Annotated in this window: 416 protein-coding genes, 2 other RNA genes, 15 pseudogenes, 4 riboswitches and 3 other annotated features (2 of these 440 running past the window's edge); of the genes and pseudogenes, 318 read left to right on the top strand and 115 right to left on the bottom strand. The window is 32.0% G+C overall.

Annotated elements, in window-relative coordinates; translation table 11 throughout:
* From ML436_08355 to ML436_08305, 11 genes are all read left to right on the top strand, one after another.
* On the top strand, positions 1-565 hold the 3' end of the coding sequence (locus ML436_08355; protein UMT77211.1) for a replication initiation factor domain-containing protein. It extends 641 nt beyond the left edge of the window; the window shows 565 of its 1,206 coding nt (coding positions 642-1,206); its start codon lies off the left edge, out of view; it ends in the stop codon at positions 563-565.
* Between the two features lie 42 nt (positions 566-607).
* Positions 608-829, top strand: coding sequence for a hypothetical protein (locus tag ML436_08350; protein UMT77210.1), 222 nt, complete (start codon positions 608-610; stop codon positions 827-829).
* A 116-nt stretch (positions 830-945) separates the two neighbouring features.
* Entirely contained in the window at positions 946-1,443 is a 498-nt protein-coding gene (locus ML436_08345; protein ID UMT77209.1) for an antirestriction protein ArdA, read from the top strand.
* An 88-nt stretch (positions 1,444-1,531) separates the two neighbouring features.
* A complete protein-coding gene (locus ML436_08340; GenBank protein UMT77208.1) occupies positions 1,532-1,924 on the top strand; it encodes a conjugal transfer protein in 393 nt (130 codons plus the stop codon).
* Positions 1,908-4,355, top strand: a complete 2,448-nt coding sequence (locus ML436_08335) for an ATP-binding protein (GenBank protein ID UMT77207.1) — start codon at positions 1,908-1,910, stop codon at positions 4,353-4,355. The genes ML436_08340 and ML436_08335 overlap by 17 nt, the downstream gene beginning before the upstream one ends.
* Positions 4,356-4,357: 2 nt before the next feature.
* Complete coding sequence (locus ML436_08330; GenBank protein UMT77206.1) at positions 4,358-6,535, top strand: YtxH domain-containing protein; 2,178 nt, start codon at positions 4,358-4,360, stop codon at positions 6,533-6,535.
* Entirely contained in the window at positions 6,532-7,533 is a 1,002-nt protein-coding gene (locus ML436_08325; protein UMT77205.1) for a bifunctional lysozyme/C40 family peptidase, read from the top strand. Before ML436_08330 ends, ML436_08325 begins: the two co-directional genes overlap by 4 nt.
* Positions 7,530-8,462 carry a conjugal transfer protein gene (locus tag ML436_08320; protein UMT77204.1) on the top strand — a complete coding sequence of 311 codons (933 nt, stop codon included), beginning with the start codon at positions 7,530-7,532 and terminating at the stop codon, positions 8,460-8,462. The genes ML436_08325 and ML436_08320 overlap by 4 nt, the downstream gene beginning before the upstream one ends.
* A gap of 244 nt (positions 8,463-8,706) precedes the next feature.
* Positions 8,707-8,823, top strand: a complete 117-nt coding sequence (locus ML436_08315) for a tetracycline resistance determinant leader peptide (GenBank protein ID UMT77203.1) — start codon at positions 8,707-8,709, stop codon at positions 8,821-8,823.
* Positions 8,824-8,838: 15 nt separating this feature from the next.
* The gene (gene tet(M), locus ML436_08310; GenBank protein ID UMT77202.1) at positions 8,839-10,758 is read left to right on the top strand and encodes a tetracycline resistance ribosomal protection protein Tet(M); all 1,920 of its coding nucleotides are present in this window, start codon (positions 8,839-8,841) and stop codon (positions 10,756-10,758) included.
* Between the two features lie 118 nt (positions 10,759-10,876).
* On the top strand, positions 10,877-11,044 hold the full coding sequence (locus ML436_08305; protein UMT77201.1) for a cysteine-rich KTR domain-containing protein: 168 nt from the start codon (positions 10,877-10,879) through the stop codon (positions 11,042-11,044).
* 59 nt (positions 11,045-11,103) lie between these two features.
* Here ML436_08305 and ML436_08300 read toward each other — a convergent pair whose 3' ends face one another.
* On the bottom strand, positions 11,104-11,457 hold the full coding sequence (locus ML436_08300) for a helix-turn-helix transcriptional regulator (protein UMT77200.1): 354 nt from the start codon (positions 11,455-11,457) through the stop codon (positions 11,104-11,106).
* Positions 11,458-11,961: 504 nt separating this feature from the next.
* On the opposite strand from ML436_08300, the gene ML436_08295 reads away from it, so the two are divergent.
* Positions 11,962-12,384, top strand: coding sequence for a sigma-70 family RNA polymerase sigma factor (locus tag ML436_08295; GenBank protein ID UMT77199.1), 423 nt, complete (start codon positions 11,962-11,964; stop codon positions 12,382-12,384).
* Entirely contained in the window at positions 12,381-12,611 is a 231-nt protein-coding gene (locus ML436_08290; GenBank protein UMT77198.1) for a helix-turn-helix domain-containing protein, read from the top strand. Before ML436_08295 ends, ML436_08290 begins: the two co-directional genes overlap by 4 nt.
* 225 nt (positions 12,612-12,836) lie before the next feature.
* Here ML436_08290 and ML436_08285 read toward each other — a convergent pair whose 3' ends face one another.
* Positions 12,837-13,088 (bottom strand): hypothetical protein, encoded by a 252-nt coding sequence (locus ML436_08285; GenBank protein UMT77197.1) that lies wholly within the window; start codon positions 13,086-13,088, stop codon positions 12,837-12,839.
* On the opposite strand from ML436_08285, the gene ML436_08280 reads away from it, so the two are divergent.
* Both ML436_08280 and ML436_08275 read left to right on the top strand, forming a co-directional pair.
* A complete protein-coding gene (locus tag ML436_08280; protein ID UMT77196.1) occupies positions 13,072-13,275 on the top strand; it encodes an excisionase in 204 nt (67 codons plus the stop codon). The genes ML436_08285 and ML436_08280 overlap by 17 nt on opposite strands.
* Positions 13,276-13,356: 81 nt before the next feature.
* Positions 13,357-14,574, top strand: a complete 1,218-nt coding sequence (locus tag ML436_08275) for a tyrosine-type recombinase/integrase (protein UMT77195.1) — start codon at positions 13,357-13,359, stop codon at positions 14,572-14,574.
* Between the two features lie 347 nt (positions 14,575-14,921).
* Here ML436_08275 and ML436_08270 read toward each other — a convergent pair whose 3' ends face one another.
* Positions 14,922-15,422: a universal stress protein gene (locus ML436_08270; protein ID UMT77194.1), complete on the bottom strand. Its 501-nt coding sequence runs from the start codon at positions 15,420-15,422 to the stop codon at positions 14,922-14,924.
* Between the two features lie 140 nt (positions 15,423-15,562).
* Here ML436_08270 and ald (ML436_08265) point away from each other — a divergent pair, with 140 nt between their 5' ends.
* Positions 15,563-16,681, top strand: a complete 1,119-nt coding sequence (gene ald, locus ML436_08265; GenBank protein UMT77193.1) for an alanine dehydrogenase — start codon at positions 15,563-15,565, stop codon at positions 16,679-16,681.
* A gap of 207 nt (positions 16,682-16,888) precedes the next feature.
* Here ald (ML436_08265) and ML436_08260 read toward each other — a convergent pair whose 3' ends face one another.
* On the bottom strand, positions 16,889-17,944 hold the full coding sequence (locus ML436_08260) for a Xaa-Pro peptidase family protein (protein ID UMT77192.1): 1,056 nt from the start codon (positions 17,942-17,944) through the stop codon (positions 16,889-16,891).
* Between the two features lie 174 nt (positions 17,945-18,118).
* On the opposite strand from ML436_08260, the gene ML436_08255 reads away from it, so the two are divergent.
* On the top strand, positions 18,119-18,808 hold the full coding sequence (locus ML436_08255) for a metal-dependent hydrolase (GenBank protein ID UMT77191.1): 690 nt from the start codon (positions 18,119-18,121) through the stop codon (positions 18,806-18,808).
* Positions 18,809-19,076: 268 nt separating this feature from the next.
* Here the strand turns inward: ML436_08255 and ML436_08250 are convergent, their stop codons facing one another.
* Positions 19,077-19,490, bottom strand: a complete 414-nt coding sequence (locus ML436_08250; protein ID UMT77190.1) for a universal stress protein — start codon at positions 19,488-19,490, stop codon at positions 19,077-19,079.
* Positions 19,491-19,694: 204 nt separating this feature from the next.
* Between ML436_08250 and ML436_08245 the strand changes: the two genes are divergently transcribed.
* From ML436_08245 to pyk, 8 genes are all read left to right on the top strand, one after another.
* Positions 19,695-20,993 carry a CBS domain-containing protein gene (locus ML436_08245; protein UMT77189.1) on the top strand — a complete coding sequence of 433 codons (1,299 nt, stop codon included), beginning with the start codon at positions 19,695-19,697 and terminating at the stop codon, positions 20,991-20,993.
* A gap of 403 nt (positions 20,994-21,396) precedes the next feature.
* Positions 21,397-22,338: a bifunctional oligoribonuclease/PAP phosphatase NrnA gene (locus ML436_08240; GenBank protein UMT77188.1), complete on the top strand. Its 942-nt coding sequence runs from the start codon at positions 21,397-21,399 to the stop codon at positions 22,336-22,338.
* A 20-nt stretch (positions 22,339-22,358) separates the two neighbouring features.
* Entirely contained in the window at positions 22,359-25,556 is a 3,198-nt protein-coding gene (locus ML436_08235) for a DNA polymerase III subunit alpha (protein UMT77187.1), read from the top strand.
* A gap of 444 nt (positions 25,557-26,000) precedes the next feature.
* Positions 26,001-27,230 carry an NAD-dependent malic enzyme gene (locus ML436_08230; protein ID UMT77186.1) on the top strand — a complete coding sequence of 410 codons (1,230 nt, stop codon included), beginning with the start codon at positions 26,001-26,003 and terminating at the stop codon, positions 27,228-27,230.
* 192 nt (positions 27,231-27,422) lie between these two features.
* Positions 27,423-28,280 carry an acetyl-CoA carboxylase, carboxyltransferase subunit beta gene (gene accD / locus ML436_08225; GenBank protein ID UMT77185.1) on the top strand — a complete coding sequence of 286 codons (858 nt, stop codon included), beginning with the start codon at positions 27,423-27,425 and terminating at the stop codon, positions 28,278-28,280.
* On the top strand, positions 28,280-29,224 hold the full coding sequence (locus tag ML436_08220) for an acetyl-CoA carboxylase carboxyltransferase subunit alpha (protein UMT77184.1): 945 nt from the start codon (positions 28,280-28,282) through the stop codon (positions 29,222-29,224). The genes accD and ML436_08220 overlap by 1 nt, the downstream gene beginning before the upstream one ends.
* A gap of 293 nt (positions 29,225-29,517) precedes the next feature.
* The gene (pfkA, locus tag ML436_08215) at positions 29,518-30,486 is read left to right on the top strand and encodes a 6-phosphofructokinase (protein ID UMT77183.1); all 969 of its coding nucleotides are present in this window, start codon (positions 29,518-29,520) and stop codon (positions 30,484-30,486) included.
* A gap of 21 nt (positions 30,487-30,507) precedes the next feature.
* Positions 30,508-32,265 (top strand): pyruvate kinase, encoded by a 1,758-nt coding sequence (gene pyk / locus ML436_08210; protein ID UMT77182.1) that lies wholly within the window; start codon positions 30,508-30,510, stop codon positions 32,263-32,265.
* 446 nt (positions 32,266-32,711) lie between these two features.
* Here the strand turns inward: pyk and ML436_08205 are convergent, their stop codons facing one another.
* Entirely contained in the window at positions 32,712-34,076 is a 1,365-nt protein-coding gene (locus ML436_08205) for an amino acid permease (GenBank protein UMT77181.1), read from the bottom strand.
* A 347-nt stretch (positions 34,077-34,423) separates the two neighbouring features.
* On the opposite strand from ML436_08205, the gene ML436_08200 reads away from it, so the two are divergent.
* From ML436_08200 to ML436_08050, 31 genes and pseudogenes are all read left to right on the top strand, one after another.
* Positions 34,424-35,545: a citrate synthase gene (locus tag ML436_08200; protein ID UMT77180.1), complete on the top strand. Its 1,122-nt coding sequence runs from the start codon at positions 34,424-34,426 to the stop codon at positions 35,543-35,545.
* A 46-nt stretch (positions 35,546-35,591) separates the two neighbouring features.
* Positions 35,592-36,860 carry an NADP-dependent isocitrate dehydrogenase gene (gene icd / locus ML436_08195; protein UMT77179.1) on the top strand — a complete coding sequence of 423 codons (1,269 nt, stop codon included), beginning with the start codon at positions 35,592-35,594 and terminating at the stop codon, positions 36,858-36,860.
* Between the two features lie 243 nt (positions 36,861-37,103).
* Positions 37,104-37,805 (top strand): response regulator transcription factor, encoded by a 702-nt coding sequence (locus ML436_08190; protein UMT77178.1) that lies wholly within the window; start codon positions 37,104-37,106, stop codon positions 37,803-37,805.
* A 2-nt stretch (positions 37,806-37,807) separates the two neighbouring features.
* Entirely contained in the window at positions 37,808-39,469 is a 1,662-nt protein-coding gene (locus tag ML436_08185) for an ATP-binding protein (protein ID UMT79506.1), read from the top strand.
* 527 nt (positions 39,470-39,996) lie between these two features.
* Positions 39,997-41,486 (top strand): annotated as a pseudogene (locus tag ML436_08180) (hypothetical protein).
* Between the two features lie 261 nt (positions 41,487-41,747).
* Positions 41,748-44,378 (top strand): DNA polymerase I, encoded by a 2,631-nt coding sequence (gene polA, locus ML436_08175; GenBank protein ID UMT77177.1) that lies wholly within the window; start codon positions 41,748-41,750, stop codon positions 44,376-44,378.
* A 15-nt stretch (positions 44,379-44,393) separates the two neighbouring features.
* Positions 44,394-45,266: a bifunctional DNA-formamidopyrimidine glycosylase/DNA-(apurinic or apyrimidinic site) lyase gene (gene mutM / locus ML436_08170; protein UMT77176.1), complete on the top strand. Its 873-nt coding sequence runs from the start codon at positions 44,394-44,396 to the stop codon at positions 45,264-45,266.
* Between the two features lie 15 nt (positions 45,267-45,281).
* Entirely contained in the window at positions 45,282-45,902 is a 621-nt protein-coding gene (gene coaE / locus ML436_08165) for a dephospho-CoA kinase (GenBank protein ID UMT77175.1), read from the top strand.
* A gap of 163 nt (positions 45,903-46,065) precedes the next feature.
* On the top strand, positions 46,066-47,091 hold the full coding sequence (gene gap / locus ML436_08160; GenBank protein ID UMT77174.1) for a type I glyceraldehyde-3-phosphate dehydrogenase: 1,026 nt from the start codon (positions 46,066-46,068) through the stop codon (positions 47,089-47,091).
* 210 nt (positions 47,092-47,301) lie between these two features.
* Positions 47,302-47,772 (top strand): transcriptional regulator NrdR, encoded by a 471-nt coding sequence (gene nrdR, locus ML436_08155; protein UMT77173.1) that lies wholly within the window; start codon positions 47,302-47,304, stop codon positions 47,770-47,772.
* Positions 47,773-49,176, top strand: a complete 1,404-nt coding sequence (locus ML436_08150; GenBank protein ID UMT77172.1) for a replication initiation and membrane attachment family protein — start codon at positions 47,773-47,775, stop codon at positions 49,174-49,176.
* Positions 49,176-50,096 carry a primosomal protein DnaI gene (dnaI, locus tag ML436_08145; GenBank protein UMT77171.1) on the top strand — a complete coding sequence of 307 codons (921 nt, stop codon included), beginning with the start codon at positions 49,176-49,178 and terminating at the stop codon, positions 50,094-50,096. Before ML436_08150 ends, dnaI begins: the two co-directional genes overlap by 1 nt.
* A 107-nt stretch (positions 50,097-50,203) precedes the next feature.
* Positions 50,204-50,311 (top strand): hypothetical protein, encoded by a 108-nt coding sequence (locus ML436_08140; GenBank protein UMT77170.1) that lies wholly within the window; start codon positions 50,204-50,206, stop codon positions 50,309-50,311.
* A 199-nt stretch (positions 50,312-50,510) separates the two neighbouring features.
* Positions 50,511-52,448, top strand: a complete 1,938-nt coding sequence (gene thrS / locus ML436_08135) for a threonine--tRNA ligase (protein UMT77169.1) — start codon at positions 50,511-50,513, stop codon at positions 52,446-52,448.
* A 106-nt stretch (positions 52,449-52,554) separates the two neighbouring features.
* Positions 52,555-52,730: riboswitch (Lysine riboswitch) on the top strand.
* A gap of 145 nt (positions 52,731-52,875) precedes the next feature.
* The gene (locus ML436_08130) at positions 52,876-54,369 is read left to right on the top strand and encodes an amino acid permease (GenBank protein UMT77168.1); all 1,494 of its coding nucleotides are present in this window, start codon (positions 52,876-52,878) and stop codon (positions 54,367-54,369) included.
* A gap of 72 nt (positions 54,370-54,441) precedes the next feature.
* Positions 54,442-54,567, top strand: a sequence feature (ribosomal protein L20 leader region).
* A 28-nt stretch (positions 54,568-54,595) separates the two neighbouring features.
* Positions 54,596-55,123 (top strand): translation initiation factor IF-3, encoded by a 528-nt coding sequence (infC, locus tag ML436_08125; protein UMT77167.1) that lies wholly within the window; start codon positions 54,596-54,598, stop codon positions 55,121-55,123.
* A gap of 28 nt (positions 55,124-55,151) precedes the next feature.
* Positions 55,152-55,352, top strand: coding sequence for a 50S ribosomal protein L35 (gene rpmI / locus ML436_08120; GenBank protein UMT77166.1), 201 nt, complete (start codon positions 55,152-55,154; stop codon positions 55,350-55,352).
* 46 nt (positions 55,353-55,398) lie between these two features.
* Entirely contained in the window at positions 55,399-55,755 is a 357-nt protein-coding gene (rplT, locus tag ML436_08115) for a 50S ribosomal protein L20 (protein UMT77165.1), read from the top strand.
* Positions 55,756-55,898: 143 nt separating this feature from the next.
* Positions 55,899-56,507: an NUDIX domain-containing protein gene (locus ML436_08110; protein ID UMT77164.1), complete on the top strand. Its 609-nt coding sequence runs from the start codon at positions 55,899-55,901 to the stop codon at positions 56,505-56,507.
* 18 nt (positions 56,508-56,525) lie between these two features.
* Positions 56,526-57,455: a hypothetical protein gene (locus ML436_08105; GenBank protein UMT77163.1), complete on the top strand. Its 930-nt coding sequence runs from the start codon at positions 56,526-56,528 to the stop codon at positions 57,453-57,455.
* Between the two features lie 4 nt (positions 57,456-57,459).
* Positions 57,460-57,570 carry a hypothetical protein gene (locus ML436_08100; GenBank protein UMT79505.1) on the top strand — a complete coding sequence of 37 codons (111 nt, stop codon included), beginning with the start codon at positions 57,460-57,462 and terminating at the stop codon, positions 57,568-57,570.
* Between the two features lie 47 nt (positions 57,571-57,617).
* Positions 57,618-58,919, top strand: coding sequence for a trigger factor (gene tig, locus ML436_08095; protein ID UMT77162.1), 1,302 nt, complete (start codon positions 57,618-57,620; stop codon positions 58,917-58,919).
* Positions 58,920-59,069: 150 nt separating this feature from the next.
* Complete coding sequence (clpX, locus tag ML436_08090; GenBank protein ID UMT77161.1) at positions 59,070-60,332, top strand: ATP-dependent Clp protease ATP-binding subunit ClpX; 1,263 nt, start codon at positions 59,070-59,072, stop codon at positions 60,330-60,332.
* A 153-nt stretch (positions 60,333-60,485) separates the two neighbouring features.
* Positions 60,486-61,076, top strand: a complete 591-nt coding sequence (yihA, locus tag ML436_08085) for a ribosome biogenesis GTP-binding protein YihA/YsxC (protein ID UMT77160.1) — start codon at positions 60,486-60,488, stop codon at positions 61,074-61,076.
* Positions 61,077-61,295: 219 nt separating this feature from the next.
* Positions 61,296-62,642, top strand: coding sequence for a glutamyl-tRNA reductase (hemA, locus tag ML436_08080; GenBank protein UMT77159.1), 1,347 nt, complete (start codon positions 61,296-61,298; stop codon positions 62,640-62,642).
* Positions 62,643-62,663: 21 nt separating this feature from the next.
* Positions 62,664-63,479, top strand: coding sequence for a cytochrome c biogenesis protein (locus ML436_08075; protein ID UMT77158.1), 816 nt, complete (start codon positions 62,664-62,666; stop codon positions 63,477-63,479).
* Between the two features lie 40 nt (positions 63,480-63,519).
* Complete coding sequence (gene hemC / locus ML436_08070; protein UMT77157.1) at positions 63,520-64,446, top strand: hydroxymethylbilane synthase; 927 nt, start codon at positions 63,520-63,522, stop codon at positions 64,444-64,446.
* Positions 64,447-64,467: 21 nt separating this feature from the next.
* Positions 64,468-65,136 (top strand): uroporphyrinogen-III synthase, encoded by a 669-nt coding sequence (locus tag ML436_08065; protein UMT77156.1) that lies wholly within the window; start codon positions 64,468-64,470, stop codon positions 65,134-65,136.
* Positions 65,137-65,139: 3 nt separating this feature from the next.
* On the top strand, positions 65,140-66,114 hold the full coding sequence (gene hemB / locus ML436_08060; protein UMT77155.1) for a porphobilinogen synthase: 975 nt from the start codon (positions 65,140-65,142) through the stop codon (positions 66,112-66,114).
* Between the two features lie 45 nt (positions 66,115-66,159).
* A complete protein-coding gene (gene hemL / locus ML436_08055; GenBank protein UMT77154.1) occupies positions 66,160-67,446 on the top strand; it encodes a glutamate-1-semialdehyde 2,1-aminomutase in 1,287 nt (428 codons plus the stop codon).
* A gap of 156 nt (positions 67,447-67,602) precedes the next feature.
* The gene (locus ML436_08050; GenBank protein UMT77153.1) at positions 67,603-68,670 is read left to right on the top strand and encodes an AbrB family transcriptional regulator; all 1,068 of its coding nucleotides are present in this window, start codon (positions 67,603-67,605) and stop codon (positions 68,668-68,670) included.
* A gap of 170 nt (positions 68,671-68,840) precedes the next feature.
* On the opposite strand, the gene ML436_08045 is transcribed toward ML436_08050, so the two are convergent.
* Entirely contained in the window at positions 68,841-69,401 is a 561-nt protein-coding gene (locus tag ML436_08045; GenBank protein ID UMT77152.1) for a DNA-3-methyladenine glycosylase I, read from the bottom strand.
* 58 nt (positions 69,402-69,459) lie between these two features.
* Positions 69,460-69,762 (top strand) — a binding site (T-box leader).
* 43 nt (positions 69,763-69,805) lie between these two features.
* Between ML436_08045 and ML436_08040 the strand changes: the two genes are divergently transcribed.
* The 5 genes from ML436_08040 to ML436_08020 all read left to right on the top strand — a co-directional run bounded on the left by ML436_08040 (position 69,806) and on the right by ML436_08020 (position 75,711).
* Complete coding sequence (locus ML436_08040; protein ID UMT77151.1) at positions 69,806-72,436, top strand: valine--tRNA ligase; 2,631 nt, start codon at positions 69,806-69,808, stop codon at positions 72,434-72,436.
* 12 nt (positions 72,437-72,448) lie between these two features.
* On the top strand, positions 72,449-73,720 hold the full coding sequence (locus ML436_08035) for a bifunctional folylpolyglutamate synthase/dihydrofolate synthase (GenBank protein ID UMT77150.1): 1,272 nt from the start codon (positions 72,449-72,451) through the stop codon (positions 73,718-73,720).
* A 247-nt stretch (positions 73,721-73,967) separates the two neighbouring features.
* Positions 73,968-74,675: a prepilin peptidase gene (locus tag ML436_08030; protein ID UMT77149.1), complete on the top strand. Its 708-nt coding sequence runs from the start codon at positions 73,968-73,970 to the stop codon at positions 74,673-74,675.
* Entirely contained in the window at positions 74,672-75,358 is a 687-nt protein-coding gene (gene radC, locus ML436_08025; protein UMT77148.1) for a DNA repair protein RadC, read from the top strand. Before ML436_08030 ends, radC begins: the two co-directional genes overlap by 4 nt.
* A gap of 68 nt (positions 75,359-75,426) precedes the next feature.
* A complete protein-coding gene (locus ML436_08020; GenBank protein UMT77147.1) occupies positions 75,427-75,711 on the top strand; it encodes a hypothetical protein in 285 nt (94 codons plus the stop codon).
* A gap of 125 nt (positions 75,712-75,836) precedes the next feature.
* Here ML436_08020 and ML436_08015 read toward each other — a convergent pair whose 3' ends face one another.
* Positions 75,837-76,028: a hypothetical protein gene (locus tag ML436_08015; GenBank protein UMT77146.1), complete on the bottom strand. Its 192-nt coding sequence runs from the start codon at positions 76,026-76,028 to the stop codon at positions 75,837-75,839.
* 160 nt (positions 76,029-76,188) lie between these two features.
* On the opposite strand from ML436_08015, the gene ML436_08010 reads away from it, so the two are divergent.
* From ML436_08010 to ML436_07895, 24 genes are all read left to right on the top strand, one after another.
* Positions 76,189-76,662, top strand: a complete 474-nt coding sequence (locus ML436_08010; protein ID UMT77145.1) for a DUF4930 family protein — start codon at positions 76,189-76,191, stop codon at positions 76,660-76,662.
* 71 nt (positions 76,663-76,733) lie between these two features.
* Complete coding sequence (locus ML436_08005; protein UMT77144.1) at positions 76,734-76,853, top strand: hypothetical protein; 120 nt, start codon at positions 76,734-76,736, stop codon at positions 76,851-76,853.
* A gap of 195 nt (positions 76,854-77,048) precedes the next feature.
* The gene (gene mreC / locus ML436_08000) at positions 77,049-77,891 is read left to right on the top strand and encodes a rod shape-determining protein MreC (protein UMT77143.1); all 843 of its coding nucleotides are present in this window, start codon (positions 77,049-77,051) and stop codon (positions 77,889-77,891) included.
* A complete protein-coding gene (mreD, locus tag ML436_07995; GenBank protein ID UMT77142.1) occupies positions 77,891-78,421 on the top strand; it encodes a rod shape-determining protein MreD in 531 nt (176 codons plus the stop codon). Before mreC ends, mreD begins: the two co-directional genes overlap by 1 nt.
* Before the next feature lie 26 nt (positions 78,422-78,447).
* Positions 78,448-78,622, top strand: a sequence feature (ribosomal protein L21 leader region).
* Between the two features lie 12 nt (positions 78,623-78,634).
* The gene (gene rplU / locus ML436_07990; GenBank protein UMT77141.1) at positions 78,635-78,943 is read left to right on the top strand and encodes a 50S ribosomal protein L21; all 309 of its coding nucleotides are present in this window, start codon (positions 78,635-78,637) and stop codon (positions 78,941-78,943) included.
* Positions 78,944-78,948: 5 nt separating this feature from the next.
* Positions 78,949-79,269 carry a ribosomal-processing cysteine protease Prp gene (locus tag ML436_07985; GenBank protein ID UMT77140.1) on the top strand — a complete coding sequence of 107 codons (321 nt, stop codon included), beginning with the start codon at positions 78,949-78,951 and terminating at the stop codon, positions 79,267-79,269.
* A gap of 11 nt (positions 79,270-79,280) precedes the next feature.
* Positions 79,281-79,565, top strand: a complete 285-nt coding sequence (rpmA, locus tag ML436_07980; protein ID UMT77139.1) for a 50S ribosomal protein L27 — start codon at positions 79,281-79,283, stop codon at positions 79,563-79,565.
* Between the two features lie 662 nt (positions 79,566-80,227).
* Positions 80,228-81,520, top strand: coding sequence for a GTPase ObgE (gene obgE, locus ML436_07975; protein ID UMT77138.1), 1,293 nt, complete (start codon positions 80,228-80,230; stop codon positions 81,518-81,520).
* A 12-nt stretch (positions 81,521-81,532) separates the two neighbouring features.
* Entirely contained in the window at positions 81,533-81,988 is a 456-nt protein-coding gene (locus tag ML436_07970; GenBank protein UMT77137.1) for an ACT domain-containing protein, read from the top strand.
* A 13-nt stretch (positions 81,989-82,001) separates the two neighbouring features.
* Positions 82,002-82,604 (top strand): Holliday junction branch migration protein RuvA, encoded by a 603-nt coding sequence (ruvA, locus tag ML436_07965; protein UMT77136.1) that lies wholly within the window; start codon positions 82,002-82,004, stop codon positions 82,602-82,604.
* A gap of 31 nt (positions 82,605-82,635) precedes the next feature.
* Complete coding sequence (gene ruvB, locus ML436_07960; GenBank protein ID UMT77135.1) at positions 82,636-83,640, top strand: Holliday junction branch migration DNA helicase RuvB; 1,005 nt, start codon at positions 82,636-82,638, stop codon at positions 83,638-83,640.
* Position 83,641: 1 nt separating this feature from the next.
* Positions 83,642-84,667: a tRNA preQ1(34) S-adenosylmethionine ribosyltransferase-isomerase QueA gene (gene queA / locus ML436_07955; protein UMT77134.1), complete on the top strand. Its 1,026-nt coding sequence runs from the start codon at positions 83,642-83,644 to the stop codon at positions 84,665-84,667.
* A gap of 22 nt (positions 84,668-84,689) precedes the next feature.
* Positions 84,690-85,829, top strand: a complete 1,140-nt coding sequence (gene tgt, locus ML436_07950; protein ID UMT77133.1) for a tRNA guanosine(34) transglycosylase Tgt — start codon at positions 84,690-84,692, stop codon at positions 85,827-85,829.
* A gap of 18 nt (positions 85,830-85,847) precedes the next feature.
* Entirely contained in the window at positions 85,848-86,108 is a 261-nt protein-coding gene (gene yajC / locus ML436_07945; protein ID UMT77132.1) for a preprotein translocase subunit YajC, read from the top strand.
* A 275-nt stretch (positions 86,109-86,383) separates the two neighbouring features.
* The gene (secDF, locus tag ML436_07940; GenBank protein UMT77131.1) at positions 86,384-88,663 is read left to right on the top strand and encodes a protein translocase subunit SecDF; all 2,280 of its coding nucleotides are present in this window, start codon (positions 86,384-86,386) and stop codon (positions 88,661-88,663) included.
* Positions 88,664-88,867: 204 nt separating this feature from the next.
* Positions 88,868-91,141, top strand: a complete 2,274-nt coding sequence (gene recJ, locus ML436_07935; GenBank protein UMT77130.1) for a single-stranded-DNA-specific exonuclease RecJ — start codon at positions 88,868-88,870, stop codon at positions 91,139-91,141.
* A 21-nt stretch (positions 91,142-91,162) separates the two neighbouring features.
* A complete protein-coding gene (locus tag ML436_07930; GenBank protein UMT77129.1) occupies positions 91,163-91,681 on the top strand; it encodes an adenine phosphoribosyltransferase in 519 nt (172 codons plus the stop codon).
* A 420-nt stretch (positions 91,682-92,101) separates the two neighbouring features.
* The gene (locus tag ML436_07925) at positions 92,102-94,291 is read left to right on the top strand and encodes a bifunctional (p)ppGpp synthetase/guanosine-3',5'-bis(diphosphate) 3'-pyrophosphohydrolase (protein ID UMT77128.1); all 2,190 of its coding nucleotides are present in this window, start codon (positions 92,102-92,104) and stop codon (positions 94,289-94,291) included.
* An 11-nt stretch (positions 94,292-94,302) separates the two neighbouring features.
* A complete protein-coding gene (gene dtd / locus ML436_07920; protein UMT77127.1) occupies positions 94,303-94,755 on the top strand; it encodes a D-aminoacyl-tRNA deacylase in 453 nt (150 codons plus the stop codon).
* Positions 94,752-95,627, top strand: a complete 876-nt coding sequence (locus tag ML436_07915) for an N-acetylmuramoyl-L-alanine amidase (protein UMT77126.1) — start codon at positions 94,752-94,754, stop codon at positions 95,625-95,627. Before dtd ends, ML436_07915 begins: the two co-directional genes overlap by 4 nt.
* Positions 95,628-96,082: 455 nt before the next feature.
* A complete protein-coding gene (gene hisS / locus ML436_07910) occupies positions 96,083-97,345 on the top strand; it encodes a histidine--tRNA ligase (protein ID UMT77125.1) in 1,263 nt (420 codons plus the stop codon).
* A 15-nt stretch (positions 97,346-97,360) separates the two neighbouring features.
* On the top strand, positions 97,361-99,127 hold the full coding sequence (gene aspS / locus ML436_07905; GenBank protein ID UMT77124.1) for an aspartate--tRNA ligase: 1,767 nt from the start codon (positions 97,361-97,363) through the stop codon (positions 99,125-99,127).
* 77 nt (positions 99,128-99,204) lie between these two features.
* A non-coding RNA gene (gene ssrS, locus ML436_07900) (6S RNA) lies at positions 99,205-99,395 on the top strand.
* 192 nt (positions 99,396-99,587) lie between these two features.
* Complete coding sequence (locus tag ML436_07895; GenBank protein ID UMT77123.1) at positions 99,588-100,361, top strand: tRNA threonylcarbamoyladenosine dehydratase; 774 nt, start codon at positions 99,588-99,590, stop codon at positions 100,359-100,361.
* A gap of 163 nt (positions 100,362-100,524) precedes the next feature.
* On the opposite strand, the gene ML436_07890 is transcribed toward ML436_07895, so the two are convergent.
* Positions 100,525-101,799, bottom strand: a complete 1,275-nt coding sequence (locus ML436_07890) for a replication-associated recombination protein A (GenBank protein UMT77122.1) — start codon at positions 101,797-101,799, stop codon at positions 100,525-100,527.
* An 84-nt stretch (positions 101,800-101,883) separates the two neighbouring features.
* Here ML436_07890 and ML436_07885 point away from each other — a divergent pair, with 84 nt between their 5' ends.
* From ML436_07885 to ML436_07875, 3 genes are all read left to right on the top strand, one after another.
* Positions 101,884-102,306, top strand: coding sequence for an Rrf2 family transcriptional regulator (locus ML436_07885; GenBank protein ID UMT77121.1), 423 nt, complete (start codon positions 101,884-101,886; stop codon positions 102,304-102,306).
* Between the two features lie 101 nt (positions 102,307-102,407).
* A complete protein-coding gene (locus ML436_07880) occupies positions 102,408-102,590 on the top strand; it encodes a CsbD family protein (GenBank protein UMT77120.1) in 183 nt (60 codons plus the stop codon).
* Between the two features lie 34 nt (positions 102,591-102,624).
* Positions 102,625-102,765 carry a hypothetical protein gene (locus tag ML436_07875; protein ID UMT77119.1) on the top strand — a complete coding sequence of 47 codons (141 nt, stop codon included), beginning with the start codon at positions 102,625-102,627 and terminating at the stop codon, positions 102,763-102,765.
* Positions 102,766-103,171: 406 nt separating this feature from the next.
* Here ML436_07875 and ML436_07870 read toward each other — a convergent pair whose 3' ends face one another.
* Positions 103,172-104,173: an LLM class flavin-dependent oxidoreductase gene (locus ML436_07870; GenBank protein UMT77118.1), complete on the bottom strand. Its 1,002-nt coding sequence runs from the start codon at positions 104,171-104,173 to the stop codon at positions 103,172-103,174.
* A gap of 309 nt (positions 104,174-104,482) precedes the next feature.
* Between ML436_07870 and ML436_07865 the strand changes: the two genes are divergently transcribed.
* The 20 genes from ML436_07865 to ML436_07770 all read left to right on the top strand — a co-directional run bounded on the left by ML436_07865 (position 104,483) and on the right by ML436_07770 (position 126,172).
* Positions 104,483-105,625 carry a cysteine desulfurase gene (locus tag ML436_07865; GenBank protein UMT77117.1) on the top strand — a complete coding sequence of 381 codons (1,143 nt, stop codon included), beginning with the start codon at positions 104,483-104,485 and terminating at the stop codon, positions 105,623-105,625.
* Positions 105,626-106,744, top strand: coding sequence for a tRNA 2-thiouridine(34) synthase MnmA (mnmA, locus tag ML436_07860; GenBank protein UMT77116.1), 1,119 nt, complete (start codon positions 105,626-105,628; stop codon positions 106,742-106,744).
* Between the two features lie 435 nt (positions 106,745-107,179).
* On the top strand, positions 107,180-107,848 hold the full coding sequence (locus ML436_07855) for a tetratricopeptide repeat protein (GenBank protein UMT77115.1): 669 nt from the start codon (positions 107,180-107,182) through the stop codon (positions 107,846-107,848).
* 1 nt (position 107,849) lies between these two features.
* The gene (locus ML436_07850; GenBank protein ID UMT77114.1) at positions 107,850-110,339 is read left to right on the top strand and encodes an ATP-dependent RecD-like DNA helicase; all 2,490 of its coding nucleotides are present in this window, start codon (positions 107,850-107,852) and stop codon (positions 110,337-110,339) included.
* 346 nt (positions 110,340-110,685) lie between these two features.
* Positions 110,686-113,316: an alanine--tRNA ligase gene (gene alaS, locus ML436_07845; protein UMT77113.1), complete on the top strand. Its 2,631-nt coding sequence runs from the start codon at positions 110,686-110,688 to the stop codon at positions 113,314-113,316.
* 62 nt (positions 113,317-113,378) lie between these two features.
* Positions 113,379-113,639, top strand: coding sequence for an IreB family regulatory phosphoprotein (locus ML436_07840; protein ID UMT77112.1), 261 nt, complete (start codon positions 113,379-113,381; stop codon positions 113,637-113,639).
* Positions 113,640-113,642: 3 nt separating this feature from the next.
* The gene (ruvX, locus tag ML436_07835) at positions 113,643-114,071 is read left to right on the top strand and encodes a Holliday junction resolvase RuvX (GenBank protein UMT77111.1); all 429 of its coding nucleotides are present in this window, start codon (positions 113,643-113,645) and stop codon (positions 114,069-114,071) included.
* A gap of 14 nt (positions 114,072-114,085) precedes the next feature.
* Positions 114,086-114,394: a DUF1292 domain-containing protein gene (locus ML436_07830; protein UMT77110.1), complete on the top strand. Its 309-nt coding sequence runs from the start codon at positions 114,086-114,088 to the stop codon at positions 114,392-114,394.
* 281 nt (positions 114,395-114,675) lie between these two features.
* Positions 114,676-115,314 carry an O-methyltransferase gene (locus tag ML436_07825; protein UMT77109.1) on the top strand — a complete coding sequence of 213 codons (639 nt, stop codon included), beginning with the start codon at positions 114,676-114,678 and terminating at the stop codon, positions 115,312-115,314.
* A 2-nt stretch (positions 115,315-115,316) separates the two neighbouring features.
* Positions 115,317-116,240 (top strand): U32 family peptidase, encoded by a 924-nt coding sequence (locus ML436_07820; GenBank protein UMT77108.1) that lies wholly within the window; start codon positions 115,317-115,319, stop codon positions 116,238-116,240.
* A gap of 11 nt (positions 116,241-116,251) precedes the next feature.
* The gene (locus tag ML436_07815) at positions 116,252-117,520 is read left to right on the top strand and encodes a U32 family peptidase (protein UMT77107.1); all 1,269 of its coding nucleotides are present in this window, start codon (positions 116,252-116,254) and stop codon (positions 117,518-117,520) included.
* Positions 117,520-118,143, top strand: coding sequence for a uridine kinase (gene udk / locus ML436_07810; GenBank protein ID UMT77106.1), 624 nt, complete (start codon positions 117,520-117,522; stop codon positions 118,141-118,143). Before ML436_07815 ends, udk begins: the two co-directional genes overlap by 1 nt.
* A gap of 27 nt (positions 118,144-118,170) precedes the next feature.
* On the top strand, positions 118,171-118,647 hold the full coding sequence (gene greA / locus ML436_07805) for a transcription elongation factor GreA (GenBank protein ID UMT77105.1): 477 nt from the start codon (positions 118,171-118,173) through the stop codon (positions 118,645-118,647).
* Positions 118,648-119,107: 460 nt separating this feature from the next.
* Entirely contained in the window at positions 119,108-119,842 is a 735-nt protein-coding gene (gene pxpB / locus ML436_07800; protein UMT77104.1) for a 5-oxoprolinase subunit PxpB, read from the top strand.
* Positions 119,832-120,836 (top strand): biotin-dependent carboxyltransferase family protein, encoded by a 1,005-nt coding sequence (locus ML436_07795; protein UMT77103.1) that lies wholly within the window; start codon positions 119,832-119,834, stop codon positions 120,834-120,836. Before pxpB ends, ML436_07795 begins: the two co-directional genes overlap by 11 nt.
* A gap of 1 nt (position 120,837) precedes the next feature.
* The gene (locus ML436_07790; GenBank protein UMT77102.1) at positions 120,838-121,287 is read left to right on the top strand and encodes an acetyl-CoA carboxylase biotin carboxyl carrier protein subunit; all 450 of its coding nucleotides are present in this window, start codon (positions 120,838-120,840) and stop codon (positions 121,285-121,287) included.
* Between the two features lie 13 nt (positions 121,288-121,300).
* Entirely contained in the window at positions 121,301-122,662 is a 1,362-nt protein-coding gene (locus tag ML436_07785; protein ID UMT77101.1) for an acetyl-CoA carboxylase biotin carboxylase subunit, read from the top strand.
* Entirely contained in the window at positions 122,662-123,414 is a 753-nt protein-coding gene (gene pxpA, locus ML436_07780; protein UMT77100.1) for a 5-oxoprolinase subunit PxpA, read from the top strand. Before ML436_07785 ends, pxpA begins: the two co-directional genes overlap by 1 nt.
* 11 nt (positions 123,415-123,425) lie before the next feature.
* The gene (locus tag ML436_07775) at positions 123,426-124,658 is read left to right on the top strand and encodes a divalent metal cation transporter (GenBank protein UMT77099.1); all 1,233 of its coding nucleotides are present in this window, start codon (positions 123,426-123,428) and stop codon (positions 124,656-124,658) included.
* Between the two features lie 293 nt (positions 124,659-124,951).
* Positions 124,952-126,172, top strand: coding sequence for a Fic family protein (locus tag ML436_07770; protein UMT77098.1), 1,221 nt, complete (start codon positions 124,952-124,954; stop codon positions 126,170-126,172).
* Between the two features lie 440 nt (positions 126,173-126,612).
* On the opposite strand, the gene ML436_07765 is transcribed toward ML436_07770, so the two are convergent.
* Positions 126,613-126,882, bottom strand: coding sequence for a hypothetical protein (locus ML436_07765; protein ID UMT77097.1), 270 nt, complete (start codon positions 126,880-126,882; stop codon positions 126,613-126,615).
* Positions 126,883-127,187: 305 nt separating this feature from the next.
* On the opposite strand from ML436_07765, the gene mtnN reads away from it, so the two are divergent.
* The 13 genes and pseudogenes from mtnN to holA all read left to right on the top strand — a co-directional run bounded on the left by mtnN (position 127,188) and on the right by holA (position 137,371).
* Positions 127,188-127,874 (top strand): 5'-methylthioadenosine/S-adenosylhomocysteine nucleosidase, encoded by a 687-nt coding sequence (mtnN, locus tag ML436_07760; GenBank protein ID UMT77096.1) that lies wholly within the window; start codon positions 127,188-127,190, stop codon positions 127,872-127,874.
* A 19-nt stretch (positions 127,875-127,893) separates the two neighbouring features.
* Positions 127,894-128,421 (top strand): YqeG family HAD IIIA-type phosphatase, encoded by a 528-nt coding sequence (locus tag ML436_07755; protein UMT77095.1) that lies wholly within the window; start codon positions 127,894-127,896, stop codon positions 128,419-128,421.
* Positions 128,422-129,522 carry a ribosome biogenesis GTPase YqeH gene (gene yqeH, locus ML436_07750; protein ID UMT77094.1) on the top strand — a complete coding sequence of 367 codons (1,101 nt, stop codon included), beginning with the start codon at positions 128,422-128,424 and terminating at the stop codon, positions 129,520-129,522. It begins immediately after the preceding gene.
* Between the two features lie 12 nt (positions 129,523-129,534).
* Complete coding sequence (gene aroE, locus ML436_07745) at positions 129,535-130,341, top strand: shikimate dehydrogenase (protein UMT77093.1); 807 nt, start codon at positions 129,535-129,537, stop codon at positions 130,339-130,341.
* Between the two features lie 4 nt (positions 130,342-130,345).
* Positions 130,346-130,636, top strand: a complete 291-nt coding sequence (yhbY, locus tag ML436_07740) for a ribosome assembly RNA-binding protein YhbY (protein UMT77092.1) — start codon at positions 130,346-130,348, stop codon at positions 130,634-130,636.
* Positions 130,637-130,638: 2 nt separating this feature from the next.
* Positions 130,639-131,208, top strand: a complete 570-nt coding sequence (gene nadD, locus ML436_07735; GenBank protein ID UMT77091.1) for a nicotinate (nicotinamide) nucleotide adenylyltransferase — start codon at positions 130,639-130,641, stop codon at positions 131,206-131,208.
* Complete coding sequence (gene yqeK, locus ML436_07730) at positions 131,198-131,782, top strand: bis(5'-nucleosyl)-tetraphosphatase (symmetrical) YqeK (protein ID UMT77090.1); 585 nt, start codon at positions 131,198-131,200, stop codon at positions 131,780-131,782. Before nadD ends, yqeK begins: the two co-directional genes overlap by 11 nt.
* Complete coding sequence (gene rsfS, locus ML436_07725) at positions 131,783-132,136, top strand: ribosome silencing factor (GenBank protein ID UMT77089.1); 354 nt, start codon at positions 131,783-131,785, stop codon at positions 132,134-132,136.
* 2 nt (positions 132,137-132,138) lie between these two features.
* Complete coding sequence (locus tag ML436_07720) at positions 132,139-132,855, top strand: class I SAM-dependent methyltransferase (GenBank protein ID UMT77088.1); 717 nt, start codon at positions 132,139-132,141, stop codon at positions 132,853-132,855.
* A 48-nt stretch (positions 132,856-132,903) separates the two neighbouring features.
* Positions 132,904-133,581, top strand: coding sequence for a helix-hairpin-helix domain-containing protein (locus ML436_07715; GenBank protein ID UMT77087.1), 678 nt, complete (start codon positions 132,904-132,906; stop codon positions 133,579-133,581).
* Between the two features lie 91 nt (positions 133,582-133,672).
* A complete protein-coding gene (locus ML436_07710) occupies positions 133,673-134,134 on the top strand; it encodes a ComE operon protein 2 (GenBank protein ID UMT77086.1) in 462 nt (153 codons plus the stop codon).
* A 232-nt stretch (positions 134,135-134,366) separates the two neighbouring features.
* A pseudogene (locus ML436_07705) lies at positions 134,367-136,316 on the top strand (DNA internalization-related competence protein ComEC/Rec2).
* An 80-nt stretch (positions 136,317-136,396) separates the two neighbouring features.
* Positions 136,397-137,371, top strand: a complete 975-nt coding sequence (holA, locus tag ML436_07700) for a DNA polymerase III subunit delta (protein ID UMT77085.1) — start codon at positions 136,397-136,399, stop codon at positions 137,369-137,371.
* Positions 137,372-137,419: 48 nt separating this feature from the next.
* Here holA and rpsT read toward each other — a convergent pair whose 3' ends face one another.
* Complete coding sequence (gene rpsT / locus ML436_07695) at positions 137,420-137,671, bottom strand: 30S ribosomal protein S20 (protein UMT77084.1); 252 nt, start codon at positions 137,669-137,671, stop codon at positions 137,420-137,422.
* A 345-nt stretch (positions 137,672-138,016) separates the two neighbouring features.
* Here rpsT and lepA point away from each other — a divergent pair, with 345 nt between their 5' ends.
* The 19 genes from lepA to recO all read left to right on the top strand — a co-directional run bounded on the left by lepA (position 138,017) and on the right by recO (position 156,492).
* The gene (gene lepA / locus ML436_07690; GenBank protein ID UMT77083.1) at positions 138,017-139,840 is read left to right on the top strand and encodes a translation elongation factor 4; all 1,824 of its coding nucleotides are present in this window, start codon (positions 138,017-138,019) and stop codon (positions 139,838-139,840) included.
* Between the two features lie 212 nt (positions 139,841-140,052).
* Positions 140,053-141,177 (top strand): radical SAM family heme chaperone HemW, encoded by a 1,125-nt coding sequence (gene hemW / locus ML436_07685; protein UMT77082.1) that lies wholly within the window; start codon positions 140,053-140,055, stop codon positions 141,175-141,177.
* A gap of 101 nt (positions 141,178-141,278) precedes the next feature.
* On the top strand, positions 141,279-142,256 hold the full coding sequence (gene hrcA, locus ML436_07680) for a heat-inducible transcriptional repressor HrcA (protein ID UMT77081.1): 978 nt from the start codon (positions 141,279-141,281) through the stop codon (positions 142,254-142,256).
* A gap of 32 nt (positions 142,257-142,288) precedes the next feature.
* The gene (grpE, locus tag ML436_07675) at positions 142,289-142,915 is read left to right on the top strand and encodes a nucleotide exchange factor GrpE (protein UMT77080.1); all 627 of its coding nucleotides are present in this window, start codon (positions 142,289-142,291) and stop codon (positions 142,913-142,915) included.
* Positions 142,916-142,978: 63 nt separating this feature from the next.
* Positions 142,979-144,811 carry a molecular chaperone DnaK gene (dnaK, locus tag ML436_07670; GenBank protein UMT77079.1) on the top strand — a complete coding sequence of 611 codons (1,833 nt, stop codon included), beginning with the start codon at positions 142,979-142,981 and terminating at the stop codon, positions 144,809-144,811.
* Between the two features lie 138 nt (positions 144,812-144,949).
* A complete protein-coding gene (dnaJ, locus tag ML436_07665; GenBank protein UMT77078.1) occupies positions 144,950-146,089 on the top strand; it encodes a molecular chaperone DnaJ in 1,140 nt (379 codons plus the stop codon).
* Between the two features lie 3 nt (positions 146,090-146,092).
* Positions 146,093-147,031: a 50S ribosomal protein L11 methyltransferase gene (prmA, locus tag ML436_07660; GenBank protein ID UMT77077.1), complete on the top strand. Its 939-nt coding sequence runs from the start codon at positions 146,093-146,095 to the stop codon at positions 147,029-147,031.
* 1 nt (position 147,032) lies between these two features.
* Positions 147,033-147,785, top strand: coding sequence for a 16S rRNA (uracil(1498)-N(3))-methyltransferase (locus ML436_07655; protein UMT77076.1), 753 nt, complete (start codon positions 147,033-147,035; stop codon positions 147,783-147,785).
* A gap of 6 nt (positions 147,786-147,791) precedes the next feature.
* Entirely contained in the window at positions 147,792-149,138 is a 1,347-nt protein-coding gene (gene mtaB, locus ML436_07650) for a tRNA (N(6)-L-threonylcarbamoyladenosine(37)-C(2))-methylthiotransferase MtaB (GenBank protein ID UMT77075.1), read from the top strand.
* A gap of 289 nt (positions 149,139-149,427) precedes the next feature.
* On the top strand, positions 149,428-149,604 hold the full coding sequence (rpsU, locus tag ML436_07645; GenBank protein UMT77074.1) for a 30S ribosomal protein S21: 177 nt from the start codon (positions 149,428-149,430) through the stop codon (positions 149,602-149,604).
* Positions 149,605-149,954: 350 nt separating this feature from the next.
* Complete coding sequence (locus tag ML436_07640; protein ID UMT79504.1) at positions 149,955-150,638, top strand: serine protease; 684 nt, start codon at positions 149,955-149,957, stop codon at positions 150,636-150,638.
* Positions 150,639-150,655: 17 nt separating this feature from the next.
* The gene (gene floA / locus ML436_07635; GenBank protein ID UMT77073.1) at positions 150,656-151,645 is read left to right on the top strand and encodes a flotillin-like protein FloA; all 990 of its coding nucleotides are present in this window, start codon (positions 150,656-150,658) and stop codon (positions 151,643-151,645) included.
* 16 nt (positions 151,646-151,661) lie between these two features.
* The gene (locus ML436_07630) at positions 151,662-152,360 is read left to right on the top strand and encodes an iron transporter (GenBank protein ID UMT77072.1); all 699 of its coding nucleotides are present in this window, start codon (positions 151,662-151,664) and stop codon (positions 152,358-152,360) included.
* A gap of 280 nt (positions 152,361-152,640) precedes the next feature.
* On the top strand, positions 152,641-153,588 hold the full coding sequence (locus ML436_07625) for a PhoH family protein (GenBank protein ID UMT77071.1): 948 nt from the start codon (positions 152,641-152,643) through the stop codon (positions 153,586-153,588).
* The gene (gene ybeY, locus ML436_07620; GenBank protein ID UMT77070.1) at positions 153,589-154,056 is read left to right on the top strand and encodes an rRNA maturation RNase YbeY; all 468 of its coding nucleotides are present in this window, start codon (positions 153,589-153,591) and stop codon (positions 154,054-154,056) included. It abuts the gene before it with no gap.
* Between the two features lie 2 nt (positions 154,057-154,058).
* On the top strand, positions 154,059-154,403 hold the full coding sequence (locus tag ML436_07615; protein UMT77069.1) for a diacylglycerol kinase family protein: 345 nt from the start codon (positions 154,059-154,061) through the stop codon (positions 154,401-154,403).
* Between the two features lie 10 nt (positions 154,404-154,413).
* Positions 154,414-154,818 (top strand): cytidine deaminase, encoded by a 405-nt coding sequence (gene cdd, locus ML436_07610; GenBank protein UMT77068.1) that lies wholly within the window; start codon positions 154,414-154,416, stop codon positions 154,816-154,818.
* Entirely contained in the window at positions 154,819-155,718 is a 900-nt protein-coding gene (gene era, locus ML436_07605) for a GTPase Era (protein UMT77067.1), read from the top strand.
* A gap of 27 nt (positions 155,719-155,745) precedes the next feature.
* The gene (gene recO / locus ML436_07600; protein UMT77066.1) at positions 155,746-156,492 is read left to right on the top strand and encodes a DNA repair protein RecO; all 747 of its coding nucleotides are present in this window, start codon (positions 155,746-155,748) and stop codon (positions 156,490-156,492) included.
* Between the two features lie 127 nt (positions 156,493-156,619).
* Here recO and ML436_07595 read toward each other — a convergent pair whose 3' ends face one another.
* Complete coding sequence (locus ML436_07595) at positions 156,620-158,011, bottom strand: glycine--tRNA ligase (protein ID UMT77065.1); 1,392 nt, start codon at positions 158,009-158,011, stop codon at positions 156,620-156,622.
* A gap of 334 nt (positions 158,012-158,345) precedes the next feature.
* Here ML436_07595 and ML436_07590 point away from each other — a divergent pair, with 334 nt between their 5' ends.
* From ML436_07590 to gcvPB, 31 genes are all read left to right on the top strand, one after another.
* Positions 158,346-158,969, top strand: coding sequence for a helix-turn-helix transcriptional regulator (locus tag ML436_07590; GenBank protein ID UMT79503.1), 624 nt, complete (start codon positions 158,346-158,348; stop codon positions 158,967-158,969).
* 10 nt (positions 158,970-158,979) lie between these two features.
* A complete protein-coding gene (locus ML436_07585; GenBank protein UMT77064.1) occupies positions 158,980-159,798 on the top strand; it encodes a kinase/pyrophosphorylase in 819 nt (272 codons plus the stop codon).
* Between the two features lie 60 nt (positions 159,799-159,858).
* Positions 159,859-161,658 (top strand): DNA primase, encoded by a 1,800-nt coding sequence (dnaG, locus tag ML436_07580; GenBank protein ID UMT77063.1) that lies wholly within the window; start codon positions 159,859-159,861, stop codon positions 161,656-161,658.
* 221 nt (positions 161,659-161,879) lie between these two features.
* Positions 161,880-162,986, top strand: coding sequence for an RNA polymerase sigma factor RpoD (gene rpoD / locus ML436_07575; GenBank protein ID UMT77062.1), 1,107 nt, complete (start codon positions 161,880-161,882; stop codon positions 162,984-162,986).
* Positions 162,987-163,114: 128 nt separating this feature from the next.
* Positions 163,115-163,792, top strand: a complete 678-nt coding sequence (locus ML436_07570) for a tRNA (adenine(22)-N(1))-methyltransferase TrmK (protein UMT77061.1) — start codon at positions 163,115-163,117, stop codon at positions 163,790-163,792.
* A gap of 2 nt (positions 163,793-163,794) precedes the next feature.
* Positions 163,795-164,895 carry a Nif3-like dinuclear metal center hexameric protein gene (locus tag ML436_07565; protein UMT77060.1) on the top strand — a complete coding sequence of 367 codons (1,101 nt, stop codon included), beginning with the start codon at positions 163,795-163,797 and terminating at the stop codon, positions 164,893-164,895.
* A gap of 113 nt (positions 164,896-165,008) precedes the next feature.
* A complete protein-coding gene (locus tag ML436_07560) occupies positions 165,009-166,355 on the top strand; it encodes a DEAD/DEAH box helicase (GenBank protein ID UMT77059.1) in 1,347 nt (448 codons plus the stop codon).
* Between the two features lie 9 nt (positions 166,356-166,364).
* The gene (locus ML436_07555) at positions 166,365-167,255 is read left to right on the top strand and encodes a deoxyribonuclease IV (protein UMT77058.1); all 891 of its coding nucleotides are present in this window, start codon (positions 166,365-166,367) and stop codon (positions 167,253-167,255) included.
* Between the two features lie 125 nt (positions 167,256-167,380).
* Complete coding sequence (locus ML436_07550) at positions 167,381-168,166, top strand: metal ABC transporter ATP-binding protein (GenBank protein ID UMT77057.1); 786 nt, start codon at positions 167,381-167,383, stop codon at positions 168,164-168,166.
* Between the two features lie 40 nt (positions 168,167-168,206).
* Positions 168,207-169,070, top strand: a complete 864-nt coding sequence (locus ML436_07545) for a metal ABC transporter permease (protein UMT77056.1) — start codon at positions 168,207-168,209, stop codon at positions 169,068-169,070.
* The gene (locus ML436_07540) at positions 169,057-169,467 is read left to right on the top strand and encodes a transcriptional repressor (GenBank protein ID UMT77055.1); all 411 of its coding nucleotides are present in this window, start codon (positions 169,057-169,059) and stop codon (positions 169,465-169,467) included. The genes ML436_07545 and ML436_07540 overlap by 14 nt, the downstream gene beginning before the upstream one ends.
* A 281-nt stretch (positions 169,468-169,748) precedes the next feature.
* A complete protein-coding gene (locus tag ML436_07535; GenBank protein UMT77054.1) occupies positions 169,749-170,348 on the top strand; it encodes a superoxide dismutase in 600 nt (199 codons plus the stop codon).
* Between the two features lie 120 nt (positions 170,349-170,468).
* Positions 170,469-172,544, top strand: coding sequence for a penicillin-binding protein 2 (locus ML436_07530; protein UMT77053.1), 2,076 nt, complete (start codon positions 170,469-170,471; stop codon positions 172,542-172,544).
* 111 nt (positions 172,545-172,655) lie between these two features.
* Positions 172,656-172,805, top strand: coding sequence for a 50S ribosomal protein L33 (gene rpmG, locus ML436_07525; protein UMT77052.1), 150 nt, complete (start codon positions 172,656-172,658; stop codon positions 172,803-172,805).
* Positions 172,806-173,016: 211 nt separating this feature from the next.
* On the top strand, positions 173,017-173,556 hold the full coding sequence (locus ML436_07520) for a 5-formyltetrahydrofolate cyclo-ligase (GenBank protein UMT77051.1): 540 nt from the start codon (positions 173,017-173,019) through the stop codon (positions 173,554-173,556).
* An 11-nt stretch (positions 173,557-173,567) separates the two neighbouring features.
* Positions 173,568-175,031, top strand: a complete 1,464-nt coding sequence (locus ML436_07515; GenBank protein ID UMT77050.1) for a rhomboid family intramembrane serine protease — start codon at positions 173,568-173,570, stop codon at positions 175,029-175,031.
* On the top strand, positions 175,012-175,212 hold the full coding sequence (locus ML436_07510) for a DUF910 family protein (GenBank protein ID UMT77049.1): 201 nt from the start codon (positions 175,012-175,014) through the stop codon (positions 175,210-175,212). Before ML436_07515 ends, ML436_07510 begins: the two co-directional genes overlap by 20 nt.
* On the top strand, positions 175,212-176,198 hold the full coding sequence (locus ML436_07505) for an ROK family glucokinase (GenBank protein UMT77048.1): 987 nt from the start codon (positions 175,212-175,214) through the stop codon (positions 176,196-176,198). The genes ML436_07510 and ML436_07505 overlap by 1 nt, the downstream gene beginning before the upstream one ends.
* The gene (locus ML436_07500; protein ID UMT77047.1) at positions 176,198-176,527 is read left to right on the top strand and encodes an MTH1187 family thiamine-binding protein; all 330 of its coding nucleotides are present in this window, start codon (positions 176,198-176,200) and stop codon (positions 176,525-176,527) included. The genes ML436_07505 and ML436_07500 overlap by 1 nt, the downstream gene beginning before the upstream one ends.
* Complete coding sequence (locus ML436_07495) at positions 176,524-177,147, top strand: MBL fold metallo-hydrolase (protein ID UMT77046.1); 624 nt, start codon at positions 176,524-176,526, stop codon at positions 177,145-177,147. The genes ML436_07500 and ML436_07495 overlap by 4 nt, the downstream gene beginning before the upstream one ends.
* Before the next feature lie 51 nt (positions 177,148-177,198).
* Positions 177,199-178,173 (top strand): GspE/PulE family protein, encoded by a 975-nt coding sequence (locus tag ML436_07490; protein ID UMT77045.1) that lies wholly within the window; start codon positions 177,199-177,201, stop codon positions 178,171-178,173.
* Positions 178,145-179,215: a type II secretion system F family protein gene (locus ML436_07485; GenBank protein ID UMT77044.1), complete on the top strand. Its 1,071-nt coding sequence runs from the start codon at positions 178,145-178,147 to the stop codon at positions 179,213-179,215. Before ML436_07490 ends, ML436_07485 begins: the two co-directional genes overlap by 29 nt.
* Before the next feature lie 13 nt (positions 179,216-179,228).
* Positions 179,229-179,540, top strand: coding sequence for a prepilin-type N-terminal cleavage/methylation domain-containing protein (locus ML436_07480; GenBank protein ID UMT77043.1), 312 nt, complete (start codon positions 179,229-179,231; stop codon positions 179,538-179,540).
* Positions 179,518-179,964 carry a type II secretion system GspH family protein gene (locus tag ML436_07475; protein UMT77042.1) on the top strand — a complete coding sequence of 149 codons (447 nt, stop codon included), beginning with the start codon at positions 179,518-179,520 and terminating at the stop codon, positions 179,962-179,964. The genes ML436_07480 and ML436_07475 overlap by 23 nt, the downstream gene beginning before the upstream one ends.
* Complete coding sequence (locus ML436_07470) at positions 179,951-180,250, top strand: competence protein ComGE (GenBank protein UMT77041.1); 300 nt, start codon at positions 179,951-179,953, stop codon at positions 180,248-180,250. Before ML436_07475 ends, ML436_07470 begins: the two co-directional genes overlap by 14 nt.
* Complete coding sequence (locus ML436_07465) at positions 180,168-180,665, top strand: prepilin-type N-terminal cleavage/methylation domain-containing protein (GenBank protein ID UMT79502.1); 498 nt, start codon at positions 180,168-180,170, stop codon at positions 180,663-180,665. The genes ML436_07470 and ML436_07465 overlap by 83 nt, the downstream gene beginning before the upstream one ends.
* A gap of 98 nt (positions 180,666-180,763) precedes the next feature.
* Positions 180,764-180,913 (top strand): hypothetical protein, encoded by a 150-nt coding sequence (locus ML436_07460; GenBank protein UMT79501.1) that lies wholly within the window; start codon positions 180,764-180,766, stop codon positions 180,911-180,913.
* Positions 180,900-181,424 (top strand): shikimate kinase, encoded by a 525-nt coding sequence (locus tag ML436_07455; protein ID UMT77040.1) that lies wholly within the window; start codon positions 180,900-180,902, stop codon positions 181,422-181,424. Before ML436_07460 ends, ML436_07455 begins: the two co-directional genes overlap by 14 nt.
* Positions 181,411-181,507: riboswitch (glycine riboswitch) on the top strand. Its footprint overlaps the gene before it by 14 nt.
* A 74-nt stretch (positions 181,508-181,581) precedes the next feature.
* Entirely contained in the window at positions 181,582-182,673 is a 1,092-nt protein-coding gene (gene gcvT, locus ML436_07450; GenBank protein ID UMT77039.1) for a glycine cleavage system aminomethyltransferase GcvT, read from the top strand.
* Between the two features lie 18 nt (positions 182,674-182,691).
* A complete protein-coding gene (gcvPA, locus tag ML436_07445) occupies positions 182,692-184,038 on the top strand; it encodes an aminomethyl-transferring glycine dehydrogenase subunit GcvPA (GenBank protein UMT77038.1) in 1,347 nt (448 codons plus the stop codon).
* Positions 184,031-185,503 (top strand): aminomethyl-transferring glycine dehydrogenase subunit GcvPB, encoded by a 1,473-nt coding sequence (gene gcvPB / locus ML436_07440; protein ID UMT77037.1) that lies wholly within the window; start codon positions 184,031-184,033, stop codon positions 185,501-185,503. The genes gcvPA and gcvPB overlap by 8 nt, the downstream gene beginning before the upstream one ends.
* 274 nt (positions 185,504-185,777) lie before the next feature.
* On the opposite strand, the gene ML436_07435 is transcribed toward gcvPB, so the two are convergent.
* On the bottom strand, positions 185,778-186,164 hold the full coding sequence (locus ML436_07435; protein ID UMT77036.1) for a rhodanese-like domain-containing protein: 387 nt from the start codon (positions 186,162-186,164) through the stop codon (positions 185,778-185,780).
* 157 nt (positions 186,165-186,321) lie between these two features.
* Between ML436_07435 and ML436_07430 the strand changes: the two genes are divergently transcribed.
* On the top strand, positions 186,322-187,152 hold the full coding sequence (locus tag ML436_07430) for a lipoate--protein ligase family protein (protein UMT77035.1): 831 nt from the start codon (positions 186,322-186,324) through the stop codon (positions 187,150-187,152).
* 70 nt (positions 187,153-187,222) lie between these two features.
* On the opposite strand, the gene ML436_07425 is transcribed toward ML436_07430, so the two are convergent.
* Positions 187,223-187,441: a hypothetical protein gene (locus tag ML436_07425; GenBank protein UMT77034.1), complete on the bottom strand. Its 219-nt coding sequence runs from the start codon at positions 187,439-187,441 to the stop codon at positions 187,223-187,225.
* Between the two features lie 13 nt (positions 187,442-187,454).
* Positions 187,455-188,036 carry a hypothetical protein gene (locus tag ML436_07420; protein UMT77033.1) on the bottom strand — a complete coding sequence of 194 codons (582 nt, stop codon included), beginning with the start codon at positions 188,034-188,036 and terminating at the stop codon, positions 187,455-187,457.
* Positions 188,037-188,140: 104 nt separating this feature from the next.
* Between ML436_07420 and ML436_07415 the strand changes: the two genes are divergently transcribed.
* The 28 genes and pseudogenes from ML436_07415 (at position 188,141) to ML436_07280 (ending at position 215,861) form a co-directional block, all read left to right on the top strand.
* Positions 188,141-189,202, top strand: coding sequence for a Xaa-Pro peptidase family protein (locus tag ML436_07415; GenBank protein ID UMT77032.1), 1,062 nt, complete (start codon positions 188,141-188,143; stop codon positions 189,200-189,202).
* Between the two features lie 25 nt (positions 189,203-189,227).
* On the top strand, positions 189,228-189,785 hold the full coding sequence (efp, locus tag ML436_07410; GenBank protein ID UMT77031.1) for an elongation factor P: 558 nt from the start codon (positions 189,228-189,230) through the stop codon (positions 189,783-189,785).
* Between the two features lie 469 nt (positions 189,786-190,254).
* The gene (accB, locus tag ML436_07405; protein UMT77030.1) at positions 190,255-190,719 is read left to right on the top strand and encodes an acetyl-CoA carboxylase biotin carboxyl carrier protein; all 465 of its coding nucleotides are present in this window, start codon (positions 190,255-190,257) and stop codon (positions 190,717-190,719) included.
* Entirely contained in the window at positions 190,719-192,077 is a 1,359-nt protein-coding gene (accC, locus tag ML436_07400; GenBank protein UMT77029.1) for an acetyl-CoA carboxylase biotin carboxylase subunit, read from the top strand. Before accB ends, accC begins: the two co-directional genes overlap by 1 nt.
* An 11-nt stretch (positions 192,078-192,088) precedes the next feature.
* Positions 192,089-192,451 carry an Asp23/Gls24 family envelope stress response protein gene (locus tag ML436_07395; GenBank protein UMT77028.1) on the top strand — a complete coding sequence of 121 codons (363 nt, stop codon included), beginning with the start codon at positions 192,089-192,091 and terminating at the stop codon, positions 192,449-192,451.
* Positions 192,452-192,505: 54 nt separating this feature from the next.
* Positions 192,506-192,895, top strand: a complete 390-nt coding sequence (gene nusB, locus ML436_07390; GenBank protein UMT77027.1) for a transcription antitermination factor NusB — start codon at positions 192,506-192,508, stop codon at positions 192,893-192,895.
* Between the two features lie 16 nt (positions 192,896-192,911).
* The gene (gene xseA, locus ML436_07385; protein ID UMT77026.1) at positions 192,912-194,249 is read left to right on the top strand and encodes an exodeoxyribonuclease VII large subunit; all 1,338 of its coding nucleotides are present in this window, start codon (positions 192,912-192,914) and stop codon (positions 194,247-194,249) included.
* Positions 194,242-194,472: an exodeoxyribonuclease VII small subunit gene (locus tag ML436_07380; protein ID UMT77025.1), complete on the top strand. Its 231-nt coding sequence runs from the start codon at positions 194,242-194,244 to the stop codon at positions 194,470-194,472. Before xseA ends, ML436_07380 begins: the two co-directional genes overlap by 8 nt.
* Positions 194,450-195,331, top strand: coding sequence for a polyprenyl synthetase family protein (locus ML436_07375; GenBank protein UMT77024.1), 882 nt, complete (start codon positions 194,450-194,452; stop codon positions 195,329-195,331). The genes ML436_07380 and ML436_07375 overlap by 23 nt, the downstream gene beginning before the upstream one ends.
* A 416-nt stretch (positions 195,332-195,747) precedes the next feature.
* Complete coding sequence (argR, locus tag ML436_07370; protein UMT77023.1) at positions 195,748-196,200, top strand: transcriptional regulator ArgR; 453 nt, start codon at positions 195,748-195,750, stop codon at positions 196,198-196,200.
* 15 nt (positions 196,201-196,215) lie between these two features.
* On the top strand, positions 196,216-197,892 hold the full coding sequence (gene recN, locus ML436_07365) for a DNA repair protein RecN (GenBank protein ID UMT77022.1): 1,677 nt from the start codon (positions 196,216-196,218) through the stop codon (positions 197,890-197,892).
* 292 nt (positions 197,893-198,184) lie between these two features.
* Positions 198,185-199,606: a dihydrolipoyl dehydrogenase gene (gene lpdA / locus ML436_07360; GenBank protein ID UMT77021.1), complete on the top strand. Its 1,422-nt coding sequence runs from the start codon at positions 198,185-198,187 to the stop codon at positions 199,604-199,606.
* A gap of 15 nt (positions 199,607-199,621) precedes the next feature.
* On the top strand, positions 199,622-200,620 hold the full coding sequence (locus ML436_07355; GenBank protein ID UMT77020.1) for a thiamine pyrophosphate-dependent dehydrogenase E1 component subunit alpha: 999 nt from the start codon (positions 199,622-199,624) through the stop codon (positions 200,618-200,620).
* Positions 200,613-201,596, top strand: coding sequence for an alpha-ketoacid dehydrogenase subunit beta (locus tag ML436_07350; protein ID UMT77019.1), 984 nt, complete (start codon positions 200,613-200,615; stop codon positions 201,594-201,596). Before ML436_07355 ends, ML436_07350 begins: the two co-directional genes overlap by 8 nt.
* Before the next feature lie 11 nt (positions 201,597-201,607).
* Positions 201,608-202,885, top strand: a complete 1,278-nt coding sequence (locus ML436_07345) for a 2-oxo acid dehydrogenase subunit E2 (protein UMT77018.1) — start codon at positions 201,608-201,610, stop codon at positions 202,883-202,885.
* 199 nt (positions 202,886-203,084) lie between these two features.
* On the top strand, positions 203,085-204,401 hold the full coding sequence (locus ML436_07340) for an ISL3 family transposase (protein UMT77017.1): 1,317 nt from the start codon (positions 203,085-203,087) through the stop codon (positions 204,399-204,401).
* A gap of 218 nt (positions 204,402-204,619) precedes the next feature.
* Positions 204,620-205,057 carry a BrxA/BrxB family bacilliredoxin gene (locus tag ML436_07335; protein UMT77016.1) on the top strand — a complete coding sequence of 146 codons (438 nt, stop codon included), beginning with the start codon at positions 204,620-204,622 and terminating at the stop codon, positions 205,055-205,057.
* Positions 205,058-205,070: 13 nt separating this feature from the next.
* Positions 205,071-206,051 carry an aromatic acid exporter family protein gene (locus ML436_07330; GenBank protein UMT77015.1) on the top strand — a complete coding sequence of 327 codons (981 nt, stop codon included), beginning with the start codon at positions 205,071-205,073 and terminating at the stop codon, positions 206,049-206,051.
* 569 nt (positions 206,052-206,620) lie between these two features.
* Positions 206,621-207,754: a tripeptidase T gene (locus tag ML436_07325; GenBank protein UMT77014.1), complete on the top strand. Its 1,134-nt coding sequence runs from the start codon at positions 206,621-206,623 to the stop codon at positions 207,752-207,754.
* Positions 207,755-207,821: 67 nt separating this feature from the next.
* A complete protein-coding gene (gene gndA, locus ML436_07320; protein ID UMT77013.1) occupies positions 207,822-209,228 on the top strand; it encodes an NADP-dependent phosphogluconate dehydrogenase in 1,407 nt (468 codons plus the stop codon).
* Between the two features lie 701 nt (positions 209,229-209,929).
* Positions 209,930-210,793, top strand: a complete 864-nt coding sequence (locus tag ML436_07315) for an ATP-binding cassette domain-containing protein (protein ID UMT77012.1) — start codon at positions 209,930-209,932, stop codon at positions 210,791-210,793.
* On the top strand, positions 210,790-211,524 hold the full coding sequence (locus tag ML436_07310) for an ABC transporter permease (GenBank protein UMT77011.1): 735 nt from the start codon (positions 210,790-210,792) through the stop codon (positions 211,522-211,524). The genes ML436_07315 and ML436_07310 overlap by 4 nt, the downstream gene beginning before the upstream one ends.
* 11 nt (positions 211,525-211,535) lie before the next feature.
* On the top strand, positions 211,536-211,829 hold the full coding sequence (locus ML436_07305; GenBank protein ID UMT77010.1) for an LlsX family protein: 294 nt from the start codon (positions 211,536-211,538) through the stop codon (positions 211,827-211,829).
* Positions 211,826-211,990, top strand: a complete 165-nt coding sequence (locus ML436_07300) for a hypothetical protein (GenBank protein UMT77009.1) — start codon at positions 211,826-211,828, stop codon at positions 211,988-211,990. Before ML436_07305 ends, ML436_07300 begins: the two co-directional genes overlap by 4 nt.
* A 635-nt stretch (positions 211,991-212,625) precedes the next feature.
* The gene (locus ML436_07295; GenBank protein ID UMT77008.1) at positions 212,626-212,997 is read left to right on the top strand and encodes a VOC family protein; all 372 of its coding nucleotides are present in this window, start codon (positions 212,626-212,628) and stop codon (positions 212,995-212,997) included.
* Positions 212,936-213,161: pseudogene (locus ML436_07290) on the top strand (hypothetical protein). The gene ML436_07295 and the pseudogene ML436_07290 overlap by 62 nt, the downstream one beginning before the upstream one ends.
* A 15-nt stretch (positions 213,162-213,176) precedes the next feature.
* Positions 213,177-214,196 carry a LacI family DNA-binding transcriptional regulator gene (locus ML436_07285; GenBank protein ID UMT77007.1) on the top strand — a complete coding sequence of 340 codons (1,020 nt, stop codon included), beginning with the start codon at positions 213,177-213,179 and terminating at the stop codon, positions 214,194-214,196.
* A gap of 15 nt (positions 214,197-214,211) precedes the next feature.
* Positions 214,212-215,861 carry an alpha-glucosidase gene (locus ML436_07280; protein UMT77006.1) on the top strand — a complete coding sequence of 550 codons (1,650 nt, stop codon included), beginning with the start codon at positions 214,212-214,214 and terminating at the stop codon, positions 215,859-215,861.
* 92 nt (positions 215,862-215,953) lie between these two features.
* Here the strand turns inward: ML436_07280 and ML436_07275 are convergent, their stop codons facing one another.
* Entirely contained in the window at positions 215,954-216,820 is an 867-nt protein-coding gene (locus ML436_07275) for an AraC family transcriptional regulator (protein ID UMT77005.1), read from the bottom strand.
* A gap of 229 nt (positions 216,821-217,049) precedes the next feature.
* Positions 217,050-218,534, bottom strand: a complete 1,485-nt coding sequence (gene zwf / locus ML436_07270; GenBank protein ID UMT77004.1) for a glucose-6-phosphate dehydrogenase — start codon at positions 218,532-218,534, stop codon at positions 217,050-217,052.
* Positions 218,535-218,847: 313 nt separating this feature from the next.
* Between zwf and rnz the strand changes: the two genes are divergently transcribed.
* Positions 218,848-219,768 (top strand): ribonuclease Z, encoded by a 921-nt coding sequence (rnz, locus tag ML436_07265; protein UMT77003.1) that lies wholly within the window; start codon positions 218,848-218,850, stop codon positions 219,766-219,768.
* A 111-nt stretch (positions 219,769-219,879) separates the two neighbouring features.
* On the opposite strand, the gene proC is transcribed toward rnz, so the two are convergent.
* A complete protein-coding gene (proC, locus tag ML436_07260; GenBank protein ID UMT77002.1) occupies positions 219,880-220,692 on the bottom strand; it encodes a pyrroline-5-carboxylate reductase in 813 nt (270 codons plus the stop codon).
* A gap of 148 nt (positions 220,693-220,840) precedes the next feature.
* On the opposite strand from proC, the gene ML436_07255 reads away from it, so the two are divergent.
* Together ML436_07255 and ML436_07250 are read left to right on the top strand one after the other, a co-directional pair.
* Positions 220,841-221,596: an SDR family oxidoreductase gene (locus ML436_07255; protein UMT77001.1), complete on the top strand. Its 756-nt coding sequence runs from the start codon at positions 220,841-220,843 to the stop codon at positions 221,594-221,596.
* Positions 221,597-221,611: 15 nt separating this feature from the next.
* On the top strand, positions 221,612-221,860 hold the full coding sequence (locus tag ML436_07250; GenBank protein ID UMT77000.1) for a hypothetical protein: 249 nt from the start codon (positions 221,612-221,614) through the stop codon (positions 221,858-221,860).
* A 206-nt stretch (positions 221,861-222,066) separates the two neighbouring features.
* Here the strand turns inward: ML436_07250 and ML436_07245 are convergent, their stop codons facing one another.
* A complete protein-coding gene (locus ML436_07245) occupies positions 222,067-222,975 on the bottom strand; it encodes an aldo/keto reductase (protein UMT76999.1) in 909 nt (302 codons plus the stop codon).
* 81 nt (positions 222,976-223,056) lie between these two features.
* On the opposite strand from ML436_07245, the gene ML436_07240 reads away from it, so the two are divergent.
* From ML436_07240 to xerD, 3 genes are all read left to right on the top strand, one after another.
* A complete protein-coding gene (locus ML436_07240; GenBank protein UMT76998.1) occupies positions 223,057-223,599 on the top strand; it encodes an NUDIX hydrolase in 543 nt (180 codons plus the stop codon).
* A 104-nt stretch (positions 223,600-223,703) separates the two neighbouring features.
* Positions 223,704-224,153, top strand: a complete 450-nt coding sequence (locus ML436_07235) for a transcriptional repressor (protein ID UMT76997.1) — start codon at positions 223,704-223,706, stop codon at positions 224,151-224,153.
* A gap of 47 nt (positions 224,154-224,200) precedes the next feature.
* Positions 224,201-225,088, top strand: coding sequence for a site-specific tyrosine recombinase XerD (gene xerD, locus ML436_07230; GenBank protein ID UMT76996.1), 888 nt, complete (start codon positions 224,201-224,203; stop codon positions 225,086-225,088).
* 74 nt (positions 225,089-225,162) lie between these two features.
* Here xerD and ML436_07225 read toward each other — a convergent pair whose 3' ends face one another.
* The gene (locus ML436_07225) at positions 225,163-225,669 is read right to left on the bottom strand and encodes a DUF309 domain-containing protein (protein UMT76995.1); all 507 of its coding nucleotides are present in this window, start codon (positions 225,667-225,669) and stop codon (positions 225,163-225,165) included.
* 91 nt (positions 225,670-225,760) lie between these two features.
* Here ML436_07225 and ML436_07220 point away from each other — a divergent pair, with 91 nt between their 5' ends.
* From ML436_07220 to ML436_07175, 10 genes and pseudogenes are all read left to right on the top strand, one after another.
* Entirely contained in the window at positions 225,761-226,492 is a 732-nt protein-coding gene (locus ML436_07220) for a segregation/condensation protein A (GenBank protein UMT76994.1), read from the top strand.
* Complete coding sequence (gene scpB, locus ML436_07215) at positions 226,485-227,027, top strand: SMC-Scp complex subunit ScpB (protein ID UMT76993.1); 543 nt, start codon at positions 226,485-226,487, stop codon at positions 227,025-227,027. Before ML436_07220 ends, scpB begins: the two co-directional genes overlap by 8 nt.
* On the top strand, positions 227,020-227,757 hold the full coding sequence (locus tag ML436_07210) for an rRNA pseudouridine synthase (GenBank protein UMT76992.1): 738 nt from the start codon (positions 227,020-227,022) through the stop codon (positions 227,755-227,757). The genes scpB and ML436_07210 overlap by 8 nt, the downstream gene beginning before the upstream one ends.
* A 132-nt stretch (positions 227,758-227,889) precedes the next feature.
* The gene (gene srrA / locus ML436_07205) at positions 227,890-228,615 is read left to right on the top strand and encodes a two-component system response regulator SrrA (GenBank protein UMT76991.1); all 726 of its coding nucleotides are present in this window, start codon (positions 227,890-227,892) and stop codon (positions 228,613-228,615) included.
* Positions 228,596-230,347 (top strand): two-component system sensor histidine kinase SrrB, encoded by a 1,752-nt coding sequence (gene srrB, locus ML436_07200; GenBank protein UMT76990.1) that lies wholly within the window; start codon positions 228,596-228,598, stop codon positions 230,345-230,347. Before srrA ends, srrB begins: the two co-directional genes overlap by 20 nt.
* A 250-nt stretch (positions 230,348-230,597) precedes the next feature.
* Positions 230,598-231,515, top strand: coding sequence for a DUF1672 domain-containing protein (locus ML436_07195; protein UMT76989.1), 918 nt, complete (start codon positions 230,598-230,600; stop codon positions 231,513-231,515).
* A 2-nt stretch (positions 231,516-231,517) separates the two neighbouring features.
* Positions 231,518-233,689 carry a hypothetical protein gene (locus ML436_07190; GenBank protein ID UMT79500.1) on the top strand — a complete coding sequence of 724 codons (2,172 nt, stop codon included), beginning with the start codon at positions 231,518-231,520 and terminating at the stop codon, positions 233,687-233,689.
* 89 nt (positions 233,690-233,778) lie between these two features.
* Positions 233,779-234,723, top strand: coding sequence for a DUF1672 domain-containing protein (locus tag ML436_07185; GenBank protein ID UMT76988.1), 945 nt, complete (start codon positions 233,779-233,781; stop codon positions 234,721-234,723).
* A 20-nt stretch (positions 234,724-234,743) separates the two neighbouring features.
* Positions 234,744-234,830: pseudogene (locus tag ML436_07180) on the top strand (hypothetical protein).
* 78 nt (positions 234,831-234,908) lie between these two features.
* Positions 234,909-235,043: riboswitch (FMN riboswitch) on the top strand.
* 61 nt (positions 235,044-235,104) lie between these two features.
* Positions 235,105-235,650, top strand: a complete 546-nt coding sequence (locus ML436_07175; GenBank protein UMT76987.1) for an ECF transporter S component — start codon at positions 235,105-235,107, stop codon at positions 235,648-235,650.
* 106 nt (positions 235,651-235,756) lie between these two features.
* Here the strand turns inward: ML436_07175 and ML436_07170 are convergent, their stop codons facing one another.
* The gene (locus ML436_07170; GenBank protein UMT76986.1) at positions 235,757-236,005 is read right to left on the bottom strand and encodes a ferredoxin; all 249 of its coding nucleotides are present in this window, start codon (positions 236,003-236,005) and stop codon (positions 235,757-235,759) included.
* 106 nt (positions 236,006-236,111) lie between these two features.
* Between ML436_07170 and ML436_07165 the strand changes: the two genes are divergently transcribed.
* The 4 genes from ML436_07165 to ML436_07150 all read left to right on the top strand — a co-directional run bounded on the left by ML436_07165 (position 236,112) and on the right by ML436_07150 (position 241,447).
* Positions 236,112-237,065, top strand: a complete 954-nt coding sequence (locus ML436_07165) for a helix-turn-helix domain-containing protein (GenBank protein UMT76985.1) — start codon at positions 236,112-236,114, stop codon at positions 237,063-237,065.
* On the top strand, positions 237,055-238,434 hold the full coding sequence (locus ML436_07160) for an ATP-dependent DNA helicase (GenBank protein UMT76984.1): 1,380 nt from the start codon (positions 237,055-237,057) through the stop codon (positions 238,432-238,434). Before ML436_07165 ends, ML436_07160 begins: the two co-directional genes overlap by 11 nt.
* A 152-nt stretch (positions 238,435-238,586) precedes the next feature.
* Entirely contained in the window at positions 238,587-240,014 is a 1,428-nt protein-coding gene (gene ebpS / locus ML436_07155) for an elastin-binding protein EbpS (protein UMT76983.1), read from the top strand.
* A 446-nt stretch (positions 240,015-240,460) separates the two neighbouring features.
* A complete protein-coding gene (locus ML436_07150) occupies positions 240,461-241,447 on the top strand; it encodes a YpdA family putative bacillithiol disulfide reductase (GenBank protein UMT76982.1) in 987 nt (328 codons plus the stop codon).
* Positions 241,448-241,561: 114 nt separating this feature from the next.
* Here the strand turns inward: ML436_07150 and ML436_07145 are convergent, their stop codons facing one another.
* Positions 241,562-242,530 (bottom strand): asparaginase, encoded by a 969-nt coding sequence (locus ML436_07145; protein UMT76981.1) that lies wholly within the window; start codon positions 242,528-242,530, stop codon positions 241,562-241,564.
* A gap of 76 nt (positions 242,531-242,606) precedes the next feature.
* Between ML436_07145 and cmk the strand changes: the two genes are divergently transcribed.
* The 26 genes from cmk (at position 242,607) to ML436_07015 (ending at position 269,917) form a co-directional block, all read left to right on the top strand.
* Positions 242,607-243,266 carry a (d)CMP kinase gene (cmk, locus tag ML436_07140; GenBank protein ID UMT76980.1) on the top strand — a complete coding sequence of 220 codons (660 nt, stop codon included), beginning with the start codon at positions 242,607-242,609 and terminating at the stop codon, positions 243,264-243,266.
* A 697-nt stretch (positions 243,267-243,963) separates the two neighbouring features.
* Positions 243,964-245,139: a 30S ribosomal protein S1 gene (rpsA, locus tag ML436_07135; protein ID UMT76979.1), complete on the top strand. Its 1,176-nt coding sequence runs from the start codon at positions 243,964-243,966 to the stop codon at positions 245,137-245,139.
* Between the two features lie 228 nt (positions 245,140-245,367).
* Complete coding sequence (gene der / locus ML436_07130; GenBank protein ID UMT76978.1) at positions 245,368-246,678, top strand: ribosome biogenesis GTPase Der; 1,311 nt, start codon at positions 245,368-245,370, stop codon at positions 246,676-246,678.
* A 16-nt stretch (positions 246,679-246,694) separates the two neighbouring features.
* Positions 246,695-247,693, top strand: coding sequence for an NAD(P)H-dependent glycerol-3-phosphate dehydrogenase (locus ML436_07125; GenBank protein UMT76977.1), 999 nt, complete (start codon positions 246,695-246,697; stop codon positions 247,691-247,693).
* Positions 247,694-247,863: 170 nt separating this feature from the next.
* Positions 247,864-248,136, top strand: coding sequence for an HU family DNA-binding protein (locus tag ML436_07120; GenBank protein ID UMT76976.1), 273 nt, complete (start codon positions 247,864-247,866; stop codon positions 248,134-248,136).
* A gap of 773 nt (positions 248,137-248,909) precedes the next feature.
* Positions 248,910-249,482 (top strand): heptaprenyl diphosphate synthase component 1, encoded by a 573-nt coding sequence (locus ML436_07115; GenBank protein UMT76975.1) that lies wholly within the window; start codon positions 248,910-248,912, stop codon positions 249,480-249,482.
* A gap of 2 nt (positions 249,483-249,484) precedes the next feature.
* The gene (locus ML436_07110) at positions 249,485-250,210 is read left to right on the top strand and encodes a demethylmenaquinone methyltransferase (protein ID UMT76974.1); all 726 of its coding nucleotides are present in this window, start codon (positions 249,485-249,487) and stop codon (positions 250,208-250,210) included.
* A gap of 1 nt (position 250,211) precedes the next feature.
* Positions 250,212-251,171 carry a polyprenyl synthetase family protein gene (locus ML436_07105; GenBank protein UMT76973.1) on the top strand — a complete coding sequence of 320 codons (960 nt, stop codon included), beginning with the start codon at positions 250,212-250,214 and terminating at the stop codon, positions 251,169-251,171.
* A gap of 90 nt (positions 251,172-251,261) precedes the next feature.
* Positions 251,262-251,711 (top strand): nucleoside-diphosphate kinase, encoded by a 450-nt coding sequence (gene ndk, locus ML436_07100; protein UMT76972.1) that lies wholly within the window; start codon positions 251,262-251,264, stop codon positions 251,709-251,711.
* 209 nt (positions 251,712-251,920) lie between these two features.
* Complete coding sequence (locus ML436_07095; protein ID UMT76971.1) at positions 251,921-252,121, top strand: hypothetical protein; 201 nt, start codon at positions 251,921-251,923, stop codon at positions 252,119-252,121.
* 386 nt (positions 252,122-252,507) lie between these two features.
* Entirely contained in the window at positions 252,508-253,674 is a 1,167-nt protein-coding gene (gene aroC, locus ML436_07090) for a chorismate synthase (protein UMT76970.1), read from the top strand.
* A 25-nt stretch (positions 253,675-253,699) separates the two neighbouring features.
* Positions 253,700-254,764 (top strand): 3-dehydroquinate synthase, encoded by a 1,065-nt coding sequence (gene aroB / locus ML436_07085; GenBank protein ID UMT76969.1) that lies wholly within the window; start codon positions 253,700-253,702, stop codon positions 254,762-254,764.
* A gap of 9 nt (positions 254,765-254,773) precedes the next feature.
* Positions 254,774-256,072, top strand: a complete 1,299-nt coding sequence (gene aroA / locus ML436_07080) for a 3-phosphoshikimate 1-carboxyvinyltransferase (protein ID UMT76968.1) — start codon at positions 254,774-254,776, stop codon at positions 256,070-256,072.
* A 5-nt stretch (positions 256,073-256,077) separates the two neighbouring features.
* Positions 256,078-257,322 (top strand): hypothetical protein, encoded by a 1,245-nt coding sequence (locus ML436_07075; GenBank protein UMT76967.1) that lies wholly within the window; start codon positions 256,078-256,080, stop codon positions 257,320-257,322.
* An 11-nt stretch (positions 257,323-257,333) separates the two neighbouring features.
* Positions 257,334-257,912 carry a YpiB family protein gene (locus ML436_07070; protein ID UMT76966.1) on the top strand — a complete coding sequence of 193 codons (579 nt, stop codon included), beginning with the start codon at positions 257,334-257,336 and terminating at the stop codon, positions 257,910-257,912.
* Positions 257,902-258,489, top strand: a complete 588-nt coding sequence (locus ML436_07065; protein UMT76965.1) for a DUF1405 domain-containing protein — start codon at positions 257,902-257,904, stop codon at positions 258,487-258,489. Before ML436_07070 ends, ML436_07065 begins: the two co-directional genes overlap by 11 nt.
* Before the next feature lie 71 nt (positions 258,490-258,560).
* Positions 258,561-259,241 (top strand): zinc metallopeptidase, encoded by a 681-nt coding sequence (locus tag ML436_07060; protein ID UMT79499.1) that lies wholly within the window; start codon positions 258,561-258,563, stop codon positions 259,239-259,241.
* 511 nt (positions 259,242-259,752) lie between these two features.
* Entirely contained in the window at positions 259,753-260,070 is a 318-nt protein-coding gene (locus ML436_07055) for a nucleotide pyrophosphohydrolase (GenBank protein UMT76964.1), read from the top strand.
* Positions 260,071-260,304: 234 nt separating this feature from the next.
* On the top strand, positions 260,305-261,447 hold the full coding sequence (gene bshA, locus ML436_07050; protein UMT76963.1) for an N-acetyl-alpha-D-glucosaminyl L-malate synthase BshA: 1,143 nt from the start codon (positions 260,305-260,307) through the stop codon (positions 261,445-261,447).
* A gap of 4 nt (positions 261,448-261,451) precedes the next feature.
* Positions 261,452-262,654 (top strand): CCA tRNA nucleotidyltransferase, encoded by a 1,203-nt coding sequence (locus tag ML436_07045; GenBank protein ID UMT79498.1) that lies wholly within the window; start codon positions 261,452-261,454, stop codon positions 262,652-262,654.
* Positions 262,641-263,612 (top strand): biotin--[acetyl-CoA-carboxylase] ligase, encoded by a 972-nt coding sequence (locus ML436_07040; GenBank protein UMT76962.1) that lies wholly within the window; start codon positions 262,641-262,643, stop codon positions 263,610-263,612. The genes ML436_07045 and ML436_07040 overlap by 14 nt, the downstream gene beginning before the upstream one ends.
* A gap of 23 nt (positions 263,613-263,635) precedes the next feature.
* Positions 263,636-266,329 (top strand): ATP-dependent DNA helicase DinG, encoded by a 2,694-nt coding sequence (locus ML436_07035; GenBank protein ID UMT76961.1) that lies wholly within the window; start codon positions 263,636-263,638, stop codon positions 266,327-266,329.
* 334 nt (positions 266,330-266,663) lie between these two features.
* The gene (gene asnS, locus ML436_07030; GenBank protein ID UMT76960.1) at positions 266,664-267,956 is read left to right on the top strand and encodes an asparagine--tRNA ligase; all 1,293 of its coding nucleotides are present in this window, start codon (positions 266,664-266,666) and stop codon (positions 267,954-267,956) included.
* 279 nt (positions 267,957-268,235) lie between these two features.
* Positions 268,236-268,922 carry a DnaD domain-containing protein gene (locus ML436_07025; protein UMT76959.1) on the top strand — a complete coding sequence of 229 codons (687 nt, stop codon included), beginning with the start codon at positions 268,236-268,238 and terminating at the stop codon, positions 268,920-268,922.
* Positions 268,912-269,571 (top strand): endonuclease III, encoded by a 660-nt coding sequence (gene nth / locus ML436_07020; protein ID UMT76958.1) that lies wholly within the window; start codon positions 268,912-268,914, stop codon positions 269,569-269,571. Before ML436_07025 ends, nth begins: the two co-directional genes overlap by 11 nt.
* Positions 269,572-269,575: 4 nt before the next feature.
* A complete protein-coding gene (locus ML436_07015) occupies positions 269,576-269,917 on the top strand; it encodes a hypothetical protein (GenBank protein ID UMT76957.1) in 342 nt (113 codons plus the stop codon).
* A 208-nt stretch (positions 269,918-270,125) separates the two neighbouring features.
* On the opposite strand, the gene ML436_07010 is transcribed toward ML436_07015, so the two are convergent.
* Together ML436_07010 and recU are read right to left on the bottom strand one after the other, a co-directional pair.
* Entirely contained in the window at positions 270,126-272,315 is a 2,190-nt protein-coding gene (locus ML436_07010) for a penicillin-binding protein (GenBank protein ID UMT76956.1), read from the bottom strand.
* Complete coding sequence (gene recU, locus ML436_07005) at positions 272,312-272,938, bottom strand: Holliday junction resolvase RecU (GenBank protein UMT76955.1); 627 nt, start codon at positions 272,936-272,938, stop codon at positions 272,312-272,314. The genes ML436_07010 and recU overlap by 4 nt, the downstream gene beginning before the upstream one ends.
* 509 nt (positions 272,939-273,447) lie before the next feature.
* On the opposite strand from recU, the gene ML436_07000 reads away from it, so the two are divergent.
* From ML436_07000 to ML436_06975, 6 genes are all read left to right on the top strand, one after another.
* Complete coding sequence (locus tag ML436_07000; GenBank protein ID UMT76954.1) at positions 273,448-273,798, top strand: YppE family protein; 351 nt, start codon at positions 273,448-273,450, stop codon at positions 273,796-273,798.
* Positions 273,791-274,354 carry a DUF1273 domain-containing protein gene (locus ML436_06995; protein ID UMT76953.1) on the top strand — a complete coding sequence of 188 codons (564 nt, stop codon included), beginning with the start codon at positions 273,791-273,793 and terminating at the stop codon, positions 274,352-274,354. The genes ML436_07000 and ML436_06995 overlap by 8 nt, the downstream gene beginning before the upstream one ends.
* A 13-nt stretch (positions 274,355-274,367) precedes the next feature.
* Positions 274,368-274,712, top strand: a complete 345-nt coding sequence (gene gpsB / locus ML436_06990) for a cell division regulator GpsB (GenBank protein ID UMT76952.1) — start codon at positions 274,368-274,370, stop codon at positions 274,710-274,712.
* A gap of 62 nt (positions 274,713-274,774) precedes the next feature.
* Positions 274,775-275,154: RNase P RNA component class B (gene rnpB / locus ML436_06985), an RNA gene on the top strand.
* A gap of 207 nt (positions 275,155-275,361) precedes the next feature.
* Complete coding sequence (locus ML436_06980; protein UMT76951.1) at positions 275,362-276,507, top strand: class I SAM-dependent RNA methyltransferase; 1,146 nt, start codon at positions 275,362-275,364, stop codon at positions 276,505-276,507.
* Positions 276,508-276,630: 123 nt separating this feature from the next.
* Positions 276,631-276,963, top strand: coding sequence for a DUF4889 domain-containing protein (locus ML436_06975; protein ID UMT76950.1), 333 nt, complete (start codon positions 276,631-276,633; stop codon positions 276,961-276,963).
* A 143-nt stretch (positions 276,964-277,106) separates the two neighbouring features.
* Here ML436_06975 and ML436_06970 read toward each other — a convergent pair whose 3' ends face one another.
* Positions 277,107-278,447, bottom strand: a complete 1,341-nt coding sequence (locus ML436_06970; protein UMT76949.1) for a PepSY domain-containing protein — start codon at positions 278,445-278,447, stop codon at positions 277,107-277,109.
* 281 nt (positions 278,448-278,728) lie between these two features.
* Here ML436_06970 and ML436_06965 point away from each other — a divergent pair, with 281 nt between their 5' ends.
* From ML436_06965 to ebh, 7 genes and pseudogenes are all read left to right on the top strand, one after another.
* Positions 278,729-282,169 (top strand): dynamin family protein, encoded by a 3,441-nt coding sequence (locus tag ML436_06965; protein UMT76948.1) that lies wholly within the window; start codon positions 278,729-278,731, stop codon positions 282,167-282,169.
* A 19-nt stretch (positions 282,170-282,188) separates the two neighbouring features.
* Positions 282,189-283,067: a 5'-3' exonuclease gene (locus ML436_06960; protein ID UMT76947.1), complete on the top strand. Its 879-nt coding sequence runs from the start codon at positions 282,189-282,191 to the stop codon at positions 283,065-283,067.
* Positions 283,068-283,532: 465 nt separating this feature from the next.
* The gene (gene ald / locus ML436_06955; GenBank protein ID UMT76946.1) at positions 283,533-284,651 is read left to right on the top strand and encodes an alanine dehydrogenase; all 1,119 of its coding nucleotides are present in this window, start codon (positions 283,533-283,535) and stop codon (positions 284,649-284,651) included.
* Between the two features lie 93 nt (positions 284,652-284,744).
* On the top strand, positions 284,745-285,785 hold the full coding sequence (tdcB, locus tag ML436_06950) for a bifunctional threonine ammonia-lyase/L-serine ammonia-lyase TdcB (protein UMT76945.1): 1,041 nt from the start codon (positions 284,745-284,747) through the stop codon (positions 285,783-285,785).
* Positions 285,786-285,815: 30 nt separating this feature from the next.
* Positions 285,816-287,138 carry an amino acid permease gene (locus ML436_06945; protein UMT76944.1) on the top strand — a complete coding sequence of 441 codons (1,323 nt, stop codon included), beginning with the start codon at positions 285,816-285,818 and terminating at the stop codon, positions 287,136-287,138.
* Positions 287,139-287,297: 159 nt separating this feature from the next.
* Positions 287,298-288,692, top strand: coding sequence for an MFS transporter (locus ML436_06940; GenBank protein UMT76943.1), 1,395 nt, complete (start codon positions 287,298-287,300; stop codon positions 288,690-288,692).
* 395 nt (positions 288,693-289,087) lie between these two features.
* Positions 289,088-320,248: pseudogene (gene ebh / locus ML436_06935) on the top strand (hyperosmolarity resistance protein Ebh).
* A gap of 58 nt (positions 320,249-320,306) precedes the next feature.
* Here ebh and ML436_06930 read toward each other — a convergent pair.
* Together ML436_06930 and ML436_06925 are read right to left on the bottom strand one after the other, a co-directional pair.
* Complete coding sequence (locus tag ML436_06930) at positions 320,307-320,708, bottom strand: ribonuclease HI family protein (protein UMT79451.1); 402 nt, start codon at positions 320,706-320,708, stop codon at positions 320,307-320,309.
* Positions 320,709-320,950: 242 nt separating this feature from the next.
* Positions 320,951-321,655 carry a queuosine precursor transporter gene (locus ML436_06925; GenBank protein ID UMT79450.1) on the bottom strand — a complete coding sequence of 235 codons (705 nt, stop codon included), beginning with the start codon at positions 321,653-321,655 and terminating at the stop codon, positions 320,951-320,953.
* A gap of 244 nt (positions 321,656-321,899) precedes the next feature.
* Here ML436_06925 and ML436_06920 point away from each other — a divergent pair, with 244 nt between their 5' ends.
* From ML436_06920 to brnQ, 27 genes and pseudogenes are all read left to right on the top strand, one after another.
* Positions 321,900-322,094, top strand: a complete 195-nt coding sequence (locus tag ML436_06920) for a zinc-finger domain-containing protein (GenBank protein ID UMT79449.1) — start codon at positions 321,900-321,902, stop codon at positions 322,092-322,094.
* Between the two features lie 11 nt (positions 322,095-322,105).
* A complete protein-coding gene (locus ML436_06915) occupies positions 322,106-322,357 on the top strand; it encodes a NifU N-terminal domain-containing protein (GenBank protein UMT79448.1) in 252 nt (83 codons plus the stop codon).
* Between the two features lie 37 nt (positions 322,358-322,394).
* Positions 322,395-323,519, top strand: a complete 1,125-nt coding sequence (locus ML436_06910; protein UMT79447.1) for a conserved virulence factor C family protein — start codon at positions 322,395-322,397, stop codon at positions 323,517-323,519.
* 16 nt (positions 323,520-323,535) lie between these two features.
* Complete coding sequence (locus ML436_06905; protein ID UMT79446.1) at positions 323,536-323,973, top strand: BrxA/BrxB family bacilliredoxin; 438 nt, start codon at positions 323,536-323,538, stop codon at positions 323,971-323,973.
* A 421-nt stretch (positions 323,974-324,394) separates the two neighbouring features.
* Positions 324,395-325,351: a thymidylate synthase gene (locus ML436_06900; protein ID UMT79445.1), complete on the top strand. Its 957-nt coding sequence runs from the start codon at positions 324,395-324,397 to the stop codon at positions 325,349-325,351.
* Positions 325,352-325,549: 198 nt separating this feature from the next.
* Entirely contained in the window at positions 325,550-326,029 is a 480-nt protein-coding gene (locus tag ML436_06895) for a dihydrofolate reductase (protein UMT79444.1), read from the top strand.
* Positions 326,030-326,042: 13 nt separating this feature from the next.
* Positions 326,043-326,882, top strand: coding sequence for a fatty acid kinase binding subunit FakB2 (gene fakB2 / locus ML436_06890; GenBank protein UMT79443.1), 840 nt, complete (start codon positions 326,043-326,045; stop codon positions 326,880-326,882).
* Positions 326,883-326,967: 85 nt separating this feature from the next.
* Positions 326,968-327,501: a peptide-methionine (S)-S-oxide reductase MsrA gene (gene msrA / locus ML436_06885; GenBank protein UMT79442.1), complete on the top strand. Its 534-nt coding sequence runs from the start codon at positions 326,968-326,970 to the stop codon at positions 327,499-327,501.
* The gene (gene msrB, locus ML436_06880) at positions 327,494-327,922 is read left to right on the top strand and encodes a peptide-methionine (R)-S-oxide reductase MsrB (GenBank protein UMT79441.1); all 429 of its coding nucleotides are present in this window, start codon (positions 327,494-327,496) and stop codon (positions 327,920-327,922) included. The genes msrA (ML436_06885) and msrB overlap by 8 nt, the downstream gene beginning before the upstream one ends.
* An 11-nt stretch (positions 327,923-327,933) precedes the next feature.
* Positions 327,934-328,434, top strand: coding sequence for a PTS glucose transporter subunit IIA (locus tag ML436_06875; protein ID UMT79440.1), 501 nt, complete (start codon positions 327,934-327,936; stop codon positions 328,432-328,434).
* The gene (locus tag ML436_06870) at positions 328,434-328,655 is read left to right on the top strand and encodes a YozE family protein (protein UMT79439.1); all 222 of its coding nucleotides are present in this window, start codon (positions 328,434-328,436) and stop codon (positions 328,653-328,655) included. The genes ML436_06875 and ML436_06870 overlap by 1 nt, the downstream gene beginning before the upstream one ends.
* A gap of 183 nt (positions 328,656-328,838) precedes the next feature.
* Positions 328,839-330,329 carry a S41 family peptidase gene (locus ML436_06865; protein ID UMT79438.1) on the top strand — a complete coding sequence of 497 codons (1,491 nt, stop codon included), beginning with the start codon at positions 328,839-328,841 and terminating at the stop codon, positions 330,327-330,329.
* Positions 330,330-330,760: 431 nt separating this feature from the next.
* A pseudogene (locus ML436_06860) lies at positions 330,761-331,762 on the top strand (transposase).
* 120 nt (positions 331,763-331,882) lie between these two features.
* Positions 331,883-332,364: pseudogene (gene tnpA, locus ML436_06855) on the top strand (IS200/IS605 family transposase).
* Positions 332,365-332,887: 523 nt separating this feature from the next.
* On the top strand, positions 332,888-333,397 hold the full coding sequence (locus ML436_06850) for a GNAT family N-acetyltransferase (protein ID UMT79437.1): 510 nt from the start codon (positions 332,888-332,890) through the stop codon (positions 333,395-333,397).
* Positions 333,398-333,408: 11 nt separating this feature from the next.
* Positions 333,409-334,479 (top strand): undecaprenyldiphospho-muramoylpentapeptide beta-N-acetylglucosaminyltransferase, encoded by a 1,071-nt coding sequence (locus ML436_06845; GenBank protein ID UMT79436.1) that lies wholly within the window; start codon positions 333,409-333,411, stop codon positions 334,477-334,479.
* A gap of 16 nt (positions 334,480-334,495) precedes the next feature.
* Positions 334,496-335,110, top strand: coding sequence for a phosphatase PAP2 family protein (locus tag ML436_06840; GenBank protein UMT79435.1), 615 nt, complete (start codon positions 334,496-334,498; stop codon positions 335,108-335,110).
* 171 nt (positions 335,111-335,281) lie between these two features.
* Positions 335,282-335,497, top strand: coding sequence for a hypothetical protein (locus tag ML436_06835; protein UMT79497.1), 216 nt, complete (start codon positions 335,282-335,284; stop codon positions 335,495-335,497).
* A gap of 393 nt (positions 335,498-335,890) precedes the next feature.
* Positions 335,891-336,550: a response regulator transcription factor ArlR gene (gene arlR / locus ML436_06830; protein UMT79434.1), complete on the top strand. Its 660-nt coding sequence runs from the start codon at positions 335,891-335,893 to the stop codon at positions 336,548-336,550.
* Positions 336,547-337,902, top strand: coding sequence for a sensor histidine kinase ArlS (gene arlS / locus ML436_06825; protein ID UMT79433.1), 1,356 nt, complete (start codon positions 336,547-336,549; stop codon positions 337,900-337,902). The genes arlR and arlS overlap by 4 nt, the downstream gene beginning before the upstream one ends.
* A gap of 185 nt (positions 337,903-338,087) precedes the next feature.
* A complete protein-coding gene (locus ML436_06820) occupies positions 338,088-340,886 on the top strand; it encodes a 2-oxoglutarate dehydrogenase E1 component (GenBank protein UMT79432.1) in 2,799 nt (932 codons plus the stop codon).
* 13 nt (positions 340,887-340,899) lie between these two features.
* The gene (sucB, locus tag ML436_06815; protein UMT79431.1) at positions 340,900-342,168 is read left to right on the top strand and encodes a dihydrolipoyllysine-residue succinyltransferase; all 1,269 of its coding nucleotides are present in this window, start codon (positions 340,900-340,902) and stop codon (positions 342,166-342,168) included.
* A 264-nt stretch (positions 342,169-342,432) separates the two neighbouring features.
* Positions 342,433-343,242, top strand: a complete 810-nt coding sequence (locus tag ML436_06810) for a VOC family protein (GenBank protein UMT79430.1) — start codon at positions 342,433-342,435, stop codon at positions 343,240-343,242.
* Positions 343,243-343,269: 27 nt separating this feature from the next.
* The gene (locus ML436_06805; GenBank protein ID UMT79429.1) at positions 343,270-343,473 is read left to right on the top strand and encodes a DUF6501 family protein; all 204 of its coding nucleotides are present in this window, start codon (positions 343,270-343,272) and stop codon (positions 343,471-343,473) included.
* A gap of 178 nt (positions 343,474-343,651) precedes the next feature.
* On the top strand, positions 343,652-344,443 hold the full coding sequence (locus ML436_06800; protein ID UMT79428.1) for a MoxR family ATPase: 792 nt from the start codon (positions 343,652-343,654) through the stop codon (positions 344,441-344,443).
* A gap of 13 nt (positions 344,444-344,456) precedes the next feature.
* Complete coding sequence (locus ML436_06795; protein UMT79427.1) at positions 344,457-346,343, top strand: hypothetical protein; 1,887 nt, start codon at positions 344,457-344,459, stop codon at positions 346,341-346,343.
* Positions 346,344-346,568: 225 nt separating this feature from the next.
* Positions 346,569-347,912 (top strand): branched-chain amino acid transport system II carrier protein, encoded by a 1,344-nt coding sequence (gene brnQ / locus ML436_06790; GenBank protein UMT79426.1) that lies wholly within the window; start codon positions 346,569-346,571, stop codon positions 347,910-347,912.
* Here brnQ and ML436_06785 read toward each other — a convergent pair.
* The 4 genes and pseudogenes from ML436_06785 to ML436_06770 all read right to left on the bottom strand — a co-directional run bounded on the left by ML436_06785 (position 347,853) and on the right by ML436_06770 (position 350,791).
* Positions 347,853-348,302: pseudogene (locus ML436_06785) on the bottom strand (transposase). The gene brnQ and the pseudogene ML436_06785 sit on opposite strands and share 60 nt — an antisense overlap.
* A gap of 403 nt (positions 348,303-348,705) precedes the next feature.
* On the bottom strand, positions 348,706-349,842 hold the full coding sequence (locus ML436_06780) for a toxic anion resistance protein (protein UMT79425.1): 1,137 nt from the start codon (positions 349,840-349,842) through the stop codon (positions 348,706-348,708).
* Between the two features lie 31 nt (positions 349,843-349,873).
* Complete coding sequence (locus tag ML436_06775) at positions 349,874-350,503, bottom strand: 5-bromo-4-chloroindolyl phosphate hydrolysis family protein (GenBank protein ID UMT79424.1); 630 nt, start codon at positions 350,501-350,503, stop codon at positions 349,874-349,876.
* An 18-nt stretch (positions 350,504-350,521) separates the two neighbouring features.
* Positions 350,522-350,791, bottom strand: coding sequence for an acylphosphatase (locus ML436_06770; GenBank protein UMT79423.1), 270 nt, complete (start codon positions 350,789-350,791; stop codon positions 350,522-350,524).
* A gap of 162 nt (positions 350,792-350,953) precedes the next feature.
* Here ML436_06770 and msaA point away from each other — a divergent pair, with 162 nt between their 5' ends.
* From msaA to ML436_06750, 4 genes are all read left to right on the top strand, one after another.
* Positions 350,954-351,262, top strand: a complete 309-nt coding sequence (gene msaA, locus ML436_06765; GenBank protein UMT79422.1) for a regulatory protein MsaA — start codon at positions 350,954-350,956, stop codon at positions 351,260-351,262.
* Between the two features lie 170 nt (positions 351,263-351,432).
* On the top strand, positions 351,433-351,633 hold the full coding sequence (cspA, locus tag ML436_06760) for a cold shock protein CspA (GenBank protein UMT79421.1): 201 nt from the start codon (positions 351,433-351,435) through the stop codon (positions 351,631-351,633).
* A gap of 196 nt (positions 351,634-351,829) precedes the next feature.
* Complete coding sequence (gene msaC / locus ML436_06755; protein UMT79420.1) at positions 351,830-352,231, top strand: sarA expression modulator MsaC; 402 nt, start codon at positions 351,830-351,832, stop codon at positions 352,229-352,231.
* A gap of 124 nt (positions 352,232-352,355) precedes the next feature.
* Positions 352,356-352,973: an FMN-binding negative transcriptional regulator gene (locus tag ML436_06750; protein UMT79419.1), complete on the top strand. Its 618-nt coding sequence runs from the start codon at positions 352,356-352,358 to the stop codon at positions 352,971-352,973.
* Between the two features lie 78 nt (positions 352,974-353,051).
* Here ML436_06750 and lysA read toward each other — a convergent pair whose 3' ends face one another.
* From lysA to ML436_06705, 9 genes are all read right to left on the bottom strand, one after another.
* Positions 353,052-354,317, bottom strand: coding sequence for a diaminopimelate decarboxylase (gene lysA, locus ML436_06745; protein ID UMT79418.1), 1,266 nt, complete (start codon positions 354,315-354,317; stop codon positions 353,052-353,054).
* The gene (locus ML436_06740; protein UMT79417.1) at positions 354,307-355,392 is read right to left on the bottom strand and encodes an alanine racemase; all 1,086 of its coding nucleotides are present in this window, start codon (positions 355,390-355,392) and stop codon (positions 354,307-354,309) included. The genes lysA and ML436_06740 overlap by 11 nt, the downstream gene beginning before the upstream one ends.
* A 4-nt stretch (positions 355,393-355,396) precedes the next feature.
* The gene (locus tag ML436_06735; protein ID UMT79416.1) at positions 355,397-356,548 is read right to left on the bottom strand and encodes an amidohydrolase; all 1,152 of its coding nucleotides are present in this window, start codon (positions 356,546-356,548) and stop codon (positions 355,397-355,399) included.
* A gap of 142 nt (positions 356,549-356,690) precedes the next feature.
* Complete coding sequence (gene dapD / locus ML436_06730) at positions 356,691-357,410, bottom strand: 2,3,4,5-tetrahydropyridine-2,6-dicarboxylate N-acetyltransferase (protein ID UMT79415.1); 720 nt, start codon at positions 357,408-357,410, stop codon at positions 356,691-356,693.
* 25 nt (positions 357,411-357,435) lie between these two features.
* Complete coding sequence (gene dapB, locus ML436_06725; GenBank protein UMT79414.1) at positions 357,436-358,158, bottom strand: 4-hydroxy-tetrahydrodipicolinate reductase; 723 nt, start codon at positions 358,156-358,158, stop codon at positions 357,436-357,438.
* Entirely contained in the window at positions 358,155-359,042 is an 888-nt protein-coding gene (gene dapA, locus ML436_06720; protein ID UMT79413.1) for a 4-hydroxy-tetrahydrodipicolinate synthase, read from the bottom strand. Before dapA ends, dapB begins: the two co-directional genes overlap by 4 nt.
* 1 nt (position 359,043) lies before the next feature.
* A complete protein-coding gene (locus tag ML436_06715; protein ID UMT79412.1) occupies positions 359,044-360,033 on the bottom strand; it encodes an aspartate-semialdehyde dehydrogenase in 990 nt (329 codons plus the stop codon).
* A gap of 64 nt (positions 360,034-360,097) precedes the next feature.
* Positions 360,098-361,303, bottom strand: coding sequence for an aspartate kinase (locus tag ML436_06710; protein UMT79411.1), 1,206 nt, complete (start codon positions 361,301-361,303; stop codon positions 360,098-360,100).
* Between the two features lie 81 nt (positions 361,304-361,384).
* Positions 361,385-361,560, bottom strand: a riboswitch (Lysine riboswitch).
* A gap of 364 nt (positions 361,561-361,924) precedes the next feature.
* Positions 361,925-363,526, bottom strand: coding sequence for an ATP-binding cassette domain-containing protein (locus tag ML436_06705; protein UMT79410.1), 1,602 nt, complete (start codon positions 363,524-363,526; stop codon positions 361,925-361,927).
* A 146-nt stretch (positions 363,527-363,672) separates the two neighbouring features.
* Here ML436_06705 and cvfB point away from each other — a divergent pair, with 146 nt between their 5' ends.
* From cvfB to phoU, 6 genes are all read left to right on the top strand, one after another.
* Positions 363,673-364,575, top strand: coding sequence for an RNA-binding virulence regulatory protein CvfB (gene cvfB / locus ML436_06700; GenBank protein ID UMT79409.1), 903 nt, complete (start codon positions 363,673-363,675; stop codon positions 364,573-364,575).
* Between the two features lie 465 nt (positions 364,576-365,040).
* The gene (locus ML436_06695; GenBank protein ID UMT79408.1) at positions 365,041-366,024 is read left to right on the top strand and encodes a phosphate ABC transporter substrate-binding protein PstS; all 984 of its coding nucleotides are present in this window, start codon (positions 365,041-365,043) and stop codon (positions 366,022-366,024) included.
* 190 nt (positions 366,025-366,214) lie between these two features.
* Positions 366,215-367,141 carry a phosphate ABC transporter permease subunit PstC gene (gene pstC / locus ML436_06690; GenBank protein ID UMT79407.1) on the top strand — a complete coding sequence of 309 codons (927 nt, stop codon included), beginning with the start codon at positions 366,215-366,217 and terminating at the stop codon, positions 367,139-367,141.
* Between the two features lies 1 nt (position 367,142).
* The gene (gene pstA / locus ML436_06685) at positions 367,143-368,060 is read left to right on the top strand and encodes a phosphate ABC transporter permease PstA (protein UMT79406.1); all 918 of its coding nucleotides are present in this window, start codon (positions 367,143-367,145) and stop codon (positions 368,058-368,060) included.
* Between the two features lie 46 nt (positions 368,061-368,106).
* Complete coding sequence (gene pstB, locus ML436_06680; GenBank protein ID UMT79405.1) at positions 368,107-368,958, top strand: phosphate ABC transporter ATP-binding protein PstB; 852 nt, start codon at positions 368,107-368,109, stop codon at positions 368,956-368,958.
* 6 nt (positions 368,959-368,964) lie between these two features.
* On the top strand, positions 368,965-369,606 hold the full coding sequence (gene phoU / locus ML436_06675) for a phosphate signaling complex protein PhoU (GenBank protein UMT79404.1): 642 nt from the start codon (positions 368,965-368,967) through the stop codon (positions 369,604-369,606).
* Between the two features lie 136 nt (positions 369,607-369,742).
* On the opposite strand, the gene pepF is transcribed toward phoU, so the two are convergent.
* Positions 369,743-371,557, bottom strand: a complete 1,815-nt coding sequence (pepF, locus tag ML436_06670) for an oligoendopeptidase F (GenBank protein UMT79403.1) — start codon at positions 371,555-371,557, stop codon at positions 369,743-369,745.
* 206 nt (positions 371,558-371,763) lie between these two features.
* Between pepF and ML436_06665 the strand changes: the two genes are divergently transcribed.
* The 6 genes from ML436_06665 (at position 371,764) to ML436_06640 (ending at position 376,302) form a co-directional block, all read left to right on the top strand.
* Positions 371,764-372,108: a hypothetical protein gene (locus ML436_06665; protein ID UMT79402.1), complete on the top strand. Its 345-nt coding sequence runs from the start codon at positions 371,764-371,766 to the stop codon at positions 372,106-372,108.
* A gap of 330 nt (positions 372,109-372,438) precedes the next feature.
* Entirely contained in the window at positions 372,439-373,425 is a 987-nt protein-coding gene (locus tag ML436_06660; GenBank protein ID UMT79401.1) for an ABC transporter permease, read from the top strand.
* Positions 373,418-374,248 carry an ABC transporter permease gene (locus tag ML436_06655; protein UMT79400.1) on the top strand — a complete coding sequence of 277 codons (831 nt, stop codon included), beginning with the start codon at positions 373,418-373,420 and terminating at the stop codon, positions 374,246-374,248. Before ML436_06660 ends, ML436_06655 begins: the two co-directional genes overlap by 8 nt.
* Positions 374,235-375,008 carry an ABC transporter ATP-binding protein gene (locus ML436_06650; protein UMT79399.1) on the top strand — a complete coding sequence of 258 codons (774 nt, stop codon included), beginning with the start codon at positions 374,235-374,237 and terminating at the stop codon, positions 375,006-375,008. Before ML436_06655 ends, ML436_06650 begins: the two co-directional genes overlap by 14 nt.
* Positions 375,001-375,702: an ATP-binding cassette domain-containing protein gene (locus ML436_06645; protein ID UMT79398.1), complete on the top strand. Its 702-nt coding sequence runs from the start codon at positions 375,001-375,003 to the stop codon at positions 375,700-375,702. The genes ML436_06650 and ML436_06645 overlap by 8 nt, the downstream gene beginning before the upstream one ends.
* Positions 375,703-375,822: 120 nt before the next feature.
* Complete coding sequence (locus tag ML436_06640) at positions 375,823-376,302, top strand: SWIM zinc finger domain-containing protein (GenBank protein UMT79397.1); 480 nt, start codon at positions 375,823-375,825, stop codon at positions 376,300-376,302.
* Between the two features lie 53 nt (positions 376,303-376,355).
* Here ML436_06640 and ML436_06635 read toward each other — a convergent pair whose 3' ends face one another.
* From ML436_06635 to ML436_06585, 11 genes are all read right to left on the bottom strand, one after another.
* Complete coding sequence (locus ML436_06635) at positions 376,356-377,123, bottom strand: Cof-type HAD-IIB family hydrolase (GenBank protein UMT79396.1); 768 nt, start codon at positions 377,121-377,123, stop codon at positions 376,356-376,358.
* Positions 377,124-377,669: 546 nt separating this feature from the next.
* Positions 377,670-378,929, bottom strand: a complete 1,260-nt coding sequence (gene femB, locus ML436_06630; GenBank protein UMT79395.1) for a glycine glycyltransferase FemB — start codon at positions 378,927-378,929, stop codon at positions 377,670-377,672.
* Between the two features lie 18 nt (positions 378,930-378,947).
* Entirely contained in the window at positions 378,948-380,210 is a 1,263-nt protein-coding gene (femA, locus tag ML436_06625) for a glycine glycyltransferase FemA (protein UMT79394.1), read from the bottom strand.
* A 321-nt stretch (positions 380,211-380,531) separates the two neighbouring features.
* Positions 380,532-381,260: a tryptophan synthase subunit alpha gene (gene trpA, locus ML436_06620; protein ID UMT79393.1), complete on the bottom strand. Its 729-nt coding sequence runs from the start codon at positions 381,258-381,260 to the stop codon at positions 380,532-380,534.
* Positions 381,253-382,467, bottom strand: a complete 1,215-nt coding sequence (trpB, locus tag ML436_06615) for a tryptophan synthase subunit beta (protein UMT79392.1) — start codon at positions 382,465-382,467, stop codon at positions 381,253-381,255. Before trpB ends, trpA begins: the two co-directional genes overlap by 8 nt.
* Complete coding sequence (locus tag ML436_06610) at positions 382,460-383,092, bottom strand: phosphoribosylanthranilate isomerase (GenBank protein UMT79391.1); 633 nt, start codon at positions 383,090-383,092, stop codon at positions 382,460-382,462. The genes trpB and ML436_06610 overlap by 8 nt, the downstream gene beginning before the upstream one ends.
* On the bottom strand, positions 383,092-383,874 hold the full coding sequence (trpC, locus tag ML436_06605; GenBank protein ID UMT79390.1) for an indole-3-glycerol phosphate synthase TrpC: 783 nt from the start codon (positions 383,872-383,874) through the stop codon (positions 383,092-383,094). Before trpC ends, ML436_06610 begins: the two co-directional genes overlap by 1 nt.
* A gap of 1 nt (position 383,875) precedes the next feature.
* Complete coding sequence (gene trpD, locus ML436_06600) at positions 383,876-384,874, bottom strand: anthranilate phosphoribosyltransferase (GenBank protein ID UMT79389.1); 999 nt, start codon at positions 384,872-384,874, stop codon at positions 383,876-383,878.
* A 2-nt stretch (positions 384,875-384,876) separates the two neighbouring features.
* Positions 384,877-385,446, bottom strand: coding sequence for an aminodeoxychorismate/anthranilate synthase component II (locus tag ML436_06595; protein ID UMT79388.1), 570 nt, complete (start codon positions 385,444-385,446; stop codon positions 384,877-384,879).
* Positions 385,443-386,849, bottom strand: a complete 1,407-nt coding sequence (locus ML436_06590) for an anthranilate synthase component I (protein ID UMT79387.1) — start codon at positions 386,847-386,849, stop codon at positions 385,443-385,445. Before ML436_06590 ends, ML436_06595 begins: the two co-directional genes overlap by 4 nt.
* Positions 386,850-387,347: 498 nt before the next feature.
* On the bottom strand, positions 387,348-388,379 hold the full coding sequence (locus tag ML436_06585; protein UMT79386.1) for a M42 family metallopeptidase: 1,032 nt from the start codon (positions 388,377-388,379) through the stop codon (positions 387,348-387,350).
* A 165-nt stretch (positions 388,380-388,544) separates the two neighbouring features.
* Between ML436_06585 and ML436_06580 the strand changes: the two genes are divergently transcribed.
* Entirely contained in the window at positions 388,545-389,636 is a 1,092-nt protein-coding gene (locus tag ML436_06580) for a prephenate dehydrogenase (protein UMT79385.1), read from the top strand.
* Positions 389,637-389,903: 267 nt separating this feature from the next.
* On the opposite strand, the gene ML436_06575 is transcribed toward ML436_06580, so the two are convergent.
* Entirely contained in the window at positions 389,904-391,166 is a 1,263-nt protein-coding gene (locus ML436_06575) for a Y-family DNA polymerase (protein UMT79384.1), read from the bottom strand.
* Between the two features lie 147 nt (positions 391,167-391,313).
* On the opposite strand from ML436_06575, the gene ML436_06570 reads away from it, so the two are divergent.
* Positions 391,314-391,499, top strand: a complete 186-nt coding sequence (locus ML436_06570; protein UMT79383.1) for a 4-oxalocrotonate tautomerase — start codon at positions 391,314-391,316, stop codon at positions 391,497-391,499.
* Positions 391,500-391,587: 88 nt separating this feature from the next.
* Here the strand turns inward: ML436_06570 and ML436_06565 are convergent, their stop codons facing one another.
* Positions 391,588-392,571, bottom strand: a complete 984-nt coding sequence (locus ML436_06565; GenBank protein ID UMT79382.1) for an LCP family protein — start codon at positions 392,569-392,571, stop codon at positions 391,588-391,590.
* A gap of 136 nt (positions 392,572-392,707) precedes the next feature.
* On the opposite strand from ML436_06565, the gene msrA (ML436_06560) reads away from it, so the two are divergent.
* The gene (gene msrA / locus ML436_06560; GenBank protein ID UMT79381.1) at positions 392,708-393,226 is read left to right on the top strand and encodes a peptide-methionine (S)-S-oxide reductase MsrA; all 519 of its coding nucleotides are present in this window, start codon (positions 392,708-392,710) and stop codon (positions 393,224-393,226) included.
* Between the two features lie 214 nt (positions 393,227-393,440).
* Here msrA (ML436_06560) and mprF read toward each other — a convergent pair whose 3' ends face one another.
* The 6 genes from mprF to parE form a co-directional block, all read right to left on the bottom strand.
* A complete protein-coding gene (gene mprF, locus ML436_06555; protein UMT79380.1) occupies positions 393,441-395,963 on the bottom strand; it encodes a bifunctional lysylphosphatidylglycerol flippase/synthetase MprF in 2,523 nt (840 codons plus the stop codon).
* Positions 395,964-396,448: 485 nt separating this feature from the next.
* Positions 396,449-397,657 (bottom strand): cell elongation protein CozEb, encoded by a 1,209-nt coding sequence (cozEb, locus tag ML436_06550; protein ID UMT79379.1) that lies wholly within the window; start codon positions 397,655-397,657, stop codon positions 396,449-396,451.
* 134 nt (positions 397,658-397,791) lie between these two features.
* On the bottom strand, positions 397,792-398,643 hold the full coding sequence (locus ML436_06545; protein UMT79378.1) for a transcription antiterminator: 852 nt from the start codon (positions 398,641-398,643) through the stop codon (positions 397,792-397,794).
* 530 nt (positions 398,644-399,173) lie between these two features.
* Positions 399,174-400,634: an alanine:cation symporter family protein gene (locus ML436_06540; protein ID UMT79377.1), complete on the bottom strand. Its 1,461-nt coding sequence runs from the start codon at positions 400,632-400,634 to the stop codon at positions 399,174-399,176.
* Between the two features lie 250 nt (positions 400,635-400,884).
* Complete coding sequence (gene parC / locus ML436_06535) at positions 400,885-403,287, bottom strand: DNA topoisomerase IV subunit A (GenBank protein UMT79376.1); 2,403 nt, start codon at positions 403,285-403,287, stop codon at positions 400,885-400,887.
* The gene (parE, locus tag ML436_06530; GenBank protein UMT79496.1) at positions 403,287-405,278 is read right to left on the bottom strand and encodes a DNA topoisomerase IV subunit B; all 1,992 of its coding nucleotides are present in this window, start codon (positions 405,276-405,278) and stop codon (positions 403,287-403,289) included. The genes parC and parE overlap by 1 nt, the downstream gene beginning before the upstream one ends.
* A 205-nt stretch (positions 405,279-405,483) precedes the next feature.
* Between parE and plsY the strand changes: the two genes are divergently transcribed.
* Entirely contained in the window at positions 405,484-406,092 is a 609-nt protein-coding gene (gene plsY / locus ML436_06525) for a glycerol-3-phosphate 1-O-acyltransferase PlsY (GenBank protein ID UMT79375.1), read from the top strand.
* 432 nt (positions 406,093-406,524) lie between these two features.
* Positions 406,525-406,821 carry a HesB/YadR/YfhF family protein gene (locus tag ML436_06520; GenBank protein ID UMT79374.1) on the top strand — a complete coding sequence of 99 codons (297 nt, stop codon included), beginning with the start codon at positions 406,525-406,527 and terminating at the stop codon, positions 406,819-406,821.
* A gap of 237 nt (positions 406,822-407,058) precedes the next feature.
* Here ML436_06520 and ML436_06515 read toward each other — a convergent pair whose 3' ends face one another.
* The 3 genes from ML436_06515 to ML436_06505 form a co-directional block, all read right to left on the bottom strand.
* On the bottom strand, positions 407,059-407,526 hold the full coding sequence (locus ML436_06515; GenBank protein UMT79373.1) for an acyl-CoA thioesterase: 468 nt from the start codon (positions 407,524-407,526) through the stop codon (positions 407,059-407,061).
* Between the two features lie 172 nt (positions 407,527-407,698).
* Positions 407,699-410,404 carry an aconitate hydratase AcnA gene (gene acnA, locus ML436_06510; protein UMT79372.1) on the bottom strand — a complete coding sequence of 902 codons (2,706 nt, stop codon included), beginning with the start codon at positions 410,402-410,404 and terminating at the stop codon, positions 407,699-407,701.
* Between the two features lie 558 nt (positions 410,405-410,962).
* Positions 410,963-412,609 carry a BCCT family transporter gene (locus ML436_06505; protein ID UMT79371.1) on the bottom strand — a complete coding sequence of 549 codons (1,647 nt, stop codon included), beginning with the start codon at positions 412,607-412,609 and terminating at the stop codon, positions 410,963-410,965.
* Between the two features lie 202 nt (positions 412,610-412,811).
* Here ML436_06505 and mscL point away from each other — a divergent pair, with 202 nt between their 5' ends.
* Positions 412,812-413,174 carry a large conductance mechanosensitive channel protein MscL gene (gene mscL / locus ML436_06500; protein ID UMT79370.1) on the top strand — a complete coding sequence of 121 codons (363 nt, stop codon included), beginning with the start codon at positions 412,812-412,814 and terminating at the stop codon, positions 413,172-413,174.
* 68 nt (positions 413,175-413,242) lie between these two features.
* Here mscL and ML436_06495 read toward each other — a convergent pair.
* The 7 genes and pseudogenes from ML436_06495 to ML436_06465 form a co-directional block, all read right to left on the bottom strand.
* Positions 413,243-416,273 (bottom strand): annotated as a pseudogene (locus ML436_06495) (SMC family ATPase).
* 3 nt (positions 416,274-416,276) lie between these two features.
* Positions 416,277-417,398, bottom strand: a complete 1,122-nt coding sequence (locus ML436_06490; protein UMT79369.1) for an exonuclease SbcCD subunit D — start codon at positions 417,396-417,398, stop codon at positions 416,277-416,279.
* 124 nt (positions 417,399-417,522) lie between these two features.
* Positions 417,523-417,990 carry a DUF1453 family protein gene (locus ML436_06485; GenBank protein UMT79368.1) on the bottom strand — a complete coding sequence of 156 codons (468 nt, stop codon included), beginning with the start codon at positions 417,988-417,990 and terminating at the stop codon, positions 417,523-417,525.
* A gap of 178 nt (positions 417,991-418,168) precedes the next feature.
* On the bottom strand, positions 418,169-418,411 hold the full coding sequence (locus ML436_06480) for a YneF family protein (protein ID UMT79367.1): 243 nt from the start codon (positions 418,409-418,411) through the stop codon (positions 418,169-418,171).
* 296 nt (positions 418,412-418,707) lie between these two features.
* Positions 418,708-420,696 (bottom strand): transketolase, encoded by a 1,989-nt coding sequence (tkt, locus tag ML436_06475; GenBank protein ID UMT79366.1) that lies wholly within the window; start codon positions 420,694-420,696, stop codon positions 418,708-418,710.
* A gap of 120 nt (positions 420,697-420,816) precedes the next feature.
* Positions 420,817-421,056: a DUF896 domain-containing protein gene (locus ML436_06470; protein ID UMT79365.1), complete on the bottom strand. Its 240-nt coding sequence runs from the start codon at positions 421,054-421,056 to the stop codon at positions 420,817-420,819.
* Positions 421,057-421,194: 138 nt separating this feature from the next.
* The gene (locus ML436_06465; protein ID UMT79364.1) at positions 421,195-421,428 is read right to left on the bottom strand and encodes a hypothetical protein; all 234 of its coding nucleotides are present in this window, start codon (positions 421,426-421,428) and stop codon (positions 421,195-421,197) included.
* A gap of 142 nt (positions 421,429-421,570) precedes the next feature.
* Here ML436_06465 and lexA point away from each other — a divergent pair, with 142 nt between their 5' ends.
* Positions 421,571-422,194, top strand: coding sequence for a transcriptional repressor LexA (gene lexA / locus ML436_06460; GenBank protein ID UMT79363.1), 624 nt, complete (start codon positions 421,571-421,573; stop codon positions 422,192-422,194).
* 358 nt (positions 422,195-422,552) lie between these two features.
* Here lexA and ML436_06455 read toward each other — a convergent pair.
* Positions 422,553-423,546: pseudogene (locus ML436_06455) on the bottom strand (CAP domain-containing protein).
* Here ML436_06455 and ML436_06450 point away from each other — a divergent pair.
* Positions 423,512-423,595, top strand: coding sequence for a hypothetical protein (locus tag ML436_06450; GenBank protein UMT79495.1), 84 nt, complete (start codon positions 423,512-423,514; stop codon positions 423,593-423,595). The pseudogene ML436_06455 and the gene ML436_06450 overlap by 35 nt on opposite strands.
* Here ML436_06450 and guaC read toward each other — a convergent pair.
* The 4 genes from guaC to ML436_06430 form a co-directional block, all read right to left on the bottom strand.
* Complete coding sequence (guaC, locus tag ML436_06445) at positions 423,592-424,569, bottom strand: GMP reductase (protein ID UMT79362.1); 978 nt, start codon at positions 424,567-424,569, stop codon at positions 423,592-423,594. The two genes, ML436_06450 and guaC, sit on opposite strands and share 4 nt — an antisense overlap.
* A gap of 157 nt (positions 424,570-424,726) precedes the next feature.
* A complete protein-coding gene (gene rpsN, locus ML436_06440; protein UMT79361.1) occupies positions 424,727-424,996 on the bottom strand; it encodes a 30S ribosomal protein S14 in 270 nt (89 codons plus the stop codon).
* A gap of 457 nt (positions 424,997-425,453) precedes the next feature.
* Entirely contained in the window at positions 425,454-425,603 is a 150-nt protein-coding gene (gene rpmG, locus ML436_06435; protein UMT79360.1) for a 50S ribosomal protein L33, read from the bottom strand.
* A gap of 90 nt (positions 425,604-425,693) precedes the next feature.
* Positions 425,694-427,211: a catalase gene (locus ML436_06430; GenBank protein UMT79359.1), complete on the bottom strand. Its 1,518-nt coding sequence runs from the start codon at positions 427,209-427,211 to the stop codon at positions 425,694-425,696.
* 204 nt (positions 427,212-427,415) lie between these two features.
* Between ML436_06430 and ML436_06425 the strand changes: the two genes are divergently transcribed.
* From ML436_06425 to ML436_06415, 3 genes and pseudogenes are all read left to right on the top strand, one after another.
* Positions 427,416-428,870, top strand: a complete 1,455-nt coding sequence (locus tag ML436_06425; protein UMT79358.1) for an amino acid permease — start codon at positions 427,416-427,418, stop codon at positions 428,868-428,870.
* 171 nt (positions 428,871-429,041) lie between these two features.
* Positions 429,042-429,145 (top strand): annotated as a pseudogene (locus ML436_06420) (hypothetical protein).
* On the top strand, positions 429,120-429,434 hold the full coding sequence (locus ML436_06415) for a hypothetical protein (GenBank protein UMT79357.1): 315 nt from the start codon (positions 429,120-429,122) through the stop codon (positions 429,432-429,434). The pseudogene ML436_06420 and the gene ML436_06415 overlap by 26 nt, the downstream one beginning before the upstream one ends.
* A 268-nt stretch (positions 429,435-429,702) precedes the next feature.
* Here the strand turns inward: ML436_06415 and ML436_06410 are convergent, their stop codons facing one another.
* Genes ML436_06410 through ML436_06395 form a run of 4 tightly spaced genes read right to left on the bottom strand, consistent with a single transcriptional unit; the run spans position 429,703 to position 433,827 of the window.
* Positions 429,703-430,506: a Cof-type HAD-IIB family hydrolase gene (locus ML436_06410; GenBank protein ID UMT79356.1), complete on the bottom strand. Its 804-nt coding sequence runs from the start codon at positions 430,504-430,506 to the stop codon at positions 429,703-429,705.
* Positions 430,507-430,563: 57 nt separating this feature from the next.
* Entirely contained in the window at positions 430,564-431,478 is a 915-nt protein-coding gene (gene thrB, locus ML436_06405; protein UMT79355.1) for a homoserine kinase, read from the bottom strand.
* A 1-nt stretch (position 431,479) separates the two neighbouring features.
* A complete protein-coding gene (gene thrC, locus ML436_06400; protein ID UMT79354.1) occupies positions 431,480-432,541 on the bottom strand; it encodes a threonine synthase in 1,062 nt (353 codons plus the stop codon).
* Positions 432,542-432,546: 5 nt separating this feature from the next.
* Positions 432,547-433,827, bottom strand: coding sequence for a homoserine dehydrogenase (locus tag ML436_06395; GenBank protein UMT79353.1), 1,281 nt, complete (start codon positions 433,825-433,827; stop codon positions 432,547-432,549).
* A gap of 190 nt (positions 433,828-434,017) precedes the next feature.
* Between ML436_06395 and ML436_06390 the strand changes: the two genes are divergently transcribed.
* Positions 434,018-435,400, top strand: coding sequence for an aspartate kinase (locus ML436_06390; GenBank protein UMT79352.1), 1,383 nt, complete (start codon positions 434,018-434,020; stop codon positions 435,398-435,400).
* 53 nt (positions 435,401-435,453) lie between these two features.
* On the opposite strand, the gene ML436_06385 is transcribed toward ML436_06390, so the two are convergent.
* The gene (locus ML436_06385; protein UMT79494.1) at positions 435,454-436,029 is read right to left on the bottom strand and encodes a hypothetical protein; all 576 of its coding nucleotides are present in this window, start codon (positions 436,027-436,029) and stop codon (positions 435,454-435,456) included.
* A 329-nt stretch (positions 436,030-436,358) separates the two neighbouring features.
* Here ML436_06385 and ML436_06380 point away from each other — a divergent pair, with 329 nt between their 5' ends.
* A complete protein-coding gene (locus ML436_06380) occupies positions 436,359-437,213 on the top strand; it encodes a hypothetical protein (protein UMT79351.1) in 855 nt (284 codons plus the stop codon).
* 186 nt (positions 437,214-437,399) lie between these two features.
* Here ML436_06380 and ML436_06375 read toward each other — a convergent pair whose 3' ends face one another.
* Positions 437,400-437,933 (bottom strand): thermonuclease family protein, encoded by a 534-nt coding sequence (locus ML436_06375; GenBank protein ID UMT79350.1) that lies wholly within the window; start codon positions 437,931-437,933, stop codon positions 437,400-437,402.
* Between the two features lie 138 nt (positions 437,934-438,071).
* Between ML436_06375 and ML436_06370 the strand changes: the two genes are divergently transcribed.
* Positions 438,072-438,260: a LapA family protein gene (locus tag ML436_06370; GenBank protein ID UMT79349.1), complete on the top strand. Its 189-nt coding sequence runs from the start codon at positions 438,072-438,074 to the stop codon at positions 438,258-438,260.
* 107 nt (positions 438,261-438,367) lie between these two features.
* Here the strand turns inward: ML436_06370 and ML436_06365 are convergent, their stop codons facing one another.
* The 6 genes and pseudogenes from ML436_06365 to ML436_06340 form a co-directional block, all read right to left on the bottom strand.
* Positions 438,368-438,970 (bottom strand): response regulator transcription factor, encoded by a 603-nt coding sequence (locus tag ML436_06365; GenBank protein UMT79348.1) that lies wholly within the window; start codon positions 438,968-438,970, stop codon positions 438,368-438,370.
* A complete protein-coding gene (locus tag ML436_06360) occupies positions 438,967-440,058 on the bottom strand; it encodes a sensor histidine kinase (protein ID UMT79347.1) in 1,092 nt (363 codons plus the stop codon). Before ML436_06360 ends, ML436_06365 begins: the two co-directional genes overlap by 4 nt.
* 3 nt (positions 440,059-440,061) lie before the next feature.
* Positions 440,062-440,793: an ABC transporter permease gene (locus tag ML436_06355; protein ID UMT79346.1), complete on the bottom strand. Its 732-nt coding sequence runs from the start codon at positions 440,791-440,793 to the stop codon at positions 440,062-440,064.
* The gene (locus ML436_06350) at positions 440,762-441,670 is read right to left on the bottom strand and encodes an ABC transporter ATP-binding protein (GenBank protein UMT79345.1); all 909 of its coding nucleotides are present in this window, start codon (positions 441,668-441,670) and stop codon (positions 440,762-440,764) included. The genes ML436_06355 and ML436_06350 overlap by 32 nt, the downstream gene beginning before the upstream one ends.
* A gap of 172 nt (positions 441,671-441,842) precedes the next feature.
* Positions 441,843-443,323 (bottom strand): annotated as a pseudogene (cls, locus tag ML436_06345) (cardiolipin synthase).
* Positions 443,324-443,379: 56 nt separating this feature from the next.
* Positions 443,380-443,577, bottom strand: coding sequence for a hypothetical protein (locus ML436_06340; GenBank protein UMT79344.1), 198 nt, complete (start codon positions 443,575-443,577; stop codon positions 443,380-443,382).
* A 269-nt stretch (positions 443,578-443,846) separates the two neighbouring features.
* Here ML436_06340 and ML436_06335 point away from each other — a divergent pair, with 269 nt between their 5' ends.
* A complete protein-coding gene (locus ML436_06335) occupies positions 443,847-444,872 on the top strand; it encodes a low specificity L-threonine aldolase (protein ID UMT79343.1) in 1,026 nt (341 codons plus the stop codon).
* An 823-nt stretch (positions 444,873-445,695) separates the two neighbouring features.
* Here ML436_06335 and ML436_06330 read toward each other — a convergent pair.
* From ML436_06330 to hflX, 24 genes and pseudogenes are all read right to left on the bottom strand, one after another.
* Positions 445,696-446,142, bottom strand: a complete 447-nt coding sequence (locus ML436_06330) for a hypothetical protein (protein ID UMT79342.1) — start codon at positions 446,140-446,142, stop codon at positions 445,696-445,698.
* Positions 446,109-446,225, bottom strand: coding sequence for a hypothetical protein (locus ML436_06325; protein UMT79341.1), 117 nt, complete (start codon positions 446,223-446,225; stop codon positions 446,109-446,111). The genes ML436_06330 and ML436_06325 overlap by 34 nt, the downstream gene beginning before the upstream one ends.
* Before the next feature lie 34 nt (positions 446,226-446,259).
* A complete protein-coding gene (locus ML436_06320; GenBank protein ID UMT79340.1) occupies positions 446,260-446,508 on the bottom strand; it encodes a hypothetical protein in 249 nt (82 codons plus the stop codon).
* 12 nt (positions 446,509-446,520) lie between these two features.
* Positions 446,521-447,090 (bottom strand): annotated as a pseudogene (locus ML436_06315) (minor capsid protein).
* Positions 447,091-447,156: 66 nt separating this feature from the next.
* Positions 447,157-447,351: an LSM domain protein gene (locus ML436_06310; GenBank protein ID UMT79339.1), complete on the bottom strand. Its 195-nt coding sequence runs from the start codon at positions 447,349-447,351 to the stop codon at positions 447,157-447,159.
* Between the two features lie 260 nt (positions 447,352-447,611).
* Positions 447,612-447,806 (bottom strand): hypothetical protein, encoded by a 195-nt coding sequence (locus ML436_06305; GenBank protein ID UMT79338.1) that lies wholly within the window; start codon positions 447,804-447,806, stop codon positions 447,612-447,614.
* Between the two features lie 10 nt (positions 447,807-447,816).
* Positions 447,817-448,464: pseudogene (locus ML436_06300) on the bottom strand (polymorphic toxin type 50 domain-containing protein).
* Between the two features lie 386 nt (positions 448,465-448,850).
* The gene (locus ML436_06295) at positions 448,851-449,258 is read right to left on the bottom strand and encodes a hypothetical protein (protein UMT79337.1); all 408 of its coding nucleotides are present in this window, start codon (positions 449,256-449,258) and stop codon (positions 448,851-448,853) included.
* Complete coding sequence (locus ML436_06290) at positions 449,255-449,353, bottom strand: hypothetical protein (protein UMT79336.1); 99 nt, start codon at positions 449,351-449,353, stop codon at positions 449,255-449,257. The genes ML436_06295 and ML436_06290 overlap by 4 nt, the downstream gene beginning before the upstream one ends.
* A gap of 66 nt (positions 449,354-449,419) precedes the next feature.
* Positions 449,420-449,671, bottom strand: a complete 252-nt coding sequence (locus ML436_06285) for a hypothetical protein (protein UMT79335.1) — start codon at positions 449,669-449,671, stop codon at positions 449,420-449,422.
* Positions 449,672-450,099 (bottom strand): annotated as a pseudogene (locus ML436_06280) (phage head morphogenesis protein).
* Positions 450,100-450,169: 70 nt separating this feature from the next.
* Positions 450,170-450,367 carry a hypothetical protein gene (locus ML436_06275; protein UMT79334.1) on the bottom strand — a complete coding sequence of 66 codons (198 nt, stop codon included), beginning with the start codon at positions 450,365-450,367 and terminating at the stop codon, positions 450,170-450,172.
* Positions 450,367-450,543 (bottom strand): polymorphic toxin type 50 domain-containing protein, encoded by a 177-nt coding sequence (locus ML436_06270; GenBank protein UMT79333.1) that lies wholly within the window; start codon positions 450,541-450,543, stop codon positions 450,367-450,369. The genes ML436_06275 and ML436_06270 overlap by 1 nt, the downstream gene beginning before the upstream one ends.
* 25 nt (positions 450,544-450,568) lie before the next feature.
* The gene (locus tag ML436_06265) at positions 450,569-450,748 is read right to left on the bottom strand and encodes a hypothetical protein (GenBank protein ID UMT79493.1); all 180 of its coding nucleotides are present in this window, start codon (positions 450,746-450,748) and stop codon (positions 450,569-450,571) included.
* A gap of 117 nt (positions 450,749-450,865) precedes the next feature.
* Positions 450,866-451,060 (bottom strand): hypothetical protein, encoded by a 195-nt coding sequence (locus ML436_06260; GenBank protein ID UMT79332.1) that lies wholly within the window; start codon positions 451,058-451,060, stop codon positions 450,866-450,868.
* A gap of 215 nt (positions 451,061-451,275) precedes the next feature.
* Positions 451,276-451,461 carry a hypothetical protein gene (locus ML436_06255; GenBank protein UMT79331.1) on the bottom strand — a complete coding sequence of 62 codons (186 nt, stop codon included), beginning with the start codon at positions 451,459-451,461 and terminating at the stop codon, positions 451,276-451,278.
* 283 nt (positions 451,462-451,744) lie between these two features.
* Positions 451,745-451,855, bottom strand: coding sequence for a hypothetical protein (locus ML436_06250; protein ID UMT79330.1), 111 nt, complete (start codon positions 451,853-451,855; stop codon positions 451,745-451,747).
* A gap of 701 nt (positions 451,856-452,556) precedes the next feature.
* Positions 452,557-452,763: a hypothetical protein gene (locus ML436_06245; protein ID UMT79329.1), complete on the bottom strand. Its 207-nt coding sequence runs from the start codon at positions 452,761-452,763 to the stop codon at positions 452,557-452,559.
* A 294-nt stretch (positions 452,764-453,057) separates the two neighbouring features.
* Positions 453,058-453,270, bottom strand: coding sequence for a helix-turn-helix transcriptional regulator (locus tag ML436_06240; protein ID UMT79328.1), 213 nt, complete (start codon positions 453,268-453,270; stop codon positions 453,058-453,060).
* Between the two features lie 606 nt (positions 453,271-453,876).
* Positions 453,877-454,074, bottom strand: a complete 198-nt coding sequence (locus ML436_06235; GenBank protein ID UMT79327.1) for a hypothetical protein — start codon at positions 454,072-454,074, stop codon at positions 453,877-453,879.
* 505 nt (positions 454,075-454,579) lie between these two features.
* Positions 454,580-455,920: a type I glutamate--ammonia ligase gene (gene glnA, locus ML436_06230; GenBank protein ID UMT79326.1), complete on the bottom strand. Its 1,341-nt coding sequence runs from the start codon at positions 455,918-455,920 to the stop codon at positions 454,580-454,582.
* An 18-nt stretch (positions 455,921-455,938) separates the two neighbouring features.
* Positions 455,939-456,307 (bottom strand): MerR family transcriptional regulator, encoded by a 369-nt coding sequence (locus ML436_06225; protein ID UMT79325.1) that lies wholly within the window; start codon positions 456,305-456,307, stop codon positions 455,939-455,941.
* A gap of 258 nt (positions 456,308-456,565) precedes the next feature.
* Positions 456,566-457,804 (bottom strand): aminotransferase class I/II-fold pyridoxal phosphate-dependent enzyme, encoded by a 1,239-nt coding sequence (locus ML436_06220; GenBank protein UMT79324.1) that lies wholly within the window; start codon positions 457,802-457,804, stop codon positions 456,566-456,568.
* 15 nt (positions 457,805-457,819) lie between these two features.
* A complete protein-coding gene (gene hflX, locus ML436_06215) occupies positions 457,820-459,061 on the bottom strand; it encodes a GTPase HflX (GenBank protein UMT79323.1) in 1,242 nt (413 codons plus the stop codon).
* A 111-nt stretch (positions 459,062-459,172) separates the two neighbouring features.
* Between hflX and ML436_06210 the strand changes: the two genes are divergently transcribed.
* A complete protein-coding gene (locus ML436_06210) occupies positions 459,173-459,649 on the top strand; it encodes a glutathione peroxidase (protein ID UMT79322.1) in 477 nt (158 codons plus the stop codon).
* A gap of 220 nt (positions 459,650-459,869) precedes the next feature.
* Here the strand turns inward: ML436_06210 and hfq are convergent, their stop codons facing one another.
* The 3 genes in view from hfq to ML436_06195 are tightly spaced (at most 17 nt apart) and all read right to left on the bottom strand, a layout consistent with a single transcriptional unit that may run on beyond the window.
* Positions 459,870-460,103 (bottom strand): RNA chaperone Hfq, encoded by a 234-nt coding sequence (gene hfq, locus ML436_06205; GenBank protein ID UMT79321.1) that lies wholly within the window; start codon positions 460,101-460,103, stop codon positions 459,870-459,872.
* 14 nt (positions 460,104-460,117) lie between these two features.
* On the bottom strand, positions 460,118-461,053 hold the full coding sequence (miaA, locus tag ML436_06200; protein ID UMT79320.1) for a tRNA (adenosine(37)-N6)-dimethylallyltransferase MiaA: 936 nt from the start codon (positions 461,051-461,053) through the stop codon (positions 460,118-460,120).
* 17 nt (positions 461,054-461,070) lie between these two features.
* On the bottom strand, positions 461,071-461,373 hold the end of the coding sequence (locus ML436_06195; protein UMT79319.1) for an alpha/beta hydrolase. 612 nt of this gene lie beyond the right edge of the window; the window shows 303 of its 915 coding nt (coding positions 613-915); its start codon lies beyond the right edge, outside the window; it ends in the stop codon at positions 461,071-461,073.

Raw genomic sequence — 461,373 nt, 5'->3', positions numbered from 1 at the left:
ACGCAAAGAGGAAAAGGAATGTATGGGAAACACCCTCTATATCGGTTCATTACAAAGTGAAGTTTATTTCTGTATCTATGAAAAGGACTACGAGCAGTACAAGAAAAATGATATTCCCATTGAAGACGCAGAAGTAAAAAACCGTTTTGAGATTCGATTGAAAAATGAGCGTGCCTATTATGCAGTCCGTGATTTACTCGTCTATGACAATCCAGAGCATACCGCCTTTAAAATTATCAATCGGTATATCCGTTTTGTAGATAAAGACGATTCCAAACCTCGTTCTGATTGGAAACTGAATGAAGAATGGGCTTGGTTTATTGGGAACAATCGCGAACGATTAAAACTAACCACAAAACCAGAGCCTTACTCCTTCCAAAGGACGCTGAACTGGCTATCTCATCAAGTTGCCCCGACCTTAAAGGTTGCGATTAAACTTGATGAAATCAACCAGACGCAGGTTGTAAAAGACATTCTCGACCATGCGAAACTGACAGACCGACACAAGCAGATTTTGAAGCAACAGTCAGTAAAAGAACAGGACGTGATAACAACAAAAAAATAACTCAAATACAAATTCATTGAATATAGAGAGGAGAACATTTTTATGAATTTTGGACAAAACCTTTATAACTGGTTTCTATCAAACGCTCAATCACTGGTGCTTTTAGCAATCGTTGTGATTGGCTTGTATCTTGGCTTCAAGCGTGAGTTTAGCAAACTGATTGGCTTTTTAATTATTGCGATTATTGCGGTTGGCTTAGTCTTCAACGCTGCTGGAGTAAAAGACATTTTACTAGAGCTATTCAATCGCATTATTGGTGCTTAAATAAAACCGTTCTTTTGTGGAATATAAGTGGTTTTCTTATGTTCCGCAAAGGAATGGTACACCAAACGAAGTGCGGTAGGGATTTTTGAATCTCTACAAAGAAAGGACGTGAATATATGGACGATATGCAAGTCTATATTGCGAATTTAGGCAAATACAATGAGGGCGAATTGGTCGGTGCGTGGTTTACCTTTCCCATTGACTTTGAGGAAGTCAAAGAGAAAATCGGCTTGAATGATGAATATGAGGAATACGCCATTCATGACTACGAGTTACCCTTTACGGTTGACGAATACACTTCCATTGGCGAACTCAATCGACTATGGGAAATGGTATCGGAATTACCCGAAGAATTACAATCGGAGCTATCTGCTCTGCTCACTCATTTTTCAAGCATTGAAGAACTAAGCGAACATCAAGAGGATATTATCATTCATTCCGATTGTGATGATATGTATGACGTGGCACGCTACTACATTGAAGAAACGGGTGCTTTAGGCGAAGTACCAGCTAGTCTTCAAAACTATATTGATTATCAAGCCTATGGTCGGGATTTAGACCTTTCAGGAACGTTTATCTCAACCAATCATGGGATTTTTGAAATCGTCTATTAAATCTGTCGGTACATTACTACTGGCAGATTTTCTATTTTACGGGGTGGCTCAATCAGCTACCCCTATTTTTTATGAAAGGATTGATTACATGAAGAAAATACGAAGCTATACCAGTATCTGGTCTGTGGAAAAGGTACTGTATTCTATCAATGATTTTAGACTTCCGTTTCCCATAACCTTTACGCAAATGACATGGTTTGTCGTGTCACTCTTTGCAGTGATGATACTTGGCAACTTGCCCCCTCTTTCCATGATAGAGGGAGCATTTCTCAAATACTTTGGGATTCCTGTGGCTTTCACATGGTTTATGTCTACAAAAACTTTTGATGGTAAAAAGCCTTATGGATTTTTGAAGTCTGTCATTGCTTATGCACTGCGACCAAAGCTGACCTATGCAGGAAAAAAAGTAACGCTTGGCAGAAACCAGCCACAAGAAGCCATTACAGCAGTTAGGAGTGAATTTTATGGCATATCCAATTAAATACATTGAAAACAATCTCGTCTGGAATAAAGACGGGGAATGTTATGCTTACTATGAGCTTGTTCCTTACAATTACTCATTTCTAAGTCCAGAACAGAAAATACAAGTGCATGATTCTTTCAGACAGCTTATCGCACAAAATCGTGATGGCAAAATTCATGCTTTACAAATCAGTACAGAATCCAGCATACGTTCTGCACAAGAGCGTTCCAAAAATGAAGTCACTGGCAAGCTCAAAGCGGTTGCCTATGACAAAATCGACCAACAGACAGACGCTTTAATATCCATGATTGGCGAAAATCAAGTGAACTACCGTTTCTTTATCGGCTTTAAGTTGCTTCTCAACGATCAGGAGTTTTCTATGAAAAGTCTTACCGTTGAAGCAAAAAATGCTTTGTCTGATTTTGTCTATGATGTGAACCATAAGCTGATGGGCGATTTTGTTAGTATGAGTAATGATGAAATCCTGCGTTTTCAGAAGATGGAAAAGCTCTTAGAAAATAAAATCTCTCGTCGTTTCAAAATCCGCAGGTTAGATAAGGACGACTTCGGCTATCTGATTGAACACCTTTACGGACAGACAGGCACTGCCTATGAAGAGTATGAGTACCATCTATCAAAGAAAAAGCTGGATAATGAAACGCTGATTAAATACTATGACTTGATTAAGCCTACTCGCTGTTTGGTGGAAGAAAAACAGCGATATTTGAAAATCCAGCAGGAAGATGAAACCGTCTATGTAGCTTACTTTACCATTAACAGCATTGTCGGAGAACTGGACTTCCCGTCCTCTGAAATCTTCTACTACCAGCAACAGCAATTTACATTCCCGATTGATACGTCAATGAATGTGGAAATTGTAGCGAATCGTAAAGCCCTATCTACTGTCCGCAATAAAAAGAAAGAACTGAAAGACTTGGATAACCACGCTTGGCAAAGTGATAATGAAACCAGCTCCAATGTGGCGGAAGCTCTGGAAAGTGTGAATGAGCTGGAAACCAATTTAGACCAAAGCAAGGAATCTATGTACAAGCTGTCTTATGTGGTAAGGGTATCAGCAAATGATCTTGACGAACTCAAACGTCGTTGTAATGAAGTGAAAGATTTTTATGACGATTTAAGCGTAAAACTGGTACGACCATTTGGGGATATGCTCGGCTTACATGAAGAATTTTTACCTGCCAGCAAGCGTTATATGAATGATTATATTCAATACGTGACCTCTGATTTCCTCGCTGGTTTAGGTTTTGGTGCTACTCAAATGCTGGGGGAAAATGAGGGGATTTATGTTGGCTACAGCTTAGATACTGGACGCAATGTCTATCTGAAACCTGCTCTTGCCAGTCAAGGGGTTAAGGGTTCAGTAACCAATGCGTTAGCGTCGGCTTTTGTTGGTTCGCTGGGTGGTGGTAAATCCTTTGCGAATAACCTTATCGTCTATTATGCGGTGCTTTATGGGGCACAAGCAGTGATTGTAGACCCAAAAGCAGAACGTGGCAGATGGAAAGAAACCTTGCCAGAGATTTCCCATGAAATCAATATCGTCACTCTGACTTCTGATGAGAAAAACAAAGGCTTACTTGACCCTTATGTGATTATGAAAAATCCCAAAGATTCTGAATCACTGGCTATTGATATTCTGACATTCCTTACGGGGATTTCCTCTCGTGATGGGGAACGCTTCCCAATCCTTAGAAAAGCCATTCGTGCAGTAACCAATAGTGAAGTACGAGGGTTGATGAAAGTGATTGAGGAATTACGGGTTGAGAATACGCCACTAAGTACCAGTATAGCCGACCATATCGAAAGTTTTACAGACTATGACTTTGCACATTTATTATTCAGTAATGGTTATGTGGAGCAGTCTATCAGCTTAGAAAAACAACTGAACATTATACAGGTTGCGGACTTGGTACTTCCCGACAAGGAAACTTCCTTTGAGGAATATACCACTATGGAGCTTTTATCCGTTGCTATGCTGATTGTCATTAGTACCTTTGCTTTAGACTTTATCCATACAGACCGAAGCATTTTCAAGATTGTAGATTTAGACGAAGCATGGAGCTTTTTACAGGTAGCACAAGGAAAAACACTATCTATGAAGCTGGTTCGGGCTGGTCGTGCTATGAACGCTGGGGTATATTTCGTGACCCAAAATACAGACGACCTCTTAGATGAAAAACTGAAAAATAACCTCGGCTTAAAATTTGCATTTCGTTCCACTGACCTTAACGAGATTAAAAAGACCTTAGCCTTTTTTGGTGTAGACCCAGAGGACGAAAACAATCAGAAGCGATTGCGTGATTTGGAAAACGGGCAATGCCTTATCAGTGATTTATATGGTCGTGTCGGTGTGATACAGTTCCACCCTGTATTTGAAGAACTGCTCCATGCCTTTGATACCAGACCACCTGTGCGAAAAGAGGTGTAAATGTGAAACCATCAATAGTAAACAGAATAAAATCAAACTGGACGCTGAAACGTCTAGGTAAAGTGGCAATGACAGTGGCTTTCACACTTGTGATTGCCATTTTTCTTTTAGCCATGCTGGGAACGGTGGTTCAAGCTGCGGGCTTGGTAGATGATACGGTCAATGTGGCAAATGAATACAGCCGATACCCACTTGAAAACTATCAACTGGATTTTTATGTGGATAATAGCTGGGGCTGGCTTCCGTGGAACTGGTCGGACGGGATTGGAAAACAGGTCATGTATGGACTATATGCCATTACCAATTTTATTTGGACAATCAGTTTGTATGTTTCCAATGCGACAGGTTACTTAGTACAGGAAGCCTATTCCTTAGACTTCATTTCCGCTACAGCAGATTCCATTGGTAAGAATATGCAGACCTTAGCTGGTGTGAGTGCAAACGGATTTTCAACAGAGGGTTTCTATGTTGGATTCCTCTTACTCTTGATTTTGGTTCTTGGGGTTTATGTTGCCTATACGGGACTGATAAAGAGAGAAACCACAAAGGCAATTCATGCCATTATGAATTTTGTGCTGGTGTTTATCCTATCGGCTTCCTTTATTGCCTACGCTCCCGACTACATTAAAAAAATCAATGACTTTTCATCAGACATCAGTAATGCCAGTTTATCACTTGGCACGAAGATTGTCATGCCCCATTCCGATAGTCAAGGCAAGGACAGCGTGGACTTAATCAGAGATAGCCTGTTTTCCATACAGGTTCAGCAACCGTGGCTACTGCTTCAATACAACAGTTCAGACATTGAAAGTATCGGTATTGACCGTGTGGAAAGCCTGCTCTCCACCAGCCCAGATTCCAACAATGGCGAAGACAGAGAAAAAATTGTTGCGGAAGAAATTGAAGACAGAAGCAATACCAATCTAACCATTACAAAGACCATTAACCGTTTAGGTACAGTCTTCTTCCTATTTGTCTTCAATATTGGGATTTCCATATTTGTATTCCTATTAACAGGAATCATGATTTTCTCGCAGGTACTTTTTATCATCTATGCTATGTTTCTGCCTGTGAGCTTTATTTTAAGCATGATTCCATCATTTGATGGTATGTCAAAACGAGCCATAACAAAGCTCTTTAATACCATTTTGACACGAGCTGGAATCACATTGATTATTACGACAGCATTTAGTATTTCAACCATGCTCTATACCTTATCGGCTGGTTATCCGTTCTTTTTGATTGCTTTTCTACAGATTGTGACCTTTGCAGGAATCTACTTCAAGCTGGGCGATTTAATGAGTATGTTTTCTCTACAGAGTAACGATTCTCAAAGTGTGGGAAGTCGTGTGATGAGAAAACCTCGTATGCTTATGCACGCTCACATGCACCGTCTACAGCGGAAACTTGGACGTTCCATGACTACTCTAGGGGCTGGGTCTGCCATTGTTACAGGTAAAAAAGGACAGTCGGGTTCGGGGAGTTCTGCAAGGACACAAGCAGATCACTCCCGACCAGACGGAAAGGAAAAATCAACACTTGGAAAACGTATCGGTCAAACCATCGGTACAGTAGCTGATACCAAAGACAGAATGGTAGACACTGCTAGTGGTTTGAAAGAACAGGTTAAAGATTTGCCGACCAATGCAAGATATGCAGTATATCAAGGAAAATCCAAAGTAAAAGAGAATGTCCGTGATTTAACCAGTAGTATTTCTCAAACCAAAGCGGACAGAGCCAGTGGACGCAAGGAACAGCAGGAACAAAGGCGAAAAACCATTGCGAAGCGTCGCTCTGAAATGGAACAGGTCAAACAGAAAAAACAGCCTGCTTCTTCTGTTCATGAAAGACCGACTACAAGACAAGAACAATATCATGATGAACAGACCTCAAAACAGTCTAATATTCAGACTTCATATAAGGAATCTCAACAAGCCAAACAAGAGCGTCCAGCAGTTAAGTCCGATTTTTCAAGTCCAAAAGTGGAACGCCAAGGCAATACCGTTCAAGAAAAAACCGTTCAAAAGCCAGCAACTTCAACCACTACAGCAGATAGAACTTCACAACGTCCAATCACAAAAGAACGTCCGTCTACTGTTCAAAGAGTACCACTACAAAATACAAGAAGTAGACCACCAATCAAAACCGCCACCATTAAGAAAGTCGGTAAGAAACCATGAAGTTGAAAACTTTAGTGATTGGTGGTTCTGGATTATTCTTGATGGTCTTCTCACTGCTTCTGTTTGTTGCCATTTTATTTTCAGATGAACAGGACAGCGGAATTTCCAATATTCATTATGGAGGTGTGAATGTTTCCGCAGAAGTGCTGGCTCATAAGCCTATGGTAGAAAAATATGCCAAAGAATATGGCGTTGAAGAATATGTCAACATACTTCTTGCGATTATACAGGTGGAATCGGGCGGTACTGCGGAAGATGTTATGCAGTCCTCGGAATCCCTCGGTCTTCCACCTAATTCATTGAGTACAGAAGAATCCATTAAGCAAGGTGTGAAGTATTTCAGTGAATTATTAGCCAGTAGCGAAAGGCTCAGTGTAGATTTAGAATCGGTTATCCAGTCCTACAATTATGGTGGTGGTTTCTTAGGGTATGTGGCTAATCGTGGAAATAAATATACCTTTGAACTGGCTCAAAGTTTCTCAAAAGAGTATTCAGGTGGCGAAAAAGTGTCTTACCCCAATCCCATAGCCATACCTATCAATGGGGGCTGGCGATACAACTATGGCAATATGTTTTATGTGCAACTGGTAACGCAGTATCTTGTCACAACAGAGTTTGATGATGATACGGTACAAGCCATCATGGACGAAGCACTGAAATATGAGGGCTGGCGATACGTTTACGGTGGAGCTTCCCCGACTACTTCTTTTGATTGTAGCGGACTGACACAATGGACGTATGGAAAAGCTGGAATTAACTTACCACGAACCGCACAACAGCAATATGATGTGACCCAGCATATCCCACTATCGGAAGCACAAGCTGGCGATTTGGTTTTCTTTCATTCTACCTATAACGCTGGCTCTTATATTACTCATGTTGGGATATACCTTGGCAATAACCGTATGTTTCATGCAGGCGACCCAATCGGTTATGCCGACTTAACAAGCCCCTACTGGCAACAGCATTTAGTGGGAGCAGGACGAATCAAACAATGAGAAAGGAAGATTTAATGATGAAATTTAGAAAAAATCAGAATAAAGAAAAACAGATACCAAAGGAAAAGAAACCTCGTGTCTATAAGGTCAATCCTCATAAAAAGGTTGTGATTGCCTTGTGGGTACTTTTAGGGCTTAGTTTCAGCTTTGCGATATTCAAGCACTTTACAGCTATAGATACTCATACTATTCACGAAACAACTATCATAGAAAAGGAATACGTTGATACTCATCATGTAGAAAATTTTGTAGAGAACTTTGCGAAAGTCTACTATTCATGGGAGCAATCCGATAAGTCCATTGATAATCGAATGGAAAGTCTAAAAGGCTATCTGACAGATGAACTTCAAGCTCTCAATGTTGATACAGTACGCAAAGATATTCCTGTATCGTCTTCTGTAAGAGGATTTCAGATATGGACGGTAGAGCCAACTGGCGACAATGAGTTTAATGTAACCTACAGTGTAGACCAGCTCATTACAGAGGGAGAAAATACAAAGACCGTCCACTCTGCTTATATAGTGAGTGTCTATGTAGATGGTTCTGGAAATATGGTACTGGTTAAGAATCCGACCATTACCAACATACCTAAGAAATCAAGTTATAAACCAAAAGCCATTGAAAGTGAGGGGACGGTTGATTCCATTACAACCAATGAAATCAATGAGTTTTTAACGACGTTCTTCAAGCTCTATCCTACAGCGACAGCCAGTGAACTTTCCTACTATGTGAATGACGGGATATTAAAACCAATCGGAAAAGAGTACATCTTTCAAGAACTGGTAAATCCTATTCACAATCGTAAGGATAATCAAGTCACGGTATCGCTGACAGTGGAGTATATCGACCAGCAGACCAAAGCAACGCAGGTATCTCAATTTGATTTGGTACTTGAAAAGAACGGGAGTAATTGGAAGATTATAGAATAACAAATATTGGTACATTATTACAGCTATTTTGTAATCACGTACTCTCTTTGATAAAAAATTGGAGATTCCTTTACAAATATGCTCTTACGTGCTATTATTTAAGTATCTATTTAAAAGGAGTTAATAAATATGCGGCAAGGTATTCTTAAATAAACTGTCAATTTGATAGTGGGAACAAATAATTGGATGTCCTTTTTTAGGAGGGCTTAGTTTTTTGTACCCAGTTTAAGAATACCTTTATCATGTGATTCTAAAGTATCCGGAGAATATCTGTATGCTTTGTATGCCTATGGTTATGCATAAAAATCCCAGTGATAAAAGTATTTATCACTGGGATTTTTATGCCCTTTTGGGTTTTTGAATGGAGGAAAATCACATGAAAATTATTAATATTGGAGTTTTAGCTCATGTTGATGCAGGAAAAACTACCTTAACAGAAAGCTTATTATATAACAGTGGAGCGATTACAGAATTAGGAAGCGTGGACAAAGGTACAACGAGGACGGATAATACGCTTTTAGAACGTCAGAGAGGAATTACAATTCAGACAGGAATAACCTCTTTTCAGTGGGAAAATACGAAGGTGAACATCATAGACACGCCAGGACATATGGATTTCTTAGCAGAAGTATATCGTTCATTATCAGTTTTAGATGGGGCAATTCTACTGATTTCTGCAAAAGATGGCGTACAAGCACAAACTCGTATATTATTTCATGCACTTAGGAAAATGGGGATTCCCACAATCTTTTTTATCAATAAGATTGACCAAAATGGAATTGATTTATCAACGGTTTATCAGGATATTAAAGAGAAACTTTCTGCCGAAATTGTAATCAAACAGAAGGTAGAACTGTATCCTAATATGTGTGTGACGAACTTTACCGAATCTGAACAATGGGATACGGTAATAGAGGGAAACGATGACCTTTTAGAGAAATATATGTCCGGTAAATCATTAGAAGCATTGGAACTCGAACAAGAGGAAAGCATAAGATTTCAGAATTGTTCTCTGTTCCCTCTTTATCATGGAAGTGCAAAAAGTAATATAGGGATTGATAACCTTATAGAAGTTATTACTAATAAATTTTATTCATCAACACATCGAGGTCCGTCTGAACTTTGCGGAAATGTTTTCAAAATTGAATATACAAAAAAAAGACAACGTCTTGCATATATACGCCTTTATAGTGGAGTACTACATTTACGAGATTCGGTTAGAGTATCAGAAAAAGAAAAAATAAAAGTTACAGAAATGTATACTTCAATAAATGGTGAATTATGTAAGATTGATAGAGCTTATTCTGGAGAAATTGTTATTTTGCAAAATGAGTTTTTGAAGTTAAATAGTGTTCTAGGAGATACAAAACTATTGCCACAGAGAAAAAAGATTGAAAATCCGCACCCTCTACTACAAACAACTGTTGAACCGAGTAAACCTGAACAGAGAGAAATGTTGCTTGATGCCCTTTTGGAAATCTCAGATAGTGATCCGCTTCTACGATATTACGTGGATTCTACGACACATGAAATTATACTTTCTTTCTTAGGGAAAGTACAAATGGAAGTGATTAGTGCACTGTTGCAAGAAAAGTATCATGTGGAGATAGAACTAAAAGAGCCTACAGTCATTTATATGGAGAGACCGTTAAAAAATGCAGAATATACCATTCACATCGAAGTGCCGCCAAATCCTTTCTGGGCTTCCATTGGTTTATCTGTATCACCGCTTCCGTTGGGAAGTGGAATGCAGTATGAGAGCTCGGTTTCTCTTGGATACTTAAATCAATCGTTTCAAAATGCAGTTATGGAGGGGATACGCTATGGCTGTGAACAAGGATTGTATGGTTGGAATGTGACGGACTGTAAAATCTGTTTTAAGTATGGCTTATACTATAGCCCTGTTAGTACCCCAGCAGATTTTCGGATGCTTGCTCCTATTGTATTGGAACAAGTCTTAAAAAAAGCTGGAACAGAATTGTTAGAGCCATATCTTAGTTTTAAAATTTATGCGCCACAGGAATATCTTTCACGAGCATACAACGATGCTCCTAAATATTGTGCGAACATCGTAGACACTCAATTGAAAAATAATGAGGTCATTCTTAGTGGAGAAATCCCTGCTCGGTGTATTCAAGAATATCGTAGTGATTTAACTTTCTTTACAAATGGACGTAGTGTTTGTTTAACAGAGTTAAAAGGGTACCATGTTACTACCGGTGAACCTGTTTGCCAGCCCCGTCGTCCAAATAGTCGGATAGATAAAGTACGATATATGTTCAATAAAATAACTTAGTGTATTTTATGTTGTTATATAAATATGGTTTCTTGTTAAATAAGATGAAATATTTTTTAATAAAGATTTGAATTAAAGTGTAAAGGAGGAGATAGTTATTATAAACTACAAGTGGATATTGTGTCCTGTATGTGGAAATAAAACACGATTAAAGATAAGGGAAGATACTGAATTAAAAAAATTCCCCCTCTATTGTCCGAAATGCAGACAAGAAAATTTAATTGAAATAAAGCAGTTCAAAGTAACTGTGATTACAGAGCCAGACGCAAAGACGCAGAGCCGATAAAATGAGATTAATACAATCTCATTTTATCGGCTCTTTCCGTTATGTATGGATTCTTTTAATTAGTCTTCGATGTTTCTTGCTTCGTTGATACCGCTGGCTAAAGATTCCATTAAGGATAGTTCTTTGTCTGTAAAGCTATCCATGTATTTCTCTATCTGTAATCGTCGGGTGCTTTTTACCAAGTTATTAGCAGGTAAGAAAAATTCATCAACGGAAACATGAAGTAACGATACAAGGTCATAAAGAACTTGTATGCTGGGGTGTTGCCCTTTATTTTCAATATTAGTTAAGTACCGTGGGTCAATTTCAATCAATGCTCCCACTTGTTCACGAGTTAAACCTCGTTTCAATCGAGCTTCTTTAATGGCTAAACCAAAGGCTCTAAAATCATATTTATCTTCTTTTTTACGCATAGTAGACCACCTCTATACATTTTATTGTTCCTACTGAATTAAAAACAGGTATAGAAAAACGTGTTATATGGTTTATAGGTTTATATTTAATAAAAAGCACTACTAAACGCCAATAAAAAAAACCGTTATATGGTAGTGCTATTTACGCTGTTAAAATATTGTATATTACTTCCAAATGGCGGTTTGTTGGAGGTCAACGTCGCCATGAAGTACATCATATACAATAAATTTCCTTACATTGGGTTCTTGTCAAAAAAAGTCGTCTATCTGCAATAGATAAGTACGTCCACCAATGTGGTTTTATAAATCATATAGATAGAATAACAGAAGCATGTAAACAGAGAAATAAATCTGTTTATATGCTTTTTTGGCTATTCAGAACTTTTTTACAAAGTTTATTTATCAGTAATGCAACAAATCCCCCTTTCACATTGGGACTAAGAGTGAAAGGAGATAAACGAGCAAGGCTCACTTCCTTTCCTAGACAGAAAGGGGGTGAGAAACATGAAACCATCTTCTTTTCAGACCACAATAGAAAATCAGTTTGACTATATCTGTAAACGTGCTATGGAAGACGAGCGAAAGAATTATATGCTTTATCTTTCAAGGATTGCAAAGCGTGAGGTGTCCTTTTCGGATGTTGGCGATTATCTTGTTAGCCAGTTTGCGACAACAGATAACTATTCAACTGACTTTCAGATTTTTACACTCAATGGGTTATCAGTAGGCGTTGAAAATGATTTGTTGAGTGAAGCATTACGTGAGTTGCCAGACAAGAAACGTGAAATTCTACTGCTGTTTTACTTTATGGACATGAGCGATTCAGAAATTGCAGACCTGTTGAAATTGAACCGTTCTACTGTCTATCGGCATAGAACCAGTGGACTAGCCTTAATTAAAAAGTTTATGGAGGAATTTGAAGAATGAAAACACAATATCCTATGATTCCCTTTCCTCTCATTGTAAAGGCAACAGATGGCGATACCGAAGCGATTAACCAGATTCTACATCATTACAGAGGGTACATAACGAAGCGTTCCCTACGACTTATGAAAGATGAATATGGCAATCAAAGTATGGTCGTTGATGAAGTCTTACGTGGAAGAATGGAAACCAGACTGATTACAAAGATTTTGTCATTTGAAATTAAGTAATATCCTCTCTCCTTTCGTGGAAGCGTGCTAAACCATTCCACGCTTCCCGAACAGGGAGGTTTGTTATTCCACCAAAGCATATTGAGCTTTCAATGTGTTTTGATAGGCTAACGAGCCATTGTTCTTTGAAAACTGAATAAAAGTAATCGAATACGTTTCGATAAGAAAAGAGCCAACGGAACTAACCGCCATGACCTATCTTATAAAGATAGCGAGCGATTCATGTTAGTGATCCGAGAAGCAATCTTTAGCAGGATTGCCTGCAACGACATTCTTATCGTGATAATGATACTCCCATACAGTCAATAGTCCGAGCGTGATAAAACCGTCGCAGGCAATGAGTATGGCTACATGAGAACCATGCAGGGGTGGAACTCCCGTGAGCTTTGCTAAAGCTGTTCGATTGCTGGTAAAACAACTTTTATGAAATCCAAATAAGTGATTTGGAAAGGAGGATTTTATGAAGCAGACTGACATTCCTATTTGGGAACGTTATACCCTAACCATTGAAGAAGCGTCAAAATATTTTCGTATTGGCGAAAACAAGCTACGACGCTTGGCAGAGGAAAATAAAAATGCAAATTGGCTGATTATGAATGGCAATCGTATTCAGATTAAACGAAAACAATTTGAAAAAATTATAGATACATTGGACGCAATCTAGCGTCGCCAAAGGGTCTTGTATATGATAAAATAGTATTAAGTCGTATCAAGGCTCTTTCCATAAAGGAAAGGAGCAAATGCCATGTCAGAAAAAAGACGTGACAATAAAGGTCGAATCTTAAAGACTGGAGAGAGCCAACGAAAAGACGGAAGATACTTATACAAATATATAGATTCATTTGGAGAACCGCAATTTGTTTACTCGTGGAAACTTGTGGCTACAGACCGAGTACCAGCAGGAAAGCGTGATTGTATCTCACTTAGAGAGAAAATCGCAGAGTTACAGAAAGACATTCATGATGGTATTGATGTTGTAGGAAAGAAAATGACACTCTGCCAGCTTTACGCAAAACAGAACGCTCAAAGACCAAAGGTTAGAAAAAACACTGAAACTGGACGCAAATATCTTATGGATATTTTGAAGAAAGACAAGTTAGGTGTAAGAAGTATTGACAGTATTAAGCCATCAGACGCTAAAGAATGGGCTATTAGAATGAGTGAAAATGGTTATGCTTATCAAACCATCAATAACTACAAACGTTCTTTAAAGGCTTCATTCTATATTGCTATACAAGATGATTGTGTTCGGAAGAATCCATTTGACTTTCAACTGAAAGCAGTTCTTGATGATGATACTGTCCCTAAGACCGTACTAACAGAAGAACAGGAAGAAAAACTGTTAGCCTTTGCAAAAGCTGATAAAACCTACAGCAAAAATTATGATGAAATTCTGATACTCTTAAAAACAGGTCTTCGTATTTCAGAGTTTGGTGGTTTGACACTTCCAGATTTAGATTTTGAGAATCGTCTTGTCAATATAGACCATCAGCTATTGAGAGATACTGAAATTGGGTACTACATTGAAACACCAAAGACCAAAAGTGGCGAACGTCAAGTTCCTATGGTTGAAGAAGCCTATCAAGCATTTAAGCGAGTGTTAGCGAATCGAAAGAATGATAAGCGTGTTGAGATTGATGGATATAGTGATTTCCTCTTTCTTAATAGAAAGAACTATCCAAAAGTGGCAAGTGATTACAACGGCATGATGAAAGGTCTTGTTAAGAAATACAATAAGTATAACGAGGATAAATTGCCACACATCACTCCACATAGTTTGCGACATACATTCTGTACCAACTATGCAAATGCAGGAATGAATCCAAAGGCATTACAGTACATTATGGGACATGCTAATATAGCCATGACGCTGAACTATTACGCACATGCAACATTCGATTCTGCAATGGCAGAAATGAAACGCTTGAATAAAGAGAAGCAACAGGAGCGTCTTGTTGCTTAGTAGTACAAATGAATTTACTACTTATTTACCACTTCTGACAGCTAAGACATGAGGAAATATGCAAAGAAACGTGAAGTATCTTCCTACAGTAAAAATACTCGAAAGCACATAGAATAAGGCTTTACGAGCATTTAAGAAAATATAAAAAGATAATTAGAAATTTATACTTTGTTTTTATTAAAAATAATAATTTATGAACGTAAATGAGTGAAGGAAATTTATGAAAAGTTTCAATTTCGATAAAATGAAAAAGAACCAAGTGAAATGAAACTTCCACCTGGTTCAAAGCGATTAAATAGCTATTGTATGGCAATATTACCTTGAATATACTATATAATCAGTTATATTTAATTTTGATATTTTTCACGTAGTTGTGTTGTTGCAACTTGTGGTTCAAAGTCTGCAGGTAATTCTTCAGTACGTACAACTAAAACATCACATGGTGCATGTCGTACGATTGATTCAGATACAGAACCAACAATAAATCTTTCAACAGCATTTAAACCTGATGTACCACTCATAATTAAGTCTGCATTAATTTCATGTGCAAGCTTTTTAGGAATGATAGATTTAGGAGAACCAAACTCTAGACGTGTTTCTACATCTTTAACACCAGCGTTAGTTGCTACTTCTTTATAACCATTTAATAATTCTTCTGCAAAATGCTTAGATTTCTCAGTAAATTGAGCATCATAAACTTCATATGAAGAATATGTTCTTGAATCAATTACATTCACAATTGTTAACTTCGCATCGTTACGTTTAGCAACACCAACTGCTCTGTTAAATGCCCATTCCGCTTCATGTGAACCGTCAACTGCGATTAAAATATTTTTGTAAGTAATCATAGTAAGTGCCTCCTTGTTCTTTCTTACTTTTATTTTACCACAATTTTCGGAAAAGTCAGTGTAATAACCTTTACAATTTTGTGGATTTTTGTTTGCGCTTTCAAAACGTTCGCGTTAAGATGATTATGGAGGTGGATGGTATGAAAATTGGTATACCAAGGGAGATTAAAAATAATGAAAATCGAGTAGGTTTGTCACCAAGTGGTGTGCATGCTTTAGTTGAAAGTGGACATACTGTATTGGTTGAAACAAATGCCGGTGCAGGATCATTCTTTGAAGATATAGATTACAAAGAAGCGGGTGCTGATATCGTTGCAGAACAAGCGAAAGTTTGGGATGTGGACATGGTCATTAAAGTTAAAGAGCCGCTTGAATCTGAATTTCCATATTTTAAAGAAGGGCTTGTGTTATTCACATATCTTCATCTAGCAAATGAAGAAAAATTAACGCAGGCATTAATTGATAAAAAGGTTATTAGTATTGCATATGAAACAGTACAATTGCCAGATCGCTCTTTACCATTATTATCGCCAATGAGTGAAGTTGCTGGTAGAATGTCAGCACAAGTTGGTGCAGAATTTTTACAAAAACTTAATGGAGGCATGGGGATTTTACTTGGTGGTGTCCCAGGCGTTCCGAAAGGTAAAGTGACAATTATTGGCGGTGGTCAAGCTGGGACAAATGCAGCTAAAATTGCACTAGGACTAGGTGCAGATGTTACAATTTTAGATGTTAATCCAAAGCGTTTACAACAATTAGATGATTTATTTGATGGTCGCGTACATACGATTATGTCTAATCCATTGAATATTGAATTATATGTAAAAGATAGTGATTTAGTAATAGGTGCTGTATTAATTCCAGGTGCCAAAGCACCACGTCTAGTAACTGAAGATATGATTAAACAAATGAAAAATGGGTCAGTTGTTATTGATATAGCAATAGATCAAGGTGGCATTTTTGAAACGACAGATAAAATTACAACACACGATGATCCAACTTATATAAAACATGGTGTAGTTCATTATGCAGTTGCAAATATGCCTGGGGCTGTACCACGTACATCAACATTAGCTTTAAACAATGCAACATTACCATATGCATTGATGTTAGCTAATAAAGGTTTTAGAGAAGCATTTAAATCAAATCAGCCTTTATCATTAGGGTTAAATACTTACAAAGGTCATGTAACAAATAAAGGTGTTGCAGATGCTTTTGGCATAGAGTATAAAACTGTTGAAGAAGCGTTACGATTATAAAAAATGAATCAATGAAAAGGGAATGTGTCTATACTATTTAAAGAATGATACTTAAATCACCTTGGTAATTGATAATTAAATAATGATAAATTAAAAGCTAGAAACGACCTGTAATTGAACTTAGGATGTTTATGTATATGTCATATATACATCATCACTGGATTCTTTACGTCAGTTTCTAGCTTTTTTCTTAAAGTAATTAGAAGATTATTTATCGTATTTTGTTAATACTTCATATCCATTTTCAGTAACAAGAATATCATCTTCAATACGCACGCCTGCCACATTTGGGACATAAATACCTGGTTCAATTGTAATTACCATGCCAGCTTCTAATAAGTTAGTATTTGTACTTGATACATCTTGGTATTCATGTTCTTGTAAACCTAGTCCATGGCCTAAGCGATGTGGGAAATAGTCACCATAACCATTTTCTGAAATGATATTTCTTGCGATGTGATCAATATCTTTTAAGGCTATACCTGGTTTAATAGCTTTTATAGCAGACGTTTCTGCTTCTAACACAATGTTATAAATCGTTTGTGCTTCTTGACTTGGTTCGCCAAATTTAACCGTACGTGTCATATCGCTACAATAGTGTTCGTAAATTACACCTAAATCAAATAATACATATTCATTGTGCTGTAATTTACGATTTCCTGGTGTGCCATGAGGTGATGCAGCATGATCGCCAAATAGAACCATAGTGTCGAAACTCATTTCATTTACACCATATTGTTTAATCGTTTGTTCAATATGGTTTACGACTTCTCGCTCAGTGACACCTTCTTTCAAGTAAGATACTCCGATTTCGATGCATTTATCTGCTAGTTCAGCAGCTTTACGAATTTTTTCAATTTCATCTTCAGATTTAATATTTCTCAAATGTTTAATTGTTAAATCAATATCTCCGAATGAAGCGACATTGAAACCTGAGATTAATTGTTTTTGACGTGCAACTGTTAAATGTTCACTTTCTATTAGTAGTTTATTAATTGTTTGTGGATAAAGTGAAAATGGATTTTCTGTGTCTAAATATCCAACGATTTCACCTATAAATGGTGAAGCTTTTACTTCTTCGACTTCCATTTTAGGACAAAACAGTACTTGTGTACCGTCTTTTTTAATCAATAATGCAAATAGTCTTTCATGTGGTTCACTTCGATAACCTGTAAAGTAGAATACATTCAGAGGCGTCGTAATCCATGCTGCATCAGCATGTTGATTGTTTAATTCGTCGATAATTTTTGATATATTTGTCATTTTATAAACACTCCTCAACATGATATTACTTTTATTCTATGCCAATTTTTTTCATATTTCAAAATCAAGGTGTATCATTTTAGATGATTTCAATTTTTAAAATTAAAGAATTTGTTATAATGAAGGAGCAAAAGGGTACAAGAATCATAAAGAAATTGATAGGAGGATACTTAAATGAAGTTATCATTTCATGGTCAATCAACGATTTATTTTGAAGGGAACGGCAAAAAAGTCATAGTTGATCCATTTATTTCAAATAATCCGAAGTCTGATTTAACTATTGAAGCATTACAATTAGACTATATTATATTAACGCACGGGCACTTTGACCACTTTGGCGATGTTGTTGAATTGGCAAAGAAAACTGGAGCGACTGTAGTTGGAAGTGCTGAAATGGCTGATTATCTTTCTTCATATCATGGAGTTGAAAATGTACATGGTATGAATATTGGAGGTAAAGCAAATTTAGACTTTGGCAGTGTTAAGTTTGTTCAAGCCTTTCATAGTTCAAGTTTTACGCATGAAAATGGTATTCCAGTTTATTTAGGCATGCCGATGGGGATTATTTTAGAAGTAGAAGGAAAAACAATTTATCATACTGGTGATACTGGTCTATTTAGTGATATGTCATTAATAGCAAAACGTCATCCTGTTGATGTATGTTTTGTGCCAATTGGAGATAATTTTACGATGGGTATTGATGATGCGAGTTATGCTATAAATGAATTTATTAAGCCGAAAATTTCTGTGCCGATTCATTATGATACATTCCCACTAATTGAACAAGATCCACAACAATTTAAAGATGCCGTTAATGTAGGGGACGTGCAAATTTTAAAACCTGGTGAAGCTGTTCAGTTTTAAAATGGAATTTAATAAACATTAAATTAAAACAAACACTTGTTAATTGATGTATGTGTTTTTGGGTACATGACATTAACAAGTGTTTTTTATTTGTCTTAATTCATTTGATTTCATTGTTATTAAGTGATTTTAGTTAGATGTATTATAACCAATAAACAATTTTTGAAAATAAAAATCCAGAATCATCATGCTTAACATTTACTATTGCGATTCGTATTTTTGAGTCAATAGCATAACGTTAAGATGTAAATAATTCTGGATAAAATGATTATTTAACAATTAAAACAGGGATAGTTGCACGTTTAGCCACTTTATGACTGACACTTCCAAGTACAAATTTTTTCTTATCTTCTGCTTTGCGGTTACTTAAAACGACAATTTCATATTTACCGCTATTCGCATGCTTTAAAAGTTCTTCTTTTGCATTTCCGCGAACAATAATTTGGTCATAGTCAATGCCATAATCTTCTAAAGTTTTACGTGTTTTTTCTAATCTTTTGCTTCGGTCTTCAGTAAGTTTGTTTAAATGTACACCAGCTTTAATTGATGCTTGGGCATCTTGTTCGCTAATTGCATTTAAAATTGTGACTACTGTACCTTCGCCGGCTAATTTAGACACTTCTTTTAGTGCTTTTTCATTTTTAAGTTGAGTGTCTACACCAAGTAATATATTTTTATACATTAGTACATCCCTCCTCACTTACATTCTAATAAATAATAATGGATTTTTCCATTTAAAATTAAAGATTTTACTATCTTTGTCTATGTTGTTTAATTTGAAAAAATAAAATAGCTTAAACATTGATTTATTCATTTCACTTCAATGCTTTTTATTCAAAATAAAGTTATAATATAGTTAATACTGTTCCAAAAGAAGAGGTTAAGAATGACAAAACATGAACAAATTTTAGATTATATTGAATCGTTATCCATAGGTTCTAAAATTTCGGTACGCAAAATTGCCAAATTTTTGAATGTATCTGAGGGAACGGCTTATCGAGCAATTAAAGATGCAGATAAAATGGGAATGGTTGCAACGATAGATCGTGTTGGTACAGTTCGTATAGAAAAGCGTAATCGAAATGAAATTGAACACTTAACATTTAATGAAATTGTAAATATCATTGATGGCCAAGTTTTAGGTGGCAATAAAGGTATCACGAAAATGGTGTCAAAATTTGCAATTGGCGCAACGGAACTAAAAGATATTTTAAAATATATTGGACCGAAAACGTTACTAATAGTTGGGAATCGTGAAGATGTACAAATTGAAGCTTTGACAAGGGGGACAGCTATATTAATAACTGGTGGATTTAAACCTTCGAGTAAAGTTATTAATTTTGCAAATGAACATGATTTGCCTGTTTTATCTTCAAGTTATGATACTTTTTTAGTTGCAAATATTATTAATAAAGCACTGTATAATCAAAAAATACGAAAAGATATCTTAATAGTACAAGATATCATGACACCTTTAGATGAATTGTCCGTTTTATTTGATACGATGAAAATAGCAGATTATAAGAAGATGGCAAATCGTACTGGACATACGAGATTTCCTGTTGTTAATGAGTCATACAAATTAGTTGGAATTGTGACTAGTAGAGAAATGATTAATACGAAAGATGAAGATGAAATAGATAAAGTGATGACACGTAATCCAATTTATGTAAATGCCTTGAGCACAGTTGCTAGTTGTGCACACATGATGATTTGGGAAGGTATAGAATTAATTCCTGTAGTTTCAAGTAATAAAAAGACAGTTGGTGTAATCAATCGACAAGATGTTTTAAAGTCTATGCAGTTACTAGGAAGACAGCCACAAATGGGCGAAACAATTAATGACCAAATTGCTAAGTATATAACAATGAATCAAGAAGGAATTACAGTTGAAGTTTCACCACTTTTAATAAACCATTATGGAACGGTAAGTAAAGCTGCATTTGTAAGTATTATAGAAGAAACAATACAATATGAAATGCGTAAATACAAAAAAGGTAACGTAATGATAGAAAACCTAAATATTGTATATATAAAAACAGTACCAATAGAATCACATATCACAGTTGATTTCGGAATACTAGACGTAGGAAGAAACTTCGCCAAAATAGAAGTAACCATGCATAGCCACAACGATAAAGTAGCTAGCGCCCTCGTCATATGCCAAATGTTCGAAGAAGTGTAGGCGGGGGCCCCAACATAGGAAAATTAGCGATAGCTAATATTTGCGAAAATGTGCCAGTTGGGGTGGGGCCCCAACAAAGAAAAATTAGCGATAGCTAATATTTGCGAAAATGTGCCAGTTGGCGGGGCCCCAACAAAGAAAAATTAACAAAAGATAATTTTTACGATAATGTGCAAGTTGGGGAGAGAGCCCCAACATAGAAGTTAGCTATGTAAGAAGTAAAATAGAAAGCCAATAAGTATAAAATCAACAATAATAAAAATATTGAAAATGAATTAGACGTATATTGAAAGTACTACAACATAATATATAAATCGGGCAGTGGTTTATGATTTTTATGAAAATCAATGATACTTATTCTGCATACTGCGAATTAACTTTTCTAGAAAAAGGGAGAATGAAAATGATTAACACTATGAATGAAATTATGAAATGTGTCGAAGAAAACGACACGGTTATTATACACAGACATGTTAGACCTGATCCTGATGCATATGGATCACAATTAGGCTTGAAATATTATTTACAACAAAAATTCCCACAAAAACGCATTTATGCTGTCGGTGAGCCAGAACCATCATTAAGTTTTATCGGTCAATTAGATATAATTGATGATTCAACATATCAAGAAGCATTAGTTATTGTTTGTGATACTGCTAACGCACCACGCATAGACGACAATCGTTATGAATTAGGCAATAAATTGATAAAAATTGACCACCACCCAGCCATAGATCAATATGGTGATATTAACTATGTTAATACGAATGCTTCATCAACGAGTGAAATTATTTGTGATTTAATTTCGCATTTTAATGACGATGCTATCATTAATAAAGATATTGCCAGCGTATTATATCTTGGAATCGTTGGTGATACAGGACGTTTCTTATTTAATAATACTTCAGAACATACGATGGAAATTGCAGGTAAATTAATTAGTCATAATATTGATCATAATGCTTTATTAAATAAAATGATGGAAAAAGATCCGAAAATGTTGCCATTCCAAGGCTATGTTTTACAACATTTTGAATTAATGTCAGATGGTTTTTGTCAAGTTAAAATTACGCAAGAAGTACTTGAAGAATTTGGTATTCAGCCAAATGAGGCATCTCAGTTTGTCAATACAATAGCTGACATTAAAGGTTTGAAAATATGGGTATTTGCAGTCGATGAAGGTACTGAAATTAGATGTCGATTACGTTCTAAAGGTCAATTAGTTATCAATGATGTTGCTCAAGATTTTGGTGGCGGAGGACATCCGAATGCTTCCGGTGTTTCGGTAAATAATTGGGACGAGTTTGAGCAATTAGCTAAAGCTTTACGTACAAAAATTAATTAACAGAAAGGAGCCATTCAATCATGGTGACATATTTAAATATTCATACGGCCTATGATTTATTAAATTCAAGTTTGAAAATAGAAGATGCCGTTCGACTTGCTGTGTCTGAAAATGTTGATGCACTCGCCATTACTGACACCAATGTATTGTATGGTTTTCCTAAATTTTATGATGCATGCATTGCAAATAATATCAAACCTATTTTTGGTATGACATTGTATGTGACGAATGGCTTAAATACTGTAGAAACAGTTGTTTTAGCCAAAAACAATAACGGTTTAAAAGATTTATATCAACTTTCATCAGAAATTAAAATAAATGCTATTGATAATGTGCCTTTTGAATTGCTACAACGATTTTCAGATAATATGGTAATTATCTTTAAACATGTTAATGAAGAACATCGTGATATCATCGAAGTATTTGAGTCACACGATGATACTTATTTAGATCATAAAAGTTTACCGTTGAATAATAAAAAACATGTGTGGATACAAGATATTTGTTATCAATCTCGTCAAGATGCAGATACAATTTCGGCATTAGCAGCAATAAGAGATAACACAAAGTTAGATTTAATTCATGATCAAGAAGATTTTGGCATGCATTTTATAACTGAAAATGAAATTCAGCAACAAAATATAAATCAAGATTACTTAATTCAAGCTGATAGCATCGCGCAAAAATGTGAAGCTGAATTAAATTATCATCAATCATTGCTCCCACAATATCAAACTCCGAATAACGAACCAGCTAAAGATTATTTGTGGCGAATTTTAGTTGAACGACTAAAGGAACTAGAGCTTAATAATGCCAAGTATCAAGAAAGACTGAAATACGAGTATAAAGTCATTACGAATATGAGATTCGAAGATTATTTCTTAATCGTTAGTGATTTAATCCATTTTGCAAAGACGAATGATGTCATGGTTGGACCTGGTCGTGGTTCATCAGCGGGTTCACTTGTAAGTTATTTGTTGGGTATTACTACAATTGATCCAATTAAGTTCAACCTTTTATTTGAACGTTTTTTAAATCCTGAACGTGTAACTATGCCTGATATTGATATCGATTTTGAAGACACCCGTCGTGAAAAAGTTATTCAATATGTGCAACAAAAATACGGAGAATTACATGTATCAGGGATAGTGACATTCGGACACTTACTTGCAAGAGCAGTTGCAAGAGATGTTGGTAGAATTATGGGATTTGATGAAATTACACTAAATGAAATTTCAAGCTTGATTCCTCATAAATTGGGCATAACACTTAATGAGGCTTATCAAATCGAAGGTTTCAAAAAGTTTGTACATCGTAATCATCGACATGAGAAATGGTTTGATATTTGTAAAAAGTTAGAAGGGCTTCCAAGGCATACTTCAACGCATGCAGCCGGTATTATTATTAATGACCATCCATTATATGATTATGCACCTTTAACAAAAGGAGATACAGGTTTATTAACGCAATGGACGATGACTGAAGCTGAGCGAATTGGACTTCTGAAAATTGATTTTTTAGGTTTGCGTAACTTATCTATTATTCATCAAATTATGTCACAAGTAAAAAAGGATTTAGGTATTCAAATCGATATTGAAAAAATTCCTTTCGATGATAAAAAAGTATTTGAATTATTATCACAAGGCGATACGACTGGTATATTCCAATTAGAATCTGATGGCGTAAGAAACGTATTAAAAAAATTAAACCCAGAACATTTTGAAGATATTGTAGCTGTAACATCATTATATAGACCTGGTCCTATGGAAGAAATTCCAACATATATTACTCGAAGACATGATCCGAGTAAAGTTCAATATTTACATCCGGATTTAGAACCAATTTTAAAAAATACTTATGGTGTTATCATATATCAAGAACAAATCATGCAAATTGCGAGTACGTTTGCGAATTTTAGCTATGGTGAAGCGGATATTTTAAGACGAGCGATGAGTAAGAAAAATAGAGCAGTCCTTGAAAGTGAACGCCAGCATTTTATTGAGGGTGCCAAAGAAAATGGTTATCACGAAAATATTAGTAAACAAATATTTGATTTAATTTTAAAATTTGCCGACTATGGTTTTCCAAGGGCACATGCTGTTAGCTATTCTAAAATTGCTTATATTATGAGTTATCTGAAAGTGCATTTTCCAAATTATTTTTATGCCAATATTTTAAGTAACGTAATTGGAAGTGAAAAGAAAACAGCACAAATGATTGATGAAGCTAAAAAACAAGGTATATCGATATTGCCACCGAACATAAATGAAAGTCATTGGTTTTATAAACCATCTAAAGACGGGATTTATTTATCAATTGGTACAATTAAAGGTGTCGGTTATCAAAGTGTAAAAGTCATTGTAGATGAACGATATCAAAATGGTAAATTTAAAGATTTCTTTGATTTTGCTAGAAGAATACCAAAGCGTGTAAAGACTAGAAAGTTACTTGAAGCGCTCATACTAGTTGGTGCATTTGATGTGTTTGGTAAAACACGTGCAACTTTATTACAAAGTATTGATCAAGTACTCGATAGTGATTTAAATCTTGATCAAGATGGATTTCTATTCGATATGTTAACGCCCAAACAAACATATGAAGAGAAAGAAGAACTATCCGATACACTTATTAGTCAATATGAGAAGGAATACTTGGGATTTTATGTATCACAGCATCCAGTTGACAAAAAGTTTGGAACAAAACAATACCTTACTATTTATAAATTAACTAATGCACAAAATAACAAACCAATTTTAGTTCAATTTGACAAGATTAAGCAAATCCGAACTAAAAACGGACAAAATATGGCATTTTTCACTTTAAATGATGGCATCACTACTTTAGATGGGGTCATGTTTCCTGATCAGTATAAAAAATTTGAACATATACTTTCACAAAATGAGATGTTTATAGTTAGTGGCAAATTCGATTTAAGAAGGCAACAGAGACAATTAATTATTAATAATTTACAAACGCTAAAGACTTTTGAAGAACAAAAAATAGTTAATGCAAATCAAATTATTATTAGAAATAAAGAGAATATACAAAAATTTGATGAAATGATTTTGCAGACCCAAAAAAATCCAGATGATATTGCTTTATATTTTTATGATGAAACAACAAAACAAATGACTGCAATTGGATATATAAATCAAAAAAGTGATATGCTTAATAATTTCATACAATCCTTTAACCCTGCGGATATTAGGCTTATTTAACTTTTATCAACTAATAAATTATGATATAGTAAACTGATGGTTAGATATTTATTAACCATCAGTTTACTTTATATTTGTTTTTTATGCTTATTATTTTTATGTGTTTTCTTTATCGTTAAAGACATATTCATAAGAATAATTAGCACAAAAAGCAGTATACATAACTTAAGTAAAGTATTTTGTCGATATATTGTACGAATAAAATTGATTTTCAAGTATTTTGAAATTTATTATCTATTATAATAAGTAAAGGTATTTCTTAATTAGCGAGGATTTCTATGCCTTTAACAACATTATATGAGAATCGCTTATTTTTAATTGTGCTAAAAATTTAAGACATAAATTCTTTCTTAAAGGGATTTACCCAATATTTTTACTTTTATGATGTAATGCGTTTTAACCAAATTGTTTTTACAAATAAATATTGAAATAGGGGCTGATTTCATGTCATTAAGAGATGAAGCATTGGAAATGCACAAACGTAATCATGGTAAATTAGAAGTTAAACCGAATGTTAAGGTTACTAATAAAGAGGAATTAAGTTTAGCTTACTCTCCTGGTGTTGCTGAACCATGTAAAGATATTTATGAAGATAAAAGAAAAGTTTATGATTACACAATAAAAGGTAACACTGTTGCTGTAATCACTGACGGAACTGCAGTGTTAGGTTTAGGTAATATTGGACCTGAAGCTAGTATTCCTGTTATGGAAGGGAAAGCAGTTTTATTTAAAAGTTTTGCCGGTATAAATGGTGTACCTATTGCATTAGCGACTACAGATACAGAGGAAATTATACAAACAGTTAAACTTTTAGAACCAAATTATGGTGGAATTAACCTAGAAGATATTTCTGCACCACGTTGCTTTGAAATCGAAGAACGACTAAAAAAAGAAACTAACATTCCAGTTTTTCATGATGATCAACACGGAACTGCTATTGTAACAATGGCTGGTTTAGTAAATGCTTTAAGAGTTGTAAATAAAGATTTAGCTAAAATAAAAGTCGTACTTAATGGTGCAGGGGCAGCAGGTATAGCTATCGTTAAATTATTATATGCATACGGTGTTAGAAATATGGTTATGTGTGATTCAAAAGGGGCAATTTTCGAAGGTCGCTCATATGGTATGAATCCTACAAAAGATGTCGTAGCAAAATGGACTAATAAAGATAAAATTGAAGGCTCTTTAGAAGAAGTAGTAAAGGATGCTGATGTATTTATTGGTGTGTCTGTTGCTAATGCATTGTCACAAGATATGGTTAAAAGCATGGCAGACAATCCGATTATTTTTGCAATGGCTAATCCAAATCCTGAAATCACACCTGATGATGCAAAAGCTGCTGGTGCTTGTGTAGTTGGAACAGGGCGTTCAGATTACCCAAACCAAATTAATAATGTACTAGCATTTCCAGGTATTTTTAGAGGGGCTTTAGAAGTAGAAGCCACTCACATTAATGAAGAAATGAAAAAAGCAGCTGTAGAAGCAATCGCGGATTTAATAAATAGCGATGAATTAAATGCAGATTATTGTATTCCAGGACCATTTGATAAACGTGTTGCACCATCTGTTGCAAGTAATGTTGCGAAAGCAGCAATGGAGTCTGGTGTAGCTAGAATTGAAGTTGATCCACAAGATGTGTATGATAAAACAATGAAACTGACAGATTTACAATAAATTTTAAAAGTTTAAATGTGATTGCTTAAAAAGGGCAATGAAGAGTCATTAAAGTGATGAAAATGAAAGTTTATGATAAACATTCAATAAATAATCGAATATAAATCAAATAAATTTCAACCCGTTTTTAACTGGTCAAGTTCAGTTTAAGGCTCTAAATGGTTAGAACAGAGGTTATTTGGAGGTTTTCCTATGTTTAAAGATTTTTTTAATCGAACAAAGAAAAAGAAATATCTTACAGTGCAAGACTCTAAAAATAATGATGTACCAGCAGGCATTATGACTAAGTGTCCGAAATGTAAGAAGATTATGTACACAAAAGAATTAGCTGAAAATTTAAATGTGTGCTTTAATTGTGATCATCATATTGCTTTAACAGCATATAAACGTATTGAAGCAATTTCTGATGAAGGATCATTTACAGAATTCGATAAGGGAATGACCTCTGCGAATCCATTAGATTTTCCAAGTTATTTAGAAAAAATTGAAAAAGACCAACAAAAGACAGGTCTTAAAGAAGCTGTAGTTACTGGAACTGCAGAATTAGAAGGTATGAAATATGGCGTTGCTGTAATGGATTCTCGTTTCAGAATGGGAAGTATGGGGTCAGTAATTGGTGAAAAAATATGTCGAATTATCGATTACTGTACTGAGCATCGTCTGCCATTTATATTATTTTCTGCAAGTGGTGGTGCGCGTATGCAAGAGGGTATCATTTCGTTAATGCAAATGGGTAAAACAAGTGTATCTTTAAAACGTCATTCAGATGCCGGATTGCTATATATTTCATATTTAACACATCCAACTACTGGTGGTGTATCTGCAAGTTTTGCATCAGTTGGTGATATCAACTTAAGCGAGCCGAAAGCATTAATTGGTTTCGCAGGTCGTCGTGTTATTGAACAAACAATTAATGAAAAATTACCTGATGATTTCCAAACGGCAGAATTTTTATTAGAGCATGGACAATTAGATAAAGTTGTACATCGTAAAGAAATGCGTCAAACATTATCTGAAATTCTAAAAATCCATCAAGAGGTGACTAAATAATGTTAGATTTTGAAAAACCACTTTTTGAAATTCGAAATAAAATTGAATCATTAAAAGAATCTCAAGATAAAAATGATGTGGATTTACAAGAAGAAATTGACATGCTTGAAGCGTCATTAGAAAGAGAGACGAAAAAAGTTTATACAAACTTAAAACCTTGGGATCGTGTTCAAATTGCACGTTTACAAGAAAGACCAACGTCTTTGGATTATATTCCTTATATTTTTGATTCGTTTATGGAGCTTCATGGTGATCGTAACTTTAGAGATGATCCTGCGATGATTGGTGGTATCGGCTTTTTAAATGGTCGTGCTGTTACAGTGATTGGTCAACAACGTGGTAAAGATACTAAAGATAATATTTATCGTAACTTTGGTATGGCTCATCCCGAAGGTTATCGAAAAGCATTGCGTTTAATGAAACAAGCTGAGAAGTTCAATCGACCAATTTTCACATTTATAGATACTAAAGGTGCATACCCTGGTAAAGCCGCTGAAGAACGTGGACAAAGTGAGTCTATTGCGACTAATTTAATTGAAATGGCTTCTCTAAAAGTGCCAGTTATTGCTGTTGTCATTGGTGAAGGTGGTAGTGGTGGAGCATTAGGCATCGGAATTGCTAACAAAGTATTAATGCTTGAAAATAGTACATACTCTGTAATTTCTCCAGAAGGCGCAGCTGCGTTATTATGGAAAGATAGTAATTTAGCCAAAATTGCGGCTGAAACGATGAAAATCACTGCACATGATATTAAGCAACTTGGTATCATTGATGATGTTATTTCTGAACCATTAGGCGGTGCTCATAAAGATATTGAAAAGCAAGCATTAGCGATTAAAACTGCATTTGTAGAACAATTAGATTCACTGGAAAAATTGACTCGTGATGAAATTGCTAATGATCGGTTTGAAAAATTCCGAAATATTGGTTCTTATATTGAATAAATATAACGAGCAATTATTCTACCGTGTTATTCATTAAGCAATTTGCAAATTAAAGTATACTATTCAATGCCCAAATGAAGTTTTAATAATATACATTTCAATAAGTTTGTACTTTTTATCATTAAGATTAGTAGTCAAAATTGTGGCTATTAATCTTTTTTTAATTAAGTTAAAATAAAATTCATTATTTAAAACGTTTACATCAATTCAATACATTAGTTTTGATGGAATGACATATGAATTTGTGGTAATTTAGAGTTAAAGATAAATCAGTTATAGAAAGGTATGTCGTCATGAAGAAAATTGCAGTTTTAACAAGTGGTGGAGATTCACCTGGAATGAATGCTGCCGTTAGAGCAGTTGTTCGTACAGCAATTTACAACGAAATTGAAGTTTATGGTGTGTATCATGGTTATCAAGGATTGCTAAATGATGATATCCATAAGCTTGAATTAGGTTCAGTTGGGGATACGATTCAACGTGGAGGTACATTCTTGTATTCAGCAAGGTGTCCGGAATTTAAAGAACAGGAAGTACGTAAAGTTGCTATTGAAAACTTACGTAAAAGAGGCATTGAGGGACTTGTAGTTATTGGTGGAGACGGTAGTTATCGTGGTGCACAACGTATTAGTGAAGAATGCAAAGAAATTCAAACTATCGGTATTCCTGGTACGATTGACAATGATATCAATGGTACTGATTTTACAATTGGGTTCGACACAGCATTAAACACAATTATTGGTTTAGTCGATAAAATTAGAGACACTGCTTCAAGTCATGCTCGTACTTTTATCATTGAAGCAATGGGACGTGATTGTGGTGACTTGGCATTATGGGCTGGATTATCAGTAGGTGCTGAAACAATTGTAGTACCAGAAGTGAAAACAGATATTAAAGAAATAGCTGATAAAATTGAACAAGGTATTAAACGTGGTAAAAAACACTCAATCGTTCTTGTAGCTGAAGGATGTATGACAGCTCAAGAATGCCAAAAGGAATTATCAGAATACATTAATGTTGATAACAGAGTATCTGTTTTAGGTCACGTTCAACGTGGTGGTAGTCCGACAGGCGCAGATAGAGTATTAGCATCACGTTTAGGTGGTTATGCGGTAGACTTATTAATGCAAGGTGAAACAGCTAAAGGTGTTGGTATTAAAAACAATAAAATAGTAGCGACATCATTTGATGAAATTTTCGATGGTAAAGACCATAAATTTGATTATAGCCTATATGAACTTGCTAACAAGTTATCTATATAAGATTTCAGGAGGAATTATAAAATGAGAAAAACTAAAATTGTATGTACAATTGGACCAGCTTCAGAATCAGAAGAAATGATTGAAAAATTAATCAATGCTGGTATGAACGTAGCACGATTAAACTTTTCACATGGTAGTCATGAAGAACACAAAGGTAGAATTGATACAATTCGTAAAGTAGCTAAACGCTTAGATAAAATTGTAGCAATTTTATTAGATACGAAAGGTCCAGAAATTCGTACGCATAATATGAAAGACGGTATCATTGAACTTGAGCGTGGTAACGAAGTTATCGTTAGCATGAATGAAGTTGAAGGAACACCTGAAAAGTTCTCAGTAACATATGAAAACTTAATTAACGATGTTCAAGTAGGTTCATACATTTTACTTGATGATGGTTTAATTGAATTACAAGTTAAAGATATTGACCATGACAAAAAAGAAGTTAAATGTGACATTTTAAACTCTGGTGAACTTAAAAATAAAAAAGGCGTTAACTTACCTGGTGTAAGAGTTAGCTTACCTGGTATTACTGAAAAAGATGCTGAAGATATTCGATTCGGTATTAAAGAAAATGTAGACTTTATCGCAGCTAGTTTCGTACGTCGTCCTAGTGATGTTTTAGAAATTCGTGAAATCTTAGAAGAACAAAATGCTAATATTTCAGTATTCCCTAAAATTGAAAACCAAGAAGGTATTGATAATATAGCAGAAATTCTTGAAGTATCTGACGGTTTGATGGTTGCTCGTGGAGACATGGGTGTAGAAATTCCACCTGAAAAAGTGCCAATGGTTCAAAAAGACTTAATCAGACAATGTAACAAATTAGGCAAACCAGTAATCACAGCAACTCAAATGTTAGATTCAATGCAACGTAATCCTCGTGCTACACGTGCCGAAGCAAGTGACGTTGCCAATGCTATCTATGATGGTACAGATGCAGTTATGCTATCTGGTGAAACTGCTGCTGGTTTATATCCAGAAGAAGCTGTTAAAACAATGAGAAACATCGCTGTATCAGCTGAAGCTGCACAAGACTACAAAAAATTATTATCAGATCGTACAAAATTAGTTGAAACTTCATTAGTGAATGCAATTGGTATTTCAGTTGCGCATACAGCTTTGAACTTAAACGTTAAAGCTATTGTGGCAGCTACTGAAAGTGGTTCAACTGCACGTACAATTTCTAAATATCGTCCACATTCAGATATCATTGCAGTAACTCCAAGTGAAGAAACTGCGCGTCAATGTTCAATCGTATGGGGTGTACAACCTGTAGTTAAAAAAGGCCGTAAAAGTACTGATGCATTGTTAAACAATGCAGTAGCGACAGCAGTTGAAACAGGTAGAGTATCAAATGGTGATTTAATCATTATTACTGCTGGTGTACCAACTGGTGAAACAGGAACTACTAATATGATGAAAATTCATTTAGTTGGTGATGAAATTGCTAGTGGACAAGGAATTGGACGTGGATCTGTAGTAGGTACTACATTAGTTGCTGAAACAGTTAAAGACTTAGAAGGTAAAGATTTATCTGATAAGGTCATCGTTACAAATTCAATTGACGAAACATTTGTACCATATGTTGAAAAAGCTTTAGGCTTAATCACTGAAGAAAATGGCATCACTTCACCAAGTGCAATTGTTGGTTTAGAAAAAGGTATTCCAACAGTTGTAGGCGTAGAAAAAGCTGTTAAAAACATTAATAATAACGTATTAGTTACGATTGATGCAGCTCAAGGAAAAATCTTTGAAGGTTATGCAAACGTACTATAATTTATAAATAAAAATGTCTCTCCATTTGAAATGAATGGAGAGGCTTTTTTAGGAGTTTATAATGTGGCGTCGAGATATCTTTGATTATTAAAAAAAGAGCTTATACAGCAATTCTATACAAATTAATGATGTTTCTTAATTTGTATTTCTCAACTATTTATAATTGATTTGTGACCTGAAGTTGCTGAACAATATTAAAAAAATTAAATTTATACGTAACATAAAAAGGTGTTTCTATTAGTATTATTCGATAGAAATGCCTTTTTCTTAAGCATTTGGTTATAAATCTCATATTAATTTTGTGATACGTTAAATAAAGATATACAATTAAATGTAAGATTTCAAAGAACTTTATTTATTCCGTAAAGTGACACACTAGTAAATTTTAATTACACAGAATAAAACCTCGTTGAATCAAAATCAACGAGGTTTTAATTTGTAATTAGTTATTCGTTATTCGTTTTAGTGGCGATACGTTTATATCTTAAGTACATAAACGCTAATAATATAAACCAAATAGGTATAAAGTATATCGCACGTCTTGTTTCAACATTAATAAAGAGTAATCCAAACACAAATATAAAGAAGATTAAAATTAAATAGCCCATGTATTTTCCGCCAAATAATTTATAAGTCGCTTTTTTATGAAGGTCTGGATTTTTACGACTATAGTTGATATACGCAATGATAATCAATCCCCATACAACTAAAAATAATACAGTTGAGATTGTAGTTACATAAGTAAATACTTTTGTTGCGTCAGGGAAAATATAGTTTAATAATGCTGCCACTAGCAATAATGCAGATGATGCAAAGATTGCAATGTGTGGTACCCCATACTTATTCGTTTTAGAAAAGTTAGGTGGTGCCTGTTGTTGGCTTGATAATCCATAAAGCATACGGCTATTTGAGAAAATACCACTGTTACATGATGAAGCAGCAGCAGTTAACACTACAAAATTGATTAGACCTGCAGCGAATGGAATACCAATTAACGCGAATAATTTAACGAAAGGACTGTTATCAGGGTCAACTTGTTGCCATGGAATAATTGACATGATAACGGCTAATGCACCAACATAGAATATTAAAATTCTAATAGGAACACTATTAATCGCTTTAGGAATTGTTTTAACTGGATCTTTTGTTTCACCTGCAGTAACACCAATCATTTCGATACCAACAAATGAGAATAATGCCATTTGGAATGACATAAAGAATCCAGATGCACCTTTAGGAAATACGCCATGTTCGTATAAGTTTGTAATACTGGCATGCCCGAATTGTGTTTTGAATGCGAATAAAATCATAAAGAAACCAACGACGATCAAACCAATAATTGTCGCTATTTTAATGATAGAAAACCAAAATTCTAACTCTCCGAAAAGTTTCGCACTTAGCAAGTTAAATGACATTAACACTAATACACAAAATAGTGCACTCAACCAGTTTGGAATTTCTGGGAACCAAAAGCTCACATATTTAGCTACAGCCGTTACTTCAGCCATACCTGTGATAATCCAACAGAACCAGTATGTCCAGCCTGTAACGAATCCTGCAAAAGGCCCGATGTATGTATTTGTTACATCTGCGAATGATTTAAATTCAGTGTTTTGAATAATAATTTCACCTAAACCTCGCATAAACATGAATAACATAAATCCAATAATGATATATGTTAGTAATATAGAAGGACCAGTCAATGCAATCGTTTGACCAGCACCTAGGAATAGGCCTGTACCAATCGCACCACCGATAGCAATTAATTGTATGTGGCGGTTACTTAGTTCCCTTTGTAATTTTTCAGCCATAAGACATCTCCCTTAAATATAGATATGTTTATTATGCACTTATATTAGGATATATACAATTATTTTTGGTAAAAATGTGTAAAATTCCATGTTAATATACTTTGGATTTTATAATCATATATAATAACCAATTGAAATTTTTATTTAATTAGAAAAATTGTTGATAAAGCGTTACCTGAAAAAGCTTTAATAGTGCTATTTGTGGCTATTGTGTGACATTTCCATAGATTTACAAAATAGTTGCTGCATATATAATACCAGTTTTTATATTTCACAAACGAATAACGTTTAGCTATAATATTAGTTGAAAGCCATTTCATAAAGAAACAGTAAAGGGGAAATTTATCATGGCAGAATTACAAAGAGGTTTAGAAGGGGTTATTGCAGCGGAGACTAAAATAAGTTCAATTATTGATAGTCAATTAACTTATGCTGGCTATGATATTGATGATCTAGCTGAAAATGCGCAATTTGAAGAAGTAGTTTTTTTATTATGGAATTACAGATTGCCAAATAAAGAAGAGCTAGCTCATTTAAAGGGGAAATTAAATCAATACATGACATTAAATCCTCGTGTATATACACATTTTGAGGAGTATGTAACTGATCATGTTCATCCAATGACAGCATTACGTACGTCGCTATCATATATTGCTCATTTTGACCCAGATGCAGAAAATGAATCAGATGAAAATCGTTATGAAAGAGCAATGCGAATTCAAGCTAAAGTTGCTTCATTAGTTACTGCATTTGCTAGAGTAAGACAGGATAAAGAACCGGTTAAGCCAAATCCAAACTTAAGTTATGCAGCAAACTTCTTATATATGTTACGTGGGGAAATACCAACCGATATTGAAGTTGAGGCATTCAACAAAGCACTTATTTTACATGCTGATCATGAGTTGAACGCATCAGCATTTACAGCACGTTGCGCAGTATCATCATTATCAGATATGTATTCAGGTATAGTAGCTGCTGTTGGATCACTAAAAGGTCCATTGCATGGTGGTGCAAATGAACAAGTTATGACAATGTTGTCTGAAATCGGGTCAATAGATAATGTCGATACGTATTTAGATGAAAAATTTGCTAACAAAGAAAAAGTAATGGGCTTCGGACATCGCGTGTACAAAGATGGTGATCCGAGAGCGAAATATTTAAGAGAAATGAGCCGTCAAATTACTAAAGACGCTGGTCGTGAAGAACTATTTGAAATGTCAGTGAAAATGGAAAAACGTATGGCTGAAGAAAAAGGTTTAATTCCAAACGTTGATTTTTATAGTGCAAGTGTATATCACTGCATGGAAATACCACATGATTTATTCACGCCAATCTTTGCAGTAAGTCGTTCTGCAGGATGGATTGCTCACATTTTAGAACAATATAAAGACAACAGAATTATGCGTCCTAGAGCAAAATATATTGGCGAAACTAATCGTAAATATATTCCACTTGAAGAAAGAAAATAATCGAAAAAATAAAAATGAAGATGTAAATTTTGGAGGTAAAATAACTATGACTGCAGAAAAAATTACTCAAGGAACTGAAGGATTAAACGTACCAAATGAACCAATTATTCCATTTATTATTGGTGATGGTATTGGACCAGATATTTGGGAGGCAGCAAGTCGTGTTATAGATGCTGCAGTTGACAAGGCTTATAATGGTGAAAAACGTATTGAATGGAAAGAAGTATTAGCAGGTCAAAAAGCGTTTGATACAACTGGTGAATGGTTACCACAAGAAACACTTGACACAATTAAAGAATATTTAATTGCAGTTAAAGGCCCATTAACAACGCCAATCGGTGGCGGTATTAGATCATTAAATGTAGCGTTACGTCAAGAGTTAGATTTATTTACTTGTTTGAGACCTGTACGTTGGTTTAAAGGGGTGCCATCTCCAGTTAAACGTCCTCAAGATGTTGATATGGTTATTTTCCGTGAAAATACTGAAGATATCTATGCGGGTATTGAATTTAAAGAAGGCACACCTGAAGTTAAAAAAGTAATTGACTTCTTGCAAAACGAAATGGGAGCTACGAATATTAGATTCCCAGAAACTTCAGGTATTGGTATTAAACCAGTTTCTAAAGAAGGAACGGAGCGTTTAGTTAGAGCAGCAATCCAATATGCGATTGATAATAACCGTAAATCAGTAACTTTAGTTCATAAAGGTAATATTATGAAATTTACTGAAGGTTCATTTAAACAATGGGGTTATGATTTAGCACTAAATGAGTTTGGAGATAAAGTTTTTACATGGCAACAGTATGATGAAATTGTTGAAAAAGAAGGCAAAGATGCTGCAAATGCTGTACAAGAAAAAGCTGAAAAAGAAGGCAAAATCATCATTAAAGATTCAATTGCTGATATCTTCTTGCAACAAATTTTAACGCGTCCAGCTGAGCATGACGTTGTAGCGACAATGAATTTGAATGGTGATTACATTTCAGATGCATTAGCAGCACAAGTTGGTGGAATAGGTATAGCTCCAGGTGCAAATATTAATTATGAAACAGGTCATGCTATCTTTGAAGCAACTCATGGTACTGCACCAAAATATGCTGGTTTAAATAAAGTGAATCCATCTTCTGTTATTTTAAGTTCTGTATTAATGTTAGAGCATTTAGGATGGCAAGAAGCTGCAGATAAGATTACAGATTCTATTGAAGATACTATCGCTTCAAAAGTTGTAACTTATGATTTTGCTCGATTAATGGATGGTGCTGAAGAAGTTTCAACTTCAGCTTTTGCAGATGAATTGATTAAAAATTTAAAATAAGACGATAAATGTAGGTGAGCCTGGCAAAGTATAATGCTAGGTTCACTTTTTAATTACATATGGAAAACATAGAAGGTATTATTCGGGAGAGTATTTATATTAGAATTGTTAAGAAAGTAAGAAGTATATTTTTGATAACATGTAAAGCAATGTAAAAAATGTGTAAAGATAATGTGTAGGATGTTATTTTTATAAAAAGTTCGGTTATAATGTAAATATAATTATAAGTTAGGGAGGCATACTATGTCGCAAAAAGTGTTGGTAGTAGATGACGAACATTCAATCGTAACATTACTTAAATATAACTTAGAAACTGCTGGTTATGAAGTTGTTGTCGCATTCGATGGCGATGAAGCTTTAGAAAAGGTAGAAAATGAACAGCCGGATTTAATTATTTTAGATGTTATGTTACCTAAGAAAGATGGCATTGAAGTATGTAAGACAGTAAGAACAAATAAAAATTTAGTCCCTATATTAATGTTAACGGCAAAAAATGATGAATTTGACCGGGTTTTAGGTTTAGAATTAGGTGCAGATGATTATATGACTAAACCTTTTTCACCTAGAGAAGTTGTTGCACGTGTAAAAGCAATTTTAAGACGTTCGCAATTTGTAAAAGAAGTAGAAGAAATTGAAGATGATATTACTATCGGATCAATACGAATTAGACCAGATTATTTCGAAGTATATAAGCATAATGAGTTGTTGGAGCTAACTCCGAAAGAATTTGAACTATTACTTTATTTAATAGAAAGACAAGGTAGAGTTATTACGAGAGAGCACATGTTAAACACAGTATGGAATTATGAATTTGCTGGAGATTCAAGAATCGTTGATGTCCACATTAGTCATCTAAGAGAAAAATTAGAAGATAATCCTAAGAAGCCACAACTCATTAAAACAGTACGTGGTTTAGGTTATAAATTAGAGAGACCAAAAGAATAATGATGAAGTTTCACCATCGCCTAATGTTGTTGATAAGTACAATTTTGATTATCAGCTTTGTCACATTAGGCATTATTATTCATGCTTCCATCACTTATGTCTTATCTGAAAAACATGAACAAGCTCTAGCTACAGATGCAAGATCCTATATATATTTATTACAAGATAATGAGATTAATAAACTTAAGAAGATTGTTAAACAACAAAATGTAGATTTATTGATTACTAAAAATGATAAAAATGTTTTTAAAAGTGGTCAATTGAAAGCAACCAAGACAGAAGAAAGTTATATTCAGAATAAAAATATTTTTACATTTAATGAGAAAATCAATGATTATCATGTTTGGATTAAAGGATACAATAATGATATTTCTGAAATGCATTGGACATTGTGGAAATACTTAATTCTAACTTGCTTAATAGTCCTTATTTGTCTGTATTTTGCGAGTCGTAGTTTTAAGCGAACATTAATTCGTCCGATTCAAGAGGTAACTTACGCAACACAACTATTAGCAAATGGTTATTATCACATTCGCGTACCAGAAAGTAATGTTGTTGAGACTAAAGCACTTTTTGTATCAACTAATGATTTAGCAAGACGTCTTCAAAAGTTAAATAATGAGCAAAAAATTCAATCCAATCGATTAAAAACAACGATTGAAAATATTCCTAGTGCAATTTTAATGATAGATCGTAATGGAAAAATTGTAGTTGCTAATAAAGCATATTATGAACAATTTAATATTTCACATAATATTGAACAAATAAGCTACCATGGTTATGTAAATATAGAAATAGAACAGTTAATTTTAGAAAGTTTTAAAATTGAAAAACCCATTTATGAACAATTAGAAGTATCAATTAATACAGTACATACCAAATATTTTGATATTTCTTGTGTACCGATTTTAACGAGATCACAAAAAAGTTTGCAAGGTATTCTTGTTGTTATGCATGATATTACAAATTTAAAACAACTTGAAAATTTAAGGCGAGAATTTGTAGCTAATGTTTCTCATGAATTGAAAACACCAATTACTTCAATTAAAGGTTTTGCAGAAACGTTAATTGATGGTGCTAAAAATGATTCGGAGTCATTAGATATGTTTTTAAACATTATATTAAAAGAATCAAACAGAATTGAATCTCTTGTCACAGACCTGTTAGACTTATCGCATATCGAACAACACACTGAGCTAGACACAGAATATATGAATTTATCTGATTTAACAAAGCGTATTATTAATAATATGATGACGCAAGCAAATCAAAAAAATATTAAAATTCATACAGAAATACAAGCAGATGTTATTGTAAAAGCACAAGAAAGTAAAATCGCGCAAGTCATTACGAACTTGTTAACAAATGCAATTAACTATTCATTTGAAAATCGTGAAATAGACGTCCGTGTATATCGTGATGATTTCAACGTTGTTTTTGAAGTGCAAGATTTTGGTATTGGTATTAAATTAGAGGATCAACAACGAATTTTTGAAAGGTTTTATAGAGTAGATAAGGCACGAAGTCGTGACTCGGGTGGAACAGGACTGGGATTATCTATTACAAAGCATATCGTTGAAGCTCATCAAGGAAACATTGAAGTTAGTAGTCAAGTTGGACAAGGTTCAACTTTTAAAGTCATTTTAAAAGATTATAAAGCATAGATAATGTATAGGTAACAGCACGTGTGTTTTCACGTTGTTGTTACCTTTTTTTCGGCGCTATATCAAATTGGACTATATAAATGAAGGTAATTAAAAGCAGTAATAACTTATGTATTACCATTCAATGGTTTTTTCAGTTCATACTTTATAAATTAATAATGTAGCTAGAATGATTATTGAACACAGAACAACACAATAGATTGTTGTGAATTAAGCAATTTTATAATATATTTATTATAATAAAGAAATTTTAGAAGCGGGCTAAAAATAGATGCTTATGATAAGTTTTAATTGAACGAAAATAAAACTTAATTTAAATGTTTTAAAAAATAGGTGTATAAATTCGCATATGTATTAAGACGAGGGGCGAATATTATATTGTGAAGATAAGTGAACTCAAATACCTCGTTTATCTAATTTGATTGAGAAAACATGAATAGGTGAAAATGATAACTAACTCTAAACAGTGATTTAATTTTTCAACCTGCAAGTTGAGGAAAATTTAACTAGATTTGAGGATTATTAAAGTGAAAACAATTCAATTACACAAAACAACTATGATATTAATTGCGATATTATTGTTTTATACTTTTATGGGTATTTTATTACCACTCATGCACGATGATTTGCAATGGTTTAGCAATTACAATACTGACATTTTAAAAGTGGGATTTGCATCACTAAATGGCCGTTACATCGGAAATATTTTTGAAATAATAGCAGTCCATGTAAGCTGGTTGCGTTGGCTATCATTTGGTCTTATTAGCACAGGTATCATTTGGATGATTATGCTTATTACACAATGTAAAGATTGGGAAAGCTATTATTTATTAGCATTTTCACTTATGCTAATTATACCTAGTACAATTTATGCTGATACGTATGGGTGGTTTGCTGGATTTTATAATTATGCTGCGTCAACCCTTATATCTCTATATATAATTTATTATTGTATCAATGCAATTATATATAAAAGGAAACAACCCGTCGCTATTACAGTTTTATTTTATGTATTATGCTTTTTTGGGCAGTTGTTCATGGAAAATGTAACGCTATTTCATTGCTTAATTTTAATATTAGCATTTTTATATGATTTCACGGCGAATCGCATGCTTAACTATAAGTTATTGTTTTCATTTATGATTGCAACTATTGGTACGATTATTATGTTTTCAAATCCCAATTATCGTAAAATTTTATTCGAAGGTTCAGAATATCAACAAGTTTCTAATAATCAAGGCATCTTTTCTAAATTTGCGGAAATGATATCGACATCACTACCTTATGGTGTGATTTTTAGTCAAGTCATTATTTTATGCTTGATTTCTGCAATGATTATATATCTTTTATTAAGAAGTGAGCGTTATTTACATTTAACTTTACTAAAACGCAGAATTATAATGATTGGATTTATCACTTTACCTTTATATTATTTACTGTTTTACAATCAATTTTTATTGAATAAAAACACAGATATTGGTTTGGTTAGTTTTGTGAACATTATTGTATGTAGTTATTTTGCATTATCGTTGTTTGCCGGAATATATCTATGTATAAATGACCAAAAAACACAAATCACACTATATATTTTACTTATTTCAATTTTTATTGCGAAGCAATGATACTAGTCATTGTAACGCCAATTGAACCAGGTAACTTTTTAGTCGTATATACTTTACATGTCGTTATTTTAATAATTTTAATAAAAGAATTTCGAAAATATAAAACGATTGATATTAAGTATATAAAAGGTACAGCTATAGTATTAGCAGTAGTGTATTTAAGTGCATTTAGTTATGTACACTTTGAACATGAGCAAAGAGTTCAGCTATTAAAACAACAAATCAAAGACCACCCACGTCAAGAAGTTTATACTGTTGAATCACTGCCATTCGAGCATTATATGCATCATCCGTCACCAATAAACAAGAACTATCAAGAGTGGTTTAACAACTATGAAGAATTACCAAAAATGACTAAGGTCAAATATATACCTTTTGGCTCAGATGATTCATAAGCGATTATTAATTACACACTTAAATTATGAGGCATAAGCATGTACGCATTATCATGCTTATGCTTTTTTAGTGCTACTCAAAAATTAATTAATACTATGATGGAAAGCATTAGCTTGCTTCAATAATTTGTTTGTATTTTAGTGAAATTAAAGTTCTGAAAATTGGTGAATAATAAATAATATAGGCAATAGTTTCTTTAATTACGACATGACTGACGAATATGCTAAAATATATATAAATTAGTTCTGGAGGTTAAAATTGTGAATAAATTAGTATTAATTGATGGTAATAGCTTAAGTTTTAGAGCTTTTTATGCATTACCTTTGTTATCAAACAAAGCTGGCATTCATACTAATGCTGTATATGGTTTTGCAATGTTATTAGAGAAAATTTTAAAAGAAGAAAAACCAGATCATTTTTTAGTTGCGTTTGATGCAGGTAAAACAACTTTCAGACACGAAAAGTACAGTGAGTATAAAGGTGGTCGTCAAAAGACGCCACCAGAATTAAGTGAGCAGTTTCCGTATATACGTCAACTTTTGGATGCTTATCATATTAAACGTTATGAATTAGATAATTATGAGGCAGACGACATTATTGGTACATTAAGCAAAGAAGCAGATAAAGCAGGATTTCAAACAATTATCATTACTGGAGATCGAGATTTAACGCAGCTTGCTACTGACAATGTATCGATTTATTACACTAAAAAAGGTGTTACTGATGTAGATCATTATACGCCTGAATTTATCGCGGAAAAATATAATGGACTTACACCTAGTCAAATTATTGATATGAAAGGTTTAATGGGAGATTCATCTGATAATATTCCTGGTGTCGCAGGTGTTGGTGAAAAAACAGCTATTAAATTATTAAATCAATTTAATACAGTAGAAGGTGTTTATGAACATCTAGATGAAGTTTCAGGTAAAAAGTTAAAAGAGAAACTTGAAAATAGTAAAGAAGATGCATTAATGAGTAAAGAATTAGCAACGATTAATGTGGATAGTCCAATAGAAGTTAGTTTAGAAGATACTTTAATGACTAATCAAGATGACCAACAAGAAAAAATTGAGTTATTTAAGAAGTTAGAATTCAAACAATTACTTGGTGACTTAGATCAAACATTAGGTATAGAAGAATTAGAAGAGAAGACTTTTGAGATAGATACAACATTTGACAATGTGGACTTTGATGCATTAACAGAAGCCGCTATTCATTTAGAATTAGACGGTGGCAATTATTTAAAAGACAATATTTTAAAATTTTCGTTATTTACAGGAGATAAACATGTAGTTATTGATTCTGAAGACATAAAGAAACATGAAGAATTAGTTAAATGGTTGGAGAATCCAAATACGAAAAAGGTTGTTTATGACGCGAAAAAAACATATGTTGCATCTCACCGTTTAAACATAAATATTCAAAATATTACTTTCGATATTATGTTAGCTAGTTATATTATTGACCCATCACGTACAATTAGTGACGTTCAATCTGTCGTTTCCTTATATGGTCAAAGTTATGTAAAAGATGATATTAGTATATATGGTAAAGGTAAAAAGTTTAAAGTACCTGAAGATGATGTCTTAAACCCATATGTAGCGTCTATAACTGATGCGATTTATTTTTCAAAACCAAATATGGATAAGCAATTAGAAGAATATAACCAAGTTGAACTATTAGCTGATTTAGAACTTCCTCTTGCTCAAATTTTAAGTAAAATGGAAGAAACAGGCATATATACTGACATTAATGATTTACAGGAAATGGAGCTAGAAATCCAACAAAAATTAGATGTTTTAATAAAAAATATTCATGAAGCTGCTGGTGAAGCATTTAACATTAATTCGCCAAAACAATTAGGTGTTGTGTTATTTGAAACATTGAAATTACCAGTTATTAAAAAGACAAAGACAGGCTATTCAACAGCAGTTGATGTTTTAGAACAATTGCAAGGTGAGCATCCAATAATTGATTATATTTTAGAGTATCGTCAATTATCAAAATTACAATCGACATATGTTGAAGGATTACAAAAAGTGATAAGTGATGATCAACGTATTCATACACGTTTTAATCAAACATTAGCGCAAACAGGTCGCTTATCAAGCGTAGATCCAAACTTACAAAATATTCCAGTTAGACTCGAAGAAGGACGTAAAATTAGAAAAGCATTTAAACCAACGTCTAAAGATAGTGTTATATTATCAGCTGACTACTCTCAAATCGAATTACGTGTGCTAGCGCATATTACACAAGATGAGAGTATGAAAGAAGCATTTATTAATGGTGATGATATTCATACAGCAACTGCCATGAAAGTGTTTGGTGTTGAAGCGGATCAAGTTGATAGTTTAATGCGTCGACAAGCAAAAGCCGTTAACTTTGGAATAGTTTATGGAATAAGTGATTATGGTTTGAGTCAAAGCTTAGGTATCACTAGGAAAAAAGCGAAAGCATTTATTGATGACTATTTGGCAAGTTTTCCGGGTGTAAAACAATATATGTCTGATATTGTTAAGGATGCAAAAGCATTAGGTTATGTTGAAACATTATTACATCGTCGTCGATATATACCTGATATTACGAGTCGTAACTTTAATTTACGTGGTTTTGCAGAACGTACAGCAATGAATACGCCTATTCAAGGCAGTGCAGCAGATATCATTAAATTAGCCATGGTTAAATTTGCAGAAAAAATGAAAGACACAACATACCAAGCTAAACTATTATTGCAAGTACATGATGAATTAATCTTTGAAGTACCTAAATCAGAAGTTGAATCATTTAGTGAATTTGTGGAAGATATTATGGAAAATGCTTTGCAATTAGATGTTCCATTAAAAGTAGATTCAAGTTATGGTGCAACTTGGTATGATGCGAAATAAAGAGAGGAAAACGGTATGCCAGAATTACCAGAAGTTGAACACGTAAAAAGAGGAATTGAACCTTATATTATAAATGAATCAATTAATAAAGTTATATTTTCGAATAAAGTTATCGAAGGAAAAGTACAAGGCAAAGAAACAATTGTAAAAGGAATGGAGCTAGATACCTTTAAATCTTTGTCAGAGGGTTATACTATTACTAATGTAGAACGAAGAAGTAAATATATTGTTTTTCAATTAAATAATCAACAAGGTCAACGCATATTAATTAGCCATTTAGGCATGGCAGGCGGCTTTTTTATAGTAGATGAGCTTGATGATATTGCAATACCAAATTATCGTAAACATTGGCATGTCATATTTGAACTTTCAAACGGTAAAAAATTAATTTATTCTGATATACGTCGATTTGGCGAAATTAGAAATGTTGCATCTATTGCATCATATCCTTCATTTTTAGAAATAGCACCTGAACCCTTTACAAAAGAAGCAATGCCATATTATTTAAATCGAATCAACCACAAGTCGAATATAAATAAGTCGATTAAACAAGTTATTCTAGATCATAAGGTTATTGCTGGTTGCGGAAATATATATGCTTGTGAAGCATTATTCCGTGCAGGTGTGCTGCCAGATAAAAAAGTCAAAGATTTATCACATCAGCAACAAGAAATGGTTTTTTATTACGTTCGAGAAGTTTTAGAAGAAGGTATAAAGTATGGTGGAACAAGTATTTCTGATTACCGTCATGCTGATGGAAAAACAGGTGAAATGCAATTGCATCTAAATGTTTATAAACAAGCAACTTGTAAAGTTTGTAATAGTCCAATAGAAACAAAAATCATCGCGACAAGAAATAGTCATTTTTGTCCAGTATGTCAAAAATAAAGAAAGAGTGAGATTATGCCGAAAGTTATTGGTCTTACGGGCGGGATTGCCTCAGGGAAATCAACAGTATCAGAACTATTAACGGTCTTTGGATTTAAAGTAGTGGATGCTGATAAAGCAGCGAGAAAAGCTGTTGAAAAAGGAAGTAAAGGTTTAGCTCAAGTACGTGAAACCTTTGGTGAAGAAGCAATTGATGAAAATGGCGAAATGGATAGACAATATATGGGAGATTTAATATTTAATCAACCAGAAAAACGTTTAGAGTTAAATGCTATTGTTCATCCAATTGTTCGAGAAATTATGGAAGATGAAAAGAATGAATATTTAAATCAAGGTTATAATGTGATTATGGATATTCCGTTGTTATATGAAAATGAATTAGAAAACACTGTTGATGAAGTGTGGGTTGTTTATACATCTGAAAGTATTCAAATGGATAGATTAATGCAACGTAACGATTTATCATTAGAAGACGCAAAAGCGCGTGTATATAGTCAAATTTCTATTGATAAGAAAAGTAGAATGGCTGATCATGTTATTGATAATCTTGGAGATAAGTTAGAGTTGAAACAAAACCTTGAAAGATTGTTAGAAGAAGAAGGATATATTGAAAAGCCAAACTATGGAGAAGAATAATATTTATAGAAGTCATTACTTGAAGTACAATTTGTCGCGTACTTTAGTAATGACTTTTTTTATAAAAATATAAACGATTTTTTGGAAAACGCTTTCAAATTTCATATAATATGCTATACTAATTCCATAAAGTATAACACATAAAAATCAAGGGGTGCTTTTAATGTCAACGAATATTGCAATTAATGGTATGGGTAGAATTGGAAGAATGGTATTACGTATTGCATTACAAAATAAAAATCTTAATGTAGTAGCAATTAATGCTAGTTATCCGCCCGAAACGATTGCACATTTAATCAATTATGATACTACACATGGTAAGTATGATTTAATAGTCGAACCAATCGAAAATGGTTTACAAGTTGGTGACCATCAAATTAAATTAGTTGCTGATAGAAATCCTGAAAACTTGCCTTGGAAAGAATTGGATATTGATATTGCTATAGACGCTACTGGTAAATTTAACCATGGAGATAAAGCTATAGCGCATATTAAAGCTGGTGCTAAGAAAGTATTATTAACTGGGCCTTCGAAAGGTGGCCATGTTCAAATGGTTGTAAAAGGTGTTAATGATCATCAATTAGATATAGAGGAATTTGATATTTTTAGTAACGCGTCATGCACTACAAACTGTATTGGACCTGTGGCTAAAGTTTTAAATGATCAATTTGGCATTATTAATGGATTAATGACTACAGTTCATGCGATAACAAATGACCAAAAAAATATTGATAATCCACATAAAGATTTAAGACGCGCGCGTTCTTGTAATGAAAGTATTATTCCTACATCAACTGGTGCAGCGAAAGCGTTAAAAGAAGTGTTGCCAGAATTAGAAGGTAAATTGCATGGTATGGCACTACGTGTTCCAACAAAAAATGTATCATTAGTTGATTTAGTCGTTGATTTAGAAAAAGAAGTAACTGCTGATGAAGTAAATCAAGCTTTTGAAAATGCTGAGCTTGAAGGTATTATCGAAGTTGAACACCAACCGCTTGTGTCAGTAGATTTTAATACAAATCCACATTCGGCTATTATTGATGCTCAATCAACAATGGTTATTGATGGTAATAAAGTGAAAGTCATCGCATGGTATGACAACGAATGGGGGTATTCAAATAGAGTTGTAGATGTAGCAGAACAACTTGGTGAACTTTTAAAATCAAAGACAACAGTAAGTGCAAGTTAAAATAATTTTTAAAATTTAACCTAGCTCTGATATCGGAGTTAGGTTTTTTGTATTGTTGAACTAATTATCAATCATTTTGCTTTTCTAAATAATGGAGCGCATTTTCTTTTTAGTTCATTTTTTAGAACAAAATAATAAATTGAGGGATTCTTTTTTCATCTATGGATTTATAGTATAATGAGTCATAATCAAAATAAAGAGGGTGATGTAATGAAATGCCCGAAATGTAATTCTACACAATCTAAAGTCGTAGATTCAAGGCATGCCGATGAATTAAATGCCATTCGTAGACGAAGAGAATGTGAAAATTGTGGAACACGTTTCACTACATTTGAACATATCGAAGTCAGTCAGCTTATTGTTGTGAAAAAAGATGGCACAAGAGAGCAATTTTCAAGAGAAAAAATACTTAATGGACTTGTACGTTCATGTGAAAAGCGTCCAGTTAGATATCAACAACTTGAAGATATTACTAATAAAGTTGAATGGCAATTAAGAGATGAAGGTCATACAGAAGTATCTTCACGAGATATAGGTGAGCATGTGATGAATTTATTGATGCATGTTGATCAAGTCTCTTATGTGAGATTTGCATCTGTTTACAAAGAGTTTAAAGATGTTGACCAATTATTGGCATCAATGCAAGGGATTTTAAGTGAAAATAAACGGAGTGATGCATAAATGGGACGACAAGCCTTTGAATTTGGCTTAAGACCAAAGGATCAATTTCAAGTTATGCAACACTTTGATTTTAATACAAATCATTTAGAAGTTTTAAATCGATTATATACACCTTTAATCGGTACACAAGCAGTAGGTTTATATCATTTTATGACTCAGTTTGTTGAAAAGAATCGAAATACAACTTCGATATTATCGCACTATATATTTATGAATGAACTTAAAATTAATTTACTAGAGTTTAGACAGCAAATGGATTTGCTAGAAGCGATTGGTTTAATCAAGACATATGTTAAACATGATGAGCAAGAAACTCAATTTGTTTATCAGCTGATTCAACCGCCTACAGCACATTTATTCTTTAATGATCCAATGTTGTCAATCTTTTTATATAGTGAAGTAGAACATCGTCGATTTCAGGAATTAAAAAAATATTTTGAGTATAAAGACGTCGACTTAACAGATTATAAACAAACAACAAGACAGTTTACTGAGGTGTTTAAAGTTCCTTCAACGAAAGTTGATATTGATACGAGTGACATTCCTATTAATCAGTCATATCAAGGTATAGATTTAACAAATGAATCTTTTGATTTTGAAATGTTGAGACAAATGTTAAATAAGCATTTTATTAGTCAAGAAATAGTGACAAAAGATGCAAAACGCTTAATTACACAGCTTGCTACATTATATGGTTTGACGCCAGATGGTATGAAACATGTAATTTTAAATTCAATCACTAGCGGGCAACAACTATCATTCGAAGAAATGCGAAAACAAGCGCGTTCATATTACTTAATTGAACATGATAATCAAATGCCTAAATTACAAGTAAAATCGTCAACTTCATCATTACCTGAGAAAGGTGAATCGAACGAATTAAATCTGGCTCCACAAAGTGATGAGTGGTTTGATTTATTAGAACAAACGAGTCCGATTGACATGTTGTCGTCGTGGTCAGAATCAGAGCCAACTGTTTCGCAAAAGACAATGATTGAAGAGTTAATCGAACGTGAAAAAATGTCGTTTGGTGTTATAAATATTTTGTTGCAATTTGTTATGCTAAAAGAAGATATGAAACTACCTAAGGCATATATTTTTGAAATTGCATCGAATTGGAAGAAAAAAGGGATAAAGACAGCTAAAGAGGCGTATGAATATGCTAAAAAAGTAAACCAACCTAAGAGTGAACCGTCAAGTGCTAATTATCAAAAGCGTGGTACATATTCTGGACAACGTAAACGTATATCAAAAGAAAAGACGCCGAAATGGTTGGAGAACAGAGATAATCCAGATAATAATCATCCAACAAAGCATAATAGTTCAGATGACCAACAATTAGAACAAGATCGACAAGCATTTTTAGATAAATTATCTAAAAAATGGGAGGAGGACAGTCAATAATGAAGCAATTTAAAAATATAATGGGAACATCTAATGATTTTGAAAAAAGAATTAAAAAAATAAAAAACGAAGTCATCAATGACCCAGATGTTAAACAGTTTTTACAAGAACATCAGTCTGAATTAACAAATACAATGATTGATGAAGATTTGAATGTTTTACAAGAATATAAAGATCAACAAAAACATTATGATGGTCATAAATTTGCAGATTGTCCTAATTTCGTAAAAGGTCATGTTCCAGAGTTATACGTTGATAACAATCGTATCAAAATTCGCTATTTGCAATGTCCGTGTAAAATTAAATATGACGAAGAACGTTTTGAAGCAGAGTTAATTACATCTCATCATATGCAACGAGATACTTTAAATGCAAAACTAAAAGACATATATATGAACAATCGAGATAGATTAGATGTAGCAATGGCAGCTGATGAAATTTGCACAGCAATTACTAATGGAGATACGGTTAAAGGATTATATTTATATGGGCCGTTTGGTACAGGAAAATCTTTTATTTTAGGTGCGATAGCAAATCAACTCAAATCAAAAAAAGTGCGCTCTACAATTATATATTTGCCTGAGTTTATTAGAACTTTAAAGGGTGGCTTTAAGGATGGTTCTTTCGAGAAGAAATTACATCGTGTAAGAGAAGCTAATATTCTAATGCTTGACGATATAGGTGCAGAGGAAGTAACGCCGTGGGTAAGGGATGAAGTAATTGGACCGTTGTTACATTATCGTATGGTCCATGAATTACCTACATTTTTTAGTTCGAATTTTGATTATAGCGAGTTGGAACATCACTTATCAATGACAAGAGATGGCGAAGAAAAAACTAAAGCTGCTCGTATTATTGAACGTGTCAAATCTTTGTCTACACCATACTTTTTATCAGGGGAAAATTTCAGAAACAATTGAAATTTAAAATGAGTGGTGTATAATAAAATCAAATCTAAATCGTTTAAATGATTGAAGACAAGATAATCTAATCAATATTACACAGAAAGCCATTACTTGATGAGAATATGGTTAATAAATTAGATGATTACTACTTCATTTTTGGTATTTGTAATGAATACCCGGCTCAAGACCGTTATCTTAAGCAGAGATATTTAATACATAACTTGTATTAAATAACTAGGGTGGTACCACGACGATCTCGTCCCTTGTATAGGGGCGGGATTTTTTGTTTTTCAATTATAAATAAATGTTAGTTGGTATCGTTTGATTCCTGTTTATTGTTAATTGGTTGAATGAAAGAACAATGATTGTTGTTCAATTTTTTAACGAGGTCAGATAAAAGTATATAGAACACACATAGGAGGGTTTAATATGGAACAAATTAATATTCAATTTCCAGATGGTAATCTAAAGGCGTTTGATAAAGGCACAACTACAGAAGATATTGCTCAATCAATAAGCCCAGGATTACGTAAAAAAGCAGTTGCTGGGAAATTCAATGGTCAACTAGTAGATTTAACTAAACCGCTTGAATCAGATGGATCAATTGAAATTGTGACACCTGGTAGTGAGGAAGCGCTAGAAGTATTGCGTCATTCGACTGCACATTTAATGGCGCATGCAATTAAAAGATTATATGGTGATGTTAAATTTGGAGTTGGACCAGTAATTGATGGTGGTTTCTACTATGACTTCGATATCGACCAAAACATTTCGTCTGATGATTTTGAACAAATTGAAAAAACAATGAAACAAATTGTTAATGAAAACATTAAAATAGAACGCAAAGTCGTTTCAAGAGAAGAAGCGAAGGCTTTTTTCAGCAATGATGTATATAAGCTTGAATTAATTGATGCAATTCCTGAAGATGAAAATGTGACATTATATAGCCAAGGTGACTTTACTGATTTATGCCGAGGTGTGCATGTACCTTCAACAGCTAAAATTAAAGAATTTAAATTATTATCTACTGCTGGGGCATATTGGCGCGGAGATAGTAACAATAAAATGTTACAACGTATTTACGGTACTGCTTTCTTTGATAAAAAAGAATTAAAAGAACACTTGAAAATGTTAGAAGAACGTAAAGAACGTGACCACCGTAAAATTGGTAAAGAATTAGAATTATTCACAAATAGCCAATTGGTTGGTGCTGGTTTACCATTATGGTTGCCGAATGGAGCAACAATTAGACGTGAAATCGAACGATACATTGTTGACAAAGAAGTAAGCATGGGCTACGACCACGTTTATACACCAGTTCTTGCAAATGTTGATTTATATAAAACATCAGGTCACTGGGATCACTATCAAGAAGATATGTTCCCGACAATGCAATTAGATGAAACTGAATCAATGGTGTTACGCCCAATGAACTGTCCACATCATATGATGATTTATGCTAATAAACCGCATTCATATCGTGAGTTACCAATTCGTATCGCTGAGTTAGGAACTATGCACAGATACGAAGCGAGTGGTGCAGTTTCAGGGTTACAACGTGTTCGTGGTATGACTTTGAATGATTCACATATTTTTGTTCGTCCAGATCAAATTAAAGAAGAATTTAAACGTGTTGTTAACATGATTATCGATGTTTATAAAGATTTCGGTTTCGAAGATTATAGCTTTAGATTAAGTTACAGAGATCCTGAAGATAAAGAAAAGTACTTTGACGATGATGATATGTGGAATAAAGCTGAAAATATGCTTAAAGAAGCAGCAGACGAGCTGGGCTTATCATATGAAGAGGCAATTGGTGAAGCGGCATTCTATGGTCCAAAATTAGACGTTCAAGTAAAAACTGCAATGGGTAAAGAAGAGACATTATCAACAGCGCAACTTGATTTCTTATTACCAGAACGTTTTGCCTTAACTTATATTGGTCAAGACGGCGAACAACATCGTCCAGTTGTTATCCATCGTGGTGTTGTTTCTACTATGGAACGTTTTGTTGCTTTCTTAACTGAAGAAACAAAAGGAGCATTCCCAACTTGGTTAGCACCAAAACAGGTACAAATTATTCCAGTTAACGTTGATTTACATTATGATTACGCACGTCAATTACAAGATGAATTGAAATCTCAAGGTGTTCGAGTGAATATTGATGATCGCAATGAAAAAATGGGTTATAAAATTAGAGAAGCTCAAATGCAAAAAATTCCTTACCAAATTGTAGTTGGTGATAAAGAAGTGGAAAATAATGAAGTGAATGTGCGTCGATATGGTTCACAAGACCAAGAGACAGTTGAAAAAGACGAATTTATCTGGAATCTAGTTGATGAAATTCGTTTGAAAAAACATAGATAATTAAACGGGTTATTAGATACAAAATAATGGTGTTATTATGATTCGTGTTTTACAGGGTTGATAAAATCAAGTGAATCCTGTATATTACAAGATAGTTAAAATATTAAATTGAGTTAGAGGTTGCATGTTTAAAGAGTAACTTGTCAGAAGTATTTATGGTACATATGTTGAACAAGTGAAAGGTAAAGATGCCGAAATAGATATAAACCATAAATTATATCTGTTGGGACAGTTTTCGAATAGGAACTGTACTGTCACTGAATGTGATGTGCTACCTTATATAGATAATAGCCAAAGTGGTTGCATATCTTATAGGTATGTAACCACTTTTTTACTTTGAATATCTTTGAAAGATAATTAAAGTGGGTATGAAAGTAATTAAAGGTAATTTATTTCTTGGCCTCTAAAACATAGAAAGGGAGCTTATATGTCAAAAGTTCAAAATGAAAGTCACAATTCTGTAAAAAGAGGGTTAAAAGATCGTCATATATCGATGATTGCGATTGGAGGTTGTATTGGTACTGGATTGTTTGTAACATCTGGTGGTGCAATTCACGATGCAGGTGCTCTTGGTGCATTAATTGGTTACGCAATTATCGGAGCAATGGTGTTTTTCTTAATGACTTCACTCGGAGAAATGGCTACTTATTTACCTGTATCAGGTTCGTTTAGTACCTATGCTACAAGGTTTGTAGACCCATCATTAGGTTTCGCACTAGGTTGGAATTATTGGTTTAACTGGGTTGTTACAGTTGCAGCTGATATAACGATTGCAGCACAAGTTATTCAGTATTGGACACCCTTGCAAGCTATACCAGCTTGGGCATGGAGTGCTTTATTCTTAGTAATTATTTTTAGCCTGAATTCATTATCAGTGCGTGTATATGGTGAAAGTGAATATTGGTTAGCATTAATTAAAGTAGTTACTGTAATCATCTTTATTGCTATCGGTTTACTGACAATTGTTGGTATTATGGGCGGACACTTTGTGGGATTTGAAGTATTTAATAAAGGTGAAGGTCCTATTCTTGGTGGCAATCTAGGCGGAAGTTTATTATCTATTTTAGGTGTATTCTTAATTGCCGGGTTTTCATTCCAAGGTACAGAGTTAATAGGTATTACTGCTGGTGAATCGGAAAATCCCGAACGCGCAGTACCTAAAGCAATTAAACAAGTATTCTGGAGAATATTGTTATTCTATATTTTAGCTATTTTTGTTATCGGTATGCTTATTCCATATGATAGCAGTGCGTTAATGGGTGGCAGTGATAATGTAGCAACGTCTCCGTTCACATTAGTGTTTAAAAATGCTGGATTTGCGTTTGCAGCATCATTTATGAATGCAGTAATTTTAACGTCTGTGTTATCAGCAGGTAATTCAGGCATGTATGCTTCAACACGAATGCTTTATTCAATGAGTAAAGATAAATTAGCGTTTGAAACATTTGGTAAAACAAATAAAAACGGTGTGCCATATATGTCATTACTAGTAACAGCAATTATTGTAGTGATTATTTTCGTATTACAAAGCCTTACAAAAGGTGCATACGAATATATCGTTGCAGCTAGTGGTTTGACTGGTTTTATTGCTTGGGTAGGTATTGCTGTAAGTCATTATCGATTTAGAAGAGCTTTTGATAAACAAAATTACGACAAATCAAAATTAAAATATACAGCTAAATTATTCCCATTTGGTCCGATTTTTGCTGGTATATTATGCGTTGTTGTAATAATTGGTCAAGATGTTGATTTTATTAAAACAGGCGATTTTAATTTTAGTCGCTTTTTGATTACTTATATGGGAATTCCTGTATTTTTAGCATTCTTTATCTATCATAAATTGAGATATAAAACGAAAAAAATTCCTCTTGAACAAGTAGATTTACGTCAAGACGTGTCAATGGATGAAATAAAAGGATAAAATAAAAAAATACAGTTATAGTGTTGACTTAAATGTGAATTGTTGATATGATTAACAACGTTGAATACGAAACGAACCAAGTAGAAGCACCCGCTTCTCACCTGTAGCGACGCATAAAGCAGTTGGCAGGTTAATCACATTACACATAACTGTGTATAAGGAAGAGCGGGTATTTTATACCTGTTCTTCCTTTTTGCTTGGTGCAAATTTCGTAAAAATTTTGGAGGTGTCAACCATAGCAAAAGATCAAACTCAAATCAATGACAAAATTCGTGCAAAAGAATTACGTTTAATCGGTCAAGATGGTGAACAAATCGGTGTTAAATCAAAACGTGAAGCGTTAGAAATGGCTGAACGTGTAGATTTAGACCTTGTGGTCGTTGCACCTAATGCTAAACCACCAGTTGCGAGAATTATGGATTACGGTAAATTCAAATTCGAACAACAGAAAAAAGAAAAAGAAATGAAGAAGAAACAAAAAATTATCAATGTTAAAGAAATTCGTTTAAGTCCAACTATTGAGGAGCATGACTTCCAAACTAAGTTAAAAAACGGACGTAAGTTCTTAGCAAAAGGCGATAAATGTAAAGTATCTATTCGTTTCAGAGGGCGTGCCATTACGCATAAGGAGATTGGACAACGCGTGCTAGAAAAATTTGCAGATGAATGTAAAGATATAGCAACAGTTGAGCAAAAGCCTAAAATGGAAGGGCGTCAAATGTTTATTATGTTAGCGCCAACTGCTGAAAAATAATTAAAGCTATTACAGGAGGATTTATATTATGCCAAAAATGAAAACTCACCGCGGAGCAGCTAAACGTGTGAAAAGAACTGCTTCAGGTCAATTAAAACGTTCAAGAGCTTTCACATCTCACTTATTCGCAAACAAAAGCACTAAACAAAAACGTCAATTACGTAAAGCTAGATTAGTGTCTAAGAGCGATATGAAACGTGTAAAACAATTATTAGCATACAAAAAATAAGAACAAATACAGAAATCGGTAGGAATTACCTAAGGAGGAATTTTTTATGCCACGAGTTAAAGGTGGAACAGTAACAAGAGCGCGTCGTAAAAAAACGATCAAATTAGCTAAAGGTTACTTCGGTTCAAAACATACATTATACAAAGTAGCTAAGCAACAAGTAATGAAATCAGGTCAATACGCTTTCCGTGACCGTCGTCAACGTAAACGTGACTTCCGTAAATTATGGATTACACGTATCAATGCAGCAGCTCGTCAACATGAAATGAGCTACTCTCGTTTAATGAACGGTTTGAAAAAAGCTGGTATCGATATCAACCGTAAAATGTTATCAGAAATCGCAATTTCAGACGAAAAAGCATTTGCACAATTAGTAACAAAAGCTAAAGATGCTTTAAAATAATATTAATTATAAAAAAGAGATGGCAATGTCATCTCTTTTTTATTTTTAGAAAAATTAATATGTCACATTTAATCGCTAAAACATGATAGATTTGCTAAAATGCATGTAAGAGATTAAACATAAAAGTGAGGAGTTTTAATACGATGTCTAAATTTGATGAGCAAATTATTGTAGTACCTAGAGAAACTATATTTGATAATGAAAAAAATACTTTCAATGGTTTTTTAAATAAAAATAAGCCAATAGGACAAAGTATATTTGATGCTTTGCGTCATTATGAAGTTAAACGTCGAGGAGATATGGAAGAAGATCCATCATATAAACAACTCATTTCTTATTGTTTACTTGAAAATGAACATGGCGAAATATTAGTATATGAACGTTTATCTGGTGGTGGAGAAGAACGATTACATGGCCAATCATCAATAGGAGTAGGTGGTCATATGAACGATGTGCCAGGTGCAGAATCAATAAATGAAGTGTTAAGAGTTAATGCTCAACGTGAATTAGAAGAAGAAGTAGGTCTTAGTGAACAAGATTCGCAAAATATGGAATATATTGGTTTCATTAATGATGATAATAATGAAGTAGGTAAGGTACATATTGGTGTTGTATTTAAAATAACAGTTAGTTCCAATGATGTTGAAGCTAAAGAAACAGATACATTAAGAATTAAATGGATTGAAAAAGGAAGCATTGAGTCATATGATGATTTTGAAACATGGAGTGCATTAATACTTCAAGATTTATAATCAATCGAGGTGACAATCATGTCAGATATTATTCAGTTTCCGAATGTTTCGCAAAAATTATTAAAAGATATTAAGCAAGCTGAAGAGAATCGTAATTATGATCAAATGTACGAATATATTGAACAGTATGAGCGTCAATTTGAGTTGACAGAAGAAATAGCAATGATGAAGTGCCGAATGTTATATGAGACAGAATCTTATCTTGAATTAAGAGAAGAAGCCATTGTACTTTTGAAAAGTGGTATTCAACAATATGATACATTGATGGTATATTACGTGAAAAGTTTAATTGGTTTAAATCAATATTTTGAAGCGATAGAAGTTATTAATCAAATCATTGATGAAGTGAGAAATCATAAAACACGAATGGCTTTATATCCATTGAAAGAATTTGCAAAATCAAAGTTAATCGAAGATGAAAAGGAAGTAACAAAGTCGCTAACAGATTTTAATTTTCTTTCGATGCGTGAACAAACTAATCTTTTATTAAAGCTAATAGATAATGGGCATTTTCAATTCAAAGAAACGATTTTATATTTACTAGAAACACAGTCCCATAGTTATAATATGATGAGTTTAATGATTGAATATTTAAGGTTCGCGAATTGTACACAAGAATTAATGATTGAAAAATATGGCATTAAGACTACAATTGTACCTGCTCATTTAAAAGGATTGGAACATACGACGCTTAAAGAGCTAGTATTACCATGTGTAATGCAGTCTTTGGAAGATGGTGCTATTCATATTGCTGAAGAAGCCCATCATATTATGAACAATCACTCTATCTTGTTATACCCGTTTGATATCGAATCACTATTTGACATAAACGCATGGATTAATGCATACGAATGTTATTTTAAAAACATGTTAGGAATACAATGCGAATTGCAAAATTATGACACTTTTAAATTTATTCAGCAATTAGATTTGAATGAAAATAGTTAAATTGTTGCAAAATTGTAATCGACATTTTAATATAGTTTTGACGAAAAAAGTTGATTTAAAAATATATAAACGTTGTGATTTCAATGTTTGTGTAGGAAATCGTCCTATGATATAATAGGGAAGTTGAAAAAATAAATTAGTTAATCATGGAGGTATATATACATGACAGCAACTTGGGAAAAAAAGGAAGGTAATGAAGGTTTATTAACTGTTACTGTTCCTGCAGAAAAAGTAAACAAAGCGTTAGATCAAGCATTTAAAAAAGTGGTTAAACAAATTAATGTACCTGGATTCCGTAAAGGCAAAGTACCACGTCCAATTTTCGAACAACGCTTTGGTGTAGAAGCATTATATCAAGATGCTATCGACATTTTATTGCCAGATGCTTATGGTGAAGCAATTGATGAAACTGACATCAAACCAGTAGCGCAACCAGAAGTAAGTGTAACTCAAATTGAAAAAGGTAAAGATTTCATTTTTGAAGCTACAGTTACAGTTGAACCAGAAGTAAAATTAGGTGATTACAAAGGTCTTGAAATTGAAAAACAAGAAACTGAATTATCAGATGAAGAATTACAAGAAGCAATTGACCATAGCTTAGGACATCTAGCTGAAATGGTAGTTAAAGAAGATGGTGTTGTTGAAAATGGCGATACAGTAAACATCGACTTTAACGGTTCGGTTGATGGAGAAGAGTTTGAAGGCGGTCAAGCTGAAGGTTATGACTTAGAAGTAGGTTCAGGTTCATTCATCCCTGGCTTTGAAGAGCAATTAGAAGGTATGAAGGTTGGCGAAGAAAAAGATGTTGTTGTAACATTCCCAGAAGAATACCATGCTGAAGAATTAGCTGGTAAAGAAGCAACATTCAAAACAAAAGTTAACGAAATTAAGTTCAAAGAAGTTCCAGAATTAAATGACGAAATTGCAAACGAATTAGATGCAGAAGCAAACACTGTTGACGAATACAAAGAAAACTTACGTAAACGTTTAGCAGAGCAAAAAGCTACTGATGCAGAAAATATCGAAAAAGAAGAAGCAATTACAAAAGCTACTGACAATACAACAATTGATATTCCAGAAGCGATGATTAACACTGAATTAGATCGTATGGTTTCAGAATTTGCTCAAAGAATTCAACAACAAGGTTTAGATTTACAAACGTACTTCCAAATCTCTGGTCAAGATGAAACACAATTAAGAGAGCAAATGAAAGACGATGCAGAACAACGTGTTAAAACAAACTTAACATTAACTGCAATTGCTGAAGCTGAAAATATTGAAGCTACTGATGAAGATATCGATAAAGAATTAGAAAAAATGAGTGGACAATTTAATATCTCAGTTGAAGATATCAAGAATACTTTAGGTAATACTGATATCATTAAAAATGATGTACGTATTCAAAAAGTTATCGATTTATTAAGAGATAACGCTAAATTAGTCGAAGGTACTAAAGAAGACTAATCTTCATTTAACATTAAATTCTAAAAGTGAGTAGCAGATGCATAGCTTATGTATCTGCTACTATTCTTTAAGCAAAATGTTTGTGTGTTAATATGTTGCATTGTAATATCCAATCTAGTATAGTCTTTAACGAATAGGGGTGTAAAAAGAATGTTTAAATTCAATGAAGATGAAGAAAATTTAAAATGCTCTTTCTGCGGAAAAGACCAAGATCAAGTTAAAAAACTTGTTGCAGGAAGTGGTGTATATATTTGTAATGAGTGTATTGAATTATGCTCAGAAATCGTTGAAGAAGAATTAGCACAAAACACTTCTGAAGCGATTACAGAATTACCTACTCCTAAAGAAATTATGGATCATTTAAATGAATATGTTATTGGTCAAGAAAAAGCTAAGAAATCATTAGCTGTGGCAGTATATAATCACTATAAACGTATTCAACAATTAGGACCAAAAGAAGATGACGTTGAATTACAAAAAAGTAACATTGCCTTAATTGGACCAACAGGAAGTGGTAAAACATTATTAGCGCAAACATTAGCTAAGACTTTAAATGTACCATTTGCTATTGCCGATGCTACTAGTTTAACTGAGGCGGGTTACGTTGGTGATGATGTAGAAAATATCTTATTAAGATTAATCCAAGCAGCTGACTTTGACATTGATAAAGCTGAAAAAGGTATTATCTATGTTGATGAAATTGATAAAATTGCACGTAAATCTGAAAACACTTCAATAACGCGTGACGTTTCAGGTGAAGGTGTTCAACAAGCTTTGCTTAAAATTTTAGAAGGTACAACTGCAAGTGTACCACCTCAAGGTGGACGTAAACATCCAAACCAGGAAATGATTCAAATTGATACAACTAATATTTTATTCATTCTTGGTGGTGCATTTGATGGCATTGAAGAGGTTATTAAACGTCGCCTAGGTGAAAAAGTAATTGGTTTTTCAAGCAACGAAGCTGATAAATATGATGAACAAGCGCTATTAGCTCAAATTCGTCCAGAAGATTTACAGGCTTATGGCTTGATTCCAGAATTTATCGGACGTGTACCGATTGTAGCTAATTTAGAAACACTAGACGTAACAGCGTTGAAAAATATTTTAACGCAACCTAAAAATGCGTTAGTTAAACAATATACTAAAATGCTTGAATTAGATGATGTGGAATTAGAATTTACTGAAGAAGCATTATCAGCAATTAGTGAAAAAGCAATCGAAAGAAAAACAGGTGCACGTGGTTTACGTTCAATTATCGAAGAATCTTTAATCGATATTATGTTTGATGTGCCTTCTAACGAAAACGTTAGTAAGGTTGTCATTACAGCACAAACGATTAATGAAGAAATTGAACCAGAACTTTATGATGCAGAAGGCAATTTAATTAACAGTAGTAAAACATCAGCTTAAACGTTGATGTGCAATATAAGTGAAAAGCTCCAATCAAAGTTGATGCTCAAATAGTTTAACTTTGATTGGAGCTTTTTTATAATGTATACCGAAAGGATCAAATATTATATAATGGTAGAGTTGAAATAGAATATAAAAAAGCGAGGATATAAAATGAAAGTTAATCCTAATAACATAGAATTAATCATTAGTGCAGTTAAGGAAGAACAATATCCAGAAACTGAATTATCAGAAGTAGCACTTAGTGGTCGTTCAAATGTTGGTAAATCTACATTTATCAATAGCATGATTGGCAGAAAAAATATGGCACGTACGTCTCAGCAACCAGGAAAGACGCAAACATTAAATTTCTATAATATCGATGAGCAACTTATCTTTGTTGACGTACCAGGATATGGTTATGCGAAAGTAAGTAAAACCCAACGTGAAAAATTCGGGAAAATGATTGAAGAATACATCACGAAGCGTGAAAATTTACAATTGGTGATTCAATTGGTTGATTTAAGGCACGATCCAACACAGGATGATATCTTAATGTACAACTATTTAAAGCATTTTGATATACCGACATTAGTCATTTGTACTAAAGAGGACAAAATACCTAAAGGTAAAGTCCAAAAACATATCAAAAATATAAAAGAACAACTAGATATGGATCCAGGTGATACTATTGTAAGTTATTCATCAGTTCAAAATACAAAGCAACAACAAATTTGGGATTTGATTGAACCATATATTTCTTAATGACCATTTAAAAGTATGAATTCATAAAATATAACATCGATTGATATAAGTATAAAATCAAAACTTGTGTACAATTGATAACTATTTACAACGTTCATTAATTTGTCAAAATTGTGGGTTTAAATTAGAAAGATTCTAATTTATTTAAGCATCGTACTTAATTGGATTTTAAATTATGTTATAATATTTGTATTGTTAGTATATATGGGGGCGTTTCAAATGCATTTTATTGCAATTAGTATAAATCATCGCACAGCTGATGTAGCACTAAGAGAGCAAGTTGCTTTTAGAGATGATGCCTTACGAATTGCCCATGAAGATTTATATGAAACTAAATCTATTTTAGAAAATGTCATATTATCAACATGTAATCGAACAGAAGTATATGCTGTTGTTGATCAAATTCATACAGGTCGCTATTATGTCCAACGATTTTTAGCCCGTGCATTTGGATTTGAAGTAGATGATATTAAAGCAATGTCGGAAGTAAAAGTGGGGGACGAAGCAGTAGAACATTTATTGCGAGTCACTTCTGGCTTAGATTCGATTGTACTTGGAGAAACACAAATTTTAGGTCAAATAAGAGATGCATTTTTCTTAGCACAAAATACAGGTACAACAGGAACTATATTTAATCATCTATTTAAGCAGGCAATTACTTTTGCTAAAAAAGCACATAACGAAACAGACATAGCAGATAATGCTGTGAGTGTATCTTATGCTGCAGTCGAATTGGCTAAAAAGGTATTTGGTAAACTAAAAAGCAAACAAGCTGTCATTATTGGTGCAGGGGAAATGAGTGAATTATCACTATTAAATCTTCTTGGTTCTGGAATTACTGATATTACAGTAGTTAATAGAACTGTTGAAAATGCTATGAAATTAGCAACAAAGCATCAAGTGAAATATGATGAGCTATCGGCTTTACCACTTTTACTAGAAAGTGCTGACATAGTTATTAGCTCAACAAGTGCACAGTCTTATATCATTACCAATGAAATGATAGAAAGAATTGCAGAAAACAGAAAACAAGATTCACTCGTATTGATTGATATTGCAGTTCCTAGAGATATCGAACCAGGTATAAGTGCCATCACTAACATCTTTAATTACGATGTCGATGACTTAAAAGGTTTGGTTGACGCAAACTTACGTGAGCGACAATTAGCAGCTGCAACAATTTCAGAACAAATTCCTTCAGAAATTCACGCACATAATGAGTGGATAAGTATGTTGGGTGTTGTTCCAGTGATTAGAGCATTACGTGAAAAAGCAATGGCAATACAGGCTGAAACGATGGATAGCATTGATCGTAAATTGCCGGAGTTGTCTGAGAGAGAACGTAAAATTATCTCTAAACATACAAAAAGTATTATCAATCAGATGTTGAAAGATCCTATTAAACAGGCCAAAGAATTAAGTAGTGACAAGAAAAGTAATGAAAAATTAGAGCTATTTCAAAACATATTTGATATCGAAGCTGAATGTCCTCACGAACAAGCTAAACAACAAAAAGAAAGCAAGGTCAAAGAGATTTCAGCAAGACGTATCTTTAGTTTTGAATAAGCATATTAATATGGTGATAATATGCAAGAAAACCTGTTTATTCGATTCAATGAAATTATATTATTAATATACTTAATCAGTATTATTTGCTATTTTTATGATTTTGTCCAAAAAAGTCATAAAATTAGAAGTTTAGGCATATATTTATTGGGGATTGTTTGGGTTTTACAAACAATCTCTTTATCTATTTTTATTATACAAACGAGGCATATTCCATTAGGATCTATTTCAGATGTTTTTTATACCTTAAGTTGGTTAATTATCTCTATCTCTTTAATACTTAATCTTATAAAAGTCTTGAACTTTTCTGTGTTTTTCTTAAATCTTATAGGATTAACTTTATTGGGAATGAATACTTTCCAGCCTACACATTATGATAACAAGGTACAGAAAATCGCTGTTATAGATGAATTGTTGTTAGTCCATATCGGTCTAGCTGTATTAAGTTATGTCTTTTTTGCACTAGCATTTGTAAATGCATTACTTTACATCATGCAATATCGTAATTTAAAGGAAAAACGTTTCGATCAAAAGTACTTCAGATTAGGTAGCGTTGCTACACTTGAGTCTATTGTTTTCTATTCTACGCTTAGTGGTTGGATAATTCTTATTTTTAGTATTATTTTAGGAACGCAATGGGGTGTAATTTCTGTAGGTGAACGTATATTTATCGATCCCAAAGTGATACTTTCTTCAGTTATTACATTATTGTATGGAACTTATATTCTGCTAAGGATAAAGAAATGGATAAATTCGAGGTATTTAATATACTATAACATTATTTTGTTTTGCTTAAATATGATCAATTTATTTTTTGCTACACATTTTGTAAATTAAAAAAATGCCCAGAGTAATTCGTTACTAGGAGGAATTAATCATGCGTAAATTAATCGTTGGTTCAAGAAGAAGTAAATTAGCTTTAACGCAAAGCCAGCAATTTATAGACAAGTTAAAAGCTATTGAGCCAAATCTAGAAATAGAGATTAAAGAAATTGTTACTAAAGGTGATAGAATTGTTGATAAACAATTATCTAAAGTCGGGGGGAAAGGTTTATTTGTTAAAGAAATTCAACACGAACTTTTTGAGAAAAACATAGATATGGCAATACATTCTTTAAAAGATGTACCAAGTGTAATTCCGAAAGGGTTAACTTTAGGTTGTATTCCTGATAGAGAATTACCTTTAGATGCCTATATTTCAAAAACTCATACACCTTTATCTGAATTACCAGATGGCAGTATTATTGGTACAAGTTCATTACGTAGAGGGGCACAAATTTTATCTAAATATCCAAACTTAGAAATTAAATGGATTAGGGGAAATATAGATACACGTTTAGAAAAGCTTCATACAGAAGATTATGATGCTATTATTTTAGCGGCTGCCGGTTTAAGACGAATGGGATGGTCAGATGATACGGTAACTACATATCTGGACAGAGATACGTTGTTGCCAGCAATTGGTCAAGGTGCGCTAGGTATAGAGTGTCGAAGTGATGATGTAGAACTATTAGAACTTTTAAGTAAAGTACATAATGACGATGTTGCAAAATGTGTAACTGCTGAAAGAACATTTTTAGCGGAAATGGATGGCAGTTGCCAAGTGCCGATTGCCGGATATGCAACGATTTCAGGTCAGAAAGAAATTGAGTTTACAGGTTTAATTATGACGCCTGATGGCAAAGAACGTTTTGAATATACATCTACTGGTACAGATCCAGTTGAATTAGGAAAATTAGTAAGTAATAAATTAAAAGAACAAGGTGCATATGATATTATCAAACGCTTAAATGAACAACAATAATTTTTGGAGTGACGTTTAAATATGAAACCAGTTGTAGTAATGACACAAACAAATGACGTGCAAAGTGACTTAGTATCTATTATTCATAAACCATTTATTGAAATAAAGCCACTTGCTTTCGATTTGAATTTGTTAGATCAACACTATGACTGGCTTATTTTTTCGTCTAAAAATGCAGTGAAATACTTTTATAAATATTTAAATAGATTAAATGTAAACTATATTGCAGTTATCGGAGTTAAAACGGCACAATACTGTGAATCATTAGGTATACATGTCGATTATATGCCAAGTAACTTTTCACAAGAAGGATTTTTAGAAGCATTTAATAAAAGAAATCAAAAAATTTTAATTCCATCAAGCGAAATAGCAAGACCTTTGTTATCGACAGCCTTATCAAAAGAAAATGAAGTTGTGAAATTAGATTTATATACATCAGTACCTAATAAGCAGAATATTCAAGATGTTAAAAAATTGATACAACATCAACACATTGATGCTTTAACATTTTCAAGTTCATCCGCAGTACGTTATTATTTTAATGAAGGAATTGTACCAAAATTTCAAGATTATTATGCTATTGGCGAGCAAACTGCACGGACCATAAAAGCTAATAAGCAACCAGTTACTATTGCAGATACTCAAACATTAGAATCGTTAATACAAAAGATTTTAGAAAGTAGGGGCTAAAAAATGAAATTTGATAGACATAGAAGATTAAGATCATCAGCAACAATGAGAAGTATGGTTAGGGAGAATCATGTAAGAAAAGAAGATTTAATATATCCTATTTTTGTAGTCGAAAAAGATGATATTAAAAATGAAATTAAATCATTACCCGGTGTATACCAAATCAGTTTAAATTTACTTGAAAATGAAATTAAAGAAGCATATGACCTAGGTATTCGTGCCATTATGTTCTTCGGTGTTCCAAATTCCAAAGATGATATTGGCACAGGTGCATATATCCATGATGGTGTGATTCAACAAGCGACACGCATCGCCAAAAAAATGTATGATGACTTATTAATTGTTGCTGATACTTGTTTATGTGAATACACTGATCATGGTCATTGTGGTGTAATTGATGATCATACTCATGATGTCGATAATGATAAATCACTACCACTACTTGTTAAAACGGCAATTTCACAAGTTGAAGCAGGTGCGGACATTATTGCACCAAGTAATATGATGGATGGTTTTGTTGCTGAAATTCGACAAGGATTAGATGAAGCTGGCTATTACAATATTCCGATTATGAGTTATGGTGTTAAATATGCTTCAAGTTTCTTTGGACCATTCAGAGATGCAGCAGATTCTGCACCTTCATTTGGTGATAGAAAAACATATCAAATGGATCCAGCTAATAGATTAGAAGCTTTACGTGAGTTAGAAAGTGATTTAAAAGAGGGGTGCGACATGATGATTGTTAAACCGGCTTTGAGTTACTTAGATATTGTTCGCGATGTTAAAAATCATACAAATATTCCAGTTGTTGCATACAATGTGAGTGGAGAGTACAGTATGACCAAAGCTGCTGCTCAAAATGGTTGGATTGATGAAGAACGAGTTGTTATGGAACAAATGGTTTCAATGAAACGTGCAGGTGCAGATATGATTATCACATATTTTGCAAAAGACATTTGTCGTTACTTAGATAAATAGAAGACAATTGATTGTTTTTGATAAACTATAGGAGGAATTTACTTTATGAGATATACGAATTCAGAAGAAGCTATGAAAGTTGCTGAAACGTTAATGCCTGGTGGTGTAAACAGTCCAGTTCGTGCATTTAAATCAGTAGATACGCCCGCAATTTTCATGGATCACGGTAAAGGTTCAAAAATATATGATATCGATGGAAATGAGTATATTGATTATGTGCTAAGTTGGGGACCATTAATTTTAGGTCATAGAGATCCACAGGTTATCAGTCATTTACATGAAGCTATTGATAAAGGAACAAGCTTCGGTGCATCGACATTACTTGAAAACAAATTAGCTCAACTTGTGATTGATCGTGTTCCTTCAATTGAAAAAGTACGTATGGTGTCATCTGGTACGGAGGCGACTTTAGATACGTTAAGATTAGCGCGTGGTTATACAGGTAGAAATAAAATTGTAAAATTTGAAGGTTGTTACCATGGTCATAGCGATTCACTTTTAATTAAAGCTGGTTCAGGTGTTGCAACTTTAGGATTACCTGATTCTCCAGGTGTACCAGAAGGCATTGCTAAAAATACAATTACTGTTCCATATAATGATTTAGATGCACTTAAAATTGCTTTTGAAAAATTTGGCGATGATATTGCTGGTGTCATAGTTGAACCAGTAGCAGGTAATATGGGTGTTGTTCCACCAGTCGAGGGCTTTTTACAAGGTTTAAGAGATATTACGAATGAATATGGTGCATTATTAATTTTCGATGAAGTAATGACTGGTTTTAGAGTAGGTTATAATTGTGCACAAGGATACTTTGGCGTTACACCTGATTTAACTTGCTTAGGAAAAGTTATCGGTGGTGGACTTCCAGTTGGTGCTTTTGGTGGTAAAAAAGAAATCATGGATCACATCGCGCCACTAGGAAATATATATCAAGCTGGTACGTTGTCAGGTAATCCTTTAGCAATGACTAGTGGTTATGAAACATTAAGCCAATTAACACCTGAAACTTATGACTATTTTAATATGTTAGGTGATTTACTTGAAGAAGGCTTAAAACGTGTATTTGCTAAACATAATGTACCAATTACTGTAAATAGAGCTGGTTCAATGATTGGTTATTTCTTAAATGAAGGACCGGTTACTAATTTCGAACAAGCTAATAAAAGTGATCTGAAATTATTCGCAGAAATGTATCGTGAAATGGCAAAAGAAGGAGTATTCCTACCTCCATCTCAATTTGAAGGAACATTCTTATCTACCGCACATACGACAGAAGATATCGAAAAGACAATTCAAGCATTTGATACTGCTCTAAGTCGTATTGTAAAATAAATATACGGACAAAACGAGAGCCTGGACTTTGTTCAGGCTCTTTTTCAGTAATTAGGTTTAATTGATTAATAATTGTTAAAAGTGAAAAACGATTAAGTATTGATTTCAAACCTCAATAACAACTTTTAAATTATTTAATTGAAAGAAGTGGAAAACATGGCAATGATATATAGAAATAATTTCATTGTATTCGTTTTATCATTTTTAATAAGTGGCATTTTATATGTATCACATGTTTTACTGCCATTCATGTTCGGACCAATAATTGCGGCAATCATTTGTGTAAAAGTTTTTAAATTGGAAATTAAATGGCCCTTTTGGTTAAGTGAACTAGGAATCGTGCTACTAGGTGTACAAATAGGAACAACATTTACCAAAAATGTCATAATGGATATTAAAGATAACTGGTTATCTATTATTGTAGTATCAATTTCAATTTTATTAATTGCTTTAGTCATGGCGCTTGTCTTTAAAAAAATAGCTCGTATTAATACAGAAACCGCTGTACTTAGTGTTATTCCGGGTGCTTTGACACAAATGTTAGTAATGGCAGAACAAGATAAACGTGCCAATTTGTTAGTAGTTAGCCTTACGCAAACATCACGCATCATTTTTGTTGTAGTGCTTGTACCATTTATTTCTTATTTTTTTCATGATGATAATGCTCATTCTGCAGGTAAAATAGCTAAAGTTTTACCTTTATCACAAGCTTTAAATGTTTGGCAGATGCTAATTATAGCCATTGCAGTTTTTATCGTTTATATAATTATGTCTAAACTTAATGTTCCAACATATCAATTATTGGCACCACTAATAGTCTTAATAGTTTGGAACTTTACTACGGGGATTACCTTTGCTTTAGATCATTGGCTACTTAACATTGCACAACTTATCTATATGATTAGAATTGGTGTGCAAATTGCGCATTTATTATCAGATTTAAAAGGTCGATTAGCCATTGCCATTACGATACAAAATATAATGCTAATTTTTGGTGCCTTAGTTATGGTATACGTTATTCATTTCTTCGATAATAATCCAATCAATGAACTATTTCTTGGAGCAGCACCTGGTGGACTTAACCAAATAGTATTAGTTGCATTAGCTACTGGTGCAGATGTTGCTATGATCACTAGTTATCATATATTTAGAATCTTTTTCATAATCTTTATCATCGCACCTTCGATAAATTACTTTTTAAAATATCGGTCAAAGAAAAAATAAGTATTATCTAATGATCAACACATAACTATAAAAATGACAGTAAGTTAGTTTTGTTAGGTGAGATAATTCACTGCTATTTTTATAAAACACCTAATGAAAATCAAATAAAACGAGACAGTCTATTAATTAACATAGAATCTGTCTCGTTTGTTATATATCATTTCATATAATTAATTATGGTTTGGTTTAGATGGACAATCTTGTAAATGTGCATCGTATAGTCCCGCTGCTTCTAAAAATGAAAATACGGTTACAGGACCTAAAAATTTAAAACCGTATTTTTTTAAATCTTTGGAAAGTTGTGTAGCAGTCTCATCAACTGTGATGCGATCAGATGAATGAATGTACTGTAAATCTTTAGGCTTACCATTAACGTAAGACCATAAAAATTCACTAAAACTACCATGTTCTTGTTCAATTTGTAGGTAGCCTTGAGCCTGACTAACAATTGCTTCTAATTTTTTACGATGATGGACAATATTTGGAAATGCCATTAATCTATCGATATCTTTCTCTGTCATTTGTGCTATCTTATCTGGTTCAAAATCATAAAAAGCAGTTTCATAAGCTTCTTTCTTTTTTAAAATAGTTAACCATGACAAACCAGCGTGCTGTGATTCTAATGCTAAAAGCTTAAACAATTCTTTACTATCATATAAAGGTTGACCCCATACATTATCGTGATAGTTTAAGTAAACTGGATCCTTTGTTCCAAATGCGCATTCATTCATAATTATTCCCACCAATACATTGACTTATTTTGACAATCATTATACTATAAGTTAAGAGTTTAATATATAAATTGGGAAGAGTAAGTTCAAATTGTTTTAAAGAGAGCATATGGTTTGGTGTGAATGTGCAAATGATTTTTACTGAAGGTAGCCCACAGAGTATCTTAGTTGAACACAAATGATAGAGTAGGCTAAGACGTGTTTGAGCGTTAATCATAATCTAGAGTGCTTGAAGAGATGACTTATTTCAAATTCATGTTGTCAGCGTTAGTATACTAATTTCGATTTAGCTGATAAGTAGTGTTTGATTTGTAGCATCCTTCTTGAATATAGGTGGTACCACGGAATATCCGTCCTATTGTTATATAGGATGGGTATTTTTTATTTTTTAGGAGGTATAGCAAATGGAAATGAAACCAAAATATGATCCACGTGAAGTTGAAGCGGGACGTTATGAAGAATGGGTTAAAAACGGTTATTTTAAACCATCAGAAGATAAATCAAAAGAAACATATACAATTGTTATTCCACCACCAAATGTAACTGGTAAATTACATTTAGGTCATGCTTGGGATACAACTTTACAAGACATTATTACACGTATGAAACGTATGCAAGGATACGATACTTTATATTTACCTGGTATGGACCATGCTGGAATTGCGACACAAGCGAAAGTTGAAGCGAAATTAAATGAACAAGGTATTACAAGATATGACCTTGGACGTGAAAAGTTTTTAGAACAGGCTTGGGATTGGAAAGAAGAATATGCGTCATTTATCCGTGCTCAATGGGCTAAATTAGGTTTAGGCTTAGATTACAGTAGAGAACGCTTTACTTTAGATGAAGGTTTAAGTAAAGCAGTTAAAAAGGTTTTTGTTGATTTATACAATAAAGGAATTATTTATCGTGGTGAGCGTATTATAAATTGGGATCCTAAAGCACGTACTGCATTATCAGATATTGAAGTCATACATGAAGATGTACAAGGTGCCTTTTATCATTTTAAATATCCTTATGCTGATGGTGAAGGTTATATCGAAATTGCAACCACAAGACCAGAAACAATGTTGGGCGACACGGCTATTGTTGTTAATCCAAACGATGAACGTTATAAAGACGTTATTGGCAAAACGGTTATTTTACCAATTGTAGGCCGTGAGTTACCTATATTAGCAGATGAATACGTTGATATTGATTTTGGATCTGGTGCGATGAAAGTTACGCCTGCACATGACCCTAATGATTTTGAAATTGGTCAAAGACATCATTTAGAAAACATTATCGTTATGGATGAAAATGGTAAGATGAATGATAAAGCTGGTAAATACGAAGGTTTGGATCGTTTTGACTGTCGTAAACAATTAGTCGAAGATTTAAAAGAACAGGATCTAGTTATTAAAATTGAAGATCATGTTCATTCGGTTGGTCATTCAGAGCGTTCAGGTGCAGTTGTTGAACCATATTTATCAACACAATGGTTTGTACGTATGGATGATTTGGCAAAACGTTCATTAGATAATCAAAAAACAGACGATCGCATAGATTTTTATCCACAACGATTTGAACATACATTTAATCAATGGATGGAAAATATTAGAGACTGGACGATTTCAAGACAACTATGGTGGGGTCATCAAATTCCGGCTTGGTACCATAAAGAAACTGGTGAAATCTATGTTGGTGAAGAAGCGCCTACAGATATTGAAAATTGGCAACAAGATGAAGATGTATTAGATACATGGTTCTCAAGTGCGTTATGGCCATTTTCAACATTAGGTTGGCCTGACCTTGATAGTGAAGACTTTAAACGCTACTATCCAACGAACGCATTAGTTACAGGTTATGATATTATCTTTTTCTGGGTAGCGCGTATGATTTTCCAAGGTTTAGAATTTACGGATCGTCGCCCATTCAACGACGTATTATTACACGGGTTAGTTCGAGCTGAAGATGGACGTAAGATGAGTAAATCTTTAGGTAATGGTGTTGACCCAATGGACGTTATTGATGAATATGGAGCGGATAGCTTAAGATACTTCTTAGCGACAGGTTCATCGCCAGGTCATGATTTAAGATATTCTACTGAAAAAGTTGAATCAGTGTGGAACTTTATCAATAAAATATGGAATGGTGCACGTTTCAGTTTGATGAATATTGGCGAAGACTTTAAAGTAGAAGATATTGATTTAACTGGAAACTTATCATTGGCAGATAAATGGATTTTGACACGCTTGAATGAAACAATTGCAACAGTTACTGATTTAAGTGACAAATATGAATTTGGTGAAGTTGGAAGAGCGCTTTACAATTTCATTTGGGATGATTTCTGTGATTGGTATATTGAAATGAGTAAAATTCCGATGAATGGTACAGATGAAGAACAAAAACAAGTAACTCGTTCTGTATTAAGTTATACTTTAGATAATATTATGAGAATGTTACACCCATTCATGCCATTTGTTACAGAAAAAATATGGCAAAGTTTACCTCATGAAGGGGAAACAATTGTAAAAGCAGCATGGCCAGAAGTACGTGAATCATTGATTTTTGAAGATAGTAAACAAACAATGCAACAACTTGTTGAAATCATTAAATCTGTTAGACAGTCACGTGTAGAAGTGAACACACCATTATCTAAAGAAATCCCTATATTAATTCAAGCTAAAGATAAAGAAATTGAACAAACATTATCACAAAATAAAGATTATTTATTCAAATTCTGTAATCCTAGTACTTTAGACATTAGCACAGATGTTGAAATACCTGAAAAAGCTATGACTTCAGTAGTATTAGCAGGTAAAGTCGTATTACCATTAGAAGGTCTAATAGACATGGATAAAGAAATTAGCCGTTTAGAAAAAGGGTTATCAAAACTTCAAAGTGAGTTGGATAGAGTTGATAAAAAGTTATCTAATGAAAATTTTGTAAGTAAAGCACCTGAAAAAGTTATAAATGAAGAAAAACGTAAAAAACAAGATTATCAAGAAAAATATGATGGTGTGAAGGCGAGAATTGAACAATTAAAAGCATAGGAGTTAGTAACAATGAATTACCTAGAGAGCTTGTATTGGATACACGAAAGAACTAAATTTGGCATTAAACCTGGTGTTAAACGTATGGAATGGATGCTTGCACAACTTAATAATCCTCAAAATAATATTAAGGGTATTCATGTAGGTGGAACAAATGGTAAAGGCTCTACAGTTGCTTACCTTAGATCGGCTTTGGTTGAAAATGGTTATGAAGTAGGAACTTTCACATCACCATTTATTGAAACATTTAATGAACGAATTAGTTTAAATGGTGCACCTATTTCGAATGATGATATTGTAGAATTAGTATCACGTGTGAAACCAATTAGTGAAAAAATGGAGATTGAAACTGATTTGGGTGTCGCAACTGAATTTGAAATTATCACTGCAACGATGTTCTTATATTTTGGTGAAATGCATCCAGTTGATTTTGTCATTGTTGAGGCTGGTTTAGGTATTAAAAATGATTCTACAAATGTCTTTACACCGATTTTATCAATCTTAACAAGTATTGGATTAGATCATACTGATATTTTAGGAAATAGTTATTTAGATATTGCAAAAGATAAAGGTGCAATAATTAAACCGAATATCCCTGTGATTTACGCAGTCAAAAATGAAGATGCACTTAAATATGTTCGCGAACGTGCTATTGAGCAACATGCAAAACCGATTGAGTTAGATCGTGAGATTGTCGTAGTTTCACAAAATGATGAGTTTACTTATCGTTATAAGGAATACGAATTAGAAACAATCATTTTAAGTATGTTAGGAGAACATCAGAAACAAAATGCTGCATTAGCAATTACAGCATTAATTGAATTAAATGAACAAGGTTTAATTCATTTAGATTTCAATAAAATGATTGACGGAATCGAATCAGTTCGCTGGACTGGTCGTATTGAACAAGTTCATGATAAGCCGTTAATCATTTTAGATGGTGCTCACAATTCCGAAAGTATAGACGCATTAATTAATACAATTCAAAATTATCACCACAAAGACAAAGTTGATATTTTATTCTCAGCAATTAATGGTAAACCTATCAATGAGATGGTTAAGCATTTAAATGTTATTGCAAAAACTTTTTATGCAACTGAATTTGATTTTCCAAAAGCATTACGAAAAGAAGAGATTGTTGGTAGTGTAGAAGGGGATCATATACAACTTGTGGACGATTATGTTGAATTTATTAAAAATTATCAAGGTGATGCACTTGTAATTACTGGTAGTTTATATTTCATTAGTGAAGTTAAATCTAAAATTGATTTTGGAGCATTTTAGCCATAAAATTATAATAACCGTGAAGTTCAAAATTATATTGTTTCTTCACGGTTATTTTTTAGATTTAGTCCGGTTATTATACTATTGATTTGGAGATATTATATGACATTTAAGCGTTATTTTAAGCTATCAACATATTTATACCATAACGAGAAATCTGCATATCAAAGAGGAATGATTTTATAGAAATGATGTATATTTACATTATTGACGCAACTATCTATAATCTATTTGAGGAGGTTATTTCTTGGTAATTTTATTGTCATATAGTTGTAGTTGTATCTTTAGTTTTTTGTATCAATTTATATCTGTTGAAGAAACTTCATTTAAGTATTTACATAGACGTTCTAAATGTGATCATTGCCATGTTAAATTGAAATGGTACGAACTATTTCCAATTTTTAGCTTCATAATGCTAAAAGGTAGATGTCAATATTGCCGTTATAATATTTCTAAAAGTCATCTGATAGGAGAGATTTTGGCAATGTTACCTATTATATTCGTTTTATTTAATTTAACGGACGTAAATGCATTGTTATTTATTACAACATATATTTTTCTACTTATTTTTTCTTTGACTGATATTAAAACTTTACTTATCGACTGTCGTTTAATAATTGTTTACTATGTAGTTATATTCTCGTTATCTACTATTTTTCCCTCAGCCTTTTTAATTGTAAGTATTTCTGCTCATATTTTTTACTTTTTATTTAAATCATATATTGGTTATGGTGATATTCTTCTCGTAAGCACTATTTCTTTATTTTTCCCTCTACAATTTACTATATACCTTATTTTATTTACATTTATCATCGCAGGACTTATTGCGATAATCATAATGATAATCAAGCCTATTAAGGCGTTACCTCTAATACCTTTTTTAACTATCTCATTTGTATTAAATGCAGTTTTTTATAATGAAATTCATCAATTTTTAGGAGGAATATATTATTGAAAATTAAAGAAATGGTTACTTCAGAAATGCCGAGAGAACGTTTATTAAGTCATGGTGCGAAAAGTCTTTCGAATACTGAATTATTAGCGATATTAATTAATACTGGGCGAAAAGGGTTTTCTAGTATTGATATAAGTAATGAATTGTTGAAAGCTACTTCGAATTTAAACGAACTAAAAAAAGCATCTGTTAACGATTTGATTCAGGTAAAGGGAATTGGTTTGCAAAAAGCAATTACATTAAAAGCTGCATTTGAATTGGGTGAGCGTATGGGTCGACGTTCAGAAATTAACAGAGTTAAAATAACACAACCTAGTGATGTAGCTGATTTTATGATGGCTTCAATGAAAGATTTACCACAAGAACATTTTATGATTTTATTATTGAACTCAAAAAATATTGTTATAAAAGAAGCGTGTGTATTTAAAGGGACATTAAATAGTTCTATTGTGCACCCGCGTGAAATTTTTAGTATTGCAATTCGAGAAAATGCGAATGCAATCATAGCTGTACATAATCATCCTTCTGGTGATGTGACACCTTCACAAGAAGATATCATGACGACACTAAGATTAAAAGAATGTGGTTTGATACTTGGTATAGATTTGTTGGATCATATTATTATTGGTGATAATAAGTTTACAAGCTTAGTTGAAGCAGGTTATTTTGATGAAAATGAATAAAGTTAATAGAATTACTAACAATTCTTGTGTATAATACCTACGAAGTACAATCATTTGGAGGAAAAACAGTGACGCTATTTATAATTATCGGGGTTCTAGTACCAATGGTATATACAATGCAATTAAACATAAAGAATGAACCTGTAACAAAACGTAATCTATTAATGACGGTGATATTATCATCAGTATGTATACTAGTTACAGCACTAGCAGGTGTGATCGTCACGAAGCAATCAATTCCTTTATTTAGTGTAGCTGTTGGTTCAATATTTACTGGTATCGTTTGGGGACTATTACTCAGCGGTAGCTATGCATTATTGCGATTTTTATCTAATGCATTTGGACGTAAATAATGAATTGTTAAATGTAAGTTATTAATCAGAAACAAAAAATTAAAACTCCTAATGCTTAACTAGTTAAACAAAAATTTAATCTAGTTCATTAGGAGTTTTGTTATATTAATATGATTTTATATTTACTATAATTGGAATTGTGGTAATAATCCTGTATTAATTTGGAAAAAATCAAGTAACCAAATTAAGCCTTGATATCCTAAATACAAACATAATAAAATGACACCGATATAAATTAAGAATCGCAAAATAGAAAGTCCAACTCTAAAAAGGAGGATTACTAATAGTGCTATTAATATGATTGTTAGTATACTCAATATTACGAACCTCCTCATAAGCATTTAAAACATAAATAAAGTATAAGCTATTTTTAATTAAGATGCATCAGTCCAAAGATATAGTGTGATTAAGCCTGAAGACTGATGAAAATATATATGACAAATTATATAATTGTTTGAAGACTAATGGAGGCGACCTATGAGATTTATATTAAGTATGATTAAAAATATTATAGCAGTAATTGCGATTATAGTGATTGTATATATCGCCTTGAAATACGCGCCTTTTTTAAAAGAACAAGATTGGAATCCAGTTAACCAAGCGTCAGATCATACTGGGCAAGTTGCACAGCCAACGAATAATACACAACATGTTTATGTAAATGGAGAAAAATATTCATTGAAAGAAAATGATTTGATTAAAAATGTACCTTTAAGTCAAATTAAAAATGTATTTAATATGATAGATAAACAAGAATTTATGGCTGTATCAGGTATGAATCGAATGGCATATAATGATAAATATGTAATTGGTCAAAGAGGGGATGAATTTATACTTTATAAATTTGGAGATGAATCCATGAGAGTTTATAATACAGAATTCGAAATGCAACAGGACTTAAATGAATTAGGGCAAAATTTACAATTAAAACCAGAAAATGCATATCAATAGAAATTCTTTGCATACAAAAATCATTTTAGTTATCCTGTCGTTAGAATATATAAAAGGTTGGTGTAGTTCAAATGGCAGAACAATCAAAACAAAAACAAGCTAATGAACAACAAAAAGCCCAAAATTTATTCGCCCGTTGGAGACAATCACAGTTAACCAACAGCGAAAGAACGAACGACACAAACAAATAAATATTAAAAATAATTATAGTAACTACTAGCAATTAAAATATTTTGCTGGTAGTTATTTTTATTATAAAGAAGTTAGATTTATTGAAAGCTAAGTTTATTTTCAAGGTAATTAAAAGTTAGTGCTTTATTTCATTAAGGGAGTAATATAAAATAGAAAAGGATATATAATATTTTGACAAAATAGAGGTGTTCTGGGTGCTTAAGTTTTTTAAAAATAACAAATTAATTGTTGTTTTATGTGCAATCATCGTTTTTATTGCACTTATTGGGCTGTCCATACGATCACAATCTCAATCACCTCCTGAACAATACATAGGTGATTCTGTGTCTTTTGGGCAACGAGTTGTGAGTTATCCAGTTAATTTTGTTGCTGGTGCAATTGGAGACTTTTTTAAAAAGGGAGATTCAAAAGAGGCTAAAAATAAAATAAGCCAATTAGAATCTAAAAACCAACAATTAGAAACGGAAAATAATAAACTGAAAAAAGAGCTTGATTTAAAAGATATTTCAAAATATGATCCGATTTCTACTACAGTATTAGCAAGAAATCCTGATCAATGGATGAATACACTTGTGATTGATAAAGGTTCGAAATCAGGCATTACTTCTAATATGGCCGTAATGACTTCACAAGGATTTGTTGGAAGAGTAACAAAAGTAAATAAGTTTTCTTCACAAGTAGATTTAATTTCAACTAATACGCGTGCCGGCAAATTATCGGTAAATATACAACATGGTTCTAAAAATATTTTCGGTTTGATTGATCGATATGATGAAAAGAATTCTGAGTTAGTAATTAGTGATATTAATAACCGAGATAATATTTCTAAAGGGGATAAAGTAGTTACTAGTGGGCTTGCAGATCAATTGCCAAGTAATTTGTATATAGGTGAAGTCACGAAAGTTCAGAATGATCAATACGGATTAGCTAAAGAGGTTAGAGTTAAAACTGGTGCAGATCTAGCAGATTTAAGTCATGTTTATGTTGCTAAAAGAGATCCTAAAACTATACCTGACGATGAAAGCAGGGATAAATAATGCGTACTTTGTATTATTTTTTGATAGGGATTTTATTATTTTACATTGATACCGCAATTGGACTACTCATTCCAATGCATATTGGAAAGTTTGAAATTATTTTTGTGCCACACTTAACCTTTATGTACATATTAATGATGGTAGTTTATAGAGGTTTTGGTGTGTCATTAATGCTGAGTATATTTATTGGTTTAATGACTGATGTATACTATGGAAGCATTTATGGAGTGTATTTATTTGGTTATATACTATTTTTAGCACTTGTTGATCGTTTCTTTAAGATTTTTTATAAAGATCACACAATGTTATTCGCAATTATTCTTGGGAGTACAATATTATTAGAAATATATGTAGCATTGATATATGGCATGCTAGGATTTATTCAATTTGATTTTATACATTTTGTTGTATTTAGATTGCTGCCGACATTATTATTGAATTTTGTACTGCTAATTATACTGTATCCATTGATTATAAAGTTCATTAAAAAAACGAACAATGACATTGACATGAAACGTCGTCAATGGTAAGATGCAATAGTTGAGTAGTTATAAGTAGCTACATACAACCGCTCAAATATAGGTTCAAGAACAAGACCAAGACCAAGGAATAAAGCGATTGATACAACGAAGAGTGCGAACGCTTTACTCATTTGCAGAAGTTATTGAAAGAGTGCGAACGCTTTACTCAATAACAAGTGTCACCTATATATGGCGTGACTTATTATACAGGAGGTGCAAAGTATGTTTGCTATTATTGAAACAGGTGGAAAACAAATCAAAGTAGAAGAAGGTCAAGAAATCTTCGTTGAAAAATTAGACGTAAACGAAGGTGATACTTTTACATTTGATAAAGTATTATTTGTAGGTGGAGATTCAGTTAAAGTTGGAGCGCCAACAGTTGAAGGTGCTACAGTTACTGCTACTGTTAACAAACAAGGACGCGGTAAGAAAATCACTGTATTCACATACAAACGTCGTAAAAATTCAAAACGTAAAAAAGGCCATCGTCAACCATACACTAAATTAACAATCGATAAAATCAACGCGTAATTATTATGATTACTGTTGATGTTACAGTTAATGATGAAGGCAAAGTAACAGACGTTATTATGGATGGCCATGCTAACCATGGTGAATATGGTCATGATATCGTTTGTGCTGGAGCTTCAGCTGTATTGTTTGGTAGTGTTAATGCGATTATAGGATTGACATCTGAGAGACCAGATATCAATTATGATGACAATGGTGGTCATTTTCATATAAGAAGTGTTGATACAAATAACGATGAAGCGCAATTAATTCTTCAAGCAATGCTAGTTTCTTTACAAACCATTGAAGAAGAATATAATGAGAATATTAGATTAAATTATAAGTGAGGTGCATTCCGATGTTAAAATTAAACTTACAATTCTTCGCATCTAAAAAAGGGGTAAGTTCTACAAAAAACGGACGTGACTCTGAATCAAAACGCTTAGGTGCTAAACGTGCTGACGGTCAATTCGTAACAGGTGGTTCAATTTTATATCGCCAACGTGGTACTAAAATTTACCCTGGTGAAAATGTAGGTCGTGGTGGCGATGATACATTATTCGCTAAAATCGACGGCGTTGTTAAATTCGAACGTAAAGGTCGCGACAAAAAACAAGTTTCTGTATACGCAGTAGCTGAATAATTTTGTCTAGTTAACACCAGAAGTGAATCTTCTGGTGTTTTTTACTTTTTATAAAGATATTTTTTATTATGACGATTTTGGTCAAAAGTAAAAATAAGAATTTAAAGCGAGAAACGTATCATATTTGGGTACTGAGAAATATAAGAATTTAAGGCGAATAGTCTTAAATGCAACTGCATAAGAGCCCCTAATCAGTAAATTAAAAGGGGACAAAGGAATACAGTTGCAGAATTTAAAGCAAGAAACGTATCATATTTGGTACTGAGATAAATAAGTATTTTAAGGAAAATAGCTTTAAATGCAACTGCATAAGAGCCCCTAATCAGTAAACTAAAAGGGGTCAAAGGAATACAGTTGCAGAAATTAAAGTAAAAACCGTATCATATTCGTTACTGAGATAAATAAGTATTTTAAGGCAATTAGCTTTAAATGCAACTGCATAAGAGCCCCTAATTATTTACAATTAAAAGGGGGCAAAGGAATACAGTTGCAGAAATTAAAGTAAAAACCGTATCATATTTGGGTACTGAGAAATATAAGAATTTAAGGCAATTAGCTTTAAGTGCAACTGCATAAGAGCCCCTAATCAGTAAACTAAAAGGGGCTCTAATATGCTATAATTATTGGGAAAATGAAAATTATATGTAAAAGAGGTGAGATATATGTTTGTCGATCAAGTCAAAATATCTCTTAAAGCCGGTGATGGTGGTAATGGTATTACCGCGTATAGAAGAGAGAAATATGTGCCGTTTGGTGGCCCAGCTGGTGGTGACGGAGGTAAAGGTGCTTCTGTTGTATTTGAAGTAGATGAAGGACTAAGAACATTATTAGATTTTAGATACCAACGTCATTTTAAAGCAAACAAAGGTGAAAATGGACAAAGTAGTAATATGCATGGAAAAAATGCTGAAGACTTAGTCTTAAAAGTTCCGCCGGGCACAATTATAAAAAATGTTGAAACTGACGAAGTATTAGCAGATCTTGTTGAAGATGGTCAAAGAGCTGTCGTAGCAAAAGGTGGTCGCGGCGGTCGCGGAAATTCACGTTTTGCAACGCCGAGAAACCCTGCACCTGACTTTAGTGAAAAAGGAGAACCAGGTGAGGAATTAGACGTTTCTTTAGAATTAAAATTATTAGCTGATGTAGGATTAGTAGGATTCCCAAGTGTAGGTAAATCAACATTATTATCTATTGTTTCTAAAGCGAAACCGAAAATTGGGGCATACCATTTTACTACTATCAAGCCAAACTTAGGTGTCGTTTCAACTCCAGATCAACGTAGTTTTGTAATGGCTGATTTACCTGGATTAATTGAAGGTGCATCAGATGGTGTTGGTCTAGGTCATCAGTTTTTACGACATGTTGAAAGAACTAAAGTTATTGTGCATATGATAGATATGAGTGGATCTGAAGGAAGAGATCCTATTGAAGATTATAAAGTCATCAATCAAGAATTAGCAGCATATGAACAACGTTTAGAAGATAGACCTCAAATCGTTGTTGCTAATAAAATGGATTTACCTGAATCCCAAGATAATTTAGAACTTTTTAAAGAGGAAATTGGTGACAATGTAGAAGTAATACCAGTTTCTACAATTACACGTGAAAATATTGATCAATTACTTTATGCAATTGCGGATAAATTAGAAGAATATAAAGATGTTGACTTCTCAGTTGAAGAAGAAGAGTCAGCAGGTATCAATCGTGTACTTTATAAACACACCCCTTCACAAGATAAGTTTACAATTACAAGAGATGATGATGGTGCATACGTTGTGAGTGGTAATGCAATCGAAAGAATGTTCAAGATGACTGACTTTAACAGTGACCCAGCAGTACGTCGTTTTGCACGACAAATGCGTTCAATGGGTATTGATGATGCTCTTAGAGAACGCGGTTGTACAAATGGAGATATCGTTAGAATTCTTGGTGGAGAATTTGAATTCGTTGAATAGGAGTGTAGCATGATGGACAATAAAGATTATAAAAAGTTTTATTTAATTAGAGAAGACGTATTGCCAGAATCAGTGGTTAAAACTTTGAAAATTAAAGATGCCTTAAAAAATGATCCTACATTGTCCATTGATGATGCAGTTAAGCAGTTTGATTTATCAAGAAGTGCATTTTACAAATATAGAGAAACTATATTTCCAGTAGATGATAAAATGTTAGACCATAGAGAGTTTACATTAATATTGTACGTTACTGACATAGTCGGTATGTTAGCACGTGTTTTAGATGTCATTTCTAAATTAGAGCTTTCGGTTTTAACAATTCATCAAAGTATTCCAATGGAAGAAAAAGCGACCATCACACTGTCTTTAAATGCAAAATCTAAGGACACTTCTGCGGAAGATGTCATCGTAGCTTTAAGAAATTTAGATTATGTATCTAAAGTAGAATTAATTAGTATGAGTATGTAAGGATGTGTAAAAAATGTACGCGTATGTCAAAGGTAAGTTAACACATTTATATCCAACACATGTGGTAGTTGAAACTACAGGCGTTGGTTATGAAATTCAAACACCAAATTCTTATCGTTTTCAGAAGTATTTAGATCAAGATGTTTTAATACATACATCTTTAATAGTTCGTGAAGATGCCCAATTATTGTATGGTTTTAGTAGCGAAGAAGAAAAAGATATGTTTTTGAGTTTAATTAAAGTTACTGGTATTGGACCTAAATCTGCATTGGCTATTTTAGCAACTAGTACACCTAACGAGGTAAAACGTGCTATTGAAAATGAAAATGACACGTATTTAACTAAATTCCCTGGAATCGGTAAAAAGACAGCAAGACAAATTGTATTAGATTTAAAAGGCAAAGTTAAAATTACTGAAGAAGATAGTGAATCATTATTGCAAGTAGATCCAACTTCTACAGTACAAGATCAATTTGTACAAGAGGCAATGCTAGCTTTAGAAGCACTGGGTTATTCTAAACGAGAACTTACAAAAGTAGAGAAATTGTTAAATAAAAATAAATACGACTCTGTTGATGAGGCTGTAAAAGCAGGTCTACAAATAGTTGTATCTTAAATTTAAATAGATTGATGGGGGAAGTGTTGTCATGGATGAACGTATGGTTGATCAATCAATGCATAATGAAGAATCTGATTTTGAGTTGTCGTTAAGACCTACGAGATTACGACAATATATTGGTCAAAATTCAATAAAAAGTAATTTAGAAGTATTTATAAAAGCGGCTAAACTACGCCATGAACCATTAGACCATGTATTGCTTTTTGGCCCCCCTGGACTAGGTAAGACAACATTATCTAATATCATTGCTAATGAAATGGACGTTAATATACGAACAGTGTCAGGTCCATCCTTAGAAAGACCTGGCGATTTAGCTGCTATTTTATCGGGTCTTCAACCAGGAGATGTGTTATTTATTGATGAAATACACAGATTAAGTAGTGTAGTTGAAGAAGTTTTATATCCTGCAATGGAAGATTTCTTTTTAGATATTATTATAGGTAAAGGTGATGAGGCTAGAAGTATCCGAATCGATTTACCTCCATTTACTTTGGTCGGAGCAACTACTCGAGCTGGAAGCTTAACAGGACCTCTAAGAGACCGATTTGGTGTTCATTTAAGATTAGAATACTATAACGAATCAGATTTAAAAGAGATTATCATTAGAACTGCAGAAGTTCTAGGAACAGGTATAGATGAAGCTAGTGCCATTGAGCTTGCTAAACGTTCTCGAGGTACACCGCGTGTAGCAAATCGTTTATTAAAACGTGTACGTGATTTCCAACAGGTGAATGAAGATGATCAAATATACATTAATACTACTAAGCATGCGTTAGGATTACTTCAAGTCGATCAACATGGTTTGGATTATATTGATCACAAAATGATGAATTGCATAATTAATCAGTATAATGGTGGACCTGTAGGATTAGATACGATTGCTGTAACAATTGGTGAAGAAAGAATTACAATTGAAGACGTTTACGAACCTTTTTTAATTCAAAAAGGATTTTTAGAACGTACACCACGTGGTAGAAAAGCTACACCATTAGCATATGAACATTTTTCAAAGTCAAATGAGGAGAGGGAATAACGTGAACATTGAAGAATTTGACTACGACTTGCCAGAATCTTTAATAGCTCAAACGCCATTAAAAGATCGTGACCAAAGTCGTTTATTAGTGATGGATAGAGAAACTGGCGAGATGAAACATTTACATTTTAAAGATATTATTGAATACTTTAGAGCGGGCGATACGTTAGTATTAAATGATACTAGAGTGATGCCAGCCAGACTCTTTGGTTTAAAAGAAGAAACAGGTGCTAAAGTTGAAATGTTAATGCTGACTCAAATAGAGGGTAATGATTGGGAAGTCTTACTCAAACCTGCTAAGAGAATCAAAGTTGGTAATAAATTAAGTTTTGGTAATGGTAAAATTGTAGCTGAGTGCATTAAGGAAATGGACCAAGGTGGACGTATTATGCGTCTACATTATGAAGGTATTTTACAAGAACGCTTAGATGAATTAGGTGAGATGCCACTACCACCGTATATTAAAGAGCGTTTAGATGACCCTGATCGTTACCAGACTGTTTATGCTAAGGAAAGTGGCTCGGCAGCAGCACCGACAGCAGGTTTACATTTCACAGATGAGTTATTAGCCGAAATTAAAAATAAAGGCGTTAATATTGCATTTGTTACATTGCATGTTGGCTTAGGCACATTTAGGCCTGTCAGTGTTGATGATGTAAACGATCATGAAATGCATAGTGAATATTATCAAATGACTCAAGAAACAGCAGACTTATTAAATGAAACGAAGTCTAAAGGGCATCGAATTATTTCAGTTGGTACAACTTCTACAAGAACACTTGAAACAATTCGACGCGACCATAATCAATTTGTTGCGACAAGTGGTTGGACTAATATCTTTATTTATCCAGGATTTGAATTTAAAGCAATTGATGGTCAAATAACTAATTTTCATTTACCAAAATCAACTTTGGTTATGCTTGTGTCAGCGTTTAGTTCTCGTGAAAATGTTCTAAATGCTTATAGAAGAGCTGTAAGTTTAGAGTATAGATTCTTTAGTTTTGGCGATGCAATGTTAATTATATAAAAAGAATGTGAGGATTTTAAATATGCCTGCAGTAACATATGAACACATTAAAACATGTAAACAATCTGGTGCTCGTTTAGGTATTGTACACACACCACACGGTTCATTTGAAACCCCGATGTTTATGCCAGTAGGTACTAAAGCGACTGTTAAAACAATGAGCCCAGAGGAATTAAGACAGATTGAAGCGAAAATCATTTTAGGAAATACGTATCATTTGTGGTTACAACCTGGAAATGATATTATCAAACACGCTGGGGGATTACATAAATTCATGAATTGGGATGGTCCAATTCTAACAGATTCAGGCGGTTTCCAAGTGTTTAGTTTGAGTAATTTACGTAAAATTACCGAAGAAGGTGTGGAATTTAGACATCATACTAATGGTTCTAAATTATTTTTGAGTCCTGAGAAATCAATGCAAATTCAAAATGATTTAGGTTCTGATATAATGATGGCATTTGATGAATGCCCGCCTATGCCTGCGGAATATGATTATGTAAAAAAATCAATCGAACGTACAACACGTTGGGCGAAAAGATGTCTTGATGCACACCAACGACCTGAAGATCAAGCACTATTCGGCATTATCCAAGGTGGCGAATATGAAGATTTAAGAGAGCAAAGTGCAAAGGATTTAGTAGAATTAGATTTTCCTGGTTATGCAATCGGAGGTTTGTCAGTCGGTGAACCTAAGCCAGTTATGTATAAAATGGTTGAACATACAGAGCAATTTATGCCTAAAGATAAACCAAGATATTTGATGGGTGTAGGATCTCCAGATGCATTAATAGAATGTAGTATTCGCGGTATGGATATGTTTGATTGTGTTTTACCAACACGTATTGCCAGAAATGGTACTTGTATGACATCACAAGGGCGATTGGTTATTAAAAATGCAAAATTTGCAGACGATTTAAGACCTTTAGATGAGAACTGTGATTGTTACACATGTCAAAACTACTCAAGAGCGTATATACGTCATTTAATCAAAGCAGAGGAAACTTTTGGTATTCGTCTTACTACTATTCATAATTTACATTTTCTGCTAAAATTAATGGAAGATATAAGACAAGCCATTCGAGAAGATCGTCTATTAGATTTTAAAGATGAGTTCTTCGAGCAGTATGGATTAAATGTTGAGAACCCAAAAAACTTTTAAGCAAGAGGAGCGTACAAAATGCAATTTTCATTACTTATATATATAGTCGTAATTTTTGCGGTTATGTATTTCTTGATGATCAGACCACAACAAAAACGTGCTAAGCAGCACCGTGAGTTGATTAACAACATTGAATCTGGTCAAAGAATTACTACAATTGGTGGTATTAAAGGTACTGTTAAAGCAGTAGATGAAACAACTGTAGTAATTACAGTAAATGGTCATGGTACTGAATTAACATTCGAAAAACCAGCTATTAAACAAGTTGACCCTTCATAACATGAAGAGGTAATAAAAAGGGATGAAACGATTTATGTTTCATCCCTTTTTAAATTTAGCTGCAATGTATTGTGCTGTTTTTGCATTCGAAAAAAAGAAAATGTGATCCATAATAATTGTTAAATTTAAATTAAATATAACCGTGTCTAATTTTACTAGTAGTTATAGTATGTTAATATGTATAAGGCTAATAAATTTTGTAAGAAAGATTTAACTTGCGTAATAAAATAGTATTAAAGTATTCTAAATACATACGTAAATAATGAGGTGTTCATGTGAAGAAAAGTAGTAGAATAATTGCATTCTTACTTTTAGTCGTATTGTTGTTTGCCGGAATGGCTGCAACTTATAAAAGTGTTGTAAAGAATGTCAATTTAGGACTTGATTTGCAAGGTGGATTTGAAGTGCTTTATCAAGTTGACCCGTTACATAAGGGCGATAAAATAGATAAAAAAGCTTTACAATCAACGGCGCAAACTTTAGAAAATCGTGTAAACGTATTAGGTGTTTCTGAACCTAAGATACAAGTTGAAGAACCAAATAGAATTAGAGTTCAACTTGCTGGTGTAACAGACCAGAATGAAGCACGTAAAATTTTGTCTTCTCAAGCAAATTTAACAATTCGTGATGCCGAAGATAAAGTGAAATTAAATGGTTCTGATATTAAGCAAGGCTCTGCGAAGCAAGAGTTCAAACAAGAAACGAACCAGCCAACAGTTACTTTTAAAGTGAAAGATAAAAATAAATTTAAAAAAGTAACTGAAGAAATCTCTAAAAAACGTGACAATGTCATGGTAGTTTGGTTAGATTTCAAAAAAGGCGACAGCTATAAAAAAGAAGCTCAAAAGAAAAACCCTAAATTTATTTCTGCAGCAAGTGTTGATCAACCGATTAACTCAGATAGTGTAGAAATCTCTGGTGGATTCAAAGGGCAAGAAGGCGTTAAAAAGGCTAAACAAATTGCTGAATTGTTAAATGCAGGTTCATTACCGGTTGATTTAAAAGAAATTTACTCAAATTCAGTAGGTGCTCAATTTGGACAAGATGCATTAGATAAAACTGTATTTGCATCATTTATTGGTGTAGCTTTAATTTATCTATTCATGTTAGGTTTCTACAGATTACCTGGTTTAGTAGCAATTATTGCTTTAACAACATACATCTATTTAACATTAGTAGCATTTAATTTCATTTCAGGTGTACTTACACTGCCAGGCTTAGCAGCATTAGTATTAGGTGTAGGTATGGCCGTCGATGCAAATATTATAATGTATGAGCGTATTAAAGATGAACTTCGAATTGGACGCACGATTAAGCAAGCTTTTTCTAAAGCGAATAAAAGTTCATTCTTAACAATCTTTGACTCAAACTTAACAACAGTTATAGCCGCAGCAGTATTATTCTTCTTCGGTGAAAGTTCAGTTAAAGGTTTTGCAACAATGTTATTATTAGGTATCTTAATGATCTTTGTTACAGCAGTCTTCTTATCAAGATTCTTATTATCATTATTAGTTTCATCAAACGTCTTCAAAAATCAATATTGGTTGTTTGGCGTTAATAAGAATAAGAGACATAACATTAATGAAGGCGTTGATGTTCACGATCTTAAAACATCATTTGAAAAATGGAACTTTGTTAAATTAGCAAAACCATTAATTGGTGTAAGTATTTTAATAGTTGTTGTTGGATTGGTTATCCTTTATATCTTTAAGTTGAATTTAGGTATTGATTTCTCAAGTGGTACACGTGTAGATTTCCAATCAAAACAATCTATTTCTCAACAAAAAGTTGAACAAGTTGTAAAAGATAGTGGACTTAAAGCGGATCAAATTCAAATCAATGGTAAAGATAATAAAGTAGCAACAGTTCAATTTAAAGATGATTTAACACGTGCTCAAGACAACAAGTTGAGTGATAATATTAAATCAAAATTTGGTGACACACCTCAAATTAATACTGTATCACCTATAATTGGACAAGAATTAGCTAAAAATGCCATGTTAGCTTTAATATATGCATCTATTGGTATCATTATCTATGTATCATTACGATTTGAATGGCGAATGGGTCTGTCATCCGTATTGGCATTACTACATGATGTATTCATAATCGTTGCTATCTTTAGTTTATTTAGAATTGAAGTAGATTTAACATTTATTGCCGCGGTTCTTACAATTGTTGGGTATTCAATTAACGATACAATTGTTACGTTTGACCGTGTACGTGAGAACCTTCAGAAAATAAAAGTTATTACTGCACCTGAACAAATTGACGATATTGTCAATAGATCGATAAGACAGACGATGACACGTTCAGTCAACACGGTGTTAACAGTAATCGTTGTTGTAGTTGCCATCTTATTCTTTGGTGCACCTACAATATTTAACTTTACATTAGCATTATTTATCGGATTAATTTCTGGTGTGTTCTCATCTATCTTTATAGCAGTTCCTCTATGGGGAATGATGAAAAAACGTCAATTGAAAAAATCTCCAAAACACAAATTAGTTGTGTATAAAGATAAAAAATCAAATGACGAAAAGATATTAGTATAGTTTTAATAAGAAGAGCAGTGTTGTGATCCGAAATAGGTTCAGACACTGCTCTTTTTATTATGTTTAAATTTAACCAAATAGATAAATTTAACTTATCACATCTACTTTTAAAAAATGATATAATTAAAGTCTTGATTATTTATATTAGTGCTTTTTATTTATAGCATTTTTAGATATAATGTCTTTTGGAAATGAGGCGTAGAAATGATAAAACCAAAGTATAAGTGGAAATTAACAAAACCAACTGAATACATAAACGAAGAAACAATATCTAAATTTAAATTGACGCCAATTGTGAAGAAAATATTAGAAAGTAAGGCAATTGTTGATGAACAAGATATTCAATCAATTATTGCAGACATAGATATAAATCATGATCCAAATCAACTAAGTGACATGAGTAAGGCCGTTGAAAGAATTAAAAATGCAATATCTAATGAAGAAAAAATCTTAGTATATGGAGACTATGACGCTGATGGTGTAACTTCAACGACTATTTTAGTTACGACATTACAGCTTTTAGGCGCACAAGTAGGTTGGCATATACCTAATCGTTTTACTGAAGGATATGGTCCAAATGAATTAGCATTTCGAAACGCACACGATGAAGGTATCTCTTTAATAATAACGGTTGATAATGGTATACAAGGTCATAATGAAATTAAAATGGTTCAAGAACTCGGTGTTGATGTAATTGTTACTGATCACCATGAAATAGGTAGAACATTACCAGAAGCATATGCAATTGTGCATCCGATGCACCCGGCATTTGATTATCCATTTCAACAATTATGTGGTGCCGGCGTAGCTTATAAATTGTCTCAAGCGCTAATAGGAAATGTACCTGACTACTTTAAAGCGTTAGTAGCTATAGGTACCATAGCAGACTTGGTTTCGTTAACGGATGAAAATCGTTCACTCGTGAAACAAGGTTTGAAAATATTAAATGATAATTGTCCAGTATCTATTAAAGCATTGCTTCAAGAAGCGGGGTACAACGATCACATTGATGAAGAGACAATAGGCTTTATCATTGGACCAAGATTAAATGCTGTAGGGCGTTTAGATGATGCTTCATTAGCTTGTGAATTACTGATGACAGAAGATGAAGAAGAAGCCTCATTTTTAGCAGAACAGGTAGAACATTTTAATCGCGAAAGAAAGGATATTGTTGCATCTATTACTGAAGAAGCAATGACTATGGCTGATGAACAAGTTAAAGCAGGGAATTTATTCCTACTTCTTGCGAAAGAAAATTGGCATGAAGGTGTGTTAGGTATTGTGGCGTCTAAAATTGTTGAAACATATGCATTACCGACACTTATTTTAAATATTGATCGAGAACAAAATCATGCAAAAGGTTCAGCGAGATCAATCGATCAAGTGTCTATGTTCGAAATATTATCAGCACATCAAGATTTAATTGCCAAGTTTGGTGGTCACCATATGGCTGCAGGTATGACGATGGATATTGAAAATGTTGATTTGTTAGCTAAGGGATTGAATAAATGGATGAAAGCTTTAGCTGAAACAACATCACTAGATCCTGTGAAACCAGTAGACGTTTTATTAACAGAGAATGACATAACAATTAAAAATATACGTGATATGAATCGTTTGCGACCATTTGGAACGGATTTTTCTAGACCATTATTTGAAATGGACGATTTATCAGTTTCATCAGTTAAAGCAATTGGCCAACAAAAAAACCACTTGAAAATGACATTAGGTGACAGTAATATAGCAGCATTATTTTGGCAAAATGGGCATTTAGAAACAGAATTACAAGACGAACAACCAATCAATATTTTGGGCTCTGTTCAAATAAATGAATGGAATGGCAATCAAACACCACAATTAATCATTCAAGATATAGCGATGAATGAACAACAAATATTAGATTATCGAAGTAAAAGAAAAAGTTTACCTTTTACAGAAAATGATGAAAATATTGTCGTGCTTATTCATCCTAAAAGTGATAAAGTAAATGCGAATGAATATTATTATGGGGAAGAAATTAATCAGCAGTCGGATAAAGTTGTGTTAAGAGATTTGCCAACTTCAATGGAAGACTTGTCAAGTACATTACGACAGCTGCAATTTTCTCAACTCTATTTAGTTTTACAGCATAGTCATTCGATTTATTTCGAAGGTATACCTCATATGAATGTCTTTAAAAAATGTTATAAAGCACTTATTACTAAACAAGAAACAAATATTCAACAAGAAGGCATGTTATTGTGTCAGCATTTAAATGTTAAACCAGATGCACTTAAATTCATGCTTAAAGTTTTCTTAGATTTAAACTTTATAACACAAAAGGAAGGTACGATTTACATTAATCAACGACCAGATAAAAGAGCGATTGATTCTAGTAAAGTATATCAATTAAGACAACAACGTATGGATGTAGAAAAGCAATTATTATATCAAGATTTTTCAGAATTAAAAAATTGGATAAAGTCACAATTGTCGTGAGCAATTTAGGAGGAAATATTAATGGATTTAAAGAAATACGTATCAGAGGTACAAGACTGGCCGAAACCAGGTGTAAGTTTTAAAGATATAACAACTATTATGGATAATGGTGAAGCATATGGCTATGCAACAGATAAAATTGTTGAATATGCAAAAGATAGAAATGTAGATATTGTTGTTGGACCTGAAGCACGTGGTTTCATTATAGGTTGTCCAGTGGCTTATTCAATGGGAATTGGTTTTGCTCCAGTAAGAAAAGAAGGGAAATTGCCACGAGAGGTTATTCGTTACGAATATGATTTAGAGTATGGTACAAATGTTTTAACTATGCATAAAGATGCTATTAAACCAGGACAACGTGTTTTAATTACAGATGATTTATTAGCAACAGGTGGTACGATTGAAGCGGCAATTAAGTTAGTTGAAAAATTAGGCGGTATCGTTGTTGGTATTGCATTTATTATCGAATTAAAATATCTTAACGGCATTGAAAAAATTAAAGATTACGATGTTATGAGTTTAATCTCATATGATGAGTAATTAATCATATAATAAAATAAAATCCTACATTGAATGTTATAGAATGAATGAAATGATAAAATATTGTTCGCGATTTCTTGACATTAGATGATAGGATTTTTTATATACTGAAAATGTTAAAAGATTGAGCATTATACCTTAATATCATCGTTTATTTATTTCATAAATTGTAGTATCATAGAACTAATATTTAAAAAATGAAACAGTTGATTTACGATGAATTTTTGTAAAAGTTTTAAAAGTAGCAATAGTATACAAATTAAACTCACTCAAGTAAAATTATGATTACGATTAATGACGACAGGATAATTATTTATCGTCGACGAATGTATGATTTATGTGGGGAAATGACTATTCAACGTAATCATCAAAATCATTGTTTAAGACGACGTAATAAAGATGAATGGGGTGTATCATATTATGAACAACGAATATCCATATAGTGCAGACGAAGTTCTTCACAAAGCAAAATCATATTTGTCATCAGATGAATACGAATATGTTTTGAAAAGTTACCATATTGCTTATGAAGCACACAAAGGTCAGTTCCGGAAAAACGGTTTGCCATACATTATGCATCCTATACAAGTTGCGGGCATTTTGACAGAAATGCGATTAGACGGACCAACCATCGTTGCAGGATTTTTGCATGATGTAATTGAAGATACACCATATACTTTTGAAGATGTAAAAGAAATGTTTAACGAAGAGGTTGCACGAATTGTAGACGGTGTAACAAAGCTTAAAAAAGTTAAATACAGATCTAAAGAAGAACAACAAGCTGAAAATCATCGTAAATTATTTATTGCAATTGCAAAAGATGTACGAGTGATTTTGGTGAAATTAGCTGATAGATTACATAATATGCGTACATTGAAAGCGATGCCTCGAGAAAAGCAAATTAGAATTTCTAGAGAAACATTAGAAATATATGCACCATTAGCGCACCGCCTAGGTATTAATACGATTAAATGGGAATTAGAAGATACAGCGCTTCGATATATTGACAATGTACAATACTTTAGAATTGTTAACTTAATGAAAAAGAAACGTAGCGAACGTGAAGCCTATATTGAAACTGCTATTGATCGAATTCGTACTGAAATGGATAGAATGAACATTGAAGGCGAAATAAATGGCAGACCTAAACATATTTATAGTATCTATCGCAAAATGATGAAGCAGAAAAAACAATTCGATCAAATCTTTGATTTATTAGCCATTCGTGTCATTGTAAATTCAATAAATGATTGTTATGCGATTTTAGGATTGGTTCATACATTATGGAAGCCAATGCCTGGACGATTTAAAGATTATATTGCGATGCCTAAACAAAATATGTATCAATCTCTTCATACGACTGTAGTAGGTCCTAATGGCGACCCACTTGAAATTCAAATACGTACGTTTGATATGCATGAAATTGCAGAACATGGGGTTGCAGCACATTGGGCTTACAAAGAAGGTAAAAAAGTTAATGAAAAAGACCAAAACTATCAAAACAAATTAAATTGGTTAAAGGAATTAGCTGAAGCGGACCATACTTCATCAGATGCGCAAGAGTTCATGGAAACATTAAAATATGACTTGCAAAGTGATAAAGTATACGCCTTTACGCCTGCAAGTGATGTCATAGAATTACCATATGGCGCAGTGCCAATTGATTTCGCTTATGCGATTCATAGTGAAGTTGGAAATAAAATGATAGGTGCCAAAGTAAATGGCAAAATTGTACCGATAGATTATATTTTACAAACTGGAGATATAGTTGAAATTCGTACTAGTAAACATTCATATGGACCAAGTCGTGACTGGCTGAAAATTGTAAAATCATCAAGTGCTAAAGGTAAAATTAAGAGTTTCTTTAAAAAGCAAGATCGTTCATCGAATATTGAAAAAGGTCGAATGATGGTTGAAGCTGAAATTAAAGAGCAAGGATTTAGGGTCGAAGATATTTTAACAGAAAAAAATATTCATGTTGTTAATGAAAAATACAACTTTGCAAATGAGGATGATTTATTTGCCGCAGTTGGATTCGGTGGCGTAACATCTTTACAAATTGTTAATAAATTAACTGAAAGACAAAGAATATTAGAAAAACAACGTGCCTTAAATGAAGCACAAGAGGTCACAAAATCATTACCTATTAAAGATAATATTATTACTGATAGTGGCGTATATGTCGAAGGTTTAGAAAATGTGTTAATTAAGCTGTCTAAATGTTGTAATCCTATACCAGGTGATGATATTGTAGGTTATATCACCAAAGGACACGGCATTAAAGTACACCGCACAGATTGTCCAAATATTAAGAATGAAACTGATCGTCTTATCGATGTTGAATGGGTGAAATCAAAAGATGCTACTCAAAAATATCAAGTTGATTTGGAAGTAACTGCATATGATCGCAATGGATTATTGAATGAAGTTTTACAAGCAGTTAGTTCAACAGCAGGAAATTTAATTAAAGTTTCAGGGCGTTCAGATATTGATAAAAATGCAATTATAAACATAAGTGTTATGGTGAAAAATGTAAACGATGTTTATCGTGTGGTTGAAAAGATTAAACAACTTGGTGATGTGTATACTGTTACAAGAGTTTGGAACTAGAGGTGCAAAATATGAAAGTAGTTTTACAAAGAGTGAAAGAGGCATCGGTGACAAATAATTCAATTAATAATCATATAGGAAAAGGATATTGCTTATTAGTTGGTATAGGTCAAGATTCGACAGAACAAGACGCAGATGTTATTGCAAAGAAAATTGCAAATGCAAGGTTATTTGAAGATGACAATGATAAATTAAATTTTAATATCCAACAAATGAATGGTGAAATATTATCAGTTTCACAATTTACACTTTATGCAGATGTTAAAAAAGGTAACCGTCCAGGTTTTTCTAATTCTAAAAATCCAGATGAAGCAATGAAAATATATGATTATTTTAACGAGTCGTTAAGATCATATGGTTTGATTGTGAAAACAGGTGAATTTGGAACGCATATGAATGTGGATATTAATAATGATGGTCCAGTTACAATTATTTATGAAAGTCAGGATGGCAAAATCCAATGAAAAAAATAGAGGCATGGTTATCTAAAAAGGGTCTTAAAAACAAACGTACTCTAATAGTAGTAATTGCCTTTATCTTATTTATCATCTTTTTATTCTTGCTATTAAATAGTAATAGTGAAGATAGTGGTAATATAACAATCACTGAGAATGCTGAATTACGTACAGGTCCAAATGCTGCGTATCCAGTCATATACAAAGTTGAAAAAGGTGACCATTTTAAAAAGATAGGTAAAGTAGGTAAATGGATTGAAGTTGAAGATGCATCCGGTAACGAAAAAGGTTGGATAGCTGGTTGGCATACGAATTTAGATATTGTTGCAGATAACGCTAAAGAAAAGAATCCTTTACAAGGCAAAACGATAGTGCTTGATCCTGGTCATGGAGGAAGTGACCAGGGTGCTTCAAGCAATACTAAATATAAAAGTTTAGAAAAAGACTACACACTAAAAACGGCGAAAGAGTTGCAGCGTACATTAGAAAAAGAAGGCGCGACAGTTAAAATGACAAGAACTGACGATACATACGTTTCATTAGAAAATCGTGATATTAAAGGCGATGCCTATATAAGTATACATAATGATGCATTAGAATCATCAAATGCAAATGGAATGACAGTCTATTGGTATCATGATAATCAAAGAGCTCTAGCAGATACTTTAGACGCCACAATTCAAAAAAAGGGATTGCTTTCTAATCGTGGCTCAAGACAAGAAAACTATCAAGTTTTAAGACAAACTAAAGTTCCTGCAGTGTTATTGGAATTAGGTTATATTAGTAATCCAACAGACGAAACAATGATTAAAGATCAATTACATAGACAGATATTAGAACAAGCAATTGTAGACGGTCTGAAATTTTATTTTTCAGCATAGGGCTTGCAAAAACATGTGAAACTAGTTATCATTGATATTGAATTTTATAACTAAAACCGTTAATATTCTTGAAATGTTAAATGAAATAGGTAGCAATCTATTAATGATTGTGCAGGAATATAATCCTTAGACTGAAAGATTATACTGAGTAGTTTAATACATTGAACACAAGAAAAGGTGCTTTATGAAAGTAAAGCCGTTGAACGTACGTTAAACGTTTTGAGTGGGTTTAATAACTATTTATAATTGTAACGTAAAGTAGCAGTTGTAAGAGAACTATTAAATCAATAAGGGTGGCAACACGGATATTCGTCCCTTGTACAGTTATAAACTGTGCAAGGGCTTTTTTAATTTTTAAAAAATAAAATGAATAGCCTGAACATAAATTGTAATCCCTTATTGTTTAGAAAAAGTAAAGGTAATGAAAAAATAATTTGCCAAGGGAGATGTCAAAAATGATTAAAATACCTAGAGGAACGCAGGATATTTTACCTGAAGATTCGAAAAAGTGGCGTTACATCGAAAATAAATTAGATGAACTAATGACATTTTACAATTATAAAGAAATAAGAACGCCAATCTTTGAAAGTACAGATCTTTTTGCAAGAGGTGTTGGTGATTCTACCGACGTTGTACAGAAAGAAATGTATACATTTAAAGATAAAGGTGACAGAAGCATTACATTAAGACCTGAGGGAACAGCTGCAGTTGTGCGTTCATATATTGAACATAAAATGCAAGGAAATCCAAATCAACCAATAAAATTATATTATAATGGGCCAATGTTTAGATATGAGCGTAAACAAAAAGGTCGCTATCGCCAGTTCAATCAATTTGGTGTAGAAGCAATTGGGGCTGAAAATCCAAGTGTAGATGCAGAAGTATTGGCAATGGTAATGCACATTTACCAATCATTTGGGTTAAAACATTTAAAGCTAGTTATTAATAGTGTTGGGGACATGGAATCTCGTAAAGAATATAACGAAGCTTTAGTAAAACACTTTGAACCTGTGATTCATGAATTTTGTTCTGATTGTCAGTCACGTTTACACACTAATCCAATGCGAATTTTAGACTGTAAAGTTGACCGTGATAAAGAAGCGGTTAAAACAGCACCTAGAATCACTGATTTCTTAAATGAAGAATCAAAAGCATATTATGAACAGGTAAAAACTTACTTAGATGATTTAGGTATTCCATATGTTGAGGATCCTAATTTAGTACGTGGTTTGGACTATTATACACATACCGCTTTCGAGCTAATGATGGATAACCCAGATTATGATGGAGCAATCACAACGTTATGTGGCGGTGGTCGTTATAATGGATTGTTAGAATTACTGGATGGACCAAGTGAAACAGGCATTGGTTTTGCATTAAGTATAGAACGTTTATTACTTGCACTCGAAGAAGAAGGTATTGAACTTGATATCGAAGAAAATTTAGATTTATTCGTAGTTACAATGGGTGATCAAGCAGATCGCTATGCTGTTAAATTATTAAATCATTTGAGACATAATGGTATTAAAGCTGATAAAGATTATTTAAAACGTAAAATTAAAGGTCAAATGAAGCAAGCAGATAGATTGGGAGCTAAACATACTATCGTTATTGGCGATCAAGAGTTAGAAAATAATAAAATCAATGTTAAAAATATGACAACTGGTGAATCTGAAACAATTCAATTAGACGCATTAGTCGATTATTTTAAGAAGTAGAGAGGGCGTTAAAATATGAGTAAGAGAACAACTTATTGTGGATTAGTTACTGAAGCATTTTTAGGACAAGAAATTACATTAAAAGGATGGGTTAACAATCGTCGTGACTTAGGCGGATTGATTTTTGTTGACTTAAGAGATAGAGAAGGTATTGTACAAATCGTATTCAATCCTGCATTTTCAGAAGAAGCATTAAAAATTGCTGAAACATTACGCTCTGAATATGTTGTAGAAGTTAAAGGTACAGTTACTAAACGTGATGCTGAAACAGTTAACCCTAAAATTAAAACTGGACAAGTTGAAGTACAAGTTTCAAATATCAAAGTTATTAATAAATCAGAGACACCGCCATTTTCAATAAATGAAGAAAATGTAAACGTTGATGAAAATATTCGATTGAAATATCGTTATTTAGATTTACGTCGTCAAGAATTGGCTCAAACGTTTAAAATGAGACATCAAATTACGCGTTCTATTCGACAATATTTAGATGATGCAGGTTTCTTTGATATTGAAACACCAGTATTAACAAAATCAACGCCTGAAGGTGCACGTGACTATTTAGTGCCATCTCGAGTACATGATGGTGAATTTTATGCATTACCTCAATCACCACAATTATTTAAACAGTTGTTAATGATTAGTGGATTTGATAAATACTATCAAATCGTAAAATGTTTCCGTGATGAGGACTTGCGTGCAGATCGTCAACCTGAATTTACACAAGTCGATATCGAAATGAGTTTCGTTGATCAAGAAGATGTAATGTTGATGGGTGAAGAAATGCTTAAAAAAGTTGTTAAGGAAGTAAAAGGCGTTGATATTACAGAAGCGTTTCCAAGAATGACTTACAAAGAAGCAATGCGTCGTTTTGGTTCAGATAAACCAGATACACGTTTCGATATGGAATTAATTGACGTTTCACAATTAGGACGCGATATGGACTTCAAAGTATTTAAAGATACTGTTGAAAACAATGGTGAAATTAAAGCGATTGTTGCTAAAGGTGCTGCTGAGCAGTATACACGTAAAGACATGGATGCATTAACTGAATTTGTAAATATTTATGGAGCGAAAGGTTTAGCTTGGGTAAAAGTTGTAGAAGAAGGTCTGACAGGTCCGATTGGCCGTTTCTTTGAAGCAGAAAATGTTGAAACTTTACGTTCATTAACTGGTGCTGAAGCTGGCGACTTAGTTATGTTTGTTGCAGATAAGCCAAATGTAGTAGCACAAAGTTTAGGTGCTTTACGTGTGAAACTTGCTAAAGAATTAGGATTAATAGATGAATCTAAATTAAACTTCTTATGGGTAACTGATTGGCCATTATTAGAATATGATGAAGATGCAAAACGTTATGTAGCAGCACATCATCCATTTACTTCACCTAAAGAAGCTGATATTGCCAAACTTGATTCTGCTCCTGAAACAGCTGAAGCAAATGCATATGATATAGTATTAAATGGATATGAACTAGGTGGAGGATCAATTAGAATCCATGATGGTGAATTACAACAAAAAATGTTTGAAGTACTTGGTTTTACTAAAGAACAAGCACAAGAACAATTTGGTTTCTTATTAGATGCTTTCAAATATGGTGCACCTCCACATGGCGGAATAGCTCTTGGATTAGACCGATTAGTTATGCTATTAACTAACAGAACAAACTTGAGAGATACTATTGCATTCCCGAAAACTGCATCAGCTACATGTCTATTAACAAATGCGCCAGGTGAAGTATCAGATAAGCAATTAGAAGAACTTTCTTTACGAATTCGTCACTAAATTTTAAAAAATCAATAAACTTTAGATTGTTATAATTTCATTAATTTTAAATCTGTGGTAATATAACATCATAAGATAGTCATCTGAGTTGTTCGTAAGTTTGCTTTTTAATTTGGGCCTAACACTCTTTGATCAAGGGAGCCCAATGGGTTTTCTTGCAGCGTACACGCCTTATTTGAAGGACGTACAAAACAAGAAACAGGGCACCCACCTGTATATAACAGGCCGAATGATCAAGCTATTATAACTACGGCAATACGGACTCTATCGATACGCAAGACTTTGTCTTGCGTATTTTTATGCGCTTCTTTAAGGCCATTAATCAAATAAATCTAATTAATAATGATTAACGATCAAGTAAATGGTAGCTATATTAATAAAATATTTAAACCTATAATGATAAAATTGAAAAATTAAGTTACTATGTAATTAAGTATAAATCAGTGAAAGAGGTATAATGATGAAACATCAATTTTCAAGAAATGAACTTGCAATAGGACAACAAGGATTAGATTTATTAAAGAAACAAACGGTTGTCATATTAGGTGTTGGAGGCGTAGGTTCATTTGCTGCTGAAGCCTTAGCAAGAACAAATATAGGACATATTATATTAATAGATAAAGATGATGTTGATATTACAAACGTAAACAGACAGTTACATGCTCTAACTACAACTGTAGGTCAAAGTAAAGTTTCGCTTATGGAAGAACGCATTAAATTAATCAATCCAGATTGTAAAGTTACGCCTTTACATATGTTTTATACAGAAGAAACATATGAAGAAATTTTCGATAATTATGATATAGATTATTTTGTTGATGCTAGTGATACGATTATGTATAAAGTTCATTTAATGAAAGAATGTCTTGAAAGAGGAATTAAAGTAATTTCGAGTATGGGTGCTGCAAATAAAACAGACCCAACGCGTTTTACAATAGCTGATATTTCTAAAACGCATACTGATCCTATGGCTAAAATTATACGTCATAAATTGAAAAAATTAGGTATTCGTAAAGGTATAACTGTTGTATTTTCAGATGAAAGTCCAATAGTTATTAGAGAAGATGTAAAAGAAGTAGTAGGAGATAAAAATGCAATTAACCGAAAAGGACAAATGCCGCCTTCATCTAATGCTTTTGTACCAAGTGTAGTTGGATTAATTTGTGCGAGTTACGTCGTAAATGATGTATTAAAAGACATTCCTGTGCGACGTATTAAAGACAAAGGACAATAATTTTTATTAAAGTAAATTCAAATTAATAATAGCGCAGATATAATTGCATAAAAATAATAAAAACTGACTAGTTCTTAAATGTATCATACGATGCATCATGGCCTAGTCAGTTTTTATATGTTGTTAAGATTATAAATATTTTGAAATTGATTGAACATATTTTCTATGGTCTTTGCTTTAATAAATTGTTATATACTTCTTTAAATTGTTGTTCGCTTTTCGATGTTGTTTTTGGTTCATAATATATTTTGTTTTTAAGTTTATCAGGCAAATACTGTTGTGAAACATATCCGTTCACATATTGGTGTGGATATTTGTAGCCAATAGCATGCCCTAAATCTTTTGCACCTTGATAGTGTCCATCTTTTAAATGATTAGGAATTTGACCGACATTTCCTTTTCTAATATCTGATAATGCACTGTCAATAGCGCTCATTGCTGAGTTGGACTTAGGAGATAAACATAGTTCAATGACTGCTTGACTTAAAGGTATTCTGGCTTCAGGTAAACCAAGGCGCTCAGCTGATTCAATAGCAGCAAGTGTTCTTTGACCGGCATTTGGTGACGCTAAGCCGATATCCTCATAACTGATGACTAATAAACGTCGAACAATTGTAGGTAAATCTCCAGCTTCAATTAACCGTGCTAGATAATGTAAAGCAGCATTCACATCGCTACCGCGAATAGATTTTTGGAATGCGCTCATAACATCATAATGCATGTCTCCATCTTTATCACTTACAAATGCACCTTTTTGTAGACAATCTTTCGCATCTTGTAATGTAATGTGTCGATTTCCATCTTTATCTACTTCAGCACTCAATACAGCTAATTCAAGTGCATTTAAGGCACTTCGAACATCACCTTGACTTTGTGTAGAAAAGTAAATCATCGCATCTTCATCAATTTTTGGTTGGTATGTCTTTAATCCGTTCTCTTCATCTTCAACTGCACGATTTAATGCACGACGGACATCATCATCGTTAAGTGGATATAGTTCAAAAATTTGCGCTCTTGAGCGAATTGCAGGATTAATGGCATGATAAGGATTAGAAGTTGTAGCACCAATTAAAATGATTTTACCGTTTTCTAAATGTGGCAATAAAAAATCTTGTTTAGCTTTATCTAATCGATGTATTTCATCTAGTAGTAATATGACTTGACCAGACATTTTAGCTTCTTCTACAACGAGTTGCATATCCTTTTTCGTATTTGTTACCGCATTCAATTGTCTAAACTTGTATTGAGTGCTTCCAGAAATAGCTTTAGCAATACTTGTTTTTCCAATACCAGGTGGGCCATAAAAAATCATCGAGGATAATTTTTTAGTGTCAACCATTCTTCTAATAATGCCGCGTGGACCAACTAAATGTTGTTGGGATATAATTTCATCTATGTTTTTAGGGCGCATTCTCGACGCTAATGGTTCTGTACTCACATTTGTCACACCTTTCTAATACTATCTTAACGTAAAAAATGATAAAATGGGAATATGAATATTCGAATTAAGTGAGGTTATATAATGAAAATTTCTACTAAAGGGAGATATGGACTTACATTAATGATTTCCCTTGCTAAAAAAGAAGGGCAAGGATGTATATCATTAAAGTCAATCGCTGAAGAAAATAATTTAAGCGATTTGTATTTAGAACAACTCGTAGGTCCATTAAGAAATGCGGGATTAATTCGAAGTGTACGTGGTGCTAAAGGTGGCTATCAATTAAGAGTACCAGCGGAAGAAATCTCTGCAGGGGATATTATAAGATTATTAGAAGGTCCCATTACGTTTGTTGAAAGTATTGAATCAGAACCGCCCGCACAAAAGCAATTATGGATTCGTATGAGGGACGCTGTTAGAGACGTTTTAGATAATACGACATTGAAATATTTGGCGGAATATGTCGATACAAGTGAAGATTTAGATGGATACATGTTTTATATTTAATTATTTTTAGAGTTTGAAAATTAATATGAGAACTAAATTATATTATGTTTAAAACGCCTCCTTTGTGGTATATAAAATTATACATCAGAGGAGGTTTTACTATGGCAGATGAAAGTAAATTCGATCAATTTAAAGGAAACGTTAAAGAAACGGTAGGGAACGTAACAGATAATAAAGAATTAGAAAAAGAAGGACAAGAAGATAAAGCGGCTGGTAAAGCAAAAGAAGTCGTTGAAAATGCTAAAAACAAAATAACAGATGCAATTGACAAACTAAAAAAATAAATACAAATAATTTTTCACAAGAGGAGAGATAAATATGAGTTTTATGGATAAAGCTAAAGATGCAGTAGATAAATTTAAAAATAGTGACAATGAACAAGTTCAAAAAGTAAAAGATAAAATTAATGAATATACAGGTTCAAATAAAGAAGAGAAAAAAGAAGACGAAGATAAATAATTACATTTGAAAGTTAATATATCAAATAAAAACGTTATTTTTTCGTTAGCAATAAATAACTCCCCATTTCTTAAACATTCAAAAGTTTAATGGAAATGGGGAGATTTATATTTTCTCAAAAAATTTTACGGAAATTTATGACAATACATAAAGTAGATTAGGTAGCTAATCTGTTGAGGTTGAGACATAAAGTTTTTGTGCTCTGGGAAACCGATTAACGGCGTCCCAAAAGCAGGATTTTCGGCAGAAACTCTCACAATTCGACAAAATTTAGAAAACAATTTTGCTCATCGTTCTGTTCTGCTCAAATTCTAAACACTTTGTCCCGACCTCTTCCCTACAATTTTTATGGAAATATATAGTTGAGCGTATTCAAAATAAAAAAATTATTGCATTTTAAAATATTTTACTGGTTCATCTGATCTATAACGTTTTTAAATCTACGATACGATTCGATTTGCTTGTCTTTATCATAAATGTAACTTACGACCATTATTTCATTTACTTCACCATAAACATTAATAAAATTTTGAATCTGTTGTTTGACAGTATGTTCAGATCCGATTAATGAATGACGTTGTCTGTCCATGGCCATTGCGTATTCCCTCGGTGTTAACATACTTTGTAATTCATGTGTTGGAGGTTGAACTGGTTGCATTCTTCCTCGTGTTATACTAACCATCACTTGTGCCATTGTCGATGCTAGGAACTGTGCTTCGTCATCAGTTTCGGCAACAATTGCATTTAAGCAAACAATCACATATGGTTCATCTAATACATCAGAAGGTTCAAATAATTCTTTGTAAATTTCGATTGCCTCTTTCATTTGTTGAGGTGCAAAATGGCCTGCGAATACGTAAGGAAGTCCTTTACGAGCCGCTAAGTGAGCAGAGTCAGTCGACGAACCAAGAATATATAATGGTACATGTTTATCAACAGCTGGGTAAGCTCGTACATATGCTTGTTGGTTACTAGGACCAAAATATTGTTGTAATAATGACACTTCTTCAGGAAATTTATATACGCCATCATGTTGATCGCGTCTTAATGCGCTCGCTGTCATCATATCTGTTCCAGGTGCACGACCTAGTCCTAAATCAACGCGATTAGGGAATAATGTTTCCATAGTGCCAAATTGCTCGGCAACAATTAAAGGCGCATGGTTAGGCAACATGATACCTCCAGAGCCAACACGAATCTGTTTAGTATGTTCCAAAGTATGTTGAATTAATAGAGCTGTGGCAGAACTGACTAAATTTGGTGCATTATGATGTTCAGCAATCCAGTATCGTTCATATGATAAGTCATCTAAGTTTTGTGCGAGTGTTATCATATCAATAATTGCTGTACGTTCATTTTCACCTTCACGAATCGGTACAAGGTTTAAAGCTGAATATTTAATCGTCATTTTTGCAACGTCCTTTCATCTATATGATATAAGAAGTATACCAGTCGAATGTGAAGATAAATATAAAATTGCTCAATTTAAAAAGAGTTTTGTATCACATAATAGTAATTTTAAAAAATCTAGGATTACTGATTTTAAAAAACGACATAATTAAACTGCTAAAGTTTGAAAAGTCTCTCGATAAGGACGTAAAGAAAATGGTAAAATATAATTAAAAACATTATAAATAAAGTTAAACAGAAAAGTAGAAAAATAGTATGTAAGGTGCTATTATTGGAACATTGATAAAATTGTGAGGAGTGTCCAAACATGGAAATTTATGCAGATTATGCTGCGACCACGCCGGTAAAACCTGAAGTGATTGATGCGATGATGACAATATACAATTCTCATTATGGTAATCCATCTTCAATTCATGCTAAAGGTAGAGAAGCACGTAAATATTTAGATGAATCAAGACGTAAAATTGGCCAATTATTAGGTGCAAATACCCATGAAATTATATTTACAAGCGGTGCAACAGAATCAAATAATACTGCAATTAAAGGCATAGTAAAGGCGAATGAACAGTTAGGTAATCATATTATTACTTCAAAAATTGAACATCATTCCGTGTTACATGTATTCGAACAACTTGAACGAGAAGGATTTGATGTAACTTATCTTGATGTTGACGATACTGGTGCAATTGACTTAGACCAATTAGAAGAAACTATTACGGATAAGACAATTTTAGTATCGATTATGTTTGTAAATAATGAAGTTGGTACAGTTCAACAAATTTATGACATTCAAGATATTATTGCTGAAACTAATGCATATTTCCATGTTGATGCAGTACAAGCAATCGGGCATCTTGATGTAAAATTTGATGAATTTAATATTGATGCAATGAGTATTACTGCACATAAATTTGGTGGTCCTAAAGGTGTAGGTGCATTGCTGGTTAAAGATCACGTAACATTAGATTATCCTCAACTTGGTGGAGAACAAGAATTGAAGCGTCGTGCAGGAACTGAAAATCTTGCACAAATAGTTGGAATGGCTAAAGCATTACAATTAGCAGAAGAAAACAGAGACAATAACAATATTCATTTAATGAATTTGAAAGAGCAATTTTTAGTGAAGTTACAAGAAAGAGCTATTCCGTTTGAATTAAATGGTTCTATGACGGAGTCAACAGGGCATATTGTAAATCTTTATTTCCCATTTGTTGAAGTGGAAACAATGTTAACGTTACTGGATATGGCTCAAGTTTATGTTTCATCAGGTTCAGCTTGTACAGCAGGATCAACGCAACCATCTCATGTTTTAGATGCGATGTTTGAAGATGAAGAACGTTCAAATCATTCAATTAGATTTAGTTTTAACGAATTAACTACTGAAAATGAAATCAATACAATTGTAGCTGAAATTCACAAAATATATTTTAAATTTAAGGAGGAGTCATAGGTGTCAAATAAAGATGTTCGTGTTGTGGTCGGCATGTCAGGCGGTGTAGATAGTTCTGTAACAGCACATGTATTAAAAGAGCAAGGTTATGATGTCATAGGCATATTTATGAAAAACTGGGACGATACAGATGAAAATGGTGTGTGTACAGCTACAGAAGATTACAATGATGTTATTGAAGTTTGTAATCAAATAGGCATTCCATACTATGCTGTGAATTTCGAGAAAGAATACTGGGATAAAGTATTTACGTATTTCTTAGATGAATATAAAAAAGGACGCACACCAAACCCAGATGTAATGTGTAATAAAGAAATTAAATTTAAAGCATTTTTAGATCATGCGATGAATTTAGGTGCGGATTATGTGGCAACAGGACATTATGCACGTATTCGTCGTCATGAAGATGGACATGTTGAAATGTTGCGAGGCGTTGATAATAATAAAGATCAAACGTATTTCTTAAATCAATTGTCTCAAGATCAACTTTCAAATGTAATGTTCCCAATCGGAGATATCGAAAAGAGTGAAGTACGTCGTATTGCTGAGGAACAAGGACTTGTTACTGCCAAGAAAAAAGACTCAACTGGTATTTGTTTTATCGGTGAGAAAAACTTTAAAACATTCTTGTCTCAATATTTACCTGCACAACCAGGCGATATGGTAACACTTGATGGTAAAAAAATGGGTAAACATAGTGGTTTGATGTATTATACGATTGGCCAACGACATGGATTAGGTATCGGTGGTGATGGTGATCCTTGGTTTGTAGTTGGTAAAAATTTAAAAGACAATATTCTATATGTAGAACAAGGTTTCCATCACAATGCGCTTTACAGTGATTACCTTATTGCTTCTGATTATTCGTTTGTTAATCCTGAAGATAATGATTTAGAAAATGGTTTTGAATGTACTGCGAAATTTAGATATCGACAAAAAGATACTAAAGTTTTTGTAAAGCGTGAAAATGAACATGCTATACGTGTTACTTTTGATGAACCTGTAAGAGCAATCACACCGGGACAAGCTGTTGTCTTTTATCAAGGTGATGTTTGTCTTGGAGGAGCAACAATTGATGATGTATATAAAAATGCAGGCCAACTAAATTATGTCGTATAAATTTTTGTGATATAAATGATTAAGTAATATTATATATATGATATGTGATTTTTAACCCATCATGTTGCGAGTCGGACAGTGTAGAGCCACTAATGATTTACTATGTAGTGGTTCTTACACATTAGCCACAACTAATGTGTACTTAAAAATAGGAATACATGAGTAAAACTCATGCATAAGAAATACTAATTTCTAAAGAAAAAGTATTGCTTTATGTTGGGGCCCCAACACAGAAGCTGGCGGAAAGCCAGTTTACAATAATGTGCAAGTTGGGGCCCCCCGCCAATATAACATTGAAGAGCCTAGGACGTTTATGTCTCAGGCTCGCTTTGTATTGGATGAAAAATACATAATAATATCAAATTACAACTGTCATAAGATTTGAGACAGGATAATTATCGAAATGTTATAATTGTTAAGAAATGAGGTTCGGACATGATAGATCAACATACAATATATCAATACATTCAAAATGGGCAAATAGAAGCTGCGTTACAAGCACTTTTCGATAATATCGAAGAAGATCCTACTATAATTGAAAACTATATTAATGCCGGTATTGTTTTAGCAGATGCAAATGAGATTGAAAAAGCAGAACGATTTTTCCAGAAAGCTTTAACAATCGATTCACAAAATGGTATTGTTTTTTATAATTTAGCTAACATATATTACAATCAACAACGTTATCAAGAATCGATTAAATTATACCAACAAGCGTTGCGAACAAACATTGAACAAGTTGATTGTAACTATATGATTGGTATGGCGTTTAATCAATTAGAAGCATTTAAACAAGCCTTACCATTTTTAATGACTGCTGCTGAATTAGATGAAAATAATGATATAGAAGTTCAATTTCAATATGGTCTTGTCTTATGTCAACTTGAAATGTTCGATGAAGCTATTACACAACTTAAACATGTTTTAACTATTGATGAAAATCATGTTGATGCAAGATACAACTTAGGCTTAGCAACATTTATGAAAAATGAAGATATTGACGAAGCTATCGGCCATTTTAAAGAAGCGGTAAGAATTGACCCTAAACATTTGTTAAGTCAACACGCATTGAAAACATTCACCACAATGAAAGAGGAGGAATAGTATGTCAGACCCTACACTATTTGATTATTCGATGATCAAGGGTACTGTTGAAGCAATATTGTTTCAAAACAGTGATAATTTTTACACGGTACTCAAAGTAGATACCATTGAAACAAATGAAGATTTTGACACAATGCCGACAGTCGTAGGGTTTCTTCCAAATATTGTTGAAGGAGATGTCTACACATTTAAAGGACAAGTTGTTGAACATCCTCGTTATGGTAAACAATTAAAAGCCGAAACATTTGAAAAAGAATTACCACAAACGAAAGAAGCTATCATAAGTTATTTATCAAGTGAATTGTTTAAAGGTGTAGGTAAAAAAACTGCTCAAAATATTGTAAATACGCTTGGTGAAAATGCGATTAACGATATATTAGACGATCCAACTGTATTGGAAAAAGTTTCAGGGTTACCGAAAAAGAAACAAAAGCAAATTGCAGAACAAATTTCAGCAAATCAAGAATCAGAAAAAATTATGATTCGTTTGCATGACTTAGGATTCGGTCCTAAACTTTCAATGGCAATTTATCAATTTTATCTTGGAGACACATTATCGATTTTAGATCAAAACCCATATCAATTAATTTACGATATTAAAGGTATTGGTTTTAACAAGGCAGATCAACTTGCTAGAAATATTGGGATAGCATTTAACGATAATGAGCGATTAAAAGCAGCATTGCTTTATACATTAGAGGAAGAATGTATAAAACAAGGGCATACGTATTTGCCAATTAATGTTGTAATTGATTTAACTGCTGATGTATTAAATTATCAAGACACTGAGTACATCGATTCTGAAAAGTTAGATGAAATGTTGCAATTTTTGAATGAAGAAAAGAAATTAATCATTGATAATGAGCAGGTGGCAATTCCTAGCTTGTACTACTCAGAAATCAAAAGCGTTCAAAATTTATTTCGAATAAAGACGCATACAAATAAACTTACTGAAATTGAACAATCCGATTTACAAATGCATATTGGTGATATTGAAGATGCAAATCAAGTGAACTATGCAGCTTCACAAAGAGAAGCTTTACAAACAGCAATTAATTCTAAAGTAATGTTGTTAACTGGAGGTCCTGGTACTGGGAAAACAACAGTAATTAAAGGCATAGTAGAATTGTACGCAGAAATTCATGGTTTATCTTTAGATTATGATGATTATGTTAACGACGACTACCCTGTCGTATTAGCAGCGCCAACAGGAAGAGCATCAAAACGTCTACAAGAGTCTACCGGATTAGAGGCAATGACCATTCATCGCTTAATTGGTTGGAATCAAGATACAAAGCCAGAAGATATTTTAGATAATGAGATAAATGCACGATTAATTATTATTGATGAAATGTCAATGGTGGATACATGGCTGTTTCATCAGTTTTTAAGTGCGGTTCCTTTAGATGCACAATTAATATTTGTAGGTGATGAAGATCAACTGCCTTCAGTAGGTCCTGGACAAGTTTTTAAAGATTTAATTGAATCTAAAGCGATTCCTAGAGTGAATCTAACAGAAGTTTACCGACAACAAGATGGTTCAAGTATCATTGAATTAGCACATCGAATGAAATTAGGGCAGAAAATTGATATTACACAACGTTTTCATGATCGTAGTTTTATTAATTGCCAAGCTAATCAAATTCCTGACGTTGTTGAAAAAGTAGTAACTAGTGCAGTTAATAAAGGATATACGATGGCAGATATCCAAGTTCTTGCACCAATGTATAAAGGAAATGCTGGTATTAAAAGATTAAATCAAGTTTTACAAGATATATTAAATCCTAAAGAAAAAGACACACGTGAAATTGAATTTGGTGATGTTGTATTTAGAAAAGGAGATAAAGTTCTACAACTTGTTAATCGACCTAATGACAATATATTTAATGGTGATATAGGTGTTATCGTTGGCATTTTTTGGGCTAAGGAAAATGCACTTAATAAAGATGTCCTTGTGGTTGATTTTGAAGGTAATGAAATTACATTTACAAAACAAGATATGATGGAGTTAACACATGCATATTGTACATCGATTCATAAATCACAAGGTTCAGAATTTCCAATTGTTATTATGCCGATTGTAAAACAATATTTTAGAATGTTACAAAGACCTATCTTATACACAGGTTTAACTAGGGCTAAAACAAGTTTGGTTTTACTGGGTGATCCAGAAGCATTTGATATTGGTTTGAAAACAAACGGGCAAGAACGTTTAACGCAGTTGTGCACATTATTAAAAGGATATTTTAATAATGACTCAGTTGAAAGTACGCTGTCCATTGTTGAAAACAGTACAAGTTCTAAACAAAATGATTCAACTGAGAGTGAAGATAATCAGATTGAATCACTGAACGATAACCCTGAAGAAGACTTATCTGAAAATGTATCAGCACAAAAAAGCAATATTGTTCTAACTGAAGCTACTATATTTAAAATAGATCCTATGATTAATATGGGGGAAATCACACCATATGACTTCATAGAACGTTGACAACAGGCATAAATGTCACTAAAATAGAATTAAATTCGTATAAAGATGAGTAGTTAATGATTTGTATCTTAGAGATGTGCTGGTTGGTGTAAAGTACAACAAACATTAGTGAACGCTACTTTATGCACAACTGTATAGTCGATTTAAAGTGATAAGCGTACATAATATGCTTATAACTAGGGTGGTACCGCGATAACGTTCGTCCCTTTTGAGGATGGGCGTTTTTTATGTTTTATAAGATAAAACATATGCAAATTTTTTGTCGACGGTATAATTAAATCGATTATCTGTGTCATCAATTTTTATGGAATGAAATTTTAAAAACAGTAAATAGGATGTGTAAATGATGAAAAAGTTAAAAGCGAGTGAAATTAGACAAAAATATCTTGATTTCTTTGTTGAAAAAGGACATATGGTAGAACCTTCAGCACCTTTAGTACCGATTGATGATGATACATTATTATGGATTAATTCAGGTGTAGCAACATTAAAGAAATATTTTGATGGTCGTGAAATACCTAAAAAACCTAGAATTGTAAATTCTCAAAAAGCAATTCGTACAAATGATATTGAAAATGTTGGTTTCACAGCGCGTCACCATACATTCTTTGAAATGTTAGGTAACTTCTCAATTGGTGATTACTTTAAAAAAGAAGCGATTGAATTTGCTTGGGAATTTTTGACAAGTGACAAATGGATGGGTATGGAACCAGATAAGCTGTATGTCACAATTCATCCAGAAGATATGGAAGCATATAATATTTGGCATAATGATATCGGTCTTGAAGAAAGTCGTATTATTCGTATTGAAGGTAACTTCTGGGACATTGGTGAAGGACCTTCTGGACCAAATACTGAGATTTTCTATGATCGTGGTGAAGCATACGGGCAAGATGACCCAGCTGAAGAAATGTATCCTGGTGGAGAAAATGAACGTTATCTTGAAGTTTGGAATTTAGTGTTCAGTGAATTCAACCATAATAAAGATCACAGTTACACACCATTACCTAATAAAAATATTGATACCGGCATGGGGCTTGAACGTATGGCCTCAGTATCTCAAAATGTTCGTACAAACTATGAAACAGATTTATTCATGCCAATTATGAATGAAATTGAAAAAGTATCAGGCAAACAATATTTAGTGAATAATGAGCAAGATGTGGCTTTTAAAGTTATTGCTGATCATATCCGTACAATTGCATTTGCGATTTCAGATGGTGCTTTGCCTGCAAATGAAGGACGAGGCTATGTGTTACGACGCTTATTACGTCGTGCTGTAAGATTTAGTCAAACATTAGGAATCAACGAACCATTTATGTATAAATTAGTTGATATTGTTGCAGATATTATGGAACCTTACTATCCAAATGTTAAAGAAAAAGCAGATTTTATTAAGCGTGTTATTAAATCTGAAGAAGAGCGATTCCATGAAACATTAGAAGATGGCTTAGCAATTTTAAATGAATTAATTAAGAATGCGAAAACATCAACTAATGAAATTGATGGTAAAGATGCCTTTAAATTATATGATACGTATGGTTTCCCAATTGAATTGACAGAGGAAATTGCACTTCAAGAAGGATTAAATGTTGATATGACTACATTTGAGTCGGAAATGCAACAACAACGTAATCGAGCACGTCAAGCACGTCAAAATTCTCAATCAATGCAAGTTCAAAGTGAAGTATTGAAAAATATTACGACTGAAAGTACATTTGTTGGCTACGAAACTGCCACAGCACAAACTACTTTAACAAACTTAATTTATAATGGTGAAGAAGTTAACCAAGTTGAAGCGGGCGAAACAGTGTATTTCACGTTAACAGAAACACCATTTTATGCGGTAAGTGGTGGCCAAGTTGCAGATACAGGTATAGTATTTAACGATAATTTTGAAATAGCTGTTAGCGAAGTAACAAAAGCACCAAATGGTCAAAACTTGCATAAAGGTGTTGTACAATTTGGTCAAGTTAATGTCGGCGCAAATGTGTCTGCTGAAGTTAACCAAAATGACCGACGTGACATTCAAAAGAACCATAGTGCTACACATTTACTACATGCTGCACTTAAAACTGTGCTAGGTGAACATGTTAACCAAGCAGGTTCTTTAGTAGAAGCAGATCGTTTACGATTTGATTTTTCTCATTTTGGACCTATGACAGATGAAGAAATTGATCAAGTTGAACGTTTAGTTAATGAAGAAATTTGGAAAGGTATCGACGTAAATATTCAAGAAATGGATATTGCATCTGCTAAAGAAATGGGTGCGATGGCGTTATTTGGTGAGAAATATGGCGATGTTGTACGTGTAGTAAATATGGCGCCATTTTCAATTGAATTATGTGGTGGTATCCATGTACGCAATACTTCTGAAATTGGTTTGTTCAAAATTGTAAGTGAGTCAGGTACAGGTGCAGGTGTTCGTAGAATTGAAGCTTTAACTGGAAAAGCAGCATTTTTATATTTGGAAGGCATTCAAAATAAATTTAATACTATGAAGTCACATCTTAAAGTTAAATCGGATGATCAAGTTGTTGATAAATTGACTCAATTACAAGACGAAGAGAAAAACTTATTAAAACAACTAGAACAACGTGATAAAGAAATTACAGCGCTTAAAATGGGTAATATTGATGATCAAGTAGAAGAGATTAATGGCTTTAAAGTATTGGTAACGGAAGTTGATGTGCCAAATGCCAAAGCAATTCGCTCGACAATGGATGATTTTAAATCTAAACTACAAGATACAATTATCATTCTTGCAAGTAATGTTGATGATAAAGTATCAATGGTTGCAACTGTCCCTAAATCTTTAACGAACCAAGTTAAAGCTGGTGACCTTATAAAAGAAATGGCACCAATCGTTGGCGGTAAAGGTGGCGGTCGTCCAGATATGGCTCAAGGTGGCGGTACACAACCTGAAAATATCTCAAAATCATTAAGCTTTATTAAAGATTACATTAAAAATCTATAATTTAAAGCCATAATATTGTATGATGATAGTGAGTTATATTTGTAATTAAAGGAGTGTCGCAAATGGAAAACTTTGATAAAACAATGAAATTCGACTATGAAGAGCTTCCAACACAAGACGTTAGAGATGTTTTAAATAATGTTTATCGTACATTAGATGAACGAGGATATAATGCCGTTAACCAAATCGTTGGTTACTTATTATCAGGCGACCCTGCGTATATTCCACGCCAAAATGAAGCAAGAAACCAAATTCGTCATATCGATAGAGATGTCATTATGGAAGAACTTGTTTCATACTATTTAAAAGAGCAAAATAAATAATTTATGTTACAGCATAAAATTTTAGGACTAGATGTTGGTAGTAGGACTGTAGGAATTGCAATTAGTGATTTAATGGGTTGGACGGCACAAGGATTAGACACACTCCGTATCAATGAAGAAAATAATGAACTAGGTATTGACCAATTAGTGGACATTATTAAGAAACATAACGTAGGTACAGTCGTAATAGGACTACCTAAAAACATGAATAATTCAATAGGTTTTCGTGGGGAGGCATCTCTAACATATAAAGAGAAATTGCAAGAAGCTTGCCTCTCTATTGAGATTGTGATGTGGGATGAAAGATTAAGCACAATGGCTGCTGAACGATCATTATTAGAAGCAGATGTTTCAAGACAAAAAAGAAAACAAGTGATTGATAAAATGGCAGCAGTATTTATTTTACAAGGCTATTTAGATTCACTACATTAAAAGGAGATTTTACTATGACTGAACATAATCATGATTCACAACTAGAAATTAATAATGAAGAGGAATTATTAACTTTATTTGATGAAGAAGGTAATGAAGTTTTATACCGTAAAGTATTAGAATTTTATCATCCGGAATTCAAAAAAGAATATGTTATTTTAGCTGAAGAAGGTGCACAATCAGATGAAGATGACATGATTGAACTTGTACCAATGATTAACGAACCAGATGAGTCAGGTGACGGTGGTAAATTAGTACCAATTGAAACTGATGAAGAATGGGATATGATTGAAGAAGTAGTTAATACAGAAATGGAAGAATAAAAAACACAAGTCACTCTTGCTTGCCTACAGATGGGTAAGCGAGAGTTTTTTTGATGTCAATAACTCATATTTAATTAACGCTTATAATTTTGTTTAAAATATGGTAAAATATCTAAAGTTAATTTTTATATGAATGATTCGCTTCTAAGAATAAAATAGCATTGCGTCTAACACGAAATCAGTCATTTAATTGATTAGCATGATCAAAATCAATTGTGAAGGCTGATTTATTTTATTGTCATAATCATACCGATTTATTTTACATAAAGGAAGTTTAAAACATGGATGATCTAAATAAAAAATATTTAATAGATTTACACCGACATCAAAATAGTCCTATTGAAGTATTGCGCGAATTTGCATTAACAAATGAAGTGCCAATTGTTGACCGATTAACTTTAGATATGATTAAACAACTAATTAGAATGAATAAAGTTAAAAATATTTTAGAAATTGGTACTGCAATAGGATATAGTTCTATGCAATTTGCTTCATTATCTAATGATATTCATGTCACTACGATAGAGCGTAATGAGACGATGATTAAGTATGCGAAACAAAATTTTGCTGATTTTAAACTTGAAAATCAAATTCGTTTAATAGAAGGTAATGCATTAGAGCAATTTGAAAATGTTAATGACAAAGTTTATGATATGATATTTATTGATGCAGCAAAAGCGCAATCGAAGAAGTTTTTTGAAATATATACACCACTTTTAAAACAACAAGGTCTCGTTATTACAGATAATGTTTTATACCACGGTTTCGTTTCAGATATTGGAATCGTTAGGTCGAGAAATGTAAGACAGATGGTTAAAAAAGTTCAAGATTATAATGAGTGGTTAATACAGCAGCCAGGATATACAACGAATTTTTTAAATATAGATGACGGATTAGCGATTTCAATTAAAGGAGAATGACTATGACAGAATTACTTGTCACACCTAAGTCATTAAGCCATATGGAAACACTTATTGAAATAGGTGCAGATGCTTTTGTAATTGGTGAACAAAAGTTTGGTTTAAGACTTCCTGGGGAGTTCAATAGACAACAAATGACAGAAGCTGTTGCGTTAGCACATGAAAATGGCAAAAAAGTATACGCAGCAGTTAATGGTTTATTCCATAATTATCATTTAGATGCAGTAGAAGATTATATTAATTTTTTACATGAAATAAGAGTAGATAGAATTATATTCGGAGATCCAGCTGTAGTGATGTATGTTAAAGCTCAAGAAAATCCTATTCAACTTCATTGGAATGCAGAAACGTTAGTAACAAACCATTTTCAATGTAATTACTGGGGTAAAAGAGGTGCTTCTAGAGCTGTTTTAGCACGTGAATTAAATTTAGATGAAATCATAAATATTAAAGAAAATTCAGATGTTGAAATAGAAGTACAAGTCCAAGGTATGACATGTATGTTCCAATCTAAACGTATGTTACTTGGTAATTATTACACATTCCAAGATCGTCAGATGAAAATAGAACGTCGCAATGATGAGCAATCTTTATTACTTTACGATGAAGAAAGACAAAATAATTATCCTGTATATGAAGATTATAATGGGACTCATATTATGTCACCAAATGATATTTGCTTAATTGAAGAGTTAGCACCATTTTTTGAAGCTGGTATAGATGCTTTTAAAATTGATGGCATTTTACAAACAGAAGAATATATTAATGTTGTAACGGAACAGTATCGTCAAGCGATAGATTTATACAATGAAGACCCTGAAATTTATGAAGATGAGAAATTTATGTTGATGGACCCAATAGAAGAAATTCAACCTGATCATCGCCCATTTGACGAAGGTTTCTTATATAAACAGACAGTATACTAAGGAGGATAATCATGAAAACAATTGAAGAGATTAAATCAACTCCTAAAACAGTTATGAAGAAACCAGAATTATTAGCACCTGCAGGTAACTTAGAAAAATTAAAAATTGCTGTTCATTATGGTGCAGATGCAGTATTTTTAGGCGGTCAAGAATATGGACTACGTTCTAATGCTGATAATTTCACAATGGAAGAAATAGCTGAAGGTGTTGAATTTGCGAATCGTTACGGTGCTAAAATTTATGTAACTACGAATATTATTGCACATGATGAGAATATTGAAGGTTTAGAAACATATTTACGTAATTTAGAAAACACTGGAGCAACAGGTATAATTGTTGCAGACCCATTAATTATAGAAACATGTAAAGAAGTTGCACCAAAACTTGAAATTCATTTATCAACACAACAATCTCTTTCTAATTACAAAGCTGTAGAATATTGGAAAGAAGAAGGATTGGATCGTGTTGTGCTAGCACGTGAAACTGGCGCAATGGAAATGCGTGAAATGAAAGAAAAAGTTGATATTGAAATCGAAGCATTTATCCATGGTGCGATGTGTATTGCTTATTCAGGTAGATGCACATTAAGTAATCATATGACTGCAAGAGATTCGAATCGTGGCGGATGTTGTCAAAGTTGCCGCTGGGATTATGAATTATTAGAAGTTGATGATAATGGTGAACTAGATGTATTTTATAATCAAGGTGAGGTAACACCATTTGCGATGAGTCCGAAAGATTTAAAATTAATCGAATCTATTCCTCAAATGATGGATATAGGTGTAGATTCATTGAAAATTGAAGGACGTATGAAATCAATTCATTATATTGCGACAGTAGTCTCAGTATATCGTAAAGTTATTGATGCCTATGCAGCTAACCCTGAAAACTTCAAAATTAACCCAGAGTGGCTAATTGAATTAGATAAGTGTGCAAATAGAGATACTGCGCCAGCATTTTTTGAAGGAACGCCAGGTTACGAAGAGCAAATGTTTGGTCAGCAACAATCGAAAAAGTCGCCGTTTGATTTTTGTGGATTAGTATTAGATTATAATGAAGATACAAAAATTGCGACGATTCAACAACGTAATAATTTTAAACCGGGTCAAGAAATTGAATTCTTTGGTCCAGAAATTGAAACATTTACACAAGTAGTAGAAGCAATTTATGATGAAGAAGGTAACAGCTTAGACGCGGCGCGCCATCCATTACAAATCGTTCAAATCAAAGTGGATCGCCCGATATATCCAAACAACATGATGAGAAAGGAAATTGGCTAATGAAGGCTACTACAATCATTGGTATAGCTGGTGGATCAGGCTCAGGTAAAACAACTGTAACAAATGAAATAATGAAAAATTTAGAAGGACATAGTGTTGCATTATTAGCTCAAGATTACTATTATAAAGATCAAAAACACTTGACTTTCGACGAACGCCTAGAAACCAATTATGACCATCCGTTTGCGTTTGATAACGATTTGTTAATCGAAAATCTTAAAGATTTAAAAAATGGCAAAGCAGTAGAAGTACCTACATATGATTATGCTAGTCATACAAGAAGTGACATTACCATTGATTTTAAACCTAAAGATGTTATCATCGTAGAAGGTATTTTTGCTTTAGAAAATAAGGTATTACGTGATATGATGGATGTTAAAATATATGTTGATACAGATGCTGATTTAAGAATACTACGTCGTTTAACACGAGATACTAAGGAACGTGGCCGTTCAATGGATTCTGTAATCAATCAATATTTAAGTGTTGTTAGACCTATGCATGACCAATTTATTGAACCAACGAAGAAATATGCTGATATAATTATTCCTGAAGGTGGCAGCAATAAAGTTGCAATAGATATCATGACAACGAAAATTCAATCTTTAGTTAGTAAACAATAGTATAACTTAGTAAAGGAAGATGACATTATGGAAAATCAAAAGCAATATCCAATGACTCAAGAGGGTTATGAAAAACTAGAACGTGAATTAGAAGAATTAAAAACAGTAAAACGACCAGAAGTAGTAGAAAAAATTAAAGTTGCACGTTCATTCGGTGATTTATCAGAGAACTCTGAGTATGATGCAGCAAAAGATGAACAAGGATTTATTGAGCAAGATATTCAACGTATTGAACATATGTTAAGAAATGCATTAATCATTGAAGATACAGGTGATAACAATGTTGTTCAAATTGGTAAAACTGTAACATTTGTTGAGCTACCAGGTGATGAAGAAGAAAGTTACCAAATTGTTGGTTCAGCAGAATCTGATGCTTTTAATGGCAAAATTTCTAACGAATCACCAATGGCTAAAGCTTTAATCGGCAAAGGCTTAGATGATGAAGTACGTGTACCTTTACCAAATGGTGGAGAAATTAACGTTAAAATTGTTAAAATTCAATAATTAGTACTTTACTAATTTAGACTGCAATCGATGTATGTTAAACCTACGTTGATTGTGGTCTTTTTTATTATGCTGTATTTCTTGCATTGGCAAATGATAAAGTTGCTTATTCCATTTGTTAAGAATATTAAGAAGAGATAGTTAGTGTTCACTACTTAATTTTATTTCTTTAAAAGCAAATGATGAGATTGAGACATAAAGTTTTTGTGCTCTGGGAAACCGATTAACGGCGTCCCAAAAGCAGGATTTTCGGCAGAAGCTCTCACGATTCGACAAAATTTAGAAAATAATTTTGCTCATCGTTCTGTTCTGCTCAATTCCTAAACGCTTTTGTCCCGACCTCGATTACCATTTGTTATTGTATACGATTATAATTACTTATTAAACAACTCGGGTATCGCAATGATACAATGAAAAGGTATTCAATAGTGTTTTATTGCAATACAAAGGGGGGGTTAATGTGGATGTAAGATTTATTAATGAGCAAACAATCATGATTTATTTTGAAAATGAAATAATTGAAGTAACTTATCAAAATGTTATGTCAATGATGCGTTGGATAAGTGAAAAGAATATTTCAGCGGTTCAAGATATTGTACCATCATATCGTGCCATTCTAATATATTTTGATGATCAAGCTATTTCAGCTTCTAAATTAATTGAAAATTTAGAACTTACAAAATTCGACGATAAAAATATCATTGATGTGAAGCAGCATAAACGTATTATTAAAATTCCTGTTCGATATGGTGGGGAATTTGGCCCAGATATTGAAGAAGTTGCAGAGTATAATCAAATTTCAACTAAACAGGTTATTGAAAAACATACAGATAAACCCTATTTAATATATATGCTGGGCTTTATGCCTGGATTCCCTTATTTAGGCGGTTTAGATGAATCTCTTCATACACCTAGACGTAATGAGCCAAGGCTAAAAATAAAAGCTGGCTCTGTAGGTATTGCGAACAATCAAACAGGTTTGTACCCACTTGATTCCCCAGGAGGGTGGCAAATTATTGGACGAACGCCTATTACAGTTTTTAGTAGTAAACGTAATCCAATGACTTTATATGAAGCTGGTGATTGGATTGAGTTTTATGAAATAGATGAAAAGCAATATAAACAAATAGAAAAAGATATTTTGGAAGATAAGTTTAACTTTGCTGATTTGGTGGTGACAGAAAATGACTATTAAAATATTACAACCGGGTTTATTTTCAACGATACAAGATAAAGGTCGAAGCGGTTTTGAACATATAGGATTTTCTGGTGCAGGTGCTATGGATCAGCTTAGTTTTAAAGTTGCACAGTCTTTAATTGGGAACGATGGACCTGCAATTGAATATACCGTAATTGGACCGACAATTCAGTTTAATAAACAAAATACAATTGTACTTACTGGTGGTACTGTAAATGCGACACTTAATTATGAGTCGATTCCAATGTACACAGTCGTATTTGTAAATAAAGGAGATATTTTAAAAATTGGTCAAATCACAGAAGGGGCGCGTGGATATATCACATTTGGTAATCCAATTAATGTTCCTTTAATTGCTGAGAGTTATGCGACACATACTCGAAGTGGTATAGGTGGATATAATGGTAGAAGATTGCTTTCGAATGATTTAATTGCAATAAATATGAATGAACATTTTAAAGAAAACGTTGGTAAATGTATTAACTTAAATTTACTTCCAGAAAATAATATTATACACATACTTGAAGGACCACAAATTGAGTCTTTTTCAGAAGAAGCTATAAAAAAACTGGTAAATCTTCCATACACAATAACGGAACAATCAGATCGTATGGGTTATCGATTGGAAGGTGAAAATGTTGCGCCAATGAACCATGCAGATATTATTTCCGAACCAGTTGCTTTAGGAAGCATTCAAGTACCTAATGATGGACAGCCGATTATTTTGTTGAATGATAAACAAACAATTGGTGGATACACTAAAATTGCAACTGTATGCAAGTTTGACTTAGGAAAATTGGCACAGATGAAACCGAAAGACCAGGTACAGTTTAAATGGATTTCTTTTCAAGAGGCAGAAAAAAGGAATCGAGAACAAGTGTCTATCTTTAATGAAATTTTAAAGGAAAATCAAGTATCGCCAGTATTTGATACTTCAAAAATGCGACAAACTTCTAAAAAATTAGCAACGCTAGTAAAAGGGGACTATTAAAATGGATATTGAAAAAATCGAACAAATAATAAAGTTAGTAAAAGATTATGATGTAAAGAAATTTAAATATAAAAACTTTGATGATGAAATTGAAATTGATTTTACAGAAGAACAACCTACATCAGTTTATAGCAATTACCATAATCGAGACAATGAAAATGGAACAGAAGCGGCCGATAAAATTGAGAGTAAGAGTGACACGCATACAGATCAAGGTAAAGAAATAAAATCACCAATGGTGGGTACATTTTTCTTACAAGATAGTAAAGAGCTTACTGAACCAAAGGTTAAAGTTGGAGATACAGTAAATAAAGGCGATGTTATAGGATACATTGAAGCAATGAAAGTATTAAATGAAGTAACATCCGATATTTCTGGAGAAATTATAGAAATAGTTACGGATCATGGAACAAATGTTGAATATGATCAAGTGTTAGTGCGTATAAAGTAAAGGGGGAAATTAAATGCTTCGTTGTTTAATTGCAAACAGAGGTGAAATTGCTGTAAGAATAATACGTGCTTGCAGAGAAATGGGAATTGATACTGTTGCTGTGTATGCGAAAGGTGATGAACAAAGTTTACATGTTCATTTAGCAGATCAGGCTATATGTATTGGTGAAGCCAATGCTTTAGACAGTTATCTAAACATAGACCGTATAATTGCAGCTGCAGAAACAACAGGTGCAAATGCAATTCATCCAGGATATGGGTTCTTATCAGAATCAACAAAATTTGCTCAAGCTGTAGAAGAACATAACATTTCGTTTATAGGTCCTACTAAGGAAACAATGCAAATGATGGGAGATAAAATAACAGCTAGGCAAACAGTAAATCAAGCTGGTGTTCCAGTTATTCCAGGTTCTAATGATGCTATCAATGAAGTTTCTGAAATAGAATCTCTTGCAAAAGATATCGGATATCCGGTTGTAATTAAGGCCGCAAGTGGTGGCGGTGGTAAAGGCATTCGCATTGTTAAACGTGCCGAAGATCTTGATAAAGCTTTTAAAGAAGCTAAAAGTGAAGGACAAAAATACTTTGATGATGATCGTGTATATGTAGAAGCTTTTATTCCTGTGGCAAAGCATGTAGAAGTGCAAATTATGGGTGATGGTAAAGATAATTATGTGCACTTAGGTGAGCGTGATTGTTCAGTACAACGTAAAAATCAAAAATTGATAGAAGAATCACCTTGCGCGGCACTTTCAGAAGAGCGACGACAACAAATTTGTAATGATGCAGTAAAAGTAGCGCGTGCTGCTGATTATAGAAGTGCTGGTACGATAGAATTTTTAGTAACAGAAGATGCACATTACTTTATTGAAATGAATGCGCGAATTCAAGTAGAACATACAGTTACTGAAATGAGGGCAGAAAGGGATTTAGTTGCAGCTCAACTATTTTTACTTGAGCACGACCGACTACCTTTTACACAAGAAGACATTAGATTTAATGGTCATGTGATAGAAGCGAGAATTAATGCTGAAAATCCAGAAAAGAAATTTATGCCAACACCAGGTAAAGTGACCGGTTTACATTTACCACAAGGTTTTAATGTACGTGTTGACTCTTTGCTATATCACGGTTATCAAGTATCACCATACTATGATTCTTTAGTTGCAAAAGTTATCGTAAAATCGCGTGATAGAGCTGCTGCAATTGAAAAATTAAAAGTTACATTAGATGAAATGGTTATTGAAGGTTTTTCAACAACAGCAGATTTTTTATATGCGGTATTAAATTATCCAGCTTATTGCGATGGTGATGCGAAAAATGTTGATATCAAATTTTTAGAAAAGCACCAAATAGTAAAAGGGGTGGAATTATAATGCGAGTCGATTTGAATTGTGATTTAGGAGAAGCTTATGGAAATTATTCCTTTGGCGGTGATCATCAAATTATTCCATTAATTACAAGTGCAAATATTGCTTGTGGTTTTCATGCAGGTGATGAAAATGTAATGAGTGAAACTGTTAAGCTAGCTAAAGAACATAACGTTGCTATAGGCGCACATCCAGGTTTACCTGATTTAAAGGGGTTTGGTAGACGAAATATGGATATATCTTTAGATGAAATTTATAATCTGATGATTTATCAATTAGGTGCATTACAAGGATTTTGTCAAATTAATCAAGTTAGAATAAGTCACGTAAAGCCACATGGGGCGTTATATCAAATGGGAGCAAAAGATAAAGCGATTGCAAGAGTGATTGCACAAGCTGTGTATGACTTTGATCCCTCATTAGTCTTAGTTGGCTTGGCAAATTCATTTTTAATTTCTGAAGCAAAAGATGTTGGGCTCATTACTGCATCTGAAGTTTTTGCTGATAGACGATATGAGGATAATGGACAGTTAGTTAGTAGGAGAGAAAGTAATGCGGTTATCACTGATACTGAAGAAGCATTAAATCAAGTTTTGAAAATGGTCAAAGAAAATAAAGTCATATCGAAAAATAACAAAGAAATAACGTTACAAGCAGATACCATTTGTGTGCATGGTGATGGTGCTCATGCTTTAGATTTTGTAACAAAAATAAGAAAAATATTAACGAAAGAAGGCATTGATATTCAATCCTTATAGGGGGCTTAAACATGGGGAGAAATTTAAAAAATAAACAGCCTGGAACTGATTTTGAATTTACTAAAAATCATAAAAGGTTATTATTAGGTTCAGTATTCTTAATGGCAACTTCTGCTATTGGTCCAGCATTTTTAACACAAACTGCAGTGTTTACATCGCAATTCTTTGCTAGTTTTGCATTTGCAATTTTATTATCAATCATTATTGATATAGGTGCACAAATTAATATTTGGCGCATTTTAGTAGTGACTGGTTTAAGGGGTCAAGAAATTTCAAATAAAGTTATTCCAGGATTAGGTACTGTAATTTCGATTTTAATTGCTTTTGGTGGACTAGCTTTTAACATTGGTAATATTGCAGGTGCTGGGTTAGGTTTAAATGCCATTTTTGGATTAGATGTAAAATGGGGCGCAGCGATTACTGCAGTGTTTGCAATTTTGATCTTTGTTAGTAAAAGTGGACAAAAGATTATGGACATCGTATCAATGATTCTGGGAATCGTAATGATATTAGTGGTCGCTTATGTAATGTTTGTTTCTAATCCGCCTTATGGTGATGCATTTGTACATACCTTTGCACCAGAACATCCAATGAAATTAGTATTGCCAATTATTACTCTTGTTGGTGGAACTGTAGGTGGTTACATTACTTTTGCGGGCGCACATCGTATTTTAGATTCGGGAATTAAAGGTAAGCAATATTTGCCTTTTGTAAATCAATCAGCAATTGCCGGTATTTTGACTACTGGTGTTATGAGAACTTTATTATTTTTAGCAGTTTTAGGTGTTGTTGTAACAGGTGTTACGTTAAGTGCTGATAACCCACCAGCATCTGTATTTGAACATGCAATCGGTCCAATTGGCAAAAACATATTTGGTATTGTATTATTTGCTGCAGCTATGTCATCCGTAATTGGCTCTGCATATACTAGTGCAACATTTTTAAAAACACTTCATAAATCATTTAACGAAAGAAGTAATTTAATTGTGATTGTGTTTATCGTGATTTCAACATTGATTTTCTTATTCATTGGGAAACCAATCAGTTTATTAATCATTGCTGGAGCGATTAATGGTTGGATATTGCCTATTACGTTAGGTGCGATATTAATTGCTAGTAAAAAGAAATCAATTGTCGGCGATTATAAGCACCCAAATTGGATGTTCATATTTGGTATCGTTGCAGTACTTGTTACAATATTGACGGGGATATTCTCATTCAAAGAAGTGCTCCAGTTGTTTTAAAATGACTAATAATTTAGGGTTTTAATTTTACAAGAAGTTAATTTTAATGGTTAAGATAAGGTTTAATTATTGAAATTATATTTTAAACTGTACAAGTGAATTTATTTTGAATAAGTGAGTGGCACATGTTTTGTGTCTTGCTTTTTTGTTGTGTGAAAATAAAATATTGGAATTAATTTGGAAGCACACTGTTTATATAGTTTTTAGATTATAAACGTGATAAAATTTATCTAATAAATTGAAAATTGATTTTCATGCCAAAAAATACATTTTTACGTAAGGGGGTATTGAATTTGAGCTATAGAACTTTAAAAAGTATTTTTCATGAATACAATGAAATCAAAATGAAAGATGAGTATTACAAAAGAATTAATTCTTTAGCTTCATTCAAAACTAATATCAATATTAACCCTATGGAAAATGGGAAAAAAGTTGTAAATAAGAAGTATCCTTTGTTTTTCATGGTTACTAAAAACTTATCAAAAAAGCAAGAATTAATATCTGTAAATAGTAGAAGAATCGATAGAGCACTAAATTCTGTACCGTATATAGTTAGAGAACAATATTTTAACGATTTATTAATTGATGAGTTACAAAGTACTAATGAAATTGAAAATGTATTTAGTACAAAAAAAGAAATTGCACATGCACTAAATAATAAATCATCAGAATTTTTAAAGTTTAGAGGACTAGTAGACCAATATAAAGAAATTGAACTTAGTCAGAAAATAAGAATCTCTAGTGTTAGAGACATTAGAGAAATATATGATAAATTAGTTTCGAGAGAAATAAATGAACAAGATAAGTTAGATGGGGATTTATTCCGTAAAAATTTTGTTGGAGTGCATGATGGATCGACGAATAAATATATACATGTAGGTTTAGAACCAGAAACCAAAATTATTGAATATATTGGTGAAATGCTGACGTTTTTAAAATATTTTGATGCACCCGAACCTTTTAAAATTATGGCTAGTCATTATTTGTTTGAATACATTCATCCATTTTATGATGGTAATGGTAGAGTTGGAAGATTTATAATAGCAAAGCTTTTAAGTGACTATTATGATAACTATACTGCGTTGACATTTTCGTATGTAATTAATAGAAATAAATCGAAATATTATAAGGCGTTTATGACTGCTTCAAATCATTTGAATTGTGGTGATTTGACAGGATTTATTGAGATTATGCTTGATTTATTAATAGTTGGACAAGATAGAATACTCGATGATTTGATGCCTAAAATGGATGCGACTGAAAAATTAACAAGCTATTTGGCAAATCATTATAAAAAGGTTGACTATGAATTTTTGTATCTCTTATCAATGGATAAATTATTTAGTAATAAAAGGAATAGATTATCTTTGATTGATATTGAAAACATATTGGGCGTTGGTAGAGTTAAAATTAATAACACAATAAAAAAATACAATCAGTATTTAGTTAAAGTTAAAAGTAGGCCAACAATTTATGAGATTAGTGACGAGTTTTTACATATGATTATAAGATAAATTTGTTGAGAGTGGCACATGTTTCGTGTGCTGCTTTTTTGTTGTGCACAAATTGAAAGGTAATTCTATAAATATTAAGCTGACTTTTATACGGCGACTATATTAAATTAGAAATTTTGAGATTTAGGATTTTAATTATAACTAGCGCAATATTAAAAAAATATATAGTTTATTATGGAAGTGTTTAGCCAGCAATAATGTTTGTTAGATAAACTAAAATAAAACGAGGTCGGGATAAAAGCGTTTAGGATTTGAGCAGAACAGAACGATGAACAAAATTGTTTTCCAAATTTTGTCGAATCGTGAGAGTTTCTGCCGAAAATCCTGCTTTTGGGACGCCGTTAATCGGTTTCCCAGAGCACAAAAACTTTATGTCTCAACCTCAGATATAAGAATTAATGAAATAGTTATGATTACATTTGTAACAATGATTCACATTCCTAAAGTAAAAAGAAAATAAAGACGATAATAATAAATGCATCGAATAAAATTTTCTTAATGTTTTTCTCAACAACATCAGGTAATGACATCATTATAAAACCTAAAATCAAAGTATATCGACAAATATTCATTACCAGTGTTAAAAACTGAAAGCCAAAAGTGAATTTCAAAAAAATACTCGCAAATAAAGTAATAAATGAAGCAATTGCGATAAAACTACCCCAAGTGGCTATCTTTGTTACATAGCTGTTTTGATTATTTTGTGCCATTATAATTTCCTCGTATTTTCATCATTATTTACCTAAACATATCATTTTCATCTTGATTAATAAAGTGTTCTTTGTTTTATAAATTATCATATTTTCTCGTCTTGTAAAATGAATGCAATAAATTATTACCACTAAAATAATCTACAATAAAGTTTTTCATAAGTAGTTAGTTTATAGAAGATTAAATTAAAATTAAATATGCAAAATATTAGCACTATGATGAAAATCATTATACTTATCGTGGTAGTGATTAAAATGTGATAAAATAACAAATGCTAGGATTTTATAAATGAGGTGAATCATAAATGATTGGTATAATTGGTGCCATGGAAGAAGAAGTTACAATATTAAAAAATAAATTAACACAATTAAGCGGGATTTCAATTGCACATGTTAAATTTTATACTGGCATTTTACAAGAAAAAGAAGTAGTGATTACCCAAAGTGGAATTGGAAAGGTTAATGCTGCAATTTCTACAACATTATTAATCAATAAATTCAAACCTGATATTATTATTAATACTGGTTCGGCAGGTGCACTAGATGAAAGTCTGAATGTTGGTGACGTGCTTATTAGTGATGATTTAAAATATCATGATGCAGATGCAACAGCATTTGGTTATGAATTTGGTCAAATACCACAGATGCCAGCTACTTTTGAATCAAGTAAATCTTTAATTGAAAAAGTATCTCAAGTTGTACAACAACAACAATTATCAGCTAAAGTAGGCTTGATAGTGAGTGGGGATAGCTTTATTGGTAGTGTAGAACAACGTCAGAAGATTAAAAAAGTATTTCCAAATGCTATGGCGGTTGAAATGGAAGCAACAGCAATTGCGCAAACATGTTATCAGTTCAAAGTACCGTTTGTTGTTGTGAGAGCTGTTTCTGACTTGGCAAATGGAGAAGCTGAAATTAGTTTTGAAGCATTTTTAGAAAAAGCAGCAGTATCATCTAGTCAAACAGTTGAAGCATTAGTTTCTCAATTATAAAAAGGTAAAGGTGAGTTAAATGGGTTTAGTTCGCAAGTTTTTTATGCCTAATTCATATGTTCAGTCTATATTTCAAATTGATTTAGATAAGTTAGTTGATAAAGGTGTGAAAGGTATCATAACAGATTTAGATAATACATTAGTAGGTTGGGATGTAAAAGAACCTACAGAACGTGTTAAAGCTTGGTTTAAAGAAGCTAATGAAAAAGGAATCACTATTACAATCGTGTCTAATAACAACGAATCACGTGTTGCGAGTTTTAGTAAGCACTTAGATATAGATTTTATATTTAGAGCAAGAAAACCAATGGGTAAAGCATTTGATAAAGCAATGACTAAAATGAATATTAAGCCGGATGAAACAGTTGTCATTGGAGATCAAATGCTTACAGATGTATTTGGTGGGAATCGTCGAGGATTATATACAATTATGGTAGTTCCAGTAAAACGTACTGATGGATTTATTACTAAGTTTAATAGGTTGATCGAAAGACGATTATTGCGTCATTTTAGTAAAAAAGGTTATATCACATGGGAGGAAAATTGATTGTCAGATATTTTAAAATGTATCGGTTGTGGTGCACCACTTCAATCTGAAGATAAAAATAAACCTGGTTTTGTACCAGAACATAATCTGTTCCGAGATGACGTGATTTGTAGACGTTGTTTCCGATTGAAAAATTATAATGAAGTTCAAGATGTAGGGTTAGAAAGCGAAGACTTTTTAAAATTATTATCAGGTCTTGCGGATAAAAAAGGTATTGTCGTTAATGTTGTTGATGTATTTGACTTTGAAGGGTCTTTTATTAATGCAGTCAAACGCATTGTCGGAAATAAAAAGATTATTTTAGCGGCAAATAAATTAGATTTATTACCGAAGCAAATTAATAAGCGTCGAGTTAAAGAATGGTTAAAACGAACTGCTAGAAAATATGGATTAGAAGCAGATGATGTCGTGTTAATTTCAGCAGAAAAAGGCTGGGGTATCGATGATTTATTAAGCTCAATTGCGAAAGTAAGAGAAAATGAAGATGTTTATATTGTAGGAACAACAAATGTAGGGAAATCAACGTTAATCAATAAATTAATTGAAGCAAGCGTCGGTGAGAAAGATGTAGTAACAACATCAAGATTCCCAGGAACAACTTTGGATATGATTGATATACCTCTAGACGAAACTTCATTTATGTTCGATACACCAGGAATTATCCAAGACCATCAAATGACTCATTTAGTGAGTGAAAAAGAATTGAAAATTATTATGCCTAAAAAAGAAATCAAGCAACGTGTTTATCAGTTAAATGAAGAACAAACATTATTCTTTGGTGGATTAGCGAGAATTGATTATGTATCAGGTGGCAAGCGCCCATTAGTTTGTTTCTTTTCAAATGAATTGAATATACATCGAACGAAAACAGAAAAAGCAAATGATTTATGGCGTAATCAATTAGGTGAATTATTAACGCCACCAAGTAATCCTCAAAATTTTGACCTTAATGAAGTTAAAGCTGTTAGACTTGAAACTGGTAAAGAAAAGCGAGATGTGATGATTTCTGGTCTTGGATTTATAACTATTGGACCGGGAGCAAAAGTTATTGTTCGTGTTCCTAAAAATGTCGATGTAGTATTAAGAAATTCTATTTTGTAAGGTGATTTAATAATGAAATTTGCAGTTATCGGTAGTCCAATTGAGCATTCCTTATCACCGTCGATGCATAATGCAAACTTTAAGACTTTAGGGTTAGACTATACTTATGATGCTCTAAATATTCCTATTGAGGATTTTCATTTAATTAAAGAAATTATTTCTAAAAAAGAATTAAATGGCTTCAATGTTACAATTCCACATAAAGAACGTATCATGCCATATCTAGATAGTATTGATGAACAAGCAATTAATGCAGGTGCTGTAAATACTGTTTTGATAAAAGAAGGTAAGTGGATAGGGTATAATACAGATGGTATTGGTTATGTTAAAGGTTTATACCAAGTTTATCCAGACTTAGAGAATGCGTATATTTTAATTTTGGGTGCAGGTGGTGCAAGTAAAGGCATCGCTTATGAATTATCTAAAATTGTAAAGCATAAATTGACAGTCGCGAATAGAACAATGTCTCGTTTTGAATCTTGGAATTTAGATGTGAATCAAATTACTTTAAACGATGCTGAAATGCATTTAGACGAATTTGATATTGTGATTAATACTACCCCAGCAGGTATGGCAGAAAATAATGAAAGTATTATCGAATTGAAGCATCTTTCTCAGAATTCATTAGTAAGTGATATCGTTTATATACCTTATAAAACACCAATCTTAGTAAAAGCAGAACAAAAAGGAAATTCTATTTATAATGGATTAGACATGTTTGTTTATCAAGGTGCTGAAAGTTTTAAAATATGGACAGGTAAAGAAGCTGATATTAACTGTATGAAATTAGCAGTTTTAGAAAAATTAAAAGGAGAATAACACTATGCTTACAGGCAAACAAAAACGATATTTAAGAAGTTTAGCACATAATATTGATCCTATTTTTCAAATTGGAAAAGGCGGTATCAATGAAAATATGATTCAACAAATTGATGATACTTTGGAAAATAGAGAACTAATTAAAGTTCATGTTTTACAAAATAATTTTGATGATAAAAAAGAATTAGCGCAAACATTAAGTGAAGCTACACATAGTGAATTAGTGCAAGTAATTGGTTCAATGATTGTTATTTATAGAGAATCTAAAGAAAATAAAGAGATTGAATTACCATAGCAATGAAGAAAATTGTACTTTACGGTGGGCAATTTAATCCAATTCATACTGCACATATGATAGTAGCTAGTGAAGTTTTTCATGAACTAAAGCCAGATGAATTTTATTTTTTACCTAGTTTTATGTCACCGTTAAAACAACACCATGATTTTCTTGATGTCCATCATAGATTAACGATGATACAGTTAGTGATTGATGAACTTGGTTTTGGGAAAATATGTGACTTAGAAATTGAACGAGGCGGTCAAAGCTATACTTATGACACAATAAAGGCATTTAAAGATTTACACAAGGAAAGTAAGTTATATTTTGTAATTGGGACGGATCAATATGATCAGTTGGAAAAATGGTATCAAATTGAAATCCTGAAAGAAATTGTGACTTTTATAGTTGTAAATAGAGGTAAAAATGTTCAAAATGTTGATAGCAATATGATTGCCGTTCAGATTCCAAGGGTAGATATAAGTTCTACAATGATAAGACAAAGAGTTAAAGCAAAAAAATCCATCCAAGTTCTTGTTCCTAAATCCGTTGAAAATTATATTAAGGGGGAAGGATTATATGAACATTGAAAAAGCTAAACGGCTTGCCAAAGAAAAATTGCCCGAAAAACGCTTCAATCATTCTTTAAGAGTGGCAGAAACAGCAGTTAAACTTGCTGATATTTATGATGGAGATGCTAATAAAGCAGAATTAGCAGGTGTCTTACATGATTTATGTAAGTATGATGACTTAGGAAAAATGTATCAAATTGTTAGACAATATGAATTAGGCAATGATTTACTAAGTTATGGTAGTGAAATCTTGCATGGCCCGGTATGTGCAGCGATTATGGAGCATGAATATGGTATTCATGATGAGGAAGTTTTGATGGCAATTAAGTATCATACTACAGGTCGTCAACAAATGACAAAAACTGAAAAATTGATTTTTATTGCCGATTATATCGAACCTGGAAGAACAATACCAGGAGTTGAGGATATCCGAGATATGGCATACAATCAAGGTAGTTTAGATAAAACAATTTATGAAATTTCTAAACGAACAGTATTATTTTTAATTCAAAAAGACATTACAGTATATAATAAGACAATTGATTGTTTAAATTATTACAATTATAGCGACGAAAGAATAAAGGATGATTAAATGAATTCACAAGAATTATTAACAATTGCAGTGAATGCAGTTGACAATAAAAAAGGCGAAGATATTATTTCATTAGAGATGAAAAACATTAGTGATATGACAGATTATTTTGTTGTAACCCATGGAAATAATGAGCGCCAAGTTCAAGCAATTGCTCGAGCTGTTAAAGAAGCGGCTAACGAACAAAATGTTGCAGTAAAACGTATGGAAGGTTACAATGAAGCACGCTGGATTTTAATTGATTTAGCGGATGTAGTAGTTCATGTTTTCCATAAAGATGAAAGAAATTATTATAATATTGAAAAATTATATCAAGATGCACCATTAGAATCTTATGGTCAGGTTGCGTATTAATTATGTCACAATATGCAGAAATGAGTTTAGTGTATGATCAATTAACACAAGATCAACCTTATGAGAAATGGTATGAACTTGTTGCAAATAATTGCGAGAATGGATCAAATATTTTGGACATTGGTTGTGGAACAGGGAGTTTGACTGTTCAATTAGTAAATTTAGGTCAAGTGACGGGCATGGATTTAAGCATAGATATGTTAACTGTTGCGTCTCAAAAATCAACAAGTGTTAATTGGATTGAAGGAGACATGACTTCTTTTGATTTGCAACAAAAATTTGATGTTATCACAATTTTTTGTGACTCTCTAAACTATTTGCAAGATGAGAATGCTGTAATTGAGACATTTAAAAATGTATATAATCATTTGAATGATTCTGGAGTATTTATGTTTGATGTACATACAGTACACAAAATGATGACATTGTTTAATAATCAAAGTTATATTGATAATAGGGACGGAATCTTTCTGGCATGGGATGCGATACAAGGTGATTTACCTTTAAGTGTGTATCACGATATGTCATTTTTCATACGAAATGAAGACCAAACATATTCTAGATTTGACGAGTCACATTTCCAAAGGACATTCGAAGAAGCAACTTATTTAAAATGGTTGACAGAAATTGGATTCAATCATATTAAAACTTTTACAGACTTTGATGAAAATGAACATAATGAACATGCAGATAGATTATTTTTTATTGTCAAAAAATAAAAGTAAAACCACTTGCTCAGCCGTGTATAAAGTTGAGGAGTGGTTTTGTTGTATCAATTTTTATTACGATATAAAGATTTTTTTAATCAATGGAAGGTCTACATTATAAGTGCTATAGTGTCATTTATTTTATTAGCAGGATTTATTTTCTGGCGACAAGATCATCAGTTACAAAATAATAAAGTTAATAATAATGATGCATCATTTAAACAGCTTAATACTTATAATAACAACACTAAATTAGTTGAAGATCAAAATAAAGATAGTGACAAACTCATTAAAAATAAAGGTCCTATATATGTAGATGTAAAGGGTGCTATTAAACATCCGAATGTTTATAAAATGTCACCTACGGATAGAGTGATTGATTTACTAAATAAAGCAGAGTTGTTAGAAGATGCAGATGTAAGTCAAATTAATTTATCCGAAAAATTAACAGATCAAAAAATGATTTATATTCCACGCAAAGGTCAAAAAAATATTGAATCACAGCTTGGAACAAATAAATCACAAGTTAATCAATCAAATACCAATGTCAAAGTGAATTTAAATACAGCCTCCGCTTCAGAGTTAATGTCAGTGCCAGGTGTGGGTCAAACTAAAGCGAACTCTATTATAGAGCATCGTAATCAGCAAGGTGCATTTCAAGATATTGAAGAGTTGAAGAAAGTAAAAGGTTTCGGCAGTAAGACTTTCGAAAAACTGAAATCATACTTTACAATATAATAGATTATTTTGATTGCAAATTTTATTTTTAGTGATTAATCTTATATTAATAGAAAAAGTAACTAAATTTTAAGTATGGAAGGTGAACATCTTGGAAAGAATCAAGTGGGAAGAATATTTTATGGCACAAAGTCATTTGTTGGCATTGCGATCAACTTGTCAAAGATTATCTGTAGGCGCAACAATAGTTAAAGATAATCGTATTATAGCTGGTGGATATAATGGCTCTGTAGCCGGTGAAGTACATTGTATTGATGAAGGGTGTTTAATTGAAGATGGGCATTGTATTAGAACGATACATGCTGAAATGAATGCTTTATTACAGTGTGCTAAACAAGGTGTGTCAACAGAAGGTGCTACCATTTATGTTACGCATTTTCCATGCTTAAATTGTACAAAGTCGATAATTCAAGCAGGAATTAAACGCATATATTATGCTGAAGATTATCATAATCATGAATATGCAACTAAATTATTAAAACAATCTGGTATCGAATTCAAAAAGATTCCATTTTCACCAGAATATGTTGCTAAATATTTGACTAAAGGTTAATTCATTGTTTTATATTGCTTTATCAATAATAGTAGGAGTGCTTTGGACAACCAACAAAGTGCTCTCTATATTCCTTTTTATTTTATTATTATTAATTGTTTTTCGAAAAAATAAAATTACATTTGCTCCTGCTTACCTCTTACTAATTATTATCTCCTCATGGTATTTAAATATTTCTCAGCTTCATTTATCAAATCATTTGAAATCTATCGAATCGAATCCACAAATTAACATGCGCGTCGTTATCACAACTATTGAGCGACAAAGCCATAATAGTTTCAAAGGGTTGTTAAAGTTAAATAATGAGACATACCCGTTCTATTTATCAGGCAATAAGACCGAAGTTGTATCTAATATTGAAAACTATAATTGTATTGTAAAAGGGAAATTTCAAATTAACGACAATAAATATATTTCTATTAAACTACTTAATATAAATAAGCAAAGTTGTTATAAAGTGGATAATAATAATTTGATAGAAAACCACAAGCGATTTATTATAAATCGAATACACAATTCAAACATAAATTATCCGAATCAAGTGATTGCTTTGATTACTGGTGATTCAAAACTAATCAGTGAGAAATATTTAGATCAAGTTAAAAATTTAGGTATATATCATTTACTTGCGGTTAGTGGTTCGCATATTGCTGCAATCGTCTTTTTAATTTATCAACCATTAATCCGTCTAAACATACCCATAATAGTCATTAAAACTTTTACTGTTTTTATACTGGTTTTGTTTGCAGAGTATACAAATTACGCACCGAGTGCAGTTAGAGCTATTATTATGACATGTATTATTTTAATAATACCTAGTCAAATTAGATTTAATGGTATAAATTTATTATCAACAGCTTTTACTATTATGTTTATTTCGAATCCTCAAATAATTTTCGATATTGGATTTCAATTTTCATTTATTATTTCATTTTGTATCATTTTATTATTACCTTTTATACAGAGATTATCGAAAATACAGTCATTATTGGTCATTACTTTTGTTGCACAATTAGCTTCTTTTATAATATCGATACCTTACTTCCATCAATTATAATGGATAGGATTTGTAACAAATCTTATTTTTGTTCCATACTATTCAATGATATTATTTCCTCTATCGATTATCTTCTTTATCGTCAGCCATTTTACTATTGAATTAACTCCCTTGAATTATTTAATTAATCTTAGCTTCGATTTTCACAATTGGTTATTATATTTATTTTCTAAAATAAATCATACGAATTTTTTAATTCCTCAAATAAATACGTGGACACTTGTTGTACTAATAATCTGCATTTTTTATATTTTGTGGTTAATAGCTAATAGGAAATTCAAATTAACTTTCATCTATACTATAGTTTTATTTTTGTTATTATTCGCATTTCCAACAAATCAACATCATAGAATAACGATGTTAAATGTAGGACAAGGAGATAGTATTTTATATGAAGCGGGAAATAATCAAAATGTGTTAATTGATACTGGAGGTAAAGTGATAACTGATAATGCTCAGAATAACTTTTCGATTTCCAAATATCATATTTTACCTACTTTAAATGAAAGAGGAATTAATAAATTAGAATATTTGATATTAACCCATCCTCATAATGATCATATTGGTGAAGTAGAATATATTATGAGTCACCTAAAAATAAAATATTTAGTGATTTATAGTAGTAGCTATAACGATAAAATGTTGTTATCTTTATCTAATTTATCTAAAAGATATAATGTTAAACTCTTAGATGTAAGACAAGTAGGAAATTTTAGAATAGGAGAAAGTGATTTTACTTTTTTAAATAGCTATATTCAGGGTAGCCAAGACAAAAATGAATATTCAATCGTTACTTTAATTAATTATCATAATAAAAAAGTATTATTAATGGGAGATGCAACAAAGAATAATGAAGAGATATTGCTGAAGAAATATCACCTACCAAAAGTTGATATTCTTAAAGTAGGACATCATGGAAGTAAAACTAGCAGTTCAGCACAATTTATTGAAGCCGTACAACCAAATATTAGCTTAATTTCATCTGGAAAAAACAACATATACCGTCTACCTAATAAAGAGGTAATAAATAGATTGAAAAGTTTTCATAGTCAAATTTATGATTCTCAATATAATGGACAAGTAACAATTGATTTAGATGAAAATTTAAAAGTTACGTTAAATTGAGTAAAATAAGTGATTAGTGTTTAATCGTTAAAACATGATATAATCTATTGATGTGTTAAACGTATGAAAGGGTGTAATGAATGAGCGACAATATTGTAGCTATTTATGGAGATGTACCTGAATTGGTTGAAAAGCAAAGTAAAGAAATTATTTCGCAATTTTTAAAAGATGATAGAGATGATTTTAACTTTGTGAAATTCAATTTATATGAAACAGAGATTGCACCAATTGTAGAAGAAACATTAACATTGCCTTTCTTTTCAGAAAAAAAAGCAATATTGGTTAAAAATGCATTTTTATTTACTGGTGAAAAATCACCGAAAGATATGACGCATAATGTAGATCAATTAATAGAGTTTATTGAAAAATACGATGGTGAAAATTTAATAGTTTTTGAGGTATATCAAAACAAACTTGATGAGAGAAAGAAATTAACAAAAACATTAAAAAAACACGCTAAGTTAAAGAAAATCGAACAAATGTCTGAAGAAGATATTAAAAAATGGATTCAAAGGAAACTAAATGAAAATTTTAAAGATATAAAGCGTGATGCGTTAGATTTATTTATTGAATTGACAGGTATCAACTTTAATATTGTTTCTCAAGAATTAGAAAAATTAATTTTATTTTTAGGTGACAGACCAACAATTAATAAGCAAGATGTTAATCAAATTATTAACAGAAGTTTAGAGCAGAATGTATTCTTGCTTACAGAATACATACAGAAAAGAAAAAAGGAACAAGCGATTCTTCTAGTTAAAGATTTAATTACTATGAAAGAAGAGCCTATAAAGTTACTTGCATTAATTACAAGTAACTATCGTTTGTTTTATCAATGTAAGATTTTAAGTCAAAAAGGATATAGCGGTCAACAAATTGCTAAAACGATAGGTGTTCATCCATATAGGGTCAAATTAGCTTTAGGTCAAGTAAGACATTACAGACTTGATGAATTGTTAAATATAATGGATGCTTGTGCAGAAACTGATTACAAATTAAAGTCATCTTATATGGATAAACATTTAATTTTAGAATTATTCATTTTATCTCTATAACATAAAAATAAAAGTTCAAGCATACGCTTGAACTTTTATTTAAAAAGATTATTTATTTGCAGTCATTAATTGTGATTTAATACGGTCAGCTTTGTTTGAATGTATTAAATTACTTTGAGCAGCTTTGTCAACTAACTTAACTGCTAAGCTTACTAATTCATTTTTATTATCAGCGTTATTTGAAACAGCTGTTTTTGCGTTTTTCACTGCAGTACGCATAGCACTCTTTTGTGAAATGTTGCGTGCTTCAGCTTTTTCAGTTGTTTTCACACGTTTAATTGCAGATTTGATATTTGCCATTTCTGTCACCTCCTAAAAGTGAGTTCATCTTATCAAATTTTTATTTGATTACAACAAGAAATATTTTAACAAAAGTCTAACCTTTGTGCAATCATTTATTTGATGGGGTTAGCTTAAATTTTACTTGATTCAATAAATTGTGTTGGAAACACAATCAATACGTTTTATAATTATAAGTACGTAACTTTAATATTAACATATCGTAAGTAGGTATATAAATAAAGATTGTTTTAAAATCATAGTTCATCGTTGATTATGGCGTTTGCATTTACCTTTTAAAAACGTTATTATATCAAAGATACGAATGATAATACGGGTTTATTTTATGAAAGTGAGAAGGATAAAATGGATAAAGAGCAACGCTTAAAAAGAAGAGAGAATATAAGGAATTTCTCAATAATAGCACATATTGACCACGGTAAATCTACACTAGCTGATAGAATATTAGAAAATACAAAATCAGTTGAAACAAGAGATATGCAAGATCAGCTTTTAGACTCTATGGATTTAGAAAGAGAACGTGGTATTACAATTAAATTAAATGCAGTTCGTCTAAAGTATGAGGCAAAAGATGGAGAAACTTATACATTTCATTTAATTGATACTCCTGGGCATGTCGATTTTACATATGAGGTGTCACGTTCATTAGCTGCTTGTGAAGGTGCTATCTTAGTGGTTGATGCTGCCCAAGGTATTGAAGCACAAACATTAGCAAATGTTTATTTAGCTTTAGATAATGAATTAGAGCTATTACCTGTTATTAATAAAATTGATTTACCTGCAGCTGAACCAGAACGTGTTAAACAAGAAATTGAAGACATGATTGGTTTAGATCAAGATGATGTCGTTTTGGCAAGTGCTAAATCAAATATTGGTATTGAAGAAATACTTGAAAAAATAGTTGAAGTTGTTCCTGCACCAGATGGTGATCCAGAAGCACCGTTAAAAGCATTAATATTCGACTCGGAATATGATCCGTATAGAGGTGTAATCTCTTCAATAAGAGTTGTTGATGGTGTAGTAAAAGCTGGTGATAAAATTCGAATGATGGCAACAGGTAAAGAATTCGAAGTAACAGAAGTGGGTATCAATACACCCAAACAGCTGCCAGTCGACGAATTAACAGTTGGAGATGTAGGTTACATTATTGCTAGTATTAAAAATGTTGATGATTCAAGGGTTGGTGACACTATCACATTGGCAAGTAGACCTGCATCAGAACCATTACAAGGGTACAAGAAAATGAACCCAATGGTATATTGTGGTTTATTCCCAATCGATAATAAAAACTATAATGACTTAAGAGAAGCATTAGAAAAATTACAATTAAATGATGCTTCGTTAGAATTTGAACCAGAATCATCACAAGCTTTAGGATTTGGTTATAGAACTGGATTTTTAGGTATGTTGCATATGGAAATTATTCAAGAGCGTATCGAGAGAGAATTTGGTATTGAGTTAATTGCTACAGCACCATCTGTAATTTATCAATGTATCTTAAGAGATGGTTCCGAAGTGACAGTGGATAATCCTGCGCAAATGCCTGATCGTGATAAAATCGAAAAAATATTTGAACCATACGTTCGCGCGACAATGATGGTTCCAAACGACTATGTCGGTGCTGTAATGGAATTATGTCAACGTAAGCGTGGTCAATTTATAAATATGGATTATTTAGATGATATTCGTGTAAATATTGTTTATGAATTGCCACTAGCAGAAGTAGTATTTGATTTCTTTGATCAACTCAAATCTAATACTAAAGGTTATGCATCATTTGACTATGAGTTTATCGAAAATAAAGAAAGTAATTTAGTTAAAATGGACATTTTATTAAATGGTGATAAAGTAGATGCATTAAGTTTTATAGTCCATAGAGATTTTGCATATGAACGTGGTAAAGCATTAGTAGAAAAGCTTAAAACACTAATTCCGAGACAACAATTTGAAGTACCTGTTCAAGCGGCAATAGGACAAAAAATAGTTGCACGTACGAATATTAAATCAATGGGTAAAAACGTTTTAGCTAAATGTTATGGTGGTGACATAAGCCGTAAACGTAAATTACTTGAAAAACAAAAAGCTGGTAAAGCTAAAATGAAAGCAGTTGGTAATGTAGAGATACCACAAGATGCTTTCTTAGCCGTATTAAAAATGGATGATGAGTAAAATTTAACAAGCTCTTATTTTTAATTACAAAAGTTGAATAGTTAAATTGAGGGTCTGGGACATAAGTGTTTCAGACTCTAATCTTTGCACTTACTAAGAAAAAGTGTTGTAAAATTACGATTTAATCAATAGTGGAAGATCAATATGAACACCTGAAATTATTCAAGTTGATATAGCCGTAGGAATTCCAGTATAAAAAGTGGGGCGTGAATATGACAGTAAAGAGTGCATATATACATATTCCTTTCTGTGTAAGGATATGTACATATTGTGATTTTAATAAATATTTTATACAGAACCAACCAGTAGATGAATACTTAGATGCATTAATAAAGGAAATGTCTACAGCAACATATAAAAATTTAAGAACGATGTATGTTGGTGGAGGGACACCAACGGCTTTGTCAATTGAGCAACTAGAAAGGCTTTTAATAGCTATACAGGACATTTTTACTATTACAGGTGAATATACGTTTGAAGCAAATCCTGACGAATTAACGAAAGATAAAGTTCAATTATTAGAAAAATACGGTGTGAACAGAATCTCGATGGGCGTACAAACTTTTAAACCTGAATTATTATCAATTCTAGGAAGAACACATAACACTGAAGATATTTACACTTCAGTGTTAAATGCGAAAAATGCAGGTATACAATCAATTAGTTTAGATTTAATGTACCATTTACCTAAACAATCAATTGAAGACTTTGAGCAAAGTTTAAATCAAGCACTTACTATGGATATACAACATATATCTAGTTATGGATTGATACTAGAACCTAAAACACAATTTTATAATATGTATAGAAAAGGACTTCTTAAACTACCAAATGAAGATTTAGGTGCGGATATGTATCAGTTATTGATGTCTAAAATTGAACGCTCCCCATTTCATCAATATGAAATATCTAACTTTTCATTAGATAATCATGAATCGGAACATAATAAAGTTTATTGGTTAAATGAAGAGTATTATGGATTTGGTGCAGGTGCAAGTGGATATGTAGACGGTGTTCGTTATACTAACATTAATCCTGTAAATCATTATATTAAAGCGATTAATAAAGAGAATAAAGCGATTTTAGTGTCAAATAAACCTACTTTAACGGAACGTATGGAAGAAGAAATGTTTTTAGGATTGCGTTTGAATGAAGGTGTAAATAGACAAAGGTTTAAAAATAAATTTGACCAACCAATTGAAAATGTCTTTGGTCAAACGATAGAAGACTTAAAAAATAGACAATTGTTAATAGAAAAAAGTGATTCAATTGCATTATCAGCACGTGGAAAAGTCATTGGCAATGAGGTTTTTGAAGCTTTTCTTATAAATGATTAAAAAAATTTGAAATTTCGAGCCTTTAACATTGACTTACTTTGACCAATTTGTTAAATTATAATTAGCACTTGAGATAAGTGAGTGCTAATGAGGTGGAAAACATGATTACAGATAGGCAATTGAGTATATTAAACGCAATTGTTGAGGATTATGTTGATTTTGGTCAACCCGTTGGTTCTAAAACACTAATTGAGCGGCATAACTTAAATGTAAGCCCCGCTACGATTAGAAATGAGATGAAGCAACTTGAAGATTTAAACTATATCGAAAAAACACATAGTTCTTCAGGTCGTTCACCATCACAATTAGGTTTTAGGTATTATGTCAATCGTTTACTTGAACAAACATCTCATCAAAAAACAAATAAATTAAGACGATTAAATCAATTGTTAGTTGAGAATCAATATGATGTATCTTCTGCATTGAGCTATTTTGCAGATGAATTATCAAATATATCTCAATATACAACTTTAGTTGTTCATCCAAATCATAAACAAGATATTATCAATAACGTGCATTTGATTCGTGCTAATCCTAATTTAGTAATTATGGTTATTGTATTTTCATCAGGTCATGTTGAACACGTACATCTTGCTTCAGACATACCTTTCAGTAATGATAAATTAAATACAATTTCAAATTTTGTTACGAATAAATTAACAGAGTTTAATCGTAATCATCAAGATGAAATAGTGTCTTTTGTTCAATCAGAACAAGAAGAAAAATTTATCAATAAATTATTGAATACGATGAATAACCATATTTCAAATCAAAGTAATAGCATTTATATGGGTGGAAAGGTTAAACTTATTGATGCATTGAATGAAACAAATGTATCTTCAATTCAACCGATTTTACAATATATAGAATCAAATAGAATAACAGAATTATTGCAAGATATATCTTCACCAAATATTAATGTAAAAATTGGAAATGAAATTGATGACAGCTTAAGTGATATATCAATTGTTACTAGTCAATATCATTTTGATGAAACGTTAAAAGGTCAAATTGCAATAATTGGACCAACAGCTATGCATTATCAAAATGTCATTCAATTATTAAATAGAATTTGGTAATGATGGATTAGAAGAGTATTGGAGGGCAGAAAATGACAAATAAAGACGAATCAGTTGAGAAAAACACTGAATCAACAGTTGAAGAAACAAACGTCAAGAACAATAACGATGATTCAGTTGAAAAAACTGAAGAAAGCAAAAGTCATTTACAAGATGAAGCAATAGAAGAAACGTCTGACGAGAATGTTATTGAAGAAATAGATCCGAAAGATCAAAAAATTGACGAACTTCAACAATTAGCAGATGAAAATGAAGAAAAATATTTAAGACTTTACGCAGAATTTGAAAATTATAAGCGTAGAATTCAAAAAGAGAATGAAATAAATAAAACATATCAATCGCAACGCGTGTTAACTGATATATTACCAGCAATTGATAATATTGAACGTGCACTTGAAATAGAAGGTGAAGATGAAACGTTTAAATCACTTCAAAAAGGTGTTCAAATGGTTCATGAAAGTTTAATTAACGCGTTAAAAGATAATGGTCTTGAAGTTATCAAAACTGAAGGTGAAACGTTTGATCCAAATATTCACCAAGCTGTAGTTCAAGATAACAACCCAGATTTTGAATCTGGAGAGATTACTCAAGAGCTTCAAAAAGGTTATAAACTTAAAGATAGAGTTTTAAGACCATCAATGGTTAAAGTAAACCAATAAGGCATTATTGGCGAAACGACATTGCTATAAATTAATTTAATTATTAAATGGAGGAATTTTATTATGAGTAAAATTATTGGAATAGACTTAGGTACAACAAATTCATGTGTAACTGTATTAGAAGGCGATGAGCCAAAAGTAATTCAAAATCCTGAAGGTTCTCGTACAACACCATCTGTAGTAGCATTTAAAAATGGTGAAACACAAGTAGGTGAAGTTGCTAAACGTCAAGCAATCACTAACCCAAATACTGTACAATCAATTAAACGTCATATGGGTACAGATTATAAAGTTGACATTGAAGGTAAATCATACACTCCACAAGAAATTTCAGCTATGATTTTACAAAACTTAAAAAACACTGCTGAAAGTTATTTAGGTGAAAAAGTAGATAAAGCTGTTATCACAGTACCTGCATACTTTAACGATGCTGAACGTCAAGCAACAAAAGATGCTGGTAAAATTGCTGGTTTAGAAGTTGAACGTATTATTAACGAACCAACTGCTGCGGCATTAGCTTACGGTTTAGATAAAACAGATAAAGATGAAAAAGTACTTGTATTTGACTTAGGTGGCGGTACATTTGACGTATCTATTTTAGAATTAGGCGACGGTGTATTCGAAGTTCTTTCAACTGCTGGTGACAACAAACTTGGTGGGGATGACTTTGACCAAGTAATCATTGATTATTTAGTGGCTGAGTTTAAAAAAGATAATGGCGTTGATTTATCTCAAGATAAAATGGCATTACAACGTTTAAAAGATGCTGCTGAAAAAGCTAAAAAAGACTTATCTGGAGTATCACAAACTCAAATCTCATTACCATTTATCTCAGCTGGTGAAAATGGTCCATTACACTTAGAAGTTAACTTAACTCGTTCTAAATTTGAAGAATTATCAGATTCTTTAATTAGAAGAACAATGGAACCGACACGCCAAGCAATGAAAGATGCTGGTTTAACTAATGCAGATATCGATGAAGTTATTTTAGTTGGTGGTTCAACACGTATTCCTGCTGTACAAGAAGCAGTTAAAAAAGAAATTGGTAAAGAACCAAATAAAGGTGTAAACCCAGATGAAGTAGTAGCAATGGGTGCTGCAATTCAAGGTGGCGTAATCACTGGTGATGTTAAAGATGTTGTATTACTAGACGTAACACCATTATCTTTAGGTATTGAAATTTTAGGTGGACGTATGAATACGTTAATTGAACGTAACACTACAATTCCAACTTCTAAATCTCAAATTTACTCAACAGCTGTAGATAACCAACCTTCAGTTGATGTACACGTTTTACAAGGTGAACGTCCAATGGCTGCTGACAATAAAACGCTTGGTAGATTCCAATTAACTGATATTCCACCAGCAGAACGTGGTAAACCTCAAATCGAAGTAACATTTGATATCGATAAAAACGGTATTGTAAATGTAACTGCTAAAGATTTAGGTACTAATAAAGAACAAAGAATTACTATTCAATCAAGTTCTTCATTATCAGATGAAGAAATCGATCGTATGGTTAAAGATGCTGAAGTTAATGCTGAAGCAGATAAAAAACGTCGTGAAGAAGTTGACTTGAGAAATGAAGCAGATAGCTTAGTATTCCAAGTTGAAAAAACATTAACTGATTTAGGCGAAAATATTAGCGAAGATGATAAAAAATCTGCTGAAGAGAAAAAAGATGCACTTAAAGCGGCATTAGAAGGTCAAGATATTGAAGATATCAAAGCTAAAAAAGAAGAACTTGAAAAAGTAATTCAAGAATTATCAGCTAAAGTTTATGAACAAGCTGCACAACAGCAACAACAAGCGCAAGGTGCAGATGCTGGTAAAAATAATGATAGCACTGTAGAAGATGCAGAATTTAAAGAAGTAAAAGACGACGACAAAAAATAATTAAATACCCAATTTTAATATTGTGTCGTTATGATCTAAAAGTCAAAGTCAATAGAACATTGGCTTTGGCTTTTTATTTGGATAGTGAGACGGTTTACGATAAACTATATTAGTTAATTAAGAAAAGGAGAGATAGCTGTGGCCAAAAGAGATTATTATGAGGTGTTGGGTGTAAATAAAGATGCCTCAAAAGATGAAATCAAAAAAGCGTATCGAAAGCTTTCAAAAAAATATCATCCGGATATTAATAAAGAAGAAGGTGCAGATGAAAAGTTTAAAGAGATTTCTGAAGCCTATGAAGTCCTAAGTGATGATAACAAACGTGCGAATTATGACCAATTTGGCCACGATGGTCCTCAAGGTTTTGGTGGTCAAGGATTTAATGGCTCTGACTTTGGCGGTTTTAGTGGCTTTGGCGGTGGCGGCTTTGAAGATATCTTTAGTTCTTTCTTCGGTGGCGGCAGACAAAGAGATCCAAATGCGCCTCAAAAAGGTGATGATCTTCAATATACGATGACACTTACATTTGAAGAGGCTGTATTTGGCACAACTAAAGAAATATCAATACGTAAAGATGTAACTTGTGAAACATGTCATGGTGATGGTGCAAAACCAGGCACAAGCAAAAAGACATGTAGCTACTGTAACGGTGCAGGTCATGTAGCTGTTGAACAAAATACTATTTTAGGAAGAGTACGTACAGAACAAGTTTGTCCTAAATGTAATGGAAGTGGTCAAGAATTTGAAGAAGCTTGTCCGACTTGTCATGGTAAAGGAACTGAAAATAAAACAGTTAAACTAGAAGTTAAAGTACCTGAAGGCGTTGACAATGAACAACAAATTAGATTAGCTGGTGAAGGTTCTCCTGGTGTAAATGGTGGTCCAGCAGGTGATTTGTATGTAGTATTTAGAGTTAAACCTTCTGAAACTTTCAAACGTGAAGGAGATGATATTTACTACAAATTAAATATCAGTTTCCCACAAGCAGCTTTAGGCGATGAAATTAAAATACCTACATTAAATAATGAAGTTGTGTTGACAATTCCAGCTGGGACACAAACTGGTAAACAATTCAGATTAAAAGAAAAAGGTATTAAAAATGTTCATGGTTATGGTTATGGTGACTTATACGTAGACATTAAAGTGGTTACACCAACTAAGTTGAATGATAAACAAAAAGAACTAATGAAAGAATTTGCCCAAATTAGTGGCGAAGAAATTAGTGAACAACCTTCGAATTTTAAAGATAGAGCAAAAAGATTCTTTAAGGGAGAATAAAGCATGAATTGGACAGAGCTTTCAATTATTATTAATCACGAAGCAGTAGAATTGGCTACAAACATATTAGAAAATCATGGTTCAAATGGTGTTGTAATAGAAGATTCACATGATTTAATCAATCAACCTGAAGATAAATACGGAGAAATTTATGCCTTAAAAAAAGAAGATTATCCGGACAAAGGCGTGAGATTAAAAGCCTATTTTAATGAAATGACTTATGATAAAAATTTGCGTCAACAAATTAAGGATGATCTTTTAAATATAGATGAACTTGATCAACAGCTTGTTCAATTTAATGAGCAGGTTATTGCTGAGACTGATTGGGAGAATGAATGGAAAAATTATTTCCATCCATTCCGAGCATCGCAAAAGTTCACCATTGTACCAAGTTGGGAAACATACACTAAAGAAGTTGAGGATGAACTTTGTATTGAACTAGATCCAGGTATGGCTTTTGGTACAGGGGATCACCCAACAACAAGTATGTGTTTAAAAGCAATAGAAACATATGTATCACCAAAACATTCAGTCATAGATGTCGGTACAGGATCAGGTATTTTAAGTATAGCTAGTCACTTAATTGGTGTTAAACGTATTAAAGCGTTAGATATTGATGAAATGGCAGTTAGTGTAGCTAAAGAAAACTTTAAAAGAAATCATTGTGAAACGTTAATTGAAGCTGTTCCAGGTAATTTGTTGAAAGATGAAACTGAAAAGTTTGACATTGTAATAGCAAATATTTTAGCGCACATTATTGATGAAATGATTGAAGATGCTTATAATACTCTAAATGAAGGCGGATATTTTATTACTTCTGGTATTATAAAAGAGAAGTATGAAGGTATACAGTCACATATGGAGCGTGTAGGTTTTAAAATTATTTCAGTACAACATGACAACGGATGGGTTTGTCTTGTTGGTCAGAAAGCGAGTGAATAATGTGCAACGTTATTTTTTAAACCAAAACGCTGATGAAAGTCAGCGTTTTTTTATTACAAAAAAAGAAGATATACATCATATTACTAACGTAATGAGAAATTCAGTTGGTAACAAAATTATTTTAACTTTTAAAGATCAAAGTGTTTATACTTGTGAAATTGTTGAAATATCGAATGAAGGTATTACAGTATCGCTACTTGAAAAACAAAATATTAATACAGAATTGCCGGTTGATGTAACAATATGCAGTGGATTGATTAAAGCAGATAAATACGAGTGGTTGTTACAAAAAGCTACAGAATTAGGTGCATCATCATTTATAGCTGTTAGCATGGAACGTTCAATTGTTAAATTAAATGATTCAAAGGTTGCTAAAAAATTAGAACGTTGGCAGAAGATTATTAAAGAAGCTGCTGAGCAGAGTTATCGTTTAGCAATTCCTTCTATTCAATTCGAGTCGAATTTAAACATGATTTATGATACTATAGATAATTATGACTATGTTCTTATTGCATACGAAGAACAAGCTAAAGATGGTGAATTGAGCAATTTCAAACAAACATTACAGCAGTTCAAACCTCAGGATAAAGTGTTAATGATATTTGGTCCTGAAGGTGGTTTGTCAGAAAGAGAAATTGCTATATTTAATAATTCAAGTACAATAGTTGGGCTTGGACCAAGAATTTTACGGGCAGAAACAGCACCATTATACGCTTTAAGCGCAATAAGTTATGAAAAAGAATTGATGGGGTGAATATTTATGTCAACAGTTGCGTTTCACACTTTAGGTTGTAAAGTAAACCATTATGAAACTGAAGCGATTTGGCAATTATTTAAAGAAGCTAATTATGATCGTGTTGATTTTGAAACAAATGCAGACGTATTTGTGATAAATACTTGTACAGTAACTAATACTGGAGATAAAAAAAGTCGTCAGATTATTAGACGTGCGATTAGACAAAATCCAGATGCTGTTATTTGTGTAACTGGTTGTTATGCACAAACGTCATCTGCTGAAATTATGGAAATTCCTGGTGTAGATGTTGTGGTTGGTACACAAGATAGACATAAACTTCTTGGGTATATCGATGAATTCCGAAAAGAAAGACAACCAATCAATGGTGTCGGAAATATAATGAAAAACCGTAAATATGAAGAGTTAGATGTGCCATATTTCACTGATAGAACACGTGCCTCTTTAAAAATTCAAGAAGGATGTAACAATTTCTGTACATTTTGTATTATTCCATGGGCACGTGGTTTGATGCGTTCAAGAGACCCAGAAAAAGTAGTTGAGCAAGCGACTCAACTTGTTAATTCTGGATATAAAGAAATAGTATTAACAGGTATCCATACTGGTGGATATGGCCAAGATTTAAAAGATTATAATTTAGCTCAGTTGCTACGTGACCTTGAAACGATAAATGGATTGGAACGAATTCGTATATCATCGATTGAAGCAAGTCAACTTACTGATGAAGTGATTGATGTATTAGAACACTCAACGAAAGTTGTGCGTCATCTGCACATTCCATTACAATCTGGTTCAGATACCGTATTAAAACGTATGAGACGTAAATATACAATGGAACGTTTTTCAGAGAGATTAACGAAATTGCATAAAGCTTTACCAGACTTGGCTGTTACAAGTGACGTAATTGTTGGTTTCCCTGGAGAAACTGAAGCAGAATTTCAAGAAACATATGATTTTATTGTGAAACACAAGTTTTCTGAATTACACGTGTTCCCATATTCACCTAGAATTGGTACGCCAGCAGCTAGAATGGATGATCAAATTGATGAAGAAGTTAAGAACGAACGAGTTCATAAATTAATTACTTTGAGCAATCAATTAGGTAAATTATACGCTTCTAAGTTTGATCAAGATGTACTAGAGGTTATTCCAGAAGAACAGGGAGATGTTTCGGGTACATTAGTTGGATATGCAGATAATTATATGAAAGTGCAATTTGAAGGTGATGAATCACTAATCGGTCAAATTGTTAAAGTAAAAATAACGCAAGCAAATTATCCGTTAAATCAAGGTCAAGCTATTAAAGTCGTAGATTTCGCAACAAATAAATCTGATAGAGAAGTTTTAGTATAACTTGATAACACACATGACTTATTTTAATGGGTGAGTTAGATAATACCTAGTGTAGGTTTTTCAAATTGAAAATGCACTATATAATCAACTCTTCTCATTAAATAAAATATTTAGAGATTTTTAGAACGAAATATGAAAGTCTTTGTGATTTTGATGTGAAATATGTTTCAAATAAAAAACAATTTACTAATTGACCATAAATTACAGATATATTATACTTATAAATGCATAGTTTTACTGTGCAATTGACTATAAAGTTCCGTTGATATTTGGAGGGAGGGAAATACAGATGTCTAAAACAGTAGTACGTAAAAATGAATCACTTGAAGATGCGTTACGTAGATTTAAACGTTCAGTTTCTAAAAGTGGAACAATCCAAGAAGTACGTAAACGTGAATTTTACGAAAAACCAAGCGTAAAACGTAAAAAGAAATCAGAAGCTGCACGTAAACGTAAATTCAAATAATTAATACCTCTGTTGACTCCCTCAACACGAATATTAATTATATAAAGTAAACATCACCTATTAGTGACTTTCGCTAATAGGTGATGTTTTTTATTGCTCAATTTTTCGGATTCTATATAATAAATCAGCAAAATGCAATAACTAAATCAGAAACGTATCTTATTTAAAATGCATCTCTGAAAATTATAATCAAGTCTATGTTTAATGAGAATTAAATATGAATACTTATGTAGTTTTGAATTAATCAATTTGGTATTCTATTGGTTCTTTTAACTATAATGTAAATTCGTTTTCATGTATAATTAATGTGAGGGCGAGGTGAAATTGTGAGTTATAATAATTTTTTACAAATGACTACTATCTTGGAATCAGCTACTGGAGACACATGGGTTGAACAAGTTAGTAATATAATTGTTCAACCTATTTTTACGTTAATATTAACCTGTTTGACATTTTTAGGATTTGTATATCAACTTTACTCTAAAAAAATCAATGCAGCTGGTATAATTGCTTCATTATCATTACTTATTTTATTTTTGGGGTTTCTCATCCAGGGAAATGTCAATATGCATTCTATCTTAATTTTCTCAATTGGCGTTATATTAGTTGTAATTGAATTATTTGTAGTTGGTGCAGTAATTGGTATTATTGGCATGATACTGATAACTGTAAGTATAACAACGCTCGGTGATAATTTGCTATTTATGCTTGCTAATGTTATTGTTGCGTTGATTTTAACAATCGTAGAATGGGTGATATTAGTGAAAATTTTCAACAGGAAGATTCCGTTTTTGGATAAAGTTATCTTAAAAGATTCAACTAATTCTGAGTCAGGTTACAATTCGCATGATAACCGCTCGCATCTCGTAGGAAAAACTGCTCAAACAGTTACAGATCTTCGTCCAGCAGGGATTATTTTTTGTGAAAATGAGCGTATTGACGCCGTTTCAGATGGTAACTTCATTTTACGCAATAAAACCGTTAAAATCCTTGAAGTAGAAGGAACGAGAGTAGTTGTGAGGGAAGTAGATTAATTAAAAGGAGCGATACCATGTTTAGTTTAAGTTTTATCGTAATAGCAGTTATTATAGTAGTTGCATTACTTATTTTATTCTCATTTGTACCGATAGGCTTATGGATTTCAGCGTTAGCAGCTGGCGTTCATGTTGGTATAGGAACATTGGTTGGTATGCGTTTACGTCGTGTATCTCCAAGAAAAGTTATAGCGCCATTAATTAAAGCGCATAAAGCAGGACTTGCATTAACAACAAACCAATTAGAATCGCATTATCTAGCAGGAGGAAATGTTGATAGAGTTGTTGACGCTAATATTGCTGCACAACGTGCTGACATTGATCTTCCTTTCGAGCGTGCAGCTGCAATTGATCTTGCAGGACGTGACGTATTAGAAGCGGTTCAAATGTCGGTTAATCCTAAAGTTATTGAAACACCATTTATTGCAGGTGTAGCAATGAATGGTATTGAAGTGAAAGCGAAAGCTCGTATCACAGTTAGAGCTAATATTGCTCGACTTGTTGGTGGTGCTGGTGAAGAAACAATCATTGCACGTGTTGGTGAAGGTATCGTTTCAACAATCGGTTCTAGTAAGCACCATACAGAAGTACTTGAAAACCCAGATAATATTTCTAAAACAGTTTTAAGCAAAGGTTTAGATTCAGGTACTGCATTTGAAATTTTATCAATTGATATTGCTGACGTTGATATTAGTAAAAATATTGGTGCAGATTTACAAACTGAACAAGCATTAGCGGATAAAAATATTGCACAAGCGAAAGCCGAAGAACGTAGAGCAATGGCCGTTGCAACTGAGCAAGAAATGAAAGCCCGTGTTCAAGAAATGCATGCTAAAGTAGTTGAAGCAGAATCCGAAGTACCACTAGCTATGGCTGAAGCATTACGCTCAGGTAATATCAGTGTTAAAGATTATTACAATTTGAAAAATATTGAAGCTGATACAGGTATGAGAAATGCAATAAATAAACGAACTGATCAAAGTGATGATGAGTCGCCTGAACATTAAGTCGAGAGGTGATTAAATGAGTGTCGGTATTCTAATTTTTGTCATATCAGTGATCATTTCTATCATTACCACTATGCGCGAAAATAGTCATAAAGATAGACAAAATCAAAAGCCACCTCAAAAAACATCTACCGATAATGAACCAAAAAAAGGTGGCTTTTTTGAAGAAATTGAGCGAACGTTTAAAGAAATAAGTGAAGAATTAAATGAAGAAGAAAAGAAATCATCGAAAAGAAAATATGATGATACGTTACCACCTTTATTCGATGAACTTCCAAAAGAAGAGCCTAAATCGAAACCGACTGTAGAACCTATGGCACCTAAAAAGCAACCAGAATTAAAACCAATGAAAGAGAAACCAATAACAGTGCCTAGAACAGAACCGGTGGAACAGAAACAACGCCCTTCTAGACAAGATAATTCTGACGAAATTAGACGTCAATTAGAAAAATCACTTAGAGATGATATTAAAACGATTCGTAGCGATATAGACAAAGAAAAAGAAAAGCAAATTGCTAAAATGGAAAAACGTGCTCGTGATATTATTGAAGATAAATATTTATCAGAGCGTACAAAACGTTTGAAATTAAAACAATTACTTAATTCTCAAAATGTTGAAAAAGGTATGACTAAATCAGCTTTCCAATTTGATAACGATGAAGTTATCAATGGCATGATATGGTCAGAAATTTTAGCTAAACCAAAACAGTTATAATATTAAATGAAACAAGCACTGTCATAAAGATAGTGCTTGTTTTTTTACGTCAAACTACGTATATTGCAAAATGTTGAAAATCATATAAGCTTAGTTCGATTCCATTTAACCACAAATACTATCGAAACTAATTTAAAAGTCAAATTAAGGTCGCTTCTAATAAAGAAATATAAGTAAGTCGATGCAAAGATGTTTAAATCAATAAATAGCATGATATAATTAAGTAGATATTAAAGCATCTAAGAATGAATATTAATGAAATATGAAAAGGAGCGCGTGTATGCCTGGAATTATACAAATAGACGATATGAACCAATCTCAAGCTTTGATAGGTAATAATGATGAACATTTAAAAGCAATTGAAGAGAGTTTCGATGTTGTCATCCATGCAAGAGGACAAGAAGTAGCCGTTAAAGGTATAAATATTGAAAATGTTGAAAAAGCTGAATCTGTATTAATCAATTTGCTAAAAGTTATTGAGTTAGGTAATAATATAACAATTAAAGACGTTGAAGCGGCTATAAAAATGGCCCAAAATAATACAATACAACATTTATTAGATTTATATGATGAAGAAATAACAAAAGATGCTTTTGGTAAAACGATTCGAGCAAAGACAATGGGGCAACGGTTATATGTCAATGCTATGAAAAATAATGATTTAGTTTTTGGCATTGGTCCTGCAGGCACAGGCAAGACTTTTTTAGCTGTAGTATACGCAGCAAAACAACTTCGTAAAGGTTCTGTAAAACGTATCGTGTTAACTAGACCTGCTGTTGAAGCTGGAGAGTCCCTTGGTTTCTTGCCAGGTGATTTAAAAGAAAAAGTAGACCCTTACTTAAGACCATTATATGATGGGTTATATACTGTTCTAGGTCGAGAACAAACAGAACGTTTCATTGAAAGAGGGATTATTGAAATTGCACCACTTGCATATATGCGTGGTCGAACTTTAGAGGATGCTTTCGTGATACTTGATGAAGCTCAGAATACGACACATGCACAGATGAAAATGTTTTTAACAAGATTAGGCTTTGGTTCTAAAATGGTTGTAACCGGAGACCAAACTCAAATTGACTTGCCCAAAGGTGTTAAAAGTGGTCTGAAAGAAGCAGTTAACAGATTACGCAATGTAAAGGGGATTAGTATTTTAAAGCTAGATCAAAGTGATGTTGTTAGACATCCATTAGTAAGTAAAATCATTGAACAATATGAAGGAGAGAATTAAATGTTTACGATAGATTTTAGCGATCATACTGGATTAGTTAAAGATGATTGGTATAGACAAATTGAGGATTTACTCGAGTTTGCTAAAAATGAAGAACATATTGAAGATGATGCTGAACTGTCTGTGACATTTGTTGATAAAAAGGAAATTCAAGAAATTAATCGAACTTATCGTGATAAGGATAAAGTTACAGATGTCATTTCATTTGCATTAGAAGAAGATGAGCCAGAAATAGACTTTAGTGATTTAGATATTCCACGTGTACTTGGAGACATAATTATTTGCACGGATGTTGCTCAAGAACAAGCGGATAATTATGGACATTCTTTTGAACGAGAGTTAGGATTTTTAGCATTACACGGATTTTTACATCTATTAGGTTATGATCACATGACAGAATCGGATGAAAGAGAAATGTTTGGTCGACAAGATGCAATATTAAATGCATATGGCCTTACGCGAGACTAGCTATGAAAAGGTTCAAATATGCACTTGATGGACTAAAAATCTTAATTCAAAAAGACTATAAATTTTTATTACATGTGTTTGCTATGATAGTTGTAATAGTTTTTGGTTTCGTTTTTAATATTAATCAAATTGAATGGCTATTTATACTTATCGCCATTGCATTAGTTTTAACTGTAGAAGCATTAAATACAGCAATTGAATATGTTGTTGATTTAGTAACAGTTGAATATCATGAATTTGCAAAATATGCTAAAGATATAGCAGCATTTAGTGTTCTTATAGTTTCGATTTTAGCAGTAATCATTGGCTTGATTGTATTTGTACCACATTTTATAGCGTTATTTTAGGGAGGCATATATGAGTTATCAACCTCATTATTTTCAAGAAGTTAGAAAAGCACAACAAGAATCATATTCGCCATATAGCAATTTTAAAGTAGGGGCTTATTTAAAAGCGAAAGATGGTAGAACGTTTTATGGCACAAATGTAGAAAATGCATCATATCCATTATCAATTTGTGCAGAAAGAGCAAGTTTAGTATCGGCTATTTCACAAGGGTATCGACCAGGAGATTTTGAATCAATCACAGTGACTGTAGATGCTGATAAACCTTCATCACCATGTGGTGCATGCCGTCAAGTGTTAAAAGAATTATGCGATGATGATATGCCGGTATATATGACAAATCATAAAGGTGACATGGTAATGATGACAGTCGCAGAATTACTCCCATTTGGTTTTTCAGGAAAGGATTTAAAATAGATGACAGAACATAAATCAGGATTTGTTTCAATTATAGGTAGACCAAATGTAGGGAAATCTACATTTATGAATAGAGTAATTGGACATAAAATTGCAATTATGTCTGATAAGGCACAGACAACAAGAAATAAAATTCAAGGTGTAATGACTAGAGATGATGCTCAAATTATTTTCATAGATACACCGGGAATTCATAAGCCTAAACATAAATTAGGTGATTATATGATGAAAGTTGCTAAAAATACTTTATCTGAAATAGATGCCATTATGTTTATGGTTAATGCTAATGAAGATATTGGGCGTGGCGATGAGTACATTATGGAAATGTTGAAAAATGTTAAGACACCGGTATTTTTAGTATTAAATAAAATTGATTTAGTACATCCAGATGAGCTTATGCCTAAAATTGAACAATATCAAACATATATGAATTTTACAGAAATTGTACCTATTTCAGCATTGGAAGGTTTAAATGTAGATCATTTTATCGATGTATTGAAAACGTATTTACCAGAAGGTCCAAAATATTATCCTGATGATCAAATTTCAGACCATCCAGAGCAATTTGTTGTAGGTGAAATTATTCGTGAAAAAATATTGCATTTAACAAGTGAAGAAATACCTCATGCAATTGGTGTAAATGTAGATCGAATGGTTAAAGAGAGTGAAGACCGCGTACATATCGAAGCGACAATTTATGTTGAAAGAGATTCTCAAAAAGGAATAGTCATCGGTAAAGGCGGTAAAAAGTTAAAAGAAGTTGGGAAACGAGCAAGACGTGATATTGAAATGTTGCTTGGTTCAAAAGTATATATAGAGCTTTGGGTAAAAGTTCAAAGAGATTGGCGAAATAAAGTGAATTTTATACGTCAAATTGGATATGTTGAAGATCAAGATTAATCTTAAAAGTGGTGAAGATAATTGTTAATGCGCCAAAAAGGGATCATTATCAAAGCAGTCGATTATGGAGAATCTGATAAAATCATAACGATTTTAAATGAACACGGGGCTAAAGTACCACTAATGGCAAGACGAGCTAAAAAGGTCAAAACTGGTTTACAAGCTCAAACACAAATGTTTGTATATGGTTTATTTATTTATAATCAATGGCGAGGTATGGGAACATTGAATTCTGTTGATGTAATTAGTCAGCATTATAAGTTACAAATGGACCTTTATGTGAGTAGTTATGCATCTTTAGCAGCTGAAACAATTGATCGATCTATGGATGAAGGCGACATAGCACCATATAATTATCAATTACTACAATTTGTACTTTCTAAAATAGACGAAGGTACATCTGCTCAGTTAATGTCCGTAATTGTAATGTTAAAATGTATGAATCGTTTTGGATTCACAGCATCTTTTGACCATTGTGTTGTAAGTGGTAATTTAACACAAGCTGATTTAGTTGGTTATAGTTTTAAATTTGATGGTGCTATATCTAAGCAAGAAGCTTTCAAAGATCCGCATGCTGTTATTTTATCGAATAAAACGTTATATCTTTTAGATGTATTGCAAAAGTTACCAATAGATAAAATGAATGCATTAAATATACATCAAGATATTATAGACGAAATGTCAGACTTAATATTAATGCTTTATCGAGAATATGCTGGTCTGTTTTTTAAAAGTCAGAAATTAATTAACCAATTAAAAAGATTAGAACAATAATTAAAAATATAAAAGGTATTTAAGTAGACACGTAAGCTGTGTTTGTTTAAATACCTTTTTAAAATATGAAAATATAAAAATGAAGCTGAATCCAATTTGAACTCAGCTTCATCTGTTTATTTGTTTATTAGAATTTAGTTTTTTCTGTTAAGAATGCTTCTAACTCTGAAATTGGCATACGAACTTGTTCCATAGAATCTCTGTCACGTACTGTAACTTGATTATCTTCTAATGAATCAAAGTCAAATGTTACACAGTAAGGTGTACCGATTTCATCTTGACGACGGTATCTTTTACCGATTGATTGTGATTCATCGAAGTCAATTGAGAATTTAGAACTTAATTGTTCGAAAATTTTAATCGCTTCACCAGATAATTTTTTACTTAATGGTAAAATCGCTGCTTTATATGGTGCTAATGCAGGGTGGAAGTGTAGAACTGTACGAGCATCTTTACTACCTTCAACGCCTTCTTCATCATATGCATCACATAAGAATGCTAAAGTAACACGATCTGCACCAAGAGATGGTTCGATACAATAAGGAATATACTTTTCGTTTGTTTCTGGATCATGATATCTGAAATCTTCGCCAGAATGTTCGGCATGTTTACGTAAGTCGAAATCAGTACGACTAGCAATACCCCATAGTTCGCCCCAACCAAATGGGAATTTATATTCAATATCAGTTGTAGCATTTGAATAATGTGAAAGTTCATCTTCGTCATGATCACGTAAACGCATATTTTCAGTGCTCATATTTAAGCTAGTTAACCATTCACTTGCAAATGTTTTCCAGTAATTTTGCCATTCAATTTCTTCTCCAGGTTTACAGAAGAATTCAAGTTCCATTTGTTCGAATTCTCTTGTTCTAAAGATGAAGTTACCAGGTGTGATTTCATTACGGAACGATTTACCAATTTGACCAATACCAAATGGTAATTTTTTACGCATAGAACGTTGCACATTTTTATAGTTTACAAAAATACCTTGTGCAGTTTCAGGGCGTAAGAAAATTTCATTTGTAGAATCTTCGGTAACACCTTGGAATGTTTTAAACATTAAATTGAATTGACGAATTTCAGTCCAGTTAGCAGTTTTACTTACAGGACAAACAATACCTTCATCATCAATAATCTTTTTCATTTGTTCAAAGCTTAAACCATCTGCAATAAAGTTTTCATCGCCTTTAACATCTTGCATGTAATCTTCAATTAATTTATCTGCACGATAACGAATTTTACTGTCTTTATTATCAATCATAGGGTCGTTAAAGTTGTTTAAGTGACCAGATGCTTCCCATACTTTTGGATTCATTAAAATTGCAGCATCGATACCAACGTTAAAAGGTGATTGTGTGATAAATTTTTGCCACCATGCTTTTTTTACATTGTTTTTTAATTCAACACCTAGTGGACCGTAATCCCAAGTGTTTGATAAACCACCGTAAATATCACTACCAGGGAACACGAAACCTCTGTGTTTTGCTAATGAAACGATTGTATCCATATCTTTTGCCATAATTACCTCTCCTCATACATGAAAACGCCCCATGGAAAATAACAGCGTAAAATTTACGCTTTACTTCCATGGGACGAGTTAATATTTTAAATTGTATTAAATACAAAATAAGTTACGTAGTTAACCCGCGGTTCCACCCAAATTAGTGTAGTCACTCGCTTTGATTTTAAAATGATTATTGCGCCAATCTTTAGTGTTAAGCTCACACTCTCCTTAACTCGCTGTACGTTTATTCTAATTGATTGATTATTTAAAGGCAAGTAAAATTAATGTGTTTGTGACATGAAAGAAATATAGGTATAATAATATATGAATAAAAAAGGGGTGAAGACCTATAGAACTCAGTCAAAGACAAGAACGAATCATCGAAATTGTTAAAACTAAAGGACCTATTACTGGCGAACAAATAGCAGACAAATTAAATTTAACAAGAGCAACACTTAGACCAGATTTAGCCATACTAACAATGTCAGGTTTTTTAGAAGCACGTCCCCGAGTTGGATATTATTATTCAGGCAAATCTAAAGACAAATTTTTTAATGATAAGTTAAGACAATACGAAGTAAAAGACTATATGTCTCAACCAGTTGTTCTTAGAGAGAACACAACAGTATATGATGCTATTTGCACAATTTTTTTAGAAGATGTTAGCACATTATTTATTATAAATGAAGAAAATGATTTTGTTGGCGTATGTTCTAGGAAAGATTTATTAAGAGCATCAATGATAGGTGCAGATATTCATACAGTACCAATCAGTGTTAATATGACTCGTATGCCAAATGTAACTTATTTAGAAGAAAGTGAATTAGTCATATATGCCGCTGACCAAATGATTGAAAAAGAGATAGATTCTATCCCGATTGTTAGAAAAAAGCACAATCATAAATTTGAAGTCATTGGAAGAATTTCAAAAACAACAATAGCTAAATTATTAGTAGCATTATATAAAGAATAGGTGAGGAATTTTGGAAAATATTAAAATTATAGTAGCCTCTGATTCTATTGGAGAAACAGCAGAATTAGTCGCAAGAGCTGGTATTTCACAGTTTAATCCTAAACAATGTAAAAATGAATTATTAAGGTATCCATATATAGAATCATTTGAAGATGTTGATGAAGTGATTCAAGTTGCTAGAGATACGAATGCCATTATAGTATACACACTTATCAAACCAGAAATGAAACAATACATGAGTGATAAAGTGGCAGAATATCAATTGAAATCTGTTGATATCATGGGTCCCTTAATGGATTTATTATCAGAGTCAGTTGAGGAAGAACCGTATAATGAACCTGGTATTGTTCATCGATTAGATGATGCATACTTTAAGAAAATAGACGCTATAGAATTTGCGGTAAAATATGATGATGGTAAAGATCCTAAAGGTTTGCCAAAAGCAGATATTGTATTACTTGGTATTTCGAGAACGTCAAAGACACCGTTATCTCAATATTTAGCACATAAAAGTTACAAAGTAATGAACGTTCCAATCGTTCCGGAAGTAACACCACCCGATGGACTGTATGATATTGATCCGAAAAAGTGTATTGCTCTAAAAATTAGTGAAGAAAAATTAAATAAAATTCGAAAAGAACGTTTAAAACAATTAGGTTTAGGTGACACTGCTAGATATGCGACTGAAGCACGTATACAAGAAGAGTTGGATTACTTTGAAGAAATTGTAAGCGAAATAGGATGCACAGTTATAGACGTTTCACAAAAAGCAATTGAAGAAACAGCAAACGACATTATCCATTATATTGAACAAAATAAATCGAAATGATTTCATTTTTTGCGTAAATTAGGTATAATAGTATAACTAATGCTTAATAGGTGATTCAATTTGCGAATAGATCAATCGATCATTAATGAAATAAAAGATAAAACTGACATTTTAGACTTAGTAAGTGAATATGTAAAATTAGAAAAGAGAGGACGCAATTATATAGGTTTGTGTCCTTTTCATGATGAAAAGACGCCTTCATTTACAGTATCCGAAGATAAACAAATATGTCATTGCTTTGGTTGTAAAAAAGGTGGCAATGTTTTTCAATTTACTCAAGAAATAAAAGATATATCATTTGTTGAAGCGGTTAAAGAGTTAGGGGATAGAGTTAACGTATCAGTTGACATAGAGACGACTCAAACTAACTCCAACATACAAATTGCTTCTGAAGATTTACAAATGATAGAAATGCATGAATTGATTCAAGAATTTTATTATTACGCATTAACGAAAACAGTAGAAGGCGAGCAAGCTTTAGCATATTTACAAGAACGAGGATTTACTGATGCGCTCATAAAAGAGCGGGGTATTGGTTTTGCACCTGATAGCTCACATTTTTGTCATGATTTCCTTCAAAAAAAGGGATATGACATTGAATTGGCATATGAAGCAGGTTTGCTTTCTCGTAATGAAGAGAATTTTAGTTATTATGATAGGTTTAGAAACCGAATAATGTTCCCCTTGAAGAATGCACAAGGAAGAATTGTGGGATATTCAGGCAGAACATATACAGGACAAGAGCCTAAGTATTTAAATAGTCCAGAAACACCTATTTTTCAGAAAAGAAAGTTGCTATATAATTTAGATAAAGCACGTAAAACTATACGTAAGATAGATGAAATTGTTTTATTAGAAGGGTTTATGGATGTTATAAAATCTGATACAGCAGGTTTGAAAAATGTTGTTGCGACGATGGGGACTCAGTTGTCAGATGAGCATATAACATTTATACGTAAATTGACTTCAAATATAACATTAATGTTTGACGGTGATTTTGCTGGTAGTGAAGCGACTCTTAAAACAGGACAACATTTGTTACAGCAAGGGTTAAATGTTTTTGTAATTCAGTTACCTACTGGAATGGATCCGGACGAATATATTGGAAAATATGGTGACGAAGCTTTCAACGCTTTTGTTAAAAATGACAAAAAATCATTTGCACATTATAAAGTAGGAATATTGAAAGATGAAATTGCACATAATGACCTTTCATATGAACGTTATTTAAAAGAAATAAGTCACGATATTTCACTTATGAAATCTTCAATTTTACAACAAAAAGCATTAAATGATGTTGCACCATATTTTAATATTAATCCTGAACAATTAGCAAACGAGATTCAATTTAACCAATCAACAGCAAACTATTTTCCAGAAGATGATTATGGTGGTTATATAGAATCAGAGCCGCTTGGTATAGCGCAATTTGATAATTTAAATCGTCACGAAAAGGCAGAACGTGCATTTCTCAAACATTTAATGCGCGATAAAGATACTTTTTTAAATTATTATCAAAGTGTTGAAAAAGACAACTTTACGAATCAGCACTTTAAATACGTATTTAATATTTTGCATGATTTTTATGCAGAAAATGACCAATATAATATCAGTGATGCAGTACAATATGTGGATTCTAATGAGCTCAGGGAAACACTTATAAGCTTGGAACAATATAGTTTAAATGATGAACCATATGAACATGAAATTGATGATTACGTCAATGTCATAAATGAAAATGGTCAAGAGACGGTTGAGTCACTAAATCATAAATTAAGGGAAGCAACTAGAATAGGTGATATTGAACTACAAAAATATTACTTGCAACAAATAGTTGCTAAAAATAAAGAGCGAATGTAATGTATTTTAAGTTGGTAAGATGAAACATGATTATGTCAAAATGTATAAGGGTAAATAATAGTTACCTTATTGAAACAACAAAATTGAAAAATTATTATAAGGATAAGTTCCAAATTGTAAAATAAAATTAAAAATATGGATGAATTAATTAAGAATTTGGTTTAAAATAGCAATATTGAATAAATTTTGAATGTTCATATTTAAAATCGGGAGGCCGTTTCATGTCTGATAACACAGTTAAAATTAAAAAACAAACAATTGATCCGACTTTAACATTAGAAGATGTTAAGAAGCAATTAATTGAAAAAGGTAAAAAAGAGGGTCATTTAAGTCATGAAGAAATTGCTGAAAAACTTCAGAATTTTGATATAGACTCAGATCAAATGGATGATTTCTTTGATCAATTAAATGATAATGATATTTCATTAGTGAATGAAAAAGATAGTTCAGATACTGACGAGAAACTTAATCCAAGTGATCTTAGTGCCCCTCCAGGTGTTAAAATAAATGACCCAGTTCGTATGTATCTTAAAGAAATTGGTCGTGTAAACTTATTAAGTGCACAAGAAGAAATTGAATTAGCTAAGCGTATTGAACAAGGTGATGAAGTAGCAAAATCACGACTTGCCGAAGCTAACTTAAGATTAGTAGTAAGTATTGCTAAAAGATATGTAGGTCGTGGTATGTTATTCCTTGATTTAATTCAAGAAGGGAATATGGGGCTTATTAAAGCAGTTGAAAAATTTGACTTTAATAAAGGTTTTAAATTCTCAACTTATGCGACATGGTGGATTCGACAAGCTATCACTCGCGCAATTGCTGACCAAGCACGTACAATTCGTATCCCAGTGCATATGGTCGAAACAATTAACAAATTAATTCGTGTACAACGTCAACTTTTACAAGATTTAGGTCGTGATCCAGCACCTGAAGAAATTGGCGAAGAAATGGACTTACCAGCTGAAAAAGTTCGTGAAATTTTAAAAATTGCTCAAGAACCAGTTTCTTTAGAAACACCAATTGGTGAAGAAGATGACAGTCATCTAGGCGACTTTATTGAAGACCAAGAAGCGCAAAGCCCATCAGACCATGCTGCATATGAATTATTGAAAGAACAATTAGAAGATGTGCTTGATACATTAACAGATAGAGAAGAAAATGTATTACGTCTAAGATTTGGTCTAGATGATGGTAGAACAAGAACACTTGAAGAAGTTGGGAAAGTTTTCGGAGTAACACGTGAACGTATCCGTCAAATTGAAGCAAAAGCACTTAGAAAATTAAGACATCCAAGTCGTAGTAAACGCTTGAAAGACTTTATGGATTAATTTAAATCAATTTGATATTTGATACTAGGACATGAATTAGTGCTTAAAAACTTTAATTAATATTTATCATAAGTGAGGTTGGTACATTGAATAATGTTCAACCTCATTTTTACATAAAGGAGATTACAATGATTTCGTTAAATGACCGATTGACGACAGTAAGTAAATTTTTAAGACAAGGTACAATTGTTGATATAGGTTCTGATCATGCATATTTACCGATTTTTGCAATTCAAAATCATTTGTGTGAAAGTGGTGTTGCTGGAGAAGTAATCAAAGGGCCTTTTCAAGCAGCAGTTAAAAATGTAGCTGCAAATCAACTAGCTGATAAAATCGATGTTCGCTTAGGTGATGGACTAAGTGTCATTCACTTTGAAGATAAAGTTGATAATATTACAATTTGTGGAATGGGTGGCCCGTTAATTGCTAAAATATTAACGGAAGGTCAACAAAAATTAAGTCAACATCCAAGATTGATTTTACAAAGTAATATTCAAACTGAAAATTTACGAAATACATTACAACAATTGAAATATGAAATAATAGATGAAATAATTATGGAAGAAAAAGGGCATATTTATGAAATTGTTGTAGCTGAATATAATGAACAACTAACAGAATTATCAACTAATGAATTAAAATTTGGACCTAAGTTACTAGTTGAAAAGAATGAGTTTTTTATAAAAAAATGGCAAAGAGAGTTAGAGGCATTATATCAAATTAAATCAAAGTTAAATAAAGAGCAACATCATGCACGTTTAGCTCAAATTACTGAAGAAATTGCTGTAATTGAAAGGGTGTTATAGTAATGAAAATAGCTGATTTAATGACATTATTAGATAAGCATGTTCCATTTGCAACTGCTGAATCTTGGGACAATGTTGGATTGTTAATTGGGGATAGTGACGCTGAAGTTTCAGGTATTTTAACTGCGCTAGACTGTACGTTAGAAGTTGTAAATGAAGCAATAGATAAGGGTCATAATACGATTATTAGTCATCATCCATTAATATTTAAGGGCGTAACAACGTTAAAAGCTGAAGGATATGGTTTAATCATTCGAAAATTAATCCAACATGATATTAATCTAATTGCAATGCACACGAACTTGGATGTTAATCCAAACGGTGTCAATGTTATGTTAGCAAAAGCAATTGGCTTAAAACATATTTCTGTGATTAATAACCAATCAGAAAACTATTATAAAGTTCAAACGTATATTCCTAAGGAAAATGTACGAAACTTTAAAGATAAATTAAGTGAAAATGGTTTAGCTCAAGAAGGAAATTATGAGTACTGTTTTTTCGAAAGTGAAGGACAAGGTCAATTTAAACCTGTTGGCGAAGCAAATCCAACAATAGGTGAAATCAACAATATTGAATATGTAGATGAAATTAAAGTTGAATTCATGATATCAGCAAATCAAAAACTACTGACTGAAAAATTGATAAAGCAACATCATCCATACGAAACACCGGTTTATGATTTTATTGAAATGACACAATCATCACAATTTGGATTAGGAGTTATTGCTGAATTAGAAAATGAAATGACTATTGCAAATTTTGCTGCTGAAGTTAAGTTGAAATTAAACATTCCGAGCGTGCGCTTTGTAGGGTTGCCTAATCAAAAAATTAAACGTATTGCAATTGTTGGTGGGTCTGGTATAGGGTATGAATATCAAGCAGTTCAACAAGGAGCGGATATTTTTGTCACAGGTGATATTAAACATCATGATGCGTTAGATGCGAAGATTCAAGGAGTCAACTTATTAGATATTAATCATTATAGTGAGTATGTTATGAAGGAAGGTTTAAAAGCATTACTTCTCAAATGGCTAACTGGTAATAATCTAGATATAAACGTTGAAGCATCTACAATTAATACAGATCCATTTCAATATATTTAAGCTAAAATCTCGGAATTTCTAAATTTTGAAATTTCGAGGTTTTAATATTTTTATTTAAAATAGCACATTTATACTTTATAATAGTAAAGATGAACATATAAGGAGGCCAAATCATGGCAAAACATCCATTCGAACAATTTAATCTAGAATCTAGTTTAATTGACGCTGTGAAAGACCTTAATTTTGAAAAGCCAACTGAAATTCAGAATCGAATTATTCCAAGAATATTAAAGAGAACTAATTTAATTGGTCAATCTCAAACAGGTACAGGGAAATCTCATGCATTTTTATTACCATTAATGCAGTTAATTGATAGCGAAATTAAAGAACCACAAGCAATAGTAGTTGCACCAACAAGAGAACTTGCACAACAATTATACGACGCTGCGAATCATTTAAGCCAATTTAAAAGTGGTGTTTCAGTAAAATTATTCATTGGTGGCACAGACATTGAAAAAGATAAACAACGTTGTAGCACACAACCACAATTAATTATTGGTACACCAACAAGAATTAATGACTTAGCAAAAACTGGGCATTTACATGTTCACTTAGCATCCTATTTAGTTATTGATGAAGCTGATCTTATGATCGACTTAGGATTAATAGAAGATGTAGACTATATTGCTGCAAGACTTGAAGATAAGGCGAATATTGCAGTATTTAGTGCGACAATTCCACAACAATTACAACCATTTTTAAATAAATATTTAAGTCATCCAGAATTTGTAGCTGTTGACAGTAATAAGCAAAATAAAAAGAACATTGAATTCTTTTTAATCCCAACAAAGGGTGCTGCAAAAGTTGAAAAAACTTTAAATTTAATAGATATATTAAATCCATACTTATGTATTATTTTCTGTAATAGTAGAGATAATGCTAATGATTTAGCGCGTTCTTTAAATGAAGCAGGTATTAAAGTTGGAATGATTCACGGTGGTTTAACACCTCGTGAGCGTAAACAGCAAATGAAACGTATTCGTAATTTAGAATTTCAATATGTAATTGCGAGTGATTTAGCATCAAGAGGTATTGATATTGAAGGTGTTAGTCATGTAATTAATTTCGACGTGCCAAATGATATTGATTTCTTCACGCATAGAGTTGGTAGAACGGGTCGTGGTAACTATAAAGGTGTAGCAATCACGCTATATAGTCCAGACGAAGAGCCAAATATTTCATTAATTGAAGATCGTGGTTTTGTTTTCAATACTGTTGATATTAAAGACGGTGAATTAAAAGAAATTAAAGCACATAACCAGCGTCAGGCTAGAATGCGCAAAGATGATCATTTAACAAATCAAGTGAAAAATAAAGTAAGAAGTAAAATTAAAAACAAAGTTAAACCTGGATATAAAAAGAAATTTAAACAAGAAGTTGAAAAAATGAAACGTCAAGAACGTAAACAATTTAGTAAACAACAGAGTAGACAAAAGCGTAAACAAAACAAAAAAGGTTAGGTGTATTTAATGTTATTAGGATCACATGTTTCAATGAGTGGTAAAAAGATGTTAGAAGGTTCTGCATTAGAAGCGCATGATTATGGGGAAACAACATTTATGATATATACAGGTGCGCCACAAAATACGCGCCGTAAAAGTATTGAAGATTTAAATATTACTAAAGGTCATGAAGTAATGGAAAAATATGGCTTGTCTAATATTGTTGTTCATGCACCTTACATCATTAATATTGCAAATACAACTAAACCAGAAACATTTAATCTTGGTGTGGATTTCTTGCAACAAGAAATTGAAAGAACACAAGCAATAGGTGCAAAAGATATTGTGTTGCATCCAGGTGCACACGTTGGTGCTGGCGTAGATGCTGGAATTAACAAAATCATCGAAGGATTAAATGAAGTATTAACTAATGACAATAATGTTCGCATCGCACTTGAAACAATGGCGGGTAAAGGTACAGAGATAGGCCGTTCATTTGAAGAATTAGCACGAATCATTGATGGTGTTCATAACAACGAACGATTATCAGTATGTTTTGATACATGTCATACTCATGATGCTGGATATAATATCAAAGAAGATTTTGATGGTGTATTAAACGAATTTGATAAAATCATTGGCGTTGATAGAATTAAAGTTGTACATGTAAATGATTCTAAAAATGAGCGTGGTGCTCAAAAAGACCGACATGAAAATATTGGTTTCGGATATATTGGTTTTGATGCGTTAAATTATATCGTCCATCACAATAGTTTTAAAGATATACCAAAAATCTTAGAAACACCTTATGTTGGTGAAGATAAGAAAAATAAAAAACCACCTTATAAATTAGAAATTGAAATGTTAAAACAACAACAATTTGATCCAGAACTTAAAAATAAAGTAATGGAACAATAAATTGATAATGCTCCTTTCAAGTGGATTGTAAACTATAACTTGAAAGGGGCATGTCTCTTTATTATGTATAAATACCAGTCGTAAACATTACTGTTTACATATGTTACTAGGAGTTGTATAGTTGAATGCGAGGTGAGAATACGATGACACCAGTTTTTGAATTGAAAAATGTCGATTATAATTATGATCATAAAAAGGTGTTAGAAAATATTAACATCAAAATAAATAAAGGTGAATTTTTAGCAATTGTCGGACCTAATGGTGCTGGGAAATCAACCTTACTTAAATTGATATTAGGTTTACTACCTTTACAAAGTGGCGAAATATTTGTAGAGGGTGAAAATTTTAAAAATACAAAGACTTCTATTAAATTGAGTTATGTATCACAAAAAGCAAATGCATTTAATTCTGGTTTTCCAGCAAGTGTTAAAGAAGTTGTGTTAAGTGGTTTAACTAAAACAAAACGACTATTTCAAACATTTAATAATGATGATAATGAAAAAGTTATAAAAGTGCTTGAAAGACTGAATATAGCTGATTTGATTCACAAAAACATAGCAGAATTATCTGGGGGACAACAACAACGTGTAATGATTGCACGTGCATTAATTTCTGAGCCTGCAGTACTTGTTCTAGATGAACCAACAAATGGTATTGATGCAAAACATGTAAATGAATTTTATAAAACTTTGGATCAATTAAAACAAGAAGGAATTACTATTATATTAGTTACACATGATATTGGAGTGGTAGCAGATACAGCAACAGAAGTTGCATGTTTAAACAAGCATTTACATTTTCATGGAACAACAGATGAATTTAAATCACTTGATGAAGTAGAAATTTCAAAAATTTATGGACATCCTGTACGTTTTGTCGATCATCAACATAATCGAGAATGTTGTAATTAATAAAGTATGTTTATAAATAAAATGGAAAGGCGTGTCAAAATTGATAGATGCATTACTAAATTTTGATTTTATGAGGTACTCTTTAATAAGTGGTATCTTAATAGGTTTTATTGCGCCTTTAATTGGTGCTTTTATTGTTGTAAGACGACTTTCACTTATTGCTGATGCATTAAGTCATGTAACATTAGGTGGTATTTCATTTGGTATGTTTATATTAACTGTAATGCCGACACTTGTTTTTATTAATCCAATGTGGTTTGGAATATTATTTGCAATCGTTGGTGCATTATTAATTGAAAAATTAAGAACGTCTTACACTGCATATCAAGAAATAGCAATTCCCATTATAATGAGTGCAGGTATTGCTTTAAGTGCGATTTTTATATCATTAGCTGATGGGTTTAATCAAGAAATCGTAGGTTTGCTATTTGGTTCCATTAGTGCAGTAAACATAAGTGATTTAACTACGATTATTATTATTGCAGTGATAGTTGTGTTATTTATTACATTGTTTTATAAAGAATTATTCATATTGTCATTTGATGAAGAGTATAGTAAAGTCATCGGTATTCCAAAATGGATTCAATTTTTATTTATTGTTATTGTAGCAATGGTTATTTCAGCTTCAATGCGTGTAGTAGGGATATTATTAGTTAGTGCGCTAATCACATTGCCAATTGCTATAAGTATGCGATTAACTAAAAGTTTTAAACAGTTGATATTACTGAGTGTTTTTTTAGGAGAATTATCAGTTATTTTAGGTTTAGTTCTAGCGTTTTATATGGATATTTCTCCAGGTGGTGTAATTGTAGTATTACTTGTTATTATACTCATGATTACAATGGCTTATCAGAAAATGCGAATGAAGTTTAAAAAGGGGGCTAATATCAATGAATACAAATGATGCTATTAAAATATTAAAAGAGAACGGTTTGAAATATACAGACAAACGTAAAGATATGTTAGATATTTTCGTTGAAGAAGATAAATATATTAATGCTAAGTATATACAACAAGTTATGGATGAAAATTATCCAGGTATTTCATTTGATACGATTTACAGAAATCTACATTTGTTTAAAGATTTAGGGATAATCGAAAGCACAGAACTTGATGGTGAAATGAAATTTAGAATTGCATGTACAAAACATCATCATCATCATTTTATTTGCGAAAAATGTGGAGATACAAAAGTGATAGATTATTGTCCAATTGATCAAATAAAATTATCACTTCCAGGTGTTAATATTCACAAACATAAACTTGAAGTTTATGGTATATGTGAAACTTGCCAAGATTAATATTAAAAATGAGATTTATGTACATTTGGTCAGATAAATGCATAAATCTCATTTTTTATTTTTATTGGAAAATGTATAGAAGTTTTAAAATCATACTCCGTTCGTATGATTTATGGTAATTATGTTAACTTTTTTGAAGTAAAATGTTTAATTATTTTTGTTTTGAGTTATATTAAATAAGTAGACAAAATAACAAGTGGGCAAATTTAAGCAAATTCTTTGTTGAAGCACGTTCTGCTTGTTATTATTTACTTACAGACATTTTAGGAGGATGATTATTTATGGCTTTTGAATTACCAAAATTACCATACGCATTTGATGCATTAGAACCACATTTTGACAAAGAAACTATGGAAATTCACCATGACAGACATCACAACACTTATGTTACGAAATTAAATGCAGCAGTCGAAGGTACAGATTTAGAATCTAAATCTATCGAAGAAATCGTTGCTAATTTAGACAGTGTACCAGCTAATATTCAAACAGCTGTACGTAACAACGGTGGTGGACATCTAAACCATTCATTATTCTGGGAATTACTATCACCAAACTCAGAAGAAAAAGGTACTGTAGTAGAAAAAATTAAAGAACAATGGGGTTCTTTAGATGAATTCAAAAAAGAATTTGCTGACAAAGCAGCTGCACGCTTTGGTTCAGGTTGGGCTTGGTTAGTAGTTAACAATGGCCAGTTAGAAATCGTTACTACACCAAACCAAGATAACCCATTAACAGAAGGAAAAACACCAATTTTAGGTTTAGACGTATGGGAACACGCTTATTACCTAAAATATCAAAACAAACGTCCTGATTATATTGGCGCATTTTGGAATGTTGTTAACTGGGAAAAAGTTGACGAATTATACAATGCTGCAAAATAATTAGAAATAACTATTTCGGTCTCTTTAATGAGACCGTTATTTTTTTGTCAAAAAGATAGAAATAATTTTGAAATTCATATATCATTTAAAGTGAAAGACTTTGAATAGAGGTAGGTAGTTTTGTTAAAAAGGCTAAAAGAAAAATCAAATGATGAAATCGTTCAAAATACAATTAATAAAAGAATCAATTTTATATTTGGTGTGATTGTATTTATTTTTGCAGTACTAGTACTACGCTTAGGTTATTTACAAATTGCACAAGGCTCTCATTACAAACAAATTATTAAAAATGATGAAAATATTACTGTAAATGAGTCTGTGCCAAGAGGTCGTATTTTAGATAGAAATGGAAAAGTTTTAGTAGATAATGCATCTAAAATGGCTATTACATATACTCGCGGTCGTAAAACAACGCAATCAGAAATGTTAGATACGGCTGAAAAGTTATCAAAGCTTATTAAGATGGATACGAAGAAAGTTACAGAAAGAGATAAAAAAGATTTTTGGATTCAATTACATCCTAAAAAAGCGAAGGCCCTGATGACAAAAGAACAATCAATGCTAGCTGATGGCAGTATTAAGCAAGACCAATATGATAAACAACTGTTATCGAAAATTGGAAAAACACAACTTGATGAACTATCTTCAAAAGATTTACAAGTGTTAGCAATTTATAGGGAAATGAATGCAGGAACTGTATTAGATCCACAAATGATAAAAAATGAAGATGTTAGTGAAAAGGAATATGCAGCGGTTTCACAACAACTTTCAAAGTTACCAGGAGTAAATACTGCAATGGATTGGGATAGAAAATATCCATATGGTGATACATTAAGAGGTATATTTGGAGATGTTTCTACACCATCAGAAGGTATTCCAAAAGAATTAACGGAACAATATTTATCTAAAGGTTATTCTCGAAATGATCGCGTTGGAAAATCTTATTTAGAATATCAGTATGAAGATGTTTTACGTGGTAAGAAAAAAGAGATGAAATATACAACAGATAAATCTGGTAAAGTGACATCATCTGAAGTGTTAAATCCAGGTGCTCGTGGTCAAGACTTAAAACTGACAATAGATATTGATTTACAAAAAGAGGTCGAAGCGCTACTTGACAAGCAAATTAAGAAGCTTCGAAGTCAAGGCGCTAAAGATATGGATAATGCTATGATAGTTGTTCAGAATCCAAAAAATGGAGATATACTTGCTATAGCAGGAAAACAAATTAATAAAAATGGTAAAATGACTGATTATGATATTGGTACATTTACATCACAATTTGCAGTTGGTTCATCTGTAAAAGGTGGAACATTACTAGCTGGTTATCAAAATAAGGCGATTAAAGTTGGAGAGACAATGGTCGATGAACCTTTACATTTCCAAGGTGGTTTGACTAAACGATCTTATTTTAATAAAAATGGTCATGTTTCAATTAATGATAAACAAGCATTAATGCATTCATCTAACGTATATATGTTTAAAACAGCCCTGAAGTTAGCTGGCGATCCATATTATTCTGGCATGCCTTTACCTTCAGATATAAGTTCTCCTGCACAGAAATTAAGAAAAGGTCTTAATCAAGTAGGTTTAGGTGTTAAAACAGGAATCGATTTACCAAATGAGACACGCGGTCAAATTGAGCCATTAACTAATAATCCAGGTAATTATCTTGATTTATCAATTGGTCAGTATGATACTTATACACCATTACAGTTGGCGCAATATGTTTCGACAATTGCAAATGATGGATATCGAATTCAACCGCATATCGGTTTAACAATTCATGAATCAACTAATAAAGATGAAGTTGGTCCGCTTAAAAAGAAAATCACTGGAACAGTATTAAATAAAGTTAATAATACTGAAAAAGAAATCAAACAAGTTCAAGAAGGTTTTAAAATGGCATTTAATGAAAAAGATGGAACAGGTTATGTAAGTTTTAAAGATACTGTTGTACCATCTGCTGGTAAAACTGGTACGGCCGAGGTATTCCAAAATGGTGAACCTAGAGTTAACTCAACATATATTGGATATGCTCCAATTGATGATCCGAAACTAGCATTTTCAATTGTCTATACGAATCAACCAGTACCACCACCATGGTTAACTGGTGGAGACCTAGGTAGAGATGTCATTAATTATTATTTCAAACAACTTGGTAAGGATGTTAAAGATAAAGACAAAGATAAATAAAGCTTAATGTCTACTAAATAAGCACATGGTTGTAAAATTTTAACTTTGCAAATATTATAGATGTTGGTATAATAATAAAGTCGTATTTAGAAATGATAAGGAGGAATAGCCATGCGCGTAAACGTAACATTAGCTTGTACGGAATGTGGTGACAGAAACTACATTACAACTAAAAACAAAAGAAATAATCCAGAACGTGTTGAAATGAAAAAGTTCTGTTCACGTGAAAACAAACAAACTTTACACCGTGAAACTAAATAATCATTGAATTTTAAATTTAAATAACAATAAAAAAGGTGAAATCTCAACTAAACGAGGTTTCACCTTTTTATTTGTACTTTGTGACAAGGCACTAGATTATTTAAATGAATTATGTAAATAATTTTAGAATTGTCGCATAATTCAATAGGGCAACTTAATGACATGAATAGTTATAAACGATATAATAGTATTGAATAAAGTGGGTGATGGTGTGACTAAAAAAGAGATTAGGCAAACAATTTTACATAAAATGAAAAAATTTAATAAACATGAAAAGCAAAAGGCTGACACATGGCTAGCTAATAAATTTTTTGAAACTAGTGAATATAAAGAGGCAACGACAATTGCATTGTTTCTTTCATTCAAACATGAAGTAGATACTTTCTCAATCATTTCACATGCATTGAAACAACATAAACGTGTTTTTGTACCAGAAATGGATTATTCAAATCGTCAAATGACTTTTAAAGAAATATTTAATCTAGACGATATTGAAGTTGATAGCAAAGGAATTTATTTTTCGACTTCAGAAGGTGAAATTACAAACACCATGGATTTAGTTGTTGTGCCGGGTGTTGGTTTTCGAAATGATGGCTATAGAATAGGTTACGGTGGTGGCTATTATGATAAATTTTTAGCTAAATACCAGATGAAGACAATAAGCTTACTATATGATTTTCAATTAACATCTTTTGAACCAGAATCATTTGATCAAGCAGTCGATAAACTGATTATATATAAATCAGCATAGTGGAGGACTAAATGAACATAGACAAACAATTTTGGAAGACAATTTATTATTGGATTAGGTACTTAAATTTCGATATCGTTAGTAGGGAGAAAGATGACCAAGAAATTTGGTTAGCACATAAAAGAAAAAAACAAGTTGTTATTTTTAAGCAACACATTAATTCTACTCAGGAAATGCGCTTCGATAAAGCGAAAGTTCTAGACCATAAAAAAGAAATCGCTGAATTTATATCTTTTGAACCACAAAGTTTTGAATTTTATTATTTTACAGAAGCAGCATTCTCAGAAGAACAATTAAATGAAGTTGCGCCGATTAAAATTAAATTTAATATTATAAGAAGCACAAAAGATTTAATTAAACAAATGCCGAATTTTATTTTGGCTAAAATGATTTCTGAAGATAATGATAAAAAAACATATATGTTTTATAAACGTAAAGTATTAACTGATAATTTTTTAGATAAATATATGCAGAAATTTTCACCGGCAACATACATGTTAATATTTGTTAATGTCTTAATATGGTTATGTATGATTTTATATTTAAATAATTTTTCTGATGTGAAACTTCTAGATGTTGGTGGACTTGTGCATTTTAATGTCGTACATGGTGAATGGTATAGAATTATCACATCTATGTTTTTACATTTTAGTTTTGAACATATACTTATGAATATGCTTTCATTGTTTATTTTTGGTAAAATAGTCGAAGCAATTATTGGTTCATGGAGAATGCTAAGTATTTATTTTATAGCAGGATTATTTGGTAACTTTGTATCGTTATCGTTCAATACGACAACAATATCAGTTGGTGCAAGTGGTGCTATATTTGGATTGATTGGCTCAATTTTTGCAATGATGTATGTTTCTAAGACATTTAATAAAAAAATGTTAGGGCAATTGATGATAGCATTAGTAATTTTGATTGGTGTGTCATTATTTATGTCCAATATCAATATAGTAGCGCATATTGGTGGATTTGTAGGTGGTTTGTTAATAACATTAATTGGCTATTACTTTAATGTAAATCGTAAAATGTTTTGGACTTTACTTATAGCATTATTAGTTATATTTATAGCTCTTCAAATTAGAATATTTACAATTAAAGAAGATAATATTTATAATAAGCTAATTAAGGATGATATGCTTAGTGGCAATTATGATAATGCTCAAAATATTGTTAAACAAACAATCAATAAAAACTATGCAGATGATCAAACTTATTATTTAAGTGGCATGATTATGGCGACTCAAAACTCTAAATCTGAAGGAATGACTGAATGGGAGAGAGGACTTAGAATGTTTCCTAAATCAGGAATTTTAAATTTTGAGTTAGCAATTGCAAATCGTTCATTAAATGATGATGAAAAGGCATTAAAATTTGTGCGTAAAGCACTAAATACAGATCCTAAAAATACAGATTATATTAACTTAGAAAAAGAGTTGACTAAATCACATGAGTCGAAAAATAAATAACTTTTATGATGTGCAACAATTATTGAAAAGTTATGGATTTCTAATATATTTTAAAAATCCACAAGATATGTATGAAATGATTCAGCAAGAAATTTCATCACTATATCAATATGAACTTATATCCAAGGAAGAATATTTGAAATGTACGTTGATAATTAATCAGAGAAGGAATGAACAGTAATGACAAAAATTATTTTAGCAGCTGATGTAGGCGGAACAACTTGTAAATTAGGGATTTTTACACCTGAATTAGAACAATTACATAAATGGTCAATCCATACAGATACAACTGATAGTACAGGATATACACTATTAAAAGGTATCTATGATTCATTTGTAGAACAAGTTGATGCCAATAATTATACCTTTTCTAATGTGTTAGGTGTAGGTATCGGTGTGCCAGGTCCAGTTGATTTTGAAAATGGCACAGTTAACGGTGCAGTTAATTTATATTGGCCAGGAAAAGTAAATGTGCGTGAAATATTTGAACAGTTTGTTGATTGTCCAGTTTTTGTTGATAATGACGCAAACATTGCTGCTTTAGGGGAAAAACATAAAGGTGCAGGTGAAGGTGCTGATGATGTTGTAGCAATTACACTTGGAACAGGTCTTGGTGGAGGTATCATTTCAAATGGTGAAATCGTTCATGGACATAATGGTTCTGGTGCAGAAATCGGACATTTTAGAGCGGATTTTGATCAACGATTCAAATGTAATTGTGGTCGTTCTGGTTGCATTGAAACGGTTGCATCTGCCACAGGAGTTGTCAATTTAGTTAATTTCTACTATCCAAAATTAACTTTTAGATCTTCAATTTTAGAATTAATTAAAGAGAATAAAGTTACAGCTAAGGCTGTTTTTGATGCTGCCAAAGCGGGTGATCAGTTCTGTATTTTTATAACTGAAAAAGTAGCAAACTATATTGGATACTTATGTAGTATTATAAGTGTAACAAGTAACCCTAAATATATTGTCCTTGGCGGAGGGATGTCGACGGCAGGACCAATCTTAATTGAAAATATCAAAACAGAATATCATAATTTAACATTTAAACCGGCACAATTTGAAACTGAAATTGTACAAGCTAAATTAGGTAATGATGCAGGTATTACAGGAGCAGCAGGATTAATTAAGACCTATGTATTAGATAAAGAGGGGGTAAAATAATGGCTATTGTTGATGTGGTTGTTATTCCAGTTGGAACGGAAGGTCCGAGTGTTAGTAAATATATTGCAGATATTCAGAAAAAACTTCAAGAATATAAAGATATGGGGAAAATTGATTTTCAATTAACTCCTATGAATACATTAATTGAAGGTGAATTAAGCGATTTGCTAGAGGTTGTTCAGGTCATACATGAATTACCATTTGATAAAGGTTTAAGTAGAGTTTGCACAAATATTCGTATTGATGACCGACGAGACAAATCTAGAAAAATGAATGATAAATTAACATCAGTACAAAAGCATTTAGAAAATAGTGGTGAAAACCTATGAGGATTTCAAGCTTAACTTTAGGCTTAGTTGATACTAATACGTATTTCATCGAAAATGATAAAGCTGTTATTTTAGTTGATCCATCAGGTGAAAGTGAAAAAATTATTAAAAAATTAAATCAAATAAATAAACCGTTAAAAGCTATTTTACTTACACATGCACACTTTGATCATATCGGAGCAGTCGATGATATAGTAGATCGATTCGATGTACCGGTTTATATGCATGAATCAGAGTTTGATTTTTTAAAGGATCCAGTTAAAAATGGTGCAGATAAATTTAAGCAATATGGATTACCAATTATTACAAGTAAGGTAACTCCTGAAAAGTTAAACGAAGGTAGCGCAGAAATAGAAGGATTTAAGTTTAATGTGTTACACACACCTGGACATTCACCAGGAAGTTTAACATATGTGTTCGATGAATTCGCAGTAGTTGGAGATACATTATTTAATAATGGAATCGGACGTACAGATTTATATAAAGGTGACTATGAGACACTAGTTGATTCTATTCAAGATAAAATTTTTGAATTAGAAGGCGATTTACCTTTATTCCCTGGACATGGTCCATATACGACGGTTGATGATGAACAATTAAATCCATTTTTACATGGATAAAATAGAGTAATAAAAATACCTTCTACGTGAATATATGTAGGAGGTATTTTTATGAAGATTTTATTTCAAGAGATAATCAATAAAGCTATAGAAATGAAAGCGAGTGATGTGCATTTTATACCTGTTAAAAATGAAGTGAGTATTAAATTTCGTATAAATGACAACTTGGAACATTATGAAGTAATTGGAAATAGCATTTATCAAAAGTTATTAGTTTATATGAAATTTCAAGCTGGACTCGATGTTTCTACGCAACAAGTTGCACAGAGTGGTCGATATAGTTACCATTTTAATAAAATTTATTTTTTAAGAATTTCAACATTGCCATTATCACTTGGCCAAGAAAGTTGTGTGATAAGAATAGTTCCTCAGTATTTTCAACAAACAAAATCAACATATAAGTTTAATGATTTTAAACATTTAATGAATAAGAAACAAGGTCTTTTGTTATTTAGTGGTCCGACTGGTTCAGGTAAAAGTACCTTAATGTATCAAATGGTCTCATACGCTAATAAAGCGTTAAATTTAAATGTTATTTCTATTGAAGACCCTGTAGAAATACAAATTCCTGGAATAGTTCAAATAAACGTAAATGAAAAAGCTGGGATTAATTATGTGAATTCATTTAAAGCGATATTAAGATGTGATCCAGATGTGATTCTTATAGGTGAGATTAGAGATAAAGAAGTAGCTAAATGCGTTATCCAAGCTAGTTTAAGTGGTCATCTAGTTCTCACGACCTTACATGCAACAGATTGCAAAGGTGCAATTTTAAGATTATTAGAAATGGGGATTTCAGTACAAGAACTAATACAAGCAACTAATTTAATTATAAATCAAAGACTTGTTACTACAATTAAACAGGAACGACAATTAGTGTGTGAAATATTATCACAACAACAACTTCAGTATTTTTTCTCACATAATCATTCATTACCTACATCATTTAAAAAACTAGAAACAAAACTTGATGATATGACAAAAGCAGGTGTCATTTGTGAAAGTACAATGGATAAGTATATTTAAAGAATATTCTAAGAAACGACAACTAAACAAATCACAACAAATAGACCTAATGGTAAATTTAAAGAATTTACTTCAATATGGGTTCACTTTATATCAAAGCTTTCAGTTTCTAAACCTTCAAATTAAATACAAAGATAAAGAATTATCGTCAAAGATTCTTAGTGAAATTTCAAATGGTGCTTCGTGCAGCAAAATATTAGCTATGATAGGCTATAGTGATACTATAGTAATGCAAATATACTTAGCAGAAAGGTTTGGTAATATTGTAGATATCTTAGATGAAACAGTGAAATTTATGAAGATAAATAGAAAATCTGAACAAAGATTATTAAAAACTTTGCAATACCCTATAGTGTTAGTTTCGATATTTATAGGAATGATTATGATATTGAATATCACTGTTATTCCACAATTCCAACAATTATATACTTCAATGAATATTAAATTATCAACATTTCAAAAAGCACTTTCCTTTTTTATCTCCAGTTTACCTTCTTTAATATTAATAACAATTTTTCTTATTTCGATTTTAACTATTACAATTAAATTAATTTATAACAGACTAACGATGTTATGTAAAATCAACTTTATGATGAAGATACCGATTTTATCTAGTTATTATCAGTTGTTTAAAACATATTTTGTCACAAATGAATTAGTTTTATTCTATAAAAACGGTATAACACTTCAATCTATCGTTGATGTTTATATCAATCATAGTAGTGATCCATTTAGACAGTTTCTAGGTGAATATTTATTAACATTTTCAGAAAAGGGATATAGTTTGCCTGAAATTTTATCGAACTTAAAATGTTTTAAACCACAATTAATTAAGTTTATACAGCAAGGTGAAAAAAGAGGAAAATTAGAAGTTGAGCTAAGATTGTATTCTCAAATTTTAGTAAATCAACTTGAAGAAAAAGCCATACGTCAAACTCGAATTATTCAACCGATTTTATTTTTAATTTTAGGACTATTTATTGTCGCAATTTATTTAGTGATCATGTTACCTATGTTTCAGATGATGCAAAGTATTAACTAGTGGAGGTAATAATATGTTGAAAGTTATTAAAAAAGCAAAAGCATTTACTTTAATAGAAATGTTATTAGTTCTGTTAATTATAAGCTTATTATTAATGTTAATCATTCCTAACATTGCTAAACAAACATCTCATATCCAAGCTACTGGATGTAATGCGCAGGTAAAAATGGTTAATAGTCAAATCGAAGCATACGCATTGAAACACAATAGAAATCCCTCTTCAATCGATGAATTAGTAGCTGATGGGTTTATTAAAGAAGCACAAAAAACATGTAAATCTGGCGAGATAATATCGATAAGTAATGGAGAAGCCATTGCAAATTAGAAAACAAAAGGCATTTACATTTATTGAAATGCTTGTTGTAATGATGATTGTTAGTAGTTTTCTTTTATTGACTATGACATCAAATAGGTTAAGAGACTTCAAAGTTATCAATGATGAAACTAATATCATTTCATTAATTACTGAATTGAATTATCTTAAATCAAAAGCAATCGCTAATCAAAATTTTATTAATGTACGGTTTTATGAAAACAGTGACACAATTAAAGTTGTTGAGAAAAATAAGTTCTATTATTTAAAGTTAAAAGTTGGAAAAATAATTAATGTTGCAAAAGTGGATTCGATTTATTTTGATAAACATGGCAACATTAATAAGTTCGGGAGCATTTCTATAGAAATAAACAACAGGATCTATAGAGTAATATTTCATATTGAAAAAGGAAGAATTCGTTATGAAAAATTGTAAGCTCAAAGCATCATTATTTTTAGATGGCATGGCAGCACTTATGTTAGTTGGGTTAATCTGTTTAGTATTAATACCAATGATGAATCAAATGCGTATGAATTTTTATAATGAAGTTAAAAGTATAGATGTATCAAAGACTATTTTAACTGCAGCTTCCACTAATAGTAAAAATAAGCTAAAAAAAGGAGTTATAATTGGAGAATATGTTATTAAGTTGGATAATAAACAAATTTGCGCAATTAAAAATAAAAATTCTTCAAAATTTAAAGAATGTATTCAGTATTAATGTAAAGGCTTTTTCGTTAATTGAAATGATATTAGCGATGATGGTTATAAGTATTATTTTACTCATTGTACCTGACACAATAAAAATAAGTAAGACATTTTTAAATGAGAGCAAAGATTTAACGAGTGTTGATTTTGAATTCTTTGCGAGAGACTTAATTGAAGATTTTAAAACAATAGATAAAAAACAAATTGAAATCAAACCCCATACTATTCATATTAATAAAACAAATGAGCAAATTGAGTATAAATTATTGAATAATAAAATTATAAAAACAGTTAATGATAAGGGGAATATAACAATGTTAAACAATGTTCAATCTTTTTCGATTGATAAAGGTCAAGATGCTATTTTGCGAATATCAATTTCATTAAAAGAAGGTGCATTAATACGTAACAAAATAATATTTGTTTAAGTTCGTCTATTAATTGATGTTAAAAATTGATAAAGGTTGTGAATGTACCAATAAAATTTAATAGTTTACGACAAAACGGCTATGTTACACCATTTTTATTGATGCTTACTGCAATTTATTTTGCGATTTTCACTTTTTATATTAGTCAGTATAGTTTAAAATTAAAGACATTACATAATTTAGAAATTGACTATAAAAACAAGATTGTTTTGCTTTTGAAAGAAGGGGAAGGACATGGAGCTAAATAAAGCACCAATTATATTAATTGGTTTCATGGGTAGTGGTAAGTCGACAATTGGCAAATATATTGCAGAAAAACAAAATTTGAATTTTGTTGATCTTGATTTGTATATTGAAGAAAAAGAAAAATTAACAATTCCAGAAATCTTTAATCAGAATGGTGAACGTTATTTTAGAGAACTAGAATTTAAATATTTACAAGAGTGTGTTAATACTGCAGATATTATTGCTACGGGTGGAGGAATCATTGAAAGTAATGATGCGTTCAATTATTTGAAAAATCAAAAAAAAATTATATGGTTAGATTGTGAAATCGAAATTTTGTTCAACAGAATAAATCACGATCCACATCGTCCGAATGCTAGCAATAAGACATTAGAGCAATTAAATGACTTGTATTGTTCTCGGTTTTTAAGATATAATGAAATCGCATTCAAGAAATTAGATAGTAATCTGCTATCGATTTCAGAAATATATTATGAATTGCTAAATTTAATAAATGCGAGTGATCAGTATTAGAGAGAATAGAGCTGTTAGACTCTATCGCCGAAGGTGCAAGTAATTTTTACGAAACTCTCAGGCAAAAGGATAATACTGTAACGCGTTCCTGAATTTGTGATTTATAAACAGGGTAGCAAAAGCTATCCTGTTTTTTTAATTTTAAGGGGGTATTTCAATGTCAAGTGATTTAAAACAAACACCTTTATATCAAAATTATGTTGATAGAGGTGCTAAAATTGTAGAATTCGGTGGATGGGCTATGCCTGTTCAGTTTTCAAGTATTAAAGAAGAGCACAATGCTGTTCGCTACGAAATTGGCCTTTTTGATGTAAGTCATATGGGTGAGATTGAAGTGACAGGTAAAGATGCTAGCCAATTTGTACAATATTTATTTTCAAACGATACTGATAATTTAACTTCTTCTAAGGCATTATATACTGCTTTATGCAATGAAGAAGGAGGCATTATAGATGATTTAGTAATATACAAATTAGCTGAAGACAAATATCTACTAGTTGTCAATGCTGCTAATACTGAAAAAGATTATAATTGGATTTTAAAACATAAAGACCAATTTGACGTTGAAGTTCAAAATGTATCAAATCAATATGGTCAATTAGCGATACAAGGACCAAAAGCAAGAGACTTAATCAATGAATTAGTAGATGTTGATGTCACTGATATGGGTATGTTCGAATTCAAAAAAGATATTCAATTATTTGGGACAAACGTCATTTTATCTCAATCTGGATATACTGGAGAAGATGGTTTCGAAATATATTGTGATATTAATGATACAGAAAAAATTTGGGATGGGCTTTTAGAATATAACGTATTGCCGTGTGGATTAGGTGCTCGAGATACATTAAGATTAGAAGCAGGATTACCTCTACATGGACAAGATTTAACTGAATCAATCACACCTTATGAGGGTGGTATCGCATTTGCGAGCAAACCGCTCATTGAAGCTGACTTTATTGGTAAATCAGTTTTAAAAGATCAAAAAGAAAATGGTGCGCCTAGAAGAACGGTGGGATTAGAATTACTTGAAAAAGGAATTGCAAGAACTGGTTATGAAGTCATGGATTTAGATGGCAATGTTATTGGCGAAGTAACTTCAGGTACTCAATCACCATCATCAGGTAAATCAATTGCTCTAGCAATGATAAAAAGGGATGAATTTGAAATGGGTAGAGAATTACTTGTTCAAGTTCGTAAGCGTCAATTAAAAGCGAAAATTGTTAAGAAAAATCAAATTGATAAATAATTAAAAGGGGTGTGCATTGTGAGTCATCGTTATATACCTTTAACTGAAGAAGACAAACAAGAGATGTTACAAACTATTGGTGCAAAATCTATTGGAGAATTATTTGGAGATGTACCAGGTGACATTTTATTAAATAGAGATTTAAATATCGCTGAAGGTGAAGCAGAAACAACATTACTGAGAAGATTAAATCGTATCGCAAGCAAGAATATAACTAAAGAAACGCATACATCATTTTTAGGTGCAGGTGTATACGATCATTATACGCCATCAGTTGTTGATGCAATGATATCTAGATCTGAATTTTATACAGCCTATACACCATATCAACCTGAAATTTCTCAAGGTGAATTACAAGCTATTTTCGAGTTCCAAACTTTAATATGTGAATTAACAGATATGGATGTAGCAAACTCTTCAATGTATGATGGAATGACTAGTTTTGCAGAAGCATGTATTTTAGCATTTAGCCAAACTAAGAAAAATAAAATTGTAGTATCAAAAGGTTTACATTATCAAGCGCTACAAGTACTTCATACTTATGCTAAGACACGTAAGGAATTCGAAGTAGTGGAAATCGATTTAGATGGTACTGTAACAGATTTAAATAAATTAGAGCAAGCAGTGGATGATGATACAGCAGCTGTAGCTGTTCAATATCCAAACTTCTATGGCTCTATAGAGGATTTAGAAAAAATTCATAGTTTTGTAGAAGATAAAAAAGCACTCTTCATTGTATATGCGAATCCACTAGCTTTAGGATTACTTACACCACCAGGTACATTTGGTGCAGATATTGTAGTAGGAGATACTCAACCATTTGGTATTCCTGCACAATTTGGTGGGCCACATTGTGGATATTTTGCAACGACGAAAAAGTTAATGCGTAAAGTACCAGGTAGACTAGTTGGCCAAACGCAAGATGATGAAGGAAATAGAGGCTTTGTTTTAACATTACAAGCACGTGAGCAACATATTAGACGTGATAAAGCGACTTCTAATATTTGTTCAAACCAAGCATTAAATGCTCTAGCATCATCAATTGCAATGTCAGCACTTGGCAAACAAGGTATATATGACATTGCTGTTCAAAATTTTGAACACGCAAATTATGCTAAACAGCAATTTATTAATAGAGGCTTCGAAGTACTAGAAGGCACTTCATTCAATGAATTTGTAGTTAAATTTGACAAACCAATTCAACAAATTAATAAAGAATTAGTTAAGCAAAATATTATTGGTGGATTCGATTTAGGCGTCGTTTCAGACGACTTTAAAAACCACATGCTAATTGCTGTAACTGAATTAAGAACAAAAGATGAAATTGATACATTTGTAGAGAAAGCTGGTGAGTTAAATGACTAGTAAATCAAGTCCGTTAATTTTTGAAAGATCTCGTAAAGGGAGATATGCATTTTCATTACCGAAAAGCGAAATCAAAACAGATGCAGTAGAATCATTATTAGATGATAAATTTATTCGTAAAAATAAAGCGGAGTTTCCTGAAGTAGCTGAATTAGATTTAGTTCGTCATTATACAGAACTATCAAATAAAAATTTCGGTGTCGATAATGGATTTTATCCTTTAGGGTCATGTACGATGAAATATAATCCTAAAATTAATGAGAAAGTGGCTAGAATCCCAGGTTTTAGTGAATCACACCCATTACAAGATGAAGATCAAGTTCAAGGTTCTCTAGAAATAATTTATAGTTTGCAAGAAGAGTTGAAAGAAATTACTGGTATGGATGAAGTTACGTTACAACCAGCTGCAGGTGCGCATGGTGAATGGACTGCATTGATGATATTTAAAGCTTATCATGAGAATAATGGCGAAGGTCATCGTGATGAAGTCATTGTGCCAGATTCTGCGCATGGAACGAATCCAGCATCAGCTTCATTTGCAGGGTTTAAATCAGTTACTGTAAAATCAAACGAACGTGGCGAAGTTGATATTGATGATTTGAAACGTGTTGTAAATGAAAATACAGCAGCTATTATGTTAACTAATCCAAACACTTTAGGTATTTTCGAAAAAAATATTATGGAAATTCGTGAAATCGTCCATAATGCTGGTGGCCTATTATATTATGATGGTGCTAATTTAAATGCCATTATGGATAAAGTGCGCCCAGGAGATATGGGATTTGATGCTGTTCATTTAAACTTGCATAAAACATTTACTGGTCCACATGGTGGTGGCGGTCCAGGTTCAGGCCCAGTTGGTGTTGTTAAAGAACTTGCTAGCTATTTACCTAAACCAATGGTCATTAAAGACGGTGACACTTTTAAATACGATAATGATATTAAACATTCAATCGGCCGTGTCAAACCATTTTACGGTAATTTTGGAATTTATTTAAGAGCTTATACGTATATTAGAACGATGGGAGCGACTGGACTTAAAGAAGTTTCAGAGGCAGCTGTTTTGAATGCAAATTACATTAAGGCGCGTTTATCAGAACATTTTGAAGTTCCTTATAAACAATATTGTAAGCATGAATTTGTCTTAAGCGGCGTTCGTCAAAAAGAATTCGGTGTACGTACTTTAGACATGGCTAAGCGATTATTAGATTTCGGTGTACATCCACCAACAATCTACTTCCCATTAAATGTTGAAGAAGGTATGATGATTGAACCGACTGAGACAGAGTCAAAAGAAACTTTAGATTACTTTATCGATAGTTTAATAAGTATTGCTGAAGAAGCTAAAAATGATCCTGATAAAGTGTTGGAAGCACCACATACGACTGTAATTGACCGATTAGATGAAGCAACTGCTGCACGTAAGCCAATTCTTAAATTTGAAAATCTTAAACAAGAAAAATAAATAGGTATTGAATTGACTAGTGGGTATATACATTGTGCTCGCTAGTCTTTTTATTTGGTTTTAGTGGTTGAGAAAATGTTAGTAATATATAAAATATGTTTATTGCTAAAGTTGTAGTTTAAAATTAGACTGTTGAAATATGATTGTGTAATTTCAATAGCCTTGATTAATATGCCTGAACCAATATAAATAATAAAATCTGAGTATTTAAGTTGGTACTAAATAAACACTCAGATTTTTAGGTATCTTGTATTAAGTTTACTAAAACAAAAGACTACTTCTTAGACTTAATTTTTCCAGTCCATTTTTTATAGCCGCCTTTTAACATATAGATATCTGTATATCCATTCTTTTTTAAAATACGAGCAGCTCTATAACTTGCAATCCCATTAGCATCACATAAATAAACCGGTTGGTCTTTTCTTAATCCTTGGAATCTTTGTCTAAACATTGTCATAGGAATATTGCGAGAACCATTAATATGACCATAATCATAGTCAACTTTCTCTCTAACATCGATGACTTGAGCTTTTCTAATCCCGTTATGGAATTCATTTTGATCTAATTCTTTAACAGCTCGCTTGTTAAGAATTTGTTGAACAATCATATAAGCAATAATTGCTATAACTAAAATTATTGCGATGTACAAACTAGCACTCATCTTGCATCCTCCCTAATTAAACGATAATATAATTATAAGACTGTTAGGTCAAATTATCAAAATATTTCACTAAAGAATTACAATTATTATTCATTTAGTTAAATTGGTTAATTAGCGAATCAAATATTATACATTTTGCTGATAGGAGTTCTAGAAAATGACTGAAACTTGGAATTTTATAAATACGGGAAGTAAAGATCCATATTTTAATATGGCAATGGATGAAGCGTTATTAAATTTTGTCTCAAGAGGTGAAATTGATCCAGTCATCCGCTTTTATACTTGGAATCCAGCGACATTATCAATCGGATATTTTCAAAGATTACAAAAGGAAATTGACATTGATAAAGTTAAAGAGAAGGGTTTCGGTCTCGTAAGGCGCCAAACTGGTGGTCGTGGGGTGCTTCATGATAAAGAGTTAACATATAGTGTTATAGTTCCTGAATCACATCCTAATATGCCATCAACTGTAACAGAAGCATATAGAGTAATTTCACAAGGATTGTTAGAAGGATTCAAAAATCTTGGCTTTGAAACGTATTTTGCTGTACCTAAAACGCCAGAAGAACGTCAAAAGTTAAAGCAACCTCGAAGTTCAGTTTGTTTTGATGCGCCCAGTTGGTATGAATTAGTTGTAGAAGGACGCAAAATTGCAGGTAGTGCCCAAACCAGACAAAAAGGCGTTATTTTACAGCACGGTTCAATTTTACAAGATATTGATATTGATGAGTTATTTGATATGTTTATTTATAAAAATGATAGATTGAAAGCAAAAATGAAAGAAGCTTTCGTAGAAAAAGCAGTCGCTATTAATGATATTTCAGATAAACATATTACGATAAATCAAATGGAAACAGCATTTGAGGAAGGATTTAAAAAAGGTTTGAATATTGAATTAAAACCACTTGAATTAACAGAATCACAATTAGCAGAAATAAATGAACTCACTGAAAAATATCGTTCAGATGAATGGACGTATAGAAAGTAGTTAATGTTAAACAAAATGGAAGCGAAAATAGGTTGTTTTTAACCTTACTTCGCTTCCATTTTAATTATTGTTATTTTCTTCTTTGATTTCTTTTATACTTACGCATTGCTTTTCGATATTTACGTTGGTCTTCTGTTAAGATGAAGAAGTAATAAATAAGGTAAATAATTCCAGCTATAACTGCAAAACTGATTAACATTCTAACAATTGAAAAAATAAAATCATCTAAGTTAACTATTAATCCGATTGCAGCAACAATAAGTATTATATAAAAAATTATATTACGCATTAAAATGCTCCTATCATGATTTAGCGTTTATGTTTAATTTGGATAATGCTTGTTGACCTTTAGTCAATTGCTTTTTATCCTTACTTTGATAGCCATTTTTAATATCATCAAACGCACTATTCAAATCAGAGTTTAATTTATCGATAGTTTTAGATGACTTTTTGTCATCGTCACTTAGCGATAACCCATCAATTGAATCTTTATAAGTATTATGTGCACTTTGTATATCATTAGATATTTGATTTAATTTTGATTGAACATCTTTGTCGCCTTTGTTCTTCGTTACATCTTTTTCAATATCATTATATGCTTTTAAAGCTTTAGCAACTTTATCATAATATGTTGAAGTTATATTCATGAATTTAATTTTTGTATTATTTGATGCTGTTTTTTTGCTATTTTCTTTATCTTTTTCAAGTCCTTTAATTTTGTTTTTAGAATCAGTGATTTGTTGATTAAGTTCTTGAATGTCTAATTTGAGTTGATGATTATCATCTCTTAAGTCTGTTGTTTTTTCTTCTAATGGTGCTAAGTTTTGTGAACCACAACCAGCTAACAATAATGTTGCGCCAACAATTGAAATCAATTTTTTCATTACAATCTCCCTAAAATCAATATCTATTATTTTTAATCCTTAATATGATATTATTTTAATGTATAAAGTAGAAATGCACAAACTTTTCACTAGGAGGTTATAAGATGAGTAGAATATCACAAGTGCATCGTATTTTAGAACAAAAACATTTAGATGCAGTTATTATACTTTCAGATTTTAATAGAAGATATTTATCAGGTTTTACTGGAACAAGTGGTGCGTTAATTATATCTAAAGATAAGCAGTATTTAATTACTGATTTTAGATATATTGATCAAGCGACAGCGCAAGCTCCAGATTATAAAATTGTTAATCGTAAATCTACAATTATTGATGAAGTTAAAGAGTTGTTACATCAAGAAAATTTTGAAAACATAGGATTTGAAGGTCATCAAGTAAGTTACGATACTTATTTAGAATTAAACAAAAGTCGCTTAACGTTAATTAGTATTTCAAATGCTGTAGATAAAATTAGAGATGTAAAAGATAAAGAAGAAATAGCATTGATTCAAAAAGCTGCAGATATTGTTGATGAAACCTATGAATACATACTGACTGTGGCAAAAGCTGGTATGACTGAGAAAGAATTAAAAGCAATTTTAGAGAGTAAAATGCTTGAACTAGGTGCGGATGGACCATCATTTGATACGATTGTTGCATCTGGGCAAAGAGGTGCATTACCTCATGGTGTTGCAAGTGATAAAGTTATTGAAAAAGGTGATATGATAACGTTAGATTTTGGTGCTTATTATAATGGTTATTGCTCAGATATAACAAGAACATTTGCAATTGGAGAGCCGAATCCAAAACTAAAAGAAATTTATCAAATTGTGCTTGAATCTCAAATGAAAGCAATAAATGAAATTAAACCAGGCATGACTGGAGCAGAAGCGGATGCAATTTCTAGAGATTATTTAGATTCAAAAGGTTATGGCAAAGAATTTGGTCATTCATTAGGCCATGGTATTGGACTTGAAATTCATGAAGGTCCAATGTTAGCAAGAACAATTCAAGATAAACTACAAGTAAATAACTGTGTTACAGTAGAACCAGGTGTTTATATCGATGGTTTAGGTGGAATTAGAATAGAAGATGATATTTTAATTACAGAAAATGGGTGTCAAGTCTTTACTAAATGCACAAAAGACCTTATAGTTTTAACATAAGCGTGTAAAATGAGGAGGAAACTGAATGATTTCGGTTAATGATTTTAAAACAGGTTTAACAATTTCTGTTGATAACGCTATTTGGAAAGTTATTGATTTCCAACATGTAAAGCCTGGTAAAGGTTCAGCATTCGTTCGTTCAAAATTACGTAATTTAAGAACTGGTGCTATTCAAGAGAAAACGTTTAGAGCTGGTGAAAAAGTAGAACCAGCAATGATTGAAAACCGCCGCATGCAATATTTATATGCTGATGGTGATAATCACGTATTTATGGATAATGAAAGTTTCGAACAAACTGAACTTTCAAGTGATTACTTAAAAGAAGAATTGAATTACTTAAAAGAAGGTATGGAAGTACAAATTCAAACATACGAAGGTGAAACAATCGGTGTTGAATTACCTAAAACTGTTGAATTAACTGTAACTGAAACTGAACCAGGTATTAAAGGTGATACTGCAACAGGTGCTACTAAATCTGCAACTGTTGAAACTGGTTATACATTAAATGTGCCTTTATTTGTAAATGAAGGCGACATTTTAGTTATCAATACTGGTGACGGAAGTTACATTTCAAGAGGTTAATCAATTAATTGAAAGCAAATGTATTGATATATCCTTTTTAACTTAAAGCATTATTTTTAAACAAAGTCTCATAAAAAGCTATTGCCTAAAATGATTATAGGTTATATGCTGTTATGAGGCTTTTTGATTTTAAACAGATGTAAAAAAGTTGTGTGAGTATTACTTATAACATGGTTATTAAACAAATTACGAAATAAAGCACACAGCTAAAGGTAAAATTTAAATATTAAAATGTTAAAACAAAATCATTATTCTGAATCGCTACATGAAGAGATTTTTAAATTTTAATTGGAAGAAAGATAATGATATTTATACAAGTAAATGCGTACATAAAATATTAAATGGTTTAATAATGTTAGTTAATTATGCACCTTATAATGTCGCCCGCGATATGAACATGCTTGAATTGACGAGTTGACTCAAGTAAAATAGACGGGTAGATGAAAACAAACTGAAGGAGTCAGTAACAATGAACTTTAAAGAAATTAAAGAATTAATCGAAATTCTGGATAAATCAACTTTAACGGAAATCAATATTGAAGATACAAAAGGCAAAGTTACTCTGAAAAAAGAAAAAGAGACTGAGATAATCACGCCACAAATCTCACAAATGCCAGTTGAGACTGCGGTGATGCCTGCACCACAAGTTCAAGCAACTGATAACAACAAAGCTGAAGCGCCAAAAGCTGCATCAGATAATCACAAAACAATTAATGCACCAATGGTAGGTACATTCTACAAATCTCCATCTCCAGACGAAGAAGCATATGTACAAGTTGGAGATACTGTATCTAATGAAACAACAGTATGTATATTAGAAGCTATGAAGTTATTTAATGAAATTCAAGCAGAAATTTCAGGTGAAATTGTTGAAATCTTAGTTGAAGACGGACAAATGGTAGAGTATGGCCAACCGTTATTTAAGGTGAAATAATGAAAAAGGTTTTAATAGCAAATCGTGGTGAGATCGCAGTTAGGATTATCCGAGCATGTCGTGATTTAGGTATCCAAACTGTGGCAATCTATTCAGAAGGGGATAAGGATGCGCTACATACTCAAATTGCTGATGAAGCATATTGCGTTGGTCCCACTTTGTCTAAAGATTCGTATTTAAATATTCCAAATATCTTATCTATTGCAACATCTACAGGTTGCGATGGTGTGCATCCAGGTTACGGCTTCTTAGCAGAAAACGCTGATTTTGCAGAATTATGTGAAGCATGCCAATTGAAGTTCATAGGACCGAGTTATAAATCTATTCAAAAAATGGGTATTAAAGACGTTGCTAAAGCTGAAATGATTAATGCTAACGTACCAGTTGTTCCTGGTAGCGACGGTTTAATGAAAGACGTTTCAGAGGCAAAGAAAATTGCTAAAAAAATTGGATATCCAGTTATTATTAAAGCGACTGCTGGCGGTGGCGGTAAAGGTATCCGTGTTGCCCGTGATGAAAAAGAACTTGAAACTGGCTTCCGTATGACTGAACAAGAAGCACAAACTGCTTTTGGTAACGGTGGATTATATATGGAGAAATTCATCGAAAATTTCCGCCATATTGAAATTCAAATCGTCGGAGATAGTTATGGAAATGTCATACATTTGGGTGAACGTGATTGTACGATACAAAGACGAATGCAAAAATTAGTCGAAGAAGCACCTTCTCCAATATTAGACGATGAAACACGTCGCGAAATGGGTAATGCTGCAGTGCGCGCAGCTAAGGCAGTTAACTACGAAAATGCGGGTACTATTGAATTTATCTATGATTTAAATGATAACAAGTTTTATTTCATGGAAATGAATACTCGAATTCAAGTAGAACATCCAGTAACTGAGATGGTGACAGGAATTGATTTAGTAAAATTACAATTACAAGTTGCAATGGGTGAAGTATTACCTTATAAACAAGAAGATATTAAGTTAAATGGACATGCTATCGAGTTCAGAATAAACGCTGAAAATCCATATAAAAACTTTATGCCATCACCAGGTAAAATTGAGCAATATCTTGCACCAGGTGGATATGGTGTTCGAATAGAGTCTGCATGTTATACTAATTATACAATACCGCCATATTATGATTCGATGGTAGCAAAATTAATTATACATGAATCAACACGAGACGAAGCTATTATGGCAGGCATTCGTGCATTAAGTGAATTTGTGGTTCTTGGTATTGATACAACTATTCCATTCCATATCAAATTATTAAATAACGACATATTTAGAAGCGGTAAATTTAATACAAACTTTTTAGAGCAAAATAGTATTATGAATGATGAAGGTCAATAGGAGGTCAATCCATGGTCAAAGTAACAGATTATTCAAATTCAAAGTTAGGTAAAGTAGAAATAGCACCAGAAGTGTTATCTGTTATTGCAAGTATAGCCACTTCAGAAGTAGAGGGTATTACTGGTCATTTTGCTGAATTAAAAGAAACAAATTTAGAAAAAGTTAGTCGTAAAAATTTAAGCCGTGATTTAAAAATCGAGAGTAAAGAAGATGGCATTTATATTGATGTTTATTGTGCCTTAAAACATGGTGTTAATATTTCAAAAACTGCAAATAAAATTCAAACGTCAATTTTTAATTCAATTTCTAATATGACAGCGATAGAACCGAAACAAATCAATATTCACATTACACAAATCGTTATTGAAAAGTAATGTGATATAACCAAAATAGATAAAGACAAATACAAACGTTTGAAGGAGTTAATAATGAGTCGTAAAGAATCCCGAGTACAAGCTTTTCAAACTTTATTTCAGTTAGAAATGAAAGACAGTGATTTAACGATAAATGAAGCAATTAGCTTTATTAAAGATGATAATCCAGACTTAGACTTTGAATTTATTCATTGGCTAGTTTCAGGTGTGAAAGATCATGAACCTGTATTAGATGAAACAATAAGTCCATATCTAAAGGATTGGACAATTTCACGTTTGCTAAAAACAGACAGAATTATTTTGAGAATGGCGACGTATGAAATATTGCATAGTGACACACCGTCAAAAGTTGTAATGAACGAAGCAGTTGAATTAACAAAGCAATTTAGTGACGATGATCATTATAAATTTGTAAACGGTGTATTAAGTAATATAAAAAAATAAAATTGAGTGATGTTATATGTCAGATTATTTAAGTGTTTCAGCTTTAACGAAATATATTAAATATAAATTTGATCAAGACCCACATCTCCAATCTGTATTGATTAAAGGTGAGCTTTCAAATTTTAAAAAGCATTCAAGTGGTCATTTATACTTTAATGTAAAAGATAAAGAAAGCGTTATAAGTGCCATGATGTTCAAAGGTAGTGCTTCTAAATTAAATTTCGAACCAAAAGAAGGTGACGAGGTTTTATTAGAAGCACGTGTTTCTGTTTTTGAACGTCGTGGCAACTATCAAATTTATGTAAATAAAATGCAATTAGATGGTATTGGTAACTTATATCAAAAATTAGAAGCATTAAAAAAGAAATTAGCCAAAGAAGGCTATTTTAATGACTCAAATAAAAAATCAATTCCTAAGTTTCCTAAAAAAATTGCAGTCTTAACAGCAAGCACTGGCGCAGCTATTCGCGATATTCATTCAACAATTAATAGTCGTTTTCCACTCGTAGAGCAAATACAAATAAGTACTTTAGTTCAAGGTGAAAAAGCAAAAGAAGACATTATTGAAAAAATTGAATATGCTGATAGTTTAGGTGTAGATACGATTATTGTTGGTCGTGGTGGTGGCTCAATTGAAGATTTGTGGAATTTTAATGAAGAAGAAGTTGTCCGTGCAATTTTTAATTGTCAAACACCTATCATTTCAGCTGTAGGACATGAAACGGACTTTACATTAAGTGATTTTGTAGCAGATATCAGAGCGGCAACGCCAACACAAGCTGCTGTAATTGCTACACCAGATCAGTATGAACTATTACAACAAATTCAACAATATCAATTTACGTTAACTCGTTTCATCAAAAAGTATTTAGAGCAGCATCGTAAACATATCGAACATTTATCATCATACTATAAATTTAAACAACCAAGTTTATTGTATGACCAGCAAATTCAGCGTCGAGATGATTTAGAAAAGAAATTAAAACAACAAGTTGTATTAACCTTTGAGCAACAAAGGAATCAATTGAAATTATTACAACAAAGATTTAATTTACGTGAATTATTACGAAATGTTAATCGAGAACAACAAAATAACGTTCAAATGACACAACGACTTATAAAAGTTTTAAATAGTAAAATACTAACTTATAAAAATGACTTGAAATTTAAAGTGGAAAATTTAAATAATTTAAGTCCAACTAATACGATGTTACGTGGTTATGCAATCGTTAATAAAGAAAATCAGGTCATTACAAGTACTAAAGATTTAAATGAAAATGATCAATTAACATTAACGATGAAAGATGGTTCAGTAGACGCAAAAGTTACGAAAGTTAGGTGGAATAATGACTAAAGAAACGCAAAGTTTTGAAGAAATGATGCAGGAATTAGAGCAAATTGTTCAAAAATTAGATAATGAAACAGTATCTTTAGAGGAATCATTAGATTTATATCAACGAGGTATGAAATTATCAGCAGCTTGTGACACAACATTAAAAAATGCCGAAAAAAAGGTTAATGATTTAATAAAAGATGAAGCTGAGGATGTTCAAGATGATGAATCAAACAATGAATAATTTAATTGAACAAATCAATTATGAATTGTCTGTTGCGATTAACAATTCCACTATGGATACAAAATTAGAAGAGAGTATGTTGTACTCATTGAATGCTGGGGGTAAACGAATTCGTCCAGTACTATTATTGTTAACGCTTGATTCATTAGGTGAGAATTACAAGTTAGGTATGAAAAGTGCAATAGCGTTAGAAATGATTCATACGTATTCATTGATACATGATGATTTACCAGCAATGGATAATGATGATTATCGACGAGGTAAGTTGACTAATCATAAAGTGTATGGTGAATGGACTGCAATTTTGGCCGGTGATGCATTGTTAACTAAAGCATTTGAGCTGATTTCAAATGATAGCATGCTAGCTGACCAAGTTAAAATTCAAGTATTACAACGTCTTTCTGTTGCAAGCGGTCATCTAGGTATGGTTGGTGGTCAAATGCTTGATATGCAAAGTGAAGGTAAATCAATTAATCTAGAAACATTAGAAATGATTCATAGAACTAAAACAGGTGCACTTTTAAACTTTGCAGTAATGAGTGCTGCTGATATTGCCAATGTAGATAAAAATACGAAAACACTTTTAAATAGTTTTAGTGAACATTTAGGTTTGATGTTTCAAATTAAAGACGATTTGCTTGATTGCTATGGTGATGAAACAAAATTAGGTAAAAAGGTTGGAAGTGACCTGGAAAATAATAAAAGTACATATGTAAGTTTATTAGGAAAAAAAGGCGCAGAAGATAAATTGTTATATCATAAAGATGCAGCGATTAGTAATCTTAAACAAATCGATGATAAATATAATTCAAAACCGTTATTAGATATCGTTGAGTTATTTTATAATAGAGACCACTAAAAGAAAAGTTGTCGATTAGTAACAATAGTTAAATTTGTAAATGACGTTCTGTATATTTACGACTAACATTGTTACTAATCGATTTTTTGAATAAAGAATGTCACGAAAATTTTATATAAATAATTATAAAGTGATTTTATATTTTCACAATAACAAGCACAATAATGACGCTTGTTTAAAAAATATTTCTATTTATGTTATGGACATTAAAGATAATGATTAGCAAGTAAATTACACATATATTCATTTTTATACATATTTCGAGCAATATTTATGCGTTATTTGAAAACTGAACATTGCTAAGGAAGCGAAATATAAACTATATTAACCCTTTTTACGCAAAGGTGTTTAGTAGTAGTATATGTGTGCATGTGTTAGAATAAATGTATAAATATTCGTAATCAGAGGTGTTTACTATGCCCAAAAAATCGGTTAGGCATATTAAAATTAGAGAAATTATTTCAAATGAACAGATAGAGACACAAGATGAATTAGTTAAACGATTAAACGATTATGATTTAAATGTTACTCAAGCAACTGTATCTCGAGATATTAAAGAATTACAACTTATTAAAGTACCTATACCTTCTGGACAATATGTTTATAGTTTGCCAAATGATAGAAAATTTCACCCATTAGAAAAATTGGGACGTTATTTAATGGATTCATTTGTAAATATAGATGGTACTGATAATTTACTAGTATTAAAGACATTGCCAGGCAATGCACAATCAATTGGTGCTATCTTAGACCAAATCAATTGGGAAGAAGTTTTAGGTACGATATGTGGTGACGACACTTGTTTAATTATTTGCCGTAGTAAAGAGGCGAGTGATGAAATCAAGTCTAGAATTTTTAATTTGTTATAAGGATGCGATGTGTTTATGTTACAAACCTTATCAATCAAGCAATTTGCTATTATTGAAGAGCTAGAAATTCAATTTTCTGATGGTTTAACTGTTTTAAGTGGTGAAACAGGATCTGGTAAATCAATTATTATCGATGCAATTGGTCAATTAATAGGTATGAGAGCATCATCAGATTTCGTTCGACACGGTGAAAAAAAGGCTGTTATTGAAGGAATATTTGATATTGACGAAAGTAAAGATGCAATACATATTTTGAAAAGTTTGGATATAGATGTTGATGAAGATTTTTTGTTAGTGAAAAGAGAAATTTTTAGTTCTGGTAAAAGTTTATGTAAAATTAATAATCAAACAGTAACTTTGCAAGATTTACGAAGAGTTATGCAAGAACTATTGGATATTCATGGACAACATGAAACGCAATCTCTGTTAAAACAAAAGTATCATTTAACATTATTAGATAATTATGCAGAATCTCGTTATCAAGATTTGTTAGACGAATATCATCAAACTTTTCAAAATTATAAAGACAAAAAGCAAGAATTAGAAGAGTTGGAATCTGCAGATCAAGCCTTGCTTCAGCGTTTAGATTTGATGAAGTTTCAATTAGAAGAATTATCTGATGCTCATTTAAAAGATGGCGAGATTGAACAACTTGAAGTTGATATTAAACGTATCCAAAATTCTGAAAAACTGAGTTTAGCACTTAACAATGCTCATTTAACATTAACTGATGAAAATGCGATTACAGATCGTTTGTATGAATTAAGTAACCACTTATTAACAATAAATGATATTGTGCCAAACAAATATGACAAATTAAAAGAAGATATTGATCAATTCTATTATATTTTAGAAGATGCAAAGCATAAGTTATATGATGAAATGGCCAATACAGAATTTGATGAACAAGTCCTAAATGAATATGAATCACGTATGAATCTACTTAATAATTTAAAACGTAAATATGGTAAAGATATAACTGAGTTGATTGCATATCAGGAAAAGCTTAATAACGAAATTAATAAGATTGAAAATTATGAGCAAAGTACTGCGCAACTTCGAGAAGAAATAAAAGAGTTATATCAACAAGTAATTGCTGTAGGCCAATCTTTGTCAAAACAACGTCGCATTGTGGCAAGAGAACTTAGAGATCACATAGTAGCTGAAATACAGAATTTGCAAATGAAAGATGCAAATTTAGAAATTTCGTTCAAAGCAATAGAAGAACCTAATATGGATGGTATTGAATTTGTAGAATTTCTAATCAGTCCTAATAAAGGAGAACCTTTAAAGAGTTTGAATAAAATTGCTTCAGGCGGAGAACTTTCGAGAATTATGTTAGCTTTAAAAAGTATATTTGTTAAATCAAGAGGTCAAACTGCAATTTTATTCGATGAGGTTGATTCTGGTGTTTCAGGACAAGCTGCGCAAAAAATGGCTGAAAAAATGCGTGATATAGCAGAATATATTCAAGTTATTTGCATTTCACATTTACCACAAGTTGCTTCTATGAGTGACCATCATTTATTGATAACAAAAACATCAAAAGAAGACCGTACAACTACACAAGTTAAAGAATTAATTGGTGATGATAAAGTTGATGAAATTGCACGAATGATATCCGGTGCAAGTGTAACGGATTTAACGAGAGAAAATGCGCGAGAAATGATTCAACATAATCAAAGACATTAACATATTTTTATATTGATGAATGAGTATTCTGTGAAAATCTATCAAAATTATTCATTCTATGTAAGCATTGATGTAAAATTAGTAAGTATTCAATTTAACAAATAAGTAATAGAGGTCGGGACAAAAGCGTTTAGGATTTGAGCAGAACCGAACGATGAGCAAAATTGTTTTCCAAATTTTGTCGAACCGTGAGAGTTTCTGCCGAAAATCCTGCTTTTGGGACGCCGTTAATCGGTTTCCCAGAGCACAAAAACTTTATGTCTCAGCCTCAATATTAGTTAGGAGTAAGAGCATGTCAGAGAAACAATATGATTTAGTCGTTCTCGGTGGAGGTACTGCTGGATATGTAGCAGCAATACGTGCATCTCAATTAGGTAAAAAAGTTGCCATAGTAGAACGTCAATTATTAGGTGGCACTTGCCTTCACAAAGGATGCATTCCAACTAAGTCACTGCTTAAATCTGCAGAAGTATATCAAACTGTAAAGCAAGCAGCTAAGTTTGGGGTTGAAGTTCAAGAAGCAACTGTTAATTTTGAAAATATGTTGGCACGTAAAGAAGATATTGTTAATCAAATGTATCAAGGTGTTAAACATTTAATGCAACATAATCATATTGACATTTATAATGGTACAGGCCGAATTTTAGGTACTTCAATTTTTTCGCCACAAAGTGGTACAATTTCTGTCGAATATGAAGATGGTGAATCAGAATTATTGCCAAATCAATTTGTATTAATCGCAACAGGTTCGACACCTGCTGAGTTACCATTTTTAACTTTTGATCATGATAAAATTTTATCTAGTGATGACATATTATCATTAGCGACGTTACCATCTAGCTTGGGTATTATTGGTGGTGGCGTTATTGGAATGGAATTCGCATCGTTAATGACGGATTTAGGTGTTGATGTAACTGTTATTGAGGCTGGCAAAAGAATATTGCCTAATGAAAGTAAACAAGCGGCTCAATTGCTTAAAAAATCATTATCAGCGAGAGGTGTTAAATTTTATGAAGGTGTTCAACTTTCAGAAAATGATATAAATATTAATGATGAAGGTGTCACTTTTAACATTAATAAAGAAGATATTAAAGTAGAAAAAGTATTACTTTCGATTGGAAGAAAACCAAATACTTCAGATATTGGTTTAAATAATACTAAAATTAAATTGACTTCATCGGGTCACATTTTAATAAATGAATATCAACAAACTGAAGATAAACACATATATGCCGCTGGTGATTGTATTGGGAAATTACAATTAGCTCATGTCGGATCAAAAGAAGGTATTGTGGCAGTTGATCACATGTTTGAAAGTAATCCAATACCAGTTGATTATAATTTAATGCCTAAATGTGTATATACACAACCTGAAATTGCATCAATAGGTTTAAATATAGAGCAAGCTAAAGCAGAAGGAATGAAAGTTAAAAGTTATAAAGTGCCATTTAAAGCAATTGGTAAAGCTGTAATTGATAACCATGGTCCAAATGAAGGATATAGTGAAATGGTTATTGATCAGTCAACGGATGAAATTGTAGGTATTAATATGATTGGTCCACATGTAACAGAATTAATAAATGAAGCATCACTGTTACAGTTCATGAATGGCTCAGCATTAGAATTGGGACTAACAACACATGCGCATCCTTCCATTTCAGAAGTATTAATGGAATTAGGATTAAAAGCAGAAAATAGAGCTATTCACGTATAAATAGGAGGATTTAATATGATTGATTATAAATCATTAGGCCTTAGCGAAGAAGACCTAAAAGTAATATATAAATGGATGGATTTAGGTAGAAAAATAGATGAAAGGCTATGGTTATTAAACCGTGCTGGTAAAATTCCATTCGTTGTAAGTGGTCAAGGACAAGAAGCAACTCAAATAGGAATGGCTTATGCTTTAGAGCAAGGAGACATTACAGCGCCATATTATAGAGATTTAGCTTTTGTTACTTACATGGGCATCTCAGCTTATGATACATTTTTATCTGCTTTTGGTAAGAAAGATGATGTTAATTCAGGTGGAAAACAAATGCCATCACATTTCAGTAGTAGAGAAAAAAATATTTTATCTCAAAGTTCTCCAGTAGCGACACAAATTCCGCATGCAGTCGGAGCTGCCTTAGCTCTTAAAATGGATGGATCAAATAAAATTGCTACAGCAACAGTTGGTGAAGGTAGTTCTAACCAAGGAGACTTCCATGAAGGATTAAACTTTGCTGGAGTACATAAACTTCCTTTTGTTTGTGTAATTATTAATAATAAATATGCTATTTCTGTTCCAGATTCATTACAATATGCTGCAGAAAAATTGTCAGATAGAGCTCAAGGCTATGGAATTCATGGTGAGCAAGTAGATGGTAATGACCCTTTAGCAATGTATAAAGCAATGAAAGAAGCTAGAGAAAGAGCAGTTTCTGGAAAAGGATCTACATTGATTGAGGCAGTTACTAGTCGAATGACAGCACATTCATCTGATGACGATGATCAATATCGTACGAAAGAACAGCGTGACGCATTAAAAAAAGCTGACTGCAATGAAAAGTTCAAGAATGAATTATTAACTGCAGGTATTATCGATGAGGCATGGTTGTCTGAAATTGAAACTGAACATAAAGATATTATAAATAAAGCGACTAAGGTAGCTGAAGACGCACCATACCCTAGTGTAGAAGAAGCATATGCATTTGTTTACGAAGAAGGGAGTCTAACTCATGGCTAAATTATCTTATTTAGAGGCGATTCGCCAAGCACAAGATTTAGCATTACAACAAGATAAAGATGTGTTTATACTTGGAGAAGATGTTGGTAAAAAGGGTGGCGTATTTGGCGCAACACAGGGACTACAACAAAAATATGGTGAAGAAAGAGTCATTGATACTCCTTTAGCTGAGTCAAATATTGTAGGTACTGCTATTGGTGCATCTATGGTAGGAAAAAGACCAATTGCAGAAATTCAGTTTGCTGATTTTATTTTACCGGCTACTAATCAAATTATTAGTGAAGCAGCAAAAATGCGCTATCGCTCAAATAATGATTGGCAATGTCCCTTAACAATTCGTGCACCATTTGGTGGTGGCGTTCATGGTGGTCTTTACCATTCCCAAAGTATTGAAAGTATATTTGCTTCATCACCAGGATTAACGATTGTTATTCCTTCAACACCATACGATGCCAAAGGTCTTTTATTATCATCAATTGAATCAAATGATCCGGTTTTATACTTTGAACATAAAAAAGCATATAGATTCTTAAAAGAAGAAGTACCAGAAGATTATTATACTGTGCCTTTGGGTAAAGCAGATGTTAAACGTGAAGGCGAAGATTTAACAGTTTTTTGCTACGGATTAATGGTCAATTACTGCTTACAAGCCGCTGATATTTTAGCGGCAGATGGTATTAATGTAGAAGTTGTTGATTTACGAACTGTTTATCCATTAGACAAAGAAACAATCATTGACCGTGCTAAAAAAACTGGTAAAGTTTTATTAGTTACTGAAGATAATTTAGAAGGAAGCATCATGTCAGAAGTTTCGGCAATTATTGCTGAACATTGTTTGTTTGAATTAGATGCACCAATAATGCGTTTGGCAGCACCAGACGTACCATCTATGCCATTTTCACCAATATTAGAAAACGAAATAATGATGAATCCAGAAAAAATATTGAACAAAATGAGAGAATTAGCAGAGTTCTAGGAGGGAAAGTCATGGAAATAACAATGCCTAAATTAGGTGAAAGTGTTCATGAAGGTACAATTGAACAGTGGTTAGTTTCTGTTGGAGATTATATCGATGAATATGAACCACTTTGTGAAGTCATAACTGATAAAGTGACAGCTGAGGTCCCTTCTACAATCTCTGGTACAATTACAGAAATTCTTGTTGAAGCTGGTCAAACTGTTGCTATTGACACAGTAATTTGTAAAATTGAAACGGCAGATGAAAAGACTGGTAAACCATCTAATGAGAAAGAATCAAAAGTAATTGAAGATACAGAAGTCGAAGCTGACATTGCAAATACTGTAATGGAACAGCCAAAACACCAAGAAAATGTACCTCGTAACAACGGACGCTATTCACCTGTTGTGTTTAAGTTAGCTTCAGAACACAATATTGATTTAGCACAAGTTGTCGGAAGTGGATTTGAAGGTCGTGTTACAAAAAAAGATATCATGGCAGTCATTGAAAATGGTGGTACGACATCTCAAACAGATAGCCAAGTTAATGAGACTTTACTTCAACTAGACATTACAAAATCAAGCAGTCAATCATCACAAGGAAATGGTGAAACAAATAAAATACCTGTTAATGGAGTACGTAAAGCGATTGCACAAAACATGGTAAACAGTGTTACAGAAATTCCACATGCATGGATGATGATTGAGGTTGATGCAACTAATCTAGTAAATACGAGAAACCACTATAAAAATGGATTTAAAAATAAAGAAGGTTATAATTTAACGTTCTTTGCATTCTTTGTCAAAGCGGTTGCAGATGCATTAAAAGCATATCCACTTTTAAATAGTAGTTGGCAAGATAATGAAATCGTCTTACACAAAGATATTAATATATCTATTGCTGTTGCAGATGAAAATAAATTATATGTACCGGTAATTAAACATGCAGATGAAAAATCGATTAAAGGTATTGCAAGAGAAATTAATGATTTAGCAACAAAGGCTCGTAATAAAAAATTAACGACAGAAGATATGCAAGGTGGTACATTTACAGTAAATAATACTGGAACGTTTGGTTCTGTATCATCAATGGGAATCATTAATCATCCTCAAGCAGCAATACTACAAGTCGAATCAATCGTTAAAAAACCTGTTGTAATTAATGATATGATTGCAATTCGTAGTATGGTCAATCTTTGTATTTCAATTGATCACCGAATTTTAGATGGATTACAAACAGGTAAATTTATGAATCATATTAAACAACGTATTGAACAATACACTTTAGAAAATACAAACATATATTAAAACTAATAAAAGACATCTACTGACAAACCAATTTATGTTGTCGGTAGATGTTTTATTTTTGGTTCTATAATAAATCGGACTGATGGAAAAGTTTTTTACTTTTCATCTGTCCGATTTTTTGATTTTGAATATAAAAAAAGCGCAATTATCTCTATAATTAAAAGTGCCTAAACAAATAACTAAAGGAGATAATGCGCCTATGAATAATGTTATACTAAATACCTTTGATTTTAAAGATAAAAATATTGTTTTTGACGGTAAACTTGAGAAAATTGAGTATAAAGGGAGAAAGTGTTTCTTTTATTACGCAAAACTAATCTATACACCTGAGGTGTGCCCAAACTGCAATTGTAAAAACATTAATGGTAATTTAATCAAAAATGGATCTAAGACTTCTAGAATCACTATGCCTAAAATCTCCGAATATCCAACTTATATCATGTTGCGTAAGCAACGTTTTAAATGTAAAACGTGCGAACGATACTTTACAGCCGAAACACCTGAAGTTGATAAATACTGTTTTATATCAAAAAAAACACGATCAGCTGTACTTAATAAAGCAGCAGAAATTCGTTCTGAAAAATCTATAGCGAAATCCTGCTCTGTGTCAGCTACTACAGTTTCTCGTATCATTGATGAGGCCGCTCAATCGCTTCATCAATCGCCGTATTCTGCACTTCCTGAACATATCATGATGGATGAATTTAAAAGTGTTAAAAATGTTTCTGGGAAAATGAGTTTTATATACGCTGATGCACAAACGCATCATATTATTGATATTGTTGAAGATCGTAGATTAAGTGAGTTGAAAAAGTATTTTTATCGTTTTTCACTTAAAGCTAGAAAACGTGTAAAGACTGTTTCCATTGATATGCATGAAGGCTATATGACATTGATTAAAGAGATGTTTCCGAACGCTAAAATAGTTATCGATCGATTCCATATTGTTCAATTATTAAATCGTGCTTTAAATGGTATTCGAGTCGCTGTTATGAATGAATTAAGAACGACGAATCAACCGTTATATAATAAGTTTAAAAGATATGCGAAATTACTATTAAAACCTGGAGAAGATTTAGAGGCATTTGAATATCGTAAAGTAGCTTTATTTAAGGAATGGAAGACACAAAAGGGTATCGTCAAGTATTTATTAGATCAAGATGATTCGTTAAATGACGCCTACCAATATATCAATCAGCTACGATTCAAACTTAAACATAATGATTATGAAGGCTTTATTCACGAATTAAAACATATGCCATTATCCCAAACGCATTCAGTTGTCCAACGAGCAATTAAGACACTTAACAAACATGTAGACTTTATAAAAAATACATTTGATTATTACAATTTATCAAATGGTCCTTTAGAAGGTATAAATAACAAAATAAAATTAATTAAACGTACATCTTTTGGTTATGGAAGTTACAATCATTTGCGCAATCGAATATTATTATGTTCAAAACTTTACGCTCCAAAAAGTAAAAAGGAAGTTAAGCAATGTTTAGTTGCCTAACTTCCGATATTGAACTCATCAGTCCAAAATTAAATAATGAAATTCTAAAGTAATTGGGAACTTGTCTTGGATAAAATTGTCATAAAGGACAGAAAGTTTGATAGATTGTTAAAATTGTATCTAAATATAGGTGCAATTCAGATTAGTTTATTGAACAATAAGATATTAATTAGTAGAATGAGTATAGCTTAAATATAAAGGGATAGGTGATTGGATTTATGGACATGAATTTCGATTTATATATGAACGGTGTTGTCGAACAAGCAAGAAATGAAATAGAATCTGCAGGATATGAACAATTAACAACTGCAGAAGACGTTGATCAAGTTCTTAAACAAGATGGTACAACACTAGTTATGATCAATTCAGTATGTGGTTGTGCAGGTGGCATCGCCAGACCAGCAGCATCACATGCTTTACATTATGACGTTTTACCTGATCGATTGGTGACAGTGTTCGCTGGTCAGGATAAAGAAGCGACACAAAGAGCGAGAGATTATTTTGAAGGGTATGCGCCTTCAAGTCCATCATTTGCTTTAATCAAAGATGGAAAAATTACTGAAATGATTGAAAGACACCAAATTGAAGGTCATGATGTAATGGACGTAATTAATCAATTACAAACATTATTTAATAAATATTGTGAAGAAAGATAAGAGGCACTAACCCATGTTAAAGTTAAATCCTTATAAGATTGGATTTAGAACAATAAAAACAGCAGTGGGTATGACGCTTGGTGTAATTTTAAGTAAGCTTATTGGTTTAGATAATTATGCTTCGAGCGCCATATTAGTCGTTTTATGTATCAAACATACAAAAGTACATTCGCTACAAGCGATTATTTCTAGATTAGTGTCATGCTTTTTAGTATTGTTTTTAGGTTCAGCGATTTTTAGTTTATTAGGTCAAAGTCCTATAGTGTTGGGGTTAATCGTATTATTATTTATACCTTTAACTGTCGTCTTAAAGGTTCAAGAAGGTGTAATTACTAGTTGTGTCATTTTACTGCATATATTTAATGCGAAGTCGATTGATGCACATTTGATTGTGAATGAAACGTTATTACTTTTAATCGGTCTAAGTATAGCATTTATAATGAATTTAATGATGCCAAGTTTAGATAAACAGTTGGATGAATATAAATGTAAAATAGAACAACAAATTGCAGATATTTTTAATAAATATAGTTATATTTGTGAAAAATATGAAGATACCATTGCAATTGAATTTGAAGCCTTATTGCTTAATATAAAAAAAGCAAAATCAATCGCATTCCGAGATGTAAAAAATCATTTTGTTAGAAATGAAAATTCATATTATCACTATTTTGACATGCGAGAAGAACAAGTAGAATTGTTGATGAGAATGAAAACACTCATAGAAAGTATTTGTCATAAAGATCCGCTTTTAAATGATGTGTCAAGCTTATTAAAAGAAATAGGTCAAAATGTAAACAGCAATGATTATACAGCGATGCGATTGCACAATTTATACGAAACTCGTTTGAAATTAGATGAACTACCATTGCCCACGTCACACAAAGCATTAAATTCACGAGCTAGCATTATCCAAATATTAAATGAATTAGAAGAGTATCTTCAAATTAAATCACAATTTGGCTCTTTAAAAATGCACAGTGAAGTGAGTTAAAAAATTAATCCATCCGAATGACATTTGCCAAAAAGTGTCTGCGTTACATACGCTAACTTTATGGTTTGTGAGCATTTCGGATGGATTTTTGATTTTATCACTATGTATATTATGTAGGACTAAATTATAAGATAGGAATTAAACTAGTTAATAATAAAGCCAATACGACCGATACAAGCAAGACGATGATGATGATTCTTAAAACTTTATTTTGCATTTTGATTGCCTCCAAATAAATATGCTTTCTTATTTTAACTAAGACATAAGCCTTATACCTTAAAAGGTTATTTCTATATCAAATATTAGAAACTAATAGAAAGTGAGCCATTTCTACTTATGCCATTTTCCTCATTATACGATACCATTGAAAATGCAATCAATATATTTTTGACAATGCTGTATTTAAGTTACAATTATATTATATATTTAAAACTGTGCTAACGTTATACAAAAATGACATTCAATTGAACAATTAATTGATTATTTATTTGTAAATGAATTAACGTTGCATACTGACAAATTGTAGCTGATGCTTTAACAGAAAATTCTAATATAAAAGGGGTATTCATATGATTAATGAACAAAGATTGTTAAATACATTTTTAGAATTAGTACAGATTAATTCTGAAACAGGTCATGAAGAAACCATTCAACCAATTTTAAAGGAAAAATTTAAATCATTAGGACTAGATGTAAAGGAAGATAATGCAAGTAATCATCCAAAGTTAGGCGCAAATAACCTTATATGCACATTGAAAAGTACTATCAAAGAAGGCATAGCACCAAAATTATATTTTACTAGTCATATGGATACAGTTGTGCCTGCTATAAATGTGAAGCCAATCGTAAAAGAAGATGGATACATATATTCTGATGGTACAACTATTTTAGGGGCAGATGATAAGGCTGGATTAGCGGCTATATTTGAAGTTTTACAAGTTATTCAAGAACATAGCTTACCACATGGACAAATTCAATTTGTGATTACTGTAGGGGAAGAATCAGGGTTAGTGGGAGCTAAACAATTAAAACCGCAATTGTTAGATGCTGATTTTGGTTATGCAATTGATGCTAGTGCTGATGTAGGTACTACAGTTGTAGGAGCGCCAACACAAATGTTAATATCAGCTAAAATTATTGGCAAAACTGCACATGCAAGTACGCCGAAAGAAGGTATAAGTGCAATTAATATTGCAGCAAAAGCAATCAGTAGAATGAAATTAGGTCAAGTTGATGAGTTAACTACCGCCAACATTGGGAAATTCCATGGTGGCTCAGCTACTAATATTGTAGCGGATGAAGTTATTTTAGAAGCAGAAGCACGTTCACATGATTCAGAAAGAATTAAAGAGCAGGTCAAACATATGACAGACATATTTGAAAATACTGCGACTGAATTAGGTGGTAAAGCGATAGTATCGGTAGAACAAAGTTATCCAGGATTTAAAATAAATGACGATGAAGCGGTTGTTCAAATTGCTCAAGAAAGTGCACGTAATTTAGGATTAAAAGCTAATACAGTTATATCTGGAGGTGGCTCTGACGGGAGTATTATTAACACGTTTGGAATTCCGTCTGTCATTTTAGGGGTTGGCTATGAAAAGATTCATACTACAAATGAACGTATGCCGATTAGCGCATTAAACTTATTAACAAGTCAAGTATTGGAAATTATCAAACTAGTTACTCAGCAATCGAAATGATTTAGTGTAGCGAATCATCATTTTGTGATACAATACTAATGAAAAATCAACAAGTGAGGTAAGTAATATGACACAACAAATTGGAGTTATTGGTTTAGCCGTAATGGGTAAAAACCTAGCTTGGAATATTGAATCACGTGGATACAGTGTATCAGTATTTAACCGCTCAAGTGAAAAAACGGATTTAATGGTTGAAGAATCAAAGGGTAAAAATATCCACCCTACATATTCATTAGAAGAATTTGTTAATTCTTTAGAAAAACCACGTAAAATTTTATTAATGGTGCAAGCAGGGAAAGCTACTGACGCAACTATCGATAGTTTATTACCTTTATTAGATGATGGAGATATCTTAATTGATGGTGGTAATACAAATTATCAAGATACAATTAGACGTAATAAAGCCTTAGCTGAAAGTGCAATCAACTTCATTGGTATGGGAGTTTCTGGTGGAGAAATAGGCGCATTAACAGGCCCTTCATTAATGCCAGGTGGACAAGAAGAGGCATATAATAAAGTTGCTGATATTTTAGATGCAATTGCTGCTAAAGCTAAAGATGGTGCTTCATGTGTTACTTACATTGGACCAAATGGTGCTGGTCACTATGTGAAAATGGTGCACAACGGTATTGAATATGCTGATATGCAATTAATTGCAGAAAGCTATGCAATGATGAAAGAACTTTTAGGTATGTCACATGAGGAAATTGCCCAAACGTTCAAAGATTGGAATGCTGGCGAATTAGAAAGTTATTTAATTGAAATCACAGGTGATATTTTCATGAAATTAGATGAAGATAAAGAAGCCTTAGTTGAAAAAATTCTTGATACTGCTGGACAAAAAGGTACAGGTAAATGGACTTCTATTAATGCATTAGAACTAGGTATTCCATTAACAATCATTACTGAGTCTGTTTTTGCAAGATTCATCTCTTCAATTAAAGAAGAACGTGTGAAAGCTTCTAAAGAATTAAATGGTCCAAAAGCTTCATTTGATGGTGACAAAAAAGAATTTTTAGAAAAAATCCGCAAAGCACTATACATGAGTAAAATTTGCTCATATGCGCAAGGATTTGCACAAATGCGTAAAGCAAGTGAAGATAATGAATGGAACTTAAAACTTGGCGACTTAGCAATGATTTGGAGAGAAGGTTGCATTATCCGTGCACAATTCTTACAAAAAATCAAAGATGCTTACGATAATAACCCAGGATTACAAAACTTGTTATTAGATCCATACTTTAAAAATATTGTAACTGAATACCAAAATGCATTACGCGATGTTGTAGCAACGGGTGTTCAAAATGGTGTACCAACACCTGGATTCTCATCAAGTATTAACTACTATGATAGTTACAGAGCAGCTGATTTACCAGCAAACTTAATTCAAGCTCAACGTGACTATTTCGGTGCGCATACTTATGAAAGAAAAGATAAAGAAGGCGTATTCCATACACAATGGATTGAAGAATAATATTGATTAAAGGATAGTTGAAAGATACTATCCTTTTTTTAATATTTAAATAGAAGTTAAGTATTAAAATCCTATAAATAGCATTTTTGATGATGTATCACTTCCTTGGGTGCCGTCTTAGCTACCCCAACCGGCACATTATTGTAAGCTGACTTTCCACCAATTTTTGTGCTGTGGTACTTGTCTACGACGGGCACTGCTTACTCAGGATTATCACTATTAGGTACTTAATATAAGGAAAATAGTGATTCAACGATCTGTATAGTATTAAATTCATTTCAAAAAGCTGATTTCTATCAAATAATTAATAGAAATCAGCTTTTTTTATTTTGTCTAAGAACATTATGTCTCAGATTCACTGCTTTGGCTTTGTTTATCAATAAAGCTACACTAGGCTTTTATACCTTTAAATTTATCGAAATATATAAACATATTTTCATTATTTGAGAATTGGGTATTATAAAGTAAGAATAATGAATTGTTAAGTTATACTTTGATTAATTTAATATCATAGATTTATTATTAAATAAGTTGATAACTTTAATACTGAAAAAAATACGTAAATATAAAAGATTGACCATAGATATATTGTGTGATATATTTATATTTAATGATAGTAATATTACATCATAAGAGCAATAAATTAAAGGTAAAGCTTGGTCTATTTAGATCAAGCTTTTCCAAATTTGATAGGTGAGTGTATGGAAAGTTTAATGACTATTAAGAATTTAAAAGTTGATATTAATAATAGAAAAATTCTAAACCTTAATAATAGTACTATAAATATTTATAGTAAAGATAAAATAGCACTGATAGGGAAAAATGGTGCGGGAAAAACGACTTTGATTAATTGCTTGTTAAATGAGATAAAATACAGCGGCGTTATTGATAGAATGATAAGGTCTAAAGATATAGGAATTGTTTTTCAAGAGAATAAGTATGGGGATTTAATCAAAGTACATGAATTAATTTATTTAATAACAGCTTATAGCAAACGAAGTAAACAATTTAAAGCATTTACGAAAGCTTTCTCATTAGAACATCTTATAAATAAATTTGTTAAAGATTTATCCTTGGGGGAGCAAAAGCGCTTAACTGTAGGATTAGTATTGAATGAACAAAAAAATTTATACATATTTGATGAATTGACATCTGGATTAGACTATGAAAAAAGACAAAATTTATTACAGAAAACTAAAGAAATCACCCAAAATAAAGCAGTAATTAAAATTACGCATTACTTTGATGAGGTTGAAAATTGGGCGAATAAATTAATCATTTTAGATAAAGGAGAATTATTGTATTACGGCAGTATAGATCAATTTTTCTCAAAATTTTATCACTATGCACTGATTGAAATAGTGAATCAAGAATTAGATTATCAAGTTAGAGTTGTTATTGAAAAATTAAATGCCGATGTATATTTTAATACTAAGATTGTTACCCATAATAAAGAGCAAATGAATGACGTTATTAATCTATTAAATGAACGAAAAATAGAATTTAAAATAAACATGCAAAATATATACTCAACATATTTAATATCAACTTTGGAGGAAATATGATAAATAAAATTTTGTTAAGCATAAAAATGCAATTTAGAGTTCCTATATCAGTGTTCTTTTCATTAATTTTTCCAATCATCATGGTAATAGTTGTTATTTTGTCTTATGGAAATTTTAGTATAGGAAATGGAAGACACTTTATAGATAAATATTTTTTAATTAGTACGAGTATTGGTCTGCTACCGATTGCTTTTATTAGCTTTCCAATTTGGTTAAGTGAGAGCATTGAGAATGAGACGCTAAAGCGATTAAAATATTTTGAAGTAAATATTAGTAGTTTAATCGTTTCTAATATTATTTCATACTGCTTCTTAGCGATATTTAGTGTTATTTTAAATATCATTATTGGTAAAGTATTTTTCTCATTAACTCTACCAAACACGCAATATTTTATAGCCTTCTTTTTCCAAATTTTTTATAACATTATCGCTCTATTAATGATAGGAACATTTTTAGCTTTGTTAATAAGAAAGAGTAAGGTTTTATTGCCTTTTGGAATGATATTGCTTTTTCTCACTTATATGATTATTGGTGTTTTTGTTCAGTATGGAGAGCTCCCTAATCTTTTAAAAGAAATAGGAAATTGGATACCAATCAAATATGTTACTAATGATTTTTATTCAATTTGGACAAATGAACGTATGTGGGATGCATCATTTTTAAAATTAAATTCATTGTATATCATAGTGACGAGTGTTTTAAGTTTGTTTATTTATAAGTTTAAGAAATGAGGAGAATAATGATGTTGAAAAGACAAGAAATGCGAGTGATTATTGAAATTTTAGCAGGTATTGTGTTATCCGCCATCATCACAGCCATCGCGATTTCAACAGGCTACTTTATTATAAATAAAAATGGTTATGCGAATTTTGATGTAAATTTATTAGGATTAAATTTATACAGAATACACAATTATGGCGTTAGTGGAGAGCCAATTATAACAAATATTATGTTTTTAGGTGTGATCTTGTCCATATTATTAGTGATTATTATTGAATTGCTTGTAGCAACTAACAAAAGAGGTAAAAAGCAATGATTAATTGTCAGTTGAAGGGAATGTTTAATCAACATTCGTTATTTAAATTAAATGACGATAATAGTGCAAATAATGATAATCGTAATAACTTTGCTCAAATTATTTTAGGAAATCAAGAATCAGAATCTTTAAAGTACTTATTAAATGTAAATCATCAGTGACTTAGTGACTTCAAACGCATGTTATCTTATAATGAATCGAATTATGCAGTTTTATTTAATGAACATCAATTATTAAATGAAATTAATGATAAAGATACAAGGTCACTTCCTAAAAGTGATAAAAAAACAGAAGAATAAAAGAATCTTTTAATAATCTTTGAAATTACAAAAAAATACAAGGGAATTCATATTCTTTGAAATGATTTGTCAAGAATTGACAACAATACTTAATTTTTCTTTTGGTAAAACACCTAGAAAAGTGAAATATGGGGATATAAAGACAAGTACGCTATTATATGCATCGGCAAATGAGTTACATCCGATTAATATATATTTATATCAACAATGTAGAGAATTTCTTTTCGAAATTCTCTACATTTGGGGCTCCGAGCTCTGAAAGGTTATCTAGAAACAGAAATAGTTTTTTAAAAGAACATTTTCATTCAGTCAATTGCTGCTAATATAACATTGTAGATTCTAAAACACTGATTTATGTCTCAGATGCTTTAAATAAAATAATGCAAGCAAGTTTTCTTTTATTATAAAGCTATCTCATATAAAAGCATTTTGTGAAGTAATACTTTAATTACTGTGTTATGATAGCTTGTATTATAGAGAAATAGAGGTATTAACTTATGGAGAAGTTAAATCAAGTAATGTTATATGTTGATGATGTTGAAAAAGCGAAAGCATTTTGGACAGAAACATTAGGGTTTGTTGTTGTAAGTGAAACACCGTTAGCTGAGAACTATGTTGCAGTTGAAGTATCACCTACGAAAGATGCTGAAACGTCATTGACGATTATGGCAAAAGAATTTATTGAAAAGTATAGCCCGGAGGTGAACCTAGGAACACCATCTTTAATGTTTAAAGAGAAAAACTTTGATGCATTATACTCAAAATTAAATGATTTAGGTTTAACTGGGCATGATATAGTAGAAATGAATGGTCAACGTGTATTTAATTTCCAAGATGGCCAAGGTAACTATTTCGCTGTTAGTGACTAAATATATAAATAACCTTTATATTGATTTTCGCATTGGATTTCAGTATGAAGGTTTTATTTTTACCGTTTTATGCAATCGTTTGCACAAATCTTTTGACTTTTTTAGAAAGTGTGACTAAACTGATATTATACAGGAATTGGAAGCGTTTTCCAAACCAGAGATAAACAGGAGGTGATTAAATGGTTACGATTAAAGATGTTGCTCTAAAAGCGGGTGTTTCACCTTCGACTGTTTCAAGAGTTATAAAAGGAAATCAACGTATTAGCGAAGCGACAATTTCAAAAGTGAAGAAAGTTATGGAAGAATTGAATTATTTTCCTAATACTGCTGCTAGAACTTTAATTACAAACCAAACATATAAAATTGGTTTAGTGTTAAAAGGGTCTGAGGAGCCTATTCGACTGAATCCATTCTATATAAATGTATTATTAGGAATTTCTGAAACGTGTAATCAACATGGCTATGGTACCCAAACGACAGTCTCAAATAATATGAACGATTTAATGGATGAAGTTTATAAAATGATTAAACAACGAATGGTTGATGCGTTTATACTGCTCTATTCAAAAGAGAATGATCCGATTAAGCAAATGTTAATTGATGAAAGTATGCCATTTATTGTGATTGGTAAGCCTACATCGGATATAGATCATCAATTTACACACATAGATAATGATAATATTTTAGCTTCTGAAAATTTGACACGACATGTTATTGAACAAGGTGTAGATGAATTAATATTTATTACAGAAAAAGGCGATTTTGAAGTTTCGAAAGATAGGATTCAAGGATTTGAAACGGTTGCCTCACAATTTAATCTGGATTATCAAATTATTGAAACGAATAGTGATAGGGAATCTATTTTAAGTTTTTTAAAAGGGAAACAAGCAAAATTTCAAAATCCGAAGACAAAACAGGCAATTATTTCATTAGATGCCATGTTACATTTAGCGATTTTAAGTGTGCTATATGAACTTAATATTGAAATACCGAATGATGTGATGACAGCAACGTTCAATGATTCTTATTTAACTGAAATTGCGTCACCACCTCAAACGAGTATTGATATCAAGCCTAGAATGCTGGGTCAACAAGCTGGATCTGCCATTTTAGAGATATTAAAAAATAAAAAGCAGAATATCGTTGAACTGGTCATTATAGATACAGAATTAAAAATTAGAAAATCTACACAACTATAGCAAAGGAGTTTTAAAATGAAGAAACAATGGTGGAAAGAAGCGGTAGCATATCAAGTATATCCAAGAAGCTTTAATGATAGTAATCATGATGGAATTGGTGATCTGCCAGGAATGATTGAAAAATTGGATTACCTAAAAGACTTAGGGATTGATGTGATTTGGTTAAGTCCAATGTTTAAGTCACCAAATGATGATAATGGTTATGATATTAGTGATTATAAAGAAATTATGGACGAATTTGGCACGATGGAAGACTTCAATCGTTTGTTAAAAGGTGTTCATGATAGTGGTATGAAACTTATTTTAGACTTAGTTGTAAATCATACGTCTGATGAACATCCTTGGTTCATCGAATCTAGATCAAGTAAAGATAACCCAAAGCGAGATTGGTATATTTGGCAAGATCCAAAAGCAGATGGTTCAGAACCAAACAACTGGGAAAGTATTTTTAATGGCTCAACGTGGGAATATGATGCTAATACTGAGCAATATTATTTCCATTTATTTAGTAAAAAACAACCTGACTTGAATTGGGCTAATCCTGAAGTTAGAGATGCTGTATTTGAAATGATGAACTGGTGGTTTGACAAGGGAATAGATGGATTTAGAGTAGATGCAATTACACATATTAAGAAGACGTTTGAAGCGGGAGATTTACCTGTGCCTGAAGGTAAAACGTATGCGCCGGCATTTGATGTAGATATGAATCAACCAGGTATTCAAACTTGGTTACAAGAGATGAAAGAACGCTCATTAAGTAAGTATGACATTATGACTGTTGGTGAAGCGAATGGTGTAAGCCCTGATGATGCTGATGACTGGGTCGGGGAAGAAAATGGTAAATTTAATATGATATTCCAATTTGAACATTTGGGACTGTGGAATAGTGGTGATTCTCATTTTGATGTAAATTCATATAAATCTGTATTAAATAGATGGCAAAAACAACTTGAAAATAAAGGATGGAATGCGCTATTTATTGAAAATCATGACCAACCTAGACGTGTATCGACGTGGGGTGACGATGACAAGTATTGGTATGAATCAGCAACAAGTCATGCAGCTGTTTACTTCTTACAACAAGGTACACCGTTCATTTATCAGGGACAAGAAATAGGTATGACGAATTATCCATTTGAAAGTATTGAAACGTTTAACGATGTTGCTGTTAAAAATGACTATCAAATTGTGAAATCTCGAGGTGGTGACGTAGACGCTTTACTTGCGAAATATAAAGATGAGAATCGAGATAATTCTCGCACACCTATGCAATGGGATGATACGTCCAATGGCGGATTTACAAATGGTGAACCGTGGTTCCCAGTGAATCCGAATTATAAAACTATCAATGTTGCACAACAATTAGAAGATAACCATTCAATTTTGCAATTTTATAAAGATTTAATACAATTAAGAAAATCTGACGATGTGTATATCTATGGTCAATTCGATTTAGTAGATGCTGAAAACTCACAAGTCTTCGCTTACACGAGAACACTACATGAAAAGCAAGTTCTTATTGTAGGCAATCTTACTGACCACGAAGCTGAATTAGATGTACCATTTGATTTAAGTCATGGAGAAGTGAAATTATGTAATTATGATGCCAAAGTTAATTTAAAAAATTTACGTGCATATGAAGCATGTGTTATCGAATTAAATTAACGCATTAAATTAACGCATTAAAATACCCCTTAATACAATCTAAGGACATTTATAGAGTCTATAGATGTATTAGGGGGCTTTGTTTTATCATTTTAGTCTTCGTCATAAGGACTCAGTTTAACAGGAATCCAAAGCTGAATTTTAGTGAATGGGTCATTAAATGAAATATCGAGAGGATATACTTCTACATATAAATCATTTCTTTCATATGGAAGTGTTAACTGCAAACTTGATTCAATATAATACCATGCTTCATTTGTAGCATAATCAATTTCACCTTGTAAATTGAATTTCGCGCAATGTTTGCCAGGTAAAAATCTACTTTCTAAGTGTGCTGGATAACGTTCACTTGGAACACCTACAAATATTTCTAAACCATTTTCAAGAGGACAACTAATGACGAACAATTCAAATGGACTGACATCATTATATCGTCGTAACTCTTTAATTTTACCATCAATGAGCAAGTCTTCTAAAAAATCCGGAACATTAAAAGGATGTGACAAATACTTAGTGTCTATAAATCTTGCATATCCAACCAATGAAATATCATCTGTCTCTTCTAATCTATATGGATAGGGTGCTCTCTCAGTAGTTGATAACTTGATATATAATCGCTCTTGAATTTGTAATTCATCTTTTTTAGTAGAAGCTTGAATAGGTGATACGCCATGAAAATCACTAAAATCATTTGCAAAATCATTTGAATTTGCATAGTGATATTTTTTAGCGATATCTACAAGTCGTGTAGCACCATTAATCACATCATTTGCAGCGAGCGTCATTTTGCGTGCTCGGGCATAAGCTTCTGGAGATAAGCCGACAATCATTTTAAATGATTGATCAAGATGGTATGGCGAAAGACCAACGTAATCACTTAATTCTTGCAAATTGAAAGGCTCTAATAAACGATCTTCAATATAAACAATTGCCTGTTGTATTTGCTTGATAACGTCCAAAACTTTCACTCCAATTAATTCAATCATTAATTTTTATTCTACATTATTTCTAATAAATATACACCCATTTGTTCGGTGATTATTAAAATAGTTTGGTGCAGTTTAAAAAATACTTATTCAGTATAGTCTAGAAAAAAAGCGAATGATAGAACCAAAGATTTACTTGAATAGTAATCAATGCTTGTCATTCGCTCATTTATTTATATTTAATATGTGCGTATAAATTTAATTATTGAATATCGTCCCACCAGTGGTTACCATCACGAGCAAGTAATAAATCACTTTCTAATGGACCATTAGTACCTGATTCATAGTTAGGGAACTCTGGGTCTACCATATTCCATTCATCTTGAATAGCATCTACAAATTTCCATGTTGATTTTAACTCTTCCCAATGTGTAAAGTTAGTCGCATCACCTTTTAGACAATCGAATAGTAGGTTTTCATATGCATCTACAGTATTCATTTTATCTTGGGCGCTCATGGAATATGATAATTGAACAGGTTCAGTCTCGATACCTTGTGTATTTTTCTTAGCGTTTAAATGTAAAGAAACACCTTCGTTTGGCTGAATATTGATTACTAATAGATTTGAATCTAACAGTTTATCAGTTTCATAGTATAAGTTCATTGGTACTTCTTTAAATTCAACAACAACTTGAATTGTTTTAGATTTCATACGTTTACCAGTACGAATATAGAATGGTACGCCAGCCCATCTAAAGTTATCAATTGTTAACTTGCCTGATACAAAAGTAGGCGTATTTGAATCGTCAGCAACACGATCTTCATCACGGTATGCTTTAACTTTTTTACCATCAATATAACCTTCTCCATATTGTCCACGCACAAAGTTCTTTTTAACATCTTCTGATTGGAAGTGACGAAGTGATTTAAGCACTTTAACTTTTTCAGCTCGGATATCTTCACTATTTAAACTAATTGGAGCTTCCATAGCTAATAATGCAACCATTTGTAACATGTGGTTTTGAACCATGTCTTTTAACGCGCCACTAGATTCATAATAACCACCGCGATCTTCAACGCCTAATATTTCAGAAGATGTAACTTGAATGTTTGAAATATACTTATTGTTCCAAAGGGGTTCGAACATTGCATTGGCAAAACGTAACACTTCAATGTTTTGAACCATGTCTTTACCTAAGTAATGGTCAATACGATAAATTTCTTCTTCTTTAAATGACTTACGAATTTGATTGTTTAATGCTTCTGCCGATTTTAAATCACTACCGAATGGCTTTTCAATAACTAGACGTTTAAATCCATTTGTATCTGTTAAGCCAGATGATTTTAAATAATCTGAAATGACACCGAAGAATTGCGGAGCCATAGCTAAGTAGAATAAGCGATTGCCATTCAATTTGAATTTGCTATCAAGTTCATTACTGAATTCTAATAATTCTTGGTAACTTTCTTCGTTACTTACATCATGTCTATGATAGAAGACATGTTCCATAAACGCGTCAATTTTGTGTGTATCTTTTACGTGCTTTTGAATTGATGATTTTACTTGATTACGGAAATCATCATTAGTAATGTCACGACGTCCAATACCGATGATGGCAATATGTTCATCTAAATTGTCTTGTTGGTAGAGATGGAATATTGATGGAAACAACTTACGATGACTTAAATCACCTGTTGCACCAAATATTGTGATTAAACATGGGATGTGTTTGTTTTTAGTACTCAAGATTAAAACCTCAATTCTTAATTAGATATATGATTTATTATTATAAGATAATACATTAAGTAGGTCATACAATATGCTCGACTGTATTAGCTAACTTAAAATTAATTATCACTAAATGTATCATTCAAAATGTGATACTTATTAATGTTTAGTATAACGTAATTATCAAAATTTATATAGTTATGTCTACATTTAACTTTGAAAATTTAGTATGTAAGGTAGAATTTTTAACAGAATTTGATTAAAGAATAAATTAAAACTAAATTGATACAAATTTTATGATAAAATGAATTGAAGAAAAGGAGGGGCATATATGGAAGTTACATTTTTTGGAACGAGTGCAGGTTTGCCAACTAAAGAAAGAAATACACAAGCAATCGCATTAAATTTAGAACCATATTCCAATTCCATATGGCTTTTCGACGTTGGTGAAGGTACACAGCACCAAATTTTACATCATGCAATTAAATTAGGAAAAGTGACACATATTTTTATAACGCATATGCACGGCGATCATATCTTCGGTTTGCCTGGTTTACTTTCCAGTCGTTCATTTCAAGGCGGAGAACAAAAGCCACTAACTTTAGTAGGGCCGAAAGGTATTAAAGCTTATGTAGAAATGTCATTGAAACTATCTGAGTCACATTTAAATTATCCAATTACATATATTGAAATCGATGAGCATTTAACTTATCATCATGAAGGTTTTACTGTAGAAGCACATCTACTTAACCATGGAATTCCTTCATATGGTTATAGAGTTGTTTCACCAGAAACGACAGGCACAATCAATGTTGAAGCTTTGAAGCAAATTGGTCTTGAACCGGGTCCGAAGTATCAAGAAGTTAAATCACAAGATACATTTGAACATAATGGTCAAGTTTATCAATCACAAGATTTTCGAGGCGCTTCTAAGCAAGGGCCAATAGTGGCGATATTTGGTGACACAAAGCCGTGTGCTAATGAACGATTGATTTCACAAGATGCTGATGTGATGGTACATGAAGCAACTTATATAGATGGTGAAAAGCATTTGGCCAACAACTATCATCATAGCCATATTGAAGATGTATTTGCATTGATAAAAGAAGCAAATGTAAAGCGAACATTGATTACACATTTGAGCAATCGCTATAATATGGAAGATATTAATGAAATTTATCAAACATTAATACAAAGTGAAGCTACACCAAATTTTAGTTTTGTAAAAGATTTTGATAGCTTTAAAATTTAGTTTCATTTTTATTTTGGTGTTAAAACTTAATAACAAATTTATTCAAATAAATAACCCGACTATACAAGTATGTTTCATAAATAACACTTGTTCGTCGGGTTTGTTTATTTATTAATCTTCGATATTTGATAATTCAATGCTTCGTTCTACTGCAGCATTTAGGCAATCTTCGAAAATTGACACTAAATCGTATTGTGAAAGAGTATCTAGTCCAGCTTGTGTCGTTCCACCTTTAGAAGTTATATTCTTTCTTAATTGAGCCATACTTAAATCTGAACGTTCAATCATCTTACTTGTACCTATAATAAGGTTGCGTATGGATTCTTCGACTTGTTCTTTTTCTAGTCCAAGTTTAGTCCCAGCTTTAACATATTGTTCGAATACATGATATAAAAATGCTGGACCGCTTCCTGTAATGGCAGTTACTTGATGTAAGTGATCTTCTGACACTTCAATGACTGAGCCAAACGCTTTAACTAAATCATTAATTTCATCTTTTGACTTAGGATCAAAGTTATTAGAAAAGCTAATACCAGTAACTGAATGACCAACTTGTGCATTAGTATTGGGCATAATTCTAGCAACTGGATTCTTACATTCTAATTGCTGTTTAATATAATCAATCGGAATACCTGCCATAATCGAGATAAAACAATTGTCTTTAGTAATATGAGGTTTAATTCGTGTTGCTAAAGTATCAAAGTCATGAGGTTTTGTGCCCAAAAATACATAATCAGCATCTTTCAATAATGTTGCATCATCGTAACTATAGTTAACACCTAGTTTTTCGGCAAATGCTTTTAAGGCTTGTTCATTTGATTTATTTGTTAAATGTATATCATTGGCATCTAAGTTGCTTGAGTTAATAATACCTGTAAATATAGCTTGTGCCATATTTCCTGCTCCATAAAATACGAGTTTCATTAACGTCACATCCCTTTAGTTTTTGATTTGTGTGTTATATTTCCTTATTATTGTATATATAATAAGGAAGATAATCAACTTGTCTCGTTTGAGTAAAACGATATATCGCGATTCATTTGATTGTTTGTGTAAAAAGGAAGGTCAGAAGATGAAAGGACAACATTTTATAGTAACTGGAGGAACAAGTGGACTTGGTTTATCTATCGTCCGTAAGTTACTTGTTAATAAAGTGCGTGTAACATTGTTGGTACGTGATGTTGATAAAGCAACTAGAATCTTTGAACAGGAAATCGGGAAAACTATAAATGTTATTCCTTGTGACTTAAATGATATGAAATCGATACAGGCACTGAAATTTGAAGATAATACATCATTCGATGGTTTCATTTATAGTGCAGGTTTAGGTTATTTTAAATCTATTTCAGAACATAGTGTTGCAGAAATGATTGAAACTTATCAGCTTAATTTAATTAGTTTTAATGTTTTATATACTATTTTGAGACCTTTTTTAACAACTAACGCTCATATTGTAGGTATTTCAAGCCAAGCAGCATTTACTACTCAAGCAAATGCTGCACATTATGGGGCATCGAAAGCAGGTTTTTATGCATTAATGAATGCTTTAAGGCTAGAGTCACCAAACTTACATATCATGACGGTTAATGTTGGCCCGATTGATACACCTTTTCATCAAAAAGCTGATCCATCGATGAAGTATGCTAAAAAGATGGGTAAAATAATGCTAAATGCTGACACTCTTGCAGAAGATATCATTTATGGCATTAAAACAAAACGATTAGAAATTAATCGGCCTAAATGGATGCATCATGCGTTGAAAATGTATCAAATTGCGCCTAGATTTTTTGAACGATGTTTTCCTAAATTATTTAAAAATAAAGCATAAATAGGTGGGATGGTAATGAACTGTCAATCGGAGAGTGTGGTAAGACTTTGTGTACGATATGCGGAACAACTACCAGTTTTTGAAGAATTTACAGTGCTGGATATTTTAGGCGATATTTCTGCAGACCAAATTTCAGACAGTACATTATATTATATTTGTGAAAAATTTAAACTGCTCGTACTACAAGGAAATGTGATGGGTGTGCAAATAATTGAAAACAATGCGGAAACGGAAAGTGAAGTAAAATATAAAAAGATGTTTTAGTTTAAATATGATGTTGTAAGTCATCCAACTGAAAGTATATCATCTAGAATTATATAAATAGAAAAACAGCAGTAAGTTGATTTTATGAAGAAATTTAACATACTACTGTTTTTATTATAGAGTTATGACCCAGCCTTAAACTGCTGTTTAATTCATTTCTATAGAATAAAGCGAATGGAATAACATTTTATTACTGAAAATAACTTCTAAACTAAATGGTTAGTATATTCTAAATTTTTAACACGAGCTCTAGCTGTTTTGATTTGATCTAAACTAACTTTAGCATGATAGTTATCAATATTTTCTTTTAATTGGTCGACACTGCTTGCACCAACAATAATAGAACCAATTACATCATGTGATGTTAAGTAATTAAACGTTAAAGCAGACAAATTACTTTCTATTTCTTTAATAGAAGCTATAGTCTCGCCCAATTCATCATGGGAATAATCAAAGATACCATCTTTGAATTTATTGTCGAGCACATTAACACTATTTGAAGTTAATAAACCTTTAAACACTGGTCCTCTCGCAAGAACTTTGACATCATTGTTGTGTATTGCATCCAATAATGATTCTGGACGATTATCAATCAAATTAAATTGAGACATAATTGTTTCAATTTGGCTATGTTTCAAATAATAATCAATGACATTTGGACGAATTGAAGAAATACCATAAGCACGAATAACGCCTTCTTGTTTCAACTCATCAAATGCGCTAATTGTTTCGTCTAATGGGTCATCAATTGTTCCACCATGTAGTTGATAAAGATCAATATGATCAATACCTAAGCGTTTTAGAGAACCTTTAACCGCTTCTTTAATATAAGATTTGCTTGGATCCCATGTAGTACTGCCATCTTTTGTTAAACGATTACCTACTTTAGTACCAATAACTATGTCATCTCGCTGCTGATACTTCTGAAGTGCTTTTCCAACAACATTTTCATTAACTCCTTTATCATACATATCTGCTGTATCAAAATATGTGATACCATGTTCAACAGCATAATCTATAATTTGTTCTGCTTTCTTTAAATCTGTACCTAAACTCATGCAACCTAAACCTAATTCAGATATGGCAATGCCACTTTTTAATATATTTTTTTGCATGTCTGTTCTCCTTTCGATACACTTTAACTAACAAGCATAGTGTATCAATATATAATATGAAATTAAAGGAACGTGATTAAAATGGACTTAAATGAAAAAACAATTGATCGAACAGTTATATATAACGGTAAAATTGTTGATGTAGAAATTCATACGGTAACTTTACCGAATGGAGAAACTTCAACGAGGGAATTAGTTTATCATAATGGTGCAGTTGCTGTGTGTGCCGTGACTCCTGAAAATGAAGTTGTTTTAGTGAAACAGTACCGTAAACCAATCGAAAAACCATTGCTAGAAATACCAGCTGGTAAATTAGAAGATGATGAAGATAGAGTCGAAGCGGCTAAACGTGAATTAGAAGAGGAAACAGGATATATTGCTAAAGAGTTAACGCATGTTGTAGATATGTATGGTTCTCCAGGCTTTTGCGATGAACAATTATCTATATATTTTACGGATAAATTAGAAGAAGGTACAGTTCACTTAGATGAGGATGAATTTGTTGAAGTCATTAAAGTACCTATTGAGAATATTAAATCGATGCTAATGAATAAAGAAATTGAAGATGCAAAAACTATCATAGCTTTACAGCATCTATTATTAAATTATAATCATTCTAAATAACAAATGAGAAAAGCTTGCATTTTATTGAGAAAACTGTTAATTTTAATTGTGAAGTTTGAAATAATTTGTAATGATTTTAATTATTAGTAGGGGAGTGGGCATCGTTGGAAGAACGATTAAATCGAGTTAAGCAACAATTACAACAATCATCATACAAGCTAACGCCACAACGCGAAGCTACTGTTAGAGTTCTAATTGAAAATGAAAAAGACCATTTAAGTGCTGAAGATGTTTACTTAAAAGTAAAAGATAAAGCACCGGAAATTGGCTTGGCAACAGTATACAGAACGTTAGAGTTATTAGCTGAATTAAAAGTAGTAGACAAAATTAACTTTGGTGACGGGGTCGCTCGTTTTGATTTAAGAAAAGAAGGTGCAAAACATTTCCATCACCACTTAGTATGTATGGAATGTGGTCGAGTAGATGAAATCGACGAAGATTTATTACCAGAAGTTGAAAATCGAGTTGAAAATGAGTTTAAATTCAAAATTTTAGATCATCGTTTAACTTTCCATGGTGTGTGTGAAGAATGCCAAGCGAAAGGTAAAGGATAGAAATTGCGTAGGTTAAATTAACCTTCGCTTTTTTTAGAGGTGCGGTTATGGAGACAATTATTGAAGAATATTTGCGTTTTATACAAATCGAAAAAGGATTAAGTTCTAATACAATTGGTGCGTATAGACGAGACTTAAAAAAATACCAAGATTATATGTCTGAGCATCATATTTCACATATTGACTTTATAGATAGACAAGTGATTCAAGAGTGTTTGGGATATTTAATTGATGAAGGGCAATCCGCTAAATCAATTGCACGATTTATTTCTACTATTCGAAGTTTTCATCAATTTGCTTTAAGAGAAAAATATGCAGCTAAAGATCCAACGGTATTATTAGATTCACCGAAATATGATAAAAAATTGCCTGATGTGTTGAATGTTGATGAAGTACTGGCATTACTAGAAACTCCTGATTTAAACAAATTAAATGGTTATCGCGATCGAACGATGTTAGAACTTTTATACGCGACAGGAATGCGTGTATCTGAACTCATTCATTTAGAGTTAGAGCATGTGAATTTAATGATGGGATTTGTACGTGTTTTTGGCAAGGGAGATAAAGAAAGAATTGTACCTTTAGGGGATGCTGTGATTGAATATTTAACAACATATATTGAAACAATTCGACCACAACTTTTAAAAAAGACAGTTACTAACGTATTGTTTTTAAATATGCATGGAAAGCCTTTATCACGACAAGCAATATGGAAAATGATTAAACAGAATGGTTTGAAAGCAAATATTAAAAAAACGTTAACACCACATACATTACGCCACTCCTTTGCGACGCATTTATTAGAAAATGGCGCAGATTTAAGAGCTGTTCAAGAAATGTTAGGTCATTCAGATATTTCGACAACTCAACTATATACACATGTCTCAAAATCACAAATTAGGAAAATGTATAATCAATTTCATCCTAGAGCTTAAAGCGAATATTAAATTAAAAGTCACAATACATATGACTATAAGGTCTGTGTAATTGTGACTTTTTAATTTGAAGATTAATTATGCCTATACTTTCTCATTTGAATTGCCTCTTGTTTGGCTTTGATAACATCTGAACGATCTCGGAGTTTATGATGATCAACGATAAATGAATCTGTTATTGTTTCTTGATTATAATCATAATCAGGAAAATTAACTTTGATAATATTTTCAAAGTCAGGGTTTATTGGTAAAACTACTGGTGAAAAAGACTCAGATTTATTAATCATTGCAATCTGCTGTTCAATTAAATTTTGAAACTCATCTATATTAAGATTTAAGACATATGAATCTTGAGCATTTTGTATAATTTCATTCGATTTATTAAAAGATTTATAGGCGCCTTTTAAATTATTGCGGCGATAATGATAACAAGCAGTTGCAAATAAGATTAAACTGACAACAGCATCTTGTTTACTAAAATTGTTTTCTTCTTTCCAAGCCTCTTCAAGAATGTCATGGCAAAGAAAATAATGTTGCTTTTTATGAAATTGGTAATAGAAATTTATAAGTGCCTGTTGCATTTTGTTTTCACCCCAATTTAAAAGTAAGTTATTTTCATGCTATAATATTTTAGAGAATTATGCACATATGACGCAATACGAGGTAGATATTATGTATGAAGTTAAATTAGATGCTTTTAATGGACCTTTAGATTTATTACTGCATCTTATCCAAAAATTTGAAATAGATATTTATGATATTCCAATGCAAGCATTAACTGAGCAGTATATGCAGTACGTACATGCAATGAAGCAGCTTGAAATTAATATTGCAAGTGAATACCTAGTATTAGCGTCAGAGCTCTTAATGATTAAAAGTAAGATGCTATTACCGCAATCAACATCTGATATGGAAGTTGATGATGACCCACGTGAAGATTTAGTTGGGCGTTTAATAGAATATCAAAATTATAAAGAATATACTGCTATTTTAAATGACATGAAAGAAGAAAGAGATTTTTATTTTACTAAAAGACCGACAGATTTATCTCATTTGGAAACGGATGAATCTTGGGATCCAAATCATACGATTGATTTAACAGAATTAATCGTAGCCTATCAAAGAGTTAAAAATAGAGTTGCTTTAAATACACCTAAATCTGTTGAAATCCGAAAAGAGACATTTACCATTCAACAAGCTACAGAACAAGTGACAACAAGATTGAAAGATAAAGATCATTTCAACTTCTTTAGTCTGTTTACATTTTCTGAGCCTATTGAACAAGTAGTCACTCACTTTTTAGCTATTTTAGAAATGTCAAAAGCAGGAATAATTAATATTGAGCAACAACGTAATTTTGAGGATATTAAAATTATTAGAGGAGTGAACTACCATTTTGGATAATTATGGCATTTTAGAATCGCTATTATTTACAGCTGGCGATGAAGGTTTAGATGAAAAGCAACTACTAGATATTTTAGACATGTCGAAAGAACAACTTGTAGAATTAATTGACAATTATTCATCACACGGTCTAATGATACAACGATTTGGTACGACGTATGTTTTAACGACTAAAAAAGAAGCGGCAACATATATTGAACAATTAATTGAGCAGAAATCACAAATGAAATTATCACAGGCAGCAATGGAAGTTTTATCAATTATTGCTTATAACCAACCTTTATCAAGAAGTGATATTGAATTAATTCGAAGTATCAATTCGGATGGTGCAGTTAAAACGTTGATTGCAAAAGGTCTTGTAGAAGCTAAAGTGGTTAATGAACAACGTAGCCAACAATTAATTACGACGGATTTGTTTTTAAATGTGTTTGGTATTTCAAATATAGAAGATTTGCCAACAACTGAAGAAGACGATGAAGAAATGGATGTTTTTTTCAGCAATCTAGTCAATCAAAAAGGAGAAAATAATGACTAAAGAATTAGAGAGATTACAAAAGCGTATAGCGAATAGTGGTTATACATCAAGACGTAAGGCGGAAACTTTGATTTCTGAAGGTAAAGTGAAAGTTAATGGTACAACTGTTACTGAATTAGGTACAAAAGTGAAACCTTCTGACACGATTGAAGTTGAAGGTATTAAAATTGAACAAGAGGACAAGATTTACATATTATTCCATAAGCCAACACAAGTGATAACAAGTGTATCAGATGATAGAGGTCGTACAGTGGTTACTGATTATTTTAAAGATATTGATGCTCGTATTTATCCTGTTGGACGCTTAGACTATGATACATCTGGATTGTTATTATTAACAAATGATGGAGAATTTACTAATTTAATGACACATCCTCGATATCAAATTAAGAAAAAATATGTTGCGAAACTAAAAGGCTATCTTATGCGAGAAGAAGTAAAAGCATTAGAAAAAGGCATAGAATTAGAAGATGGTTTAACACAACCAGCTGAAGTAAAAGTTAAAAAACAAGATAAAGATAAAAATACAACATTGGTTGAAATTACAATTACAGAAGGACGAAATCGACAAGTCAGAAGAATGTTTGAACACTTTGGTCATCAAGTAACAAAATTATCTCGTATTGAATATGGACCTTTAAATGTTGTTGGTTTAAATGCTGGCGAAGGCCGCGTATTGACACCTCATGAAGTTAAAGTAATGCGTCATCTTGCTGAACACGGAAAATAATTAGATAAAATATGTATTTATCACAAAGTTTGAGAATTTTTTCACAAAATTTTAGGTTTTTAATAACTGTATGCGTTTTCCTGTGATATAATACTTTTGTAAAGAAAAGCATGTGTGGGAGGTATGACCTGTATGTCGAACGAAATACTTATCGTAGATGATGAGGATAGAATCAGAAGATTACTTAAAATGTATTTAGAAAGAGAATCTTTTGAAATCCATGAAGCGAGTAATGGGCAAGAAGCTTATGACCTTGCAATGGAGAATAATTATGCTTGCATACTACTAGATTTAATGTTGCCAGAAATGGATGGTATCCAGGTGGCGACTAAATTGCGTGAACATAAACAAACACCAATTATTATGTTGACTGCTAAAGGTGAAGAAACAAACCGTGTTGAAGGTTTTGAATCTGGTGCAGATGATTATATCGTCAAACCATTTTCACCTAGAGAAGTAGTCTTAAGAGTTAAAGCACTTCTAAGAAGAACGCAATCTACAACTGTAGAACAAAGCGAACCTCACGCACGTGATGTGATTGAATTCAAACATTTAGAAATAGATAATGATGCACATCGCGTACTTGCTGATAATCAAGAAGTCAATTTGACTCCTAAAGAGTACGAATTATTAATATATTTAGCTAAAACACCAAATAAAGTATTTGACCGTGAACAATTATTAAAAGAAGTTTGGCATTATGAATTCTATGGTGATTTAAGAACAGTTGATACTCATGTTAAACGACTTAGAGAAAAGTTGAATCGTGTGTCTAGCGAAGCTGCGCATATGATTCAAACAGTCTGGGGCGTTGGGTATAAATTTGAGGTTAAATCTAATGATGAGCCGGCTAAATAGTGTCGTAATTAAACTGTGGTTAACTATTATTTTAATAGTGACGACAGTTTTAATTTTATTAAGTATTGCGTTAATTACCTTTATGCAATACTATTTCACACAAGAAACCGAAAATGCCATAAGAGAAGATGCTAGACGAATTAGTTCACTGGTCGAACAATCGCACAATAAAGAAGAAGCAATCAAATATAGTCAAACATTAATTGAAAACCCTGGTGGGTTAATGATTATAAATAATAAACATCGTCAATCTTCAGCTTCACTTTCTAATATTAAAAAACAAATGTTGAATGAAGTAGTCAACAACGACCATTTTGATGATGTATTTGATAAAGGAAGATCTGTGACGCGAAATGTAACGATTAAAGAAAAGGGTTCATCTCAAACATATATTCTGTTAGGCTATCCAACAAAAGCACAGAAGAATAGTCATAGCAAATATAGTGGAGTCTTTATATATAAAGACTTGAAATCAATTGAAGATACAAATAATGCTATCACGATTATCACCATAATTACGGCTGTTATTTTCTTAACTGTTACAACAGTCTTTGCATTTTTCTTATCTTCAAGAATTACAAAACCTTTAAGACGTTTAAGAGACCAAGCTACACGTGTATCTGAAGGGGATTACTCTTATAAACCTTCTGTCACAACGAAAGATGAAATTGGACAATTATCACAAGCATTCAATCAGATGAGTACTGAAATCGAAGAGCATGTCGATGCATTATCCACTTCTAAAAATATTAGAGACAGCTTAATTAACTCTATGGTAGAAGGTGTTTTAGGTATTAATGAGAGTCGACAAATTATCTTATCTAATAAGATGGCGAATGATATTATGGACAATATTGATGAAGATGCCAAATCTTTCTTATTAAGACAAATTGAAGATACTTTTAAATCAAAACAAACTGAAATGCGTGATTTAGAAATGAATGCACGATTCTTTGTTGTGACAACAAGTTATATTGATAAAATTGAACAGGGTGGTAAAAGTGGTGTTGTTGTAACGATTCGTGATATGACGAATGAACATAACCTTGATCAGATGAAGAAAGATTTCATCGCAAATGTATCACACGAATTGCGTACGCCGATATCTTTACTTCAAGGTTATACTGAATCAATTGTCGATGGCATTGTTACAGAGCCTGATGAAATTAAAGAATCACTTGCCATTGTCCTTGATGAATCGAAACGTTTAAACCGTTTAGTTAATGAATTGTTAAATGTCGCTCGCATGGATGCTGAAGGATTATCTGTAAATAAAGAAGTTCAGCCTATTGCAGCGTTACTAGATAAGATGAAAATTAAGTATCGTCAACAAGCTGATGATTTAGGTCTAAATATGACTTTTAATTATTGTAAGAAACGTGTTTGGAGTTATGACATGGATCGAATGGATCAAGTACTAACGAACTTAATTGATAATGCATCACGTTATACGAAACCTGGTGATGAAATTGCAATTACTTGTGATGAAAATGAAAGCGAAGATATTTTATACATTAAAGATACAGGTACAGGCATTGCACCAGAACATTTACAACAAGTATTTGATCGTTTTTATAAAGTTGATGCCGCGAGAACTCGAGGTAAACAAGGTACGGGATTAGGTTTGTTTATTTGTAAAATGATTATCGAAGAGCATGGTGGTTCCATTGATGTTAAAAGCGAATTAGGAAAAGGTACAACGTTTATTATTAAGTTACCAAAGCCAGAATAAAACTGAATATAGTTATTTAAGAACGCATGTTATCGATTAGAGACTCTAATTTATAGCATGCGTTTTTGATTGAAGTAGAGAATTTTGTATGTGGATTAGGTATTGGGAATTAGGATTTTTGCAAATAACAACTATTAAATATATTACTAATTTATATAAAAATATAAAGTTTGATAAAGTTATTTATTTGATTATAAAAATAGGGTAAAATATAGATATATTGTAATAATTAAATTATTCGAGGTGTCATATGAAAAAGTTCATTGGATCAGTTTTAACCACGACATTAATCTTAGGGGGATGTTCGGCGATGGAAAATGAATCAAAAAAAGACACAAATACAGAAACAAAATCTGTACCAGAAGAAATGGAAGCTTCAAAATATGTAGGCCAAGGCTTCCAACCACCTGCAGAAAAAGATGCGATTGAATTTGCGAAGAAGCATAAAGATAAAATTGCCAAACGAGGCGAACAATTTTTTATGGATAACTTCGGTCTAAAAGTTAAAGCTACTAATGTTGTAGGTAGTGGCGACGGCGTAGAAGTATACGTGCATTGTGATGACCACGATATCGTATTTAATGCGAGTATTCCATTTGACAAATCGATAATTGAGAGTGATAGCTCATTAAGAAGTGAGGATAAAGGCGATGATATGAGTACTCTAGTTGGAACAGTACTCAGTGGCTTTGAATATCGAGCACAAAAAGAAAAGTATGATAATTTATATAAATTTTTCAAAGATAATGAAAAGAAATATCAATATACAGGATTTACAAAAGAGGCAATTAACAAGACACAAAATAGTGGATATGAAAATGAATATTTTTATATCGTTGCAAATATACCAACACTTCAAGAATATAGAAAATATTACGAACCTCTGATAAAAAAAAATAATCTAGATTTTAAAAAAGGTATGAAGGATGCAAGAAGAGGAGTAGGCTACAAAGCTGAAATAGAATTATATACAACACTGTTTTCGAAAAGTAGAAACTTTTCAAAGGACAAGAAATTAGATGATGCTATAGATTTATCCGAAAGCGTGAAAAAGTTAAACCTTAATTTAGAAAACACGAAAATATTTTTGCAACTAACGAAATCTACCATTAATACTAAACGAGTAAATTATAGTGATAACAAACCTATTAAGATTGAGGTTGAGTGAAAATGAACAATATAAACGATAGAGATTTAACTGAGTTAAGTGGTTATTGGGTTTACCAAGATATTAAAGATGGTAGTAAATTTAGAGTTAACGATAAAAAATTCAAACAAGTCGAAGAGATAACGAAAGTAGCTAATAAAAATAATAGTTCAGATATAAAAGTTTATGAACTATTGGATGAAAATGAAACACCTACAGGCAAACAAGTATTATTATTTCAAGGTACAGATAACCAAAAGAGTGATGTGAAAAGCAATCCTTTTCGTGGGAAGGTTGCTGATGATTGGATTGAAAATATAAAGTTAATGAATGATAAAAATAAGTCAACTTCTTTATTAGAACAAAATAATGCTTATATTAAATCGTATGAACAGAAACTAAAAGATGCAGATACACTTAAAAGCTCTGATTTTTTAAGGAAATATAAGCAAAATCCGTCTACGTATAAAAACAAAACTATTAAGTCTGATGGAGGCAATTCTCAAGGGGGAGCAAGTGCTAACCACCAAGGGTTGATTAACCCGAATAAAAATATAGTTTCTACAAACCCTGCCATGTTACCAAAGTCAATATGGGAAAATTTCAAATCTCAAAACTTTAAAAATATGATTAATTATCATAGTAAGTTTGATATTTTATCTTGGCTACAGGATCCATTTGCCACTCCGACACTAGGAAAACGAGTGAATTTAGAAACTGGTGTGCCAACGATGGATGGATTAGTAAATAGTCATTTAGGTTATAAAAGAAAATTAAATCCAAGATATAATACTTATAAGGATTTAGCAGTTTATAAAATTAAATCAGTTAAAGATACTATGATTAAAAATGGTAAAAAAGTCAAAAAAACTATTGAAATCGATATAAATATGGATGATAGAATTCCAATTAATGTGTGGACAGGAGATTCAATAGCGAGAACGGGAAAAGGGACTCCTATAAAATTAAATCTAGAAAATCTTAGTGCATTAAGTAATTTGGTAACTGGTGAAACAAGTGATATGTTAACCGATTGTGTAAATTATTTGAATGAGAGCTATAACATTTCACAGGTTGAAAATTCTAATTTTGGAGAAAGAAAACATAAACTTAAACAAGATTTTAAAAATATTGTCGAAGTTGATATCCTTGAAGGGATGAGTAGGGAATTAACTTCTTTGAAAAAGGATGCATTTAGCGCAATTGATAATGTCAAAAAATATCTTGTTGGAATTGCTTTCATATTTTCATCAGTTGCAGGCCTTATTTTTGAATTAAATACTATTGAAGAAATGCTTGAAGATTTAGATAAAAAATTACAACGTGGCATAGAAAGTTTACATGATTCACTTGATAACGTAATTAAAGAAATGTTTAAAAATTTAGATCATGATTTTGAAGATGGCGTGACAGAGGAAATGATGAAGCATTTAAATGTTGTGAATAATAATATAAATTTTGTAAAAAAACAAAATGATGTATATGGAGAGCAGATAACCGATATTAAAAATATAATGTCTCATCAAGATGCAACGGTAATGGACGGAAACTTATCTATTAATTATAGCGGTGAACATATGATTTCGGGTCAAGTACAATCTTCTAATTATTTAACTAGAAAAATGACAATTTTAAAAAACCATATTGATAATGCAGTTAACAAAATTAGTGATTATGTTCAAGAAGCTTACAATAATTATTTTGAACCAGTATTAAACTACATTCTTGAAGTTATACATTCGGTAGAAACAGCTGTGAGACATATTTATGAAATAAGCAGTTTAATATACAAAGTAACAATGAAAATAAAGATAAAGGCTATGGGAATAAATGTCGACGAAATTGATAAAAGCCTTGATGTTTTAAAAAGTAAACTTAAAAATTTAGATGAGTTTTTAAATAACTTAAAAACAGCTTCACCAATTTTAGAAAATCACTTAGATGATATTATTAAAAATATGAAACCGTTAATTGTTAATCAAATTTTTGAACCATCGCATTATGACGATATGTTTATTTTAAACACACAAGCTCATGCGCGTCTTGATCAAATGGCACAACAGTTTGAAGTTGTTTGTAATGGCTTGAACGAAAATGAAGGACAAGCTATTAAAACAATGGATCAATCTGCCTCGTTAATTCGTTCAAACTTAATTCAAGTTAAAGAACAATTAGAAAAACTAGCAGTATACTAATTATTTATTAAAAGCTACTTGTTTTCATTGAGAATAAGTAGTTTTTTCAAAAATAAAATTTTTACAAACACATAAATGGGTGATGAGCCATGTTTAAAAAGACAAAATTAATCTTAATAGCAACACTACTGCTATCAGGATGTTCCGCGATGGAAAATGAATCAAAAAAAGACACAAATACAGAAACAAAGTCTGTGCCAGAAGAAATGGAAGCTTCAAAATATGTAGGCCAAGGATTCCAACCACCTGCAGAAAAAGATGCGGTTGAATTTGCGAAAAAGCATAAAGATAAAATTGCTAAACGTGGCGAACAATTTTTTATGGATAACTTCGGTCTAAAAGTTAAAGCTACCAATGTTGTAGGTAGTGGCGACGGCGTAGAAGTATTCGTGCATTGTGATGACCACGATATCGTATTTAATGCGAGTATTCCGTTTGACAAATCAATTATTGACAGTGATAGCTCATTAAGAAGTGAGGATAAAGGCGATGATATGAGTACTTTAGTTGGTACAGTACTCAGTGGCTTTGAATATCGAGCACATAAGGAAGAGTTGGATAATTTAACAGAAGTTTTAAAAGAATATAAAAGTAAATATAAATATACTGGTTATACTGAAAATGCAATTATGAAAACGCAGAATAGTGGTTTTAGAAATGAATATTATTATTTGACTGCAATTCCATATACTTTAGATGAATATAAAAAGTATTTTCAACCCTTAATCAAAGAGGATGATAAGTCTTTTAGGAATGATATGAGAAACTCAAAAAAACAGCTTAAAGATAAATCTCGTCCATATGTTGTTACAACTTTATTTAGTACTAAAGATAATTTTACTAAAGATAATACAATAGACGAGATGATTGATTTTTCTGAAGTACTAAAAAAGAAAAAGAATATTCCTCATGATTTGAATGTTTCTCTTCAAATTTCTAATAAATATATAAATACAACAAGACCTAATTATAGTAAGAAGGATGTAATAGAAGTAGGTGTATTTAATCATGAAAAAGCTAACACGAATGATTAAACTAATAACAACAAAAAGCCGTCCCAAAAGCCATCTCTAAAATTAATTAAACAAACAACATTCCAAACAATGCTCGCAAATTCATCATACATCGCCAACTTAACTAATTTTCATTTTAAGCATAGTTATTGAGGTTTTGTGATATATAGTATAAAATTAATGAGAATTAAATTTAATAATGTTAAATTCATCTTCGGGGTCGGGTGTAATTCCCAACCGGCAGTAAATTAAGCCTGCGACCTGCTAGTATGTTTCATATTAGTGGCTGATCTAGTGAGATTCTAGAGCCGACAGTATAGTCTGGATGGGAGAAGATGGAGGTTTTTTGTTGTGCAATAATCCTCCTATTCTTACGAGATGAATGGAAGGAGAAAATTGAATATGCAACAAAATAAACGTCTTATCACAATAAGTATGTTGAGCGCGATTGCGTTTGTGTTAACTTTTATCAAGTTTCCTATACCATTTTTGCCACCATACTTAACTTTAGATTTTAGTGATGTACCGTCATTACTAGCTACATTTACGTTTGGACCAGTCGCTGGAATCATAGTTGCACTGGTTAAAAACTTACTGAACTACTTATTTAATATGGGCGATCCAGTAGGTCCATTTGCAAACTTTTTAGCGGGAGCAAGTTTCTTATTAACAGCGTACGCTATCTATAAAAATAAACGTTCAACAAAATCTTTGATTATTGGATTAATCATTGCAACAATCGTTATGACTTTCGTGCTAAGTATTTTGAACTATTTCGTTCTATTACCTTTATATGGCATGATTTTTAATTTAGCTGACATTGCGAATAATCTTAAAGTGATCATTGTTTCAGGAATTATTCCATTCAATATTATAAAAGGTATCATTATTTCAATTGTGTTTATCTTATTATATAGAAGACTGGCAAATTTCTTGAAAAGAATTTAATAAACTTTAATCAAAATAATTTACACATAAAAATATAAGCAGGTAACTATCAATTTCCGATAGCATACCTGCTTTTTATATTGAACATTAATTTCAATGCAACATTTTATTCATATTTTAAAGCGTCCCCATCAAATGATTCGTCTGCAATTTTTATAGAATCTGTAGGGCAACCATCTAATGCATCTTCCATGTCTTCATATAATTCTTCTGGTACTTCTGCAGTACCTTGGTTATCGTCAAGGATTACGAAAGCAATACCTTCGTCGTCGTAATCATATATATCTGGCGCAGCTGCACCACATGCACCACATGCAATACAAGTATCCATATCAACGATTGTATATTTTGCCAATGTCTTCGCCTCCTTTGATAAAAATGCTAAAATAGAATATGACTAAAATTTTAGACAGCATCTTTTTTATTTTCAAATTATCCGTTTTACAGAGTGAGGGTTAAACTTGCAACACATTATAAAAACAGCATTACAACAAACATTTAACTATAAAACAAATAAAAGTATTTACAATATATTAGTTGGTAAGAAATCTCACCAAACTTTTTTTGACGCTTGTAGTCAACAACAGTTGTCATTATATCATAGTTTACCACTATTAAAATATCCGTCTTTTGAGCTATTTTTAGAAAATATTAATGAATTTGACTCTGAAGTAGAAATTGCATTGCATCCAAGATTTACATTTGAAAGTATGGTGCAAACATTTCAGTCAATGCAATTATTAGTGCAAACGATGTCTAATATTAAGCAACAGTCATTCCAATTTGTACCAATCTCTCAAAATAATAAGATACAAGAAACAGTGAAAATTGTCTATAACTATATTAAAGAAAATGAATTACAAAGTGATTTTGAAAATGAACTACACCACTTGTTTGAAGCCATATCTTTAAAAGGGCCTTGTTATTTACATTATTATTTGCAAGGTTATGATGAACCAATGTATACAAGACAGCAAGTAAGTTTAATAGAACAAATATTACAACAACAGTTATTTGAATATGAAATGAATAATTTAGTGGCAATGATGTTTGAATTAGAAAAAATAGAATATACCATTTTATCAAGATTAATTATCAAACCAACATTATCAAACCAGACATTTATTACTTTTACAAAATTACTTGAAAACTTTACTATGGAAAATATTGCTGAACAACAACAAGTTAAAATCAATACTATCGAAGATCATGTATTAGAAATTTTAATAAAGGGTTATATGTCAAATTACGATGACTATATTGATGACGAACTATTTCAACAATTTATAAATTTTTATGAACAGCATCGTGGCGAGCGATTGAAATATTATAAAGAAAAATTTGACTCACTATCATACTTCCAAATAAAAGTATTGATTGTTGGAATTGAAAGAGGTGATCTCATTGTTGTATAAAGCTTTAAAAGATAATTTTGGATTTGACAGTTTTAAACCAGGACAACAAGAGATAATTGAAAGTGTGTTGAGGCATAAACATACACTAGGTATTCTTCCTACTGGAAGCGGCAAAAGTTTATGTTATCAACTACCGACATATCTTTCTAATAAGCCTACGTTAATTGTATCTCCATTAATTTCTTTAATGGATGATCAAGTGATGCAATTAAAGATTAATGGTGAAAAACGTGTTGCCTGTATTCACTCAGGTATGGATGAAATTGAAAAAAAGCATAATATTAAATGTTTACGACATAGCCGCTTCATCTTTTTAAGTCCAGAATTCCTTTTACAACTAGCTAATTTCAAATTAATTTCTAAAATAGATTTTGGCATGATTGTTTTAGATGAAGCGCATTGTTTATCAGAATGGGGCTATGATTTTAGACCGCATTATGCATTAATTGGCAAAGTTACAAGCCATTTTAAAAAAGCTGTCGTATTAGCTTTGACTGCTACAGCACCACCACATTTACAAGATGATTTAACAAAAATGCTATCCATTCAATTTAATGTTATTAAAACTACTATGAATCGCCCGAACATAAGCTTTAAGCATTTTAACTTTCAAGATGATGAAGAAAAAATTGAGTGGCTTCTACCATTTCTCGAAACCTCTGGTCCAACAATTATTTACGTATCTTCTAAAAAAATGTGTCTAAATTTGGCACAAATGATATATGATTATGGTTTTCTAACAGGTATATACCATGGAGATATGAATTACCAAGAACGTCAAACGGTTCAACAACAATTTTTAAATAATGATATTCCAGTTATTGTTGCAACGAGTGCGTTTGGAATGGGGATTAATAAAAAAGATATCAGAACCATTATTCATTTTCATCTCTCAACAAGTCCATCAAATTACATACAAGAGATTGGTCGTGCAGGACGTGATGGTGAACGTAGTCAGGCGATTAGTTTATATCAACCAGATGATAGGTATATTTTAGAAACATTATTATTTACAGATATGATTACAAAAGAAGATGTCCAAAATTTTGAGTTAGGTGAATTTCTACCACCAGACAAGCAACATATTTTAACAACATTACATTCTTTCTATAAAATTGAAACATTAAAACAAATTTTCCAGCAATCTTTTAAACGAAAACAATTAGGATTCTTTCGTATGATTGGATATAGTAAGTTAGACCAATGTAGACGCAAATATTTGTTAGAATTTTTTGGAGAATTTCCACCTACACAAGAGCAATGTTGTGACAATGATTCGAATATGATGGATATAGTGGTTTTAAATAAGAAAAAGGTAATTAGAAGTATCGGTTTTGAAGAAAAGTTGCAAAATTTATTTCCTAGATAGTATTACTTTACTAAAAGAAAATTGACAAGCTATAATTAGTGTATACACAATTGAAAAATGATTGAAATAATTTTGAAAAATATACATAAACATATGTCATATGGGTATATTTTATGTAAAATCATTGTAATAGAATAGAAAGGAAGATGGCTATGTCTAATAATTTTAAAGATGACTTTGAAAAAAATCGTCAATCGATAGACACAAATTCACATCAAGATCATATGGAAGATGTTGAAAAAGACCAAGCAGAAGTAGAACATCAAGATACATCAGAGAAAACGGAGCAACAGTTTCCGCCGAGAAATGCCCAAAGAAGAAAAAGACGTCGTGATTTAGCAACGAATCATAATAAACAACACCACCATGAATCAAAAGTGTCTGAAGACAAAGTTCAAAATGAGGCTGGAACGTTAGATGATCGACAAGATGAATCAACATTACATAGTTCTTCAAATCAAGAAGTTAGCCATCATGAAAGTAAGTCTCATAATGAAGAGTCAAATTACACTAAAAATACATTTGCAATGGATAAATCACATCCAGAACCAAATGAAGAAAATGTGAAACATGAGGAAACGCAAGAAACTCAAAAAGCTCAAGTTACTGAGAAAGATCAAAGTGTAGCTAACAATGTTGATCATGAAAAAGTACAACAGCCGAAACCGCATTTTGCAACTGATACTAATAAGCCAAAAGAATCAGCAGAGAATAGTAAAGACGTGCCGGTTGATGCGAAAAATGATGATACAAAAGAAAAACATAATGGCAAAAAAGCTGCAGCAATTGGTGCGGGTACCGCTGGTGTTGCAGGTGCAGCAGGTGGCGCATCAAAAGCTAAGTATCAAGCAAAAGACAAACAAAATGTTCAAAAAGATAGCGTTGAAAAGTCTACTGAAAGTAATGAAGCAAAACAAAAGAAAAAAGATCATAATAGTAAGAAGGGTGCCGCTGTTGGCGCAGGTACCGCTGGTGTAGTAGGAGCAGCTGCCGCTTCAAAACAACAAGCTTCTGCTCAAACGAATCATCATCATGAACATCGTGATCATCAAGATAAAGAAAAAGAGCATAAAAAAGGCGGTATGACGAAAGTATTATTACCTTTAATTGCAGCCGTGTTAATTGTTGGTGCTTTAGCAATCTTTGGTGGTATGGCATTAAATAACCATAATAATGGTACGAAAGAAAATAAAATAGCGAATACGAACAAAAATAAATCTGAAGATAGTAAAGATAAAAAAACTTCAACAGATTCTGCAAAAGACAAGTCAAAATCTGAAGACAACGACAAATCAAAATCTGATGATAAAGATAAAGCAACTACTGATGATCAAAATAATGTAAACCAAGCGAACAATCAAACGCAAAATAACCAAAATCAACAACAAGCAAATCAAAACCAACAACAGCAACGTCAAGGTGGAGGACAAAGACATACAGTTAGTGGTCAAGAAAACCTTTATCGAATCGCAATTCAATACTATGGTTCAGGTTCGCCTGAAAACGTTGAGAAAATTAGACGTGCTAATGGTTTAAGTGGTAATAATATTAGAAATGGCCAACAAATTATTATTCCATAATCAATATCAATTCAATCTTTAAATTCAACTGCTACATACACATTAGTGTTTTAAAGTAATTTTAGTGAAATCTGATTTACTTATAATTCACTTATCGTAATGTAGCAGTTTTTTCGTGAAGATTTAGAAAGTGTTTATCAGTTAACTTCATTGAATAAATATCCAATTTATTACCGTTTACTGATAATAAAGATTAAATGTATATAATTGATGGTATTGCTCAAATATCAAAATTGGAATTATCAATATTCAATATTGAGTTATGACTAAGTTTTTAACTTACTTTCCTCAATAAAACTAAAGAAGAAGCGTACAATTGTACAGACGACAATATTTTAGTGTAAACCTACAAATTGTCGGAAATATATCATAAATTAGTAAGCACAGACTTAGCTTATCAACTATTGAACTGTTATAATAGTTTGGGATTAAAGGAGGCCGAAACAATGCAAAAAGTAGAAAGTATTATAATTGGTGGAGGGCCATGCGGTTTAAGTGCGGCTATTGAACAAAAAAGAAAAGGCATTGATACGCTAATTATTGAAAAGGGTAATGTCGTTGAATCAATATATAATTATCCAACACACCAAACATTTTTCTCATCAAGCGATAAATTGAGTATCGGGGACGTGCCATTTATCGTAGAAGAAAGTAAGCCAAGACGTAATCAAGCATTAGTATATTATCGTGAAGTTGTGAAGCATCACCAACTAAGAGTAAATGCATTTGAAGAAGTGTTAACAGTTAAAAAAATAGATAATAAATTTACAATAACTACAACGAAAGATGTATATGAATGTCGCTTTTTGACAATTGCAACTGGATACTATAGCCAGCATAATACATTAGAAGTTGAAGGTGCTGATTTACCGAAAGTCTTCCATTATTTTAAAGAGGCGCATCCGTACTTCGATCAAGACGTCGTAATTATTGGCGGTAAAAACTCAGCAATTGATGCAGCGTTAGAATTAGAAAAAGCTGGCGCAAATGTGACAGTGCTATATCGAGGCGGAGATTATTCACCATCAATCAAACCGTGGATACTTCCAAATTTCACAGCACTTGTAAACCATGAAAAAATAGACATGGAATTCAATGCCAATGTCACACAAATTACTGAAGATACATTGACTTATGAAGTAAATGGAAAGAATAAAACGATTCATAACGATTATGTATTTGCGATGATTGGTTACCATCCCGATTATGAATTTTTAAAATCAGTAGGTATTCAAATTAACACAAATGAATTTGGAACAGCGCCTATGTATAATAAAGAAACTTACGAAACAAACGTCGAAAATTGTTATATCGCAGGTGTTATTGCAGCAGGAAACGATGCGAATACTATTTTCATTGAAAATGGTAAGTTTCACGGTGGTATTATCGCTCAAAGCATGCTCGCTAAAAAACAAACACCGTTAGAATCATAATTTAAAAGGTCTATCTGCTAGAGGTATAGCTTTTCAACAATTGACATACTCATTATGTCCAACTTTGTTGATGACTAACCGATGCAAATAGACCTTTTTTGTTTTATACAAAAATCATAATTCAAAGTATGATTTTAGTTTAGTGGTATCTAGTTGATTACTTAATGCAACTAATAGTTTCAAACGTGCTTTAGGACCATTTAAGCCATTAGAGAAAATAAAGCCTTGTTGAGCGAGTTGATAACCACCGCCATCATATGCATAAGTAGGACTTACAATACCATTGAAAGAACGAGAAACTAAAACAATAGGTATATTTAGTTTAACTAATTGATTAATACCGTTTAATGCACTTGGAGGTAAATTACCTTGTCCTAATGCTTCAATAACCATCCCGTCAATCTTTTCACGACTGTAAAAATTAAAAATATCACTTGGCATGCCCATATATGCTTTAATTAGCGGTACATTAAGTGATTCGTCGACATTTGGTAGGGCGGGTTGACGATAAGGCATATGGTGGAATTGAACGCGATCTTTTGTTAGAACACCTAATGGTCCATGATTAGGACTTTGGAAAGTATTAGTATTTGAAGTGTGGGTTTTAGTTACATTTCGTGCAGTATGAATTTCATCATTAAATACAACCATGACCCCTTTATGGCGTGCTTTTTCATCAGAAGCTACACGTATAGCGGAAATATAATTATATAAACCGTCTGAACCAATTTCATTTGATGAACGCATTGCACCAGTTATGACAATAGGTTCTTCAATGCCTAATATTAAATCTAGCAAAAAGGCAGTTTCTTCTAATGTATCAGTGCCATGTGTGATGACAAAACCATCATAGTATTTTTTTGTTACTGCCTCTAAAATAATATCCTTTAATTGTTTAACATGTTGTATAGTCATATGAGGTGATGGAACATTAAAAGGATTTAATTCATCTATTTGTGCATATTGATTAATTACATCTTGATGCATTGAAATAGGGTTGATATCATTTGTTACTACTTTATTAGATTGGTCTTGTGACATACTTATTGTGCCACCAGTATGAATAACAAGTAGATGTTTCATATATTTCCTCCTATATTTCGTTTACCTAATTATGATAAAATATTATTCATAAAACGACAAGGAAGGGAAATGACGCATGAAAGCCATTAATATTGCATTAGATGGTCCAGCTGCTGCCGGTAAAAGTACAATTGCGAAGCGTGTAGCGAGTGAACTATCAATGATTTATGTCGATACAGGTGCGATGTATCGTGCATTAACATACAAATACTTAAAATTAAATAAAACTGAGGACTTTGCAAAACTTGTTGACCAAACAACATTAGATTTAACTTATAAAGCAGATAAAGGTCAATGTGTCATTTTAGATAACGAAGATGTTACAGACTATCTAAGAAGTAATGATGTGACGCAACATGTTTCATACGTAGCTTCTAAAGAACCTGTGCGCTCATTCGCTGTTAAAAAACAAAAGGAATTAGCTGCAGAAAAAGGTATCGTAATGGATGGTCGTGATATTGGTACAGTAGTTTTACCAGATGCAGATTTAAAAGTGTATATGATTGCTTCAGTTGAAGAACGTGCAGAAAGACGTTTAAAAGATAATCAATTAAGAGGCATTGAGTCTAATTTTGAAGATTTAAAAAGAGATATTGAAGCTCGTGATCAATATGATATGAACCGTGAGATATCACCTCTAAGAAAAGCTGATGACGCAGTTACTTTAGATACAACTGGCAAATCAATCGAAGAAGTTACAGAAGAAATTTTAGAGATGGTTAATCAAATTAAATAACTAAGAAGCTAACATTAATAAAATTTATAATTACTTGATGAACGGAAAAGGCTGTTTTTATTCTAATCGAATAGAAATGGTCTTTTGTTAATTTATAAACGAATAACGATAATACTAGAAATAAAAGTGTGTAATTAAACCAAGCATATTAGTAATTCAACTGATTTATAAACAACCTATGAATTGTATTAACAAAAAAGCTAAAATAGCATGTTATTTAAATTTACTTTTTTAAAATTAAAGAGATGCTTTAAAATACATCAATATTAAAGTGCTATTTAGCAATGACTTATTATTACGATTAACAAATGTAATCATTAAAGAATGATGCCTAATATACACACTTCTTACTAACAAAATGTAAAAGTTTCTCAATTGCGTGGCTTTTTGTTTTATAAAAGTATAAAATTTTACTATAATATATCTTGTAGAGAACAATGAAATGACAGACTTATTAAACTAAATAATGAGTTATGCTAATTTTTATACAAAAAATATGTATAAACATAGCGGACTGTATTACTTTGATACAAAAATGGTTGTAATAAATATTTATCGATATGACGACTTGAATATGATAAAGTGACATATTTATGTATATGACTATTTCGCAAAATGTAATCGAGGTAGAATTTCTTGACAATTCTGTCAGTTTATAAGATGTTATAAATATGTAGTGTATAAGGAGGCAAACAAGATGACTGAAGAATTCAATGAATCAATGATTAACGATATTAAAGAAGGTGACAAAGTCACTGGTGAAGTACAACAAGTTGAAGATAAACAAGTTGTTGTTCATATCAACGGTGGTAAATTTAACGGTATTATACCTATTAGTCAACTATCTACGCATCATATCGATAGCCCAAGTGAAGTTGTAAAAGTGGGCGACGAAGTTGAAGCGTATGTCACTAAAGTTGAGTTTGATGAAGAAAATGAATCTGGTGCTTATATTTTATCTAGAAGACAACTTGAAACTGAAAAGTCTTATAGCTATTTACAAGAAAAATTGGATAATAACGAAATCATCGAAGCGAAAGTTACGGAAGTAGTTAAAGGTGGTTTAGTTGTAGATGTAGGGCAAAGAGGTTTTGTACCAGCTTCATTAATTTCAACAGACTTCATTGAGGATTTCTCTGTATTTGATGGACAAACAATTCGCATTAAAGTTGAAGAGTTAGACCCAGAAAATAATAGAGTCATTTTAAGCCGTAAAGCAGTTGAACAAGAAGAAAATGACGCTAAAAAGGATCAATTATTACAATCTTTAAATGAAGGCGATGTTATTGACGGTAAAGTAGCGCGCTTAACACAATTTGGTGCATTTATTGATATCGGTGGTGTTGATGGTCTAGTTCACGTGTCAGAACTTTCACATGAACATGTTCAAACACCAGAAGAGGTAGTCTCAATTGGTCAAGATGTAAAAGTTAAAATTAAATCTATTGATAGAGATACAGAACGTATTTCATTATCAATCAAAGATACATTGCCTACACCATTCGAAAACATTAAAGGTCAATTCCATGAAAACGATGTAATCGAAGGTGTTGTAGTTAGATTAGCTAATTTTGGTGCATTTGTTGAAATCGCACCTGGTGTGCAAGGACTTGTACACATTTCAGAAATTGCACATAAACATATTGGTTCACCAGGAGAAGTACTAGAACCTGGTCAACAAGTTAGCGTTAAAATTTTGGGCATTGATGAAGAAAATGAGAGAGTATCATTGTCTATTAAAGCTACATTACCAAATGAAGATGTTATTGAAAGTGATCCTGCAACAACTGAGGCATACTTAGATAATGAAGATGAAGACAATCCTACGATTGGCGATATGATTGGTGATAAGCTGAAAAATCTTAAATTATAATTTAAATATAAATATTATGATGAACTCCACATGCTTTTGATTAACATGTGGAGTATTTTTCTGCAATTAACTAAAATTGTAATGAATAATAGAGAACAGAAAAAGTTAGTTATTTTGAATTGTTATATTTTAATAATAATTTTTCTTAGCACGGTTATAAACACATTTTGATTACACAGTGTCATGTGATATTATTAAAAAGATATAAGAAAGAGAGGAAGTTAGCTTATGACTAAACCTATAGTAGCAATTGTGGGTAGGCCTAACGTAGGTAAATCTACAATTTTTAATAGAATAGTTGGTGAACGTGTATCAATTGTTGAAGATACGCCAGGGGTAACACGAGACCGTATTTATTCTTCAGGTGAGTGGTTGACACACGATTTTAATATTATTGATACTGGTGGTATCGAAATTGGTGATGCACCATTCCAAACACAAATTAGAGCGCAGGCAGAAATCGCCATTGATGAAGCGGATGTTATCATTTTTATGGTTAACGTACGTGAAGGATTGACACAAAGCGATGAAATGGTTGCTCAAATTTTATACAAATCTAAAAAGCCGGTCGTATTAGCGGTTAATAAAGTAGATAATATGGAAATGCGTACAGACGTGTATGATTTCTATTCATTAGGTTTTGGAGAACCATATCCAATATCCGGATCACATGGTTTAGGTCTTGGTGATTTGTTAGATGCAGTTGTATCACATTTTGGTGAAGAGGAAGAAGACCCTTATGATGAAGATACGATTCGTCTTTCAATAATTGGACGTCCAAATGTAGGTAAATCAAGTTTAGTAAATGCTATTTTAGGTGAAGATCGTGTCATTGTCTCTAATGTTGCAGGAACAACAAGAGATGCAATCGATACTGAATATAGTTATGACGGACAAGATTATGTTTTAATCGATACTGCTGGTATGCGAAAAAAAGGTAAAGTATATGAATCAACTGAAAAATATTCAGTGTTAAGAGCATTAAAAGCGATTGAACGTTCAAACGTTGTTCTTGTAGTAATCGATGCTGAACAAGGTATTATTGAACAAGATAAACGTGTAGCTGGTTATGCACACGAACAAGGTAAGGCAGTAGTAATCGTTGTAAATAAATGGGATACAGTTGAAAAAGATAGTAAAACAATGAAAAAGTTTGAAGATGAAGTGCGAAAAGAGTTCCAATTTTTAGACTATGCACAGATTGCTTTTGTATCTGCAAAAGAACGTACGAGATTACGTACATTATTCCCTTACATTAAAGAAGCGAGTGAAAATCATAAAAAACGTGTTCAAAGTTCTACATTGAATGAAGTTATTACAGACGCGATTTCGATGAATCCTACGCCAACAGATAAAGGAAGACGCCTTAATGTCTTTTATGCGACACAAGTTGCGATTGAACCGCCAACATTTGTAGTGTTTGTAAATGATGTTGAATTAATGCATTTTTCTTATAAGCGCTATTTAGAGAACCAAATCCGTGCTGCATTTGGATTTGAAGGTACGCCAATTCATATTATAGCTCGAAAAAGAAATTAACGATTGGGGGATAATTATGACTAAAATTACCGTATTTGGTATGGGAAGTTTTGGAACGGCCCTTGCCAACGTACTAGCTGAAAATGGGCATGACGTGATGATGTGGGGTAAAAATCAAAACGCTGTTGATGAATTAAATAATTGTCATACGAATAAAAAGTATTTAAAATATGCGAAATTAAACGATAGTATCATTGCGACATCAAATATGGATGAAGCTATCCAATACGCAGATATATACTTAATGGCGTTACCAACTAAGGCGATGCGTGATGTAGCTTCTCAAATAAATGAAAAGTTAACAACTAAGAAAACATTTATTCATGTCGCTAAAGGTATAGAAAATGGCACATTTAAACGTGTTTCAGAGATGCTTGAAGATTCAATTTCCCCTGAATATAATGCAGGTATTGGTGTATTATCTGGACCAAGTCATGCAGAAGAAGTTGTAGTAAAACAACCAACAACTGTAGCAGCTTCATCAAAAGATGAAAATGTAAGTAAACTAATTCAAGATTTATTTATGAATGACTATTTACGTGTTTATACGAATGATGATTTGGTTGGCGTTGAACTTGGTGGAGCATTAAAAAATATCATTGCAGTAGCAAGTGGAATTGTAGCTGGAATTGGATATGGAGATAATGCGAAAGCTGCATTAATGACTCGTGGTTTAGCTGAAATCAGCAGATTAGGTGAAAAATTAGGTGCTGATCCTATGACGTTTTTAGGATTGGGCGGTATTGGTGATTTAATTGTTACATGTACGTCAACACATTCTCGAAATTTCACATTAGGATATAAACTTGGGCAAGGTGAATCCATGGAGCAAGCCTTATCCGAAATGAATATGGTTGTCGAAGGTATTTATACAACTAAATCAGTTTACTATTTAGCTAAAGAAAAAAATGTAGATATGCCAATTACAAATGCATTATATAGAGTTTTATTTGAAAATATTTCTGTAAAAGAATGCGTTAAAGATTTAATGGAGCGCGACAAAAAATCTGAATAAATTGTGTATTATTACACATATACAGCTATTTATTACGTATTATTAACAGAAATGGCTTAAATTCAACGTTTTTGCCACATAAATGATTGCGATTTATATAATGCTTGTGTTAAAGTTTTACCATAATGATATAAACATATCATTATCAAACCTCAGGAGGTGAATGTCTAATGAACAAAACAGATTTAATCAATGCAGTTGCAGAACAAGCTGATTTAACTAAAAAAGAAGCTGGTTCAGCAGTAGATGCTGTATTCGAATCAATCCAAAACTCACTTGCTAAAGGTGAAAAAGTACAATTAATTGGTTTCGGTAACTTTGAGGTACGTGAACGTGCTGCACGTAAAGGTCGTAATCCTCAAACTGGTAAAGAAATTGATATCCCAGCAAGTAAAGTTCCAGCATTCAAAGCTGGTAAAGCATTAAAAGATGCTGTAAAATAATTTTACTTAGAAAGCCCTGTACAAGGGCTTTTTATTTTGCCTTCATAAGTTGTAACAAATGTGAGTATATAAAACAAAAGTTGAATATGTTAATTGAAACAAGTAAGTAATCTAATTGTAAGTTAAATCGTAATAAGAATTTGTTTTGACATTCAAATCAATGTGATTCAATGATATGAATTTCATTTTTATAGAAGAAATTTGGACTGAAATGGTAAAGAACCACTAATGATTATTTATGTTGTGGTTCTTTATAAATATCCACCGCTATTTTGTACTTAATAATATGAATACATGAGTAATAATCATGTATAATAAATTTTAATTTCTAATGAAAAATCATTTCTTTGCCTGTAGAAATTGGGGGGGCAAATTCTCTGTGTTGGGGCCACCCCAACTTGCATTGCCTATAGAAATTGGGGGTCCAATTTCTCTGTGTTGGGGCCCCGCATAATTATAAAAGATGTTATGAGTGTATTTTTATTCGGTCAATTACTGTTAAAATAATATTGTTGTGCCAAGGGCTTTGATTGATGTATCATGTCCGAATTTTATGGGTAAAGATTGTAAGTAAATATTACTATTGAAGATCGATTGTGTTTATAAAAGTTGCTATTGAAACGATAATTAAAAATAGAATTGTAAAAACTACATAAAATGATGTCCGTATAAATTTAAATATAAAAATGATTAGTAATCTTAATGCTTCAAAAGATTTTAATTTCTTACATATAATGTTAATATGAATAGTGATAATATCGTGAGGTGTAGACATGGAAACAACTGTAAGCAAATTGGAAAGACAAATAAAAGAAAGATTAAAAGGCGTATCCGAGTATGAACCTATAAATATTAATCATAGATTAGGTGCATTATTAGATTCATATGATATTCCAGATGTTGCCAAAGTAGCATGCCTCACAATTGACACATCGATGAGACACCTAGATGACATTACATATAATCATTTATCTAAGCATTCAATTTTGATTGGTGATTTAATTAGTGCACATTTTTATACATTACTTGCAGAAATCAATGATTTATCATTTCAAAATGAAATTAGCAAAGCAATTGTTGAAATCAACGAATTAAAATCATCTTTACATCATCAAGCTTTAAGTGATTATGAAATATCACAAGCAATAGTAAGAATTGAAACACTTTTTCCGTATATTACAATTTCTCATTTTGGTAAGACTGTTGATGAGTCAAAAATATATAATTATTTATTTGAAGATATGTCTGATTACTATCCATCATACTTCAAGAAATATAATCAAAGTGAAGTAAAACGTTACTTACACGATATCCAAAAAAGTTATTTGAAAAGTAGAGGTAATTAAGCATGGCTGACAATAAAGCAAATAAAGAACAAGTACATCGAGTATTCCAAAATATATCAAAAAAATATGATAGATTAAACAATATTATTAGTTTTGAACAGCATAAAGTATGGAGAAAACGCGTCATGAAAGATATGGGCGTAAGAAAAGGTACTAAAGCTCTAGATGTATGCTGTGGCACAGGAGATTGGACGATAGCCCTAAGTAAAGCAGTTGGACCAACTGGCGAAGTAACAGGAATTGATTTTAGTGAAAATATGCTAGAAGTAGGAAAAGAGAAAACTGCTTCAATGGAAAATGTTAAACTTGTTCATGGTGATGCGATGGACTTACCATTTGAAGATAATTCATTTGATTATGTAACAATCGGATTTGGTTTGAGAAATGTACCAGATTATTTAGGCGCATTAAAAGAAATGAATAGAGTACTTAAACCGGGTGGTATGGTAGTTTGCCTCGAAACGAGCCAACCAACTTTGCCAGTATTTAAACAAGTATATGCGCTATACTTTAAATTTGTTATGCCGATATTTGGAAAGTTATTTGCAAAGTCAAAAGAAGAATATGAATGGTTACAGCAATCTACATTTAATTTTCCTGGCAAAGATGAATTAAAACGTATGTTCGAAGAAGCAGGATTTATAAATGTAAGAGTACGTAGCTTTACAGGTGGCGTTGCTGCAATGCACCTTGGCTATAAAGAAAAAGATAATTCCAAAGGTGATTAACGTGGCAAAGTTAAACATGAACAATGAAATTAAAAAAGTGGAACAACGACTTGAAAAGGCAATTAAAAGTAAAGATTCTGTTCTAGAACAAGCTTCTTTACATTTATTGTCTTCTGGTGGAAAACGTGTACGACCTGCATTTGTGATTCTTAGTAGCCAATTTGGTAAAGATGAACAAACGTCTGAACAAACTTATCAAGTTGCAGTCGCATTAGAGTTAATTCATATGGCAACACTTGTTCATGATGACGTTATAGATAAGAGTGATAAACGCCGTGGTAAGTTAACCATATCAAAGAAATGGGATCAGACAACAGCTATTTTAACTGGAAACTTTTTATTAGCATTAGGACTTGAACACTTAATGGCAGTAGAAGACAATCGAGTGCATAAGCTGATTTCTGAATCAATTGTAGATGTGTGTCGTGGAGAATTATTCCAATTTCAAGATCAATTTAATAGTCAGCAATCTATAATCAATTATTTAAGACGCATTAATCGTAAAACAGCACTGTTAATTCAATTGTCAACAGAAGTTGGTGCAATTACATCGCGTTCAGATAAAGAAACAATACGAAAATTGAAAATGATTGGGCATTATATTGGTATGAGTTTCCAAATTATCGATGATGTTTTAGATTTCACTAGTTCTGAAAAGAAATTAGGGAAACCTGTAGGCAGTGATTTGTTGAATGGTCATATTACTTTGCCTATTTTACTGGAAATGAGAAAAAATCCAGAATTCAAAGTGAAAATTGAACAATTACGACGTGACAGCGATCGAAAAGAATTTGAAGAATGTATTCAAACTATTAGAAAGTCTGACAGTATTAATGAATCCAAAGCAGTTAGTACAAAGTACTTGAAGAAAGCTTTAAATTTAATTGATGAACTGCCAGATGGCCATCCAAAATCACTTTTACAAAGTTTAACGAAAAAAATGGGGTCAAGAAACACTTAGTATTTATGAAAAGTATTGAAAGCGCTTTACCAACCTGTTAATATATAATAGTAATATACATAAACCTATTAAACACAGGGGGATACATAAGTGGAACGTACATTTTTAATGATTAAACCAGATGCAGTACAAAGAAATCTAATTGGTGAAGTAATTTCAAGAATTGAACGAAAAGGACTTAAACTTGTTGGTGGTAAATTAATGCAAGTACCAATGGAACTTGCTGAAACTCATTACGGTGAACACCAAGGTAAACCGTTTTATAATGATTTAATCTCATTTATTACATCAGCACCAGTTTTCGCAATGGTAGTTGAAGGTGAAGATGCAGTTAATGTATCAAGACATATTATTGGCAGTACTAATCCTTCTGAAGCTTCACCCGGTTCAATTAGAGGAGATTTAGGTTTGACTGTTGGTAGAAATATTATCCACGGTTCAGATTCATTAGAGTCAGCTGAACGCGAAATTAATTTATGGTTTAATGAAAATGAAATTACTAGCTATGCTTCACCACGTGATGCATGGTTATATGAATAAAATATAAACTGTAAACCTTTACGATTTATTTATAAAGGTAGAAAGGGTTTTGTTATGTGGTTAGTCATTATGATTATACATAACAAGACCCGTTTTTTATGTTGTAGTAAATTACTTGAAAAATTTTATAGTTTTTTTGGTAACACTTATTAAAAAGAGAGGAATATTCTTTATCAAATGAAACTAAACAGAAAGAAGGGGTTGTTAAAATGAAGAATATTATTTCAATTATTTTTGGGATTTTAATGTTCTTAAAATCAATGGAATTATTATATGGTGCTATATTTTTAGATAAACCACTTAATCCTTTAACAAAAATTATTTTTATACTGACTCTCATTTATATTTTTTATGTATTAGTAAAAGAGTTGATTATATTTTTGAAATCGAAGTATAACAAAAGCGCTTAACATATGTAATTTTTAAATATCATAATTTTTTTAAACGGACTGATTAACTTTATTAATAATTAACAGTTCGTTCTTTTGTATTAAGAAATGTAGTCAGTATATTATTTGCTAAAGTTGCGATACGATTATATTAAAACGGCTAATCATTTTTAATTAATGATTATATGATGCAACTGTTTAGAAATTCATGATACTTTTCTACAGACGAATATATTATAATTAATTTTAGTTCGTTTAATATTAAGATAATTCTGACATTTAAAATGAGATGTCATCCATTTTCTTAATTAAGCTTGAAAACAAACATTTATGAATTCACAATGAATATGATAAGATTAACAACATATTATAATGTTATTGCGGAAGTATGAAAGGAGCGAGTGTGTATGAGATATCTAACTTCAGGAGAATCACATGGACCTCAATTAACAGTTATTGTCGAAGGTATACCAGCAAATTTAGAAATTAAAGTTGAGGATATTAATAAAGAAATGTTTAAGCGTCAAGGTGGTTATGGACGTGGCCGACGCATGAAAATTGAGAAAGATACAGTAGAAATAGTATCAGGCGTTAGAAATGGTTATACATTAGGTAGTCCAATTACTATGGTTGTAACCAATGATGACTTTACGCATTGGAGAAAAATTATGGGAGCAGCTCCAATAAGTGAAGAAGAACGTGAAAATATGAGACGTACTATTACAAAACCAAGACCTGGTCATGCAGATTTGGTTGGAGGTATGAAATATAATCATCGTGATTTACGAAATGTGCTAGAGCGATCATCTGCTAGAGAAACAGCAGCTCGAGTTGCAGTCGGTGCCTTATGTAAAGTGTTGTTACAACAGTTAGATATCGATATATACAGTCGTGTTGTTGAAATTGGCGGAATTAAAGATAAAGATTTTTATGATTCAGAAACATTTAAAGCAAATCTTGATCGTAATGATGTTCGTGTAATTGATGAAAGTATCGCACAAGCAATGCGAGATAAAATTGACGAAGCTAAAAATGAAGGAGATTCAATTGGCGGTGTCGTTCAAGTTGTAGTTGAAAATATGCCTGTCGGTGTTGGTAGTTATGTGCATTATGATCGTAAGTTAGATGGTAAGATTGCACAAGGTGTTGTCAGCATAAATGCTTTTAAAGGTGTAAGCTTTGGTAAAGGATTTAAAGCAGCTGAAAAGCCAGGTAGTGAGATTCAAGATGAAATTCTATATAATAGTGAAATTGGTTATTATCGTGGATCTAATCATTTAGGTGGTTTAGAGGGTGGTATGTCAAATGGTATGCCAATTATTGTAAATGGTGTAATGAAACCTATTCCTACGTTATATAAACCGTTAAATTCAGTTGATATAAATACTAAAGAAGACTTTAAGGCAACAATTGAACGTTCTGATAGTTGTGCTGTACCTGCAGCAAGTATAGTATGTGAACACGTTGTTGCATTTGAAATAGCGAAAGCATTACTTGAAGAGTTCCAATCAAATCATATTGAACAACTTCAACAACAAATTGCTGACCGCAGACAATTAAATATTGAGTTTTAACAACGAGAACAATTGAGGTGTGATCATGAAATTACAAACAACCTATCCTTCAAATAATTATCCAATATTTGTTGAACATGGTGCAATTGACCATATTAGCACGTATATTAATCAGTTTGATCAAAGTTTTATATTAATTGACGAGCATGTAAATCAATATTTTGCTGATAAATTTAATGATATTTTATCATTTGGAAATGTACATAAAGTTATTATTCCAGCAGGTGAAAAGACAAAAACATTTCATCAATATCAAGAAACATTAGAGTATATTTTATCCCATCATGTGACTCGTAATACAGCAATTATTGCTGTTGGTGGTGGTGCAACTGGTGATTTTGCTGGGTTTATTGCGGCGACACTTTTACGAGGCGTTCACTTTATACAAGTGCCAACGACTATACTAGCACATGATTCTAGCGTTGGTGGAAAAGTTGGTATTAACTCAAAGCAAGGTAAAAATTTAATCGGTGCATTTTATCGTCCAGATGCTGTAATTTATGACTTAGACTTTTTAAATACTTTGCCATTTGATGAAATATTGAGTGGCTATGCGGAAGTATATAAGCATGCCTTATTAAATGGTAAATCTGCTACACATGACATCGAGCAACATTTTAAAGATCGAGCGTCATTACAATCATTAAATGGAATTGATAAATATATAACTAAAGGCATTGAAACAAAATTAAATATCGTTGTTGCTGATGAAAAAGAGCAAGGTGTTCGAAAGTATTTAAATTTAGGACATACATTTGGTCATGCCGTGGAGTATAACCACAAAATTGCACACGGTCATGCCGTAATGATAGGCGTAATATATCAATTTATTGTTGCAAATATATTATTTAATTCTAATCACGATATCCAACATTATATTAATTATTTAACGAAATTAGGTTATCCTTTAGAAACAATAACCGACATAGATTTCGAAACGATATATCAATACATGCTAAGTGATAAAAAGAACGACAAACAAGGAGTTCAAATGGTATTGATTAAACATTTTGGCGATATTGTAGTGCAACACATTGATCAAACAACACTGCAACATGCATGTGAACAACTAAAAACATATTTTAAGTAGGTGAAGTAAATGGTAAGTGAACAAATTATCGATATTTCAGGGCCACTTAAAGGTGAAATAGAAGTGCCTGGAGATAAGTCGATGACACATCGAGCAATCATGTTAGCATCTTTAGCTGAAGGAACTTCCAATATTTATAAACCATTACTTGGTGAAGACTGTCGTCGTACAATGGATATATTCCGACTATTAGGCGTAGATATTCAAGAAGATGATGAAAAATTGATTGTGAATTCACCTGGATATAAAGCTTTTAAAACACCTCATCAAGTTTTATATACTGGAAACTCTGGCACAACGACTCGATTGTTAGCTGGTTTGTTAAGTGGTTTAGGTATTGAAAGTGTTTTGTCTGGCGATGTTTCAATTGGTAAAAGGCCAATGGATCGTGTCCTAAGACCATTGAAACTTATGAATGCGAATATTGAAGGTATTGAAGATAATTATACACCATTAATTATTAAGCCATCTGTGATAAAAGGTATAAATTATCAAATGGAAGTTGCAAGTGCACAAGTAAAAAGTGCCATTTTATTTGCAAGTTTATTTTCAAATGATACAACGGTAATAAAGGAGTTAGATGTTAGTCGAAATCATACCGAAACAATGTTCAAACATTTTAATATTCCAATTGAAGCAGAAGGGTTATCAATAACTACAACCCCTGATGCCATTCAACATATTAAACCGGCAGATTTTCATGTACCTGGTGATATTTCATCAGCAGCATTCTTTATTGTAGCTGCACTTATTACTCCAGGTAGTGATGTGACAATTCATAATGTTGGGATAAATCCTACTCGTTCAGGTATTATTGATATTGTTGAAAAAATGGGCGGAAACATTCAATTATTTAATGAAACAACGGGTTCAGAACCTACTGCATCTATTCGTGTACAATACACACCGACGCTTCAACCGATTACAATTGAAGGTGAATTAGTGCCAAAAGCAATTGATGAATTACCTGTAGTTGCATTACTTTGTACACAAGCAGTTGGAACGAGTATGATTAAAGATGCCGAGGAATTAAAAGTAAAAGAAACAAATAGAATTGATACTACGGCAGATATGTTGAATTTATTAGGCTTTAACTTGCAACCTACAAATGATGGATTGATTATTCATCCATCTGAGTTCAAAACGAATGCAACAGTCGATAGTTTAACTGATCACCGTATAGGTATGATGCTTGCTGTTGCATCATTATTATCAAGTGAACCAATTAAAATTAAACAATTTGATGCTGTTAATGTATCATTTCCAGGATTTTTACCAAAATTAAAGCTTTTAGAAAATGAGGGATAATACAAATGGAAGATATCTATAAATTAATAGACGATATCAATCTACAAAAACTAGAAAATTTAGACTCTCGTGTTAATGAAGCAATAACGACTGACAACGATGATGCATTATTTATTCTAGGAGAAACACTTTATAATTTCGGTTTAATGCCTCAAGGCTTAGAAGTATTCCGAGTGTTATATCATAAATATCCAGATGAAAGTGAACTGCTTATCTATTTTATTGAAGGATTAATGTCTGAAAATCAGACAGATGAAGCATTAGAATATTTAAGTTATGTGGAACAATCGCCTGAAAAATTAATGCTAGAAGCGGATTTATATCAACAAATAAATATGATGGAAGTAGCAATAGATAAACTACAAGAGGCACTTGAACTAGAGCCGAATGATCCAATTATTCACTTCGCATTGGCTGAAATGTTATATTACGATGGTCAATACTTACGTGCCACTGCTGAATACGAAACGGTATTAGAAACTGGTGAATATCAAGTTAATGGTGTAAACTTGTTCTCTCGTATGGCTGACTGTAGTTTGCAAAGTGGTAACTATAGCGATGCAATTCGCTTATATGATGAAATTAATGAAGAAGAAATGACGTCTGAAGATTATTTCAAAAAAGCTATTGCATATGATAAAAATGATATTACGCAAGAAGCTATTAAAATTATGACAACATTACTTTCTAAAGACCCTGACTTTATTCAAGGATACTTATATTTACAATCTTTATATGAAAATGAAAAAAATTATCCTGATGCCATTGAAACTGGTAAGGAAGGTTTACGTTTAAGTCAGTTCTATAAAGAATTAATGTATACAACTGGTAGTCTTGAGATTGAACATGGTGATGCCAATGAAGGTGTACAATTATTAAAACAAGCTTTAGAGGTTGATAATGCATATCAAGAACCTCTGTTAATTTTGAGTGACTTATATCGAAACGAAGAAGATTATGAAGCAATTATCGAATTATTAACATATGTAGATGAAGAAGATTTAGATCCTACATTTATGTGGCATTTAGCATATGCATTTGGTCAAGAAGAAAGAGATAAAGAAGCACAACACTTCTTTGAATTGGCTTATCCAACTATGAAGACGAATATTGACTTTATGAGCGATTACTATTTCTATCTAATTGAAATTGGCCAAAAAGATAAAGCAATTGCCATTTTGGAACAATTGTTAGAACTTGAACCAACTAATGAAACTTGGCATGACGAACTACTAAGATTGCAATCTTAAAGGGGAATTCGATGTCTGAAACACTTAATCAAGTAAAAGAAAGTTTTATTGAATATTTACTTTTTCAATACCGTTTTAAATCTCGAATTGCTGTGTGGGTACTTAACTATATCAAAGCAAATCATCATAAATTAGAAAATATACATTTTGTTGATACTAAAATTAAAAATCATGAAACATTGGAAATTGCAGAAGTGGATAGTAGTGCTTCTGCAATTCAATTTACGAAACATAATCTTAAGTTAATGAACACAAATGAAATATTTGATTATATCGCAAATAATAATGTCGCTTTTGATATTCAGATTCATTTTGCAAATAAGGTAAAGCGAGAGCAAAAATTGGACGATTTAATTGTTGCGCAATTAACAGAGTCTCCCTTTTTTCAAACTTATCTCCATGATTTAAAAAGTATAACAGTAGATAGACGTAAACATGCACTGTTGATAGACTACTTGCATCATAATATTGATTTGAGTTTACAAATGAATGAAAGAAAGAGATTTTATCAATTAACACAAATTCTGAATACGTTACAGCTAACAGAAAATGCACCACAGCGATTTGAGGGTTTAAGTAATGACAATTAAAGCATTTTGGCAATATACACTTTATCAAAGACCGTGGTTAATTATTTTGTTAATATGTAATTTTATAGGAATGGTGTATGGCTATGTTTGGTATCAGGATCAGTTAAGCCATACTTTATGGCAATATAAAATTTTTGTACCAGATAGTCCAACAGCAACACTTTTTCTCGTTATTTCAATTATGTTAATGCTAATGAGACGGGAAAGTAGTATAGTTGATACATTAGCATTCGTTACATTAATTAAATATGGTATTTGGGCAGTCATTATGAATATTATATTTATAATTGAACAAGATGATATTACGATTAATGGCCTAATGTTAATTTTAACGCATAGTATTATGGCGCTTCAGGCAATATATTTTTATCCGAGGTATAAACGTTCGATAATTAGTTTAAGTGTAGCGATTATATGGGTATTTCTAAACGATTATATTGATTATATACATTTGCAATTTCCATATTATGATTTTATAGCTACACATGTGTGGCAAATTGGTGTATTATCATGTTGTCTAAGTGTTTTTGCACTTTTACTTTATATTGAATTAAACAATTTATTAAAGTGTAAATGATTTGATAAAAATCCCAAATGACAGTAAAATATTTATAAAGGAGAGTGAGTTTATTGTCTTCAATTTTTTCTATGATAATTTATTTCGTAATACTAATGGTGTTACCATTATGGGCACAACACAAAGTTAAATCTAACTATGAAAAATATTCACAAGTTAGATCTACAAGTGGTAAAACGGGTCGTGAAGTTGCATTAGAAATCTTACATGCAAATGGTATTTATGACGTTGATGTTGTTAAAGGTGAAGGATTCTTAACAGATCATTACGATCCTAAAAAGAAAGTTGTTTCACTATCTCCTGCAAACTATGACAGACCATCAGTTGCTGGTACTGCAATTGCAGCCCATGAAGTTGGTCATGCCATTCAAGATCACCAAGGATATTGGTTCTTAAGATTCAGGGCAGCATTAGTTCCTGTTGCAAACCTAGGAAGTTCATTAAGCTATATCATTATTATGTTAGGTATCGTTTTAACAGCTTTAGGTAGTGCATTTGGTTCAACTGCTTTATGGATTGGTGCTGGTTTAATGTCATTAGCAGTATTATTCTCAATCGTAACATTACCAGTTGAGTTTGATGCGAGTTCAAGAGCGATGAAACAAATTACGGCATTGAATATTGTAAATGAAAAAGAATACAAACATGCGCGTAAAGTATTATCTGCAGCAGCAATGACTTATGTTGCGGCAACTGCTGTCGCTGTAGCAGAGCTTGTACGTATCATTTTGCTTGCGCGTTCAAGTGATTAATCTTATAGATTAACAATTAACTTAAATTAGACACTTATTAACTAGCTAATCACATTTTGTGTGGTTGCTAGTTTTTTTATGTTCTATTGTTAGTGAGTTAATTAAATATAAGATAGTGTAAAGAGAGTATTATGAAAAACTTTTGAAATTAGATTTGATTTAAAAAGTTCGTGAACTAACAAAGGGTTATAATTGTTCATCTGTTCATTGATATTAGTTGCTTATATATAACTTAATATTTGAGAAGTTCGGACGTTATACGCTACATAAACTTACTGTTTTGATTTATCTATATATGCATATCAACACGTTGGATTCACAATTTTTATTTCAAAATAAATGATTCATTTTATAATGTGAGGCATTTATTCAAACCATACTGAAAAATGTTCAACCATATGAGAATTCGTTATTTCAATTTAACATGATTTTAGTAGTTTGCACTAAACATGCATGTGACATCAAATTGATATATACTATATTAGAAACGCAATATAAGGAGATCGTATAAATGAAATCTATGTCAGATATGCAACATGAAGTTGATGAATATATTGGACAATTTAAAGCAGGATACTTTTCACCATTAGCTAATTTAGCTAGATTAACTGAAGAAGTAGGAGAGCTTGCACGAGAAATAAACCATACTTACGGAGAAAAAAAGAAAAAAGAAACAGAGGCTGAAAATTCAATTAAAGCAGAGTTAGGCGATAATTTATTTGTGTTACTATGCCTTGCAAACTCAATGGGAATTGATATGACAGAAAGCTTCAATGAAACAATGGAAAAGTTTAATACACGAGATAAAAATCGTTTTGAACGTAAATAGACATTGATATATTTGTCGCTTTTGGAAAATCAGAAGCGATTATAAAACGAATGTTAATTTGAAATGCATTGCAGAAAGCTTGACGCTTTAGTTTCAAAAAAATATGGCTGAGTATATAATTTGATGCATCATTAAATATGAATCTAACGAGCCTATTAATGTTGATTTTGAAGATAAATATCAAAATGACACGATGATTTATAATATATAGAAATAGAAAGGATGGGCAAGCAAATGAAAATAGGGATAACATGTTACCCGTCCATGGGTGGCTCAGGTATAATTGCCACAGAATTAGGTATTAAGTTAGCAGAACGAGGACATGAAGTACATTTTATAACCTCAAATATTCCGTTTAGAATTAGAAAACCATTACCAAATATGATTTTCCATCAAGTAGAAGTGAATCAATATGCAGTATTTCAATATCCACCATATGATATAACACTGAGTACCAAAATAGCTGAAGTCATTAAAGAATATGACCTTGATTTATTACATATGCACTATGCTGTTCCGCATGCTATATGTGGCATATTAGCACGTGAGATGTCAGGGAAAGATATTAAAATCATGACTACATTACACGGGACTGATATTACAGTATTAGGGTATGATCATTCACTGCAAGGTGCTATTAAATTCGGGATAGAAAAAAGTGATGTCGTGACAAGTGTAAGTAAATCTTTAGCAGAAGAAACACATGATATTATAGAAACAAATAAAGAAATCATACCGATTTATAATTTTGTACGTGAAAATGAGTTTCCGACTAAGCATAATGAATCATTAAAATCACAATTTGGTATTTCACCAGACGAAAAAGTGTTAATTCATGTTTCGAATTTTAGACAAGTAAAACGAATTGATACTATTATAGAAACTTTCGCAAAAGTACGTGCCAAAATACCAAGTAAGTTGATTTTACTAGGAGATGGTCCTGAATTAGTGCCTATGCGTCAAAAAACTAAAGAATTAAATGTAGAAGATGATGTTTTATTTTTAGGAAAACAAGATTGTGTAAGTGAATTTTATCAATTATCTGATTTAGTATTACTGTTGAGTGAAAAGGAAAGTTTTGGTCTAACATTACTTGAGGCAATGAAGACGGGAGTAGTACCAATTGGTTCAAATGCAGGTGGTATCAAAGAGGTCATTAAACACGGCGAAACTGGTTTTGTCGTCGATGTAGGCGACAGTGAAGCTGCGAGTGAATATGCTATACAATTACTTCAAGATAAAGCATTATACAATAAACTTCAAAAAAATATGCTTGAAGATATTGCTGAACGCTTTGGTTCGGAACTCATTACAGACCAATATGAGTATTATTATAAAAAGATGCTCAATGATAAAAGTAAAAATGAAGGCGAGTAATAAAATGGATAAATCACTATTTGAACTAGCAAAACCTATATTAGAGCATATTCAAGAAAATGGCTTTGAAGCATATTATGTAGGTGGTTCAGTGAGAGATTATGTCATGGGAAGAGACATTCATGACATAGATATCACGACGAGTGCTACGCCCGATGAAATAGAGTCGATATTCAGTCATACGATTCCAGTGGGGAAAGAGCATGGAACAATTAATGTCGTTTATAATCATGAAAATTATGAAGTGACAACATTTAGAGCTGAAGATGATTATCTTGATCATCGTAGACCGAGTGGTGTTACATTTGTTCGAGATTTATATGAAGATTTGCAACGCCGTGATTTTACGATGAATGCGATAGCGATGGATACTGAGTATAAATTATATGACTACTTTGGTGGGCAACAGGATATTGATAATCGCATAATTCGAACAGTTGGTTTGCCTGAAGAGCGATTTCAAGAAGATGCCTTACGCATGATTCGTTGCTTAAGGTTTCAATCACAACTGTCATTTGAAATTGCAGATGATACGTTTGAAGCTATGCGTATACAAATGGCAGATATTAAGTTTTTATCAATTGAGCGAATTGTAATTGAACTTACAAAATTAATAAGAGGAATAAATGTCGCACAAAGCTTTAAACATTTGAAAACATTAAAAGCCTTTAACTATATACCTTATTTTGACCATTTAGAAATGAATAAAATTAATATTAATGAACCAATTGACTTAGAACTATTTATTGCTATTGTTTCAGTGAAGTTCGATAAAAACATGTCTGTTAAGCCTTTAAAACTTAGCAATCGCCAATTAAGAGAAATTCAGCAATATAAACAAATTATCATGACATTACCAAATATTGTAATGAAAGAACAACTGAAAATGTTTGTATATGATTATGATATAAAGTTAATTGAAAATGTATTAAGCGCGTCGGAAATTTTAATGGAAAATGACATTCAAGGTCATCAACCATTAATCGTTAACCATCAAACAATTAATGAAATTAACCATCAATTACCTATGAACAGTAGAAAAGAAATGAGTGTAAATGGTGGTGTAATAATGTCACATTTAAATAAAAAGAGTGGTCCATGGTTAAAAGATGTGTTAAGGCAAATTGAAATCGCTATTGTTACAGATAAAGTTAGCAACCAAGAAACTGAAATTTTGAAATGGGTGGATAATCATGTCAAAATATAGTCAAGATGTACTTCAATTATTATATAAAAGCAAACCAAATTACATATCTGGGCAAACTATTGCTGAATCACTTAATATTTCAAGAACTGCAGTTAAAAAAGTAATTGATCAATTGAAATTAGAAGGATGTAAAATTGATTCAGTAAATCATAAAGGTCATTTATTACAACAATTACCAGATGTATGGTATCAAGGTATAATTAATCAATATACACAAAACTCAGCACTATTTAATTTTAGTGAGGTATATGATTCAATAGATTCAACACAACTTGCTGCGAAAAAGTCACTAGTAGGCAATCAATCATCATTTTTTATATTAAGTGACGAACAGACTAAAGGACGTGGCCGATTCAATCGATATTGGAGTTCTACGAAAGGTCAAGGACTATGGATGTCGGTTGTTTTAAGACCAAATGTTGCTTTTTCAATGATATCTAAATTTAATTTATTTATTGCATTAGGTATACGAGATGCCATTCAGTATTTTAGTAAAGATGAAGTTAAAGTGAAATGGCCAAATGATATATATATTGGTGATGGAAAAGTTTGTGGTTTTTTGACTGAAATGGTAGCAAATAATGATGGCATAGAAGCAATAATATGTGGTATTGGGATTAATTTGACTCAGCAATTAGAAGATTTTGATGAAAGTATTAGACATAGAGCAACAAGTATACAATTACATGGTGAACATAAATTAGATAGATATCAATTTTTAGAGAAATTACTTCAGGAAATTGAAAAGAGATATAATCAATTTTTAACGTTACCGTTTTCTGAAATTAGAGATGAATATATTGCAACTTCAAACATTTGGAATAGAACGTTGCAGTTTACAGAAAATGACAAACAGTTTAAAGGTCAAGCAATTGATTTAGATTACGATGGCTATCTAATTGTTAGAGATGAAGCGGGTGAATCACACCGTTTAATTAGTGCAGATATAGATTTTTAACACTAAAGCAAGGAGAGATAGCTATGGGTATGGCAACCTATGCTGTTGTCGATTTAGAGACAACAGGAAACCAATTAGATTTTGACGATATTATTCAAATTGGGATAACCTTTGTGCGTAATAATCAAATTATTGATACATATCATTCGATGATTAGAACAAATTTAGAAATTCCACCATTTATTCAGGCGTTAACATCCATTGAAGAAAATATGTTGCAAAAAGCGCCATATTTTAACCAAGTTGCACAGGAAATATACGATAAAATAAAAGATTGTATATTTGTCGCACATAATGTTGATTTTGACTTGAATTTTATAAAAAAAGCATTTAAAGATTGTAACATTCATTATCGTCCTAAAAAAGTAATAGATACGTTAGAAATATTCAAAATTGCTTTTCCAACAGATAAAAGCTATCAATTGAGTGAGCTTGCTGAAGCACATGATATTACTTTAACGAATGCACATCGAGCTGATGAAGATGCTGCTACGACTGCAAAATTAATGATTTTAGCTTTTGAAAAATTTGAAAAGTTACCACTAGATACTTTAAAACAATTGTATTATTTAAGTAAACAATTGAAGTATGATTTATATGATATTTTCTTTGAAATGGTTAGGCAATATGAAGCTAAGCCTTTGGATAAGTCTTTTGATAAATTTGAACAGATTATTTATCGTAAGCAAGTAGATTTGAAAAAGCCTACAACTAAATATAATGGAAGTTTAAAATCGTTATATAGTAAAGTTGTAGAGCGCATGAGATTAACTTATCGACCGCAACAATTATACTTGGCAGAAACAATTTTAGATCAATTAATGCATAGTGACAAAGCAATGATTGAAGCTTCGTTAGGTAGTGGTAAATCGCTAGCATATTTGCTTGCCGCTTTAATGTATAATATTGAAACTGGCAAGCATGTAATGATATCAACGAATACTAAATTATTGCAAAGTCAATTGTTAGAGAAAGATATTCCTGCAATGAATGAGGCATTGAATTTTAAAATTAATGCCTTATTAATTAAGAGTAAGAGTGATTACATTTCATTAGGATTAATTAGCCAAATTTTAAAAGATGAAACAAGTAATTATGAAGTTGGCATTTTAAAAATGCAATTATTGATATGGATTACTGAAACGCCATCTGGAGATATTCAAGAGTTGAATTTAAAAGGTGGTCAAAAGATGTATTTCGACCAGAAAATTGAAACATATGTGCCGGCACGTCATGATGTACATTATTATAATTTTATTAAGCGAAATGCACAAAATATTCAAATTGGTATAACAAACCACGCGCATTTAATACATTCAGATGCGGAAAATTCCATCTATCAATTATTTGATGATTGCATAGTGGATGAAGCACATCGATTACCGGATTATGCCTTAAACCAAGTTACTAATGAATTAAGTTATGCAGATGTTAAATATCAGCTTGGATTGATTGGTAAAAATGAAAATGAAAAATTATTAAAAGCAATTGATCAATTAGAGAAACAACGAATTTTGGAAAAACTAGATATAGCACCAATCGATATATTTGGTTTAAAAGCAAGTATGAATGAAATTCATGAGTTGAATGAACAATTGTTCTCAACAATTTATAAAATTGTTAATGATTCAGAAGTTTATGATGATGATATTCATAGATTCCATAATGTTTTTACTTTTGAATCGAAAGATATTTTGAAAGACTTACATGCGATTATCGACAAGCTCAATAAAACTTTGGAAATTTTTAACGGTATCAGTCATAAGACAGTTAAGTCTTTACGTAAGCAATTATTATATTTAAAAGATAAATTTAAAAATATTGAACAAAGCTTGAAAGCAGGTCATACGAGTTTTATTTCGATTAAAAATTTATCTCAAAAATCAACGATTCGATTATATGTTAAAGACTATGCCGTGAAAGACGTATTAACTAAACAAGTACTTGAAAAATTCAAATCTTTAATTTTTATTTCTGGCACTTTAAAATTCAACCATTCATTTGAAGCATTTAAACAACTATTTAACAAAGATGTTCATTTTAATACATTTGAAGTAAACACTTCATTACAAAGTTCAAAAAATACAAGTGTGTTTATTCCGAGCGATGTGTCATCTTATCAATATAAAAATATAGACGAATATGTAGCATCGATAGTGAGCTATATTATAGAATATACGTCAATCACCGCATCAAAATGTTTAGTATTATTTACAAGTTATAAAATGATGCATATGGTTCAAGATATGTTGAATGAATTGCCTGAATTTGAAGATTATGTTGTTTTAACACAACAGCAGAATCAAAATTATAAAATAGTACAACAATTTAATAATTTTGACAAAGCGATTTTACTAGGTACTTCAACATTTTTTGAAGGTTTTGATTTCCAAGCAAATGGTATTAAATGTGTCATGATTGCTAAATTACCATTTATGAATAAACATAATGCAAAATATTGGCTAATGGATTCAGAATTTACATCAACATTTAAAGAATATGTGTTACCAGATGCGGTCATTCGATTTAGACAAGGACTTGGCCGATTAATACGAAATGAAAATGATCGAGGCGTTATAGTGTCATTTGATGATCGATTAATTAACAGTAATTACAAAAATTTCTTTGAACAAACATTAGAAAATTATCGTCAGAAAAAGGGCGACATTCAACAATTTGGAAAGTTATTAAGACAAATTCAAAAAAAGAAAAAGTAATATAAATTATAAAATCCTCGTAACAAGTTGAAATTGATATAATGTTACGAGGATTTTGTGTTTTAAATTTGAGTACGTTTAATGTTGATTCAAACAGATGGTAAAGCAAATATTATTTAAACGCATAGCTTTATAATTAAGTACGTGTATCAGGACTTAAGTAATTTAGTTGCAAAACAAGATAATAGAATCAATTTTGTATATTTTATTAAAAGTCTATAGGTAAATCATTACCATTTACACGTTATCTTTATGTGTAGTTCTAGAACTTGAAAGCGTATTTTGTTAAAATGAATGAGTATTGTATAACGAAAAAATAAATAGGAGAATGGTTATGAAAACAACGATTAAACAAGCGAAAGATCATTTAAACCAAGACGTTACAATTGGTGCTTGGTTAACAAATAAACGTTCAAGTGGTAAAATCGCCTTTTTACAACTACGTGATGGTACTGGATTTATGCAAGGTGTAGTAGTTAAATCAGAAGTTGATGAAGAGGTATTTAAACTTGCGAAAGAAATTACACAAGAATCATCACTTTATGTGACTGGTACAATTACTGAAGATAATCGTTCTGACTTAGGATATGAAATGCAAGTGAAATCAATTGAAGTGATTTCTGAAGCGCATGATTATCCAATTACACCTAAAAATCATGGTACAGAATTTTTAATGGATCACCGTCACTTATGGTTACGTTCTAAAAAGCAACATGCTGTAATGAAAATTAGAAATGAAATTATTCGTGCTACATATGAATTTTTCAATAATGATGGATTTACTAAGGTTGATCCACCGATTTTAACTGCAAGTGCACCAGAAGGTACGAGTGAATTATTCCATACTAAGTACTTTGATCAAGATGCATTTTTATCACAAAGTGGTCAGTTATACCTAGAAGCTGCTGCGATGGCTCATGGAAAGGTATTTTCATTTGGTCCAACTTTTAGAGCTGAAAAATCTAAAACACGTAGACACTTAATCGAGTTCTGGATGATTGAGGGTGAAATGGCATTCACAAATCATGCTGAAAGTTTGGAAATTCAAGAACAATATGTGACGCATGTTGTTAAATCAGTTTTAGAAAATTGTAAACTTGAATTGAAAATTTTAGAGCGTGATACTTCAAAACTTGAAAAAGTTGCTACGCCATTCCCTAGAATTTCATATGACGATGCAATTGAATGCTTAAAAGCAGAAGGATTTGATGATATCGAATGGGGCGAAGACTTTGGGGCTCCCCATGAAACAGCTATAGCAAATCATTATGATTTACCAGTATTTATTACAAATTATCCAACAAAGATTAAACCATTCTACATGCAACCAAATCCTGAAAATGAACAAACTGTATTATGTGCAGACTTAATTGCTCCAGAAGGATATGGTGAAATTATTGGTGGTTCTGAACGTGTAGATGATTTAGAACTATTAGAACAACGCGTAAAAGAGCATGGTTTAGATGAAGAAGCATATAGCTACTATCTAGACTTGCGCCGATATGGTAGCGTACCACATAGTGGTTTTGGTCTAGGTTTAGAACGCACAGTTGCTTGGATTTCTGGAGTAGAACACGTTCGAGAAACGGCACCATTCCCAAGATTATTAAACCGTTTATACCCATAATATTCGATAAATGATTTAAAAGTTTATTTTCTGACTATTAAAAGAATCGTCCAGTCTATTATTAAATGGCTGGGCGATTTGTGTTTAGTTTTTCATTAATTTATCATAGTTTGATTTGAATTAATGTTTCATTTGATGATTGATATTTCATTTCAGGTGACATATAAATTTTATGAAAATAGCTTTAATATTTTTAAATATAGTAAGCATTTTAGTCGATAATTAAAGAAAATGATTTATACTAATAAGTAATGATTTAATTTAAAGGGAGGCACTAACATGGATAAATATCAATTGAAAACAAGACCTGTAGTGATACGAAGAGAATTGTTAGACCATTACAGTGAATTAGGTTTAGATGAGCAAGATTTAGTTATTTTACTCAAATTGATTTATGCTTCCGAAACTTCAAATAAACAGCCTTCAATAGAATTATTGCAAAAAGGTTCAACAATGCAACCACGTGATGTTACTGCAGTTATTCAAAATTTAATCCAACGTGAATTGCTTGAATTACAAGTTCAAAAAGACGAAGAAGGTAAGTTTACCGAATATATGAATCTTGATCCATTTTTCGAAAAGTTAAGCCAGATTTTAAAGCAACAAAGTATGGATACGAAAGAACAAGATAATAAAGAGAAGTTCAAACAACTATTTAGAATATTAGAAGATACTTTTGCTAGACCTTTATCTCCATTTGAAATTGAAACATTAAATCAATGGATTGATGTTGATAAGCATGATACTGCAATTATTCAAGCAGCCTTAGATGAAGCGAATAGTTTAAACAAACTCAGTTTTAAATATATGGATCGTATTTTACTAAATTGGAAGAAAAACAATGTGAAAACCATTGATGATTCTAGAAAAATACGTCAAAAATTTAATAAACCTAAAATGACTCACACCGTTAAACCGGTGCCGAAATTTGATTGGTTAAATGGAGAGAACCTTGATGGTAAGTAAGAAAAAAGCATTAGAAATGATTGATGTAATAGCGAATATGTTTCCGGATGCAGAATGTGAATTGAAACACGATAATCCATTCGAATTGACTATAGCAGTACTATTATCTGCACAATGTACAGATGTTCTTGTAAACAGAGTAACTAATGAGTTATTCAAAAAATACAAAACACCACAAGATTATTTAGCGGTAAGTGATGAAGAACTTATGAATGATATTCGTTCCATTGGTTTATATCGTAATAAAGCTAAAAATATTAAAAAACTTTGCCAATCATTACTTGATCAATATAATGGAGAAATACCACAAACACATAAAGAATTAGAAAGTTTAGCAGGTGTTGGGCGCAAAACTGCAAATGTAGTTATGAGTGTAGCATTTGGAGAGCCGTCATTAGCAGTAGATACCCATGTAGAACGTGTATCAAAACGTTTAGGTATTAATCGATGGAAAGACAATGTACGTCAAGTAGAAGATCGTTTATGCTCTGTTATACCTAGAGATAGATGGAATAGAAGCCATCACCAATTAATTTTCTTTGGAAGATACCATTGTTTAGCACGTAAGCCTAAGTGTGATATTTGTCCATTGTTAGATGATTGTAGAGAAGGACAAAAACGTTATAAAGCTAGTTTGAAAGAAGCGTGAAATAATGACTAAGATAACAAAAGAAGATTTTCAAAGATTAGAAGACACTATTGATATTTTTGCTAAAAATAAAAAATTAGGTTCTGATGAAGCAAAACCATATTTAGATGAATATCATGCAAAAATCATTGCATATTTTAAGCAAATTAACGGAATTAGTGGTGATATTGATTTTGATAATCTAGATTACTATCCTGTCGTTCCTATGAATTTCAAAGAAAGATATGATTATATGATTGAACGTAAATACCATTTTATGGGATATCGACAAATGAAAACATTTATTATAGAAATAATTAAAATGAATGCCAGTTATCAAACAAGATTAAAAAATAAAAAAGTATAGATATGAAAAGAGCCATCTACATTCAATTAAAGCCCTTTTACAAAAGAGTAGTTCTTTAATTAAATAGTAGGTGGCTTTATTTTTAGACTATTAAGAAGTAGATGCAGCAATAAAACTAATTCATGAAAAATTTAGCATATAATCAAAAAACCTCAGTTACACCATAATGATGGTGTAACCGAGGTTTTTATGATGTGCGGGAATTTAATCAGTTATTAAATAATCCAGTAAATCCTCCGCTATTATTTGATTGTTGTGATCTAGAGTTATTACTATTTGATTGAGCAGTACCACTACTGTTAGCTGACGTGTCACTACCACCGTGTGTGCTACGATTTGTAGTATTGTTATCTTGACTGCCAGAAACATTAATTGATGGAATGCTACCACTTACTGAGCTTGGACGTTTGAAGTCTTCGCCATCTCTAGAAGCAATTTTAGACATTACATTTTCGTATAAATATTGTGGATATTCTTGTTGGCTATGTCCAACAAATGAATTTTCACCATATGGTTTAACTTTACTGAAGCCCATCCACACTGACATAGTGTATTGTGGAGTAAAGCCATTAATCCATACGTCTTTCGCTGCATTGTCTGGTAAATTATATTGTGAATAAGTTTCAGCACCGTAAGTACCAGTACCAGTTTTAGCACCCATATTTACGCCAGATACACCATGACCATATGCAGAACCATATGCTTTAAACGTACCTTTTAACATTTCAGCTAACATATAGGCAGTGTAATCACTCATCGCTTTATGACTAGTGTGATCATACTCAATTGTTTCACCATCACGAGTCACAACTTTTTGAATTGAGTGAGCATTGTTATAAGTACCACCGTTAGCAATAGCAGCAAATGCTGATGCTAATTGTGTAGGTGAGAATTCTGATGCAGAACCACCCAGTACTTCAGAAGGTCCGATTTCGCCATCATAATTCAATCCTAATTTTGCAGCAAATTTCTTAGGTGCGTCACTTCCAGCATTTTGCTTAACTGATTGCCAAGTTTTTAATGCTGGAATATTGAAACTTTGACGAAGAGCATCATAAATTGAAACTGTACCATGACTCTTAGTATCATAGTTTCTAAATGTAGATCCTTCAACTTGATATGAAGACTCATCTTGAATCGCATGGTTTGTTGCCCATTTCATATTTTCAATGGCAGGACCATACGCTAAGAATGGTTTTAAAGATGAACCAGTAGGGTGAGGGTCTGTTGCTTGGTTTCGGTTAACGACATCTTTGAAATCACGTCCACCAGAGATGGCAACTAAACCACCAGTTTTACTATCAAGAATTGTTGCACCAACTTGTTGGTCTTTGTTCTTGTAGAAGCTACCGTTATCAACATCATTTTGTAATGTTTTTTGAACATCTTTATCCATATTTGTATAAATCTTAATGCCACTTTGTAAAACATTACCTAAATTATCATCTTTGAACTCTTTGTTGTTCATTAATTCAGATTTTACAAAGTTAACGTAAGAATTATACTCAGAATCTTGATTTGTATCAATGTTTTGACGTTCTTCTTTAGTACGATTAACTAAATTAGCTTTAAGGTCAATTTTCTTCGCTTCTTGCCACTGTTTATCCGTAATACGCTTATGATAATGCATTAAGTATAAAACAGTGTCTTTACGATCTTCAGCGGCTTTAGGATGATCATAAATATTATAATTGTTTGGAACCTGAGGTAAACCTGCTAAATATGCTTCCTCAGCTAAGTTTAAATCTTTCAAATCTTTGTTGAAATAATACTTAGCTGCAGCTTTAATACCAGTTACACCATCAGAATAGTAAATTTTATTTAGATATACTTGGAATATATCATCTTTACTATATTCTTGTTCTAAACGATATGATAAGTATGCTTCTTGAGCTTTACGACCGATAGATTTATGTTGAGATAAAAATGCATCCTTAACAACTTGTTGTGTTAAAGTTGAAGCACCTTCAGAACCAAATCCACCTGTTAAGTTCTTACCAATCGCACCAAACAAACGTTTATAATCTAGCGCACCATGTTCGTAGAAACGATTGTCTTCAGTTGCTAATACTGCATCTTTCATTGATTTTGGCACATCTTTTAAGTTAACGTGCTCATGTCTTTGACCATTATCTAATGTTTTAACAAGTTCACCATTCTTGTCATATATCTTTGCAGGAATTGGATCTTGTAATTTAGCTTCGGTAAAAGCAGGTGCTTTCCAAGCATAATAAGCAAACAATAAGATACCTAGTAAAAGAACAACGAAAAATGCAATAATCATGAAGCCAATAATCTTAATAATCGTTCTCTTCACATTTCTATTCTTTTTTGAATTGGATTTCCCGCCATTGTTCCCATTTTTCTTTGGCTGAGAAGATCCTTTGTTTTCCGTCATACGCGGTCCTCACTTTCATCTAATATCAACTTATCAACTGCTTTTAGATAGTCTAATCTTGGTTGATACTGATAAGGAATATGGTAACCATTTTTTCGTATTTCATCAACTGTTATAGATTTTTTAATATCATCTTTGTATCTATTCCAAAATATTTCGAATTTTGAATAAGGTAAAAGATAAACTTCATCTAGCGTTTTAAAACGAATCATTAAAAATACAATACCTTTTTGTTGATATGCACTTTTCATATGTTCGACTTGGTGGTCATGGATATTGTTTAAAGGGAAGGAAGTTTTATTTTTAGTCTCCTTTGCTTCAAAGTCAATATAATAACCTTGGTAAACGCCATTGTAATCAGTTGTTGAAGGTGTACGAAAATATGCTTCATTAATCACAGCTTTACTCCGTTTTGGATAATTAACATTAACTATCTGCACAGGAGTAGGTTTCTTATGAATAACAGCAATGTCGCTTTTAAGATAAAACGAATTTGAATGTTCGATATCTTTTTCAAGTGACATACCACGTCCACCGTATTCAATATTACTAAAGGCAGGAGGCTTTTTCCCTCCGTCTATAGCACTATTTTTACGATATGGTTTACCATTTGGATAATTCATAAATTTCACCACACAAGTTTGGTAGTAAACGATGTTCATTATACACAACATTATAGTAAAACACCAAACTTAAATTAGTATAAATGCGAAAGACACAATACACCAAAGCTTATTTTAACGTGATTTCGACATTAACACAATATTATTATAATACATTTACCGTTATTGTTGGAAATTTACACATGAATTTATACTTTGTAAAAGATTTGCTTCTAAAAATTAAAATCTAAAACAAGTTTTTTAAAAATTAGTGATAATGTGTAATTGTAATGACAGGTTGGATTTTTAAAACATATCAAAAAAGTCCTTAAAAAGTAAATAAAAGATTAGTCGTATTTATTGATAAATGGTCTAGCTATAAAAATCACCATTTATATAGGAAGTTTTTAGATTATCTTGTTACACAAGCTGACTATTTTTGAAATATAAAAAATTAAAATCAATTAAAGTCTTAAAACATGACTATTGTAGTATATTGTGATAAATTTAAAAATGTAGGAGGCGTCCTCATGAATGATATAGTCGAAGCACTTATTTATGAAGTTAATAACATGCAACGAAATTTTGAGAGTGTTAAATCACAACAACTGGATCATGATTTTTACAAAATTGTAAAACCATATACAGTACATATTGATAATTTATTAAATGAAATGAAATTACAACGCGAATCAATTATTCATGTACCTTATATGAATCAAAGGAAATTTGAATTATTGATTTCAAACATCGAACAATTATCTGTTGAGTGCCATTTTAAAAGAACTAGCAGAAAGTTATTTATTGAAAAGCTGAAAAGTGTTCAATATGATTTGCAAAATATTTTAGATGGCTTAGTTAAAGAGGGTATTTATGGTTAAAACAGTTTATGTGACAGGTTATAAATCATTTGAATTAAATATTTTTAAAGACGACGCACCCGAAGTACATTACTTAAAACATTTTATAAAGCATAAAATCGAACAATTGTTAGATGAAGGATTAGAATGGGTGTTAATTCAAGGACAAATGGGTATAGAATTATGGACTGCTGAAGTGGTGATTGAACTTCAAAAAGCGCACGAATCGCTAAAGTTCGCTGTTATTACACCGTTTCTAGGACATACTGAAAAGTGGAATGAACATAATCAAAGTAAGTATGCCAATATTATTAAGCATGCAGACTATGTTGATAGTATTTTTCATACACCGTATCAAGGTCCTTTTCAATTTAAGCAAGCAGATCAATTTATGCTTGAACATTCAGATCAAACATTGCTCATTTATGATGAGGAACAAGAGGCCAGCCCTAAGTTCTTCAAGCAGATGTTAGTTGATTTTATGGAAAAAACAAACTATACTTGTGATATTGTGACGTTCGATGAATTAACAGCATTCATCAATGACTTACAGTGGTCTGAAGATCAAAGTTTCTAATGAGGTGGAAAAAATGTCAGATGTTTCATTGAAATTATCAGCAAAAGATATTTACGAAAAAGATTTTGAAAAAACAATGGCTCGTGGCTATAGAAGAGAAGAAGTAGATGCATTTTTAGATGACATTATTGCTGATTATCAAAAAATGGCCGATATGAATAACGAAGTTGTAAAATTGTCAGAAGAGAACCATAAACTTAAAAAAGAATTAGAAGAATTAAGACTACGTGTAGCAACATCTAGACCTCAAGATAATAAAAGTTTTTCTTCAAATAATACAACAACAAACGCATCTTCAAATAATGTAGATATATTAAAACGTATTTCAAACTTAGAAAAAGCTGTATTTGGTAAATAATTACTAAATACAAAAGTTTAACTGTCTTACCAATAATGACTATGTTATAATTTTAAAAGTGATATTTTGGGTAATCGCTATTTTTAAATAGAGGAAAGTCCATGCTCACACAGTCTGAGATGATTGTAGTGTTCGTGCTTGATGAAACAATAAATCAAGGCATTAATTTGACGGCAATGAAATATCCTAAGTCTTCGATATGGATAGAGTAATTTGAAAGTGCCACAGTGACGTAGCTTTTATAGAAATATAAAAGGTGGAACGCGGTAAACCCCTCGAGTGAGCAATCCAAATTTGGTAGGAGCACTTGTTTAACGGAATTCAACGTATAAACGAGACACACTTCTCGAAATGAAGTGGTGTAGACAGATGGTTATCACCTGAGTACCAGTGTGACTAGTGCACGTGATGAGTACGATGGAACAGAACATGGCTTATAGAAATATCACTACTAGTTTAGCTCTCCTAGATGATGGAGAGCTTTTTTCATGAAAAAAACACTTAAAATGAATAGTTTGTCTTGATATAATGGCAATGCCTCATTTTTTATTAAAATTAAAATATTCACAGTGAAATAATTAACTGTTATGATAAACAATTTACAAACACTGATTAAGAATAAAATAGCTGTTTAAAAGGAGAATTATATATGTTTCAATTACTTGCAGTTTGTCCGATGGGATTAGAAGCGGTTGTTGCAAAAGAAATACAAGAATTAGGCTATGAAACAAATGTTGAAAATGGTCGAATCTTTTTTGAAGGGGACGCAAGTGCAATTGTAAAAGCTAATTTATGGTTGCGCACAGCTGACAGAATCAAAATTGTAGTTGGTCGCTTTAATGCAACAACGTTTGACGAATTATTCGAACAAACTAAAGCATTGCCATGGGAATCTATTATAGATAAAGAAGGTAATTTCCCAGTTCAAGGACGTAGTGTTAAATCGACACTTCATAGTGTGCCAGATTGTCAGGCTATTACTAAAAAGGCTATAGTTGAACGTTTAAAGCGTGCTTACAATGAAAAAGGCTGGTTAAATGAATCAGGTGCTAAGTATCCAGTTGAAGTTGCTATTTTAAAAGATAATGTATTACTGACTATTGATACATCAGGGTCAGGTTTGAATAGACGTGGATACAGACTAGCACAAGGTGAGGCGCCAATTAAAGAGACGTTAGCAGCAAGTTTAATTCGTCTTGCAAACTGGAAAGGTGATACGCCATTAATTGATCCATTTTGTGGATCCGGAACAATTGCCATTGAAGCTTGTCTAATTGCTCAAAATATTGCACCTGGATTTAATCGTGAATTCGTATCAGAGCAATGGAATATCATGCCGGCAAATATTTATGATGATTATAGAGACGAAGCAGATAAAATGGCAGATTATGATAAAGAAATCGAAGTCTTTGCTTCAGATATTGATCCAGAGATGGTTGAAATTGCAAAACGAAATGCCGAAGAAGTTGGTTTAGCGGACATTATTAAATTTAGTGTCAAAGATGTAAATACTTTGACAATCGATACGGAAGAACCTGTGGCATTAATTGGAAACCCACCTTATGGTGAACGTATAGGTGACCGTGAAGAAGTTGAAGAAATGTACCGTTATATCGGTAAACTAATGAAACAACATCCATATTTATCGACATACATTTTAACAAGTAATAAAGAATTTGAATATTTAGTAGATCGTAAAGCGACGAAGAGACGTAAGCTATTTAATGGTTATATCGAGTGTACGTATTATCAATATTGGGGTAAAAAGGCTGAACGTAAAGGTACTGAAAATTAGTTTTTTAAATGTAATTGGTTAGCAATTATTTTATCATAGTAACTTTAATGTTAGATTAAAGGCGTAAGTTGATATGTCTAAATAAAAATAGATATATAATGCTTAATGTGGAGGAGTATATAAATGGGTAAAAAAATGGGTCTAGGTTTATCTATAGCATTGGTCGTTATTGGAATTGCAGTGATTTGTTTAATGATTTTTTCAAGTCAAAAAACAACATATTATGGGTATATGAATAGTGATACAAATGCTGAAAAAGTTGTCAGTGAAAAAGATGGATTAGTAAAACATAATGTTAAAGTAAAACCAGCTGATAATTTTAAACCGAAAAAAGGGGACTTTGTTAAACTTGTCTCTAAAGATGATGGTAAGACATTTTATAAACAAGATGTTGTTGAACATGATGATGTTCCTCACGGTTTAATGATGAAAATACATGACATGCATATGAATTAATAAAAAGCATCTATTTCGTATTTAGGGTCTTATAATTTCGACCTAAAAATACGTTTTAGATGCTTTTATTTTTGGATTTTATTAAATTTGACTGATGAAAAGTTTCTGTTAATTCTTTAGTTTGATTTTTAATCTTGTATATATTATTGCTTAGTTTTTCGATCTTTAAGATACAAAATTAATTCAATTATAAATACTAGTATGAGAGATAATCCAAATAAAGGCATTAACAATCCTAATATCACTAAGAATATAACTAAAGATAATGATGCTGGTTTTTTGACGCGATGTGGTAATTTCACAGAAGCATTTTTTGTACGCTTTATCCACGATACAACCCCCATACCAATCGCTACTAATAAAGCAATACAAACAAGTAAATTAATGATTTTATTTAAAATTCCAAATAAATGACCCTCATGAAGTGGAATACCCCAAGTAAACCATTTAGCTATAATACCATAATCATCATATTTAATTGTACCAAGTTCTTTGCCACTATATTGATCGAAGTAAAGTGTTTTTTCGTCGTATGGTGAGACATCTAGACCAGTCACGCCAGAGTTACTCGTATTAGACACTATAAAGGTGCCATGTTTATCACTAGGATAAACAATTGAGAATGGCTTTTTAATGCCAGATTTTTGCGCGTTAGTAACGACTTTATCTATTGAAATTTGATGATCTAAATTTGTCTGAGGCATTGCCATTCCGCCGTGGTGACTATTTGAACTCTTCTCTGAAGACGCGGGTTGTTTATTTTTACGGGTGGCCCAAGGTAACTCATTCAAGTCGGATTTAGGTGGATTTATTGATAATTCAGATTGCCCAAGATTACCATTTGTTTCCATCAATCCCGCTATCTTACTACCCATAAAACCAGACCATGGCAATCCAGTTAAGACTAAAATAAATACTGGAATTGCAATAATAATTCCAAGTATTGCATGCCATTTTTGCCAACGAAGTGCCTTGCTTTTATTAGTTATTAAATGTTTTTTAATAAGTAAATACGTACCAGATAGAATCATAAATATAGTCCAACAGGCAGTTAACTCAACCAAATAATTTATGATTGTGTTTTCAGTGAAAAGTGAACTATGTATATTCCGCATGACGTTTGAATACGTATGTTTCGCATTTTGATCAGCAACAATTTGGTTATTCTGATCTAAAAAGACATACCGTTGATTTCCTGCCATATCACTTATTGTGATTCGATTATTGTAAGGTTCTGCCATTACACTAACTTTACTGACAAAGAAGCCTTCATATTTACGTTCAACTTGATGGACGGCATCGTTTAATGTTTGATGTGTTTTAATATCGCTATCGCTGAAAAATTCATTTTTATAGATGTTATTTTCAACTTCTGGAAAAAATAGATAACCAATGCCCGAAATGGTTAATGTTATTAACAACGGTGCGATAAATAATGCTGCATAGAAATGCAATCTTTGTAATGGATTAAATGTATTTTTCATGTTTCCCTCCCACTTGGCTATTATACGGTGTCAATTCTGTGACGTGTGTGAACAAACTGTGACAAAATATATTTTTTGTAAAATTTAAAGTTGATTTGCGATTTTTAGGAAAATGAAATTTTGAAATTGATTGTTTGTATAATATTGATTATTCATATGTTTTATTAAGCGGCTATGATAAAATTTATACATAACGTTATACGTGAAGATTTATACTTTTTGTAAATCGACGTGGTTAACAAAAGGTAGTAATATGTGAACGAATCAAAGGGGAAAGTAACATGATTAATAAAGAACAATTAGATCTTTTGTATAAATTAAAAAAAGAAGTTGAAAAGTCTCAAAATGATGCACTTTTACATACAATAAATCAAGTTATAAAAAAAGTTTATCTACAGCAATACACATTATCATTTGTTGGTCATTTTTCAGCAGGTAAATCTACATTAATTAATTTACTTATTGAACAAGATATTTTACCAAGTTCACCTGTACCAACAACTAGTAATACGGCTATCGTTTCTGTATCCGACAATGAAGACATTATTGCTAATTTACCAAATCAAACTTATGCCAAATTAACAAATTATGATGAAGTAAGAGAAATGAATCGTCAAAATGTAGACGTTGAATCTGTAGAAATTAATTTTCAATCATCTAAATTTGATAATGGGTTTACATTACAAGATACACCAGGTGTGGATTCAAATGTCGCATCGCATCAATCTATTACTGAGCAGTATATGTATACGAGTAATATGATTTTTTATACTGTTGATTATAATCACGTGCAATCTGAACTCAATTTCAAATTTATGAAACACATTAATGATGTAGGTATTCCAGTAGTATTTATTATCAATCAAATAGACAAGCATCAAGATGAAGAATTATCATTTGATAAATTTAAAGAACGTGTTGAAAAGTCTATTGCAGATTGGGATATTAAATTGTCACGAATATTTTATGTTTCAAAATTTGATCATCCTGAAAATGAACTTGAAGCATTATCTAATTATCTTGTCGCTTTAGATCAACAGAGAGAAACGCTTGAAGATTATACTGCAAGAACAGTTGATTATATTACTGAAGCTCAACTTGATTATATCCAATCTGAAATTCAAGATGTATTAGAAGATTTAGGAATTGAAGAAGATGAATTTGAACAAGCATTTTTAAATAGTCAGCAACATCAAGCTGTGAGTGAAGAGGCACAACTTTTAAATAATCCAGATGAATTAATGACATTTTTAAAGAATAAGCGTAAAAATATTTTAGAAAATGCATATATTATGCCGCACGATATGCGAGAAATGTTACGTAGTTATTTGGAAAGCATGTCGCAAGATTTTAATGTGGGTGGGCTGTTCAATAAAAAGAAGAAAAAGCAGCAAATACAGCAACAGCGACTTGATAGAGTAGTAGATGCATTGCAACAATATGTCAATCAACAAATACGCCAACCGATGCGTGAAGATATGTCATTCGTAACTCGTTTCATTAATAAAAAAGAAACGGCCGACAAAGTGTTGAATCAGCATTATGAAATTAAACCGGAAATGATTGAAAGCTTATATCAACCTCAAACATCAATTAGTAATACCTATGTTTTAACATTTTCGGATGAAGTAGTAAAAGCGATAAAAAAATATGTGGAACAACAATCAACGCCAATTTTCAAAGAAATTATAGTGAATGTGCAAGCAGATGAATTACCAACTGAAGAAAATGACGATTTAAAAGAATATCAACGTTATACAGAATTAAGTGAGTTACGTCAGTCATTAACGACTAGGAATTATCGCCATTACTATATTCATTTGGATGAATCTTTGGATAAATTGATTGGCAGACAAGAAACAACGTATAACCCAAATACAGAAAATATTCATATTAGGTCAGAACATCAACAATTAAATCAAAATTTAAAATCAACGGAGACATCTATTGATATTAAAAAAGGACTCGACATTATTTCAGATGTACCATTGTTTAATCGTACAAAGCAAGATATAAAGGATACATTAACTAGATTAGATAATAAGTTAGTGAAAATTGGTGTATTTGGAACATTTAGTGCAGGTAAGAGTAGTTTAATTAATGCATTATTAGGTGAACATATTTTAGTGAGTTCACCAAACCCAACTACAGCAGCCACAACTGAAATATCTTATGGCAATGAAAGTTATATTACTTTGAAATCTAAAATACAATTGTTGAATGAAATTAATGCAGTTGTCGAGTATCACCGAATGGCATTTTCGACAATCGAAGACTTTATTAATGCAGATTTAGAAAAATTAAAAGCACAATTAAATAAAAATCAACTTGCTTTTATTCAAGCAATCGAAAAACATTATAATATGTATGACGAAATGCTTAATATTGGTGAAAAACATGCTATAAATCAACAAGAATTAAAGAAATGGAGTGCAGAAGATGAATATGCGACATTTGTTAAAACAGTGCATATTGCATTGGAGCATGAATGGTTAAAAGGGAAAATTATAGTAGATTCATTAGGTTTACATTCTAATAACCAAAGACATACAAATGAAACTGAACAAATTTTAACTTCGTCAGACTTAATTTTATATGTAAGTTATTTTAATCATTCATTTACGGATAATGATAAAGCATTTATCGAACATATGAAGGATATGAACCAACTTAATGAGAATCAAGCATTTAAAATGGTTATCAATGCTTCAGATTTAGCAGAAAATGTTGATGATCTTGAAGCGGTAAAAAATTATGTATCAGATGCATTGAGTCAAGTTAATTTACATTCAGACATTTTTGCTGTATCAAGTCGAGAGGCACTCAAGACATCAGATAAAGGTATTAACCAATTAAAAGAAAGTATTCAGTATTTTGTAGATGTAGAGTCTAAATTAATTTTAGAGCAACAAATGATTCATCAATTACAACAAATTGATCATTCGTTTGTAGAAATGATTAGCGAATTTGAAACCAATAAAGCGGATATTACTCGTCGTCAGCAAAAGTTAGAAACTTTTAAAGATAAACAGCGATTGCAATATCAGTTAATCGATGCAACTATACAAAGTACAGATAATGAAGTTGAAGAACAAGTTTATCATTTAAATGCACGTTTGAAATTACAATTACTTGATGATGTTAAATCAGTATTTAATACACAGATGACGCAAAATAGTGATTTTAACGAGGAAAAGAAAATTTCATCAAAAGTATATTTAGATCAAATACATCAACGTCTATTTTTAGAGCAATCTTTAATTACTGAACGCATTAAAAAATATTTTAATGCACAACTTGACAATCAAATCGCACCAATTATGCAACAATTAGAGCAATTACATGTAATTATTAATCCTCAATTTAATTTGGAACCTTCAGTAGTAGAACAACCATTATTGCATATTGATTTAAATGATATGTTAAGTTCACTACCAAAACAATTGACTAAACGTAAAATTTTGAATCCAAACGGACAAAGGGAGATTCATGAGTTGATTTGTCATAAGACAATTGAATTATTACAGCCACAGTTGATGCTATTAAGACATCAACTTGAAGATTACGTTAAACAAATGGCTAGTGAAGCTGAATTGCAGTTTAAAAATCTTGAAGATAATATTCAAACACAAGTGAATGATTTATTAGCATTTGATTTAGATAACTCACTTATCAATCAACTAAAAGATAAACATAAAGAACTTGAAACAATTATATATTAAGAAAGAAGGATAGTTTTAAATGCCAAATAAAATATTACTTGTAGATGGAATGGCGTTATTATTTAGACATTTTTATGCCACAAGTCTTCATAAACAATTTATGTACAATTCACAAGGTGTACCTACAAATGGGATACAAGGCTTTGTACGTCATATCTTTTCAGCTATACATGAGATAAGACCAACACATGTTGCTGTATGTTGGGATATGGGCCAATCAACGTTTAGAAATGATATGTTTGATGGTTATAAGCAAAATCGCCCTGCACCACCAGAAGAATTGATACCACAATTTGATTATGTTAAAGAAATTTCTGAGCAATTTGGCTTTGTAAATATTGGTGTTAAAAACTATGAAGCGGATGATGTTATAGGAACATTAGCGCAACAATATTCAACAGATAACGATGTTTATATTATTACGGGCGACAAAGATTTATTGCAATGTATTAATGACAATGTTGAAGTTTGGTTAATTAAAAAAGGGTTTAACATTTATAATCGATATACGTTACATCGATTTAATGAAGAATATGCCCTTGAACCACCACAACTAATTGATATTAAAGCGTTTATGGGTGATACAGCAGATGGATATGCAGGTGTTAAAGGTATTGGTGAGAAAACAGCTATTAAGTTAATTCAGCAATATCAAAGTGTTGAAAATGTTGTTGAGAATTTAGAGGCATTATCTGCAGGTCAACGTAATAAAATTAATGACAATTTAGATGAACTATATTTATCGAAACGACTTGCTGAAATTCACACACAAGTACCAATAGATAGTGAGTCATTATTTGATCAAATGTCATTTGCTACAACATTAAATCACATATTATCAATTTGTAATGAACATGAATTGTATGTTTCTGGAAAATATATTTCAACACATTTTTAAATATAAAGCGATGTCTGATTGACTAACAATTACCACTATATATTAAATGGCAATTTCTAACTTTTATGATTAGAAATTGCCTTTTTTTATTTTCAGTAAATAAAGACGAAACAATTTTGGAAAAATTAATACAAAGCCAAATTCTAGATAAAGTGTGTGAGTTCATAAATTATTTACTTAACACCTATTAAATAGAAGAGTTACAACTTTATTCAAAAATAAAACGGATTTGATTATTTAGATTTTGAGTCAATGTATAAATACAACTATAAATTATATCGAGTATAAGAGTTTAATATAATAGCATAATTGCACATCATATTTATAAATAATAATTTTATATTAAATATTTATTAACAAATTATAGATAAAATATGAATAATTAATTAATGGTATTTACATATGCATGTCCAATAGATAAAATGATTGTGAATTAATTCACAAATATAAAGAGGAGTGTTGCAAATGTTAGTTGCAGTAGTCAAAGAATTAAAACAAGGCGAAGGTCGTGTAGCTTGCACACCTGAAAATGTGCGTAAGTTAACAGATGCAGGTCATAAAGTACTCGTTGAAAAAAATGCAGGTATCGGTTCAGGTTTTTCCAACGAAATGTATGAGCAAGAAGGCGCAAAAATTGTAAGTCACGAACAAGCATGGGAAGCAGACTTAGTTATCAAAGTTAAAGAACCTCATGAAAGTGAATACCAATATTTTAAAAAAGATCAAATTATCTGGGGATTCTTACATTTAGCTTCTTCTAAACAAATAGTTGAAAAAATGCAAGAAGTTGGTGTAACTGCTATTAGTGGTGAAACAATTGTGAAAAATGGAAAAGCAGAATTACTTGCACCAATGAGTGCTATAGCAGGACAACGTTCGGCAATTATGGGAGCGTATTACTCTGAAGCGCAACATGGTGGACAAGGTACATTAGTGACTGGTGTTCATGAAAATGTGAATATTCCAGGAAGTACATATGTCATATTTGGTGGCGGAGTTGCAGCAACAAATGCTGCTAATGTTGCATTAGGATTAAATGCCAAAGTAATTATTCTAGAGTTAAATGATGACCGTATTAAATATTTAGAAGAAAAATATACAGATAAAGATGTCACAGTAGTCAAATCAACACCAGAAAATTTAGCAGAGGAAATTAAAAAGGCAGATGTATTTATTTCTACAATTTTAATTCCTGGAGCTAAACCACCAAAATTGGTTACTCGTGAAATGGTTAAATCAATGAAAAAAGGTTCAGTCTTAATCGATATAGCTATTGACCAAGGTGGAACCATAGAAACAATCAGACCAACTACAATTTCTGATCCAGTATATGAAGAAGAAGGTGTAATCCATTACGGTGTACCTAATCAACCAGGTGCTGTACCAAGAACTTCAACAATGGCGTTAGCGCAAGGAAATATTGATTATATTTTAGAAATTTGTGACAAAGGATTGGAACAAGCCATTAAAGATAACGAAGCATTAAGCACTGGAATAAATATATATAAAGGTCAAGTGACAAACAAAGGATTAGCAACATCTCATGATCTTGATTTTAAAGAAATCTTAAATGTCATTAAATAAAAAGTCTGTAATTGAAAAAGAGTGAAATGAATTTTTATATAAATAAGCAATATTTGGACTAAAAATTTACAAAACGGAAGGATGTAATCAATTATGACAACCAACACAGTAACATTACAAACAGCACACATTGTAAGTTTAGGAGATATCGAAGAAGCAAAAGCAAGCATTAAACCATTCATTCGCAGAACGCCTCTTATTAAATCTATGTATTTAAGTCAAAATATCACTAAAGGTAACGTATATTTAAAACTTGAAAATATGCAGTTTACAGGTTCATTTAAATTTAGAGGTGCTAGCAATAAAATTAATCATTTGTCAGATGAACAAAAAGCTAAAGGTATTATTGGCGCATCAGCCGGAAATCATGCACAAGGTGTAGCTTTGACAGCAAAATTATTAGATATTGATGCAACGATTGTGATGCCAGAAACAGCACCAATTGCTAAACAGAATGCTACCAAAGGATATGGTGCAAAAGTCATTTTAAAAGGTAAAAACTTTAATGAAACTAGACTTTATATGGAAGAATTAGCGAAAGAAAATGGTATGACAATTGTTCATCCATATGATGATAAGTTTGTCATGGCTGGTCAAGGAACAATAGGATTAGAAATTTTAGATGATATTTGGAATGTTAATACGGTCATTGTTCCAGTTGGTGGAGGTGGCCTAATTGCAGGTATTGCCACCGCTTTAAAATCATTTAACCCATCTATTCATATTATCGGCGTTCAAGCTGAAAATGTGCATGGCATGGCAGAGTCATTCTATAAGAGAGACTTAACTGAACATCGTGAAGATAGCACAATTGCAGATGGTTGTGATGTAAAAGTACCAGGAGAAAAAACATACGAAGTAGTAAAACATTTAGTAGATGAATTTATTCTTGTATCAGAAGAGGAAATAGAACATGCAATGCAAGATTTAATGCAACGTGCCAAAATCATTACAGAAGGTGCAGGAGCATTACCTACAGCAGCTATTTTAAGTGGGAAAATTGATAAAAAATGGCTAGAGGGTAAAAATGTCGTTGCATTAGTTTCAGGAGGAAACGTTGACTTAACTAGAGTTTCTGGTGTCATTGAACATGGATTAAATATCGCGGATACAAGTAAGGGTGTGGTAGGTTAAAACTTCCAATCTTAAAAATGAGGTGTAATTATGTCAAATGGTAAAGAATTACAAAAAAATATAGGTTTCTTCTCAGCGTTTGCAATCGTAATGGGCACGGTTATTGGCTCAGGTGTATTCTTTAAAATATCAAACGTGACAGAAGTAACAGGAACAGCAGGAATGGCCTTATTTGTATGGTTCCTAGGCGGCATCATTACCATTTGTGCAGGGTTAACAGCAGCAGAACTTGCTGCTGCAATCCCTGAAACAGGTGGCTTAACGAAGTATATAGAATATACATATGGTGATTTCTGGGGATTCCTTTCAGGATGGGCTCAATCATTTATATATTTTCCAGCAAACGTCGCAGCCCTCGCTATCGTTTTTGCGACACAATTAATTAATTTATTCCATTTATCAGCAGGATTATTAATTCCTTTAGCTATCGCTTCTGCATTATCTATAGTGCTGATTAATTTCTTGGGATCTAAAGCAGGTGGTATTTTACAATCTGTAACATTAGTAATTAAACTAATACCAATTATTGTTATCGTTATATTTGGTATTTTCCAATCAGGGGATATCACATTTTCATTAATTCCTTCTACTGGTAATTCTGGAAATGGCTTTTTTACAGCAATTGGTAGTGGTTTATTAGCTACAATGTTTGCATATGATGGCTGGATTCATGTTGGAAATGTTGCAGGTGAACTTAAAAAACCTAAGCGAGATTTACCATTAGCTATTTCAGTAGGTATCGGTTGTATTATGGCAGTATATTTACTTATTAATGCGACATTTTTATTAACACTTCCAATTGAATTACTGGCTGGTAACTTAAATGCAGCTTCCGATACATCAAAAATATTATTTGGTGAATATGGCGGTAAAATTATTACAATTGGTATCTTAATATCTGTTTACGGTACGATAAATGGTTATACAATGACTGGTATGCGAGTACCATATGCTATGGCTGAGAGAAAGTTATTACCATTTAGTCACTTGTTTGCAAAATTAACAAAATCAGGTGCACCATGGTTTGGAGCAATTATACAACTGTTGATTGCAATTATCATGATGTCAATGGGTGCATTTGATACGATTACGAACATGTTAATTTTTGTCATCTGGTTATTCTATTGTATGTCCTTTGTTGCAGTAATTATTTTAAGAAAACGCGAGCCGAATATGGAAAGACCGTATAAAGTACCTTTATATCCAATCATACCTTTAGTTGCAATTCTGGCAGGATCATTTGTATTAATTAATACATTATTTACGCAATTTATTCTGGCGATTATTGGGATTCTAATTACAGCGCTAGGTATACCAGTTTATTTCTATAAAAAGAAACAAAAAACGGCATAAAGTTTGACAATTAGCATTGAGAATAAATGGATGAATTCATCATATATTTAAAGTTTTGCACATTAAAATTAATAAAAATCATTCAATTATTCTATTAACCAGACAAATTTTCATAATGAGATTTGTCTGGTTTTCAAAAGTATAGGGAGGCAAATTGAAATGGAAAAGCCGTCAAGAGAAATATATGAAGGCGATAATAAATTATTAATAGGAATTGTCTTAAGCGTTATAACATTTTGGTTATTTGCGCAATCGCTGGTTAATGTTGTACCAATACTTGAAGACAGTTTTAATACAGATATAGGAACAATAAATATCGCTGTGAGTATAACCGCATTATTTTCAGGCATGTTTGTTGTTGGAGCAGGAGGACTTGCTGATAAATATGGACGTATTAAACTGACGAACATAGGCATTATGTTAAGTATTCTTGGCTCATTATTAATTATTATTTCTAACATGCCTTTATTATTAATCATTGGTAGATTAGTACAAGGACTTTCTGCGGCATGTATTATGCCTGCTACTTTATCTATTATAAAATCCTATTATATTGGAAAAGATAGGCAACGTGCGTTAAGTTACTGGTCAATAGGTTCTTGGGGCGGCTCTGGTGTTTGTTCATTTTTTGGAGGAGCAGTAGCAACGCTTTTAGGTTGGCGTTGGATTTTTATACTTTCAATCGTGATTTCACTAATTGCGCTGTATTTAATTAAAGGTACACCTGAAACAAAAGCGAAAAGTATTTCAATTAATAAATTCGATATCAAAGGATTAATCGTTTTAGTTATTATGTTACTAAGTTTAAATATAGTAATTACAAAGGGTGCAGAATTTGGCGTGACTTCAATGATATTTATCGTTTTGCTAGCGATTACAATTGGATCTTTCGCTTATTTTATATTTCTTGAAAAGTATGTTAAGAACCCTTTAATTGATTTTAAACTATTTAAAAATAAAGCCTATACAGGTGCAACTGCTTCAAACTTTTTGCTAAATGGTGTTGCTGGAACGTTAATTGTTGCCAATACTTTTGTGCAAAGAGGTTTAGGTTATTCTTCATTGCAAGCAGGTAGTTTGTCAATTACCTATTTAGTGATGGTACTTATTATGATTCGTGTAGGAGAAAAGTTACTTCAGACACTTGGTTGTAAGAAACCGATGTTAATTGGTACAGGAGTCCTAATAGTCGGAGAGTTTCTGATTTCATTAACTTTCTTACCAGAAATAATATATGTTATTTGTTGTATCGTTGGCTATTTATTCTTTGGATTAGGACTTGGAATTTATGCGACACCATCAACAGATACTGCAATAGCGAATGCACCATTAGAAAAAGTAGGTGTCGCTGCAGGTATTTATAAAATGGCTTCATCTTTAGGAGGAGCTTTTGGCGTTGCATTAAGTGGTGCAGTTTATGCGATTGTTGCTGATATTTCAAACATTTATACAGGCGCAATGATAGCATTGTGGTTAAATGCTGGTATGGGAATTTTATCATTCATTATCATTATGTTCCTCGTACCAAAACAAAATGTATCACAATTACAATAAAAAATAATTGACTGAGATAGAAATAATAAAAGTCGCTACACTAATAAAATAAACCGTTTCTTTTGTGTAATCATTTTAGATGATATAACAAAAGGACGGTTTTTTATTACTCTTTTACACTACTTTATTTATAATTATTATAAATTGTCACAAATTCAATTTACCTAACAATATATTTTGTGTTGTTATATTCTGGATCATAAATAAATTGTTCAACACATAGTTGTAATGTATTTCAATATGGTTTAGATAGATTGTTAAATTGTATTGAATCGTCATCTATTTTCTTTTTTAAATGAGAATGGGATACGCATTACAATACCCAATCAATCAAATGTATATACATTCACAACACAACAGAGACATAACAACAAGATAAGGAGTGAACAATAGCTGTGAATTATCGTGATAAAATTCAAAAGTTTAGTATTCGTAAGTATACAGTTGGAACATTCTCAACAGTCATTGCGACGTTAGTATTTTTAGGATTGAATACATCACATGCACATGCTGCAGAAACAAATCAACCAGCAAGTGAATTTAAACAGAAGCAACAAAGTAGTAATGAGCAGACTGAGAATCGAGAATCTCAAGTACAATCTTCTCAAAATTCACAAAATAGTCAAACATTATCTACGCCTAGTGAAAATGAACAATCGAATAATAATCAAACAAGCCATGTAGGTGCAAATGAAGCACAACCGTCTACAACTGAACATGAACAACCTTTATCTCAAAATAAGCAATCTAAAAATGAGACAAAAGATACTGTTGTAAAACCACAATCTGATAAAAAAGAAACTAGTCAGGAGCAAAATGAAAATCATGTTGCAAACAAACCAGTAAATGACAACGAAGCAACGCATGTAGAAAGTCATCAAGTAAATATAGTAACTGCTTCAGATGCAACAGAAAATGGTAATGTACAACATGATCGAAATGAATTACAAGCATTTTTTGATGCAAATTATCATGATTATCGCTTCATTGACCGCGAAAATGCAGATTCTGGAACATTTAACTATGTAAAAGGCATTTTTGACAAAATTAATACGTTGCTAGGTAGCAATGATCCAATTAATAATAAAGACTTGCAACTTGCATACAAAGAATTGGAACAAGCAGTTGCTTTAATTCGTACAATGCCTCAACGTCAACAGACAAGTCGTCGATCAAGTAGAATTCAAACACGTTCAGTTGAATCAAGATCAGCAGAACCTAGATCAGTATCTGGTTATCAAAATGCAGACTCATCATACTATGTTGAAAATGCTAACGATGGTTCTGGTTACCCTGTAGGTACGTATATTAATGCTTCGAATAAAGGGGCACCATACAACTTACCAACGACACCTTGGAATACGCTGAAAGCATCAGCTGCAAAGGAAATAGCTCTGATCACAGCGAAACAAACCGGAGACGGTTATCAATGGGTTATTAAATTTAATAAAGGACATGCACCACATGATAATATGATTTACTGGTTTGCTTTACCGGCAGAACAAGTGCCGGTTGGACGCACTGACTTTGTAACCGTTAATGCAGACGGTACAAATGTACAATGGAGTAACGGTGCAGGAGCAGGTGCAAACAAACCGCTTACACAAATGTGGCCATATGGTGTAAATGACTCTCGTTCGTGGGACTTTAAAATTAGAAATAGAAGTGGGCAAGTAATCTATGATTGGCCAACTGTTCATATTAATAGTTTAACTGATTTAGCTCGTGCAGGAGATTATTTCAGTGAAGCTGGTGCAACAGCTGCTACTAAAGCCTTCGGTAGACAAATCTTTGAATATATTAACGGTGATAGACCAACTGAATCACCTGGTGTGCCTAAAGTTTATACTTTTATCGGTAAAGGTGATGCGAGTTATACGATTTCATTTAAAACGCAAGGTCCAACAATCAATAAATTGTATTATGCTGCAGGTGCTCGTGCATTAGAATACAATCAATTATTTATGTACAGTCAATTATATGTTGAATCAACACAAGACCAACAACAACGTCTTAATGGTTTAAGACAAACTGTTAACAGAACATATCGCTTAGGTACAACTAAACGAGTTGAAGTAAGCCATGGTAACGTACAAACTAAAAAAGTACTTGAAAGCTCAAACTTAAACATTGATGACTTCGTTGATGATCCTTTAAGTTACGTTAAGACACCAAGTAACAAAGTGTTAGGATTTTATCCAACTACTGCAAATGCTAATGGCTATAGACCGGGTGGTGTTCAAGGATTAAATGAATATCAATTAAGCCAATTATTTACTGATCAAAAGTTACAAGAAGCAGCAAGAACTAAAAATCCAATCCGCTTAATGATTGGTTTTGACTATCCTGATGCTTATGGAAACAGTGAAACTTTAGTACCTGTTAGCTTAACGGTATTACCTGAAATCCAACATAATATTAAATTTTATAAAAATGACGATACACAAAATATTGCTGATAAACCGGCTTCAAGACAAGCTGGACATCCAATTTTTTATGTATATGCAGGTAACCAAGGGAATGCATCTGTAAATTTAGGTGGTAGTGTAACAACGATTCAACCATTGCGTATTAATTTAACAAGTAATGAAAACTTTACAGATAAAGATTGGCAAATTACCGGTATTCCGCGTACATTACACATAGAAAACTCGACAAATAGACCTAACAATGCCAGAGAACGTAACATTGAACTTGTTGGTAACTTATTACCAGGTGATTACTTTGGAACGATACGTTTTGGCCGTAAAGAACAATTGTTCGAAATACGTGTTAAGCCACATACACCAAGAATTACAACGACAGCAGAGCAATTAAGAGGTACAGCATTACAAAAAGTACCGGTTACAGTTACAGATATTCCATTAGATCCATCGGCATTAGTTTATTTGGTTACGCCAACAGCTCAAACAAGAGATGGTGGAACTGAAGCTGATCAAATACCATCGGGTTATACAACACTTGCGACGGGTACGCCTGATGGTGTGCATAATACAATAACTATACAACCTAAAGATTACGTTGTGTTTATTCCACCGGTAGGTAAACAAGTTAGAGCATTGATTTATTACAACAATGTAGTTGCCTCTAATATGAGTAATGCAGTTACAATATTGCCAGACGACATTCCGCCAACATTGGAAAACCCAGTTGGTATCAATGCAAAATATTATCGCGGCGATGAAGTTAGCTTTACCATTGCAGCAGCTGATAGACATACTGGATTAAAAAATACGACAATTACTACATTACCAAGCGGATGGACATCCAATTTAGCTAAAACTAATAGTGACCATAATGGAACAATCACAATTACTGGTAGGGTTCCAATGAATCAGGCCTACAACAGTAATATTACTTTTAAAGTTGCAGCAACTGATAATGCAAATAATACGACGAATGATAATCAATCTAAACATGTTTCAATCCATGTAGGACAAATTAGTGAAGATGTGCATCCAATTGTATTAGGAAATACAGAAAAAGTTGTAGTTGTAAATCCAACTGCTGTATCTAATAATGAAAAGCAAAGCATTATTACTGCCTTTATGAACAAAAACCAAAATATAAGAGGTTATTTAGCTTCATCTGATCCAGTAACTGTCGATAATAATGGCAATGTTACTTTACATTACCGTGATGGCTCATCAACAACACTTGATGCTACAAATGTGATGACATATGAACCGATTGTGAAGTCTGAATATCAAACTGCCAATGCCCCTAAAACGGCAACAGTAACAATTGCTAAAGGACAATCATTTAGTATTGGTGATATTAAACAATATTTCACTTTAAGCAATGGACAGGCTATTCCGAGTGGAACATTTACAAATATTACATCTGATAGAACGATTCCAACAGCTCAAGAAGTAAGTCAAATGAACGCAGGAACACAGTTATACCATATAACTGCTTCAAATGCGTATCATAAAGACACTGAAGATTTCTATATCACATTGAAAATAGTTGATGTGAAACAACCTGAAGGCGATCAACGTGTCTATCGTACATCAACATATGACTTAACAGCTGATGAAATTTCAAAAGTTAAACAAGCATTTATTAATGCGAATAGAGATGTAATTACGTTTACAGAAGGTGATATTTCAGTAACAAATACACCAAATGGGGCCAATGTAAGTACAATTACAGTCAATATTAATAAAGGTCGCTTAACAAAATCGTTCACGTCTAATCTTACAAATATGAATTTCTTGCGCTGGATTAATTTCCCACAAGATTACACAGTATCTTGGACAAATGCGAAAATTGCAAATCGACCAACTGATGGTGGTCTATCTTGGTCTGATGACCATAAATCATTAATTTATCGTTATGATGCGACATTAGGTACTCAAATTACGACGAATGACATTTTAACAATGTTAAAAGCAACAACTACAGTGCCTGGATTGCGTAATAACATTACTGGTAATGAAAAAGCACAGGCTGAAGCTGGTGGAAGTCCTAACTATAGAACGACTGGTTATTCACAATCAAATGCGACAACTGATGGTCAACGTCAATTTACGTTGAATGGTCAAGTGATTCAAGTGTTAGATATCATTAACCCTTCAAACGGTTATGGTGGCCAACCTGTTACAAACTCTAATGTTCGTGCTAATCATAGTAACTCTACAGTTGTTAATGTAAATGAACCGGCAGCTAATGGTGCAGGTGCATTTACAATTGATCACGTCGTGAAAAATAATTCTACACGTAATGCAACTGATGCTGTTTATAAAGCACAGTTATACTTAACACCTTATGGTCCAAAACAATATGTTGAACATTTAAACCAAAATACAGGTAACACTACTGATGCAATCAATATTTATTTTGTACCAAGTGATTTAGTAAACCCAACAATTTCAGTAGGTAATTACGCAAATCACCAAGTGTTCTCTGGGGAAACATTTACAAATACAATTACAGCGAATGATAACTTTGGTGTGCAATCTGTAACTGTACCAAATACATCACAAATTACAGGTACTGTTGACAATAATCATCAACATGTTTCTGCAACAGCACCAAATGTAACATCAGCAACTACTAAGACAATCAATTTAGTGGCAACTCATACAAGTGGTAATACTGCTACGACTTCTTTCAATGTAACAATTAAACCTTTACGTGATAAATATCGAGTTGGAACATCATCAACGACTGCTAATCCTGTTAGAATTGCCAATATTGCGAATAATGCGACAGTATCACAAGCTGATCAAACTGCAATTATTAATTCGTTGACGTTTACTGAAACAGCACCAAATAGAAGTTACGCGAGAGCAAGTGCAAATGAAATCACTAGTAAAACAGTGAGTAATGTGAGCCGTACAGGAAATAATGCTCATGTAACAGTAACGGTTACTTATCAAGATGGCACAACATCAACTGTTACTGTACCAGTTAAGCATGTCATTCCGGAAATTGTTTCAAATCCACATTACACTGTACAAGGGCAAGATTTCCCAGCAGGTAATGGTTCTAGTGCATCAGATTACTTTAAGTTATCAAATGGTAGTGCAGTTCCAGATGCAACGATTACGTGGGTAAGTGGTCAGGCACCTAATAAAGACAACACTCGTATTGGTGAAGATATCAATGTAACAGCACATATCTTAATTGATGGTGAAACAACACCGATTACGAAAACTTCAACATACAAAGTAGTAAGCTCAGTTCCGAAACATGTCTTTGAGACAAATAGAGGCGTAGTGTTCCCAGGTGTATCTGATGTGTATGATGCGAAACAATATGTTAAACCAGTTAATGATTCTTGGACACAAAATGCGCAACGTATGAATTTCCAATTTACAAATTCATATGGACCAAGTAAAGATGTAGTGGGTATTTCAACAAGGGATATCCGTGTTACTTATGATAATCACCAAACGCAAATTATTAAGATTTTAGCTAAAGTTAAGCCAGATCCACCGAGAATTGATGGAAACTCTGTGACTTATAAAGCAGGACTTACTAATCAACAAATAAAGATTAATAATGTATTAAGTAGTTCATCTATTAAATTATTTAAAGCAGATAATACGCCATTAACGATTACTAACACAACATATGGTAGTGGTAATAGTGCAGTAGTTACTGTAAGTGATGCGTTACCAAACGGAGAAATTAAAGCAAGATCTTCGATTTCAATGAACAATGTAACGTATACGACACAAGATGAGCATGGTCGAGCAATTGATGTCACAAGAACAGAATCTGTAGACTCTAATGATAGTGCGCACGTAACAGTGACACCACAATTACAAGCGACATCTCAAGGTCCAGTATTTATTAAAGGTGGCGACGACTTTGATTTCGGTCATGTAGAACGATTTATTCAAAATCCACCACATGGTGCAACAGTCGCATGGCAAGATAGTCCAGATACATGGAAGAATACAGTCGGTAACACTCATAAAACTGCAGTTGTAACATTACCAAATGGTCAAGGTACACGTAATGTTGAAGTGCCAGTCAAAGTTTATCCAGTTGCTATTGCCAAAGCACCATCTCGTGATGTGAAAGGACAAAACTTGACACATGGTACAAACGCTATTGATTACATTACATTTGATCCAAATACAAATACAAATGGTATTACAGCAACTTGGGCAAATAGACAACAACCAAATAATCAACAAGCAGGCGTTCAAAACTTAAATGTCGATGTAACATATCCAGGCATTTCAGCTGCTAAACGAGTTCCTGTAACTGTGAACGTATATCAATTTGAATTCCCTCAAACTAGTTATACGACAACAGTTGGTGGCACTTTAGCAAGTGGTACGCAAGCATCTGGTTATGCACAAATGCAAAATGCTACAGGTTTACCAACAGATGGATTTACGTATAAATGGAATCGTGATACTACAGGTACAAATGACGCAAACTGGTCAGCTATGAATAAACCGAATGTGGCTAAAGTCGTTAATGCAAAATATGACGTCATCTATAACGGACATACATTTGCATCATCTTTACCAGCGAAATTTGTAGTAAAAGATGTCCAACCAGCGAAACCAACTGTGACTGAAACAGCGGCAGGAGCGATTACAATTGCACCTGGTGCGAACCAAACAGTCAATACTCATGCTGGTAATGTTACGACATATGCTGACAAATTAGTTATTAAACGTAATGGTAACGTTGTGACGACATTTACACGTCGCAATAATACGAGTCCATGGGTGAAAGAAGCATCTGCAGCAACTGTAGCAGGTATTGCTGGAACTAATAATGGTATTACTGTTGCAGCAGGTACTTTCAACCCTGCTGATACAATTCAAGTTGTTGCAACACAAGGTAGTGGTGAAACAATCAGTGACGAGCAACGCAGTGATGATTTTACAGTTGTCGCACCACAACCGAACCAAGCGACTACTAAGATTTGGCAAAATGGTCATATTGATATCACGCCTAATAATCCATCAGGACATTTAATTAATCCAACTCAAGCAATGGATATTGCTTACACTGAAAAAGTAGGTAATGGTGCAGAACATAGTAAGACACTTAGTGTTGTTCGTGGTCAAAATAATCAATGGACAATTGCGAATAAGCCTGACTATGTAACGTTAGATGCACATACAGGTAAAGTGACGTTCAATGCCAATACTATAAAACCAAATTCATCAATCACCATTACACCGAAAGCAGGTACAGGTCACTCAGCAAGTAGTAATCCAAGTACATTAACTGCACCGGCAGCACATACTGTCAACACAACTGAAATTGTGAAAGATTATGGTTCAAATGTAACTGCTGCTGAAATTAATAATGCAGTTCATGTATCAGAAAAGCGCAATGCAACGATTAAAAATGGCACAGCAATGCCAACTAATTTAGCTGGTGGTAGTACAACGACGATTCCTGTAACAGTAACTTACATTGATGGCAGTACTGAAGAAGTGCAAGAGTCAATTTATACAAAAGCGGATAAACGTGAGTTAATCACAGCTAAAAATCATTTAGATGATCCTGTGAGCACAGAAGGTAAAAAGCCAGGTACGATTACGCAATACAATAACGCAATCCATAATGCGCAACAACAAATTAACGCTGCAAAAACAGAAGCGCAACAAGTGATTAATAATGATCGTGCAACACCACAACAAGTGAACGCAGCATTATCTAAAGTTCAAGCTGCACAAACTAAGATAAATGAAGCTAAAGCATTACTTCAAAATAAAGAAGATAATAGTCAATTAGTAACATCTAAGAATAACTTACAAAGTTCTGTGAACCAAGTACCATCAACTACTGGTATGACACAACAAAGTATTGATAACTATAATGCGAAGAAACGTGAAGCAGAATCTGAAATTACAGCAGCACAACGTGTCATTGACAATGGTGATGCAACTGCACAACAAATTTCAGATGAAAAACGTCGTGTCGATAACGCATTAACAGCATTAAACCAAGCGAAACATGATTTAACTGCAGATACACATGCCTTAGAGCAAGCAGTGCAACAATTGAATCGCACAGGTACAACGACTGGTAAGAAACCAGTAAGTATCACTGCGTACAATAATTCAATGCATGAGCTTCAAAGTGACTTAACAAGTGCTAAAAATAGTGCCAACGCTATTATTCAAAAGCCAATAAGAACAGTACAAGAAGTGCAATCTGCATTAACAAATGTAAATCGTGTAAATGAGCGATTAACTCAAGCTATTAATCAATTAGTTCCTTTAGCTGATAATAGTGCTTTAAAAACTGCTAAGACGAAACTTGATGAAGAAATCAATAAATCAGTAACTACTGATGGTATGACGCAATCATCAATCCAAGCATATGAAAATGCTAAACGTGCGGGTCAAACAGAATCAACAAATGCACAAAATGTTATTAACAATGGTGATGCGACAGATCAACAAATTGCCGCAGAAAAAGCTAAAGTAGAAGAAAAATATAATAGCTTAAAACAAGCAATTGCCGGATTAACACCAGACTTGGCACCATTACAAACTGCAAAAACTCAGTTGCAAAATGATATCGATCAACCAACTAGTACGACAGGTATGACAAGTGCATCTGTTGCAACATTTAATGAAAAACTTTCAGCTGCTAGAACTAAAATTCAAGAAATTGATCGTGTATTAGCATCACATCCAGATGTTGCGACAATACGTCAAAATGTTACAGCAGCGAATGCCGCTAAATCAGCACTTGATCAAGCACGTAATGGCTTAACAGTCGATAAAACACCTTTAGAAAATGCGAAAACTCAACTACAACATAGTATTGATACGCAAACAAGTACAACTGGTATGACGCAAGACTCTGTAAATGCATACAATGCGAAGTTAACGGCTGCACGTAATAAGATTCAACAAATCAATCAAGTATTAGCAGGTTCACCTACAGTAGATCAAATTAATACAAATACGTCTGCAGCAAACCAAGCTAAATCTGATTTGGATCATGCGCGTCAAGCGTTAACACCAGATAAAGCGCCGCTTCAAACTGCGAAAACGCAATTAGAACAAAGCATTAACCAACCAACGGATACAACAGGTATGACAACTGCTTCGTTAAATACGTACAACCAAAAATTACAAGCAGCGCGTCAAAAGTTAACTGAAATTAATCAAGTGTTAAATGGCAATCCGACGGTCCAAAATATCAATGATAAAGTGACTGAAGCAAACCAGGCTAAGGATCAATTAAATACAGCACGTCAAGGTTTAACTTTAGATAGACAACCAGCGTTAAATACATTACATGGTGCATCTAACTTAAACCAAGCACAACAAAATAATTTCACGCAACAAATTAATGCTGCTCAAAATCATGCTGCACTTGAAACGATCAAGTCTAACATTACAGCTTTAAATAATGCGATGACGAAATTAAAAGACAGTGTTGCGGATAACAATACGATTAAATCAGGACAAAATTACACTGACGCAACACCAGCTAATAAACAAGCGTATGACAATGCGGTCAATGCAGCTAAAGGTGTCATTGGAGAAACGGGTAATCCAACGATGGATGTTAATACAGTGAACCAAAAAGCAGCATCTGTTAAATCGACGAAAGATGCTTTAGATGGTCAGCAAAACTTACAGCGTGCGAAAACAGAAGCAACAAATGCGATTACGCATGCAAGTGATTTAAACCAAGCGCAAAAGAATGCATTAACACAACAAGTGAATAGTGCACAAAATGTTCAAGCAGTAAATGATATTAAACAAACAACTCAAAGCTTAAATACTGCAATGACAGGCTTAAAACGTGGCGTTGCTAATCATAACCAAGTCGTACAAAGCGATAATTATGTCAACGCAGATACTAATAAGAAAAATGATTACAACAATGCATACAACCATGCGAATGACATTATTAACGGTAATGCACAACATCCAGTTATAACACCAAGTGATGTTAACAATGCTTTATCAAATGTCACAAGTAAAGAACAAGCATTGAATGGTAATACAAAATTAAATGCTGCGAAGCAAGAAGCGAACACTGCATTAGGTCATTTAAACAATTTGAATAATGCACAACGTCAAAACTTACAATCACAAATTAATAATGCGCATCAAATTGACGCAGTTAATACAATTAAGCAAAATGCAACAAACTTAAACAGTGCAATGGGTAACTTAAGACAAGCTGTTGCAGATAAAGATCAAGTGAAACGTACAGAAGATTATGCGGATGCAGATACAGCTAAACAAAATGCATATAACAGTGCAGTTTCAAGTGCCGAAACAATCATTAATCAAACAACAAATCCAACGATGTCTGTTGATGATGTTAATCGTGCAACTTCAGCTGTTACTTCTAATAAAAATGCATTAAATGGTGATGAAAAATTAGCACAATCTAAAACAGATGCTGCAAGAGCAATTGATGCATTACCACATTTAAATAATGCACAAAAAGCAGATGTTAAATCTAAAATTAATGCTGCATCAAATATTGCTGGTGTAAATACTGTTAAACAACAAGGTACAGATTTAAATACAGCGATGGGTAACTTGCAAGGTGCAATCAATGATGAACAAACGACGCTTAATAGTCAAAACTATCAAGATGCGACACCTAGTAAGAAAACAGCATACACAAATGCGGTACAAGCTGCGAAAGATATTTTAAATAAATCAAATGGTCAAAATAAAACAAAAGATCAAGTTACTGAAGCGATGAATCAAGTGAATTCGGCTAAAAATAACTTAGATGGTACGCGTTTATTAGATCAAGCGAAGCAAACAGCGAAACAGCAGTTAAATAATATGACGCATTTAACACCTGCACAAAAAACTAATTTAACAAATCAAATTAATAGTGGTACTACTGTCGCTGGTGTTCATACGGTTCAATCAAATGCCAATACATTAGATCAAGCAATGAATACGTTAAGACAAAGTATTGCCAACAAAGATGAGACTAAAGCAAGTGAAGATTACGTAGATGCTAATAATGATAAACAAACAGCATATAACAATGCAGTAGCTGCTGCTGAAACGATAATTAATGCGAATAGTAATCCGGAAATGAATCCAAGTACGATTACACAAAAAGCAGAGCAAGTGAATAGTTCTAAAACGGCACTTAATGGTGACGAAAACTTAGCTACGGCAAAACAAAATGCGAAAACGTACTTAAACACATTAACGAGTATTACAGATGCTCAAAAGAACAATTTGATTAGTCAAATTACTAGTGCAACAAGAGTGAGTGGTGTTGATACTGTAAAACAAAATGCGCAACATCTTGACCAAGCAATGGCTAATTTACAAAATGGTATTAACAACGAATCTCAAATTAAATCTTCTGAGAAATATCGTGATGCTGATACAAATAAACAACAAGAGTATGATAATGCAATTACTGCAGCGAAAGCGATTTTAAATAAATCGACAGGTCCAAACACTGCGCAAAATGCTGTTGAAGCAGCATTACAACGTGTTAATAATGCGAAAGATGCATTGAATGGTGATGCAAAATTAATTGCAGCTCAAAACGCAGCGAAACAACATCTAGGAACTTTAACGCATATCACTACAGCGCAACGTAATGATTTAACAAATCAAATTTCACAAGCTACAAACTTAGCTGGTGTTGAATCTGTTAAACAAAGTGCGAATAGTTTAGATGGCGCTATGGGTAACTTACAAACGGCTATCAACGATAAGTCAGGAACATTAGCGAGCCAAAACTTCTTGGATGCTGATGAGCAAAAACGTAATGCATACAATCAAGCTGTATCAGCTGCCGAAACAATTTTAAATAAACAAACTGGACCAAATACAGCGAAAACAGCAGTTGAACAAGCACTTAATAATGTTAATAATGCGAAACAAGCATTAAATGGTACGCAAAACTTAAACAATGCGAAACAAGCAGCGATTACAGCAATCAATGGCGCATCTGATTTAAATCAAAAACAAAAAGATGCATTAAAAGCACAAGCTAATGGTGCTCAACGCGTATCTAATGCACAAGATGTACAGCATAATGCGACTGAACTGAACACGGCAATGGGCACATTAAAACATGCCATCGCAGATAAGACGAATACGTTAGCAAGCAGTAAATATGTTAACGCAGATAGCACTAAACAAAATGCTTACACAACTAAAGTTACCAATGCTGAACATATTATTAGCGGTACGCCAACGGTTGTTACGACACCTTCAGAAGTAACAGCTGCAGCTAATCAAGTAAACAGCGCGAAACAAGAATTAAATGGTGACGAAAGATTACGTGTAGCAAAACAAAACGCCAATACTGCTATTGATGCATTAACGCAATTAAATACTCCTCAAAAAGCTAAATTAAAAGAACAAGTGGGACAAGCCAATAGATTAGAAGACGTACAAACTGTTCAAACAAATGGACAAGCATTGAACAATGCAATGAAAGGCTTAAGAGATAGTATTGCTAACGAAACAACAGTCAAAGCTAGTCAAAACTATACAGACGCAAGTCCGAATAACCAGTCAACATATAATAGCGCTGTATCAAATGCGAAAGGTATTATTAATCAAACTAATAATCCGACTATGGATACTAGTGCGATTACCCAAGCTACAACACAAGTGAATAATGGTAAAAATGGTTTAAACGGTGCTGAAAACTTAAGAAATGCACAAAGTGCTGCTAAGCAAAATTTAAATACATTATCACACTTAACAAATAACCAAAAATCTGCAATCTCATCACAAATTGATCGTGCAGGTCATGTCAGTGAGGTAACAGCAGCTAAAAATGCAGCAACTGAGTTGAATACGCAAATGGCTAACTTGGAACAAGCTATCCATGATCAAAACACAGTTAAACAAAGTGTTAAATTTACTGATGCAGATAAAGCTAAACGTGATGCGTATACAAATGCGGTAAGTAGAGCTGAAGCAATTCTGAATAAAACGCAAGGTGCAAATACGTCTAAACAAGATGTTGAAGCGGCTATTCAAAATGTTACAAGTGCTAAAAATGCATTGAATGGTGATCAAAACGTTACAAATGCGAAGAATGCAGCTAAAAATGCATTAAATAACTTAACGTCTATTAATAATGCACAAAAACGTGACTTAACAACTAAAATTGATCAAGCAACAACTGTAGCTGGTGTTGAAGCGGTATCTAATACAGGTACACAATTGAATACAGCGATGGCTAACTTACAAAATGGTATTAATGATAAAACAAATACACTAGCAAGTGAAAACTATCATGATGCTGATTCAGATAAGAAAACTGCTTATACTCAAGCCGTTACGAACGCAGAAAATATTTTAAATAAAAATAGTGGATCAAATTTAGATAAAGCTGCCGTTGAAAACGCGTTGTCACAAGTAACAAATGCGAAAGGTGCCTTAAATGGTAACCATAATTTAGAGCAAGATAAATCAAATGCAAACACTACTATAAACGGACTTCAACATTTAACAACAGCACAAAAAGATAAATTGAAACAACAAGTGCAACAAGCACAAAATGTTGCAGGTGTAGATACTGTTAAATCAAGTGCCAACACATTAAATGGTGCTATGGGTACGTTAAGAAATAGCATTCAAGATAACACAGCTACGAAAAATGGCCAAAACTATCTTGATGCTACAGAAAATAACAAAACAAACTATAACAATGCTGTTGATAGTGCTAATGGTGTCATTAATGCAACAAGCAATCCAAATATGGATGCCAATGCAATTAACCAAATCGCTACACAAGTGACATCAACAAAAAATGCATTAGATGGTACACATAATTTAACGCAAGCGAAACAATCAGCAACAAATGCCATCGATGGTGCTACTAACTTAAATAAAGCACAAAAAGATGCGTTAAAAGCACAAGTGACAAGTGCGCAACGTGTTGCAAATGTAACAAGTATCCAACAAACTGCAAATGAACTTAATACAGCTATGGGTCAATTACAACATGGTATTGATGATGAAAATGCAACAAAACAAACTCAAAAATATCGTGATGCAGAACAAAGTAAGAAAACTGCTTATGATCAAGCTGTAGCTGCTGCGAAAGCAATTTTAAATAAACAATCTGGATCAAATTCAGATAAAGCAGCAGTTGACCGTGCATTACAACAAGTAACAAGTACGAAAGATGCATTGAATGGTGATGCTAAATTAACAGAAGCGAAAGCGGCTGCGAAACAAAACTTAGGTACTTTAAACCATATTACGAATGCACAACGTACTGCGTTAGAAGGTCAAATCAATCAAGCGACGACGGTTGATGGTGTCAACACTGTAAAAACAAATGCCAATACATTAGACGGTGCAATGAATAGCTTACAAGGTTCAATCAATGATAAAGATGCTACATTAAGAAATCAAAATTATCTTGATGCAGATGAATCAAAACGAAATGCATATACTCAAGCTGTCACAGCGGCTGAAGGCATTTTAAATAAACAAACTGGTGGTAATACATCTAAAGCAGACGTCGATAATGCATTAAATGCAGTTACAAGAGCTAAAGCGGCTTTAAATGGTGCTGAAAACTTAAGAAATGCCAAAACTTCAGCAACAAATACGATTAATGGTTTACCTAACTTAACACAATTACAAAAAGATAACTTGAACCATCAAGTTGAACAAGCGCAAAATGTAGCAGGTGTAAATGGTGTTAAAGATAAAGGTAATACGTTAAATACTGCCATGGGTGCATTACGTGCAAGTATCCAAAATGATAATACGACGAAAACAAGTCAAAATTATCTTGATGCATCTGATAGCAACAAAAATAATTACAATACTGCTGTAAATAATGCAAATGGTGTTATTAATGCAACGAACAATCCAAATATGGATGCCAATGCGATTAATGGCATGGCAAATCAAGTCAATACAACAAAAGCAGCGTTAAATGGTGCACAAAACTTAGCTCAAGCTAAAACAAATGCGACGAACACAATTAACAACGCACATGACTTAAACCAAAAACAAAAAGATGCATTAAAAGCACAAGTTAACAATGCACAACGTGTATCTGATGCAAATAACGTTCAACATACAGCAACTGAATTGAACAGCGCGATGACAGCACTTAAAGCAGCTATTGCTGATAAAGAAAGAACAAAAGCAAGCGGTAATTATGTCAATGCTGATCAAGAAAAACGTCAATCGTATGATTCAAAAGTGACGAACGCTGAAAATATTATTAGTGGTACACCGAATGCAACATTAACAGCCAATGACATAAATAATGCGGCATCACAAGTCAATGCGGCTAAAACAGCATTAAATGGTGATAACAACTTACGTGTTGCAAAAGAGCATGCCAACAATACAATTGATGGCTTAGCACAATTGAATAATGCACAAAAAGCAAAATTAAAAGAACAAGTTCAAAGTGCAACTACTTTAGATGGCGTTCAAACTGTTAAAAATAGTTCTCAAACGTTGAATACAGCGATGAAAGGCTTAAGAGATAGTATTGCGAATGAAGCAACAATTAAAGCAGGTCAAAACTACACTGACGCAAGTCCAAATAATCGTAACGAGTACGACAGCGCAGTTACTGCAGCAAAAGCAATCATTAATCAAACATCGAATCCAACGATGGAACCAAACACTATTACGCAAGCAACATCACAAGTGACAACTAAAGAACAGGCATTAAATGGTGCGCAAAACTTAGCTCAAGCTAAGACAACAGCGAAAAACAACTTGAATAACTTAAGATCAATTAACAATGCACAAAAAGATGCGTTAACACATAGCATTGATGGTGCAACAACAGTAGCTGGTGTAAATCAAGAAACTGCAAAAGCAACAGAATTAAATAACGCAATGCGTAGTTTACAAAACGGTATCAATGATGAAACACAAACAAAACAAACTCAGAAATACCTAGATGCAGAGCCAAGTAAAAAATCAGCTTATGATCAAGCTGTAAATGCTGCGAAAGCAATTTTAACAAAAGCTAGTGGTCAAAATGTAGACAAAGCAGCAGTTGAACAAGCATTACAAAATGTGAATAGTACTAAGACGGCGTTGAACGGTGATGCTAAATTAAATGAAGCTAAAGTCGCTGCGAAACAAACGTTAGGTACATTAACGCACATTAATAATGCACAACGTACTGCGTTAGATAATGAAATTACACAAGCAACAAATGTTGAAGGTGTTAATACAGTTAAAGACAAAGCGCAACAATTAGATAGTGCAATGGGTCAATTAGAAACATCAATTCGTGATAAAGACACGACGTTACAAAGTCAAAATTATCAAGATGCTGATGATGCTAAACGCACAGCATACACGCAAGCAGTAAATGCAGCAGCAACCATTTTAAATAAAACATCTGGTGGTAATACACCTAAAGCAGATGTTGAAAGAGCAATGCAAGCTGTTACACAAGCAAATACTGCATTAAACGGTATTCAAAACTTAGAACGTGCGAAACAGGCTGCTAACACAGCTATTACAAATGCTTCGGATTTAAATACGAAACAAAAAGAAGCATTAAAAGCACAAGTGATGAGCGCAGGACGCGTATCTGTAGCAAATGGTATTGAACATACTGCGACTGAATTAAATAATGCGATGGCAGCTTTAAAACGTGCCATTGCTGATAAAGCTGAGACAAAAGCTAGTGGTAACTATGTCAATGCTGATGCGAATAAACGTCAAGCATATGATGAAAAAGTGACGACTGCAGAAAACATCGTTAGTGGTACACCAACGCCAACATTAACACCATCAGATGTTACAAATGCAGCAACACAAGTAACGAATGCGAAGACGCAGTTAAACGGTAATCATAATTTAGACGTAGCGAAACAAAATGCTAACACAGCAATTGATGGTTTAACTTCTTTAAATGGTCCGCAAAAAGCAAAACTTAAAGAACAAGTGGGTCAAGCGACGACGTTGCCAAATGTTCAAACTGTTCGTGATAATGCACAAACATTAAACACTGCAATGAAAGGTCTACGAGATAGCATTGCGAATGAAGCAACGATTAAAGCAGGTCAAAACTACACGGATGCAAGTCAAAACAAACAAACTGACTACAACAATGCAGTTTCTGCAGCAAAAGCAATCATTGGTCAAACATCAAGTCCAACAATGAATGCTCAAGAAATCAATCAAGCGAAAGACCAAGTGACAGCTAAACAACAAGCCTTAAATGGTCAAGAAAACTTAAGAACTGCACAAACAAATGCGAAACAACATTTGAATGGCTTAAGTGACTTAACTGATGCTCAAAAAGATGCAGCGAAACGTCAAATCGAGGGTGCAACGCATGTTAATGACGTAACACAAGCACAAAATAATGCGGATGCATTAAATACAGCTATGACGAACTTGAAAAATGGTATTCAAGATCAAAATACGATTAAGCAAGGTGTTAACTTCACTGATGCAGATGAAGCTAAACGTAATGCATATACAAATGCAGTGACGCAAGCTGAACAAATTTTAAATAAAGCACAAGGTCCAAATACTGCAAAAGACAATGTTGAATCTGCGTTACAAAATGTACAACGTGCTAAAAACGAATTGAACGGTAATCAAAATGTTGCGAATGCTAAGACAACTGCGAAAAACAACTTGAATAACCTAACATCAATTAATAATGCACAAAAAGAAGTGTTGAAATCACAAATTGAAGGTGCGACAACAGTTGCAGGTGTAAACCAAGTGTCTACAACGGCATCTGAATTAAATACTGCAATGAGCAACTTACAAAGTGGTATTAATGATGAAGCAGCTACAAAAGCAGCTCAGAAATATACTGATGCAGATAGAGATAAACAAACAGCATACAATGATGCTGTAACAGCAGCTAAAACTTTATTAGATAAAACAGCTGGTTCGAATGACAATAAAGCAGCCTTTGAACAAGCATTACAACGTGTGAATACTGCTAAGTCAGCATTAAATGGTGACGCGCGATTAAATGAAGCTAAGAACACAGCTAAACAACAATTAGCGACAATGTCACATTTAACTAATGCTCAAAAAGCAAACTTAACAGAACAAATTGAACGCGGTACGACTGTTGCAGGTGTTCAAGGTATTCAAGCTAATGCTGGTACTTTAGATCAAGCAATGAATCAATTAAGACAAAGTATTGCTTCTAAAGATGCGACTAAATCAAGCGAAGATTATCAAGACGCGAATGCAGATTTACAAAATGCATACAACCGCGCAGTATCTGATGCTGAGGATATTATTAGTGCAACGAATAATCCTGAAATGAATCCTGATACAATTAACCAAAAAGCGAGCCAAGTAAACAGTGCGAAGTCTGCATTGAACGGTGATGAAAAATTAGCGGCAGCAAAACAAACTGCGAAATCAGATATCGGTCGTTTGACAGACTTGAACAATGCACAACGAACTGCGGCAAATGTTGAAGTGGATCAAGCACCAAATCTTGCAGCTGTCACAGCGGCTAAAAATAAAGCAACATCGTTAAACACAGCGATGGGTAATTTGAAACATGCACTTGCTGAAAAGGATAATACGAAACGTAGTGTCAATTACACAGATGCGGATCAACCAAAACAACAAGCGTATGATACTGCGGTTACACAAGCAGAAAGAATTGCTAATGCTAATGGCAGCAACGCGAATGAAACACAAGTTCAAGCAACGCTTAACCAATTGAATCAAGCTAAAAACGATTTGAATGGTAACAACAAAGTTGCTCAAGCTAAAGAAGCAGCGAAACGTACATTAGCTTCATATAGTAACTTGAATAATGCACAATCAACTGCAGCAACTAGTCAAATTGACAATGCAACGACAGTAGCAGGTGTAACTGCTGCACAAAATACTGCAAATGAATTAAATACAGCAATGGGTCAACTTCAAAATGGTATAAATGACCAAAACACTGTAAAACAACAAGTGAACTTTACAGATGCTGACCAAGGTAAGAAAGAAGCTTACACAAATGCTGTTACAAATGCGCAAGGTATTTTAGATAAAGCACACGGTCAAAATATGACAAAAGCACAAGTTGAAGCGGCATTAAACCAAGTAACGACTGCAAAGAATGCTTTAAACGGTGACGCAAATGTAAGACAAGCGAAATCAGATGCGAAAGCAAACTTAGGTACATTAACACATTTAAATAATGCACAAAAACAAGATTTAACATCTCAAATCGAAGGCGCAACATCAGTCAACGGTGTAAATGGTGTTAAAACGAAAGCACAAGACTTAGATAACGCAATGCAACGATTAGAGTCGGCAATCGCAAATAAAGATCAAACTAAAGCGAGAGAAAACTACATCGACGCAGATCCAACTAAGAAAACAGCATTTGATAATGCCATTACACAAGCAGAATCATACTTAAATAAAGATCATGGTGCGAATAAAGATAAGCAAGCTGTGGAACAAGCAATTCAAAGTGTAACAACTACTGAAAATGCTTTAAACGGTGATGCAAATTTACAACGTGCTAAATCTGATGCTACACAAGCTATCGATAACTTGACACATTTGAATACACCACAAAAAACAGCATTAAAACAACAAGTGAATGCTGCGCAACGTGTATCAGGTGTAACTGATCTGAAAAATAGTGCTACATCACTTAATAATGCGATGGATCAATTAAAACAAGCAATTGCTGATCATGACACAATTGTTGCTGGTGGTAATTACACTAACGCAAGTCCTGATAAGCAAGGTGCTTACACTGATGCATATAATGCTGCGAAGAATATCGTAAATGGTTCACCAAATGCGATTACTAATGCAGCAGATGTTACAGCGGCAACACATCGTGTCAATAATGCTGAAACAGGTTTAAACGGTGATACAAACTTAGCAACTGCGAAGCAACAAGCTAAAGATGCATTACGTCAAATGACACATTTATCTGATGCGCAAAAACAAAGTATTACTGGTCAAATTGATAGCGCGACACAAGTAACTGGTGTTAAAAGTGTGAAAGACAATGCAACAAATCTTGACAATGCAATGAATCAACTTCGAAATAGTATTGCGAATAAAGATGAAGTAAAAGCGAGTCAACCATATGTTGATGCAGATACAGATAAACAAAATGCATACAATACAGCAGTTACAAGTGCTGAAAATATCATTAATGCAACTAGTCAGCCGACACTTGATCCATCTGCAGTAACACAAGCAGCAAATCAAGTGAACACTAACAAAACGGCGCTTAATGGTGCACAAAACTTAGCAAATAAAAAGCAAGAAACAACTGCTAACATCAACCGATTAAGTCATTTAAACAATGCTCAAAAGCAAGATTTAAATACGCAAGTGACAAATGCACCAAATATTAGCACAGTAAATCAAGTGAAGAGTAAAGCTGAACAATTAGATCAAGCAATGGAACGTTTAATCAACGGAATCCAAGACAAAGATCAAGTGAAACAAAGTGTTAACTTTACTGATGCAGATCCAGAAAAACAAACAGCATACAACAATGCGGTAACTGCAGCTGAAAATATAATTAATCAAGCAAATGGTACAAATGCGAATCAATCACAAGTTGAAGCAGCACTTTCAACTCTAACAACTACTAAACAAGCGTTGAATGGTGATAGAAAAGTAACAGATGCTAAAAACAATGCAAACCAAACATTATCTACGTTAGATAATTTAAACAATGCACAAAAAGGTGCTGTTACTGGAAACATTAATCAAGCGCATACTGTAGCTGAAGTAACACAAGCCATTCAAACAGCTCAGGAACTGAATACAGCGATGGGCAACTTGAAAAATAGCTTGAATGATAAAGACGCTACACTTAGCAGTCAAAACTTCACTGATGCAGATCCAGAGAAGAAAAATGCATACAATGAAGCGGTTCGAAATGCTGAAAATATTTTAAATAAATCTACAGGTACAAACGTGCCTAAAGATCAAGTTGAAGCAGCAATGAATCAAGTGAATACGACGAAAGCAGCGCTTAATGGTTCTCAAAACCTTGAAAAAGCTAAGCAACATGCGAATACAGCAATTGACGGTCTAAGCCATTTAACAAATGCACAAAAAGATGCATTAAAACAATTGGTACAACAATCAACTAATGTTGCAGAAGCACAAGGTAATGAACAAAAAGCAAACAATGTTGATGCAGCAATGAATAACTTACGTCAAAGCATTGCAGATAACGCGACAACAAAACAAAATCAAAATTATACTGATGCAAGTCAGAATAAAAAGGATGCGTACAATAATGCTGTCACAACTGCACAAGGTATTATTGATCAAACTACAAATCCTTCATTAGATCCGACTGTTATCAATCAAGCTGCTGGACAAGTAAGCACGTCTAAAAATGCTTTAAATGGTAATGAAAACTTAGAGGCAGCGAAGCAACAAGCAACGCAATCTTTAGGTTCATTAGATAACTTAAATAATGCGCAGAAACAAGCTGTTACTAATCAAATTAATGGTGCTCATACTGTTGATGAAGCAAATCAAATTAAGCAAAATGCGCAAAACTTAAATACAGCGATGGGTAACTTGAAACAAGCGATAGCTGACAAAGATGCTACGAAAGCAACAGTTAACTTCACTGATGCAGATCAAGCAAAACAACAAGCATATAACACTGCTGTTACAAATGCTGAAAATATCATTTCAAAAGCTAATGGTGGCAATGCAACACAAGCTGAAGTTGAACAAGCAATCCAACAAGTTAATGCTGCAAAACAAGCATTAAATGGTAATACCAACGTCCAACATGCGAAGGACGAAGCAACAGCATTAATTAATAACTCAAATGACCTTAATCAAGCACAGAAAGATGCATTAAAACAACAAGTACAAAATGCAACAACTGTTGCTGGTGTAAACAATGTTAAACAAACAGCTCAAGAGTTAAACAATGCGATGACACAATTAAAACAAGGCATTGCAGATAAAGAACAAACGAAAGCTGATGGTAACTTTGTCAATGCAGATCCTGACAAGCAAAATGCATATAAACAAGCAGTAACGAAAGCTGAAGCATTAATTAGTGGCACACCTGATGCTGTCGTTACACCTAGTGAAATTACTGCAGCGTTAAATAAAGTTACGCAAGCTAAAAATGATTTAAATGGTAATACGAACTTAGCAACGGCGAAACAAAATGTTCAACATGCTATTGATCAATTGCCAAACTTAAACCAAGCGCAACGTGATGAATACAGAAAACAAATCACGCAAGCAACACTTGTACCAAACGTCAATGCTATTCAACAAGCGGCGACAACGCTTAATGATGCGATGACACAATTGAAACAAGGTATTGCGGATAAAGCACAAATTAAAGGTAGCGAAAACTATCATGATGCTGATACTGACAAGCAAACAGCATATGACAATGCAGTAACTAAAGCAGAAGAATTGTTGAAACAAACAACAAATCCAACAATGGATCCAAATGAAATTCAACAAGCATTAACTAAAGTGAATGATACAAATCAAGCACTTAACGGTAATCAAAAATTAGCTGATGCCAAACAAGATGCTAAGACAACGCTTGGTACACTAGATCATTTAAATGATGCTCAAAAACAAGCGTTAACAACTCAAGTTGAACAAGCACCTGATATTGCAACAGTTAATAATGTTAAGCAAAATGCTCAAAATCTGAATAATGCAATGACTAACTTAAGTAATGCATTACAAGATAAAACTGAGACATTAAATAGCATTAATTATACTGACGCAGATCAAGGTAAGAAAGATGCTTATACAAATGCGGTTGCACATGCAGAAGGTATTTTATCTAAAGCAAATGGCAGCAATGCAAGTCAAACTGAAGTTGAACAAGCAATGCAAAGTGTCAACGAAGCGAAACAAGCATTGGATGGTAATGACAATGTACAACGTGCAAAAGATGCAGCGAAACAAGTGATTACAAATGCAAATGATTTAAATCAAGCACAAAAAGATGCATTAAAACAACAAGTCGATGCTGCACAAACTGTTGCAAATGTAAACACGATTAAGCAAACAGCACAAGATTTAAATCAAACAATGACGCAATTGAAACAAGGCATTGCAGATAAAGACCAAACAAAAGCAAATGGTAACTTTGTCAATGCAGACCCTGATAAGCAAAATGCATATAACAATGCGGTAGCACATGCTGAACAAATCATTAGCGGTACACCAAATGCAAACGTGGATCCACAACAAGTGGCTCAAGCGTTACAACAAGTGACTCAAGCTAAGGGTGATTTAAACGGTAACCACAACTTACAAGTTGCTAAAGACAATACGAATACAGCAATTGATAACTTGCCAAACTTAAATCAACCACAAAAAGCAGCATTAAAAGATCAAGTGACACATGCAGAACTTGTTACAGGTGTTAATGCTATTAAGCAAAATGCAGATGCATTAAATAATGCAATGGGTACGTTGAAACAACAAATTCAAGCGAACAGTCAAGTACCACAATCAGTTGACTTTACACAAGCGGATCAAGACAAACAACAAGAATATAACAATGCAGCTAACCAAGCTCAACAAATCGCAAACGGCACTCCAACACCTGTATTGACGCCTGATACAGTAACACAAGCAGTTACAACTATGAATCAAGCGAAAGATGCATTAAACGGTGATGAAAAATTAGCACAAGCGAAACAAGAAGCTTTAGCAAATCTTGATACGTTACGTGACTTAAATCAACCACAACGTGATGCATTAAGCAACCAAATCAACCAAGCACAAGCGTTATCTACAGTTGAACAAACAAAACAAAATGCACAAAATGTGAATACAGCAATGGGTAACTTGAAACAAGGTATTGCAAACAAAGATACTGTCAAAGCAAGTGAGAACTACCACGATGCTGATGCCGATAAACAAACGGCATATACAAATGCAGTGTCTCAAGCGGAAGGTATTATCAATCAAACGACAAATCCAACGCTTAACCCAGATGATATAACACGTGCATTAACTCAAGTGACTGATGCTAAAAATGGTTTAAACGGTGATGCTAAATTAGCAACTGAAAAGCAAAATGCTAAAGATGCTGTTAATGCAATGACGCATTTAAACGATGCACAAAAACAAGCATTGAACGGTCAAATCGATCAATCACCTGAAATTGCGACAGTAACTCAAGTTAAACAAACAGCAACGAGCCTAGATCAAGCAATGGATCAATTATTACAAGCTATTAATGATAAGACTCAAACATTAGCGGATGGTAATTACTTAAATGCAGATCCTGACAAACAAAATGCTTATAAACAGGCAGTAGCAAAAGCTGAAGCATTACTTAATAAACAAAGCGGTACTAATGAAGTACAAGCACAAGTTGAAAGCATCACTAATGAAGTGAACGCAGCGAAACAAGCATTAAATGGTAATGACAATTTGGCAAATGCAAAACAACAAGCAAAACAACAATTGGCGAATTTAACACACTTAAATGATGCACAAAAACAATCATTTGAAAGTCAAATTACTCAAGCGCCACTTGTTACAGATGTCACTACAATTAATCAAAAAGCGCAAGCGTTAGATCATGCAATGGAATTATTAAGAAATAGTATTGCGGATAATCAAGCGACATTAGCGTCTGAAGATTATCATGATGCAACTGCGCAAAGACAAAATGATTATAGCCAAGCTGTAACAGCTGCTAATAATATCATTAACCAAACAACATCACCTACGATGAATCCAGATGATGTTAATAACGCAACAAATCAAGTGAATAATGCAAAAGTTGCATTAGATGGTGATGAAAACCTTGTAGCAGCTAAGCAACAAGCGAACAATAGACTTGACCAATTAGATCATTTGAATAATGCGCAAAAGCAACAGTTACAATCACAAATTACGCAATCATCTGATATTGCTGCAGTTAATGGTCATAAGCAAACAGCAGAATCTTTAAATACAGCAATGGGTAACTTAATCAATGCGATTGCAGATCATCAAGCAGTAGAACAACGTGGTAACTATGTCAATGCAGATACTGATAAACAAACTGCTTATAATACTGCGGTAAATGAAGCAGAAGCAATGATTAATAAACAAACTGGTCAAAATGCTAACCAAACAGAAGTGGAACAAGCTATTAATAAAGTTCAAACAACACTTCAAGCGTTAAATGGAGATCATAATTTACAAGTGGCTAAAACAAATGCGACGCAAGCAATTGATGCTCTAACAAGCTTAAATGATCCTCAAAAAACAGCATTAAAAGACCAAGTGACAGCTGCAACATTAGTGACTGCAGTTCATCAAATTGAACAAAATGCGAATACGCTTAACCAAGCAATGCATGGCTTAAGAGAAAGTATTCAAGATAACGCAGCAACTAAAGCAAATAGCATTTATATCAATGAAGATCAACCAGAGCAACAAAACTATGATCAAGCTGTTCAAGCCGCAAATAATATTATCAATGAACAAACTGCAACATTAGATAATAATGCGATTAATCAAGCAGCTACAACTGTGAATACGACGAAAGCAGCATTACATGGTGATGTGAAATTACAAAACGATAAAGATCATGCTAAGCAAACGGTTAGTCAATTAACGCATCTAAACAATGCTCAAAAACATATGGAAGATACGTTAATTGATAGTGAAACAACTAGAACAGCCGTTAACCATGATTTGACTGAAGCACAAGCATTGGATCAACTTATGGACGCATTACAACAAAGCATTGTAGACAAAGATGCAACACATGCGAGCAGTGCCTATGTCAATGCAGAACCGAATAAAAAACAAGCGTATGATGAAGCAGTTCAAAATGCTGAATCTATCATTGCAGGATTAAATAATCCAACTATCAATAAAGGTAATGTATCAAGTGCGACTCAAGCAGTAACATCATCTAAAAATGCATTAGACGGTGTTGAACGATTAGCCCAAGATAAGCAAACAGCTGGAAATTCATTAAATCATTTAGATCAATTAACACCAGCACAACAACAAGCGCTAGAAAATCAAATTAATAATGCAACAACTCGTGATAAAGTGGCTGAAATTATTGCACAAGCGCAAGCATTAAACGAAGCAATGAAAGCATTAAAAGAAAGTATTAAAGATCAACCACAAACATAAGCAAGTAGTAAATTTATTAATGAAGATCAAGCGCAAAAAGATGCTTATACACAAGCGGTACAACACGCGAAAGATTTGATTAACAAAACAACTGATCCTACATTAGTTAAATCAATCATTGATCAAGCGACACAGGCAGTGAATGATGCTAAAAACAATTTACATGGTGATCAAAAACTAGCTCAAGATAAGCAACGTGCAACAGAAACGTTAAATAACTTATCTAACTTGAATACACCACAACGTCAAGCATTAGAAAATCAAATCAACAATGCAGCAACTCGTGGCGAAGTAGCACAAAAATTAACTGAAGCACAAGCACTTGATCAAGCAATGCAAGCATTACGTAATAGTATTCAAGATCAACAACAAACTGAATCAGGTAGCAAGTTTATCAATGAAGATAAACCACAAAAAGATGCTTACCAAGCAGCAGTTCAAAATGCAAAAGATTTAATTAACCAAACAGGTAATCCAACACTCGACAAATCACAAGTAGAACAATTAACACAAGCAGTAACAACTGCAAAAGATAATCTACATGGTGATCAAAAACTTGCTCGTGATCAACAACAAGCAGTAACGACTGTTAATGCATTACCAAACTTAAATCATGCACAACAACAAGCATTAACTGATGCAATTAATGCAGCGCCTACAAGAACAGAGGTTGCACAACATGTTCAAACGGCTACTGAACTTGACCATGCGATGGAAGCATTAAAGAATAAAGTTGATCAAGTTAACACAGATAAGGCTCAACCAAATTACACTGAAGCATCAACGGATAAAAAAGAAGCAGTGGATCAAGCGTTACAAGCTGCACAAAGCATTACAGACCCTACTAATGGTTCAAATGCAAATAAAGATGCTGTAGAACAGGCGTTAACTAAGCTTCAAGAAAAAGAAAATGAGTTAAATGGTAATGAGAGAGTCGCTGAAGCTAAAACACAAGCGAAACAAAATATTGACCAATTAACACATTTAAATGCTGATCAAATCGCAACTGCTAAACAAAACATTGATCAAGCGACGCAACTTCAACCAATCGCTGAATTAGTAGATCAAGCAACGCAATTGAACCAATCTATGGATCAATTACAACAAGCTGTTAATGATCATACAAATGTTGAACAAACAGTTGATTACACGCAAGCAGAATTAGATAAGCAAAAGGCTTATAAACAAGCGATTGCTGATGCTGAAAATGTATTAAAACAAAATGCGAATAAGCAACAAGTAGATCAAGCGCTTCAAAACATCTTAAATGCAAAACAAGCATTAAATGGTGATGAACGTGTTGAACTTGCTAAATCAAATGGTAAACATGATATAGATCAATTAAATGCATTAAACAATGCACAACAAGATGGATTTAAAGGTCGTATTGATCAATCAAACGACTTAAATCAAATCCAACAAATTGTAGATGAAGCTAAGGCTCTAAATCATGCAATGAATCAATTGTCTCAAGAAATTACTGGCAATGAAGGACGTACTAAAGGTAGTACGAACTATGTCAATGCTGATACACAAGTTAAAAGAGAATATGATGAAGCGGTTGAAAATGCGAAACAAGCACTTGATAAAACGACAGGTCAAAACTTAACTGCAGAACAAGTTATTAAATTAAATGATGCAGTAACTGCAGCTAAGGAAGCATTAAATGGTGAAGAAAGACTAAATAACCGTAAGTCAGAAGCATTACAAAAACTAGGTGAATTAACACACCTAAACAATGCGCAAAGACAATTAGCGACGCAACAAATTAATAATGCTGAAACGCTAAATAAAGCGTCTCGAGCAATTAATAGAGCTGTTCAATTAGATAGTGCAATGGGCGCAGTTCAACAATATATTGATGAACATCATGTAGATATTATCGGTAGCACAAATTACATCAATGCAGATGATAATTTGAAAGCAAATTATGATAATGCAATTGCGAATGCAGCAAATGAGTTAGATAAAGTACAAGGTAGTGCAATTGCAAAAGCTGAAGCAGCTCAATTGAAACAAAATATTATCGATGCTCAAAATGCATTAAATGGAGATCAAAATCTTTCAAATGCTAAAGAAAAAGCAAATGCATTTGTTGATACATTAAATGGCTTAAATCAACAACAACAAGATCTTGCACATCAAGCAATTAACAATGCTGATACTGTAGTAGGTATAACAGATATTGTTAATGATCAAATTGACTTAAATGATGCAATGGAAACATTGAAACAGTTAGTTGAAAATGAAATTCCAACTGCAGAACAATCTGTAAATTACCAAAACGCTGACGACAATGCTAAATCAAACTTTGATGATGCAAAACGTTTAGCAAATACATTGCTTAATAGTGATAGCACAAATGTGAATGACATTAATGGTGCAATCCAAGCAGTAAACGATGCAATCCAAAATCTTAACGGCGAGCAACGTTTGCAGGAAGCTAAAGACGAAGCAATTCAATCGATTAATCAAGCATTAGCAGATAAATTGAAAGAAATCGAAGCATCAAATGCGACGGATCAAGACAAACTTATTGCGAAAAATAAAGCAGAAGAACTGGCAAACAGCATCATTAACAACATTAATAAAGCAACAAGTAATCAAGCTGTAACGGAAGTTCAAACTTCTGGCAATCAAGCGATTGAACAAGTTCACGCAAATGAAATACCGAAAGCTAAAATTGATGCAAACAAAGATGTTGATAACCGAGTTCAAGCATTAATTGATGAAATTGATCGAAATCCAAATCTAACAGACAAGGAAAAACAAGCACTTAAAGATCGAATCAATCAAATACTGCAACAAGGTCATAACGACATTAATAATGCGATGACTAAAGAAGAAATTGAACAAGCAAAAGAACGCCTTGCACAAGCATTACAAGACATTAAAGATTTAGTGAAAGCTAAAGAAGATGCGAAACAAGATGTTGATAACCGAGTTCAAGCATTAATTGATGAAATTGATCGAAATCCAAATCTAACAGATAAGGAAAAACAAGCGCTTAAAGATCGAATTAATCAAATACTGCAACAAGGTCATAACGACATTAACAATGCGATGACTAAAGAAGAAATTGAACAAGCAAAAGAACGTCTTGCACAAGCATTACAAGATATTAGAGATTTAGTGAAAGCTAAAGAAGATGCGAAAAATGCAATTAAAGCATTAGCAAATGCTAAGCGTGATCAAATCAATTCAAATCCTGATTTAACACCTGAACAAAAAGCAAAAGCACTTAAAGAAATTGACGAAGCTGAAAAACGAGCATTACAAAATGTTGAAAATGCACAATCTAAAGGTCAATTAAATCAAGGATTAAATTTAGGCTTAGAAGACATTAGAAATACGCATGTATGGGAAGTTGATGAACAACCTGCTGTAAATGATATTTCTGAAGCGACGCCTGAACAAATACTTGTTAATGGTGAACTAATCGTACACCGTGATGACATCATTACTGAACAAGATATTTTAGCGCACATAAACTTAATTGATCAGCTTAAAGCAGAAGTTATTGATACACCATCAACTGCAACAATTTCTGATAGTTTAACGGCAAAAGTCGAAGTAATATTACTTGATGGATCAAAAGTGATTGTTGATGTTCCTGTAAAAGTAATAGAAAAAGAATTGACAGTAGTCAAAAATCAGGCAATTGAATCCATTGAAAATGTAGCACAACAAAAGATTAATAAAATCAATAATAGTGCAACATTAACACCAGAACAAAAAGAAGCAGCGATTGCAGAAGTTAATAAGCTAAAACAACAAGCTATTGATCGTATTAACAATGCAACTGATGTTCACTCAGTTGAAGAAATTCAGCAACATGACCAAGCCCAAATTGAACAATTTAATCCAGAACAGTATACAATTGATCAAGCTAAGGCAAATGCTATCAAAGCAATCGAAGATGATATTCAACGTAAAATTGATGAAATTAATGCACGTACAGATTTAACGAATAAAGAAAAGCAAGAAGCTATTGCTAAATTAAATCAACTAAAAGAACAAGCAATTCAAGCTATTCAACGTGCACGAAACATTGAGGATATTACACAACAATTAAATCATTTTAAAGCTCAAATTAGTGCAGTAAATCCAACTGCAGTTGAATTAGCTAAACGTAAACAACAAGCTATTTCAAGAGTAAGAGATATATCTACAGATAAAATTGATAGTATTAGAAATAGTGCAATTGGCACAGCTGATGAAAAACAAAATGCAATAAATCGCATTAACGAAATTGTACTTGATACAATTAGAAATATTAATAATGCACGTTCAACTCAACAAATTGAAGATGCGTTGAATAGAGGTATTGCTCGTATTTTAGCAGTTCAAATAATACCAACTGAGCATAATAAGCAGTCAACAGACTCTGATGGTCATATTAATGGCAATTTACGAATTGGTTATGAAGCAGTGAATCATCCATTCAACAATTCATCTACTGGACATAAAAAGAAACATGAAGACGATGACGAAATTGATCCACTACACATGCGTCATTTCGGAGACAAATTTAGAAATGTTATCAAAAACGCAATAGGTGTCGTAGGTATTTCTGGTTTATTAGCTAGCTTCTGGTTCTTCATCGCTAAACGTCGCCGTAAAGAAGATGAAGACGAAGAACTAGAAATTAGAGACAATAGCAAAGACAAGAAGAAAGGTTCGATAGAAGGTACTAAACACTTACCACTTTTATTTGCAAAACGTCGCAGAAAAGAAGATGAAGAAGATGTGGAAGTTACAAATGAAAACACAGAAGAAAAAGTGTTGCAAGATAACGAACATTCACCACTCTTAATCGCAAAACGACGCAAAGATAAAGAGGAAGATCTAGAAACAACAACTAGTATTGAATCTAAAGATGAGGACGTACCTTTATTATTGGCTAAAAAGAAAAATCAAAAAGATAACCAATCCAAAGGCAAAAAGTCAGCATCAAAAAATACTTCTAAAAAGGTAGCAGCTAAAAAGAAGAAAAAGAAATCTAAGAAAAATAAAAAATAATTTGTTTCTTCGATAAAAAGAGGAACACCGATTGACATTATATCAGTCGGTGCTCCTTTTATTTGTTCTTTTTAATTAATTTATACAATGCCTGTTGAGCGTGTTGATTCGCTTCTTTGTTTTGTTCTCTCGGTATCCATTTAACAAATAATAAATCAAAATCTTTTTCAAATATTTCTATTTGATCAAAATAAGGTTTGAATTTTGCGTTTTTCACATATCCAGCTTCAATACTATCTGCAATTAGCTTTGAGTCAGTATATAATAGTGCGTTTTGAACATTTAATTCACGTGCATGTTCTAGTGCATAAATACAAGCAGCCCATTCTGCAGTGTGGTTATCCATTTCGCCTAACTCATGTGTATATATATAATGCTGATCATCTTCTTTGATTACAATGGCACATGTACTTATGCCTGGATTTCCTTTCGTCGCAGCATCAAAATTTATTTTCGCCATAATAAACCTACTTTCTATTCAGTGCTTAGTTAAAGTTACTATTACTGTAATACAAAATACGTTGGGTAATCCATTAAAAAACACGCATCACTTAAATAAGTAACACGTGTTTAAAATACTCGCTGAGTCAAAGATGATTTTCTAATACGTAGTACTGTAATATCCTTCCTAAAAAATCATCTTGATAAAAATTTTATTCAAATATCAGCATTAAAACAAATTCTATTTATGTAGTAAGTGCTTTAATAGCCTTGATCTAACTTATCAATTTTACCTTTTCGATAAAACGATTTAGCAATATATCCAAATGGTACGTTAAAAATAGTTGAAGCCAGTTTCAATACATAGGTAGTAATGAAAATTTCAAATACAACAGTTCCAGGTAAGCTACCAACGAAGGCAATTGCTACAAATAAAGCAGTATCAATAATTGAACTTAAAATTGTACTACCATATGCGCGAATGAAAAACGTTCGATCAGAACTGAAAATCTTTTTGATTAATGAAAAAATAAATACATCTATATGCTGTCCAATAATATAGGCCACAATTGAACCTAAAGCGATACGTGGAACTACATCAAATATTGCATGTAATGCTTTTTGTGCCATATCTTCTGGTGCAGGAATAAAGTGTAATGATAATTGCATAACAATAATCATAATTAATGTCGACGAAAAACCTAACCCAACTGCTCTTTTGGCAACTCTTCGACCATAAATATCGTTTAAAATATCAGTTGCTAAATAAATTGAAGCGAACATAACATTTCCTAATGTTGCAGAAATACCAAAAATTTCTACTGTTTTAATTACTTGAATGTTGGCAATGATTGTGCCAATAGCAACCCATGCAATTAAACCTTGCTTCCCGAAAAACCGATACATTAATACCATAAGTATGAATGTCACAATAAATGTAACAAGTCCTAATAATTCATTATACATATTTAAATGTCCTCCTAAATTTTGATCATGCGGGTGTTTAGAAACCGCTCAATAAATAACTTACTCATTTTACTGAAAAATCGTTTGCGATGCAATAGTATTTGAATATAAATACATTTTACGCATAGAATTGTAAAAGGTTTCATTCAAAAATTAGGGTTAGAAATGTTATAATATTTTTATGTCAAATTTAAAACAGTAACACTTATTTACAAGGTTGCAATATTTTGGAGTAATAAAGGAAGTGTCGCGTATTTTAACTTTTTCAGAGCAAAATGCACTCGCGAAAATAGATGATTTAATGAATACTTATTGCAATCAATGTCCGATTAAAACACGACTTCGAAAGCTAGAGGGAAAAACGAAGGCGCATCATTTTTGTATCAATGAGTGTTCAATAGGGAAAGAAATTAAACAATTAGGAAATGAACTTCAGTAGGAGGAAGTCAAATGCAAATTATATCAATTTCAGAAACACCAAATCACAACACAATGAAGATTACGCTTAGCGAAAGTAGAGAAGGTATGACATCAGATACGTATACAAAAGTGGATGATGCACAACCTCAATTTATCAATGATATTTTAAAGATTGATGGTGTTAAATCAATTTTTCATGTCATGGATTTTATTTCTGTAGATAAAGAAAATGACGCAAACTGGGAAACAGTATTACCGAAAGTTGAAGCTGTATTCGAATAAAATTTTCATCAACAAATGTTCGGGGGGAATTAAGTAAATGGAAATTTTACGTATAGAGCCAACACCTAGTCCAAATACGATGAAGGTTGTATTATCACAACACAGAGAAGGCATGTCATCAAATACTTATAAAGAGATTGCTGAATCACAACCAGCATTTATCAATAAGCTGTTATCAATCGATGGTATTACATCAATTTTTCATGTCATGGATTTTTTAGCAGTTGATAAAGAGCCAAAAGCTGATTGGGAGAAGATATTGCCACAAATAAAATCGTCATTTTCTGAAGATTCAAGTCGTGATGAAATGGTAATGGCGTCACAAATCGACAATCATTTTGGTGAAATCAAAGCAGAACTCTTAACATTCAAAGGTATTCCTTACCAAATCAAGTTAACATCAGATAATCAAGAATTACGTGAACAACTACCACAAACATATATTGATCATATGATTCAAGCACAAACAGATCATGACAATATTGTTCTGATGCGTAAATGGATAAATCTAGGGAATCGATACGGAGAAATAACAGAAGTTTTGGGTAGTGTGTTAGAAGAAGTATTAGCTATTTACCCAGAATCGACGTTGCCTAATATGGTTAAACAAGCCATTTCAGATAAACGCACCTATGAAAATGAAGATTTCTATCGACATGTTTCATTAGATGAATATCATGCTACTAATGACTGGAAGACGCGGTTAAGAATGTTGAATCATTTTCCAAAACCGACTTTTGAAGATATACCTTTACTTGATTTAGCGTTATCTGATCAAAAAGTCCCTATTAGACGTCAAGCTGTTGTTTTGTTAGGAATGATTGAAAGTAAAGATATTTTACCGTACCTTTATAAAGGTCTCAGAGATAAGAGTCCAGCTGTAAGGAGAACTGCGGGCGATTGTATAAGCGATTTGGGTTATCCTGAAGCACTTCCAGAAATGGTGAGACTCTTAGATGATCCGCAAAAAATTGTGAGATGGCGAGCTGCTATGTTTATCTATGACGAAGGTAATGCTGAACAACTACCAGCACTTAAAGCGCACATTAATGACAGCGCATTTGAAGTTAAATTACAAATTGAGATGGCAATATCACGCATTGAAAAAGGTGATGAGGCTTTAGGTTCAGTTTGGAAACAAATGGCAAATCGAACTGTATAATTAGGAGGAATTAAATATGAATGCATATGATGCTTATATGAAAGAAATAGCGCAACAAATGCGTGCAGAACTAACTCAAAATGGTTTTACTAGCTTAGAAACGAGTGAAGCAGTTACCGATTATATGAATCAAGTAAAAGAAGATGATACTACTTTTGTAGTAATAAACTCTACATGTGGTTGTGCTGCCGGGTTGGCAAGACCTGCAGCAGTTGCAGTTGCAACTCAAAATGAATACAGACCTACAAATACAATTACTGTATTTGCTGGACAAGATAAAGAAGCGACTGAAACTATGCGCGAATTTATTCAACAAGCACCATCTAGTCCATCATATGCATTGTTCAAAGGTCAAGATTTAGTTTATTTTATGCCGAGAGAATTTATTGAAGGTCGAGACATTAATGACATTGCAATGGACTTAAAAGATGCTTTTGATGAAAATTGTAAATAGTCTATAAATAAAGGTTAGCACATTAAACGATATTGAAAATGATGTCAGTCATTATAAATAGAGACTTTAGTTGCATATCATTTATTGAAATTTATCAAATTAAGTCAACTAACGATATCTATCTTTTTTATGAGACTTCCAATGACATCATTCATAATATTTCTATTGATGTGTTAACCTCTTTTTTGAAAATTAAAGCTTTAAAGTAACAGAATGGGGTAAATAATTATCAATCGTGTTTAATGACAAAAATGGTTGTGTTAAAAATTAAATTATGGTGAAATTTTAAATCGTTACTAAATTGAACTTTAACAAAGGGCGTTTTACCTTTAAAGTAGCAATATTAAAAGTTATACAACTCTAAATTTTAAATTAATCAAGCATATATACAATAAATATTAAAAATGAGGTGTTATCACATATGTTGAATTCATTTGATGCAGCATATCATAGTCTTTGTGAAGAAATTTTAGAAATAGGAAATGCAAGAAATGACCGTACAAAAACAGGTACAATTTCGAAGTTTGGACATCAACTTCGCTTCGATTTATCAAAAGGTTTTCCTTTACTTACAACTAAAAAAGTTTCTTTTAAATTAATAGCAACTGAACTATTATGGTTCATTAAAGGTGATACGAATATTCAATATTTACTAAATTATAACAATAATATTTGGAATGAATGGGCATTTGAAAATTATATCAATTCGGATGATTATAAAGGACCCGATATGACTAATTTCGGTCATCGTTCACTAACAGATCCAGAATTTAATGAATTATACAAAGAACAAATGAAACAATTTAAACAACGCATTATTGAAGACGATGATTTTGCGAAACAATATGGTGATTTAGGTAATGTTTATGGTAAACAATGGCGTGACTGGGAAGATAAAGATGGTAACCATTTTGATCAATTAAAAACAGTCATTGAGCAAATAAAACATAATCCGGATTCAAGACGACATATTGTGTCTGCTTGGAATCCTACAGAAATAGATACCATGGCATTACCACCATGTCACACAATGTTCCAATTTTATGTTCAGGATGGTAAATTAAGTTGCCAATTATATCAACGTAGTGCAGATATATTTTTAGGTGTGCCGTTTAATATTGCAAGCTACGCATTATTAACACATCTAATCGCAAAAGAATGTGGGCTTGAAGTAGGTGAATTTGTTCATACATTTGGAGATGCGCATATTTACTCAAATCATATTGAAGCAATTCAAACACAACTTTCTCGAGATAGCTTCAACCCACCAATATTAAAAATTAACAGCGACAAGTCAATTTTTGATATTAATTACGAAGATTTGGAAATTATTGGTTATGAATCTCATCCACCAATTAAGGCGCCTATTGCAGTTTAAATAATACTTTAACGTAATATTTAAGTATAAATTATTGAGTACCATTGAATTTCAAGTGTTAAAATGTACTTTTTTGTGTTAAACGTTTTCATTAATTATGCAAAATCATTATTTCTATCACACTTTATGATGAAAATTGTGTTAAATTAAAGGTAACTTAATAGTAAAAAATGAAATGATAGAAGAAGGAGGATAATTATGACTTTATCCATTCTAGTTGCACATGATTTGCAACGTGTAATTGGTTTTGAAAATCAATTGCCTTGGCATTTACCCAATGATTTGAAACATGTCAAAAAATTATCAACTGGTCATACACTTGTCATGGGTCGTAAAACATTTGAATCTATTGGTCGACCATTACCAAATCGTCGTAATGTAGTTCTAACAACAGATACAAATTTTGCAGTTGAAGGTGTTGATGTAATTCATTCAATTGATGAATTATACAATTTACCTGGGCATGTTTTTGTATTTGGAGGACAGACATTATTTGAAGAAATGATTGATAAAGTAGATGATATGTATATTACAGTCATTGAAGGTAAATTCCGTGGCGATACGTTCTTTCCACCTTACACATTTGAAGATTGGGAAGTGGCTTCTTCCGTTGAAGGCCAACTTGATGAAAAAAATACAATTCCACATACCTTCCTACATCTAATTCGAAAAAAATAAGGGGGAGAATCACATGACAAAACAGATTATTGTGACAGACTCAACATCCGATTTATCAAAAGAATATTTAGAACAACACAACATCCATGTAGTTCCTTTAAGTTTGACTATTGAAGGCGAATCATATGTTGACCAAGTGGATATAACATCTGAGGAATTCATTAATCATATTGAAAATGATGAAGATGTTAAAACAAGTCAACCTGCCATCGGTGAATTTATATCAACTTATGAAGAACTAGGCAAAGATGGTGTAGAAATCATAAGTATTCATCTTTCTTCAGGTTTAAGTGGTACTTTTAATACAGCATTTCAAGCGAGTCAAATGGTAGATGCAAACGTAACGGTCATTGATTCTAAATCTATTTCATTTGGTTTGGGTTATCAAATTCAACATTTAGTTGAACTTGTAAATAAAGATTTAACTACAGATGAAATTGTCGAAAAATTAAATGCCTTTAGAGAAAATATCAAACTATTTGTCGTAATTGGTCAACTTAACCAATTAATTAAAGGTGGCAGAATTAGTAAGACTAAAGGTTTAATTGGTAATATTATGAAAATTAAACCAATAGGTACACTTGATGATGGACGTTTAGAACTTGTGCATAATGCACGTACACAAAATTCTAGTATTCAGTATTTAAAGAAAGAAATAGCTGAATTTATTGGCAATCATGAAATTAAATCCGTAGGTGTGGCTCATGCTAATGTCATTGAATATGTTGATAAATTAAAAAAAGTATTTAGTGATGCATTTCATATTAACAACTACGATATAAATGTAACTACACCTGTAATTTCAGCACATACAGGACAGGGTGCTATTGGACTTGTAGTCCTTAAGCAGTAAATTTAGCATTTTCAGTGTTAATTACTTCCATTTCAATCTTTTATAGACTAAATTTATAATTAGATAGATAAAGGAGGTAATTCATATGACAAAAGAATATGCAACATTAGCAGGAGGATGTTTCTGGTGCATGGTAAAACCATTTACATCATATCCCGGCATCAAGTCAGTCGTATCTGGTTATAGTGGTGGTCACGTTGAAAACCCTACTTATGAGCAGGTATGTACGAATCAAACCGGCCATGTCGAAGCAGTACAAATTACATTTGATCCAGAGGTTACTTCCTTTGAAAATATATTAGATATATATTTCAAAACATTTGACCCTACCGACGATCAAGGTCAGTTTTTCGATAGAGGCGAAAGCTATCAACCAGTAATCTTCTATCATGACGAACATCAGAAGAAAGCTGCTGAATTAAAAAAACAACAATTGAATGAAGAAGGTATTTTCAAGAAACCAGTGATTACACCTATTAAACCATATAAAAATTTCTATCCAGCTGAAGACTACCATCAAGATTACTACAAAAAGAACCCGGTACATTACTATCAATATCAACGCGGTTCTGGTAGAAAGGCGTTTATAGAATCACATTGGGGGAATCAAAATGCTTAAAAAAGATAAAAGTGAATTAACAGATATAGAATACATTGTCACTCAAGAAAATGGCACTGAACCACCATTTATGAATGAATACTGGAATCATTTTGCTAAAGGTATATACGTAGATAAAATTTCTGGTAAACCATTATTTACTTCAGAAGAAAAATTTCATTCAGAATGTGGCTGGCCAAGTTTTTCAAAAGCACTAGATGATAAAGAAATTATTGAATTAGTCGATAAATCATTTGGCATGTTAAGAACTGAAGTTCGTTCAGAAGAATCAAATAGCCATTTAGGACACGTATTCAATGACGGTCCAAAAGAAAGTGGCGGATTAAGATACTGCATCAATTCCGCTGCAATTCAATTTATTCCATATGAAAAATTAGAAGAGTTGGGTTACGGCGATTTAATATCACATTTTGATAAGTAGGAGTGGAAAGTATGTTTAAAAAATTATTTGGTAAAGGCAAAGAAGTTAATAAAGATATCGCAATTTATGCACCATTAACAGGTGAATACGTAAAGATTGAAGATATTCCAGACCCTGTTTTCGCGCAAAAAATGATGGGTGAAGGATTCGGCATTAATCCAACTGAGGGAGAAGTAGTGGCTCCAATCTCAGGTCGCGTTGACAATGTCTTTCCAACTAAGCATGCTATTGGTTTAAAAGCTGATAACGGATTAGAATTATTAGTTCATATCGGTTTAGATACTGTTCAATTAGATGGCGAAGGCTTTGAAGTACTAGTATCTAGTGGGGATGAAGTAAATGTTGGCGATCCATTAGTAAGATTTAATCTCGAATTTATTAATAAAAATGCTAAATCTGTAATCTCACCGATTATTATTACAAACTCTGATCAAGCAGCTTCTATCAATATTCACGATGAAAAAGCAGTCATCAAAGGCGAAACAAAAGTTATTGATGTGACAATGAACTAATGAAAAATTATTCATTTTATCAATTTGTTATGACAGTTCGTGGTAGACACGATGATAAAGGTCGTCTTGCCGAAGAGATATTTGATGATCTTGCTTTTCCAAAACATGAAGATGATTTTAACGCGTTGTCTGATTATATTGAAACACATGGTGATTTTACATTACCAATGTCTGTATTTGATGATTTATATGAAGAATATACTGAATGGCTAAAATTTTAGCTAATTAAGTCAATATTGATTAGAACCAGGGTGATGCAACGATATTATCCTGGTTTTAATTTGGAAAAAATAATTTTAAACTAGAAAATGTCAATTCATAGTGAAATATCGTGCGCTATTCTGCAGAAATTGATATGATTAACTACACATATATGAAAAGTCCATAATTAAGGAAGTGATAAAATGGATGATAAGCGACTTACATCTTCATCCAATGATGTTCAGAGCGAATCCGAACAGCAGAATAAACAGAATCAACAAATTCCAAAGAAACAAGTTCACTTAAAACGTTGGCATTTTATATCCATTATTATTGCAACAATTTTAATTACAGCTGTTATAACGGTATTTGCTTATATTTTTATTAATCAAAAAATAAGTGGTTTAAGTCAAACAGAACAAGAAAATTTAAACAAAATTGAATATGCTTATAAAACTTTGAATAAAGATTATTATAAAAAGCAAGATTCTGATAAGCTAACGAAAGCAGCCATTGATGGTATGGTTAAAGAACTTAAAGATCCTTACTCAGAATATTTAACACAAGAACAAACGAAATCCTTTAATGAAGGCGTATCAGGTGATTTTGTAGGTATCGGTGCGGAAATGCAAAAGAAAAATGATCAAATTATGGTTACAAGTCCTATGAAAGGTTCTCCAGCAGAACGTGCAGGTATACGTCCGAAAGATGTTATTACTAAAGTTAATGGTAAATCAATTAAAGGAAAAGCGCTCGATGAAGTTGTCAAAGAAGTGAGAGGTAAAGAAAACACTGAAGTAACTTTAACTGTTCAACGCGGTAGTGAAGAAAAAGATGTAAAAATTAAACGTGAAAAAATTCATGTAAAAAGTGTTGAATATCAGAAAAAAGGTGACGTTGGTGTTATCACAATCAATAAATTCCAAAATGATACTTCAGGTGAATTAAAAGATGCAGTGCTTAAAGCACATAAAGATGGATTAAGAAAAATTGTCTTAGATTTAAGAAATAATCCAGGTGGTTTATTAGATGAAGCTGTTAAAATGTCTAATATTTTTATAGATAAAGGTAAAACTGTAGTTAAACTTGAAAAAGGTAATGACACAGAATCAATTAAAACATCAAATGATGCTTTAAAAGAAGCAAAAGATATGGATGTTTCCATTCTAGTGAATGAAGGTTCAGCAAGTGCGTCTGAAGTGTTTACTGGTGCGTTAAAAGATTATCATAAGGCAAAGGTATATGGTTCTAAGACATTTGGAAAAGGCATTGTTCAAACTACACGTGAGTTTGATGATGGCTCATTATTAAAATATACAGAGATGAAATGGTTAACTCCTGATGGTCATTATATTCACGGTAAAGGTATTAAGCCAGATGTAGCTATAAATACACCAAAATATCAATCATTAAATGTTATTCCAAGTTCTAAAACATTTAAATTAGGCGATGACGATAAAAATGTTAAAACAATAAAAATTGGATTATCTGCATTAGGATATAATGTAGACAACGAATCTTCTAAATTTGATACTACTTTAGAAAATCAAGTTAAAGCGTTCCAACAAGATAATAAACTTGAAGTGAACGGTGAATTTAATAAAGAAACAAATAATAAATTTACAGAATTATTAGTTGAAAAAGCTAATAAACATGATGATGTTCTAGACAAATTACTTAAACTTCTTAAGTAATTTATGATCGAAATTTATAGCTAAAGAGCGATAACACGCTTCCAAAAATGTTCTTCATTACATATTTTGGAAGTGTGTTTTTTTATGAAAAGAAGAGGCTGGGACATAAATCCCTAAAAAACAGCAGTAAGATAATTTTCAATTAGAAAATATCTTACTGCTGTTCTCTATTTATACAATACTTCGTATTGAATGGCTTCGCTTTCCTAGGGTGCCGTCTCAGCCTCGGTCTTCGACTGGCACTGCTCCCTCAGGAGTCTCGCCATTAATACTACGTATTAACATTTGATTTTACTTTTAAATACTTTAAAAAAATAAGACACTTTGCCCAACTTGCACATAAATGTAAAATTCAATAATTTGAATTTTCTGTGTTGGGTCCCTTCGTATAATTTAATAAATACCAATAAACTAAATTAACGAGGTGCCTTATGTATAAAAATTATAACATGACTCAACTTACACTACCAATAGAAACTTCTGTTAGAATTCCTCAAAATGATATTTCGCGATATGTTAATGAAATTGTTGAAACGATACCTGATAGTGAATTCGATGAATTCATACATCATCGTGGCGCAACATCCTATCATCCAAAAATGATGTTAAAAATTATCTTATATGCATATACTCAATTTGTATTTTCAGGTCGTAGAATAGAAAAATTACTTCATGACAGTATTCGAATGATGTGGTTAGCTCAAAATCAAACACCTTCTTATAAAACTATTAATCGTTTTAGAGTGAATCCTAATACTGATGCGTTAATTGAATCTTTATTTATTCAGTTCCATAGTCAATGTTTAAAGCAAAATCTTATTGATGATAATTCAATTTTTATTGATGGTACAAAAGTAGAAGCTAATGCCAATAGGTATACATCTGTGTGGAAGAAAAGTATTCAAAATCACGAATTGAAATTGAACGAAAATTCAAAAGCATTATATGGTGACTTAGTTGAAGAAAAAATAATACCAGAGATTAAAGAAGATGGAGATAGTGATTTAACAATAGAAGAAATTGATTTAGTTGGTAGTCATTTAGATAAAGAAATCGAAGATTTAAATCATTCTATTGAGAACGAAGATAGTACTCAAATTAGAAAACAGACTCGTAAGAAAAAACGAAATTAAGAAATTCAAAAAGAAATTTGATGGTTATTCTGAAAGAAAACGTAAATATGAAGAGCAAAAATCTATAGTCAAAGTAAAATTGATGTAGAGCCTGTTTTTGGATTTATGAAGACTATTTTGGTATTCACTCAAATGTCAGTTCGAGGAATAGATAAAGTTAAACGAGAGCTAGGTTTTGTATTAATGGCACTTAATATAAGGAAAATAGCAGCTCAACGAACTGTACATTATAAAATACATATCAAAAAAGCTGATTTCTATCAAATAATTAATAGAAATCAGCTTTTTTACATTGCCTAAGAACTTAATGTCTCAAGCTCCAGAAAAGGTTCTACCATTGTCACAAAAAATGCATCTCTACGTGCTAGAATAAATATTGGTCAGCCAACCAAAATAATCAACACGAGGAGATGCTATTTAATGTCATCTGACACAAACAGTTTAGCACATACAAAATGGAATTGTAAGTATCATATTGTTTTTGCACCTAAATACAGAAGACAAGTGATATATGGAAAAATAAAAAAAGATATAGGGATTATATTGCGTCAATTATGTGAAAGAAAAGGTTTAGAGATAATTGAAGCAGAGGCATGTAAAGATCATATCCATATGTTAGTTAGTATACCACCCAAACTTGGAGTATCATCATTTGTTGGCTATTTAAAAGGAAAAAGTAGCTTAATGATATTTGATAGACATGCTAATTTAAAGTATAGATATGGAAATAGAAAATTTTGGTTAAAGGATTTTATGTGGATACAGTAGGTAGAAATAAAAAAGTGATTGAAAATTATATTCGTAATCAATTACAAGAGGATATCGTTGCAGACCAAATCTCAATGGAAGAATATTTAGATCCCTTCACTGAAGAGAAAAATAGAAAAAGAGTAACCCTTTAGGGTTGCTGGAATAGTAGTGCAGTTGGCTGACTTTTCAGTGCCCTTTTAGGGCTGGCCAGTAAGGAAGGCTTATAGCCGTAGAACAAACCACTCGTTCACACGGGTGGTTTTGATTAAAAAAATCAAATAGGTTAAAAAACGTTTTCATCAGGTGTTTGATACATAAATGCCTGTTCTATGCTCTTTCCTGGTATGTTTATACTTTATATTCTACTCTAATGTTGACGTTGGATAACAAAAGATATAAATTAGACGTTTAGTATTAATAAAAGTCGATAGAACTTTTAAGAATCTATGTTAATTAAGGTAATTAATTCAAATAACATAAACATAAAGGATAGATGATTTCATGACTATTAACTACCTTATTATTAGTATATGATACTTTTATCGGCTACTATTATCCCAATGTTTTATAATTACTGTTTTTCGTGCACAATAAACGTTTAAAGTATCTCGATAGTGTGTATGAATAACATGTGCAATAAAACACATTTTAATTTTATAATAAGGAGTGACGTACATGATCCGTCTAGGTAAAATGACAGATTTAGATCAAATTTTAAATCTTGTAGAAGAAGCGAAAGAAATTATGAAAGAACACGACAACGAACAATGGGACGATCAGTACCCACTTATGGAACATTTCGAAGAAGACATTGCGAAAGACTATTTATATGTTTTAGAGGAAAATGACAAAATTTATGGCTTTATTGTTGTCGACCAAAATCAAGCAGAATGGTATGATGACATTGACTGGCCTGTAAATAGAGAAGGTGCTTTTGTAATACATCGCTTAACTGGATCTAAAGATTATAAAGGTGCAGCAACAGAATTATTTAATTATGTTATTGAAGTAGTGAAAGCGCGTGGAGCTGACGTTATTTTAACAGATACATTTGCATTAAATAAGCCAGCACAAGGATTATTTGCCAAGTTCGGTTTTCATAAAGTAGGAGAACAATTAATGGAATATCCTCCTTATGATAAAGGCGAACCTTTTTATGCATATTATAAAAATTTAAAAGAATAGAGGTAATATTAATGACGAAAATCGCGTTTACCGGTGGTGGTACAGTTGGACATGTTTCAGTAAATTTAAGTTTAATTCCGACTGCATTGTCCCAAGGTCATGAAGCGTTTTATATTGGTTCTAAAAATGGAATTGAAAGAGAAATGATTGAAACACAATTGCCAGAAATTACGTATTATCCTATTTCGAGTGGTAAATTAAGAAGATACATTTCATTAGAAAATGCAAAAGATGTATTTAAAGTATTGAAAGGTATTTTAGATGCTCGCAAAGTTTTGAAAAAGGAAAAACCAGATTTATTATTTTCAAAAGGTGGTTTTGTGTCAGTACCTGTTGTAATAGCAGCTAAATCTTTAAAAATACCAACAATTATCCATGAGTCTGACTTAACGCCTGGCTTAGCAAATAAGATTGCACTTAAATTTGCCAAGAAAATTTATACTACGTTTGAAGAAACATTAAATTACTTGCCAAAAGATAAAGCAGATTTTATAGGGGCTACAATTCGTGAAGATTTAAAAAGTGGTAGTGCCCACAAAGGTTACCAATTGACAGGTTTTAATAATAATAAAAAAGTCCTTCTCGTTATGGGTGGAAGTTTAGGTAGTAAAAAGCTAAATGAGATTATAAGAGAGAATTTAGACGCATTACTACAGCGATATCAAGTGATTCATTTAACTGGTAAAGGGTTAAAAGATGATCAACTAAAAAAATCTGGTTATATACAATATGAATTTGTAAAGGAAGACTTAACAGATTTATTAGCTATTGCCGATACAGTGATAAGTAGAGCGGGTTCAAATGCCATTTATGAATTTTTAACATTACGAATTCCTATGTTATTAGTGCCATTAGGTTTAGATCAATCACGTGGTGACCAAATTGATAATGCAAAACATTTTGCTGAAAAAGGTTATGCAAAGACAATTGAAGAAGATCAATTAACTGCGGTAAAATTAATGGAAGAATTAAATGTTATAGAAAAGGAAAGAACTCAAATCATAAATGATATGAAAGCTTATGAACAAAGTTATACGAAGGAAGCTTTATTTAATAAAATGATTAAAGATGCATTGAATTAATGGGAGGTAATGCTTTATGAGTCAATGGAAACGTATCTCTTTGCTCATCGTTTTTACTTTGGTTTTTGGAATCATTGCTTTTTTCCATGAATCAAGACTTGGGAAATGGATTGACAATGAAGTTTATGAATTTATTTATTCATCCGAGAGTTTCATAACGACATCTATTATGCTTGGTGCTACTAAAGTAGGTGAAGTATGGGCAATGTTATGTATTTCATTACTTCTTGTGGCGTATTTAATGTTAAAACGCCATAAAATTGAAGCATTATTTTTCGCATTAACAATGGCTTTATCAGGAGTTTTAAATCCAGTATTAAAAAATATATTTGATAGAGAAAGACCAACTTTATTACGTTTAATTGATATAACAGGGTTTAGTTTTCCAAGTGGACATGCGATGGGTTCAACAGCATATTTTGGAAGTGGTATTTATATTTTAAATCGCCTAGGACATGGTAATTCAAAAGGTATACTTATCGGATTATGTGCAGTGATGATTCTATTAATTTCAATATCCCGTGTTTATCTAGGTGTACATTATCCAACAGATATTATTGCTGGTATTATTGGTGGCGTATTTTGTATTATTTTATCAACGTTACTACTAAGAAATAAATTATTAAATTAAATATTTAAGAACATAACAAAAGCAGTAAACCTAAAGTGTCGTAAGGGTTTACTGCTTTTATAAAACGTTGTTATAACGTATATTGTCTTTTACGGGCATATAAAAGGGGAATATCTGAAAATGACCAATCCAACATGAACGAAACGTTGTGGGGGGGATGTTCTATGTGGTATTGATAATCATTTTCAACTACTATTATACATCAGTGAGAATCATTGTCAATTAGAAACTAAAACTTTTTTGAGAAATTTTTTATCAAATGCAAATAAAGTCCGATATCATGCAATTTTAAAGTATAAAAAATTTGAAAATAATTTTGGATTTCCACTTTCTAATGAAATTAGAAAAATAATTTACATCATTTTTAAATTTAAAGAATTAAACTGATGATTACTCACTTATAGATCTGATTATGTTTAAGTAATCCATATTATGTGAAAATAGAAATATTAATGTTGTAGCTTCGAAATTATTTTTACAACGCATTTTTATAACTGTCGCACTATATTTACTAGTGAGTCAGCAACTTCTTTTATTAAAAATAATCATTTTATGATAGGGTTAACCTTGAAATATAAAAATGTATTAAAATGTCAATGCTTAGTAGCTAAGTTAATAAATAATTAATGATTTAACTCTGAAAAATTCGAAACACGGTTATTGATTTGTGATAAAATTTAAATGTAAACAAACTAATTTGTAAAACAACTATTGTATGGAAAAATACAAAATTTAATATATATTACCTTATTAGAAAAAGTCGTAATATGAGGTGTACAAATGACGCAAATTTTAATAGTAGAAGATGAACAGAATTTAGCAAGATTTATCGAATTAGAACTCACACACGAAAATTACAATGTTGATACTGAATATGATGGACAAGACGGTTTAGATAAGGCGCTTAGTCATTACTATGATTTAATTATTTTAGATTTAATGCTACCGTCGATTAATGGTTTAGAAATTTGTCGGAAAATAAGACAACATCAATCTACACCAATCATAATTATTACAGCTAAAAGTGATACTTATGACAAAGTAGCCGGTCTTGATTATGGGGCAGATGACTATATTGTTAAACCTTTTGACATAGAAGAACTTTTAGCTAGAGTTCGCGCTATATTACGTCGACAACCACAAAAAGATATAATTGATGTTAATGGTATAACTATAGATAAAAATGCTTTTAAAGTTACTGTAAATGGTGCTGAAATTGATTTAACCAAAACGGAGTATGATTTATTATATTTACTTGCTGAAAATAAAAATCATGTTATGCAACGAGAACAAATTTTAAATCATGTTTGGGGTTATAACAGTGAAGTTGAAACAAATGTAGTAGATGTTTATATTAGATATTTACGTAATAAATTAAAGCCATATGATCGCGATAAAATGATTGAAACCGTACGTGGCGTAGGGTATGTGATACGATGACAAAACGAAAATTGCGCAATAACTGGATTATTGTCACAACGATGATTACTTTCGTTACCATTTTCTTATTCTGTTTGATTATAATATTTTTCTTGAAAGATACATTACATAATAGTGAACTTGATGATGCAGAGCGAAGTTCAAGCGATATCAACAATCTTTTTCATTCTAAGCCTGTTAAAGATATTTCTGCATTAGATTTGAACGCTTCATTAGGTAATTTTCAAGAAATTATAATATATGATGAACACAATAATAAACTATTTGAAACTTCAAATGATAATACAGTACGAGTGGAACCAGGCTATGAACATAGATATTTTGATCGTGTAATTAAAAAGCGTTATAAAGGTATAGATTATTTGATAATTAAAGAGCCTATTACGACTCAAGATTTTAAGGGTTACAGTTTATTAATTCACTCCCTTGAAAATTACGATAATATTGTTAAATCATTATATATTATTGCACTAGCATTCGGGGTCATTGCAACAATTATTACAGCGACAATTAGTTACGTTTTTTCAACGCAAATCACTAAACCACTTGTGAGCTTATCCAATAAAATGATTGAGATTAGACGCGATGGTTTTCAAAATAAGTTGCAATTAAACACAAATTATGAGGAAATTGATAATTTAGCAAACACATTTAACGAAATGATGAGTCAAATTGAAGAATCCTTTAATCAACAACGTCAATTTGTTGAAGATGCATCTCATGAATTAAGAACACCACTTCAAATCATTCAAGGACATTTAAACTTAATCCAACGTTGGGGCAAAAAAGACCCAGCAGTATTAGAGGAATCTTTAAATATTTCAATTGAAGAAATGAATCGTATTATCAAATTGGTAGAAGAATTGCTTGAACTCACAAAAGGTGATGTGAATGATATTTCATCAGAAACGCAAGTAGTGCATATTAATGATGAAATTCGCTCAAGAATTCATTCTTTGAAACAATTACATCCAGATTATCAGTTTGAAACAGATCTTACTTCTAAAAACCTTGAAATTAAAATGAAACCTCATCAATTTGAACAATTATTTTTAATATTTATTGATAATGCCATTAAATATGACGTTAAAAACAAAAAAATCAAAGTAAAAACAAGATTAAAGAATAAGCAGAAGATTATCGAAATAACGGATCATGGTATTGGTATTCCTAAAGAAGATCAAGATTTCATTTTTGATCGTTTTTATCGTGTTGATAAGTCTAGGTCTAGAAGTCAAGGTGGTAATGGATTAGGTTTATCAATTGCGCAAAAAATCATACAGTTAAATGGTGGTACTATAAAAATTAAAAGTGAAATCAATAAAGGAACAACATTTAAGATAATATTTTAAACGACTGTTCCATTGAGAAAAACATCACAAACTTTATCAATAAATACATCTATAACCCTAGAAGAATCAACGCTTTTGTTGATTCTTCTTTTTCATGGATAAATAGGTAAATCTACTTTAACAAATAACTAAATAGTGATATTATTACATTGTAAGCGTTTCAACATTTTTGTGGAGGGTGTAAAATGACTAACGAAAGAAAAGAAGTTTCAGAGGCTCCTGTAAACTTCGGCGCAAATTTAGGTCTCATGTTAGATCTATATGATGACTTTTTACAAGATCCATCATCGGTGCCGGAAGATTTGCAAGTCTTATTCAGTACAATTAAAAATGATGACACAATTGTACCTGCTTTGAAAGGTACAAGTAGTCAAAATAGTGATGGAACCATTAAACGTGTTATGCGTTTGATTGATAATATTCGCCAATATGGGCATCTTAAAGCCGATATTTATCCTGTAAATCCTCCGAAAAGGAAACATGTACCTAAATTAGAAATTGAAGATTTTGATTTAGATCAACAGACTTTAGAAGGTATTTCAGCAGGAATTGTTTCAGATCACTTTGCCGACATTTATGATAATGCTTATGAAGCAATTTTAAGAATGGAAAAACGTTACAAAGGACCAATCGCATTTGAATATACACATATTAATAATAATACTGAACGTGGTTGGTTAAAACGAAGAATTGAAACGCCATATAAAGTAACGTTAAATAATAACGAAAAAAGGGCACTTTTTAAAAAACTAGCATATGTTGAAGGTTTTGAAAAATATCTTCATAAAAATTTCGTTGGTGCAAAGCGCTTTTCAATTGAAGGGGTAGACGCGCTTGTTCCAATGTTACAACGAACAATCACGATTGCTGCTAAAGAAGGTATTAAAAATATACAAATAGGCATGGCTCACCGTGGACGTTTAAATGTCTTAACGCATGTTCTAGAAAAGCCTTACGAAATGATGATTTCAGAATTTATGCATACAGATCCAATGAAATTTTTACCTGAGGATGGTAGTTTGCAATTAACTGCTGGTTGGACTGGAGATGTAAAGTATCATTTAGGTGGTATAAAGACAACTGACTCTTATGGTACAACTCAACGAATCGCACTTGCTAACAATCCAAGCCACTTGGAAATTGTTGCACCGGTCGTAGAAGGTCGAACAAGAGCAGCTCAAGATGATACACACCGTGCTGGTGCACCGACTACTGATCATCATAAAGCGATGCCAATCATCATTCATGGTGATGCCGCGTATCCAGGACAAGGTATTAACTTTGAGACAATGAACTTAGGTAACTTGAAAGGTTATTCAACGGGCGGTTCATTGCATATCATTACGAACAATAGAATTGGTTTTACAACTGAACCAATTGATGCACGTTCAACAACGTATTCTACTGATGTGGCTAAAGGTTATGATGTACCTATTTTCCACGTCAATGCTGATGATGTAGAAGCTACAATTGAAGCTATTGACATTGCTATGGAATTTAGAAAAGAGTTCCATAAAGATGTAGTGATTGATTTAGTAGGTTACCGTCGTTATGGTCATAACGAAATGGATGAACCTTCAATTACGAATCCTGTTCCTTATCAGAATATTCGCAAACATGATTCTGTAGAATATGTGTTTGGTAAAAAGCTTGTTAATGAAGGTGTGATTTCAGAAGATGAAATGCATGCATTTATTGATCAAGTACAAAAGGAATTAAGACAAGCGCATGATAAGATTAATAAAGCTGATAAAATGGATAATCCAGATATGGAGAAACCGTCTGATCTTGCTTTACCTTTACAAGCTGATAAGCAATCATTTACGTTTGAGCATTTGAAAGAAATTAATGATGCTTTGTTAACATATCCTGAAGGATTTAACATTCTTAAGAAATTAAATAAAGTTCTTGAAAAACGTCATGAGCCTTTTAACAAAGAAGGTGGTCTTGTTGATTGGGCACAAGCAGAGCAACTTGCGTTTGCTACGATTTTACAAGACGGAACACCAATTCGTTTAACTGGTCAAGATAGTGAACGTGGTACATTTAGCCACAGACATGCTGTATTACATGATGAACAAACAGGTGATACGTATACACCTTTACACCATGTACCAGATCAAAAAGCGACTTTTGATATTCATAATTCACCATTATCAGAAGCTGCTGTCGTAGGTTTTGAATATGGATATAACGTAGAAAATAAAGAAAGTTTTAACATTTGGGAAGCACAATATGGTGACTTTGCTAATATGTCACAGATGATCTTTGACAACTTCTTATTCAGTTCACGTTCCAAATGGGGTGAACGATCTGGTTTAACATTATTCTTGCCACATGCTTACGAAGGACAAGGACCTGAACATTCATCAGCACGACTTGAAAGATTTTTACAGTTAGCAGCTGAGAATAATTGTACAGTCGTAAACTTATCAAGTTCAAGTAACTATTTCCATTTATTACGTGCGCAAGCGGCTAGTCTTGGGTCAGAACAAATGAGACCATTAGTTGTCATGTCACCTAAAAGCTTATTAAGAAATAAGACAGTCGCAAAACCAATTGATGAATTTACATCAGGTGGATTTAAGCCGATTTTAACGGAACCTCATCAAGCTGATAAAGTTACAAAAGTAATATTGGCAACTGGAAAAATGTTTATTGATTTAAAAGAATCTTTAGCTAAAAATCCTGATGAAACGGTTTTATTAGTAGCAATTGAAAGACTATATCCGTTCCCAGAAGAAGAAATTAGAGAATTATTAGAACAATTACCAAATCTTGAAGAAGTATCTTGGGTTCAAGAAGAACCTAAAAATCAAGGTGCATGGTTGTATGTTTATCCATATGTTAAAGTACTTGTATCAGATAAATATGATTTAAGTTACCATGGCAGAATTCAAAGAGCGGCACCAGCTGAAGGTGACGGCGAGATTCATAAACTTGTTCAAAGTAAAATTATAGAAAACGCATTAAAAAATAACTAGGGGGAAATAAGTCATGCCAGAGGTTAAAGTTCCAGAATTAGCAGAATCTATTACAGAAGGTACCATTGCAGAATGGTTAAAAAACGTTGGGGATAGCGTAGAAAAAGGTGAAGCTATTCTTGAATTAGAAACTGATAAAGTAAATGTCGAAGTAGTATCAGAAGAAGCAGGTGTATTATCCGAACAACTTGCAAGTGAAGGCGACACAGTAGAAGTTGGGCAAGCAATTGCTGTCATTGGCGAAGGCAGTGGAAATGCTTCCAATGAATCAGAGACAGACAAAGATAAAACTCCACAACAAAAAGAAGCAACAGTAAATAATCAAGATGAAAAAGTTACGGGCGATGATTCAATAGAATCAAAAACATCTGATGGAAATGAAAATCAACAACGTGTTAACGCTACGCCTTCTGCTCGTCGATATGCGCGTGAAAATGGTGTGAATTTAGCTGAAGTAAGTCCGAAAACAAATGATGTGCTTAGAAAAGAAGATATTGATAAGAAGCAACAGGAACCAGAACCGTCTTCACAAAAAGCACCTGCTAAAGAAGAGAAGAAATTCAATCAATATCCAACAAAACCAGTTATTCGCGAAAAAATGTCACGTAGAAAGAAAACAGCTGCTAAAAAATTATTGGAGGTATCTAATAATACAGCAATGTTAACGACATTTAACGAAGTTGATATGACTAATGTAATGGAATTACGTAAACGTAAGAAAGAACAGTTTATGAAAGATCATGATGGCACTAAATTAGGATTTATGTCATTCTTTACTAAAGCATCTGTTGCAGCTTTGAAAAAGTATCCAGAAGTTAATGCAGAAATTGATGGCGAAGATATGATTACAAAGCAGTATTACGACATTGGCGTAGCCGTATCTACAGATGATGGATTATTAGTACCATTTGTTAGAGACTGCGATAAAAAGAATTTTGCTGAAATTGAAGCAGAAATTGCGAATTTAGCAGTGAAAGCAAGAGAGAAAAAGCTTGGCTTAGATGATATGGTAAATGGTTCATTTACAATTACTAATGGTGGTATTTTCGGTTCAATGATGAGTACGCCAATTATCAACGGAAATCAAGCTGCAATTTTAGGTATGCACTCAATCATTACAAGACCAATTGCGATTGATCAAGATACAATTGAAAATCGTCCAATGATGTATATCGCATTAAGCTATGATCATAGAATTATTGACGGTAAAGAAGCAGTTGGTTTCTTAAAAACAATTAAAGAATTGATTGAAAATCCAGAAGACTTATTATTAGAATCATAAAATCATAATATTTAAAAGAACATAGCGGCAATTTTTCACAAGTCGTTATGTTCTTTTATTTTATTAAAACTACATATTGGATGATTGGCTTAATCATTTTAACTATAATAATATTATGTCAACTATGAACACAAATTTGTTCTTAAAGAGAAATACAATTTTCACATATTAATCTATAATCAAAATCAACTGACCGATATTCTATAATTTATGATTAAAATAAGTTATAATATATTCGTAAAGATAAAGATAGAGGTGGCTATAATGTGTGGACTTAGAAGCATTACATTAGGTACAACGAACATAGATCAAACTAAACATTTTATGGTTGACATATTAGGATTAAATTATGAAGAACTTCTTGAGAATTCAATTCGCTTTGGCGATGCTGATATTAGTCCAGGAACAAGACTTCAATTTATACAAGTTCCAAGTGAACAATTATCTGATACGCATTTTGTTGGTATCGGGTTACGCACACCAAGTGACTCAGGTTTAGAGGAGTATGCGGAAATATTATCGAGTAAGGATATTCCATTTACAACAGTTAAAGAATTAAATGGCAATAAATATTTCAGTCTCGAAGATAACAATGGTCATATTTTCTCAATATATTCAAACGAGAATAATTATGGCGTTGGTTTAGGTATGCCTTCTTTCGAAAGTACGGTCAATCCGTTACATCAAGTACAGGGTTTAGGTCCGGTTATTCTTAAAGTAAATCATGTGGATATTACAGCACAAATTTTAACGAATATATTCGGTCTTGAAGTATTTGCAGAATATCAACCATTCGATGATGCTGATTACCATGTTCAAGTTTTTAAAATTGGTGAAGGTGGATTAGGTGGCGAGATTCATTTAATGCCTACTGATAATGAAATTGAGATGCCAGAATATGGCGCAGTTGATCAAGTTGAATTCGAAACGAAAGATCAAGATTACTTTAACCAAGCGAAATTGCGTTTAGATGAAGTCGAAATTCCATACCAAACACTTGAACAAGATGACATAGAATCAATTAGAATTACCGAAAATAGTGGATTATCTTTTATATTCACTTTACAAAAATAATTATTTACGATAGTGAGGAAGAATTATATGTTACATGAAACTTGGAAAGATCATACACCTATTAAGAAAGTTGAAGTTATAAATACAGATGCAAAGAAATTTACAGTATCTGATATGTTAACTGTAGGTAAACAGTATGATGTTATCAATGAAACTGAAGAATATTATCAAATTATCGATAATTCAGGATTAGTTGGGGGCTATTATAAAACATATTTCAAAGAAGTATAAGGGTAACTACTGAAATAAATCCTAATATGAGATTTTCAACGGTTAAATTTGTTAAAATATAATCAATTCAAATTGCATGAATTGTATTTTATATCAGAATAGAATAGTAAACTAAGGCATTTGGATACATTTTCTGTGTCTTAGTTTTTTACTTTATTTAAAGGAGAATGTTTTAAAAATGTCACTTAAACACTATAAGAATTCAGATTCAACTGTTTTTAATGATGCGAAAGCATTATTTGATTTAAATAAAAATATTTTGCTTAAAGGTCCAACTGGTTCTGGGAAAACAAAGTTGGCAGAAACATTAAGTGAAGTTGTTAATACACCGATGCATCAAGTCAACTGTTCTGTAGATTTAGATACAGAAAGTTTATTAGGTTTTAAAACAATAAAAACAAATTCTCAAGGTCAACAAGAAATTGTCTTTGTTGATGGCCCAGTTATCAAAGCGATGAAAGAAGGGCATATTTTATATATAGATGAAATCAACATGGCAAAACCAGAAACATTACCTGTATTGAATGGTGTGCTAGACTACCGTCGACAAATTACAAATCCTTATACTGGTGAAGTCATTAAAGCTGTACCAGGGTTTAATGTTATAGCAGCAATCAATGAGGGATATGTTGGAACTTTACCTATGAATGAAGCCCTAAAAAATCGATTCGTCGTTATTCACGTTGACTATATTGACGGAGAGATTTTGAAAAATGTGATAAAAGAACAAAGTTTGTTGCAAGATGATAAACAAATTGAACAAATTATTAAATTTAATGAAGATTTACGTACAATGTCTAAGCAAGGACAAATTTCTGAGGAAGCCGCAAGTATACGTGCATTATTAGATTTATGCGACTTAATGACTGTTATGCCAGTTGAACGAGCAATAAAACGTACAATTATAGATAAATTAGAAGATGAACGTGAACAACAAGCAATTTACAACGCTGTAGAATTAAATTTTTAAAGAGGGATAAAATATGAGTGATCGTTTCATAAAATTTAACGACGAACAGTTAGACGCGAAACAAGTTATGATGTTGCAAGACTTAGCGCGACTCTTATTAAAAAATGAACAAACACAAGTTAAAATTCAAAAGTTCCCTTATTATAATCCAATTCAAAATGTGTTAATTACAAGTTGGTTTTGGTCACATCGTTCAAGCCATATTGAAATGGCTGGCTTAAAAACGGATGTGATGTTAGCAGCTTATGGGTATCAAATGATGGATGTTTCAATAGTTAATGAAGTAGCAAATGATGAAACATTTAGACATCCTAAATTTTATCAACAACTTTTTAAATTATTAGAAGATATGCGTGTATTTAATGCAATAAAAGAACAACGTCCAAGTACTGCTAAATCTATTGATCTTCGTTTAGCTACTCGCATAGCTTATACAGAATCTCAAATTAAAGTTTATCGTACTAAAACACAATATACAGATTTATTATTTCTTTATTTAGAACATGCATTTTTAAGTCAGAATTTCTTTGATATACCTTCGATACATCGAGACTTAGATGACATCTTAATGAATATGTTTTTGTATTTGCCTAACTTTTTCCAAAATCAAAGCTCTGAAGATAATATGTATCTAGCTCAGCGTATCATGTATCAAGTAGATGAAATCTTAAAAGAAGATATGTTGAACGAATATTATTACTTACCAAAAACATTATATGAAACATTAGCTGTTGAAGATTTTGAAGATTTGAAGAGAACAGATGCAAGCCAAGTAGATGGTCAGGATCAAACTTCAAAAGACGAGGACATTGAAAGCGAAAAAGCTGATTCGAAGTCCGCTGACAGTGAGTCTAAAGGTGGCGCTTATTTAGAAATGGAGCTTCATGAAGGGCAAAATAGTGAAACACTCGGTAATGATGAAGCAAGAGAAGGCGACGCTACTGATGACATGACGGATATGATGACTAAAAAAGGTAAAGGATCAAACGATACGCTTAACCGAGAAGAAGGCGATGCTGTAGGTCAAAGCCAAGCATTTCAACTTGATGGAGTTAACAAAAATGTAAAAATCAAATGGCAAATTCCTGAAATTGAACCTCAATATGTTCTAGAATATCAAGAATTAAAGCATGATGTTCAATACGAAATCAAAGATTTAATTCAAATCATTAAGAAAACAATCGAAAGAGAGCAACGTGATGCTCGTTATAATTTAACTAAAGGGCGTTTACAAAAAGATTTAATTAATTGGTTCATCGACGATCAATTTAAATTGTTCTATAAACAACAAGATTTAAGTAAATCATTTGATGCGACATTCACTTTACTTATTGATGCTTCGGCTAGTATGCATGACAAGATGGCTGAAACGATGAAAGGTGTTGTGTTATTTCACGAAACACTGAAAGATTTAAATATTAAACATGAAATTTTATCATTCAGTGAAGATGCATTTGATTCAGACGATCATGTTCAACCAAACATAATAAATGAAATCATTAATTATAATTATTCAACCTTTGAAAAAGATGGGCCGCGTATTATGGCATTAGAACCTCAAGATGACAACCGAGACGGTGTTGCGATTCGAATTGCTAGCGAAAGATTAATGCGTCGTAACCATCATCAACGATTTTTGATCGTCTTTTCAGATGGTGAACCGTCAGCATTTAATTATAGTCAAGATGGTATTATTGATACGTATGAAGCAGTAGAAATGTCACGTAAATTTGGTATTGAAGTATTTAATGTATTTTTAAGTCAAGATCCAATTACTGAAGATGTTGAGCAAACTATTCATAATATTTATGGGCAATATGCCATATTTGTTGAAGGTGTCGCTCATTTGCCTGGTCATTTATCGCCATTACTTAAAAAATTACTTCTTAAATCATTATAAATATACTTAAAACCTGAGTTTGTATGAAAAGTAAAATAGTTACCTTTAATAAATAGCTTAAATCTTATTGGAGATTTCTATTTTTTGAATCATAATCTGATTTAAATATTAAATTTGTTTTATTTCTGATATGTACAACACTTTTCATATAGACTCTTTATTATTTTTTGTGCTAAAATATTTACTTGTAAATTATTTCGTGTTTTCAAAAAAAGGAGTAACTCTATGAATAAAAATACATGGGTCATTGGGTTTACGCTTTTCGCTATGTTTTTTGGCGCAGGCAATCTGATTTTCCCACCTAATCTCGGACTAGATAGTGGTAAATTCTTTTGGCCTGCTATTTTAGCATTTGTTTTAACCGGAATTGGCTTACCATTATTAGGAGTGATTGTAGGCTCACTTGATAAAGAAGGTTATATTGGAGCGTTAAATAAAATATCGCCTAAATTTTCAATATTGTTCTTAGTTATTATATATTTGACTATAGGTCCACTTTTTGCAATACCGAGAACTGCATCAACTTCATTTGAAATGACTATTACACCAATTATACATAGTAACAGTAGTATTGCTTTATTTATTTTTACTATTATCTATTTTTTAGTAGTATTGTATATTTGTTTAAATCCATCAAAGTTAATCGATCGTATTGGTTCGCTACTAACACCACTATTATTAATTACTATTTTAGCGATGATTATAAAAGGCTTCGTAGACTTTAGTGGTAATAATGCTGGAAAGGGGAATGAAGCACTATATCATTCTAATTTTTCAAGTTTTGCTGAAGGTTTTACGCAAGGTTATTTAACGATGGATGCCATAGCTGCAATCGCATTTTCAATGATTGTTGTTAATGCAGTAAAACTAACAGGTATTACTAAAACGAACCAAATATTCAAGCAAACATTAATTGCTGGATTAATAGCAGCCGTGGCATTGATTTTCATCTATATTTCATTAGGTTTTATAGGCAATCATATGCCTGTAAATGATGCGACATTACAGGAATTAAATTCGAAAGATCGTAACATTGGAACTTACTTATTAACGACTATGGCCGCAACTGGCTTTGGATCCTTTGGTAAATATTTATTAGGTATAATTGTAGCATTAGCATGTCTTACGACAGCATGTGGTCTTATTGTTGCAGTTTCAGAATATTTCCATAGAATTATTCCAAAAGTATCGTATAAAGCATTTGTTATAATATTTATTTTAATGAGCTTTATCATTGCAAATCAAGGTTTGAATGCTGTCATATCAATGTCAATTCCGGTTTTAAGCATCGTCTATCCTGTTGCGATAACAGTGGTATTATTAATTTTAATTGCGAAATTTATACCAACAAAGCGCATTTCACAACAAATACCGGTTGCAATCGTTTTTATAATGTCAATTTTTAGTGTTATTAGTAAATTCGGTTGGATGAAAATTAATTTTATTGAGGCGTTGCCACTTAGGTCATATTCATTAGAATGGTTTCCGATAGCAATCATAGCCACGGTTTTAGGCTACATTATTGGGATATTTGTAAAACAAAACCCGATTAAATATCAACAAGAATAGTATAAAAGAGCTTGGGACATTAAGTTCTTAGGCAATGTAAAAAAGCTGATTTCTATTAATTATTTAATAGAAATCAGCTTTTTTCAAATGTATTTGATAATATACAGCTCGTTGAGCTACTATTTTCCTTATATTAAGTGCCATTAATACAAAACCTAGCTCTCGTTTAACTTTATTTATTTATCGAACTGACATTCGAGTGAAACCCAAAATAGCCTTCATAAATCCAAAAACAGGCTCTACATCAATTTTTCTTTGACTATAGATTTTTTTCGCTTCTGGTTCAGAAAGCTTTTGATTAATTTGGGCTTTAAAGTATTCTCAATTATAATTCTTCATGATTTTCTTATTGGATTTCGAATTTGACTTCATGCATTGTTGCCTCATTGAATTTTATATTTATGTGCAAGTTGGGCAAAGTGTCTTATTTTTTAAAGTATTTAAAAGTAAAATTACTTGTTAATACGTAGTATTAATGGCGAGACTCCTGAGGGAGCAGTGCCAGTCGAAGACAGGGGCCCCCAACACAGAAGCTGACATATAGTCAGCTTACAACAATGTGCCGGTTGGGTTGGCTGAGACGGCACCCTAGGAAGGGACCCGTCATCAAAAATTCTATTTATAGAATTTTACAATAATGTGCCAGACGGGCATAGCGAAGCCATTCAATACGAAGTATTGTATAAATATAGAACAGCAGTAAGATATTTTCTAATTGGAAGTTATCTTACTGCTGTTTTTTTAGGGATTTATGTCCCAAGCTCTTCCTTTTTATTTGTTAATTATGCATAATCTATGAATTATGATTCGGTCCTTTAATATTTACTAAATGTGATTTTAAATCTTCTTCTAATTGTTGTAATTCTTTTTCAGCTAATTGTCGTTCTTCGCGACCTTTTTGTTGAATTACTAGAGTTTCTTCAATTGTCTCAATAATATTGCTCTGTGTACGTTTTAACGTATCAAGATCAACGATGCCACGCTCATTTTCCGTTGCTGTTTCTATGGCATTTTGTTTAAGCATTTCAGCATTGGCTGTTAATAAGTCATTTGTTGTATCTGTAACAGCTCGTTGTGCTGCAACTGCATTTCGTTGTCTCATAAGTGTTAACGCAATGGCCATTTGGTTTTTCCATAAAGGAATACTTGTTAAAATAGAGCTTTGAATTTTTTCGGCAAGTGCTTGGTTAACATTTTGAATCATTCTAATTTGTGGCGCAGTCTGCAACGCGATTTGTCTTGAAAGTTGTAAATCGTAAATTCGTTTATCTAGTCTGTCTATAAATTGCTGCATATCTGCAACTTGTTGAATATCCATTTGGTTAGTTGACTGATGCGCTTGCTCTTGCAATTTTGGAAGGGTTTCAGTTTCCAATTGTAATTTTTTCTGTTGTGCTGCAATAATATGCAAGGATAGATCATCAAAATAATTCTTGTTTTTATCATATAATGTGTCTAATAACTCAATATCTCTTGTTAAATGACTTTGATGTTTCTGAAGTTGGATTGTTATACGATCCACTTGAGCACTGACAGATTGCATTCTTGAAAAAATTTCGTTGATAGAAGACTTGGCTCTGCTAAAGATTTTTTTAAACAGAGAAGTTTTCTCTGGATTTAACTCATTTGGATTAACTGATTTTAATTTTGACATGAGGTCTGATAGAGTATCCCCAATTGGACCTACATCTTTACTTTGTACTTCATCCAACATTTGATGTGAAAATTGAGACATTTGCTTTTGTAAATCAGAACCAAATGACAATAAGCCTTCATTGTCTTGAGGATTTATTTGTTTACTAATTGAATCTATATGCTTTTGTTGCTCTAATGTTATCTTTTGATTCTGAATGGTCGAATTTGTTATTTGCTTTTCATTTATAAAATCATCGAGTGGATGGCTTTCTTTGAAACTTTTCTTTTCAGTCATCAATCATCTCTCCAATAGTTGCTATTTTACATCAATCTTGATGATGCTTTTGATGTAACTTGTTTAATTGCATTTCAATATCTAAACGTTCATAATCATCTTCATTAAGACGTTTTAAATCAGCGATAAGTGTTCGTTTAACTTCATCCAAAGTAATTCGTGTCTGTTCTAATTTTTGTTGTTCATTGATTGATTTTTTAGGCATTTTAGCAAGACGAGTATACGCGTCAACTAAATTAAGTGCGTTATCAATATGAGAATAAAAAAAGCCTTCAACTTTATAAAATGATGCAGGTCTTTGTCTAACTGTTGTATAAATAGAACGTGAAATTTGGTATATATCATTAATTTGTCTAAAATCTTTAATTGATCTTATATTTACATAAGTTTTTAAAATTCCTCTAAGCTTCTGGTGTGTGTGGTTTAACTGATTTCGAATATAGCGATAATCTTTTCTAGTCAAACCAATTTCGTTTAAATATTTACGTGAAGTGAATTTTTGTATCGGTAGGTATGTCATTATAAAGCCAATAGCACCAATTGACATGTCTATTAAAAATGACACATCGAGCGCAATCATCCCCAATATGCTTGCTAAAAACGCTATAGGAATTCCCACTAACACCCCAAAAATATGCGAAATATTATATCTCACTGTCATCTTCCTTTATTTAGCATTTTATATTGTTCTAAAATCTGATAATGTTTGATTAAGTTCTAATTCTTCTACATGATGGCTTGTCACATCAGATGCTGGTGAGGCACCATCAATTACACTTTGAATAAATCTATCTATATCTTCTTCATCCCCTTGTGCATATATCTCTACATAATCATCAACATTTTGAACAGTTCCGACTATGTTATATTTCATTGCAATACGCTGAGTAAAATATCTAAATCCGACGCCTTGGACGCGCCCAAATACTTGCAAAAGTACATGTTTCATATTTACCACCTCATATTGTTATTATACGTAGTTTTACTTAAAAAAACTAATAATTACTATAGTACTATTAATGATTGTTTCGAGTCGTCAAACTTGATTTTCAGAGGCGAAAGGTTTAAAAATAAGTATATAGTTCTTGAAGTATGGAAGGGGTCTTTAATAATGTGGACAGTTACCAAAATTAGAGCCGATTATGAGGGATGGTGGTTATTCAGTGACTGGCCAGATAACATTGTTGAACAGTATGAATATCAAACTTTTGATGACATGCTTGCACACTATCAACAATTAATTAATCATTGCAAAGTTAAATTCGATAATTATGTCACAGGAAAATATAATATCTATGCATTTTATAATAATTGTGATATGAACTATTGCGAAGATTGTGAAGAGGATTTACAAATATTTTATAGTTTCATTGTTTTACAAAATAATGAAGTATATTATAAACTACCAATAATTGATTAAATGAATATTTTTTATTATTGTATTGCAATTTGGTAATAACTGCACTATAATACAAGTTAAGCAGATGATTATTCCATATTGCAAAGAATATTTGAGTGAAATTTGCATGTATTTTTTGTAATATGCGAATAAGCATATTGAATGAATTTTAGTCTTGGAGGTTTCAGATTATGAAACAAGGTACAGTTAAATGGTTTAACGCTGAAAAAGGATTCGGCTTTATCGAAGTTGAAGGAGAAAATGACGTATTCGTACATTTTTCAGCAATTAACCAAGATGGTTACAAATCTTTAGAAGAAGGTCAAGCTGTTGAGTTTGAAGTAGTTGAAGGCGACCGCGGTCCTCAAGCTGCAAACGTTGTTAAACTATAATTCTTAGATTATAATCATTGATTTTAACTAACACCTTACCAAGATGTAAGGTGTTTTTATATGCTTATTACTAATACTTAATGTTTTGAGTGCCAATATCAAATTGAGCACTCTTTTTTTACGTCATTAACATTGTTTGCAATAGAAAAATATGTTTATATAATATAATTATGGTGTACAACGATGAGGTGATTTTATGAAATATCTTATTCTTAGTTTAGTTGCTAATTTGTTGATATTCGGCATTTTATCGGCGATAGGATTAAATATTAATATTTTAGCAGCAATGATGCTTATACTGGTAATCCCAATGACAATATCAGGTATTTTGTTTTTTAAAACTAAGCTAGATAAGACATACATATTCTTTAACATTTTATTTATTGACTTTTATTATTATATTTACAATGTTCATTTAATGGATTTACCAAGATTTAATAGTTACATTAAAACTGAAATGATGGATTTAGAGGATATCGATATTTTAATAACAAGTAAAGATTTTGGTTTTGATGAAATAGTTTTCTTTACGTTATATTTATTGCTTATTTTTATCATCTTATATTATTTAAAGAAGCAAGTTAAGGGAAAAGCTTAATCATGAATATAATACGACTTTAAAATTGGTTGAAATACAAGTTATTGCTGAATTCTTATATCACATGATTGTTTAATATTAAATTTTCACTGTATAATCAAGGTCATAACAGAGGGGGGATTAGATGTATATACCCAAGTTCTTTCAAGTAGATGATTTTAAAGAAATTGAACAATTTATACAAAGTAACTCTTTTGGAATGATTGTAACTGAGGATCACGGCAAGCCATTAGCTACTCATTTACCATTAATTTTTCAGAAAAATGGTGATGATTATTATATTAGTGGACATATTGCCAAAGGAAATCCGCAATGGAAGACTTTAAACGGGAACGGCAATTTGTTGATTATATATCAAGGCGCACATGCTTATGTTTCATCATCATGGTATGAAAAGGAAAATGTACCAACTTGGAACTATCAGGCAATTCATTTGTATGGGGAAGCAACTTTATTGAACGAACAAGAAACGATTGATGATTTGAAAATGTTACTAGTAAAGTATGAACAAAATCGTGAAAATCCAGTTTTGTGGGATAATCTTGCAGAAAGTACGCAAATGCAGGCTAAGACAATCGTTGGATTTAAAGTTAAAATAAAAAAGATAGAGGCTGCATACAAAATGAGTCAAAATCGAAATGAACAAGATTACAACAATATTATTAAAAAACTCGAAAGTGAGCATAATTTAAGTAGCAATGCTGTAGCTGACGTAATGAAAGAAATTCATCCTTATTTATAATTCAACAATCATTTAATAATAACTAAACAAATCCCCAAGTCACAGTTTTTTCTGAGGTTAGGGGATTTATTTTATAGATTATTTCGTATCGTTAATGATAAGTTGTCTTAACGACTGACGTTTTACGACTTCACGTGCCTTACCGTCTTTCAAGAAGAAAACGGATGGCTTCTGCATTTGATTGTAATTTGATGACATAGAGTAATGATATGCACCTGTTGAAAGGATCGCAAGGTAATCACCACGTTTTACTGATGACGGTAATTTAGCATCTTTAATAATGATATCTCCAGATTCACATAATTTTCCTGCAATAGTAACCGTATCATCTGAATCTTCATTTCTGTTAACTAATAATGCCTGATACTTCGCATCATAAAGTGCAGTTCTGATATGGTCACTCATACCACCATCAATTGAAACGTATTTATTAACCCCAGGAATTTCCTTAATTGTTCCAACTTCATATAAAGTAACACCGGCTTCACCAACAATTGAACGACCTGGTTCAATACCTAATTCTGGCGTTTCGATACCAAGAAGCTGTACTTCAGATTTTATTGCATCTGTAATTTCCTTAATTCCTTTTTCGATAGGGAAACTTTCATCACCTTCGACATATTTAATACCAAAGCCGCCACCAAGATTCAATAAATCGACTTGAATGTTTTGTTCTTTTAACCAATGCAATACGATTTTAGCAGTTTCGATAAATGCCTCTGTTCCTTCAATTTGTGAACCAATATGACAATGAACACCTTTTAATTTTAAATGTTTGGATTGTAGGACTTTTTCAATTGCTGTTTTGGCTAAGCCATATTGAATTGATAATCCAAATTTACTATCTTCTTGTCCAGTTTGTATAAATTCATGTGTATGTGCTTCAACCCCTGGGTTCACACGTATAACTACTTGAACCGTATCATTGGCATATCGATCAATTAAATCAATTTCTTCTAAAGAATCAATCACAAAATATCCGATTTTATTTTCTAAAGCATATCTAATTTCATGTTTTGTTTTATTGTTACCGTGAAAATGAATACGACTTGGTTCGAAGCCTGCTTCTAATGCCGTGTATAATTCGCCTTCGGAAACAACATCTAGTTGTAAATCTTCTTCAGCTACAAGTTTGACCATTTGAAGGCAAGTAAATGCTTTTGAAGCATATGAGATATTATATTTTAAGCCACTTTCTTTAAATGCGCGATGATAACGACGCATTTGTTCTCTAATTTGTAATTCGTCATAAACAATGGTAGGGGTACCGAAGCTTTGCGCAATGGTTTTTAAACTTATGCCGTCCATTGTTAATTCACCGTTTTGATTATATTTAACAGTCATTTGAAATGTACTCCTTTTTTAAAGAATCGTGATTCATTGCACTTAATTGTTCTGAATTTGCACCTACACCTTTAAAAGTGTATTCATCAATGCGTATATCATTATTATAAAGAATAACTTCATCTTGTGCATGTACATTGTCATCAACTTCAACAAACATATGACTCATCATTAATGCACGTATTGGGTATCGTTTGCCATTGATAAGTGCTTCATGTTTAGAACGCGTTCTTAAAATCCCATCACCATAACCAATATCAACAACAGCTAATTTTGTATGATCTTTCGTAGCTTCAAAAGCAAAGCTGTAACCACAATAGTCACCAGATTGGACTTCTCGTATTTGAATCACATTTGCTTTTACAGTTAAAGATTGAACTATCTCTTTCTGTTGTAATGAACTGTAAGGTCTTGAACCGTAAAGTGCAATACCTACGCGTGCGTGTGTATGGTGGGGGAGTAATTCTTGTCCTTCACGATAAAAACTTGCGCTATTTTGTGCATGTATTAGATCAAATTGATAACCTTCAAATAAAAGTGTCTCAACAATATTCATCCATTGCTCACGCTCGATAGTATAATCAGACACATCAAACTCGTCAGCGTAACCAAAGTGAGTCCACAAACCACTAATTATCATTTTGGCATTTTGATTAAGTTGATGATCTTTCAATACTTCTTTTATTTCACTTAAATTCTTCAATCCAGAACGATGTAATAAATTTTCAAACTCTAAGTGAACATGAATACCAGCCAAGTCTTCTTTATGTTCATAGTAAAATGTCAAAGAAGGCAAAGTCATATGGATGTCATGCTCACGGACTAAATCAAAATCATATACTGCATTCATTAAGAATATCGTTGCATGAGGTGCAAGTTGTCTAACTCTAATCGCTTCACGTAATGACGTAGTACTAAACGTATCAATACCTGCATGGATAAATTGGGATACAGCAAATTCTAGGTCATAGTGATATGCATTATTTTTAACAACTGCCATTATTGGTTGATTGTTTTTAACTGCTATTGCATTTTGTAAAAATGTCTTCGTATTTACAGACCATGTTGCTGTCAATGTACTACACCTCTTTGTAATTTATTAATAAATTTTCATAATAATTGGCCACATCAATTAACACTTTTTCATCGAAATTTAAATGTGACGTGTGTAAACCGGTAACAAAGTCTTTATCTTCATTACGTGTACCAATAAATACAAAATAAGCCGGTGCAAGTTTTTGTCCATAGAAGCTAAAATCTTCACCGAATAAAAATGGTGTCGGTTTATCATAAACATCTAACTTAGCTTGAACTAATGCTTGTTCTACTTGAGCACGTAGCTTTGGACTATTGATTGTAGGAGGATATCCTTCTGCGAATTTAACTTCACAATTAACATTGAACAATAGTTTTACACTTTCAGCTATTTTTAGCATTTGATTTTTAACAATAGTTAAATCATCAATATCATATGTACGAATAGTTCCTTCTAAATAACCATTACTTGGAACCGTATTAATCGCTTCACCAGCTTCAAAGTGACCAATATGAACTATATTTCGTTTCAAACCGTTTAGATGAAATTGTTGAATCTGTGAAATTTGAGTCAGAACATGCTGTAATGCTTCGCCACATGAATGACCTTGTTCTTTATCAGCCACATGACTTGATAATCCTTTTAAGAAAAAGCGATATTCTGTTGCACTAGCAGTAATTTCTTCGTCCCTAATTACTGCAATTCCTTCATCAGCAAATGGGTTAACGTGTATACCAAATACCGCTTCAATTGGATATTTTTCAAAGGCATCTGCCTGAATTAACCGATTTGCACCACCACCTGTTTCTTCTGCAGGTTGGAAAATGAAAACGACATTTTGCGGTAATTGTCCAGCATCTTGCATCTCTTTACATCGTTGTACAAATAGCATTAATGCAGTTGTATGTCCATCATGACCACACGCATGCATCACATGATCATTTTGACTACGATAAGGTACATCATTTTCTTCTAAAATAGGTAACGCATCAATATCAGCTCTGTATGCTATAGTATGGGGGCCATTACCTTTTAAATAAGCAATGACTCCTGTTTCTAAAGGGCAGTCGTATTGAATATTTAAACTATCTAAAAATGCTTTGATGTAAGCAGTTGTTTCAAATTCATGTAAGCTAAGTTCAGGATGTTGATGTAAATGACGACGATGCTTCGTAACAAATTCTAATTCATTCATAATTATCAATCCTTTATGTTAAATTACTTTACTTATAGTGTAACTCATTTTAAAAACTTTACTTTTTAATATATGAAAATATAAACAATAAGGTTGAGACATAACCGTATCTCAACCTTAGAATTATTATACGTTGACGTAACTAGTCATTTAATTTTCTTAATGCTGCTACAATTTCTTTTTTAGTATCTTGTACTTCAGAAGCTTGTTTAATCACTTTTGCAGGCGTACCAGCGACAACTGCACCGGCTGGTACATCTTGCGTAACAATAGCACCTGCTGCAACGATTGCGCCTTTACCAACACGTACACCTTCTAAAATAACTGCATTTGCTCCAATCAATACGTCATCTTCAATCACGACAGGTGAAGCACTAGGGGGCTCAATTACACCAGCCAATACTGCGCCAGCGCCAACATGTACATTTTTACCAGTCGTTGCACGTCCACCTAATGTAGCATTCATATCAATCATTGTTCCTTCGCCAACGACAGCACCAATATTAATTGTTGCGCCCATCATAACGACGGCACCATCTTCAATAATAGCTTGTTCTCTAATAAATGCACCTGGTTCAATACGTGCATTAGTATTTGTTAAGTCTTTTAATGGAATGGCAGAATTGCGACGATCCATTTCAATTTCTATATCTTCGAATTGACTACCATATGTTTCGTAAAAAGGTTTCCAATCATCTGCTTCACAAAAGATAACTTTAGATTGTTCTGAACCGAACACTTTGAAACTTTTTGGATATGTGATGCCGTCAAAGTCACCGTTTACATATATTTTTAACGGTGTAGATTTTTTCGCGTCACTTATATATTGAATAATTTCTTCTGCTGTTAAATGTTGTACCATAAATAATAATTCTCCTTTAATATGTTTATAGATTATCAAACGTATAAAAGCCGTTTGGTTTATTGATTAAACGTTCTGCTGCTTGAATTGCACCATTTGCAAAAATATCTTTTGACTGTGCACGATGTGTAATTTGAATAGTTTCATCAGTGCCTGCAAATAATACTTCATGTTCGCCTACAATCGTGCCACCACGAATCGAGTGAATACCAATATCTTGTGGTTGGCGTTTTTCATTTAATTCATGTCTATCGTATACAGGTGTTGCATTTTCTTTTAAAGACGCAATTACGTCATACAACTTTTCCAGTGTACCACTCGGAGCATCTACTTTTTTATTATGATGTGCCTCAGTCAATTCGATGTCGAAATCATCAAGTAAGGGAACAGCAGCTGCTAAAATTTTAGTCAGTGCATGAACGCCATAACTCATGTTCGCGCTGAAAAATACAGGCATATTTTGACTCAATGCGTCTAACTTATTAAGTAGTTTTTCTTTCTCACCAGTTGTTGCCACAACTAATGGCAAATGAAACTCTTCATCTAATAAAGGGAATAAAAGATTTGGATTTGAAAAGTCTATTGCAACATCTGCATCCTTTACATCCGCAATATGTTGATATTGCTTATATGGAGTTTTTTCTTTAGGTGTAGGTTCAATAACACCAACGATTTCATGACCTTTTTCTTCTGCCAGTCTAGCAACACGTTGATTCATTGCACCATAGCCAATTAGTAATATTTTCACTCGTTTTCACCCGCTTTATATTTGTCGTATGCATTGCGAAGCACCTTAGAATTAGCTTCTTCTAACGTGATTAATGGCAATCGTAATTCATAGTCGCCAAATCCTAAATAACTCGTTAATGCCTTGATTGGAATTGGATTAATATCAACTGATAGGGCTGATAATAAATTACCAATTGGTTTAAATTGATCCTGAATATCTAATCCACTTTGTTGAGCATCGTATAACGCTTGAAATTCTTTAGGTATAACATTTGCAATGACAGAAATAACCCCATTACCGCCACGTTGATAATATTCGACTACATTGTCATCATTACCGCTGTATAATGCAAATGAATTTGTATTGATTCGTTTTTTCACTTCTTCTAAATACTCAAAATCATTCGTAGCATCTTTTAAAGCTACAATATATGGATGATGACTTAATGTTTCTACAGTTTCTGGGTCGATTGTCATATTCGTTCTTGATGGTACATTGTATAACACGACTGGTAATTCTACTGCATTTGCGATGGTTTCAAAATGTTTAATTAAACCACGTTGATTTGTTTTATTGTAGTAGGGCGTAATTAACATGATTGCATCAGCACCTAATGCTTTTGCTTGTAGTGATGCCTGTATAGATTTTTGGGTATCATTTGTACCTGTTCCTGCTATGACAGGGATTCGTTTGTCTACTAAATCAATGACTGTTTTTAATATTAACTCTTTTTCTTCAGTCGTTAGTGTAGGGCTCTCGGCAGTGGTACCATTAACAATGATTGCTTGTGTATCATTTTCTAGTAAAAAATTAACATGTGCTTTTAAAGCTTCAAGGTTAACTTCGTTATTTGTAAAAGGGGTTGTAAGTGCAACGCCAACACCCTCAAATAAATGTGTCATTTTAATTCGCTCCTTTTAAACGCATGACTTGTTCCAAGACTTGTACGGCATTTAATGCAGCACCTTTTAATAAATTGTCTGATGTACACCATACATGGAATGTGTTATCTAATGAATCATCTCGACGAATACGGCCAACAAATACTTCATCTTTATTTGTAGAATTAATTGCCATTGGATACTCATTATTTTCTGGATTATCTACTAATACAACACGTGAATCTTGATCAAATAATGCTTTAATTTCTTCTGCTGTTGTTTCTTTATCAAGTGTTACATCGATTTCAACACTATGACTATCTTGAACAGGAACACGTGCACATGTTGCAGTTACTTTTAAATCTGGTTCATTTAAAATCTTTCTAGTCTCATCGATCATTTTTTGTTCTTCTTTTGTATACCCATTTTCTAAGAACACATCAATATGAGGTAATACGTTATTATAAATTGGGTGTGGATATGCTTCAGGAGCTTTACCATTTACGCCTTCAGCTAAATCTTTTTTACCTTTCATTCCTGATCCTGAAACTGCTTGATACGTTGTATAAGCAACTCGTTTTAAACCATACGCATCTTGTAATACTTTTAATGGAACAACAGATTGTATTGTTGAACAGTTTGGATTTGCTATAATACCTCTCGTAAATGTTGGTTCATTAACCTCTGGTACAATTAAATCAATATCTTCTGCCATACGCCACTGACTCGAATTATCAATAACGATTGCTCCAGCTTTTTCGAATAGTGGGGCGAAGTGTTCACTTGTTCCGCCTCCAGCACTCATTAAAACATAATCGAAATGTTCACTTGCACGATCATCAGTTAACTCTTGTACTTCATATGTTTTCCCTTGAAATTCAACTTCTTGCCCTGCAGAACGTGCTGATGAAAATAATACTAATTCATCAAAAGGAATATTTTTACGATTTAAAGTTTCTAACATTTTTGTACCTACTAATCCTGTCGCACCAACTACTGCTAATTTTGTCATATCTAGTCACTCCATTTTGTAATAATTTCCAATTTTTAGAATATTTTTAATAATAATTCTACCATTAAATATTAAATGCGTCATATAGTTTTTCTACTGCTAATTGACCATTAAAATCATCGATAACATATGAAATACTAATTTCTGAGGTTGTTGTTTGGTAAAATGGTATGTTATTTTCAATCAATGTTAAAAATGCCTGTGATGCAACACCTGACATATCTCTCATTCCTGAACCGATTAATGAAATTTTGACATAATTCTCATTGATTTTATAAGCTAATGCTTCAAATTGCTTTTGCAAATTTTCTAGAATCATTGAAATTTGTTGGTAATCACTGTCCTTAATTGTAAAAGACAATTGTAATCCTTCTAAATTTACAATTTGCGAAATCATATCGACATTAACTGAACCTTCTTCAAGTTCTGTAAATAATTGTGTCAGTAATTTATTGTCCGGCAGGGGATAGCTAATCGTGACATGCATCATATGTTTATCTAATGCCACACCTGTGACTGCTTTTTTCTCTAAAATTTCTTCATTTGACATAATCCAAGTTCCTTTCACATTTGATAATGTTTTACCTAAATAAATAGGGATATTATAATTTTTAGCTAATTCAACACTTCTAGTTTCAAGTACACCAGCACCTAAGGCACTCATTTCCATCATTTCTTCATATGATACGATGTCGAGTCGTTTAGCTTTTGGTAATAACCTAGGATCAGTCGCATATACACCTTCGACATCTGTATAGATTTCACATGGAATTTGATTGCTGACTGCAAGTGCCACTGCTGTAGTATCTGAACCACCTCTACCTAGGGTCGTTAATTCTTGATGTTCATTGATACCTTGAAATCCTGCAATTACTAAAATGTCGTGATCCTGAAAGGCGTGTTCAAATGTTTGAGGATTAATTTGAGCAATTTTACTTTTCAAATGATGACCAATAGTTTTAATACCTGCCTGATAGCCAGTCATAGCTTTAGCGCTAACACCGATATCATTTAATACCATCGATAAATAAGAGACAGTTTGTTGCTCGCCAGTTGTTAGTAATAGAGCAAGTTCCTGCTGTTTTGGTGCTTTTGTTAATGTCGATACATTCGTCATCAATTGATCGGTTGTATTACCCATAGCACTTACAACGACGATGAGTTGTTCGTCTTGACTTACTCGTGATTTTAACATTTCGGCTATATTTTTTATTTTTGTAAAATCACTGACGGATGATCCGCCAAATTTCAACACACTTCTTGTCACCATATAATCCTCCTAATATATAAGAAGGGCACACAATAATATAAAAAGAGCAAGCTCGGAATGCGAACTTGCTCTTAATCTATATACAAGTGATGCACTCCATTATTTTTAAATAATGACAAACTCTCAGCTCTTAACCAAAAAGTCCAACAAATTATAACTGCTATTATAATCGCTTCGGCATCGCACCCTTTCAAGTTTAGCTGTTAGCAGACAGTTATCTAAACTTTACTCATGATTGATGCGCCTCATCAAAATATTATTAAATTGGTATGTGTTCATTATACATATGACAAATATGAATGTAAACCGATAATTTAGATTTTTTGGAATAACCAGAAAATTTAAACTTAAAAAAGAGGTTTTGTTAACAATAAGAGTTTTAAAATATTCAGTATATGAATTTACAATCTAACAATATTTAAATCATCTCGATTACATACAAACTAATACGACAAAATATTTTTCGACTGTAATGTCAGTTAATCTTAATTGTATTAAAAGTAGGGGATAAAAAATGCGAATATATAATAAAGACGAACATCTTAATACAAAATTTGCATCTTAGATGTTCGCCAAAGTCTTATTAAAATATATTAATTATTGATATGTTTTAATCTAAGCTTATTTTAAAACGCCGATTTCCTGTAAGTATTCTTCATATGGAATTTCTTTTGAAACGCCACCTTGTTTATTCAAATCGATAACACGGTTTGCGATTGTATTGATAAATTCAAAGTCATATGAAGTAAAGATAATAGAACCTTTGAATGATTTAAGACCATCATTAACAGCAGTAATACTTTCTAAGTCTAAGTGGTTTGTTGGTTCATCAAGTAAAAGAACGTTTGCACTTGATAACATCATTTTACTTAGCATACAACGTACTTTTTCTCCACCTGAAAGTACACTAGCTTTTTTCTTAACTTCTTCTCCACTAAATAGCATACGACCTAAGAAGCCACGTAAAAATGTTTCGGTTTGCTCATCTTCCGGTGCATATTGTCTTAACCAATCTACAAGGTTCATATTAACGCCCTCAAAGAATTCTGAGTTATCTTTAGGGAAGTAACTTAATGATGTTGTTACACCCCATTTATAAGAACCTTCGTCTGGTTCCATTTCACCAGCTAATATTTTAAGTAATGTTGTTTTCGCGATTTCACTATCTCCAATTAAAATTGCTTTATCATTTGGATTCATTGTGAATGAAATGTTATCTAATACTTTTTCACCGTCAATCGTTTTAGAAAGATTTTGAACGATTAATAAGTCATTACCAATTTCGCGCTCAGGTGTGAATTTAACGAAAGGATATCTTCTTGATGATGGTTGAATATCATCTAATTCAATTTTCTCGAGTTGTTTTTTACGACTTGTTGCTTGTTTTGATTTAGAAGCGTTTGCAGAGAAACGTGCAATAAAGTCTTGTAACTCTTTCATTTTTTCTTCTTTTTTCTTGTTTTGTTCTTGAGCCATCTTTTGTGCTAACTGACTAGATTGATACCAAAAATCATAGTTACCAACATAAACTTTAATTTTACCAAAGTCTAAATCAGCGATATGTGTACATACGTTATTTAAGAAATGACGATCATGTGATACAACGATAACAGTATTATCAAAGTTAATTAAGAAATCTTCTAACCAACTGATTGCTGGTATATCAAGTCCGTTTGTAGGCTCATCCAGTAATAGAACATCTGGTTCACCGAATAAACTTTGCGCTAATAAAACTTTAATTTTTTGGTTGTTTTCTAATTCGGCCATTTTTTTGTCATGTAAAGTTGGATCAATACCTAAACCAGATAAAAGGTTAGCTGCATCAGCTTCAGCATTCCAACCATTCATTTCTGCAAATTCACCTTCAAGTTCAGCAGCACGAATTCCGTCTTCATCACTGAAATCTGGCTTCATATAAATTTCATCTTTTTCTTTCATAACTTCATAAAGACGTTCATGACCTTTGATTACAACATCTAGAACACGCTCATCTTCATAAGCATAGTGATCCTGTTTTAATACAGCTAGACGTTCATTTTTACCTAATGAAACGTGACCTGTTTGAGAATCTAATTCTCCAGATAATATTTTTAAGAATGTTGATTTACCTGCACCATTCGCACCAATTAATCCATAACAATTACCTTCTGTAAATTTAATATTTACATCTTCAAATAGTTTACGATCTCCAAAACGCAAACTGACATCAGTTACTTGTAACATGCATTTTCTCCTTTTTTTCATTCGATATTCTAACGGAAGAATTATATCATATAATCGTCACAGTTTCGACCTCATATAAGTTCTAATGATAGAATGACGCACACATGTTATAATAATTAAGAATACAAGAATCGAAGGAGAATAACATGGCATTAGACAAAGATATAGTAGGTTCTATAGAATTCCTTGAAGTAATAGGGCTACAAGGCTCAACTTACCTTTTAAAAGGACCAAATGGTGAAAACGTTAAATTAAACCAATCAGAAATGAACGATGATGATGAATTAGAAGTAGGTGAAGAGTATAGTTTCTTCATTTATCCAAACCGTTCAGGTGAATTATTTGCAACTCAAAATATGCCTGATATTACGAAAGATAAATATGATTTTGCTAAAGTACTTAAAACGGATCGCGATGGGGCACGTATAGATGTTGGATTACCTCGTGAAGTGTTAGTACCATGGGAAGATTTACCAAAAGTGAAATCATTATGGCCGCAACCAGGTGATCATTTACTTGTTACATTGCGAATTGATCGTGAAAATCATATGTATGGGCGTTTAGCGAGTGAATCTGTCGTAGAAAACATGTTTACACCTGTACACGACGATAATATGAAAAATGAAGTCATTGAGGCCAAACCATATCGTGTATTACGAATTGGAAGCTTCTTATTAAGCGAATCAGGTTATAAAATTTTCGTACATGAATCAGAACGTAAAGCTGAACCAAGATTAGGTGAATCTGTTCAAGTTAGAATTATCGGACATAACGATAAAGGTGAATTAAACGGTTCATTTTTACCACTTGCGCATGAACGTTTAGACGATGATGGCCAAATCATTTTTGATTTACTAGTTGAATATGATGGCGAATTACCATTCTGGGACAAATCAAGCCCTGAAGCAATTAAAGAAGTATTCAATATGAGTAAAGGTTCATTCAAACGTGCAATCGGTCACTTATATAAACAGAAGATTATTAATATAGAAACAGGTAAAATCACTTTAACTAAAAAAGGTTGGAGTCGAATTGACTCAAAAGAATAAGTAAAGTAAACACGTATCATCGGATGCGTGTTTTTTATTGCGCATGGATTGGTCAACAACTTTATGCTGATACTCTGTTAAAGTCTTGGTTGTTGAAACTGTTGAGGAAAGACAATGGTATCGTCTTTGTTGTGGAATCTGAAAGAAGACTTAAAATATCAATAAAACAATGGTGCTATATTACATCGGACTGATGGAGAAGTTTTTATCTTTTCATCAGTCTATTTTTTATTCCCAATTTTATTTATCAATAGATATGTATACCTTGTCAGAATTTTTATGAGGCATTTTAATTTTACGAATGATAAATCATTTTTTAAATAAGCAAAATTAATATTTACGATTTCTTAACAAACATTTATGCAACATTTACAGTTTCTAAAAATGAGATTAATAATTCAAGGTTAAGATAAAGGTGTAATCAATACAAATACTATTTGTTGTTCATACAGGGAGGATATTTCAATGAAAAAATGGCAATTTGTTGGTACTACAGCTTTAGGTGCAACACTATTATTAGGCGCTTGTGGTGGCGGTAATGGTGGCAGTGGTAATAGCGATTTAAAAGGGGAAGCAAAAGGTGATGGATCATCAACAGTAGCACCAATTATTGAAAAATTAAATGAAAAATGGTCTAAAGATCACTCAGATGCTAAAATCTCAGCCGGACAAGCTGGTACTGGTGCTGGTTTCCAAAAATTCATTGCAGGAGATATCGACTTTGCTGATGCTTCAAGACCAATTAAAGATGAAGAGAAACAAAAATTACAAGATAAGAATATTAAATACAAAGAATTCAAAATTGCGCAAGATGGTGTAACGGTTGCAGTAAATAAAGAAAATGACTTTGTTGACGAATTAGACAAACAGCAACTTAAAGCAATTTATTCTGGTAAAGCTAAAACATGGAAAGATGTAAATAGTAAATGGCCAGACAAAAAAATAAATGCAGTATCTCCTAATTCAAGTCATGGTACTTATGACTTCTTCGAAAATGAAGTAATGAATAAAGAAGATATTAAAGCAGAGAAAAATGCTGATACAAACGCAATCGTTTCTTCTGTAACAAAAAATAAAGAAGGTATCGGTTACTTTGGCTATAACTTCTATGTACAAAACAAAGATAAATTAAAAGAAGTAAAAATTAAAGACGAAAACGGCAAAGCAACAGAACCTACGAAAAAAACAATTCAAGATAATTCATATGCATTAAGTAGACCCTTATTCATTTATGTAAATGAAAAAGCATTAAAAGAAAACAAAGTAATGTCTGAATTTATCAAATTTGTCTTAGAAGATAAAGGTAAATCTGCAGAAGATGCAGGCTATGTAGCGGCACCAGAAAAAGATTATAAATCTCAATTAGATGATTTGAAGGCATTTATTGATAAAAACCAAAAATCTGACGACAAAAAGTCAGACGATAAAAAATCCGATGATAAAAAATAACAAGATGTAATTTTAAATTCGTCTTTAAACTTGATTGATATGGTGAATCATTATTTAGGGTATGAAGCTTGAATTATCGAACCGCTGATTTTGAAATTCAGTTAGTCGACAAGCTCATCGACTTAAAATAGTGATTCATCATTATTTTACAAATTTAATTATTTTGGGAGCAATAGAAAGAGGTTGGATTATGACTTCATCTACTAATATCAAAGCATTAATCGAAAAAAACAATAGCAAAAAAGGGAAGTATAATGACAAAATTATACCAGTTATTTTAGCAGCTATATCAGCAGTATCTATACTAACTACACTTGGTATTTTAATCACTTTACTTTTAGAAACAATTACTTTTTTTACAAGAATTCCAATCACAGAGTTTTTATTTTCAACGACTTGGAACCCTACAGGCTCTGATCCTAAATTTGGTATTTGGGCACTCATTATAGGAACATTAAAAATTACAGTTATTGCGACAGTGTTTGCTGTACCTGTCGGTTTAGGTGCTGCCATTTATTTAAGTGAATATGCAAGCGATCGTTCACGTCGAATAATTAAACCAATATTAGAAATTCTTGCAGGTATTCCAACTATCGTATTTGGTTTCTTCGCTCTAACATTTGTCACACCGGTATTAAGAACAATTATACCTGGATTGGGTGAATTTAATGCGATTAGTCCTGGTCTAGTTGTTGGTATCATGATAGTTCCACTAATTACGAGCTTAAGTGAGGATGCAATGGCATCTGTACCTAAAAAAATTCGCGAAGGTGCTTATGGTCTTGGTGCAACTAAATTTGAAGTAGCAACAAAAGTTGTACTTCCTGCAGCAACATCAGGTATTGTAGCTTCAATTGTATTGGCAATATCAAGAGCAATTGGAGAAACGATGATTGTATCTTTAGCGGCAGGTAGTTCTCCAACTTCATCATTAAGTTTAACAAGTTCAATTCAGACTATGACAGGATACATTGTTGAAATAGCGACAGGTGATGCAACTTTTGGATCGAATATCTATTACAGTATCTATGCTGTTGGTTTCACGCTATTTATTTTTACATTAATCATGAATTTACTTTCTCAATGGATCTCGAAACGTTTTAGAGAGGAGTATTAATATGGCAACAACAGAAACTGATAGGCAATCACTCGTCGATCAACAACTTGTCCAAAGACATTTATCATCGAGAACGATTAAAAATAAAGTATTCAAATTTATATTTTTAGCTTGTACATTGTTAGGACTTATTGTTCTTGTGGCATTGTTAACTCAAACATTGATTAAAGGGGCAAGTCATTTAAATTTACAATTTTTCACTAACTTTTCTTCTTCAACACCTTCCATGGCTGGTATTAAAGGCGCATTAATCGGTTCACTTTGGTTAATGTTAAGTATTATTCCACTGTCAATCATTTTAGGAATAGGCACGGCAATATACTTAGAAGAATATGCGAAAAACAACAAATTTACTCAATTTATCAAAATCAGTATTTCAAATTTAGCCGGCGTACCATCAGTCGTGTTTGGTTTACTTGGTTACACTTTGTTTGTAGGTGGTGCTAGTATCGAAGCTTTAAAAATGGGCAACAGTATATTGGCTGCAGCACTTACAATGACTTTACTGATTTTGCCAATCATCATTGTTTCAAGTCAAGAAGCGATTAGAGCAGTGCCCAATTCTGTTCGTGAAGCATCATATGGTTTAGGTGCGAACAAGTGGCAAACAATAAGACGTGTTGTTTTACCAGCTGCATTACCAGGAATATTAACTGGGTTCATTTTGTCTTTATCACGTGCATTAGGGGAAACAGCACCACTTGTACTTATTGGTATACCAACTATTTTATTAGCACTACCAAATAGTATTTTAGATCAATTTTCAGCATTACCTATCCAAATCTTCACGTGGGCTAAAATGCCACAAGAAGAATTCCAAAATGTAGCATCAGCAGGCATTATTGTTTTACTAGTGATCTTAATCTTAATGAATGGTGTTGCGATTATTTTACGTAACAAATTTAGTAAAAAATTCTAATATAAACAATGTATCTCATTTAACCAATGAAAAGGGAGTTTTAAATATGGCGCAAACACTTGCACAAACTAAACAAATATCTCAAAGTCATACGTTTGACAACTCACAAAGTCATCATACAACAGAACCAGATGCCAACTCGCATCCGGTTATTTATTCGACTCAAAATTTAGACTTGTGGTATGGCGATAATCATGCATTGCAAAATATTAATTTAGATATTTATGAAAATGAAATAACTGCAATTATTGGACCATCTGGTTGCGGTAAATCAACATATATTAAAACTTTGAATCGCATGGTTGAGTTAGTACCTTCTGTGAAAACAGCTGGTAAAATATTATATCGAGATCAAGACATTTTTGATCAAAAGTATTCAAAGGAACAATTACGTACTAATGTAGGTATGGTATTTCAACAACCAAATCCATTTCCGAAATCAATATACGATAATATTACTTACGGTCCAAAGATTCACGGTATTAAAAATAAAAAAATTCTTGATGAAATTGTTGAAAAATCTTTACGAGGTGCAGCGATTTGGGATGAATTAAAAGATAGGTTGCACACGAATGCATATAGTTTATCCGGTGGGCAACAACAGCGTGTTTGTATCGCACGTTGTTTAGCAATTGAACCTGAAGTAATTTTAATGGATGAACCGACATCAGCCCTAGATCCAATTTCAACATTAAGAGTAGAAGAATTGGTTCAAGAATTAAAAGAAAACTATACGATTATAATGGTTACACATAATATGCAACAAGCTGCTCGTGTATCGGATAAAACTGCATTTTTCTTAAATGGATATGTCAATGAATATGATGACACAGATAAAATTTTCTCTAATCCATCAAATAAGAAAACAGAAGATTATATTTCAGGAAGGTTTGGTTGATATATAATGACAATTATTAGACAACGGTACCAAGAACAACTTGATGAACTCATTAAAGAATTACGTCGTTTGGGAGCAAATGTCTACGTGAGTATTGAAAATGGTATAAAATCATTAAGTATTGATGATAGAAGCTTTGCGCGACAAACCGTAAAAAATGACAAACATATTAATCAATTAAATTATGATATTAATGAACGAGTGATTATGCTTATTACGAAGCAACAGCCCATTGCGAGTGATTTGCGCATGATGATTTCTTCATTAAAAATCGCTTCAGATTTAGAGAGAATAGGTGATAATGCAGCGAGTATTGCGAATGTTCGCTTGCGTACGAAGATTACTGACGATTATGTATTAACCCGTTTAAAAACAATGGGAAAATTAGCAATGTTAATGTTAAAAGATTTAGACCAAGCATTTAAAAAGAAAGACACAGTATTAATTAGAGAAATTATAGAACGAGATCAAGATATTGATGATTTATATAGCCATATTATTAACGCGACATATCTCATTGATAATGATCCATTTGTTGCAGCTCAAGCCCATTTAGCAGCAAGACATTTAGAACGTATTGGCGATCATATTATTAACATCGCTGAAAGTGTCTATTTTTATTTAACTGGCACACATTATGAACAATAATCTTACCCTGTTTCTATAACACCCTTACAGTAGTATACATTTCTATTATTCATAAACCCTTAAAAAACCAAGATTCTCGCCTCAAAAATTGGGGGAATCTTGGTTTATATATTTGTTCTATAATGTGCTGTGTATCCTAATTGTTACTTTGTTCGATTTCATCTGTTAATTTTTCTACTTCATCCACTAAATCAGAAATATATTGAATTGTAGATTTAAGTGGCTGATCTGTAGTAATGTCAACACCAGCAATGTTTGCAAGTTCTATAGGTGATACACTACCACCTTTTTTCAATGTTTCTAACCAAGCATCAACAGCTGGTTGACCTTCATTTTTAATCTTTTGAGAAACTACAGTACCAATTGTTAAACCAGCAGAATAGGTATAAGAATATAACCCCATATAATAGTGCGGTTGACGCATCCACGTTAATTCAGCACCTTCTGTCATTTCTACTGCATCTCCGAAAAATTGTTTATATACGTTTAGCATAATTTCATTTAAAGTAGGTGCATTTAATGACTCCCCTAGATCTACTTTACGATATACTTCGCGTTGATATGCAGCCTCTAATAAATGGGTTACCATATTGTGATAATATGTTCTAGATAAAATTGAGCCAATAACCCAACGTTTAAATCTTGGATTATCACTTGTATTAAACAAATAATTGGCCATTAACATTTCATTCATTGTAGAAGGCGCTTCAACAAAGTACATTGATGCTTCTGATTCAAGGTATGGTTGATGTTTTTGAGCTAATGTAAAATGACCTGCATGGCCTAATTCGTGTGCTAATACAAATGCTTCAGCCATTTTTCCAGTCCAAGAAATAAACACATAAGAATGAGTAAAGTACGGACTCGCACAAAATGCACCAGTATCTTTACCTTTATTTTGAGCAAAATCAATCCATCGTTGATTGTATGCTTCACGTAACATGTTTGTATAGTCATCACCTAAAACACTTAATGCACCAAAGATATATTTTTTTGAATCTTCAATCGAAATCTCTGGTTCATAATCAGGGTCTACAGAAATTTTTAAATCTTCAAAGCGCATATTATCTAAGCCGTGAATGCGTTGTAAAATTTTAGCATATTTCTGCATAACTGGTGCTAGGTCAGTCATAATGATATCGATTTGACGGTCAAACATATCACGCGTTACTTCTTGGGAATGTAATAAATAATCGATGACCGATTCAAATCCGCGTAAGTCAGCTTCAATTTTTTCTTGTTGCACTTGCATATTATATGTTGACGCAGTGGTATGTTGATATTTTCTAATCGCATCGCTAAACGTTTTAAAACTTTTGCGTCTAAACTCAGGGTCTTTATTATCTTCATAATCATTTTCAAACGTAGCATAGTCGACAGGATACGTTGTACCTTCATGCTCAAATGAATCGAACGAAATATCTAGCATTTTTGTCGTGCCGTATAAATCGTATGGACTATTTAGCGTTGGTGATAAAGTTGCTAATAACTGTTCAACTGACGCAGATAATTGGAATGGCTTTCGTTTAATCAACTGTTTAATATAGTGTTGATATGGACATGATGCTACTAATTGTTGCAGAACTTCTTCTGGGAGTTCAAGTATTTCTGACTCGACAAAAGATAATTGGCTAACAATTTTACCGTATGTAGTAGCTAATTTAGCGCTCAATACTTGTGCCTCTATATTACTAGTATCTACACTTAAACGTAGTTCTGCATAATTACTTAAGCGATCTAATGCGATTAAAATATTTTCTAATTCAGCTAAAGCAACATTAATTTGTTCGATTGAATTTAATGTTGTTACATATGTATGATGAAATTCATTTGCTTGTTGTAATAAGGATTCTATGCTTTCATAGTACTGTTGATCATCTTTAAATAAATCAGTTAAATCCCATGTTTCTGAAACTGGAACATCTTCTCTTAAAGGTAAACCTTGAGACATATAATCACTCCTTTGGTATAATACATTCATTATACATAATTTTAACGCCTGAACGATAATGTTACGATTTCCAAGAAGCAACGTATAATGACTTTTTTCTATAGGGAGAAGTGATTCTACTTAAAACTGACTGACATTGTTTAAGTTTTTAAAAATTTATAATAAAATGTATACAAGGAAAGTATTGAAATAGAAGGAGAATGGTTATGACATTATTCGATATGCCTAATTATTTATGGATCACAACTTTAATAATGATTTTATTAACAATATTCTGTTGCTTAGTTTTAAATAAATGGTTTGTTTCAGCAGTAATAACATTTGTAGTTTTAGGCGTGCTTGCCTTTTTCATTCCAAATTTTCAAGAAATAAAATATCAACCATTGTTAGGATATGCTGCATTTTTAGCCATCATGAGTTTAATAATAAGTTTTCTATTATGGTATTTCACTAGAAATTGGCGTAAAGATAGAAAAGCTCGTAAATTAGAAAAGCAAATTGAAAAATATGGCTATGAAGGTGCCGAACTCCGACGTAAAGATAAAAAATAATTTTCAACAACTATATGCACAAGTTTAAAAAATCCCTTAAGTATTGTTTTAATGGAAACTTTAAGAACGGATTTATTTATTAAAAGTGCTATAGTTGTTTTTATTTTGCTTAAATTTAAGTTTTGATTTCGTATTAAATTGTAGGTTATCAACTCTGGATAAAAATACTCATTTCAAAAATGTTTGTTGTTAAAATAAATGAATTCACTTCAATTTCTTTTTGTATAATACTATAATGAATCGTGGTTCTTTATTTGTAAGTTACAAAAATTTGTGTAATTCTCATATAAATTCAAAATATTATTAACTTACACGAGGAGGGGGACTATTATGTTTATAATAAGGTCTATATTGTACAGACTAATTCAAATGGTAGTTGTTTTATTTGTTATTTCAACACTAACTTTTATTTTGATGAAATTATCTCCAGGAAATCCTGTAGATAAAATACTTCACCTTGATGTGTCACATGTGTCGGCAGAACAAATAAATGCAACTGAAGAAAAATTGGGTTTAAAGAATTCAATCATATCGCAGTGGTGGCAATGGATGCAACAATTGCTTCAATTAAATTTAGGACGTAGTTTCGAAACTAAAGAACCAGTTACACAGTCACTATTTGAGTATGCACCACCAACTTTGCTCATATCTTTTTCAACATTAATTTTGTCATTAGCGATATCGATACCGCTAGGTGTGCTTTCAGCAAGACACTATCACAAACTGACTGATAAAGTGATTAGAACTGTATCAACATTGTCAATTAGCTTGCCCGCGTTTTTCATCGGCATTATTTTATTATTCATTTTCACCAATTTATTAAATATTGATAGTGCCTTATGGAATCAGTTTGTATTACCTGTTTTTACATTGTCATTAGGTATGTGTGCGTATATTATTCGATTAATTCGTTCAAATTTACTTTCGCTATATCAAAGCAATATCGTTAAATCATCACGATTACGCGGTATGAGCGAACGATATATTTTGATGCATGATTTATTGAAACCAACACTTTTACCTATTATTCCATTGTTAGGTATTTCTCTAGGCAGTCTGATTGGCGGTACAGTTGTTATTGAAAATTTATTTGATATACCTGGCATTGGTTACTTATTGATGGATAGTATTAAATCTCGGGATTATCCAATCATACAAGGGTGTGTATTGTTTATAGGATTTTTTGTGGTGTTAATCAATACAATTGCTGACGTACTCACACTATTGTTTGATCCAAAACAACGTTTACATTTTAAAAATCAAAAAAATAATTCGAACGTATCATCTATCTTAGAAAGTGGTGATCAACGTGCTTAGAAGTTTGACTAAAGGTAATTTTACATTTTATTTATTTATCTTTTATTTAATAATTATGATTATTTTGCAATTCTTTGTGAATAGTGCTGATGCCACAAAAGTTAACTTATCGCAAACGTTTGAACCAATAAGTTGGACCCATTTACTAGGAACAGATGACTATGGTCGTGATTTATTTACAAGGGTCATTGTTGGTGCACGATCAACATTATTCATCACAATCTTAACTTTAATTGCTATTGTTATTATTGGCGTAACACTTGGATTACTTGCAGGGTATAAAAAAGGATGGATAGAGCGCATTATATTACGCATTGTTGATATCGGTCTAAGTATACCGGAATTTATTATCATGATAGCATTAGCAAGTTTTTTTCAGCCAAGTATTTGGAATTTAGTTATTGCAATTACAATTATAAAATGGATGAATTATACAAGATTAACAAGAAGTATTGTTAATAGTGAAATTACCAAACCTTACATTAAAATGGCAAAATTATTTCATGTACCAACTAGGGTAATATTATTACGCCACTTAACACCTAAGATAATGCCGTCAATTATCGTTTTGATGGTGGTCGATTTCGGGAAAATCATTTTATACATCAGCTCATTATCATTCATAGGACTAGGTGCACAACCACCGACACCAGAGTGGGGCGCTATGTTGCAACTTGGCAGAGATTTTATTTCGTCACATCCAATTATGCTCATTGCGCCTGCTTCTGTCATTGCTACAACGATTTTAATTTTTAATCTTACTGGCGATGCACTAAGAGATAAATTGTTGAAACAACGGGGTGAATATTATGAGTCTCATTGATATACAAAATTTAATTATCAAGAATCAAAAAGGTAAATCTTTAATAAATGGCATCAATTTGAAAATTTATCAACAAAAGGTTAACGCTTTAATTGGAGAAAGTGGTGCAGGTAAGAGTTTAACGGTAAAAGCTTTGCTGGATTTTTTACCATCTGATTTAAATTGTCAGTATAATCATTATTACTTCAATAATAAAAACGTAAACAACATGCAACAATTTTATGGTCGCACTGTTGGATATATTTCACAAAATTATGCTGAAAGTTTTAATGATCACTCGAAATTAGGAAAACAATTGATTGCAGTTTATCGTGCTCATTTTAAAGTTAGTAAAGAAGCAGCATTATCTCAAATTGATAAAGCATTGTCGTGGGTTAACTTAATTGGCGAAGAAATATTAAAGAAATACAGTTTTCAACTTTCTGGTGGTCAACTTGAACGCGTATATATTGCAAGTGTTTTAATGTTAGAACCTGAGTTAATTATTGCAGATGAACCAGTAGCATCATTAGATGTTATTAACGACTATAAAATTATGGATTTACTTCAACACATTGTAAAAGAACACGGTCAAACATTATTTATAATCACTCATAACTTAAGTCACGTTTTAAAGTATTGTGACTATATTAATGTTATAAAAGACGGTGACATTGTTGAGCGCGGTGACATAAAGCACTTTAAGTACGATACATTACAACCTTATACCGAATTTTTAATTAAATATCGAACACAATTAAAGAGGGATCATAATGATTGAGTTAAAACATGTGACATTTGGCTATAATAAAAGACAAGTAGTGTTAGAAGACATCAATATTAAAATATATGATGGTGAAAATGTCGGCATTTTAGGAGAAAGTGGTAGTGGTAAAAGTACTTTGTCAGCATTGTTATTAGGATTGCTTAAGCCGATTAATGGGAGCATTTATATGAGTGATGATGCTGTATTACCAATTTTCCAACATGCATTAACAAGCTTTAATCCTGATTGGGCAATTGAAGACTCATTAAAAGAAGCGTTAAAATATTATCGTAGGTTAAAAGCCGATGACAATCAACGGGAATTATTATTACAACATTTATCAAACTTTGATTTAGATTCACAACTGTTATCTAACTATCCTAATGAAGTAAGTGGTGGACAATTACAAAGATTTAATGTTATGCGTTCATTATTAGCGCAACCTCGTGTTTTAATATGTGATGAAATCACGTCAAATCTAGATGTTATAGCTGAGCAAAACGTAATAAGCATTTTAAAAGAGCAAACCATTGCGAATTTAAATCATTTAGTTGTCATATCACATGACTTATCGGTACTACAACGCTTAGTTAATCGAATTATTGTAATTAAGGATGGTGCAATCGTTGATGATTTTGAAACGGTTGAATTATTCAATTCAGATAGACATCCTTATACAAAAGAATTAACACAAGCATTTACATTTTAAAAGTATAAGTATGCAATATTCATATGATATATTAAAATAAAGATAAATCGTTAATCTTAATATAAGTGTATATTACCTTTATTTTCGCTTAAATAAAGAATATTTAAAAGGAGTGTCATAATGGGACTACTTGATATTGCAAGTATACGTTCTATAGAAAGAGGCTTTAGTTATTATCAAAGTAAATGTGTCATTAACTTAAAATCATATTCTGAAACTCAATTTGAGGCTGAAGTAAAAGGTAGTGGTAGCAATGTATATCGTTGCTATATTGATATGGAACATCCTAGAAAATCCAAATGCAATTGTCCTCATGCTGATGGAAGACGCGTGATATGTAAACATTTAATTGCATTATTATTTACAGCTAGTCCAGAAGAAGCAAATAAACATATAATCATGTTAAACGAAGTTGAAGAAGACTATCACTTACGTAAAAATATGTGGATTGATTCTCTTAAAGAAATGGTTAATGATATGAGTGTAGAAGAACTTCGCGATGCATATTTAAATATGCTAATTGAACATGGAGAAATGGCAGAGTTGTTTGGATTAGACGAAGAAGAAGAATTATTTGAAGATGAAGACGAATTCTATTAAAAATATACCCCCTATTAAATGATAATGATTATCAATTGATAGGGGGGAAGTTTTTATACATATAAATTTAATGAACTGCAAATAGCTTGGGCATGACTATCTATATGTGTTACATGATCCAATTTCAATATTGTATGTGTATAATCTTCTGATGGCCCTACAATATAGCCATTAGTAGCATATTGTAGCATGATAATATCATTGTGATCATTACCAAATGCTATATATTCAACATCTTTACCATATATGTATTGTAGTGCTGTATATTTATTAATATTTTGGGCTGTAATATCAATGTTAAACTCATTTGAATGATGAATGATTTCTAGTTCTTGATGATACTTATTTAGTTCATTTAAAATGCTTGTAATTTGTGGTGGTTCTATATTTAATAAAATAATTTTAATTGGTGTGTCAATATTTGCAACATTAGTACAACTAGCCAGCTTATGTGGATCTAAGCGCTCAAAAATCGCGTTCTCAGCGTCTAATTTAGCAGCATAATTCCAATCATCATCGATAATATAATCTAATTCATATTTTTGTATTATTCGTAAGATATGATGATATGTATAAGCTTGAATTGGCTTGATAACTGAAATATTTGATTGCTGTGAAATCATAGCGCCATTTGCGCCAATTAATGTATGTTGATGAAAGACTTCTGGTAAAACTGGTAACAAATCACGAATCGGTCGTGCAGATGCAAATATAAGTTCATGACCAGCATTTTGTAATTGTAACAATGCATCAATGATTGATGAATCAATTGATTTACCATTAAAACAAAGTGTACCATCAATATCAAATACAAATTTCATCAAATCACTCCAAACATTAGAATAATATGATTATAGCATATGTAAGTAAATGATAATGTAGGGCACCTTTTGCATTAGATATATAACTTCCTATAATATATATTATGTAAACTAAAATATGAAATTCCATAAGGGGACTTATACAACTTCGAGTTTCTCTTCAATTCACTCATATATTAGTATTGTCTTCAAACGTTTATTTTACTAATTTCCAAACAAGAATTTATCGTTTGTTTATGACCATGTTTGCTATATAGCTTTAATCATCAATGAAATTATTTACTTTTTTGTACGCGAGTTTAGAATTTGTAATTGCTAATCAATTTGTTAATGTAAATTCATTGGAATAACATCAAATAATAATTGAAGTATCAAACCATGATATGTTTAATTATACAATCACAATTAATACTTATTAAGTGAATTGCGTCCATATATGTTGCACAACGCATATAAACTTATCGTAATTTTTCTTTAATTTCGCTAAAAAACATATAAAAAAGAGCCTATAGTATCAATAACTATAAGCCCTAACATCATTTATATCTATTTCTTTAATTTTTTACGTAATTTATCCAATGTTGTGAACAACCAATATTTCACTTTATGAATTGGTTTGTAGAAATCCCCTATTAATTCTTCGATTTGTACATTAAATCCACGTTTAAAGCGGTATACGCCATAATCTTCACTGTTTTCTGTGAAATCACCTGATAAACCATAGAAATTATAACGATCATAACCATTATCGAAGCAATAATTAATCATAAACCAATGCATCATGTATGGTCCCATAAATTGATTATATTTTTCTGATGAACCTCCAGAGAAATAATTCACTTCATATGCATTTGCAAAATAAACGCCAGAAGCAAGATTTAGAATTGGACCGTCCGTTTTGCTCAATTCACTCGCATTCAATAACTCATGCTGATCATGATCAATTTGCTTATCTAATTCTGCAATTTTCTTCATTTGTTTATCTGATTTGTTTTCTTTCGCCATCATTTGATCACGACGATTTTCTTTGTCATTCAATTCATGTTGTAACTTCAACACATATTCATCAAGGTCAATATACGCTAATGGTACTAATACTTTATCTCCATATGTGTCAATAAAGTTATAAAAATAATCATCTGTTTTTGATACAAAGCCAGCACGTTCTTCAGTTTCACGATATAAATCTAGGAAAAGCTTGAATTCATCACGCTCAAGGAATCTTACTTTAACACCATAATTTATCGCTTTATTAATATTACGTTTACGTTGACTATCAAATGTCTTTTTCAATGTTTCAGGTGTTTTACCTTCAAGGTTTAATACACCCATCCATCTTACTTGGCTTGACGTATCATATTCGGTTGTAAAGCCATGATGCTCGTAACCATGCGATTTAAACAAGTTAACTAAGGCATCATTTTTCTCGCGACCTTCAAATGGCACGATATCTTTATCATATAGATGATATAACCAATATGGATCTAATTTAACATATAAACATTGATGTTGTTGTAAGTATTTGTCTAATTCCTTAAGATAATAATCAACCAATCCTAAGTCTGAAAAATCCATCACTGGACCACGATTAGAATAATAAACATAGCTTCCCATTGTTGGAATTTTAGAGAAAAGGCTTGCTGCAATTACTTTGTTATTGTCGTCTTTAATACCTAACAAAACAACTTCAAAGCCATCATTTTCACGGGTAACAATATTTTCTTTTACTTGGAAATAATGACTTTCCAACGATGGATTTTGTACAAAGTTGTCATACTCAGTAACAGTTAACTCTGTAAATTTCATGTTTTAATAATTCCTTTCCTAAAAAATTCTATCTTTAACTTTTTTAAGTGCAGTATATGCTGCATATACAGGTTTATTAATTGGTTTAATAAAGTCACCAACATATTCAATAATTTCAGCATTGTAACCTTTTTTAAATTTAACTACACCAGCATCTTCAGCATCTTCTGTAAATTTACCACTAACACCATAGAAATTATAACGGTCAATACCATGATTTAAAGCATAATTAATCATTTCCCATTGCACTGCATAACTTCCGGCAAAATGTCGGAAAGCATTTGATGTACCACCAGCATAATAAACAACTTCAAATGGATTGATAAAGAAGAAACCAGCAGAGATAGGTAATTCATTACCATGTTCTTCTTTTAGACGCTTGCCTTCTTCAATCTTTTGCTCATTAGCATCAAGTTGTTGTTGTAAGTTATCTCGCTTGTTGTGTGCTTTTTTATTTTCAGGACGTTTTTCAATATCCTTTAACGCTTTATTTAAATCTTTATTTAAAATATCACGCTCTTCGTTTAGTTCTTTAATATATTCATCAAAATTGATATACGCTAAAGGTACTAACACACGGTCTTTGTAGTATTTTAAGCGATTGTAGTAAAATTTGTCATCACGATCAGCAAAAGCTTTTGATTCTGACGTATCTTCCATAAATGATCTAAAAATTGGTAGTTCTTCTTCAGATAAAAATCTTACTTTAACACCATTCTTTTTAACTTTTTTCGTGTTTCTTTTTCTAAGTCCATCCATATTTTTAATGATGTCGTCAGCTGATTTATCTTTTAAATCTAACACTGAGTGATAACGAATTTGTAGCACAGGATCAAAACCTTTATGGAATCCAGTATGTTCAAATCCTAAGTTACTCATTTTATCGTAGAACCAATCATTACCAGCATTACCTGTAATCTCACCATCATGATTCAAGTATTGATATGGTAAATATGGATCGATATGTAAGTATAGACAACGATGTTTTTTAACATATTTTGATAATTCATTAAAGAAAAAGTGTACAAGTTCTTGATTCTCATAATCAATCACTGGTCCGCGATTTGAATAAAAATACTTAAACATTTTCATAACAGGTACAGCAGTAAGTAAGCAAGCTGCAATGACCTCGTTATTATTGTTTTTTATTCCCACTAAATGTGTTTCATAACCTTCAGCAAGCTTTAACTCATAGTGGCCAACAGTTTGCGTGAAATGACTGTATGGCATGCTATCCGTAAAGGCACCAAACTCTTTAGCTGTTAAATTTGTAAACTTCATTATCATTACTCCTATTTGTCTCTCGTTAATTTCATTTCCTTATTCGCAGCATTTTATCTTTCGCCCTCTGCAAATGTCAAAAATAATAAATCTAATCTAAATAAGTATACAATAGTTAATGTTAAAACTAAAACATAAACGCATTAATTGTGTATACTTTTATGGTTAAATTTAGATTTTTGCATACAGTTCCAAAAAAAGTAATATGAACGTTTGGATTTGCCCATATTACTTTTGAAAAGTTGCTATTCAGTTTTATAATTTACCGTTTTATATGACTTTTAAACAGCATTAAGCTATTTTATATTAAATTAATGAATCTTAATTGTTCAAGGCGTGTTTGATAGATTGTAAATATTCAATGATTTCTTCACGCGTGTTAGCTTTAAATCGCTTAACGATTTCACTACCAATAACGATACCATCTGCAACCTCTTTTATATCTGCAACATGTTGTGGTGTTCTTATACCAAATCCTGCGACTACTGGCACATTGGCTATCGCTTTAATTGATTCGATTTTTCGTTTTAATTCTGGATGAAAGGCACCGTTTTGTCCTGTCGTCGCATTCATCGTCACAGTATAAATAAATCCTTCCGCATGAGATACGATATCTTTTATACGTTCGTCATCTGTAGTCATAGCAACTAACGATATGATTTTGACATCATAGTGACTAAATTGTTGTTTTAAACGCTGTGATAATTCGTATGGTAAATCTGGAATGATTAAACCATAAACTCCTGTATCTCGACATCTTTCAAAAAATGCTTGCTCTCCATAATGACAAATAATATTATAATACGTCATTAATACATACTGACACTTAATTTGATTACCATGTTTTTCTAATTGATTGAAAATATAATCTATCGTGATGCCTTGTTTAATCGCTTGTTGTCCTGCTTCCATGATAACTGGACCATCAGCAACGGGATCTGAGAATGGCACACCTATTTCAATAATATCGGCACCATTTTCGCTTAATATTTTTGCATTTTCAATAAAATCTTTATCCCCCATAATATAAGGTATAAATAATTTAGTCATTTTCAACACCTCGCTCTGTCATATATTGTCTAATCGTCTCCATATCTTTATCTCCACGACCTGAGATGGTAACAACAATAATATCTTCTTTCGACATAGTTGGTGCTAGTCTTTCTACATAACTCAGTGCGTGTGCACTTTCAATTGCTGGAATAATCCCTTCATTTTTAGTGAAATTAATTAAAGCATCCATCGCTTGTTTGTCACTTGCATTTTCAAAAGTTACTCTACCAATATCGTGGTAATAAGAATGTTCAGGCCCAATACCAGGATAATCAAGTCCTGCTGAAATAGAATGTGCTAGTTGCACTTGCCCACCTTCATCTTTAATTAAATACATTTTAGTACCATGTAATACGCCAGGTGAGCCTTTGCCAATTGCAAGTGCATGTTTATCAGTATCCTCTCCTTGACCTGCAGCTTCAATACCATATAATGCAACATCATCTTTAATAAATGGATAAAAAGTTCCAATTGCATTTGAACCACCGCCAATACATGCTACAATTGCATCCGGAAGTCGCCCTTCTTTCTTCAATATCTGTGATTTTATTTCTTTACCAATGACACTTTGAAAATCTCTGACAATTGTTGGGAATGGGTCTGGACCTAATGCAGAACCCAATAAATAATGTGTATCATCTACATGACTCACCCAATATTGTAAAGCTTTATTCACTGCATCCGATAATGTCCCTTGACCATCTTCAACAGCAACAACTTTTGCACCAAGTAATTCCATTCTAAATACATTGAGTTGTTGTCGTTTAATATCTTCGCTTCCCATAAAGACAACAAGTTCCATATCAAATAATGCAGCAACCGTAGCACTAGCTACACCATGTTGACCCGCACCTGTTTCAGCAACAAGCTTCTTCTTGCCCATACGTTTCGCAAGTAATGCTTGTCCCAATGCATTATTAATTTTATGTGCGCCTGTATGATTTAAATCCTCACGTTTCAAATATATTTTAGCGCCACCTAAGCTTTTAGTATATGATGCAGCGTAAGTAAGCGGTGTCTCGCGCCCTACATACTCTGATAAATAATATTCTAGTTCCCTTTGAAACTCTGGATCTTCTTTTGCTTTTTTATAAGCCCTTTTTAATTCAATAATTGCTGGCATTAACGTTTCAGGTACGTATTGCCCTCCGTATTCACCAAAGAAACCTAATTCATCTACTTCTGTTTGTATTTGTTTATTCATTTTCCCTTTCTCCTTTCACAATATTTACTATTGCTGTCATTTTGGCTATATCTTTTCGCCCATTTACTTCTATACCTGATGCAAGATCATAACCTTGATGTGATAATTTAAGTTGATTAACTGTTTGAATATTTTCAGAGTTAATGCCTCCTGCAATTAAATAAGGTATGTCTTTGATGTGCTTCAAAATAGTCCAGTCATACGTTTGACCCGTACCACCATACGATACTGAAGGTGTGTCGATAATAAATAAATCTACGAAACCTTTATATTTATTTATGTTTTGGATTATGTTTACATCTGCAGGTAAAGCTTTAATGATTTTAATGCTTGGATACTTCTTTTTAATTTCTTTTATAAAATCAATAGATTCTGTGCCGTGTAACTGAATTGTATTAATTGACGTATTGATTAATACCTGCTCAATTGTTGTTAAATCAGGATTTACCATGACACATACTTTATCGATATAGTCTGGCACAACAGACGCTAACTTTTTTATTTGGGTAATTGTTTGATGCCTTTTGCTTTTTTCATAATGGATGAAACCTATCGCATCAATAGTTAGTTGACTTGCCGCTATAACATCCTCAATTGATGTAAAGCCACAGAATTTCAATTTCATCATGATTTCACCTTTTGCATTTTTAGTTGTGGTAAAAATTCAGATAGGTTATCGCAACGCATAAGCGCCTCACCTATTAGTAAGCCATCGATACCACTATGCAAGATTTTTCTTACATCAGAGGTATCATGAATACCGCTTTCTGAAATATAATAATGATTCGGCTGTTTATTTTCTAAAATAATATTTGTATGTGTGACATCAGTTACAAAATGTTTTAAGTCTCTATTATTAACACCAATTAATTTAGGATTAATCTTATGAGCACGTTCTAATTCTTCACGATCATGAACTTCCACTAATACTTCTAAATTTTGGGAAGTAGCGTATTCGTATAACTCTCTCAATTGTTTATCCGATAAGATATTAACGATAAGTAAAATCATAGATGCGCCAGCTTGTTTAGCAACGTCAATCTGAAGCGGATCTATAATAAAGTCTTTACATAATACTGGAAGTGTCGTTTTTGTTGTTAATTCTTGTAAACGTTCAAAACTCCCTCCAAAGTACTTTTCATCTGTTAAAATTGAAACTGCATTTGCCCCGTACTGTTCATAATCAGAAATTTGTTGCGATAAATCTCGTTCGGGTAAATCATTTACTGTGGGACTCTTTGATTTAATTTCTGCAATAATTGCTAACTTTGGTTCCTGTTCAATTGCACCTATAAAAGATTTTTTATTCTGAATGTTCACACTTTTTAAGGTGTTAAGCTTGTCTTGGTAATAGCCATTTTGTAAAAGTGACTGTTTATATTCAACAATTTCTTCTAAAATTGTCATGTTATTCACCTCTCATTTGATGGTATTTCTTCAAAGCTACACCATTATCTATCAAAGTGCTTGCGAGTTCTATGCCTTCTGCGATGGTATCCACTTTCTCTGCAACATATAGGCTTAAACCTGCATTTAGTACGACAACATCACGACGACTTGACTGATCTTTACCATTCAAGATATTAAGTGAGATTGCTAAATTTTCTTCAGGTGAACCGCCTTTAAAATCGCTATTCGGCGCATATTTCAAACCATAATCAGTCGCATTTAATGTGTAGTTTTTGATTTCTCCATCTTCAGTCAATTCATATATTAAATTATCGCCAGACAATGTTGCTTCATCCATCCCATTTGCGCCATGTAATACTATCGCACGTCGTCTTCCTAAGTCTTTAATCGTTTTAGCAACTAACTTTAACTTTGTAGGATCAAAGACGCCTACCATTTGATACGTTAAGTGATATGGATTAATTAATGGACCCACAAGGTTTAATATTGTAGGCTTTCCAATCATTTTTCTAACTGGTTGCATATACTTCATGATTGGATATGATTCAGTTGCTCCAATAAATACAAGATTTTTTTCATCTAATTGTTTTGGCGTATCGTCCACACTTGTTGTGGAAATTCGCATTTGATTTAACAAATCTGTACTGCCCGAATTTGACGTAATACTTCTATTACCATGTTTAATTATTTTTACACCTGCACTTGCCACAACGAATGCAACAGTTGTCGAGATATTAAAGCTATTTGATTTATCTCCACCTGTACCACAAACACACATACTACCTTCATAACAAGGTTGATGTGGATACATCGTATTAATTAAACTTCTTACGATATATGTTAATTCTTGTTGTTGAATTTCTCGTTCTGAATAATTACTTAGCAATTCATATTTTATATCCGTTCCAATACTAGGTGAAATAAGTATTTCAATTAGCTCCTTAATATCACTTTCGTGTAATATCGATTCAGTTTTTATTCTTGTTAGTAACGACATAATCATCGCCCTCCTTTTACAGAATTAATAAAATTTGTAATTATTTTGACACCATAGTCTGTAGCAAATGATTCAGGATGATACTGAATACCATAATGTGGTCGTTCATTATGTTCAAATGACTGTATACAATCTTCGGTACGTCCAGTAATTTTCAATTCTTCTGGAAAATTATCAGGATTACTTATTAATGAATGGTATCTCATAATCGAAAATTGTTCTGGTACACCTTCGTATAACAAACTATTATTTTCAGTTTTAATAATAAAAGTATCAACTTTTCCGTGCATAACCTTATTACCTTTAATGACTTCTCCGCCGTAATAACATGTAAGTGCTTGAGCACCTAAACATATCCCTAAAATTGGCTTCTGCTGATATGTTTCTATAATTTTCATCAACTGTTGATCATCTAATGGATGCCCTGGACCTGGTGAAATTATAATTGCATCTACTGTTTGTTTTAAGACATCAGTTTCGTCAGGATACTTTACAATGACATCAGTATATTGGGCGACAATGTCAACTAAGTTATAAGTAAATGAATCATAATTATCTATAACTAAAATCATGGTTGTACCTCCAATAAACTTTTTGCTTTCAATTTCGTTTCTTCCAATTCTTTTTCAGGAATGGAATCATATACAACACCACAACCAGCCTCTACATTTACAAATTGATCATTAATCATCATTGTACGAATTGCTAAAGCAAAGTCTAAGTTGTGATTACAATTGATATAGCCAACGCCGCCACTATAAACACCACGCTTAAATGGATATTGTTCATATATTCTTTCAATTGCACGTAATTTTGGTGCACCCGAAACTGTACCAGTTGGTAATAAATTGGCAATGACCGTCATTGGTGATAAATTAGGCTTTATTTTACCAGTGACTTCACTAACTATGTGCATGACATGTTCGTACTTTTCAATGACCATTAATTTAGTAATTTTTGACGTACCGATTTTACTTACTCTATGAATATCATTGCGACCTAAATCAACAAGCATGCGATGTTCACTACATTCTTTGGGATCATTAAGTAGTTGTTGCATATTTTCATTATCTTGTTGCGTTGTTTTCCCACGTTGAATTGTTCCAGCAATTGGGTTCGTTGTTACGATTTGATCTTTGACACTGACAAAGCTTTCTGGAGAACTTCCAACAATATAAGGTTTATCGATATTGAGATAATACATATACGGACTTGGATTTTGGCGTTTTAAATTTTGGTACAGTTGAAATGACAGTTGATTTAAATTATTGCTCGCATGATGTTTGTAACTATATATTCTTGAAGGCACAACTTGGAACATATCACCTTCTGTTATTTTTTCTTTAAAATATTTAATCATTTCGATAAATCTTGATTCTGAAATATTTGATTGAATTTGTTTGTCTTTAAAATCAAAATCATGTGTAGGTGTAAACGGCTGAATCTTCGTTAAATCATTAATAGATTTATTTACACGCGCTTTTAATTCAGACTTTGTTGCATTTGAAAACTGATTTGTCGCGATGATATATAAATCATCTTTGTAATGGTCGAATACGTAAACATGTTCCACCATATATAGCCGTACATCATGTTGAACGTGATCTTCTAATTGTATTGATTGTAATTTTGGAAATTCATGACGTACCAAGTCAAAGCTACATGTTCCCACATATCCAGAAATAAATGGCAATGCCCTAAGTGCGTCATCATTAATGTCATGATAATCTTCGTTTATTTTAGTTGTTAAATACTGGTATGGATTTTCAGTAATTTTGTTTGTTCCTTTTATTGTATTTATTGATAAAGTATTATTATCTAATGTTAATGTGCCAAAAATATCAAATATGACTATAGAATATCTCCCTTTAGTTTGTTGCTGATTTGTACTTTCGAGTATTATTTTCTTCGAATGAAGTTGTGCCAATACTTCAGGCGTTACATTAGCTTTAATTTTTTTATAAAATATGTCCATTCTCTTCATTACACTCCTTTCAAAAAAAACGCCAACATCCTTAATAAATAAAGGACGCTGACGCGTGGTACCACCTAAATTAACCGAATATTCGAAATATTCAAAGCTCACTCTTATTTTATTTAATTTTTCTCTTACAAACAAAACCCAATTTCATTAATATCGGTGTTAGTTCACATCGACCACTAACTTTCTGTTGCTACCATATAATTAACTACTACATTTTGTTCAAATAAAAAGACACCACTATAACGCGAAATTCTGTAAGGACGCGTTACCGTGGTGCCACCTTAGTTAACATAATTAATGTTCACTTTATATATTTATTTAACTGTCTTCCAAAGTCCAATTCACAAAATATGTCGTGCTAATTCTCATCACCCATTAGCTTTCTGTTTGCTACATTTCATATTTGCTACTATATCTTTAGAAAATTCTAATTATTTTTATAGTTCATTATATTACATAGGTCGTTCGTATTTGTCAACACTATTTCATTTATTCTATAGGTGATAAGCAATACGCATATAATAAATGTTCTGTCGCTCTAATCGAATCAATATGTGTTCGTTCCATTGCATGAGATGATTCAATGCCTGCTCCAAACAAGCCATGTCTTATATCTGCCCCAGCACTCAATGCCGCTGATGCATCAGAACTATAATATGGATATATGTCCACTTTGTATGGAATATCGTTTATTTTACAAAGATTTACTAGATGTGATTTCAATTGTTTATGGTATGGACCGGATGAATCTTTGGCGCAAATCGAAACAGTATACTCATCAGAATTTTGCCCGTCTCCTAATGCCCCCATATCTAACGCAATATACTCTTTGATTCTAGAATCAATCGATGCGTTCGCACCATAGCCGATTTCTTCATTATTTGATATATAAAATTGTGTTGTATGTGGCAATGTTGTTTGATCTTTCTTTAATTTTTTGAGTAATTGCAGTATCATTGCTACGCTTGCTTTATCATCCAAATGGCGAGATTTAATAAAGCCTGATGACGTGATGACTGTGCGCGGATCAAAGCTAACAAAATCACCTACTGAAATACCCAAACTCTTAGTATCTTCCTCGGATGTTGTAACCTCGTCTATTCGTATTTCCATATGCTCTTTGTCTCTAGCTATTTCGTGGTTATTTCGATAAACATGTACACTTGTTTCATGTAAGCAAATAGTACCTGAGTATATTTGCCCTGCTTCTGTCTTAATTTGGCAATATTCACCTTCAATAGCATTATAAGTGAACCCACCAATTAACTCGATTGCTAAGCGTCCATCTTCTTTAATTTCTTTAACCATTGCGCCTAATGTATCAACATGCGCAGTAATACAACGTTGGACATCATTGTTATTGCCTGGCACAGTTATGAGTAAAGCCCCTTTATTTGTTAATTTTGTTTGGTACCCCAAGTTTTTAACGTAATTTTCAACAAATTGGATTGCTTCTTCTGTATCTCCCGAAGGACTGCTAATGTTTGTTAATGTCTTAATCGTTTCTAAAATTTCTTCCATGTAATTCCCCTCCATGACAGTTGTTTTCTCTACAGTTTCATTGTAGATGATTTACATTACTTTATCTATTAATGTCTTGTTGCATTTCTTTATTTACTATTGCACTACGCAAATAGCTCATTTACAATGTTATTATTCTGAAAATTTCGAAATAAGGTGATGTAGATGACAACAGTTTTATTTGTAGGACTTGGGTTAATTGGTGGTAGTCTTGCTAGTAATATCAAATTCCATAATCCTGAAATTAATATCATTGCATTTGATGCAGATATTTCACAATTAGATAAGGCTAAATCGATTGGAATTATTGATCGTAAATATACGGATTATCCAGCTGCTGTCAAAGAAGCTGATGTGATTATTTATGCAACGCCTGTGACTATTACCAATAAATATCTTGTTGAATTAATTGATATCGAAACAAAACCAGGTGTTATTGTTACAGATACAGGAAGTACTAAATCGACAATTCAACAACATGAACGTAGTCTATTAAAACATAATATTCATTTAGTTAGTGGTCATCCGATGGCCGGTAGTCATAAATCAGGTGTATTAAATGCCAAAAAACATTTGTTTGAAAATGCGTATTATATTTTAGTTTATGACGAACAAGAAAATAAACAAGCTGCTAACATGTTAAAAGAACTTTTATCTCCCACATTAGCTAAGTTCATTGTGACTACAGCTGATGAACATGATTATGTAACAAGTGTTGTAAGTCATTTGCCTCATATTGTTGCCTCAAGTTTAGTACACCTTAGTCATAATAATAGTGATGAACATCAGCTAGTTACTAAATTAGCAGCTGGTGGCTTTCGAGATATTACACGAATTGCTAGCAGCAACGCTCAAATGTGGAAAGATATCACGTTAAGTAATAAAGCATATATTTTAGAAATGATTCATCAACTTAAAAATCAATTTCATGAATTAGAAAGCATAATTGAAAATAATGATTCTGAAAAATTGTTGGCATTTTTTGCCGAAGCTAAGTCGTATCGCGATGCCCTACCTACTAAACAACTTGGTGGATTAAATACTGCGTATGATCTATATGTTGATATTCCGGATAAACCGGGTATGATTAGCAAAGTCACTCACATCTTAAGTTTACATAATATATCTATAAGCAACTTAAGAATTTTAGAAGTCCGCGAAGATATATATGGTGCTCTAAAGATTAGTTTTAAAACACCTTCAGATCGCGAACGTGGTATGGAAGCATTGAGTGATTTTGATTGTTATATCCAATAATTATTAAGTCTCTTTTGATAAATTCTATATATTCTTAGATGCTGTTGTGAAAATCTATTGTGATATATAAAATATTTATCTTTAGAGACTTATTTTATACGAATTACGAGATTGAGACATAAAGTTTTTGTGCTCTGGGAAACCGATTAACGGCGTCCCAAAAGCAGGATTTTCGGCAGAAACTCTCACAATTCGACAAAATTCGGAAAACAATTTTGCTCATCGTTCTGTTCTGCTCAAATACTAAACGCTTTTGTCCCGACCTCATTACATTTTATGACCAGCCATTAAACCTAATCTGCCATGCTTCGTGCCCGCCTCTGTATATGACACCGCTTTTGATACGATACCTTTACCGTACTTCAAGTGCAATTGATCTATCGTTTTAGCTAGACACTCATCTCTCTTCCTTTGATATTCATCTTCAAATAAACTCATCTGTCGTTCATCTTCATTAATAAACTGACTCAATGATATACTTAATGTCCGGTACAGAGCTTGTTTGTTACATAACTTATCAGCGAAATACATTACTACTTTATAGATATCTTTTTCTAAGTTTGTTGGATCTTTCAATGTATATTGTTTATGAACGCCCCCTTCATCACTATATCCAAAAGAGAAATGAATTGTACGCGCTACTTTCTTCCTCGCTCTGACTCGACTTGCCACATCTTCAATTAACTCTTGCATTACTACTTTTGCTTCATCAAAATGATAGTCCCTCATTAATATTTGACTCTTACATATAGATGGGTTGCTAATTTTATGCTTTTCACGAACTTTACTTTGATCTATTCCATTAGCATGCAAATGCATATCAACACCTAAAATGCCGAACTCTTTTTTCAAAAATTTATATGGATATTTTGCTAAATCCCCTATAGTAAAAATTCCTCTTTTATTCAACTTTGCTTCTGTTCGACGATTAATACCCCAAAAATCTCGCAATGGTTGAATTGGCCACAATTTTGTAGGTACATCTTGATATCGCCATTCAGCAATACCATTTTTACTGTGTTTCGCTTCGACGTCCATTGCAATCTTACTTAACAACATATTTGATCCTATACCTACAGTGCAGTAAATCCCTGTTTCTTCATAAATTTCACGTTTGAGTCTTTCACAAAATGCATGTACTGTTGAACTAAATCTATGATAACTATCAGTCACATCCATAAAAAATTCATCAATACTATATTGGTGTAAATCTTCAGGTGGAATATAACGTAATGCAATTTTAGAAATAGCAACTGAAACATTGAGATACTTACGCATACTTGGATTAATAATATAAATGTCATTTCTATGCGGTATTTCAAACAATCGTGATCCTGTCTTGATGCCCAACTCTTTTAATTTAGGTGTCGCAGCTAATATTACAGATCCTTGGCGTTTAGTATCCGCAACGACAGCTAGCTTTGTTTCTAATGGATCTAATCCCTTTTCAATACAAGAAACACTCGCAAAAAAGCTCTTTTGGTCAATACATAGAACATCCCTATCTTCTAATAAATGATAATTATACACTGTTATCCCTCCCTTACATGTATTCATTATATACGAACATACGTTCTATTTCAACACCCAAAAGAACATTAGTTCTCTTAATTTGTAAATGTATTTTTAATTATTACATGGTATACTCAAATTAATAATGATTAGGAGGTTTGGATTATGCCAATCGTCAATGTAAAATTATTAGAAGGTCGTTCAGATGAACAATTAAAAAATTTAGTAAGCGAAGTAACAGATGCTGTAGAAAGAACAACAGGTGCGAACAGACAAGCAATTCATGTTGTTATTGAAGAAATGCAGCCAAGCCGTTATGGTGTTGCTGGTGTTAGAAAATCAGATCAATAAAGTTAAGAAACACATTGAAACATTAAATTCTCAATCACTAAAAAAGCGATTTCCATCATTACTTTGATAGAAATCGCTTTTTTATATTTTATTCTGCATCTAAAAATTCTTTAATAGCTTGTCTATTTGTATTTTTGTTAATTTGTAAAGCACTGCCGTCACTATTTGTGTTGATATCTTGATATGAGTTTTTAATCGGTACAGTTAATGACTTAACATCTTTGTCTCCACGAATACCAAAACTCAAACCTGTTTGGAAAATACCAGAATCAGGAATATCCGTATTAACATAACCTCTTAAAATACCAGCAACTTTAGGAAGTTTCACGATTGTTCTAAAATTAACCATTTCTTTTTTCAATGTTTGCATTACTTGTTGTTGGCGTCTTACACGTCCAAAGTCACCTTCTGGGTCGTGACGGAATCTAGCATAACCTAGTAATTCTTTACCATTTAATTTATGATAACCTTTTTTCAAAGAAACGCCGATATTTTTAGACATATCTTTTTCAACATTAATTGGTACACCATCAGGCATAAGTTCATCAATCATTTTCTCGAACCCAGTAAAGTCAACTACAGCATAATATTCAGGATTAATACCTAAATTTTTATTAAGTGTCTTTCTAAGTAACTCTGGACCGCCTAAAGCATATGCTGAATTAATTTTATGTTTACCATATCCTGGGATATCTGCATAAATATCACGCATGACAGACATCATTTTCATTTTTTTATTGATAAAGTCATATTGAACAACCATGATAGAATCTGTTCTTGATTGTCCACCTTGTGCTTTATCTGCACCAAGTACAAGAATCGAAATTTTACCATCATTTTTTACAGGTCCATTAAATTGATGTACTTTAACATCTTTCGCATGTTGCTTGGCATATTCCACACCACTATTGTAACTATGTACAATATATACAATTAATGCGATTAGTAAAATTACAACAATTAGAAGAATGATAGGTAATTTCCTAATTTTCTTCTTCTTTTTTCGTTTAGGCGTCGAAGTAGCTTGTTCACTTTGACGTCTATATTCGTTGTCATTAGTTTCTTTATCCATATTTACCTACCTTATATCTTCAAAAATAGATTTTTGTGTACTATAATTATCACATATTAACGTTATATAAAAACAATTCAAAAAGCAAGTGATTTCTGAATAAATCGTACTAAGGTCTAATGAAAGGATGTCAAAAATGAATATAAATACAGCTTATTTTGCCGGAGGTTGCTTTTGGTGTATGACGAAACCATTTGACACCTTCGATGGTATTGAAAAAGTAACTTCTGGATATATGGGTGGGCATGTTAAAAACCCAACATACGAACAAGTAAAATCAGGTGCTAGCGGACATTTAGAAACTGTAGAAATACAATATGATGTCGCTTTATTTTCGTATAACAAATTATTAGAAATATTTTTCTCAGTAATTGATCCATTAGATACTGATGGGCAGTTCCAAGATCGTGGCCCACAATATCAAACTGCCATTTTTTATACTAATGAACATCAAAAAAAGCAAGCCGAAATGTATATTGAACAGCTTAAAAATACTATTAATGCTGACAAGGCTATTGCTACAAAAATATTACCTGCTTCAGAATTTTACAAAGCCGAAGAGTATCATCAAGACTTTTACAAGAAAAATCCTGAGCGTTATGCAGAAGAACAAAAAATACGTCAAGAATATAAAAACAAGCAACAACATCTTTAACAAAACAATTAGTTTCAGTCATAAATGAGTGGATTCACAATAGCAGCCGTATATACTAATAGCATTAAATTCTTCATTATTAAAAAGGTAAACGAAAAACATAAAGATTTTCATCTACCTTTTTTATATTTCTATTAATATAAAACTTCAACAAAACATAAAAAATCCGAGTACTTTATCAGCATTTCAATGCTTTTAGTACTCGGATTTCTAATTATTTATGACGTATAACACGCATTACTTTAGAAAGTGATTCCCAAAGTGAGCTATCCTTACGATAAACTAAAAAGCGTGGTTCCCAGTTTGGATTATACTTCGATTTATAACGACGTAAACCTTGGAAACGATATAGGCCATTAAAATGTTCAAACACTCGACCTGCAAGTCGTTCTCGTAAATATGAGTAATGTAGCTGGCCAACATTTGATAAGGTTGCCATACCCATATTAAATTTAGTATAGCCTTGTTCTTTGCTCCAAAGTAACATATGCAAGTATAAACCATCCATTAATGGTAAATCTAAGTCAGGTAACCATCTGATCAAGTCAACTGAAATTGCATCGTTAAAGTATGTTGGCATTAAACTACAAAACGCGATGACTTCATTATTTTCATTACGCATCACACCAATTGGAGCTTTAGATAAATAAGCCTCATTAAATTGACCAACAGAGAAATGCATTTCTTGACGATTATCTAACCATAAATCACTTACATGTTGAAGTTCGTTTAAAAATTCTGTATTAAATGGAGGTTCAATAATTTCAAATGAAATGTTTAACTCATCAAATTTATTTAATGTTGCTCTAAAACCACGTCGCTTTTTACCTGAAGTTGAAAATTGAGTTAAATCAATAATTGCTTCTTCACCTAATTTGAAAAATTGATTTCCGAAATTATGGTATAGCGGCATATGTTGATCCGTTACTTGATAGAAAACAACGTCGTAACCTAAATACTCCGCATAATTATAAAATGCTTCTAATAGTTCATCAAATGCATTTTCATCACCAAGTGGATCACCAAGAACAACTAACGAACTTGCTTTATATCGATACATTAAAAATGCAGTCTTATCTTCATTAGTGAAAAACTGTTTATCTCCACTATAAATTAAATGACTTAAATAATTTCCTCCGTATTGATTAATAATCGCTTCACAATCTTCAATGTTAGAAGATATGCGCACTTTGCTAAATTGATAATCAAATAGCCATGCAATTGCGCCAACGATTAAAGCAATAATTAAAATGGTAATCCAGAAATAATATTTAAGTACAGACGTATGCATTTCAATCGTATACACATCTAAAGCATAAAATGTTCCAGCTATAAAAATATGATTAATGTAGAGTACAAATATGCTAAATAAAAGCATTGCGACTAAATTTCTAATTCTAATTGGACGTTTTAATTTACGTGCTCTGCGGAAAGCTACAACAAGTAAAATAAAGATAATCGCTAACCAAGCAATTAAAATATACGATGCATACGTAAAGAACGTCGCTACAGTAATTAATAAAATTGAAATCATTGCATATATAATAGCTCGTCTACTTTGTTGATAAATACCAACAACATTAAGTAGAAGCAATAAACAAGCACTTGTATGCACTGCTAATAAAAGATAATACGTAAAATGATTACCATCGTATAACGCATCATAAACAATGGTCAGATTGTTTACAAAGAAAATCATACTTGTGAAGAATACTAAAATTGCTAATGATAATGAAGGAATTTTAGTAATAATATCTTTTTGGTATGACATAATAAATGATGTAACATCCTTAGCAGGAATGAAGTATTTAGAGCCTTCAATGTATTTCTTAGCTGATGTACCAAACTCAAATGATGATAAAATTAATGCGATGATTACTGGTACAAAATAATACGCAAAACGGTAAAGTAATAGCATTAATAATACTTTTTCTTCCGGTACACCTAATGTTTTAAATCCTAATAAAACAACTAAGTCAAAAGCACCAAAACCACCTGGAATAAAGCTGACTAAACCAGATAATGCAGCAATAATAAACACTGCAATAAATGACATAAATGATACATGCGCATCAACAATTACACCACAGAAATATAATACAACTGCAGCCGCCAACCATTCCACACATGAAACGATTGTACAATATAGGCCAACGAAACGATTGTTTTTATCTGGTGGTTTGACCATTGAATAAATAATGAATAATGGTAAGAAAAATGACACTGCATATAATACCCATCTCACCCACGTAATTTTATCTAAAATTAAAGATGCATCGAAAACGTGGAAAACAATTAATAACGATAACAAGCTTAATCCCGTTAACATTGAAATTAGTATTAATGATATAAAGTGAACTAATTTTTTCTTATCGTGCGTATAGTTTTTGTAAACCATTGCTCTTACGCCTGCACCAATAAATCCACCAAATCCAACAATCGCATTTAATGCATTAATGATATAACTTACTCTTAAAACTTTTCCTAAAGAAATATCCATTTTTAAAGCTTTAGATAAAATCACATCATACATAGATAAAATGACAAGCGATGCCCCACCACCAATAAATAGTAATACAAGGGACATACGGTTGATTTTGCCAAATTCAACCAATGTATCTTTAAAGTTAATACCAGATAACTCTCGATACAACGTAATTACTACAAAAATAAATAAAGCTGTAGCAAACGTAATTTTTAAGATTGAAAATATTTTGTTTTTAACTTCCTGATTCATTTTTTCACATCAATTCTAATTATTTCTATTATAAATCAAAATATATCATATAAATCATAATAATAGCATATCATTTCCCTTTGATTTATATAACACTTTTGTCATATTGCTAACGATAATAGCACTATTTATACACTATATTCATATGTTATCTATATATTTTATTTCACTGATTCATATTTAACATAAAGAATCTTATGAATCAACAATTATAAAAAATCAGATTAATCATATTTAAATTATGGCTTTTTCTTATTGAATTAATAATTCCATTTATTACATTCTGTCCAATGTAACCTAGAATATCTATACGATTAGTATTTTCAAATTAAATGAAATAGCTTATTTAACTAAAACTTCACATAAATATTTTACTATATTTGCATAACTAAATTTAAAACCAAATACATTGTCACATACTACTAGTAGTATGACGTTACCCATAAAAAATACCAACAAACATATGTCTATTGGTATTTAATAAGTTATTCAACTATTTTGTTACTTTCTTTAATATCATACTCACCTACATCATTACCATAAAAACGATTATAACGTCGTTTAAATAATTGGAACAAATGTGTTACTAATACTTTTAAAATTGCATATCCAGGAATACCTAAAATAACACCAACAATTCCTAATAACTTACCTGCACATAATAATATGAAAATAATTGTAAGCGGATGAATTTTAAGCGTTTTACCCATAATGTTTGGAGAAATAAAATGTCCTTCAACAAATTGCACTAAAGTCCAAACAACAGCTAATTTTAAAAGCATCCAAGGTGAAGTAATAGCAGCAATAACAATGGCTGGTGATATTGCGATTGTCGGACCTAAATATGGAACAACACTAGTAACAGCTGCGATACTAGCTAAAACTAAGCTATATTTCAATCCGATAACTGAGTAGCCAATAAATAATAATATACCTATACAGAATGAGACAATAATTTGTCCTTGAATATATGAACCTACTTGAACACTCATCTTTTCAAGCAAATCATGGAAATCTTTTCTAAATTTAGGAGGCATAATATTCGTTGAAAATTCTTTGAAATGATGTCCATCTTTAAGCATAAAGAATAATACAAATGGTGTAGTAACAATCACAACACCAATATTGGCGATTGTTTCAGCAAACGTTGCAATTTTAGAGCCAAAACCATCAGTAAACTCACTAAGCATTGACGGTATCTTTTTCGGCAATGAATTTAACCAATCATTAATTTGACTATAATAAGATGAGAAAAATGTATTATTAGCTATCTTATCAATAGAATTAATTAATTTTTCTAAATAATGCGGTGAATTTTTAACTAAACTATCAACTTGAGAACCAATAATTGGAATTAGCAAATTAACAATTAGCGTAATAATTCCCACTACAGCTAAATAAATAATTGAAATCCCTGCAACTCTAGGAATTCTATAACGTTCCATTAAGTTCACAATTGGGTTAAACAAATAAAATAGTATTAAAGACACTATAATAGGTGCTGCTATCGTTTTAAAAACTATGATAAAAGGATCAAATACATATGATACTTTTTCAAAGATAAAAATAACGATACCAAGTAATACTAAAGCAATTAATGAGAAAACTAAATCATTTCCACCAATAAACTTCATATACCGCGATTCGGTAAATTTCAAAAAATTCTTTCTAATATTTTTATCATTTTCAGTCAATTAAATATTCACCACCACTTGAAATATTCATAAGTTAGTTGTTAAATCAACTGTCTCCTTATGTAAAATTACTAATATTAATCATACCATATAAATATGCTTTAAAGTAATGAAACGTACGTATAACACGCTTTTTATGACTGATTAATCTTGGCTTCAAAATGATGAATGTGTAAAGTTAAATATATAATTTCTGATTCACTAATATGAACATCAAACTGCTTTTGAATCATTGTTAAAATTTTAAAAGCAGTATTATAGCAAATCGGATAATGATTTTTAATCATTGACACAAAATCATCTTGTGCATGAATATATTCTTTTCTTCTTAAACGTCTAATTAAAAATTGCACATGCCTAATAAAACGTTGATATTGAAGTGATTGTTTATCTACGGTGGTCACTAAGTCTGATTCAATGATACCTATACTTCTTTTAATCAAATCGTTAATTAATGTCATCTCTCGCATAGATAAATCTTCAGTATTAGATGCAATATGCAATGCGATAAATCCAATTTCATCTTCTGGAAAATGTACATCTAAGGCAGCATTTAATTGATCAATAACTTGTTTAGCAATATGATAAGCTTCGCTATATAATTGTTTAGTTTCCATAACAAATGGATTACTAATGACTTGATTTTGCTTTATACGCTTGTATGCAAAAATAATATGGTCTGTTAATGACACAACAAGTTGCTTCGAATCGACATTCATTGCTGTATTTGAAATAAAATTTAATGACTCAATAATAACTTGTAAAACATTGTCGTCAGCAATTTCAACTAAACTTTTATAATGTTCTTTTTGTTGCTCACTTTCAAGTTTATAAATTTTATCGATTGTAATAGATTGATTATTTAACACCATTCCCTCTTTTTTGTTAAAACCAATACCTTTACCAATCAAGATAACTTCTTGACCATCGTTTGTACATACTACGACATTATTATTCAATGTCTTTGTTACAATATACTCTCCCATTATCATCACCTATTTTTCTATTATTAAGATTATATATTGGAAATGACTAATATAAAAGCATTTTCAATTAAAAACTTGCCCTCAATTACACGCCCATTCCAAATAATTCATCTTAATTAATCTTCGATGTTCCAATAGTTTAATAAACTGTGTCATTGATATTACGTATAATGTATCATATATTTCTCTATTTATTTTCATAGTAGCTGAATTAACTTATAATACAAACTAAAATGCACTATTAAATTCTAATATGCTTTGAAAAATAATTTTATGCAATGACATTTGATATATTTATCGAATACCAAAATAACAAGAACCATCCGTTGTATTTTACTCAATCAACTCACTCTATTTAAAAATTGATTTTCCAAAGAAATACCTGAGTATAGTAACTTCAAGTACAGAATTACTAATATAGTATATTGAGAGCAATTAACATAAAAAGAAAAAATCCCGAAATTTTCATTTATACTTGAAAATCCGGGATTTTTAATTAGTTTAAAATTAAAATATTACTCTTGAAATGCTTATTTATCTATTTTTTTCTTATTATTAGCACCCCAAGCACTAATGCCAAATAAGTTGATTTCTAAGTTTTCAGGTTTAAAGACAGGATTCTTGCCCTCTTTTTTCTGCTGTTGATAATCTTTCATTAATGCGAATGCTACATTGGACAAGCCTATAATGGAAATAATATTTACAATTGCCATTAAGCCCATGAATAAATCTGCTGTATTCCATACAGTTTCTGTTTTCACAACTGCTCCGATAAATACTAATACTACAACGAGGCATCTAAAGATAAATAATACCATTCGATTTGTTGATAAAAACTCGATATTTGATTGGCCATAATAGTAGTTACCTACTACAGATGAAAATGCAAATAAAGTAACTGCAATTGTTAAGAAAATACCACCAGCAGAGCCTAAATGTTCATTAAGTGCTGATTGTGTCACAGCTACACCTTGAGGTGCACCAGCGCCAAATTTCAATCCAGAATACAGTAAGATCATAATGGCAGTGGCAGTACAAACTAACATAGTATCAAAGAATACACCTAATGATTGAATCAAACCTTGCTTAACTGGGTGTGGTACGGCAGCAGTTGCAGCTGCATTTGGTGCAGAACCCATACCAGCTTCGTTTGAGAACAAACCACGTTTAATACCTTGCAATACAGCAGCACCAATGGCACCGCCTGTTACTTGTTCAATTCCAAACGCACTTTTTACAATCGTACCAATCATAGGAACGATTTGATCTAAGTTAAATAATAAAATAACTAAAACCATACCTATGTAAATAATAGCCATAATAGGAACAATTAATGATGATAATGTAGCAATACTACGAACACCACCAAAAATAATAATAGCAGTTACAATAGCTAAAATGATACCTGTAACAACAGGACTAATATTGTATTGTGTGTTTAATGATTCAGCAATTGTATTCGATTGCACTGTATTGAATACGAATGCAAATGTAATTGTAATTAATATTGCAAATACAATACCTAACCATTTTTGGTTTAAACCTTTTGTAATATAGTAAGCAGGTCCACCACGGAATCCGCCATCTTTGTCATGAACTTTATATACCTGTGCTAAAGTTGCTTCAATAAATGCACTTGCGGCACCTATAAAAGCAATCACCCACATCCAAAATACTGCACCTGGACCACCTAATACAATAGCAGTCGCAACACCAGCAATATTACCAGTACCTACTCTTGAACCAGCACTTATAGCAAATGCTTGGAATGGAGAAATACCTTTCTTACCATCTTCTAATGTTTCTGGACGTTCTACCAGTGCTCTAAACATTTCAGGTAACATACGCAATTGTACGAATTTAGAACTTATTGTAAAGAAGAATCCAGCAGTCAGTAACAACCCAATTAAATATTGAGACCATATTAAATCAGTACCGACATGGACAAATTCTTTAAACCATCCAGGAATTAAACTATCGAAATCTTTCAAAATAAACCCCTCGCATCCTCTACATGAATCATGTATCTTCCATAAATTTAGAACAAATTGAAACATTCAGTAAATATAGAGATACACCATCATTTCTTATACAATACAAGAGATTTATATTAGTTTGGTCAAAGCATATCGTTTATTTAACGATGAGCTATTGGTCAGCATTTAATATAAATCCCTTGAATTTAGTCAAAATTTAACATTACTGTATTTTATCATTTAATTTAATAATTGCATATAGTTTTTAATCAATATACATATCGGTTACTATTCCAAAATCATCTGTATCTACAATGAATGAGCCGTTAGTATATTGTTCAGATTTGTGAATATCATTAACTAAACCGTGTTCTTCATTCGCTTTTGAATACAAAGTATATTGATTATGCTCTTTTGTTACAACATGTGCAGCAACTATACGGTGAGGATTTTTCTTTAATTCTTTCAATAAAGTTAATCCTCTTTGAGCTCGCTTAGCAACTTGTAAAACTTTAAAACCTATACGTTTTAAAGAGCCACGCTGAGTAGCCATTAAAATACTGTCATTTTCAGAAATACCTTCTGTCATAACAACATAATCTTCATCTTTAAGATTAATAGATTTTACACCTGCAGCTCTCAATCCCGTATCAGATAATTCACTAGTATTGTAAGTAAGCGACATACCTTTATTGGTAATGACTGTGATTAACTGATCTTTATCAAAACGCATCACACTAATTAACTCATCACCATCTTTAAGTTTCGTAGCTACTAATGGTTTATTATAGCGTGTTGTTTTAAATTGAGGTACTGTACTTTTCTTAATCATACCATTTTGAGTAGCAAACACATAAAATGCATTTGTATTAAAGTCTTTTTCATTAAAGACATTAATAACCATTTCATCTTCTTCTATTGGAACAATTTGTGATACATGTTGTCCTAATTCTTTCCAACGAATATCTGCTAATTTATGAACTGGTATAAATAGATAACGACCTTTATTTGTAAACACTAATACAGTATCTTGCGTATTTACCTCTTGATGTTTGAGTAAACTATCGCCATCTTTTAAGCCAATTTCAGCTACACCACTAGCATTAAAACTTCTCACTGATGTACGTTTAATGTATCCATGACGCGTCATACTTAATATAACTTCTTCACTCGGAACCATAACTTCTTTATCAATTTTAATTTCAGCTATTTCAGCTTCAATCAATGATAGACGCTCAGATTTGAATTTTTTCTTAATTTCAGTCAGTTCCTCTTTAATAACATTTAATAATGCATCGTGATTATCTAAAATATGACGTAATTGTTGAATTAACGCTTCTAACTCTTTATGCTCTTCTTGTAAAGCAACGATATCTGTGTTCGTTAAACGATACAATTGTAACATCACAATAGCTTCAGCTTGTTCTTCAGTAAAGTCATAAACATCAATCAAGTTTTCTTTAGCATCACGCTTATTTTTAGAACTACGAATCAATTCAATCACTTGATCTAAGATTGATAATGCTTTGATTAAACCTTCAACAATATGCATACGTTTTTCGGCATTATCTAATTCAAATTTTGTTCTATTTGCTACCACTTCAATTTGATGATTTAAATAACTATCTATTATTTGACGAATGCCCATTAATTTTGGACGCCCATCACTAATTGCAACCATATTGAAATTGTATGAAATCTGTAAATCAGAATTCTTATAAAGATAATTTTTTATAGATTCACTATTAACATCTTTTTTCAATTCGATAGCAATACGTAAACCCGTTCTGTCTGTCTCATCACGAACTTCAACAATACCATCAACTTTTTTATCAGCACGAAGTTCATCAATGCGTTTTACTAAACTACTTTTATTCACTTCATAAGGAATTTCCGTAATAATTAATTGTTTACGACCATTACGCAAAGTCTCTTCATCTACTTTTGAACGTACAATTATGCGACCTTTACCTGACTCGTAAGCTTTTTTAATTCCATCGATACCTTGAATAATACCACCTGTTGGAAAATCTGGCCCTTTAATATATTTCATTAATTGGCTCACTGTAATATCGGGATTTTCAATATATTTTAAAGTTGCTTGAATCACTTCAGCTAAATTATGTGGTGGGATATCAGTAGCATAACCAGCTGAAATACCTGTAGAACCATTCACTAATAAATTAGGAAATCTTGACGGTAAGACCATTGGTTCAAGTGTCGTATCATCATAGTTAGGAACAAATGAAACTGTTTCCTTATTGATGTCACGCAATAATTCTTCTGCTAACTGACTCAACTTAGCCTCTGTATAACGCATTGCTGCAGGTGGATCATTATCAATACTACCATTATTACCATGCATCTCTATTAGGACATGACGTAATTTCCAGTCTTGGCTTAAACGAACCATCGCTTCATACACTGAGGAGTCTCCATGTGGATGATACTGACCAATAACATCACCGACTGTTTTGGCACTTTTACGGAAATTTTTATCGTGTGTATTACCACTTGAATACATTGCATATAAAATACGACGTTGTACTGGCTTTAAGCCATCACGGACATCAGGCAATGCACGCTCTTGAATAATATATTTACTATATCTTCCGAAGCGATCACCTAAAACATCTTCAAGTGATAAATCTTGAATTACTTCACTCACTAGATTTCCTCCTCATCAAATTGATCGTTTTCAAGTACTTGTACTTCAGAATTATCTAAAATACTTTGGTCTTCTTGCATACCAAATTCAACATGCTTTTCAATCCACTCACGTCTAGGTTGCACTTTATCACCCATCAACGTTGTTACTCGTTTAGATGAACGCACTTCGTCTTCAACTTGGACACGAATTAAAGTACGTGTTTCAGGATTCATTGTTGTTTCCCATAACTGTTCAGGATTCATCTCACCTAAACCTTTATAACGTTGTAATGTAAAACCTTTGCCAAGTTCTTTTTGTAATTTGTTTAGTTCTTCGTCAGTCCATGCATATTCAATTCGTTTTGCCTTACCCTTACCTTTTTCTAATTTATAAAGTGGTGGTAATGCTATAAATACACGTCCTGCTTGAACAAGTGGTTTCATATATTTGAAGAAGAACGTTAATAACAGCACTTGGATATGTGCACCGTCAGTATCTGCATCAGTCATGATAATGACACGGTTATAGTTACTATCTTCAAGTTTAAAATCTGTACCAACACCTGCTCCAATTGTGTGAATAATAGTATTGATTTCTTCATTTTTGAAAATATCTTCAAGACGTGCTTTTTCAGTATTTATAACTTTACCACGCAAAGGTAGAATTGCTTGGAACTTACGATCTCGCCCTAATTTTGCAGAACCTCCAGCAGAATCACCTTCGACTAAATATAGTTCATTTTTTTCAGTGTTTTTACTCTGTGCTGGTGTTAATTTACCTGATAGCAAAGTATCTTTACGTTTATTTTTCTTACCAGAACGTGCATCTTCACGTGCTTTACGGGCTGCTTCCCTAGCTTGTTGTGCTTTAATTGCTTTTTTAACAAGAGATTTAGACAGTTGTCCTTTTTCTTCCAAATAAAATGGTAGTTTATCTGCAACAACTGAATCAACAGCACTTCTTGCTTCCGATGTACCTAATTTAGATTTTGTTTGCCCTTCAAATTGCAATAACTCTTCAGGAATACGAACAGATACAACTGCAGTCAAACCTTCACGAATATCATTACCATCTAAGTTTTTATCTTTAGTTTTCAATTCATTTATACGACGTGCATAATCGTTAAACACACGTGTCATTGCCGTTTTAAAACCGACTTCATGTGTACCACCATCTTTAGTACGTACATTATTTACAAAACTTAAAATACTTTCAGAGTATTGATCGTTATATTGAAAAGCTACATCGACTTCTATACCGTTTGCTTCCCCTGAAAATGTAGCGACATCATGAAGCACTTCTTTACCTTCATTAACATAACTAACAAATTCTTTAATACCTTCTTCATAGTGATAATATTCTTCACGTTCTTTACCACTACGCAAGTCTTTAAGTGATATTTTTAAATTTTTAAGTAAAAAAGCTGATTCTTGAAGTCTCTCGCTTAATACATCAAAGTTAAATGATGTAGATGCTTTGAAAATAGTACCATCTGGCTTAAATGTTACTTTTGTACCAGTTTTCTTAGTCTTTCCTTTTTTAACTAACCCAGACGCTGGTGTCCCACCATTTTTAAAGCTTTGGTGGTAAATATTACCATCTCTATGAATTTCAACTTCAAGCCATTCACTTAAGGCATTTACAACTGATGCACCAACACCATGAAGTCCTCCAGATGTTTTATAGCCACCTTGTCCAAATTTTCCACCTGCATGTAATACAGTAAAAATAACTTCGACAGTTGGCTTACCTGATTTATGTATCCCAGTTGGCATACCACGTCCATTATCTTCTATAGATATACTACCATCTTGATTTATTGTTACATCAATTTCATTACCGTAACCATTTAAAACTTCATCGACGGAGTTATCGACAATTTCATATACTAGATGATGTAATCCCCGTTTATCAGTAGATCCAATATACATACCAGGTCTTTTACGAACTGCTTCTAACCCCTCTAAAACCTGTATTGAATCATCTGAATAATTATTTTGTTTATTCATTGCCAATGATTTCGCCTCCTGCAAACGTACGTTCGTTTTTAAAACTATACAATAGTTATTCTTATATAAATCAGCGCAAAATGCAAGTATCAATTAACTTTCTTAGCTTAATTGCCTATATTAATTTCAGTTTTTAAAATTTTTAGCCGTAATTTAAATGAATATGATAAAATAGTCCTAAGATATTAAAGGATGTGTAATATTTATGATGATAATCGTCATGTTACTACTAAGTTATCTTATTGGTGCATTCCCAAGTGGGTTTGTAATTGGAAAAGTATTTTTCAAAAAAGATATAAGACAATTTGGTAGTGGTAATACTGGCGCTACTAATAGCTTTAGAGTATTAGGTCGTCCTGCAGGATTCTTGGTAACATTTTTAGATATTTTTAAAGGGTTTATTACAGTTTTCTTCCCTCTTTGGTTACCGGTTCATGCTGATGGCCCTATTAGTACTTTTTTCACAAACGGCTTAATCGTTGGCTTATTCGCCATTCTTGGGCACGTTTATCCAATTTATTTAAAATTCCAAGGTGGCAAAGCAGTTGCAACAAGTGCTGGTGTCGTATTAGGTGTTAATCCAATACTTTTACTTATACTTGCAATCATCTTCTTTGTAGTACTGAAGATTTTTAAATACGTTTCATTAGCAAGTATTGTGGCAGCAATTTGTTGTGTTATTGGTTCACTCATTATTCAAGACTATATTTTACTAGTCGTTAGTTTCCTTGTTTCAATAATCTTAATCATTAGACATCGTTCTAATATTGCAAGGATTTTCAGAGGCGAAGAACCTAAAATTAAATGGATGTAACAATTTTTTGACAGTAGTCCATCATTGCATAAAATTTTGCAGCTGATGGATTATTTTATTTTTGCAAAAACAATTATTTTAACTTAAAATTCAACTATACTTTAGTTTTTATTAGAAAAATTTGAGTTAGGGACATAAATCTATCTCCTAGACTCTAAAATGTTATATTGGCAGTAGTTGATAGAATGAAAATGCACATGAAACAAGCGTGTTGCGATTCTAGTCGGGGCCCCAACAAAGAAGCTGGCTGAAAGTCAGCTTACAATAATGTGCAAGTTGGGGTGGGCCCCAACAAAGAGAATTTCGAAAAGAAATTCAACAGGCAATGCAAGTTGGGGTGGGCCCCAACAAAGAGAATTTCGGAAAGAAATTCAACAGGCAATGCAAGTTGGGCCCATTCCCATTCCGTAATAAATATTGGAGGTCGTTGTTATGCAAATAGAACTTACTGATGCAGCCGTAACTTGGTTTAAAAATGAACTTGAGTTACCTGAAAATAATAAAGTACTTGTGTTTTTTGTAAGATATGGTGGCGAATTCCAACTCAAGCAAGGATTTAGTCCTGCTTTTACAGTTGAACCTAAAGAAAACGTTGATATTGGCTATGAACAACAATATGATGGATTAAATATTGTCGTTGCAGAAAAGGATTTGTGGTACTTTGAAGATGATCATATCATTGTAAATGTAGTCGATCATGAAGATGAAATATCTTATACCGCAAAATAAATATAAAAAAACGAGCTTGATTGCGCTAGTGATGATGTGCAAACAAGTTCGTTTTTAATTTATTTTCATAATTATTCGTAAGATTTTCAATGTGTCATTTTAAAACTTTGAATTTTCAATTATACGTATAATAACCTAGCCTCAAATAAACTTCATTATTCAACTAAAAGCTTTTTCAGTTATGAAAATAAAGTTCAATTTTACGAGTTAATAAGCTAGCTAAAATAGAATCAAAATTTATAGCGACTCAATCCCATCTACCACTTCAAATGTTGTTCCGGTTTTATTGAGCTCTGAAACTTTATGATATGCTTCATGCCAGTCAGGGAAATAGCGATCTAATCGTATTGGCTTAAATGTATCTTCTTTAATACATATCAATTCTGTAGAGCCAGTAGTAGCAAGTTCACCTTGTTCATTAAAAATTTCGTACTTATAAACTGAACGTAATCGAGAATAATGTTCTACCCAAGTTTTAATTTTAACTTTTTCTGGGTAAAAAATAGATTTTTTAAAATTAACATTAAGTTCAGTTACAGGTGAAATAATTCCTTGTTTTTCCATTTCAGCATAACTAAAACCTAGCTTTGTTATATAGTCCAATCTTGCTACTTCAAACCAAGTTGCATAATTACCATGATAAATAACACCCATTTTATCAGTTTCAGCGTAACGTGCTTCTATTTCTGTTATACTATATATCATTTTAAGCCTTCTTTCGGATAAACTTTACTTATAATTCTAACATAAATATAAAAAAGAGGTCGGCCAACAACACGAATGTTTTGAACCGACCGGTCATGTTTGATATTCAAATATATCTTCAATACTCAAGCTATAATGTAGCCATATTTCAAAATTTGAATTACTACAGTTATTATTGAGCTAATTTATTTCTTAAAACCATTTGTAAAATACCACCGTGACGATAGTAGTCCATTTCCACTAATGAATCGAAACGTACCATAGCATCAAATTCCACTAACTCACCATCTTGTTTTTTAGCAGTCACTTTAACAAAATCATGAGGCTGTACATTTTCATCAATATTTACTGAAATTTCTTCGGTACCGTCTAAACCAAGCGCATCAGCTGATTCACCTTTTCTAAATTCTAAAGGTAACACACCCATCATAACTAAATTTGAACGATGAATACGTTCGTAGCTTTGCGCGATAACTGTTTTAACACCTAATAAGTTTGTACCCTTTGCTGCCCAGTCACGTGAAGAACCCATACCGTAGTCATTACCAGCTAATACTACTAATCCTGTACCATCTTCCTTATATTTCATAGCGGCATCAAAAATTGGCATCACTTCATTTGTTGGCCAATAAGTAGTGAATCCACCCTCTGTTCCTGGTGCTAATTGGTTTTTAATACGAATATTTGCAAATGTACCTCGAACCATTACTTCGTGGTTTCCACGTCGTGAACCATAAGAGTTAAACTCACGTATATGAACATCATGTTCTAATAAATATTTACCCGCTGGCGTATCTTTACCGATTGCACCTGCTGGAGAAATATGGTCTGTTGTAACTGAATCACCGAATTTCCCCATAACTCGTAAACCGTTTAACGGTACAATTTTACCAGGTTCTTTAGATAAACCTTGGAAGAATGAAGGATTTTGAATATACGTAGAATTTGGATCAAAATCATATAATGGTTGATCTGTTACATCAATTTCATTCCATAATTCATTATTGTTATAAACGTTTTTATATTCTTCAATAAATAATTCTGGTGTAACTACGCTATCAACTGTATCTGAAACTTCTTGAATTGTTGGCCAAATGTCTTGTAAATATACATCTTCTCCATCTTTACCTTTACCAATTGGCTCATTTTGTAAATCGATATCGACTGTTCCTGCTAATGCATATGCAACAACTAACTGAGGTGATGCTAAGTAGTTAGCTTTAACAAGCGGATGGATACGTCCTTCGAAATTACGGTTACCTGATAATACAGAAGTAACTAATAGGTCCTCATCTGCAATCGCTTTTTCAATTTCTGGTAATAATGGGCCTGAGTTACCGATACATGTAGTACAGCCATATCCTACTAGGTTAAATCCTAAATCATCTAAATATGTTTGTAATCCTGAATCTCTCAAATAACCAGTTACAACTTTTGAACCTGGAGCTAAAGATGTTTTAACATATTCAGGTACTTTCAAACCTTTTTCAACTGCTTTTTTAGCTACCAAACCTGCACCAAGCATTACGTATGGGTTAGACGTGTTCGTACATGAAGTAATTGCTGCAATCGCAATATCACCAGTTTTCATAGACGCTTTTGAGCCATCTTTGAATTCAATTTTAGCTTTTTTATCAAATTCACTTTTATCTAATCCATGACCTTGGTTACCTGCTGGTGCTGTAACAGAATCTTCAAAAGCTGTTTTCATATCGCTTAAGAAAATCAAATCTTGCGGACGTTTTGGTCCTGATAATGAAGCTTCAACTGTTGCTAAGTCTAGTTCAATTACATCTGTATAATTAGGATCTTCTTTTTCAACATCAAAGAACATATGATTTTGTTGTAAATACTCTTTTACAAGTGCGATATGTTCATCTGAACGACCAGTTAACTTCATATACTTAAGAGATTCATCATCAACTGGGAAGAATCCACAAGTTGCACCATACTCTGGTGCCATATTAGCAATTGTTGCACGGTCAGCTAATGGGAGATGTTGTACACCTGGACCAAAGAATTCTACAAACTTGCCTACAACACCTTTTTTACGTAATTCCTGTGTAACTCTTAGCGCTAAATCAGTTGCTGTTGCACCTTGTGGCAATGAATTCACCAAGCGTACTCCAATAACTTCTGGAATTGGGAAATAAGATGGTTGACCTAACATTCCAGCTTCTGCTTCGATACCACCAACACCCCAGCCAAGAACACCAATTCCGTTGATCATTGTTGTATGTGAATCGGTACCAACTAATGTATCAGGGAAAGCAGTTTTTTCTCCATCTACGTCACGAACATGTACAACACTTGCTAAATATTCTAAGTTAACTTGGTGCACAATTCCTGTTGCAGGTGGTACTGCATTATAATTGTCAAATGCTTTAGTAGCCCAATTTAAAAATTGATAACGTTCATAGTTACGTTCAAATTCTAATTTCATATTGCGTTCAAGTGCTTCAGGATTTGCATAACTATCAACTTGAACTGAGTGGTCAATAACTAAATCAACTGGTACTTCCGGATTGATTTTTGTAATATCTCCCCCAACATCGTCCATCGCTTTACGTAAAGAAGCTAAATCAACTACGGCAGGTACTCCAGTGAAATCTTGTAAAATAACTCGAGAAGGTTTAAATGGTACCTCTCCTTCATTTCCATCTTCTCCAAATTGACTCAAAGCTTTAATATGCTCGTCTGTAATTACAAAATCATCTTCCTGGCGAAGTAATGATTCTAATAATACTCGAATAGAATAAGGTAAATTTGAAACTTTAGTAATTCCTTGATCTTCTACCGCTTTTAAATCATAGTAAGTATAACTTTGGCCATTTAAGTCAAAATGTTTTTTTGATTGCTCTTTAAAATTTGCAGCCATTTAATGATCCCCCTTGATACATTTTTATATTTATATGCCTTAATTAAATTGTATTATTATATTAATTGATAAACAACTCATGATACTTAGAAAACGCTTAAATTACATTTCGACTTTTTAATCAGTATCCATAAGTAAAACTTATCATAAGAACATAGTGTAATAAGTATTTTTTATTAAATGAGAATAATTATCAATCTCGTAACTGTTTTTCAAATTCTTATTGCAAGAACCCACTTTCTGTAATTTTTATTTTTCGCATCTCAACCTTTATATTAAATACTATGTTCATAATGTGTTTATGCAAAAATTAATATCGACATATTTTTTATGAAATAAACTCAGCTACATTTCCATTCAAAATTCAGCATCTAAATAGCATTCATTATATGTAGTACTTTTCCAAAAAATAAAAAAATCCGAAGCTTCGTTTTTGTATAATACGAAACTTCGGATTTAATTATATTTGTTTGATTAATTTAACTCATCAACAATAAACTTACCATTTATATAACTTTCCATAATAGAAAACATTCAGTCTAATCATCATACTGAAAATTAGTTATCTTTTTTCTCTAAATTTCTACGAGATTGGCGCTTTTCAAGAATATCTGACTCATAATCTTCTTGTTGACTCTTAATATATTCTTGTAAGCGATGTTTATTTGGTGTCAATGTTAATCCTAAGAATTTACGTTCTTGGTTAGCATCTTTATAGAAGCTAATCATCATTAATATGACTACAAAGGAGAATGGGAACGCACTTATAATCGCAGCACTTTGAATTGCATTTAAAGCTTCTGCACCATTACCGCCACCAGCTAATAAAAGTACAAATGCAATTAAAGCTTGTGAAATTCCCCATACAACTTTAACCATACTTGATGGATTTAATGACCCAAATGTCGTTTGCATTCCTAATACGAATGTAGCTGAATCTGCAGACGTAATAAAGAATGAAGCAATCAATAATAAAGCAATAAGTGATAAAACTATTCCAAATGGCACATGATTAAATACGCCAAATAGTTGTGTCTCAGGTGTCATATCGAATATTTCTTTATGTTTTTTACCAGTCTCGATGCCTAACACACCAAAAACACTAAACCATATAAAACTTACGATGGCAGGTACTAATAAAACGCCAGAAATGAACTCTCTAATTGAACGCCCTTTTGAAACACGAGCAATAAACACACCAACGAATGGGCTCCAGCTTAACCACCAACCCCAATAGTAAAGTGTCCATGAAGACATCCACTCACGTTTTTGAGGATTTAAAGCTGCAGTATCAAAACTATTAAATAAAAATGTATTCAATAAGCTACCTGTTGAACTAGTTAACATATTGAGTATAAGTACAGTCGGTCCAACTATTAATGCAGCTATCATTAAAATAGTACCTAGACCAATATTCAAGTTACTTAAATATTGAATGCCTTTGCTTAGACCTGACCATGCACTTGCGATAAATAAAATTGTAACTACAATAATAATAATCGCTTGTACAAATGTATTATTTGGAACATTGAATAAATAATGTAAACCACCATTGATTTGAAGTGCACCCATACCTAGAGAAACAGCTACCCCAACGATAGTGGCAAAAACAGATAATACATCAATTAAAATTCCAATAGGTCCTTCTACTTTATCACCTAAAATTGGGCGCAATGTTCTTGATAATAAGCCAGGCTCACCTTTACGAAATTGTGCATAGGCTAACGCTAATGCAACAACTCCATAGACAGCCCAAGCATGGAATCCCCAATGGAAAAATGTTGAGCGAAGAGCTTCAGTATAAGCTTCCGTCGTCTTTGGATCGGCTGTTGGTGGCGCAGCAAAATGTGCCATCGGTTCAGCAGCTCCATAGAATACTAATCCAATACCCATACCAGCACTAAATAGCATTGCAAACCAAGAAATTGTATTAAATTCTGGTTTGTCATTTGGCTTACCTAATTTCAGCTTACCAATCGGGCTAAAGATAAGGAATATACAGAAAAAGACAATAATCGTTGTAAGAATTAAATAATACCATCCTAATTTTTCTGTAATCCATATTTTAATATTATTGGTCACATAGTTGAATTGTTCAGGTAAAAATGCACCAAGTAATACGACTATAGCAACAACAATCGCACTATAGATGAACACCGGTGAATACTTCTTGCCATTTGGATTCTCAGGTGAAGAAGAATTCATAATTAATTACTCCCTTCAATTCTATATTTAGTTTTATGTAGTAAAATAAAAAATTTATCAAAACATTTTATTTTTTACTCACGCACCTTTATAGGATAACAAAGGTCTTTACGATAATCAAATTTCCTTAAATAAACTGTTTTCTAAATATTTTATTTGTTGTATAATTGAGGTTACATTTAAAAAAGAAAGGTTGAGTGTAATGTTAAAAGAGTTCAAAGAATTTGCCTTAAAAGGTAATGTCTTAGACCTAGCTATCGCTGTTGTAATGGGCGCAGCTTTCAACAAGATTGTAACTTCATTAGTTGAAAATATAATTATGCCATTGATTGGTAAAATTTTCGGTTCAGTTGATTTTGCTAAAGAATGGTCATTCTGGGGAATTAAATACGGTTTATTTATTCAGTCAATAATTGACTTTATTATTATCGCATTTGCTTTATTCATCTTCGTTAAAATCGCTAATACTTTAATGAAGAAAGAAGAAGCAGAAGAAGAAGCTGTTGTAGAAGAAAATGTAGTATTATTAACTGAAATTAGAGATTTATTACGCGAAAAAAAATAATTTCAAAATAAATAGAGATGCTCAATGATTTATTTAATTCCATTGAAACATCTCTATTTTTTTATGTTTTAATTTCTTCTAAAAATTGTTGAACTCTGATATTGATTTGATTTAACTTCTAAAACTAGGGGTATTCTATTTTTCAATTCAGTTACATGTGAAATGATTCCGACCATTCTACCAGTCGATTTAAGATTCAACAGTGTATCTAATGCAGTTTCTAATGTTTCCTGATCTAATGTACCAAAACCTTCATCAATAAAAATAGATTCTAACGAAATACCACCTGACTGTTGCTGTACTATTTCGCTCATTCCAAGTGCCAATGCTAATGAAGATTGGAATGTTTCCCCACCTGATAAAGAACTAATATGCCTAGCTTTATTTGAATGTAAATCAAACACATCAATCTCTAAGCCACTAAGCCCTTGCGAAACCGCTTCACGTCTTATCAATTGATAACGATTGTCCGTCATTGTTGCTAATCTTAAATTGGCCTGCGCAATAATTTTATCTAAATAATATATTAAGACAAAATTTTCTAATGTGAGGTTTTTATTATTTTTACCGTTAACAATCTCAGACAGTTGAAAAATTTGTTGCTGATCTTTCAATTCTTGATTTAAATAATTAATATGCGATTCAATTGATTTTAATTTTTTTATATTATTTTCACATTGGTAATGAACAGCTGAATATTTATCTATCAATGTATTCAAATTTTCTTTACTTTGTTGATAGTTGTTTTCTAATTCAATTGGATCTATGACTACTTTACCTTTAATTAGCGATTCTAATCTATTTATTTCTAATTCCAATTCATTGTATTGTTTTCTATATTCATCTACTGCTTTATTTAAATTTTCTTTGTCCTCTCTCCATGTCATGATTTCTTCGATATCACTATCATGAGATAAATTCAACTTTGTCATTTCAATTTCAATAGCTTGTTCATTTTCTTCCAATTCATTATTATACGTTATAGATTGTTGCTTATAATGATTTAAATTATTTTCTTCAATTAAACGTTGTTGAGTTAGCTGTGCTAGCTTATTCTCAATTTGTTTTGCCAGTTCCTGATGAGCATTCACTTCTTGTAAACACTTGTCATAGTCCACTTCAAAGCTAGAAATATCGTGATACTCTGAAAGTGTTTCAAATTCAATTATAAGCTGTTGACTTAATTTAAGTTCTGATTCATTTCTATTAAATAATAATTGCTTTTGATGATGCGCAGACTGTTAATTTCTCTTTATCAGCTTTCAATTCTTCTACATATTTATTAGTAGCAATTTGTTTATTTAATTCCGCTTCTTTTACTATTAATCGTTCATTTAACGCTTCTATTGAAATATCAAGATGTTCGTTCACATTAATATTTGATATCTTTTCATTAATATGATTCATTTCAGAATGTTTTACAGCAATACTTGATTTAATAGAAGATATTTTTGTTTCTATTTCTTTTATATCAGCCTTACGTTTAGCTATACTTTCAAAATCGATGTGCTCTCCTAAATCATGAATTTCATTTCCGCAAATAGGACATTGGTCTCCAATTTTTACTGCAGACTTTATTTCACGAATAAAGCTTTCTTTATCATTCAAATCTAATTTAGACTTATCAAACTGTTCAAGCCTCATCTCTAAATCACATAGAATTGTTTTTTCTTTATTAATGCTCTTTTCTAACTCTTGTTTAGTGCTCTTTAACCTACTTAACTCTAACTTAGTATTCTCATTTTCTTGTATAGTATTAATGTCGTTATTAATCTGATTCATTTCATGATTTAGTACTACAATATTATCGTAATTACTATCATTATTGCTAATAGCAATTTCAATTTCTTCTAATGATTTAGTTAAATTACTTAATTCATTTTCGATTTGTTTATTCTCTTTTGTTAATCCGCCAACTTTATTAAAACTTTCTTGATACTTAGTAATATTATTTTTAATAGGCTTAGTTTTATCAATAAATGCCATTTTCTTATCAATAGTTTGCTCTTTCTCTTTTAATACCTCATACTCTTTATCAATATTTTGTCTATTAATATCTACTTCTGCAATCTTATTTTTAGTTTCCTTAATCGCATTATTTACTTTTAACATTTTAGCTTCGATATGCTTTTTAGCATCAATAAAATTCAATAGACTTGTAATCTCATGAAGTAACTTAAGTTTTTCTTTTATTTGATCAATTTCAGGTTGGTTTTCCTTTAATTGGACAAAACTATTTTTATACAAGTCTAATTGCTTAATATTCTCTTGTAACACATTATTTTCTTGTCTTTTCTTTTCTATATTTTCAAACCTTTTAGTAGCTTCTTCTTTTTCCTCGTATACATCTTTTAGCTGTTGGTTAAAATGCGTTTCTAATAAGGGAATACTTTCTATCAACTTGTCAGTTTGTTGACTTGAAATATTCACTAGACTTTTAATTTCATCATTATCGAATGTTTCTATTTCTTGCCACAATAGATCAATTTGCTGATATCTATTTTCAATTTGTGCTTTTTCTTTTTTTACTTCTTCTTTTAATATTTCCCTTACTTCTTCAAATTTATTGCTGTCAAACAGTGTACGTAATATCCCTTGCTTGTCGCTACTTTTTGATATTAAAAATTTTTTAAATTCACCTTGAGGTAAGATAAATAGTTGACGAAATTGCTCTGCATTAACCCCAATTAAATCAATTATAAATTGATTCCCTGCTTGCACTTTACTTTCTCTAATTTCAAATTGATTATCCACTAATTCAAATACATCAAATTTAGCATTTGTTTTTGTAGTATTTCCTTCTTTTATAAATGGACCTTGTCTATGTAATTTATAAACACGATGATTTAGTTCAAATTGAAATGTTACAGACATAGGTTCTTTTCCATCAGCAAAATGACTCCTCAAATCATTTTCTTCTCTTTGTTTAGTTGATGCTTGCCCAAAAAGTGCATAAGTCATTGCATCGAATATCATTGTCTTACCAGATCCTGTCTTACCACTTATCAAAAACAGTTCATTATTATCAATTTTAGAAAAATCAATTTCTTCTTTTAAAAATGGCCCGAAGTTTTTTAAAGTTAAATGTAATGGCTTCATTCATTAATCCTCCTTGCTCAATTTATCTTCTAAAATGTTTTTAATCTTTTTTGATTGAACTTCTGATAAATCTGTATCAGTAATATAATTATAAAATTGTTCAATGATAGTCATATCATCTTGCTTACTAATATCAATAATACTTTTCTCTTCACTATAATTAAAAGTTTCATTAGTCAGCGCTAAAGTATTGGGATAAACCTGCTTTAAATGCATCATAGGATCTGTTATATGAGACATATTCGTAAGTTTAAAATGAAAATAATTCTCTTTGTTTTTCACAGCAACTTTTTCATTTATAACTTCATTGTATTCACCTGTTATAATTTCTAATTGTCTGCGAGGTTCTATTGGTATAAATTTATCACTGATATCATCACCATCGATTGTAATGCGTCTATATCCTTTAGATTGACCTACTTCAGAAAACGAATACTGTAATAATGAACCACTATATTTTATCTTTTTATCATTAATACTAAATGGGTGGTGTAAATGTCCAAGCATTATATGATCAAATACATTAAAAACATTTTTTTGAACTGATTCTACCGTACCAATTGTGAGCGGTCTCTCTGAGTCAGATGTTTTACCACCTTGTACAGTCAAATGACCAATTAGTATATTAATCGCTTTCGGATCAAGTAAATGTTGAATTTCATCAATACATCTAGAGACACCTTGTTGATGATTTTCAATACTTTCATCTTCAAAATAATGCTTCATTTCGCTAACAGTAGCATATGGCAATGTATAAAAATTCACTTCATTAATAGTTATCGGTGACTTAATCGTTGTAAAATCTGTTCTTATGTATAGTTGACTATGTTCAAACCAACTTGCGCCATAATTCAATCTTTCTTTACCATCATGATTCCCACTGATTATAATAATTGGTATATTTAATTCTAAATTAAGCTTACCTATTGTTCTTTCTAATAACATAATTGCATCTTTACTTGGATATGTCGTGTCATATAAATCTCCTGCTATCACAATAACATCCGGTTTTTCTATCATCATTTGCTCTACGAACTTATCTAAAATATATGCTTGATCCTCTAACAACTGTTTGCCGTTTAATATTTTTCCTAAATGCCAATCTGCTGTATGTATAATTTTCATTATTGCCTCCATATAGAACGTTTGTTCGCTTTTTATTTTAATATATTCTTCTCCCTGTTTCAAGTAAAATTAAAACCACTTATCGACTAATTTAGTAGTCAAAAACAAGTGGTTTTAAAAGTAATTAATTGATTAATGTTTTCTTTAATTTTTTATATTTATATAGCATTGCTAATCTCCAAGGTACAATCATACAAAATGCTAATAAAAAGAACATTCCGCCCAACTCTCCTGGGTCAATTTCATTACTAATAAATATCTTCATCACAGTACGAATAATAAGTAAAGAAATTAAAATGACCGGAAATGCTTTTGAACGTTTCATATAAATCTCTGTACCTTTAACTTCAAAACGAGATGTCCATATTAGAACTGTAGAGAATAACAAACCAATGATAAAAGCTTCTAACATTTCAGACCCAGTAAGTCTAAAATAAGGTACAACATACATTAAGGCACCCGTTGACATAAAGAACGGTGGCAAAATTATTTTTTTCTCATTTACCGGATAATTTTGAGCTTTCATACGGATAACTATAACCATTGTTCCCATAAATAAAGCTACAACTATTGAAAATATTAAGTAGAGCACGCATACACCTTCTTATAAAATAAACTCTCTGTTAATCATATAAACTGAATTATAGCATTTATCATTCTTTTCGTCATTTTGTTAACTTCAATTCTATTAAATCTATTTTTAATTGCTAGTTTGTAACGAAAAAGAGGCCTTACTCATATTTGAGTAACAGCCTCTATAAATCGCGAATTTACTTTTTCGCACTCTTCATATTTTGATCCATATTTTTATTCATCATCGTCATCATTTGATTAATTTTCTTTTGAGAAGGTTTTTGACCCATTTGCATCATCATCATACGAAGCATTTCTTCGTTGATTGGTGGGTTTTTCTTCAAGTAATCCATCATATATTTTCTTGCTAATAAGAAACCACCAATTAAACCTAAAATTAAAGCTACTATTATTAAAATAATTGCTAACCAAGTTGCCATTGTTTCACCCGCTTTCTTTATCCTACTGAATTTTACTAAATTCAACACATTATTTCAAGAACTAGTTTATTCAAGTATTTTAATATCGATACTAAAAATAATATCAAAAATCACATAGATATAATAGTGATTTTTATGATTAAATTAAATTCTAATAGTTGAACACGAATGTTAATACAAACTTCATGTAATATTATCCCTTAAAATTATTTTCAATGTAATGAAAACTCTAATATTAAAGAAGCCTAAGATTAGGTATCCTAGACTTCTATATATTTAAATTGTATATAAGCTTCTTATAAGCTCATTACTTGGTTTAAAATATTTTCTTTAGTAAATCCATATTTTTCAACTACTAAATCACCAGGCGCACTTGCACCAAAGCCATCAATAGCGATAACTTTGCCAGCTGTACCTACATATTTATGCCATCCAAGTGGTGAAGCCATTTCTATAGCGACACGCTTAGTTACACTTGACGGAATAACTGATTCTTTATATTCATCAGATTGTTGTTCAAATGCATTCCAGTTAGGCATAGAAGCTACGCGTACAGATTTACCTTGTTTTTCAAGATCTTTTGCAGCTTCAATTGCTAAGCTAACTTCTGAACCAGATGCCAATAATAAGAATTCTGGTGTTTCTTCAGCGCCATAAACTGTATATGCACCTTTACGCACACCTTCTTCAACTACTTTTTCAGGTACATCTAATACTGGTAAGTTTTGACGTGTTAATACTAATGAAGTTGGAGTTGATTCTGATTCTAATGCAACTTCCCAAGCTACTCTAGTTTCATTTCCATCTGCAGGACGGATAACATTCATATTAGGAATAGCTCTTAACCCAGCTAATTGTTCAATTGGTTCATGCGTAGGACCATCTTCACCAACTGCAATTGAGTCGTGTGTAAAGATAAATGTTGCATTTAATCCCATAATTGATGATAGACGCAATGCTGGTTTTAAATAATCACTAAATACGAAGAAAGTTGCTCCATATGGATGTAAACCTCCATGAGCAGCCATACCATTAACAGCAGCTCCCATTGCAAATTCACGTACACCAAACCATACATTTTTACCTTCTGGTGTTTCAGAACTATAGTCAATTGCATTATTTACATTTGATTTATTTGAACCAGCAAGGTCTGCTGATCCTCCAAAGAATGAAGGGACAGTTTTACTAATAGCTTGAATGATTGCTCCAGAATCAGCACGAGATGCACCGCTATGACCTAATTCAAATCGAGGCAATTCATCTTTGTAATTATTAGGTAATTTTCCACTAACTGCTAATTTAAATTCTTCGGCTAATTCAGGATAAGCTTCAGCATATTTTTCTAATAATTCATTCCATTTAGACTCGTCTTCATTAGCACGTTGTAACATTGTAGTTTGGAAAATTTCATAAACTTCCTCAGAAACATTGAAACGTTTTTCAGGATCTAAACCATAATTTTCGAAAGTTAATTTTCTTTCGTCTTCACCTAAAGGCGCACCATGAACACCATTAGTACCTGCTTTATTTGGAGAACCAAAGCCGATTGTCGTTTTAACTTCGATAATAGTTGGACCTTCTTGAGATTTAGCTTTAGTAATGGCTTGATCAATTTCTTCTAAATCATTGCCATCTTTAACTAATAAATAGTTCCAACCATATGCTTCAAAACGTTCTTTAGTATTTTCTGAAAATGCTTTATTCAATTCACCATCAAGTGAGATATCATTTGAATCATATAGTACAACTAATTTACTTAGTTTGTTATGACCAGCAAATGAAGCAGCTTCATGTGAGATACCTTCCATCAAATCACCATCAGAAGCTAATACATATGTGTAATGATCTACAACATTGTATCCATCTTTGTTAAACTTACCAACTAAATGATCTTCGGCTAATGCCAAACCAACTGACATAGCAAATCCTTGACCAAGTGGACCAGTTGTAACTTCTACACCATCAGTATGTCTGTATTCAGGATGACCTGGTGTTTTAGAACCCCATTGTCTAAATTGCTTTAATTCTTCTAATTCTAAACTTCCTGATACATGTAACAAACTATACAATAATGCTGAACCATGTCCAGCTGATAGTACGAAACGATCTCTGTTAAAGTAATCTTTTGATTGTGGATTGAAATTTAAATGGCGTGTCCACAAAGTATAAGCCATTGGGGCAGCTCCCATAGGTAATCCTGGATGACCAGAATTTGCTTTTTCGATTGTGTCGATACTTAAAGCACGTAACGTATCAACAGCTAATTGATCTTTTTCATTAAACATCTTGTGTATCTTCCCTTCTTCAATTTTATCAAATACATTATAACTTATTTTAAAATAAAAAGATAAGTAAAATACTTAAATCAAATTTTAATGTCAGAAAATTCTATATATAGTTATGTTCTAATTTTGATTATCTCTTTTTTCCTGTATTTCTTTGATCTTTTCGGGTGTAACATCATTTCCTTCCGGATCAATCACTTTTGTATTTTCTATTTGTTGTTTAAATCCTTTTCTAAAACTTTCAAGATAAGCTTTTCTTAAAGCTGTTTGCTCTTTAGCCTCTTCTTGTGTTAATCCTTCTGTTTTTTTCTTTCTAGCTAATTCATTTATTCTTTCAATATTCAAATCTGAATTACTCATTAAAAACCCTACCTTCACTTTATTTATCCAACCATTATAATACTTTAACAAAATATAACAAATTTTAGATCATCTAAAAAGTAATGAAAAACGCTACTTTGCCGAAATAAGCAAAATAGCGCAGGAAAATTTATTGAATTAATTTATAAACGCGAACACTTTTCGATCTTTTTGTTCGTCTTCGTTTGTAGGGATACTATGTTCGTATGTTTTGTCAATTGCTTTCGTCTTAATTTGGTGATCAGTCATCTCGTACGTTTGTTCCGTGTGAGCACTGATGTTCGCATTTAATAAGAATATAGAAAAGGCCGCACTTGAAACTAAAAATATTATTATATATGTGGATAAGTTTTTGTATTTATTGAAAAACATCGATTTCACTCCTAGAACATTTGTTTGTATAAGTAATTTATCAGAACTTATGTTCTATGTCAACATTTTAACGAACAAATGTTTGTTTTAGTTTTGAATTAATGCTATAATAAATTTAAATTAAATTAGGGAGTGCCTATATATGAGAGAATTAACAAAACGACAAAGCGAAATATATAATTATATTAAACAAGTTGTTCAATCGAAAGGTTATCCACCTAGTGTTCGTGAAATTGGCGAAGCGGTTGGTTTAGCTTCAAGTTCAACAGTTCATGGTCATCTTTCACGCCTTGAGGAAAAAGGATATATTAGACGAGATCCAACGAAACCTCGTGCAATCGAAATTGTCAGTGAACAAACAAATGATAACATTAATATGGAAGAGACAATCCATGTTCCAGTAATTGGTAAAGTTACTGCTGGTATTCCAATTACTGCAGTTGAAAATGTAGAAGAATATTTTCCATTACCAGAACACCTAACATCAACGCATAATAGCGATATATTTATTTTAAATGTTATGGGTGACAGTATGATTGAAGCCGGTATATTAGATGGAGATAAAGTAATTGTTCGAAGTCAAACGATTGCAGAAAATGGTGATATCATCGTTGCAATGACAGATGAAGATGAAGCAACGGTTAAACGTTTTTATAAAGAAAAAAATCGATATCGTTTGCAACCTGAAAATAGCACAATGGAACCAATTTACCTCGATAACGTTACAGTTATCGGTAAAGTAATTGGTTTGTATCGTGAAATGTAATTTTTCAATATTTTGTATATAATCGCATTTGTTAAACCCTCATTCTTAATAAATTTTCAACCTCTTGAAATCACAATGATTATCAAGAGGTTTTTTTACATGCTGTCATTTATAAAAACGTCACAAAATTACAAACACTAACCAATAGTATTACGTCAAACTAATATTTTTACAAAAAGTAAAACTCGCTTCGACAATTATATGCTGAAGCGAGCTAATGTTATTTTTTACTATCTTTTTTATTTAATATGTCTTTGACGCGTTCTAATATGTCCGCATCTTTAGTTTTATCTTGTATCATCATGTTTATCTACTTCCTTACAGATAAACCATACCCTTTAAAAAAGCTTTAGAAACATTATCCAGTATAATTTTCTGTCCAAAACGGCTGTCTTTCATCATTAAAATCAACACCAACACCTAATGCATTAAATGCATCATTTAAAATGTTCTTTCTATGACCAAGAGAGTTCATTAACCCTTCATGTGCATAAATACTGCTTACTTGACCATACGCTAAATTTTCACCAGCCGACCTAAATACTATACCATCTTTTTTCAATCGATCAAACGGAGATTGACCTTTTAAGTTAGTATGGTCAAAGTAGTGATTATCCGCCATATCTTTACTATGTTTTCGTGCTGTTTCAGAATTCTGTTTAGAGTATTTTAGTGTTGCTAACTGATGTTGTTTTCTTTCAGCATTAACTAAATCAAAATTTTGAAGCTCATAACTATTTGCAAGTGATTTCGATGGCGCACCATATTGCTGTTTCAGCCTATTTTCCATGGCATCACTAACTTGTAATACGGCTGTTACACTATCTCGACGGTGTTTATCATAGAAAACTGTTGTATAGATATTATTTTTATGAAAAACATCATACTCTTTATTGTTTTGTTCATAACGAACTCTACCTTTAACTATTTCAGTCACAGGTTCACCTAATCTTTGTCTGACAATTGCTTTTGGTGTATTGTACTTAATTTTAGATTTGGAAGTAATGATATTTTGATTTGAATATATAGCGTTTACTTTATCCTTAATATAACTAACCATCATAAAATTATTATAATCGCCATCATAATACGTATACCATTTTGTACCATATTCATTAAATGTTACCCTTTTGAGTTGTTTTAATATCTTTTCAACTTCTGATTTAGACATATTCATTTGAATATTATTAAATGCAAATTGCTTGCTTTTTAGGTGTGTCTAATTTATTTTCAGCTGAAATTGTTTCTTTATTAATATGAATATCAATATATTGTCTTACTTCATTTTGTAAATGGACCAGTGGTTTAAATTCAGTTATTGGTGCAATAATAATAATCGATAAAAATGCAATAACTGTTACTATGAACTTTTTAATTTACATCACCTACTATAAAAATTAATCTCTATCTCCATTAAAAATAGAGTTTCTTACAATAACATAATCTACAGTACGTAATGATTTCAAGTCTTTTCCACCGGCATAAGAAATTGAACTTTGTAAATCTTGTTGCATTTCATTTAAAGTATCAAATAATGAACCTTTATGTTCTACAAACATTTTCTTACCTTCAACATTTTTATGTTCACCTTTTTGAAATTCCGATGCGCTTCCAAAATATTCTTTATACTGTTTGCCATCAAGTTCAACTGTCTCACCTGGAGATTCTTCATGTGCAGCAAAAAGTGAACCAATCATCACCATTGATGCCCCAAATCGAATAGATTTAGCGATATCACCATGTGTTCTAATACCACCATCAGCAATTAAAGGTTTACGTGCTGCTTTACTACATAAATTTAATGCTGATAGCTGCCAACCTCCTGTACCAAAGCCAGTTTTAATTTTTGTAATACAAACTCTACCAGGACCAATACCAACTTTTGTAGCATCCGCACCGGCATTTTCTAATTCTCTGACACCTTCAGGCGTACCAACATTACCTGCAATAACAAAGCTATCAGGTAAATATTTTTTTATATGTTTTATCATATTAATTACTGAATCAGAATGTCCATGGGCAATATCTATTGTTATATATTCTGGTATCAATTTATCTTGAGCTAATTTTTCAATAAATTCAAATTCTGATTTCTTTACACCTACTGAAATTGATGCAAATAAACCTGAATCTTGCATATTTTTAATAAAAGGTACTCTAGCTTTTTCGTCAAAACGATGCATGATATAGAAATAATCATTTTCTGCAAACCATTTTGCTAATGTTTCATTCATAACTGTTTGCATATTCGCAGGAACTACAGGTAGTTTAAATGTCTTAGGTCCAAATTGAATCGATGTATCACATTCAGATCTGCTTTCAACGATACATTTATTCGGTATTAACTGAATATCTTCATAATCAAATATTTTCACTTTAAATAGCCCCTTTTAAAACAAATTATTTTATTAATGCAAATTAAAAACCGAATGTTTTCTTGATTAATCGTGAAAACATTCAGTTTATAGCATTCGTATATACTGTACATTGTTTTATTAATATTGTAAATGGGCTAAAGTACGAAATTTAATTTTACCAGCTCGATTTTTTAACACCTGGAATTTGTCCCTTATGGGCATGTTCTCTAAATGCAATACGTGACATTTCAAATTTACGTAATACACCTCTTGGTCTACCAGTTACTTTACATCTTCTTGTTAAGCGTGTTGGTGATGAATCTCTAGGTAATTTTCTTAATGCTTCATAATCACCTTTCGCTTTTAACTCTTTACGTAATTCATAATATTTATTTACTAATTCTTCTCTTTTTCTTTCTTTTGCTATTTTAGACTTCTTAGCCATATATTGTTACCTCACTTTTTATCAAATCGTAATTATTACGATTTATATAATAACACAATCCTCACATAATTCAACAGTTAAATCTTATTTATTTGCTAAATTACTCAAAAACGTTCTATGGCTTTGAAAAATTTTAATTCACTTCAAAACGACTATACTTTCTTAAAAAAAGACTATTACTTTTCATTTACTACTATATTAATAGAAATTAAGCTTTTTAAAATTTACTTTTACTGTATTGTTCGTGTCATTTAAATACTACTTAACAAAATACCATAAATAATTTCACTAGTTACTTCATTAAGAAATAACTCAAATTATTTATCTACATACTTATTACATTTGAAATATTTTTCTTACTGTTATATTGAAGTATCATCAATAAAAAAAACGAGCTCTCCATAAATAATGGAAAAGCCCGCTTTGATTTCAAATCGTCGTATTTGAATGATAAGAATTACTTAGTTTCACGATGTAACGTATATTTGTTTAATCTTGGGCAATATTTCTTCATTTCAATACGCTCAGGATTGTTACGTTTATTTTTAGTAGTGATATAGTTACGATCGCCACATTCTGTGCATGCTAATGTTACGTTTACGCGCACGTTAAACACCCTCTCTTGTTAGGAATCTTTACGATTTATTATATTATCATAAACTGCTCAACTACGCAATATTGAATACACATTTCAAATTTATTTTTTAAAGTTTTCGTAAGTTTCGTCACTTTCTGTTTCAAGATCAATTGAATTAATATCAATACCTAATGCTTTAGCTACACCTTTACCATATTCTGGATCAGCTTTATAACAATGACGGATATGGCGTCGCTTAACATCTTCAGACACACCATCCATTGCATTTGCTGTATTTGTGAAAATTCTTTCTTTAGCATCTTCAGATTGTAATCTAAATAGCTTACCAGGTTGTTCAAAATAATTATCATCATCTTGGCGTTGATTATATTCATAACCATAACCATCAGTTGGGAATGGAGGCTTTTTGTATTCAGGTTGTGAATCAAATTTGCCTTGATTATTTGGATAATAATGTGTGCCGCCACCTTGATTATTATCAATAACTCGCATTTGACCATCTCTACTGAATGGACATAAATTTTCAATGCCTACACCTTTAGGTTGATTCACAGGAATTTGCCAATGATTTACACCTAAACGATATCTTTGTGCATCTCCATATGAGAACAAACGTCCTTGTAACATTTTATCAGGTGAAAAATCCAATCCTGGAATAATATTAGTTGGTGCAAAAGCAGCTTGCTCTACATCCAAAAAATAGTTGTCTGGATTTCGGTTTAATTCAAACTCTCCAACTTCAATTAATGGATATTCGTCGTGATACCATACTTTTGTTAAATCAAATGGATTATCTTTATGATTTTTGGCTTGCTCTTCTGTCATTACTTGGATATACATTGTCCATTTTGGATAGTCACCATTTTCAATAGCATTAAATAAATCACGTTGAGATGAATCACGATCAGTGGCTACAATTTCAGCAGCTTCTTCATCTGTTAAATTTTCGATACCTTGTTGAGTTCTAAAGTGGAATTTAACCCAAACACGTTCGCCAGCATCATTGTACATTGAATACGTATGAGAACCGAATCCATGCATATGACGTAAATCTTTAGGTATACCTCTATCTGACATTAAAATCGTTACCTGATGTAAAGCTTCAGGAAGTCCAGTCCAAAAATCCCAGTTATTTTGAGCATCTCGCATATTTGTTCTTGGATCACGTTTAACAGCGCGATTCAAACTTACAAATAACTTTGGATCTCTGAAGAAGAAGACAGGTGTATTATTCCCTACTAAATCCCAATTACCTTCTTCTGTGTAAAATTTTAACGCAAAACCTCTAATGTCTCGTTCTGCATCAGCAGCACCACGTTCACCTGCTACTGTAGAAAAACGTGCGAACATTTCAGTTTGTTTGCCAACTTCAGAGAAAATTTTAGCATTAGTATACTTAGTAATATCTTTAGTTACAGTAAATGTACCAAATGCACCAGAACCTTTCGCATGCATTCGACGTTCAGGTATAACTTCTCTATCAAATTGTGACATTTGCTCCAAGAAATAAATATCTTGCATTAATAGTGGTCCCCTTGATCCAGCAGTCATACTATTTTCTCGATCTGATACTGGATGCCCAAAAACTCCAGTTAACTTTTTATCTTGTTGTGACATAGTCATCCCTCCACAATTTATAATTATTATAATTTAATACACATTATAATTTAACCCCAATGAAATTACAATTAAACATGCTCAAGAAGATTAAAAAATCAGAAAATTTTAATTTTTTTCGCTTTAAAGTGTTAAAAAGTTATTGAATAGTCTACTTAAAAAGCTTACAATAATGGGTATATTTAAATAGATGGGAGACTAAATATGGAAGATAATAAAATGAACCGTAGTCTTAATTCTAGACACATTTCCATGATTGCTATAGGTGGTGCAATTGGAACTGGTCTATTTGTCGCTACAGGTAGTATAATTTCACAAGCAGGACCCGGAGGCGCTATATTAGCCTATTTACTAATTGGTATTATGTTGTACTTCTTAATGTCTTCTATAGGAGAGTTAGCAACATTTTATCCAGTATCAGGTTCTTTCAGTTCATATTCAACACGTTTTATAGATTCATCACTTGGTTTTACAATGGGATGGTTGTATTGGGCTTTATGGTCATTAGTTACTAGTGTTGATGTTATTGTGGCGTCAAATGTACTTTATTTCTGGGACACATTTAAATTTTTCCACCCCATTACTTGGAGTTTAATATTTATTACAATTTTACTACTATTAAACATTTTTTCGGTAAAATCATTCGGAGAAACTGAATTTTGGTTATCATTAATTAAAGTAATTACAATTATAGTATTCATTGCATTTGGTATTTTAATGATCTTTGGTATTTTAGGTGGTCATAGTTATGGCTTTGAAAATTATACAAAAGGTGATGCACCATTTGTAGGTGGTATTTCAGGATTCTTAGGCGTATTACTTGTTGCAGGTTTCTCTGTCGGAGGTACCGAGGTAGTAGCCGTTACTGCTGGAGAATCTGATGACCCTAAAAAATCAATGCCTAAAGCTATTAAGCAAGTTTTTTGGCGCATACTATTGTTCTACGTGTTATCAATTGCTGTAATTGCTGCAATTATTCCGTATACAGATCCACTATTATTAAATGAAAGTGGTTCTGTAAGTCAAAGTCCATTTACTATTGTCTTTGATAGAGTTGGTATTGCTTTTGCAGCATCTGTTATTAATGCAGTAATTTTAACATCATTATTATCAGCTGCTAACTCAGGCGTTTATACAACTGGTAGAATGTTATATTCACTAAGTGCTGATAATAAAGCACCTAAGTTTTTAAGTAAATTAAACAAAACTACAAAATTACCGCTTCGAGCATTATTAACAACATACGTTGTTGTTGTTATTGTAATCGTATACGCGAATTTCAATGCACATGCTGTATTTAACTTATTAAAAATAATCGGTTCAATGGTAATAGTTGTATGGGGTTCAAGTATATGGTCCCAAATCCGATTAAGACAGGCAATTAAAAAACAAGGTGAAGATCCAAGTAAAGTACTTCCATATAAAGCACCATTTTATCCATTAGGTCCTATTATTGTTATTGCAACTTTAGCATTCTTATTACTTGGTAGTTCATTTGAAAGTATGCTAGAAAATGATTGGTTGAGCGTGTTTAGAAACTTCTTACCTTTAATCATCTTAGCAATTATTTATTTTGTTCATAAAATAATTCATAAGACAAAGTTTGTTAAACTTGAAACTATCAATTTAAAACCACATGATTATGAAAATCAAAAATAATTAAAACAGTGTAAATATAAAAATCCCCTTTCATTCACGACAGATGCTTCAAACATTTGATAGCATTTGTCGTGTTATTTTATACAAAATAACTTCATATCCTTATGGAGATGCTTTCCAATTTAAGTATTTAGTATATTAACTAGTATTCTGTGCATTTTTATTCGAACAATATTTACATTCTTTATTTTAGATATTTTGCAGATTGTGTATAATATAGATAAGAATAACTTTTCAGGGGTGAATTCAATGATTGGACAAACAAATTTATTTGATGATGTATTAAAGCAAGATGAGAGATTTGTTATTGTGGTTCAAGCATTAGAAGAAAAGAATGGCCAATTATTAAAAAGAACTTTAAGGGAGTATCCCGGTTTAGATCATAAACAAATGAACGATTTATTTACTCATTTAAAGGAATTGTTTTTAGAAGAGTCTTTTGCAGAAAACCAATCAGCTTTTAGTATTACTGTTTATACAAACTTAGACTATACTGCTGACCAAATATATGCACATGTAAAACGATTCAGAGGCAAACATGATTGGACTCAAACAGCTAAATAATTACCATACGCTTGCAGTGCATCTAACAAACCAGTTAGATTGTCGCTGCTTTTTTAGACTTACAATACAATACGTTTCATTAAGAAGTTGCTTTTACTTTCAAATAATTAATTCATTACGAATTTTAACAGTTTACCATTATATCTAACGTATTTCACATACTTATAACAATAAACATCGTCAACACAATTATATAAATACACAATTGTAAAAGCCTAAACACTAGATATTCGATTGGAAAATCATGTGTTTAGGCTTATTTAAAATCTTAAAATAAATTTCTTAGAGCATGTGGAATACCGTTATTGTTATGATCTAATGTAACTTCGTCTGCATATTCTTTTAATTCGTCTGAAGCATTTCCCATTGCAATAGCTAATCCTGCTACTTCAAACATTGATTTATCATTCATGCTGTCACCAAAAGCAACCACTTGGTCTACAGTAAATCCTAATTTATGACAAAGCGCTTTAATCGCATTACCTTTCGACACATCTTTAGCCATAAATTCCAAGAAAAACGGCTTACTAGTAGTAGCATCTACATTATCATTAAACACACCATTTAAATCAATTCTAGCTTCTGTAATATTCGCAACATAGTCAACACCCATGACCTTAGGAACGTCATCTTGAATATACGCTTTGATATCATCAACACGTTTCATAGGTAATCCTGTTAATTCCGCTTCAATGTTCATGTATTCATGTTCACTATCGTAAATAATTTGTCCTTCATGATATGTAAGAACAAAAAAGCCTCTATCTCTACAATAATCTACAATTTCATCAAAATCTTGCTTGCTAATAGATTTACTAACTTCCACTTCTTCATTTGCCATGTTAATCGTCTTACTACCATTATAACTAATAATGTAGCTATGGTGTTCTGGTAGTTTCAATTCTCTGGCTGTTGGAATCATACCTTCTGTTGGTCTTCCAGATGCTAATACAACATAAATTCCTTCATCTTGTATCGTTGTTAAATATTTTGCAGTTTCTTCTGAAACAACATTATCTGAATTTAGCAACGTATCATCCATATCTAACACAACTGCTTTATAATTTGTCATATCGTATTAAATCTCCTCTCTATTCTGCATTTAATACTATTTTACAATATAAAGCGTCTATTGGTATACAATTCGTTCTTTAACACCACTGATATTAATATCGACCAATTCAGAATGGCATGATACTACCTGACTATTTAATGTTCGAACTAATTCGCCACTATTTTCTTTGCGACTAAAGACTAAAATTGATGGCCCAGCACCACTAATAACTGTTGCATATGCATTGTGCTCATTCGCAATCGCCTTAACATCTTCAAATTCAGCAATTAAATGTTGACGATATGGTTCGTGGAAACCATCTTGCTGCATAAGTTTGCCAGCTAATTCATAATTATGCTGTGCCAAGGCACATATCATCGTATTACTAATCGCACTACATTTAACTGCTTCACTATGTGTTAATTTATGGGGTAATGCGCGTCTTGATGCTTCAGTTTTAAGTTCATAAGTTGGTATTGTTACAATTACATCCACATCTGGTATATCTATATGCGCAACTGACGTTTCTTTCGACACATCATTATAATACCCTGCAATTAGTCCCCCATAAATTGTTGGTGCAACATTGTCAGGATGACCTTCAATTTCTGTTGCTAATTGCAATACTTCATGTCTCGATAATTGAATATCACCAAAGTAATTTGCAATATAAATTGCGCCCACTAAAGCAGAAGCAGATGAACCCAATCCTCTTGCTAATGGAATATCACTTCGCATCTCGATACATAAATTAGGCAAAGTCACTTCATATTTTGAAGCCACTCGCTGTGCAACTTGATAAATAAAGTTTGTTTCATCTGTTGGCAATTGCTTTGAAGCATCATCACGGAAAATATACTTCCATTTTGTGTCAGACGTTTCCATTACAGATAGATACAAAAATTTATCTAAAGCCATACCTATAGAATCAAAGCCAACTCCTAGGTTGGCTGTTGAAGCTGGAATTGTTAACTCCAAAACATTAGTCATGTTATAAAGCTCCTTTAATATATTCAATAATACTATTCTTGTCATTCGGTAATGGCTTGATTGGATTATCTAATAGTGAAATAGCAGTATCTGGATCTTTTAATCCATTACCTGTTAGTATTGCAACAACTTTTTTACCTTGGGGTAACTTACCTTGTCTATGCAATTTAATTAAACCTGCAATAGAAGCATTACTTGCTGGTTCGCTAAAGACACCTTCCTTAGTTGTCATTAACTGATAAGCTTCTAAGATTTCTTCATCTGTTACACTATCAATTAAACCATTTGATTCTCTCAATGCATTTGTCGCCTTTTCCCAACTAGCAGGATTACCGATCCGAATAGCCGTTGCAATTGTCTCTGGGTTTTTAATGACTTTATTTTGTACGATTGGGGATGCACCTTCAGCTTGGAAACCAAACATTTTAGGTAATTGCGAACCCTTAGCTTCATGGTATTCTTTAAAACCTTTCCAATACGCCGTAATATTACCTGCATTACCTACAGGAATCGCTAAAATATCAGGAGCTTCACCATCTAGCTGTTGTACAATTTCAAAAGAACCAGTTTTTTGGCCTTCAATTCTATAAGGATTAACAGAGTTTACTAACTCAATTTCACCGCTTTTGGCTATTTCTTTCACAATCTCTAACGCTTCATCGAAGTTTCCTTCTATTGAAACTATCTCTGCACCATACATCACCGCTTGAGATAACTTTCCTAATGCAATTTTACCTTCTGGGATAACTACAATTGCCTTTAATCCAGCTCTTGCTGCATATGCAGCGGCAGAAGCCGACGTGTTACCAGTTGAAGCGCAAATTACAATCTTCTTGCCTTGTTCTTTAGCTTTAGTTACAGCCATTACCATACCACGATCTTTGAATGACCCAGTTGGATTCGCACCTTCATATTTAACATATAAATCAATGCCTAACATTGCTGAAATATTTTTACAATGAATAAGTGGTGTATTACCTTCATTTAAAGTTAATTTAGGTGTATTTTCGTCTACTGGCAAATGCGCCTTAAATTCTTCTACTAATCCTTGCCATCTTCTCATATTAATTAAACTCCTTCTACCGGATATACTTTTTCAACTAAATATCCATGCTTAGTGATTAATTCTTCTGGTGATGATTCCAATCCAATTATGACAGCTGCATATGAATCATCCTCATAGTTTGCTACACTTAATGTTTTATGGAACGGTAATATAGACTTTAAGTCATTTTCAAACTTTTCTAATGAATCATTAACATCTTTAATTACAACATAAAAGTTAGATTTTTCTTTAATGTTAATTTCTGCATCAGAATCCATCATTTCGCGTGTTTTATCTGTCTTTAATTCAAAATGAGGCGGCAATGTATGTAAATCTGATTCAAAGAATAGTGCTACATTTAATAAATCACTTACTACCGCACTACCTGTTGCTAAACTACCTGCCCCTTTCCCATAAAACATCGTATCTCCTACAGCATCACCAATGACATAAATCGCATTATATTCATCTTCTACTGCTGCTAATTGGTGTTTCTTGTCAATTAATGTCGGCTCTACTGAAGCATTAACTTTGCCATTTTCATATATTCCCTTACCAATTAATTTAATTTTATACCCCAGTTGATTAGCAACATTAATATCAGTTAGAGTTACACCGCTAATCCCTTTTCGTTTAACGTCGTTTAGTTTAATGACTTGGTTAAATGACAAATATGATGTAATAACAACTTTACGTGCTGCATCTACCCCTTCTACATCATCAGTAGGATCTGCTTCTGCAAAACCAAGTCTTTTCGCCTCATCGAGTGCTTCTTCAAATGTCGTTTGTTCCTTAGTCATCTTAGATAAAATAAAATTAGAGGTACCATTTAAAATTCCCATAAATTTAGAAATATTATTCGCATTCAAACCATTATTTATGGCATTTACGATTGGAATCCCACCTGCAACACTAGCTTCAAACTTTAAAGCTACACCATTTTCTTCTGCCAAATCTTCCAAAAGTTTTAGGTGTACTGCTAGTAAATCTTTATTTGCAGTGATGACATGTTTTTTATTTTTCAGTGCTGTTCGTAACCAATCAACAGTTGGTTCAATACCACCCATTACTTCTATAATAATATCTAAAGAATCATCATTTAAAATTTCATTAACATCTTCAGTTAAATGATATTGGCTAATATTTAATGGTCTTTTTTTAGATTTATCACGAACAAGGATATGTTTAATTACAATGTCTTTATTTAATGTGTCTTGAATTTGCTGCCTGTTCTCTTCGATGATTTTTACTACACCAGACCCAACAGTACCTAATCCTAATAATGCTATATTTAAATTTTTCATGTTATGTACCTCCGTTTGTGCTTTTGAGAAAAACAAATGTATTATTGAAAAACACTAGATGATAGTATAGTATAGAATTATTCTTTATTTTTGTAAAGTTCGTAATATTCAAAATATAAATATATAATATCATTCTTACTTACAAAACTGAATACAATTTTCTGATTTTTTAGAAAGGTTGGCATGCACTATGAAAGTTTCCAAATTCGGTGGTAGCTCCGTCTCTAATGCTACTCAAATTAAAAAAGTTTTAAATATTGTTAATTCTGATTCTGAGCGAAAAATTGTAATCGTTTCTGCACCAGGAAAAAGACATGACAATGATGTTAAAACGACTGATTTATTAATCAGATTATATGAAAAGGTCATTAATCATCTTGACTATCATGATAAAAAAAGAGAAATTATTCAGAGATATGATGATATTGTAAAAGAATTGCAGATGGATGAAAGTATTTTACGAACAATAGACCAAACATTAGAACATTATATCGAGCAATTAAAAAATAAACCTAAAAGATTATTAGATGCATTACTATCTTGTGGGGAAGATTTTAATGCACAATTGATTGCTTTATATAATAATAGTCAGGGCATTCCTACAAAATATGTATCTCCAAAAGAAGCGGGTATTTACGTCACTGATGTTCCACAACAAGCTCAAATTTTAGATAGCGCTTATGAAGAAATAAAGAAATTACGAAATTATGATGAGAAACTAATTATTCCAGGATTTTTTGGTGTATCACATGAAGGCTATATTGTAACGTTTCCTCGAGGCGGATCTGATATAACTGGAGCAATTATTTCAAGTGGCGTTAGAGCTACTATTTACGAAAATTTCACCGATGTATCTGGTATCTTTAAAGCTAACCCCAATATCATTAAAGATCCTGAACTCATTGAAGAAATTACTTATCGAGAAATGCGTGAATTATCTTATGCAGGATTTAGCGTTTTCCATGATGAAGCACTGCAACCACTATATAAGGATCGCATTCCTGTTGTTATCAAAAATACGAATCGCCCCCAAGATAAAGGTACTTATATTTTACATGACCGAGAAATCAACGCTAAAAATGTAATCAGCGGTATTAGTTGTGATAAAGATTTTACTGTTATTAATATCAAAAAATATTTAATGAACAGACAAGTAGGTTTCACTCGAAAAGTTCTTGGTGTCTTAGAAGATAACAATATTTCATTCGATCATATGCCCTCTGGTATTGATACTATAAGTATTGTGATGCGTTCAAAACAAATTCAAAATAAAGAAACAAAAGTTTTAAATGAGATTCGTAAAAAATGCGATGTTGATGAACTTAGTATTGAGCATGACCTAGCTATTTTAATGATTGTCGGTGAAGGTATGAACAAAGTTATCGGCACAGCAAATAAAATCACTCATGCCTTAGCTAAGTCCAAAATCAATTTAAAAATGATTAACCAAGGTGCTTCTGAAATCTCGATGATGTTTGGTATTCATGTAGACGATGCTGAAAAAGCAGTTCTATCAACTTATGAGTTTTGCTATCATGGCATTGAATTGAAAAACTTATGTGATAAAAAATAATTAAAAGCAATTCATAACACGTTTAGTCATATCCGTTATGAATTGCTTTTTATTTAATTATTTATAGTTCTCTGAATCGCATCTTTAATACGTTGCTCACCTACTACAAATTTTAAAATAAAAAATTGATAGTAGCTCAACGCATCAATAACACGTTTATAATTAGAATATTGTTGATACTGATGATGTTGCATTAAATCATACATTAGAACGATTTCTGGTTTAATGTAATCAACATCCCAATTCAAACTGTGAAAATAAATATTACTCTTCGGAATGCGTACATTTGGATCTAACCTAAAAATCCAATCATCATTCACTACATCATAAACATAAATACTCATAATTGTCGTATCGTTAAATTGCACATATACTCGTGCTATTTTTGAAAGTGATAAATCATCTCTAGCTATATTCTGATCTTGTTTATCTATGTATAGTAACGCATAAGATTGCGGAATAACTTTCACAATATCACTTAAACGCTTACGTTCTACGCATATTTCAACAATAGAAGGTAATTTTAATTCATCATTCAAGAAAAGTTGCATGGCAACTTCACCGTGAAATTTAAATAATTGCGATGATGTTTTCATTAAATTGTCTACTAATTGTTCTTTAGCATTTATTTCATTCACTCTCAAATACACCTCCTAAGCAAGCGCTTTCACAAATTTCATTATACCTTTTAAAATTAACGAATTCAATCTCGAAAGCATATCAATTAATACAATTCATTTATAAAAGTTAAGACATATCATAAATTCGTCATAAAGTTGAATTCACGAATCTTTCACGTCATATTCATTGAACATCAATTTCTGTCAGTTTATAATTTGATTATAACAATGGTGAATTAGAATCAACTAATAAAAATGTGGGAAATTGAATAACAATTAATCTATATTAATTATTATTGTACACAAAGTTAAAGAAGTCAAAAAGGATTGGTGAAAAAATGTCTTTTTATCTTGTACTTATCATTATCATAGTAGTATTGACCGGTATTTTAGTTTTAAATCAAAGGTACAGTAACAGTAAAATTGATACCGAGGTCTATGCTAGAAAGCAACTCATTAAAAAGAACAAAGCATTAAGTGCTGAAAATGCTGAATTAAGAAGTCAAATGTTGAGTTCTAATAATGATGTTGGGCATCATGCCTATAAAAATGCTAAAAGAGAATTACGTAAGATTTTAGATAGCTATCTTGAAGAAGGAAAATTAAAATATTACGATATTATCGTGACTAGCAATTTAGCAACAAAACATCCATTTTTCGAGTTTGCACGTTCATTTGATTTTATCATTGTTTCAGATATCGGTTTAATAAATGTTGACGTGAAAAGTTGGGGTGAAAAAACATTTTATCACTTCGATGTACCAGATGAACATGATACAGAAATGAGTAATAGTAATATAGAAAAAGTTGTTGGTCATTATATTAGCCAGCAATATCACGATCAGTTTAATTCATCAAGAAGTGCGATATATACATTTACAGAAACTGTTCAACCAAATCGTGTTGTTTATGATTTTTATGATTATGATCCATATCAATTAGCAGCGAATAATGCAAAAGCATTGAAGGATCATATTGAACAAAACTTTAACTTTAAAGTTCAAAGTACCGGTGTGATTTACTTTAGTGATGGTACAGTTAATATCATTCAAGGTTCTGAAGAGCGCGATAAATACGTTGATACAGTTTCAACTAAATCGTCATTAAGACGTATTATTAGTGAAGCAATCGATTTATCTAAGCATCCACTAAACAAAGAACAAGTAAATCAAATAACAAGTATATTCAAGTAAAATCAAAGGCATAATAATCCATTCAGCTCAATGCAAAAATGGTTATTATGCCTTTATTATATTCATTTAACTATGATAGTTTGTTTTCAGTACCAAAATTATTAAATCAAAAATTGGATGATATGTTAAATTCTTCTTTCTGACACGTTTTAGAAATGACGATTATTTATACCAATACGTCTTTAATTACTTACTCCAAATATTTAATTGCTGTTTTTTAGCTTGGTTTTGTGCTTCTATAAATACATTTCTATATTTGCCATTTGGTGAAAAGTACTTCTCTCTAGCAAGCCCCTTTTCCACTAATTCCTTATTGTACATACGGTCTTTACTAAGCCATACATAGGCCAATGTTCTACCATAGCGATCTTGCTTTTCTTTATCATATTCTAAATAAACATCCTGATTCGTTAATGTCTTCTTACTATAATTTGATGCTTCTTTACCATATGGCTGTACAGGCGTATTCGGTTTTACAGTTTCAGGAGTATCAACTCCAATGAGTCTAACCTTGATTTCCTTACCGTTTTGATTCGCTATAAATGTATCTCCATCAACGACTCTTTGAACATGTACCTTGTCCTTACCTTTTAAATCTTGCGTACTTTCTTGATTTGTCCCCTTTTTAAAAGGACCAGTATGATTCATAAATTGGAACGCCAAAACACCTACAATAATAATGGCCACCACAATCATAGCAAGCGATTTATTCGACTTCATTTTGCCACCTACTTCTCTTTTTTCATTCCGATTAATCATATAAAAGTTAAGAAATATCGTCAATAGCCATATCTATATATTTCAATATTTTGTAATGCTATAGCATGATATAATGATTTTATTAAGGAGTGAAAACGAATGAACATTTCAAATGAAAATACAGTCACATTAATTGCAGTAATTATCGCAATTATCGTTGGTATTTTTCTACAAATATTTTTCAAATTACCATTAATAGTAAGTGCAGTGTTATCTATTTTACTTGGTATTTTAGTTGGATTTATTGTTTACCTTATTGCCTCGTTTTATAAAAAACGAAAAAAATAATTCAACAACTAGTGTCGTTAATGTCAAAATAAAAGTATTGAGTATGATCTATGTACTGGTTTGCCAGCAAACAATTAAATCAAAAACTCAATACTTTTTATTTTAATTTATATCCAACCTTTTTCATTCGCCTTTTTCCAAGCATCAAAACGATTATCTGCAAATAATTTATCAATTATAACAGATGTATAATTTCTAACTGTTCCATCTGTCAAAAATAATTTTTCACTTATTTCTTTACTACTTAAACCATTGCCAATTTCCCTTAATACAATTTGTTCTTTTGGTGTCAAAGGGTTTTTATCTACAAAAAATGAAGTCATCAATGTGGCGCTATATTCTTTCTCTCCGTTAATTACTTTATTAATGGTTTCCACCAATTCTTCTATAGAACGTTCTTTTAAAACATATGCATCCACATCATTCACAACTGCTTTTTCAAAGTATCCCGGTCTTTTAAAAGTTGTTACAATAATCACTTTAATATTCAAATGCTTCTTTCTAATTTCCGCTAAAACTTCAAGTCCAGTCATTCCTGGCATTTCAATATCTAAAATAACAACGTTAGGATTATATTCTTCAATAAGTTTCATTGCATCGAGACCATTATCAGTATCTGCTAAAATTTCAAAATCACCATGTAGTTTAATTAATTGAACCATTGCCTGTCGTAACATATTTTGATCTTCTGCAATAATTAAAGATGTCATGCTATCCCTCCTGTTGAGATCTCAATGATTATTTTAGTTCCATTTGTTGAGTCGACTGCTAAAGTTCCATTTAAATGTTGTACACGCTGTGAAATACTTTTCACCTCGCAATCACTATCAATACCTTTGCCATCATCTTCAATCATAAGCAGTAATTTATGATTGTTTACAGTTTTTAATTTACCATGAACTTTTGAAGCATTTGCATGTTTAATAACATTATTTATCGCTTCACGCGCAATCATAACTAACATAGATTGTTTAGTAGGACTCAATACTTGTGCCAATTCTTTATTTTCAAACGTAAAATCAATATCAGCATCTTTTAAAACCTTACCTATACTATCAATCTCTTCAATAAATGATGGCAATTTTATATCATCAATAATTTCTCGAACTTTGTTCAATGAATCACGAGATAATTTATTAATTGCTAATAATTCAGCTTTTACTTTTTCTACATCGGTATCTATAAGTTTATAAGCTAATTCTGATTTTAATGATAAACTTGCAAACACATGCCCTAACGTATCATGTAAGTCTTGACCAATTCTATTTCGTTCTTGTTCAGCAATTAATGTATTAATATATCGATTTTTTTCTGCTATTTCTTTTTGATATTCACGGTTTCTCATTTTTTTGAAATTATCTAGCATTATTAATAATATAACGACATAATAAATCATTATTGAAACAAAATAGTCGTTATAAAAAGAATAAGTAATTATTAAACATATAATCAGTGTTAGTGTAAACATGTACAATGAAACTTTTTTAACACTCTTTTTAAAAGTAAAGGGAATAGCAAAGGCACTATAAAAGAAAAACAGACTTAAGATCGGATGTATAAATAATACAAAATAGCAAATAATGACATAATGTGTCATTAATAATATATAAAGTGTTAAATGATTAAGTCTATTATTTAGTGTAACTAATATAAAATACGACACTGAAAAAATACTAACTAGTATGATATACAACCATTTTGGCCCATGTATTTCATTGAAAAAAATACCAGCAATAGGAAAAATCAGATAAAGTAAAGAGGATAGTTCAGCAATTGAAGTTTCTTTTAAAAATTTCATATTTTATTCCGCCCTTTTAAAATGACTAATACAATATACTGCTATTATACTCCCTAAAGCATACAAGATTATTATACCAAATGATATTAAATTGATATGATGGTTTGAAGCAATATCTACACCTAGTTTACGCAAATGATAGCTTGGTAAAACATGAGCAACATGTTGAAGCCAATTTGGAAATGTGTTTATCGGAAACCACAATCCACCTAATACTGCTAAACCAATTGTTACGATATTAGCTAAAGCACTTGTTTTTTGAATATCATTTAACAAAGAAAATAATATGCCAAAAGTTATTAATAGAGACGCACCTAACCATAAAAATATTCCTGACTCTAACCATTGAACTGCACTCATTGCAACACCTTTATAAAAATGTCCAACCATAAAAATAACTAATATCGCTATTGCAAATTGCAGCATAGTTTTCACTACTTTTGAAATATAATAACTAGTAAAAGTAAATGGTGTTACCATTAATCTTTGGCGCCATCCATTTTGTTTTTCATTAATAATATCTAATGGAAAAGTTAGTAAGCTAAAACTTAACAAACTATAAACGGTCATACTATACATATACTCTTTATAAAATTTAGGTTTAACATCTTCCGGCAAATCCAATATCGAAGTAAATAATATATAGAATATAACAGGAAATAAAATAGATAATATTAATGTTGTTTTTTTACGCATTATAACTTTAAATTCGATTTTCAAGTAACTTAGTATCATAATTAGATCCCCTTTGCTTTTTATTGTTGAAGTATGAATCAACAATTGAGACTTTTTGTATTTCAATATCATCCAAATTAATATGAAGTTGTTGAAGATATAAAATCGTATCATTTACATTTGAAGTAATAATTTTGATAGTGCCATTATGATTTTTTTGAATAACTAAATCATCTTTATCTAGTTTTAACTTTCTTTTATATTCATCGGATAACGTAATCTGTGATTGCTGATTGGTTCTAATATGTGACGTTGAATCATTAAGTATTATTTCTCCATTTTCAATGAGAATAATTTTGTCTGACATACGTTCGACTTCTTCAATATAGTGTGATGTATAAAGTATCGTTCGATTATCTTCTTTTAAATTTTCAATAATTGACCAAAAATATTCTCTAATTTCTATATCCATAGTCGATGTTGGTTCATCTAACAAGATCAATTGTGGTTGTCCGATTAAAGATAATACAAAATCGAGTAATCGTTGTTGACCACCAGAAAGTTTATTTACAAATTGATTCAGCTGACTAGAATCAAATTTCGTCAGTTCTATTATTTCTTCCAATGGTAATGGATTTTCGTAAAATGATTGATATAAGTTGATAATCTCAATAACTTTTAATTGATCTGGGAACATCGTTTTTTGGAACATTATACTGCGATTTTCACTTTGTAATAACTTGTCTTTATCAAATATCTCACCAGAATTAGCATTAACTTTACCAATTAATATATCAATTAACGTTGACTTTCCCGCACCATTTTTTCCAATTAAAGCGATACATTTACCTTGTTCAATTTCGAACGAAATATTTTTTAGAACACATCTTTTATTAAATGACTTGTTGATATTAGATATTTGAATCAATTTAATCACCTCTATTTTTTCTTAATTTAATATTAGTAAATTTATAAGATTTACAATAGAACACTTTGTCATAGATTTGAAATGACAAATGTCATTATTAGGTTTACATAATATATTTATCGCTATTTAATTTTGGGTAAAATAAAAAGAGCCTCTATAATCGAGACTCCTTACAAATAAATTATAAAATTGGCGAAACTAATTTTGCTAACGATTCTTTGAATTTAACAGACAGCGGTCTATTGGCATATGATTCTTTGGTTAGTTGTTTTGATTTTGTAATATCATGTTCATAAGCCGCTCTTAAATTTTTAGCAAGCTTTTCATCATATACAAAAGCATTGACTTCGAAATTCAATTCAAAACTTCTGAAATCCATATTAGCAGTTCCGACTGAAACCATTTCATCATCTATCAAACACATTTTAGAATGTATAAATCCATTTTCATACGTATAAATTTTTACGCCACTAGATAATAAATCTGATGCATTTGAATATGTCGCCCAATATACTAATGGATGATCTGGCTTACATGGAATCATTAAATGTACATCTACACCTGATTTAGCTGCAATTTTAATGGCATTTATATATGAATTATCCGGAATGAAATATGGTGATTGTAAATATACAGATTTCTTTGCACTCATAATCATTTTTGTATAACCGTATTCAATTTGATGCCAGTCACTAGCTGGGCCACTTGCAGCTATTTGAATTGGTGAATTACCCAATGGTCCGTTCTTTTTAGGGAAATACTTAACATCATATTCAAATTGTGGACGGTGCGCTTGTGAATTCCAGTCTAAAATAAAGCGCAATTGTAATGCATCAACTGCATCTCCTTGAATTCGTAAATGTGTATCTCTCCAATATCCTAGTTTACCTAAACCAAGGTATTCATCTCCAATGTTAAATCCTCCGACATAGCCTAATTGACCATCAATAATAATGATTTTTCTATGATTTCTGTTATTCATACGGAAATTTAATAACGGTAGTTTAGACGCAAAAAATGCTTCAACTTCGCCACCTAATGATTTAAAGTGATCAAAATTTGCCATCTTAACATTTTTAGATCCAACATCATCATATAATATTTTCACCTCTAGACCTTGTTTCAATTTTTCTTCTAAAGCATGTAAAATTCTTTTACCTAAACCATCTAAAGCGAAAGTATAGTACTCTAAATGGATATATTCTTTCGCATTTTTAATATCTTTTAAAACTTGATCATATAAATCATTACCGTCAATGAAATGGTCAACTTTATTATTTTCAGTTAAAAAACCATCTTGATCCATCAAAAGCATACGTACTAAATCATGATGTTTTTGAACTTGTTTGTTATCAGTACCATAATTACCTTTATCAAAGCTTTCTATTTGTTGTTTTAAAAGTCCATCGAAATCCGTTAACACGTTACCATTGTTTTTATTCAATTTGCGTGCCGAAACGGTTCTACCAAAAAACAAGTAAAGAATAAAACCAATCAATGGTAAGACAAAAAGTACAAATAGCCATGCCCAAGTTGAGCTCGCTGTACGCCTATTTCTTTCTAAAAAGATAATAATAAAAGCCAATACTAAATTAATGATGAATCAATGACTAAAATAATGGTAAATAACGTTCCTAAATCGTTTGAAAATGTATATTGCATAGTCTTTTCTCCTATAAAGAAAGGCACAAAAATATTTTTGCACCTTTCACATCATATTATTTATTCACAGATAAAGTTAAAATTGCATTGAATTCTTCTTCATTATTTGGGAATGTTCTTTCTTCTATTTCTTTAATAGTAATATTTACTAATTTTAAATTTGTAGCTTCTTCAGAACTTAAAAAAGCATTAATGTTTTTTTCTAATAATTCTAAAGTCTCAGCTGTAAAAGTTTTAAGTTTAATTTGTTCCATCTAAATCCCCTCTTTTCTCTATTTCCTAAATCATAGAACTTTTAACAGTAAAATTCAATCATTAATATGTGTATTCCAGCACGAAAAGTCGCTATGATTAAAAATTAATTAATTTTATTAATTTGTTGTTTGATGTATAATATATTTATTCAACTTCGCGATAATGCGATACAAACTTTAACAATTCACAATACATTTTAAATATCGAACTAGTTTTGAAATTAGTTTATCTTATTAAAATGCTGATATTAGTTTTAGGGGGAAATGTAGTGATTTCATTTGAAAATGATTATTTAGAAGGCGCTCATGAAAAAGTATTAAAACGATTAGTAGATACAAATCTTGTACAAGCTTCGGGATATGGCTTTGATCATTTCACAGCTCAGGCAATTGAAAAGATTAAAGATACGATTGATTGTCCAAATGCTACAATTCGTTTTTTAGTTGGTGGAACTCAGACCAATCAGGTTGTCATCAATTCTATGCTAGAAAGTTACGAAGGTGTATTGTCAGCGGATACGGGACATGTTGCTGTACATGAAGGTGGTGCTATTGAATTTAGTGGTCATAAAGTAATTACGTTACCATCTAACGAAGGAAAAATTAGCGCTTCAGAAGTTGAGTCTTATATGGAAACATTTAAATGTGACTTTAAAAAAGACCACATGGTATTTCCAGGAATGGTATACATTTCACATCCAACTGAATATGGCACACTTTACTCAAAGCCAGAATTAGAAGCACTTTCTAAAATATGTAAGCAATATCAACTTCCATTATTTATGGATGGTGCACGTTTAGGATATGCATTAATGAGTGATCAATCAGACATGACTATTAAAGATATCGCTAAATATTGTGATGTATTTTATATAGGTGGTACGAAGATTGGTGCACTTTGTGGAGAAGCTATTGTTTTTACAAAAAATAATGAACCAAAACAATTTACCACTCGAATCAAACATCACGGTGCCCTTTTAGCAAAAGGACGTTTAATAGGTATACAATTTCTAGAATTATTTACCGATGATTTATATTTTAAAATAAGTAGACATGCTATCGAAATGGCAAATAAGATGAAAGATGGGTTTATAAATAAAGGCTATCGTCTTTACTTTGATTCTCCAACCAATCAACAATTTTTTATTTTAAGTAACGAGAAAATAGCAGAGTTAGAACAAAAAGTTAAATTTGCTGTTTGGGAAAAATACGATGATCAACATCGTGTTGTAAGATTCGCAACCAGCTGGGCAACAACCGAAGAAAATTTAAATAAATTATTAGAATTGATTTAATAATGATAGTGTGTGATATCTGAAGATTCATGTATTAATTAAGCAGGTTTAGTTGGATTAGTTGTATGCATTGACATGTATATGAACATGTCAATATGAAACTGTTCATTTGAAGCCGTTGATGATATAAAATTTCAAAACAAGATACTAAATATTATTGGTATCTTGTTTTATTTTATATATTTATAAATGTAAATTTGCGCTGTATTTACTTTAATTTTACGAGATTTGAGAATTATTATGCTGGTTGTAGTTATTTTATGAAAGACGTGACGTATTAATAATTGAATTGCTAAATCTATTTTGGTAAGAATATTGATGTTTAGTTTAAATAGAATGCACTATTAAAGTTTTTAATATGGACATGTCTGCAACTTTTCGATGATTAAGATTTTTTAGGTGTGCATCTTTACAAATAAACTTTGTGATTAAAATGGAGCTTAGGAAATCAATAGGTTTAGATGAGGATATTGTTGAAGGTATGTGTCTTGTAATCCTTAGTTGTTAAAAAAGTGTATAAAAATAGCACCGCTTTCTCTTTATCTGTGTAGAAAGGATGCTATTTAGATTGTTTCTCTTTTCCCTTATTATTTTCATCGTTTTTTTCAGTTAACAATCTGAGCAATTCTTTTTTAGATAACTTACCGTCTAACATCATTGTCACCTTTTAATCACCTATTTCTATATATTATATTATCGTTATTGTATAACTCTTTTAATAACCTTTCAATATCTTTTGTACTAATTACATCTAGAGATTTTTCTATTAATAAGTTTGCTATCATTTTTTTCATTACTTTTTCTTTAAAATGTTCTGTCTTACTTATAAATATTTAATACGTCCTTTATTAGTTACAATTGTCATAGTCTTAATAGAATTATTAATAGTAAAAACTGCTAAGTCATTCAATGAAAATCCAGACTGTCCAGGATGGTTATGTAACATAACAATTGAATTCGGTTTACTGTTAAATAACAATTCTGTTGCTTTTTCCCCTGGTACAAAGGATACACTATCTTGATCACCATATACTTTTGTAACTTTACCATCTTTTAATAAATAAGCTACTTCATTGCTATCATTGTTTTCTTTGGCATCTTTAATACGTTCATCTGATTTTTTGCGTTCTCTAGCTATACGCTCTTTAATCAATTGTGATACTTCTTCTTGAGAAAATCTTTTCTCATTCTGTTGTGATTGTTCATCACTGTTGTCTAGTTGCTCTTCGTTCCGAGTTACATCAGTAATATTACTTTCATTATTTTCCATGAGATATAGTCTGTCGACTGATATTCCATACTTGCTTTTAAAATGTCATCAGCACGTTTTGGACAATAAAAAATAACCTTCACATTGGAAGGTTAAAATTTTTAAAGTAAACTTTCTTTATCCCCATGCTACGAGTTCAGATTCAGGAAATAGCCCTTTACTAGTATTTATGTATATTCTGTCTATGGCATGAATAAAATAATTATCTCTTGTATTTTTTTCTAAACTAGATTTTTCAGCATTGATAACTTCAAGACTATCTATATCCATTTGAATAATACCCGGCTTAATATTTTCATCATTATTAGGAAAATATTTATATGTAACACTTTTATCATTAATTTCTTTTATTTTTAATATTAGCAATCATTTTCACCTCTAATTAATTAAAATACTATAATTATATTTTATTTCTGTAAGTTTATGTGCCTCTATATAGTGCAAATTATACTTATTCATTAGATAGTGTTCAAGAGCTTCATGTTTCAACATTATTATATCCATTTTTTTAATATTTTTCCCTTCTCTTAAACGTTGCCAACTTTGAGCCATATAAAAGTCAGGATCAAATTGTTTAAATCCACTTTCTAATAAATACTTATTTTCAAATATATGTTCATAAACTCTTTGAATTGTATTTTTATTTATATTAGTATTTTTAGCAATTTTAGAAATCTCTATCTGTTTATCTCGATTTCTAACTGAATTATAATAAATTTGAGCATGTCTGTTCCTTTTGATACCGTATTCGTCACTTTTATTATTAAGTGCACCCGATTCAATAAAAGAACCTTCTACCTTGTGTTTACCTTCACGCTCTTTAAAGAACTTGTCTCGCCAATTGCCGACATGTGGCACTGTGGTACTTCTACACCAAGGATGCATAGGCGGCGCATTCACACCTGGTATCATATCTTTAACTTTAAATATTTTTCCGTTAAGTGAATGATATTTAAATAAATAGTTAAAATTGGGTGTAAAATAGTACCTTATTCGTTTCTTACAAAAGTATACTTATTTTAAAACTTCAATATATTTGATTTGGCTTTCATCAAAATCATATAAATCTATTCCGTCATCTAAATGTATTGAATCTTCTCCACTTTCTTTATCTATTTCATCGTCATAATTTGTAACTTCTCCAATAAATTTTTGCCCATTAGTTAACTCGATCAATACTTTTTTACCAATGTAAGTCCATAATTTCAATTTTTATCATCCTTTCCATTTGGAATAATGCGGCTCCTAGATTTTGAATAATGCACTGTCCCCATTGAGTATTTATTAACTTTCCATCAATATAGTCTTTCCCTATAATTTTGACAACGTATTTATTTTCGCTATTCTCCACCAAGTTCTTTTAAATATGTTAACTTTTGTGATTCTGATATTTCAGTAAATAGTTAAAAAAGCGTATTAAAATAGCACCTCTTTCTTTATATCTGTGTAGAAAGGATGCTATCCAGAAATTATTTTAATAATCTAATACTTTTTATCTCAGTTTCATCAAACGAATAAACAGCAAAATCAGTCTGTATATCTACAACAAGATTTCCTGTTTCGCTCTCGAATTCATTTTCATAGTCAGTTACAAACCCTTCGTATTCTTCATTATTCAAAAGCGTAATAATAACATCTTTACGATATGCATCTTCAATTCTCAATACTTTTCACCTACTTATCAATATAAGGTACTATATGAGCACCTGTCTTCGAATAATGCACTTTTCCTTTTCTGGTTTCAATATACACATTATCGATATGTACTTTTCCAATAATTTGATTAAAATTAATAATTTCTTTCAAATCAAATCGCTCATCACTTAATATTAGATTGCCTGTTGACATTTTTTCTCTTAACAATTCATTCAATAGATCTATAGAAAGTATTTTATAGCTAGGCAATTTCTTATTATTTAAAATAGCTCTTTTTTTATTTTCATTATATAGGTGATGACCTAACATATGCCTATTTTGTTTTTCGCAATTTATTTCTATTTTTATTTTACCACTTTCAATCATTTCTTTCATCTGGTTTTTAGCTTTTTCCTGTAATTTTGCTTCTTTTACTTCTACCTGATATTTACCTTCACGCTCTTTAAAGAACTTGTCTCGCCAATTGCCGACATGTGGCACTGTGGTACTTCTACACCAAGGATGCATAGGCGGCGCATTCACACCTGGTATCATATCTTTAACTTTAAATATTTTTCCGTTAAGTGAATGACATAATTTAGATGTTTTACTATCTATTTTGGCAACATATTTATATTCGCCATCTTCACCAAGTTCTTTTAAATATGTTAACTTTTGTGATTCTGATATTTCAGTAAATAGTTAAAAAAATGTATTAAAATAGCACCTCTTTCTATATTTTTGTGTAGAAAGGATGCTATTTTTCTAATTTTTGTTCTTTATTCTTATTTTCTAATTCTATTGCTTTCTTGTATTCTTTATCCAATAATTCTTGTGACTGTTTATTAGTTATTTCACCATCTAACTGTGCAAAATACATTTTAATCACCTAACTTTATATATTATGTTACCACTATTATATAATCTCTTTAGAATCATATCAATATCCTTATGATTGAATTTTTTTATATTCTTATTTTTATTATATTTTTTAATACAATCAATACAAGTTGATTTGCAATATTTTTTTGTCTTAGTTAAGTACTTTGTTTGACCTTTATTTGTAACAATTGTCAGTGTTTTAATAGAATTATTAAATATAAATAAATACAAGTCTGTAAGAGAAAAACTAGAGTGCCCAGGATGGTTATGTAACATAATAATTGTATTAGGTTTACTGTTAAATAATAATTCGGTTGCTTTTCCCCTGGTACAAAGGATGCACTATTTTGATCGCCATATATTTTTGTAACTTTACCATCTTTTAATAAATAACCTACTTCATTGCTATAATTGTTTTCTTTGGCATCTTTAATACGTTCATCTGATTTTTTGCGTTCTCTAGCTATACGCTCTTTAATCAATTGCGATACTTCTTCTTGAGAAAATGTTTTCTCATTCTGTTGTGATTGTTCATCACTGTTGTCTAGTTGCTCTTCGTTCTGAGTTACATCAGTAATATTACCTTCATTATTTTTCATGAGATATACCTCCGTTTATAGTCTGTCAACTGATATTCCATACTTGCTTTTAAAATGTCATCAGCACGTTTTGGACAATAAAAAATAACCTTCACGTTAGAAGGTTAAAAAAGTGTATAAAAATAGCACCGCTTTCTCTTTATCTGTGTAGAAAGGATGCTTTAATACCATGCATATATATATTCATTCGGAAATTTATTTTCATCAATAAAATTTAATATTGCATGAAATGATTTATCTCTATAAACTAAAATACCTTTTTCATTTTCAACTTTTGATAATTTATAGTCAATTACCTTTGAATCTAATTTATTTACTGTTATTTCACCTTTCCCTTTTTCTATTTTATCTTGTGGAATATACTCATATACAATAACTTGATTATCTTCTTTTAACTTCCTCATAATAATCAATCAAATCACCCTATTTCTCAATATAATTAGAAAAATTGTATTTTTTTCTATAATCCCATGTGCTTCTCTATAGTTATAATTATACTTATTCATCAAATAATGCTTAAGCGCCTCATGACGCAACAGTATTAAATCTTGTTTTTTTATTGTTTTTCCTTCTCTTAAACGTTGCCAACTTACTGCGATATTATAATCTGGATAGAAATTATTAATACCGTTATCTAAACTATATTTATTCTCAAACAAATGTTCATAAGCTCTTTTAACTAGGTTTTTATTCAAATTGGTGTTTTTAGTAATTATATCTAGTTCTATATCCTTATTTCTTCATGTGGCACTGTGGTACTTCTACACCAAGGATGCATAGGTAGTGCATTCACACCTGGTATCATATCTTTAAATTTAAATACTTTTCCGTTGAGTGAATGATATTTCAATAAATAGTTAAAATTGGGTGTAAAATAGCACCACTTTCTTTTTATCTGTGTAGAAAGGATGCTATTTTGTAATTATTTGTATGTCTTTAATTTCAGAATCATCTATAGAATATATACCCATTGAGGTCTCTAAATCCATTACGAAATTCCCAGTATCACTTTCGATTGGGTTTTCAAAATTAATGACATTTCCAACCATATTATTATTATCTTTTAAAATTACTTTAACTTTATGACCATAGGCCCTTGCTATTCTCATTATTCAACCTCCTTTTTAACATATGGAACCACATGTGTTCCTGTTCTAGAATAATGTACTTTTCCAAAAGTTCTATCTATATAATTACCTTCTACAAATGATTTTCCAATTACAAATTCAAAATCTATTATCTCTTTTTGATCAAACTTACCTCTTAATAATAAAATTTCACCCACCCCTACTTTGTCTGTTAATAATTCATTAAGTTTTTGAATTGATACAGTAGTATAACTTGGTAATAAATAAATAATTATTTATTATTGCTTCTTTTACTTCTACACAAGGATGAATATACGGCGCATTCACACCTGGTATCATATCTTTAACTTTAAATATTTTGCCGTTGAGTGAATGACATAATTTAGATGTTTTACTATCTATTTTGCCAACGTATTTATATTAGCTATTCTCCACCAAGTACTTTTAGATAAATTATTTTCAATAAAAAAGTATAATAAAATAGCACCTCTTTTTACCTGTGTAGAAAGGATACTTTAATTAATTAATTAATGTTATCGTCTTTATATCTGATTCATCAATAGAATAAAAACCTAATTCTGTTTCTAAATCCATGCAATAGTTTCCAGAATCACTTTCTAACGGATTTTCATAATCTATAACAAAACCTTTTAATTTTTCATCATTTTTTAGTGTAACTATAACATTTTTACGATATACATCTTTGATTAACATTTTACTTCTCCTTACTTACAAATGGTACTATTTGAAAATCAGTTTTGGAATAATGAATTTTGCCATAAGTAGTTTCATCACCATATTTTTTAGTATGCCTTTTCAATTGGATCTACTATTTTTGTATTTTAATTATTTAAATGTTCATTTAACATCTGATTTTATTAATAGTAAAATCAAAAAACATAACTTTATTAATTCAGGCAGTAGTTATATTACAAAACTTTATTAGCATATTCATATAATTTTTCTGTTGTATTCAAGGTTAGATTATCTACTTCGCGTTTGCCCTGCCTTAATTGTGAAAGTACATATTGAGAAACTCCAGTATTTTTAGAAATTTCATATCCTGTTATTTTACTTTCGATTAATTCCATTAACTTCTTCTTGTATTCTGACACTTTCTTCATCTCCATACCTTTACAAGGACTTTTCATCATCAATTACTCTGTCAAAGACAACCAATTTACCTTGTATACTTTACACCTTTTCTAAAATTCAATATTTGGTATCCATTGAATTTTTCAGCGATTACAATAGTTAAACCTTTTATGTATTTTTATTAAACTTGATTCTATAAATATTAAAGCTACTAACTCAAGTGGTCTTTTAAATTTGAGATACTACGTTATCTATAGACTTTAATTTTTCCGGAATCAAATAGACTACTCGAAAACCATCCATTTATTTCATAATTTTGAATCCTAATATTACTAACAAAATTATAAATGTCCCTATTAAAAATTCTATTTTCTCTTTTTTATTTGTTTTGCGTACTTTAATAGTCATCTTCATTTTACTAATGGTGAGAAAGTAATTTTTTATTCCAAGAATATGACCTCGTATTAATTCAAACCTCACATTCTTATTAGTTTGGAAATTCAACAGTTTTATCCGAATTGAAATCAAAATATTCGAATTATTTTATCGTTTTAACTTCCTCCACCATTTTCACCTCCTTATAATTTATGTAAATTATGTTTACCACGCGATTTTTCACTCGAAGAAATAAGTTTGTTAAAAAACATTTACCTATTATATTTATGATAAAAAATGTTTCCAAATAAACGTATTAAAAATACTTTCACGAAATAAAGTACGATTTCAACTCTATTAATTTTATAATCATAAAATAAAAAATATATTAAAATATAATTATCATAGATTGCTACATATGTCAAATACACCATCTAATATAGTGATAATAAAAAGCGAACAATAAAAAATAATATACGTTATTACTAAATATGTTCAGTATAGAATACAACATTAAAGCTAATTTATTTATTGTGTTAAACCTTTAATATCATCACTTAAAGATTATTCAAGATTTAATGGCAATGATAATTTCATAATATGCATTTTTGATTATTTAACCATGTACAATTTCTAAAACTAAGAGATTATCTTATTGAGGTGGACAAAACGTGGACAGACAACCATGAAATCATTAGAAATTTAATTTCTTGTCCACCTAACCTAACAAAATATTTTTGTTAACATTCTATTTTATTTTCTAATGTTCTTTGATATTCATATAATTTGATTATCGTTTTAAATTTAGCATCTTTTATTTCAGTTTTACCTACCTTTAAATCTGTAACTGTTTGACGTGGTACACCTGAATTTTTTGAAATACTATATGGTGTATTGTTAGTTAATAACTTTTCTATTTCACTTATAATAGTTTCAATCTCATTCATTTTTAATCACGCTCTCTTTCTATTTATAATTATAATAATTCTAATGCAGTAGCTACGTTTATCAATACATTGTTTCTTTGTAATTGACAAACTAGTTAATTTATAAACAAATGCCTAATAGTATTGGCGTTTTTTATTATATAATGATAAAATTTCTTGTCTCAATCTATTCTATATTATATTATTTGATCACTTTTTATTTATATTCAGATTTAGTTATCCATCTTTAATATACTTTAAAATTAGATGATTTAAAAGCTCACTCCATTATATATCACAAGATATGTCCTTATTTTAATCTTCAATCATTATTTCTAAATGTTTTTGGTAATTATAGAGTTTTTCCGCTGTTTCTAAAGTTAAATTTTCCACTTTTCTTTTCCCGCTTCTTAATTCACTTATACCACCATATGAAACACCAGTATCTTGATTAATTCTATAATTAGATATTGATTTATCATTTAGTAATTTTTCTATTGTATTATAAATTTCTTTAAACTGGTTCATAATTTTTGTAAATATGAAAGAATAGTTTATTTTTTTCTAGTTAAATTAATAATAAATAATATTAAAGTTACAATGTTAAGATAGAGAGTTAATTTTTTCCTTAATTCTCTTGTCATAAATACTACCTCCCAATTTAATGTGGTAAAGGGCTTCCTCCCTTTACCCTTTTAAAAGAACGATTTGATAAAATTAAGTACTTGAATTATTATGCTCGTCACAGCTATTCGAAATTTAATTTTGCTATTCGTTCTTTTTCTTTAACCATTCTTATCATTTTTTCTCCTTTCCTCTTTATAGTTATTTAACATTCCACAAATTGGGGTATGTGATATGTTTGAATTCCCATATCCAAGGTTTTTATGTAATGTATTAAACATTTCCATTTATACATATACATGTTGTATAAAAAGAAAGAACTCCATATATACTCAAAAGGTATACTGAAGCTCTATACATTATATAAAAGTATTATACTATTTTGTAAAACATAAGTAAATTACTAAACATGATTTCTTTCACTTTTAGAAAACTTTTAATACTATAAAAGCACCCTCTCAGTCACTAGTTTGGGCAGTTATTGTATGCCTATTGAAATCAATGCTTATATTATAATACCTTTTTCGCATATTCATATAAGATTTTTGCATTCTTTAAGCTTAAATTTTCTATTCTTCTTTCTCCACGGCGCATAGCATTAATATTACCGTAACTTATCCCAGTATTTTTATTAATTTGATAACTCGATATCTCTTTGTTTTCTATCAATTCTTTGATTGTATTGAATATTTCATCATAGCAATTCATAAATTAGATGAGGCGAAATTTTTAATTTTTTAGAATATCAATAGTAGTATAACTAAAATGAAAATAGCGATCGATAAACAAAAAGATATATTTTGTTTTGTTTCTCTATTCATATAGTATTCCCCCCTTAATAATGAGTAGTAAGGTCCCTCTTTTCGGGGTCTTATCTTAGAACGTTCTGCAAATGAATTCGATGAGAAGTAATATGAATGTGGCTATTTTCAAGTAATACTCAACGTTTTCGCGACGTTCTTTTATCGCCTCATCTCATCACCTCCAAATATATTAAAATTCATGTGAACTAAAATATAAAATGGTCTTCCCCAGCTTTAAAAAAATAAATACATAAAATACTTACTTGACCAAAACTTGACCAAAAGTTGCCCAATCATAACAAAAGGAATATTTTACACCTTAAAAAGTTGCCCAGTTAAACCAAAAAAGAGCTAAAGCAAAATTGCTCTAGCCCTTGATATTACTGATTTCCCATCAATTGTTTAGCGTATTAATATTGCTTCATGTACTGATCTCTTTCCCATTCAGATACTTGAGTTCTGTAGTAATCCCATTCTATTGATTTAGAATTAATAAATTGATTATAGATATGATTTCCTAATGCTTTTTTAATAACTTCATTTTCACGCATTGCTTTTAATGCTGTGTAAAGTGTTGAAGGTAAGTCTTGAATGCCTACTGCTTCACGTTCTTCACGATTCATTTCGTAAATATTTTGGTTAACAGGTTCTGGAACTTTTAATTTATTTTTAATACCGTCTAAACCAGCTTCTAAAATTGCAGCTAACGCCATATATGGGTTCGCAGCTGGGTCAACTGAACGTACTTCAATACGAGTTGATAATCCTCTTGAAGATGGTACACGGATTAACGGCGAACGGTTTTTACCGCTCCATGCAATATAACATGGTGCTTCATAACCAGGAACTAAACGTTTGTATGAGTTTACTAATGGGTTACATACCGCTGTAAATCCACGTGCATTTTTAAGTACACCAGCTGTGAATTGGTAAGCTGTTTCTGTTAAGCCCATTTCAGTATTCGGATCAAAGAATGCATTTTCTTTACCTTTGAATAATGAAACATTAAAGTGCATACCGCTACCGTTCACACCAAATAATGGTTTAGGCATGAATGTTGCATGTAAATTATGCTTACGTGCAATTGTTTTAACAACCAATTTAAATGTTTGGATGTTATCACATGCTGTAACTGCATCCGCATATTTAAAGTCGATTTCATGTTGACCCGGTGCAACTTCATGGTGACTTGCTTCAATATCGAAGCCCATATCCTCTAATTCTAGAACAATATCACGACGGCAGTTTTCACCTAAATCAGTTGGAGCTAAGTCGAAATATCCACCATCATCGTTAAGTTCTAAAGTTGGTTCCCCTTTTTCATCCAACTTGAACAAGAAGAATTCTGGTTCAGGCCCTAAGTTAAAGTCTGTGAAGCCTAAATCTTCCATTTCTTTTAATACACGTTTTAAGTTTGCACGTGGATCCCCTTCAAATGGCGTACCATCTGTTTTATATACATCACAAATTAAACGTGCTACTTTACCTTGACCAGCAGTCCATGGGAAGATTACCCAAGTATCTAAATCTGGATGTAAGTACATGTCAGATTCTTCGATACGTACGAAACCTTCGATAGAAGAACCGTCAAACATCATTTCGTTATCAAGTACTTTTTCTAATTGGCTTACAGGTACTTCAACGTTTTTAATTGTTCCTAAAATATCAGTGAATTGTAATCTTAAATATCTTACATTTTCCTCTTCTGCAAATTTACGAATGTCGTCTTTAGTGAAAGTACGTTTTGGCATTTTAAAATCCTCCAAATTTTATTTAATAAATCGGGATAAATCACCACGATTTATTGGCAAAGTTTCTCCAATAGGCTTTTGCGTGGCATCTACAATCATCTTTTTTCTTATCTCTTGTTCATCAGTTGTTAAATGCTCTTGTGAGTCATAAATGATTTGTTTAATCCCTTTGATATTAAATCCTTTTTCTAAAAGTGATTTAATTTCTAGTAATCTTTCCAAATCATTGAGTGAGAACAGACGTTTTTGACCTTCTGTTCTTTCAGGTTTGATGAGTTCATGTGTTTCATAGTAACGAATTTGCCTTGGCGTTAAATCCGTTAACTTACTTACTACACTCATAGAGAAGACAGCCATATTTCGTCTGATTGCATCATTCGATATCATTGTTCCTCTCCTCTACTTTTGAACTTGTTAATAACTTATCATAAATTTTTTAGTATTTCAAAAATATGTCAGGTTTTCTAACATTAAAATCAAAACGTTGATATCACTGTGTTTTCGGCCTCTAAAACGCTATAAAACAACCTACACCAAAAATATTTTTTCAATTTTTAAAAATAATCTGATAAATCTCCACAAAAAAATCCCACCCCAAAAACTCATTAGTCATTTGAGGCGAAATTTGATCTATATAGATTTCGTCTATATTAACTCTTTTTCTTTTAATTGTTTAACAGCTCTTGTCACAGCAATTTTAACATGTTCATATGTTAATCCACCTTGGACATACGCTTCATAAGGAGGTCGAATTGGACCATCAGCAGACAATTCAATTGACGAGCCTTGAATAAATGTACCAGCCGCCATAATAACATCATCTTCATAACCTGGCATATAACTAGGTTCTGGACTAAAATGCGCATTGATCGGTGATGCATGTTGAATACTCTGACAAAATGAAATCATTTGTTCCTTTGTATCAAATTTAACTGTTTGAATTAAATCAGTTCGTTTTTCGTAATATTTCGGTGTCGTGTTCATATTCATTTTTTCTAATAATAAACTAGTAAACAATGCACCTTTAAGACTTTGACTGACAACATGTGGCGCTAAAAAGAACCCTTGATACATTTCAAGTAATGCATTTAGAGATGCACCCGCTTCTTTACCAATACCTGGCGCTGTTAATCTATAACCACATCGTTCAATTAAATCTTTTCTACCAGCTATGTAGCCACCTATTTTAGCTAATCCCCCACCAGGATTCTTTATCAATGACCCCGCCATTATATCTGCGCCACATTCAATAGGTTCACGTCTTTCAACAAATTCTCCATAACAGTTATCTACAAATATTAAAATATTTGGATATACTTCTTTTACCTTCTTAATTGCATCTTCAATTTCATCAAGAGGAATGGAAGGTCTTTGGTCATACCCTTTCGATCGTTGAATCGCAATGACTTTAGTGCGTTCCGTTATACCATCTAACACACTTTCAATATCGATCTTACCTTCTTTAAGTGCAATATCTTTATACGATACACCGTGCTCCATTAAACTCTCAATACCATTCCCGTTTACACCAATGACTTCAAGCAATGTGTCATACGGACTACCTGTAATATAAATCAGTTCATCACCATGTTTTAATAAACTTTGTAATGCAATAGTAATCGCATGTGTACCTGAAATAATTTGCGGACGTACTATGGCATCTTCAGCTTTAAATGTATGTGCATATATTTCTTCTAAATGATCACGTCCAAAGTCATCATATCCGTATCCTGTTGACCCTTGCAAATCACTTTCACTAGCTTTGACATGATGAAAGGCATCTAATACTTTTTCTTGGTTAATATATGCTGTTTCTTCAATTTCTTTAAAATACGGTGCTAACGTTGATTCGACGTCGACAACTAGCTTACTTATATCTTTCATTTAAAATTCGTCCTTTTATTGTTTTTTAAAACCTTGTATACGATAAACATCTTTAATCTCATCATATTTAAGCTCAGTCACTAAAGTATGTTGCTTTAAAAAATATAGTCTATCAGCATTATTTGCATTAACAGTTTCATCATAATATGTTAATTGTCTTTTTATCTCATCGATTAATAATTCCTTAACTAGTTGTTTATCAGAATCATTTTTAGAAGAAACAAATACATTAGGTAAATCACTAGCAGGTCTATTTGATGATTGTTTACATAAATCCTTTTTATTAAATATCACAATTTGAGGTATGTGTTTCATATCTAATTGCTTAATCAAATCATTAACTGTATCATACTGCGTACGGTATTCGGGATGACTACTATCAACTACGTGTACTAATAAATCTGCACCTTTCGCTTCTTCTAAAGTTGATTTAAAAGCTGCAATTAGCGTTGTAGGAAGTTTTTGAATAAAACCGACAGTATCTGAAATAATTAAATTAAATCCATCATTGATTTGTATTTGTCGTGTTTTTGGATCCAGAGTTGCAAATAATTGGTCTTTTTCATATGTCTCTTCATTTGCTAAAACGTTAAACCACGAGGATTTACCAGCATTTGTATAGCCTACTAAAGCTACTTGAAACACTTGATTTTGATTTCTTTTATTTCGATATCTTTCACGATGTTCCTCAACTGTTTGTAATTGATGTTTTATTTCATTCATACGAGTCCTAATATGTCTTCGGTCCATCTCTAATTTCGTTTCACCAGGACCTCTAGTACCAATGCCCCCACCTAAACGAGAAAGACTTTTACCATGTCCTTGCAATCTAGGTAATAAATAATCAAGTTGTGCGAGTTCTACTTGCAACTTACCTTCTTTGCTTCGTGCTCTTAATGCAAATATTTCAAGAATCAACTGAGTTCTATCAATTATTTTTACATCTAATGCTTCATTTAATGATTTAGACTGGGCAGTTGTTAATTCGTCATTTGCAATAACTACATCTATATCTTTAAATTCAATAAATGCTTGAATTTCTTCAAGTTTACCTTTACCAACATAGTATTTACGATCTACACGATCACGATTTTGAGTAATTTGTCCTAATACTTCAAGTTGGCAAGTTTCTGATAATGATGATAATTCTTCCATCGTTGACTCAAAATTAAATTGCTTATCATCTTGAGCATGTACACCGACTAAAACAGCTTTTTCTAGTTTATTTTTAGTATCATGAATTTGTTGCTGAGCCATGTTATACATCTCCTTAATAAATTCCTACTCAAAGTATTCTATCACAGAGTTTTACTAAAGACTATTGTGCGATTTTATGGTACATTTTAAGTAAATCGAAAGGATGATTCAATGGAGACAATTTATGATTTTGTAGTAGAAACAAATAAAGGTGTTACTTACAAATTAGAAGAGTATAGAGGCGACGTTATGCTGATTGTCAATACAGCAAGCGAGTGTGCTTTCACTTCACAATTTGAAGGTTTACAAGCACTATATGAAAAATATAAAGAAAAAGGATTTGTCGTTTTAGGTTTCCCTTGCAATCAGTTTGGTAATCAAGAACCTGGTTCAGGTGAAGAAGCTGCTCAAAACTGTAAATTAAACTATGGTGTCACTTTCCCTATGCATCAAAAGATTGACGTAAAAGGTGAACATCAATTTCCTTTATTCAGATACTTAACTGCTGCACAGCACGGTTTCTTTAATGAAAAAATTAAATGGAACTTCACTAAGTTTTTAGTTGACCGTGAAGGTAACGTCGTTAAACGATTTGCACCTCAGAAAAAACCTATTCAAATTGAAAAAGAAATCGAAAAGTTATTATAATTTATTAAGCTTTTCAAAAATAAAACGCTTCATTTAAAATCGTGTCCCATATAGACTCGTTTTTTAAATGAAGCGTTTTTATTACAAACATTCCTTTATTGTATCATGTCATTTGAACATCAACTCATTGATGACTCATATGACTTCAATTCTATATCTATTTGTCATACTTCAAGCTTTATGTGCATTAACTAACATTTCATGCACATATGATTACAACTTATTCTTCACTTTCAGTAGACGCTTGAGCTTCAGATTCTACTGTATAAGTGCTGATCGCATGTTTGTAAATCAAGTGTTGTTTGCCTTGAGAATTTAAGCTTACGACATACTTGTCGAATTCTTCAATTACACCTTTCATTTGGAAACCGTTTAGAAAGAATACAGTTACTTCAGTTTGGTTTGCTTTAAAATTCTCTAGTGCTTTGTCTTGGATGTTTTCGTTTGCAATCATCTGTCGGACTCCTTTTACTTAATCTGGGTTGTAATCTCATCTAACATCATTTGAAGTGACATATTTTCTTTATCTAACCAATGAACACTCATTTTATTCTTGAACCATGTCATTTGTCGTTTTGCATATTGGCGTGAATGTTGCTTTAATTCATTGACAGCATCTTCATAAATCATTTGTCCGTTAATCACAGGTATTAATTCTTTATATCCAATAGCTTGCATACTTTGGCAAGATTCATAGCCTTGTTCAACAAGTTGTTGCACTTCTTTAAATAATCCGTGATCCAACATAATATCAACACGTTTATTTATTCTTGAATATAATGTTTTACGCGACATTTCAATCCCTATTAATAATGTATCATAATTTTCAGTAAATTGTTGCACTTTCTTGCGATTACTTAAAAGTTTTTTTGTTTTAAAATAATATTCAATAGCACGCAACACTCTTTGTCGGTTATTTTTATGAATATTTTCAGCAGACATTGCATCAAATTGCGCTAAATAATCATGCAATTGTTGATTGTCTAATTGTTCAATTTCTTTCATTTTTTTCTTTACAATCATTTCTTCTTCGGGCGTTATTGTTTCGTCTTCTAATTCATAATTATAAATTAATGACTGAATATATAATCCCGTGCCTCCAGCAATAATGGGTATTTTGCCTCTGCTCGTAATATCATAGATTATCGTTTCAGCTAAATTTTTAAATGCGAATGCGGAAAATGATTCATCAGGATTTAAAATATCAATTAAATGATGTGGTACACCGTCCATTTCTTCAGGCGTTACCTTTGCTGTTCCAATATCCATATGCTTATATACTTGCATTGAATCTCCACTTATTATTTCTCCATCGATTCTCTTAGCAAGTTCAATGCTAAGTTCAGTTTTTCCAGAAGCAGTTGGACCTACTATAACCACAATAAAGGGCTTCTCTCTATTCATGTTTAATTCCACTTTCTTTAGTTATTGTTAAATTGATTCAACCAGTTAAATAAATCTTCCCAAATATTTTCATAATCTTTTTCAAATAAAACTTCATGTCGTTTATTGTGATAAAGATTAACTTTAACATTTTTTAGTCCTGCTTTTCTATAAATATTCGCCAATTTTAAGATACCTTTTCCATAATCTCCTAAAGGATCATCATAACCTGAGACAAATAATATTGGCATTGACTTATTTAATACTTTCATATACTTTAATTGCGACGTACGTAACATATAATATGCAGTTTCGTATAATAATTGATTCGACACATTAAA

Origin of the sequence: Staphylococcus roterodami, assembly GCA_022493055.1 — a bacterium.
In the GTDB taxonomy this organism is placed as follows: Bacteria; Bacillota; Bacilli; order Staphylococcales; family Staphylococcaceae; genus Staphylococcus; species Staphylococcus singaporensis.
Note: the sequence above shows the minus strand (reverse complement) of the source record. Positions and strands in the feature narration are given on the sequence as shown.

Coding starts and splice junctions, on each gene's coding strand:
- ML436_08350 (UMT77210.1), top strand. CDS start 608: ATGAATTTTGGACAAAACCTTTATAACTGGTTTCTATCAAACGCTCAA.
- ML436_08345 (UMT77209.1), top strand. CDS start 946: ATGGACGATATGCAAGTCTATATTGCGAATTTAGGCAAATACAATGAG.
- ML436_08340 (UMT77208.1), top strand. CDS start 1,532: ATGAAGAAAATACGAAGCTATACCAGTATCTGGTCTGTGGAAAAGGTA.
- ML436_08335 (UMT77207.1), top strand. CDS start 1,908: ATGGCATATCCAATTAAATACATTGAAAACAATCTCGTCTGGAATAAA.
- ML436_08325 (UMT77205.1), top strand. CDS start 6,532: ATGAAGTTGAAAACTTTAGTGATTGGTGGTTCTGGATTATTCTTGATG.
- ML436_08320 (UMT77204.1), top strand. CDS start 7,530: ATGAGAAAGGAAGATTTAATGATGAAATTTAGAAAAAATCAGAATAAA.
- ML436_08300 (UMT77200.1), bottom strand. CDS start 11,457: ATGCGTAAAAAAGAAGATAAATATGATTTTAGAGCCTTTGGTTTAGCC.
- ML436_08295 (UMT77199.1), top strand. CDS start 11,962: ATGAAACCATCTTCTTTTCAGACCACAATAGAAAATCAGTTTGACTAT.
- ML436_08290 (UMT77198.1), top strand. CDS start 12,381: ATGAAAACACAATATCCTATGATTCCCTTTCCTCTCATTGTAAAGGCA.
- ML436_08280 (UMT77196.1), top strand. CDS start 13,072: ATGAAGCAGACTGACATTCCTATTTGGGAACGTTATACCCTAACCATT.
- ML436_08285 (UMT77197.1), bottom strand. CDS start 13,088: ATGTCAGTCTGCTTCATAAAATCCTCCTTTCCAAATCACTTATTTGGA.
- ML436_08275 (UMT77195.1), top strand. CDS start 13,357: ATGTCAGAAAAAAGACGTGACAATAAAGGTCGAATCTTAAAGACTGGA.
- ML436_08270 (UMT77194.1), bottom strand. CDS start 15,422: ATGATTACTTACAAAAATATTTTAATCGCAGTTGACGGTTCACATGAA.
- ald (UMT77193.1), top strand. CDS start 15,563: ATGAAAATTGGTATACCAAGGGAGATTAAAAATAATGAAAATCGAGTA.
- ML436_08260 (UMT77192.1), bottom strand. CDS start 17,944: ATGACAAATATATCAAAAATTATCGACGAATTAAACAATCAACATGCT.
- ML436_08255 (UMT77191.1), top strand. CDS start 18,119: ATGAAGTTATCATTTCATGGTCAATCAACGATTTATTTTGAAGGGAAC.
- ML436_08250 (UMT77190.1), bottom strand. CDS start 19,490: ATGTATAAAAATATATTACTTGGTGTAGACACTCAACTTAAAAATGAA.
- ML436_08245 (UMT77189.1), top strand. CDS start 19,695: ATGACAAAACATGAACAAATTTTAGATTATATTGAATCGTTATCCATA.
- ML436_08240 (UMT77188.1), top strand. CDS start 21,397: ATGATTAACACTATGAATGAAATTATGAAATGTGTCGAAGAAAACGAC.
- ML436_08235 (UMT77187.1), top strand. CDS start 22,359: ATGGTGACATATTTAAATATTCATACGGCCTATGATTTATTAAATTCA.
- ML436_08230 (UMT77186.1), top strand. CDS start 26,001: ATGTCATTAAGAGATGAAGCATTGGAAATGCACAAACGTAATCATGGT.
- accD (UMT77185.1), top strand. CDS start 27,423: ATGTTTAAAGATTTTTTTAATCGAACAAAGAAAAAGAAATATCTTACA.
- ML436_08220 (UMT77184.1), top strand. CDS start 28,280: ATGTTAGATTTTGAAAAACCACTTTTTGAAATTCGAAATAAAATTGAA.
- pfkA (UMT77183.1), top strand. CDS start 29,518: ATGAAGAAAATTGCAGTTTTAACAAGTGGTGGAGATTCACCTGGAATG.
- pyk (UMT77182.1), top strand. CDS start 30,508: ATGAGAAAAACTAAAATTGTATGTACAATTGGACCAGCTTCAGAATCA.
- ML436_08205 (UMT77181.1), bottom strand. CDS start 34,076: ATGGCTGAAAAATTACAAAGGGAACTAAGTAACCGCCACATACAATTA.
- ML436_08200 (UMT77180.1), top strand. CDS start 34,424: ATGGCAGAATTACAAAGAGGTTTAGAAGGGGTTATTGCAGCGGAGACT.
- icd (UMT77179.1), top strand. CDS start 35,592: ATGACTGCAGAAAAAATTACTCAAGGAACTGAAGGATTAAACGTACCA.
- ML436_08190 (UMT77178.1), top strand. CDS start 37,104: ATGTCGCAAAAAGTGTTGGTAGTAGATGACGAACATTCAATCGTAACA.
- ML436_08185 (UMT79506.1), top strand. CDS start 37,808: ATGAAGTTTCACCATCGCCTAATGTTGTTGATAAGTACAATTTTGATT.
- mutM (UMT77176.1), top strand. CDS start 44,394: ATGCCAGAATTACCAGAAGTTGAACACGTAAAAAGAGGAATTGAACCT.
- coaE (UMT77175.1), top strand. CDS start 45,282: ATGCCGAAAGTTATTGGTCTTACGGGCGGGATTGCCTCAGGGAAATCA.
- gap (UMT77174.1), top strand. CDS start 46,066: ATGTCAACGAATATTGCAATTAATGGTATGGGTAGAATTGGAAGAATG.
- nrdR (UMT77173.1), top strand. CDS start 47,302: ATGAAATGCCCGAAATGTAATTCTACACAATCTAAAGTCGTAGATTCA.
- ML436_08150 (UMT77172.1), top strand. CDS start 47,773: ATGGGACGACAAGCCTTTGAATTTGGCTTAAGACCAAAGGATCAATTT.
- dnaI (UMT77171.1), top strand. CDS start 49,176: ATGAAGCAATTTAAAAATATAATGGGAACATCTAATGATTTTGAAAAA.
- ML436_08140 (UMT77170.1), top strand. CDS start 50,204: ATGGTTAATAAATTAGATGATTACTACTTCATTTTTGGTATTTGTAAT.
- thrS (UMT77169.1), top strand. CDS start 50,511: ATGGAACAAATTAATATTCAATTTCCAGATGGTAATCTAAAGGCGTTT.
- ML436_08130 (UMT77168.1), top strand. CDS start 52,876: ATGTCAAAAGTTCAAAATGAAAGTCACAATTCTGTAAAAAGAGGGTTA.
- rpmI (UMT77166.1), top strand. CDS start 55,152: ATGCCAAAAATGAAAACTCACCGCGGAGCAGCTAAACGTGTGAAAAGA.
- rplT (UMT77165.1), top strand. CDS start 55,399: ATGCCACGAGTTAAAGGTGGAACAGTAACAAGAGCGCGTCGTAAAAAA.
- ML436_08110 (UMT77164.1), top strand. CDS start 55,899: ATGTCTAAATTTGATGAGCAAATTATTGTAGTACCTAGAGAAACTATA.
- ML436_08105 (UMT77163.1), top strand. CDS start 56,526: ATGTCAGATATTATTCAGTTTCCGAATGTTTCGCAAAAATTATTAAAA.
- tig (UMT77162.1), top strand. CDS start 57,618: ATGACAGCAACTTGGGAAAAAAAGGAAGGTAATGAAGGTTTATTAACT.
- clpX (UMT77161.1), top strand. CDS start 59,070: ATGTTTAAATTCAATGAAGATGAAGAAAATTTAAAATGCTCTTTCTGC.
- yihA (UMT77160.1), top strand. CDS start 60,486: ATGAAAGTTAATCCTAATAACATAGAATTAATCATTAGTGCAGTTAAG.
- hemA (UMT77159.1), top strand. CDS start 61,296: ATGCATTTTATTGCAATTAGTATAAATCATCGCACAGCTGATGTAGCA.
- ML436_08075 (UMT77158.1), top strand. CDS start 62,664: ATGCAAGAAAACCTGTTTATTCGATTCAATGAAATTATATTATTAATA.
- hemC (UMT77157.1), top strand. CDS start 63,520: ATGCGTAAATTAATCGTTGGTTCAAGAAGAAGTAAATTAGCTTTAACG.
- ML436_08065 (UMT77156.1), top strand. CDS start 64,468: ATGAAACCAGTTGTAGTAATGACACAAACAAATGACGTGCAAAGTGAC.
- hemB (UMT77155.1), top strand. CDS start 65,140: ATGAAATTTGATAGACATAGAAGATTAAGATCATCAGCAACAATGAGA.
- hemL (UMT77154.1), top strand. CDS start 66,160: ATGAGATATACGAATTCAGAAGAAGCTATGAAAGTTGCTGAAACGTTA.
- ML436_08050 (UMT77153.1), top strand. CDS start 67,603: ATGGCAATGATATATAGAAATAATTTCATTGTATTCGTTTTATCATTT.
- ML436_08045 (UMT77152.1), bottom strand. CDS start 69,401: ATGAATGAATGCGCATTTGGAACAAAGGATCCAGTTTACTTAAACTAT.
- ML436_08040 (UMT77151.1), top strand. CDS start 69,806: ATGGAAATGAAACCAAAATATGATCCACGTGAAGTTGAAGCGGGACGT.
- ML436_08035 (UMT77150.1), top strand. CDS start 72,449: ATGAATTACCTAGAGAGCTTGTATTGGATACACGAAAGAACTAAATTT.
- ML436_08010 (UMT77145.1), top strand. CDS start 76,189: ATGAGATTTATATTAAGTATGATTAAAAATATTATAGCAGTAATTGCG.
- ML436_08005 (UMT77144.1), top strand. CDS start 76,734: ATGGCAGAACAATCAAAACAAAAACAAGCTAATGAACAACAAAAAGCC.
- mreD (UMT77142.1), top strand. CDS start 77,891: ATGCGTACTTTGTATTATTTTTTGATAGGGATTTTATTATTTTACATT.
- rplU (UMT77141.1), top strand. CDS start 78,635: ATGTTTGCTATTATTGAAACAGGTGGAAAACAAATCAAAGTAGAAGAA.
- ML436_07985 (UMT77140.1), top strand. CDS start 78,949: ATGATTACTGTTGATGTTACAGTTAATGATGAAGGCAAAGTAACAGAC.
- rpmA (UMT77139.1), top strand. CDS start 79,281: ATGTTAAAATTAAACTTACAATTCTTCGCATCTAAAAAAGGGGTAAGT.
- obgE (UMT77138.1), top strand. CDS start 80,228: ATGTTTGTCGATCAAGTCAAAATATCTCTTAAAGCCGGTGATGGTGGT.
- ML436_07970 (UMT77137.1), top strand. CDS start 81,533: ATGGACAATAAAGATTATAAAAAGTTTTATTTAATTAGAGAAGACGTA.
- ruvA (UMT77136.1), top strand. CDS start 82,002: ATGTACGCGTATGTCAAAGGTAAGTTAACACATTTATATCCAACACAT.
- ruvB (UMT77135.1), top strand. CDS start 82,636: ATGGATGAACGTATGGTTGATCAATCAATGCATAATGAAGAATCTGAT.
- tgt (UMT77133.1), top strand. CDS start 84,690: ATGCCTGCAGTAACATATGAACACATTAAAACATGTAAACAATCTGGT.
- yajC (UMT77132.1), top strand. CDS start 85,848: ATGCAATTTTCATTACTTATATATATAGTCGTAATTTTTGCGGTTATG.
- recJ (UMT77130.1), top strand. CDS start 88,868: ATGATAAAACCAAAGTATAAGTGGAAATTAACAAAACCAACTGAATAC.
- ML436_07930 (UMT77129.1), top strand. CDS start 91,163: ATGGATTTAAAGAAATACGTATCAGAGGTACAAGACTGGCCGAAACCA.
- ML436_07925 (UMT77128.1), top strand. CDS start 92,102: ATGAACAACGAATATCCATATAGTGCAGACGAAGTTCTTCACAAAGCA.
- dtd (UMT77127.1), top strand. CDS start 94,303: ATGAAAGTAGTTTTACAAAGAGTGAAAGAGGCATCGGTGACAAATAAT.
- ML436_07915 (UMT77126.1), top strand. CDS start 94,752: ATGAAAAAAATAGAGGCATGGTTATCTAAAAAGGGTCTTAAAAACAAA.
- hisS (UMT77125.1), top strand. CDS start 96,083: ATGATTAAAATACCTAGAGGAACGCAGGATATTTTACCTGAAGATTCG.
- aspS (UMT77124.1), top strand. CDS start 97,361: ATGAGTAAGAGAACAACTTATTGTGGATTAGTTACTGAAGCATTTTTA.
- ML436_07895 (UMT77123.1), top strand. CDS start 99,588: ATGAAACATCAATTTTCAAGAAATGAACTTGCAATAGGACAACAAGGA.
- ML436_07885 (UMT77121.1), top strand. CDS start 101,884: ATGAAAATTTCTACTAAAGGGAGATATGGACTTACATTAATGATTTCC.
- ML436_07880 (UMT77120.1), top strand. CDS start 102,408: ATGGCAGATGAAAGTAAATTCGATCAATTTAAAGGAAACGTTAAAGAA.
- ML436_07875 (UMT77119.1), top strand. CDS start 102,625: ATGAGTTTTATGGATAAAGCTAAAGATGCAGTAGATAAATTTAAAAAT.
- ML436_07870 (UMT77118.1), bottom strand. CDS start 104,173: ATGACGATTAAATATTCAGCTTTAAACCTTGTACCGATTCGTGAAGGT.
- ML436_07865 (UMT77117.1), top strand. CDS start 104,483: ATGGAAATTTATGCAGATTATGCTGCGACCACGCCGGTAAAACCTGAA.
- ML436_07855 (UMT77115.1), top strand. CDS start 107,180: ATGATAGATCAACATACAATATATCAATACATTCAAAATGGGCAAATA.
- ML436_07850 (UMT77114.1), top strand. CDS start 107,850: ATGTCAGACCCTACACTATTTGATTATTCGATGATCAAGGGTACTGTT.
- alaS (UMT77113.1), top strand. CDS start 110,686: ATGAAAAAGTTAAAAGCGAGTGAAATTAGACAAAAATATCTTGATTTC.
- ML436_07840 (UMT77112.1), top strand. CDS start 113,379: ATGGAAAACTTTGATAAAACAATGAAATTCGACTATGAAGAGCTTCCA.
- ruvX (UMT77111.1), top strand. CDS start 113,643: ATGTTACAGCATAAAATTTTAGGACTAGATGTTGGTAGTAGGACTGTA.
- ML436_07830 (UMT77110.1), top strand. CDS start 114,086: ATGACTGAACATAATCATGATTCACAACTAGAAATTAATAATGAAGAG.
- ML436_07825 (UMT77109.1), top strand. CDS start 114,676: ATGGATGATCTAAATAAAAAATATTTAATAGATTTACACCGACATCAA.
- ML436_07820 (UMT77108.1), top strand. CDS start 115,317: ATGACAGAATTACTTGTCACACCTAAGTCATTAAGCCATATGGAAACA.
- ML436_07815 (UMT77107.1), top strand. CDS start 116,252: ATGAAAACAATTGAAGAGATTAAATCAACTCCTAAAACAGTTATGAAG.
- udk (UMT77106.1), top strand. CDS start 117,520: ATGAAGGCTACTACAATCATTGGTATAGCTGGTGGATCAGGCTCAGGT.
- greA (UMT77105.1), top strand. CDS start 118,171: ATGGAAAATCAAAAGCAATATCCAATGACTCAAGAGGGTTATGAAAAA.
- ML436_07795 (UMT77103.1), top strand. CDS start 119,832: ATGACTATTAAAATATTACAACCGGGTTTATTTTCAACGATACAAGAT.
- ML436_07790 (UMT77102.1), top strand. CDS start 120,838: ATGGATATTGAAAAAATCGAACAAATAATAAAGTTAGTAAAAGATTAT.
- ML436_07785 (UMT77101.1), top strand. CDS start 121,301: ATGCTTCGTTGTTTAATTGCAAACAGAGGTGAAATTGCTGTAAGAATA.
- pxpA (UMT77100.1), top strand. CDS start 122,662: ATGCGAGTCGATTTGAATTGTGATTTAGGAGAAGCTTATGGAAATTAT.
- ML436_07775 (UMT77099.1), top strand. CDS start 123,426: ATGGGGAGAAATTTAAAAAATAAACAGCCTGGAACTGATTTTGAATTT.
- ML436_07765 (UMT77097.1), bottom strand. CDS start 126,882: ATGGCACAAAATAATCAAAACAGCTATGTAACAAAGATAGCCACTTGG.
- mtnN (UMT77096.1), top strand. CDS start 127,188: ATGATTGGTATAATTGGTGCCATGGAAGAAGAAGTTACAATATTAAAA.
- ML436_07755 (UMT77095.1), top strand. CDS start 127,894: ATGGGTTTAGTTCGCAAGTTTTTTATGCCTAATTCATATGTTCAGTCT.
- aroE (UMT77093.1), top strand. CDS start 129,535: ATGAAATTTGCAGTTATCGGTAGTCCAATTGAGCATTCCTTATCACCG.
- yhbY (UMT77092.1), top strand. CDS start 130,346: ATGCTTACAGGCAAACAAAAACGATATTTAAGAAGTTTAGCACATAAT.
- nadD (UMT77091.1), top strand. CDS start 130,639: ATGAAGAAAATTGTACTTTACGGTGGGCAATTTAATCCAATTCATACT.
- yqeK (UMT77090.1), top strand. CDS start 131,198: ATGAACATTGAAAAAGCTAAACGGCTTGCCAAAGAAAAATTGCCCGAA.
- rsfS (UMT77089.1), top strand. CDS start 131,783: ATGAATTCACAAGAATTATTAACAATTGCAGTGAATGCAGTTGACAAT.
- ML436_07720 (UMT77088.1), top strand. CDS start 132,139: ATGTCACAATATGCAGAAATGAGTTTAGTGTATGATCAATTAACACAA.
- holA (UMT77085.1), top strand. CDS start 136,397: ATGAGCGACAATATTGTAGCTATTTATGGAGATGTACCTGAATTGGTT.
- rpsT (UMT77084.1), bottom strand. CDS start 137,671: ATGGCAAATATCAAATCTGCAATTAAACGTGTGAAAACAACTGAAAAA.
- lepA (UMT77083.1), top strand. CDS start 138,017: ATGGATAAAGAGCAACGCTTAAAAAGAAGAGAGAATATAAGGAATTTC.
- hemW (UMT77082.1), top strand. CDS start 140,053: ATGACAGTAAAGAGTGCATATATACATATTCCTTTCTGTGTAAGGATA.
- hrcA (UMT77081.1), top strand. CDS start 141,279: ATGATTACAGATAGGCAATTGAGTATATTAAACGCAATTGTTGAGGAT.
- grpE (UMT77080.1), top strand. CDS start 142,289: ATGACAAATAAAGACGAATCAGTTGAGAAAAACACTGAATCAACAGTT.
- dnaK (UMT77079.1), top strand. CDS start 142,979: ATGAGTAAAATTATTGGAATAGACTTAGGTACAACAAATTCATGTGTA.
- prmA (UMT77077.1), top strand. CDS start 146,093: ATGAATTGGACAGAGCTTTCAATTATTATTAATCACGAAGCAGTAGAA.
- mtaB (UMT77075.1), top strand. CDS start 147,792: ATGTCAACAGTTGCGTTTCACACTTTAGGTTGTAAAGTAAACCATTAT.
- rpsU (UMT77074.1), top strand. CDS start 149,428: ATGTCTAAAACAGTAGTACGTAAAAATGAATCACTTGAAGATGCGTTA.
- ML436_07640 (UMT79504.1), top strand. CDS start 149,955: ATGACTACTATCTTGGAATCAGCTACTGGAGACACATGGGTTGAACAA.
- floA (UMT77073.1), top strand. CDS start 150,656: ATGTTTAGTTTAAGTTTTATCGTAATAGCAGTTATTATAGTAGTTGCA.
- ML436_07630 (UMT77072.1), top strand. CDS start 151,662: ATGAGTGTCGGTATTCTAATTTTTGTCATATCAGTGATCATTTCTATC.
- ML436_07625 (UMT77071.1), top strand. CDS start 152,641: ATGCCTGGAATTATACAAATAGACGATATGAACCAATCTCAAGCTTTG.
- ybeY (UMT77070.1), top strand. CDS start 153,589: ATGTTTACGATAGATTTTAGCGATCATACTGGATTAGTTAAAGATGAT.
- ML436_07615 (UMT77069.1), top strand. CDS start 154,059: ATGAAAAGGTTCAAATATGCACTTGATGGACTAAAAATCTTAATTCAA.
- cdd (UMT77068.1), top strand. CDS start 154,414: ATGAGTTATCAACCTCATTATTTTCAAGAAGTTAGAAAAGCACAACAA.
- era (UMT77067.1), top strand. CDS start 154,819: ATGACAGAACATAAATCAGGATTTGTTTCAATTATAGGTAGACCAAAT.
- recO (UMT77066.1), top strand. CDS start 155,746: ATGCGCCAAAAAGGGATCATTATCAAAGCAGTCGATTATGGAGAATCT.
- ML436_07595 (UMT77065.1), bottom strand. CDS start 158,011: ATGGCAAAAGATATGGATACAATCGTTTCATTAGCAAAACACAGAGGT.
- rpoD (UMT77062.1), top strand. CDS start 161,880: ATGTCTGATAACACAGTTAAAATTAAAAAACAAACAATTGATCCGACT.
- ML436_07570 (UMT77061.1), top strand. CDS start 163,115: ATGATTTCGTTAAATGACCGATTGACGACAGTAAGTAAATTTTTAAGA.
- ML436_07565 (UMT77060.1), top strand. CDS start 163,795: ATGAAAATAGCTGATTTAATGACATTATTAGATAAGCATGTTCCATTT.
- ML436_07560 (UMT77059.1), top strand. CDS start 165,009: ATGGCAAAACATCCATTCGAACAATTTAATCTAGAATCTAGTTTAATT.
- ML436_07555 (UMT77058.1), top strand. CDS start 166,365: ATGTTATTAGGATCACATGTTTCAATGAGTGGTAAAAAGATGTTAGAA.
- ML436_07550 (UMT77057.1), top strand. CDS start 167,381: ATGCGAGGTGAGAATACGATGACACCAGTTTTTGAATTGAAAAATGTC.
- ML436_07540 (UMT77055.1), top strand. CDS start 169,057: ATGAATACAAATGATGCTATTAAAATATTAAAAGAGAACGGTTTGAAA.
- ML436_07535 (UMT77054.1), top strand. CDS start 169,749: ATGGCTTTTGAATTACCAAAATTACCATACGCATTTGATGCATTAGAA.
- rpmG (UMT77052.1), top strand. CDS start 172,656: ATGCGCGTAAACGTAACATTAGCTTGTACGGAATGTGGTGACAGAAAC.
- ML436_07515 (UMT77050.1), top strand. CDS start 173,568: ATGAACATAGACAAACAATTTTGGAAGACAATTTATTATTGGATTAGG.
- ML436_07510 (UMT77049.1), top strand. CDS start 175,012: ATGAGTCGAAAAATAAATAACTTTTATGATGTGCAACAATTATTGAAA.
- ML436_07505 (UMT77048.1), top strand. CDS start 175,212: ATGACAAAAATTATTTTAGCAGCTGATGTAGGCGGAACAACTTGTAAA.
- ML436_07500 (UMT77047.1), top strand. CDS start 176,198: ATGGCTATTGTTGATGTGGTTGTTATTCCAGTTGGAACGGAAGGTCCG.
- ML436_07495 (UMT77046.1), top strand. CDS start 176,524: ATGAGGATTTCAAGCTTAACTTTAGGCTTAGTTGATACTAATACGTAT.
- ML436_07490 (UMT77045.1), top strand. CDS start 177,199: ATGAAGATTTTATTTCAAGAGATAATCAATAAAGCTATAGAAATGAAA.
- ML436_07480 (UMT77043.1), top strand. CDS start 179,229: ATGTTGAAAGTTATTAAAAAAGCAAAAGCATTTACTTTAATAGAAATG.
- ML436_07475 (UMT77042.1), top strand. CDS start 179,518: ATGGAGAAGCCATTGCAAATTAGAAAACAAAAGGCATTTACATTTATT.
- ML436_07470 (UMT77041.1), top strand. CDS start 179,951: ATGAAAAATTGTAAGCTCAAAGCATCATTATTTTTAGATGGCATGGCA.
- ML436_07465 (UMT79502.1), top strand. CDS start 180,168: ATGTTATTAAGTTGGATAATAAACAAATTTGCGCAATTAAAAATAAAA.
- ML436_07455 (UMT77040.1), top strand. CDS start 180,900: ATGGAGCTAAATAAAGCACCAATTATATTAATTGGTTTCATGGGTAGT.
- gcvT (UMT77039.1), top strand. CDS start 181,582: ATGTCAAGTGATTTAAAACAAACACCTTTATATCAAAATTATGTTGAT.
- gcvPB (UMT77037.1), top strand. CDS start 184,031: ATGACTAGTAAATCAAGTCCGTTAATTTTTGAAAGATCTCGTAAAGGG.
- ML436_07435 (UMT77036.1), bottom strand. CDS start 186,164: ATGAGTGCTAGTTTGTACATCGCAATAATTTTAGTTATAGCAATTATT.
- ML436_07430 (UMT77035.1), top strand. CDS start 186,322: ATGACTGAAACTTGGAATTTTATAAATACGGGAAGTAAAGATCCATAT.
- ML436_07425 (UMT77034.1), bottom strand. CDS start 187,441: ATGCGTAATATAATTTTTTATATAATACTTATTGTTGCTGCAATCGGA.
- ML436_07420 (UMT77033.1), bottom strand. CDS start 188,036: ATGAAAAAATTGATTTCAATTGTTGGCGCAACATTATTGTTAGCTGGT.
- ML436_07415 (UMT77032.1), top strand. CDS start 188,141: ATGAGTAGAATATCACAAGTGCATCGTATTTTAGAACAAAAACATTTA.
- efp (UMT77031.1), top strand. CDS start 189,228: ATGATTTCGGTTAATGATTTTAAAACAGGTTTAACAATTTCTGTTGAT.
- accB (UMT77030.1), top strand. CDS start 190,255: ATGAACTTTAAAGAAATTAAAGAATTAATCGAAATTCTGGATAAATCA.
- accC (UMT77029.1), top strand. CDS start 190,719: ATGAAAAAGGTTTTAATAGCAAATCGTGGTGAGATCGCAGTTAGGATT.
- ML436_07395 (UMT77028.1), top strand. CDS start 192,089: ATGGTCAAAGTAACAGATTATTCAAATTCAAAGTTAGGTAAAGTAGAA.
- nusB (UMT77027.1), top strand. CDS start 192,506: ATGAGTCGTAAAGAATCCCGAGTACAAGCTTTTCAAACTTTATTTCAG.
- xseA (UMT77026.1), top strand. CDS start 192,912: ATGTCAGATTATTTAAGTGTTTCAGCTTTAACGAAATATATTAAATAT.
- ML436_07380 (UMT77025.1), top strand. CDS start 194,242: ATGACTAAAGAAACGCAAAGTTTTGAAGAAATGATGCAGGAATTAGAG.
- ML436_07375 (UMT77024.1), top strand. CDS start 194,450: ATGATGAATCAAACAATGAATAATTTAATTGAACAAATCAATTATGAA.
- argR (UMT77023.1), top strand. CDS start 195,748: ATGCCCAAAAAATCGGTTAGGCATATTAAAATTAGAGAAATTATTTCA.
- recN (UMT77022.1), top strand. CDS start 196,216: ATGTTACAAACCTTATCAATCAAGCAATTTGCTATTATTGAAGAGCTA.
- lpdA (UMT77021.1), top strand. CDS start 198,185: ATGTCAGAGAAACAATATGATTTAGTCGTTCTCGGTGGAGGTACTGCT.
- ML436_07355 (UMT77020.1), top strand. CDS start 199,622: ATGATTGATTATAAATCATTAGGCCTTAGCGAAGAAGACCTAAAAGTA.
- ML436_07350 (UMT77019.1), top strand. CDS start 200,613: ATGGCTAAATTATCTTATTTAGAGGCGATTCGCCAAGCACAAGATTTA.
- ML436_07345 (UMT77018.1), top strand. CDS start 201,608: ATGGAAATAACAATGCCTAAATTAGGTGAAAGTGTTCATGAAGGTACA.
- ML436_07340 (UMT77017.1), top strand. CDS start 203,085: ATGAATAATGTTATACTAAATACCTTTGATTTTAAAGATAAAAATATT.
- ML436_07335 (UMT77016.1), top strand. CDS start 204,620: ATGGACATGAATTTCGATTTATATATGAACGGTGTTGTCGAACAAGCA.
- ML436_07330 (UMT77015.1), top strand. CDS start 205,071: ATGTTAAAGTTAAATCCTTATAAGATTGGATTTAGAACAATAAAAACA.
- ML436_07325 (UMT77014.1), top strand. CDS start 206,621: ATGATTAATGAACAAAGATTGTTAAATACATTTTTAGAATTAGTACAG.
- gndA (UMT77013.1), top strand. CDS start 207,822: ATGACACAACAAATTGGAGTTATTGGTTTAGCCGTAATGGGTAAAAAC.
- ML436_07315 (UMT77012.1), top strand. CDS start 209,930: ATGGAAAGTTTAATGACTATTAAGAATTTAAAAGTTGATATTAATAAT.
- ML436_07310 (UMT77011.1), top strand. CDS start 210,790: ATGATAAATAAAATTTTGTTAAGCATAAAAATGCAATTTAGAGTTCCT.
- ML436_07305 (UMT77010.1), top strand. CDS start 211,536: ATGTTGAAAAGACAAGAAATGCGAGTGATTATTGAAATTTTAGCAGGT.
- ML436_07300 (UMT77009.1), top strand. CDS start 211,826: ATGATTAATTGTCAGTTGAAGGGAATGTTTAATCAACATTCGTTATTT.
- ML436_07295 (UMT77008.1), top strand. CDS start 212,626: ATGGAGAAGTTAAATCAAGTAATGTTATATGTTGATGATGTTGAAAAA.
- ML436_07285 (UMT77007.1), top strand. CDS start 213,177: ATGGTTACGATTAAAGATGTTGCTCTAAAAGCGGGTGTTTCACCTTCG.
- ML436_07280 (UMT77006.1), top strand. CDS start 214,212: ATGAAGAAACAATGGTGGAAAGAAGCGGTAGCATATCAAGTATATCCA.
- rnz (UMT77003.1), top strand. CDS start 218,848: ATGGAAGTTACATTTTTTGGAACGAGTGCAGGTTTGCCAACTAAAGAA.
- proC (UMT77002.1), bottom strand. CDS start 220,692: ATGAAACTCGTATTTTATGGAGCAGGAAATATGGCACAAGCTATATTT.
- ML436_07255 (UMT77001.1), top strand. CDS start 220,841: ATGAAAGGACAACATTTTATAGTAACTGGAGGAACAAGTGGACTTGGT.
- ML436_07250 (UMT77000.1), top strand. CDS start 221,612: ATGAACTGTCAATCGGAGAGTGTGGTAAGACTTTGTGTACGATATGCG.
- ML436_07245 (UMT76999.1), bottom strand. CDS start 222,975: ATGCAAAAAAATATATTAAAAAGTGGCATTGCCATATCTGAATTAGGT.
- ML436_07240 (UMT76998.1), top strand. CDS start 223,057: ATGGACTTAAATGAAAAAACAATTGATCGAACAGTTATATATAACGGT.
- xerD (UMT76996.1), top strand. CDS start 224,201: ATGGAGACAATTATTGAAGAATATTTGCGTTTTATACAAATCGAAAAA.
- ML436_07225 (UMT76995.1), bottom strand. CDS start 225,669: ATGCAACAGGCACTTATAAATTTCTATTACCAATTTCATAAAAAGCAA.
- ML436_07220 (UMT76994.1), top strand. CDS start 225,761: ATGTATGAAGTTAAATTAGATGCTTTTAATGGACCTTTAGATTTATTA.
- ML436_07210 (UMT76992.1), top strand. CDS start 227,020: ATGACTAAAGAATTAGAGAGATTACAAAAGCGTATAGCGAATAGTGGT.
- srrA (UMT76991.1), top strand. CDS start 227,890: ATGTCGAACGAAATACTTATCGTAGATGATGAGGATAGAATCAGAAGA.
- srrB (UMT76990.1), top strand. CDS start 228,596: ATGATGAGCCGGCTAAATAGTGTCGTAATTAAACTGTGGTTAACTATT.
- ML436_07195 (UMT76989.1), top strand. CDS start 230,598: ATGAAAAAGTTCATTGGATCAGTTTTAACCACGACATTAATCTTAGGG.
- ML436_07190 (UMT79500.1), top strand. CDS start 231,518: ATGAACAATATAAACGATAGAGATTTAACTGAGTTAAGTGGTTATTGG.
- ML436_07185 (UMT76988.1), top strand. CDS start 233,779: ATGTTTAAAAAGACAAAATTAATCTTAATAGCAACACTACTGCTATCA.
- ML436_07175 (UMT76987.1), top strand. CDS start 235,105: ATGCAACAAAATAAACGTCTTATCACAATAAGTATGTTGAGCGCGATT.
- ebpS (UMT76983.1), top strand. CDS start 238,587: ATGTCTAATAATTTTAAAGATGACTTTGAAAAAAATCGTCAATCGATA.
- ML436_07150 (UMT76982.1), top strand. CDS start 240,461: ATGCAAAAAGTAGAAAGTATTATAATTGGTGGAGGGCCATGCGGTTTA.
- ML436_07145 (UMT76981.1), bottom strand. CDS start 242,530: ATGAAACATCTACTTGTTATTCATACTGGTGGCACAATAAGTATGTCA.
- cmk (UMT76980.1), top strand. CDS start 242,607: ATGAAAGCCATTAATATTGCATTAGATGGTCCAGCTGCTGCCGGTAAA.
- rpsA (UMT76979.1), top strand. CDS start 243,964: ATGACTGAAGAATTCAATGAATCAATGATTAACGATATTAAAGAAGGT.
- der (UMT76978.1), top strand. CDS start 245,368: ATGACTAAACCTATAGTAGCAATTGTGGGTAGGCCTAACGTAGGTAAA.
- ML436_07125 (UMT76977.1), top strand. CDS start 246,695: ATGACTAAAATTACCGTATTTGGTATGGGAAGTTTTGGAACGGCCCTT.
- ML436_07120 (UMT76976.1), top strand. CDS start 247,864: ATGAACAAAACAGATTTAATCAATGCAGTTGCAGAACAAGCTGATTTA.
- ML436_07115 (UMT76975.1), top strand. CDS start 248,910: ATGGAAACAACTGTAAGCAAATTGGAAAGACAAATAAAAGAAAGATTA.
- ML436_07110 (UMT76974.1), top strand. CDS start 249,485: ATGGCTGACAATAAAGCAAATAAAGAACAAGTACATCGAGTATTCCAA.
- ML436_07095 (UMT76971.1), top strand. CDS start 251,921: ATGAAGAATATTATTTCAATTATTTTTGGGATTTTAATGTTCTTAAAA.
- aroC (UMT76970.1), top strand. CDS start 252,508: ATGAGATATCTAACTTCAGGAGAATCACATGGACCTCAATTAACAGTT.
- aroB (UMT76969.1), top strand. CDS start 253,700: ATGAAATTACAAACAACCTATCCTTCAAATAATTATCCAATATTTGTT.
- aroA (UMT76968.1), top strand. CDS start 254,774: ATGGTAAGTGAACAAATTATCGATATTTCAGGGCCACTTAAAGGTGAA.
- ML436_07075 (UMT76967.1), top strand. CDS start 256,078: ATGGAAGATATCTATAAATTAATAGACGATATCAATCTACAAAAACTA.
- ML436_07070 (UMT76966.1), top strand. CDS start 257,334: ATGTCTGAAACACTTAATCAAGTAAAAGAAAGTTTTATTGAATATTTA.
- ML436_07065 (UMT76965.1), top strand. CDS start 257,902: ATGACAATTAAAGCATTTTGGCAATATACACTTTATCAAAGACCGTGG.
- ML436_07060 (UMT79499.1), top strand. CDS start 258,561: ATGATAATTTATTTCGTAATACTAATGGTGTTACCATTATGGGCACAA.
- ML436_07055 (UMT76964.1), top strand. CDS start 259,753: ATGAAATCTATGTCAGATATGCAACATGAAGTTGATGAATATATTGGA.
- bshA (UMT76963.1), top strand. CDS start 260,305: ATGAAAATAGGGATAACATGTTACCCGTCCATGGGTGGCTCAGGTATA.
- ML436_07045 (UMT79498.1), top strand. CDS start 261,452: ATGGATAAATCACTATTTGAACTAGCAAAACCTATATTAGAGCATATT.
- ML436_07040 (UMT76962.1), top strand. CDS start 262,641: ATGTCAAAATATAGTCAAGATGTACTTCAATTATTATATAAAAGCAAA.
- ML436_07035 (UMT76961.1), top strand. CDS start 263,636: ATGGGTATGGCAACCTATGCTGTTGTCGATTTAGAGACAACAGGAAAC.
- asnS (UMT76960.1), top strand. CDS start 266,664: ATGAAAACAACGATTAAACAAGCGAAAGATCATTTAAACCAAGACGTT.
- ML436_07025 (UMT76959.1), top strand. CDS start 268,236: ATGGATAAATATCAATTGAAAACAAGACCTGTAGTGATACGAAGAGAA.
- nth (UMT76958.1), top strand. CDS start 268,912: ATGGTAAGTAAGAAAAAAGCATTAGAAATGATTGATGTAATAGCGAAT.
- ML436_07015 (UMT76957.1), top strand. CDS start 269,576: ATGACTAAGATAACAAAAGAAGATTTTCAAAGATTAGAAGACACTATT.
- ML436_07010 (UMT76956.1), bottom strand. CDS start 272,315: ATGACGGAAAACAAAGGATCTTCTCAGCCAAAGAAAAATGGGAACAAT.
- recU (UMT76955.1), bottom strand. CDS start 272,938: ATGAATTATCCAAATGGTAAACCATATCGTAAAAATAGTGCTATAGAC.
- ML436_07000 (UMT76954.1), top strand. CDS start 273,448: ATGAATGATATAGTCGAAGCACTTATTTATGAAGTTAATAACATGCAA.
- ML436_06995 (UMT76953.1), top strand. CDS start 273,791: ATGGTTAAAACAGTTTATGTGACAGGTTATAAATCATTTGAATTAAAT.
- gpsB (UMT76952.1), top strand. CDS start 274,368: ATGTCAGATGTTTCATTGAAATTATCAGCAAAAGATATTTACGAAAAA.
- ML436_06980 (UMT76951.1), top strand. CDS start 275,362: ATGTTTCAATTACTTGCAGTTTGTCCGATGGGATTAGAAGCGGTTGTT.
- ML436_06975 (UMT76950.1), top strand. CDS start 276,631: ATGGGTAAAAAAATGGGTCTAGGTTTATCTATAGCATTGGTCGTTATT.
- ML436_06970 (UMT76949.1), bottom strand. CDS start 278,447: ATGAAAAATACATTTAATCCATTACAAAGATTGCATTTCTATGCAGCA.
- ML436_06965 (UMT76948.1), top strand. CDS start 278,729: ATGATTAATAAAGAACAATTAGATCTTTTGTATAAATTAAAAAAAGAA.
- ML436_06960 (UMT76947.1), top strand. CDS start 282,189: ATGCCAAATAAAATATTACTTGTAGATGGAATGGCGTTATTATTTAGA.
- ald (UMT76946.1), top strand. CDS start 283,533: ATGTTAGTTGCAGTAGTCAAAGAATTAAAACAAGGCGAAGGTCGTGTA.
- tdcB (UMT76945.1), top strand. CDS start 284,745: ATGACAACCAACACAGTAACATTACAAACAGCACACATTGTAAGTTTA.
- ML436_06945 (UMT76944.1), top strand. CDS start 285,816: ATGTCAAATGGTAAAGAATTACAAAAAAATATAGGTTTCTTCTCAGCG.
- ML436_06940 (UMT76943.1), top strand. CDS start 287,298: ATGGAAAAGCCGTCAAGAGAAATATATGAAGGCGATAATAAATTATTA.
- ML436_06930 (UMT79451.1), bottom strand. CDS start 320,708: ATGGCGAAAATAAATTTTGATGCTGCGACGAAAGGAAATCCAGGCATA.
- ML436_06925 (UMT79450.1), bottom strand. CDS start 321,655: ATGTATAATGAATTATTAGGACTTGTTACATTTATTGTGACATTCATA.
- ML436_06915 (UMT79448.1), top strand. CDS start 322,106: ATGCAAATTATATCAATTTCAGAAACACCAAATCACAACACAATGAAG.
- ML436_06910 (UMT79447.1), top strand. CDS start 322,395: ATGGAAATTTTACGTATAGAGCCAACACCTAGTCCAAATACGATGAAG.
- ML436_06905 (UMT79446.1), top strand. CDS start 323,536: ATGAATGCATATGATGCTTATATGAAAGAAATAGCGCAACAAATGCGT.
- ML436_06900 (UMT79445.1), top strand. CDS start 324,395: ATGTTGAATTCATTTGATGCAGCATATCATAGTCTTTGTGAAGAAATT.
- ML436_06895 (UMT79444.1), top strand. CDS start 325,550: ATGACTTTATCCATTCTAGTTGCACATGATTTGCAACGTGTAATTGGT.
- fakB2 (UMT79443.1), top strand. CDS start 326,043: ATGACAAAACAGATTATTGTGACAGACTCAACATCCGATTTATCAAAA.
- msrA (UMT79442.1), top strand. CDS start 326,968: ATGACAAAAGAATATGCAACATTAGCAGGAGGATGTTTCTGGTGCATG.
- msrB (UMT79441.1), top strand. CDS start 327,494: ATGCTTAAAAAAGATAAAAGTGAATTAACAGATATAGAATACATTGTC.
- ML436_06875 (UMT79440.1), top strand. CDS start 327,934: ATGTTTAAAAAATTATTTGGTAAAGGCAAAGAAGTTAATAAAGATATC.
- ML436_06870 (UMT79439.1), top strand. CDS start 328,434: ATGAAAAATTATTCATTTTATCAATTTGTTATGACAGTTCGTGGTAGA.
- ML436_06865 (UMT79438.1), top strand. CDS start 328,839: ATGGATGATAAGCGACTTACATCTTCATCCAATGATGTTCAGAGCGAA.
- ML436_06850 (UMT79437.1), top strand. CDS start 332,888: ATGATCCGTCTAGGTAAAATGACAGATTTAGATCAAATTTTAAATCTT.
- ML436_06845 (UMT79436.1), top strand. CDS start 333,409: ATGACGAAAATCGCGTTTACCGGTGGTGGTACAGTTGGACATGTTTCA.
- ML436_06840 (UMT79435.1), top strand. CDS start 334,496: ATGAGTCAATGGAAACGTATCTCTTTGCTCATCGTTTTTACTTTGGTT.
- arlR (UMT79434.1), top strand. CDS start 335,891: ATGACGCAAATTTTAATAGTAGAAGATGAACAGAATTTAGCAAGATTT.
- arlS (UMT79433.1), top strand. CDS start 336,547: ATGACAAAACGAAAATTGCGCAATAACTGGATTATTGTCACAACGATG.
- ML436_06820 (UMT79432.1), top strand. CDS start 338,088: ATGACTAACGAAAGAAAAGAAGTTTCAGAGGCTCCTGTAAACTTCGGC.
- sucB (UMT79431.1), top strand. CDS start 340,900: ATGCCAGAGGTTAAAGTTCCAGAATTAGCAGAATCTATTACAGAAGGT.
- ML436_06810 (UMT79430.1), top strand. CDS start 342,433: ATGTGTGGACTTAGAAGCATTACATTAGGTACAACGAACATAGATCAA.
- ML436_06805 (UMT79429.1), top strand. CDS start 343,270: ATGTTACATGAAACTTGGAAAGATCATACACCTATTAAGAAAGTTGAA.
- ML436_06800 (UMT79428.1), top strand. CDS start 343,652: ATGTCACTTAAACACTATAAGAATTCAGATTCAACTGTTTTTAATGAT.
- ML436_06795 (UMT79427.1), top strand. CDS start 344,457: ATGAGTGATCGTTTCATAAAATTTAACGACGAACAGTTAGACGCGAAA.
- brnQ (UMT79426.1), top strand. CDS start 346,569: ATGAATAAAAATACATGGGTCATTGGGTTTACGCTTTTCGCTATGTTT.
- ML436_06780 (UMT79425.1), bottom strand. CDS start 349,842: ATGACTGAAAAGAAAAGTTTCAAAGAAAGCCATCCACTCGATGATTTT.
- ML436_06775 (UMT79424.1), bottom strand. CDS start 350,503: ATGACAGTGAGATATAATATTTCGCATATTTTTGGGGTGTTAGTGGGA.
- ML436_06770 (UMT79423.1), bottom strand. CDS start 350,791: ATGAAACATGTACTTTTGCAAGTATTTGGGCGCGTCCAAGGCGTCGGA.
- msaA (UMT79422.1), top strand. CDS start 350,954: ATGTGGACAGTTACCAAAATTAGAGCCGATTATGAGGGATGGTGGTTA.
- cspA (UMT79421.1), top strand. CDS start 351,433: ATGAAACAAGGTACAGTTAAATGGTTTAACGCTGAAAAAGGATTCGGC.
- msaC (UMT79420.1), top strand. CDS start 351,830: ATGAAATATCTTATTCTTAGTTTAGTTGCTAATTTGTTGATATTCGGC.
- ML436_06750 (UMT79419.1), top strand. CDS start 352,356: ATGTATATACCCAAGTTCTTTCAAGTAGATGATTTTAAAGAAATTGAA.
- lysA (UMT79418.1), bottom strand. CDS start 354,317: ATGACTGTTAAATATAATCAAAACGGTGAATTAACAATGGACGGCATA.
- ML436_06735 (UMT79416.1), bottom strand. CDS start 356,548: ATGAATGAATTAGAATTTGTTACGAAGCATCGTCGTCATTTACATCAA.
- dapD (UMT79415.1), bottom strand. CDS start 357,410: ATGGTACAACATTTAACAGCAGAAGAAATTATTCAATATATAAGTGAC.
- dapA (UMT79413.1), bottom strand. CDS start 359,042: ATGACACATTTATTTGAGGGTGTTGGCGTTGCACTTACAACCCCTTTT.
- ML436_06715 (UMT79412.1), bottom strand. CDS start 360,033: ATGACAAAATTAGCAGTAGTTGGTGCGACAGGATTAGTAGGTACAAAA.
- ML436_06710 (UMT79411.1), bottom strand. CDS start 361,303: ATGGTGACAAGAAGTGTGTTGAAATTTGGCGGATCATCCGTCAGTGAT.
- ML436_06705 (UMT79410.1), bottom strand. CDS start 363,526: ATGTTACAAGTAACTGATGTCAGTTTGCGTTTTGGAGATCGTAAACTA.
- cvfB (UMT79409.1), top strand. CDS start 363,673: ATGGCATTAGACAAAGATATAGTAGGTTCTATAGAATTCCTTGAAGTA.
- ML436_06695 (UMT79408.1), top strand. CDS start 365,041: ATGAAAAAATGGCAATTTGTTGGTACTACAGCTTTAGGTGCAACACTA.
- pstC (UMT79407.1), top strand. CDS start 366,215: ATGACTTCATCTACTAATATCAAAGCATTAATCGAAAAAAACAATAGC.
- pstA (UMT79406.1), top strand. CDS start 367,143: ATGGCAACAACAGAAACTGATAGGCAATCACTCGTCGATCAACAACTT.
- pstB (UMT79405.1), top strand. CDS start 368,107: ATGGCGCAAACACTTGCACAAACTAAACAAATATCTCAAAGTCATACG.
- phoU (UMT79404.1), top strand. CDS start 368,965: ATGACAATTATTAGACAACGGTACCAAGAACAACTTGATGAACTCATT.
- pepF (UMT79403.1), bottom strand. CDS start 371,557: ATGTCTCAAGGTTTACCTTTAAGAGAAGATGTTCCAGTTTCAGAAACA.
- ML436_06665 (UMT79402.1), top strand. CDS start 371,764: ATGACATTATTCGATATGCCTAATTATTTATGGATCACAACTTTAATA.
- ML436_06660 (UMT79401.1), top strand. CDS start 372,439: ATGTTTATAATAAGGTCTATATTGTACAGACTAATTCAAATGGTAGTT.
- ML436_06650 (UMT79399.1), top strand. CDS start 374,235: ATGAGTCTCATTGATATACAAAATTTAATTATCAAGAATCAAAAAGGT.
- ML436_06645 (UMT79398.1), top strand. CDS start 375,001: ATGATTGAGTTAAAACATGTGACATTTGGCTATAATAAAAGACAAGTA.
- ML436_06640 (UMT79397.1), top strand. CDS start 375,823: ATGGGACTACTTGATATTGCAAGTATACGTTCTATAGAAAGAGGCTTT.
- ML436_06635 (UMT79396.1), bottom strand. CDS start 377,123: ATGAAATTTGTATTTGATATTGATGGTACACTTTGTTTTAATGGTAAA.
- femB (UMT79395.1), bottom strand. CDS start 378,929: ATGAAATTTACAGAGTTAACTGTTACTGAGTATGACAACTTTGTACAA.
- femA (UMT79394.1), bottom strand. CDS start 380,210: ATGAAGTTTACAAATTTAACAGCTAAAGAGTTTGGTGCCTTTACGGAT.
- trpA (UMT79393.1), bottom strand. CDS start 381,260: ATGACTAAATTATTTATACCTTATATTATGGGGGATAAAGATTTTATT.
- trpB (UMT79392.1), bottom strand. CDS start 382,467: ATGAATAAACAAATACAAACAGAAGTAGATGAATTAGGTTTCTTTGGT.
- ML436_06610 (UMT79391.1), bottom strand. CDS start 383,092: ATGAAATTGAAATTCTGTGGCTTTACATCAATTGAGGATGTTATAGCG.
- trpC (UMT79390.1), bottom strand. CDS start 383,874: ATGACAATTTTAGAAGAAATTGTTGAATATAAACAGTCACTTTTACAA.
- trpD (UMT79389.1), bottom strand. CDS start 384,874: ATGTCGTTACTAACAAGAATAAAAACTGAATCGATATTACACGAAAGT.
- ML436_06595 (UMT79388.1), bottom strand. CDS start 385,446: ATGATTTTAGTTATAGATAATTATGATTCATTTACTTATAACTTAGTT.
- ML436_06590 (UMT79387.1), bottom strand. CDS start 386,849: ATGGACATATTTTATAAAAAAATTAAAGCTAATGTAACGCCTGAAGTA.
- ML436_06585 (UMT79386.1), bottom strand. CDS start 388,379: ATGGAAGAAATTTTAGAAACGATTAAGACATTAACAAACATTAGCAGT.
- ML436_06580 (UMT79385.1), top strand. CDS start 388,545: ATGACAACAGTTTTATTTGTAGGACTTGGGTTAATTGGTGGTAGTCTT.
- ML436_06570 (UMT79383.1), top strand. CDS start 391,314: ATGCCAATCGTCAATGTAAAATTATTAGAAGGTCGTTCAGATGAACAA.
- ML436_06565 (UMT79382.1), bottom strand. CDS start 392,571: ATGGATAAAGAAACTAATGACAACGAATATAGACGTCAAAGTGAACAA.
- msrA (UMT79381.1), top strand. CDS start 392,708: ATGAATATAAATACAGCTTATTTTGCCGGAGGTTGCTTTTGGTGTATG.
- mprF (UMT79380.1), bottom strand. CDS start 395,963: ATGAATCAGGAAGTTAAAAACAAAATATTTTCAATCTTAAAAATTACG.
- ML436_06545 (UMT79378.1), bottom strand. CDS start 398,643: ATGGGAGAGTATATTGTAACAAAGACATTGAATAATAATGTCGTAGTA.
- parE (UMT79496.1), bottom strand. CDS start 405,278: ATGAATAAACAAAATAATTATTCAGATGATTCAATACAGGTTTTAGAG.
- plsY (UMT79375.1), top strand. CDS start 405,484: ATGATGATAATCGTCATGTTACTACTAAGTTATCTTATTGGTGCATTC.
- ML436_06520 (UMT79374.1), top strand. CDS start 406,525: ATGCAAATAGAACTTACTGATGCAGCCGTAACTTGGTTTAAAAATGAA.
- ML436_06515 (UMT79373.1), bottom strand. CDS start 407,526: ATGATATATAGTATAACAGAAATAGAAGCACGTTACGCTGAAACTGAT.
- acnA (UMT79372.1), bottom strand. CDS start 410,404: ATGGCTGCAAATTTTAAAGAGCAATCAAAAAAACATTTTGACTTAAAT.
- ML436_06505 (UMT79371.1), bottom strand. CDS start 412,609: ATGAATTCTTCTTCACCTGAGAATCCAAATGGCAAGAAGTATTCACCG.
- mscL (UMT79370.1), top strand. CDS start 412,812: ATGTTAAAAGAGTTCAAAGAATTTGCCTTAAAAGGTAATGTCTTAGAC.
- ML436_06490 (UMT79369.1), bottom strand. CDS start 417,398: ATGAAAATTATACATACAGCAGATTGGCATTTAGGAAAAATATTAAAC.
- ML436_06480 (UMT79367.1), bottom strand. CDS start 418,411: ATGGCAACTTGGTTAGCAATTATTTTAATAATAGTAGCTTTAATTTTA.
- tkt (UMT79366.1), bottom strand. CDS start 420,696: ATGTTTAATGAAAAAGATCAATTAGCTGTTGATACGTTACGTGCTTTA.
- ML436_06470 (UMT79365.1), bottom strand. CDS start 421,056: ATGAGTAATTCAGATTTGAATATTGAAAGAATAAATGAATTAGCTAGA.
- ML436_06465 (UMT79364.1), bottom strand. CDS start 421,428: ATGTTTTTCAATAAATACAAAAACTTATCCACATATATAATAATATTT.
- lexA (UMT79363.1), top strand. CDS start 421,571: ATGAGAGAATTAACAAAACGACAAAGCGAAATATATAATTATATTAAA.
- rpsN (UMT79361.1), bottom strand. CDS start 424,996: ATGGCTAAGAAGTCTAAAATAGCAAAAGAAAGAAAAAGAGAAGAATTA.
- ML436_06430 (UMT79359.1), bottom strand. CDS start 427,211: ATGTCACAACAAGATAAAAAGTTAACTGGAGTTTTTGGGCATCCAGTA.
- ML436_06425 (UMT79358.1), top strand. CDS start 427,416: ATGGAAGATAATAAAATGAACCGTAGTCTTAATTCTAGACACATTTCC.
- ML436_06415 (UMT79357.1), top strand. CDS start 429,120: ATGATTGGACAAACAAATTTATTTGATGATGTATTAAAGCAAGATGAG.
- ML436_06410 (UMT79356.1), bottom strand. CDS start 430,506: ATGACAAATTATAAAGCAGTTGTGTTAGATATGGATGATACGTTGCTA.
- thrB (UMT79355.1), bottom strand. CDS start 431,478: ATGACTAATGTTTTGGAGTTAACAATTCCAGCTTCAACAGCCAACCTA.
- thrC (UMT79354.1), bottom strand. CDS start 432,541: ATGAGAAGATGGCAAGGATTAGTAGAAGAATTTAAGGCGCATTTGCCA.
- ML436_06395 (UMT79353.1), bottom strand. CDS start 433,827: ATGAAAAATTTAAATATAGCATTATTAGGATTAGGTACTGTTGGGTCT.
- ML436_06390 (UMT79352.1), top strand. CDS start 434,018: ATGAAAGTTTCCAAATTCGGTGGTAGCTCCGTCTCTAATGCTACTCAA.
- ML436_06380 (UMT79351.1), top strand. CDS start 436,359: ATGTCTTTTTATCTTGTACTTATCATTATCATAGTAGTATTGACCGGT.
- ML436_06375 (UMT79350.1), bottom strand. CDS start 437,933: ATGAAGTCGAATAAATCGCTTGCTATGATTGTGGTGGCCATTATTATT.
- ML436_06370 (UMT79349.1), top strand. CDS start 438,072: ATGAACATTTCAAATGAAAATACAGTCACATTAATTGCAGTAATTATC.
- ML436_06365 (UMT79348.1), bottom strand. CDS start 438,970: ATGACATCTTTAATTATTGCAGAAGATCAAAATATGTTACGACAGGCA.
- ML436_06360 (UMT79347.1), bottom strand. CDS start 440,058: ATGAAATTTTTAAAAGAAACTTCAATTGCTGAACTATCCTCTTTACTT.
- ML436_06355 (UMT79346.1), bottom strand. CDS start 440,793: ATGATACTAAGTTACTTGAAAATCGAATTTAAAGTTATAATGCGTAAA.
- ML436_06340 (UMT79344.1), bottom strand. CDS start 443,577: ATGGAACAAATTAAACTTAAAACTTTTACAGCTGAGACTTTAGAATTA.
- ML436_06330 (UMT79342.1), bottom strand. CDS start 446,142: ATGGAAAATAATGAAAGTAATATTACTGATGTAACTCGGAACGAAGAG.
- ML436_06295 (UMT79337.1), bottom strand. CDS start 449,258: ATGAAAAATAATGAAGGTAATATTACTGATGTAACTCAGAACGAAGAG.
- ML436_06275 (UMT79334.1), bottom strand. CDS start 450,367: ATGAGAATAGCAAGGGCCTATGGTCATAAAGTTAAAGTAATTTTAAAA.
- ML436_06260 (UMT79332.1), bottom strand. CDS start 451,060: ATGTTAATCAAAGATGTATATCGTAAAAATGTTATAGTTACACTAAAA.
- ML436_06250 (UMT79330.1), bottom strand. CDS start 451,855: ATGAAGATGACTATTAAAGTACGCAAAACAAATAAAAAAGAGAAAATA.
- ML436_06245 (UMT79329.1), bottom strand. CDS start 452,763: ATGAATGAGATTGAAACTATTATAAGTGAAATAGAAAAGTTATTAACT.
- ML436_06240 (UMT79328.1), bottom strand. CDS start 453,270: ATGAACCAGTTTAAAGAAATTTATAATACAATAGAAAAATTACTAAAT.
- ML436_06235 (UMT79327.1), bottom strand. CDS start 454,074: ATGAATTGCTATGATGAAATATTCAATACAATCAAAGAATTGATAGAA.
- glnA (UMT79326.1), bottom strand. CDS start 455,920: ATGCCAAAACGTACTTTCACTAAAGACGACATTCGTAAATTTGCAGAA.
- ML436_06225 (UMT79325.1), bottom strand. CDS start 456,307: ATGATATCGAATGATGCAATCAGACGAAATATGGCTGTCTTCTCTATG.
- ML436_06220 (UMT79324.1), bottom strand. CDS start 457,804: ATGAAAGATATAAGTAAGCTAGTTGTCGACGTCGAATCAACGTTAGCA.
- hflX (UMT79323.1), bottom strand. CDS start 459,061: ATGGCTCAGCAACAAATTCATGATACTAAAAATAAACTAGAAAAAGCT.
- ML436_06210 (UMT79322.1), top strand. CDS start 459,173: ATGGAGACAATTTATGATTTTGTAGTAGAAACAAATAAAGGTGTTACT.
- hfq (UMT79321.1), bottom strand. CDS start 460,103: ATGATTGCAAACGAAAACATCCAAGACAAAGCACTAGAGAATTTTAAA.
- miaA (UMT79320.1), bottom strand. CDS start 461,053: ATGAATAGAGAGAAGCCCTTTATTGTGGTTATAGTAGGTCCAACTGCT.